We start from the raw sequence: 448,886 nt of genomic DNA on the forward strand, positions 1-448,886 counted from the left end.
CTGGTCGAGCGGCTGTGGGGGGAGCTGTGAGAACCCTGACTCCGTTCGTCCTGAGCGAAGTCGAAGTGCGTGCCTCTGGCGCATCGCTTGCAGCACGTCCTTCGACTTCGCTCAGGACGAACGGGGCGTTTGGGGCGGATGCCGGGGCATGAGAGCCACCCGCCTCCTCGTGACTGCGCTGCGCGAGCCGGAGAGCGTCGCCACGCTCGATGATGCCGGTTGGACGGAGCTGCTCACCGCCGCGCGCGCCGAGCGCCTGCTGGGGACGCTCGCGCATCGTCTCGATCACCGCGCCGTGCCGCCGTCGGTCGCCCGCATCCTCGCCGACGCACGCGAGGGCGCCGCCGAAGAGCGCCGCGCCGCCTTGTGGGAGGCGGAGATGGCGCGGCGCGCGCTGGCGCCGCTTGGCATCCCCGTGGTGCTGCTCAAGGGCACCGCCTTCGCCGCCGCAGGGCTGGATGCGGGGCAGGGGCGATCGATCGGCGACCTCGACATCCTCGTGCCGCGCGACGCGCTCGATGCGGCGGAGGTGGCGCTGCGCGCGGCGGGGTGGGAGCCGATCAAGGAGGATGCCTATGACGATGCCTATTATCGCCGCTGGATGCACGAGCTGCCGCCGCTGATCCACCGCGAGCGGGACCGGATGATCGACGTCCACCACACGATCCTGCCGCCCACCGCGCGGCCGAAGCCCGATGCGGCGGCTTTGCTGGCCGATGCCGTGCCGCTCGGCAACGGCCTGTCGATCCTGTCGGACGAGGACATCATCGTCCACGCCGCCGCGCATCTCTTCGCGGACGGCGATCTGTCGGGCGGCCTGCGCAACCTGTGGGATATCGACCGCCTGATCCGCGAGTTCGATAGGGAGGGTTTCTGGGAGCGTCTGCGCGAGCGTGCGCAGCGTCATGATCTGCTTTCCGCCGTTTCGCGCGCCGTGCGTCTGACGCGCGATTTGTACGGTACGCCGGTGCCGGACGATTGGAGACACGGACTCGCCGACCGCCTCTACATCCGCCGCCTGCTCGCCCGCGACGGCTGGGGGCGACAGGGCTCCCCCCTCACGCGGCTCGCCTTCTACATCCGCTCGCACTGGATGCGGATGCCGCCGGCGATGCTCGCCCAGCACCTGTGGACCAAGGCGACGAAGAAGCCCGCCTAGAGCGTCGCCAGCGCCGGGATCAGCTCGTTCCAGTGATCGATCAGCCGGTCGGCGCCCAGTTCCTCGGGCGGCCGATCGTGGAAACCGAAGCTGAGCGCCACGCAGGGGATGCCCGCCGCCTTCGCCGTATCCGTATCGGTGATCGAATCGCCGATGAACGCGGCCGGGCCTTCGCCGCCCGATCGCTCGATCGCGGCGAAGAGCGGGGCGGGATCGGGCTTGCGCACCTCCAGGGTGTCGCCGCCCACCACGGCGGCGAAGCGGCTTTCCCAGCCCATCGCCTTCAGGAATTGGTGGGTCAGCCCTTCGAGCTTGTTGGTGCAGATCGCGATCGTCACGCCGTCCGCCTCCAGCGCCGCCAGCGTCTCCTCGACGCCCTCGAAGGGCTTCGAGTGATCGGCGATGTGCGCCTCGTAATAGGCGATGAACAGCGGGAAGCCCTGCTCGACGAGTTCTTCGGACACTTCGCCGGTCGCTGCCAGCCCCTTGCGCAGCAGCGCGCGCGCGCCGTGGCCGACCATGTGGCGCACATCTTCCGCCGGGATGGGATCGCGCCCCATCTCCGTCATCGCGTGGTTGAGCGCAGCGGTGAGGTCCGGCGCGGTATCAGCGAGGGTGCCGTCGAGATCGAAGACGACGGTGCGGAAGCGATGCGTGGCCATGATGGCACCGCATGGCGAAGGCGGCTGGAAACGGCAAGCGCGACATGGCATCTCCCCCGCCATGACCGAGCTTACCGCCCCCGCACCGTTCGCCGCTATCGTCCTCGCCGCCGGCAAGGGCACCCGCATGAAGTCCGACACGCACAAGGTGCTGCACCCGATCGCGGGGCGCCCGATGCTGTCGCACCTGCTGGCGAGCGTCGAGACGCTGGGGCCGGTCGCCGAGGTGATCGTGGTCGGCCACGGGCGCGAGCAGATCGAGAAGGCGGTCGAGGCGCGCGGCGCCCGCGTCGCGACGCAGGAGCCGCAACTCGGCACCGGCCACGCCGTCCAGCAGGCCGAGGACGCGCTCGAGGGGTTCGAGGGCGACATCCTCATCCTCTACGGCGACGTGCCGATGGTGCCGGCCGAGACGATGGCGCGGATGCTGGAGCGACTGCACGCCGACGATGCGCCGGCGGTGGTGGTGCTGGGTTTCCGCCCGCCCGTGCCGGGCGCCTATGGCCGGGTGATCGCCGACGAGAACGGTGCCATCGCCAAGATGGTCGAGGCCAAGGATGCCTCGCCTGAGGAATATGCGGTGACGCTCTGCAACTCCGGCCTGATGGCGGTGCGCGCCGCCGATCTCTGGCCGCTGCTGGCGCGGGTCGGCAACGATAACGCGGCGGGCGAATATTATCTCGTCGACATCGTCAATCTGGCGCAGGCGGATGGCCGCAAGTCGGCAGTGATCGAGACCGAGGCGTGGGAGGTGGCGGGCGTCAACAGCCGCGCCGAGCTGGCCGGGGTCGAGGCCGAATGGCAGCAGCGCCGCCGGGTGCAGGCGATGGCGGACGGCGTGACACTGATCGCACCGGAAACCGTCTGGTTCGCCTACGACACGGTGGTCGGCCGCGACGTGACCATTGAGCAGAACGTCGTCTTCGCGCCGGGCGTGAAGGTGGCGGACGGCGCCGTGATCCGTGCTTTCAGCCATCTGGAGAAGGCCGAGATCGGCGCCGGCGCGCTGATCGGCCCCTATGCCCGCCTCCGGCCCGGCGCGCGGATCGGTGCGAAGGCGCATATCGGCAATTTCGTCGAGGTGAAGAACGTGACCGTCGGCGAGGGCGCCAAGGCCAATCACCTCGCCTATCTGGGCGATGGCGAGGTCGGCGCGGGGGCGAATATCGGCGCCGGCACGATCTTCTGCAATTATGACGGCTTCCTCAAATACCGGACGATCGTCGGCGAGGGCGCCTTCGTCGGATCGAACAGCGCGCTGGTCGCGCCGGTGACGATCGGCAAGGGCGCGATTGTCGCGGCCGGCTCGGTCGTGACCAGGGATGTGGCACCCGACGCGCTCGCTCTCGTCCGCCCCGTGCAGGAGGAGAAGCCCGGCTGGGCCACCCGTTTCCGGGCGCGCATGAGCGAGCGCAAGAAGGCGGGTGTCTGACCGATGCCGATTGTGTGCGGTGCAATGGATCCTGCCCGTTCCGCACCGCCCGCAACACTATCTTACGGAACCTTGCCGTTCCGATTTGCCAATGAGTTGAATATTGTAAGAGAGTGTTTCCCGCCTGCTCTCGCGGGTTGATCTTATGCTGCGATGCACACAGTTCTCCGTCCCGAAGCGATGGAGACGTTCATGCATCAGGATCATCTGTACGGTCATGACGAGCCGCTGAGCTGGCGCGATATCGAAGCCTTGCCCTTCTATCTTGCGGCGGCGTTGCTGGCCTTCTTCCTGGTCCACGGGCTGATGGACGAGGGGCTGGCGCTGCGCCTCGGCGCGCTGAAGGGCATGGCGATCGTTGGGATGCTGGGGCTGTATCACGTCTGGTCGGACATGGCCGCCGAATGATCGTCAGCCGCACCCCGCGTATCCGCCAGACCCTCTTTCGGGCGTGGCGGGTGCTGGCCGCGCTGTTCCTGTGGGACGTCGCGGTCACCGTCTTCTACTTCCTCTCGCCGTTCGAGGCGCCGGCGCTGCCGCTCGCTCTGTTCGGCACGGTGATGGCGCTGTTCCTCGGCTTCCGCGACAATTCCGCCTATCAGCGCTGGTGGGAGGGACGCGTGCTGTGGGGGGCGATGATCAACGCCTCGCGCAGCCTGACGCGCGGGGTTCTCGCCTTCCTGCCGGACGACGATCCGTCCGCCTTTACGCTCAAACACATCATCGTGCGCCGCCAGATCGCCTTCGTGCAGGTGCTGCGCTGCCAGCTGCGCCGCCAGAATCCGGCGGCCGAGGCGGTACGCGTGCTGGGCGAGGCCGCCGCGGCGTTGGTGCTCGATCGCGCCAACGTCGCCAACGCGATCCACGACGGCACCAGCAAGCTGATCGCGGAAGCCAGGCGCGAGGGGATGATCGACAGCATCCAGCAGACCCAGCTGGAAAGCGTGATGGTCGACATCTCCAATGCGCAGGGTGGCATGGAGCGGCTGAAGAACACGCCGCTGCCCGCGCAGTATCGCAGCTATCCCGCCTTCTTCACGCGATTGTTCTGCGTGTTGCTGCCGATCGGGCTGGTCGAGGCGCTGGGGATGGCGACGCCGATCGGGTCGTCGCTGGTCGGTCTCGCCTTCCTGGTCGCGCTGCAGATCGGCGACGATCTGGTCGATCCCTTCGCCGACTCGGTCCACGACGTGCCGCTCACCGCGATGACGCGCACGATCGAGATCGACCTGCTGCAGTCGCTCGGCAAGGAAGCGCCGAAGCCCGTAACGCCGGCCAACGGCGTGCTGTGGTAGCACCTGTCCAATTCGTCATCCGCGCGTTAGGGGAGCCGATAGTGGTCCCTTGTTAGGGGCGGCGATCCCGAGCAGGCGGAGGCGAGTGGCATGTGCGGAATCATCGGAATTCTGGGAACTGAAGCGGTGGCGCCGCGGCTTCTGGCGGGCCTGCGCCGGCTCGAATATCGCGGCTATGACTCGGCCGGCATCGCCACCGATCATGACGGCGTGATCGATCGCCGCCGCGCCGCCGGCAAGCTCGACAATCTGGCAAGGGTGCTCGACGAGCAGCCGCTGCCCGGCACCACCGGCATCGCCCACACACGCTGGGCGACCCACGGCGCGCCGACCGAGGACAACGCCCATCCGCACGCCACCGAGGAGGTGGCGGTCGTCCACAACGGCATCATCGAGAACTTCAAGAGCCTGCGCGACGAACTGATCGGGCGCGGCCGGGTGTTCAAGTCGCAGACCGATACCGAGGTGGTCTGCCATCTCGTCTCCGAGCAGGTGGAGAACGGGCTCGATCCGGTCGAGGCGGTGCGGGTCACCCTGAAGCGCCTGCATGGCGCGTTTGCGCTCGCCATCCTGTTCCGCTCCAACCCCGATCTGCTGATCGGCGCGCGGCTGGGATCGCCCCTGGTCGTCGGTTTCGGCGAGACCGAGAGCTATCTGGGGTCGGACGCGCTGGCGCTGGCGCCGCTCACCCAGCGCATCTGTTATCTGGAGGAGGGCGACTGGTGCGTCCTCACCCGCGACGGCACCGTCGTCTACGATCGCGACGACAAGGAGGTGACGCGCCCCATCGTGATCTCGGGTGCCAACGACGTCACCATCTCCAAGGGCAATCATCGTCACTTCATGCTCAAGGAGATTTACGAGCAGCCGATCGTGGTGGCGCAGACGCTGCGCTCCTACCTCCGGCGGCTCGACGGCGAGCTGGCGATGCCGGCGCAGGATTTCGATCTCGCCTCGGTGAAGCGCGTCACCATCGTGGCCTGCGGCACCTCTTATTACGCCGGCTGCGTCGCCAAATACTGGTTCGAGCAGTTCGCCCGCGTGCCCGTCGACATCGATGTGGCGAGCGAGTTCCGCTATCGCGAACCGGTGATGGAGGAGGGCGGCCTCGCGCTCTTCATCTCGCAGTCGGGCGAGACGGCGGACACGCTGGCCGCGCTGCGCCATGCCCGCGCCTCGGGACAAAAGATCGCGGTGGTGGTCAACGTGCCGACCTCGACGATGGCGCGCGAGGCCGACCTGCTGCTGCCGACCCACGCCGGGCCGGAGATCGGCGTCGCCTCGACCAAGGCCTTCACCTGCCAGCTGGCGGTGCTGGCGGCCTTTGCGGCCAATCTGGCGCGCGCCAAGGGCCGCCTCAGCCGCGACGAGGAGAAGGCGCTGGTCCGCCACCTCTCCGAAACGCCGGCCGCGCTCAACGGCGCGCTCGCTTATGACGAGGCGATCGAACAGGTCGCGCAGGGCATCGCCAAGGCGCGCGACGTGCTCTACCTCGGGCGCGGGCCGGATTATCCGCTGGCGCTGGAAGGCGCGCTGAAGCTCAAGGAAATCAGCTACATCCATGCGGAGGGCTACGCCGCCGGCGAGATGAAGCACGGCCCGATCGCGCTGATCGACGAGAATGTGCCGGTGATCGTTCTCGCGCCCTCCGGCCCGCTGTTCGAGAAGACCGTCTCCAACATGCAGGAGGTGCAGGCGCGCGGCGGGCAGGTGGTGCTGATCTCCGACTATGACGGCATCCAGCAGGCCGGCGAGGGCTGCATCGCCACGATCACCATGCCCAAGGTCCATCCGCTGATCGCGCCGCTCGTCTACGCGATCCCGGTACAGCTGCTGGCCTATCACGTCGCAGTGGCCAAGGGCACCGACGTCGACCAGCCGCGCAACCTCGCGAAGAGCGTGACGGTCGAATAGCCCGAACGCGCATCTCTCTTCGTCATTGCGAGCGTAGCGAAGCAATCCAGGCCAGCGCGATCCGGCTCTGGATTGCTTCGCTACGCTCGCAATGACGATCGATAAGCAGCGTCCTACCGGTTGTCGAACGCAGCCCTTGCCGCTTCGACCCGCGTGAGATTGTCCTCCGCCCAGATCCACACGCCGCAGAAGGCCGCGCCGAGGCTCTGGCCGAGATCCGTCAGCCGATAATCGACGCGCGGCGGGATCACCGGATGGACGGTGCGCGTCACCATGCCGTCGCGCTCCATCTGGCGCAGCGTCTGGGTCAGCATCTTCTGGCTGATGCCCGGCACCTGGCGGCCAAGCTGGGTGAAACGCAACTCCTCATGCTCGGTGAGCGCTTCAAGGATGATCATCGTCCATTTGTCGGCGACGCGGCCGATCAGGTCGTTGACCAGCGCCTCGACGCGCGGATCGCATTCGGCCGGCGGGGTGTTCTCCGCGATGCGGCGGGCGCGGCGGATGGTCGCATCGTCGAAGGGCAGGCTCGACATGGGTCACTCTCTTTCGGGTAAGTATAAATCTTTCAGGTGCCTTCTTTCGGGTAGAAACTAACGGGCTACATCGGCGCCATCAACTCTGGACGGAGACATTCCCATGAAGAGTCAAGGCAACACGATCCTCATCACCGGCGGCGGATCGGGTATCGGCGAGGCGCTGGCGCACCGTTTCCATGATGCCGGCAACACCGTGATCGTCGCCGGGCGTCGGCAGGACGCGCTCGACAAGGCGATCGCGGGGCGCGCCAACATGCACGCGCTGACGCTGGACGTCGAAAGCGCGGAGGGCGTGGCGGATTTCGCGAAGCGGCTACTGGCGGCGCATCCCGCGCTCAACGTGGTGGTGAACAACGCCGGGATCATGCGCTTCGAGGATGTCACGAAGTCGCGCGACCTCACAGATGCCGATGCGATGATCACCACCAATCTGCTCGGCCCGATCCGCATCGTCGATGCGCTGATCGATCATCTGGTGGCGCAGGAGGATGCCGCGATCGTGAACGTCACGTCGGGCCTGGCCTTCGTGCCGCTGATCGCGACGCCGACCTACAATGCCACAAAGGCGGCGATCCATTCCTACACCGTCGCGATGCGCGAGGCGCTGAAGGGCAAGGTCGAGGTGACCGAGCTGGCTCCGCCCGCAGTGCAGACCGGCCTCACGCCGGGGCAGGAATCGCGGCCGGGCTACCAGCCGCTCGATGAGTTCACCGACGAGGTGATGGCGCTGTTCGCCCAGGTGCCGACGCCGAAGGAGATCCTGGTCGAGCGCGTCGGCTTCCTCCGCTTCGCCGAGGCACAGGGCCGGTTCGACGAGACGGTGGTACAGCTGAACGACTTCGCGACGCGGGCGCGCGAAGGGTGATGCCATAAATCCTCCCCCGTCAGGGGGAGGTGGCACGCGTAGCGTGACGGAGGGGGCGGGCGGCGATGCCCTCGGAGGCGACACCGCATCCTCCCCCTCCGACGCCCCTCCCCCTGGCGGAGGAGGATTAGTGATCAGGCGACCGACAGGGCGACCTTCGCGCCGTTATGAGCGAGGTGCGAATAGGGGCAGACCACGTCGGCCTCGGCGACCAGCGCCTCCGCCGTCGCGCGATCGAGCGTCGGGATCGAGACGCTGAGCGCGATTTCCAGGCCGAAGCCCTTGCCGTCCTCGCGCGGGCCGATGCCGACCGTCGCGGTGACGGTGGTCGTGTCGTCGACCTTCAGCTTCTTCTGCCCGGCGACGAACTTCAGCGCGCCAATGAAGCAGGCCGAATAGCCGGCCGCGAAGAGCTGTTCCGGATTGGTGCCTTCGCCGCCATTGCCGCCCAGCTCCTTGGGGGTGTCGAGCGTGATCGACAGGCGACCGTCGGAAGATTTGGAAACGCCGGTGCGACCGCCGGTGGAGATGGCTTCGGCGCGATACAGGATGGTCATGGCGAAACTCCTATCTCATGCGCGATAATTATTATCGCGATAATCATTAGCTAGGCGCGGAGCGGCGGCTTGTAAAGAGAGAAATTTATCGCGATATGCTTTTGCGTGAAAATTTTTCGAGGACCGGAGTTTCGGCGATGAGCCACCATCCCCTGACGCTCGACGATCAGCTGTGTTTCGCGGTCTATTCGGCCGGGATCGCGATCAACCGCGCCTACCGCCCGTTGCTCGACGAGCTAGGCATCACCTACCCGCAATATCTCGTGCTGCTGGCGCTGTGGGAGCAGGACGGCCAGACGATCGGCGCGATCGCGGACCGGCTCGGGCTCGAATCGAGCACGATCACGCCGCTGGTGAAGCGGCTGGAGGTGGGCGGGCTGTTATCGCGCGAGCGTAACCCGTTGGACGAGCGGCAGGTGATCGTGCGGCTCACTGGAGAGGGCTGGGCGATGCGCGAGCGGAGCGTGTGCCTGGGCGAGCGGCTGCTGGAGAAATCCGGCATGACCATTGCCGGGCTGCAACGCCTTAACGCCGACGTGAAGGCGCTGAGGGACGCGATGGCGGAGTAGAAGACTCCCCTCCCGGAAAGGGAGGGGCGGTGGGGTGGGTTCGTTTCAGTATGAGGGTGCGCTCGCCACCGGCGAACCCACCCCTGACCCCTTCCCTTTCAGGGAGGGGGGATCGTCACGGCTTGTACGTCGCATCCGCCAGCGTCGCTTCGCCCTTGAGCGTCGCGTCGCCGGCATGCTTGCCGATCGCGACGGCATAGCGGCCTCCGGCGAGGTGCCAGTCGCGCGCCGCCTCATCCCAGGTCGAGAGCGTCCGGCGCTCGGCGGTGAGCGTTACGTGGCGGGTCTCGCCCGGCTTCAGCGTCACGCGCTCGAAACCGGCGAGGCGCGCCTGCGCGCCACCGGCCGGGGGCGTGACGTAAAGCTGGGGCACGTCGGCGCCCGCCACCTTGCCGCTGTTGGTGACGTCGAACGAGACGGTCAGCGTCGCACCGCCGGTCACCTTCAGATTGGCGTAAGCGAAGTGGGTGTAGGAGAGGCCGTAGCCGAACGGGAAGAGCGGCGTTTCCCCCTTTTTCGCGTACCAGCGATAGCCGACGTCGGCGCCTTCCGGATATTCCACGGGGAAGCTCTGCGCGGCACCGCCAGGGGATCCGGCGTTGGAGGCGGCGTCGTTCTTGGCGATGATGTCGAGGCCGACCGGTTCGGGCCGGGGGGCTTGGCGTGCCGCCTTGGGGAAGGTGATCGGCAGGCGGCCCGACGGGTTCACCTTGCCGAACAGGATGTTGGCGATCGCCTCGCCGCCCTTCTGGCCCGGATACCAGGCGGCGAGCACCGCCGGCACCTTGTTCAGCCAGGGCATCAGCACCGGGCCGCCGGTTTCCAGCACCACTGCCGTCTTCGGATTGGCGGCGGCTACCGCCTCGATCAGCGCATCCTGATCGTCGGGGAGGGCGAGGGTGGTGATGTCCTCCGCCTCGGTGCGCCACTGGGTCGCGAAGATCAGCGCGATGTCGGCCGACTTGGCCGCAGCAGCAGCGGCCGCAGGATCGCTGCCGTCGATATAGGTGACGGTCGCTTGCGGGTTCAACGCCTGCACGGCGCGCAGCGGCGACGAATTGTGCCACGTCGTGCGCGAGAAGGAGGCTGCGGGGCCGCCCTTCAGCGGGATCTCGATCGGCACGCCGCCGGTCGAGCGCACCTGTGAAGAGCCGCCGCCCGATAGCACGCCGACATCGGCATGGCCGCCGATGATCACGACCTTCTTCGCGGTCGCCGCCAGCGGCAGCACGTCGCCTTCGTTGCGCAGCAGGACGATACCTTCCTCGGCCGCCTTCTGCGCAATCAGCGCGTGCGCGTCGGTGTCGATCGGCTGGACGGTCTGCGGCGAGGGATCGTCGTACAGGCCGCTCTGGATCACGCCGGTGAGGATGTGCGTCACCATCGAATCGAGCCGCGCCTGCGGGACGGTGCCCTTGGCGATCGCCGCGCGCAATTTCTCGCGGAACCAGTCGCCGTCATCCAGCTCGGCGCCCGAATCCTGATCGAGACCGGCGTTTGCCGCCTTCTCGGTCGAGTGGACGGCACCCCAGTCGGACATCACGAAGCCCTTGTAGCCCCAGTCGCCGCGCAGCACGTTGGTGAGCGTCTCGTGGTTCTCGCAGCCATGATCGCCGTTGATGATGTTGTAGGAGCACATCACCGATCCGGGGCGGCCATTCTCGATGCCGATCTCGAAGGCGAGCAGGTCGCTTTCGTGCAGCGCCGCCTGCCCGATCCGCGCGTCGTAGACCATGCGGCCGGTCTCCTGCGCGTTCAGGACGTAATGCTTGATCGTCGAGACGATGTGGTTGCTCTCCACGCCCTTGATATGCGCGCCGACGAGGATGCCGGAGAGGAGCGGGTCCTCGCCCAGATATTCGAAATCGCGCCCGCCCCACGGATCACGGGTGAGATTGGTGCCGCCGGCCAGCAGCACGTTGAAGCGCTTGGCGCGCGCCTCCGCGCCGATCATCGCGCCGCCTTCATAGGCGACTTCCGGGTCGAAGCTGGCGGCGGTGGCGAGGCTGGCGGGCAGCGCAGTGGCGGTGTCGCCCTTGCGCTGCTCCACCTGGTTGGCGACGCCGAGGCTCGCGTCGCTTTCGCGGAGCGTCGGGATGCCGAGACGCGGGATGCCGACCATCTCGCCCGCCGACGGGATCATGTCGGTGGGCGCGCCCGGCTTGCCGGTGGCGAGCGGCGGGAACCAGGTGCGGACCAGTTGCAGCTTCTCGTCCTGCGTCATCGCCTTCACCAGCGCGGCGGCGCGCGCCTCGGGCGGGAGCGTGCGGTTGCTCCACGGCTGGGCAGGCGCCTTGGCGAGCGCCGAGGCGGAAAGGCCGAGCGCGATTCCCGCGAGCAGGGCGGAACGCAGGGCAGATCGGGTCACGCGCATAAAACCTCTCTCAATCCTTATGATATTGGTCGATCAGGGAACGATGGTCGGGAAGCGCCTGCAGGGCCTGCTGGGCTGCCTGGCGGACCTTGCCGAAGGCCGCCGCGGCGTCGCGGCCGTCGGCCGGGCTGGCGGCGAAAGCGCCCTTGCCGGCCTCGGTCTCGAAGCCCATGCCGTGCAGGATGAAGGCCCAGCTCGGCGGCAGGAACGTCTCGTAATCGAGCACGAAATCGAAGCGCGAGGGGACGCGGTGGCGCCATTGCGCCAGCTTGTCGCGCAGCCCCTCGGGCCAGCTCGCCGGATCGGTGTTGTCGCGCCAGTAGGCGGTGTCGGTGCGGCGGCTGACGCAATAATGGAGCTTGAGGAACTCGACGATCGAGCCGAAGCGCGCCGCCATGTGCCGGTTGAAGCTGCGTTCGGCACCCGCGCGCGCCTCCTTGTCGGCGGAACTGGCCAGCATCTCGGCAACCATCCGCGCGGCGACCTCGATCAGCATGATGCCAGTCGATTCCAGTGGCTCGAAAAAGCCGGCCGAAAGCCCGATCGCGACCGTGTTGCCGATCCACTGGCGCTCGCGATAGCCGGTGCGGAACTTGAGCCGGCGCGTATTCAGCGTCTCGCCCTGCGGCCCCGCATAGGCGCGGATCGTCCGCTCGGCCTCGTCGTCGGACAGGTGGCGGCTCGAATAGACGCAGCCGGTGCCGCGACGGGTCGGCAGCCCGATGTCCCAGATCCAGCCCGCGGCGTGCGCGGTGGCGCGGGTGTAGGGGGCGATCGGCTGGTCCAGCCGCGCGTCCGGAATCTGCATCGCGATCGCGCGATCGTTGAACAGCACGTCCTCGACCGAGCGGAAGGGCGAACCCAGCGTCTCGCCGATCAGCAGGCTGCGGAAGCCCGAACAGTCGATGAAGAAATTGCCGTCGATCGTCCGCCCGTCGGCCAGCGCCAGCGCGGCGATGTCGCCGTCCTCGAGGCGGGAGACGGTGGCGACGGTGCCCTCGATCCGGGTGACGCCGTTCGCCGTGGCGACGTTGCGCAACCAGGTGGCGAGCTTGCCCGCGTCGAAATGATAGGCGTAGTTCATCGGCCCGGAAAAATCCGGATCGGCGCGGCGCTTGGGTGCCTTGTCGGCGCGGATCAGCCGTTCCTGTACGGTGACGGCATCGGCGTAGGAGGGGCGGGCCGGATCGGCGGCGGTATCCAGCCAGAAAGGCAGTAGCCCCGGATGCTCCCCGCCGAGCGGCAGGTTGAAGGGGTGGAAGTAATCGTCGGCGTTCGATCCGGGGGTGGGGCCTCCCGCCCAGCCCATGAAGCGCACGCCCTGCTTGAAGGTGGCATCGCTGGCGCGCAGGAATTCGGCCTCGGATCGGCCGAGCGTGGCCAGCGTGGAACGCAGCGACGGAAAGCTCCCTTCGCCGACGCCGATCGTGCCGATTTCGGCGGATTCGACGAGCGTGATCGCGCAGCCACCGGGCATCGCGGCGGCCGGCAGGGCGCGCGAAAGATAGGCGGCGGTCAGCCACCCGGCGGTCCCGCCGCCCACGATCACGATGCGCTTTCCCATCATCCCCCTGCCGCCTTCATACGCCTAAAAACAGCGTTGTCAGAAGAAAAAGCGGCCGCCGCCGAATTTGGGCGACGGCCGCGAGGGCCCGTCCGTCTTGCGACGAACGGGCAGGGGAACCATCAGAACTTCGCGCGGACCCGCACGCCCCAGGTGCGCGGCGGCTCGTAGTTGGACAGGAAGACCGACTGCAGGCCATTGGTGCCCACCGAACCCGAAACGCCCGCGCTGGTGCGGATGCGCTTGTCGGTCACGTTGAGCGAGAAGGCCTCGATCTCATACTTGTCGCCGGGCGACGCGTAGGTCAGGCCGAGGTCGATCTTCGCATAGGCCTTCTGCTGATCGTAGGCGGTGCCTAGCAGGCCCTTGCCGGCCTGGTTCTCGGGCGCGTAGCCGCCGATCTGGTCGCCGTTGAAGTAGCTCAGCCAGCTGCGGGTCTCGTAGTGGAGGGTTCCACGCGGGGTGATGCGGCCGCCGTTCGCCAGCTCGAAATCATGCTCATAGGTGGCGGTCGCCGAGAAATGCGGCGCGTGCGGCAGCTCGTTGCCCTTCAGGTTCTCGATATTCTCGGGCACGTTGTTGTAGATGCCGTTGTTGACCGTCAGCAGATCCTTGAAGCGGGTGTGCTGGTAGGTCGCCGCCAGCGTCAGGCGATCCAGCCGCGTCAGGTTCGCGTTCAGCTCGGCCTCCAGGCCATAAGCCTTGGCGCCCTTGGCGTTGGTGGTGATGATCTGGCTGCCCGTGATGTTGCCGTCGGCATCACGCGTCGTGACCGCCTGGTTCACCTGATAGCCCTTGAAGTCCTCATAATAGGCCGCAAGGTTCAGGGTGACGTGGTTGTCGAAGAACTTCGACTTCGAGCCGATCTCGTAGTTGGTCAGCGTCTCGGGTCCGGCGAGCAGGCCGCCATCCTCGATGTTGCCCGACTTGAAGCCGGTGCTGACGCTGCCGTAGACCAGCGTGCCGGGCGTGATCTGCGCGTCGGCGCGGGCCAGCCAAGTCACCTTGTTCCACTTGCCGTGCGTGTCGTTGGGCGAGATGCCCCACAGGTTGCCGTACTGTGCGGTCTCAGCGTTGAGCGCATCGACCACCTGCTGGGCGTTGCCGGCGCCGTCGAGATCGATACCGAAGATGCCGGGCAGGTTGGCCACCGCTGCGGTGCAGGCCGGATCGGCCTGCGTGCCCGTGACCGCCGGGTTGGTATCCGGGCAGCCCGAGAAGGTGACGTTGCGGCCGCCGATGTCCCGCTTCTTGTCGCTCGTGTAGCGGATGCCGCCGGTCAGGTTGATCTTGTCGGTGATGTGCCAGATGGCCTGGCCGAACGCGGCGCGCGAGTCGATCTCGCGATCGGCCTGGATGAAGGTGCCGGCCCAGTTGAAGGTGCCGTCGCGATAGCCGTTGCGCTGATCGATGTCGAAGCGGATCTTGTTGACCTCGTGGCTGTAATAGCCGCCGACGATCCAGTCGATCGCGTTGTGGCCGGTCGACTTCAGCTGAACCTCGTGGCTCCAGAAGTCATAGCGCGAGTAGGCGGTGTTGTTCTCGCCGAAGCTGTCGTTCGGCATCGTCACCGTGCCGTCGTCGGCCAGCGCCGGCGGGTGCGCGCCGGCATCCGCATCCGAATCCGCGGTGCCGCCGACCCGCGAGAAGCCGGCGATATACACCGCCTCGATATGGTCGGAGAGATCGTAGCTCATGTTGGAGCGGATGCCCCACGAGTAGCGATCGGTCTGCGGCGCGGTATCGACCAGCGCCGACCAGAACTTCTGGCCCGGACGCGGATCCTGCATCAGGCCGAGGATGGGTGAACCCGTATCCTTGTACCACTCGCCGTTCAGGTTCCACTTGAAGCGGCCGAGATCCCAGCGGGCCGAGATGCGGGCCGACTTCTGGTCGCCGGCATAATATTTCTTGCCGCCGGTGACGAACGCCGAACGGTTCACGCCGGGCAGGTCCGGCGGGGTCTGATAGTCGATATAGCCGTCGTGGCGATCGGTGATGAACGCCGCGCGCAGCGCGAAATTGTCGGTCACCGGGATGTTGACCATCCCCTTGATGCCGAAGCGGTTGTAGGCGCCGCCCACGGCCTCGACGCTGGCGTGGAAGTCGTCGAAGGTCGGCTTGGCGGTGACGAGGCTGATCGCGCCGACGGTCGCGTTGCGGCCGAACAGCGTGCCCTGCGGGCCGCGCAGCACCTCGACGCGCTCCATGTCGTACATCAGCACCGAGGCACCCTGGGCGCGCGGCGAGTAGATGCCGTCGACGTAGATCGCGACTTCCGGATCGGCGACCTCGGTATAGGCCGCGTCGTTGCCGATGCCGCGCATGGTCAGCAGGATGCCGCCCTGATCGCCCTGCTGGGCGAAATGGAGGCTCGGCACGAAATCGGCCAGGCCCTTGACGTCCTGCACCTGCTGCTTGTCGAGCGTGGCCTGGCTGAACGCCGAGATGGCGATCGGGGTCTTCTGCAGGCTGGTCTCGCGCTTGGTGGCGGTGACGACGATGTCGGTGATCTGGCCGGTGTCGGCCGCGGCAGCCGGCTGCGGGGCAGCGGCGGCGTCCTGCGCGAAAGCGGTGGTGGTGAAGAACAGCGAGGCCGCGAGCGCCGTGCTCGCGGCAAGAATATGCCGGGTCATGCAAACCTCCCAGAGATCACCCGTTTGTACGAGCTTGGGCGTGCCTCTACTGCGCGTATGACAAGGATGTCAAAACCTTTTGACATCGTTGTCTGCATGTCCGGAAACAGACGAGCAATCATCGAGCAACTGTTGCTTTTGGGTCACGACGTTGCCGTCCGAGCAGGGTTCGATAGCATTGCGAGGCAGTGCAACGGAGTCGTGGATGCGGGCCGATTCGGGCGGATATGGCGGCGGGCAGGTGTTCGCGCTGGGCGATCTGGTGCCGCGCATCGCCCATGATGTGTTCCTGGCGCCGGGCGTGGTGGTGATCGGCGATGTCGAGATCGGGCCGGGATCGAGCATCTGGTTCAACTGCGTGCTGCGCGGCGACGCGGACGCGATCCGCATCGGCGCGCGCAGCAACATTCAAGATGGCAGCGTCATCCATGCCGACAAGGGCTTTCCGACGATCATCGGCGACGATGTGCTGGTCGGCCACATGGTGATGCTCCACGGCGGGGTGGTCGCCGATCGCGGCTTCGTGGGCATGGGGGCGACGATGCTCAACGGCGCGCGGGTGGAAGGCGACGGAATGCTCGGCGCCGGCGCGCTGCTGACCGGCGGCAAGATCGTCGGTGCGCGGGAATTGTGGGCAGGGCGCCCCGCCAGGTTCGTCCGCGAGCTGGACGATGCGGCGATAGCGGACATGATCGCCGGCACGCGCCGCTATGCGGAGCGCGCGCAGCAATACCGGCATGGATTGATGCCGATCTGACAATCCGGGTTGGCGACCCGCGAGAGTTGCGTTACGCTGTGATCACAGTGAGCGATCAAGCGGGGGAATCATGACCGAATCGGCGATCATCGAAGGGCTGCGGATGCCCGGCGATGCGATCATCGATGGCGTGCCCGCCTTGATCGTCGACGGTTTCGACAATGTGACGCCGCGCGACGGCAGCGTGATCGGCCGTGTCGCCCTGTGCAATGCGGCCGACGTCGATCGCGCGGTCGCCTCGGCGCGCGCCGCGTTCGAGGATGGGCGCTGGCGCGACCTGCCCTACAACGACAAGAAGGCGGTGCTGTTCAGGCTTGCCGATCTCATCGAGGCGAACCTCGACGAGTTGGCGACGCTGGAAAGCCTCGACATGGGCAAGCCCGTCGCCGACGCGCGCGCCTTCGACATTCCGGCTTCGGCCAAGACCTTCCGTTACTATGCCGAGGCGCTCGACAAGCTGTACGGCGAGGTCGGCCCGCATCATCCCGGGCGTATCTCCTGGGTGCAGCACGAGCCGCTGGGTGTGATCGGCTGCATCGTGCCGTGGAACTTCCCGCTCAACATGGCAGCGTGGAAGGTCGCGCCGGCGCTGGCGATGGGCAATTCGGTGGTGCTCAAGCCCGCCGAGCAATCGCCGCTCACCGCGATCCGGCTGGGCGAGCTGGCTCTGGAGGCGGGGCTGCCGGCGGGTGTGCTCAACGTCATTCCCGGTACCGGCGAGGTGACCGGGCAGGCGCTCGGGCGACACATGGACGTCGACATGCTGGCGTTCACCGGCTCCGGCCCGGTGGGCGGGCTGCTGATGCGCTACGCCGGCGAGAGCAACCTCAAGCGCGTCTCGCTGGAGCTGGGTGGCAAGTCCCCGCAGATCGTTTTTGCGGACTGCCCCGACATAGCGGCGGCGGCCGAGGCGGCGGCATGGGCGATCTTCTTCAATCAGGGTGAGGTCTGTACCGCCGGATCGCGGCTGCTGGTGCAGAACAGCATCAAGACGGAGTTCCTAGAGCGCGTCGTCGCGGTGGCGAAGACGATCGTGCCGGGCGACCCGCTCGATCCTTCGACGCGTTTCGGCGCGATGGTGAGCGAGGAGCAGATGAACGGCGTCCTGCGCCGCATCGAGCGCGCCAAGGCGGACGGTGCGAAGCTGCTGATCGGGGGCACCCGCGTGCGCGAGGAGAGCGGCGGTTTCTACATCACGCCGACCATCTTCGACGGGGTTGATCCTTCCTCTGCACTTGCGACCGAAGAGGTTTTCGGGCCGGTGCTGGGCGCGATCGGTTTCGATACGCCGGAAGAGGCTTTCAAGCTGGCGAACTCGACCATCTACGGTCTTGCGGCGGGCGTGTGGACGGCGGACGTGAATCTCGCCCATCGCGCCGCGCGCAGGATCCGCTCCGGCCTCGTCTGGATCAACGGCTGGGATGCCTGCGACATCACCATGCCCTTCGGCGGCTTCCGCCAGTCCGGCTTCGGGCGCGATCGATCGATGCACGCGCTGGAGAAATATGCCGACCTCAAGGCGGTCACGATCAGCTTCACGGGTGCCCAATGAGCGGTTTTCAGGCCGAGGCGCGGGAAGCGCGGGATTTCCTCGCCGCGCACCCCGACATCGAATTTTTCGAGATGTTCTTCACCTCGCTGACTGGCGTGCCGCGCGGCAAGCGCTTGCGCCGATCCGAGGTGATGAAGCTCTACGAGGGATCGGCCTTCCTCCCCGGATCGATCGTGGCCGTGGATATCCTCGGCGCCGATTGCGAGGATACCGGCATGGTGTGGGAGACGGGCGACGCCGATCGCATCGCCCGCGCCGTGCCCGGCGGCATCGTCCCGGCGCCGTGGATCGGCGAGGATGCGGCGCAGGTGATGTGCTCGCTCCACGATCTCGGCGGAGAGGTGACGCCGTTCGATCCGCGGGCGGTGCTGCAGCGGGTGCTGGATCGCTATGCCGCCGACGGCCTGACGCCGATGGTGGCGTGCGAGATGGAATTCTACCTCGTCGAGAGCCGGCGGGGCCGGGTGTCGCTGCGCAGTTCGCCCTTCACCCGCCGCAAGCCCGCCGCCAATGAGGCGCACGGTTTGCCCGAAACGGAGGACGCCGCCGACTTCCTACGTGCCTTGTGGAAGGCGGCCGATGCGCAGGGCGTGCCGGTCGAGGGCGCCAGCTCGGAAGCCTCGCCGGGGCAACTGGAACTGACGCTCCATCACAAGGCCGATGCCTTGGCGGCGGGCGACGACGCGGTGCTGTTCAAGCGCATGGCCAAGGGGGTTGCGCGTCCGCTCGGCTGTGAGGCGACCTTCATGGCCAAGCCCTTCGCCGACATCGCCGGCTCCGGCATGCATATCCACATGTCGATGCTGGACGCGAAGGGTGCCAACATCTTCGCATCGGAAGCGGCCGAAGGGACGGAGCAGCTCCGCCACGCGATCGGCGGCATGGCGCAAACGATGGCGGACGCGATGGCGGTGCTGGCGCCCAACGCCAACAGCTTCCGCCGCTATGTCGCGCGGAGTTACGCGCCGGTGTCGCCGACCTGGGGCATCAACAACCGCACCGTGGCGCTGCGCATACCGGCCGGATCAGCGGCATCTCGCCGGGTGGAGCATCGCGTCGCGGGGGCCGATGCCAACCCCTATCTGGCGCTCGCGGTGGTGCTGGCAGGCGCGCATCATGGTCTGACCAACAGCCTCGATCCTGGCGCGATGACGCATGGCGACGGCTATTCCGCCCCGGTCGCGGCGGGCGATCCGCTGCCGACCGACTGGCTCAAGGCGATCGACCGCTTCGCCGCGTCGAGCGTGATGCGCGAGTACCTGGGCGACGCCTTCGTCGATCTCTACGCCACCGTGAAGCGCACCGAGCAGGCGCGGTTCAACGCGGTGGTGACCTCACTCGATCACGACTGGTATCTGCAAAATGCCTGAGGCGCACGAGCAGAACTGGAAACGGGCGAAAGGCCCCTTCGCCGCGGTGTTTACCGCGCCGGCTCTGTGGCTGCTGTTCTTCTTCCTCGTGCCGCTGGCGATCATCTGGGCGTACAGCTTCGGCCACACCGTCGATCTCACCGAAATCTCGATCGACGGCACCTTCTCGAATTACGCGAGGATCGCCGACCCGGTCTATATCCAGGTATTCGTGAAGTCGCTCTGGTATGCGGCGCTCACCACTTTCCTTTGCCTCGTGGTCGGCTTCCCGGTGGCGCTCGCCATCACCTTCGCGTCGGATCGCCAGAAGGTGTGGCTGCTGCTGCTGATCATGCTGCCCTTCTGGACCAACCTGCTGGTCCGCACCTACGCGCTGATGGCGGTTCTGCGGACGGAGGGTTTCGTCAACGACATGCTCGGCTGGGTCGGGCTGGGGCCGTGGCCGCTGCTCCACAACAATTTCGCGGTGGTGTTCGGACTGGTCTACGTGAACCTGCCGTTCCTGGTGCTGCCGCTCTATTCGGCGCTGGACCGGCTGGACAAGTCGCTGCTGGAGGCGAGCCTCGATCTGGGCGCGGGCCACATCCGCACGATCTTCGAGGTGGTGGTGCCGCTGGCGCTGCCGGGTATCCTCTCGGGCCTGCTGATCACCTTCATCCCGGCGCTCGGCTCCTACCTGACGCCCGATCTGCTCGGCGGGCCGGACAGCCAGATGATCGCCAACGTCATCGAGCGCCAGTTCAAGCGCGCCAACGACTGGCCGTTCGGCTCCGCGCTCTCCTTCATCCTCATGTACCTCACCTTCTTCGCGATCGCCGCGCAGGGGATCGTGGCGAAGCGCCGGAAGGGGCTGGAGCAATGAGCAGGAAAGCCGCGCCCCTCGACTACCTTTCTCGCTGGCCGCTGCGCCTGTGGCTCGTGCTGGTCGCGATCTTCCTCTACGCGCCGCTGTTCACGCTGATCGCGTTCAGCTTCAACGACAGCCGCCGCAACATCGTCTGGCAGGGCCTCACGCTCGACTGGTACGGCGCGGTGTTCAACGACACCGACCTGCTCACCGCCTTCGGCAATTCGCTGACCATTGCGGCGATCTCGACCGTCGTCAGCCTGATCCTCGGCGCGATGGTGGCGGTGGCCTGCTGGCGCTTCCGCTTCCCGCTCAAGCCCGCCTTCGAGGGCGCGCTGGCGCTGCCGATCGTGGTGCCGGAAATCTGCATGGGCGTGGCCATGCTGGTGTTCTTCTCGCGCGTGATGCCGTGGCCGGACGATTTGCCCTGGCCGTTCAGCCTCGGCGCGATCATCATCGCGCACATCAGCTTCAGTTTCCCGTTCGTCGCGGTGATCGTCCGCGCGCGCCTCGCCTCGTTCAATCGCGAGCTGGAAGAGGCGGCGAAGGATCTCGGCGCCTCGGAATGGCGCGCCTTCATGGACGTGCTGGTGCCGCACATGAAGCCGGCGCTGATCGCGGGCGCGCTGCTCGCCTTCACGCTCAGCCTCGACGATTTCGTCATCACCTTCTTCACCGCCGGGCCGGACACGGTGACCTTCCCGGTGAAGGTCTATTCGATGGTGCGCTTCTCGGTGACGCCGGAGGTGAATGCGGCGTCCACATTGCTGATCGTGGTGACGGTGCTGCTGACCGCGATCGGCCTGAAGATGCAGGGCAAGGACGTGGGCAAGATGGAAGGGGGGCAGTGATTTGGCCGAGCCGCTGATCCGGATCGAGGGCGTCTGCAAGCGTTTCGGCGATTTCGCCGCGGTAGATACCGTGGACCTCGCCATCGAGGAGGGCGAGTTCTTCGCGCTGCTCGGCCCGTCGGGCTGCGGCAAGACGACTTTGCTGCGCATGTTGGCGGGGCTCGAGGTGCCGACCGAGGGCCGCATCCTGATCGACGGCAAGGACATGGAGGGCGTGCCGCCTAACAAGCGCCCGGTGAACATGGTATTCCAGTCCTACGCCGTCTTCCCGCACATGACGGTGGAGCAGAATGTCGGCTACGGCCTGCGTATCGATGGCGTGCCGGAGAAGGAACGGCGCACCCGCGTCCACGATGCGCTCGGGTTGGTGAAGCTCGATGGCCTCGAGAAGCGCAAGCCGGACCAGTTGTCCGGCGGCCAGCGCCAGCGCGTCGCGCTCGCCCGCGCGCTGGTGAAGCGGCCGCGCGTGCTGCTGCTCGACGAGCCGCTTTCCGCGCTCGATGCCAAGCTGCGGGAGGCGATGCGCTCCGAACTCGCGATCATTCAGGACAAGGTCGGCGTCACTTTTGTCATGGTCACGCACGATCAGGACGAGGCACTGGCGATGGCGACGCGTTGCGGCGTGATGAACAAGGGCGTGCTGCAGCAGGTGGCGACGCCGAGCGACCTCTACGAATATCCCGCCAACCGCTTCGTCGCGGACTTCATCGGCAGCGTGAACCTGTTCGAGGGGCGGCTGGTGCAGGACGAGAGCAGCCAGGCGCTGATCGAGGCCGAGGGCGCGCGCGTATGGGTCGATCACGGCGTGACCGGCGCGACCGGCGGCACGGTGTGGGCGGCGCTGCGGCCGGAAAAGATCGAACTGCATCATCGCGAGGAGGGCGTGCCCGCGCCTGCGCCCGCTGGCGCGCCTGAGGGGGCGAACATCCTCGCCGGCACGGTGAAGCATTATTCCTATCTCGGCAGCGAGACGGTCTACGAGATCGAGACGACGGGCGGCCGCGTGGTAAAGGTGCTGCGTTCCAACGTGCGGCGCTACGAGGATCGCGGCTTCGATTACGATCAGCCGGTGTGGCTGAGCTGGTCGCCCCAGTCGCCGGCGGTGCTGCTGTCATGACCCGCCCGCTCATCGGCATCTCGGCGGACACGCGTCCCTATGGCGACGAGACTGCGCAGCTCGTCATCGAACGCTATATGGAGGCGGTGATCCGCAACGCCGATGTCGACGCGGTTCTGATCCCGGCGCGGCCCGACCTGATCGACGCCAAGGCGGTGGCGGGGCGTCTCGACGGATTGTTGCTGACCGGCAGCCCCTCCAACGTGGCGCCTGCGCGCTATGGGGATGCGAGCGAGGGGAACGGCCCGTTCGATCCCGGGCGCGACGAGATGACGGCGCGGCTGATCGCGGCGATGATCGATCGCGCGCGGCCGGTGCTCGGCATCTGCCGGGGCTTTCAGGAGCTGAACGTCGCGTTCGGCGGTACGCTGGCGCGCGATCTCGGGGACGAGGGGCGCTCGCTCAAGCATCACGCGCCGGATGGCGTGCCGCTCGCCGAGATGTTCGGGCACGAGCATGACGTGATCCTCACCCCCGGCGGCATCCTCGCCAGCGCCTTCGGGCGCGAGCGGCTGCAGGTGAACTCGGTGCATTATCAGGGCGTCGGCCGGCTGGGCGATGGCCTGTCGATCGAGGCCGAGGCGCCTGACGGGGTGATCGAGGCCGTCTCGGCCAGCCCTAACGGTGCGCCTATCCTCGCCGTCCAGTGGCATCCCGAATGGCAGACCGACAGGGATGCCGCATCGCAGGGTGTCTTCCAGATTTTCGGCCGGGCCTTGCGGGGCGAACCGGCCACTTCACCGGAGAAGGTCCCATGACCCGCCGCAATCACGACATCGCCGAACTCAAGCGCCTCGACGTGGCGCACCACCTGCCCGCGCAGTCGAGCTACAAGCTCCAGCGCGACATCGGGGGCAGCCGCATCATCGTCCACGCCGAGGGATCGACCATCTTCGACGGCGACGGCAATGCGATCCTCGACGGCATGGCGGGCCTGTGGTGCGTGGATGTCGGCTACGGCCGCGCCGAGCTGGCCGAGGTGGCGCGCGAGCAGATGCTCGAACTGCCCTTCTACAACACCTTCTTTCGCACCGCGACGCCACCGCCGATCGAGCTGGCGACCAAGCTGGCCGGGCTGCTGGGTGGCGAGCTGCAGCACATCTTCTTCAACTCGTCCGGCTCGGAATCGAACGACACGGTGTTCCGGCTGGTCCGCACCTACTGGGGCATCAGGGGCGAGCCGGAGCGCAAGGTCTTCATCAGCCGCCGCAACGCCTATCACGGATCGACCGTGGCGGGCGCGAGCCTCGGCGGCATGAGCTACATGCACGTGCAGGGCGACCTGCCGATCCCCGGTGTCGAGCATGTCATGCAGCCTTATGTCTTCGGTGACGGCTTCGAAGAGGACCCGGCCGACTTCTGCGCCCGCGCCGTCAAGGATATCGAGGATCGCATCCTCGCCGTCGGCCCGGAGAAGGTCGCGGCGTTCATCGGCGAGCCGGTGCAGGGCGCGGGCGGCGTCATCATCCCACCGGACGGTTACTGGAAGGGCGTCGAGGCGCTGTGCCGCAAATATGGCATCCTGCTGGTGTCGGACGAGGTGATCTGCGGCTTCGGGCGGCTGGGCGAATGGTTCGGCTTCCAGCATTTCGGGATCACGCCGGATATCGTCAGCATGGCGAAGGGCTTGTCGTCGGGCTACCTGCCGATCTCCGCCACCGCCGTCTCGTCCCAGATCGTCGAGACGCTGCGATCGGTCGATGACGATTTCGTCCACGGCTACACCTATTCGGGCCACCCGGTCGCCGCCGCCGTAGCGCTGCGCAACGTCGAGATCCTCGAACGCGAGAGGCTGGTGGATCGCGTCCGCGACGATATCGGGCCGTATTTCGCCAAGGCGCTGGCCAAGCTCGCCGAGCATCCGCTGGTCGGCGAGGCGCGCTCGCTGGGCTTCATCGGCGCGGTCGAGATCGTGGCGAAGAAGGGCACCAACCGCCGCTTCGGTGGGAAGGAGGGGCTGGCCGGCCCGATCGTCCGCGATGCCTGCATCCGGCGCGGCCTGATGGTGCGCGCGGTGCGCGACAGCCTCGTCATGTGCCCGCCTTATGTGATGACGCATGAGGAGATCGACCGCATGGTGTCGATCATCGCGGCGGCGCTGGACGAGACGAGCGAGACGCTGAAGGCGCTGGACATGCCCGTGCTCGAAGGCGCGGGCGAGGGGCTGTGACCGTTCCTTCCAGCCCTATCTCACAACGTCCGTTCGGCCTGAGCGCAGTCGAAGGCCATGCGCCGACGGTGGCTGCACTTCGACTTCGCTCAGTGCGAACGGATCTTTCGGGAAAAGACCATGGCTGACGATTTCGCCGAGTGGATCAGGGACAAGGGCATCAGCGAGGTGGAATGCCTCGTGCCTGACATGAACGGCGTCATCCGCGGCAAGGTGTGGCCGGCGGGGAAGTTCGTGTCCTCGATCAAGAATGACAGCCTCAGGATGCCGTCCAGCATCTTCTCCGTTACCGTCACCGGCCAATATGCCGAGGAACCGGGCGACGAGGAGGCCTTCTCCGATCGCGATGTCTCGCTGCATCCCGATGTCGATACTTTGTGCGTGGCACCGGGCTTCAAGACACCCACGGCGTTCGTGTTCGCCGACGCGCACCACAAGGGTGCCGGGCCGTACGAGACATCGCCGCGTTACGTGCTCAAGAAGGTGCTCGAGCTCTACGACGAGATGGGCTGGAAGGTCTTCGTCGCGCCCGAACTCGAATTCTACCTCACCCAGATCAACACCGATCCGGATCTGCCGCTGGAGCCGCCCGCCGGCCGCTCGGGCCGTGCGGAGACCTCGCCGCAGCCCTACGGCCTCGAAGCGGTCACCGAATATGAGGATCTGATCGAGGACATCTACGATTATGCCGAGGTGGCCTCGCTCCACCTCGACACGATGATCCACGAGGCGGGCACCGCCCAGCTCGAGATCAACTTCAACCACGGCGATCCCATCCACCTGTGCGACCAGGTGACCCTGTTCAAGCGCATCGTCCGGCAGGTGGCGCTGAAGCACGGCGTCTATGCCACCTTCATGGCCAAGCCGCACGAGAACCAGCCCGGTTCGGCGATGCACCAGCACATCTCCGTCGTGGATGCCAAGACGGGCAAGAACCTGTTCGGCGACAGCAAGGGCAAGGAGGGGCTGACCAAGACCTTCCGCCACTTCGTCGGCGGCCTGCAGACCCTGCTGCCCGAGGTGGCGCCTTTGTTCGCGCCCAACGTCAACAGCTTCCGCCGGATGCGGCCCGATCACTCGGCGCCGATCAACCTGCAATGGGGCTATGACAACCGCTCCTGCGGCCTGCGCGTGCCGATCACCGACATTCCCAACACCCGCATCGAGAATCGCGTGCCGGGCGCCGATTCCAACCCCTATCTGGCGATCGCGGCCTCCCTGGTGTGCGGTTACATCGGCGTGCGCGACGGCATCAAGCCGGAGGCGATGGTGGAGGGCAACGCCTATCGCCACGCCCGTACTCTGCCGCGCAATCTGGACGAGGCCTTGTTCCGCTTCACCCAGTGCAAGGAGGTGATCGAGATCCTCGGCGAGGATTTCGTCCGCGCCTTCATCCGCATCAAGTCCGACGAGCTGAACGCCTATGAGGGCGTGATCAGCTCGTGGGAGCGGGATCATCTATTGCTGAAGGTGTGAACATGACCGGCATACCAAACGACCTCTCCGCCTTCTGGATGCCGTTCACCGACAATCGCGGCTACAAGGCCGAGCCGCGGATGTTCGCGCGCGCCAAGGGCATGCACTATTGGACTCCGGATGGGCGACAGGTGCTCGACGCCACCGGCGGCCTTTGGTGCGTCAATGCCGGCCATTGCCGCGAGCCGATCACGCAGGCGATCGCCGAGGCGGCCGGAGAGCTGGACTTCGCGCCCACCTTCCAGCTGGCGCATCCGAGCGTCTTCCGCCTCGCCACAAAGCTGGCCGAGATCACGCCCGAGGGGCTGGACCGGATCTTCTTCACCAACAGCGGATCGGAATCGGTCGATACCGCGCTCAAGATCGCGCTCGCCTACCAGCGGTCGATCGGGCAGGGAACGCGGACCCGGCTGATCGGACGTCAGCGCGGCTACCACGGCGTCAATTTCGGCGGCGTGTCGGTCGGCGGCATCGTCGGCAACCGGCGGCAGTTCCTTTCGCTGCCTGGTGTCGACCACCTGACCCACACCTACAATGCCGAGCACCAGTCCTTCACGCGCGGCCAGCCCGAATGGGGCGCGCACCTCGCCGACGAGCTGGAGGCGCTGGTCAACCTCCACGGTGCCGAGACGATCGCGGCGGTGATCGTCGAACCGATGTCGGGCTCCACCGGTGTGCTGCCACCGCCCAGGGGCTATCTGGAGAAGCTGCGCGCGATCACGCGGAAGCACGGCATCCTGCTGATCTTCGACGAGGTGATCACCGGCTTCGGCCGCGTCGGCGCGGCTTTCGCGGCGCAGGCTTTCGGGGTGACGCCCGACATGATCACGATGGCGAAGGGCCTCACCAACGGCGCGGTGCCGATGGGCGCGGTGGCCTGCGCCGAGTTCATCCACGACGGCATCGTGAATAATGCCGCTCCGGGGATCGAGCTGGCGCACGGTTACACCTATTCGGGCCACCCGCTCGCTGCCGCCGCGGGCCTTGCGACTTTGGGCGTCTATGCCGACGAGGACCTGTTCGAGCGTGGTGCGGCGCTGGCCGAGCCGTGGGCGGACGCGATCCATGCGCTCCGTGATCTCGATGTGGTGCAGGACATCCGCACGATCGGCTTCGTCGCGGGCGTCGAGCTGAAGGCGAAGCCCGATGCGATCGGCGCGCGTGGCAAGGCAGTGTTCCATCGCTGCTTCGACGACGGCCTGCTGGTCCGCGCCACCGCCGATACGATCGCGCTCTCGCCGCCGTTGATCGCCAGCGAGGCGGACATCGGCGAGATCGCCGACAAGCTGCGCAAGGCCATCGTCACCGCCACCTGAACCCGCTAGGGCGTCGCTTATGACGACGATGAAAGTGGAAGGCGGCTGCCATTGCGGCATGGTCCGCTTCGAGGCCTATGTCGACGGCCCCGAGGTCGAGGTGCTGGACTGCGATTGCGACATCTGCCGCATGACCGGCTACCTCCACCTGATCGTGCCGGACAGCAAGTTCAGGTTGACCGAGGGACAGCGGGATACGGCGACCTATCGCTTCGGCACCGGCCGGGCGCGGCACATCTTCTGCACCCAGTGCGGGATCAAGAGCTTCTACCGCCCGCGTTCGCACCCGGAAGGGATCAGCATCCACTGGCATTGTCTGGATGAAGGGCACGGCCTCACCGCGAAGGTGGTGAAGTTCGACGGGGTGTATCCGGCCTAGAGCACGGCCTGCACCAGCCCGAGTTCCAGCGCCTCGTTGGCCTCGATATACCAGTTTTCCGGCGCCCTTTGCAGAACGTCGTCCATCGTCACCTGCGATCCGCGCACGAGGTTCTCGAAGCCCTCGTTCTGGATCGCGATCGACGCCTCGATCTCGTGCAGCGTCGCCTTCACCGTCGCCACGCAGGTGGTCAGCGGGCCGGAGATTTGCAGCGTCTTGGTCAGTAGCCGCTCGTGGATCATCAGCCGGGTGCCACGCGTGAGATAACGGTTCTCGCGCGCGAAGAAGCTCATGAAGGTGGTGCCTGCCGAATAGATCGCCGCCTTGCCGAGAAACACGAAACGCCGCGCCGGCTCCATCTCCGAATGGAAGCGGATATCCTCGCCCATCATCCGCGCGACCTCCGGATCGCCGCCGAGCGTGGTCAGCTCGACGACGATCAGGCCCTCCGCCGGTGCGGCGTCGAGCTGCTGGCGGAAGTTGGAATACATCATGTAGTCCACCCCGCCGGAGAGCAGGATGGTCGGCGCGCGGAAGCGCTCGGCGGCAAGGGTCTGGCTGTCGGTCATGGCCGGCAGAACCGCGTCGCGGCCCTGCCGTTCCATGCAAAATCAGCTTCGCCGCGATTGCGCCAGCAGGTTGCGCCGGAACTCGCCCTGCCGCTCCAGCATCCAGCCGGGATATTCGCTCGGCAGCGCGCTGACTTCGGCGAGCGTCCTCAGTTCGGTCTCGCTCAGCGTCACCTTGGTGGAGGCGATATTGTCATCGAGCTGGTCCCGGCGCTTGGCGCCGATGATCGCGCTGGTGACGGCCGGCTGGTGGAGCAGCCAGGCGAGCGCGATCTGCGCGACCGTCACGCCCTTCGCCTCGGCGATCGGGCGCATCGCGTCGATCACCGCATAGCCGCGATCCTTGTCGACCGGCGGGAAGTCGAATGCCGCGCGGCGGCCGTTCCCGTTCTTCTCGTCGTCGCGGCTGTATTTGCCCGAGAGCAGCCCGCCGGCGAGCGGACTCCACACCATCAGGCCGACATCCTCCGACGTCAGCATCGGCACGATCTCGCGCTCCAGATCGCGGCCGGCGATGGTGTAATAGGCCTGCAGGCTGGCGAAGCGGGTGAGGCCCAGCCGCTCGGAGATGCCGAGCGCCTTGGCGATCTGCCATGCCGCCCAGTTGGACACGCCGATGTAGCGGACCATGCCGGCACCGACGAGTTCGTCCATCGCGCGCAGAGTCTCTTCCATCGGCGTCGCGGGATCGAAGCCGTGGATCTGGTAGAGATCGATATGATCGAGCCCGAGCCGCTCAAGGCTGTCCTCCACCGCCTGCATGATGTGGAAGCGCGAGGCGCCGCGTCCGTTGGGGCCGGGGCCGGTCTCGCCGAGGAACTTGGTGGCGAGCACATAGTCGTCCCGCTTCAGGCCGAGCTTGCGGATCGCCTCGCCGGTGATCGTCTCGGAGCGGCCCTGCCCGTACACGTTGGCGGTGTCGATGAAGTTGATGCCCGCGTCCACCGACGCCTTGAGCAGCTCGCTCGCCTCGTCGACCTGCAGATCGCCGATATTGCTCCATATGCCTTCGTTGCCGCCGCCGAAGGTCATGGTGCCGAGGCACAGTTCGGAGACGAACAGGCCGGTCTGGCCTAGCCGATTGTAGCGCATGGGATGCTCCGGAATTGGGGACGCGCGAGAACCGCGCGATACGAAAATGGGGGGCAAGCGGCATCGCGCAAGGCGCCGCGTCGCCGAAACGATCGGCCTGCGCGGCGGGTCGAACGAGGGAACCCGATCGCCGCCGCCCCGTTCGCACATGCAGCACCCGACATAAAGGAGGCGCCCGTGCGCGACCCCATCGGCTGGCCGACCTTGTTCGGTACGGATGCCGCGATCTGGACCCGCTATCTGATCGTCGCCGCGGTGGCGATCGTGGTGGCGGGGCTTGTCCATTTGGGCCTCGTCTTCATCGCCAAACGCGCGGCGGCGCGGACCAGGACGCGCACCGACGACATCCTGCTCGCCCGCCTGCGCGGCCCGTCGCGCTGGCTGTTCGCGGCGATCGCGCTGGTTGTGGCGCAGCCGGCGATGCAATTGGGGCCGGAGGGGCAGGCGTGGTGGCACTTCCTCGCCGGGCTGCTGGCACCCGCGCTGATCGGCTGGCTGCTGATCGCTCTACTCGCGGCCGGCAACGACATCGTGCAGGATCGCGCCGACATCTCGGTGGCGGACAATCTGCGCGCGCGGCGGAAGCGGACGCGGGCGGGCATCCTCTACCGCATCGGCTTCTTCGTCGTGCTGATGGTGACGATCTGCCTGATGCTGATGTCGATCCCGGCGGTGCGCACGGTGGGCGTGACGCTGGCGGCGTCGGCGGGCCTTGCCGCGCTGGCTCTGGGTGCCGCAGCCCAGCCCGCGCTCAAGAACATCATCGGCGGCATCCAGATGGCCTTCACCGAGCCGATCCGCATCGACGACGTGGTGATCGTCGATGGCGAATGGGGCAAGATCGAGGAGATCAATCTCACCTTCGTGGTGGTGCGCATCTGGGACGACCGGCGACTGGTGGTGCCCGTCTCCAAGTTCATGGAGGAGAATTTCCAGAACTGGACACGCCGTACTTCGGATTTGCTGGGCACCGCCTTTCTGCATGTCGATCGCACCGCCGACGTGCCGCGCCTGCGCCGCAAGCTGACCGAGATCGTCTCCAACGATCCGCTGTGGGACGGGCGGGTCTGCGGCCTGCAGGTGACCGACAGCTTCCCCTGGCACATCGAACTGCGTTGCCTCGTCAGCGCGGCCGACGCCGGCAAGGCATTCGACCTGCGCTGCAACGTCCGCGAGGCGATGACCGCCTATATCGCCGCCGAGATGCCCGAGGCGCTGCCCCGCCAGCGCGAGCTGACGATGATCGAGCGCGCGCCGGGCTGATGGATCAATGCGGCACAGCGACGGTTTCCGGCTTCGCGGTGCCGTCCGCCGCGAGATCGAGCATCGCGGGGTTGGCATCGGTGAACGGCGCCCAGCGCGGCAGGCCGGGGCCGTTGGGATCGCCGGTCTTCACAAAGTTGACGAGGTAGCTGCTCGCCACTTTTCCCGCCGCATTGTCCTTCGCGGTGGTCGCGGCGCCATATTTGATCGCCTGCGTGTCGAAGAAGAAGGGGATGTCGGTAGCGTGCGCGGCGCCCTTCGTGTCGGGCGTGCGGACCGAATCCGCCACGTAGGAGAAGCGGTAGTGATAGACCGGCACGCTTTCGCCCGAGAGGGCGGAGGCATATTGCGTCGCGCCTTTGATCATCATGCCGTCCGGTCCGCCGGCGTCGTCGCTGGTGGCGCCGATCATCACCGGCACGCGCGCGAAATCTCCCGCGGTGTAGGCCGCCATCGCGTCGGTCGGGAAGGGAGGCTGGTCGATCGCCGAGCTGAAGGTGCGCGGGCCGGGTGTCGGCGCGAAGATCGCCTCGAGGTTCAGGCCGCTGACGATGTCGTCCGGCGAGAGGGCGCGCAGCTTGGCTACAGCCTGCGGATCGTCCGCTGCGATGCCCTTGCTGGCGGCGAAGGCCGTTCCGGTCGCTTCCGCCTGCGCCAGCGTCTCGCGCGTTACGGAATGAGGGCCGCCGCCCGACTGGATCACGGCGCGTGCAAACAGCCCCCTCGCGGCGGGCGAGGTCAGCATCGCATGGACCGAGAAGCCGCCCGCGCTTTCCCCGATGATGGTGACGGCGCCGGGATCGCCGCCGAAGGCCGCCACATTGCGCTGCACCCATTTCAAGGCGGCGACCTGATCCATATACGCATAATCAGCGAGCTGGCCGCCATCGCCATTCTCCCGCGTGAGGCCGGGATGCGCGAAGAAGCCGAAGCGGCCGAGCCGGTAGTTGAAACTGACCACGACGATGCCGCTCTTCGCCAGCTCGGCACCCGAATAGGTGGGAGGCGAGGCGCCGCCGTTGACGAAGCCGCCGCCGTAGATCCACACCATCACCGGCAGTTTGCCCTTGGCTCCAGCAGGCCGCCAGACATTCGCGTAGAGACAATCCTCGGCGGGTGCGGTGCCGAGCGGGGCGGCGTCGCTCGGAAACGGCTTCTGCATACAGTCATGCCCGTAGGCGCCGGCATCGCGCACGCCGGACCAGGCGGCGGCCGGCTGCGGCGCGCGCCAGCGCAGCGGGCCGACCGGCGGTGCCGCGAAGGGGATGCCCTTGTAGGCGATCACGTCGTCGGCCTCGGTGCCCTGCAGTGCGCCGGTATCGATCGTCGCACGCGGCGCTGCGATCGCCATGGTGGCTGCGCCGATCATCCAGGCGAAGGCCATCGCCTTGCGCGTATAACCCGTCATGTCCCTCTCCCTGCTTGTTGGGCGCCATTGAATGACAGCGTAGCCATGGGCCGCAAGAGGGAATTGCCGTCTTCGTTGCATGGGGTGCCGGGCCGGGGCTATAAGGCGGCATGTCCCGTGCATTACGCTCTGCCGCCATGGTGCTGACCGCGCTGGTCGCAGGCGGCGCGTCGGCCCAGACGGAGCCGGCTCCCGCGCCCGCGCCCAATTCCACCACGCTGCGGCTGAGCGACGACGAACGTAACCAATTGCTCGCCGGCAACACCGAGGAAAAGGTGGATGCGGCACGCGCGGGGCTGGGCAGCGGTGCGCCGGGTCGCCAGATCCACGGCGAGATCGGCGCGATGGTCGGCACGCATGGCACGCGCGGCATCTATGGGACCGCGGCCGTCCCGCTCGGCGACAATGCCAGCGCGACCGTTTCGTTCGAGGACAGCCGCTACGGATACGGCCGGCCCCGCTGAGCAACCTAAGCCGTCTCGCGCAGCATCCGGAGGAATCCTTCGACCCGCGCACCCAGTTGCACCGATGATGCCGCGAGTGCGCCCGCCACGCGCTTCATCTCCGTGGCGCCGGTGGCGGCTGCCAGTGCGGTTTCATTGATCGTCTCGACGTTGATGCGGATCTCGCGGCTGGCGCTCGCGGCCTGATCGGCACCCTCGGCGATGCCGATGGTCATCGCGCGCTGGGCCTGCACCGTCTCGTCCACCGTGCGTGCGATGCTTTCCACGCTGGCGATGATACGTTCGATGCCGCCCTGGCCGGCGACGACCTCCTCGGCCGCGCCGCGCATCTCGGTCGAGTGACCGGCGATCTCCTCGGCCGCCTCGCGCGTCTGCGCGGCGAGCGCGCGGACTTCGTTGGCGACCACAGCGAAGCCGCGCCCGGCGTCGCCCGCGCGCGCCGCCTCGATCGTGGCGTTGATCGCGAGCATGTTCACCTTGGCGGCGAGGCTGTCGATCAGGCCGGTGATCCGCTCGATCGAGAGCGTCGATTCCTGCAGCACCACGGCACGCCGCGCGCCGGCCGCGACCAGCGCCACGGCTTCGCCGGCGGTGGACGAGGCGCGTGCCGTCTCCGCCTGCAGCCCGTCGAGCGCATTGACCTGCGCGCTGCCATGCGCGGCGAGCGAGGCCATCGTCTCGCCGGTCTGGCCGGCAGCGGCGGCGACCGCGCTGGCGCGTCGTCCGGTCTCCTCGCCGCGTCGCGCAGTGGCGCCGGCCGAGGTTTCGAGGTCGCCCGCCAGCGAACCGAGCATCCCGACCAGGCGGCTGATCTCCTGCTCGAAAGCGCGTCCGGCATCGTGAAGCAGGCGGAACTGCTTCTCGCGCTGGTGGATGCGATCCAGCTCGTAGGCACCGGCGGCGGAAACCAGCTCGCGATTTTCGATCACGCCATGATAGCGGCCGTCGCGGGTGAGGATCATGCCCTCCTGCCCGCCAGCGTGGGCGTAGGTGGTGAGCAGTTCGCCCAGCGCGCAGCCCGCATCGGCGGTGGGGCAGGGGCGGATGCGCTGCTTCAGCGTCGCGCCGAAGCTCGGGTTGCGCAACAGCGCATGGCCGTAGGGGTTGAAGAGGATCTGCCGCACATCCTCCTCGAAGATCGCGCCGACCGGCTCGCGGTTCGGTGACAGGACGGGAAGGATGCGAAGGCTCGGATGCGCCTGGAACAAGGCGATCGCATCCGCCGCCGACGAATGGATGTCGACCGCGATCGATTCGCTGCCCGGCTTGCGGAGCTGCTCGGTCGTGCGCATGGGCAGGATGGCTCGCATCGATGACTCAGGGGAACGCTTACTCACTGGCGCGTTTCCTAAGGGACGATGGTAAATGCCGGCTTGAGATTACGTGACAGCGCAATGACGGAACGATGACGCGCAATTATTCTTGCGCCGCCGTCTCGGCCTCCAGCGCCTGCCCCTCGCCCATCAGCGAATGGGTGAAGCAGCGGCGCCACCAGAGCACGTCCTGCTTCTCCACCCCGTCCATCAGCGCGCGCCAGCGGCGGATGCGCTCCGCCTTGGGCATCGCGAGGGCCTGGACGATGGCATCGGACATCTCCTCCGCCGAATAGGGGTTCACCAGCACCGCCTCGGTCATCTGCTCGGCCGCGCCCGCGAATTTGGAGAGGATCAGCACACCGGGATCCTCCGGGTCCTGCGCCGCGATATATTCCTTGGCGACGAGGTTCATGCCGTCCCTCAACGGCGTGACGAGGCCGATGCGCGCGGCGCGGTAGATGCCGGCGAGGACATGGCGCGGAAAACCCTGATTGACGTAGCGGATCGGCACCCAGTCGATATCGGCATAGGCGCCGTTGATCCGGCCGGACAGTCGTTCCAGCTGCACGCGGATGCGCTGGTAGCTCTCGACGTCGCCGCGCGAGGGCGGGGCGACCTGCAGGAGGAAGACCTCCTTGCGCTGCTCGGGATGGTCGACGAGAAAGCGTTCGTAGCCGAGGAAACGCTCTTCCAGCCCTTTGGAATAATCGAGCCGGTCGACCCCGACGATCATGTCCCGCCCGTCCGCCGAATCCTTCATCCGGCGGTGGGTGAGGCGCGCCGTCGGGCTTTGCGCCGCCTCGACGAACTCCCTGGTGTCGATGCCGATCGGGCAGGCCACGGCGCGCACCGATCGATCGCCGAGGTGGATCATGCCGTCCTCTTCCAGCGTCGCGCCGAGATCCTGCGTGACGTAATCCTGAAAGGCCTCCAGCCACTCCTTCGTGTGGAAGCCGATCACGTCGTAGGCGAGCAGGGTCTTCACCAGCTGCGCGGCGTTGGGCAGCGAGGAGAGCAGGCGGCGCGGCGGCCAGGGGATGTGCAGGAAGAAGCCCATCCGGTTGGTGCAGCCGCGTGCCCGCAGCTCGTGGCCGAGCGGGATCATGTGATAATCCTGCACCCACACCACGTCGTCCGGCTCGATCAGCGGGCGGATGGTGTCGGCGAAGCGCTCGTTGACGCGCTGGTAACCATCCTCGAACCCACGCTCGAACTCGGCGAGGTCGATCCGGTAGTGGAAGAGCGGCCACAGCGTCCGGTTGGCGTAGCCGTTATAATATTCCTCGACGTCCTGCTCTTCGAGATCGACCGTCGCGGTGGTGACGCCTTCGGATCGCTGGAAGTTGATCTGGCCGGTGAACTCGTCGGTCAGCTCGCCCGACCAGCCGAACCAGATGCCGCGATATTCGCGCAGCGCCGCCTGAAACGCGACCGCGAGCCCCCCTTGCGCGCCGGACTGGCCCTTGGGTGCCGAAACCCGGTTCGAGATGACGATCAGCCGGCTCATCGGATCGCCTGCCATGGCTTCGACAGCAGCACGGCGCAGTTGATCATGCCGACGAGGCTGTAGGTCTGCGGGTAATTGCCCCACAGCTCGCCCGATGCCGGATCGATATCCTCGGACAACAGACCAGCGGCGGTGCGACGCTTGAGCATCTCCTCGAACAAGGTCCGGGCATCCTCGTGCCGGCCGGTGAGGTACAGCGCCTCGATCAGCCAGAATGTGCAGACATTGAAGGCGGAGTGCGGCACGCCGAAATCGTCCTCGCTGTCGTAGCGCAACATGTCGGTGCCGCGCCGCAAGCCCGTCTCCAGCGCATAGAGCGTGGCCCGGTAGCGCTTGTCCTGCGGCGAGAGGAAGCGCAGGTCCAGCAACTGGATCAAGCTGGCGTCGAGATCGTCGCCCGAGAAGGTGGCCGAAAGCCGCTGCGTCTCGGTGCGCCAGGCCTTGTCGACGATGGTGGCGTGGATCTGGTCGGCTCGGTCCTGCCAGAAAGTCGCCCGCTCGCCGAGGCCCAGCTTGTGCGCGGCGTTGGCAAGCCGGTCGCACGCCGCCCAGCACATCGCCGAGGAGTAGGTGTGGACCGACTGGCGGGTGCGCAGCTCCCACAGGCCGGCATCGGGCTTGTCGTGCACCTCCCAGGCGAGATCGCCGATCGCCTCCAGCGCCTCGAAATCCTCGATGCCCGCCATCCGGAACAGACGGGAATCGAAGAAAGCCTGCACGTTGCACAGGATGATCTGGCCATAGGCGTCATGCTGGATCTGCTCATAGGCCTGGTTGCCGACGCGCACCGGACCCATGCCGCGATAGCCCTTCAGGCCCTCCTCGATCCTCTCCTCCAGCTTCGCCTCGCCGAGCACGCCGTAGAGCGGCTGGACGTGGCCGCCCTTCGCGCCCTCCACGATGTTGCGCAGGTAGGCGAGGTAGCTTTCCAGTACGTCGAGCGCGCCCAGCCGGTTGAGCGCCTGCACGGTGTAGTAGGCATCGCGGATCCAGCAGTAGCGATAATCCCAATTCCGCCCGCTGTCGGCATGTTCGGGGATCGAGGTGGTGAGCGCCGCGACGATCGCGCCGGTTTCCTCATGCTGGCACAGCTTGAGGGAGATGGCCGATCGGATGACGACATCCTGCCACTCGTACGGCGTGGCGAGGCCGCGCACCCAATGCTGCCATTCGGTCGTGGTGTCGTGGAGCATCCGCAGGCAGGCGGGCATCAGTGCCGAGGAAAAGCTCTCGTCCGGCCCCAGGAAGAAATGCAGCGGATGTTCCAGCCGGAACACGCGCTCCTCCGCAATGTACCCGACCGGCGCATCGGTGGAGAGGCGCACCGCCTCGTCGTTCAGGATGTAGCGGATGTGGTGGGAGCCGGCGGTCGTGGTGACATCCGTATTACCCCAGCCGCGCGTCGGGCGCAGGCGGACGCGGATGCGCGGGCTGCCCGAGACCGGCCGCACGATCCGCACGAAGGCGACCGGACGATAGATACGCTCGTTGCTGGTGTAGCGCGGGCAGAAATCGGTGATCTCGATGGCGTTGCCCTGCTCGTCTTCCTGCCGGGTGACGAGGATCGGGGTGTTGCGGATATAGCTCTGCTCGATCTTGGCGACGCCATCCAGCTCGATCGCCCACATGCCGACCGCGCCCTCGTCACCGGCCTCGATGCCCGAGATGAGCGAGGAGAATACTGGCTCGCCGTCGACGCGCGGCAGGCAGGCCCAGACGAGGCGACCCGAACGGTCGATGAGGCCGGAGACCTGGCAATTGCCAATCGGCCAGAGATCGAGATTGGTCGTCACGCTGCTACCCCCGCCAGGTTGCCGAGCCACTCATGCACGTCTCTCACCCCCGGAAGTCGATAACGCGCGGCCGTCTCGCGGGGTCCGCCGACGAGGATGCCCCATCCGCCCAATGCCTCCGCGGCCACGAAGCCGGCCTCGTCGGTGAGGTCGTCGCCGATGAAGATCGGGCGCGTACCCGTCATCGGAGGCTCGGCCATGAAGCGGCGCACGGCATCCCCCTTGTCTGCGCCATGGGCGCGCAGCTCGACCACCATCTTGCCGTGTTGGAGCGTGATGCCGGTGCGCGCCGCGATCTCCTCGGCGATGGCATCGCAGGCCGGACCGGCATCCGGGGCCTGCCGGTAGTGGAGTGCGGCGCCGTAGGGCTTTTTCTCCACGACGACGCCGGGGCGCGCATCGGCCAGCTCGTTCAGCGCCGTCAGCGCCTCGTCCAACCCTTCGGGACGCGCCGGGGCCTCGGTGCGGCCGTCGCCCCACAGCAGTTCCAGTCCATGGCTGCCGGCTATGGCAAACGGCGGCTGCGTGTTCTGAAGGCCGAGATGGGACAGGATGTCCGCCGTACTCCGTCCGCTGACGAGCGCGACACGGCCGTTGAGCCGTTCGGCCAATCCGCCGATCAGACGGCCCAGGCCGGGTTGTACGATCACGGCATCGTGCCGCTCGGCAATATCGACCAGCGTACCGTCGAAATCGAGAAAGAGACTGATGTCCTCCGATACGACATCGGGGGCAGGAGCGAGCGGGGCAATCTGATCGGGCATCGTGTTCCGAGATAGGACGGGAAGGCCTAATGAGCAAACGCAGCACAGAAGGATCGTTCCGTAGCCGGACGGATTTTTTGAAGCGATTGCCGCGCTGCGGCATATGCGAACGGCTTTGCCTGCGGCCGCGAAACCGCCTAGCATCGGTGCAGATCGATGCCGGGGGCGGATGTGGCGAGCCAAGTGACGGATGTGGAGGAAGGTGCCGCGATCGGGGCCGCGCGGGCGCGCCTGGTGATCGCCGCCTCGTCGCTGGGCACGATCTTCGAATGGTATGATTTCTTCATCTACGGCACGCTGGCGCCGATCATCGGCAAGCTCTTCTTCCCGTCCGGAAACCCGACGCTGGAATTCCTGGCGGCGCTCGCCTCGTTCGGCGTCGGCTTTGGTGTCAGGCCGTTCGGCGCGGTGGTGTTCGGCTATCTGGGCGACAGGCTCGGGCGCAAATACACCTTCCTCGCGACCGTCGCGCTGATGGGTCTCGCCACCGCTGGCGTCGGCTTCGTGCCGAGCTATGCGCAGATCGGCGTGATGGCGCCCGTCATCCTCGTCAGCCTGCGCGTGCTACAGGGGCTGGCGCTGGGCGGCGAATATGGCGGTGCCACCACCTACGTCGCCGAACATGCGCCCCGCAACAAGCGCGGCTTCTATACCAGCTTCATCCAGGCGAGCGTGATCGGCGGCTTTCTGCTCAGCCTGATCGTCGTGCTTTCGGCACAGCAGACGATGACCTCGGGAGACTGGGACCAGTGGGGTTGGCGCGTGCCGTTCCTCTTCTCGCTGGTGTTGCTGGTCATCTCTTTGTGGATGCGTCTGAAGCTGCACGAAAGCCCGATCTTCAAGGCGCTGAAGGCGGCCGACCGGGTGGCCGAGAACCCGCTGAAAGAGGCGTTCTCGACCAAGGGCAACATCAAGCTCATCCTCGTCGCGATGCTGGGCATCGCCGCCGGCCTGACGGTGATCTGGTACACCGCGCAGTTCGGCGCGCTCTATTTCCTGCAGAATTCCCAGCGGCTCGACGACACGTGGGCGCGCGTGCTGATCGGCATCGGCGCGGTCTTTTCGCTCGGCTGGTTCATCCTGTTCGGCTCGCTTTCGGACCGGATCGGCCGCAAGCCCTCGATCGTGCTGGGCTATGCGCTGACGCTGGTTCTGCTTTTTCCGCTCTTCCACCTGATGGCATCGGCCGCGAACCCCGACATGGCGGACGCGCAGCGCCGCGCGCCGGTGGTCGTTTCCGGGCCGGACTGCCGCTACGACCCCTTCGTGGCGGGCAAGCAGGAAACCGAGTGCGCCAAGGTCGTCGAGCATCTGGCGAGCAAGGGCATCATCTATCGCAAGCTCGCCACGCCCGGCACGGCGCTGATCGTCGGCAATCGCGCGGTGACGGATCATTCGCCCGCCGGCATCGACGCCGCGCTGGAGGCGGGGGGCTGGTCGGTCGCCAAGGTGAAGCCCTCGATCAAGGGGGCGGTGATCATCGTCTTCTCCGTGACGATGCTCGGAATGCTCTCGGGCATGACCTACGGGCCGGTGGCAGCGCTGCTGGCGGAACTGTTCCCGGCGCGCATCCGCTACAGCTCGATGTCGATCCCCTATCATATCGGTACCGGCTATTTCGGCGGGTTCCTGCCGCTGATCAGCCAGTATATCGTGGCGCGTACCGGGAACCCCTTCTCCGGGCTGTGGTACACCTTCGCGGTGGTGGCGATGGCGCTGGTCATCACGATCTTCTGGGTGCCCGAAACGAGGGGCAACGATCTCGACTAGCCCGGCATCCCCCGCTATCGGCGCCCGGATGTCGCAATCTGTGCCCGCTGCCCTGCGCCTGACGATCGACGGCGATGCGCTCGCCGCCAACTGGCGCTGGCTGCGTGCGCGGGGTGGGGAGGCGGCCTGCGGGGCTGCTGTGAAGGCAAACGGCTATGGCCTCGGCGCACGTGGCGTGGTTGAGCGACTGGCGCGCGAGGGATGCCGGGACTTCTTCGTGTCGAACTGGGCGGAGGCGGCGGCGCTGGGGCCGATGCCCGAAGGCGCGACGCTCTCGGTGCTCCACGGCGTGCGCGAAGCCGACATGCCGGCGGCACTCTCCGGCATGGCGCGGCCGGTGCTGAACTCGGCCGAACACGTCGCGCGCTGGAAGGCGGCTGGCGGTGGTGTCTGCGACGTGATGATCGACACCGGCATGAATCGGCTCGGACTGCGCCCGGAGGAAGCGGGCGTGCTGGACGGCCTCGCGATCGAGACCCTGCTCAGCCACCTCGCCTGTGCCGACGAGCCGGATCACCCGATGAACGCGCGCCAGCTTGCCGCCTTCCGGCAGGTACACGCGGCGATTCCGGCCAAGCGCTACAGCCTGGCGAATTCGGCGGGCATCTGCCTCGGTGCACCCTATGCGTTCGACCTGACGCGCCCCGGCCTCGCGCTCTACGGCGGCGTGCCGGTGCCGGACGATGCGTCCCAGAAAGAGGGGCTGCGATCCGCCGCCTTGATCGAGGCAGAGGTCATCCAGGTCCGTGATGTCGAGGAAGACGAGAGCGTCGGCTACGGCGCCACCTGGATCGCCGGCCTGCCGTGCCGGGTGGCGATCCTCAACGTCGGCTATGCTGACGGTTATCTGCGCGGCTTTTCCAACATCGGATCGTGGCGGTCGCGCGACGCGACCTATCCCGTGATCGGCCGCGTTTCGATGGATCTCGTCGCCATTCAGGTCGGCCGCGAGGTCCGCGAGGGGGACTGGATGGCGCTCGATCAAGACCTGCCCGCGCTCGCCCGGATGTCCGGCCTGTCGCAATATGAGTTGCTGACCACGCTCGGGCACCGCTATCAGCGCCGCTGGACATGAACGACGGCCCCTTTTCCCCCCTCGTGAGAGCCTTTGCCGCGATCGGCCGCCTGGTGATCGGGCCGTTCTCGATGATCGGCCGCGTCACGCTCTTCGCCTTCACCACTCTGATCCGTGCACTGACGCCGCCTTACTATCCGGCGCGCTTCTTCGCGCAGCTGATGGAGATCGGCTGGTATTCGCTCCCCGTTGTGGGGCTGACCGCCATCTTCACCGGCTCCGCGCTGGCCCAGCAGATCTATACGGGCGGTTCGCGCTTCGATGCGTCGTCCACCGTGCCCGCCATCGTCGTGTTCGGGATGGTCCGCGAACTGGGGCCGGTGCTGTGCGGCCTGATGGTCGCCGGTCGCGTCGCCTCCGCCATGGCCGCCGAACTCGGCACGATGCGCGTCACCGAACAGCTCGACGCGCTGACCACTTTGCGCACCGACGCCTTCCGCTACCTGATCGCGCCGCGCCTGTTCGCGTGCGTGATCGCGCTGCCGATCATGGTCCTGATCGCCAATACCATCGGCATCATGGGCGGCTATCTGCTCGCGGTCTACAAACTGGGCTTCAACCCGGCCTCCTACCTGATCAGCACGCGCACATATCTGCAGATGGACGACGTGGAGATGGCGCTGGTGAAGGCGGCGGTGTTCGGCTTCATCATCGCGATCATGGGCTGCTACAACGGCTTCCGCACCGCCGGTGGTGCTGCCGGCGTCGGCAAGGCGACCACCGATGCGGTGGTTTCCTCCTTCATGCTGATCCTGTTCAGCGACCTCATCATCACGATCGTGGCGTTCGGCTGATGGCGGACCCCAAGATCAGGCTCACCGACGTGGTGAAGCGCTTCGACGAAAAGGTGGTGCTGGACGGCGTCAACCTTTCGGTCGAGCCGGGCGAATCGGTCGCGATCATCGGCGGATCGGGCACCGGCAAGTCGGTGACGCTGAAGTGCATCCTCGGCCTGCTCAAGCCGGACAGCGGATCGGTGCAGGTCGACGGGCAGGAGATCGTCGGCGCCTCGACCCGCGAGATCGAAAAGGTGCGCGCCAAGTTCGGTATGCTCTTCCAGGGCGGAGCGCTGTTCGATTCGCTGCCGATCTGGCGCAACGTCACCTTCGGGCTGACCCAGGGCCGGATGCGTCACGCCGCCGAGATGCGGAAGATCGCGGAGGAGAATCTGGAACGCGTCGGCCTCGGCCGCGAGATCCTCAACCTGCGCCCCAACGAATTGTCCGGCGGCATGCAGAAGCGCGTGGCGCTGGCCCGTGCGATCGCGCCTCGGCCCGAGATCATCTTCTTCGATGAGCCGACCACCGGCCTCGATCCGATCCGCGCCGACGTGATCAACGACCTGATTACCTCGCTGGTCGAGGATCTCGGCGTCACCGCGCTTACCATCACCCACGACATGGCCTCCGCCCGCAAGATCGCGCACCGGGTGGCGATGCTCTACAACGGCCGGATCGTCTGGCACGGCCCGCGCGACCGCCTGTACGACAGCGGAAATCCCTATGTGGACCAGTTCGTCCAGGGACGGGCGGACGGCCCGATCCGCTGAACGCGGTGCTCGCCGGCATCCACCACGTTGCGATCATCGCATCGGATTATGCGGTGTCGAAGCGTTTCTACACCGAAACGCTGGGGCTGGAGATGATCGCCGAGACGTACCGCGCCGAACGGGAAAGCTGGAAGCTGGACCTGCGGGTGGGTGACGCGCAGATCGAGCTTTTCACGTTTCCCGAGGCGCCTCCGCGCGCGACCCGTCCCGAGGCGCAGGGGCTACGCCATCTCGCCTTCTCGGTGGCAGATCTGGATGCGGCAGTGGTGTGGCTGGACGGCAAAGGCGTCGTCTGCGAGCCGCTCCGGACCGATGAGATGACCGGCCGCCGCTTCACCTTCTTTCGGGATCCGGACGGCCTGCCGCTGGAACTCTACGAGGCCTAAAACTTTCGGCGTCGCTGCCGTTAACCCTGTCGAGGCCGCTGCTTCCGGTGGCCGGGGGAAAAGTGACGATGACCTTGACCGCGCACTGGCTCCACCTCCGTCTCGGCCATCCGCTGGCCGAGGTCGCTGTGGACGAGAGCGTGGCCGTCGAGGACCCCGCGCTCGCCGAAGCGGACATCATCGCGCGCCAGAAGGCCTATGCGACCGCGCCGCTGGCTGTGCGCTTCACGAAGGGCTGATCATTCAGCGGCTGCAGGGCGTGGTGTCGGTCAGCAGCCGATCCTGCTCGCATCGTTTCGGCTTGTCCGGCACGTCGATCAGCGTCCCGTCGGCCGATCGCCCGACCACCTGAGCCTGCGCGGCCTCCGGTCCGCAGGGCGTGTTGTCGGTTAGTAACCTGTCCTGCTCGCAGCGAATTTCACCGGATCGTGCCGAAGTGACGGGATAGACCGGATAAGGGTAGGGCACCGGTGCCTGATGGTGGGCCGGCGGCGCCGGGAGCGGCGTCACCACCGAAGCGGCCGATTGCGCCGCGAGCGGCGATACCGTCAGGCCGAGGATTGCGGCGGACGCTGCGATCCGGACGAGCAGGCTGATTGATGGTCGAATGTGCATATGGACCCGCCTTCAAAGGCGCGCATCGCGATCGGTGTCGCGCCGGCATATCCCCCAATGTGGGCTACACCTTTGGAAGTGAACAAAATCTTAAGCGCCGTCAGGCGGCGAAGCAGGCCATCGTCGCGTCAAGGCCACGGAGCAGATCGGCGGGTGCCAGCCTCATCTGCAGTCCCCGCCGCCCACCGTTGACGTAGATGTGGGCCTCGCCCGTCGCAGCCTCCTCCACGAAGGTGGGCACCGTCTTGCGCTGGCCGAACGGGCTGATGCCGCCGACCTTGTAGCCGGTCAGGCGCTCGGCTTGCGGCACGGGCATCATCTTCGCCGCCTTGGCGCCGGCCGCCGCTGCGATGCGCTTCATCGAGACTTCGCGATCGGACGGCAGCACCGCGCAGACCGGCTTGCCATCCGCTTCGATCAACAATGTCTTGAACACAAGCGAGGGCGGCTCGCCGATCGCCTCGGCCGCTGCGAGGCCGACGCTGTCGACCGCCGGATCGTATTCATATTCGACGAGATCGAAGGGGATGCCCGCCCTGGCCGCAGCGACCGTCGCGGGCGTCCCCTTCGCCATTCAGCTCAACGCTCGACGCACATGGCGATGCCCATGCCGCCGCCGATGCAGAGCGTCGCGAGGCCCTTCTTGGCGTCGCGCTTCTCCATCTCGTAGAGAAGCGTGGTCAGCACGCGCGCGCCGGATGCGCCGATCGGGTGGCCGATCGCGATCGCGCCGCCGTTGACGTTGACCTTCTCGGCCGGCAGCCCGAGTTCCTGACACACCGAGATCGCCTGGCTGGCGAACGCCTCGTTGGCCTCGATCAGATCGAGATCGTCGACCGACCAGCCGGCCTTCTCCAGCGCCTTCTTCACCGCCGGCACCGGGCCGATGCCCATGATCGACGGATCGACACCCGCCGATGCCCAGCTCTTCACCGTGGCGAGCACCTTGGAGCCGCGCTTCGCCGCTTCCTCCGCCGACATCAGCACCAGCGCGGCGGCGCCGTCGTTGAGGCCCGAGGCGTTGGCGGCGGTGACGGTGCCGTCCTTCTTGAAGGCGGGCTTCAGCTTCTCCATCGCCTCGATCGTGGCGCCGGCGCGGATATATTCGTCATCCGCGACCACCACGTCGCCCTTGCGGCTCTTCACCGTGACGGGGGCGATCTCGTTCTTGAAGCGGCCTTCGGCGCGTGCCTTCTCGGCCTTGTTCTGGCTGCCCACCGCGAACTGGTCCTGCGTCGCCCGTGCGATCTGGTACTTTTCGGCGAGGTTCTCGGCCGTGATGCCCATGTGATAGGCGTTGAAGGCATCGGTCAGGCCGTCGACGATCATCGTGTCGACGAGGCTGACATTGCCCATCTTCGTGCCGCCGCGCAGGTTCTGCGCGTGGTTGGCGAGCGACATGCTCTCCTGTCCGCCGGCGACCATGATCGTGGCGTCGCCATTGGCGATCGACTGGGCGGCGAGCGCGACGGCGCGCAGGCCCGATCCGCAGACCTGGTTGACGCCCCAGGCGGGCACTTCCTTGGGGATGCCGGCGGCCATGGAGGCCTGACGGGCCGGGTTCTGGCCCTGCGCGGCGGTGAGTACCTGGCCGAGGATCACTTCGGACACGTCCTCGCCCTTCACGCCGGCCTGTTCCAGCGCGGCCTCGATCGCGACGCGGCCGAGTTCGTGCGCCGGGGTCGATCCGAAGGCGCCGAGAAAGCTGCCGACAGGGGTACGCTTCGCCGCGGTGATGACGACGTCGGTCATGAATCAACTCCTGCGCTTGGGATGGGTTCGGGCGGTCTCTTATCAGCGCATATGGGATCGTGCGAGCCATTGCGCGAGGGGTTGCCACAAGGTCTCACGCGCGCGGCCGCCGACGATCATGCCGACATGGCCAAGGCCGAGCGTCATCGCCTCGCCATGGCCCATGCCGCTGACGGCCGAGGCGGCGGGCACGATGCGATCGGTCGAGGAGACGATGTCGAGCAACGGGCAGGAAAGGGCAGAGGGGTCGATCGTCCTGCCGGCGACCTGCCAGCCACCACCACCGGGCCGATCGTCGCGGAAGAAATCCTCCGCCATCTCGCGTCCGGCGGCCGGCGTGAGGGGCGCGCCGCCATTCGCCCAATCCTCCAGCGCGACGAACAGCCTTGTGGCCTCTGGCGATCGGTCCGTGCGCCCGAAGGCGACGAACTTCTCCACCGTGCGGCGCGGATCGAGGCGCCAGAAGGCGGTCTGCAACACCTCCAGCGGCATCAGGCCCATCGCCTCGGCGGTCGGCCGCGCCTGCTCCCACAGATCGGCGAGGCCGGTGCGAGCGTCGTCCGGAAACCCGGCGAAGCGCCACGGTGCCGCGATCGTCACCAGAGCCGCCGGCGGACGGATCGCGGCGGCGGCAAGGGCCATCGTGCCGCCGAGGCAATAGCCCGCCAGCGCGGCATCGCTGCCGATCGCCTCGATCAGCGGCAACAGCATCTCGACATGGCCGGCGATCGAGACCTCGCGCTCGTCCGGCTGCGGCGTGCCCCAGTCGACGAGCAGGGGGCGAACGCCTCGCGTCGCCAGCCAACGCAGCAGCGACACGTCGGGCAGCAGATCGAGCACGTCGTGCGAATTGATCAGCGACGGTACGAAGATCACCGGCCGCCCCGCGCCGCCATAATCGCGTAGCGCCACGCGGCCCGAGCGCGCCACGACCGGCATCGGATCGGGCGCGGCCGGCCGCTCGGCAGCCTGATAGGCGCGCAGCCCGGCAAGCCCCGCGGCGAGCCGGTCCGGCGCGCCCTCCGTTTCGCTGCGCAGCATCGCGAGAAAGAGCGGCAGGGGCCTCGGCCTGTGTTGCGGTGCGGAATGATTCAATGCTAGCGTGGTCAAATCCAATCCCATTTGGGTTGAGAGGGGCATGCCATGGCGAAATCTGGGTCTCCGTCGGACACCGTCATCATCAAGAAGTACGCCAACAGGCGGCTCTACAATACCGAAACGTCGAGCTACATCACGCTCGATCATCTTGCCGCGATGACCCGCGAAGGCCGGGATTTCAAGGTTCTCGACGCGCGCACCGACGAGGACATCACGCACAACGTCCTCACCCAGATCATCATGGACGAGGAATCGCACGGCCAGACGTTGCTGCCGGTCAGCTTCCTGCGCCAGCTGATCGCGCTCTACGGCGATTCGATGCAGTCGATGGTGCCGCAATATCTGGAAGCCTCGATGGAGGCGTTCCGCCGGAACCAGCAGCAATTCCGCAGTGCGATGGAAGGCGCCTTCGGCGGTGGCCCGTTCGCCGAGATCGCCAAGCGCAACATGGCGATGTTCGAGGCGGCGGCCGATGCCTTCAAGCCGGGCGCCAAGCCCGCCGCTGCCGCTCCGGCCGAGCCGGCCAAGGAAGGCGGCGACGACATCGCCGCGCTCAAGGCGCAGCTCGCCAACCTTCAGGACAAGATCGACAAGATGGGCAAGTGAGCCCGTTCAGCCGCCGGTCTGGCAGCTGAGCAGGATGCGATGGCGGTGCGCCGGCTCACCTGGGTGATTCGGGCGCCTCTGCCTTTTCGGGTACTTCCGCCTTTTCCGGGGCTTCCGGCTTCTCCTCCAATGCGGCCGGATCGGTGGACAAGGACGGCTGGGCGTCGCCAGCCGCCGGTGCATTCGGATCCGGCTTGACGAAGCGCATCGTCATACGGTCGCTCTCGCCGATCGCGGTGTATTTCGCCTTGTCCTTGTCGCCTGCCTGATAGGTGGGCGGCAGGTCCCACACGCCGTCCGGATGATCGTGATCGTCCTTCGGATTGGCGTTGACGTCGCTGGCGCCGGCCCATTGGAAACCGGCGGCCAGCGCCAGCCGGATCAGGGTCGATCGCTTGACGTAGCCGGTCTTCTTCTCGCGGGCGGTATCCATATTCTCGGGCAGGCGATGCTCCACGACGCCGAGCACGCCACCGGGTTTGAGCGCGCGGAACCAGTCCGCGAAGGCCTGCGGGGCATTGCCGTCGCCCGGCTGATCGGGTGAGCCGAGCAGGTTGTGGATGTTGCGGAAGGTCAGGATCATGTCGACGGTGCCGTCCGGCGCGAAGCTGTTGGGCTGACCGGCGTTGAACGGCACCACCTGCGCCTTGCCGTAGCGATCGGCATCGGTGGCGAGGAAGGCTCTGAAATCGTCCATCGCCTTGGGCGAGACGGCGGCGATATAATGGCCCTGATCGGCCAGATAGGGGATCAGCATCTCGCTGTACCAGCCGTTGCCGGGAATCATCTCGATCACCGTCATGTTGGGCTGGAGGCCGAAGAAGGTCAGCGTCTGCGCCGGGTGGCGATATTTGTCGCGCGCCACGTTCTCGGGCTTGCGATGCTTGTCATCGATCACCTGGCGCAGGCCGGGATCGATCATCACGCCGGGGCGCACCGTCGCCGGTTTCTTCGCCGCAGGCTTGGTCGCGGTCTTCGCGGGCGCCTTGGCGGGCGTGGTCTTGGCGGAGAGGGGTGTGCCGCTCAGCGCGAGCAGGGATACGGCAAGCAGAAAACGGCGCACGGGCATCTCTCCGGACTGGTTACGCGCCGATGCTGGCGCGCTTCCGGTCCGGAGACAAGCGGTTAAGCGTCAGAGGCAGGCTTCCAGAAACGGCTGGTCGAAGCCGTACTGCTTGGCCTTTTCCAGCGTGTAGGGGCGCAGGCCCATCGAGCGATACTCGCCGATGATCTTGCCGTCCGCCGTCTCTTCCAGATACTCGAACTTGAACAACTCCTGCGTCACGATTACCGGGCCTTCCATGCCGATCACCTCGGTGATGTTGGTGACGCGGCGCGAGCCGTCGCGCAGGCGCTTCACCTGGATGATGAGATCGACCGAATCCGCGATCTGGCGGCTGATCGCCTCCTTCGGGATCTTGATGTCGCCCATCATCACCATGTTCTCCATACGGCCCAGCGCCTCGCGCGGGGAGTTGGAGTGAAGCGTACACATCGAGCCATCGTGGCCGGTGTTCATGGCGGCCAGGAGGTCGAAACACTCCTGACCACGAATTTCGCCGAGGATGATGCGGTCCGGGCGCATACGCAGCGCGTTCTTGACGAGATCGCGGATCGAGATCTCGCCCTGGCCCTCCAGGTTCGGTGGGCGGGTTTCGAGCGGCAGCCAGTGCGGCTGCTGCAGACGAAGCTCGGCCGCGTCCTCGATGGTCAGCACGCGCTCGCCGGGGTCGATCATCTTCGACAGGGCGTTGAGCATCGTCGTCTTGCCCGAGCCGGTACCGCCCGAGATGACGATGTTGAAGCGGCAGGCGCCCGCGATCTTCAGCGCGGTCGCCATCTTCGGACTCATCGATCCGAAACCGACATACATGTCGAGCGTGATCGGCTTGGCCGAGAATTTACGGATCGAGATGGCGGTGCCGCGCAGCGACAGCGGCGGTACGATGACGTTGACGCGGCTGCCGTCCTGAAGGCGGGCGTCGGCCAGCGGGGTGGTCTGGTCGACGCGGCGGCCGACCTTGTTGACGATGCGCTGCGCGATCTGGAACAGGTGCTGCTCGTCGCGGAACTGGATGTTGGCGAGCTGCAGCTTGCCCTTCTTTTCGATGAAGGTCTGTTCCGGGCCGTTGACCATGATGTCGCTGACATCCGGATCGGAGAGCAGCTCCTCGAGCGGCCCGAGGCCGAGCAGCTCGTCGACCAGCACCTTCTCCAGCGCGAACTGCTCGCGGCGGTTGAGGTTGATCTTCAGCTCGGCGAGCACTTCGCCGATGATCGGACGGAATTCTTCGGCCAGCTCGTCCTTGGTCAGCGTGGCGGCCGCTTCCGGATCGACACGCTCGAGCAGGCGGGGAAGCACCTGCTCCTTGATCTTGTGGACCGAGGCCTCGAAGCCCTCGATCTTGGGCGCGGCGGCGTCGCCCGAACCCTGCTGGCGATCGTTGAGGCGCGACATCGCGTCGCCGCCGCCGACACTGCCGCCCGTATCGGCGGAGGCGCCCGGCAGGGGGACGGAATCGATCGGCGGAAACTGGCCGCCGCCCGGTTCCGGGCTGTGCATCGGACGCGCCACGCCAAAAGCCGGGCGCTGCCCGCCGCCACCAGTGCCATTCCGCTTGCCGAACGCGCTCATCGTCGCTGCCTGTCCCTTCCGTGTTCCGAAAAATGGTAAGCGAGAAGCCCTAAGAAAGCCTAAAGCCCCGGAAACCTTAGGTGCCGCGCCGGCAGTTCGTGGCTGGTCGCAGCGGCGTGCGCAGGTCCCACCCCTCGAAGGCGCCGGACCGCACGGCCAGCCGGTAATGGCGGAGCAAATCGGCGAAGGCGGGATCGCGGCGGAAGAAGGCGAGGGGGTCGCCGGCCGCATCACCCCCCGGCACGGGGCGCTGGAAGACGATGCGGCGCGGCGGCAGGCAGCGATAATCCTGCACCGTCTCGGCGACGATCCTCCGGCCGAGCGCCGCCACTGCCGGATCGCGCAGGCCGGAGGGGGTCATCGCCCACAACATCCAGTAGGCGTTGTAGCGGCTGGGGTAGCGGAAGCCGTCATTCCAGACGTGCGGCCATGCGATGGCGATTTCGGTGCTGACGAACGCGACGGCATCGCCCCGTCGGAGGCCGGTGAGGACGGGATCGACCCCGAGCGTCGGCGGAGGCGGCGGTGCCGGCATCAGCGGCTGGGCGAGCGGGAGGATGATGGTGGCGGGCGCCACCAGGCGGGCCGTCACCGGAAGTTTCTGCCACGCTTCGGCAAGTAGTGCGGCGAGCGCCAGGATCAGGCAGCCGGTCGCCGCGATGGCGTGATAGGGCCAGCCCTTGTGCTGCACCCACCAGGCGAGGGCGAAGCCGGTGGCCGCGATCAGTAGCGCCGTCGTCAGCGGCGCCGATCCCCGCCGCAACAGCAGGAGCGAGGGCAGCAGGACGAGCAGCGCCAGGCCCCAGAGATATTGGGACAGCTGGATCATCTGCCACAGCGGGCGCGAGGCGGCGGCGCCGTAGGCGAGCCGCAGATCGGGCACGACGCGGATCAGATAGTCCGGCGTGACGATTAGCAGGGCCGCCGCGTAGAGCAGGGCCACCAGCATCAGCCCGGCGACCTCCGGCCGCAACGGACTGCGCCAGCCGCGCCCCTGCCTCGCCAGCAGCCAGAATTCGATCAGTACGGGCACGCCCGCGAAATAGTGCTTGAGCGCGAAGCCGAGGCCGCCGCCGATCCCGATCGCTAAGGCCAGCCGCGTGTCCACCGTGCCCCCCTGCCGACGGGCAGCGGCGAGCGCGGCATAGGGGATCGCTGCGATCAGCGCATATTGCTCGCGCTGCCCGGTGTCGCCGAACGGCATCGCCAGCATCAGCCAGGTGGCGAGCAGCAGCAGCGCGATCCGATGGGGGGTGGGGATGGTGCCGGTCAGGCGCTCGGTCGCGCCGAGCGAGGTGGTGGATGCCGCGCCGAGCGCGAGGACCAGCATCGCCTCTGGCTGGATGCCGGTGAGGCTCGCCGCTGCGTCCACCGGCATCGCCATCCAGAACCACAGCGGCGGGTTGGTCTCCATGATGTCGCGGTAGAACACCGCGCCCTCGCGCAGCCGATGCGCGACCCACAATTGCCAGGCGACATCGGTGGTGAAGGGGGGCGGCGCGAACAGCACGAAGCCGATCGCCAGCAATATTGGCGCGGCGATCGCCACCAGCAGCGCCTCGCGCCCGCGGACATGCGTCATCCACGACCGGCGGGCGGACGGCAGATCGAGCGGCATGGAGGGCGAAAGGGGTGGCACGGACTCTCCCGACGGGAAGCCGGCACCCTAGCCGCGGATGGGTAAAGCGCTCCCTAAGGAGCGGAGGCGCCGATCAGTGGTCGGCGCGGGCCGGGTGGCCGTGGGTCGCGGCGTCCGCGCCGCTCAGCACCTCGGCATGTTCGGCGAGAATGGTCAGGCCCTTTTCGGTCACCTCGGCGAAACCGCCCTGCACGCGCACGCGCTGCACGATCTGCGTCATCGAGGAATAGACCAGCACCTCACCGTCGCGCACCGTCGACATCAGCGGCGCGTGGCCGGCGAGCACGCCGAAATCACCCTCGGTGCCGGGAACGACGACCATATAGGCGTCCTCCGACAGGATCTTCTTTTCCGGGGTGACGAGCTCGAAATGTACGTCGGCCATGCTCTTGTCCTCGACCCTCTCCCGGCGATGCGGGAGAGGGGGATATCAGTGGAAGGAGGCGAGGGGCTTACGCCGCCTCGGCCAGCTTCTTGCCCTTCTCGACCGCCTCGTCGATGCCGCCGACCATGTAGAAGGCGGCTTCCGGCAGGTGGTCGTACTCGCCGTCCACCACGGCCTTGAAGGACTTCACCGTGTCTTCGACCTGCACGAACTTGCCGCTGATGCCGGTGAAGACCTCGGCGACGTGGAACGGCTGCGACAGGAAGCGCTGGATCTTGCGGGCGCGGCTGACGGTCAGCTTATCCTCTTCGGACAGCTCGTCCATGCCGAGGATCGCGATGATGTCCTGCAGCGACTTGTACTTCTGCAGCGTCTCCTGGACGCGGCGGGCGACGTCGTAATGCTCCTGGCCGACGACGGCCGGGGTCAGCGCGCGCGAGGTCGAGTCGAGCGGATCGACCGCCGGGTAGATGCCCAGCTCCGAAATGGCGCGGTTGAGGTTGGTCGTCGCGTCCAAGTGGGCGAAGGACGTGGCCGGCGCCGGATCGGTAAGATCGTCGGCGGGCACATAGATCGCCTGCACCGAGGTGATCGAGCCCTTGTTGGTCGACGTGATGCGCTCCTGCAGGGCGCCCATGTCGGTCGACAGGGTCGGCTGGTAGCCCACCGCCGACGGGATGCGGCCGAGTAGCGCCGACACTTCCGCGCCCGCCTGCGTGAAGCGGAAGATGTTGTCGACGAAGAACAGCACATCCTGGCCCTCGACGTCGCGGAAATATTCCGCGTTGGTCAGGCCCGAGAGCGCGACGCGCGCGCGGGCGCCCGGCGGCTCGTTCATCTGGCCGAACACGAGCGCGACCTTCGATCCCTCGCTGGTCGGGTTGCCGTCGGCATCCTTGGCGATGACGCCCGCGTCGAGGAACTCGTGATAGAGATCGTTGCCCTCGCGGGTGCGCTCGCCGACGCCGGCGAACACCGAAGTGCCGCCGTGGCCCTTGGCGATGTTGTTGATCAGCTCCTGGATGAGCACGGTCTTGCCCACGCCGGCGCCGCCGAACAGGCCGATCTTGCCGCCCTTGGTGTAGGGGGCGAGCAGGTCGATCACCTTGATGCCGGTGACGAGGATGCTGGTCTCGGTCGACTGGTCGACGAAGGGCGGGGCCTCGGCATGGATCGGCGCGTGGGTCTCGGCATTGACCGGGCCGCGCTCGTCGATCGGCTCGCCGATCACGTTGAGGATGCGGCCGAGCGTCTTGGGGCCGACCGGCACCGAGATCTGCGCGCCGGTGTCCTTGACCTCCTGGCCGCGGGTCAGGCCGTCGGTGCCGTCCATCGCGATCGTGCGGACGGTGTTCTCGCCGAGATGCTGCGCGACCTCGAGGACGAGGCGGACGCCATTGTTCTCGGTCTCGAGCGCCGAGAGGATCTTCGGCAGCGGGCCGTCGAAGGTGACGTCGACGACGGCGCCGATCACCTGGCTGATGCGGCCGACATTGTTGGTGGTCTGAGTAGCCATGGGTTCCTGCCTTCTTAGCCCTTGAGCGCTTCGGCGCCGGAGATGATCTCGACCAGCTCGGTCGTGATCGCCGCCTGGCGCGAGCGGTTATACTGGATGGTGAGCCGCTTGATCATGTCGCCGGCATTGCGCGTGGCGTTGTCCATCGCGGTCATGCGGCTGCCCTGCTCGGACGCGGCATTCTCCTGGAAGGCGCGGAAGAGCTGAACGGCAATGTTGCGCGGCAGCAGCGCGGCGAGGATTTCCTCCTCGTCCGGCTCGTATTCGAACGCCGCGACCGGGCCGCCGCTTTCGGGGGCCTTGTCGTTGGCGGCCAGGATTTCCACCGGGATGATCTGCGTCTCGGTCGGGATCTGGGCGAGCGCCGACTGGAACTTGGCGAAATAGAGCCGCGCCACGTCGAACTCACCCGCCTCGAAGCGGTGCATGATGTCGTTGGCGACCTCGAGCGCGTCATCGAACGACACGGTCTTGATGTGACTCTGGTCGACCTGATGGACGATCTGGCCGGGGAACAGGCGGTTGATCACCGCGCGACCCTTCTTGCCGATCAGGTAGAACTTCACCGTCTTGCCCTTGGCCTCCAACTCGCGCGCCTTGCGGACCGCGAGGCGCACGATGTTGGAGTTGAACGCGCCCGCGAGACCACGCTCGGAGGTGGCGACGACCAGCAGCTGGTTGGTGTCCTTGCCGGTGCCGGCGAGCAGCTTGGGGCTCTCCGGGCCGACGGTGACACCCGACGCGAGCCGCGCCATGACCTTGGTCAGTTCCTCGGCATAGGGACGGCCGGCTTCCGCCGCCTCCTGCGCGCGGCGCAGCTTGGCGGCGGCGACCATCTTCATCGCCTTGGTGATCTTCTGCGTCGACTTCACCGAGCCGATGCGGATCTTGAGTGCCTTCAGGCTGGGCATTGCGGACCCTTAAAGTTCAGATCAGCCGAACGTCTTGGCGAAGGCCGCGATGGCGTCCTTCAGCTGGCCCTTCACCGCGTCGCCAAGATCCTTGGTCTCGCGGATCGTCTTCAGCACCTCGGCGTGGTTGGCGCGGAGGTCGGCGAGCAGCGCGTCCTCGAAGCGGGTCACGTCGGCGACCGGAATCGTGTCCAGGAAGCCCTGCGTGCCGGCGAAGATCGACGCCACCTGCTCCTCGAAGGGCAGCGGGTGGAACTGCGGCTGCTTGAGCAGCTCGGTCAGGCGCGCGCCGCGGTTGAGCAGCTTCTGCGTCGAGGCATCGAGGTCCGAGCCGAACTGCGCGAAGGCGGCCATCTCGCGATACTGGGCCAGCTCCAGCTTGATCGAGCCGGCGACCTTCTTCATCGCCTTGGTCTGCGCGGCCGAGCCAACGCGCGACACCGACAGGCCCACGTTAATCGCGGGGCGGATGCCCTGATAGAACAGGTCGGTCTCGAGGAAGATCTGGCCGTCGGTGATCGAGATCACGTTGGTCGGGATGTAGGCCGACACGTCGCCGGCCTGCGTCTCGATGACGGGCAGCGCGGTCAGCGAGCCCGAGCCGTGCGCGTCCGACATCTTGGCGGCGCGCTCGAGCAGGCGGGAGTGGAGGAAGAACACGTCGCCCGGATAGGCCTCGCGGCCCGGCGGGCGGCGCAGCAGCAGCGACATCTGGCGATAGGCGACGGCCTGCTTGGAAAGATCGTCATACACGATCAGGCCGTGCATCCCGTTGTCGCGGAAATACTCGCCCATCGCGCAGCCGGTATAGGGCGCGAGGAACTGGAGCGGGGCGGGGTCCGAAGCCGTGGCGGCGACGACGATGGTATATTCCATCGCGCCATTCTCTTCGAGCTGGCGGACGATCTGCGCGACGGTCGAGCGCTTCTGGCCGACGGCGACGTAGATGCAGTAGAGCTTCTGCTTCTCGTCGTCTCCGGCGTTGGCCTTCTTCTGGTTGATGAAGGCGTCGATCGCGACGGCGGTCTTGCCGGTCTGGCGATCGCCGATGATCAGCTCGCGCTGGCCGCGGCCCACCGGAACGAGCGCGTCGAGCGCCTTGAGGCCGGTCTGCACCGGCTCGTGGACCGACTGCCTCGGGATGATGCCGGGCGCCTTGGTCTCAACGCGGGCGCGGGTGTCGGAGACGATCGGGCCCTTGCCGTCGATCGGGTTGCCGAGGCCGTCGACCACGCGGCCGAGCAGGCCCTTGCCGACCGGCACGTCCACGATGGTGCCGGTGCGCTTGACCGTGTCGCCCTCGCGGATCTCGGCGTCCGAGCCGAAGATCACGGCGCCGACATTGTCGGCCTCGAGGTTGAGGGCCATGCCCTGCGTGCCGTTGGCGAACTCGATCATCTCGCCGGCCTGGACGTTGTCGAGGCCGAAGATGCGGGCGATGCCGTCACCGACGCTCAGCACCTGGCCGACTTCGGAGACTTCCGCCTCGGTGCCGAAATTGGCGATCTGGTCGCGGATGACCTTGGAGATTTCTGCGGCGCGGATATCCATGTTCAGCCTTTCATCGCGTGCGCGAGAGTGTTCAATTTGGTGCGGATCGAGCCGTCGATCTGCTGCGAGCCCATCTTCACGATGAGGCCGCCGAGAATGCTGGGATCAACCTTCGCCTCGATCGCGACATCGCGGCCGAACTTCTGGCGAAGCTTGTCCTTGAGCGCGCCGGTCTGCTCGGCATCGAGCGGATGGGCGGAGGTGACCTCGGCGGTGGTCTCGCCACGGTGGGCGGCGGCCAGCGCCTTGAAGCCGCGGATGATGGCGGGCAGCTGGTTCAGCCGGCCATTGTGGCCGAGCAGGCCGAGCGTGTTGCTCACCGTCTTGCCGAGCTTCATGCTCTCGGCGACAGCCAGGATCGCCTTGGTCGCGGCATCGCGGCCGACCAGCGGGCTGCTGATGAGCGCGCGGAAATCGGCGCTCTCGGCCATGGCGGCCTTGATCGTGTCGAGATCGGCCGAAACCTGCTCGATCTGTCGCTCGTCGCGCGCCAGCTCGAAGAGGGCGAGCGCATAGCGCCCGCTCAAGCTAGCCTGAATACCGCCGGAAATGTCCACGCGAGACCCATCCCCCGAAGAAATTGCTTTTGCCCCATACGAAAAAGGGGGCGCCCCATAAGGCGTCCCCGCATGGGTCGCGGGCCGGTTAGCAGGGGAGGGCAAGGGATGCAAGGCTGGCGACCCCGACCCTTGGGACGAGGGCGCAGCGATAGCTTTGAGAGCAAGCGGCGGGACGCGAGTGGCGGGAATCAGGCCTAGATCGAGGTCTCCCAAGCGATGGAGAATGTATGACTTATCGTATCCAAGGCCTCAATCCCGCGCGGTTCGCCGACCCGGAAGCGCTGATCGCCGACGGGGCGATTCGCATGACGGCGGGCGCCGACAGCGGCTATCCGTGCCGGGTCACGCTGCAGGATGCCGAGCCGGGCGAAACCGTGTTGTTGCTGAACTATGTGTCGGCCGATGTGCGGACGCCCTTCCGGACTACGCACGCCATCTTCGTGCGGGAGGGGGCGACGACGGCGCCGCGCTATGACGACGAGGCGCCCGCTTATCTGGAGCAGCGGCCGCTGAGCCTGCGCGGGTTCGACGGCGCCGGCATGATCCGCGCGGCCGCCAACGCGGCACCGGGCGGTGCGGATGCGGGCATCCGGGGGCTGCTGGAGGATGAGGAGATCGACTATGTGGATGTCCACCACGCGGCCTGGGGTTGCTTCCTCGCGCGGGCACATCGGAGCGGAGATGCCTGAGACGGAAGCCTCTCTTGACGACGAGGGCCGCTGGGATGCGGTGCTCAGGCGCGACCGGGCGGCGGACGGATCGTTCGTCACCGGCGTGCTGACGACGGGCATCTATTGCCGCCCGTCCTGCGCGGCGCGGCACCCGAAGCGGGAGAATGTCCGTTTCTTCGCGGACGGCGCGGCGGCGCGGGCGGCGGACTTGCGCCCCTGCCTGCGCTGCAAGCCCGACGAGGTGGCGCGCGATGCCGAAGGTGTGGCGAAGGCGGTCGCGCTGATCGATCGGGCCGAGATGCCGCCGACGCTGGAGGAGATGGCGGCGGAGGCGGGCTATGCGCCGCACCACTTCCACCGCCTGTTTCGCAAGCGCACAGGGGTGACGCCTGCGGCTTACGCCCGTGCGGTGCGCGCGAAGCGGATGGAAGCGGCGCTCAAGGAGAATGAGCGCGTGACCGATGCGATCTACGATGCGGGCTTCTCCGGGCCGGGACGCTTCTACGAGGAGGCTGATCAGCGGCTCGGCATGGCGCCCTCGACCTGGCGGCGCGGCGGCGGTGGCGAGACGATCCGCTGGGCGAGCGCCGACACCAGCTTCGGCCCGGTGATCGTCGCGGCGACGGCGCGCGGAATCTGCCGGCTGACCTTCGGCGGGATCGAGCAACTCCGGCAGGACTTCCCCCATGCCGCGATCGAGCCGGGCGGGGCGGAGATGGCCGATCTCGTCGCCCAGGCGGTCGCGGTGGTCGAGGAGCCGGGCCGCGCGCACGATCTGCCGCTCGATGTGCGCGGCACCGCCTTTCAGGAAGCGATCTGGCGCGAACTGTCGCAGATCCCGGCGGGCGAATCGGTAAGCTATGCGGCGTTGGCTGCGCGCGTCGGCAAACCGGGCGCGACGCGCGCGGCGGGGACGGCGTGCGGGGCCAACCCGGTGCCACTGCTCATCCCCTGCCACCGCGCGCGGCGCAGTGACGGATCGGCGGGCGGTTACGCGCTGGGACTAGAGATGAAGGCGCGCATCCTCGCCCGCGAGGCGCCCGACACGCAGCGCGGGCTGTTCGACTAGGCGCCCTTGGCGCGCGCCGTCGCGGCCATCTGGCGGGCGATATCGGTAATGAGCGCATCGGGATCGCCGTCGCGAACGAACACGCTGCCATGGTCTGCGCCCGGCACGTAGGTGAAGTCGGCATGGGCGCCCAGCCGGTGCAGCAGCGCCTCCAGCCGGTGCGCGGGCCGATCGAGGTAGAACGTGTCCGCCGACCCCACGGTCAGGTGGATCTTCCCGTCGAGATCGGGGCGCAGCGTCGGCCAGTCGCGTTCGATCTTCGCCGCGATGTCGTAATGCGCGCGCCAGTAGGCGGCGACCTCCGGATCGATGCGGCCGGTCGTGCGATCGTAGAGGCGCATCGGCGTGCCGTCGGCGCCACGCGGGCTGAACACCCACTCGAACGATCGGAACTGGCCGCCATCGTGGCCGAGCACATCCTCCAGCCGCGCGAAGTCGCCCATCAGGCCAGTCACCCGCTCATGGTCGCGGCTGAGCGGGCGGGGGCGGCCGGCCTCGTCGGTGTAGAAATTGCCGGGTTTGTAGAGATCGACACCGATGAAATCGTGGAAGTCCACCGGATCGGGCGAGATCGGCCAAGTGCCCCCGAACATCTTGGGGTAGGCGACCTGCGCCCACAGCGCGAACCAGCCGCCCGAGCTGTGGCCGGTGAGGAAGCGCCCGTCGGCCCGCGCATCCATACGGTAATTGCGTTCGAGGAACGGGATCAATTCCGTGGTGAGCGCCGTGCTCCACGGGCCGTTGTTCACGCTATCGGCGAATTCGTGCGTGCCGGTCGGCCCCGAATGATCGAGGAACACCCAGATCATCGGCGGGATGCGCCCGGCCTTCTCCAGCCGCCAGATCCGCGCCGCCCAGGCGATGTCGGCATGTTGCGAGGTGCCGAAGCCGCCGGTCTGGTAGACGGTCGGCCAGGTCTTGCGGTGGTCGTTCTCGTCATAACCCGGTGGGCGGAGCACCAGCGCGTGCATCTCGGTCTGCCGGCCGGAGAAGGCGGCGAGCGAAGCGCTGCGGTAGAAGATCTCGTCGCAATGCGGCTTGGCGGCGGCCACCGCGCGCTGCTCGGCGACCGCATCGTCCGAAAAGTCCCACGGCGCGCGGGCCGGAAGGGCATGATCGAGTGCGATCGTGGTGGGCGATGCCTGCGGCCAGTGCAGCGTGGTGACCTGCGAAACGAGGTCGCCCGCACCGGCGCCGCCATAGCCATAGTCGCCGTTGCGATCGAGCAGGGCCTGCACCCGATAATCGCCGGGCGGCAAGGCGGCGAAGCTCGCAGGGAAAGCGGCGTCGCTTGTGTCGATCGACACGCTGCGGCCGGCACCGAACGTCGCCACGTCGCGTGCGGCGGTGGAGACGGAGTCGTGCGGGCCGAACTCGTTGGCGTCGATGCGGTCGGCACGAGCGTTGGCGTCGGTCGCCGGCTCCACCATCAGCAGCAGGCGGCCCGATGCGTCCCCGCTCCAGCCGGCCGGCAGGGTGACGGTCATCCGCGTGTCGGGCGCCGGGGCCGAACCCGACAGGGCGGCACTCGCAAGCGCGAGGACGAGCGTTTTCGCGATCCGCACCGCGCGCGCCGGTTAGCGTCCGGGGCCTTGTTGCTGGCCGACCGTCGGGCCGGTGGTGGGAAGTTCCGGGGCGTCCTGGTGCGCGGCCGCCTTCTCGGCGACCGTCAGGATGCCGTCGTGATTGGTGTCCATCATGTCGAACGCCTTGAGCGGGCGGACGCTCGCTTCGGACAGGCTCAGCTTGCCGTCGTGATTCGAATCGACATTGTCGAAGGCGCGGTTGGCGGCGTCGAGCATCCGCTGCGCCGCTTCCTTGGTCGGCGGCGCGTCGCGGTTGAGGATGATCGACATCCGCGCGGCGAATTCCTTGCGGCTGATGAAGCCGTCGTGATTGGTATCGGCCAGATCGAACGTCTTCTTGATCTGCGCCATCATCTGCGCGCGCGTGATGTCGCCGGTGGCGGCGGGCGGCGTGGGCCTGGCGACCAGAGGCTTGGTGGATGCGGACTTGGCGGAGGCGGATTTCGCTGGCGCAGTCTTCTTCGCCGGCACCGCCTTCTTGTCCGGAGCGGCGGAGAGCGGGGCGGCGAAGCCCAGCCCGATCAGCGCGATCGCGGCAGCGGCGGACGAGCGGGCAAAGAGCAAGGGCAATCTCCAGATCATCGGCCAAGCGTGACGGTCGTACGCTTACAGGAAGCTGTACGGGTCCACATCCACCGCGACGCGAACGCCGCGCGGCCATTCGAGCGCGCTTAACCATTGCCGGATCACGTCCTGCACGTCCAGCGTTCGCCGCGCATGGACGAGCAGGCGCTGGCGATGGCGGCCGCGGAGCATGGCGAGCGGGGCGGGAGCAGGGCCGAACACCATCATTCCCTCGGTCTCCGGCGCGGAGAGGCCGATGCGGTTGGCGGTTTCCACCGCCTCGTCGAGCTTTTCGGAGGAAACGATGATCGCGGCGTAGCGGCCGAAGGGCGGGGCGCCTGCTTCGCGCCTGCTCTCGGTCTCGGCGGCGTAGAAACTCTCGGCATCGCCCGTCACCAGCGCCTGGATCACCGGCGCGCCCGGCTCGCGGGTCTGGAGGAAGACGCGGCCCGGCTTGGCACCTCGCCCGGCGCGTCCGGCCACCTGCGCGATCTGCTGGAAGCTGCGCTCGGCGGCGCGCAGGTCGCCGCCCTGCAGGCCGAGATCGGCGTCCACCACGCCGACCAAAGTCAGGTTGGGGAAGTGATAGCCCTTGGTGATCAACTGCGTGCCGATCACGATGTCGATGTCGCCGGCCTCCATGCGATTGACGAACTCGGCGGCCTTTGCGGGGGACCAGATCGTGTCCGAGGTGACGATCGCTACCTTCGCTTCGGGAAACAACGCCGAAACCTCGTCGGCGATGCGCTCGACACCGGGGCCGCAGGCGACGAGGCTGTCCTCCTCATGACATTCGGGGCAGGCGGCCGGCGGTGGCATGACATGGCCGCAATGGTGGCAGGCGAGCCGCGCCAGCAGCCGATGCTCGACCATCCACGCCGTGCAGTTCGGGCAGCGGAAGCGGTGGCCGCAATGGCGGCAGAGCGTCAGTGGTGCGTAGCCGCGCCGGTTGAGGAACAGCAGGGCCTGCTCGCCTTTTCCGACGGTCTCCTCGATCGCGGCGACCAGTGAGGGGGCGAGCCAGCGCTGTTTGGCCGGCGGATCCTGAGTGAGATCGATCGTCTCGATCGTCGGCATCTGCGCCACGCCGTAACGTCCGGGCAGCTTCAGCTCGCGATACTTGCCGATCTCGACCATCTGGCGCGTCTCGATCGCGGGCGTGGCGGAGGCCAAGACGATCGGCACCTGCTCGAACGACGCGCGCATCACCGCGACGTCGCGGGCGTGGTACATCACGCCGTCTTCCTGCTTGAAGCTGGTCTCATGCGCTTCATCGACGACGATCAGGCCGAGGTCGCGATACGGCAGGAAGAGGGCCGATCGCGCCCCACACACCACCTTCGCCTCCCCGCTCGCGATCGCCCGCCACGCGCGGCGGCGCTGGGATTGGCGCAGGTCCGAATGCCAGGCGACCGGCAGATGCCCGAAGCGCGCCTCGAAGCGCTTGAGGAACGGCTCGGTCAGCGCGATTTCGGGGAGCAGGACGAGGCTCTGCCGCCCGGCGGCGACTGCCGCCGCGATGCCCTCGAAATACACCTCGGTCTTGCCCGATCCGGTGACGCCGTCGAGCAGATAGGGCTGGAAGGCTTGGGCCTCCACCGCCGTGACGATCGTGTTCGCCACCGATCGCTGCTCGGCGGAAAGCTCGGGCGGGGCGAAGGCGGGATCGGGAAGTGGATAGGGATCGTCCACCGCGACCTCCACCGCCTCGATCGCGCCGACCTTCACCAGTCCCCGGATCACGCCGTCCGACACGTCGGCGATGGCGGCGAGTTCGCGCACCAGCCCCTGCCGCTCGCCGATCCGCTCGAGCGCCTGCTGGCGCTGCGCGGTGAGGCGTTCCGGCACATGGCCGGTGGCGCGATACTCGATCACCGTCCGCCCGCCATCGAGCGCGCTTGCCGAGGCCAGCGCCATGCGCAGCACGGCGGCGGGCGGGGCGAGGTAATAATTCGCGGTCCACTCGATCAGCCGGCGCAGTGGTGCCGCGAGCGGCGGCAGATCGTAGACGCCGAGCAGGTTGCGCAGGCGGTTGTCGCCCACCTCCGCGTCGGAGGGCATACGTTCCGGCTCCCAAACCACGCCGGCGATCTGGCGGGGCCCAAGCGGCGCCAGCACGATCGACCCCGGCTCGACCTGCATCTCGCGCGGCACGCGATAATCGAGCGGGCCGAGCGCGGAGTTGAGCAGGAGGACGCGGGCGCGGGACATCGCCCCCCACATCGGGGATCGACGAGGCGAGCGCAACCGGGCTTCCCAGCGCCCCGCAGAGGTGCTTTACTGTGGTGGTACAGTGCGAGGTGGCGATGCTGGAAACCGAACGGCTCACGATCAGGCGGATCACGATCGACGACGCCTCCTTCATGATCGCGACGCTCAACGATCCGGGTTTCCTCGCCAATATCGGCGATCGCGGCGTGCGCACCGTGGAAGATGCCGAAACCTACATCCGCGACCGCATCCTCGCTTCCTACGAAGCGAACGGCTTCGGCATGTTCCGCGTGGCGCTGAAGGAGAATGACGAGGGGATCGGCACGGTCGGCTTCGTCAAGCGCGACGGGCTTGACGGGCCGGACCTCGGCTTTGCCTTCCTCCAGGCCCATACCGGCAAGGGCTATGGCCACGAGGCGGCGCGTGCTCTGATGGACTGGGGACGGGAGGCGCTGGACATGCCGCCGCTGCTCGCGATCACGGCGCCCGACAATCACGCCTCCGCCGCGCTGTTGGCGAAACTGGGGTTCCGCGAGGAAGGACGCATCACGCTGCCGACGCACGGCGGCGAGAGCCGGCTGTTCGTGCAGGGCTGATGCTCCCCCTGCTGCTCGCTCTGGCGACGCCGGACATCGATACGGCGATCACGGACGCGATCGATCCCTGCGCCGCCGCTCGGCGGGAAGGCGGCATCACCGTCTGCGCGCGCACCAAGGAGGAGCAGGATCGCCGCTTCCGCCTGCCGCCGGAGCCTGATCATGGCTTCGATCCGCGGGGATCGGTGGACAGCGTCTCGCGCTCGCGGCACCGGCTGATCGACGGCGACGGCGCCAACACCGATCTGACGCGCGGCTCCTGCAGCGCGGTGGGGGCGAGCGGCTGGACCGGATGCCAGATCAAGAAATGGGGTGAGATGGATCAGCAGAAGGGCTGGTGATCGCCGTGCCGCATTGCGCCATTTCCTTTTAACCATGTCGCGCTAAGCTCTGTTTCATGGGCAGCGTGATCAGTTTCGAGGACCGGGCCGTCGCGACGTTGCGCGCGCGGGTCGCCGAGGTGGAGGAGGCCAATCAGGACCTCATCGCCTTCGCGCGCGGTCACTCGGGCGCGGTCGCCCAGATCCACGGCGCGGTGCTCGCCGCGATCGAGGCGGAGGGCCTCGAACATCTGATACATGTCGTCACGCAGGACTGGCCGCAGATGCTGGGCGTCGATGCCGTAGCGCTGGCGCTGTTCGTGGGCGACACCGGCTTCTGCGCGGATGCCGACGGCCTCCAGATGGTCGAGCCGCGCATGATCGAACATGCCATCGCGGGAATCGAGGGCGTGGTGCTGCGCGGCGTCGAGCGCGGCCACCCGCTGTTCGGCCCCGCCGCGACTCTGATCCGGGCCGAGGCGTTGATCCGGCTGGAGAATCCCGCGCCGTTGCCTTGTGGCCTGATCGCTCTGGGGCAACGCGCCGAGCAGCGGTTCGAGACCCGTCATGGCTCCGAACTGCTGGCCTTTCTCGGCAGCATACTGGCGCGTATGGTCGGGCGGTGGCTGCTCCCCTGACATTAGATGACCATCCGGCACGGATGACCGCCGCCGCTTTCGCTGATCACCTCCGCCGCGACCGCCTGCGCTCCGCCCATACGGTGCGGGCCTATCTGGCAACGGCCCACCGGTTGATCGCATTCCTTGGCCGACATCGCGGCGAGAGCATCGACGATGACATCCTTCGTTCGATCGAACCGGCCGACCTGCGCGCCTATCTCGCCCAGCGCCGTTCTGAAGGGCTGACCAACGCTTCGGCCGCGCGCGAACTGTCGGCGGTGCGCACCTTTCTTGGCTTCGTGAAGGGCGTGGGCGCCGCGATCCCGCGCGTGCAGGCGCCCCGCGTCAAACGCGGCGTGCCGCGCCCCGTCGCGCCCGCCGATGCCAGGGCGCTGGCCGAGGACGCGTCCGACGCGCATGATGTCCCCTGGCTCGCGGCGCGCGATCTGGCGGTGCTGCTGCTGCTCTATGGGGCGGGCTTGCGCGTCGGCGAGGCGATGGGGCTGGATGCCGGGCTTCTGCCGCTCGGCGAGGCCATCACCGTCACCGGCAAGGGCAACAAGGCGCGTGTCGTGCCGCTGCTGCCAGTCGTCCGCGATGCGATCACCGCTTATGCCGATCTCTGCCCCTATCCGCTGGGCAAGGGCGTCGTGCTGTTCCGGGGCGCCAAGGGCGGTCCGCTCGATGCCGCGATCGTTCGTCGCGCGGTGCGGGCCGCGCGGGGGCGGCTGGGTTTGCCCGAGCGGACCACGCCCCACGCGCTGCGCCACAGCTTCGCCACCCACCTGCTCGGGCGCGGGGCGGACCTGCGCCAGCTGCAGGAACTGCTCGGCCATGCCAGCCTCTCCTCCACCCAGATCTACACGGCGGTGGATGCTGCGCATCTGATGGACGTCTATCGGGCCGCGCATCCCAGGGCGTGACCTTCCGGCACGCGCCTGAAACATCCCGGAAAAATATTTTCAGACCCTCTTAAAGTTTCAGCGCAGCCGTCGTTACCGGTGTGAGAGAACACCTCTTACGCAGGAAAACGGGCATGGACGGCATCGACAAGGCAGGGGGAGCAACCGACGTTTCGCGGCTGCGGCCGTCGTCGGTCCAACCCACTCAGGCGGCGGCTCCGGTAGCCGCGGCACAGGCCAAGGTGGTCGCCGACAGCGGCCTCTCCGAAGCCTTCGCCGCGCTTGCCGATGCCGGCGCGCCGGTCGACGGCAAGAAGGTCGACGCGATCAAGTCGCTCATTCAGTCGGGGGCCTATCCCATCGATCCGCAGAAGATCGCGGCGAAGATGGTGGCGCTCGACTTTCCCGAGCGCGGCGAGAGCGCCGACGCCTGACAGGCGACGAAAGAAGCGGGGACGATCAGGCGCGGGCCTTCACCCGCGCCTCGATGGCCTCCCAGATGATGGCCGGTGTATCGGTGCCATTGAACTTGTCGATGGCGACGATGCCCGTGGGGGACGTGACGTTGATCTCGGTCAGATAGCCGGCGATCACGTCGATCCCGACGAACACCAGCCCCCGCTTGGCGAGCTCTGGGCCTAGAGCCTCGCAAATCTCCAGCTCGCGCGCCGTCAGCTCGGTCTGCGCGCCCGATCCGCCGACCGCGAGGTTGGAGCGGATCTCGCCCTTCTTCGGCAGGCGATTGACCGCGCCGGCCGGCTTGCCGTCCACCAGCACGATGCGCTTGTCCCCCAGCGCCACGTCGGGGAGGAACGCCTGCACCATGAACGGCTCGCGCCACACCTGGCCGAACAACTCGGTCAGCGCGGCGAGGTTCGCGTCCTTCTTTCCCACGTGGAAGACGGCCGATCCGGCGTTGCCGTAGAGCGGCTTCACCACGACTTCGCCATGCGCCTCGTGGAAGGCGCGTGCCTCGTCCAGCCGGCGGGTGATGAGCGTCGGCGGCATGAACTGCGCATAATCGAGCACGAACAGCTTTTCCGGCGCATTGCGGACGGAAGCCGGGTCGTTGACCACCAGGGTCTCGTGCTGGATGCGCTCCAGCAGGTGCGTCGCGGTGATGTAGGCGAGGTCGAACGGCGGATCCTGCCGCATCAGCACCACGTCCGTATCCGCGCCGAGATCGAGCAGCTTCGGCTCACCGAACGTGAAGTGATCGCCGGCGACGCGCTGGACGGTCACCGGGCGGGCGGGCGCATAGACGCGGCCGTCGCGATAGGAGAGGTCGCCGGCCGCATAGTGATAGAGCGTGTGGCCGCGCGCCTGTGCGGACAGCATCACGGCGAAGGTGGAATCGCCCGCGATGTTGATGCCCTCCATGGGGTCCATCTGGACGGCGACGGTGAGCGACATGGACTACCCCTTCCGTTCGTCCCCAGCGAAGTCGAGGGACGTGCAGCGGACGCTGCGTCTGTGGCCCGTACCTCGACTTCGCTCGGCACGAACGGCGAGGTAGGGGCGGGCGGCGGGATTGTCACCCCTGCCAGACATGCTCCAGATGCTTCGGCAGCTTTCCGGGCGCGATCAGCACGGCGTCGATGCGGATGTCGTCGCCGGGCCGGGCGTAGCGCGGGATCAGCATTTCGGCCGCCGCCGCCACCCGCACCAGCCGCTGGCGATCGAGGGCGAGATCCAGCGCCGCTTGGTCCTTGCGGCTCTTCACCTCGACGAAGGCGACGAGGCCGGGCTTGCGCATCACGATGTCCACCTCTCCCGCCGGCGTGCGCACACGGCGATCGAGGATCGTCCAGCCCTTGAGGCGAAGGAAGTTGGCGGCGATCGTCTCGGCGACCCGGCCGCTCGCTTCCGCCGCCTGCCGCGTCACGCCTTCAGTTCCAGCGCGCGGTTATAGAGATCGTGGCGGTCGAGGCCGGTCGCCGCCGCGACCTCCTTGGCCGCTTTGGCGACGGGCAGTCGCTCCAGCGCCTCGCGCAGCAGCGCATCGAGATCGTCCACCTGCGGCGGCGGTGCCTCGCCGGGTGGGCCGACGACGATCACGATCTCACCCTTGGGGCCTTGTTCGGCATAGCGTTCGGCCAGCTCGGCGAGCGTGCCGGTGACACATTCCTCGAACGCCTTGCTGATTTCGCGGGCCACCGCCCCGTCGCGCTCGCCCAAGCCCTTGGCCAGCGCCGCCAGCGTCGCGCCCAGCCTCGGCCCGCTTTCGTACAGGACGAGGCTCGCCCTGATCGCGGCCACCTCGGCGATGGCGTCGGCCTTCGCTTTCTCCTTGGACGGCAGGAAGCCGATGAACAGGAAGCGGTCGGTCGGCAGGCCCGCCAGCGTCAGCGCGGCGATGGCGGCGCTGGGACCGGGGATGGTGACGATATGCGCGCCCGCCGCCCGCGCGTCGCGCACCAGCTTGAAGCCGGGATCCGAGATCATCGGCGTGCCGGCGTCCGAGACGAGCGCGATCGCCTCGCTGCGCATCCGCTCGATCAGGCCGGGGCGCACGCGATCGGCATTGTGGTCGTGATAGGGGGTCATCGGCCGCTCGGCGCCGATGTGGCGGAGCAGCTTGGCGGTGACGCGGGTGTCCTCCGCCGCGATCAGGTCGGCGCGCGACAGGATGTCGGCGGCGCGCGGGGAGAGGTCTCCGAGATTGCCGATCGGGGTCGCGACGATGTAGAGGCCGGGGGCGAGAGGATCGGTCATAGGGGATTTCATGGCAGACGGACTGGCGACGCCGCAACCGGCGAAGCGCTCTATGACACGACGGGCCGCCGGCCTGATGGTGGCGATGCTCCTCGCGGGCTGCTCCACCGTGGTGCCGAAAGGGCCGCAGCAGACGCCGCCGCCGCCGCCCAAACAGACCGGCAGCCAAACGGGTCGCTTGCCCGAAGATCAGCGCGACCGCGTCGCGGTGCTGGTGCCGCTGAGCGGCGCAGAGGCCGGCATCGGCCAGTCGATCGCCAACGCCGCCAACATGGCGTTGATCGATTCGGGCGGGCAGGGCGTGCGCCTCACCATGTACGACACCTCCACCGGAGCGGCGCTCGCGGCGCAGAAGGCGCTCGCCGAAGGCAACAAGCTGATCCTTGGCCCGCTGTTGTCCGACGACGTGCGCGCAGTGGCGCCGATCGCCGCCGCCCAGCATGTGCCGGTGCTGGCCTTTTCCAACGACGTCACCGTCGCCGGCAACGGCGTCTACCTGCTGGGCTTCACGCCGACCGAATCGGTGGATCGCGTCATCTCCTACGCCAAGGAACGCGGATTGAGCCGGCTTGCGGCGCTGGTGCCCAACGGCGTTTACGGTCGCCGCGCATCGAACGCGATGCTGCGTGCGGCCGAAGGCGCCGGGGCGACGGTCGTCTCGATGCAGAGCTACGATCGCTCGCCGGCTTCGCTCGCCACCGCGATCAAGCGGCTGGGCGACCCCAAGGGCTATGACGCGCTGCTGATCGCCGACAGCGGCCGGATCGCGCTGGTCGCGGCGCCGCTGGTGCGCAAGTCCGGCTCGTCGGCGAAGCTGCTCGGCACCGAACTCTGGAACACCGAGCCGCAACTTGCTGCCAGCAAGCTGATGAGCGGCGCCTGGTTCGCGGCGGTGTCCGACGGGCTCTATTCGCAGTTCGCCGCCAAATATCGCTCGCGCTTCGGCAAGGGGCCGTATCGCCTCTCCAGCCTCGGCTACGATTCGGTGCTGCTCGCGGTGCGCATCTCGGCGGACTGGAAGGCGGGCACCGATTTCCCGCAGGGGCGGCTGAGCGACAAGGGTGGCTTCTCGGGCGTCGATGGCGCCTTCCGCTTCGACCATGACGGTATCGCCGAACGGATGCTGGAGGTGAAGCAGATCGGCACGGGCGGCGTGACCGTGGTGTCGCCCGCCCCGCAGGGTTTCGGAGACCAATAACCGCAGGGGAGACGTGTCGTGAGCTATGTCCAGGGCTTCTTGATACCGGTGCCGGTAGCGAAAAAGGATGCGTACCGGGACATGGCCGCGACGACCGCGCCTTTCTTCATGGAATATGGCGCGACGCGGATCGTCGAGACGTGGGGCGACAACCTGCCCGACGGCAAGACGACAGACTTCCGCAAGGCGGTGAAGGCCGAGGAAGGCGAGAACGTCGTCTTCTCGTGGATCGTCTGGCCGGACAAGGCGACGGCCGATGCGGCGCACGAAAAGATCTGGTCCGATCCCCGGATGCCCGAACCGGACGGTCCGATCCCGTTCGACGGCAAACGGATGATCTATGGTGGCTTCGTGCCGATCTTCGATACCGACGAGGGCTAGCGCACGATCTCGGCGAGGATGCCGTCGAGCAACAGCATCCCGGCCTCGCGCACCGTGAGGTGGTCGCCCTCACGGACGATCAGGCCATGGATGGACAGGCGGTCGATCGCGGGCTGATCGATGATCGCATCGATCGACAATCCCGTCTCTGTCGCGATCCGCGCGAGATCGAGCCCCTCATCGAGACGCAGCCCCATCAGCAGGGCTTCCTCTGCGCGCGTGAAGGGGGCAAGCGGTTCCTCGCTCTCGAGACCATGGCCGTTGCGCGCGACCGCCTCCAGCCAGTTCTCAGGCTTCTTGCGGCGCAGGCTGGCGAGATGGCCGCGCCGCCCGTGTGCACCGGGGCCGACGCCCAGATAGTCGCGATAGCGCCAGTAAGCGAGATTGTGGCGGCTCTCCGCGCCCGGCCGGGCGTGGTTGGAGATTTCGTAGGCGGGGATGCCGGCCTCCGCGGTCACCGCGCGGGTAATCTCGAACAGGTGCGCGGCCTCGTCCGAACCGAGCGTCGGGAGTTCGCCCTTGGCGGCCAGCGCGGCGAAGCGCGTGCCCGGCTCGATGGTCAGCTGGTAGAGCGAGAGATGCTCGGTGCCGAAGCTCAGCGCCTGGCCGAGTTCGGCCAGCCATTGCGCCTCGGACTGATCGGGACGCGCATAGATCAGGTCCACGCTGACCCGCCGGAACGCGGCCTGTGCGGTATCGAGCGCGGCGAGGCTTTCGGCGACGCCATGCGCGCGACCGAGGAAGTGCAGCGCCCGGTCGTCCAGCGCCTGCAGACCGAGCGACACGCGGTTCACACCCGCCGAGGCAAGGGCATGGAAATTCGCCGCCTCCACCGAGGACGGGTTGGCCTCCAGCGTGATCTCGATGCCGGGCGCGAAGCCCCAGTGGCGCTCGGCCGCGTCCAGCACCGCCGCCACGGTGGCGGGCGCCATCAGCGAAGGCGTGCCGCCGCCGAAGAAGATCGATCCGAGCGGCCGCCCCGGCGTCAGCGCAGCCTCATGTGCGAGATCGGCGAGCAGCGCGTCGCGCCACGCCGCCTCGTCGATCTCCGCGCGGACGTGGCTGTTGAAGTCGCAATAGGGGCATTTGGAAACGCAGAACGGCCAGTGGACGTAGAGCGCGAGCGGCTCGCCCACGATCAGAACACGGCCGCCACCAGCTTGCGGAAGGCGTCCGCGCGGTGGCTCATGGCGTGCTTCTTGTCCGGGTCCATCTCGCCGAAGGTGATGTCATGGTGCCACGGCTGGAACACGGGATCGTAGCCGAAGCCCTTGTCTCCGCGCGGCGGCCAGACGAGGTGGCCGTCGACCCGACCCTCTACCGTCACGATATGCCCGTCCGGCCAGCACAGCGACAGCGCGCAGACGAAATGGGCGTCGCGGCCCGCATCCGGTCCCTTGGCGGCGAGGTTGCGCTCGACCAGCTCCATCGCCCGGCCGAAATCCTTGGACGGCCCCGCCCAGCGCGCCGAGAAGATGCCGGGATCGCCGCCCAGTGCTTCCACGCAAAGCCCGCTGTCGTCGGCCAGCGCGGGGAGGCCGGTGAGGTCGGCCGAGAAGCGCGCCTTCAGCTCGGCATTGGCGGCGAAGGTCGTTCCGGTCTCTTCCGGTTCCGGCACGTCCAGCTCGCCGGCCGATACGATGTCCATGCCATAGGGGCCGAGCAGGGCGGCGATCTCTGGGATCTTGCCCTTGTTGTGGCTGGCGATCACCAGCCGGCCCGGCTCCAGCCGGCGCTTCACCGGCCGGTGGCCTGCAGCTGCGCGGCGAAGATGTCGTTGCAGCCGATGCGGGCGAGGCGGAGCAGGCGGAGCAGCGCCTCCTCGTCATAGGTCGCGCCCTCGGCGGTGGCCTGCGCCTCGGCGATGTTGCCATTGGAGAGCAGCACGAAATTGCCGTCGGCATGCGCGTTCGAATCCTCGATATAATCGAGGTCGAGCACCGGCGTGCCTTCGTAGATGCCGCAGGAGACGGCCGCGACCTGCGCGGTGATCGGATCCTTCTCCAGCTTGCCCTCGACCATCAGCTTGTCGACCGCGAGGCGCAGCGCCACCCAGGCGCCCGAGATCGAGGCGGTGCGGGTGCCGCCGTCCGCCTGGATCACGTCGCAATCGAGGGTGATCTGGCGCTCGCCGAGCAGCGTCATGTCACACACGGCGCGGAGCGAACGGCCGATCAGCCGCTGGATTTCCTGCGTGCGGCCGGACTGCTTGCCCTTCGCCGCCTCGCGGCTGCCACGGGTGTGCGTGGCGCGCGGAAGCATCCCGTATTCGGCGGTCACCCAACCCTGGCCCTTGCCGCGCAGGAAGGGCGGCACCCGCTCTTCGATCGAGGCGGTGACCAGCACCTTGGTGTCGCCGAAGGAGATCATGCAGCTACCTTCCGCATGACGGGTGGCATTCGGCTCGATGGTGATGGCGCGCATCTGATCGGGCGCACGGCCGGAGGGTCGCATGAAGGCTCCTGTAATAAAGTCGGGGCGCTTTAGCGGCAGTTGAGCCTTGCCGCCAGTCTGCCTACATTCCCGCTCATGGGTCCAGCCGTTCCAGAGCTTTCCGATCGAGCCCGCGCCATCTTCCGCGTGGTGGTGGAATCGTATCTGCGGTCCGGCGCGCCGGTGGGATCGCGAACGATCTCGCAGCTGTCAGGCCTGAACCTCTCGCCCGCATCGATCCGTAACGTGATGCAGGATCTGGAGGAAGCGGGGCTGCTCGCCGCGCCGCACATCTCCGCCGGGCGAATGCCGACCGAGACCGGCTTGCGCCTGTTCGTCGACGGGATGATGCAGGCCGACGAGCCTTCCGAGCAGGAACGCGCCGCGATCGAGCGCCAGATCGGTCAGACCGGCCCGATCGAGGAAGCGCTGGCGGCCGCATCGGCGGTGCTGTCCGGCCTTTCGGCCTGCGCCGGCCTCGTCCTGGTGCCCAAGCAGGAGCCGATCCTGCGCCAGTTCGCCTTTGTGTCGCTGTCCCGCGATCAGGCGCTGGCGGTGCTGGTCGGCGCGGACGGGACGGTGGAGAATCGCGTCGTCGCGCTGCCGCCCGGTACCGACCCGTCCGCGCTCGTCGAGGCAGCGAATTATATTTCGTCCGAACTGGTGGGCCTAACGCTTAGCCAGGCGCAGGCGCGGCTGACGGCCGAGATTGGCCTGGGGCGCGCGCAGCTCGATCGCGCCAGCCACGATCTCGTCCAGCGTGGGCTGGCCGTGTGGTCCACCGATGGCGCCGATCGCCCGGTGTTGATCGTGCGCGGGCAGGCCAATTTGATCGACCAGTCCGCCGCCGAGGATCTCGAGCGCGTCCGCCTGCTGCTCGACGAACTGGAGGGCAAGGAGGAAATCTCCCGGCTGCTCGAAGGCGCGCGCGCCGGTTCCGCCACCAAGATCTTCATCGGATCGGAGAACAAGCTCTTTGCGTTGTCCGGTTCGTCGATTATCGCGGCCCCCTACCGCGCCCGCGAAGGGCGGGTGGTGGGTGTGGTCGGCGTGATCGGGCCGACCCGATTGAACTATGCACGCGTCGTTCCCATGGTGGATTTCACCGCGCACGCGCTTTCCAGGCTGATGGCATGACAGAAGACAAGATGAGCAACGACAACACCGAAGACCTCCGCACCGAGACCGCCGAGGCGGCGCCCGAGCTGGCCGAGCACGACAAGCTGCGCGCCGAGGTGGAAGAGGCCAAGCAACAGGCGCTCTACGTGCAGGCCGAGATGCAGAATCTCCGCCGCCGCACCGAGAAGGAGATGGCGGACGCCCGCGCCTACGCCACCACCGGCTTCGCGCGGGACCTGCTGTCGGTCGCCGACAATCTCCAGCGGGCGCTCGCCGCGATCCCGGCGGAGCTGCGCGGCGATGACAAGATGAAGCCGCTCGTCACCGGCATCGAGATGACCGCCAAGGAGCTGGAGAGCGTCTTCCAGCGCAACGGCGTCACCCGCATCGAGGCGGTGGGCCAGCCGCTCGATCCCAACAGGCATCAGGCGATCATGGAGATGGAGTCGGTCGATGCCGCACCCGGCACCGTGGTCCACGAGATGCAGACCGGCTGGATGATCAAGGACCGCCTGCTGCGCGCCGCGATGGTGGGCGTGGCCAAGGCGCCGGAGGGCGCGGGGATCGACGCCACCGCCTGAATTTAATGTGCCTTTCCGTCTGGTGGCGGGGCATCGGAGCGCCCATATGTGCGTTTACCAAGATTAACGCGGGGCTGCGCTTCCCGAGGAGCCTGGTCATGAAGAAGATTGCTCTGATGCTTGCTGCCGCCGGCAGCGCCCTCCTGATCGCCGCGACGCCGGCGGATGCGCGGGGTGGCGGTGGCGGTGGAGGCTTCCATGGCGGCGGCGGCGGATTCCACGGTGGTGGGGGGGGCGGCTGGCATGGCGGCGGCAGTGGCGGTTGGCACGGCGGTGGCGGTGGCAACTGGCATGGCGGCGGCAATTGGCACGGTGGCGGCTGGCGTGGCGGTGGCTGGGGTCGCGGTTGGGGCGGCGGCTGGTATGGCTGGCCGGTCGGCGTGGGTTATGGCTGGAGCGACTATCCGGGCTGGGGCGGCGGCTGGTATGACGACGGCTTCTATGGCGACGATTATGGTGCCGGCTACGATTATGGCTGCCCGCCCGTCTGGGATCCTTCGCTGAACAGTTACGTGCCGGCCTGCGGCTGAGCTTTCGCAGGCCGCCATTCGCTGCGATGATGGGCGACGGAGGAGAAATCCGATGTCGCCCTTTCCCATTCTCCACGCGCACCCATTCTCGTCCTACAGCTGGAAGGTGCTGATCGCGCTCTACGAGAACGGAACCCCGTTCGAATATCGCGTGCTGGAGGACGAAGCGAGCTGGGCCGAACTCGAACGGCTCTGGCCGATCCGGCTGATGCCGGTGCTGGTCGACGGCGAGCGCACGCTGATCGAGTCGAGCGTCATCATCGAATATCTGGCGATGATGCACAGCGGGCCGGTCGAACTGATCCCGTCCGATCCCGACATTGCCCTGCGCGCGCGCTTCCTCGATCGTTTCTTCGACAATCATGTGATGCGGCCGATGCAGAAGATCGTCGGAGACCATCTGCGGCCCGCGACGGATCGCGACGCTTACGGCGTCGCCGATGCCCGCACGAAGCTGGGCCGCGCCTATCGCTGGATCGAGGACAATCTGCCCGCGCGGGACTGGGCGATCGGCGAGGAGTTCACGCTGGCCGATTGCGCGGCCGCGCCCTCGCTCTTCTACGCCGACTGGGTGGAGCCAATCCCGCAGGACTGTGCCAAGGCTCGCGCCTATCGTGCCCGCCTGCTGGCGCGGCCGTCCGTTGTGCGGGTGATCGACGAAGCGCGTCCCTATCGCGCCTATTTCCCGCCCGGCGCGCCGGATCGCGACTAGGCGCGCGTCGTCACCACCGTCAGCCGCACGGTGCGGCGGATGCGGAAGCCCAGCGTATCGTAGAGCCGCACGGCGCCCTCATTGGCGGCGTAAGCGTGGAGAAAGGGCATCTCGCCCTGCGCCAGCATCCGCCGCGCGACGAGGCGCATCAGCCCGGCCGCATAGCCCTTGCCGCGATGATCGGGATGCGTGCAGACGCCGCTCACCTCGGCGAAGCCCGGCATCCGCATCCGCTCGCCCGCCATCGCAACGAGGCACCCGCTTTGCTTCACGCCGATGAAGCGGCCGAGCCGGTGCGTCTTGACGAGGAAAGGGCCGGGGCGGGTGAGCGTGGCGAGCGCCAGCATCTCGGCGGCATCCGCCTCGCCGAGTTCCTCGACCTCGAAATCCGGCTCGCCGGACGAGATCGTCCCGGCGACCATCTGCGTAATGTCCGCCTCGCGCAGGACGGTGAGGCCGGGGAGGGCGGGCAGTGGCGCGGTTTCGACCAGCCAAAGTTCTCCCTCCGCACCGGGCAGGGAGCGGAGCGCATCGATGTTTTCGGGTGTGAAATCGGCGGTGGCCGCGAATGGCCCATGATCCGGTTCGATCCGCCATGCGCGATCGTCACCGTGCGCCAGATGCGCCCAGCCGCCGGTCAGTGCGCTCCATGCGGGACGATCGAGAGGATGTGCGTTCATGCCCGGACCGCTTAGCGATCACGCCATGGTGACGGCAAGCGATGCCGCGATCACGAGCGCGCCAAGACTGATCGTCAGCACCGCGCCGGCCGCCATGTCCTTCACGTGGCCGATCTCCGGATGGATATCGGGGTGGAGATGATCGATCAGCCGCTCGATCGCCGAGTTGATCAGTTCGAGCGCCAGCACCAGTGCGACGGCAAGGCCGGTCAGCGCCCACCAGACCGGGGCGGGCTGGATCGTGAAAAGGGCGGTCGCCGCAAAAGTCGCGCAGAAGCAGTGCGTCCGGAAACTGCGTTCGGTTCGCCAGCAGGCACGGATGCCCGCCAGTGCGAAGCCCAGTCTTGTCGAGAACGGACGGTTCTTCATGGTCGGCGCTTTCCCCCGCCCGGCAATCGTGCCGATGCGCCATGCAGGGGATATGAAGCGACCGTGTTCGTCTGGAGGATTATTCTCCGAACATGCCCTTCAGCTTGTCGAAGAAGCCGGTCGAGGCGGGGCATTCTTCGCCCGTCTCGGTCTCGCGGAACTGCTGGAGCAGTTCCTTCTGCTTGGCGGAGAGCTTCGTCGGCGTCTCCACCGCGATCTCCAGCACCAGATCGCCGCGCCCGCGCCCGTTGAGCACGGGCATGCCCGATCCGCGATGGCGCAACTGCTTGCCGGACTGGATGCCGGCCGGGATCTTCACGGTGATCAGCTCGCCGTCGAGGTTCGGCACCTTGATCTCGCCGCCGAGTGCTGCGGTGGTGAAGCTGATCGGGCAGCGCGCGGCGAGGTTGGTGCCGTCGCGCTCGAAGATCTGGTGCCGCTTGACGTGCAGGAAGATATAGAGGTCGCCCGCAGGCGCACCGCGTCCGCCCGCCTCGCCCTCGCCGGTGATGCGGATGCGGGTGCCTTCGTCGACGCCGGCGGGGATCTTCACCTCCAGCGTTTTCTCCTTGTCGACGCGGCCCTCGCCCCGGCAGCCGGGGCAGGGATCGGCGATCACCTGGCCTGCGCCGTGGCAGGTCGGGCAAGCGCGCTCGATCACGAAGAAGCCCTGCTGCGCGCGGACCTGGCCGCGCCCGCCGCAGGTCTGGCAGGTGCGGGCAGAGGTGCCGGGCTTGGCGCCGGTGCCTTCGCACAGGTCGCAATTGGCGGCGACGTCGATGGTGATCGACTCGGTCTTGCCGTGGAAGGCTTCCTCCAGGCTGATCGTCAGGTCGTAGCGCAAGTCGGCGCCGCGGCGCGGGCCGCCGCGCTGCTGGCGCTGGCCGCCCATGAAATCGCCGAACACGCTCTCGAAGATGTCGGAGAAGCCCTCGAAGCCCTGCTGGCCGCCGAAGCCGCCGCCACCGCCGCCCTGCTTGAACGCGGCATGGCCGAAGCGATCGTAGGCCGCGCGCTTCTGGGGATCCTTCAGGCAGTCATACGCCTCGGAAATGGCCTTGAACTTGGCTTCCGCCTCGGCATTGCCGGGGTTGCGATCCGGATGGTGGATCATCGCCAGCCGCCGGTAGGACGACTTGATCACCTTGTCGTCGGCGGTGCGCTCGACTTCGAGCAGCTCGTAAAAATCAATCTCGGTCATTGAGTCCTCTTAGCCCTCTCCCGCTTCCGGGGGAGGGAGGGGCCCGCCGGCGTTAGCCGGTGGGAGGGTGAGGGCGTGCAGCGCCTGCTGCCTACCCTCACCCAACTCCGACTAAGTGGCTTCGCCACTAAGTCTCCGTACGCCTCTCCCGCTCAGCGGGAGAGGGTTTCTCTCACTTGTTGTCGTCGACTTCCGAGAACTCGGCGTCCACGACATCGTCGTCCTTCGGACCCTCGGCCCCCGGCGAGGCCGCCGCAGCCTGATCCTTCTCGTAGATCGCCTGGCCGAGCTTCATCGCGACCTGCGCGAGGGCCTGGGCCTTCTCGCTCATCTGGGTCGCGTCGTTGCTCTCGACAGCAGTCTTCGCCTCGGCGATCGCCGCCTCGATCTCGGACTTCAGCGACGCATCGACCTTGTCGCCATGCTCTTGCAGCTGGCGTTCGGTCGAGTGGATCAGGCCCTCGGCGTTGTTCTTCGCCTCGGCCGCTTCGCGACGCTTCTTGTCCTCCTCGGCGAACTTCTCGGCATCCTTCACCATCTGGTCGATGTCGTTGTCGCTGAGGCCGCCCGACGCCTGGATCTTGATCTGCTGCTCCTTGCCGGTGCCGCGATCCTTGGCCGAGACGTTGACGATGCCGTTGGCGTCGATGTCGAACGTGACCTCGATCTGCGGCACGCCGCGCGGCGCCGGCGGGATGCCGATCAGGTCGAACTGGCCGAGCAGCTTGTTGTCCGCCGCCATCTCGCGCTCGCCCTGGAAGACGCGGATCGTCACCGCGTTCTGGTTATCCTCGGCGGTCGAGTAGGTCTGCGACTTCTTGGTCGGGATCGTCGTGTTGCGATCGATCATACGGGTGAACACGCCACCCAGCGTCTCGATGCCCAGCGAAAGCGGGGTCACGTCGAGCAGCAGCACGTCCTTCACGTCGCCCTGCAGCACGCCGGCCTGCACCGCCGCGCCGATCGCCACCACCTCATCGGGGTTGACGCCGGTGTGCGGCTCCTTGCCGAAGAAGTCCTTCACGGCCTGGCGGACGCGCGGCATGCGGGTCATGCCGCCGACGAGGACGACCTCGTCGATCGCATCGGCCTTCAGGCCGGCATCGGCGAGCGCCTTCTTCACGGGATCCATCGTGCGACGGACCAGATCCTCGACCAGCCGCTCCAGATCGGCGCGGGTGATCGTCTTCACGAGATGCTTCGGGCCGTTCTGGTCGGCTGTGATGAACGGCAGGTTCACCTCGGTCGACTGCGCGGACGAAAGCTCGATCTTCGCTTTCTCGGCCGCTTCCTTCAGGCGCTGGAGCGCGAGCTTGTCCTTGGTGAGGTCGATGCCCTCATCCTTCTGGAAGCCCTGCGCCAGATAATCGACGATCTTGTTGTCGAAATCCTCGCCGCCCAGGAAGGTGTCGCCGTTGGTCGATTTCACCTCGAACACGCCGTCGCCGATCTCGAGCACCGAGATATCGAAGGTGCCGCCGCCAAGGTCGTAGACCGCGATGGTCTTGTTGTTGTCCTTGTCGAGGCCATAGGCGAGCGCGGCCGCGGTCGGCTCGTTGATGATGCGCAGGACGTCGAGGCCGGCGATCTTGCCGGCGTCCTTGGTCGCCTGGCGCTGCGCGTCGTTGAAATAGGCGGGCACCGTGATCACGGCCTGCGTGACGGTCTCGCCGAGATAGCTCTCGGCGGTTTCCTTCATCTTCTGCAGGGTGAAGGCGGAAATCTGGCTGGGCGAATAATCCTCGCCCCCGGCCTGCACCCACGCGTCGCCGTTCGGGCCCTTCACGATGTGATAGGGGACCAGCTCGGTGTCCTTGCGGGTGATGGGATCGTCATAGCGGCGGCCGATCAGGCGCTTCACCGCGAAGACGGTGTTGGTCGGGTTGGTGACCGCCTGGCGCTTCGCCGGCTGGCCGATCAACCGCTCGCCGTCCTTCGTGAAGGCGACGATGGAGGGGGTCGTGCGCGCGCCCTCCGAATTCTCGATAACCTTGGGCTTGCCGCCCTCCATCACGGCCACGCACGAGTTCGTGGTGCCGAGATCGATGCCGATAACCTTAGCCATTCAATATCCCCGTAATCTAACTCTCGAATGTTCGACGAGCCTGTCGTCCCCCCTCATCAAGCGAAGGACGAGAGGAATGCTCCATGCGGCGATATAAGAGGCGTTTGGCTTGCTGCAAGCGGGTTGGCGCCCTAATCCACGGGGCGTAACGATCGGGGACAGGTTGGGCATGAGGATCGCGCGTATCGCGCCGTGGGCGCTGCTGGCGCTGGCGGGGTGCCATCATGAGGCGAAGCTGTCGGCGGATCAGGCCTGGGTGCGGTTGCCGGCGGTAGCGGGGAATCCGGGGGCGGGATACCTCACGATTCACGGCGGGCCGCAGCCGACACGGCTGCTGGCGGTGGAAAGCCCGGCGGCGGGATCGACCGAATTGCACGAGAGCATGAAGATGGGGCCGGGCGGCATGACCGGCATGCAGCGGCTCGACGGGCTGGACGTGCCCGCCAACGGTACGGTCAGGTTCGCGCCGGGCGGCAACCATGTGATGATGTTCGGCCTGGGCGCCGCCCTGAAAGCTGGCGACACGATCCCGCTGAGCATCCGTTTCGAGAAGGGGCAGCCGCTGACGGTCGAGGCGAAGGTCGTCGGCGCGGGCGACGCCGCGCCTTATTGATGGATAGCGCCCGCCCGCTCACTCTTGGCGAGACCGCGCTTGCCCACCTGATCTTCGGCGATGCGATCGACTATGAGGCGGTGCAGATCATCAATCGGCGCTGGTTCCCGTTCCAGCCACGCGAGACACTGATGGCGCCGGACGGGCATATCTGGATCCCGCCGTCGAGCTCGGCTTGGTGCGAAGACTTCTCCTGCGCCAGCCAATCGATGCAGGGCCTCTTCATTCACGAGATGACGCACGTCTGGCAGGCGCAAAAGGGCGGGCGCTGGTATCTGCCGCTGATGCGCCATCCCTTCTGCCGCTATGCCTATGTGCTGAAGCCGGGAAAGCCGTTCCACCGCTACGGCATCGAGCAGCAGGCCGAGATCGTCCGTCACGCCTGGTCCGCACGGCGCAGCGGTGGCCGGCTGGCGAGCGAACTGGAAGCGATCCTGCCTTTCCGCCGCGCCTGATCCGCCGCAATTCCGCCGCGCTGGCGGGGTAGGGATCCACCGTCGCAATCGTCATTGCGAGCGGAGCGAAGCAATCCACGGGCCACCACCGTCGCGCCATGGATTTCTTCGTCCCTTCGCTTCTCGCAATGACGGGGGAGGGTTTCTATGCGTATCCTGTTACTCGCCGCCTGCCTGATGCTGCCGGGCTGCGTCGTCCATACCGCCTACGACGTCGCGACCGCGCCGGTGCGCGTCGGCTCCAAGGTGGTGGACTGGAGCACGACCAGCCAGTCCGAGGCGGATCGCAACCGTGGCCGTAAGATGCGCAAGGAGGAAGAGCGGCAGAAGAAGGAAGCGCGCAGGGAAGCGAAGCGCCAGCGCGAGCAGGGTTACTCATCGCCTTATTGAGCTTTATCCTGCTGCGGTCATGCCCGATCCCACACTCACCGAACGCCTGAAGGCCGAAGCCGCGCGCCTCGGTTTCGTCGCGTGCGGGGTGACGCGGGCGGTGGACGAGCCACTACCCGGTGCACGGCTGATGGAATGGCTGGGCGAGGGCGCGCACGGATCGATGGGCTGGATGGAGGCGCGCGCGGACTGGCGGCGCTCCCCAAAGGCGCTTTGGCCGGAGGTGAAGTCGGTGGTCGCGCTCGGCATGAGCTACGCGCCGCCCGAGAATCCGATGCGTCTCGCTTCCGAGCCGGAGACGGCCCGCATCTCGGTCTACGCGCAGGGTCAGGACTATCACGACGTCGTCAAGAAGGCGCTGAAGGCGCTCGCCCGCTGGCTGGTGGCGGAAGGGGGCGGCGCGCTCAAGGTGTTCGTCGATACCGCGCCGGTGATGGAAAAGCCGCTGGCACAAGCGGCGGGGCTGGGCTGGCAGGGCAAACATACCAACCTCGTCAGTCGCGATCACGGCAGCTGGCTGTTACTCGGCTGCGTGATGACGGAGCTGGAGCTGGAGCCGGACACGCCTTCGCGGGACACCTGCGGCTCGTGCGATGCCTGCCAGGTCGCCTGCCCGACCGATGCCTTCCCCGCGCCCTACCGGATCGACGCGCGGCGCTGCATCTCCTACCTCACGATCGAGCATGACGGGCCGATCCCGCGCGATCTGCGCGAGGGGATCGGCAACCACGTCTACGGCTGCGACGATTGCCTGTCCGCTTGCCCTTGGAACAAGTTCGCGGTCGCGGCCAACGCCAACATGGCCTTCGCCGCCCGTGCGGAGCTGGCGGCGCCGCAGGTAGGAGATCTGCTGGCGCTCGACGATGCGAGCTTCCGGCAGGTTTTTTCCGGTTCGCCGATCAAGCGGATCGGGCGCGACCGGATGGTGCGCAACGCCGCGATCGTGGCGGGCAACAGCGGCCGCCCGGCGCTGGCGGACAGGCTGGAACCGCTGCTCGACGATCCTTCGCCGATGGTGCGCGGGGCCGCGGTGTGGGCGCTGGGGCAGCTGGGCCGGCTTGACCCGGCGCAGGCGGAAGGCGAGGTCGATCCGGCGGTTCAAGAAGAGTGGGCGGAAGCGCTCAGGGCGCCGCCGCGCGCCGGCTGAGCGCCGCGATGCAGGACGCGCGATCGATGTCGTCGCCGCTCGGCAGGCGCGCATCGATATAGGTGACGACCGGCTCGGCGCCCGTCTTGGACGGATAGAGATAGGTGTCCAGCACGCAGACCGGGCCGACGAACTGCAGCTTGCGCGCCTGCCCCTCATGCCCGTCGAGATCGGCCGGGCCGAACAATGCGGTAAGTTGCGCCGCCGTCTTGCCGATCACGCGCTCCAGCCCGGCTTCGCGCATGTTGGCCGGTTTCTCGGACGGGACGGCGGGTGTGCTCGATGGCCCCGAAGGCGTGGAACAGGCGGCGAGCGCAAGGGCGGGGAGCAGCAGGGGGGCGAGGCGACGAATCATGCCCCTCCCTGCCATGCGGACAGGCTGTCGCAAACCGTGCCGCGCGCCACCCTGCAAAGATTGCGCGCCAGCCTGCCGCCCGCTAGGCGCAGCCCCATGCTTTTCCGGAGAATTTCGTGACCGATACCACGCTCGACATCATCGCCATCGGCAATGCGCTGGTGGACGTGCTCGCCCCCGCCGACGACGCCTTTCTCGCGGCCGAGGGGCTGACCAAGGGCGCGATGCAGCTGATCGACGCCGATCGCGCCACCTCGCTTTACGGCCATATGGGGCCGGGCAAGGAGATTTCGGGAGGATCGGCGGGCAACACCGTGGCGGGTGCTGCGATGATGGGCGCGCGCTGCGCCTTCATCGGGCAGGTCGCGCAGGATCAGCTTGGCGAGGTGTTCATGCACGACCTGAAGGCGCAGGGCATCGACTATATCGTGCCCGCGCGCGAGGCTGACATCCCGACCGGCCGCTGCCTGATACTGGTCGGCGAGTGTGGCGAGCGGACCATGAACACCTTTCTCGGTGCCGCGCAGTTCCTGCCGCCGGAAGCGGTGGACGAGGCCCAGGTCGCCTCTGCCAAGGTGCTGCTGCTCGAAGGCTATCTGTGGGATCCGGCCGAGCCGCGCGCGGCGATGAAGGCCGCGATCCGGATGGCACGCAAGGCGGGCCGCCAGGTCGCGCTCGGCGTGTCGGCTGTGTTCTGCATCATGAACCACCTGAGCGATTTCCGCGCTCTGGTGGACGATGGCGACATCGACATCCTCTTCGCCAACGAGGAGGAGCTGCTGGCGCTGACCGGCGAGGCGACATTCGAAGCGGCGATGGACGCGCTGGCGCCGAAGCTGCCGCTGGTGGTGGCGACGCGGGGCAAGGACGGCGCCTGGGCGGCGGCGAACGGCGAGCGCTTCCATGTGCCTGCCGAGCCGGTCGAGCGCGTGGTGGATACCACCGGTGCCGGCGATCTGTTCTCGGCGGGCTATCTGGTCGGCCATGTGAAGGGCCGTCCGGTCGAAGAGTGCCTGGCGATGGGCGCGATCGCGGCCGCCGAGGTGATCTCGCACTATGGCGCGCGGCCCGAGCAGGATCTCAACAAGCTGATCGCCGCCAGGCTCGGCTGATCCGTCACCCCCACCGTTCGCGCTTCGACAGGTTCAGCGCGAACGGAGGTAAACAAAAAGGGGCGGGAGGTATCGCTGCTTCCCGCCCCTTCTTTGCGCCTGTCCGTCCGGTTCAGGCTGTCGCCTCCGGAGCGGCCTCGCCGCTTTCGTCGATGATGCCGCGCCCGACATAGGAGCGCGAGCGGCTGTAGAAGAAATAGACCAGCAGACCGATCGCGCCCCAGATCGGCAGCACCAGGATCGCGGTGAGCGGCAGCGACACGTACAGCGCGATGCAGCCGATGATCGCGGCCGGAGCGACCACCCAGACCAGCGGGGTGCGGAACGGCCGCTTGCGCGTCGGATCGGTTTTGCGCAGCACCATCACCGACACCGCCACCATCAGGAAGGCGAACAGCGTGCCGGAGTTGGAATAATCCGCCAGCTTGCCGACCGGCAGGATCGCCGCGGCGATGGTCGCCGCGATGCCGGTCACGAAGGTGACGATGTGCGGGGTCTTGAACTTCGGATGGACGCTGGCGAGCTTGGCCGGAAGCAGGCCGTCGCGCGCCATGGTGAAGAAAATGCGGGTCTGCCCGTACATCATCATCAGCACGACCGACGGCAGTGCCAGCACGGCGGCGAGGCCGACGAACCAACCGAAGATCGGATGGCCCATCACCTGCAGAACATGGACCAGAGCTTCCTTGGAGCAGACCAGCGGCTCGACCGCGCCGCTGCCGGTGATCGCGGCGCAGCGGCCGGCGATCTCGGCGGTGCCCGGCGCCAGCAAGGCACCGTTCGCGCCGGTGACTGGCTGCGCGCCGATCGCGCCGATCGCGCCGGAGGCGACCAGCAGGTAGAAGAGGGTGCAGATGCCGAGCGATCCGATCAGGCCGATCGGCACGTTGCGCTGGGGATTCTTGGTCTCCTCGGCGGCCGTCGACACCGCGTCGAAGCCGACATAGGCGAAGAAGATCGAGGCGGCCGCCCCGAACACGCCGACCGATCCGGTGGGCATGAAGGGATGGAAATAGCCGGTCTTCATGCTCGGCAGCGTGAGGATCACGAACAGGCTCAGCGCCGCGATCTTGATGCAGACCAGGATCGCATTGACGAACGCGCTCTCTGTGGTGCCGATCACCAGCAGGCTCATCACGACCAGCGAGATGATGATCGCCGGCAGGTTGATCCAGCCGCCGGTTTGCGCGGCGGTCATCAGGTCGGGCGTGGCGGCGGCGCCGAACGCCAGCTGGACATGCGCCATCAGCGCGTCCGCGTTACTGATCACGGCGGGTATGTGGATTCCCGATGCGGAGAGCAGGCCGACCGCGTGGTTCGACCAGCCCACCGCCACCGCGCTCGCGCCCACGGCATATTCCAGGATCAGCGCCCAGCCGACCATCCAGGCGAGCAGTTCGCCGATGACGGCGTAGGTGTAGGTGTAGGCGGATCCCGCCACCGGTACCATCGAGGCCAGCTCCGAATAGCAGAGCGCGGCGACGCCGCAGACGAAGCCCGCGACGATGAAGCTCAGCAGCATGCCGGGGCCGGCCTTCTGCGCGGCCTCCGACGTCAGCACGAAGATGCCGGTGCCGATGACGGCGCCGATGCCCAGCAATGTCAATTGGAAGGCACCCAAGGATCGGTGCAGCGACTTTTTCTCAGCGGTCGCGAGAATCGCGTCCAGCGGCTTTACACGGCCGAAGATCATCAAACATGTCCCCTAGCGGCTTGCGCCCGATGGCGCGCCGTTGCTCTGGGGACGGGAGCCTAGCGACTGATCCGCGCCGCGCAAGCGCGTTGCGTCAGTCGCGTGACAACATCGGGCCGAGCGGACGGCCGCCGAACAGATGGACGTGGAGGTGCGGCACCTCCTGATGGCCATGGCCGCCGATATTGGCGAGCAGGCGGTAGCCCGGCTCGACCAGATCGTTGTCGCGCGCCACCTTGCCGATCGCGCGGACGAAGCCGGCGATCTCGGCATCGGGGGCATGGGCCGAGAAATCGTCCCACGACACGTAGCGGCCCTTGGGGATCACCAGGATGTGGACCGGCGCCTGCGGGTTGATGTCGTGGAAGGCGAGGGCGAACTCGTCCTCATAGACCGTCTTGTTCGGAATCTCGCCGCGCAGGATCTTTGCGAAGATGTTGCCGTCGTCATAGGGCAGGGTGGCGTCGATCGGCATCATCCCCTCCGGATGCGGCGGCGCGAGGCAGGGGCGGGGCCGCCCAGCGCGATGCCGGGCGTCGGGCCGGGTTCGGGAGCTGCGGCTGGTGCCGACAGCGGGCGGGGTGCTTCCTCTGCCTCGACCGGCGGCACGGTGCGCGAGGCTTTCTCATCGAGGCCGGAGGTGCCCTCGCGGCGATCCAGCTCCGCCAGCACGTCGGTCAGCGGCACGTCGCTCGCTTCGAGCAGTACCAGCAAATGGAAAAGGAGATCGGCGGCTTCGCCGGTCACCGCCTTGGGATCGCGCTGCATGGCGGCGATCACGGTCTCGGTCGCTTCCTCGCCGAGCTTCTGCGCGATCTTCGGCAGGCCCTTCGCGAACAGCGAGGCGGTGTAGGAAGAGCCGGCATCGGCGCCCCTGCGGGCGGCGATGGTGGCGGCGAGCCTGTTCAGCGTATCGACCATGCGGCCGCCTTATGGGGCGGCCGGTGGTCGGGTCAACAGGTCTTCAGCCCTCGGAGCGGCGCTTGGCGCGCGCGTGGAGCCTCCGGCCGATCACGACGCCTGCGGCGCCCATCAGCAGCAGGATCGCGTCCGAAGGCTCGGGAACAGCCGTGCCGCCGGATGACGTGGTCGTATTGCCACCCGACGAACTCGGCATACCGCCCGAGCTGGTCGTCGTGTTGCCGCCCGAGGTGGTGGTCGTGTGACCACCCGACGTACTGCCCCACCAGCCGCCCGAGGAGGAGGACGTGGACGAATGGCCGCCCCACAGGCCGCCCGCCTGAGCCGGACCGGATGCCATCGCGATGGCCGCTACCGCGAAAATCGTGTGTGCGAACTTCATCCCGATACCTCCCGATCTGCCCGCGTCGCCCCTGAACGGCGAATCGGCGTCTCACCGAAAGGCTATAGGCATGATGGACGCTATTCGGCGGCCATTCGCGACCGGCCTGTTTCAAAATGGGGCGGCCTAGCCCCGAACCGGCAAGCCCGCCTGCTTCAGCGCCGCGCGCGCTTCGGCGACGCTGTGCTGGCCGAAGTGGAAGATCGACGCGGCGAGCACCGCCGAGGCATGGCCTTCGGTCACGCCCGCGACGAGATGATCGAGATTGCCGACCCCGCCGCTGGCGATGACGGGCACGGAAACCGCGTCCGAAATCGCGCGGGTGAGCGCGAGGTCGTAGCCGTCACGCGTGCCGTCGCGGTCCATCGACGTGACGAGCAATTCGCCTGCGCCGCGCGACGCGAGGTCGCGGGCGTGGGCTACGGCATCGATCCCGGTCGGCTTGCGGCCGCCATGGGTGTAGATTTCCCACTGGCCCGGCGCGACCTGCCGTGCGTCGATGGCGCCGACGACGCATTGCGCGCCGAATCGCTCGGCCATCTCGCCGACGAGGGCCGGGCGGGCGACGGCGGCGGAATTGACCGCCACCTTATCGGCGCCCGCGAGCAGCAGCGCACGCGCATCCTCCACCTTGCGGACGCCGCCGCCGACGGTGAGCGGCATGAAGCAGACGGCGGCGGTGCGCGCCACCACGTCGAGGATCGTGCCGCGTTCCTCGTGACTGGCGGTGATGTCGAGGAAGCAGAGCTCGTCGGCCTGCGCCGCGTCGTAGACCCGCGCCTGCTCGACCGGATCGCCGGCGTCCGCGAGATCGACGAAGTTCACGCCCTTGACGACGCGCCCGCCGGCGACGTCGAGGCAGGGGATGACGCGGACGCGGACGGTCATCCGGCCGCGACCCGCAGCGCCTCGGCCAGATCGAGTCGTCCGTCGTAGAGCGCGCGGCCGGTGATGACGCCTTCGATGCCCCCCTCGGCGATGCCCGAGCGCGCGATCATCAGCGCCTCGATATCCTCGATACCGGCGACGCCGCCGCTGGCGATCACGGGAATGGACGAGGCATGGGCCAGCGCCTGCGTCGCCTCGACGTTGCAGCCCTTGAGCAGTCCGTCGCGGCCGACATCGGTGAACAGCAAGGCCGCGACGCCGACATCGGCGAAGCGCTCGGCCAGATCGACGACGCGGACCTCGGACACGTCCGCCCAGCCCTTGGTGGCGACGAAACCGTCGCGCGCGTCCACCGCGACGACGATGCGGCCGGGCAGATCGCGCGCCGCCTGCTCGACGAAATCGGGATGATCGAGCGCGGCGGTGCCGATCACCACGCGATCGACGCCGAGGCCGAGCCAGCGATCCACCGCCGCCCGATCGCGGATGCCGCCGCCGAGCTGCACCTTGCCGGGGAAGGCGGCGACGATGCTCTCCACCGCGGCAGCGTTGACCGCCTTGCCCGCGAAGGCGCCGTCGAGATCGACGACATGGAGGTGCGTCGCGCCGGCCTGCGCGAAGAGGCGTGCCTGATGCGCCGGATCGTCGCCGTAGACGGTGGCGCGGTCCATATCGCCCTCGGCGAGGCGGACGACCTGGCCGCCCTTGAGGTCGATGGCGGGGAAGACGATGAGGGGGGCGATCAAGGCTTCCACTCCACAAAGCGGGCGAGCAGCGCCAGCCCGTAGGCCTGGCTCTTCTCGGGATGGAATTGCACGCCGAGCATGTTGTCGCGCCCGACGGCGGCGGTGACGGACCCGCCGTGATCGGTGGTGGCGATCAGCTCGGCCGGATCGGTCATGTCGAAGGCGTAGCTGTGCAGGAAATAAGCCTCGCCCGGCACGATGAGCGGGTGGGTACGCGCCGGGACGACATCGTTCCAGCCCATGTGGGGCACCTTGAGGCCGGGTGTATCGGGCAGGCGGCGCACGGTGCCGTCGATCCAGCCGAGGCCCGGATAGATGCCCATTTCCTCGCCGGCATTGGCCATCAGCTGCATGCCGACGCAGATGCCGAGGAAGGGCGCGCCCCGATCGACCACGGTTTCGTTCAGCGCCTCGATCATCCCGCCGAGCGCGGAAAGCGCGCCCATGCAGGCCCCGAAGGCGCCGACGCCGGGCAGCACGACCCGGTCGGCGGTGCGGACGGTTTCGGGATCGGCGGTGACGGTGACCGCAGGCGCGCCCGCCGCCTTCAGTGCGTTCTCCACCGAGCGCAGGTTGCCCGCGCCATAGTCGATCAGCGCAAGGGTCACCCTCTCAGCGCGTCCAGGCCGGGCGCGGTCATGCCGAGCGCGACTTCGGTGATGTCGACCGTGGCGACGCCCTCGGTGACGAACGGATCGCTCGCGGCGAAGGCTTCCGCTTCCGCGCGGGACGCGGCCTTGGCGATGATCACGCCGCCGGTGCGCGGCACCTTGCGGCCCGACGCGAGCAGCACGCCGTCGGCGACCGCCTGCTTCATCCACTCGACATGCGCCGGGAGGTGGACGTCGACCGCCTCTTCCGGCGTCGTGTAGGTCAGCGAGATCACGAACATGTCCGGCTCCCTTACTGTCCGCCCAGCGTGCCCTTGGTGGAGGGGATGGCATCCGCCTTGCGGGGATCGATCTCGATCGCGCCGCGCAGCGCGCGGGCGAGGCCCTTGAACGCAGCCTCGGCGATATGATGGTTGTTCGTGCCGTACAGCGTCTCGACGTGGAGCGTCAGCCCGCCGGTCTGCGCGAAGCTGTGGAACCAGTGCTCGAACATCTCGGTGTCCATCTCGCCCAGCCGCTTCTGGCTGAACTCGGTCTTCCACACGAGGTAGGGGCGGCCGGAAATGTCGATCGCGACGCGGGTCAGCGTCTCGTCCATCGGCGAGAGCGCGTCGGCGTAGCGGCGGATGCCCTTCTTGTCGCCGAGCGCCTTGGCCAGCGCCTCGCCGATCGCGAGGCCGGTATCCTCGACGGTGTGGTGCTGATCGATATGCAGATCGCCCTTCGCCTCGACCGTGAGGTCGATCAGCGAGTGGCGCGACAGCTGTTCGAGCATGTGATCGAGGAAGCCGATGCCGGTCGAAATCGAATAGGCGCCCGTCCCGTCGAGGTTCAGCTCGACAGCGATCTGCGTCTCGGTGGTTTCGCGGCGGACTTGCGCGCGACGCATGGCATTCCCCCTGGGTTCAGGCGCGGCCCTCATAGCGTGGCCGCGCCGCGACGCAACGATCTTGACCATGGCGGCGGGCGCGTTCAGGTACGTGCCCATGACCGACGGTGCCGTACCAGATAGCCTGATTCCCTATGACGAGATCGTGCAGGAGGCGCTGCGCGCCGTCGTCGGCCGCGTGCTGGGCGAGGTGGAGCGCGGCGGAGGCCTGCCGGGCGAGCACCATTTCTACATCACCTTCAAGACTCAGGCACCGGGCGTGGATATCCCCCAGCACCTGATCCAGCGCTTCCCCGACGAGATGACCATCGTCATCCAGAACCGATTCTGGGACCTGAAGGTGGAGCCGGACGCGTTCGAGGTGGGCCTGAGCTTCAACCAGGTGCCGGCCAAGCTGCACGTGCCGTTCGCGGCGGTGACGGGCTTCGTCGATCCGGCGGTGAATTTCGCGCTGCAGTTCCAGGCGCAGTCCGAGGATGGCGAGGCCGAGCCGGGCGAACCCGAGAACGACACGCCGGTCGCCACCAGCGAGGACGGCTCGAACGTCGTCTCGGTGGATTTCACCCGGAAGAAGTGAGCCGCCGCCTCGCGTCGATGCGCGAAGCGGCTCTCCTCAAAGCCCGATCAGTCGGTTTCCGGTGGCACGCGCACCGGGGACGGCGCCTTCGTTTTCTTCGCGGCTGGCTTTGGCTCGTCCGTACCGCGCTTGCGGGTGGCGAACAGCACCGCGGCGGCGATGGCGGCCGACCCGATCGTCGCGCCTGCGGCGATCGTCGCGATCTTGGTGGCTGAAAGGTCGGCCTTGGCGGCTTTGTCGGTCGTGGGCTTCTTGGCCATGATATCTCCTTCCCATCCGATCTAGGCGCATTGATCGACCGGACAACCTTCAATCGGTCGCCATCTTGAAACATTCCGGCCGGATGCCAGCTAGGTATCGACCCACAAGGAGCCCGACATGAGCGACACGCGCACCGAGACCGACAGCTTCGGACCGATCGAGGTGCCCGCATCGGCCTATTGGGGCGCGCAGACCGAGCGATCGCTCCATAACTTCCCGTTCGGATCGCAGGAGCGGATGCCGATCGGCATCGTCCATGCGCTCGCCATCGTGAAGCAGGCGGCGGCGCGGGTGAACCGGGCGCATGGCCTCGACGCGGAGATCGCCGATGCGATCGAGGCGGCGGCGGCGTCGGTCGCGGCGGGGGAGCATGACGACCAGTTCCCGCTGGTGATCTGGCAGACCGGATCCGGCACCCAGAGCAACATGAACGTCAACGAGGTGGTCGCCGGCATCGCCAACGAGGCGCTGACGGGCACGCGCGGCGGCAAGTCGCCGGTCCACCCCAACGACCACGTCAACAAAAGCCAGTCGTCCAACGACAGCTTCCCGACCGCGCTGCACATCGCGGCGGCGCTGGCGGTCACGAAGCGGCTGATCCCGGCGCTCGATTCGCTGTGTGGCGAGCTCACTTCGTGTCGCGATGCATGGGACGACATCGTGAAGATCGGCCGGACGCATTTGCAGGATGCGACTCCGCTGACTCTGGGGCAGGAGTTTTCCGGTTACGTCCAGCAACTGCGCAACAATTATCAGAGGCTGAGGGCGGTGCTCCCCCGCCTGCATCTTCTGGCGCAGGGCGGAACCGCCGTGGGGACAGGCCTGAACGCGCCCAAGGGTTTCGATGTAGCGATCGCTGCCGCCATTGCCGGGCTGACCGGCGAACCGTTCGAGACCGCACCCAACAAGTTCGAGGCGCTGGCCTCCAACGATACGTTGGTCGAGCTTTCGGGGGTGCTCAACACGCTGGCCGTGTCGCTTTCCAAGATCGCGAACGACATCCGCCTGCTCGGCTCCGGCCCGCGCTGCGGGTTGGGCGAACTCAAGCTGCCGGAGAACGAGCCGGGCAGCTCGATCATGCCGGGCAAGGTCAACCCGACCCAGTGCGAGATGGTGACGATGGTCGCCGCGCAGGTGATGGGCAATCATGTCGCGATCACGGTCGGCGGGTTGCAGGGACATATGGAGCTGAACGTCTTCAAGCCGCTGATCGGGGCTAACGTGTTGCGCTCGGTGGAATTGTTGGCGACGGCGATGGACAGCTTCCGCGAGCGCTGCGTCGAGGGGCTGGAGCCGGATCGCGCCCGGATTGCGGCCTTTCTCGATCGCTCGCTGATGCTGGTGACGGCGCTCGCGCCCGAGATCGGCTACGACAATGCGGCGAAGATTGCCAAGCATGCCCACCATGAGGGGCTGACGCTCAAGGAGGCCGGGCTGGAGCTTGGGCTGGTCGATGCCGAGACGTTCGACCGCGTGGTGAAGCCCAAGACGATGCTGGGGCGTTAGCCCTTGCTCAGCAGCCCGCCCAGGCCGCGCGCGACATTCTCGATCGTATAGGGCTTCTGCAGCACCGGCGCCTCGGCATGGGCATCCGGCAGCTTGGCCTGCTCGCCATAGCCGGTGGCGAAGAGGTAGGGCACGCCCATCGCCTTCAGCCGATCGGCGATGGGCAGGCTGGTTTCGCTGCCCAGGTTGATGTCCAGAATCGCCAGCGTCGGCTGGAGGTGGCGCAATTCGTCGAGCGCGATGGGTACGCTGGATGCTGTGGCCACGCTCTCGGCGCCGAGCCGCGTCAGAATATCCTCGGCGTCCATGGCGATGATCAGACTGTCCTCGACCAGCAGGACGGGACCGGAAATCAGAGGACCGGCGACAGGAGTGGCAGTAGCCTCGGGAGCCTCGGCGGCAACCGAAGCCACATTGACCCTGCGCACCGTGACATGGCGCTCTGGGATGGCGAAATGCGCCGAGAGGCCGAGCGGCAAATATTCGACATTGGCTTCGCCGCCGAGATCGTAGGGGATCGATCGGCGGATGATCGTGCTGCCGAAGCCCTGCCGCGTTGGCGCCTGCACCACCGGGCCGCCGCTTTCCTGCCAATCGAGCTGCAGCCAGCCCTGTCCGTCCACTACCCAGCGCACGTCGACATGGCCATTGTCAGACAGCGCGCCGTATTTGGCGCTGTTGGTCATCAGTTCGTGCAGGACCAGAGCGAGCGTCGAGAAGGCGGTGGGGGCGAGCAATACCTCCGGCCCCTCGGTCCGCACGCGCTCGGCCTTGCCGGCGAGATAGGCGGCGGCCTCCGTCTCGATCAGGCCACGCAGCGGCGCCGGCCCCCAATTGTCGCTCGTAATCTGATTGTGCGCGCGGGCGAGCGAATGGATGCGGCCGTCCAGTTCGGTGACGTAATCGTCGATCGACCCGGAGCCGCGGGTCTGGCGCACGAGGCCGCGGATCAGCGAGAGGATGTTGCGGACTCGGTGATTGAGTTCCGCGATCAGCAGTTCCTGCCGCTCGGCCGCCTGCTGGCGTTCGGCATGCGCCTCGTCGGACATGCGCAGCACGACCTCGATCAGCGTCGCGCGCAGCGATTCGGCGACCTGTCGTTCCAGATCGGTGAAGGGCTGCGAGCGGCCGCGCACCGTCTCGCTCCACGCCTCGAAGCTCCGGCGCGGAGACAGACGGTCGCCGTTGGGGCCGAATTCCTTGGGCAGATACGGATCGCCCGCCCAGCGCACGGTGCGGATGATCTCCTGCCGGAACAGCACGACATAATCGCGCGGGGATCGCGAGATGGGCAGCGCCAGCATCCCGGCCGCCTGATCGCCCCAACGATCGGCCTCCGGGAAGAAGCCGGCGATGTTGTCGGTGGCGAACACCTTGCCGGCGGTCGTGCGGTTCAGTTCGCGGGTGAGGCGCACGAAGCTGTCCTCATCGGGGGCAAGGCCGGCTATGGCGATGTGTCCGTTGATGACGACGCCGATGCCGTCCGCCGGGATCGCATCGCCCAGCGTCTCGGCGAGCCAGGCCGGATCGTCGCGCAACGAGGCATCACCCGCTAGCTGAACGAGCAGTCGTTCGGAAACGCCATGCGCGCGCTCGGCATAAGCGGCCGATTCGCGCCGTTCCAGCGCTTCCAGCTTCATCGCGAACATCTGGCCGAACAGCTCGGAAAGCGAACGACGCTCGAGGCCGGGGCAGCGCGGCGCATAATGGTGGCAGGCGAACAGGCCCCAGAGCTTGCCATCGATCACGATCGAGATGGAGAGCGAGGCGCCGACGCCCATGTTGCTGAGATATTCGATATGGATCGGCGACACCGCGCGCAGCACCGATAGCGAGAGATCGAGCGGCGCGCCGCGCTCGTTGAGCGTCGGCAGCACCGGCACCGGGGTCGATCCGACATCGGCGATGATGCGGAACAGGTTGCGCTGGTACAGCGCGCGCGCCTGCGCCGGGATGTCGGTGTGGGGGTAGTGAAGGTGGAGGAAGCTGCCGATGCCGCTGCGCGCCGCCTCGGCCACCACCTCGCCATTGCCGTCGGCGTCGAACTTGTAGACCATCACCCGGTCGAAACCGGTGAGCGCGCGCACCTGCCGCGCGCCTTCGCGCAGGAACGCCTCCATCGTGCGCGCCTGGTCGAGCCGCGCCATCATCGATCGGATCGTGCCGGCGCCGTCGCCCAGTTCAGGCTGGCACGGCTCAGCCTCGATGACGATGCCGCCGTCCGAGAGATGGAGCGCAACGTCGAACAGCGGCTCGACGCCCGCGATCCGCAGGCGGAACATTCGCTCCGTGGCATCGGCGCCGCGCAGCAGCGAGACGCGGTTGCGGATGGCATGGACCGCCTCCGCCCCGAAAATGTCGCTCAGCGGGCGGCCGAGCAGCGTCTCGGGAGTTTGCCCGATATATTCAGCGGTGTTGGCCGATGTGCGGGCGACCAGCCAGTCCGACGAGAGCGCGATCAGGAAACCGAAGGGCTGGATCAGTCCGGGGATATGGATCGGTTCGCGATCGCAGTTCGTCAGGTCGACCAGATCGCGGGCATCCGTCACTTAATCCATCGCTCCCCTGACCCGAAGGCCCGCTTGCTCGAAAAGACCGAACGTTGCGCGGGCACTTTCGGTTGCGTGCGTGATGTCTTGGGGAAGGGATAGCGCCTTGTCGAGTTTTTCGAGAAATTTCCGCCAGTTTCCGGGTGGTTGGACTGATCCAAGATAAGATTTTGGCAAATCGGCGGGTACCGAGCGGGCGAGCAGGGCGCCGCCGAGCCGCGAACCCTCGACGACATAGGCCGCGCCCCATTGCGCCGCGCGGCTGACCAGCGCGGGCGCGGCGAGCGGCGCCGGCACCGGCGCGCCGAGCGCCGAAAGGTCGGCGGCGATCGCCGCACCCCGCTTGCGCGCCGGCCAGTCATCGAGCGCGTCCGCGAATCCCGCCGCGTCGAGCGCGGCCTCGATCGCAGGCAGCGCCATCGCGTGCGCGGTCAGGAAGGCGCGATAGTCGGCGGCCTCGCTCAGCCGAAACCGGCCGAACAGCGCGTCCAGCCGCTCGTGATCGGTCGCGGTCGCCTGCCGCAGCGAGGCGCGGACGTCAGTTATGGCGCCCGAACACCCGGTCGAAAATCGTGTCGACATGCTTGTAATGATAGCCGAGATCGAACTTGTCCTCGATCTTCGCGGGCGTGAGCGCGGCAGTCACTTCCGCGTCGGCCTTGAGCAGTTCGAGCAGCGACAGCTCGCCGTCGGATTCCCATACTTTCATCGCGTTGCGCTGGACGAGGCGATAGGCGTCTTCGCGGCTGACGCCGGCCTGGGTCAGCGCGAGCAGCACGCGCTGCGAGTGGACAAGGCCACCCATCTTGTCGAGATTCTTCTGCATGCGGGCCGGGTAGACCAGCAGCTTGTCGATCACGCCGGTGAGGCGGGCGAGCGCGAAGTCGAGCGTGATCGTCGCGTCCGGGCCGATACCGCGCTCCACCGACGAGTGCGAGATGTCGCGCTCGTGCCACAGCGCGACATTCTCCATCGCGGGCGTCACCGCCGAGCGGACGAGGCGGGCGAGGCCGGTGAGATTCTCGGTGAGCACCGGGTTGCGCTTGTGCGGCATCGCCGACGAGCCCTTCTGGCCCGGCGAGAAATATTCCTCCGCCTCCAGCACCTCGGTGCGCTGGAGGTGGCGGACCTCGATGGCGAGACGCTCGATCGACGAGGCGACCACGCCCAGCACCGCGAAGAACATCGCGTGGCGATCGCGCGGGATCACCTGCGTCGAGACCGGCTCGGGCTGGAGGCCGAGCTTTTCGGCGACATACACCTCCACCTGCGGATCGATGTTGGCGAAGGTGCCGACCGCGCCGGAAATGGCGCAGGTCGCGATCTCCTCGCGCGCATCGACGAGGCGCTTGCGGCAGCGCGCGAACTCGGCATGCGCCTCGGCCAGCTTGAGGCCGAAGGTGACCGGCTCGGCATGGATGCCGTGGCTGCGGCCGATCGTGGGGGTCAGCTTGTGCTCGATCGCGCGGCGTTCCAGCACTTCGAGCAGCTTGTCCACGTCGGCGATCAGGATATCGGCGGCGCGCTTCAGCTGCACGGCGAGGCAGGTGTCCAGCACGTCGGAAGAGGTCATGCCCTGGTGCATGAAGCGCGCCTCGTCGCCGACCTGCTCGGCCACCCAGGTGAGGAAGGCGATCACGTCATGCTTGGTGACGGCCTCGATCGCGTCGATCGCGGCGACGTCGATCGCGGGCTTGGTCGCCCACCAGTCCCACAGCGCCTTGGCGGCCGATGCGGGCACGACACCCAGCTCGCCGAGCTTCTCGGTGGCGTGGGCCTCGATCTCGAACCAGATGGCGAAGCGGCTCTCGGGGGTCCAGATCGCCACCATGTCGGGGCGCGAGTAACGGGGGATCATATGGGGCCTCGGCAGATGCGCGGGAAAGTCGGCCGCGCGCCTAGCAGAGGAGTCCTCAAGCGGCAACAAAACGGCGCAAGTCCGGAACGATCCGGCGCCGGGTTCATGTGCGCGCAAGCCGGTGGCGCTATGGGCGCGCGCCAAGGAGCGAATCATCATGTCGATATTGCTGGGCGCGCTGTTGGCGACCGTTGCCCCCGTCGCGACACCCCCCGCCTCCGCGCCGAGGCCCGTGCAGGCCAGGGCGGTCGCGAAGCCGAGCCGCGATCAGGTGATGGCAGCGGTGCGCGCCGAATGGCCGAAATACGATGCGGGCAACAAGGGCCGGCTGACCCCGCTGGAGTTCAGCACCTGGGTGATGAAGTCGCACGGCGGCACCGTGGCGGCGCGTGCCCATGCCGGCGGGATCGCGCCGGTTTCGGCGATGAACGCGTCCGCCACGGCCTTCGCGCGGGCGGACGCCAACCATGACGGCGGCGTCACGCCGGACGAGATGGCGCGTTTCCTGACGACTCCTCCGGCGCCGACCGCGTTGAGCCGGGCGAAGGCGGCTGCGCCCAGGCGAACCGAAGCAGCTTCGGCCAAATAGCGCGAGGGGTCAGAATTCGGGGTAGAAGCTGCTGATGTCGAACCAGAGCTCCCGCTTCGCTCCGGTTTTCGGATCGCTGACTTCGAGCATGTCGTAGGGATGCTTGCCGATCACGAGGCTCTGCGAATCGATCTGCAGTCCGAGTGCTGCGGCAACATCGTGCTCGTCCCTGACACTGCTGGCCTTGAAGGCAGTTTCTCGCGATGCGCCGTCGCCATGCGCCAGGATATGCTGGATATGACCGCTAGGCGTGGCGTTTGCGCTTGTCCCGAGCATCGCAAGCGTCAGAATGATCGCCCAACGCATATGCTTCCCCTCTTTAGATCAGCCCCTGCGCGCGCAGGCTGACATGGCCTTTCGTGCCGATGATCACGTGATCGTGCACGGCGAGATCATGCAACCGGCCGGCCTCGATGATGCGCTGAGTAATCGCGATGTCCTGCTTGCTGGGCTGTGGATCGCCGCTCGGATGGTTGTGGACGAGGATGATCGCCGCCGATTTCAGTTCGAGCGCACGGGCGACCACTTCGCTGACATGGATCGCCGACTGGTCCTTCGTCCCCTCGGACACGATCTCGTCGCGAATCAGGATATTTTTCGTATTGAGATGGAGCACGCGCACCCGCTCGACGCCGATATGCGCCATGTCGGCCTGCAGATAGTCCAGCAGCGCCTGCCATCCCGACAGGATCGGCCGCTTTTCCGAATCGCGCTTGAGCATCCGGACGGTGCAGGACCCGACGATGCGGATCGCCGCGGCAGAGCTTTCGCCCATGCCCTTCACCCGCATCAGCGCCTCCGGCTTTGCGGCCATCAGCGGCCCCAACCCACCGAATTCGCGCAGCAGGGCCTTGGCGAGCGGCTTCGTATCCCGGCGCGGAATGGTGAGCGCCAGCAGATATTCGACGATCTCGTAATCCTGCAGCGAGTCGGGCGCGTCGAGCAGACGGGCGCGGAGGCGGGCGCGGTGTCCGGCGGCGTCGGGCGGTGGCTCGCTCATCGGGAATGAGTGCTACGGCAGGTGGAGCGCTTCGTGCAACTGGACCGTTCAGGGCTGGGCAAGCGGGGGGCGGCTTGCCTATGCAATGGTTCGGGTCCGGGTCGGGAGAGTGCGTGGAGGAGGACGAGGTCGCAGGCCCTGCGCGCATCCGCCGCCGGATCGGCGTCGCGGCGGCGCTGGCGGGCGGCGTGGCGCTGGCCGGGCTGCTGGCCGTGTGGGTCGAGCGCAAGCCGATCGTGGCGCATTTCGTCGATCGCACGCTGGCGGACGCGCATGTGCCGGCCTCCTACAAGCTGGCCGCGATCGGCCCTTTCGAGCAGCGGCTGGAGGATCTGCGCATCGGCGATCCGACGGCGCCGGATCTCGTCGCGAAGACCGTGACGCTGCAGGTCGCCTATGGCGTGCGCGGCCCCTATCTCCATGCGGTGAGCGCCGATGGCGTGCGCCTGAATGCGCGGCTGGTGAACGGACGGGTCTCGCTCGGCACGATCGATCGGTTGCTGCCCAAGACGTCCGGCAATCAGCCGGTCGCGCTGCCCGACGTCGACGTGCAGGTCGCCGACACCCGTATCGCGCTCGACACGCCGGCCGGGGCGATCGGTGCGGCGGTGGAGGGCAAGGGCAACCTCCAGAACGGTTTTCATGGCACGCTGACCGCCGAGGCGCCGCTGCTCGCTGCCGGCGGTTGCGCGGTGCGGAGCCCGTCGGCGCTCGTCGATCTCAAGATCGCGGCGAAACGGCCGACGCTCGCCGGGCCGGTGACACTCGCCGCGCTGGCCTGTCCGAAAATAGGGCTGGCGCTGGGGGCGGGCAAGGCGGTGATCGACGTGCGCCTCGCCACCTCGCTCGATCATGGCGAGGGCGGCGTCTCGCTTGCCGGCTTCGGCGGACGGGTGGGGACGGCGCGTTTCGATTCGGTGTCCGGACTGATCACCGCGACGGGCGGTGCGAAACAGCTCGATGGTGCGGCGGGGATCACCCTGATCAAGCCCGCGGCGACGGACGGGCAGGCGGCCAAGGCGCTGCTCGGTGGCCGTTTCCGCTATCTCCCCGGATCGGCGGGGCTGATCTTCAATGGCGACGCTGCTCTGCGCGACGCGGCGCTGGCGGCGGAGCGGCGCAAGGCGCTGCTGGGCGCCATGGCCGCGCTCGACGGATCGCCGGCCGAGCCGCTGGCGCGCAAGTTCGCCGCCGCCGCCGATCGCCTGCTCGCCGATACCAACCTCGCGGCGCATCTCTCGCTGATTGCGGGTGGGCCGGAGGGCACGGCGCTCACCGTGCGGACGATGGCGCTGGCCGGGCGGGACGGCGCCTCGCTCAAGATGCGCGACGAGGGTGCCGGCTTCGGCTGGTCCGCCAGCACGGGCAAGTGGCGTGCCGATGGCCATATCGTTGCGGGCGGCGGCGGGCTTCCGGGTCTCGATCTCCGGCTGCGGCAGGCCAAAGCGGGCGTGCCGATGGACGGCGTGCTGACGCTCGATCCCTATGCCGCCGGATCGGCACGGCTGGCGCTGACGCCGGTGCGCTTCGCCGTCGCGGGACAGGGCACGCGTTTCGATACGGTGCTGACCTTCGACGGGCCGTTACCGTCCGGGCAGGTGAGCGGCCTGACGCTGCCGGTCTCCGGGTATCTCGATTCGCGCGGCGGCTTCGCGATCGGGCAGGGGTGTATCCCCATCGCGTTCCGCTCGGCGAAGACCGGCGGGATGAGCCTCGACGCGACGAGGGCGCGGCTTTGCGGCATCGGCGGCGCGCCGATCGTGGCGAAGACGGCGGGCGGCTCGCTGCGCTACGGCGCGGTGGCCGCCAACCTCAGGCTCACCGGGCATTCGGGTGCCTCGCCCCTGATCGTCGCTGCCGACCGGACCGAGATTTCCGCCGCCGGCGTTTCGGCGCGCGCACTGGCGGTTCGGATCGGCAAGGACGATTCGCTCACACGCCTCGACGTCGCGACGCTCGATGGCCGGTATAAAGGCGGCGTTCTGAGCGGGCCGTTCGACGGCGCCTCGGCCCAGATCGGCCATGTGCCGTTGCTGCTCGACAAGATGGCAGGCGAATGGGAGTTCGCCGACGGCGCGCTGGTGCTCAACGGCAACCTCACCGTCTCGGATGCGATTGGGACGCCGCGGTTCGAGCCGCTGATCGCCCGCGACGCGACGCTCCGCTTCGGCGAGGGCCGGATCGACGCCGCGGCCAAGCTGCGCGAGCCGAAAAGCGACGCTGCAATCAGCGATGTCGATGTCCATCACGATCTGTCGGCGGGCACCGGCTATGCGACGCTTGACGTGCCGAACCTGACGTTCGCTCCCAAGGGGTTGCAGCCCGAAGCTCTCACGCCGCTGACACTGGGCGTGATCGCCAACGTCAACGGCACGATCCGGGGGCAGGGCCGGATCGACTGGGATGCGAAGGGTGTCACCAGCACCGGCGACTTCCACACCGACGGCACCGATTTCGCCGCCGCCTTCGGCCCGGTCAGCAAGGTGTCGGGCACGCTCCATTTCTCCGATCTTCTGGCGATGGCGACCCCGCCGCACCAGGAGGTGCACATTCAGGAGGTGAACCCCGGCATCGCCGTTTCCAACGGTGTCGCTCACGTCCAGCTGCTGCCCCAGCAGAAGGTGAAGGTGGAGGATGCGCACTGGCCGTTTGCGGGCGGGACGCTGGATCTGGAGCCGACCCTGCTCAGTTTCGAGCAATCCGCCCAGCGACACCTGACGTTCCGCATCAATGCGCTGGACGCGGCGCAATTCGTCCAGCAGCTCGATTTCCCCAACATCTCGGCGAGTGGCACCTTCGATGGCACGCTGCCGATGATCTTCGATCAGAGCGGCGGACGGATCGAGGGGGGCATCCTCAAGGCACGGCCCGGCGGCGGCGACATCGCCTATGTCGGCGAGCTGACCTCCGCTCAACTCGGTATGATGGGCAAGCTCGCCTTCGATGCGCTGAAAAAGATCCGCTATCAGAGCCTCGCCATCACGCTCGACGGGCGGCTCGACGGCGAGATCATCTCGGGCGTTAAGTTCGATGGGGTGCGACAGGCGACCGGCGACAAGTCGATGGTCGCGCGGATGATCGCCAACCTGCCATTCCGCTTCAACATTCAGATCCGAGCGCCCTTCCGGGGCCTGATGGGATCGGCGCGCGCGTTCGTCGATCCTTCCGTGCTGCTCCAGAACGGCGTGCCGATCGCGCCGCCGCCGGACGCGGTTCCAAATCAACCCGTGGCCATTCAGCCTGCCGAAAGCGAGCCTGTGCGATGAACGCTATCAGATTGACGATGAGCTGTTGGAGTGTCAGCCCTTCGGCTATGATGAGGATGGTCCTTCCGGTTTTGCTCGGCGCTGTGATGCTGGGCGGTTGCGTGTCGGTGAAGGCGCCGGACAAGCCGATCGAGATCAACTTGAACATCAACGTCAAGCAGGAGGTCGTGGTCAGCCTGAAGCAGGATGCCCAGGATCTCATCACCAACAACCCGGAGCTGTTCCCGAAATGACCCGCAGATCGAAGATTGCCCTTGCCCTGGCCGGCCTCGCGCTGGCGATGGGCGGCGCGACCGTGGCGCTGGCGCAGATGGACGGCGAGGTGGAGACGGCCATGGCCTCCGGCACGGTGGGCGAGCAGGCCGACGGCTATCTCGGCTTCGCCAAGGCGCCGGGCGGCACGCTCAAAGCCAAGGTGGATGCCATCAACATCAAGCGGCGCGAGGCCTATACCAAGGTCGCGCAGGCGAAGAACGTGCCCATCGAGGCATTCGCGGCCTCGATCGGCTGCCAGACACTCGGCGGACTGAAGACCGGCCGTGTCTATAGCGTGTCCAAGGGCGTGTGGGCGACCAAGGGCGCCGCGCCGATCCAGCTGCCGAGCCAGTGCGGCGCGTGATCTGACATAATCCTCTCCCACGCCGGGGGAGGATTCTTTGCGAGCGATAGCCGACCTTTCGGCCTATCCCGCCCTAAGTTGACTCGCGGATTACCCCCCCCTAAGGGGGGCGCGCCTAGGGGGTTCGCCCACGGCATGACCCACCGGCAGAGGAGGGTTCATGGCCAAGGAAGAGCCTCGGCAAGCTCCGGAAATCGGGGCTGGGGGAGTTGGATCGTCGCTCGATGAGCGGCTCAAGGCAGCCCGCAGCGCCGAAAATGCACGGACGAGCCGCGCGCCTGCTGCGCCCAAATCGGGCTACAAGCAGGGCAGTCGCGTGCTCTCCGAGTTGATCGGTGCGCTTGCAGGCGGGGGTGTGGTCGGCTGGTTGCTGGATCGGCTGCTGGGTACCTCGCCCTGGCTCCTGCTTGTGATGCTCGGCCTCGCGGTCGTCGTCGCTTTCAGGAATATCATTCGGATTTCGAACGAGCGCCCGGAGTGATTCGGGCGCTTCGAGCATAAGAGGGTCTCAAAGTTGGCGGCTGAAAGCGCAGGCGCGATCGATCCGATGAGCCAGTTCAAGGTGAACCCGCTTGCGGGCACCGACTGGACCTTGTTCGGGCACAATATCGCCTTCACCAACAGCGCCGCGTTCATGCTGGTGATCCTTGGCGTGCTGTGGGTGTTCATGCTGGGCGGTATGAAGCGCCAGCTGGTGCCCGGCCGCTGGCAGGCCGCGGTCGAGACGATGACCGATTTCGTCGCCAATATGATCGAGGCGAACATCGGGCCGAAGGGCAAGAAGTTCACGCCCTACGTCTTCTCGCTGTTCATGTTCATCCTGTGCGCGAACCTGATCGGCCTGTTCCCGCTGGCGGTGATCCCCGGCCTCCATGCCTTCACCGTGACGAGCCACATCACCGTCACCGGTGTGCTGGCGATCATGAGCTTCTCGATCGTGCTGATCGTCGGCTTCGCCAAGCACGGCTTCCACTTCTTCTCGCTCTTCATCCCGCACGGCACGCCGGCGATCCTGGTGCCGCTGATCTTCGTGATCGAGCTGGTTTCCTTCCTCGTCCGCCCCTTCTCGCTGGGCCTGCGACTGTTCGTCGCGATGACGGCCGGTCACATTCTGCTCGACGTCTTCGCGAGCTTCGTGATCGAGGGCCTCAATTCGGGTTCCGGCATCGGCGGCGTCGTCAGCGTGCTGAGCTTCGTGATGATCGTCGGCGTCTCGGCGCTGGAGATCCTGGTCGCCGCGATCCAGGCCTATGTGTTCGCGCTGCTGACCTCGCTCTATCTCAACGACGCGATCAACCTTCACTGAGTTCTCTTCGCAACTAACTCGTTCAACACAAGGAAAAGACAATGGATCTCGCTTCTGCCAAGGTCATCGGCGCCGGTCTCGCGGCGATCGGCGTGGGTCTCGCCGCTCTGGGCGTGGGCAACGTGTTCGGTTCGTTCCTGAGCTCGGCCGTGCGTAACCCGTCGGCCGCCGACAGCCAGCAGGGCCGCCTGTTCATCGGCTTCGCCGCCGCCGAGCTTCTGGGCCTGATCGCGTTCGTCGTCGCGATCCTCATCCTCTTCGTCGTCAAGGGCTGACGCCCTTTCGCGGGGCCGGCATCCGCTGGCCCCGGTTGACGGGCGGAGGAGACACATGCCTCAAATCGATCAGATCTCGACGATCTACGCCTCGCAGCTGCTGTGGCTGCTGCTGGTGTTCGCCATCATCTTCGTGGTGATCGGCAACTGGATGATGCCGAAGATCGAGGGCACCATCCACGCCCGCAACGACAAGATCCAGGGCGATCTCGACGCCGCCGAGAAGGCGCGCGACGAGTCGGCCTCGACGCAGGCCGCCTACACCGCCGAGATGGACACCGCGCATCGCGGCGCCCACGACGCGGTGCAGGCCGCCAAGGATGCCGCCGCGCGCGACACCGAGGCGAAGCTGAAGGCGGCGGGCGAGGCGGTGGCCGAGCGTGTCGCCCATGCCGAGGTCGCGCTGGCTGACGCACGTGGCCGCGCGCTGGCCGAGATCGAGAATGTCGCGGCCGACGCGGTGCGCGACATCGTCGAGCGCCTGTCCGGCGCGAAGGTGGCGGAGGGCGAGGCGCTCTCCGCCGTCCGCGCCTCGCTGGCCGCCTGAGGGAATTGACCATGAGCGCACCGTCTCCGGGCATGATGGCCCACACCGCGCAGGTCGAGGCCGAGCACGAGATCAACTTCCACGGCATCACCGCGCCGGCATTCGTCGCGCTGTCGATGGTCGTGGTGCTGCTGATCATCTGGTTCGCCGGCGGCTTCAAGGCGATGGGCAAGGGCCTCGACAACAAGATCGCCACGATCCGCAAGCAGCTCGATCAGGCGGCCGCCCTGCGCGCCGAGGCCGAGGCGCTGCGTGCGGAGGCGCAGGCCCAGGCCGCCGCCGCGCACAAGGATGCCGAGGCGATCCTGGCGGGCGCCAAGGCCGAGGCAGCGACTCTGGTGGCGCAGGCCAAGGTCGATGCCGACACGCTGGTCGAGCGTCGCGCCAAGATGGCCGAGGACAAGATCGCCGCTGCGGAACGCTCGGCGATCGCCGAGGTCCGCGCCAAGGCTGCTGCTGCGGCGGCAGGTGCGGCAGCGAAGCTGATCGCCGAAAAGCATGACGCGAGTTCGGACAAGGCGCTGATCGACCGGACCATCGCCGGCCTGAACTGAGCTTCGTCCTCTCCATCGCAGATGGGGAGGGGGACCATCCAAAGCATGGTGGAGGGGCCGTCGGCGATAGCCGGCGGTTCTTTTGCGTTGAGCGTTCCGCATTTCCCCTCCACCGCCTTCGGCGGTCCCCCTCCCCGAGCAAGCTCGGGGAGGATTCAGGATAGGAACGCCACCAGCGCGTCCGGGTGGATCGGCAGCTGCGCGAAGCCAGCCACCAGAAACAAGGCCCCCAGCGCCGCCGCGCCCCACGCGACACACAGCACCCACAGGCCTTCGACCAGCGCCGCGATCGCCGCCACCGCCAGCGCGATCGACAGGAAGCCGTCGGAAAGGTCGAACTGGTCGTCGCGGCGGCCCTGTATGTCGTAATCGTCCGACGCCGCCTTTGCCTGCGCCTTGAGATCCCGCGCCTCCGCCTTGTAGCGGGCGGCTTCCCGCACAGCAGCGGCGGCATCGGCGGGAGCGTTCAGTTTCCCGAGCAGTGCCGCCGCCGTCGCCTGATCGTGCGCCTTGATCTGGGTGGACTGATATTCGCCCCACAGATCGATCTTGCTCGCCTGATCGGCCTGCATCGTCTGGACGATATTGTCGTCCTTGATCTTGCCCACCGCCATTACGACGCTGAGCAGCACCACCGTGATGGCGACCATCCGGTTCAGCCGCCTGTCCTTGCCCTCCGGGGCTTCGATGGCTTCGTTCATGGTGCGCGATCTAGCGTGCGGGGCCGCGCGATCGTCGTGAATTCGCGGTCATCTTGCGGAGGTTTCGGCGTGCGATAGGATGATGCCATGGAACGCCGCACCTTCCTCGCCGGATCGGCCCTGCTGGGCCTGATGAGCACATCCGCCGCCGCCGCGAGCGCGCAGCCGCTCTACGGGCTGATCGGCAAGATGAAGGCGGTGTCCGGCCAGCGCGACGCGCTGATCGCGGCGATCCTCGAAGGCAGCGGGTCGATGCCCGGCTGCCTCAGCTACATCGTCGCGAAGGATGCCGACGACGTCGACGCGATCTGGATCACCGAGGTGTGGGACAGCGAGGCCAGCCACGACGCCTCGCTGCAGCTGCCGGCGGTGCAGGCCTCGATCACCAAGGCCAGGGATCTGGTCGCTTCGATGGAGACAGGCGTGGTGACGGCGCCGGTCGGCGGTGTCGGTTTGAAGGCCTGACAATCGCCGTGCAGGGGCCTACATCGCGACCGTGACCGACCCGACCAGCACCGATCGTTTCAACGAAGAGAAATCCGTCTACACCGTCCGTGGATCGGACCAGCCCGATCTCGAAACCGGCGTGGCAGCGATCCGCAACGTGCTGAAGACGCTGCCGATCCGCCCCGGCGTCTACCGGATGCAGGATGCCAAGGGCGACGTGCTCTACGTCGGCAAGGCGCGCGCGTTGCGCAATCGGGTGACCAACTACACGCAGGTCGCGCGCCTGCCCAAACGGCTGCAGCGGATGGTGGCGCAGACGCGCTCCATGACGATCGTCACCACCAACACCGAGGCCGAGGCGCTGCTGCTGGAAGCGCAGCTCATCAAGCGCTTCCGGCCACCCTACAACGTGCTGCTGCGCGACGATAAGAGCTTTCCCTTCATCCTGCTTCGCGAGGATCATGCTTTCCCGCGCGTGCAGAAGCATCGCGGCGCGCGTCGCGCGAAGGGGCAATATTACGGGCCGTTCGCAAGCGCCGGTTCCGTCACTCGCACACTGAACGCGCTGCAGAAGCTGTTTCTGCTAAGAAGCTGTACCGACAGTTTTTTCAACAATCGCGACCGGCCGTGCCTGCTCTATCAGATCAAGCGTTGCTCGGCGCCGTGCGTCGATCGGATCTCCGCCCCCGATTATGCCGAGCTGGTCGACGATGCGAAGTCGTTCCTCGCGGGCAAATCGACGCAGGTGCAGAAGAAGCTGGCCGACCAGATGTCCACCGCCGCCGAGGCGATGGATTTCGAGCTGGCCGCCGTGCTGCGCGATCGGCTGAAGGCGCTCACCTTCATCCAGGGTGCGCAGGCGATCAATGCGGAGGGCGTGTCCGACGCCGACGTCTGGGCGATCGCCACCAAGGGCGCGACCGCCTGCCTCCAGGCCTTCTTCATCCGTGGCGGCCAGAATTGGGGGCATCGCAGCTTCTTCCCCGCGCACACCGCCGACGTGCCGGAGGAGGAGGTGCTGCAGAGCTTCCTCGCCCAATTCTATGAGGAGGTGCCGCCCGCGCGCGTCGTGCTGATCGATCGCGATCTGGACGAGCAGGCGCTGCTCGCCGATGCGTTGTCCGAGCGGGCGGGGCGCAAGGTCGAGCTGAAACGCCCGCAGCGTGGCGAGCAGCGGCGCCTGCTCCAGCAAGCCACCCGCAACGCCGAGGAAGCGCTCGATCGCCACCTCGCTGAATCGACCACCCAGGGCAGGATCATGCGCGAGCTGACAGACCTGTTCGAGCTGGGCGAGATCCCGCAGCGGATCGAGATCTACGACAACAGCCACATCATGGGCACCGACATGGTCGGTGCGATGGTCGTCGCGGGGCCGGAGGGGATGCGCAAGGGCGCCTACCGCAAGTTCAACATCCGCAATCCGGAAACGAAGGCGGGTGACGATTTCGGCATGATGCGCGAGGTGCTGGAACGCCGCTTCGCCCGGCTGGAACGCGAGGATCCGGATCGCAAGTCCGGCGAATGGCCCGATCTGCTGCTGATCGACGGCGGCAAGGGGCAGGTTTCCGCCGTGTGCGAAACGCTGCAGGAGATGGGCGTCGAGGATGTGCCGGTGGTCGGTATCTCCAAGGGGCCGGACCGCAATGCCGGGCGCGAGCATTTCCACCTGCCGGATGGCCGCGAATCGATGCTGCCGCTCAATTCGCCTCTGCTCTTCTATCTCCAGCGGCTGCGCGACGAGGCGCACCGCTTCGCGATCGGCACCCATCGGGCGAAGCGCGCCAAGAGCTTCGTCGCCAATCCGCTCGACGACGTTCCCGGCATTGGTCCGACGCGCAAGAAGGCGCTGCTGATGCATTTCGGATCGGCCAAGGCGGTGAAGGGCGCCGCTCTGCCGGATCTGGAGCGGGCGCCGGGCATCTCCAAGGCGATGGCGCAGGCGATCCACGATCATTTCCACCCGCGCGGCTGATTGCCTCCGGTTCGGAGACGAAACGTCTGATCTTTACGGAAAAGTTGGGTCTTGCCGATAGGCCGGTGGCATGGCGACCGGCATCCTCCTCAGCATCGATACCGAGCTGACCTGGCGCGCGCACGAAGGCGGCGCGAGCTGGCTGGAGAATTATGCCCGCTCGATCGAGCCGGGCGGCGCCGGCATCTCCTACCAGCTTTCGATGCTGGCGCAGCACGGGCTGAAGGCCTGCTTCTTCGTCGATCCGCTGCCGGCCCTGCTGTTCGGCATCGATCCGATTCGGCAGATGGTCGGCACGATCCTGGAAGCGGGGCAGGAGGTGCAGCTTCACCTTCACCCGATGTGGACGCAGGCCGATCGCCGCACGCCGCGCGCCGATCCCGTACGTTTCGAGCTGACCCAATTTTCCGAGGACGAGCAGTTCGACCTGATCCTCAAGGGGCGCGAGCTGCTGCGTCAGGCGGGCGCGCCCGATCCGGTGGCGTTCCGCGCAGGCAGCTTCGCCGCCAATGCCGACACGCTGCGCGCGATCCAGCGCGCCGGCTTCCGCATCGACAGCAGCCATAATGGCAGCCTGATGCCCTGGCCCTGCGAGACGGGACTGTCCAATCGCGCGGTCGCGCCGCTCGGCGTCGGCAAGCTGATCGAGCTGCCGGTCGGGTTGCTGGAAGAGGGGGGCGGTCGCACCCGACACCTCCAGATCGGCGCTGTCTCGCTCGCCGAGATGAAGGCGGCGCTTGTCCATGCCGAGAGCGAGGGGTCGCCGGTCGTCACGCTCGTCGGCCACAGTTTCGAGCTGGCGACGCGCGATGGCGAGCGGGCCAACGATATGGTGCGATATCGCTTCGATGGCCTCTGCGCGTGGCTGGCCGAGCAGCGCGGGCGTTTCCCCACCTGCCATGCGCGTGAACTGCGCCACCTCGCGCTGGACGTGCCGGCGACGCCGTGCCCGGCCTCGCAGGTCACCCGCTTCGGCCGGATGGCGATGCAGGGGCTGGCGAACCTGCGGTACGAGCGCCGCCTCTAGCCCTCGACAGGGCGCCCCCGCGCCGCCACATCGGGGCGATGCTGATCCGTGCCACCGCGATCGTCTGCGCCGTTCGTGCCCATGGCGAGCATGGCGCGATCGCGCGCCTGCTGACGCCGGAGGACGGGTTGCTGCCGGGCTATGTGCGGGGTGGGCACTCGCGCGCGATGCGGCCGGTGCTGCTGCCCGGCAATCTGGTATCCGCCGAATTCCGCGCCCGCTCCGAGGAGCAGTTGGCCGGGCTGACGGTGGAACTGGCGCACAGCCGCGCGGGCCTCTTCGCAGAGCCGCTGCCCGCCGCAGCGATCGAGTGGGTGACTGCGCTGACCGCCGTGACGCTGCCCGAAGGATTGCCCTATCCGCGCCTCCACGGTGCGCTCGACGGTGTGCTGGCGGCGATCGAGGCGGCACCGTCGGCGCGGGGCTGGGCGGGGGCGCTGGTGCGCTACGAATTGCTGTTGCTCTCGGAGCTCGGTTTCGGCCTAGATCTCGCCTCCTGCGCGGCGAGCGGGGCGACCGAGGATCTCGCCTGGGTCAGCCCGAAGAGCGGGCAGGCTGTCTCGCGGGAGGCGGGCGCACCCTATGCCGGCAGGCTGTTGCCGCTGCCGCCTTTCCTGCTCGAAGGCGGCGAGGCGGAGTGGGGCGAGATCCGCCAGGCTCTGCGGCTGACCGGCTTCTTCCTCGATCGCGACCTGCTCGCCGGCCCGCGTGCTTCCGTGCTCGACGCGCGCGAGCGGCTGACGGCGCGCATCGCGCGGCTTGCCGGGGGCTGAGCCGGCTGGCATGGGGCGCGGCAATTCCATTCCCACGGAGGATATTGCCCATGCTCATCGCGCTGTTTCCCGGAGACGGGATCGGACCCGAGGTCGTCACGCAGGCCCGGCGCGTGCTCGATGTGGTGTGCGGCGATGCACTGTCCTACGAGGAAGCGCCGGTCGGTGGCGCCGCCTACAAGGCGGAAGGTCATCCATTGCCGCCCGCCACGCTGGATCTGGCGAAGCGCGCCGACGCGATCCTGTTCGGCGCGGTCGGCGATCCGGATTGCGACGCGTTGGAGCGTCATCTGCGGCCGGAGCAGGCGATCCTGGGGCTACGCAAGGAACTGACCCTGTTCGCCAACCTGCGTCCGGCCAAGCTCTTTCCCGAGCTGGCGGACGCCTCCGCGCTGCGGCCCGAGGTGGCGAAGGCGATCGATCTGGTGATCGTCCGCGAAACCAACGGCGACGTCTATTTCGGCGAGAAGGGGATGCGCACCACGCCGGGCGGCCGCCGCCAGGGCTACGATGTCATGTCCTACGACGAGGACGAGGTGGCGCGCATCGCCCGCGTCGGCTTCGAGACGGCGAAGGCGCGGCGGGGCAAGCTCTGTTCGGTCGACAAGGCCAACGTGCTGGAAACCTCCCAGCTGTGGCGCGACGTGGTGATCGAGATGTCGGCCGAGTATCCGGAGATCGAACTCAGCCACATGTATGTCGACAATGCCGCGATGCAGCTTGTGCGCAATCCGGGGCAGTTCGACGTGATCGTCACCGGCAACCTGTTCGGCGACATCCTGTCCGATCAGGCGAGCATGTGCGCGGGATCGATCGGGATGCTGCCGTCGGCGACGCTCGATGCGGAGCAGAAGGGGCTGTACGAGCCGATCCACGGCTCGGCGCCGGATATCGCCGGGCAGGGCAAGGCCAATCCGCTGGCGACGATCCTGTCCGCCGCGATGATGCTGCGCTATTCGCTCGGCAAGGCGGCCGAGGCGGACCGGATCGAAGCGGCGGTGGCCAAGGCACTGGCGGCCGGGCATCGCACCGCCGATCTGGGCGGCTCGGTAGCGACCGCGCAGATGGGGGATGCGGTACTGGCGGCGCTCTAAATCCTCCCCATCGCAGATGGGGAGGGGGACCGCCGAAAGGCGGTGGAGGGGGGGCGGACGTTAGCCCGCCGTCTGGGACGGCGGCCCCTCCACCACCGCCTTCGGCGGCGGTCCCCCTCCCCACGCTTCGCGTAGGGAGGATGAACAGGCTACTCGCTCGCGTGGAGTTCGCGTTCGATCGCGCTGACGATGCGGTCGTCGTCCGGCGCCATGTCGGGGGAGAAGCGCGCCACCACGTCGCCGTCGCGGCCGATCAGGAACTTCTCGAAGTTCCACAGCACCTCCGGCTCGGGGTTCGGCGTCATGCCGTAGCCCTTGAGCTTCTCGCGGAAATCGGCGGTGCCCTCGGCGGCAGGCTCCGCCTCGGTCAGCGCCGCGTAGAGCGGATGCTTGTCCGCGCCCGCCACCGAAATCTTCGAGAACATCGGGAAATCGACCGAGAAGCTGGTGGTGCAGAAGCTGGCGATCTCGTCGTTGCTGCCCGGTTCCTGCCCGGCGAAATTGTTGGCCGGGAAGCCCAGCACCGTGAAGCCGTCGTCGCGGTATTTTGTGTAGAGCGACTCCAGCCCCTCATATTGCGGGGTCAGTCCGCATTTCGAGGCGGTGTTGACCACCAGCAGCACCTGGCCGGCATAATCGGCGAGGCTGCTGTCCCGGCCGTCGATCGTCTTGAGGGGGATGGACTGGAGATCGGTCATCGTGTGGCACTCCTCCCTTGGGGGCGGCGCAGGATATAGGCGCATTGACGGGAGGGCCAAGGGCGCGGCAAAGCACGCGCACGATGAAGCGCAAGACCGGACAGGACAAGGCGGTCGCCACCCAGTGGCGGCCAGCGACGCAGGCAGTGCGCGGGGGGACCGCGCGCTCGGAATGGGGCGAGACGTCGGAGGCGATCTTCCTCACCTCCGGCTACGCCTATGACTGCGCGGGGGATGCTGCGGCGCGCTTCGCCGGCGAGCAGCAGGGCATGACCTATTCGCGGCTCCAGAACCCCACCGTGGAGATGCTGGAGAAGCGGATCGCCCTGCTGGAAGGCGCGGAAGCCGCGCGCTGCATGGCATCCGGCATGGCGGCGATGACGGCGGCCCTGCTGTGCCAGCTGTCGGCGGGCGACCATCTCGTCGGCGCCAAGGCGGCGTTCGGTTCGTGCCGCTGGCTGACCGATAGCCTGCTGCCGCGCTTCGGCATAGAGACGACCGTGGTGGACGGACGCGACACCGCCGCCTGGGAAGCGGCGGTGCGGCCCAACACCAAGGTCTTCTTCTTCGAGACCCCGGCCAACCCGACGCTCGACATCTGCGACATCGCGGCGATCTGCGACATCGCGAAGAAGCACGGCATCACCACGGTGGTGGACAATGCCTTCGCCTCGCCCGCGCTCCAACGGCCGATGGAGTTCGGCGCGGACGTGGTGGCCTATTCGGCGACCAAGATGATGGACGGGCAGGGCCGCGTGCTGGCCGGCGCGGTGGCGGGACGCGAGGAGTTCATCGAGAACACGTTGCTCGCCTTCACCCGCAACACCGGGCCGACGCTCTCCGCGTTCAACGCCTGGGTGGTGCTGAAGGGGCTGGAGACACTCGACCTGCGCGTGAAGCGCCAGAGCGAGAATGCACTGAAGGTGGCGAGCTTCCTCCAGACGCGCGTGCCGAAAGCGCTCTATCCGGGCCTCGCCTCGCATCCCCAGCACGATCTGGCGATGAAGCAGATGGCGGCGGGCGGCAACATCATCGCGATCTTCCTCGATGGCGGGCGCAAGCAGGCGCACGGCCTGCTCGACGCGATGGAGCTGGTCGATATCTCGAACAATCTCGGCGACTCGCGTTCTCTGATGACGCACCCCGCGTCCACCACCCACGCCAGCCTGTCTGACGAGGTGAAGGCGGACATGGGGATCACCGAGGGGATGCTGCGCCTCTCGGTCGGCCTCGAGGATCCGGACGACGTGATCGAGGATTTCGACCGAGCGCTAAAGACGGTGGGGCTGTGAAGGCGCTCTTCCCGCACGAGGCGACGACGCGCGACGTCACCGTGCGCGTGTCGGTCAGCTACCTGCCCGAACAGTCGGAGCCCGCGCATGGCCGCTGGTTCTGGGCCTATCATATCCGCATCGAGAATGACGGCGACGAGGCCGTGCAGCTGCTCACCCGCCACTGGGTTATCACCGACGGGCGCGGCGGGCAGGAGGAGGTGCGCGGCGACGGTGTGGTCGGCGACCAGCCGATCATCGATCCGGGCGAGAGCTACGATTACGTATCGGGATGCCCGCTCAAGACGCCCAGCGGCACGATGGAGGGCAGCTACGGCATGGTCGACATGGACGGCGCGCCGTTCGATGTCGCGATCCCGCTCTTCCCGCTCCAATCCCCGGCGACGGCCCGATGAAGCGCACGCACCTTCCGCTCAACGGCTTGCGCGTGCTGGACGCCGCCGCGCGCCACCTGAGCTTCACCCGCGCCGCCGACGAACTGGCGGTGACGCCGGCCGCCGTCGGCCAGCAGATCCGTGCGCTGGAGGATACGCTGGGCGTCGTCCTGTTCCGCCGCACCACGCGGGGGCTGGAACTGACGCAGGAAGGCGAGGCGGGGCTGGAGGCGCTGCGCGCGGGCTTCCTCCAGTTCGAGGAAGCGGTGCGCGCCATGCAGGCGGGTCAGTCCTCCAAGACGCTGACCATTGCCGCCCCGCGCGACTTCGCCGCCAAATGGCTGGCGCCACGCCTCGCGGAGTATGCGAAGACCGATCCCGAGCTTCGCTTCGTGCTTCTCTCGTCGGACGACGGGCTGGATTTCACCCAGGCCAACCTCGATCTCGCCGTCTGCTTCTCGAAGGAGAAGGGCGAGCATGAGGGCGTCTCGCTGGGCGAGGCGGGCTATCGCACGATCGGCCGCGATGGCGGGGCGGACACCGTGATTTCCTGGCCCGGTTGCCCCTGCGACGACGCCAAGGGCGCGAGCCTGACGGTCGAGGATGCCGGCATGGCGCTCGATGCCGCCGCAGCCGGCTTCGGCCATGCCACCGTGCCCGTGCTGCTCGCCGCTGCAGACATCGCCACCGGTCGCGTCACGAGCTTCGGCGAGACGGCGGACGAGCGCAGCTACTGGTTGATCGCGCCGCTGCCGCAATGGCGCCAGAAGAAGGTCCGGGCGCTGGTTGCGGCGTTGACCGCCTGAGCCGACATGGCGATCCACTATCCCGACGACGCGGCGATCGCCCGCATCGGCGAGGCGATGATCGCGCGGACTTTGCCCAAGGCCGAATGGACCCACGCCGCGCACTTCGCCACCGCGCTCTGGCTGATCCGCTCCCGACCGGACATCGTGCCCGAACGCGACATGCCCGGCCTGATCCGCGCCTATAACGAGGCGTTCGGCGGGGTGAACGACGATCACAACGGTTATCACGAGACGATCACCCAGGCCTCGCTCCGCGCCGCGCGGAGCATGGCGCCGGGCGCGCCGCTCCATGAGACGCTCGATGCGCTGATGGCCTCGCCGTTCGGGGCGAAGGACTGGCCACTCGCCTACTGGACGCGCGAGCGGCTCTTCTCGGTCGAGGCGCGGCGCGGCTGGCTGGAGCCGGACCGCACGCCCTTACCCTTCTAGTCGCCCAGTATCTTCTCGATCGCCGCCTGCGCCACCGGGTGATAGCCCGGCTTGGCCTTGGCGTAGATCCGCCGTGCGATCGGCATCCCCCAATCGCCCTGATCCCTGAGAGCCTTGTAGACCGGCACGATCAGCAACATCCGGCCGACATGGGTCAGGTGATCTTCGAGGCTGGGCAGCGCCGGCTCGAAATGATTGGCGATGGCGATCTGCAGCCAGGCGCAGCGGATGTACGCGTTGGGCGAGGTCGAAAGCCCCCAGGCCTTGTCCATCTCGACCAGCCGCTCGGGCGTCTGCTGGCGCGGCAGGCCGTTCAGGAAGCGCAGCCATTCCTGCGTGGACCAGCGCTTCGTATCGATCGAGGACGCCGCCGCGCCCATGTCGAAGCGCTTGCGATCCTCGTCGATGCGGGTGAGCGTCGCGGAGGTGACGTGGACCGCATTGCCCGGCAGGCCCGGCTGATAGGCCCATTTGTCGAGCTGCAGCTTCGCCTCCAGCGCGGTGTCGCCCTTGATCAGGTTCTTGCGCAGATCGGCGAGGAAGCCGGCGGTGGTCTGCGGCTGGAAGGCGTGGCGATCGAAATAGGAGCGCAGATAGGCATCCCAGCGCGGCCGGCCGACCGCCCGCTCGATCGTGCGCAGGAAGGTGGAACCCTTGTTATAGTCCATCTCGCCATAGGCGCCTTCGGGATCGCCGTGCAGGCGGGTGGCGCCGGGTGTCGGCGCTTCCTTCAGGTCGCGCTGGAGATCGTCCCAGCTGAGATCGGCCAGTGTCGCGGCGCGCTCCTTGCCGTAGACCGCCTCGTCGATGCGGTTCTCGAAATAGACGGTGAAGCCCTCGTTGAGCCAGCTGTCCGCCCAGGTCGCGTTGGTGACGAGGTTGCCGGACCAGCTGTGCGCCAGTTCGTGCGCGATCACGTCGACGTTGGACTTGTCGCCGGTGATGATCGTCGGCGTGGCGAAGGTGAGGGTGGGGTTCTCCATGCCGCCGAACGGGAAGGAGGGCGGCAATACGAGGATGTCGTAACGGCCCCAGCGATAGGGGCCGTAGAGCTGCTCGGCGGTCGTCACCATCTTCTCGGTGTCGGAGAGTTCCTTCGCCGCTTTGTCGAGCATCGCCGGCTCGGTATAGACGCCGGTGCGCGCGCCCAGCGGGCGAAAGGCGAGATCGCCGACCGCGAGCGCGATCAGATAGGGCGGGACATTGTGGTCCATGCGGAAGCGGTAGCTGTGCTCGCCGTTCTCTGCCGGTTCGCCATTGGGCGTCAGGCGCTCGGCGCTCATCACGGCGGTGAGGCCGGCGGGCACGGTGATCTTCGCGGACCAGCTCTGGCGAATGCCGGGGCTGTCCTGCGTCGGGATCCAGCTGCGGTTGTTGATCGATTCCCCCTGGCTGAAGAGGTAGGGCTTGGTCTTGCCGGCGGTGAGTTCGGGCGGCAGCCACTGGAGCGCGCTCGCGTCCGGACTGGACGTGTAGTGGATCACGATCCTGCGCGCGTCGCCGATCTGTACGGTGAGCGGCGCGCCCTTGTAATCGTCCGCCGGGCCGACCGACCATTTGAGCTTATTGCCCGCGGCGTCGGTGATGCTGGCGATATCGAGCTTCTTGTCGTCGAGGATGATCTGCTTCGCGCCCTTGGCCGCCAGGATGTCGAGCGTCGCGGAGCCGGTCATGACATGACGCGCGAAATCCGCGGTAAGATCGAGATCGACATGGGTGACGCGCGCCACCTTGGGATCGGCGTAGGTCAGCACGTCCTTCGCCTCGGGCGTCGTCAGGATCGGCGAGGGCGGATCGGCCGTGAACGCGGGGGCGGCGACCAGCGCCAGGATGGAAAAGCTCAGGATCGCACGCATGGCAGGGCCTCGAACAAGGGAATGGCCTGTCGCTAGGCCAGTGGGACAAGGCGGGCAAGGGGCGCGGCGAGCGGTGGTGCCAAGGGAACCGGCGGGAGTGGCGCTGGGTTCTTGACCCCAACGGGGCGGCTTGGGCGTGCCCCCGGACAGGGTGGCACCCGGATTTTGAGGAGAGCCACCATGAAGCGTTTCGTAAACATCGTGGGCGGTCTGTGTATCGGCGCCGCCGCCATCGCCGCCGCCGCGCCGGCTTCGGCGCAGAGCGACGAGATCATCGTGCGCGGCCATTACGGCCGCGACCTGCAGGATGCGCCCTCGGCGTCGATGCCGGTCAGCTATGCCGATCTCGACCTGTCCAGCCCGGTCGATCAGGACCGGCTGACCCACCGCATCCGCCACGCCGCGCACTATCTGTGCGACAAGCTCGGCGAATCGGGCAGCGGGGATGCGCTGGCGCCGTCGTGCGAGCAGGCGGCGGTGTCCGACGCGATGGACCGGATCTGGACGGTGGATCGTGATCGCGCGCCGCGTGACACGGCCTGGGTCGCTCCGGCGCCCTATCCGTCGGCTTATTCCTACCCGACGGATGACAGCTACGACGGATATTGAGCGTTGGTGAGGGCGTCCGGGGTTCCGGGCGCCTTCAGCCTGCCATCACATCGGAAAGCTCGTCGGCGGTCAGCGGGCGCAGCAGGCGGCAGCCGATATCCTCGCCGATCTGCCAGGCGATATAGGCCCGGCGCCGCATCCCCTTGTGAAAGCGGACGATGACCTTGGTGCCCTTCTTGAGCGCCATCGGCGAATGGCAGCGAAAGCCCGAGGCCGAAATGTTGGTGACCTCGTTGGACAGCGGCAGACCGTCCACGGTCGACACCTCCACCGCAACGCTCACGTCATAGCGGGATGCACGCCGCCTGTCGGATTGCGGCGACGGTTTCGGGGCGGGCGCGGGCTGGACGGCTACTGCGGATGACATGGTTACCGTCCTAGTCACGCCCGGTTGAAAAAGCGTGAACCCTTATTCCGCTTCTTCGCGGTCGCGCCGCCCGATCTCGATCAGTGCGCCCAGCGTGCGCCGCGCGGCGGAGATATCGTCCTGCCCCACTTGGGCCAGCAGTTCCGCGTCGATCCGATCCCGCCCGGCCGCCTGAGCGGATGCCGCCGCCCGACCGCGCTCGGTGAGCGTGACGATCAGCTTGCGGCGATCTTCCGGGTCCGCCTGGCGATCGAGATAGCCGCGCAGGACCAGCGCATCCACCAACTGCCCCGCAGCCTGCTTGGTGACGCCGAGTTCGCGGACGAGCTGGCCGATCGGCACGCCACCGTCGCCGAGCGCGAGGCCGCCGATGATGTAGAGGCCGTTGGCGGGGATGTCGTCGTAACCGGCCTCCGCCAGCGAGCGCCGCATCGCTCGTCCGTAGGTCGATCGCGCATGACGCAGCAGGGCGGGGGTGACGATCTGGTCGTACCAGGGCGTTTCGGCTGTTTCGATCATGATGGGAATTTACTGTCAATTACATTGACTGTCAATCGATATTGAATGGTTTGTCGTGTCGGCGCGCCGGCTTCTCGGCTATGGTCGCGCCATGGCGGAGATCGAGCATATCGTCGTGCTGACCGGCGCCGGCATCTCGGCGGAGAGCGGATTGGCGACCTTTCGCGGGCCGGACGGCCTTTGGGAGGGGCGACGGGTCGAGGAGATCTGCACGCCCGAGGCGCTCGCCGCCGATCGCGAACTGGTGCTCGATTTCTACGACCAGCGGCGCCGCGCGCTCGCATCAGTCCAGCCTAACGCGGCGCACAAGGCGCTCGCCTTTCTGGACCGGCATTGGCCCGGAGAGCTGCTGATCGTCACCCAGAATGTCGATGATCTGCATGAACGGGCCGGCGCGCGGCGGATGCTGCACATGCATGGCGAACTGCTATCCGCGCTGTGCGGGGCCTGCGAGGAGCGCTCGGCATTCGGCGGCGACATGATCGGCGGCCCGCGTTGCACCGCCTGCGGGCAGGACGAGCTGCGGCCGGACATCGTCTTCTTCGGCGAGATGCCCTATGAGATGGAGCGGATCGAGCGCGCGCTGATGGAGGCCGATCTGTTCGTCTCGATCGGCACGTCGGGCGCGGTCTATCCCGCGGCGGGCTTCGTCCAGATGGCGCGTCATGCCGGCGCCGACACGCTGGAACTGAATCTCGATCCGTCCGCCGGCAGTCTCTATTTCCACGAAACCCGGATCGGCCCGGCGAGCGCGCTAGTGCCGGCGTGGGTGGAAGACGTGCTGGCCACCGCCAGCTCCGCCTGATCCCTCTTGACTTGCCGGCGGCGAAAGCCTGTAACCGGTTTCATGGAGAGGAGGAAGGTTCCGGCACCTCAACGAAAATGACGGGCGGGACGGACCTTTCGGCAGGGTAGGCGTTTTCAACGGCTGATGGCTTACGAATTCAACGATCGCGGCCGGATCGGCCGACGCGCGCTGATGGGCGCGGGGCTGGCCGGCCTCGCGGGTTGCAGCAGCGTGAAGTTCCAGCTGCCGATCGCGATCCGGTCGCCGATCGTCTTTTCGACCGCCTCGTCCGGCGCGCCACCGCTGGCGCAGACGCCCGAGGTCGAGGCGTTCCTCGATGATCTGCAGTTGCGCACCTTCGCCTATTTCTGGTGGACGACCGAGCAGAAGCGGGGCCTCGCGCCCGATCGTTTCCCGTCGGGAACCTTCGCCAGCATCGCGGCGATGGGCTTTGCGCTTACCGCGTTCGTGATCGGGGTCGAGCGCGGCTACGTACCGCGCGCTCAGGCCGCGACGCGCACGCTTGCGATGCTGCGCTTCCTCGCCGGCGCGGAGCAGGGCGCCAAACCGGAAGGCGTGAGTGGCTATCAGGGCTTCTTCTACCACTTTCTCGGCATGAAGGACGGCGCGCGCTTCGGCGGGTGCGAGATATCCACGGTCGATACCGCGCTGCTGATGATGGGCGTGCTGCTTGCCCAGACCTATTACGACCAGCCGCAGGAGAAGGAGATCCGCGACCTCGCGGACAAGCTCTATACCCAGGTCGACTGGCGCTGGGCGATGACCCGCGCTCCGGTCGTGGCGCTCGGCTGGACGCCGGAGGCCGAGTTCATTCCCTACGACTGGGTCGCCTATAACGAGGGAATGCTGGTCTATATTCTGGCGCTGGGCGCGCCGATCTACGGACTGCCCAAGGACAGCTGGGACGCCTGGAGCCAGCGGCTCGCCACCTTCTGGACGGACAGCGGCGAGCTTTCGATGCTACGCTTCCCGCCGATGTTCGGCCATCAATACAGCCATGTCTGGATCGATTTCCGCAAGATTCAGGACGATTTCATGGCGACCAAGGGCAGCGACTATTTCGAGAACAGCCGCCGCGCCACGATCGCACAGCGCAACTATGCGCTCGCCAACCCGATGGGCTGGCGAGGCTATGCGTCCGACCAGTGGGGGCTGACCGCCTGCGACGGCCCGGCCGACCTCACCGTCGACACGGGCGGCGAGCAGCGCGTCTTCCATTCCTACGTCGCGCGCGGTGTCGGCGCGATCGACGATGGCACGATTGCGCCGACGGCAGCGGGCGGCTCCATTCCTTTCGCGCCGGAAATCTGCATCCCCGCCCTGATGGGGATGCGCCAGCGTTACCCGGACACTCTCTACGGCACCTACGGCTTCTTCGATGCCTTCAATCTGTCGTTTCAGGACGAGAAGGCCAAGCTCGATCGCGGGAAGGTGGTGCCGGGCAAGGGCTGGTTCGATACCGATTGGCTCGGTATCGATCAGGGGCCGATCCTGGCGATGGTCGAGAATTACAGGACCGGGCTGATCTGGAATATCATGCGGCGTAACCCATACATCCAGGCGGGCCTGCGCAAGGCAGGGTTCCGGGGGGGATGGCTGGAGCCTCTGACGCAGCAGGCGCCGCAACCGACGGAGAAAAAGACGTGAGCGGGATCGGGCGCAGGACTTTACTGGCGGGGGCTGGTGCGGCGGGGCTGGCGTCGCGTGCCTTCGGTTTCGCGCTCGGCCCCTCGCAGGCGCCATCGGTTGCCGCGCCGGGCTTTATCGACGGCCTGATCGCCAGGATGACGCTGGAGGAGAAGGCCGGCCAGCTTTCGATCATGGCGTCCGCCATCGGTGGCGGGGCGGCGACCAAGCTCAACCCGATCACGGATACCGCCAGCGTCTCCGAACAGCTCGCCGATGCGCGGGCAGGCCGCATCTCGGGCATCTTCAACGGGCAGGGCGCCGATTGGCACCGCAAGCTGCAGACCGAGGCGGTGAAGAGCCGGCTCGGCATCCCGATGCTGTTCGCCGCCGACGTCATCCACGGAATGCGCACCGTCTTTCCGGTGCCGCTGGGCGAGGCGGCGAGCTTTGATCCCGGTCTCGCGATGCGCACGGCGCGCGCCGCCGCCACCGAGGCGTCGGCCGCCGGCATCGCACTCACCTTCGCGCCGATGGTCGATATCGCGCGCGACCAGCGCTGGGGGCGCGGTGTCGAGGCGGCGGGCGAGGATGTGCTGGTCGGCCAGCGCTTCGCGGCGGCGCGGGTGAAGGGCTTTCAGGGCGAGGGCCTCGACCGCGACGATGCGGTGGCCTCCTGCGCCAAGCATTTCGCCGCTTATGGCGCAGGCGAGGCGGGGCTGGATTACAACAGCGTCGATATCTCCGAACACACGCTGCGCGAGACCTATTTTCCGCCCTTCCAGGCGGCACTGGGCGCGGGGGCAGCCTCGATCATGCCGTCGTTCAACGAGATCAACGGCGTGCCCTCCTCCGGCAATCACTGGCTGCTCTCCGACGTGCTGCGCGGCGAGTGGAACTTCCGCGGCCTCGTCATCTCCGATTACACCGCCGACGAGGAAATGATCGCCGCCGGCTTCGCGAAAGACGGACGCGATGCGGCGAAGAAGGCGATCCTTGCCGGCCTCGACATGAGTATGCAGAGCGGCCTCTACCAGAAATACCTGCCCGGTCTGGTGAAGGCGGGCGAGGTGCCGATGGCGCGGGTCGACGAGGCGGTGCGCCGCGTGCTTGAGTTGAAGGCGCAGCTTGGCCTGTTCGCCGATCCCTTCAACCGCCTTCCGCCCGGCCGGGAGCAGCAGCGGATCCTCACCCCAATCGCCCGCGACCTGTCGCGCGAGGCGGCGCAGAAGTCGATCGTTCTGCTCCGCAACCAGGGCGGTATCCTGCCGCTGAAGGCGGACGGCGCGCAGAAGATCGCGCTGATCGGTCCGTTCGCGGCGGGCCAGCACGACCTGATCGGCCCGTGGAACGTCTATGGCGACGACGCGCAGGCGATCGACCTCGCTACGGGTATGCGCGCCGCGATGCGCGATCCGTCGCGGCTGAGCGTCACGCCCGGATCGGATGTCGAGAAGCCGATCCCCGGCGGCATCGATGCGGCGTTAGCGGCGGCGCAGGCGGCGGACCTCGTGGTGCTGGCGATCGGCGAGAGCCAGGAGATGTCGGGAGAGGCGCAGTCGCGCACCGAAGTGGTGCTGCCCTGGCCGCAGCAGCGCCTGGCCGAAGCCGTCGCGGCGACCGGCAAGCCGGTGATCGTACTGCTCAAGAACGGGCGGGCACTGGCGCTGGAGGGGGCGGTGCTCGACGCGCAGGCGATCCTCGTCACCTGGTTCCTTGGCAGCGAGACGGGCCATGCGCTCGCCGACATCCTGTTCGGCACGGTCTGCCCCTCGGGCCGCCTGCCGGTGAGCTTTCCCTATGAGAGCGGGCAGGAACCGCTGCATTACGATCACAAGCCGACCGGGCGCCCCGCGCCGGATGGCCCGCGCCAGCCCTACAAGGCGCAATATCGCACCGCGCCCGACGGCGCGCGCTTCCCGTTCGGGCACGGCCTCACCTACGGCAAGATCGACTATACGGGCCTCGACGTCGGCAAGCCGGCCGGGGAGGGCCTCATCGTCTCGGCGACGATCCGCAACAGCGGCGATCGCGCGGCCGAGGAGGTGGTGCAGCTCTACGTCCATCCCCGCGTATCGACCATCACGCAACCGGTGCGGCGCCTGATCGACTGGCGTCGCGTCAATCTGGCGCCGGGTGGATCGGAGAACGTGGAGTTCACCATCACGCGGGAGATGCTGATGCGGCTGGGGCCGGACCTCAAGCCCATGGCCGAGACCGGGACGATCGACGTGTGGATCGCGCCTTCGGCCGAGGACGGGCTGAAGGGATCGTTCGAGCTGACCTGAGGGAACGGTTGGCGCGCTCGGCCATTGGGCGCGCAGCAACGCTCTGGAGATTCACATGCACGAAAGCCTGCTCATCGCCTTCCTGATCTGGATCGTGATCGGTGCGATCATCGGCTGGCTCGCGGGCCTGCTGGTGCAGGGCGGCGGCTTCGGCTTCATCGTCGATGCGCTGATCGGCATCCTGGGATCGGTGGTGGCCGGCTGGCTGTTCCCGAGCCTCGGCATCGCGATCGGCCACGGGCTGATCGGATCGATCCTCGCATCGGTGGTGGGTGCCGCGATCGTCGTGCTGGTCGTGCGGCTGATCCGTCGGATCTAGAAAACGAGGCGGGCGCCGCGATGTGCGACGCCCGCCCTTTCGATCAGAAGCGCAGGCCGAGACCGCCGAGCGCTTCCTGCCGGTTCAGGCGGAGCGACACGTCCTCCGGCCCGAGCTGACCGTGGAACCGGTCGTAGCGGCTGTAATTATATTCCGCCTTCACATAGGCGTGCTTGCTCAGTGCATGTTCGATGCCGACGCCGGCGCGCCAGCCGTCCTGCTTCTCGTGATCGGACAGATAGGTGTTCGTTGCGCTGTCGCTGCTGTTCGCGCCGAAGCGGCCGTTCACATAGGCGCCCTTCACGTAGACCAGGTTGTTGCCGCCGAACACCTCGCCCACGCGCGCGCCAGCCTCGATGTTGCGGTTCGCCTTGAAGCAGCTGGTGACGGTGCCGGCTGTGCCGCATTCCTTGTTGTTGGACAGGTCATAGCTGCCGAAGACGCCGACGATGGTGGTTGGCCGGATGGCATAGTCGTAGCCGATCTGGCCGCCGACGAAACCGTCATTGTTGTGGTCGGTATAGCGGGTGTCGGTCACACCGTCGTAGGTATGGGTGCGGGCGCGTAGCCAGTCCCACCCGCCGTGCAGCTCGACGCGCGGGCCGGTAAAGGGCGACGAATCGGACGTTTGCGCCATGGCCGGCGCGGCCAGCGCCATCGCGGCCGACGCGGCGAGAAACAGCTTGTTCATACTCAATCCTTCGCAAAGCAACTCGTCCCTACACGGACGGGGGAGCTACGAAGGGCGAGCTGCTTGGCTCCATGAACAGGCCGTAATGGGGCTGTTGCGCGGCGATCTGTTGCGGTGCGGCAACAGTCAGGTCAGGCGCCGAACACCGGTCTTAGAAACGAGCCGATCTGCTCGCCATGGCAGAGCGCGACGTGGCGCGCGGCGAACACCAGGGCGAACACCAGGGCGAAATCCGCGGCGACGAGGCCGCTGCGATCGCGGGTGAACAAACCGAACTTGCGCATTTGAAACCTCCGTGCGCTTCTCCTCGCACGGCGGGGTTAACGGCGGATTAGCCCTGAGCGACCCGGTGCCCGATCCGCCGTTCCGATGCGCCCGTCAGTCCACCCAGATGTGCACCCGCTGGTCCGGCGGCAGATAGAGCTTGTCGCCGGGCTTCACGTCGAACGCCTTGTACCAGGGGTCGAAATTGCGGACGACGCCGTTGACCCGGTATTTGGCCGGGCTGTGCTCGTTGGTGAGCAGCTGCTGGCGCAGTGCGCCCTCACGCTCCTTGGTCTGCCAGCTGTAACTATAGGCGAGCAGGAAGCGCTGGTCGGCGGTGAAGCCGTTCTTCACGCCCGGATCGCCATGCGTCGCGACGTAGCGCCGCCATGCGCCCCAGGCGGACTCCAGTCCGCCGAGATCGCCGACATTCTCGCCCATCGTCAGCTCGCCCTTGATGTGGACGCCGGGGACGGGCTCGTAGCTGTCGAACTGCTTGCCGAGCATCGCGGTGCGCGCCTTGAACTTGTCGGCGGACGCCTTGGTCCACCAGTCGCGCACCTTGCCCGTCGCATCGAACTGGCGACCCTGATCGTCGAAGCCGTGGCCCATCTCATGCCCGATCGTGGCGCCGATCGATCCGTAATTGACCGCCGGATCGGCGTTGGGATCGAAATAGGGCGCCTGCAGGATCGCCGCCGGAAAGGTGATCTGGTTGACCGTCGGGTCGTAATAGGCGTTCACCGTCTGCGGAGTCATGTCCCACAGCGAGCGATCGACCGGCTTGGGGAAGCGCGAGAGGACGAGATCCATCTCGAACTTCTCGGACCGCATCGCATTGCCGAGCATATCGCCGCGCACGACCTTGAAGCTGCTGTAATCGATATACTTCTTCGGGTGGCCGGTGCGCGGATCGAAGGTGGCGAGTTTTGCCAGTGCCTGCTGGCGGGTCGCATCGTCCATCCAGGCGAGATGCTGGAACTCGTCGCCGTAAGCGGCGCGCAGGTTGGCGATCAGTTCGCCCATCTGGCGATCGCTTTCGGGCGGATAGTGGCGCTCGACATAGATCTGGCCGACCGCCTCGCCGAGCATGTTGTTGACCATGCTGACGCCACGCTTCCAGCGGGCGCGCTGTTCGGGCTGATCGCGCAGCATCTTGCCGTAGAAATCGAAGCTCGCGCCGTCGAACGCCTTTGGCAGATAGGCGGCATGATCGCTGATGAAGTGGAAGGCAAGATAGTCCTTCCATGTCGCCAGCGGCGTCGCGACGAGCAGCTTGCCCGCCGCCTGGATCGCGTCGGGCGTGGTGACCACCACCTGATCGAGCGGGCCGAAGCCCTCCGCCTTGAAGAAATTCGGCCAATCGAACTGAGGTGCCAGCGCCTGCAGCTTGGCGACCGTCATCGGGTTGTTGATCAGCTGGATGTCGCGCTCTTTCTCGGGCGTCCACTGCGACGTTGCCATCTGGGTTTCGAGCGCGAGGATGCGGGCCGCGCGGGCGTCGGCATCGGTGAAGCCCGCCTGCGTCAGCTGCTTGGCGATGTAGGCGCGATAGGCGGCGCGGTAGCCGTCATATTTGTCGCCCTTGAGCAGATAGTAATCGCGTCCCGGCAGACCCAGCCCACCGCGCCCGACATAGAGGCCGTAGCGGCCGGGCCGGTTGACGTCGGCGAAGATCGAGGTGCCGACCGGCGAGGAATAGCCCGGCTCCGCCATCAGCATGGCGACGGCGTGCGTGTCCTTCAGGCCGGCGATTCGGGCGAGATAGGGCTTCAGCGGCGCGGTGCCGGCCTTCTCGATCCCGGCTTCGTCCATCCAGCTGGCGTAGAGGTCGCCGATCTGCTTCTCGGCCGCCGAGGTCGGCTTGCTCTCACCCTCTTCGGCGATCGCGCGGACCTGCTGCTCGGCCTCGTCGGCGAGGACGACGTCGATGCCGGCCGAGGTGCGATCGGGCGCGATCTGCGTGGTGTCGAGCCAGTGGCCATTGGCGTAGCGGAAGAAGTCGTCGCCCGGCTTCACGGCGCTGTCCATGTCGGACAGGCGGATGCCCCACGGCGGAAACTTGGGCGCGGTCTGCGCCGCCAGCGGCGCGGCGAGCGCGAGAATGGAAACGGCGATGAAGGCCGGGCGGCGCATGTTGTTTTCCTTCGGCGAGAATTCCCCGCGCGAAAGCTAGGCCGCCGCCCGGCCGCTTGGCAATGTATTATTCGGGCAACACGCCTCAGCCGCGCGCGGGGATGGTCACGCCGCGCTGCACCGCCGGGCGGGCGAGGCAGCGTTCCAGCCATGCGGGTACCGCCTCCAGGCTGTCGAAGTCGGTGATCTCGCGCGCCTCGTAGAAGCCGACCAGGTTGCGCACCCAACCGACCAGCGAGACATCGACCATGCTGTAGCCATCGCCCATCATGTAGGTGCGGCCGGTCAGGCGATCTTCCAGCACGCCGAGCAGGCGCTTGGTTTCGTTGAGATAGCGGTCGCGCGGGCGCTTGTCCTCATACTCCCGGCCGGCGAACTTGTGGAAGAAGCCGAGCTGTCCGAACATCGGGCCGACCCCGCCCATCTGGAAGAAGATCCACTGGATCGCATGATAGCGCTCGATCGGATCGGCGGGCATCAGCTTGCCTGTCTTGTCCGCGAGGTAGAGCAGGGTCGCGCCGCTTTCGAACAGGCCGATCGGCCGGCCGCCGGGGCCATCGGGATCGATGATCGCCGGGATCTTGCCGTTGGGATTGAGCGAGAGATATTCCGGGGTCCAGGTCTCGTTCTGCCCGATGTCGATCAGGTGCGGTTCGTAGGCAAGGCCGAGTTCCTCCAGCGCGATGCTGACCTTCACGCCGTTCGGGGTCGGCAGCGAATAAAGCTGGATGACGCCTGCATCCTTCGCGGGCCATTTGCGGGTAATCGGGAAGGACGGGAGATCGGTCATGGCTTGCTCCGGCAACGGGGAACCGGGATGTCGGGGCGGTGTTTGTGATTGGCAAGGCACGATAAATCCATTCTTAGCCATTTTTCCGAATTGACGATCGCGTCTCTGGCGGAAATGAAGGTGTGACCCTGACCGATGACGCCGTCATGTCATCGGCCAACGTCCGGGGAGTGGGGCCTTGCTGGTTTGGCTGGACTATCTGCGCCTGTCCACGATGCGCCGACGTGAGGCGCGGCGTGAGGCAGGCTTGCTGATTCATGAGCATGGCGAGGATGCCGTGCAGGTGGTGCGCGCCAAGATCGAGGATCCGGCGCGATCCACTTCACGCAGCGAACTTCGCCTGACGCTCTGGTATGTGCGGGATCTGCTGGCGGCGCGTCGCCGGCGCAAGCAGACCCGGCGGAGCAGCCGTTCCTAGAAGAACAGCTTGCGGATGCTCACCTTGATCGTCCGTCCCATCGGATCGAGATAGGCCGGCTGATAGCTGAGCGGCGTGTCGCCGTTCGCGTCGCGAACGTGCTGGCGGCTGTTGGTGATGTTGTTGAGCGCCAGCGTCACCCGCATTCCCCGTGCCCATTTGTGCTTCATCAGCGAGGGGTTGGCGCCGAGATCGGCGAACAGGCGCAGGTTCGCGGTGGCGAGCGAGGAGAAATGCAGGTCGCCCGTCGCGCTGCCCGTGCCGCCATCGACCGTCGTCGCGCTTTGCCAGTCACCGGTCAGCCGGACGCCGATGCCGTTGTTGGTGACGCCCAGTTGGACCTGCACGTCGTGGCGCGGCTGCCCGCCGCCTGAGCCGGAGGTGCCGCCGTCGAGCAGGTCGAGCATCGGGCCGCCGGGGCGCGTGAGGATATCGTCGCGGAAATACCAGGTGTGGTAGACCGAGAGCTGGAGCCGGCCGCCGGCGCCACCGCCGAAGCCGCCGCGCCCTCCGCCACCACCACCACCGCCGCGTCCGCCGGACCAGCCGCCGCCACCGCCGGGAGGAGAGCCGCCGTCTCCGCCACCGGGCGGTGGGCCGCCCGTGCCGCCGCCCCCTGGCGGAGCGTCGCCGCCGCCGGGCGGGCGCCGGAACGCGCCCGATTCCCGAAGCTGGCGGAAGGCATCGACGACGGCCTTCGATGTCTTGAGCTTCTGCGTGAAGTTGAAGCCCCAGCGCAGCTCGTCGCGCCGCTCGCGGTAGAGATTGACCGGGCGGGTATCGATCGCCGTCAGGTCGCCATCGTCGTTGCGGGTGAAGCGGTCGGGGAAAGCCGCCTCGATCGCCGCTGTGGGCGAGGGCAGGGCCGCGATCGCGTTGCGGATCGTCGAGTGGATGTAATTGGCGGTGAAGGTGATGTCGGTCTTCTTGAACGGCTTCAGCGTCGTGCCGAATTTCTCGACATGGCGGCTGTCCGCCTTCAGATCGGGATTGCCGCCGGCGATCTGGGTGACGTCGACGGTCTGGCCGGTGCGGTAGTCGAACACCCGCGCACCCGGCGTCACGATCACCGGATTGCCGAGCTGCTGGATGGTTGGCGCGCCGCGATCGTGGGTGGCGGACGCGATGAAGCTGATGCCGTCGCGCGGCGTCCAGTTGGCGCCGTAGCCGACCGTCCACAGCGTGCCGAAATCGGAGAGCTGGTCCACCGCGACGTTCGCGTTGGCCGTCAGGTCGCCGATCGCGCCGAGTACGTGCTTCTTGCGGCTGGTCAGCGGCAGGTCAAAGTTGAACTGCGCGCTGCCGTCGCGCCGCGAGAGGCTCGTCTCCTGCGTCGTGCCGAAGCGGGTCGAGGTGGAATGGAAGCCGCTCGCCGTGAGGCCCACCTTCACCGTCGTGGACAGTGCACCCGCCGGCAGATCGAACAGCGGGCCGTTGCCGACGAACTGGACGTTGCCGCTGTTCGAGACGCCCCGCGCCCGCGTCGTCAGCGTGCCGCCAATCAGGCTGGCCGGAATGGTGCCGAACGGGTTGAGCGTCGCATCGCCGGCCGCCAGCGCCGCGTTGAGGTCGTCGATATCGATCCCGGTCTGGGTGCGTGTCACGGATTGGGCGTAATCGTAATTGGCGGTGAAATTCAGTCGCCACTTGGCGACGTCGGCATTGAGCGTGCCGCCGAGATGGCCGGAGATCGACTGCGTGCGCTGCTTCAGCGGATCGCTGCCGAGATAGCGATAGAGCGCGATATCCTCGCCGAACGGATTGAACGGGTCGGTTGAGGGCACGAGGATGTTCGACCCCGCAAGGCCGCGCAGGGTGTCGCTCTGGCTCGCGTCGAACGTGGCGTTGAGCGTGCCGGTCACCTTGCGCGAGAAGGGATGGGCGAGCACCGCGTTGAGCGTCGCCTCCCTGGTCGCCGGCGTCAGCGTGCGATAGGGCGAGATGTCGGTGACATTGGCGACATTGGGATTGAAATCTCCGGTGGTCGGCGTCGCTCCCGTGGCACCGGGGCCGACTCCTGCGATGTTCGCGCCGCCCAGTGCATTCAGGCTACCGTCGGTCGCCACCACGTTGCCCGCGCGATCATAAGCGCGACCGGTCGATTGCGAGGTCAGCCCGCGATCGCTTTCCAGCAGGCTGTCGGCGCCCTGCACCTTGGCATCGATGTTGAGCCGGTCGTCGCCATGGATGCGGGTGAGCGTGAAGTCGCCGATGCCCGACGCGCCGCCGCCGTCGGTGCTGGTCGATCCGCTGTCCTCCGTCGTCAACGCGCGGAAGCGGCGGCGCAGCACGATGTTCACCACCTTCTGGTCGGCGGAGTAACCGTATTTGAGCGCCACTTCTTCCGGCAGGATATCGACGCGCAGGATCGCCTCGGTCGGCAGGTCGCGGATTTCGGAGAAGCTGGAGATGCGCCGCCCGTTGAGCAACACCGCGGGCGCCTCGCCGCCGCGGCCGCGGGCCGACGTCGTTTCCGGCGCCAGCTCGTTGAGCAGATCGGCGACCGAATTCACACCATAGGCGCGGATGTCGGCGGGGCTGTATTGGAGTTCGGGCGGAATGTCGCCGACCACCGCACCGGGCAGCGCCTGATGCGTGCCGTTGACGACGATGTCCTGCGTTTCTTCGGGTTCAGGTGCATCCTGCGCGAACAGCGGACCGCAGGCCGTCAACATCCCGAGCGCCATCGACAGGCGCACATGCCCCTTTTTCACGGTTAGTCTTTCCCACCCTCAACAACGGCCCGCGCCTAGCACGCGCCGCACGGCGCAAGATTGCACGGCTGCAAGAGACCTGGAAACGTGGCGGAAACGTTATCGATAATGATTATGTGTTGCAATAATGCATCGCCTGGCTCAGGCGCCGGTTGTAGCGGGGGCGGGGGCTGCGATCGGCGTGCTGGTGCGGCGCGCGGAGATGATCCTGATCGGCGCGGCGATCATCTGGCCGCCCATGCCGTTGGCCTTGCCCTTGTCGGGATCGGTCGGTGCGTCGAGGATCTTGCGGGCGATATCCATGCCCTGCACCACCCTGCCGAACACCGCATAGCCCGGCTGCGTCGCGGTGGCGTCCATCGATGGCGAGGCGCCGACCATGATGAAGAAGTCGCCCTGCGCGGTGTTGGGCGCATTCATCGCCATCGAGATCGCGCCGTCGACATGGCTGAGGCCGGTCTGCGTGGTCGGTTCGTGCTTGATCGGAGGGAAGGCCTTTTTCGGGTCCTGCGAGATGCCGCCCTGCACCAGCCCGAACCCGTCCGCCACCTTTACCCGGCGGTAAAAGGTGGTGCCGTCGAACCGCTTGGCGTCGACATAATGGAGGAAGTTGGCGGTGGTGATCGGCGCCTTGTCCTTCTCCAGCGCGAGGATGATCGGTCCCTCGCTGGTGGTCAGTGTCACCTGCACGGTCGCGGCCGGCTGCGGTGCGGCGGCGGGGGGTGTGGGCACCGTCGGCGGCGGCGTCTGGGCGAGGGCGGCGCCGGCGATCAGCGCGGCGAGGGGAAGAGCGAGTCTGCGGATCATGGCCGCAGCCTAACCGAACCGGTCAGAGGCTGTCGATCCAGTCGATGACCTCGCCCAGCCGGTCGAGCTTGCGGAAGCGGGGATGATCGGCCGGCTCGTCCGCCATTTCGTGCGCCCACGGCATGGCGTGCGGAATGTGCGCGGCAAAGGCGCCGGCCGCGAGCGCGGGCAGGATGTCCGAACGCATCGAATCCCCGGCCATCAGCGCCTGTTCCGGCGTCACCGCGTGGCGATCGAACACGCGGCGGAAGGTCGCCTCGTCCTTGTCGCTGACGATCTCGATCCCCGAGAAGCGCTCACCGAGGCCGGAGGCGGCCAGCTTGGTTTCCTGGTGCAGCAGGTCGCCCTTGGTGACGAGTACCAGCCGCGCGCGGTCGGCGAGCGCGTCGAGCGCATCTTCGATGCCGGGCAGCAGCTCGACCGGGTGCGCCAGCAGTTCGCGCCCCGCCGCGAGGATGCGCGCCACCGCGTCCGAAGGCATCCGCTCACCGCCGACTTCCAGCGCCGCCTCGATCATCGAGAGGGTGAAGCTCTTGGCGCCGTAGCCGTAGAGCTTCAGGTTGCGGATCTGGATCGCATCCAGTGTGTCGCGGGCGACACCCGCCTCATCGAAGGGTGCGACGATCCGCTCGAACGCCGCGAAGGTCGCGCCGAAATGCTTTTCGTTGTGCCAGAGCGTGTCGTCGGCATCGAGGCAGATCAGCTCGATCGGCATCAGTCGACCCAGTCCAGCCCGATCTCGCGATAGAGCGCGCGGTCCTCTTCCCAGTCCGGCTTCACCTTCACGTGGAGGAAGAGGTGGACCTTCTTTGCGCCGAGCAGGGTGGCGAGTTCGCCCCGCGCGCGGCTGCCGATCTCCTTCAGACGCGCACCGCGCGCGCCGAGGATGATCGCCTTCTGGCTGTCGCGCGCGACGAGAATCTGCTGATGGATCGCGACCGAACCGTCGCCGCGCTCCTCATACTTTTCTGTCTCGACCGCGCACGCGTACGGCAGCTCGGCATGGAGCTGGAGATAGAGTTGCTCGCGCGTCACCTCGGCGGCGAGCATCCGGTCGGTCGCGTCGGAAACCTGATCCTCGGGGAAATGCCACGGCCCTTCCGGCACGCGGCTCGCCAACAGCGACTTGAGCGCCGGAACGCCATCGCCGGTGGCGGCGGAGACGAACAGGATATCCTCCGGCTGGAGTCTCTCCTGCAGCGTCTGGGCGAGGACGAGCAGCGGCTCCTTGGCCGTCACGTCCACCTTGTTGAGGATGACGATCTTCGGCTCGGGGCGCTTGGCGAGCGTTTCGACCAGCGGCTCGATCCGCTTGGTCAGGCCGGACTTGGCATCGACCACCAAGGCGATGACATCGGCATCCTCGGCACCGCCCCACGCCGCCGCGACCATCGCGCGATCGAGCCGGCGGCGCGGATCGAAGATGCCGGGCGTGTCGACCAGCAGGATCTGGCTATCGCCCTCGATCGCGATGCCCATCAGGCGGACGCGGGTCGTCTGCGCCTTGGGGCTGACGATCGCCACCTTCTGCCCGACGAGCGCGTTGACGAGGGTGGATTTGCCGGCGTTCGGCGCGCCGACGATGGCGACCAGGCCGCAGCGCTGGGTCATGACTTCAATTCCTTCAACAGATTGCGGGCCGCCTCGGTCTCGGCCTCCTGCTTGGAGCTACCCTTGGCCTCGGCACTGGCGCGGCCGGGGATCGAGACGGTGATGGTGAAGACGGGCGCGTGGTGCGGCCCGCCGCGATGGGTGGTTTCGTAGACCGGCGGGCGCCACTGCTTCGCGGCGGCGAGTTCCTGCAGCTCCGCCTTGGGGTGCTTGGGTGCCTTGCCCTGGCTATGGACGCGATCGCCCCATGCCTTGCGGATGAAGGCACGCGCGCCCTCGATCCCGGCCTCCACGAACAGCGCGCCGATCAGCGCCTCCACCACGTCGCCCAGCACGTAGGTGGAATATTGCGCGCCGTCGTCGCGGGCCTGCTTGCCGAGGCGGATATGCGGGCCGAGATCCAGCTCCTTCGCAATCTCCGCACAGGCATCGCCCGAGACGAGCGCGTTGAGTCGGCGCGAGAGCTGGCCTTCGGGTTCGGCCGGGAAAGTCTCGAACAGCCACTCGCCCATCACGAGGCCGAGCACGCGGTCGCCGAGGAATTCGAGCCGCTGGTAACTCTCTCCGGCATGGCTGGAGTGGGTGAGCGCGGTGAGGAAGAGGGCGGGATCGCGGGGCGCGTGGCCGAGGGCCTGCTCGATCTGCGGAGGCAGAGTGTCGCTCACCGAAAGCCGTGCCCGATCCGGCCCGGCCGCAGCGCGTGCCACCAGCTTGCCGGGTTAAGCCAGTGCGAGGAACCGTCGGTCGACCAGATGGTGAAGAGCGCGCGCCCCTCCAGATTCTCGGCCGGCACGAAGCCGATGCCCTGGCCGGGGATCGCCGGGAAGCGGCTGTCGGCGGACATGTCGCGATTGTCGCCCATCATGAAATAATGGCCGGCGGGTACGGTGAAGACCGGCGTGTCGTCCTGCGGCGTGTCGCCCTGGTCGAGCACGTCGTAGCTGATGCCGTCGGGCAGCGTCTCGCGATAGCGGGCGAAGCGGCAGGTTTCCTTGCCCTCGAAGTTCGCGCCGGGGCCGTAGGGCGTCTCAACATTGGCGATCGTGCTGCACTCGGTATTGGGCGCGATCGGGATGATGAAGTCGCTCTCGCGTACCTTGGGCACGGCCTTGCCGTTGAGCCAGAGCACGCCGCCCTTCATCTGGATGCGGTCGCCGGGCAGGCCGATCAGGCGCTTGATGTAATCGGACTTGTCGTCCGGCGGCGCGCGGAACACGACGACATCGCCCCGCTGCGGCGTGAAGCCCAGCAACCGGCCGTGCGGCCCCGGCGGCGCCCAGGGCAGGCTGAAGCGCGAGAAGCCGTAGGGCCATTTCGCGACCATCAGATAATCGCCGACCAGCAGGCGCGGCATCATCGATTCGGACGGGATGCTGCGCGGCATGATGACAAAGCTGCGGAGCGCCAGCCCCATCAGCGCGACGGACAGGACGAAGCGCACGACACCGCCCCAGCCTTCGGAGGAGCGACGGCGGGCGGATTTTGCTGGAGTCGAAAGCGTGGTGGCCACGTCCGGGCTTTGCGAGAGGGGGTGGCCGAGGTCAAGTCGAGTCGGCCTCCCGATCAGTCTGATCGGCACAGTGCGTTGGCGGAACGCGCTTCGCTCGCTACATCGCGCGGCGACATTCCCTTGCGATAGGATATCCGATGGCCGACCATGATTATGACCTGTTCGTGATCGGCGGTGGGTCCGGCGGCGTGCGCGCGGCGCGGATCTCGGCAGCGCACGGCGCGAAGGTCGCGATGGCGGAGGAATATCGCGTCGGCGGCACCTGCGTGATCCGCGGCTGCGTGCCCAAGAAGCTGCTGATCTACGGCGCGCATTTCGCCGAGGACCTGAAGGACGCCAAGCGCTTCGGCTGGCAGGTGCCCGATTGCGATTTCGACTGGCCGACGCTGCGCGACAACGTGCTGGCCGATGTCGACCGGCTGGAGGGCCTCTACCAGAACACGCTCGACAGCCATGGCGTCGAAACCTTCCACCAGCGAGCGGTCGTCACCGGGCCGAACGAGATCGAGCTGGCCGACGGCACGAAGAAGACCGCAAGGATCATTCTGATCGCCACTGGCGCGCGTCCCGCCGTGCCCGCCTGCCCCGGCCATGAACATGGCATCACCTCCAACGAGGCCTTCCATCTGGACAGCGTGCCGAAGCGGATCGTGATCGCGGGCGGCGGCTACATCGCCAACGAGTTCGCCGGTATCTTCAACGAACTCGGATCGAAGGTGACTTTGGTCAACCGTGGCAGCACGATCCTGCGCAGCTATGACAATAGTGTCGTCGACCGGCTGCTCCAGATCTCGGTGAAGAAGGGCATCGACTTCCGCTTCAACGCCATCTTCGAGAAGGTGGAGAAGCGCGAGGACGGCACGCTCGTCGTTCATGCCAAGGGGCAGGATCCGATCGAAACCGATTGCCTGATGTTCGCCACCGGTCGCCGCCCGAACAGCGAGGGGCTGGGCCTCGAGGCGCTGGGCGTCGAGATCGACGAACTGGGCGCGATCAAGGTGGACGAGGACGGCCGCTCCACCGTCCCCTCGATCTTCGCGGTGGGCGACATCACCAACCGCATCCAGCTGACCCCGGTGGCGATCCGCGAGGGCCATGCCTTCGCCGACACCCAGTTCGGCAACAATCCGCGCCGGGTGGATTATCATTGCGTGCCGAGCGCGGTGTTCAGCCACCCGCCGATCGCCGCCGTCGGCCTGACGGAAAGCGAGGCCAAGAACCGCTACGGCACGGTGAAGGTCTATTCGTCGGATTTCCGCCCGATGAAGAACGTGCTCGCCAACCGCGACGAGCGCGCGCTCTACAAGATGGTTTGCGATGCCTCGACCGACAGGGTGCTGGGCCTCCACATGATCGGGCCGGACGCGCCGGAGATACTGCAGGCGGCGGCGGTCGCGGTGAAGGCGGGCCTCACCAAGCAGCAGTTCGACGACGTCGTCGCGCTCCACCCGACGATGGCGGAGGAACTCGTCCTTCTCAAATAGTTGGTGCTGGCGTCGGCGGCCCGGATGGGGCAATCTCCCCCGAAATTGTCTGGGGAGGCAATGGGGTCGCGTGAAGAACAGGGTTGCGTGCGCGCTGGCGGGGCTGGCGCTGTGTCTGGGGGCGAAGGCGGCATCGGCGTCGTGCGGGGTCGGGAAGATCGGCGAACTGCCGGTCACGATGATCGACATGCAGCCGATGACGGATGCCAAGATCAACGGCCAGCCGGTCCGCTTCGTCGTCGATAGCGGCGCCTTCTACAGCGTGATCTCGCCAGGACGGGCGACCGAGCTGGGACTCAAGCCCGAGCCGCTGCCCGGCTGGATGATGCAGGGGATCAACGGCGAGACGCCGATGTCGCTGGTCACCGTCAAGACCTTCACCATCTCGGGCAGCGATCTGCCGCGCATCGAGTTCATCGTGGCAGGATCGGAAGTCGGCGGCGTCGGCGTGCTCGGCCAGAATCTCCTCGGCCTGGTCGATACCGAATATGATCTGCCGCACGGCACCGTCCGTCTGATGAAGGCGAAGGGATGCGGCAACAGCAACATGGCCTATTGGTCGACCGGCACCGACAAGATCGTCTCCGTCGTGGAGCTTGCGGCCTATGATCGCGCCAATGCGCAGACGGTCGGCACGGTCTGGCTGAACGGCGCGAAGATCCACGCGACCTTCGATACCGGCGCGCACGATTCCGTTCTCTCGATGGCAGCCGCGGCGCGGGCGGGAATCACGCCGAAGAGCCCCGGCGTCGAGCCGGGCGGCATGATCTACGGTTTCGGCCGACAACTGGTACGGAGCTGGATCGCGCCGTTCGACAGTTTCAAGGTCGGCGAGGGCGAGACGATCAGCCACGGTCGCATCCGTTTCGGCGAGTTCACCGGCGATACCGAGATGCTGCTCGGCGCCGATTTCTTCATCGCCCACCGCATCTATGTCTCGAACAGCCAGCGGCGCCTGTACCTGACGTACGAAGGCGGGCCGGTGTTCAATATCAAGGCGCGCTATCAGGATGCCAAGGGCACGGCGATCGCCGTCACCGACGCGCAGACGGACCCGACCACGGCGGAGGGCTATAGCCGCGCCGGTGCCGTGCTGCTGGCGCGCAACGACCGGGAGGGGGCGCTCGCCGATTTCGGGAAGGCGGTCGCGCTGGCGCCGACCGAGCCGCGCTACCGTCTGCAGCGGGCGGATGCGCTGTTCGATGCCGACCGCAAGGCCGAGGCTATGGCCGACGTGGCGGAGGCGATCCGGCTGAAGCCTGATTATGTCGAGGCACTGATCGGTCGCGCCGGTCTGCGGCTGCGGGAGGATGAACCCGACATCAAGGCGGTGCTCGCCGATCTCGATGCCGCCGACAAAGCCGCGCCACCGGCCGCGAACGAGCGGCTCGACATCGGCGGCCTGTACGTCGCCGCCGCCGAGCCCGCCCGCGCGGTGCCGCAATATGACCAGTGGATCAAATATCACCCGCAGGATGTCCGCCGGCCGGAGGCGTTGAACGATCGCTGCTGGGCGCGGGCGCTTGCCGGGATCGACCTGCCGGCTGCGCTCACCGACTGCAACTCGGCGATCCGCCAGCGGCCGGGCAACATGTCGATCGTCGACAGCCGCGCGCTGGTCGAACTGCGCATGGGCGACATCGACAAGGCGCTGCACGATTACGACGCGGTGATCGCGAAGGATCCGAAATCGGCCTGGTCGCTCTACGGGCGCGGCATCGCCAAGCAGCGCAAGGGCGATACGGCGGGAGCCAAGGCCGATTTCGAGGCGTCGGCTGCGGTCTCGCCCAAGCTCGCCAAGCGCGCCAAGGACTTCGGCATCAAGCCCTAGGCGCCGGACTCTCGCCATGCGCGGAGGATGGCGGTAGGAGCCGGCGCCTCCCTCATGCGTTTGGAGTCGCCATGGCCTCCCCGATGAAGTTCGATATTCCCCACAAGCTCGGCAAGGCCGAGGCGAAGCGGCGGATCGAGGCCGGCATCCCGAAGCTCGAGCGTCACATCCCCGGCGGCGGCACCGTGCAGGCCGACTGGACGGGCGAGGACCGGATGGCGATGACCGTCACCGCGATGGGCCAGAAGGTCTCGGTCGACATGCTGGTCGAGGAAGCGGTGGTGCACGCGACGGTCGCGGTGCCGCTGATGCTGTCGATGATGGCGGGCGCGATTTCCGGCTTCGTGCAGACCAGCGCGGAGAAGATGCTGGCCGCGCCCGCGTCCGATCCTCAGTCCGGGCCGCCGCCGCAGGCGTAGGTATAACCCTGCGCGCAGGCGTCGGTCTGGCGGTGCCAGGCGGCGATGCGCTTCTGATACTCCTCCTGATCGTACTGGTAACGCTGCATGTCCTGTGCGTGGGCGGCGAGGGCTGCCTGGTAGCGGGCATGTTCGGCGGCGTATGGATTGTCGGCGGTGGCGCTGTGCGCGGGCGCGTTGTAGCCGCGCCACGGGCGGCGGTTCAGATCGGCGGTGCGGGCGCGATCGGCGCGATGCGCGGCGTCGTCCGGCGTGCCCTGATCGACCTGATCCGACCGCGCATAGGGTTTGGGCGTCTGCCAGCCGTCGGCGGGTGCGGGCTGCGGGCCGGATCCTGATCCGGAGTCTTGCCCGGATCCCGATCCTTGGGTCGAACCCGATCCCTGCCGAGCGCCCGAGCCGTTTCTCGCACCGCGTCCGGAGCCGGATTGGCGCGTGCCGGCACCATAGGGATCATAGCCATAGCCTTCCGGAACCGGCGGGGGCGGCGGCGTCTGGTCGACGTGATGATGCAGGTCCGCGGTGCCGTAGCTTTCCGACGTGCCACCGCGCCACTGCGCGTCGTCATCCTGATAGGTCGGCATCTGTCGGGGCGCGGGCTGCGGATCCGACTGGGCGGAAGCGGCGGTGGGCAGCAGCAGGGCTACGGCGAAAAGCGGGCGATACAAGGGCGGGCCTCCGTGACGACAAGGCCCGCCTTATACAGCATCGGCTGACGAAGGGGTGAACGCCCACCTCATCCTCCCCAATCTATCTTGGGGAGGATCAAAATCAGCCGACCCGGTTCTTCACCAGATCGTCCACCACACTCGGGTCGGCGAGCGTCGAGGTGTCGCCCAGTGCGCCGATCTCGCCCTCCGCGATCTTGCGCAGGATACGGCGCATGATTTTGCCGGAGCGGGTCTTGGGCAGGCCCGGCGCGAACTGGATGGCGTCGGGCGTCGCGATCGGCCCGATCTCGTGACGGACATGCTTCTTCAGCGCCTGCCGCAGATCCTCGCTCGCCTCGATACCCGAATTGAGCGTCACATAGGCGTAGATTCCCTGGCCCTTCACGTCGTGCGGCATACCGACGACGGCGGCCTCGGCGACGTCGTCGTGCAGCACCAGCGCACTTTCCACCTCGGCGGTGCCCATGCGGTGACCCGAGACGTTGATCACGTCGTCGACGCGGCCGGTGATCCAGTAATAGCCGTCCTCGTCGCGGCGCGCGCCGTCGCCCGTCGTGTAGACGCCCGGGAAGGTGCGGAAATAGGTATCGAAGAACCGCTTTTCGTCACCCCACACGCCGCGCATCATGCCCGGCCAGGCGCGCGCGATGATGAGATTGCCCTCGGCCTCGCCGTGCAGCTCCTTGCCCTCGCCGTCGAGCAGCTTGGGCTCGACGCCATGGAAGGGGAGCGTCGCCGAACCGGGCTTGGTGACCGTGCCGGGGAAAGGGGTGATCATGTGGCCGCCGGTCTCGGTCTGCCACCAGGTATCGACGATCGGGCAGCGGCCGTCACCGACGACGTCGTGATACCAGCGCCACGCCTCCGGGTTGATCGGCTCGCCGACCGTGCCGAGCAGGCGCAATGACTTGCGCGACGTCGCCTTCACGATGTCGTCGCCTTCCTTCATCAGCGAGCGCAGCGCGGTCGGCGCGGTGTAGAGGATCGAGACGTCGTGGCGGTCCACCACTTCCCACATGCGCGCAGAGGTCGGCCAGGTCGGTACGCCCTCGAACATCAGGCTGGTCGCGCCGGAGGCGAGGGGGCCGTAGACGATGTAGCTGTGACCGGTGACCCAGCCGATGTCGGCGGTGCACCAGAAGATTTCGGGCGCCTTGTAATCGAAGGTGGTGCGGAAGGTGAGTGCCGCCCACAGCAGGTAGCCGCCGGTCGTATGGACCACGCCCTTCGGCTTTCCGGTCGAGCCGGAGGTGTAGAGGATGAAGAGCGGGTCTTCCGCCTTCATCGGCTCCGGCGGGCAGTCGGTCGAAACCTTGGCGGCGGCCTCATGGTACCAGACGTCGCGACCCTCGGTCATTGGCACGTCGCGACCGGTGCACTTGACCACCAGCACGGTCTTCACGCCCGCGAAGATCGTCGCCGCCTCGTCCACCGTCGTCTTGAGCGGGACGGTCTTTCCACCACGCCGCCCCTCGTCGGCGGTGATGACCACGGCGCTGCCGCAATCCTCCATCCGGCCCGCAAGCGAATCTGCCGAGAAGCCGCCGAACACCACCGAATGGATCGCGCCGATCCGCGCGCAGGCGAGCAGCGCGAAGGCGGCCTCGGGGATCATCGGCATGTAGACGGTGACGCGGTCGCCCTTCTGCACCCCCTGCGCCTTCAGCACGTTGGCGAAGCGGCAGACTTCCTCGTGCACCTGGGCGTAGGTGAAGCGCTTCGGCTCGGCTTTGGGATCGTCCGGTTCCCAGACGATCGCGACGCGGTCGCCATGTTCGGCGAGATGCCGATCGAGGCAGTTGGCCGAGACGTTGAGCACGCCGTCCTCGAACCAGCGGACGTGGAAGTCCTTTTCGTCGAACGACCAGTCGCCGGCCCTGGTCGGCGGCGTGATCCAGTCGAGCGAGCGGGCCTGCTCCAGCCAGAAGCCGTCCGGATCGTCCAGCGAACGCTGGTGCTGCGCGGTACGGCTGTCGGTCATGGCTTTCTCTCCGGTGTGTGGCGCGCTTTTGAGGCTGCCTGATGACGGTTGCAAGGGGCCGGAAGTATGACGCCCGGCGTTGCGCTGCCGCATCGACATGCTATCGCCTGCATGCCGGGGGGCGTGTGACGAACAGGAATATTCGCGTGGCAATCCGTACCGTTTCCGCACTGGCCCTGCTGATGGCCGCCGCCGCTCCGCTCGCCGCCCAGCCGCTCCACAGGTTCGAGGATCTGGTGATCGCGCCGGACGGCGATCGCGTCGCCACCGTGGAAAGCGGGCAGGAGCCGGATGCGCTCTCCGCGACGCATGGCGCTGTGGTGGTGCGGCAGACGCAAAGTGGGCGGATCGTGACGCGTATCGATCCCTGCAAGACCTGCGAATATGGCAACCTCGCCTACGGGCCGGACGGTCAGCTCGCCTTCGTGGCGCGAGATCGCAAGGCCGGCACCGCCACCCTGATGGTGCAGGGCGCGCACGGGGCGAGGCGGCTGGCGACCGTCACCGGCCTCGCCGCCGATCCGCGCTGGTCGCCGGACGGGCGCAGCATCGCGCTGCTCGTCACGATCGGCGCGCAGAAGGAGACAGGCGCGGTGCAGGCCGGCACCCGCCAGGTCGGCGAGATCGGCGAGACCAACGACGACAAGCGGATCGCGATCGTGCCCGTGGCGGGCGGCACGCTGCGCACCGTCTCGCCATCGGGCCGCTTCATCTACGAATATGACTGGACGCCCGACGGCAGGGGCTTCGTCGCCACCACCGCGAAGGGCAATGGTGATGCGAACTGGTGGGTCGCCACCATCGACGCGATCGATGCCGCGACCGGCGCGGTCCGCCCGATCACGGCACCTGCCACGCAGGCCAATTTCCCGCGCGTCTCACCGGACGGAAAGACGGTCGCCTTCATCGGCGGGCTGATGAGCGATTTCGGCTCGGTCGGCGGCGATGTCTGGACGGTGCCGTTCGCCGGCGGCGTCGCGACCGACATCACGCCGGGCTATCGCGGCACCTTCACCTCGCTGCTGTGGGGGGAGGGCGGCCTGCGCGCGACGGTTTTGCTCGGCGATCAGGCGGCGGTGGTGCCGGTCGATCCGACGCGCGGCCCGGCCGAGCCGCTGTGGACCGCCAAGGTGAAGATCGCGGCCGAGGACGCCAAGGTCGCGATCGCGCGCAACGGCACGATGGCGATGGTCGCGCAGGATTTCGAACATGCGCCCGCCATCTTCGCCGGGCCGATTGCCGCCCCCGTCCAGATCACCACCGAGAACAGCGCCTACAGGCCGATCGTGACCGCGCGCAGCCTTACCTGGCGGAGTGGTGGGCACGACGTGCAGGGCTGGCTGCTCGCCCCGCGCAATGTGAGCCTGTCCACCGCGAAGGCGCCGATGATCACGATCGTCCACGGCGGCCCTGCCGCTGCGGTGACGCCCGATTTCGTGTGGAGGGGCACCAACGCGGCGCTGATCGCCGCCGGCTACTGGCTGTTCATGCCGAACCCGCGCGGCAGCTACGGGCAGGGCGAGGCGTTCGTGCAGGCCAACAAGCGCGATTTCGGCGGCGGCGACCTGAAGGACATCCTTGCCGGCATCGATGCGGCCGAGCAGGCGGCGCCGATCGACGATGCGCGGCTTGGCCTGATGGGCCACAGCTACGGCGGGTTCATGGCGATGTGGGCCAACACCCAGACCAACCGCTTCAAGGCGATCCACGCCGGTGCAGGCATTTCGGACTGGATCAGCTATTACGGCACCAACGGGATCAACACCTGGATGATCCCCTATTTCGGCAAGAGCCTCTACGACGACGCCAAGCCCTATTGGGATATTTCGGCAATCCAGTTCATCGACCAGGCCAGGACGCCGACCCTGATCACGGTGGGCGAACGCGACATCGAGGTGCCGCCCACCCAGTCGACCGAATATTGGAACGCGCTGAAGGCGCATGGCGTGCCGACCAGCCTCGTCATCTATCCGGACGAAGGCCACGGCTTCCACGATCCCGCCCATATCGCCGACGAGCGGCAGCGCGTCGTCGGCTGGTTCGATCGCTACCTGAAGGGGAAATAGCGCATGACGACGAAGCCTTTTCCGGTGCTGGTGACCGGCGGTGCCGGCTATATCGGCAGCCATGCCGTGCTCGCGCTGGAGGATGCCGGCTGGCCGGTGGTGGTGTTCGACAATCTCGTCACCGGCTTCCGCTGGGCGGTGGACGAGCGCGCGCGCTTCGTCGAAGGCGACATCGGTGACGCGCAATTGCTTGCGCGCACGATCGAGGGCTTCGGCATCGGCGCGATCATGCACTTCGCGGGATCGGTGGTTGTGCCCGAATCCGTCTCAAACCCGCTCAAATATTACGGCAACAACACGGCCAACAGCCGCACGCTGATCGACGCCGCGGTGGCCGGCGGGGTCAAGCATTTCATCTTTTCCTCGACGGCGGCGACTTACGGCATCCCCGAGGCCAGCCCGGTGCGCGAGGACACGCCGACGATCCCGATCAACCCCTACGGCATGTCCAAGCTGATGACCGAGATCATGCTGAAGGACACGGCCGCCGCGCACCCGATCAACTATTGCGCGCTCCGCTACTTCAACGTCGCCGGCGCCGATCCGGAAGGCCGGGCGGGGCAGGCGACCGAGGGCGCCACCCACCTGATCAAGGTCGCGACTGAGGCGGCGCTCGGCAAGCGCAGCCACGTCTCGGTATTCGGGACCGATTTCGCCACACCCGACGGCACCGGGGTGCGCGACTATATCCACGTCACCGATCTGGCTGCCGCGCACGTGCTGGCGCTCGACGCGCTGATTGCCGAGCCGGAACGCAGCCTGACGCTCAATTGCGGCTACGGGCGCGGATTCTCGGTGCTGGAGGTGCTCGATGCGGTGGAGAAGGTCAGCGGCCTGCCGATCGAGCGTCGCTTGGAAGGGCGCCGCGCCGGTGATCCGGACGCGCTGATCGCCGGCAACGAGGCGATCCTCGAGGCGTTTGGCTGGCAGCCGCGCTACGGCCAGCTCGACACCATCGTCGCACACGCGCTGGCCTGGGAACACGGGCTCGAGGCGCGGCGCGGGGAGCGCTGACAACCGCATGGTAAGGGATGGAGGCTAGGGCGGCGGCATGACCATCATCGTCACCGGCGCCGCCGGCTTCATCGGATCGCATGTCAGCCGCCGCCTGATCGCGCGGGGCGAGCGGGTGGTCGGCATCGACAACCTCAACGACTACAATCCGGTGGCTTTGAAGCGGGACCGGCTGGCGGCGATCGCCGGGACGGATGGCGCGTCGGAGCTGTTCCGTTTCGCCGAGGTGGATTTTTCCGATCACGAGGCGCTCGATCGGGCGATCATGGGCGAGACGATCACCGCGATCGTCCATCTCGGCGCGCAGGCGGGCGTGCGTTACTCGCTCGAAAATCCGCGCGCCTATGCGGCCTCCAACCTCACCGGCCATCTGAACATGCTGGAGGTCGCGCGGCACGCCGGCGTCCGCCACATGGTCTACGCCTCGTCGTCGTCCGTTTACGGCACCAGTCCGGATCTGCCCTTTTCGGTCGAGCAGCGGGTCGATTTTCCGATCTCGCTCTACGCCGCCACCAAGAAGGCGGACGAGCTGATGAGCGAATCCTATTCGCATCTCTACCGTATTCCGCAGACCGGGCTGCGCTTCTTCACTGTCTACGGGCCGTGGGGGCGTCCGGACATGGCGGTGTGGGGCTTCACCGACAAGATCCTGCGCGGCGAGCCGATCACCGTGTTCAACGGCGGCAACATGCGCCGCGACTTCACCTATATCGACGACATCGTGACGGGCATCCTCGCCGCGCTCGATCATCCCCCGGCCGACGATGGCAGCACGAAGGCGGGCGGCAGTGCCAGCCCGCATGCGCTCTACAATATCGGCAACAACCGGGCCGAGCCGCTGGAGAAGCTGATCGCGCTGATCGAAGAGAGCTGCGGCAAGGCGGCGATCCGCATCGAGCAGCCGATGCAGCCGGGTGACGTGCCTGCCACCTATGCCGAGCTGTCGGCGATCCAGCGTGATCTCGGCTTCCGGCCGACCACACCGATCGACGTCGGTATTCCGCAATGGGTCGAATGGTATCGTGCCTACAGCGGATTGTGAGGCTGAGCGCGGATAGGGGTCCAGCACTCGGTCGAGCGCATTCAAGCGCCGATGCTGCTCACCACGCTCGGGTCGTCACGCAGCCTGAGATAGAGTTTGCCATCTGTCGGATGCGGCACCGTGATGGTCGTATCCGGATAGCCGTCGGGTACTGTCACGGGGTGATCGAAACCGGGCGTCGAGGACAGCGCGCCGATCAGGAACAGGCTGTCGCCGGACAGCGTGCAACTGGCCGTCAGGTCGGCCGGGCAGGTCAATTGCTGAAGCCGGGGCAGGCGTACGAGCGTGCCAAGCGACAACCAGTCGCCTGCCACCCCCTCGCGCACGATCCGGGCGTGCAGCGGGCCGAATGCCGAGCTGCCGAGCGACGTGGCCGGCGTCAGGCTCGCGAGCGCGACCTGCTGGTCGGCTAGACGCAAGCCGTTGGCGCTGGAAAGGGTTGCGGTGCTGCTGCCGGACTCGGCGGCGACCTCGACCGTTTCCTTGCCCGTGAACCGCGCGCCCTTTTCGGCCCGAAGCGAGAAGGTAAGGTTTGCATCGCTCGGAATATCGGCGTCGCCGGCAAGCGTGACGGATATCGGGCCGGCGGCGGTCGGCCGCCGGACGGCGCGCGCGATCACCGTTGCCCCCAAGCCCTTGGGCTGAGGCGGCAAAGCGAGGGGCAGGCTTTCGGGCGCGACACCGGATGGTCCCGTGATGACGATCGTCGTCGAGGCGTCATGTTTCGGTTTGTCAGCCAAGGTGACGCGGATCGAGTTCGGCGCGATGGTCTTCCACGTGGCGGACTGAGGTGCCTCGCCGCCGGCCTGCACGGAAATTCCAGTCACGCAGACCGCTGCCCCGCCGTTCAGTGTGACGGAGGCACCAGAACCAGGCGACGCATCGGCGGAGAGCCGCCACTGGCCGGCCTGAGCGGGTAGCATCCGGATCTCCGGGCCGTCGAAAGGCTGAAAGCCCCAGACGCCGTGCAGCGTGGCGTCGACGGGCGCTGTGAGGTTTGCCGGAAGTCCGCCGTCATTCTGAACGACGAGGCCGCCGCGCTCGGCGTCGGGTGTCGCCGGCAGGTCGATGACGCGACCGCCGGGGAGGTGGACGCGCAGGACCAGGTCGTGGGCATATTGGGTGGCGTAGATCAGCGGCGCGCCGGCGATCGGCACGAGAAGCTCCCTGGCGTTCGCGCAGAGCGACGGCTCCGCCCCGACGACCTGGAGGGGCGGCACATGAATGGGCGCGATGACCGGCAGCGCCGTCACCAGCACCGACTTCGGATTGTGGAACGAGGGCGGCGTATTGAGCACCAGCGACATGCGATCGTCGCGCAGCATCGCGAGCGCCGGGATATACTGGTATTTCGCTGTGCGGATCGAACCGAAGATGCCGATCACGTCGCGGATCGCCGCGATATAGGGGCTGTAATAGCCAAGACCGCCCTGTGGCGTGGCACTGAGCTGGAGAGCAAGATCGGCACCCGGCCCGGCGACGGCATCGGTGATGGCGTTGCTGTGCCCGTCGTCGAGCACGAGCGCTTCCTGGTTCTGGAGCAGACAGGGCGCCTGCAGATCGGGAAGTTTGGAGAGGCAGTCCGCGTTGATCTTCACCTGCAGGCTGCGTGCGAGCAGCGGTGTGATCCGGTCGAGCCGCCCAGGATCGCCGGGAACGATCTTGCGGATCGCCGCGAGATAGGTGTCGAGCCGGCTTCGATCGAGCGACGCCTGGGCCAATTCCTGCGCGGCGCGAACGAACGCGCCCGGCCGCCCCTGAACGGCATTGCGCAGCGTCGAGAAATCTCCGCCGGTCGCGGGCGCGAGGAAGAGCGCGACCTGCTCTGCGCCGTCTGGCACGGTGAGCGACAGGCCCTTGCGACCCTTCTTCGTCCATAACTCAGACTCGAAGAACCATTTGTCGGGCGGGGGATTCGTCGCGCCACGCAGGAAGGCCGCGATCAGGAGATAATGGGCGGATTGGTCGTCGGGCAGATCGGCGGTGATCGAAATACGATCGCCGGTCGCCAGTTGAGGGACCTGCGCGATGGGCAGACTGGCGCCCTGATGCGTAACGTTGACGCGTAAAGCAGGGCCGGCAAGGTCGAACTGGGCCGTTTCCGCATGGGCGGAGGCGGCCGCTGCGATCAGGGCGATCAGGGCAAGAAATGAACGCATAGCCGGTGAGACGTCCCGTGGCGCTGAGAGATCCATCGGCGAGCCGATTGCCCTATTCCGCCAAGACGCAGGATGAACGCGCCGTGTAGCGCATGTCCCAGGCTCACCTCCGCCAGACGCGCAATGCGACCCGGCCGATACCCGCCGTCCGTTGATGGCCCCCACTACCTTGAATCCTGACGAATTTGTAACCGCATCCTCGCGTCACGGCCCGACGTTGCATCGATCGTGGCAACGCCATGTGGGTGAAGAAAATGGGTCGAGATCGATGGATCGCATGAAATGAGTGTCTCGCCGGACGAGCGGCGCGCGATTCTCGATCGCACGAGGGCGCTCAAAATGGCCCGGTCCGTTCATGCCTATGTGCGTGGGAACACGGCGCAATTCTATGAATGGCTTGAGAATTCGTCGGTCGCGGAGTTGATCCCGAGTGGGCCGGCGATCTGGATCTGCGGCGACTGCCATCTCGGCAATCTCGGTCCGCTCGCGGATGCGGACCGGCGCGTCGATATCCAGATACGGGATCTCGATCAGGCAGTCATCGGCAATCCGGCGCACGATCTGATCCGGCTTGGCCTCTCGCTGGAGACTGCAGCGCGAAGCGCGGATCTGCCCGGCGTCACCACCGCCAGGATGATCGAGGCGATGATCGACGGCTACTCGCAGGCGCTCGGCCGGACGGAGGGTAAACATCCGATGGAACCCGCTGTCGTCCGGTCCGTCCGCCGCAAGGCGCTCGGTCGCCGCTGGCACCACCTGGCCAGGGAGCGGCTCGAGGATGTCGAACCCAAGATCCCGTACGGGAAGCGATTCTGGAAGCTGACCGACCGCGAATGGGACGCGATCGAGGCCCTGTTCGGGCAGCCGGAGATCGTCACACGCGCGCTCGATCTCGCGGGGCTGGAAAAGGGCAGCATCCGCGTCATCGACGCCGCCTACTGGCGCAAGGGATGCAGTTCGCTCGGCAAGCTGCGCTACGCCGTCATTCTCGGCGTGAAGGCGAAGGGCGGGAAGAGGGAGCGACTGGCGCTCGTCGATATCAAGGAAGCCGTCCCATCGGTCGCGCCTGTCGATGCCGGGGCACGGATGCCCGATGACCCCGCCGAGCGTGTCGTCGCCGGTGCGCGCGCACTCGCACCCAATCTCGGCGAGCGGATGATCCCGGCGCAACTGCTGTCGAAGCCGGTCGTATTGCGCGAACTCACGCCGCAGGACCTGAAGATCGAAGTCGAGCAGTTCTCGCGCCGGGAGGCGATCGCCGCGGCTGAATATCTCGCCTATATCGTCGGCCTGGCTCATGCCCATCAGATGCCGCGGGACCAGCGCCACATGTGGAGCGATCGCCTGACCCGGCGGCCGGACGGCAAGCTCGATGCCCCGTCCTGGCTATGGCGTAGCGTGGTGATCCTGGCGGGCAAGCATGAGGCAGGGTATCTCGATCACTGCCGCAGATTTGCTCTGGAAACCTGATCGACGAGATTCAGATGCGGTCCGCGCCGAGCGTCGTTTCTGATCGTGGTAGATCGGTTTCAGCGTCGGCAATATCACGGATGCCGGGTGAAGAGATTTCTGGCGAGCATCACATGCACGCCCTTGTCGTGATCGACGCCGGCACCGGCGCGAAGACGATCGCGGCTGCCAGCACTCACCTCATCATTGACGGCTGCCCGGCGCCGGTCGCGGTGCCACACCGGCGAAGGTGACGAGGCTTTCCGCGCCGGTCTGGCCGAGCGCGGACACGCCGAAGAAATGGTCGTCGATATTGACGTGCGCGAGATCAAGCGATGTGGCGGATGCGGGCACATCGCGCTGATCGGTCCAGGCGAAGCCATCCGCACGTCGCCAGCGGACGCGATAGCCGGTGGCGCCGGCCACCGGCTGCCAGCGCACATGGGTATCGTCGCTGAGCGCACCTGTGATCGACACGTCGGCAGGGGCCGCCGGCGCACTCGCCAACTCGCGGATGGCCGCGACGTTGAGTGCCGTCACGCGTGCGAGATAGGGAAAGTCGACGAACTCGATCGTATCACCATAGCGATGCCCGTTCTCGGTACGGACCGTCTGGTGCTGCCGGTCATAATCCTCGGTCGCCTCGGAAAAGCGAACCGCCGGATAGCCGGCCTCCAGAAAGGGGATATGGTCGCCGCCGCGCTGGAAACGATCCGGACGGCGCACCGCGATCACGTCGAGTCCGATCGCCTTGTCGGTGTCGGCGATGCGCACGATCGCCTTGGCCAGCGCGCGGGACGGCGAGTCATCCTCGCCGCCGATCGCGCGCTGTCGCTTCACACCCGTGGCATCGGCCGCTGCCTCGATCCCCTCGCTGAACACCCGCACCCGATCGTCGACATGCTCGCCGCCGATGCCGTGCGTGTTGCCGACAATATCGTTGTTGAGCACCGCCGCGACTTTCCAGCCGCGCGCCTTGGCGGTGTCCGCCAGCAGCTTTCCGCCCCACAGGCCCTGTTCCTCGCCCGACAGCGTGGCATAGACGATCGTCGCGGGGAATTTCTCGCGGGAGAGCAGCCGGGCAGCCTCCATCACGAGCGCCACGCCGGAGGCGTCGTCATTGGCGCCTGGCGCATCGGTGGTGGCGTCCATCACGTCGTTGACGCGGCTGTCGATATGGCCCTGAACGATGATGACGCGATCCGGATCGCTGCTGCCCTTCTGTATCGCGATCACATCCTCCACGCGGACGCCGTCAGGCGCGCGCGGGCCGGACATGGTCGTGCCGATCGTCTCCACCGTGAGGCAATCGCCGCACGTCTGGCCGATGTCCGCAAACCGTCCTGCGACCCAGCGGCGGGCCGCACCGATTCCCCGAGCAGCATCGGTCGTCGTGGAGAGCGTATGCCGCGTACCGAAGCCCACCAGCTTGGCGATCGTGGCGTGGAGTGCTGCCGGACTCGGTGCGGGAGCTGGAGCGGCGGCGACGAGGAGCAGTGCAAGCAACGGCTGTCTCATCAGGCGTGTGTGTGGCACGCGCAGCGCATCCGCAACCCTATTGCTTTGCGTCGCGACGGTCTTGGACGCTCCGCCGCTCTCTCCCGTCCACACCGCATGTCGTGCGATGAAGGCGGCCGTTGCGGATGGCCGACACGATGTGTCACACCGACGAGATGATGAAGACCGTGAAAAACAGACTGTCCGCCAGGCCGAGCACCTCTTGGACGGCCGGCCCGTTGAACCGGCCCATCGCCGCCGGTGCGATTGTATCCCTTACAGCTTTCTGGCTGGGCACGTCGGCCGCGTTGGCGCAGGTCGCCGCCCCCGTCACGCCGATGACGCCGGACCAGACAAGCTACCAGCAGATCCAGCCCTCGGCCGATTTCATCCGGCGCGACGTGATGGTGCCGATGCGTGACGGCACCAAGCTCTACACCGTGATCATGATGAAAAAGGGGACGGCGAACGGGCCGATCCTGCTCTCCCGCAGCCCCTATGACGCACATGGCGCGGCCCAGCGCATCGCCAGCCAGCGGCTGGTCGACAATCTCGACGTGATGGACACCGAGTTCGCCAACGACGGCTACATCATCGTGATGCAGGACATCCGGGGTATGCACCGCTCCGAGGGCCAATATATCATGAACCGGCCGATCGCCGGGCCGCTCAACACAACCGGCATCGACGAATCCACCGACGCCTACGACACGATCGACTGGCTGGTGAAAAACGTGCCGGAGACCAATGGCAAGGTCGGCATCATCGGCTCGTCCTATCTCGGCTTCACGACGCTAATGGCCGAGATCAACCCGCATCCCGCGCTGAAGGCGGCGGTGCCGGAAAGCCCGATGGTCGATGGCTGGATGGGCGACGACTGGTTTCACAACGGGGCCTTCCGCGTGAGCTCGCTCAACTATGCGGTCGAGCAGGCGACCAACAAGGGCGAGGGGGGCGGGGCGCTCGCGCTCGGCGCGGGCGACGATTACACGCGCTATCTCGAGGCCGGGTCGGTTGCCGACTTCGCAAAGGCGAACGGCATCGATCAGGTGCCCGGAGTCCGAAAGTTCCTCGAAAACCCTGCTTACACCGATTTCTGGTCGCTACAGGCGGTCGACAAGTGGCTGGCCGCGCGGCCGCTGACGGTGCCGACCATGCTGGAGGTCGGGCAATGGGACCAGGAGGACAGCTATGGCGCGCCGGCCGTCTATCGCGCGCTGGAGCCCAAGGACACCCACAACGACATGGTCTCGCTGGTGATCGGCCCGTGGCGCCATTCGGGTGCCAACCACACCGGCTGGGATCTTGGCGCGGTGCGCTTCTCCGGCGACACCGCGCTCCAATGGCGCACGCGCTACATGAAGCCCTTCTTCGATCATTACCTGAAGGGCGCGCCCGATCCGCACACGCCGCCGGTGCTCACCTACGCGACCGGTATCGACAAGTGGGAGGAGTCGCCGCGCTGGCCGATGGGGACGGCGACGCCGCTCTATCTCGATGCCGGCGGCTCGGCCGGTTTCGCGCGGCCGGCCTCGTCGGATCATGACGATTATGTCAGCGATCCGGCGCATCCGGTGCCGTTCCTGCCGCGCCCGATCTCCATGGACGATCCGCAACAGTGGAAGCCATGGCTGGTCCACGACCAGCGCTTCGTCACCGACCGGACGGACGTCGCGCTGTGGAAGACGCGGCCGCTCGAAAAGCCGGTGCACATCATGGGCGCGCCCGAGGTCGATCTCTATGCCGCGACCACCGGCACCGACAGCGACTGGGTGGTGAAGCTGATCGACGTCTATCCCAACGATCAGCCCGAGCCGGCCGATCAGGGCGGCAAGCCCTCCATGGCGGGATACGAGCTGCCGATCGGCATCGAGATCTTCCGTGGACGCTATGCCAAGAGCTTCGCGAAGCCCGAGCCGCTAAAGCCGGGGCAGGTGGTCCACTATCGCTGGGCTTTGCCCAACGTCGATCACGTCTTCCTGCCCGGCCACCGGATCATGGTGCAGGTGCAATCGAGCCTGTTCCCGCTCTATGATCGCAACCCGCAAACCTATGTGGCCAGCATCATGTATGCCAAGCCGGGCGACTACAGGAAGGCGACGCAGAGCATCTGGCATGGTGGCGCGACGGCCAGCGCGGTGGAACTGCCGGTGGTCCCTTGAGCGGTCTGCCGGTTTTGGCCTGCGCCCGATAACCGGCGGTCGCGACGCGAGCCGTCGGCGCGCTAGACCGTGCCCGAGAGCGCGGTGGAGAGGGCGGCCGTCGTTTCCAGCAGCGCCTGCCGGACGCCGGCCATGTCGATCTTGGCGCTCGGCCCGTCGACGAAAGGCACGGTCAGCGCGGCCTCGACTGTCGCGCCGCGCATGACCGGCGCCGATATGTCGGTGATCGCGGTCAGCATCGGGCTGGCAAACGTGATGTATCCGGCACGCCGCACACGGCCCAGTTCGGCCTCGAGCTTCGGCCTGTCGACCTCGAGACCGGCGACGTCGGTCGCACGGAACATCTCGGCGCGAGCGTCTTCGATCTGGAAGGCCATCAGGACATGGCCCGAAGCGGAATGGATGAGCGGTCGCTGGTAGCCCATCCGCACCGCGAAGCCGAGCAGCCCCGGCGTCTCGACATTCGCGACCACCACCATCTGATGGCCCGATGCCATGGCGAGGTGGCAGCTCTGGCCGATCCGCTGCGCAAGCTCGCGCATCGCGGGCAGGGCGTGGCCCAGCAGATCCTGAATAGGCGGTTGGGCCATGCCGAGCGAGAATAGCCGGTTGGTGATTCGATAGCCTTCGCCGGAACGCGCGATATAGCCGTGTTCCTCCAGCACCAGCAGCATCCGGAAGATCTCGCTGACCGACCGGCCGAGCGCGGCGGAGATGTCGCCCATGCTCATCGGATGGGGCAGGGGCGCCAACAGCTCCAGAATTTCCAGCCCCTTCTGGAGCGCGGGAGCACGGTATTTGCCCTGCTGGGACATGCGTGTGGAGCTTCCCTTCGAGGAGCAAAAGCGGAACGTGCGCCGTGATAGATCGGCGTCTGTTGGTTGGCAATTTTATCACCAATGGAATCAATTTTTATATTTCATTCTTTCCGGACCACTGATAGTAGCCCCGCCAGAGGGTCTTCTCATCAAGAGGGAGGACCGGGACGGGAGTGCGGCGGCCGGCAACGGCCGATGGCGTCCGGATAATTCGATCGGTGTGCTCGCCACGCCGCAAGACGGCCGATCAAACGGTCGGCGACAAGGAGGGGTTTGATGACATCGCTCAATGCCTGGAATCTTCGTGCGTCCCGTCTGCTGCTGGGCTGTTCGGCTCTTGCTGTGTTCGCGGCTGGTAACGCTAACGCTCAGACGGCGGCCCCTGCGAGCACCGACGGCGGCGCGAGCGCTGCGACGCCTGCCGATGCGATCGTCGTCACCGGGGTGCGCGCCAGCCTGCAGTCCGCGCAGAACATCAAGCGCAATTCGTCGCAGATCGTCGACTCGATCGTCGCCGAGGACATCGGCAAGCTGCCCGATCGCAACATTGCGGAATCGCTCCAGCGCATCTCGGGCATCCAGATTCAGCGCCAATATGGCGAGGGTAGCTCGGTCCAGATCCGCGGCCTGACCCAGGTGCGTACCGAGCTCAACGGCCGTGACATCTTCACCGCGTCGGCCGCGGGCGAGGGCACCAGCCCGGCCGGCACCTTCAGCCTGGAAGACATGCCGTCCGAACTGCTCGCCGGCATCGACGTCTACAAGAATCCGTCGTCGGACCTGATCGAGGATCAGCTCAGCGGCACGATCAACCTGCGCACCCGCAAGCCGTTCGATTTCAATGGCTTCAAGATCGCGGCCTCGGTCGGCAACACCTATTACGACCTCGTCAAGAAGAGCAAGCCGTCGGCCTCGCTGCTGGTCAGCGACCGCTGGGATACCGGCATCGGCGAGATCGGCGTGCTCGTCAGTGCCTCCTATCAGCGCACCGCCTTCCGCCAGGACACGATCTCCACCGAGCCGTTCAACACGCTGGACACCAGCCTGAAATCGGATGGCACGCCCAACAACCCGGCGGATTATGCCGCCGCCTCGACGCTCGGCCGGCTCGACCAGACCACGACGCTGGCCCACGGCACCGGCATCGGCGAAGTCTATGGCGACCGCCGCCGCTTCGGCCTCGATGCCTCGGTCCAGTGGAAGCCGACCGACACGCTGGAACTGACCGGCGAGGTGTTCCGCAACGACTACAAGTTCCGGTTCGACGACTATAGCTATTTCGCCGAGCCGGCGGGCGCGCAGATGTCGCCGGAGCCGGGCGCGGCCTTCACCTTCGCGCCCAACGGCGACGTGATCAGCGGCACCTACAACAACATCGCGCTGGCGGCGAACACCAGCCTCGAGACGCGCCACTCGCGCACGACCGACTATTCGCTCAACGCCAAGTGGAAGCCGACCGACCGGCTGACGATCACCGCCGATGGCCAGTATGTCGACGCCAAGACGCAGGACGTCCGCTCGATCATCGGCCTGAACGGCGTGGGCGACGGCACGCTGGTGCAGGATATCTCGGGCTCGACGCCCGCTTTCTCGATCACCACGCCCGAGGGTGTGACCAACCCGGCGAGCTACAATGCCGGCTTCTACCTCGATGACCTGAACCACGCGCGGGCGAAGGACAAGGCCGTCCGCCTCGACGCCGAATACAAGTTCGATGGTCTCCTGCAGTCGATCAAGGCCGGCTTCCGCTACGCCGATCGCTCCAACGTGTTCAGCGATACCGGCTATCGCTACGTGGGGCTCGCCACCGCGCCGACCGATACCGAGGTGGTCGATCTCGGCGATTTCTTCCACGGCGATGCGTCGATCCCGTCGGAAGGCCTGTTCTTCTCGCGCAACACCACGCTGAGCTATTCGGACACGCTGGCCTCGCTCGGCATCTCCAGCCCGGCCACCTACCTGCCGAGCGGCACCAGCACGCAGTCGCAGAAGACCTATGCCGGTTATGTCGCCGCCTTCTTCAAGGCGGATCAGCTGCCGGTGCCGATCGACGGCAATGTCGGCGTCCGCTTCGTGCGCACGCAGCAGGCGGTCACAGGCTACTACCAGCAGACCGACCTGATCACTGCGTCCGACGGATCGCAGAGCACCGGAGCCACCACATCCAGCCTCGTCGACTTCGCCAACAGCTACAATTCGTGGCTGCCGAGCCTCAACCTGCGCGCGCATCTGACCGACAAGCTGCAGCTGCGTTTCGCCGCCTCGAAGAACATCTCGCGCCCGAGCCTCAGCCAGCTTAATCCCGCGCTGACGATCACCGAGCCGGGCAAGGCGCAGATCAACCAGGAGCATGATACGACCGGCGGCAACCCGTATCTGAAGCCGATGAAGTCGACCAACCTCGACGTGTCGGCCGAATGGTACTTCTCGCGGACCGGATCGCTGACCGCTGCCGGCTTCTACAAGGACATCAAGAATTACATCCAGACCGGCATCTCGGCGCGCGACGTCACCTTCTCAGACGGCGTCACCGCGACGTACAACGTGACGTCGTACAGCAACGCGGCGGATGCCAAGGTAAAGGGCTTCGAGCTTTCCTATCAGCAGTTCTTCGATTTCCTGCCGGGCGCGCTGAAGGGTCTCGGCCTGCAGGCGAACTTCACCTACGTCGACTCCAAGGCGCCGAGCCCGGCCACCGAGGGCCCGGTCCACGACGTCTCGCTCGAGGGCCTGTCCAAGTATAATTACAACATCGTCGGCATCTACGAGCGCGGCAAGATCTCGGCGCGCCTCGCCTACAACTGGCGCAGCCAGTTCCTGGTGACGACGTCCGGCAACGGATCGGGCAACCTGCCGGTGTTCGAGAAGCCCTTCGGCCAGATGGACGCCTCGATCACCTTCAACGTCACCCCGCATTTCGCGCTGACGCTGAACGGCGTGAACCTGCTCAACACGATGACCTCCACTTACTACGGCATCAAGACGCGCCCGCGCGACGCGATCGTCAACGATCGCCAGATCAGCGGCGTCGCCAAGATCACCTTCTGATCCGTCGCGGACCGCGATGGCATCGGGTTCATCCTCTCCCCCTGCGGCCGGAGCTTTTGCTCCGGCCGGCTTTCTCCCACATGAAAGGGGCGGTGAGAGGGACGTGACGATGGCGACGGTGAAAGCGGCGAGCCTGCCCGGACGGGCGGCGATGGTACTGACGGTGGGGCTGTTCTTCCTGTGGGGAATGGCCAACAACCTGAACGACGTGCTGATCGCGCATTTCCGGCAGCTGTTCCGGCTGGACGACCTGCAGTCGGGCCTCGTCCAGTCGGCTTTCTATCTGGGCTATTTCTGTTTCGCCATTCCGGCCGCGAAGCTGATGCAGCGGTTCGGCTACCGCACGGCCGTGGTGATCGGGCTGGTGCTCTACGGCATCGGCGCGCTGCTGTTCTGGCCCGCATCGCTGATGCTCGATTATGGTGTCTTCCTCGCGGCCCTGTTCGTGATCGCGAGCGGGCTTGCCTTCCTGGAGACCGCCGCCAACCCGATGGTCGCCGCGCTGGGCACGCCCGAGACGGCGGAGCGCCGGCTCAATCTCGCACAGGCATTCAATCCGCTCGGCTCGATCACCGGCGTAGCGGTGGGCGCGACCTTCATTCTCTCCGATCCCGGCACGTCCGTTGCCACGCAGGCGGCGGCGGTGCGGATGCCGTATCTGGTGATCGCGCTGGTCGTGCTCGGCTGGGCCGGGCTGATCCTCGCGACCCGCTTCCCGGCGGTCGCTCTGCGCGATCCGGAAGCCGAGGAGGCCGTCCCCGGCGCGTTCCGCGCGCTTCTCGGCCGCCGTCGCTATCTCGCCGGCGTCGCCGCGCAATTCTTCTACGTTGGCGCGCAGGTCGGCGTGTGGAGCTTCCTGATCCGCTATGCCGCCGTCGCGCTGCCCGCGCTCGGCACGCGCCATGCCGCGTGGCTGCTGACCGGATCGCTCGTTCTGTTCATGGGCGGGCGCTTCGCCGGATCGGCGCTGATGGCGCGCATATCGGGCGCGCGGCTGATGCTGGCCTTCGCGCTGATCGACGCGGCGCTCTGCCTGCTGGCGGTGGCGACGGGTGGCGCGGTCGGCGTCGGCGCGCTGGTGCTGTCGAGCGCCTTCATGTCGATCATGTACCCGACCATCTTCGTGCTGGCGCTGCGCGGGCTCGGCCCGCTGACCAAGCCCGGTTCCTCGCTGATCGTGATGGCGATCATCGGTGGCGCGGTGCTGACGGCGCTGATGGGCCTGCTCTCCGACTGGGCGGGTACGATCCGCGCGGCGATGCTGGTGCCGGCGGCCTGCTTCCTGATCGTCGCCCTGTTCGCGCGGATACACTTGCGTGACGGGGAGGATGTGGCGGCATGATCGACGCGCACGTCCATCTCTGGCGGATCGGGCAGAACGACTGCACCTGGCCGACGGCGCAGGAAGCCGCCATCCACCGCGATTTCGAGATCGCCGAGTTGATCGCCACGCTGGATGCGAATGGCGTCGATCGCGCCGTGCTGGTCCAGAGCCAGGAAAGCCCGCGCGATACGGACTGGCTGCTCGATCTCGCGTGCGACAGCGATCGGATCGCCGGTGTGGTCGGCTGGGCCGATCTGCGCGACGCGGCCGCGGTGGTCGAGCGGGCGCACGATGCGATGCTCGTCGGCCTGCGCCCGATGGTGCAGGGCCGCGCGGCGGACTGGTATGACGACCCGGCGCTTGACGCAGGCTTCGCGGCGATGGCCGAGCACGGACTGGTGTTTGATGCGCTGATCCGGCCCCGGCATCTGCCGTCGCTGGCGAGACTGGCTGCGCGTCATCCGAAGCTCGCGATCGTCGTCGATCACGCGGCGAAGCCGGAAGGCCTGCCCCAATGGCGCGAGGCGATGGCACCGCTGGCCGGGTGCGAGAATGTCGGGGTCAAGCTGTCCGGCCTGCTCAGCGAGATCCGGGTGGATGACGTCACCGATGCCGTCGGGACGCTGCTCGCTTCGTTCGGCGCGGAACGACTGATCTGGGGCAGCGACTGGCCGGTGCTCACCATGGCGGACAGCTATTCTGGCTGGCTCGACATGGCCCGGACGCTGATCCCGGCCGACGATCACGAAGCCGTGTTCGGCGGCAATGCGGCCCGGCTCTATGGTCTGCGGGAGCCTGCGCATGGTTGATCTTCCCCGCCTCGGCATGGGCACCGCCGCGCTCGGCAATCTCTATCGCGCTATCTCCGACGAACAGGCGGAGGCTGCGGTCGCGGCCGCACTGGCCGGCGGCATCCGCTATTTCGATACCGCGCCGCATTACGGCTTCGGTCTCGCCGAGGAACGGCTCGGGCGTGCGCTCGGCGGGCGCAGCGACGTGATCGTCTCCACCAAGGTCGGGCGCCTGCTGAAGCCGGTCGAGAAGCCGACCCTGGAACGCCATGGCTTCGTCGATGCGCGGCCGTTCGAGCCGGTGTTCGACTATTCGGCCGACGCCGTGCTGCGCTCGCTCGACGACAGCCTCGCGCGCCTGCGCCGCGATCGGATCGACATCCTGTTCGCGCACGACATCGGGCAACTCACCCACGGTGACCGCCACGAGGAGCGACTGCGCGAGTTCATCGACGAGGGCTATCCGGCGATGCGCCGGCTGCGTGACGACGGCCGGGTCGATGCCATCGGCATCGGCGTGAACGAGGTCGCGGTCTGCCTCGATCTCATCGAACGGATCGATCTCGACCTGATCCTGCTCGCCGGGCGCTACACATTGCTCGATCGATCGGCGGCGGACCGCCTGCTGCCGGCCTGCGTCGCGCGCGGCGTGAAGGTGGTGATCGGCGGCCCCTACAATAGCGGTATCCTAGCCCGGCCGATCGCCGAGGGGGCCTGCTTCGATTACGCGCCGGCGTCGGATGCCGTCCTTTCCCGAGCGCGCGGCCTGCAGGCGACCTGCGATCGTTTCGACGTGTCGCTGCCCGCCGCCGCGCTCCAATTCCCGCTCCGCCATCCAGGCGTCGCCTCCGTCATCCCCGGCATGGCGAGCGCCGCCGAGGTCGCCGACACGCTGGCGCGGTTCGCCGCACCGGTGAGCGATGCGCTGTGGCCGGCCGTGGCGGAAATCCCCGCATGACCCAGCTCATCCTTCTCCATGAGGACGATAACGTCCTCGTCGTCGTCGCGCCGATCGCGGCGGGCGACCCTCTGACCGTAGCGGGCGGCACCGTGCCCGCGCGCGAGGGCATCACCATCGGTCACAAGGTCGCGCGGCAGGCGCTTCGTCCCGGCGACCGGGTGATCAAGTACGGCGCGCCGATCGGATCGATGATCGCGGCGGCCAGCGCCGGAGACTGGGTGCATCTTCACAACATGCGCAGCGATTACATCGCGGCCCATCTCAGGGCTGCACCAGAGGAACCGGAATGATCGAAGCCTTTCTGCGTCAGGACGGTCGCAAGGGGATCCGCAACGTCGTGGCGGTGGCGTATCTCGTCGAGTGCGCCCACCATGTCGCGCGCCGGATCGTCGACAAGGCGGACGATCCCGACGTGCATCTGATCGGCTTTCCGGGCTGCTATCCCAATGCTTATGCCGCCCGTGTGATGGAGGCGATCGCCACGCACCCCAATGTCGGCGGCGTGGTGCTGGTGTCGCTCGGCTGCGAGAGCTTCAACCGCGAACGCCTCGCCGACGTGGTGCGCGCGAGCGGGCGCCCGGTCGAGCTTCTGGTGATTCAGGAGGTCGGCGGCACGGCGGCGACGATCGCGGCCGGCATCGCGGCGGTGGAGCGGGTTCGCGAGGCGGCGGCCACCACACCGCGCGCGGCCATGGCGCTCGACGAACTGGTGATCGGCACGATCTGCGGCGGATCGGACGGGACGAGCGGCATCACCGCCAACCCGGCGGTCGGCCGCGCGTTCGACCGGCTGGTCGCAGCGGGCGCCACCTGCATCTTCGAGGAAACCGGAGAGCTGGTCGGCTGCGAGACAATCATGGCGGAGCGAGCAGTCACCCCCGGACTGGGGCGCGAGATCGAGGCCTGCGTCCACAAGGCCGAGCGTTACTACACGACGATGGGCTTCGGCAGCTTCGCACCTGGCAATGCCGAGGGCGGCCTCACCACCCAGGAAGAGAAATCCATGGGGGCCTATTCCAAATCCGGCTCCTCGCCGATCAGCGGCATCATCAAGCCGGGCGATGTGCCGCCGACGGGGGGCCTCTATTTGCTCGACGTGGTGCCGGACGGCGAGCCGCGCTTCGGCTTCCCCAACATTTCCGATAATGCCGAGATCGTCGAGATGATCGCCTGCGGGGCGCATCTCACGCTCTTCACCACCGGGCGCGGCTCGGTGGTCGGCTCGGCGATCTCGCCGGTGATCAAGATCTGCGCCAACCCGGAAACGGCACGGCGCCTCGCGGCCGACATGGATGTCGATGCCGGCCGCATCCTCGAAGGAGAAGCCAGCTTGGCCGAGGTGGGTAACGAGATTTTCGATCGGGTGATGGCCGTCGCGGCCGGCGAACGCAGCGTGTCCGAAGAACTGGGCCATCGCGAATTCATCCTGACCTACAAGGCGTTCGATCCGGTCGGCCCGGCCTGCCTTCCCCTCGTGCGGAGGGCCACGGCATGAGCGGCCGGCTGGCGGGCAAGACCGCGCTGATCACGGCGGCGGGGCAGGGCATCGGCCGCGCCACCGCGCTGTCCTTCATCGAGCAGGGCGCGCGGGTGATCGCGACCGACGTGCGCGAGGAATTGCTGGACGGGCTGGAAGGCTGCGAGCGTCGCCGGCTCGATGTGACGGACGCCGATGCCATCACCGCGCTCGCCGTGGAGATCGGCGCGATCGATATCCTGTGCAACGTGGCGGGTTTCGTCCACGCCGGCACCATTCTCGATTGCGATGAAAAGGCATGGGCCTTCTCGATCGATCTCAACATGACCGCGATGTACCGCACCATTCGCGCATTCCTGCCGGCGATGCTGGCGGCGGGCGGCGGCGCGATCGTCAACGTCGCGTCGATCGCGAGTTCGGTGAAGGGCATCCCCAACCGCTTCGCTTACGGCGCCACCAAGGCCGGCGTGATCGGCCTCACCAAGGCGGTGGCGGCGGATTTCGTGGGGCAGGGCGTGCGCTGCAACGCGATCTGTCCCGGCACGGTGGAATCGCCTTCGCTCCAGCAGCGATTGCGCGACACCGGCGATTATGAGGCCGCGCACAGCCAGTTCATCGCGCGCCAGCCGATGGGGCGGCTCGGCAGGCCCGAGGAGATCGCGGCGCTGGCGCTCTATCTCGCGAGCGACGAATCCGCTTTCACCACCGGCGCGGTGCACGTCATCGACGGCGGCTGGATCAACTGAGGAGCAAGACATGAAACTGGTTCGATACGGCGCGGCGGGTGCCGAGCGCCCTGGCCTGATCGACGCCGAGGGTGCGCTGCGCGATCTCACGGGACATGTCGAAGACATTGCCGGCGTAACGCTCACGCCTGAAGGCCTTGCCAGGCTGGCGACGATCGATCCGGCGACCCTGCCGCTGGTCGAAGAGCCGGTCCGCTTCGGGCCTTGCGTGGGCCAGGTCGGCAAGTTCCTGTGTATCGGCCTCAATTATTCGGATCATGCGGCCGAGACCGGCGCGACCGTCCCGCCCGAGCCGATCCTCTTCACCAAGGCGACCAGCGCGATCATCGGCCCGAACGACGACGTGGTCATTCCACGCGGATCGACCAAGACCGATTGGGAAGTGGAACTCGTCATCGTCATCGGCAAGCGGGCCAAATATGTCGGGGAGGCGGAGGCCGAGACGTATATCGCCGGCTATTGCCTGACCAACGACGTATCCGAGCGCGAATATCAGCTCGAGCGGCACGGCACCTGGGACAAGGGCAAGGGGTGCGACACGTTCGGCCCGATCGGCCCCTGGATGGTGACGCGCGACGAGATCGTCGATCCGACCGACCTCACCATGTGGCTGGAGGTGAACGGCCATCGCTACCAGGACGGCTCGACCGCCACGATGGTCTACAAGCCGGCCTTCCTCGTCAGCTATCTGAGCCAGTTCATGACGCTCCATCCCGGCGACATCATCGCCACCGGCACCCCGCCGGGCGTCGGCATGGGGCAGAAGCCGCCGCTCTTCCTGAAGGACGGCGATGTCATGGAACTCGGCATCGCGGGTCTCGGCACTCAACGGCAGCGGGTGGTCGCCGATCGTGGCTGATCGACAGCGGCACGTCCTGCTGCTCGATCTGATCGACGATGCGGATGCGATCGCACGCTACGAAGCCTGGCACGCGGACGGTGCGCTGCCTCCGGCGATCGGGCGCAGCATCCGCACCGCGGGCGTGACGGCGATGGATATCTATCGCGCCGGCACGCGGCTGGTGATGGTGATGGACACCGCCGAAGGTTTCGATCCGGCGGCTAAGGCCGCCGCCGACGCCGCCGACCCCGATGTGCAGGCGTGGGAAACGCTGATGGCGAGCGTGCAGCGCCCGATCCCCACCGCCGCGCCCGGCGAGAAATGGGTGGAAGCGGCGCGCATCTTCACGCTCGCCGGGCAACCGTAACGCGCGAAGGCGACCGGCGCAGTCGTCCGGTCGCCTTCGAGTAGCGGTGATCCGGAGGCGCCCCTCAGATCAGGCCGCGCCCCTCGATGCGCAGCCCCGGCACGAAGGCACCGGTTGTCGGGGCAGGCACGGCGAGGCGCAACGCATCCTCGTCCTGCGTGAACGTCACCGGGCCGCCGCCGTTCAGCGTGACCCGCTCGATCACGCCGCCCGCCGCGCGGCGGCCGAGGCAGGCGATGCGGGTCTCTCCGTCCGGCCAGTCGAGCAGGAAGAGGTTGAGGCCGCCATTGCTTGCCGTGATGCGGATGTCCTCGGCCGTATAGGGCTTCATCTCGGCCTCGCTCTGCATCCCCTTGGGCGGCACGTTGGGGCCTTCGCCGAATGTGCGCCACGGCCGCGTGCCGTAGATGCCGTCGCCGTTGATCGCGAACCAGCGCGCGAGATCGGCGAGGATCGCCTCCTCGTCGCTGTCGTGCGTGCCGTCGCCACGCAGCGGCACGGAGAGCAGCAGGTTGCCGTTCTTCGAGACGACGTCGCACAGGCGCTGCACCACCTGCTTGGCGCTCTTGTAGCCGTGGCGCTCGGCCAGCGGACGATCGTAGAACCAGCTGCCGATGCACGTATCGGTCTGCCAGGGATGCGGGCGGATCGCGTCGGCGAAACCGCGCTCGACATCCTCGACGATGCCGTAGCGCTGATAGGGTGAGAGCTGCTTGCCGGTCAGCACCACGTCGGGCGATCCGTGCCATTCGATCGCGCGATCGTAATAATCGGCCGCCGCCTCGATCCCGGCTTGCCCCAGCGGCAGGCCGTAGTCGTCGAAATAGACGAGATCGGGCCGATACTTCGCGACCAGTTCCTTCTGCCGGGCGAGCCACTTCGCGACATAGGCCTGCCCGCGCGGGCCGGGAGGTGCTGCTTCGCTCCACACGCCGTCGCGTGCCTCGTGCCACGCATTCATCGCCTTGATCGACCGGATGCCATCGGGCGGCGCGTAATAGGGGCCATTGTAGAGCTCCTGCGGATCGAGTCCGTCCCACCATTTGCCCGCGCCCTGTTCCTTGCGCAGATGATAGGCGTCGTAGCGCTGGCCCCGCATCGGCCCCTCGGCATCGTAGCCATAGGCGGTCTGCCACCAGTGCCAGCTGTGCGCGGCATGGTTGGAGACGCCGAAGCGCAGCCCGGCGTCGCGCGCGACCTTTTCCCACGTGCCGACGATGTCGCGCTTCGGCCCGACGCGCAGGGTGTTCCAGGCGTGATGGCTGCTGTCGAATGTATCGAGATTGTCGTGGTGGCAGGCGAGCGCGGTGAAATAGCGGGCGCCGGCCTTCTTGTAGAGGCCGATCAGCGTCTCCGGTTCCCAATTCCGGGCCTTCCAGAGATTTTCGATCTCCATGAAGCCGGCTCGGCTCGGGTGGCCGTAATGCTGCAGGTGATGCTGGTAGAAGGGATCGCCCTGCACGTACATCAGGCGGCCGTACCAGTCGCCGAATTCGGGCACCGCCTGCGCACCCCAATGTGCCCAGATGCCGAACTTGGCATCGCGGAACCAGTCGGGGATGCGCCATGCAGCCGCGAGCGAGGTCCAGTCCGGGCGGATCGCCGCGCCGCGCGCTGCGCCCGCGGCCAGCAGGGCAACCGAACCCGATCCCAGGAATCCGCGGCGCGTGAACATCGTGACCTCTCCTGTGCCAGCCCCTTGGCGGGACCGCAATTATCCAGCATATGTGAAAACCGATATCACCAATGGAATATGTCGACGCAAGCGCCAAAATGCGCGACGCTCGAACAGGGCATGAGAGGATAAGGCATGACGCATTTTCGAGCGCGCTGGCTGGCCGCGGCTGTTGCCGTTTTCGGGATCGCTGGCGCGCTCGCGCAGACGAAGGTGGATGGCGACCCGGCGGCGAACGATCCGGTCGGTATCGTCGCGGATCCCTGTCCGGTGCATCCGAAGCCCACCGACGCGGCGGGATGGCACATGTGGAACCTCCATATGCTGACCCGCGATTTCGGGCAGGTGTGTCGCTACCATGCCGACAATCTCGCGCTGATCGCGGCGCACTCGAAGGTGCGCGTGGTGTTCATGGGCGATTCGATCACCGACAACTGGCAGGTGCTCGACAAGACGATGTTCGGTGACGGCCTCGTCGACCGGGGCATCAGCGGGGAGACGACGCCGCAGATGCTGGTACGTTTCCGCGAGGACGTGATCGCGCTGCACCCGCAGGCGGTGCACATCATGGCCGGAACCAACGACATTGCGGGCAATACCGGCGCCGCGACGCTCTCCTTCGTGCAGGGCAATATCGAGAGCATGGCCGAGCTTGCCAGGCTGCACGGCATCAAGGTGATCCTCGCCTCGATCCCGCCGGCGGCCGCCTTCCCGTGGAGCCCGGACAAGCAACCGGCGCCCCAGATCGACGCGTTCAACGCCTGGCTGCGCGATTATGCCGCGCGCAACGGCTTCACCTATCTCGATTATCATGCGGCGCTGGCCGATGCGCAGGGCGGCATGAAGCCGGGCCTTTCCAGCGACGGCGTGCACCCGACCACGGCCGGCTATGCGATCATGCGCCCGCTGGCGCTGGCCGCCATCGCCAAGACGCTGGACCGTTGACGACGATCCTTGCGCGCACCGCCTGCGTGTGACGATCTCCGCCGGTCGCCTGACATGATCCGTTTATTTTCCAGCATCGCCTCCTCAGATATCGATCGATGGCAACCGGTGCCGCGAGCGGAGAGGGGGCTTTGAGTTCGGCGATGCTATTCGGCAGGCGATGCGGCATCGGTCTCGCGCTGATCGGCGCGGCCGGTATGGTGTTCTACGGCGTTCAGGAATTATTCGTGATGCTGCCCCACTGGCTTCGGCATCAGATCTGGAGCTGGCATGGCTGGTTCGAGCCAATGTTCTGTGCCGGCATGGTCATGGCTTTAGGCCTCGCGCCCGACCGGAAACCGGCCTCGAGTCCGCAGGACCCGTCTGGCCGGTAAATCCGCAGGCGATCCCGATGGGGATGGAGGCGGCGTCGCCCGCACGCCGCCTCCCGCGCTTCAATCCGATGCGACTTTCCCGATACCGGTGTATCGCAGCCCCGCCGCGATCACGTCCTCGGGCGGATAGATGTTGCGCAGATCGACCAGGATCGGCTGGCGCATCACGTTGGCGAGCCGCTTGAGATCCAGTCCACGGAAGGCGTCCCACTCGGTGATGATCACCAGCGCATCGGCATCGTCGGCGACCTCGTAGGCACCGCCCATGAAATCGACGTCGGTCAGCACCTTCTTCGCCTGCTCGATGCCTTCGGGATCGAAGGCGCGGACCCTGGCGCCGGCATCCTGCAGCGTCTGGATCACCGCGATGGCGGGCGAGTCGCGCATGTCGTCGGTGTTGGGCTTGAAGGTGAGGCCCAGCACGCCGACCGTCTTGCCGCGCACGTCGCCGCCCATCGCCTTGATCACCTTGCGGCCCATCGCGCGCTTGCGGGCGTCGTTGGCGGCGATGGTGGCCTCGACGATACGCAGCGGGCTTTCGTTGTCGTCCGCGGTCTTGAGCAGCGCCAGCGTGTCCTTGGGGAAGCAGGAGCCGCCATAGCCCGGCCCGGCGTGGAGGAACTTGCGGCCGATCCGGTTGTCGAGGCCGATGCCGCGCGACACCTCCTGCACATTGGCGCCCACCGCCTCGCACAGATCGGCGATCTCGTTGATGAAGGTGATCTTGGTCGCCAGGAAGGCGTTGGCCGCATATTTGATCAGCTCGGCGGTCCGGCGCCCGGTGAACATCACCGGGGCCGACTGGTTGAGCGACAGCGGGCGATAGATGGCGGCGAGCACGCTGCGCGCCGTCGCATCGTCGGTGCCGCAGACGACGCGGTCGGGCCGCTTGAAATCGTCGATCGCGGCGCCTTCGCGCAGGAATTCGGGATTGGATGCGACGACGATGCCCTTGTCCGGGCCGACTTCCGCGACGATCCGTTCCACTTCGTCGCCGGTGCCGACCGGGACGGTCGACTTGGTGACGAGCACGGCGGGCCCGTCCAGCGCCGCCACCACCTCGCGGACGGCGGCGAACACGTAGCTGAGATCGGCATGGCCGTCGCCGCGTCGCGATGGCGTGCCGACGGCGATGAACACCGCCTCCGCACCCTTCACGCCGGCGGCGAGATCGGTGGTGAAGGACAGCCGGCCGGCACGGAAGTTCGCGGCCACCAGCGCATCGAGACCCGGCTCGTAGATCGGCATGACGCCGCGTTCCAGCGCTTCGATCTTGGCGGCGTCCTTGTCGACGCACACCACCTCATGACCGAAATCCGAGAAGCAGGCCCCCGAAACGAGGCCGACATAGCCCGTCCCGATCATCGTGATGCGCATTGCGTGTATCCGTTCCCGTCAGCGGTAGCGCGTCGGCGCATTGCATCAGTCGCGGGCGGGCGCAAGCGCCGGCCGCGACGAGCAGACTTTCCATGCCGCAAACCTGAGGGCGGAAAACCCAAGGTGCACAAAACACTTTCCTACATGTACCAATATGGATAAATGATTCGACCTTGTTCGCCTGATGAGGCTCATGACGAGGGAGAATCGCGATGACAGACACGCCGCGCCGGGTAATGGCGCCCGCTTCATTCGTACCGGAACATGCGCTCGCATTCGCCGATCCTGCCGGCAACGCCGTGGCTGTCGGGGCGAATAACCCGCTGCCGATCCGCGCGGCGATCCAGCCGTCGGGCATTGCTCCGCTATCGGGTTCCACAGCCTCCAGCGGCAGTTTCGGCCCCTATGCCCCGGCACTCGGCCGGCAGATGGTGGTTTCGCTGTCGGGTAGCTGGTCCGGCACCGTGCAACTGTTGCGCTCGATCGACGGCGGGGCGACCCGCCTGCCGCTGACCGCCGGCGGACAGTCCTGGGCGACCTTCACCGGCAATTGCAACGAGCCGATCGGCGAAGAGGGCGAGGCGGGCGCGACCTACTGGCTGTCGGTCAGCCTGACGAGCGGCACGCTGACCTATCGGGTGGCGCAATGAGCGCGCTCGACGCGGTTGCGCGCGGGCTGGCTTCGCAGGCCATGGGGCGGGGGCGCACCGGCATCCGGCTCGCCGCGCTGGGCGATTCGATCGTCGAGCATGGGCGCTATCCGGCCACAGGCCAGATCGACACGACCAAGCTGAGGACCGATGCGTGGGGCTTCACCACCTGGGCCACGATCCTGTCCGGCCGGCGTTTCGCCTTCGACTTGTCGGCCAATTTCGGGCTGGCGGGCGATACCCTGGTGGCGGGCGGACCCAATCCGGGCATGGCGAGCCGGGTACCGGCGATCCTGGCGACGCGGCCCCATGCCGTGATCCTGATGGCCGGCACGAACGACGACACCGCGTTGACCGGCGCGGCGCAGAGCTACGGCGTGCTGAAGGCGATCTGCCGGACGCTGACCGCGGCGGGCATCAAGGTCGTGCTGATGACGACCCTGCCGCGGGCCAGCTTCGCCGCGCTCACCACGCCGCAGATCCTCTACGCGCGGCAGCAGGCGGCGCAGCGGCGCCATCTCTGTTTCGCGCTGGCGAAATCATTGGACAATGTGTTCGTGTTCGATGCCGCCGCCCTGTTTCAAAGCCCGACGGCCGCCGGGCTTGCCGATGCCGGGCTGTTCTTCGATGGGGTCCACCCCAACAACAAGGGTGCGTTCGTGTTGGGGCGCGCGCTCGCCACCTATCTGGGGCAGATCTTTCCGGGGACCGCCTACGCGGCCGATCTCGGCTACGATCCGGTCGGCGACGCTTATGATGCGAGCGCCAATCCGAGCGGCAACCAGCTGGCGAACCCGACGCTGCAGGGAGCGGTCGCGCTGTCCGGCACCTATTGGTCGGGTGTGGCGCCGACCGGCTGGACCGGGAGCAACAGCAATGGCGGGCCGGCCGGCGTGGTGACGCGCGGCGCCGGTGCGCAGCTCGCGGCACGGCCGGACGGGCTTCCGGGCACGCAATGGCAGATGACGCTGGGCAATGCCTCGGCCGCAGCCGCCAATGGCGGTTACGGGCAGGCGCTCAGCCTCTCGCAGACGCTGACGGCCGGCATCGTGCCGGGTGCGGCGATGCAGGCCCGCATGGCGGTGGACGTCGCCGGATCGCCGGTGTCGCTATGGGGCGTGCGGCTGCAGATCCGGTTCCGCGATGCCGGCGGCGCATCGATCTACACGGTGGCCGACGGCGAACCGCAGACGGCAGGCGGTGGCTTGCCGGACGGCGTGGCGTGGAGCGGCGTGCTGGAGACGCCCGCCTGCATCGTGCCGGCGACGGCGGCTTCGGCAATTGTGTCGATCGATGCCTATCTCGATCAGACCAACGCGTCGGCGGCCGCCGTCATCCAGCCGAAATACGCGCATTTCGGGCGGATCGTCTCCGCCTGAGCGATAGGCGTCAGCGGCCGGACGGGGCGGTCGCTGGCGTCTTGCCCTGCCACGGCATCCAGTCCGGCACGCGGCCCTGGCCGAGTAGCCAGGTGCGGGTGAAGGCGGATTTGGTCGCCGCCCAGTAGATCGCGTAGCTCAGCACCAGGGCGATGAGCATGATCGGCCAATCGGGCATGAACGGCTGGAGGTGTATCTGCACCAGCTTGTGCACGAACATGATGACCAGCGCCGCCTGCCCGATGCTGGCGCAGAAGCGGGTGGCAGGCTCGACCGGGCCCAGCGCGCGCGCCAGCCGCAGCAGCAGGTAGGATACGGACAGCGCCGCCGGCACGTTCAGCCAGATCGATCCGTAGGTCATATATTTCATGTCGAAATCGGGCGCGTAGGCCATGCTCGCGATCGCGATGGCGAGTGCCGGCAGCACGACCCACCACGGCTCCGTTCCGCGCTCGCGATAGGCGGCGCCGGCCCAGAAGAAAAAGAAAGCGAGCGGCACCTGGCTGATCGCCCAGGGCGTCCGGATCGGCGGCGTCAGGTAGGAGAGGACGAGCATGGCGAGCGCGATCAGCGTCATCCAGCGTGTCGTCGCGCCGTGCAGCCGCCAGGCCAGCGCGGCATAGAGCAGGTTGGCGAAGAACAGGCTGGTGATGAACCAGGCGACCGTCAACGTATCGTGCAGGAAATTGCCGCCGATCGCGAACTTGCCGATGACGATCAGCGGCTTGAGCGGCAGCGACGGCTTGAGGCCGTCGAACGCGCAAAACAGCCAGTCGAACCCGGTGATCAGCACCAGATAGGCCGCATAGGGCACCAGCAGCGTCATGACACGACGGCCGACCAGCGCCTTGGGGTCCGTCCGCTTGAAGACGTACCCCGAGATCGCGAAGAACAGCGGCATGTGGAACAGGTAGATATAATGGTGGAGCCAAGGGCGGCTCGTCACATGGCCGATCACCACCAGCACGATGCCGATGCCCCGCAGCGAATCGATCCATTCCACGCGCGCGGGCTTGGCCGAGACGGCCGTGCCCGCCGATGTCGCGATCGTCATGCTGCGTATCCCCGATCCGGTTCCGTCGAAATGCTGCCAAGCAGCATTGATGTCGCGATGCCGTCAAGCCCCGGCCGCCGCATATGGGCGAAAGGTTGCGAAGCCTTCACTTGTCACCTTCCGTTCAACTCCCCCATGCTGGAATGCCCGCCGCTATTGGAGCTGAACCGATGACCCATCGTGCGCGACGCCGTTCCCTGATGCTGACCTCCGCGATCTGCCTGGTGGCGTTCGTGGCACCGGCCGACGCGCGCAGGCATCATCGTCCCCCTGCGGCGGCGACGGGTTCCTCCTCATCCCCCGCGGCGTCGCCGGCATCCGCGGGGCGCCCGGCGGGCGCGGTGATCCCATCGGCCTTCGCCCAGCCCGGTGACGCGGACGACGGCCCGGCGATCGGTCGCGCGGCGGCGGCGGCGGTCGCGCGGGGCGTGCCCCTCTATATCGATCGGGACTACCGCTTTTCGGGCACGCTGCAGCTGCCACCCAATCTCGTGCTGCGATCCGACTTCTCGGACACGAAGCGGCTGATCAGCACCGGCACGGGCGACGGCATCGTGATTTCAGGCCCGATCGACATGGACGGCGTGGTGATCGACGGCGCCCTGCCGCAGGATGCGCAGCGCAGCACGAACATCGTCAGCGGGCATTGCCTGATCGGTATCCACGGCGACATGAAGGGCAACCCCTCCTATCTGTCGGGCGTGCGCATCGGTCGCCTGCGCATCCAGAACACCGATCGGATCGGCATCGTCCTGGCGAACCTGGCGGACGTGCAGGTCGGGCGGCTGGAACTGCATCGCATCTACCACGCCGCCTCGATCTGGACGGGCATGAAGGGTGGCCATGTCGGTCAGCTGATCGCGGACGACATCGGCAACCTGCGAACCTCCGGCCATCGCGGCGGGCAGGCCTTCCTGATGACCGCGGAGCCGGCCGTGCAGACCGACTGGTACGCCATTCCCGGCGCGTTGCCGGTATCCGGGTTCCAGCTCGACAACGCGCGGATCACACGGACCACGGACACCGCCTTCTACGTCAACGACGATCGCGCCAAGGGGATAGACGGGCTGGTCATCGGCACCGTCACGATCGACACGGCGGGCAAGGATGGGTTCAAGATCCGTTCCGCGTTCCGCCCGGTCACCAACACCCGGATCGGATCGGTGCAGGTGAAGCGCGTGGCCGGTGTCGGCTTCTCGCTCCAGCATGTCCGGCGGGTCGCCGCGCAGACCGTGTCGGTCGATCAGGCGGGTTACGATGCCGTGGGCGACATCCTCGGCCACCCCGCGCCGTTCAACGGCGATACGCTCGCCCGCTCCATCTCCAACGTGCCGGAAGGCGTGGCGATCGTGAACAGCGATATCGTCTCGATCGCCAACCTGAACGTGTCGCACGTCACCGGCAGCCCCGCCAATGGCGCGGAAGGCAACGGCATCAGCCTCGCCGGCAACAAGCAGGTCAGCATCAACGGCAATATCGACGATACGGCGGGGGCCGGACTGCGCGACAGCTCGAATGCCGACATGGACATGGCGCTGACGCTGCGGGACGTCAGCCGGCGGGCGGCGGGCGGTGCGTTCGCGCTCGTCACCAACGACAGCCGGCCGTGGAACGCGACCGCATCCTATGCGGCGGGGGACGTGGTGACGCTGAACGGCGGGGCGTTCCGCGCGATCGACCAGAATAGCGGGCAGTCCCCGCCCGATGCCGCGCACTGGGCGCCGGTGAACGGCGACGGCAGCGGCAATCGCTATCGGCTGCGCATGATCGAAAGCAGCGGCCGGCCCTTCGCGGGCAATGCGCTTCGCGTGAACGGCGCGCCGGACGGGATGGACGTCGTCGTCCAGGCCGATCCGAAGGTGTTTACGCGCAGCGGCGGCGCGGTGGATCGCATCTCGCCGGCGGCGCGCATGGTCCGCCACGATGTCGAGGATACGCAGGACAATTGAGTGGCGGCGGCGAGCCGCTCAGGTCACGAGATCGGACGGCTTGCCCTCGTTCTTCGGCACGACCGGCCGCAGCCGGAAATCCTTGCGGCCGAGCTGGATCAACGGCTTTTCGAGGAACCGGTAGGACAGCATCGCCGCGCCGACGCATACCGCCAGCGTGACGAGCACGTAGAGGATCGCGCCGTAACCGTGCGCGTAGCGCCCGATCGCCATCGTCATCAGCCGCACCACGAACATGTGGCACAGATAGAGGCTGTAGGACGCATCGCCGACCTGCTGGAGCAGGCCCTTGGGGCCGCCCCATTCGAGCATCCGCACCATCGCGGTGGAGAAGGTCAGCCCCCCGACGATCAGCGCGGCGGCGACGCCCCAGGTGATGCCGCGCACGTTGAAGCCTGCTTCGGAGACCGGCCACAGCGCCACCGTGCCCTGCCATGCGGCGATGCCCACAACCACCATCGCGATGCCCGCCCAGGTCGGTATCGAGACGCCGCGCCGGAACAGCATCGCGATGCCGGCGCCGAACGCGAACTCCAGAATGCACGATCGCGTCCAGTACCAGATTTGCGGATAGTCCGTGGTGATGAACAGGCCCGCGATCGTCGCGCCGACGAACAGCAGGGTGAGCGCCGTCACGGTGCGCCGCACGTTGAGCGCGATCAGCACGGCCATGCTGATGTAGAACACCATCTCGTAATTCAGCGTCCAGCCGAGGCCAAGCACCGGCTCGATCACCATCCCGTCCGGCCGTAGCCACGGGATGAACAGGAACGATGCGATGGCGTAGGGGGCATCGATGCTGGCGTGATGCACGGTATGCGACGCGAACAGTATCGGCAGCAGGATCAGCGCCGTGTAGAGCCAGTAGAGCGGCACGACGCGGACCAGCCGCTTCTTCATGAAATCCGCCGCGGGAGCGACGCCGGTCGGGCGCCCCGCGGTGACATGGTACATGATGAAACCGCTGATCACGAAGAAGATGTCGACGCCGAACTGCCACGTCATCAGGAACGGCAGCAGATGGTAGCGATCCGGAACGCCGTGCTGGATCAGTTCCTTGGAGATGTGCGAGATGGCGACCAGGGTGGCCGCTATCGCACGCAGGCTCTGAATGTGGTTGATCCGGCGTGCTTCGCTCATGGTCTTCCTGTTGATGGCCGGTGGAGGGTCAGACGGATCTTCCCGCCATGGCGGCGGTGCGCCGCGCCTGGATCGCGCGGCGTTTCATCGCAAGCGGCGCCCTCTGGCGCACCGCGACGACAAGGAAGGCGCAGGCGACGATCGGCGCGAAGATGCGCGTGCCATAACCCAGGAACCAGGCATTGGGGCTCCAGATCACCGCGGCGATATTGATCGCGTAGAAGGGCGCGGCGGCAAAATTGCCACGTCGCACCAATGTGCCCAGCCAGCCGGAAATCGCGCCCCATACGAAGGTGAACAGCAGGGAGCCCGCCATCCCGAAGTCCTGAATGGCGAAGCGATAGAAGGTCATCGCGTTGGTGACCTGCCCGTTGCCGATGTCGGTATCGTTCAGGAACGTGTCGACGCCGTTGCCCGAGGCGCCCAGCAGGCTCGCGATGCCCCGGAAGGTCATCACGCCGTAGCTCATCGTGCCGTCCCACTGCTCCTCGGCCCATACCGAGATGCCGGGCAGGTAGCCCGCGATCCATGGACGCATGTGCTCGACGATCGCGGAAAAATTGCTGGCGCGATTGCCGGCGCGGATCGTCTGCATGAACAGGATGAGCGCGACGAGCGCGACGACCACGCCCGCGGTCCACGATATTGCGCGGCGACTGAAGAGTACGCCCTCGCGGCGGCGCATCACGAGGCCCGTCGCCAGGCCGCCGAACATGATCACGATGGGCACGATCGTGCCACCGCGCACCGATGTCACCGCGCTCAGCAGGAAGCCCGGCAGAACTGGCAGCAGACATTCCCAAAGCGTGATGTTGAAACGACGGCGGCCAAGCCCGATGACCATGCCCGCGACGGTGGCGCCGCCGAGCGGGAAGATGCCGCAGATCTTGCTGAGCAGGTTCTGTTCGACGTCATAATTGCGGATCGCCGCGTTGGCATCGCGCACGGCGCTGAAATAGGAACTCATGTCCACCAGCTCGCTCGGGTGGAAACCCAGCTGCCGCGCGAAATAGATTGGCGAGAGCATCCCGACCAGGGTCGTGGCCCAGATGAACGGCCGGAGCCACGCGATCTGACGCTGATATTGCACCGCCGCAGCACCGCGGATCGGCCGTGCGGTGATCGTCTCGGTCAGCCAGCAGCCCGCGAGAAAACAGGCGACCCCGACCATCACGAAGAGTGTCATCCGGTTCATGATCGCGAACACGCCGCCGAACAGCAGCGCGAACAGGAACATGAAGCCCCAGGCCGTGCTCCAGAAAAAGCGGGGCAGCGAGCCCCGGCCGCCGGCAAGCGCCGCCATCTGATGCGCGGACACGATCAGCAGCAACAGAGTTGCGGTGGCGATGAGCAGCATCGTCTTGTCTCCGGCGCCGGCTCACGCGCCCGGCTCTACGGTGGAATCGCGACCCAAGTGGCACATATCGACCGCGCCCGCTAGACCGATAGAGGCGGGAAACGGCTCGACGAGGGACTGGCACGCCAAATGCTGCGATAGCGAACGTCTCGACCGTTTTGTGCAACAATCCGGCGACAATTTCCCGGCAAGGGTCAGAATTGTCGCCGCCACCGGGCATGCGAGGCGCCATGCTGCGACTGCGGATGCCTTGTCCCGCGTGGAGGCATCTGTTAGCTCCATGATCGAGGGGGGCGGCCGGCGGTCCATGAAGATCTGCGTTTTCCAGAACTGGGGATTGGGCGACCTCGTGATGACCGTTCCGGTCGTCGCGGAGATGCGCAGGCTGTATCCGCAGGCCGAGATCACGCTGATCGTTCGCGGCGGCCCGCAGCGCGCCCTGATGGAGGGAGCGCCGGTCGTCGATCGCATCCTTTCGATGCCGAAGAACGGGGAGCGCGCCAAGCTGCTCGGCTTCTTCCGGGGTCTGCGGAAATATCGCTTCGATTGCGCCTATATCGGTACCCGCATCACGCCGTTGTCGGCGCTGCTGCTGCGTGTCGTTGCCGGCGTGCGCACGATCGTCGGTGATTCCGATAAATTGCGCTGGCTCTATGCCCATGCCGGGCGCGTCGATCCCGCGCAGCATCGCGTCGATCGGATGCTGGAGACGCTTTCGCTATGGACCGGCCAGCCGGCCGCCGCGCCCAGTTTTCCGCTGCCGCTGTCCGACAAGGCCAAGGCGGACGGTGTGGCGTTGCTCGCCGATCTCGGCGTCACGCCGGGCGGCTTTCTCGCGATTCACCCCGGCAGCAGCAAGAATCTCGCCGGCGAGAAGCGGATCCCCGTCGATATGGCGAAGGCGCTGATCGCGCGCGTCCGTGCCGAGGTGCCCGGTGCCAAGGTGGTGGTGATGTTCGGGCCGGACGATCTCGATCTCGTGCCCGCGTTCGAGCCGTTCGACGAGACGGTCGTCGCCGTGAAGAACGTGCCACTCGACGTCACGAAGGCGGTGCTGGCCGAAGCGGCCTGCTTCGTCGGCAGCGATTCCGCGCTCGGCCATATCGCGGCCGCCTTCGGCGTGCCGACGGTGACGCTGGCCGGCCCCACCATCCCGACCGAGACGCGCCCCTATGGCGCGCAGGCGTCCGTGCTGACGCGCGGCGAGCGACTGCCCTGCCAGCCGTGCTGGGGCACGGCGCTGCACGGCAAATGCCCGTATGACGCGCAATGTATGCGGGACATTCCGGGGGACAGCCTGAGCGGTCTGGTCATTCCCGCACTGGCGGCGGCGCATGGGCGAGAGCCGGCGCACGCAAGCCGCTAGCGCGATCTCGAGACAAGGACGAGGAACAGGCGCGATGCAGGCAGGCAAGGGTTTCGACGTGGGCGGCTGGCGTGGGCGCCGCGTGCTCGTGCTGGGCGACGTGATGCTCGATCGCTTCGTCTACGGGCACGTCGAACGCATTTCGCCCGAAGGGCCGATCCCGGTGCTGCGCTTCGACAACGAGAAGCTGATGCTGGGCGGCGCCGCCAACGTCGCGCGCAACATCGCGAGCCTGGGCGGCGTGCCGGTGCTGGTCGGCGTATTGGGCGAGGACGCCGAGGCCGATCTCATCACCGGCACCCTGCTGGGTGAGGACGGGATCGAGGGGCGGCTTCTGCGCCACGGTGGCCACCCCACGACGGTCAAGACGCGCTTCGTCGCCGCCGGCCAGCAGATGCTGCGCCTCGATGTGGAGAAGATGCTGGTGCTCGACGCCGGCCTGCGCGACCGGCTCGCAGGGCAGGTGGAAGAGGCGATCGAGGGTCTCGGCGCAATCGTGCTGTCCGATTATGCCAAGGGCGTGCTCAGCCCCGAACTGGTGTCGGCGGTGATGGCGATCGCCGCGCGGCACGGCGTGCCGGTGGTCGTCGATCCCAAGCGTGTCGACGCATCGGTGTATCGTGGTGCGCGGGTGATGACGCCCAACGCGCTGGAGGCCCTGCAGGCCACCGGCTTCGACACCTCCACCGACGAAGGGGCCGAAGCCGCCGCGCGGATGCTGTGCGAGAAGGGCGGGGTGCAATCCGTGGTGCTGACGCGCGGCGCGCAGGGCATGACGATCTACGCGCCGGGCGAGGAGGAGGGGAGTGTCCCCGTCCATATCCCGACCGCAGCATCGGAAGTGTTCGACGTGTCCGGCGCGGGCGACACCGTGATCGCGACGCTCTCGCTCGGCATTGCGGCCGGGCTGCCGATCGCGCGCGCGGCGGCGCTCGCCAACGCGGCGGCGGGCGTCGCGGTGGCGAAGCTCGGCACGGCGGCGGTGCACGCCAGCGAATTGCAGCGCGCGCTGTTCGATCGCTCGGTCTCCGATCAGGAAAACAAGGTGCTCGGCGGCGACGACGCGATCGCGCAGGTGCGGCGCTGGCAGGCGGAGGGGCGGAGCGTCGGCTTCACCAACGGCTGCTTCGATCTGGTCCATCCCGGCCACATCGCCATCCTGCAGAAGGCGCGCGCGGCGTGCGACCGGCTGGTGGTGGCGCTCAACACCGATGCCTCGGTCAAGCGCCTGAAAGGCCCGTCGCGTCCCGTGCAGACCGAGACGGCGCGCGCCATCGTGATGGCCTCGATCGGCGCGGTCGATCTGGTGACGTTGTTCGACGAGGACACGCCGATCGATCTGATCGAGGCGCTGCGCCCCGACGTGCTGATCAAGGGCGCCGACTATCGGATCGATCAGGTCGTGGGTGCCGACATCGTGCGCCAGCAGGGCGGTCGCGTGGTGTTGATCCCGATCGAGGAAGGCCACAGCACGACGTCGATCATCGCGCGGGCGGGCTGACGACGATGACGGACGGCGCAGGGCGGCCGTTCGCGGTCGTCGATCGGGACGGGACGCTGATCGAGGATCGCGTCTACCTCGCCGATCCGGACGGCATCGCCTTCCTGCCCGGCGCGATCGAGGGCCTGCGGGCGCTGCGCGAAGCCGGGTTCGGCATCGTCATGGCCACCAACCAGTCGGGCATCGCGCGCGGTTATTTCGACGAGGCGGCACTGGCGCGGATTCACGCTCGCCTAACGGCCCTGCTGGCGGCCGAGGGGCTGTCGCTCGACGCGATCTATCATTGCCCGCACGGGCCGGACGACGGCTGCGACTGCCGCAAGCCGCTGCCGGGCATGGTCGCGCAGGCGATGGCAGATTTCGGTTTCCGGGCGGACGAGGCGGTGTTCATCGGCGATACCGCCGCGGACATGGGCGCCGCCGCGGCGAGCGGGCTGACCGGCATCCAGGTCTACCTTCCCGCCGGCGCGGCGCCGGCGCCCGGCGCGACCCACGTTGCGCCCGATTTCGCGCACGCCGCGCGCGTCGCCATCGATCTTCACATCCACAAAAGCGGAGTGGCCCAGCCATGCACATAGTCACCGGCGGGGCCGGCTTCATCGGATCGAACATCGCCGCCGCGCTGGACGAGGCGGGCGAGGACGTCGCCATCGTCGACTGGCTGGGCGACGACGACTGCAAGTGGCGCAACATCGCCAAGCGTCGGCTCGCCGACGTCGTCGCGCCGGAGGATCTGCCCGCCTTCCTCGCCAAGCATGACGGCCGGATCGAGGGCATCGTCCACATGGGCGCGATCTCGACCACCACCGAGCGCGACGTCGATCTCATCGTGCGCAGCAACATCCGCCTGTCGATCGACCTGTGGGAGCATTGCGCGGCGGCCGGCATCCCGTTCGTCTACGCTTCTTCCGCCGCGACCTACGGCGATGGCGAAGCCGGCTTCGTCGATCGCTCCGACGAGCCGCACCTCGCCACGCTCAAGCCGCTCAACGCCTATGGCTGGAGCAAGCACATGTTCGATCGCTGGGTGCGCCGGCGGCTGGACACCGGCGGCACCGCGCCGCCGCGCTGGGCGGGCCTGAAGTTCTTCAACGTCTACGGGCCGAACGAATATCACAAGGGCGGCCAGCGCAGCGTCGCGCACCAGGTGTTCGAGCAGATCCGGGACAAGGGGCAGGTGCGGCTCTTCAAGTCCGACAATCCCGATTATGCCGACGGCGAGCAGCTGCGCGACTTCGTGTGGGTGGGCGATTGCGTGGACATCGCGCTGTGGGCGCTGCGCCAGTCCGATCGGCCGGACGTCTACAACAGCGGCAGCGGCACGCCGCGTTCCTTCCGCGACATCGCCGAGATCATGTTCCGGCTGATGGGGCGCGAGCCGAACATCGAATATATCGATCTGCCCGAGGCGCTGCGCGGCAAGTACCAATATTATACCTGCGCCTCGCTCGAGAAGCTGCACGGCGCCGGCTACAACCAGCCGCCGACATCGCTGGAGGCGGGGCTGAAGGCCTATCTGGAGGAGTTCCTCGCGGGTGAGGACCGGTTCCGGTAACGGCCGATGCCGAGCCTTCGCAAGCTGAGGCTGTACGCATCGGCCGCGCGCCACATCCCGATCCGGTCCGTGCTGATGCGCGGCGTACGGGAGGTGCGGACGCGCCGGCTGCGCGCGGGGTTCTATCGGATCGCGCAGGTAGCGGACGCCGCGCTCTGCGCGCGCATCGCCGACCGGATCGCGCGGCCGGATTTCGTGGCGTCGGCGCGCCGGCTGGCCGAGCTGACGGCGAGCACCTATCGCTTCGATCCTGCGGGGCCGAGCCTGCATTTCCTCGGCTCGGGCGACGTGGTGGATCTGGCCGGCGTGCGCGACGTGCCGTGGCGCGTGCCCGGCGCGATCCCCGCGTCGGACGTCAACCGCGCCTTCTTCATCGCGTTCGTCGAACATGCGACGCTGGCGGTGCAGCACGATCCGGCGGCAGGCCTGGATCACATCGCCGACATGATCGCGCAGCTCGATGCGAGCGGCCGACCGACCGCCAGCTATCTCAGCATCCCGTGGCAGCCGCTGCCGGCGGCACGGCGGCTCGCCAACCTGCTGTGCGCGGCGTCGCTCGCGCTCGCGGCCGATCCGGCGCTGGCGGACAGCCCGGCCCTCCGCACGATCGTCGGCCATGTGCTTGCCTGCGAGCAGGTGGTCGATCGGTTGCGCGAGGACGATCTGGGCTTCAACCATCTCGCCACCGACATTTTCGGGCAATGCCTCGCTGCGGCGGCGCGGGACGATGCGCCGCTGCTCGCCCGACGCGCGCGCGAGTTCGTCGCCGCGATGGATGCGCAGGTCGGCGCGGACGGCTTTCAGCTCGAACGATCGGCTACCTATCAGGCGCATCTGCTCGGCCATTTCGACGTGCTGCTGGCGGGCGGTCTGCTGACCGGCGGCGCGGCGGGGCAGGGCGCGGCGCTGGCCGAGCATATGCGCGGCGCGCTGGCGGTGCTGACCCATCCGGATGGCGGCTTCGCGGTGTTCAACGATTGCGCGGACGGAGACGGCCCGTCGCCCGCGAGCCTCGGCGTGGATCCCCGCCCGCCGGAACAGGGCATCCGCATGCTGGCGGAGGCGGGTTTCGCGCGGCTGGATGCCGGCGGTTCCGCCGTACTGTTCGATGTCGGCAAAGGCGGGCCGGACGAGGCGCCGGGCCATGCCCATGCCGATTTCCTCTCGATCGAGCTTTCGGTCGATGGGCACCGTTTCATCGTCGATCCGGGCGTGGCGAGTTACAAGCCCGGCCCCGAACGCGACTGGACACGATCCGCCCACTCGCACAACGGCCCCGCCTTCGACGGGCTGGAGCCGATGGAGATGTTCGGCGCGTGGCGCGTCGGGCGGCGCGGGCGGGCCTTCACCATCGCCAGCCCGTTCGACGGGGCGCTGACCGCCGCCGCCACCCAGACCGGCTATGATCGTGCCGGTGCCCGCAGCGGTCGTACGGTCGCGCTCTCGCCCGATGGCGCGCTGGCTATCGTCGATGCCTGGGCGGGGCGGGGCGGCGGCGGCTCCCGTTTCCTGATCGATGGCGACTGGGCGATCGCGGCGGAGGCCGGCAACAGCCTGACTTTCCGGCACGGCGACGGTGCCGAACTGGTCGTCGGGATTTTCGGGGGCACGGTCGCGCACCGGGCGGCCAGCCACTTCCGTTTCGGCCCGCGCCGTGCCCTGTCGGCGATCGAGATCCGTGTCGAACCGTCCGGCGATGCCCGTCATTGCGCGCTCACGGTCCGCAGGCCGAGTGCCGATCCGATATGGGACGCGGCATCGCTCGCCGCCGCAGGCGAGGCGCTTCTCCACACCATCCCATCCGCCCGACCAGACAGGAACGATCATGTCCGCTGATTACGCGATCGCCGCGTTCAAGGCCGCCGCCGCCGATGCCCGGCGCTGGCTGTTCGAGGAGGCTGCGCCGTTGTGGTGCACCGCGGGTCGCCATCCCGATGGCATGTTTGTCGAGGCATTCTCTCCCGCCGGCGAGCCGAGCCAGGGCGACCGCCGGCTGCGCGTGCAGGCGCGGCAGATCTTCGTGTTCTGCGAACTGGGCCGGCTTGGCTGGGACGGGCCGTGGCGCGACGCGGTGGCGCAGGCCGTCGACGTCCTGGTGGCGCGTGGACAGCGTGAGGACGGCTTCATGATCCACCGCTTCGGACCGGACGGCCAGCCGTCCGACCGTCGCGCCGACCTGTACGATTCGGCTTTCACGCTGTTCGCGCTCGGCCATGCCTCACAGATGCTGGAGCGGCCCGATCTGCTGGCGCCGGCGGAGCGGCTGATGGCGGCGATCGAGCGCGACTGGACCAATCCGCAAGGCGGTTTCGACGAAGGCGAGATCGACGGCCCGCCGCGCCGCCAGAACCCGCACATGCACCTGCTCGAAGCGATGATCGTGCTCTGGCAGGCGACCCGCGACGAAGCGTGGGCGGATCGCGCACGCGCGCTCGCGACGCTGGGCCGGGATGCGTTCATCGAGCCTGCCACCGGCGCGCTCACCGAGTTTTTCGCGCCGGACTGGTCGCGCCCCGATACGGACGAGGGCCATGCCGTCGAACCCGGCCATTGCTTCGAATGGGCGTGGCTGTTCGCGATGCTCGGCAAGGAGGGGCTGTTCGATCCGGCACCGTCGCAGCGCCTGGCGGCGTTCGGCCGCGCGCACGGCGTCGTCGACGGCGTTGCGATCAACGTCGTGAAGCTGGACGGCAGTGTCGTCGATGCCGGTGCGCGCCTCTGGCCGCAGACCGAGCGGATCAAGGCAGCCGTCACGCCGTTGTGGCACGATCCCGCCGACACCGGTGCGATGGCGGAGGCGACCGCCGCGTGGCAGGGCCTCAAGCGCTATTTCGACGTGCCGGTGAAGGGATCGTATCGCGACAAGCTGAAGCCCGACGGCAGCTGGGTGGAGGAGGCGGCGCCGGCCAGCTCGCTCTATCACATCACGCTGGGCATCGCCGAACTGATCCGCGCGGCCGAACTGATGTAGATCCTTCTCAGGCCGTGCGCTGGCGGAGTGCGCGCACGGCCCCCTTCATCGTCGCGGGGCTGAGCATCGGCAGCAGCAGCACGCCCCGCCGCCACTTCGCGAAGCTGATCTGGGTGCCATAGAGGCAGGCGAGAGCCAGCGATTGAGCGGCCGCCAGCCACAGCAGCCCGTGCCGCCCGCCGGCCCAGGAGAACAGCGCTTCGCCCGCGACGACGCAGAGCAGGGTGCCCAGAACGAAGCTGGCATTGCCCGTCATCTTCAGCACCTCGTCGACGACGCCGCCGGTCGCCTCCGCCAGCGTGCCGAACAGCAGGATCAGCAGCGGCAGGAACGCGCCCGCATAGGATGCGCCGAAGATGCCGACGATCAGCGGCCGCCCGATCGCCAGATAGACCAGGATCGCGAGCAGCACCGCGCCCGATGCCAGCGTGGAGATCATCCGCGCGTTGCGGCTGATCGTCTGCCAGTCGTCGCGCGCGGCGGCGGCGACGATCTGCGGGCGCACGATGAAGCGGATCGCCGCCATCACCGCCGCCACCGCGTTATTGAGGCGCGCCGCGAGACCGAGGACGGCCGCCGCCGCCGGCATCAGCACACCGCCCGCGATCCATGTCGGGATCCAGTAGATCGCCGTCTGCGCCACGCGCGCCACCGCGATGCGGAAGCCGAGCGACATCACCGCGCCGAGTGCTACGGGCGGCGCCTCCGTGCCCGCCGGCCGATCCATTCGCCGAAGCGCCGTGGCGAGCGCCGAACCGGCGATGAGCGCCATAGGTGCGGCGCCGGTGATCGCCGCCGCCAGCAGATGCTCCACCGGTTCGTTGCGGGTGAACAGCAGATAGGGAAACAGGGTGAACAGCAGCGAGATGTTCAGCGCCGGATAGAAGAAGAAGCTGCCGGCGGTCGGCCGTCCGAGCGCCAGCAGGCTCTGCGCGCAAAAGAAGTTGATCGCGTAGCACAGCCACCAGGCCGCCACCCACAGGACGAGGCCCGGTGCGAAGCCGAACGCCTGCGCACCGAGGATGCCGGCGGCGGCGGTCGCCAGGGTCAGCACCGCGAACAGACCGACCGCGCGCAGCATCAGTGGTCGGATCGCCGCTTCGCCGCCGGTGCTGGCGAGGTGCGAGATTTCGCGCACCAGCCCGTCCGGCAGGCCCAGGCCGGCGATGAAGTAGGTGGAGTTCACCCAGCCGAAGATGATGAAATAGGTGCCCGCCGTGGTGGTGCTGGTGTGGCGCGACACCAGCAGCACGAGCGCGAACTGGATGATGATCGCCGAATAGCGCAGGCCGATCGCCGAGACCATCGGGCCGAGCCTGCGCAACGCGGCTATCATTGGCCGCGATCTTCCAGCGAATCGTAGAAGGCCTGCTCCAGATCGAGGAAGTGCTTCTCCCACGTCCAGTCGCGCGAAGCGTAGGCGCGGGCGCGCTGGCCGAGCGCGTGGGCCGCATCGGGATCGCGCAGCAACGCGATGATCGCCTCGCTGATCGCTTCCGGCTCGTCGGCGCTGATCAGCGTGTCGGCAGGTGCGCGGATGCCCTCGTTGGCGACCGCGGTGGCGACCGTCGCCTTGCCGCACGCCATATATTCGATCAGCTTGTTCTGCATTCCGCCGGCGGCGAGCATCGGGTTCACGCAGACCGTGGCGGAGCGGATCATCGCGCCGACATCGGGCACGGTGCCGGTCACCACGATGCCGTCCTTGCCGGCCAGGCGCTGGATTTCCGGCACGGGGTCACGCCCCTGGATGATGAACTCCGCGTCCGGCACGGCGGCGCGGATCGCCGGCCAGCAGCGCTGCACGAACCACAACGCCGCCTGGATGTTCGGCTGATAGAGCATCGAACCGGAGAAGACGACGCGGTTGGGCACCATCTCCTCGCGCGTCGCGGGCTGGAAACGCTCGGTGTCGGTGCCGTGTGCGCCGTAGACCCAATTGTCGATCTCCGGCATGCCCTGCCGCCGACATTCCTCGCGGATCGCGGCGACGTCGGCCGGGCCGATCAGCACCGTCCGGCTGAACTTCCGCCAGATCCGCGCCTCGTAGCGGGCGAGCCGCTTGGCCTCGAAGAAATAGAAGATGCGCTTGGCGAGGTTGGTCTCGTTCTCGAAGATCCGCCGCGCGTTCAGCGTCTGCGAAAGCTGCATCGCCAGGAACGAGCGCCAGCCCTTCGCGGACGACCGCGTCGGATCGGGGATCGCGGGCGAGGTGCGCAGATAATAGCAATAGGCGATGTCATAGTCGCCCGCACCGATGCCCGCTTCCAGATCGGCCGCGAGCTTGGCGTTGTGGAACAGGCCGACCTGGAAGGGGATGCCGGTGAACAGCGCGCGCACCATGCCGAGCAGCATGGCGATCTTGGGCTGGTCGTAGAAGCGCACCGTGCGGCAGGCCTTGTCCAGCCATTCGCGCTGCGCCGGCTCCACCTTGCCGCCGGTGGCGAGCGTGTGGAAATCGACCGTGTGGCCGCGCGCGGCGAGGAAGCTCAGCAGGTGCGAGACGGTCAGCTGGTCGCCGCGCATCATCGGGAAGGGCAGGCGGCTGTAGACGAAGGCGATGCGGAGCGGCCGGGCGGCCGGCTCCACATTCATCTGCTTGGGAAGGCTCGCGCCCATCGCTTATGCTCAGGCGAGGCGGTTGATGTCGACGATGCGCGCGGCGTCCAGCTTGTAGTTGCCGGCGATGCTGCGCGTGTCGATCACGACGTCGTAGGTTTCCGCCTCGATCTCGGCCTGGCTCTTCAGCAGCTTGCGGATGAAGGGCGACCGCGACAGTACGCCGAGATTCTGGCCGACCAGATTGCCGGGCGTGACGTAGGGATCGAAGATCGACAGCTCGTAGCCCGCGGTCAGCAGGTAGCGGGCGATGTCGATGTTGGGGCTTTCGCGCAGATCGTCGCTCTTGTCCTTGAAGGCGAGGCCCAGCATCAGCACCTTGGCGCCATGGGTCAGGCCCTGCGAGCACAGCTCGAACAGGAACTGCTTGTGCGCCTCGTTCGAGACGATCAGCGAGTCGATCAGCCCGGTCGATCCGCCGACGAGGCGGGACATGTGCTGCAGCGCGCGCACGTCCTTGGGCAGGCAGGAGCCGCCGAACGCGCCGCCGGGGCGCAGATAATAAGGCGAGACGTTCAGCTTGGTGTCCGACACGAAGATGCGGTGCACCTCGCTCGCGCTGACGCCCAGCTTGGTGCAGACGCGGCCGATCTCGTTGGCGAAAGCGGTCTTCACGGCGTGGAAGGTGTTGTCCACGAACTTGGTGATCTCGGCCTCGCGATACTTCACGTAGAAGACCGGTGCCTCGATGCCCTCGTTGATCCCGTCGATCGCGGCGCAGCGCTCGCCGGTCTTCGTGCCGACGACGATCTTGGGCGGCGCGAAGAAATCGGCGATGGCGACCGATTCACGCAGGAATTCGGGATTGTAGACCAGCTCGACGCGGTCGGAATCGGTGCCGAGAACGTCGTCGAAGATTGGCTGGATCATCTCCTCGATCGTGCCGGGGCGCACGGTCGAGCGGTAGGCGACCACCGGGCGCGCGTCGGGCGCGTCCTTGAGCTGCAGCGCGATCTGTCGCGAGACCTCGGCGATGAAGCTCATGTTATGCGACCCGTCGACCGCGCTCGGCGTGCCGACGCACACGATGATGAGATCGCTGGAAACGACATCCTTGTCGGCAATGGACACGGCGCTGAGCAGGCCATCCTTCACGCCGGCGGCGGTCAGGTCATCGAGGCCAGGCTCGGTGATCGGCGCCACGCCGGACATGATCTTTGAAACCTTGTCGGGGTTCGGATCGACGCCGATGACGCGGTGGCCCTGGCTCGCCAGGCAGGCCGCTGCGGTTGCGCCCACATAGCCCAATCCGAAAATGGCGATTTGCATGATGTGCCTCCCTGATTGTGCGTAGCAGCAAAATCGACCGCGAGGCAATCGCCGCGGGCGACGCCGCCAGAGTGCCGGTCGATCGAGCTAGATAGGTCCGAATATCGAGGTGAACGGGAATTTCCGCTCCTGCTGCCATGGAGAGGATGTTCGCCGCAAGCGTTCCTCCCGGATATGGCGCCCGCGTCGGGCAAGAAAAAGGGCGCAGCCACCGCTTGTGCGGTGCGACATGCGCCCCTTTAAAGCCAGCCTACTTCTTGGACCAGGGCCACTTGCGGGACGAACTCGGCGCGTCCGGCTGCCCGTAGGAGTAGGAATAGGTGTAATTGTATCCGTAACCATAGCCGTAGCCGATCTTGCGCGCGTCATACTTGGTGAGCAGCGCACCGATGATCGTGATCCCATTGCCGGTGAGGCGACGGACGGCGGTCTTGGCATGGCCATGGTGCGAGCCGTTCGCCTCGACCACGAACAGCGTGGCTTCGGTGGTGGACCCGATCAGCACGGTGTCGGCAAGGCCCAGCACCGGCGGTGCGTCGATAACGACCACGTCGAAGCGTTCGGCAAGCTCGTTGATCAGCTCGGGCAGGCGGGCGCCCGACAGCAGCTCGGCCGGATTCGGCGGCAGCGGGCCGGCGGAGATGAGCGACAGGTTCGGCGTCTCGGTCGGCTGGATCGCCTCGTCGATGCTGCCCATGCGGGCGAGGAGGTTGGAGAAGCCGCGCCCGTTGGGAACGTTCGCCAGGCGGTGCAGCGACGGCTTGCGCAAATCGCCGTCGATCAGCACCACCGAGCGACCGATCTTCGCGAAGTTGCGCGCGATCGCGAAGGCGCTGGTGGATTTGCCTTCGGACTGGCGGGTCGACGTGACCGCCAGAGTGCGCGGCGCGCCGCCCTTGTGGCTCAGCTCGATCGAGGTCCTGAGCGCCGAATAGGCTTCCGACAGCGCCGAGCGCGGATCGGACAGGGCCTCGTCGGGCGTCATCTCCTGGTCGAGCATCGGCGTCGAGTTCAGGAAGGTCAGCCCCAGCTTGGAGTTGACGTCTTCCGGCGTACGCACCGAGTCGTCGAACTTGTCGCGCAGGAGGACGAAGCCTGCCGCCGCCATCATGCCGAGGATCATGGCCAGGGCCAGATTGATCAGCGGCTTGGGCGATACCGGCTTGTCCGGAGTATCGGCGACGTCCACCTGGCTGATGTTGTTCGCAGCCACGCCCGCCTGTGCCGAAACCTCGGCATAGCGCTGCAGCAGGCTGTCATACATCGTCCGGTTGGTGTCCACGGCGCGCTTCAGGATGTTGTATTCGACCGACCGGCTCTGCTCGTTCTGGGTCGAACTCTTCAGCCCGTTGACCTGGCCGCTCAGCGCCTGCTCCTGCTTGAGAGCGGTCGCATACTGTTCCTTGATCGATCCGCGGATCGATGTGGCCAGCGAATTGAGCTGGCGGTCCAGTTCGGCGATGTGCGCCGCGGCCTGCTGCATCTGCGGATAATCGGGCTTATGCCGCTGCAGATCCTGCTGATACGCCGCCTGCGCCTGCGCCTTCAGCTGCGCCAGCTGCATCACCGCCGGGTTGGTCAGCACTTCCTGAAGCTGCATCGGCGGCGTCGCGGCGGCCTGCTCCCAATGCTGCTGAGCCTGCACCCGCGCGGCCTGCGCCTGCGCATAGGCATCGTTGATCTGGACGAGGTTCGAGGTCGTCAGCGAGCGGGGCGTGCCCGTCGTGCTGCCGTCGGTGCTCGATGCGATGCCGCCCGAAACGTCGAGCAGCTGGGCGCTGCGTGCATAATCGAGCAGAGCGCGCTCCGATTGCTCGAGCTTGCTGCGCGTGTCGCTCAGCTGGCTTTCGAGGAAGTTCCTCGCATAGGTCGACGAGCCGAACTTGCGCTTCATGTTGAAGATCATGAAGTCCGCCGCGAAGGCGTTCGCGACGCGCGCCGCGAGCCGCGGATCGGGGCTGGTGAACGAAATGTCCGCCACGCGCGAATTGCGGGGGAGATCGACGCGCAGCCCATCGGACAGCACGTTCAAAATCTGTTCGCGCTTGGTATCGGCCAGGCTCAGCGGACCCGCCGGACGATCCGCCGGCTTTCCGCCCATCTGATGGATGAAGTCGTCATTGGCGTTCAGGTTGAGGTCCTGCATCACCGTGATCGCCATCGCGCGGCTCTGCAGCACGTCCACCTGCGTCTGCAGGAAACGGTCCGCATCCTGCCACGCCGCAGCCGGATCGACCGAATTCTGGTCCGTATTGCCCAGCACGTTGGTCGATTGCTGGTCGATCTGGATGCTGGTGGTCGCCCGGTATTTCGGCGTCATCAGCATGGTGACGCCGAGGCCGATCAGCATAAACACGCCGACGATGGCGGCGATCAGCAGACGGTTCCGGTAGAAGGTGGACCACAAGGCCCGCAAGTTGCGGGAAAGCTCGTCGGATACGGAGCCGCCGTTATCCGGCTCCATCACATCCAGGAGGTCGTCGTCCAGGTCCGGATGCAACGCGATCTGCTTATTCACGAGCCTTCCCCTCTAAACCTTAACGCGTCGCGGCGTAGCTGAACGCCGTCAGCAACGGAGCCGCCGTGAGTACGTCGCGCCAGGCGGCCTTCACATTGGACAGGCCGACGACGATCGTGTCGCTGCCCTTGATTTCGGGATCGGGCGCAAGCCCGCGATTGATCTTGCTGACGTCGAACAGGCCGCCGATGCGTTGCCCGTTGACCATGCGGAACACCGCCACCTGATCGAGCGCGGCGACGCGCGACGTGCCCTTCGCCATGGCGAGCGCATCGAGCAGCGTGGTGCGCCCCTTGATCGCGTAGACGCCCGGTTCCGTCACCGATCCGTTCACGGTCACATGCTGCGAGACCGAGTCGGTGACGATCACCGAGACCTGCGGATTGGTGAGGTAGCGCGTGCTGAGCTTGCTCGAGATTTCTGCGGCGAGTTCGGTCGACGTCTTGTCCTCGGCCGACACCTGGCCGATCAGCGGAAGCAGGACGTTGCCCGCTGCGTCCACCTGGATCGCCGCCGAGGTCAGGTCCGGTTCCTGAAAGACCGTCACCGCAATCGTATCGAGCGGGCCGATCTTGTAATTGTCCGTGCTGTGCTCGGTATTGGGCGGCGGGAACGTGTTGTAGGCCGCGCTGCCCGACGGCAGGGTGGAACGCGTCGCGCAACCGGCGAGGCCGCAGAGAGAAAGCAGTATCAGAGCGGAAAATCCGCCCGCACGCCTTCCAGATACGGATTTTCCGGCACGTGTTTTCTCAAACGGCCGAAATCCAGATTGCATGCCCCACTCCCTCAGCTTGCATGATCGACAATGCTATAGCCGCTCGAGCTTTGCTGCATAGCACAATTTCGTTCGGTTGGCCCATCATAGCACACAACACGGCTCGTTTGGCGAGTCAGTTGATTACCATATCAAAAAAACGGACTTCCCCGTTTGATGAACCCGCCTGCGGACGGGCCTGGAGCTCGATGACCTGATCCGTGCAGTCCGGTGCGGTTGCGAACGCGGCCGTGTCGCGCTTGCCGCTGCCCTGCAACGTCGTGATGGTGGGGCCGTGCGGCATGCAGCGGATCGTCCAGGCGAGGCTTCGCAGGCTGGATGCCGGTCCGGCGCTCGAAACCGTGAGCTGGTGTTCGCCCGGCGTCAGGCGGAGCCACTGGCGCGCCAACGTGCCGCTCGCCGTACCATCGGTGCGAACGAGCAGGGCATCGCCGGGCGCGTTGTCGCGTTTTTCCGCGGATGTTTCCGCGCCGGGAACGGAGCGGAGCGACCATTCGAACGGCGATGCGTAGCTCTGGGCAGTCCTTTCAAACCGGCCGTCATAGAGTGGCTGGTTCGCGCCATGGTTGGCGGCGATCCACAGGTTCCGTGCTTCACCGGCGGCGCCGGCGGAAACCATCGCGGAAAGGACCTGGACGAGTTCGTCGTGCGAAGGCGGATTGGCCGTGCCGGACAGGCCCGCGAGCAGGCTGCCGCGCGCACGCGCGGCATCGGGCGATGCGAGGGTGGGGTCAGCGAAATAGCTCTGTCGCCATGCCGGATTGAGCGCCAGCCTGCGCAGCAGATAGGGGCGCAGCTGCGGATCGGCCGCGCTGCTGTCGATCAGGGCATGGAGTTGCGGCAGATCGGGATTGACGCGAAGGGCTGCGTCCAGACGGTTCGCCGCATTCTCGTAATCCTTGGCCTGCACATAGGCGGCCGCCAGCCAGAGCTGGGTGGGCAGGTCGCGCCAGCCGAGCGCCGCGGCCTGGTTCATCAGCGCGTTGCTGTGCTGCCAGTTGCCCTGTTGCTGCTCCGCCAGCGCAAGCACGCGGAGCGACGCGTCCGAGATCGGCGAGACGGCCAGCGCATTGCGCGCCAATGTCTCCGCTCCGGCGGGATCCCCGTCGGCCAGGCGCTGCTGCGCCGCGGCGGTCGCCGCCGATTGCGAATCCTCGGCGAAATCCGCTGCGGCGAGGTCCTCGTCCGCACTATGCGCGAGAGCCAGCGACAGTTGCAGTGTCGGCCAGGCGAGCAGCAGGCCGACCGCGCAGCCGATGATCTTCGCCTTCCGGCTGGCTGGCCTTTCCTTATGCGTTTTCTTCACGTCGTCACCCGCGGCGGTTCAGGGGGGAGGCTTCCAGGCATCGGCCTGTTCTCGGATACTCGTTCTGCCGGATCACGAGCATGGCCCTCTTTTTTGTCATCGCGTCGCAGCGTCGGCGGTCGCCGGTTGCGGTTCCTGAAGGAAATCGGGCTGCGGCGACACCTTGAACGGGCCTTTCCGCCGGGACCGCATACGCGCGTCGCGAGCGGGGAAAAGCATCGCGTTGAGCTGGCCGAAGGCCGCCAGCAGGATGAAGGTCCGCATCGGATAGTCGGTGATCGAGTGCAGCAGCAGGATGGCGAGGCCGGTGAATCCGACGAGGCGCTGTTGCGCGGCATCGCCGGACAGGCGCGGAAAAACCCGCAGGCCCAGCAGGATGGCGTAGGCAACGATCAGCACGATGCCGGCGACGCCGGTTTCTAGGAACAGCTCCAGATAATCGTTGTGCGCATGGTTCACCCAGGCGGCGTTCACCGAATCGAGATCGGCGAACATGTCGTAGACCGGCACGAACGATCCGACCCCGCTGCCGACCGGCCAGAAGGACTTCGCCGCCGCGATGGTGCCGCGCCACAGCTGCGGGCGCAGATCCTCGCCGACATCCTGGAACCGGTGGAGCGCGTGGGCGCCGATCGGTGTCCAGATCAGCAACGCGGCGGCGATCACGGCGACCGCGCCGATCGTTGCCGAGCCAATCCATATGGTGCGGCTTGCGATATTGCCCGAATGGATCACGAAGGCGACGACGATCACCACGGGCAGGATCGCGAGCGCCGTGCGCGACTGGGTGGCGATAATGCCGACCGTGAAGAACAGCACCGCGCAGAGCAGGATCAGGCGTCGGCGATCATGTCGGAAGGGAAGCGTTTCCGCGATCCGCGCGCACATCGGAATGGCGAGCAGGAGGAGATCCGCCTGATGGTTCCGGTTGGCGAAGAGGCCGACCGGCAGCCCGAAATGCACGAAGGAGAAGAGGTAGAACCGGCCGGTCGCGACTTGGAACACACCCAGCAGAAGGCTGCAGAAGGCCAGGCCGACGACCAGCATCATCAACTGGTCGCGTTTGCGCGTGCCAAGCTGCAGCGTGGCGACGAACGCCGCGATCGGCACGATCAGGGCGAGACCCCGCATCGCCGCCTGTTCGGGATCGAGCGCGATCGGCCGCGCCTGATCGCCTTGCCCGATCAGCTGCGAGATGGTGTCGGGTACGGCCCGGCCCGGCAGGGATCGCCAGATCGAAGCGGGCAGGGGGATCAGCTGGATAAACGGCACCAGCGCCACACAGGCCGCGAAAACCAAGGCGGATTTGGCGTGATCGGGATATTTGCCGTCGACGATCCCGATCATCGCGATCCCCAGGACGGCGCAGCCGATCAGTTCGACCAGCATCGAGATGTTCGGCGCGGTCACTCCGCCGCCGAGCAGGCCGCTGGCAAGCAGGAGCAGCGCCGTGAGTGCGAACGTCAACTGGGATCGAGTCATCGCGTCTGAGAGTCCGTTCACTGCCGGTCGTACGGTTGTCGGCTGACCCCCCGGCCTGCAATCCGCCGCACCGTCATGGGCTGAAGACCATGTGGTTTCGCGATGAGATGTCGGGCGCCGGCGGCCCCTTCATCCTCTCGGTCTGCGGTCGAGTGCCAGACGGCGAGGAGATTGTCCAACCGGCTCGTTATTTTCAAGGCCGGCGCATCTATCCGGCATGGCGGACAGGGTGCTGCCTCACCTTGCCGGTGCGGACGGGCTGGCGCCGGGCGGCCGCGAGGGCTAATGGGTGGGACGGAGATTGTCATGCGCCTGCCCCTCATTCTTGCATCGGTGGCCGTCATCGTCCTCGGCACCGCTACCAGCACCGCTGCGTTCGCGCAGATGAACGACCTGCCGCGTGAGCCGGTCGATCCCCGCGACAAATATGATCCAAACCCGCCGTCCCCTCCCAATCCGAATCGGCTCAATCCGCGCACGGGCGTGCAAAACGCGCCGGACGGACCGGATAATGGGGGCGCGAATCCGGCTGTCGCTGCCAGCGTGCAGCCGGTGCCGGGAGGGGCCGATACGCTGGAATCCATGGGCGGCATGGCGATTTACACGCCGCCATCCCTGGATACTGGATCGACGGAGCCGTTATCGCTGCCCGGAATGGATATTTACACGCCGCCCTCCGCCGATTCTGCGACGGGTGCGGCAACCAGTTATCCGGCCTGGTGGCCGCAATAAAAGTCGGACGGATGCGCAGCACGATGTGTGGACTTGCTGGTGCGTCTCTTCTCGCCTCATTGAAGAAGCCATTGTAAATCGCGACGGATTGGTCCTTAAACGAGACAGGATTCGCGCTTGATCGGTTGCTGCGTTGCGGCAACTGGCGCAAAACCCATTGCACGGTTTATAACAAGTTCACCGAATCGGTAGCCGCGTGCAGAGCGAAGGGGAAACTCTCATGACGGAGAGGGCCAGTGGCCTGCCATGGTCGGAAAGCGGGCGTCTCACCCGATATTCCGATCTTCTCCCAAGACGATCCGGTCTGCGCCTGCGGCTTCAGATTATGCTGATGGTCATCGATTCCATCGCATTGGCTCTGGGCGTGGTGGCGGCGAACCGGATCTGGCTGGGAAGCGACTGGAGCCTCTATAATCTCGGCATCGCCGGTGCGCTCGTGCCGCTGTACCTCATCGCGGGCATCAACAACGCTGCATTCAGTGCCGACGCGCTGCCGTCGATGCGGCTGGGTGCCTATCGTGCGTTTCGCGCGATTCTGCTCGCCGCGTCAGGCGTCGTCCTGACCGCATTCTTCCTTAAGGCGGGCGAGCACATCTCGCGCGTCACGGTGCTGCTCGGCAGCGCGATGTCGATGATGCTGCTGATCGCGGCGCGATCGGCCTTCCATTACTGGACGCGCCGCCGGTTCGGCACCGCACTCCACAGCAACGTGGTCATTCGGGACGGCTGCTCGTTCGATGCGCCGCCGGGCGCTTTCGTGGTGGATGCAGCCGAAATCGATATCCGTTGCGATCTTCGTGATCCGCTGATGCTCGATCGCATCGGCAAGCTGCTCAAGCCGGCGGACCGCGTGCTGGTCGCCTGTTCGGAGGAACGGCGCCGCGACTGGGCGATGGTGCTGAAGGGGGCGAACATCCGCGGGGAGGTGCTGAGCGCCGAACTGGGAGTGCTCGGCCCGATCGGCATAGGCAGCTTCGGCGACAGCGCGACCGTCATCGTCTCGGCCGGCTCCCTCGATCTGCGCCAGCGGATCGTGAAGCGTGCTCTGGATCTCGCGATCGGCGTGACGGCTCTGATCGTGCTGGCGCCGTTCCTTTTGATCGTGGCGCTTGCGGTAAAGCTCGACAGTCCGGGCGCAGTGCTGTTCGTGCAGGATCGCGTGGGGCGCGGCAACCGCCTGTTCGGCATGTATAAATTTCGCAGCATGCGGTCTGACGCGTGCGATTCGAAGGCCAGCAAGCTGACGACGCGCGGCGATGCACGCGTGACGAAGGTCGGGCGCTTCATCCGCGCGACCAGCATCGACGAGCTGCCGCAGATCTTCAACATCATCAAGGGTGACATGAGCTTCGTCGGGCCGCGCCCGCACGCCCTGGGCGCTCTGGCCGGCGATCTGCTGTATTGGGAAGTCGACGAGCGCTATTGGCACCGTCATTCCTGCAAGCCCGGCCTTACCGGACTGGCGCAGGTTCGGGGCTTCCGCGGCAACACCTATCGCGAGATCGATCTGACCAACCGTCTGCAGGCCGATCTGCAATATGTGTCGGGCTGGTCGATCTGGCGGGACGTCTCGATCCTGCTCGCCACGCTCCGTGTCGTGGTGCACCGCAACGCCTATTGATGCGTCGGCGGCTTAATCCACCGTCGCCATGAACCAGCGTTCGCGCCCCTCCAGTCCGATCGCGGTCAGTCGGCCGGACGCATAGGCCCCCGTGTCCAGCCCGATGCGGTTGGTGCGTTCTTCCACCTCGGTGTTGATCGAGTGGCCGTGCACGATCATCGCGCCATGCTTCTTCTTGCTTTCGAGAAAATCCTCGCGGATCCACAGGCGATCCTCGTCGATCTGCTTGTCGAGCGGAACGCCGGGCCGGATGCCGGCATGGACGAAATAATAATCGCCCATGCGCAGGTTCGGCCTCATCCGCCCGAGCCAGGCGCGCGCGGCGGCGGGGACGGCACGCCGGGCGGCGTCCAAGATGTCCTCCTGCGATCCACCTTCCAGCACGCTTTCCGCGACACCCCAGGATCGCAGGGCCGCCTTGCCGCCAAAGCCCAGCCAATTGCGCAGCAGATCGCCCTTGCCGTCGAGCACGTCGAGCATCACCGCCTCATGATTGCCCATGATCGCGATTGTTCGCGCCCACGGCACTCCGGCGCGTGCCCGGTCCACGACCCCGCTCGAATCGGGGCCGCGATCGATCAGGTCGCCCAGCAGGATCAGCGTCACCTCTGCCGCGGGTCGAGCCGCGTTATCCTGCCGGATGGACTCGATCAGGCGATCGAACAGATCGAGGCGCCCATGGACGTCTCCGACGGCGTAGACGCGATGGCCTGGCGGCAGGGACGGCTCGAACGACGATTTCAACCAACCGAACATTGCTGACGGGAATTCCTTGCGGGATATGCTGCGGCAATCGCACCGGCGGGTTGCGCGCAGCCCTGGACCTTCGCTTGAATCCCCCAATGATGCGGTGAAGTCAAAGTCGTTTATCTGTCCGGCGTCGGATTTTGACGCCGCAACACAGTGCCGCCAGAAATTTTTTCCCCTCGATGGAACCTTCGGGGCGGTCGATGATTTCTGGCCGCTGCTGCGGATTGCGTCCGTTGCAATTCAGTGCGGTCCACATGTCGTTAGCGCTTGATCGCGCAGGGCTTTGTGTGGCATTGCACTGCGGTATCGGTTCAGAAGGAGGAAAGGTTATGGGGATTCGCACTATCTCGATCGCGTTCGCCGCTGCAGCTTTGATCGGCACGTCGTCGATGGCTGCGGCTCCTGTCATGCCGTCGGCGGCGCAGCTTTCGCTGGCGCCCGTGGCTGGCACCAACCTTGGCTCGACGGCCCGTCTGGGCACCGTCAAGTCGAACCGCAGCAGCTCGATCACGGGCGGCGGCGCGGTGATCGGCGTTCTGGCGGCCGCGGCCGTCGTCGGTGGCGTGGTTGCCGCCACCAGCAATGGTCATTCCTCGACCAGCCCGTGATTCGACGCTGACTCAGCGTTGAGAACATGAAGCGCGGCCTCTTGGTCGCGCTTTTTGTTTGGGTATCATGGCTTGTCCGGTTTTGCGTTCGGGCGGGGCATCGTCGCTGCGCTAGGCGAAGCGCGCGGCGGGAATGGAATCTGAGAATCTAGGGATGGTTCGCGCGCCGGTTCAGGCCAGATCGAACAATTCGTCCATCTTGAGATCGAGGCGTTCAATCTGCGCGCGGACGCGCGGCCATTCGTCCCTGAGGAATTTCTCGCGCGCCTGCCGGTGCAGCTTGGACGAGGCGCCCTCGGCCACGAACATGCCGACACCGCGCCGCACCACGACAAGCCCGTCATCCTGAAAGCTTTGATAGGCCTTGGCGACGGTCAGCGGATTGGCGCCATGTTCGGCCGCCAGAGCGCGAACGGACGGCAACGGATCCCCATCCCGGTATCGCCCTTCGAGAATCGCGTCGGCGATCACGTCGCGCAGGCGGATGTAGACGGGGCGATCATCGTTGGCCATGGTGCCATGCTGTAGTAATACGGCACGGCGGGTCAAGCGGCTTTGCGCTTTAGAAGCGCGAAACGATACTATCGTCGGACGGACGGGGGCGCTCGGTCGGCTCCTCGGCCAGCGACCCGAAGAACATGAAACCCGCGATCTTCGCGCCCGAATATCCGAGCCCGGCCGCGACCGACGGAGAATAAGCGGCCCAGCCGGTCAGCCAACTGCCGACGAAACCTTCCGCATGGGCGGCAACCAGCATCATTGTGCAGGCGGCGCCCGCCGACAGTTCCTGTTCCCAGACAGGGATCTTGGCGCCGGCATCTGGCGCCGAGACGACTGCCACAAGCGTGGGCGCCTGCTTGGCGAACTGGTCGATCGCGGCGACATCGGGCCGGTCCTCGGCGCCATGCTCACTGCGCCACGCCTGCTGCAGCATCGCGGCAAAGGCGTCGCGACGGTCCTCGCCGATCACCACGAAGCGCCACGGCGCGAGTTTGCCATGATCGGGCACGCGCATCGCTGCGGCGAGGATGCGCGCAAGCTGTGCCTCGTCCGGCCCCGGCGCGATCATGTCGCGCGGCTTTCCCGACCGGCGGGTGGCGACGAGCGTGGCGGGCGAGGTGCGGTCGTTGAGCATGGCCGCGCGACTAGCAGGCGCCGTTCGATGCGTCGATAACACAGTCGATAACAATGGGACGCAATATCGTTTCGCGCCTCTTGCCGAAGCCGTCCGTGCCGCTAGTCTGCGCCGCATGATCGGCGAGGCGACGAACGCCCGCCCCAATGATTTTCGGAGCCTGAATGTCCCTTCCCGACGCGGACGCCACGTTTGAACCCGGTTCCCCCCATGTCAGCCGAACGGACGGCGATACATGGCTGGGCCATCCCCGTCAGCTTCGACGGCTTTTCTCGATCGAAATGTGGGAGCGTTTCGGCTTCTACGGGATGCGCGCTCTGCTCATCCTGTATCTCACCAAGCATTTCCTGCTGCCCGATCACGAGGCGAACGGGCTGCTCGGCGGCTTCCTCAGCCTCTGCTACCTGACCCCGCTGGTCGGCGGCTGGCTGGCGGACCGCTATCTCGGATCGAAACGATCGGTGAAGTTCGGCGCGCTCGTCATGGCGCTGGGCTATTTCCTGCTCTGCTTCGGCGGACATCAGGGCCAGCCCTATGCGACGATCGACAACGTCCGCTACGACGTGTCGCAGGCCCCGCCCGCGACGCCGCTGGCGATCAACGACGCGCCGCAGACGATCGTGATGGGCGGGCAGACGCTCACCATTCACGGCCTGCCGGACGGTTCCGTCCAATTGCTCGGCGCTGGCGGGCAGGTCACCAAGACGATTCCGGCGGGCGGCTTCAACTCGGGTGCGGACCGGTCGCCTTTCTACTCGGCGCTCATGCTGCTGGCGCTCAGCCTGATCGTGGTGGGCAACGGTTTCTTCAAGCCGAACATCTCGACGATCGTCGGCGCGCTCTACGCGCCGGGCGACCGTCGCCGCGACGCCGGCTTCACCATCTTCTACGCGGGCATCAACGTTGGCTCGATCCTGGGGCAGGCGGCCTGCCCGTGGCTGGTCAACCATGTCGGCTGGTGGGCCGGTTTCCTGATCGTCTCGGCGGTGCTGTTCCTCGCCTATATCCTGATGCAGTTCGAGGGCGGCAGGCTCGCCGGCTATGGCGAGGCCCCGCCGCGCGAGGGGCCGGACCGGGCACCGCTGATCTACATCCTCACCTTCCTCGGTGCGGCGGTCGTCTGGCTGATCTTCCAGAACGTGATGGACGCGCCGGAGCCTTCGGGCAGCACGATCTGGGAATATGTCGCGGCGACCCCGCTGCTCGGCAAGGCCCTGCTGGCGATCTTCCTCGCGGCGGTGATCGGCATTCCGATCTGGTCGTGGCGGGTCGGCACGCGCACCGAGGCGCAGATGATGCTGGCGGCGATCATCCTCGTCGTCTTCAACGTCACCTTCTGGGCGCTGTTCGAGCAGGCGGCGTCCTCGCTCACCCTGTTCGCCGATCGCAACACGACACTGGAGATCTTCGGCTTCCACATGTCGGCAGCGGCCACGCAACAGTTCAACCCGATCGTGGTGGTGGCCTTCGCGCCGATCGTCAGCTGGATCTGGCTGGTACTCGCCAAGCGCGGGCTGGAGCCGTCGATCCAGGTCAAGTTCGCGATCGCGCTGATGCTGGTGGGCCTCGGCTTCGTCGCTCTGGCATGGAGCGGCCAGTTCCATAACGAGGAGTTCCGCGTCTCGCTGTGGTGGCTGGTGCTGACCTATTTCCTCCACTCGATTGCCGAATTGTGCATTTCGCCGGTGGGTCTCAGCATGATCACCAAATTGTCGATCGCGCGGATCGTCGGCATGATGATGGGCGTCTGGTTCCTGTCGATTTCCGTCGGCGAATATCTCGCCGGCGCGGCGGCGCAGTCGGCCTCGGTGCAAACGGTTGGCGGGCAGGTGACCAATCCGGAACTGGCGCTCAACACCTACCTCCACACCTTCATGACGGGTGGCGAGCTGACCATCGGTGCCGGCATCCTGCTGCTGGCGCTGACCCCGGTACTCAAGCGGCTGATGCATGGCGTTTCGTAAGGCCATCATCGCCGGGCTGGCGCTGGTCGCGACGGCGGCCGGCCCCGTACCGGGGGATCCCAAATATGTGCAGGATGCCGATCAGCTGCTGAAGGCGGACCTGACGGTCGCCAAGGTCGCTTACCTGCTGCAGACCGGCGCGCTCGGCCATTGCCCCCGCAGGACGGCGCTGCCCGGAATGCTGGTGCTCGATGCCTCGCAATATCCGGACGACTGGCGGCGCTTCATCGCGGCGCAGTGGGGTGTGAAGACGCGCCCGACGGTGGAGGCGGTGATCCCCGGTGGCCCGGCCGACGAGGCGGGTGTGAAGGCCCGTGACGAGATCGTCAGCCTCAACGGGCAAAATCTCGCCGCGCAATTGCCGGCGTTGAAAACCGTGCAGGATGGCGGCGTGCGGATCACCATGATCCGCGACCGGATCGATGCGGCCTTCGCAGCGGGGCCGGTGACGCTTGGCCTGCTGCGCGACGGCAAGCCGGTCAGCCTGTCGGTGACCGGCACGCCCGCCTGCTGGTCCTTCGTCGAGATCGGGCAGGGCACGGGCCATCAGGCCTCGGCCGAGGGCAAGGTCGTGACCATCGATCAGGGGATGCTGTCAGAAATCCAGAGCGAAAGCGATCTGGCCTTCATTCTTGGCCACGAACTGTCGCACAATTTCCTCAAGACGCGCGAGGAGCTCGATGCGAAGGGGACCAGCTTCGGCCTGTTCAGCGCGTTCGGTGCGAACGGCGCGCGGCTGCGCGACAGCGAGCGTGAGGCGGATTACTGGGGCGTCTACATGATGACCTGGGCGGGATACGATCCGCACGGTGCCGCGGATTTCTGGCGTCGCCACAGCAAGATGGACATCAACGGGCTGCTCGCGATGAGCCATCCGAGCAACGGCACGCGCATCCACGATCTGGAAGCGGCGGCGGACGAGATCGCCGCCAAGCGCGCCGCCGGCAAGCCGCTCGATCCCGATTATGCGCACTTCCGGCAGGTTGTCGGCCACTGATGGCGGCGGGCCGCGGCCTCAGATGACAATGCTGAGATAAAGGCCGATCGCGATCGGGATCAGCAGGATAAGGGCCACCAGCATGGTCTTCTTCCGCTCGGGCGCATTTTCGCGCCAGCGGCGCGCCTTGCGCTCCTGCCGCAGATCCGTGTGGATGCGATCGACGAGGGCGGCCAGATCGGCCTCCGCGGGGGGCACCTCTCGTGAGTCGCGCATTCGCATGACGGCTCATTATGGCATCGCGCATCGCCCGATTCCATGGGGTCTGTGCCCGTCATTCCGGGCGTGCATATGCCGCGATCCCTGCCTAACCTGATGCGATGAAAACGGCTCTCCTCGCGCTTGTCGCGCTCGCTGCGGCTCCCGCTCATGCCGCAGACTATCCGGCCCGCGTCGCCCGCATATTGAAGGCGACGCCTCTGATCGACGGGCACAATGACTGGGCGGAGGTGCTGCGCGAGCGGGAGGGCGAGGGGCGGTGGACGATCGACCTGCGCTCCGGCCTCGGCGCGCGGCCCAAGCCCTACAATACGGACATCGCGCGGCTGCGGCAGGGCATGGTCGGCGGGCAGTTCTGGTCGGTCTGGGTCGATCCGTCGCTGCCGCCGCTCGATCAGGTGAAGGAAACGCTCGAGCAGATCGATCTCGTGAAGACGATCGTCGCGCGCTACCCGGATACGTTCGAGCTTGCCCGCACGGCTGCCGAAGTGCGTCGCATCCACAAGGCCGGGAAGATCGCCTCGCTGATCGGCGTCGAGGGCGGCAACCAGATCGCCGACAGCCTTTCGGTGCTGCGGGCCTATCACGATCTCGGTGCGGGCTATCTCACGCTCACCCACAGCAAGACGATCGAGTGGGCGGATTCGGCGACCGACAATCCGCAGCATGACGGCCTCACACCCTATGGCGAGGCGGTGGTGCACGAGCTCAACCGGCTCGGCATGCTGGTCGATCTCAGCCACGTCAGCGAGGCGACGATGCGCGATGCGCTGCGCGTCTCGAAGGCGCCGGTGATCTTCTCCCATTCGGGTGCCCGCGCGCTCGACGACCATCCGCGTGACGTGTCGGACGATGTGCTGAAGCTGGTCGCGGCGAATGGCGGCGTGGTGATGGTCAATTATGCGCTGGCCTATGTGTCGGACGATTACCGCCGCTGGTCGTCGGACAAGCATGCCGAGGAAGCGCGGTACAATTCGCCGCCTTTCGGAGGCCTTTATATCGGTCAACCGGATCGGGCGGCGGCGGCGATGAAGGCGTGGCTGGCCGCGCATCCCGCGCCGAAAGTCACCTTGTCGCAGGTCGCCGATCATATCGAGCATATCGCCAGGGTGGCGGGCATCGATCATGTCGGCATCGGATCGGACTTCGACGGGGTCGACAACGATCTGCCGGAAGGGCTGGGCGACGTCTCGACCTATCCGGCGCTGCTCGCCGAACTGCTGCGGCGCGGGTGGAGCGATGCCGATGTCGCGAAGGTGGCGGGCGGCAACGTGCTGCGGGTGATGGCGCGGGCCGAAGCGGTGTCGGCGACGATGAGGAGCGAGTTGCCCGCTACGGTCAGCGAGCCTGTGCTTGATGGGGCAGGGACGGCGCATCCATGAGCGGGGATCGCTCAGGCGATCCGGCGCAGCGTTTCTTCTGCAGGGGTTTCGGCGGCAGGCGGAGATGACGTGGCAGAGAGCGGGCCATCGGTGGTTTCCGCCTGGCGTCGCCGCACCGTCCGCAGCACGAGACTGAGTGCGATGCGCTGCACCAGCGGCGGACGCGCATCGATCGCGCGGCGGACTTCGTCCTCCGCCTCGGCCCCATTCTCCAAGATCATCAACGCCGCGCAGTCATCGAGCAAACGCAAAGGCCCGAACGCGCGCAGCCTCGCGCGAACCCGTTTCAATGTCTGACACCCCTGTCCCGATCAGATGATCAAAAAACGCCGGGGGTGGCAAGGCTTTATCGCGGGGCGGCGGCTCTCCGCAGCCGGTCGTTGATCGCCAGGCCGAGCCCGTCGGACGGGATGGGCGCGATCGCGATGGCGGTGGTGTCGGTCGCATCGGCGCGGTGCAGCGCCTCGAACAGGCGCGCGGCGGCCTCCACCGGATCGCCAGAGGGCGAGAGGCTGTCGTCGCCGGCGACCGGGCCGAAACCGATCAGCCATTCGCCATCGCGGCGATCGGTCGCGTCGAGGCGGAGCGGCTTGCCCGGCGCATAATGGCTGGAAAGCTGGCCCGGCGCCTCGATCTTGCCGTCGCCGGCCGCCTCCACGGGGAGGCCGGAGATTTCGGCGAGACGCGCCGCGTCGATCGGGCCGGGGCGAAGCAGGCGCAGACGATCCTGCTCGATCGCGACGATCGTCGATTCCAGCCCGTGCCGGGTCGGTCCCCCATCGAGAATCAGCGGCACCCGATCGCCGAGCGAAGCGGCGACATGCTTGGCGCGCGTCGCGCTGATGCGGCCGCTGGCGTTGGCGGACGGTGCGGCGAGGGGGCGGCCCGATGTCTCGATCAGCGCGCGCATCGCCGGGTGCGCCGGCATCCGCAGCGCCAGCGTCGGCAGGCCTGCCGTCACAAGCGATGAGACGGGCGCGTCGTCGCGCAGCGGCAGCACCATGGTCAGCGGGCCGGGCCACAGCGTGTCCGCGAGCCGATGCGCGACGGGAGACATTTCGGCCAGCGCCTCCGCCTGCGCGATGTTCGCCACATGGACGATCAGCGGGTTGAAGCTCGGCCGCCCCTTGGCCGCATAGATCCGCGCCACCGCCTCGCCCGATGTCGCGTCGGCGGCGAGGCCGTAGACCGTCTCGGTCGGCACCGCGACCGGCTGGCCGGCGCGGATCAGGTCCGCGGCGCGCGCGATGGCGGCATTGTCGAGGGGCAGGATCATGCCCGTGCCGCTACCGCAGGCATGAAAGCTCCGCAATGATTGCGGACGGGGTGGAAGCATTCACGCATGACGGTGTAAGGGGCCTGTCTCGCAGAGGAGCGATCATGGCGCGCAAATATTTCGGGACGGACGGTATTCGCGGGCGCACCAACGAGGCGCCGATGACGGTGGAGCTCGCGATGAAGGTGGGGCAGGCCGCCGGCGCGCACTTCCTGCGCGGCGATCATCGCCACCGGGTCGTGATCGGCAAGGACACGCGGCTCTCCGGCTACATGATGGAATCGGCGCTGGTCGCTGGCTTCACCTCGGTCGGCATGGACGTGATCCTGTTCGGCCCGATCCCGACGCCCGCCGTCGCGATGCTGACCCGTGCGATGCGCGCCGACATCGGTGTGATGATCTCGGCCAGCCACAACCCGTACCAGGATAACGGCATCAAGCTGTTCGGGCCGGACGGCTTCAAGCTGTCCGACGAGGACGAGGCGGCGATCGAGAAGGCGCTCGACAAGGCGCCGCGCCTTGCCGCCGCCGAGGCGATCGGCCGCGCCCAGCGCATCGAGGATGCGCGTGGCCGCTACATCCACGCGGTAAAGGCGACCTTCCCCGAGAATCTCCGCCTCGACGGCCTGCGCGTGGTGGTCGATTGCGCGAACGGCGCCGCTTACAACGTAGCGCCGTCGGCCCTGTGGGAATTGGGTGCGGACGTGATCGCGATCGGCGTCCAGCCGAACGGCACCAACGTCAACGATGGCGTCGGTTCGACCGCCCCGCAGGCCCTGCAGCAGAAGGTGCTGGAGACGCGCGCCGACATCGGCATCGCGCTCGACGGCGATGCGGACCGCCTGATCATCGTCGACGAGAAGGGCAAGATCATCGACGGCGACCAGATCATGGCGCTGATCGCCACCGGCTGGCAGCGGCGCGGGCTGCTGCAGGGCGGTGGCATCGTCGCGACCGTGATGTCGAACCTCGGGCTGGAGCGCTATCTGGAGAAAGCCGGCCTCTCGCTCCACCGTACTGCGGTCGGCGACCGCTACGTGCTGGAGGCGATGCGCCGCGACGGCTTCAACGTCGGCGGCGAGCAATCCGGCCACCTGATCCTGTCCGACTACGCCACCACCGGCGACGGGCTGGTTGCCGCGCTGCAGGTGCTCGCCGAACTGGTCGAGACCGGCAAGCCGGCGTCGAAGCTGCTTGCCTGCTTCGAGCCGTTGCCGCAGAAGCTCCAGAACGTCCGTTTCAAGAGCGGCGCGCCGCTGGAGACCGACGGGGTCAAGGCCGCGATCGCCGAGGCGGAGAAGCGTCTCGAAGGTTCCGGTCGTCTCGTCATCCGCAAGTCCGGCACCGAGCCGCTGATCCGCGTGATGGCGGAGGGCGAGGATCCTGCCCTGGTCTCGGCGGTGGTCGAGGATGTCTGCGAGGCGGTGAGGCGCGCGGCCTGATGCTGGAGATGCGCCCCGACTGCGAACGCTGTGGCACGGACCTGCCGGCGCAGCACCCCGGCGCGTTCATCTGCTCTTTCGAGTGCACCTTCTGCGCGGAATGCGCCGATGCGCTCGACGAGCATTGCCCCAATTGCGGTGGCGAACTGATGGACCGCCCGACCCGCAGCGGCGACGCACTCAAACGCTATCCAGCCTCGACCGAGCGCAAGCACAAGGGATGAGCGCTCCCCGAGTGCTGGTGATCGCCGGATCGGATTCCGGCGGCGGGGCGGGCATCCAGGCGGACATCAAGGCGGTCACCGCCTTCGGCTGCCATGCCATGACCGCGATCACCGCGATCACCGCGCAGAATACGCTCGGCGTATCGGATATGTTGGTGCTGGAACCGGCGCTGGTGGTCGCACAGATCGATGCCGTGCTCACCGACATCGGTGCTGACGCGATCAAGATCGGGATGATCGGATCGCCCGCCATCGCCGAGGCGGTCGCCGATCGACTCTCTCGCGAGGATGCGCGAGTGCCGCTGGTGTTCGATCCGGTGATGGTCGCGACCAGCGGCGCGACGCTCGCCGACGAGGCGACGATCGCGGCGTTCGAGCGGCTGATGGCGCTCGCCACCCTCGTCACGCCCAACCTGCCGGAATTGGCCCTGCTTTCCCCGGAAGGCCCCGAGGCTTTGGCGACCCGCGCACGCGCTGCGGTGCTGGCCAAGGGCGGGCACGGGGAGGGCCAGCGGCTGATCGATCGCCTCGTTCGCGTCGATGGATCCAGCGAGACGTGGATCGACGACCGCATCGAGACCCGCCACACCCATGGCACCGGCTGCACGTTGGCAAGCGCGATCGCGGCCGGGCTGGCGAAGGGCGAGCGGCTGGACGCGACGGTCGCGGCGGCGCGGCGCTACGTGCGGGCGGCGATTCTCGCGGCGCCGGGCCTGGGCCGGGGCAGCGGCCCTCTCGGTGATCCGCGTCGCCGCGCGCTGGATTAGGAATTTGCTCAGGCTAATCGGCTATGGGAAGGCCGATTGACCGTGGGAGGAGGGGCCGATGCGCATCATGGTGACCGGGGGGGCGGGCTTCATCGGCTCCGCGCTGGTTCGCCACCTGATCGCGGACAGCCCGCACGAGGTCCTCAATTTCGACAAGCTGACCTATGCCGGCACGCTGTCGGCAGTGGAGGAGGCGAGCGGCAGCCCGCGCTATCGCTTCGTGCAGGGCGACATCTGCGATGCAGGAGCGGTGCAGCGCGCGATCGCGGACTTCCAGCCCGATGTGATCACGCACCTGGCGGCCGAAAGCCACGTCGATCGATCGATCGATGCGCCCGGCGCCTTCATCCAGACCAATCTGGTCGGCACCCACATCCTGCTCGATGCGGCCTGCGCCTATTGGCGCGGATTGCCGGAAACGCGGCGCAAGGCATTCCGTTTCCATCATATTTCGACGGACGAGGTGTATGGATCGCTGGGGCCGGACGGGCTGTTCACGGAAGCCACGCCCTATGATCCGCGCTCGCCCTATTCCGCGTCCAAGGCGGGGGCCGATCACCTGGTGAGCGCCTGGGGGCACACTTACGGCCTGCCGGTGCTGATCACCAACTGCTCGAACAATTACGGGCCGTATCACTTTCCCGAAAAGCTGATTCCGCTGATGATCGTCAAGGCGCTCGCGGACGAGACGCTCCCGGTCTACGGGCAGGGCGTGAACGTGCGCGACTGGCTCTTCGTGGACGATCACGTCCGCGCGCTCCGCCTGGTGTTCGAGCGCGGGACGCCGGGTGAAAGCTACAATATCGGCGGCAATGCCGAGCGGCGTAACATCGAGGTGGTAAAGGCCGTCTGTGCCGTGCTCGACGATCTGCGCCCGCGCGGCGATGGCCGCCCCTACAGCGCGCAGATCGGATTCGTGGCGGACCGGCCGGGACACGATCTGCGCTATGCGATCGATGCCTCGAAGATCCGCGACGCATTGGGCTGGAAGCCGCAGGAGAGTTTCGAAAGCGGGATCGGCAAGACGGTGCGCTGGTATCTCGCCAACGAACCCTGGTGGCAGGCGATCGTGCGCGAACGGCAGGCCGATCGCCGTCGCGGGCTGTCCGCGGCATGAAGGGCATCGTCCTCGCCGGGGGCACCGGCAGCCGGCTCCATCCGGCCACCCTGGTGGTCAACAAGCAGCTCCTGCCGATCTATGACAAGCCGATGATCTATTATCCGATCTCGGTGCTGATGCTGGCCGGCATCCGCGAGATCCTGATCATCTCCTCGCCGGACTATCTCGCCAATTATCAGGGCCTGTTCGGCGACGGATCGGAGATCGGCCTGTCCATCACCTACGCCGTGCAGGAACGGCCGGAAGGGTTGCCGCAGGCGTTCACCATCGGTGCCGATTTCATTGCGGACGATCCGGTGGCGCTGGTGCTGGGCGACAACATCTTCTTCGGCAGTCATCTGGTCGAGCTGCTGGCCCGCGCGGCCGAGCGCGAGGCGGGCGCCACGATCTTCAGCTACCGGGTCGAGGACCCGGAGCGGTACGGCGTGGTCGAGACCGACGATGCGGGGCGCGTCATCGGGCTGGAGGAGAAGCCCCGCGAGCCGAAATCGCATTACGCGGTCACCGGCCTCTATTTCTTCGATTCGAGCGTGGTCGCGCGCGCGCGCGGGCTGAAGCCTTCGGCGCGTGGCGAACTGGAGATCGTCGATCTCATCCGTTCCTATCTCGACGATGGCCTGCTGGGCGTCGAGCGCATGTCGCGCGGCTATGCCTGGCTCGATACCGGCACGCACGACAGCCTGATCGAAGCCGCCGAGTTCGTCCGCACGATCCAGCGGCGGCAGGGCATCCAGATCGCCTGCCTGGAAGAGATCGCGTTCCGCATGGGCTTCATCGATCGCGCGCAGGCCGAGCGACGAGGCCGGCTGTTCGCCAAGACGGCGTATGGCCGCGCCATCCTCGATGCTCTCGACGAGCCCTGATCGGGCGTCCTGTCAGATCCTACGAGACACGGTAACCGTCAGAGCGACCACATGGCCCGGCCGATGTCCCGCCCCCGGAACACGCCCTTCACGTCGGCGAACAGGCCATCCTCCTCGACGAGGCCCGCCAGCGTCGCGTCGTCCATCTCGCGATAGAAACGGTGCGAAACGGCCGCGACGACCAGATCGTAGCGCTGGTCCAGCGCTTCGGGATCGAGGTGCACGCCATAATCGCGCTCCGCCTCGGCGGCGTCGGCATGCGGATCGTGGACCGTCACCGAATGACCGTGGAACCAGAAGCGCTTGACGATGTCGCCAACCTTTGAGTTTCGCAGGTCCGGCACATCCTCCTTGAAGGTCACGCCGAGGATCAGCACGCGCAGCGAGCGGCGCTTGAGCGTCAGGTGGAGCGTGTCGGCGATCCAGCGCGCCATGTCGTCATTGACCGAACGGGCGGCCGGGATGACTTCCGGCAGGTGACCCAGCTCGATCGCGCGGTGCGAGAGGTAATAGGGGTCGACGCCGATGCAGTGGCCGCCGACCAGACCCGGTGTGAAGGGCAGGAAGTTCCACTTGGTCTTCGCCGCGTCGATCACGTCCCAGATGCTGACGCCGAGCTTGGAGAAGATGCGCGTCGCCTCGTTCATGAAGGCGATGTTGACGTCGCGCTGCGCATTCTCGATCGCCTTGGCGCCCTCGGCCGCCTTGATCGAGGCGGCGCGGAAGGTGCCGCCGGAGGTGACGCGCTCGTAGATCTTCGACACGCGGTCGGTGGTCTCGGGGCTGTCGCCCGACACCACCTTGATGATGCGGTCGACGGTATGCTCGCGGTCGCCCGGATTGATCCGTTCCGGCGAGTAACCGACGAAGAAGTCCTCCTTCCAGGTCAGGCCGGAAGCCTGCTCCATGGCGGGGACGCAGAGTTCCTCGGTGACGCCCGGATAGACGGTGCTCTCGAAGATGATCAGCGGCTTGCGGACGCCGTGCAGCATCCTGCCGACCATCTCGGAGGCCGAGAGGAGGGCGCGCAGGTCCGGCCGGTTGCGCTCGTCGACCGGCGTGGGGACGGTGACGATGTAGACATCGGCCGCCGCGCAGGCATCGGCCCTGGCGGCATATTGGAGTTCGGACGCCGCGAGGCGCGTGTCGTCGATCTCGTCGGTGCGATCGTGCCCGGCCTTAAGTTCCGCTATGCGGCCCTCATCGATGTCGAGGCCGACGGTCGGAAAGCTCTTGGCCAGAGCGACGGCAAGCGGAAGGCCGACATAGCCCAGTCCCACCACGACGACGGATTGAACGGCCACCTCGGCGGCGGCCGGAACGGAGCGGAGATCGGCGATGCGTGCGTCCATGGCCACGCTTCATAGGGCCAGCACGTAAAGGCTTCGTCAATTCCGATGGCGATCGGATCCGTACCGGATCGAGACGCCGCCTATTGAAAAACGCGCTGCGGCCGCCGAAATGGGCGACAAATCCTCCATCAAGGAGTCCTATCATGACCCAGGAAATCGCGACGCTGGCCGGAGGCTGCTTCTGGTGCGTCGAGGCGGTGTTCGACGACGTGATCGGCGTCGAATCCGTCGAGAGCGGCTATATCGGCGGCACAGTCGCCAACCCGACCTACAAGCAGGTGTGCGGCGGCGATACCGGCCATGCCGAGGCGATCCGTATCGCCTTCGATCCGGCCGTGATCAGCTATGACGACATCCTCGACATCTTCTTCCACATCCACGACCCGACCCAGCTCAACCGGCAGGGTAACGACGTCGGCACCCAGTATCGTTCGGCGATCTTTCCCCACTCTGCAGAGCAGGAAGCGTCGGCGCGGCACGCGATCGAGCGGGCGCAGTCCGATTGGGACAAGCCGGTCGTCACCACCATCGAGCCGGAGGCGCCATGGTACGTCGCCGAGGATTATCACCAGGAATATTTCGAGCGGGAAGGGGCCGGCAATGCCTATTGCATGGCGGTCGTCGCACCCAAGCTGCAAAAGTTCAGGAAGAGCTACGCAGCTCGGCTGAAGCGTCAGGCGGCGGCCGTATCGTAAATGGATTGTAAAGGACGTGGCGGGTCTAGTTGCAATGCAGCAAGACTCGCCGCTTTAGCGGATGACCAGCGCGATCAGGCCTGCCCAACAGGCTGAACCGCACACCATGCCGGTCATCAAGGCGACCGCGAATTGACGCGGCATCATGTCGATATCCTTGCGCACCATGGTCAGGTCCTCATTCCTGTCCCCTTATGACTTGTTTCTGCCTATCAAGTTATTAATCGGCGACCGAAGGGGAGGTTCCACTTTCGTCGAATGCGGCGCGGAGCGCTCCTCGCTTTGCACGACGGGGTGCCGGCGCTAGGAGGGGCCATGCCTCCCAGTTTCCGTTTCGAGCGCGATCATCCCGAACCCTGCGCCGGCGTCGACGAGGCCGGACGTGGTCCGCTCGCCGGGCCGGTGGTGGCCGCCGCCGTGATCCTCGACCGGCGGCGCGTGCCCCACGGCATCGACGATTCCAAGAAACTGGACGAGCCGGCGCGCGAGGCGCTCTACGCCAAGATCACGCGGATCGCGGGCTGGGGCGTCGGCATCGTCGATGTCGACGAGATCGACCGGCTCAACATCTACCATGCCACCATGCTGGCGATGACGCGCGCGGTGGATGCGCTCGGCGTCGAACCGGGGATGGTGCTGGTGGACGGCAATGCGCTGCCCAAGTGGCGCTATCCCGCGACCGCCATCGTCTCGGGCGACGCGCTCAGCCGCTCGATCGCAGCCGCCTCGATCGTCGCCAAGGTAACGCGCGATCGGATCATGCACGAGCATGACGCGACATGGCCCGGCTATGGCTGGCGCCAGAACAAGGGCTACGGCACCCCCGCGCACAAGGCGGCGCTGGTTCGCCTGGGGCCTAGCCCGATCCATCGCCGCAGCTTCGCGCCGGTCGCGCAACTCTGCCTCGCGATCTGAAAAGCGGCCAGCCGAGTCCTCGCAGCCACACCACTAGGGATTGAGTCCGACGAGTCGCCCGGACTCAACATCCGGTGGCGGTCTTGTTTCGTTTCATCAGGAAAGCCACGCGACTCGCCGGAATCTTTACCCTTTTTTGCTTGACCGCGAGTCGCCGGGGACTCAGTTTGCGCGCCGAAACGGGTTCGGGGCACAGCATGCATCAGGTTGAGACGGGTACGGGATCGAAGATCGCGCGGGCGCGTGCGGCGGCTGGTGAGTTGCCGCTCGACCAGATCCTGCGCGACGATTGCATCCACGCGATGTCGCAGCTGCCCGATAAGTCGATCGACTGCATCTTCGCCGATCCGCCCTATAATCTGCAGCTTGGTGGCGATCTCTTCCGTCCTGACGGTAGCCAGGTCGATGCGGTGGACGACGATTGGGACAAGTTCGACAGCTACGCCAGCTACGATCGCTTCACCCAGGCGTGGCTCGCGCAGGCGCGCCGGATCCTGAAGGATAACGGCACGATCTGGGTAATCGGTAGCTATCACAATATCTTCCGGGTCGGTGCTGCCATTCAGGATGAGGGTTTCTGGATCCTCAACGACATCGTCTGGCGCAAGGCCAACCCGATGCCCAACTTCAAGGGCACGCGCTTCACCAACGCGCACGAGACGTTGATCTGGGCGTCCAAGTCCGAGAAGGCGCGCTACACCTTCAACTATCAGGCAATGAAGGCGCTGAACGAGGAAGTGCAGATGCGCTCCGACTGGAGCTTCCCGATCTGCTCGGGCGCCGAGCGGCTGAAGGATGACGACGGCGCCAAGGCGCACCCGACCCAGAAGCCGGAGGCGCTGCTGTATCGCGTGCTGCTGGCGACGACCAAGCCGGGCGACGTGGTGCTCGATCCCTTCTTTGGCACTGGCACCACCGGTGCGGTGGCGAAGCGCCTTGGCCGCCGCTGGATCGGCATCGAGCGCGAGCCGAAATATATCCGCGTCGCCCGCGAACGTATCGCCGCGGCACTTCCGCTCGACGAGAGCGCGATGACGGTGATGCCGTCCAAGCGCGCCGCGCCGCGTGTGCCGTTCGGTGCGATCGTCGAGGCGGGGATGTTGCTGCCGGGTGCGGTGCTGACCGACGCGAAGCGCCGCTGGAAAGCGAGCGTACGGGCGGACAGCTCGCTGTTCTGCGAACTGGGTGAGGGATCGATCCACAAGCTCGGCGCGACGCTGCAGGGCGCGCCCTCGTGCAACGGCTGGACCTTCTGGCATGTCGAGCGCGAGGGGCGGCTGGAGCCGATCGATACGCTGCGCCAGCAATGGCTGGCGATGCAGCCCGCCGGATGATCTCTGCCGAGATCGCGCGGCGCGGCCGAACCGCGCGCATCTATCTGCGCCCGACCGGCTTCGTAGACGCGCCCTTCGGCTATGACGGGCAGGCGCTGCGCCTCGCCGGCGGCCTGCTGTGGTTCTCGATGGTCGAGGCGATCGCCGCCGACGAGAGCGGGCGTTTCGCCAGCGCGCTGGTGCCGGTCGAGCGGATCGAGGATTTCGCCGAGAGCCTGCCCGAGCCGCAATCTTCGGCCGCGCGCACCCAGCTTCGTCGCCTGACCGCGCCGCGCGTCGCGTTGACGCTCGGGCAGCGCACCGTTCGGCTCGATCAGCCGCAGGTGATGTGCATCCTCAACGTCACGCCCGACAGTTTTTCGACCGGCAAGGGGCTGGAGGCCGATCCGCAGGCCGCTGCGGCGGCTGCCGTCGCGATGGCGGAGGCGGGCGCCGCGATCGTCGATATCGGCGGCGAATCCACCCGGCCCGGTGCGAAGACGGTGTGGGAAGGCGACGAGATCGCCCGCGTGAAACCGGTGATCGAGGCGTTGCGCAATTCCGGCGTCGCGCTGTCGATCGACACCCGCAAGGGGCAGGTGATGGAGGCGGCGCTCGCGGCCGGGGCGCATCTGATCAACGACGTCGCCGCGTTGACCTGGGACGACGAAGCGCTGGCAGTGGTGCTGCGCACACAGGCGCCGGTCATCCTCATGCACCATCAGGGCAACCCAGCGACGATGCAGCAGGATCCGCGCTACCGCGACGCCCTGTTGGACGTGTACGACTGGCTGGAAGCGCGGATCGACAGCGTGGTCGCCGCCGGCGTGGCGCGCGAACGGCTGCTGGTCGATCCCGGCATCGGATTCGGCAAGAATCTCCGCCACAATCTCCAGATCCTGAACGGTCTGTCGCTGTTCCATGGACTGGGCCTTCCGATCGTGCTCGGCGCCAGCCGCAAGCGCACCATCGGCGCGCTCTCCAGCGAGGCTCCGGTCGAGCAGCGTCTCGGCGGCTCGATCGCGCTGGCTCTGAAGGGGGCGGTGCAGGGCGTGCAGATCCTGCGCGTCCACGACGTGTTCGAGACGGTGCAAGCGGTCCGGGTGTGGCGCGGGATGCGGGATGAGGCGCTGACGCCCGGCTGAGAAACTTCGACTACGTTTCGATTGACAACGGGAGGCCGGAGCCGTTCAATCGAAATGTGGGGGGGATAACAGGAGGTTTTATTATGCCTCAGTCCCTGAAACAGCCCTTCTTTCTGATCGGTGTGGCGATGATGATTGCCACAAGTGCCCACGCATCGGGCGCGATCCAGCTTCTGCCGGGGCAGATCCAGGCGGGATATGATCAAAGCGTGCAGTCTCTCCGACAGGAGGCGCTCGATCAGCAGCAGCGCGATGGTGGCACGCTGACCGATGCGCACATGGCGTCGTTCCAGAAGCGCTATGCCGGCCTGACGGAGCATTACCGCCAGATTCTGCTCCACAACAATCCGTACTCGGTCAGCGCGGATGGCACGGCGCGCGCGCCGTCGACCGTCGCCGCCGACTGGACGGCGACTCGGTCGGTCGATCGGCCGCAGATTTTCGGTTCGCTCGCGCCGAAATAAGCCGGAGCCTTACGCCGCGCTGTCGATCCCCAGATCGCCGAGCTTACGGTACAGCGTCGACCGCCCGATCCCGAGCCGGCGGGCGACCTCGCTCATCCGGCCGCGATAGTGGCTGATGGCGAGGCGGATCACGTCGCCCTCGATATCTTCCAGCGGGCGAAGGTGCCCTTCTGGCGTGTAGAGCAGCACGCCGCCGGTCGCGACGGACGGCATGCGGTGGCCGGTCTCCGCGCGCGGGCGGCGGCGGGAGAAGCTCTCCTGCGCGATCTGCGGGAAGTCGGCGGTGGTGAGCGAGGGCGCGTCGCACAGCACGGCGGCGCGGAACAGGGCGTTCTGGAGCTGGCGGACGTTGCCCGGCCAATCATAGGCGCCGAGTAGCGCCAGCGCGTCGTCGGTGATGTCGAGTTCGCGCAGGCCCGGCTGGCGGGCGATGCGATCGAGCAGGTGGCGGGCCAGCGCCGGCAGATCGGCGGCGCGCTCGCGCACCGGCGGCAGTGCGACGTGCACGCCGGCGAGGCGGTAAAGCAGGTCCTCGCGGAAGCGGCCCTGAGCCACCTCCTCGGCGAGCGACACGCGGCTGGCGGCGATGACGCGGACGTCGACCTCGCGATAGCCGCGCGCGCCGAGCGGCCAGATGCGGCCGGATTCGAGCACGGCGAGCAGCCGCGCCTGCGTATCGAGCGGCAGCGCCGCCACGTCGTCGAGGAACAGCGTGCCGCCATCGGCTTCGACGAAGCGGCCATGCTTGCGCTCGAAGGCGCCGGCGAAGGCGCCCTGCTCGTGGCCGAACAGGGTCGAATCGACGACGTTGGCGGGCACGACGCCGCAATCCACCACGATCAGCGGGCGCTGGGCGCGGGGGGAGGCGGCGTGGATCGCCTCGGCGAACATTTCCTTGCCGGTGCCGCGTTCGCCCTCGATGAGAACGGGCACGCGGCTTTCGGCGGCGCGCTCGGCGGTGGCGTGCGCCGCGCGGAAGGCGGGTACGCTGCCCACGATCTCGTCGAAGCTGAGCGGTTGCCAGAGCTTCTCGGCCATCGGGCGCAGCTCGCCCTCGATCGAATCGCGGTTGGCCGCGGTGTCGAGCGCGGCCATCAGCCTTTCCGGCGCGATCGGCTTGACCAGATAATCGGTGGCGCCCTGCCGCATCGCCTCCACTGCGACGGCGAGGCCGTCGAGCGCGGTGAGGACGTGGACGGCCTTGTCCGGATGCGCGGCGCGCAGTTCGGCGACCGTCGCGGGCGTATCGTCGCGCTGGTCGATCAGCACGGCTTCGACAGTCGCGCCCTGCGGCGACTTCAGCGTCTTGAGCGCGGCGGCCGCCGAATCGGCGACCATCGTGCGCCAGCCTGCACGCGCCGCGATGGCGGATACCAGGCGGCGTTGCCCGGCATCCTCGTCAATCAGCAGCAGGCTCCGGATGGTCTCGCGCGGCATTCCGTTCCCTCGGTTTCGGAACGATTGCTAGCGCGGCCGGGTAAAGACGGACTTAAGCCCGGCCAAGCAGCGACGCCTGTCCAAAGGGATGATTGCACTTGCAGTGTAGGACTTGGCAGGTCAAACCGCGCCAAAGAGATCAGGAGGGCGGACATGTCGGATCATTCCCCGATGGAAATGAAGGCGCACGAAAACACCTATGAGGGTTTTCTCTCGCTGCTGAAGTTCGGTACCGTCGGCTGCCTGATCGTGGCGTTCGTCGTCGTCTACCTGATCTCGCACTGAGGTCGCGGGCATGGGGGTGAAGATCGCGGTCCTGCGCGAGCAGGCGGCTGGAGAGCGTCGCGTCGCGGCCACGCCGGAAACGGTGAGAAAGTTCATCGGCCTTGGCGCCGAGCTGGCGGTGGAAGCGGGCGCGGGCGTGACGGCCTCGATCGCGGATGCCGCCTATGCCGATGCCGGCGCGACCGTCGCGGATCGCGCGGCGGTGCTGGCCGGCGCCGACATCATCCTGGGCGTGCAGGGGCCGGACCCGGCCTCGATCGCGGGCGCCAAGACCGGCGCGTGGCTGGCGGCGGGCCTCAATCCGTTCGGCGAGCGGACCCGCGTTGACGCTTATGCCGCCGCGGGGATCGAGGCACTGGCGATGGAATTCATGCCGCGCATCACCCGCGCGCAGTCGATGGACATCCTCTCCTCGCAGTCCAACCTGTCGGGCTACAAGGCGGTGCTGGATGCGGCGGCCGAATATGGCCGCGCTTTCCCGATGATGATGACGGCGGCGGGCACGGTGTCGGCGGCGCGCGTGTTCATCATGGGCGTCGGCGTCGCGGGCCTGCAGGCGATCGCCACCGCGCGGCGGCTCGGCGCGCAGGTTTCCGCCACCGACGTGCGTTCGGCGACCAAGGAGCAGATCCTGTCGCTCGGCGCCAAGCCGATCTTCGTCGAGAATGTCGCGGGCATCGAAGGCGAAGGCTCGGGCGGCTATGCCACCGAGATGTCGGAGGAATATCAGAAGGCGCAGGCCGAGCTGGTCTCCGGCCACATCGCCAAGCAGGACATCGTGATTACCACCGCGCTGATTCCGGGCCGCCCGGCGCCGCGCCTGATCAGCGACGCGCAGATCGCCTCGATGCGGCCGGGCAGCGTGATCGTCGATCTCGCGGTGGAGGCCGGCGGCAATGTCGAGGGTGCGGTCGCGGGTGAGGTTGTCGAGCGCCACGGCGTCAAGATCGTCGGCCACCGCAACGTGCCGAGCCGGCTGGCCGCGGACACGTCCGCTTTGTTCGCCCGAAACCTGTTCAACTTCCTGTCAGCCTTTTGGGACAAGGATAAGGGAGCGCCCGTGCTCGATGCGGAGATCGGCGATGCCATCCGGCTGACGCAGGGCGGCAAAGTCGTGAATCCGAGGTTGCTGACATGAACGCGCTCTTTCTTTCCCTCCTGATGGTCGCCGGTTCGGCCAACGGACCCGTCCAGCATTCGACCGACGTCAAGACCGACGCGAGCGATCCGTTGACCGGAAAGTTCGCCGATGCGCTGCGCAGCGCCATCCCGCATGCCAAGCATATGAAGCCGTGGTCGGGCGACGAGGCGGACGATCTCTACCTGACGATCCTCTGGCCGGTGACGGAGGACGGCAAGCGTTTCAGCTATGCGGTCGATCTGATGAAGAAGACCGGCGACATGGTGACGCCGGACCGGCTGGCTTCGCTGACCGGCACGTGCCGTACGAAGGAAATCGCGCCGTGCGCGGCGGATATCGTCGCCAAGGCGGACAAGAAGGCGGGGGAGGACTGAGCGGCCATGGATTTCATCTCGATCCTGTCGATCTTCGTGATGGCCTGCTTCGTGGGCTATTATGTTGTGTGGTCGGTGACGCCGGCGCTGCACACGCCGCTGATGGCGGTGACCAACGCGATCTCCTCGGTGATCATCGTCGGCGCGCTGATCGCGGGCGCTGCGGCCGGGAGTGCGACGTCGAAGTGGCTGGGGCTGCTGGCGATCGTGCTGGCCAGCGTCAACATCTTCGGCGGCTTCGCCGTCACCGAGCGGATGCTCGCCATGTACAAGAAGAAAGAGCGGCCGACAGCCGCCAAGCATTGATCCATTCGTCACCCCGGACTTGATCCGGGGTCCCGCTTCTGAAGACGCGGGAAGGCAGCGGGACCCCGGCTCAGGGCCGGGGTGACGGTAGGGGGCAGAGGTAGTGGAAGAAGTCGCGGTAAATCCCTGGGTGGCGCTGGCCTACCTGATCGCAGGTATCTGCTTCATCATGGCGCTGCGCGGGCTTTCCAGCCCCGAGAGCAGCCGCAAGGGCAACCGCTACGGCATGGCGGGCATGCTGATCGCGGTGGTGACGACGCTGATTACGCATGTACCGCTGAACGGCTATCAAGCTTTCGGCGCTAACGGTTTCATCGCCCACATTGACGGCATCACGCTCATCGAGATCGTCGCCGCGATCGTGATCGGCGCGGCCATCGGCCTCACCACTGCCCGCCGCATCAAGATGACGGACATGCCACAGCTCGTTGCTGCCTTCCACTCGCTGGTCGGCCTCGCGGCGGTGCTGGTGGCGATCGCAGCCTATGCCAACCCGGCGGCGTTCGGCATCCTCGATCCCGAGACGCTGCACATCCATCAGGTCAGCCGCATCGAGATGGGGCTCGGAATCGCGATCGGCGCGATCACCTTCTCAGGTTCGGTGATCGCCTTCCTCAAGCTCAACGGCAACATGTCGGGCAAGCCGATCATGCTGCCCGGCCGCCACGTCATCAACCTCGGCACGCTGGCGCTGATCATCGGCCTGATCGCCTATTTCGTCACCGACGACAGCCTGCCCGTCTTCGCCGCGATCACGGCGCTCAGCTTCGTGATCGGCTTCCTGCTGATCATCCCGATCGGCGGCGCGGACATGCCGGTCGTGGTGTCGATGCTGAACAGCTATTCGGGCTGGGCGGCCGCCGCGATGGGCTTCACGCTGCACAACACCGCGATGATCATCACCGGCGCGCTGGTCGGCTCGTCGGGCGCGATCCTCTCCTACATCATGTGCCGCGCGATGAACCGCAGCTTCATCTCCGTGATCGCCGGCGGCTTCGGCGCGGAGAGCGGTGGTCCCAGCGGAGGCGGGCAGGCGATCGACCGCCCGTGGAAGCGCGGCTCGGCCGAGGACGCGGCGTTCCTCATGCAACAAGCCGAGCAGGTCATCATCGTGCCGGGCTACGGCATGGCGGTGGCGCAGGCGCAGCACGCGCTGCGCGAGATGGGCGACATCCTCAAGAAAGAGGGTGTCCGCGTGAAATACGCCATCCACCCGGTCGCGGGCCGTATGCCGGGCCACATGAACGTGCTGCTCGCCGAAGCCAACGTCCCCTATGACGAGGTGTTCGAGCTGGAGGACATCAACGGCGAGTTTGCGCAGACCGACGTTGCCTTCGTGATCGGCGCCAACGACGTCACCAATCCGGCGGCCAAGACCGACAAGAGTTCGCCCATCTACGGCATGCCCGTACTCGACGTGGAGAAGGCCAAGACCGTGCTGTTCGTGAAGCGCTCGATGGGCGGTGTCGGCTATGCCGGCGTCGACAACGAGGTCTTCTATATGGACAATACGATGATGCTGCTGGCCGACGCGAAGAAGATGGTCGAGGAGATCGTCAAGGCCATGGGGTGACCGCGCGAGAAGCGACATGCCGGGGGCATGTCGCAGCGCGGGCACCGGATTGCGCAAGCGATCCGCTGGGATGAGCCGGGACGGATAGACAAGTTCATAATCCTCCCCCTGGCGGGGGAGGATTGATGTGTCCCACACATGCGAAAGCCGCCAAGGTTTCCCTGGGCGGCTTGGACACCCGGCTCGATGGCCGGAGAGGTGGACGGCGGGAGCGCCGCCGCGCCTTAGTGGATCAGAATGGTGGCGATCGCCAGCGACTGAGCGCCGAGGAGCGCCGCGGCCATCGCCACGTTCTCGAGAATACGCATGTTGATTTCCTATGCTTGTGCGCGCAGGGCAACGCCTCAGAGGGGGGGGGGGACGGACGTTGCCCTGCGACGAAACGTGAGATAAGTCTGACGAAATATTATTTCAAGTGTGAGTAATGATCACGTGATTGCGTGAATTGCAACCGGAGCCGAGCAGATGAGCAAGGGCATTCGTGCCGATCAATTGCTGGCCGATCGCGGCCTCGCCGAGAGCCGGACGCGCGCGCAGGCGCTGATCCTCGCCGGTCTCGTCTATACGGGCGATCGCAAGGTGGAGAAGGCGGGCCAGCCGCTCGCCCCCGAAGCGCCGCTGGAGGTGAAGGGCAAGGACCATCCCTGGGTCTCGCGCGGCGGGCTCAAGCTCGATCACGCGCTCACCCATTTCGGCTGGGAGGTGACCGGCGCGACTGCGATCGACGTCGGCTCCTCGACCGGCGGCTTCACCGACGTGCTGCTGACCCGCGGCGCGGCGAAGGTCTATGCGGTGGATGTCGGCCACGGCCAGCTCGCCTGGAAGCTCCGCGAGGACGATCGCGTCGTCGTGCTGGAGCGTACCAACGCCCGCCACCTCACCGCCGAGCAGATCCCCGAGCCCGTCGACATCGTGGTCTGCGATGCAAGCTTCATCGCGCTGTCGAAGGTGCTGCCTGCCGCGCTCGATCTGGCCAAGCCCGGCGCGCGCCTCGCCGCGCTGATCAAACCACAGTTCGAGGCGGGCAAAGGGGAGGTCGGCAAGGGTGGCGTCGTGCGCGACTCGGCCGTCCACCAAAGGGTCTGCGACGACGTCGTGGCATGGCTCGGCACGATCGGCTGGGACGTGATCGGCGTCACGACCAGCCCGATCACCGGCCCGGAAGGCAATATCGAGTTTCTGGTGACCGCTATGAGACAGATGTCCAACAACGCCGGTTGACGCGCCGCAGCAACGCTTTACCTCGTTCCCCACATAGTTAACGGGGCGGGTACGGATGAGCGAGCTGGCATCACCGGGGCAGTTGCGGATGTCGTTCCTGCGCGTCGCGATGGTGACGGTGCCGTTGATCCTGTTCCTCGGTATCCTGTCCGGCGTGGCGGCCGGATCGGGATACGGCAATCCGTGGTTCGCTGCCCTCGCCAAGCCGGCCGCGATGCCGCCGGGCTGGGTGTTCCCCGTCGTGTGGACGCTGCTCTACATCCTGATCGGCTTCGCGCTGGCGATGATCCTGTGGGCGCGCGGGGCCAGCGGTCGGGGGATCGCGATCGGGCTGTTCGCGGCGCAGTTCGTGCTGAACCTCGCCTGGTCGCCGACCTTCTTCGCCGCGCACCGGATGGGCGCCGCCTTCGCCATCATCCTGCTGATGATCGTGCTGACCATCGCGACGACGCTCGCCTTCGCGCGCATCCGCTCGCGCGCGGCGCTGCTGATGCTGCCCTATCTGCTGTGGCTCTGCTTCGCGGCGTGGCTCAATCATTCGATCGAGGTGCTGAACCCGAACGCGGAAACGCTTGCGCCGGGGGCCGGGAGCACCCAAGTGCAGCTCTAATCCGGAGGGAATTAGAGTCATGCAGTCCGAAAACCGTTTCTTCGATGATTTCGCCAAGATGATGAACGGCCTCGCCGGCACCGTTGCTGGTGCGGGGCGCGAGGCCGAGGCGCAGATGCGCGAGAAGGCCAAGGGCTTCTTCGGCGGCATGGACTTCGTCAGCCGCGAGGAGTTCGACGCGGTGAAGGCCATGGCGGCGGCGGCCCGCGACGAGACCGATGTGCTGAAGGCGCGCCTCGATGCGCTGGAGGCCAAGTTGTCCACGACAAAGGCCGGCAAGGCCTGATTCCTCCACAGATTTCGTGGTGACGGCCCCTTGCCCGCCGAGTCCCGGCGCGGCACAGCTTGGCGCGCCCGGTGGGGTGGAGTAGGGGGCACGCCATGAATCTCGACGATCTCGAAGACGAACGCTCCGAGCCGTCGGCGCCGATCGACATGCTGGAAAGCTATTTCCAGGCGCATGGCTGGTCCTGCGAGCGGATGGGCGACGACGAGATCGTGGCGACCGTGCAGGGCAGCTGGACCCAGTATGAGCTGCGCGGCGTGTGGCGCCCGGAGGACCGCGTCCTGCAGTTCCTCTGCCTGCCCGATATCCGCGTGCCCGCCGACAAGCGCGGCGCGATCTACGAGACGATCGGTCTGATCAACGAGCAGCTGTGGCTCGGCCATTTCGAGCTGTGGGCGGCATCCGGCCTCGCGCTGTACCGCAACGCCACGCTGATCGAGGGCGAGGAGGGCAGCGTCCTCTCGCTCGATCAGGCCGAGACGCTGATCGAGACCGCGATCGACGAGTGCGAGCGCTTCTACCCGGTGTTCCAGTTCGTGCTGTGGGGCAACAAGGCACCTGCCGACGCGATCGCGTCCGCGCTGATCGAGACGCGGGGCGAGGCGTGATCGCCGGGGACGGGCCGATCTGGCTGGTTGGCGCCGGCAACATGGGTGGCGCGATGCTGCGCGGCTGGCTGGCGTCCGGCATCGATCCTGCGCGGATCAACGTGATCCGCCCGTCCGGCACGCCGATCGAGGGCGTCACGGTGCTGAAGGCGCCTCCGCCGGACGGTGAGGCGCCGGCGGTGCTGGTGCTGGCGATGAAGCCGCAGAAGCTCGACGAGGCCGTGCCTGCGCTGGCGCCGACGACGGGCGAGGGGACGCTGATCGTCTCCGTGCTGGCCGGAACCGAGGCGCCGTCGCTGGCGAAGCGCTTCCCCAATCATCGCGCGATCGTGCGCGTCATGCCCAACACGCCGTCTGCGATCGGCAAGGGCGTGATGCTGCTGCACGCCGCCGCCGGGGCGGACGCCTCCGCAAAGGCCGAGGCCGAGGCGCTGGTGCGGACGCTCGGCATCACCGAGTGGATCGATGACGAAGGTCTGTTCGGCCGGGCCTCGGTCCTGTCCGGGTGCGGGCCGGCATTCCTGTTCCGCTTCGTCGATGCGCTGGCGAAGGCCGGGGAGGCGCAGGGGCTGTCCGCCGATCAGGCCGCCCGGCTGGCGCTCGCCACGGTCGCGGGAGCGGCCGAACTCGCGGCAGGCGCGAACGAGACGCCGGCGCGACTGGCCGATCGTGTCGCCAGCCCCGGCGGCACGACGCGGGCCGGGCTGGATGTGATCGACCGCGATGCCGCGCTGGACCGGCTGATGGCGGACGTGCTGGCGGCATCCGCGCGCCGCAGCGAGGAAATGGCGGCGGCCGCTCGCTGAGCCGTCAGGTGTCGCCGCGCAGCTTGTGGAGCATCGGCCGCTCCGCCTGCGGCACCAATCCTTCGAGCACCAGCCAGAACCCTGCCACCGCCGCCGGCCCCGCATCGACATAGGCGGCGGACATCCGTGCGCGCAGCATCTCGAACAACTCGCTCTCCAGCGCCTTGCCGGCCGGGGTGAGCCGTAGCAGGCGCTGCCGCCGATCATCCCGGCCGACACGGGTCTCGATCAGGTCGCGCGCGGTGAGTTCGTTGATCACCCGACCGAGCGACTGCTTCGTGATGCCGAGCAGTTCGAGCAGGCGGCTGACCGTCAGGTCGGGCTGGCGGGCGACGAAGTAGAGCGCGCGATGATGCGCGCGGCCCAGCCCCTCGGCCTCAAGCCTGCGATCCACCGCCTCGAACAGCCGGCCATGGCCGAAATGAATGAGTTCTATCCCGCGCCGGATCTCGGCTTCGCGCAGGAACAGCGGGGAGGCGGGGCTTTGCGGCGGGGCCATGTCGCAGGCCTAGTCCGCTCTTCATCGCTTGCGCAAGCGATCGCATCGCATGGGCTTCCCTCCGGCCAGAACCCGCGCTAGGGACGCGCCTCCGCACTGGGGCGTCGCCAAGCGGTAAGGCACCGGTTTTTGGTACCGGCATTCGCAGGTTCGAATCCTGCCGCCCCAGCCATCATGCCATTCCAGTACGTTTTCAGAGCGCCTAGGACATTCCTCTGGGAAGCCTAAAATCGTCTGTTTTATCGACTTCGGTGGCCCATAGCGTCCCCGGCTCGTCCCTCGCGGCGCACTGTCCAGCAATGACATTCTGTGGGTGGATTTCGATCTCCGACCTCCGGTTACCCGCGGCAAAGTGGGTAGTTTTCGGGAGCGCGCGAAACCCTGCTGACGGATATCGCCCTGAAAGCCCTCAGGCCTAATTCGAAGACCGGCAACTTCAGGATGATAGTTTCTCCATCAACTATCCACATGTGAATATTTCGGAAAGATGCAATTACATGTGCTGCGATCTCATCGGATTTACCGGCCGTCCGTCGACACGCATTTCGTAATGGACATGGGGACCTGTCGATAATCCCGAAGATCCGACATAGCCAATGACCTGGCCTTTCTGGATGTGCTGACCGACCGCCACGTTTAGGCGGGACATATGCCCGAAGCGTATTTCGGTCCCTTGCCCATCGTCCATCGCGACCATCAGGCCATAGCCGCCGTTCCATGCGGCCCTGGTCACCGTGCCGTCCAGCGTCGCACTGATCGGCGTGCCCCATGGTGCGGCGAGATCGATACCGTCATGCTCGCGGCGGATCCCGAGGATAGGGTGGTCGCGCATACCGAATCCGCTGGTGAGTATCCCCGAAAGAGGCAGCCCGGAACGGATGGTCCCGAGCCTGCGGATGTCGGACCTGGATGCGGATATCGGCGCATCGGACACGATCGTTCGTGAAAAGCTGATCGGGTTGCCGACAATGCTGGCGGCCGGCCCGGTGGTAATCACTGCAGGCACCATGGCGGATGCCCGCGGGATCGTCTGCTGGCGAGCATGCGCTGTTGTCGGGTGCATGGTTATGATCAGGACGCCGTTTGCCCGGATGGGAGACGGCACGGCGGTTGCCGCGAGCGCACCAGCGGCAAGGATAGCGAAGTCGCCCTTGAATAATGGCTTCATGCTCCCCCCAAGCGATGCACTGTCCGTCCCGCCCGAAAGCTAGATGACCGGATAGCAGGCCGAGGTGCTCAGCGTGACGCTGACTGCCTTCAGGCCGGTGAACATGGAAAAGGTCCCGCTCGCAGACACCTGCTTGCCGCAGGCGGGCGCCGATGCGGTGAAGGCGAGCCCCGTAATGCCCGGACCCGTGAACCGGGCCTTGGCGTACGTATCGACGTTCGCGGTGGTGCAGGCTCCGGCAGCATTGACGGCGAGGCATCGCGCCGCTTGCTCGGTCACCGCGTGCAGGTTGATGAGCGCGCCCAGCATCATGCAGAGATAGAGGCTCGAAAAAATCGTCAGCAGGAATATCGGCAACACCAGTGCGAACTCGGCCGCCGTCGAGGCTGCATCGTCCCTGATCGCCGACCAGAGCCAGGATATCGCTTGGGGTGCCGGGCGTTTCATTTGAGGCGCATCCACGCGGTTTGCTGAATGGTTGCCGGAAGGGCGGCCGTGATCGCCAGGCCGGGCGCGAAGGGCGTATAGGTGTAACTGGTGGTGACGTTGATATAGTCGCCGGGCGCCGTGGTGCTGCCCGTGACGACCGATGAGCAGTTGGCGGGTGGCGTGGCGCTGACCGCCGCGACGGATACGAGCGTACCGGCCGTGTTCGCGCAATAATAGCCTTCGCCCGGTGACCCGACGATCGTGACGTTCGTGCCGAGCGTTGTGGCCTGTGCCGCCGCCGTCAGCTTCGTCGTGAGATTGGCATCGCAGTTGCCGGCGGGATAGGTCGCCGGATACTTGCCGGCGGCGACGCAGATGTTCCGTGCCGCGCCGGCCGCCGCTTCCGCCGCCAGCTCGGTCTGCATGCGCGAGAATATGTAGACGCCAAGATCCATGACGTTGAGCGAGACGTAGCCGAGGATCGGAAAGATCAGCGCCATTTCCGCCGCTGCAACCGCGCCGGCATCGCGCAGGAAGCGCTTCGCGAAGGCGAGGCGCGCATTGGATGCGCCGATCATGCGACGAGCCTCGTGGTCGTGGTGCTCGTCGAGGTCGGCAGAGTCGCACCGGCCGCCGAGCATCCCGTGTTGTTGGCGAAGATATTGGCGGTGCCGTTCACCAGGATGGTGTAGGCGATCAGCGCGAAGCAGGAGCTGCCGTTGGCATTCTTGTTGACCGCCCCGCTGAACGTGAGGTTCGCCTTGGGCAGATAGACCACGCCGGTGAGGTTCCAGGTCGGCGCGTTACCAGCGTAGGTGAAATCGACGCCGCTGGTCAGGCTGGGATCCTGGTACATGGCGATGCCCGACCATGTGCCGGATGTGGGGGCCTGGATGCTGAGCGTGCCCGCCCCGCCATTGTCCGCAGGATAGTGGCTGTAGCTGCCGCCCGTTCCCGAGAATATGATCGTCGCGGTCGCGCCCGATGCGGTCGAGATCGTGTATCCGTTGGTGTCGAGCATTCCGTTCTCGATCACGATCGTGGTACTCGATCCGGTGAGCGTCACGTTACCGGTCAGTTGTTGGTCGCCGCATAGCTGCTTGTTCCCGGTCCAGGCGTAGGAACCGGAAAGCTGATTGGACGACGCGACGGTCCACTTGCCCCCCGATTTCGTTTCCTGCGGATAGGACGAGCAGGTGTTGGGCGGTATCTTCGAAGCAAGACCGCTATAGGGATCGGCGGGTATCGGAACGCCGGATGTCTGAGTGACGCCGCATCCGCTGTTCGTGCCGTGCGCGTCGCCGTAGGTTGCGCCCAGATTGTGGCCGGTGCAGGTCGAATCGCCGTTCGACATGATCGAACAGCCGTTCAGATCGGGCTTCGGACCGCCGTTGCTCCGGAACGACGTGGTTGCCGTCGAGAGCGACCAGACGCAATAACTGTGTCCGACCGCGGATGAGGTGGCCGCGATCGCCGCGACCGGGATGGTCTGGCCGTATCCCGAGCCGTAAGTGGCGTTCCCCTTGAAACCGACGAGGGCGGAAAGGCTGATGGGAACCACGGTGGAGAGGCTGGCCTGATAACAGGTCGAACCCGTCGGCGCGCCGGCGGGGCACGTCACGACGGCGGTCTGGACGGAGGCGTGATTGGTTCCGTTGACATAGCCGAACTTGGCCGCAGTCGCCGCCGCTTCCGCCTTGTAGCCGCCGGTCGTGTTGTTGATCGCGGCCGAAATCGCCGCCGCATCGGCGGCGTTCTGCATAGAGCGCAGGAAATAATACCATTGCCCCTGCTCGACGGCGATCGCGATCGCGCCGGACAAGGGCAGCAGCATGATCGCCATGATCGGGCTGATCGCGGCACCGTCGTGGCGCATCCGGCGGAAGGCCGCCTTCAGCGCTCCCCAAGCCGATCGCATCATGTGCATCCTCCTGTGCCCACGTCGAACGCTTTCACTGCCAGAGCAGAACGATCAGACCGCCAGCGGCGATCGCCACGCCATAGGGAAGGCCGGCGCTCTTGCCGTTCTGTCGGAAAGGTTTGCCCGCCAGCCGCCGGGCGGTGAACCAGATCACGAGCAGCACCAGCCCGCTCAGGCTGACGGTCGCGAAGAGCAGCATGCCCAGCTTCAGGCCGAACCATGCCGCGACGGCCGCGTAGAATTTGGCGTCCCCGCCACCGATCCCGCCGAGTGCGAAAAGCCCCATGCCGATCACGAGCGCGATCAGCGCGTGCAGCAGGTGCGAGCCGAGTTCCGACAGCCCACCCAGATGCCAGGCGTAGGCGAGGCCGAACGCGAACGTCGCCGCGCACAGGCTGTTGGGGATACGCCGCCACCAGATGTCGGTGCCGCTCGCGGTCAGCCCGGCGAGGATGAGGATGGCCTCGAACAGCGGTGTCAGCGTGAGCGTCACTGGCCGCCCCCCGAGTGATTGCTCGCCGGGTGCGGCGCCGGAGCCTGCGCGGCGGAGGTGCCGTCATGCCCGGCCGGGCTGGTCGTTCCCGCAACGATCGCGACGATGCGGATCATCGAAGTGTCGGAGTTGAGCGCGACGTCGGTCGGCCGATAGCGCGGAGCCGCCTGCATCGGCGCGGTCACGATATGGACCTCGGTACGCGAGATGCGTTGCAACCGGCTGCCGTCGGCCTGCACGGCGGTGGCCTTCTGCGCCGCTACCATGCGATCCGCCATCGCCTTGGCCCGTGCGCGCTGTGCCTCCACGAAGGATTGCGCCTGCATCAGCATCGCCAGATTGTCCCGATACCGGGGATCGTCCGGCGCCTGGGCGGCCGCCTGCTGGAAATAGGCCTGCGCCAGATCGAGACGATCGAGACGCGCATAGGCCACGCCGAGGCCATTGAGCGCCGGTGGAAGCGGCTCGCCCGCATTCATCGCGTCGCGGAAGGATGCGATCGCGGTGGCGAGATCGCCTGCATCGAGCGCCGCGCGCCCGGCCTGCGTCTTCTGATCGGTCGTCGCCACCTGGGGGCCGAGCGGACGGACCTGGATATGCTTCCACATCCGGTTGTCGCTGAAGTGCATTCCGAGGAAGGAGTTGCACCCGCCCAGCAGAAGCATCAAGCCGAGCGAACCGAGGGCGGTCGATGTCGAGCGCATGGTTCAGTGGTTCCCGTGAAGAGCCGGCAGGAGATGCCGGACGACTTGAATGCCCGCAGGCAGCATGATGACGCCGATCATGACGGGCAGCATGCAGGTGACCAGCGGGATGGAAATGAGGACTGGAATACGGTGGGCCTTTTCTTCAGCCCGCATCCGCCGCTTTTCGCGCATCTCGTTGGCGTAGACACGCAAGGTAGTGGCGATGCTGGAACCCAGCTTGTCCGACTGGATCAGAAGTGCGGAGAAGGACCGGATCTCGTCGACGTTGACCGAATCTGCCATACGTCGCAGGGCGACTTCGCGGGACGCTCCGGCCCGCAGTTGCAGGGTGGCGGTCGTCAGCATCTGCGATACCAGCGGCCGGGAAATCACCATCTCGCGGCCCACCCGATCGAGCGCCGCCTCCAGGCCCAGACCGGCCTCGACGCAGACCAGCATCAGGTCGAGGCTGTCGGGGAAGCCGTTGATCAATTCCTGACGGCGACGATCCGCCCTCGCGGTGACGACCAGCGAAGGCCCATACATCCCGATCAGCGCTGCGATCGAGCCGAAAAGGTAGAGCTTGAAGAAGGACAGCGAATGTCCGGTCGCCCAAGTGACCACAACGAGCAGAACGGGCAGCGTGAAGATCAGCACCAGGCGGATCAGCGTGAACAGCCGCGGCGCGGCCGGTGACTCGAAACCTGCGGCAATCATCCTGGCTCGAAGGGCGTCGGACTTCGTGTCGGCGAGGTTCAGCCCGGTCCGCTCAATCCTGTCGACCAGACGCCCCAGAGCGCCGGCGTTGCGCTCGCGCAGCGAATAGATCTTGCCACTCGCCTGGCCGTACGAGATCACCTGCAACTCCCTGCGGACCGTCAGCCTCGCATCGCCCTGGCGGATGAGCGCGGTGGCGACCGCCGCGACGAGCAGGAACAGGACCGCCAGAATGGCGAACCGAAGGATGGGGTTGCTCGCTATCAGCTCGATCATGTCACACCTTGAGATCGATCATTCGACGGATCATGAGGACACCGAAAACATAGAGGGACAGCAGGATCGCTACTCCGACCGTGAAGATCGGATCCTGCGCGACATCGAGGTAGAAAGCGGGCCGGGTAGCGAAGAGGCCTACGAAGGCGAGCACCGGCAGCACGCTCAGCATCCAACCGGTCATCCGCCCTTCGGAACTCAATGCCCGTACCTTCATATACATGGCGGCCCGATCGCGGATCACGCGGGAGAGATTGTCCAGAATTTCCGCGAGATTGCCGCCGGTCTCCGACTGAACGGAAACGCTCACGACGAACATGCGGATATCCTCCATGTCCCAGCGTTCCGCCATTCCGGCGAGGGCGTCGTTGATGTCCGCGCCGTACGACACTTCGTCGGCGACCAGGCCAAACTCACTGCCGACCGGGTCTTGCATCTCCTTGGTGATCAGTTCGATCGCGGCGGCCACCGGGTGGCCCGCGCGTAACGATCTCACGAAAATGTCCAGGGTGTTGGGGAATTGCTGCTCCATCCGCTTGCGCCTTTTTTGCGCGAAACGGCTGACGATCATCAGAGGGACGGCGATGCCGATGGCGACCGCCAGGAGGGCGACCAACTCGATCACGCCAAGCGTCAGTTGCACCCCGGCGGACAAGGCGATGAGCAGGAACAGTACCAGCAGCCCCCCGGCTGCCGCGGCGATCCCCACGAAGACCGCGCGCGCCGCGATCGGAATGCCGGACATCATGATCATCCGCAGGGTATTGACGTAGACCCGCTGCCAGAGGGGGGCGCCAGGCGAAAGGACTGGAGGCGTGTTCTTGAGCAATCGCTCTCCGATCGCCTCCCGGCCGACTCCGGCTTTCAGAAGCTTCAGTCGCTTGTTCACCGCGCCGCTTTCCGCGCGGCGATTGGCTATGGCCCCGCCGATCACGCTCGACAGCAGAAAGACCGTCAGGAAGACGACGATCAGGATGACCAAGCGGATGAGCAGCGAAGCCATGGGCTAGTTCTGGCGTACGATGGGCTGGAAGACGTGCGGATCGAGGCTGATGCCGTGCGCCTCCAGGATACGGGTGAATTTGGGGCGCAGGCCGGTGGCTTCGAACTGGCCGAGCACCTGGCCGTTCTCGGCGCGGCCGGTCATGTTGAAGCGGAAGATCTCCTGCATAGTGATCACTTCGCCTTCCATGCCGGTCACCTCGGACAGCGACAGCACCTTGCGCCGGCCATCGCTCAGCCGGCCGATCTGGAGCACGATGTTGATGGCGGACGCGATCTGCGCCCGCGCCGATCGGGCCGAGATGTCGATCCCGCTCATGCCGATCATCTGTTCGATGCGCGACAAGGCATCGCGCGGCGTGTTGGCGTGGACGGTCGTCATCGAGCCGTCGTGGCCGGTGTTCATCGCCTGCAGCATGTCGAACGCCTCGCCCGCGCGGCACTCGCCCAGGATGATCCGGTCCGGCCGCATCCGCAGCGCGTTCTTGACGAGATCGCGTTGCGTGACTTCGCCTCGCCCTTCGATATTGGCGGGCCGTGTCTCCAGCCGCGCGACGTGATCCTGCTGGAGCTGAAGCTCGGCGGAATCCTCGATCGTCACGATCCTCTCGCGCTCGTCGATATAGGAGGAGAGGGCGTTCAGCATCGTCGTCTTGCCCGAGCCGGTGCCGCCCGAAATGATGACGTTCAGGCGGGCGCCGACGATCGCTCCGAGCACCTGGGCCATGGGCCTGGGCACGCTATCGAGCTCGATCATCCGTTCCATGCTGATCGGCTTCTTCGAGAATTTGCGGATCGAGAGCAGCGACCCGTCAATCGCGAGCGGCGAGACGATCGCGTTCACGCGCGAGCCGTCGGCCAACCGAGCATCGACGAAGGGTGAGGATTCGTCGACGCGCCGGCCTACCGCCGTGACGATCTTCTGGATGATCCGCAGCAGGTGGCGCTCGTCCTGAAAGCGGGTCGAGGTCTTCTGGATGACGCCCCTGCGCTCGACGTAGACGGACTCCGACCCGTTGACGAGAATGTCGGTGATCGTCTCGTCCTTCAGCAGCGGCTCGAGCGGCCCCAGGCCGAGCAGTTCGTCGAGCACGTCGCTGGCGAGATTGGCCCGCTCGCTCCGGTTCAATACCTGACCTTCGTTGGTCAGCAACTCGCCGACGATATCCGACACCTCTTTCGAGATCTGGTCTCGCGACATCTTGTCGAGGAAGGACAGGTTGATCCGTTCGAGCAGCAGCTGGTGGATCTTCACCTTCAGCGCGATCATCCCGTCCGTAACGCTCGATTCCGGCGTCGCAGGCGGATCGATGATCGTCGCGTCGGGTGTGAGCCGCGCGACGGCTGCGGTATCCCCTCCGGTCGATTTGCGAACGTTCCACATCTCAGTTCACGCCCCCGCTTTCCGCGCCCAGCAGAAGTTCCGCGGCCTTCGCGATGTCCGTCGTGAAGCGGCTGCCGCGCCGGATGGTGCCGACGAGCTGCCCCTGATTCTGCGCGGTGCTGACCAGCGCCTGATCGAGCGAAATGCCATGCAGAACGGTGTGCCCGAGCGTCCGTGAGACGTCCGCGAAGCTGATCGTCCCGAACAGCTTCTTTTCGAGACGATTGACGATGATTTTGACGTCGGCATCACGGACCCCGACGGATTGGAACAGATCCAGCCTGCGCTTGGCCTGTCGCAGGCTGGGCAGCGTAGTCTCGACGACCAGCAGGATGGCGCTCGATTCCAGCACGGCGGAGAGCGCCCAACTCGTCCAGTCGGCCGGAAGATCCAGCACCACATAATCATATTGCCGGCGCAGCAGCTTGAGAACCGTGAGTAATTGGTCGGTATCGACGCTCTCCAGCGGCAGGATTGTTTCCGGCGCAGCGATCAGATCGAGCTTGTCGTTCACCGGTGTCGCAACCGACGCGACGAGATCGTCGTCGAGACGATCTTCCGCGGCGAGCAGATCATCCACGCGCACCGCGGGATTGACGCCGAGATAATCGGAAATCGTGCCGAATTGCAGGTCGAGATCGACGATCACCGCCGATCGCGCGCGCGCCGTCCGTGATCCGAGCTCCGCAGCGAGATGCGTGGCGATCGTCGTCGCTCCGCATCCGCCGATCGATCGCACCACCGCGAACATCGGCGCCAGATCCTCGTCCTGACGGGAATTGCCGTCGAGCCGCGAGATCGCGTCGAGGACGATCTGCATGACCTCGACGGGGTCGAGCGGCAAGGCGATCACATCCGCGACGCCCTCGTGCATCAGCGTGCGCATCAGCGCGACAGAGGTGCCGTGGATCGCCGCGACCGGAAGGATGTGCGGGTGGCTGGTCCGCAACTGTTTCAGGCGGTTCATGGAGCCCTGGTCCGCGACGTCCACCTCGACGATGACGAGGTCGACGTTTTGCAACCTTTCGCCCGGAATAGTCTGGTCCGCGTCGACCGCGAGCGTGGCGGGCTGCGGCCCGACCATGCCCCCTCGTGCGGCCTCGTAGAGCGAAATCTGCTCCGGCGATGCGGCGACCAGAATCCGCGTCCTGCCGTGGTCGGCAGACCATCTGTTCAGATCGAGCGCGGACTTGAAGTTTTCCATCGGCCGTATTGCCATCTGTCCGATACGGGTTGGTGTCTTACTCAGGTGTGGTATCGCTCTGCTCGGCGCCCAGCTTGGAGGCCTTGACCGCCACCGGCTTCTTCACCGTGTCGGTGCGGAAGCGTTCGATGGCCTGCGCGGCATGCTCACCGCTGCTTTCGGGCACGAGAGTCGAATACAGGGGCGCGGGATCGATGATCTGCGCGTCCATCGTCATGCGGTTCGCCTCGCCGAAATTGTCTGATCCGCCGTAATAGGGGCGCCCGTCGGGCGGGGCGGCCCTGGCGGTGCCCGCCAGCCCGGCGAGCAGGAGGCAGGAGAGGCCAACGAGCCTAGTAGGCATAGTGATCGTCCTTGCTCTTGGGATCGACCGGCTTGGCCGCGGGCGGCGGCGCGCCGTTCGGTTCGACCTTCTGCGGCCGGTAGGCCTGGCCGAGGAGGAAGGTGTCGCTCTCCCGCGGATCGAGCACGCGGTCGGTCGGCAGGCGCACCTGATCCGCCTTGATCGGGGCGACCAGATGCGGGGTCACGACGATCAGCAATTCGGTCTGGTCCCGCTTGAAATTGCTGGAACGGAACAGCGCGCCGATGATCGGGATCGAGCCGAGCACCGGCAGCTGATCGATCGTCGTCTTGAAGTCGCGCTGCAGCAGGCCGGCGATGGCGAAGCTTTCGCCGTCGCGCATCCATGCGATCGCTCGGAGCGTCGACCCGGATCATCGTCGCGAGCCCGCAGATCGCCGGCCAGATTGCGGGCATCGAGCAGTTGGCGTCCTTCCCGGTTCTCGTCACCAATGACGCGGCCGACGACCTCGAATGGCATCTTCAGACCGACGACGGCCGCGAACAGATCGTCCGGATCACGCCGCGCCTTGGTTGCGAGGATATGGCGACGGTGCGCGACGCGGCCATCGACGGGCTGGGCATCGCGGTCCTGCCCGATCATGTTTGCGCCGCAGCTTTGGAGACCGGACGGCTGGTGCGCGTCCTCCCTCCATGGCGCGGGGTGCAGGGGATCGTGCATCTGGTCTTCACCACCCGGCGGGGATTGCCTCCATCAGTCCGCGCCCTGATCGATCATCTGGCCGCGGGCTTTCCGCGCGGCGTGCTTGGGACGCCCCTGCTCGATAGCGGGAACGGTACGCCTCCGAGCCATCGTGGTAACAGTTGAGCCTTTCCATCGCTGGCAGCGGATATTGAACAGCCTGAGGGAAGGACGCAGACCGCGCTCTACTTGCAACGGACTTCAAACGAACATCGACGAACATGCGGCTGGATTTTCCATCGCGGCGAAGTGACCGGTCGCGGGCAGACTTTCGTACACCTCTGGTCGCAGAATTTGCCTGTTGGCGTCCCGCTCGCTCGGTGACGACCAGTCCTGTTCCCCGTAAACAAGCGATATCGGAGCCTTGACCTGATCGTAGAGAGCTCGTGCATCGACAAAGCTGGGCAATGCACGATACACAGCACGTGCCACGCTTGAATAACCGGCGCGAGAGCCGGACTTCGACAATTCATCGATGAAGCTGGCCGGCAGGTGCGCCGGGTCCGAAAAACCGCCGCTGATGATACCCTTGAGGATGAGCCTGTTCTCCAGTGCGGCGAACACAGGCCCGATCACCGGGGTCCGCACGCTCTTGATAACCACCGAGGCGAGAAGGTTGGCCCGTTCCAGCCCAGGCAGATAGTCATAGGGATTGAACGCGACGACGCGCCGCACTGCGATGTCCGGACTGGTCGCCAGCGTCAGCGCCAGCACAGCGCCGATGGATTCACCGGCCAGCGTGACGTCCTTGAGCCCCAGCGTGCGGATGAAGTCGAGGATGCGCGCGCGAAGCACAGGCTCGGTATAGGCGGCGCCCGGCACGATATCCGACCAGCCGAATCCGGGAAGATCCACGGCGTAGACCATGTACCGCCCGACCAGCAGGGGGATTAGGCGCTGGAACAGATCAAGCTGGGTACGCACCGTATGGATCAGTACCAGCGGTGGCCCCTCTCCAACCTTGAGATAGCGCAGTTTCGCGCCGTCGCTCAGGGTGAGGAACGAGACCTCGTGGGAGGACCAGCTTCGCGTATAGGCGCTTGCGTCTTCGTTGCTCATGGGGCTGTCCGTTCTGGCTGGGATCAAGGGTGGGCGGCCGTTCAATCAGGAACCGGTGAAAACTCGGCCGCGCCACTCGGCGGCAGTCTCAGGGCTTTCGCAGTGTCGCGCTCGACGGAACGTGGCGCCGAACCATGTCCGGCCTGAGCCGCGAGAGATCGTAACCGGCCGCAGCGGCAGTCGCGATCACGTCGTCGGGATCGGACACCCTGCATTGCGACAAGGCCCAGAGCGTCGCGGCACGGGTGCCGGTGCGGCAATAGGCAAGGATCGGTTTGGGCAGCGCATCAAGGGCCTGCTCGAACAGGTCGATGTCATGTTCCGTCGCCTGGCCCAGCGCAATCGGGATCGCGGCAAAGCCGAGGCCTGCAGCTGTCGCGGCCTGTTGCATCGAAGCGATGGTCGGCTGTCCGGCCTCCTCGCCATCGGGACGGTTCGCGATGATCGAGCGGTAACCAAGACGACGGGCTTCCTCGATATCATTCGGGGACAGTTGCGGGCTGGCGTAAAGGCCATCGGCAAGTTCGGCAGGTTTCATGGCAAGGGTCTCCTGATGACCGCGGGAGCGATCGCAAGCCGTTGATTACAGGGTGTTCAGGGGTATCTTCAGATAGTGCACTCCGTTATTTTCCGCGGGCGGCAGGTGACCCGCCCGCATATTGACCTGTACCGCCGGCAGGATCAGGCGGGGCATGGACAAGGTCGCGTCGCGCGCGATTCGCATGGTCACGAAATCTTCCTCGCTCACGCCCTGATGGACATGCACATTCGCGCTGTTCTCATCGCCGATCGTCGTTTCCCACACGAAGGTATCGCGGCCGGGCGCCTTATAGTCGTGGCAGAGGAACAGCCGCGCCTGTGCCGGCAGCAGAAGCAGCCGCCGGATCGAACGATAGAGGCTGCGCGCATCGCCGCCGGGGAAATCGGCCCTTGCGGTGCCGTAATCCGGCATGAACAGCGTGTCTCCGCAGAACACCGCGTCTCCCACCACAAAGGCCATGTCGGCGGGCGTGTGGCCCGGCACATGCAGCATGGTCACTTCCAGCTGGCCGATGGCGAGGGTGTCGCCGTCTTTCAGCAGAAGGTCGAACTGCGAACCGTCCCGCTCGAACTCCGTCCCGGCGTTGAAGAGCGTGCCGAAGATGGTCTGAACCTCGACGATGGCCGATCCGATCGCCAGCTTGCCGCCCAGCCGCTGTTGCAGATAGGGCGCGGCGGAAAGATGATCGGCATGTACGTGGGTTTCGAACAGCCAGTCGACGACCAGCCCCTCGCTGGCCACATAAGCCAGGACGGCATCGGCAGCGCTGGTTCCTGTGCGCCCGGAGGCAGCGTCGAAATCCAGCACAGAGTCGATAATCGCCGCGCGGAGGGTGGCCGGATCATGGACGACATAGGTCGCCGTGAAGGTCGGCGCGTCGAAAAAGCTGCGCACGATGGGGCGCGGTCGCTCGCCGGCCAAGGCACGGGCAACGACCGCGGAGGCCAGTGCAATCGGGTCGTCCATGGTCCCGTCTCCTTCGCCGTTCGCAAAGTACGATTTCAGATTCGTCGGGGTCGCGCCCGAACGGGTCAGCTGGTTGCCGGGCGCAGGGGGCCGGGCGGCACGACCGTTTCGATCAGGCCCGTCGCCACATCGTAGACCAGGCCCGTGACGATCGTGCCGTCGGCCAGTTGCTCATTGGCCCGGAGCGCGGCGATGTCATGGGCCACGGCCTTGTGGGGGTCGGTGACGTGCATGGTGTCGAGCGCGTCGCGCCCCACGCCCAGGTGCCGGGCCAGCAGGTCGGGCGCCTGATGATAGCACCCGATGATCCCGCAATCGCTGTGGTGGAGCAGCACGAGGTTGCGCACGCCTCCCGGTCGCCCCGCCGCCTGCGCCACGACGCGCAGCACGCCGAGCGTGTCGATCAGGTGTTCGTCGACGCGCCCGCCGACATTGCGGATGACAGCGGCCTCGCCCTGCGCCAGCCCCAGCACGAGGGCCGGATCGACGCGGGGATCGACGCAGCCGACCACGATGGTTCCGGTCGAGGGCATCATGGTGAGATCGGCTGCGAAGTCGTTCCGGGCGAAAGCCGCGTTGCGGTCTGTCAGGGTGTCGAGGAAATCCATGGTCCTTGCTCCTGTATGTGAGGATAGGCGCGGGATGCCGGACTTATCCGCCCAGCGCCGTGCGATTGGCCTCGGCAAAGGCCTGCACGGTCATGGGCGGGATGCCGGTGATCGACTCGATGATCCGGTCGGTGCCCTCGAACACGCCGTCGCGATAATCGAAAGCAACGGCACACAGATGCTGGATGGTCTGTTCGGGCATGCCGCGCGCCTGAAGCTGGGCGCGATACGCCTCCACCTCCATCGGCTCATAGACGATGGTGCGGCCCAGTTCCTCGCTCAGCGCCGCCGCGACGCCGTGATAATCCATCTCGACAGGGCCACAAAGCGGATAGGTCTTGCCCGCATGGGGCGCAGGGTCCGCCAGGATGGCGGCGATCACCCGGCCCTGATCCTGCGCGGCGATCGGCGCATGGCGCCCGGTGCCGAAGGGGAGGCGGAACATATTGTCGCGCGCGATGGTCTGCATCTGCGCGCCCCGTATCAGCCATTCGGCAAAGAAGGTGGGGCGCAGATGGGTGACCGGCACGCCCGACCAGTCGAACACGCGCTCGGACATCCAGTGGTCGCGCGCCTGATGGCTGGCGGAGTCGCGTCGCGCCGAGATCTGCGACATGTTGACGATCGCCTTGACCCCGGCCTCCTGCGCAGCCTGCGCGAAATAGGCGGTGGCGGTGATGAGCCCAGGGAGCAGGGGATAGAGGAAATAGGCGCTGCTTACCCCGTCCATGGCCGCGCGGACGTCGTCGATCTCGAGCAGGTCACCCACGACGGTCTCGACACCCTGAGTACGCAACGCGGCGGCGCGCTCATCATCCTTGCGGAGCATGGCGCGGATATTGACGGGCATCTGTCGCAGGGCTTCGATGGCATGGCCGCCAGTGGCGCCGGTGCCGCCGGTAATGAGGATGGTCTGCTGGGTCATGGCCGCTTCCTATGATGCGAGGAGTGCGGGGCGGATGCCGCCGCGTCCTTCGATGCACAGGAGATCGGCCGTTGCGGCCTATGGCGGTAGCCGGTGTTTCAGGGTTTCACCTATGCGCCGCGCGCATGGGTCAGACCGGCTCGCCAAACCCCGCCTTGAGATAGGCCACCAGACTGCGCGCCGCGATGCGCGTCTGCCGCCCCAACGGGAAATAGGCATGGACCTCGACCGGCGGGCGCGCCCAATCGGTCAACAACGGCACCAGCGAACCATCCAGCATCTCCGGGCGGGGCCTTCGGCATGGGGTCGAGCAAATTCCCATTCCGGCGATCGCGGCGACTACTGCGCCCTCGTTATCATTGACGCTGATGTGGGGTTGAAGATCGACCGCCACCTTCTCGCCCTCGCGTTCGAAGGCCCATGCCGCCACTCCCGAAGGGCCGCCGATAATGCGATGATGCGTCAGATCTGCGGGGGTGATCGGCTCGCCGGCTTTGTCGAGATAGCGGCGCGAAGCCAAAATGACTCGTGGAATGGTCGTGATCTTCTGCGCGGTGGCGCTGGCGTCCGACAGCGTACCGAGCCGGATCGCAACATCCACCGCATCGCGCACCAGATCCTGGCGCTGGTCTTCCAGCAGGATCTGTAGCCGCAAGGCCGGATGCAACTCGGTGAAACCGGTCAGACGCGGGATCACCTCGAGATAGCCCATCGTGCTGGGCATGCTGATACGCACCAGTCCTTGAAGATCCTCGCCCTCCCGCACCACGTTCCGTGCATCTTCGATGGCATCGAGGATCGCCTCGGCACGAGCCAGAAATTCCGCTCCCGCCTCCGTAGGCACAACCGCGCGGGTCGTGCGCGAGAGCAACCGGGCACCCAGACCATCCTCAAGGTCCGCCACGATGCGTGAGGCCTGCGACTGCGACAGGCCGCATTCCCGTGCCGCTGCAGAGATGCTGCCAAGGCGGGCCACGCGCGCATAGAGGCGAAGAGTGAGAAAGTCTTTCATGCCGTCAACCTAACCGCACACGCTCCGTCGGCGAAGGCATGTTCGGCAAGGGCTGGATCGTGCGCGACCATGCGCCGGGCGCATAGGTGAAACCCTGAAACGCCGGCTACCGGCATCAGCCGCAAAGGCCGATCTCCTGTGCATCGAACAACCCGGCGACGGCGCCGGGCACTGCGTCCCTCTTGCGACAGGAAACGGCCATGACTGATTTTCATGAACACCGCGTGCCCACTACCGGCGGCGACGTCTATGTGCGGGATTATCCGGGGGCGGGTCCGGCCTTCATGCTACTGCATGGCTTCCCGGACAACGGGCACATCTACGACGACCTCATTTCGCACCTCGTTGCCGGTGGCCGACGCGCCATCACCATCGACTTCCTGGGCTTTGGTGCCTCCGACAAGCCCGAGCGGGCGCAATACAGCTTTGCCCAGCAGCGCGGCGATGTCGAAGCGGTGCTCGACGCGCTGGCCCTGGAGACGGTGGTTCTGGTCGGCCACGATGCCGGCGGCCCGGCGGCGCTCAACCTGGCACTGCTTCGCCCCGAGCGCGTCGCATCGGTGGTTCTGATGAATGTGTTTTACGGCGAGGCGCCGGGCCTTCTGGTTCCGGAATTGATCGAGATTTTCTCGCACAAGCCCCTCCAATCGCTCGCACATCATTTTCTTGCGAGCCCCGAGCAATTTGCCTGGCTGCTCGAGTTTCAGCGCCGGCTGTTGCTGGGCGATGCCTCCGCGCATGGCCGGGTCCGCTATGAGGAATTGCTGGGGCCGTTGATCGACGAGAATTTCCGCCAGCAGCCGAGCGCCGCCATCGCCTTTGCGCAGATGACCGGTCAGCTGAAGGATGAAATCGCCGCCAATACCAGCCGCATTCTCGCGTTGCGCCGCGCGGAGGTGCCCGTGCACCTGATCTGGGGCCGCAATGACCCCTATCTCCATCTCTCTACCGCGGCTTTCCTCCAGTCCCAGTTGCGCGAAGCCTCGCTGCACGCGCTGGACGCTGGTCACTGGCCGCAGATCGATGCCGCCGAAGATGTTGCCCGCATCATGCTCGACGCCTGAACGCGACCGCGTGTTATGATTTGAAAGGCGGGGCGCACAGCGTCCCGCCACATCATTTCTCCGCTGATTCTGGCGCTTACGGCCAGCACTTCAAGATTGTCGCGCTTCCGAATGCGCGATGCGCATGACGTCCTTCACATAGTCGATCAGGTCCGTGGTGTCGGCAGCGCTCAACTGGCCACCCATCCGCCCATAAGCCATGCCTTCGAGGAGATAATGGGCGATGTTGCCGGCTCGTGCGACGGATGGATCGGTATGGTCCCACCCGAACGTCTCTCGCGCGATCTCATGCCAGGCACGCAGGAAGGCGCCATAGCGTGTCGTCAGCAAGGTGGCGAGCTCCGGCTCCGACCGGGCGGCGAGCACCAGTTCCTGATAGGCGCGGAAATCGCGCTCGTGCAGATGGCGCCAGTGAGTATCGACGATATGGCCGATCAGATCGACATCTGCGGGCCGAGCCATGATGTCGGCCTGGAACTGTTGGAGCCTACGGGCATGGAGATGCTCGACGGCGCCCTGGAGTAACGCCAGCCGCGTCGGGAAATGATATTGCATACCGCCGCGCGACACGCCTGCTTCGGCCGCGATGGCGGACACCGAGACATCCGAATAGGGGCGCTCCGCGAGGCATGTGATCGTCGTTTCGAGGACGTGGATGCGCATCGCCTCGCTTTTCGCGAACTGCCTCGCCGGCTTTGCCCGCCTGGGGAGCGTCGCCGTGTTCTTGATCGGTCGAAGATGCCTCATCCCCCCGAACATAGCGAAGCGCCGTCGAATTTGGCTAGTGGCCTGATCTCCTCGCTAGGTGCGGGAAGCCGGCCGCCCGACCATGTTCCATGAAACGAGGGAGAAAGATCGTGTTGAACGGGCTACGGCAACTGGGCTTTGTCGCTGGGGATGTTCTGTGGGGTGCGGAGCAGTGGATCGCCGCGACCGGCGCTGGGCCCTTTTTCTTGCTCGAAGGGGTCCGCTTCGCAGACTGGCGGGCACATGGCGTCGCGCAGGACATGGTGCTCGATATCGCCTTCGGGCAAAGCGGCGCGACGATGATCGAGGTCATCCGCCCACGTGGCGACTGGCCCTGCATCTATGGCGAACGGCCGCTCGCGCGGGATGCCATGATCCCGCATCATCACGGCTTTCTTGTCGATGATCCGGATGGGACCGCCGTCGCGCTGGGGCTTGGCGAGGCCGCCGTCAGCGCGGCGCTCGGACCTGGCACGGCGCTGCGTTATTTCGACCTGCGTGCCAGCCTCGGCATGGTGATCGAACTGATCGAGGATTCCGAGGCCAGCCGCGGCTTTTTCGAACTGGCACGAAGCGCGGCGGAGGGATGGACCGGCGAGGATCCGCTTCGGCCGCTCGCCTGGTCCGCCTAGCCTTAGTCATAGTCCGCACGGTTTCCACCCCGTCCACGCATTGACAAACACGTCGGCTCGGCGCCTTTTTCCAAAAAAAGCAGGGCTGCTTGAAATGCAGCGAGCAAGGCGGGAGAAGGGTGATGAAGGTGTTCTTGCGGCAGAATTGCGCGTGGGCCTGTCTGGCCACGGGGCTTGCGACGACGCTCTTGCCGGGCGTGGCGATCGCGCAGACGGCAGACGCCGCCGCTTCGACGCCGGCGTCGCAGGATATCGTCGTGACGGCGCAGCGGCGCGAACAGTCGCTGCAGTCGGTGCCGCAACCCGTGCAGGCGCTGGGCGGCACCCAATTGCTCCGTTCCGGTATCACCGACATCGCTGCGACCATCCAGCTCGTGCCCAGCGCGACGATCGGATCCACGATCTCGGCGGGCAGCAACGTATTCCAGATCCGCGGCGTCGCGGCGTCCGAGACGGACGGCGATGCGACGGTCGGCTATTATCTCGACAATTTCGCCTTCGCATTGCCCGGCCGGCCTTTCGCGCCGGCCGCCGATTTCTACGACCTCCAGCGTGTCGAAGTGCTGCGCGGCCCGTCCGGCACGCTTTACGGCCTCGGATCACTGGGCGGCACGATCAAGGTGCTCACCAACGACCCCGATCTCAACGCCTTCCACGGCTCGGTCCGGCTCAGCGCATCGGGAACCGATGGCGGACAGCCGAACGGCACCGCCGACGTCATGTTCAACGCACCGATCATTCCCGGCAAGCTCGCTGTCCGTGCTGTCGCCAGCTACAATATGATCGGCGGCTACGCAGACGCGATCCCGTCCGGCGAGAAGAATGCCAACGACGCGCACAGCTTCACCGGGCGGGTCAAGGTGCTGGCTGAGCCGACCGACAATCTGAAACTGCGATTCACCTATTGGCGCAATCAGTCCAACCAGAATTATTCCAATCGCCTGACCTATTTCGATCCGCCGGCGCTCGATCAGACGTTCGGTATCGCGAATTCGAAATATTCAATCTACACCGGCGACATCGAATATGATCTCGGCTTCGCGACGCTGCAGAGTACGACCGGCTATATCAAGAATACCGTCGTCACCAACAATGGCGGCGTGATCCCCGGTATCGGCCGCTTCGATTCCTTCTGGCCGCTGACGAGCACCAACTTCAACGAGGACGCGCGGCTGACGTCGAACGGCAATGGCCCATTCAAATATATCGTCGGCGTCTTCTACACGAACGGCAAGACCGTCGGCGGACAAAGCGTGTCCTTGCCCGATTATGCGCTGCCAGGGATCACCGGCCTCGCGACGTTCAACGACAACACCCTGCGCAGCAAGGCTTATGCCATTTATGGTGAGGGCACCTATTCGTTCTTCGACCGAAAGGTCGATCTGACGATCGGCGGGCGCTATTATCACGAGAAGCGGCAATTTGACGAAAACAGCTCGATCACATTGATCTCGCTCGGCTCCACCACGCCGACCGTGGGTGTCGATCGGGCGCAGCACAGCACGTTCAACCCGCGCGTCAACCTGGCATGGCATATCGGCGATGGCATGGTGTACGCGGAGGTCGCCAAGGGTTTCCGCAGCGGCGCGATCACCTCGACCTCGATCATGGCCGGCGCCAATCTCGCGCTGGGCACCAATTTCTCCAATTCCTCGTCCCCGGACACGCTGTGGAACTATGAGGGCGGGGTGAAATGGGGCCTGTTCGACAACAAGGTCCGCATCAGCCTTGCCGGCTATTATTTCGATTGGAAGCACGCGGCGATCGAGATTTCGCCGACGCTGCAGACGGTCGTCGTGCCGGTCGGCAACGTCCATGGCCGTGGTATCGATGGGGAGATCAACTGGCGCACGCCGTTGACCGGCCTCACCATCAACCTGAGCGGCAACCATAACAAGACGACCATCGAGGACACGATCGCGCAAGTGGCGGTCAGCCTGCCGTGGCTGGCGCCCGGTCATCAACTGCCGGGCACCGCAAAGACGACGTTCGCGATCTCCGGAACCTATACGCGGCCGATCAATTCCAAGGGTCTCGAATTCCGTGCCAGCGGCCGATACACCTATCGCTCGCGCCAACAGAGCGTGTTCGACGGTCGCTATGCGCCCTGGATCGGCCTTGGCGCCGCGCGGGCGGGTGTCGGCAACGACAGCTTCGATCTCGCCGTGTTCTCGGAGAATATCGGCAACACGCGGGGACCGTTGTCCGTTCCGGGCGGGCAATATCAGATCCCGTTCCCGCGCACGATCGGCCTCGCCTTCGAATATAAGTTCTGAGGAGTCATGGCGGCTTCCTCTCCCCCGTTGCAATCGGCTCGCCTGTCCGGGCGCGTCGCGCTCGTGACCGGCGCGCTCGGCGGCATCGGTGCGGCGATCGCCGCGCGCTTTGCGTCGGAGGGGGCGAGCGTGTGGCTGGCCGATCTCGCACCGGACGGCGTGGACAGGGCGCGGGAGATTGCAGGGGACGGCGCACGCTATCTCCGTCTCGATGTCACCTGCGAGGCGGATTGGCAGGCTGCGGCAAAGCATATCGGCGGTAGCCTCGATATCCTCGTCAACAATGCCGGCATCGCGCCCACCGGCGACGTTGCCGACATGCCGGTCGATGACTGGCGGCGTGCGATGAGGGTGAACGCGGAGGGTGCGTTCCTGGGCGCCCGCACGATGCGCCCCCTGCTCGCCGAGGCCGGCGGCGGGGGACGCGGCTGGGCGAGCGTGATCAGCATCTCCTCGATCCTCGGCATGGTCGGCATGGCGCAGAGCAGCGCCTATGCGGCCAGCAAGGGGGCGGTGCGCATGCTCAGCCGATCGCTGGCTGTCGAATTTGCCTCAGCCGGTCTGCCGATCCGCGTGAATTCGGTGCATCCCGGCTTCGTCCGAACCGCGATGACCGAACGAGGGTCCGCCGAGATGGATGGGGAGGGCGATCTTCTCGCAGCGCTGGCCGCGATGACCCCGATGCGCCGGCTCGCCACCGCCGGGGAGATCGCGGCGGCGGTACTGTTCCTGGGATCCGATGAGAGCAGCTTCATCACCGGCGCCGAACTCGTGGTCGATGGCGGTTGGACAGCGCGATAGGAAGGTTTGACGATGGCGAAGATCGAGCAGGAATTTCTCGCTGCGCGCGGTACTCCGGGCGACCATCAGGCCGCCCCGTTTCTGCCGCGCAAACCCATTCCGGACATCGGATCCGGCCGGATCGACGGCGAGCGCTTCCACTCGCGCGATTTCATGGCCCGCGAGTGGGACATGATCTGGACCAAGACCTGGAATATCGGTTGCCATGAGAGCGAATTGCCCGATCCCGGCTCGTTCCGGGTTCACACGCTGGGCAAGGAATCGCTGCTCTTCGTGCGCGGCGAGGATGGCGTCGTGCGTGGCTTTTTCAACGTCTGCCAGCATCGCGGCAACCTGCTTTGCCAAACGGACCGCGGCGACGTCGCGATCTTCAAATGCCCGTTCCACGGCTGGGAGTGGAATATCGACGGCTCCCTGCGCCGGGTGATGCACCCGCAGCTCTTCACGCAGTTCCGCAACGGCGTGCCGGCCGACGAACTTGCGCTACCACCCCTCAAGGTCGATCGCTGGGGCGGCTGGATCTGGTTCAACATGGATCCGGCGGCGATGCCGCTGATCGACTATCTGGGGGAGGCGGGGCGCCATCTGGAAACGTATGAGCTCGATCGCTTTACCTTCGTCGATCACAAGACGTTCGAGTGGCAGGGCAATTGGAAACATGCCCACGACGCCTTCAACGAAAGCTATCATTTCGAGGCGCTGCACCCCGAGTTCCTCAATTTCGCCGAGGGATTCGACGTGCCGATCGAATTGCTCGGCATCCATAGCCGCATGCTCAATTTCAACCATACGGTGAGCGAGATACTGGACGACCGGGAGACGGTGACGCCATTCCGCGCGCGGATGCTCGGTTTGCCCGAAGATTATGCCGGCAGCGCCAAGGACGCCCATCTCGACGTGGTGGCGCGCAAGCGGGCGATGCAGGACGACACCTATCTGCCCTACAGGCGGATGAACGACGAGCAACTCGTCCATCAATACCATTACACCTTCTTTCCCGGCACGACGATCACCTCGACACCGGAATATTCGATCGTCTTCCGTTATCGTCCGCACGAGAGCGATCCCGGTTATTGCTATTACGATTTCCTCATCACCCGGCACGATCCGCCGGGCTCCCCCGTGCCTGACGTCGATCACCAGCTATACCGTCATGACGAACTGCCCGATTATGCGGATGCCTTCGCTGGCACATTCGATCCGGTGCTCGCCAACGTCCTCCAGCAGGACGGCACCAACATGCCGACCATGCAGAAGGGCACGGCCTCGCGCGGATTCCGGGGTATGATCCTGGGTGATCAGGAGGTGCGGCTGCGTCATTTCCACCAGACCATCGATCGCTATCTGATGGGCGATGCGCCCAGATCGGGAGACCGTTGATGACCGGGCCGGCACGCATTCACATCGTCACGGGTGGGCGCTACCACGATTTCGATCTCGCCCGGCTGACCCTGCTGCAGGTGATGGCCGAGGATGATCGCATCCGCGCTACCTGCGGCCATAGCTATGACGGCGTGGACGATCTGGCGGGTTATGCCGGGATCGTTCTCTACACGTGCGACCTGATGCCCACCGATCGCCAGGCGGAGGCGCTCGATGCGTTCGTGCGTGGCGGCGGCCGTCTGTTCGCGATCCATGCTGCGAACGCGCATCTCGAGTTCACCGACGGTCCAGCGATCGTGACCAGCGGGATCCATATTCCCGGCCTCGTGAAGCCTACGGGAGAGCATATCGCGCCGCTCTTCATGGACCTGCTTGGCAGTCGCTTTCTCGCGCATCTGGCAGCGCAGCCGATGCACATTCACGTCGAAGATCACGAGCATCCGATCACGGCGGGTCTTCAGGACTTCGATATCGTCGATGAACCCTATATCGCGACCCCGATTGGCGAGAGCCGGGTCCTGCTGTCGGCGCGCTACAAGGGGCAGGCGCCGGGCTATGTCCTGGGCGACTGGCCGGACGATCCGCCCCGTCCTCAGCTTTATGTGAAGGATCATGGCGACGGCGGCGTCCTTTACATGCCGCTCGGCCATGCCTGCGGCCGCTTCGACATGGTGCCGATGATGGACGAGGCGCCGGTGGTTCGCGGCCCGTGGGACGATCCCAATTATCAGGAATTGCTGCGGCGGGGCGTCGCCTGGCTGGCGGATGCGCGGACATGAGCGCCGATGAGGAACTGGCTGGCCGTGTCGTCCTCGTCACGGGGGCGGCGTCCGGGATCGGCAGGCGCACGGCCGAGCGGCTTCATGCGGCGGGGGCGCAGGTTGTGGCGCTCGACCGGTCGGATATCGCGATCGAAGGTGTGCTGGCCCGGCGGCACGATGTGACGCTGGAAGCGGACTGGAAGGATGCCGTCGCGGATACGCTTTCGCGGTTCAGGCGGATCGATGGACTGGTCGCCTGCGCTGGCATCATCGTCATGGCGCCGGTCACGGCGATGGCGATCGAGGATTTCCGGCGCGTCATGGCCGTCAACGTCGAAGGCTGCTTTCTCGGGCTCAAGCACGTCCTGCCGGCGATGATCGCGGCGGGGCGCGGCTCCATCGTCAACATCTCCTCCACTGCCGGGATCGCGGGGGCTCCGCATGCCGGGGCCTATTGCGCCAGCAAGGGGGCAGTGCGGATGTTGACCAAATCGGCCGCGCTGGAGGCGATCGCGGCAGCCGACGGCATCCGGGTCAACTCGCTGCACCCGGCGATGACCGAGACGCCGATGGTGGCGGAAATCGTCCGCCAGCTCGGTGCGGGGGCAGAGGTGGAGGACGAGATGCGCAGATTGCAGCCGTCGGGCCGGTTCGTGCCCCCCGATGCGGTGGTGGACGCGATCATATTCTTGCTGTCCGACCGATCGAGCTTCGTCAATGGCAGCGAATTCCTCGTCGACAACGGCTTTCTCGCCCAATGAAAACGCATGTCGAAGCAGCGATGGGACATGGCAATTACCACCGTGCCGTCTGTCTCGACCAACTCGAAGAAGGCCAGCCGGCGGGGCTTGTGCTGCAAGGTTGGCCGGTGATGCTGGTCGTCATCGATGGCCGGGTCCATGCAACCCTGGATCGCTGCCCCCATGCCGCTTCCCGCCTCTCGACCGGCCGGATCCGGCGTGGCGCGGTAATGTGCCCGCTCCATGGCGCGAGATTTGAGTTGGAAGGTGGACGATGTGTCGGTGGCAGTTACAAGCCACTGAAGATTTTCGACGCCCGCATCTCGGAAGGGTGGGTAGAAGTCGATTTGCCAATTGGTGTTCCAGGCTTCGAACATATGCCTGTGGACATGTGAGTGGATTCGATGTCGAGGATGTTGTTTGAGCGTGAGATCATTTCGGCTGGCAGCGGTGGCGTCTCGTAAGGCTTGTTGAGGCAGAGCGTGATATAATGCTTGCATCGAACGCAAGCCGCCGCGTCGGATTATTTGTCACCTCGTGAACGAATAGCAATTCACTCTGGCGACCTGCTCGGGGGGGGCGGCAGTCTCGAAGCGACTGTCAGCCGCCATGCTTCTTTCTGGAACTGCCATGTTCCTGAAGCGATTGCCAGTTCAGCTCGAAGCGGGCGAGATACTTGCGCAGTCGATCGGCATCGTTCGCCGTGGTCCGTTTGGTTCGTGACACGGCGAAAAGGCTTCGTCCCGCCTCCGATAGCGAACGGCTGCGGACACAGGTCTGTACCACGGTGGCAAGCTGTGCCCGGTCGAAGGGATCGAGCGCGTCGAGCTGTTCTGGGGAGAGAAAACGGGCCAGATGGTCGTCTCGTTCGTCCGAGTTCGACCATAGCCGGCTCAGCCTGGTGATCTCCGCTTCGACGCCTTCGGCATCGATCCGCCCGGTCGCGCTCAGCGTCGCCATACGCGTAATGCTCGCGGCAAGATCGCGGAAGTTGCCCGACCACAAGGCATCGGGCGCGGTCGCGAACGCCAGATAGCGCTCGCGCGCCTCCTTGTTGAAGGTGACGCGGCTGCCCTCGCGTTCGGCGAAGCGATCCAGCTCGTAGTCCAGATTGGGGGCGATATCCTCGCGCCGGTCGGCAAGGCCGGGAAGCGCGAAGGTCCAGAGGTTCAGGCGCGCATAGAGATCGTCGCGAAACTGGCCGTCGTTGACGGCGCGGCCGAGATCGCGGTTGGTGCCGGCGATCAGCTGGAAATCGCTGGCGATCTCCTTGTCGGAACCGACCGGCAGGAAACGTTTGTCCTCAATCGCGCGCAGGATCATCGCCTGCTCGTCCAGGCCCAGTTCGCCGATCTCGTCGAGGAACAGCATTCCCGTATCGGCGGCGCGCAGCAGTCCGGGGCGGTCGGCGATCGCGCCGGTGAAGGCGCCCTTCCTGTGGCCGAACAAGGCCGACATCGCACCGTCGCCCTTTAGCGTGGCGCAGTTCACCTCGACGAACGGCCCCTTTACCTGATGCTTGAGCCGTTTGAGTTCGTAAATCCGGCGCGCCAGCTGGCTCTTGCCCGCGCCCGTGGGCCCCATCAGCAGAACGGGTGCCTTGGAGCGCCCCGCGACCTGCTCGATCTCGTCGATCATGCGGTTGAAGGCGGGGTTGCGGGTTTCGATGCCGGACTTGAGGAAGGACGTGCTCTCCGCGCTCGCCGCTGCGAAGCGCGTCGCGATGCTGTCGTAGCGCGAGAGATCGAGATCGATCGCGGTCCAGGTACCGACCCCGTCATTGGTGCCCCGGCGCGGCTGCGTCTGGAGCAGCCGCCCTGGCAGATAATGGGCTTCCGTCAGCAGAAAGAGGCAGATCTGCGCGACGTGCGTGCCGGTGGTGATGTGGATCAGATAATCCTCGGCCTCCGGATCGAACGGATAGTCCCGCGCGAAGTCGAGCAGCTTGCCATAGACTTCCTCGAAGTCCCACGGGTCCTTGAAATCGAGAAGGTACGGTTCGACCGTCGTCTCGGGCGAAACGGAGGCGATGTCTTCGGTGACGTAGCTGGCGAGCCGGGTGTGGGCGCTGCCGTGCAGCAACACCAGCCGATCGACCCGCAGGTCCTCATGCATCGTCAGCCCGACGGTAGGGCGCCACTTGTTCCAGCGCGTCGGGCCGAACTTGCTCGCATCCAGCGTGGAGCCAAGGAATCCAAGAACGACGAGTGGTTTCATTCTTATCCTTTGGGATAAATCCGTATCCATGTCGATATAGAAAGAGTTGCTCTTTTAGCACGTGCCTTCCTGGCCTCATTTCAAGATGTCGTTTTTTTTAATGTTATCACAATGGGTTGTAAGATTTTTCTGGAAGCGGGGAATGAGTTGGCACGCTCCCTGCGAAGTGATGGGCGTCGGTGAGGCGACATATCGGCCTCTCGACAGCGGAGCCGGATACGGGGCGGTTGGAATGGGCCGGCCGCCCCCGAACGGACAGGGATTGGAGTTGGACAATGGCCAACAAGGGACTTTTCGCGAGCGCCGTGGCGAAGCTTCTGCCGCGCGCCGATGCGGTCAACCGCGAGGGCGCGCCGGCTTATGCTTATGGGCCTGAGGCCAAGCTCGCCCAGCTTGCGGCGACCGGCACGCTGGCGGACAATTTCTACGGAGCTGCGGAGACGCAGCTCACCGATGTGCTCGACGCCGCTCGCGCGGTCGATCCGGTTTTCGTGGCGCAGGCGGCTGTCTACGCCCGGTCCTCGGGGTCGATGAAGGACATGCCGGCGCTGCTCGCGGCCTATCTCACGGTGGCGGATCCGGATCTGTCGGTCCCGGTCTTCGGACGGGTGATCGACAGCGGGCGGATGCTGCGCTCCTTCGTGCAGATCATGCGCTCGGGGCAGGTGGGGCGGACGTCGCTTGGCTCGCGGCCGAAGCGGCTGGTCCAGCGCTGGCTGGAGGAGGCGTCGATGCGCGATCTGATGGCGGCGGCGACGGGTTCCGATCCGAGCCTCGCCGACATCGTCAAGATGGTGCACCCCAAGCCCGCAGATGCCGCGCGCAAGGCTTTCTACGGCTGGCTGATCGGGCGTCCCTACGACGTCGCCGCGCTGCCCGCCGAGATCGCCGCGTTCGAGGCCTGGAAGCAGGACAATACGCTCCCGCTTCCGTCCGTGCCGTTCGAGTGGTTGACCACCTTTCCGCTGAGTGCGGAGCAGTGGGCGGTGCTGGCGACGCGGATGGGCTGGCAGGCGCTGCGGATGAACCTGAACACGCTGGCGCGCAAAGGCGCGTTCGACGTGAACGGGATCACCGAGGCGGTCGCAGCCCGTCTCGCCGACGCGCAGGCCATCGAGAAGGTCCGGCCGATGCCGTATCAGCTGATGGTGGCGCTGGGCCAGGTCGGTGACGGTGTGCCGCTCAAGGTGCAGGCCGCGCTCGAGGATGCGCTGGAGCTGTCGCTCCAGAGCGTACCGACGGTGCCGGGCCAGATCGTCGTCTGCCCCGACGTGTCGGGGTCGATGAGCTCGTCGGTGACGGGGTATCGCAAGGGTGCTTCGTCGAAGGTCCGGTGCATCGATGTCGCAGCCCTGGTGACGGCGGCGATGCTGCGGACCAACCGTGCGGCCCGTGTGCTGCCGTTCGAGCAGACGGTCGTGACGCTCAAGCTCGATCCGCGTGCCCGTCTCGCCGTCAACGCGGCGAAGCTGGCGGCGGTTGGCGGGGGCGGGACGAGCGTCTCGGCACCGCTCGCGTTGCTGAACGCTCAGCGGGCGAAGGTCGATCTCGTCGTGATCGTGTCGGACAATCAGTCCTGGGTGCATACCAACCGGGCCGGAGCGACCGCCACGATGGCCGAGTGGGACGTGCTGAAGCGCCGGAATCCGGATGCCAGGCTCGTCTGCATCGACGTGCAGCCTTACGGCACGACGCAGGCCACCGGCCGGGCGGATATCCTCAATGTCGGGGGCTTCTCCGACAGCGTGTTCGACACGATCGCGCGCTTCGTCTCCGGCGAGACGCGCGACTGGGTCGAGATCGTTAGCCAAGTGGAGTTGTAGAAGACAGGGCCGTGGCGAATGCCGGCGGGATTACATTGCACCAAAGGGGAAACCCGACAGTCCAGAGTAGAGCGTTCGGGAAACCGGAAGATGGGGTTCGAGTCCCCCCGTTGCAGCGGTAGCTCAAGGACAGTCTCGCCACCCCTCGTTGCCACGGCCCGCATACGAACATCACGGCGAATGCCGGGAAGGATTACATTGGTAATGCGGCTGTCGCGGGTTCGAGTCCCGCCTGCACCGAAAGGCGCAGTAGCTCAGTTGGATAGAGCACCGGTCCCTCGGGACATCCTTTCCACCCCTCGTCGCCGTGGACGAGATTCTCATGGCGAATGCCTGACAGACTACATGGCTTATCACGCCCCGGATGCGGGTTCGAATCCCGCCGCGCCGTCCATATCGGCGCGTAGTTTAACGGAAGAACAGGGACCGTTCGCGAGAACGGAGAGAAGTCTGTCGAACACTCGTCGCCATGAACCTTATTGACGCTGGCGAATGCCGGATGGGACTACACTGGTAAAGGCCGCAAGGCTGAGCGGTTCAACTCCGCAATCGGTCTCACCAATCCTCGTCGCCGGCACCATGATGATTCGAAGGGAGGTCACGATGACCGAGGCCATGTTCGATTACCAGCACGTCGCAGGCGGCAAGCCCATCAAGATGTGGACGCGCGGCGTGCCCGTCGAGGACGAGGCGCGCGCCCAGCTTGCGCGTGCGGCGCAGATGCCGTTCGTGTTCAAGCATGTGGCGGCGATGCCCGACGTCCACGTCGGCATCGGCGCGACCGTGGGCTCGGTGATCCCGACCAAGGGCGCCGTGATCCCGGCGGCAGTGGGCGTCGACATCGGCTGCGGCATGATGGCGGCGCGCACCTCGCTCGTCGCGAGTGACCTGCCGGACACGCTGGAAGGCATCCGTGCCGCGATCGAGCGGGCGGTGCCGGTGGGCCGGTCCGTCGGGCGCGGCAAGCGCGATACCGGCTCCTGGGGCGATCCGCCGCCGGAGGTGGTCGCCGCCTGGGCGACGCTCGCCGAGCGGTTCGACCGGATTTGCGCGAAGTACCCGCGCCTCAAGAACACGAACAACCTCGTGCACCTGGGGACGTTGGGGACGGGCAACCACTTCATCGAGCTCTGCCTCGATACCGAGCAGCGCGTGTGGGTGATGCTCCACTCGGGCTCGCGCGGCGTAGGGAATGCGATCGGCAGCTTCTTCATCGAACTGGCGAAGCAGGACATGCGCAAGTGGTTCGTCAACCTGCCGGACGAGAACCTCGCCTACTTCCCGGAGGGGACCGACCATTTCGACGATTATGTCGAGGCGGTCGGCTGGGCGCAGGATTTCGCCGCGCTCAACCGGCGCATGATGATGACCAACGTCATCCGTGCGCTGCGGACGCAGATCGCGAAGCCGTTCGATGCCGAGCTTGAAGCGGTCAACTGCCATCACAATTACGTGACGCGGGAGAACCATTTCGGCGAGAACGTGCTCATCACCCGCAAGGGCGCCGTGCGCGCCGCCAGGGGTGCGCTGGGTATCATTCCGGGCTCGATGGGCGCCAAGTCGTTCATCGTGCGCGGACTCGGCAACCCGGAAGCGTTCGACAGCTGCTCGCACGGTGCAGGACGCGTGATGTCCCGCACCGCGGCCAAGAAGGCGGTGACGCTCGCCGAGCACATCGCCGACACAGCCGGCGTGGAATGCCGTAAGGACGAGGGCGTGATCGATGAGACGCCCAAGGCCTACAAGCCGATCGAGGCGGTGATGGCGGCACAGAGCGATCTCGTCGAGATTGTCCACACCCTCAAGCAGGTAGTGTGCGTGAAGGGCTAGCGTCCTTCACGCGCACCACTCTTTTCCGGACCACTGAAATGACGCCCGTTCTTGACACCGCGATCGCACCTGCGATCCGCAGCGACATCCAGGCCCGTCTCGATCGGATCGAGGCGGACCACGACGTGCGTCTCCTGATGGCGGTCGAGTCGGGGTCGCGTGCCTGGGGTTTTCCCTCGCCCGACAGCGATTACGACGTACGGTTCGTCTACGTCCGGCCGCGCGACTGGTATCTGTCGCTCAGCCCCGGACGCGATGTGATCGAGACGCCGATCGAGGACGACATCGACCTCAATGGCTGGGACGTCCGCAAGGCGCTTGGTCTGCTGCTCAAGTCGAATGCCGTCGTCAACGAGTGGATCCAGTCCCCGATCCGTTATCGACCGGATGATCCTTTCATCACGAAGATCGCCGCTCTGGCGGACAGGGTGCTCGATGCGCGTGCGCTGGCTCATCATTATTCGCGCCTGGGGCGGGATGCGGCCGATCGCTGGCTCGACGGCATCGATGACGTGCCGGTGAAGAGGTATTTCTACGCGCTGCGTCCGGCGCTCGCGATCCGCGTGCTCAGGCTTCATCAGGGGATCCGACCTCCGATGAATCTGCAGGCGCTGGTCGCGATGGCCGAATTGCCAGGCGCCATGGTCTCGCAAATCGAAACGCTCGTCGCGGCCAAGGCGCGAACCAACGAGCGCGACAACGGGGCGCGGGTGCCCGATCTCGATCGCCTGATCCGCGACGAGATCGGACGGGCGTCGGACCTGCCCAAACCCGATCCGGATGCCCGGTGGCGCGACGAAGCGGACAAGCTCTTTCTGGAACTGGTGAACACATGATCACGATCGACGGATCCGAGGGTGAGGGCGGAGGGCAGGTCGTACGCAATGCGTGCGCCCTGTCGCTCGTGACCGGCACGGCGGTCCGCATCTTCAACGTGCGCGGCCAGCGCAAGAGGCCGGGGCTCATGCGGCAGCACGTCACCGCGATCGAGGCGGCGTGCTCGATCGGCGGCGCGGAGTGCGAAGGCCTTGCGGTCGGCTCGTCCGATGTGACGTTCCGGCCGGGCACCGTCATGCCCGGCGACTACCGCTTCGCGGTCGGCACGGCCGGCAGCACGGCCCTCGTTCTTCAGACGGTGCTGATGCCGCTCGTCCTTGCCGACAGGCCGTCGCGGCTGGTGCTGGAGGGCGGCACCCACAACATGCTCGCGCCGCCGTTCGAGTTTCTCGCCCGCACGTTCCTCCCGATCCTCAATCGGATGGGGCCGACGGTGGATGCGCGGTTGCTCCGTCACGGCTTCTTTCCGCGCGGCGGCGGTCGGATCGAGGTCGAGATCACGCCGGCCCCGCTGGTGCCGATCGAGTGCGTCGAGCGCGGCGCGTTGATCGAGCGTAGCGCCTGCGCGCTGTTCACAGGCCTGCCATTCGACATCGCGGATCGCGAGATCAAGGTGGTGCGCCAGTCTCTCGGCTGGTCCGAGCGTGAAGCCTATGTGCGCGAATTGCCCGCCGATCTCGGACCGGGCAACGCGTTGCTGCTGGAAGCGACGTTCGAGCACGTTACCGAAGTGTTCAGCGGCTTCGGCCAGCTCGGCGTGACGGCCGAGCGTGTCGCCAGGACGACGGTTGGGCGGATGCGCGGCTACCTTGCCTCCGGCGCTTTTGCCGGCCCCTACCTCGCGGACCAGTTGCTGCTGCCGTTCGCGCTCGCAGGTGGAGGACGGTTCACGACCGTGAAGCCGAGCCAGCACAGCCTCACGGCCGCTGACATCATCGAGCGCTTCACCGGCAGGCGTTGTGGTTTCGCAAGCCACGCCGGCGGCATTCACCTGATGTCGATGGGTTCGGCCGAGGCGTCCGCCTAGGAGGTGCCGATGGCGATGCGGCAGGTTTCTGGCCGCCCTCTCGCCATCGACAACTTTTCGCATTTTCCGAACGGCGCTGCGGAGTTTATGCGACTGCCGGCGCACGCGAGCGATCCCTACATCCCCTTGGGAAGCAACCGCGAGCATGGGCGGCGCATGGTCGCCGAACCGCCCGCGCACGGTGGAGCGAGGCATGAAGAAGATCGGTTTCCTTTCGTTCGGTCATTGGTCTCCGGGCCAGGGATCGCAGACGCGCTCGGCCAGCGACGTGCTGCTGCAGTCGATCGACCTTGCGGTTGCCGCCGAGGAGCTGGGCGCCGACGGCGCCTATTTCCGCGTCCACCACTTCGCGCGCCAGCTCGCGTCGCCCTTCCCGCTGCTCGCCGCCATCGGTGCGCGGACGAAACGGATCGAGATCGGCACCGGCGTGATCGACATGCGCTACGAAAATCCGTTCTACATGGTGGAGGATGCGGGCGCGGCCGATCTGATCTCGGGCGGCAGACTGCAGTTGGGCATCAGCCGCGGATCGCCTGAGCAGGTGATCGAAGGCTGGCGCCATTTCGGCTACGCGCCGCCGGAGGGCGAGAGCCAGGCCGACATGGGACGGCGCCATGGCGAGGTGTTCTTCGAGCTGCTCAAGGGGCGTGGCTTCGCGCAGCCCAACCCGCGGCCGATGTTCGCCAACCCGCCCGGCCTCCTGCGGCTGGAACCGCACGCCGAGGGCTTGCGCGAGCGCATCTGGTGGGGTTCTGCGTCCGATGCGACGGCCGTGTGGGCCGCGCAGAAGGGGATGAACCTCCAGACCTCGACGCTGAAGGCCGACGAGAGCGGGGAGCCTCTGGGCGTTCAGCAGGCGCGGCAGATCCGCAAGTTCAAGGCCGCCTGGAAGGAGGCCGGTCACGCCCGCGAACCGAGGGTGTCGGTATCCCGCTCGATCTTCCCGCTGCTGAACGATACCGACCGCGCCTATTTCGGCCGCGACCAGGGGGGCGATCATATCGGCGTCATCGACGACATGCGCGCGATATTCGGCCGCTCCTATGCCGCCGAGCCCGATCGGCTGTTCGAACAACTGCGCGCAGACGAGGCGATCGCCGAGGCCGACACGCTTCTCCTGACGGTTCCGAACCAGCTCGGCGTCGATTACAACGCGCATGTCATCGAGGGCATCCTGACGCATGTCGCGCCGGTTCTGGGATGGCGGTGAGGAGCAAGCCGACGGCATGGCGAGGCGCAAGCGCATCCTGACGGCCACCATGGCGGACGGCTATGTCAAGACGATCGGGCCGACCTCGGCGCCCTTCACGCATTACTGGCGCATCGTGGCCTATCTGCGTGGCGGGAAGACCGAGGTTTTCTGGGGGCATGAGAAGTCGTTGCGGGACGCAAACGGCAAGCGGACGGCGGCCGAGGATGCCGCCCGCCAGCGTGGCTGGGAGCGCTACGACTTCGAGGTGGTGGAACTGGCCGAGGGAGAGGGCTGACCATCGCCGCGCTCGCACCGCGTCGGGCGTGTCTTTCGCAAGTCGGTCCGTAGCCGCTCGCCCCCTCACTCGCTAAGAGCGTGCTGGTCGTTCTTGGCTGGGGAAAGATAGATGCGCGAATTCAATCGCAGGACGGTTCTGGCTGGCACCACTGCGGTCATGGCGAACGTCGCTTTTCCCCATCGAGGCATGGCCGCCGGCGTCGCGCCGGGCGATGCGGCCGCGCAGACGCTGCTGGACGGCATCATCGATCGGCTGCTCGCCGAATATCCTGAAAATGCCACCTACATGGGCAACGACATGGGCCAGCGGGCGGCACTGCGTTCGCGGCTGACCGACCGGTCCCTCGCTGCCGAGCAGCGCCGCAAAACCTGGGCGACCGAGGTGCTCGCAAACCTGCGTGCACTCGATCGCGCCAAGCTCTCCGACGGTGTCGGCCTCACCGTCGATGTCGCGACAGAGGCTTTCGGGACGGCCGTCGCCGGCTGGCGATTCCCCTATGGCGACATGGCGGTGCTCAACGGCCAGAACAACTTTCGCAACACGCCCTATACCGTGACCCAGCTCGGCGGCAGCTTCGTCGATATTCCGGACTTCCTCGACAGCAAGCATCCGGTCGCCAATGCCGCGGATGCGGACGCCTATCTGGCGCGGCTCGAGGATTATGCAGGCGAGCTTTCCGCCGAGGCGGAGCGGATCGATCGGGAGCGGGAGGCCAACGTCGTTCCGCCCGATTTCATCCTCGACATCGTGCTCGGGCAGCTGAACGGGGGCCGCGCGGCGCCTGTCGATCAGTGGGAAGCGGTGAACGCGCTTCGCCGCAAGGCGGAGGCGTCGGGTCTGCCGGCGCGTTTCGCCGATCAGGCCAGGGTGCTCTGCGCCACGAAGGTGGCGCCCGCGCTCGACCGGCAGATCGAGGCGCTCACCGCGTCGCGCCAGATCGCGACATCCGATGCCGGCGTGTGGAAGCTGCCCGACGGCGAGGATTATTATGCCTGGACGCTGAGAGCGGGCACCACCACGACCAGGAGCGCGGAGGACATGCACGCGCTGGGGCTGGAGCAGAATGCGAAGATCCAGGCCGAGATGGACGTGCTGCTCAAGGCGCAGGGCCTGACCAAGGGCACGGTGGGCGAGCGCATGACCGCGCTCGGCAAGCGCCCCGACCTGCTGTTCAGCAACGACGATGCCGGCCGCGCGCAGCTGCTCGCCTATCTGAACGGCCGCATCGCCGACATCCGAACGCGCCTGCCGCGCGCCTTCGCGACGCTGGTGAAGGGCAACCTCGTCATCAAGCGTGTGCCGCCCTCCATTCAGGATGGCGCGCCGCTCGGCTATGCGGCGGCCGGCTCGATCGACGGCAGCGTGCCGGGCAATTATTACATCAACCTCAAGGACACGAGCGTCTGGCCGCGCTTCTCGCTGCCGACGCTCTGCTATCATGAGGGCATACCGGGCCATGTCTGGCAGGGCGAATATGCCAACCGGCTGCCCCTGTTGCGCGCCTATCTCGCCTTCAACGCTTATTCCGAGGGCTGGGCGCTTTACGCCGAGCAGCTCGGCGACGAGCTGGGCGCCTATGACGGCGATCCGCTCGGCAAGCTCGGTTATCTTCAGTCGATCGGCTATCGCGCCTGCCGCCTCGTCGTCGATACCGGCATCCACGCCAAGCGCTGGCCCTACGCGCAGGCGGTGAACTGGATGATCGCCAATACCGGATCGACCGCGGGCGAAATCCAGAGCGAGGTCGCGCGCTATTGCGTGATGCCGGGGCAGGCTTGCGGCTACAAGATGGGCCACAACCAGATCAACATGCTGCGGCTGAAGGCGCAGGCGGAACTCGGCCACCGGTTCGATCTCCGGCGCTTCGACGACGCGATGGTCCTTTCCGGCAACGTGCCGCTTACGCTGCTGGAAGGGATCGCGCAGCGCTATATCGATAGCGCGCGCGCATGACCCGGAGACGATCGATCCCGCTCACTTCGCCAGCATCCAGACCGCCATGGCGATCATCATCAGATTCTCCGTGAGCGAGACAAAGCCGAGCGGCACCTTGCTCGCCCCGCCGACGCAGGCGCATTTGATGTCGCGCTTGTCGATATAGACCGCCTTGAACACGGACACCGCACCGATCCCGCCGATCACCAGCGCGACCGGGGCGGACAGCCAGGTGAGCACGCCCGCCGTCATCAGAACGCCGGCGCCCGCCTCCGCGAAGGGGTAGACGTAGGAATAGGGCACCCAGCGCCGCGCCAGCAGGTCGTAGCCCAGGAACATGCTGGAGAAGGTCTCGACATCCTGCAGCTTGAGCAGCGCCAGCACGCACATGCTGAGCGAGATGAACCATTCAGCGGCTCGCATGGTGAAGGGGCTGCCGAAGGCGGCCTGGCTGGCGGCGAGCGCCATCAGGGCGGTGATCGCGAAGACCGCGACGACAGGCCTGTAGCTGGTGGCGCCGGCATCGCGGACCGGCTTGCCGAAAAAGCGCCGCAGATCGTCATGGCCGCCGATCCGCTGGCCGTCGATAAAGGTCTGCGGCGTGGTCTTCACGCCATGTTCGGCCTTGAAGGCGTCGGTCTCGGCGCGCGTGGTGAGCCAATGGTCGTCCACGGCGTAGCCCTGCGACTCCAGAAGGTATTTCGCTTTCAGTCCGAACGGGCAGACATGCGTCGGCATCACCATCCGGTAGAGTGTCGCGCGCTTGGGGGATGGGTTGGTCATATCGGTCCTCGGTGCCTTGCGGCTCATCGGTCCGGACCCATATAGGGGCCGTACCATGGTACGGAGTCAAGGCATGGCGATGCTGACGATCGGAGGGCTTGCCGCGCAGGGCGGTGTCGGGGTCGAAACCGTGCGCTATTACCAGCGTCGCGGGCTGTTGGCCGAGCCGGCGCGTGCTGCGGGCATCCGCCATTATGGCGAAGAGGATGTGCGGCGCCTGCGCTTCATCCGATCGGCCCAGACGGCGGGCTTCACGCTGGAGGAGATCGGCGAGCTTCTGGGGCTGGATGCCGTCGATGATCGCGCCCGCGCGCGCGAACTCGCCGAAGCACGTATCGCCGCGCTGGATGCCCGGATCGCCGAGATGCAGGCGGCGAGGGCCTCGCTGTCGCGCCTGGCGCACGACTGCGCGAACGGTTCGGCCGGTCCGTGCCCCATCATAGCGGCGTTCGATCACTGATCGATCAGACGACGAGGCCCTTCATCGAACCGAGAGCCTGACCCGGAGAACCTGGGGCGCAGAGCTGAAATTCAGCCCATAATCGGTCTCGTCGCCATTCCAGATGCGGATCGGGTGGAACGTGCCATCGATATACTGTCCTTCCTCCACCGAGAGGAATTCCCATGTCTTCCCGGCGTTTCGCCCGACCGGCTTGAAGCGAATGCCCGCATAATTGCCGGTGACGACGAACTCGTCGGGCGCGAGTTGCGCGACGAGGATGCGGCCGATCGGGCGATCGTTGCCCGTGTTCGCGCCACGCGGGCCGATGCCGAAGCGCACTTCGCCCTGCCAGTCGCCGAGGTCGAGCGTGGCGGGCTGCTTCGTCCCGTCCTCGATCGCGGCCTTCAGCTTGCCGTCGAAGGACCATTGGGCAAGATCGCGCATCATCGGGCCGGCGGCATGGTAGCTGAGCGCGAGTTGCTCCAGATCGGTCTCGCGCATCGCGGACTCGCCGGGGCGGTCCGCCGCATAGCGGGTGTAGTCGATGCCGAAGGGCGCGAAGCCGATCGCGCCGCGCGCCAGCGCCGCATCGAAGAAGCGGACATAGTCCGGCGCGCTGATCGTCTCGGGCACGAACAGCGGATTGTCGGGCCGCGCATATTGATCGAGCACGGCCAGATAGCGCTTGTCGTCGCGCTGGTAGATGTCGGGCGCCAGCACGTCGATCGAGGGCGCGGCTGCCTTCCAGATCGGGATGACGTTGAAGGTCGCGCCGCCATATTCGTATCCGGGCTGCGGGCCGGACTGGAAGGGATCCTTCAGCGCGACGTTGACGGTCATGGGCAGCGGATAGATCGCCTTGCCGGCTGCCGCGACCTGATCGATGTAGTGCGCGATCGAATAGGCGTGGAAATATTCGTCGGCATCGGCGCCGAACGTAGCCTGCCAACTCGCACCCGATCCGGCTGGCTTGCCCATCGCGCGCAGCACCGCTGACGGCACGGGCTGCGCGAACGCCTTCCGCGCGGCGGGCAAGAAGTCGCGGACCGATCCCCAGCTTCCCGGCTCGTTCTCGACCTGGACCATGATGACGGTGCGCTGCGGATCGGCCTGCTTCAGATGTCCCATGAAGGCTGAGAAGGCACGGACGTCCGCATCCAGCGCAAGCCGGGAGTGGGGCGAGGGGGAATCGACCGGCTTGCCGTCGCGATCGACGATATTGGGGTAGAGATCCGGCCGCGCCTTCATCCAGGCGGGGCGATAGTGCGCGCTGCCGTTCTTCCACGTCCCGAACCAGAGCAGGACCAGCCGCACATGATGCTCGCGCGCCTGTGCGATCAGCGTGTCGACGACGCTGAAATCGAAGCGGCCCTGCGCCGGCTCGATCTGCTCCCAATAGACCGGCAGCTCGACGGTGTTGACGCCGAGATAGTCCATCGCCGGCCACACCTTCGGCAGCATCGCCGGCCACGCGCTGCTGTTGTGCGCCTGAGCGCCCATGATCAGGAACGGCTTGCCGTCGACCAGAAGAGCGTGACGGCCGTTGGCCTCGACTATCTTCGGGATCGGCGCTGCGGTCTGTGCGATGACAGGCGCGGCGGCGAGCAGACCCAAGGCGATCGCCAGCCGCCTCACGAGACGGGTAGCTTCTGTGCGAGCGGGAGATCGGCGGACGAACTGCCCGCCACGATCTCGACATGCTCGGGCTCGACGACCAGCGCCTTCTTCGCCTCGTCCCAGTAAGCGAGCGTCGAAGCCTGCACGGGGATGTGTACCGTTCGCGTCTCGCCCGGCGCCAGATGGATACGGCTGAACCCGACCAGCTGGAGCGCAGGACGCTGGAGGTGGGAGTCGAGGTGCCGGACGTAGATCTGCGGCACCGCGTCGCCGGCCCGTCTGCCGCTGTTGGTAACGTCGATGCTGACATCGACCTGCCCATCACGCGGCAACGCCGGCTTGTCCGTGCGCAGGTGCGAGAAGCGGAAGCGGGTGTAGCTGAGGCCGAAACCGAACGGGTAGAGCGGCTTGCCCCGGAAATACATGTACGTCCGGCCGTGGCGGATGTCGTAATCCATCATCGGCGGCAACTGGTCCATCGATGCGGGCCAGGTGACGATGGTGTGGCCGCCCGGATTGTAGTCGCCGAACAGCACCCGCGACAGCGCCCAGCCCTCGTCCTGCGAGGCGTGGGCCATCTGGACGATCGCCGGCACATTCCGCTGCGACCAGTCGATCGTGTAGGGAAAGCTGGACACCAGCACCATCACGGTGTGCGGATTGGCGGCCTTCACCCGCTTGACCAGATCCTCCTGTGCAAGCGTGAGCGTCACCCGGTCGCGCCCCTCGCGCCCGTCACCGGGATCGGCGCAGGGTTTGGTGCCCGAATCGTCCCATTCGTTCGCCATGTTGGGGCCGCAGGTGGGATCGTTGCCGACCACCACCACCGCGACATCGGCAGCCTTCGCGGCAGCGGTGGCGCCGCCGTCCCTGTCGTCGGCGGCGTAGCTGACCTTCACGCCCGGCCCGGCCGCCTCGCGTATGCCCTGTAGCGGCGTGGTGGCGTAGGGCGGGTGGCCGCCATACCAGTCCCAATGCACGCTGTCGGCGAGCGGGCCGATCACCGCGATCGACTTCAGACGATCCCTGCGCAGCGGTAGCGCGTTCGCCGCATTCTTGAGCAGCACGATCGATTCCAGCGCCATTCGTTTCGACACGGCCTGGTCCCTGGCGCCGTCCCACGGGGCCGGGCCGTCGTGGATCGTGGTGTAGGGAACGCGCTCCGGCGGATCGAGCAGGCCGAGCTTCAGCGTGGTGCGGAACTTGCGGCGCAGCGCCTCGTCCAGATCGGCCACCGTGACGGTGCCGTCCTTCACCGCCTCGTGCATCTCGTCCTTGTAGGTATCGAGATACTGGTTGATCCCGGCCTTAAGCGTGGCGACCACCGCCTCCTTCTGGGTGGCGAAGCGCTTGTGCGCGGTGACCAGCAGCTTGACCGCGCCGCCGTCGCTGGAGACGACGTTCACGCCCCATTGCCCGATCACGACGCTGCGCAGCACCGGGTTGATCGCCATCGGCGTGCCGTTCCAGGCATTGTAGGAGGCCATCACTCCGCTTGCCCCGGCATTCTGGAACGCCATACGGAAGGGGACGGAATAATATTCCCAGAACAGCCGGTCGTCGAAATTGGAGCTGGTCGACGTGCGCTTGTCCTCGTTCGAATTGGCGAGGAAGTGTTTCAGCAGCGGCGCCGCCTGCCAGTATGTCGGATCGTCGCCCTCCAGCCCGCGCGAGAAAGCGGTGGTCATCGTGCCGTTGAAGAACGGGTCCTCGCCATAGACTTCCTCGCTGCGGCCCCAGCGCGGATCGCGGGCGAGATCGGCCTGCGGACCCCACAGCATCAGGATCTGGCGATCGTAGCGCGGCGTCTGCGTGATGTAGCGCGCTTCGTAGCCCTCGACGCCGCCCGCCTGCCGGACGAGCGCGGGATCCCAGCTGGCGCCCATGCCGGGCGGCTGCGGGAATTGGGTGGTCGGGATCGGATCGCGATGGCGCTTGTCCGCGCCGCGCTGGACCACGCCGTGAATGCCCTCCGACGATCCGAAATTCGGTACGCCGAGCCGGGGCACGCCCGAATTGGTGCTGAGCGCGTCGATCTTCTCGTCGATCGTCATCAGCGAGAGCAGGTTGTCGATGCGCTGCTCGGCCGGCAGATCGGCGTTGCGAAACAGCGGGGTGGGGGAGGAAGGCGGTGGCGTCGCCGCGCCCGTCAACAGTAGCGAGGATGCCGCCAGGGCGACGGATATCGCCCCCCGCGAAGCCGCACGATGCGAAAGCCCTTGCTGCGCCATCCCGATCTCCTCTGTTTTGCGACCGCGATCTGTGCCGACTTGTCGTTCGATTATGATAGCGATACCATGTTTTGTGTCGAGTGGTGATTTGACCGGCCGGCACGAAAGAATGGGAGCGCTCCGGCGTCATCCCATCGACACGAGAGGAGACGGGACGATGCGTGGGGTGATCACGTTCGGATTGGTGGCCATGCTGGCGAGCGGCGGGGCCGAGGCGGCGGACCGCCCCGCGATCACGGGTATCTCGCACATCGCGGTCTATGCGGCCGACCTTGCCGCTGCGGACCAATTCTATGCGGTGAAGCTCGGCGCCGAAAAGCATCCCGATCCCGAGAATGCGAAGGGCACGATCTACCGCTTCAGCCCGCAGCAATATGTCGAGGTGTTGCCCCTGCCGACGGGGGAGGGGATCAACCGGCTGGCGCATGTCGCCTTCTCGACCGCCGATGCCGCGAAGCTCCGCGCCTACCTTTCCGCCCATCATGCACGCGAGGTCTCGCCGGTCCAGCGTGCGCCCGACGGAGGGCAATGGTTCTCCGCCCGCGATCCCGAGGGCAATCTGGTGCAGTTCGTCCAGTCTGGCACGACCGATACGACGCCGGCGCCGGGCGCGCTCAGCAGCCGCATCATCCACATCGGCTTCGCGGTCCACGACCGGGCGAAGGAGGACGGCTTCTACCGCGCCCTGCTCGGTTTCCGGCCTTACTGGTGGGGCTCGATGAAGGCGGGCACGACCGACTGGGTGTCCCAGCAGGTGCCTGACGGGCACGACTGGATCGAATATATGATGGTCGGCGATGGCAGCACCACGCCGCTCGCCAAGATCGACCAGCAGGAACTGGGCGTGCTCAACCACTTCTCGCTCGGCGTCGCCAACATGGAGGCGGCGGTGACCACGCTGATCGCTGGCGACCGGCTCAGCCCGCGCCACGACGGCCCGCAGATGGGGCTGGACGGCAAGTGGCAGGCCAATCTCTACGATCCCGACGGCAGCCGCGTCGAGCTGATGGAGTTCCAGCCGGTGACCAAGCCCTGCTGCTCGGCCTTCACCGCCGACAGCCCCAAGGGCTGACGGCGGCGGTGACGCGGGAGCCGCTCAGCTCCCGCTTATCACCTTGACCAGCGCCGGATCGATCTTCGCCTTGCCGCTGCTCTCGAGCCGGTGCGCCGCCTCGTTCCAGCGCAGTTCGGTGACGGTGCCGGCGCCCTTGCGATAGGCGTTGGTCTCGCCGTCATCGTCGTAGAGCGTGAGGGATGCGTCGCGGCCCGGATAGACGCGGATGCTCTCTAGCGGCTGCTTCTGCATCGTGTTGGGCACCTGCGCGCCCATCGGCACGATCGATCCGGCGCGCACGAACAGCGGGATGCGATCGATCGGCGCGTCCGCCGTCACCGTCTGGCCGCCGGCATATTTGCGGTTGGTCCAGTAATCGTACCAGTCCGCGCCCGCCGGCAGATAGACCGGGCGGCTCGTCTGCCCCTGCGTGGTGACGGGCGCCACCAGGAAGGCCTTGCCCAGCATATATTCGTCGCCGAGATTGGCGACGGCGGGGTCGTTCGGGAAATCCATGAACAGCCCGCGCATGAACGGCGCGCCGGTCTCGTAGGTCTCGTGGCCCAGCGAGTAGAGATAGGGGATCAGCGCGTAGCGCAGCCGCAGATATTGCGCGAGGATCGGCTCGGCCGCCTTGCCGTATTGCCAGATCGCGGTGCCGGGGCGCTGGCCGTGGATGCGCAGCGTCGGCGTGAAGGTGTTGTACTGGAACCAGCGGACGAACAGCTCCGGATAGTCGACATAGCTCGCCGGCATCGCGGTGGCGCCCGCCGGATCGACCAGCGGCGTGTGGAGAGGCGGCGGGCCGCTCGGATCCTGCCAGCCGCCGGTGTCGCTGCCCCAATAGGCCATGCCGGACGCGGTGAAGTCCAGCCCGGTCGGCACCTGTCGCTTGAGCGCATCCCAGGTCGAGTGAACGTCGGACGACCAGAACAGGCAGCCGTTGCGCTGCGTGCCGGTGTAGGCGGCGCGGCACAGGATCAGGTTGCGCTTGTCGGGGCGGTCCTCGGCAGACCCTTCCGCCACGCTCTCGGTGTGGAGCAGCGGGAAGAGGTTGTGATAGCGGTCGCCCGAACCGATCGAGTAGAAATAGCCGTCGGGCACCAGATCGGGTTCGGTCTCGTCCAGCCAGAACCAGTCGAAGCCCTGGCTCGCGATATTGTCGCGGATCTTGCTCCAATACCATTTCCGCGCATCGGGATTGGTGCTGTCGATCAGTGCGCCGGCGCGATCGAAGCGCGAGGGGAGGCCGTCGACGACCTTGCCGTCCTTGTCCTTGAGCAGCCAGCCCTTGCTTTCGAGGAAGCTGAAATAGCGTGAATCCCGCTCGAAACGCGGCCAGACGCTGACGATCGAGTGCAGCCCCATGGCGTGCAACTGATCGTTCATGCCCTTGGGATCGGGGAAATAGGTGTGATCGATGTCGAGCTGCCCCATCCGCGTCCAGTAGAACCAGTCGAGCACCATCACGTCGAGCGGATAGCCCCGGCTGCGATAGCCGTTGGCGATATCCATCATCTCCTGCTGGCTCTCGTAGCGCGCCTTGGACTGGATGAGGCCGAAGGCGGCCTTGGGCGGCAGCGGGGTGGCGCCGGTCAGCTTCGCGTAGCCGGCGTAGATCTCGTCATAGGTCTTGCCGGCGATCAGGAAGAAGGAGACGCGCTCGCCGACCTGCGACTGCCAGTTGGTGCTGCTGTGCAGGCCCGGCGAGACGATCGTCTCGGACGGATTGTCCCACAGGATGCCGTAGCCCTTGTTGGTGACCATGAAGGGCACGCAGACCGTCTCGCCGGCGGGCGCGTCGTAATAATGCTTGCAGTCGATCGTGCGGCCACGAAGGTCGAGGATGCCCTCCTGGTTCTGGCCGAGACCGTAATAATGCTCGTCGGCGGGCGAGGAGAAGGAGGCGCCGACCTTGAAGGTCTTTTCGCCCGCGACGTCGTGGGGCGCCATGCTCCAGCCGGTCATCTGGGTGAGCGCCGTGCCGTTCGCCGTGGCGAAGCTGACCGAGGCGGGCGGGAGGCTGGGCGCGAAATAGATCGCCATCTGGCTCGGTGCGCTGGGCCAGGGCTGGGCCGGGACAGTGACCGACAGGCTGGCCGAGGAGAAGACGTCGTTGCCCTTGGCGTCGATGCTATGGCTCCAGCCGGTCGCGTCGGCCTTGGCGTTCGGGCCTTCGCCCGGCGGCGCGTCGGCGAGCGTGCGGTCGAGCGCCAGCGTCACGCGCACGATGTTGGGAGCGTAGGGCTCGACCGAGACGATCGTGCCGTGGCGATCGAGGCTCGCCATCGGGGCTGCGGCGGCGGGCAGGGCGATCGCGGCGGCGCCGGCCAGCAGGGCGGCCTGAAACAGTTTCTTCATCGGGTCACTCTCCGGTGGGCTGGCGGTCGATTTCGACCAGCAGGATATCGTTGCTGCGCATCGGCAGGGAGACGGCAAGGCGGCCGTCGGCGCCGACCTCCGCCATGCGATCGATTTCGGGCGTGTCGCGCGTCAGCACCTGCAACTGGCGGAGCTGGGCGGGCGCGAGGGTCTTGGGCATCCCCATGTCGATATAGGCCGAATAGGCGTCATTATGGCGATAGCCGGTGCGGTAGGCGCGGATGTGATAGCGGCCCGGCGCGAGGTGTTGGAAACCGAGATCGGCGGAAGCGGACGGCGCGTTGGGCACCAGATGCGTGTAGAAGGGGCGGTTGCTGATCGTCTGGACGGGCTGCTGCCAGTCCCACACCAGGGCGGTGGTGCGGGTGCCGTCGGTCGCCGCCATCACCTGATCGTCCGCCACCGGCACGTCGCGGCCCTTGAGCGCGTTCAGATATTTGTAGGCGAAGTAGGCGGGCTTGCGGATGCCCTGCGGGTTCATCAGGCCGAAGCCGCCCTGGAAGGGCGCGGTCGGCGGGCCGGGTTCCTCAAACAGATCGGAGTAGGTCCAGTAGCTCATGCCCTGCACCAGCCCCTGCACGCCCTTGAGTTTCGAGAGGATGTAGGGTGCGCTGATGTAGCTGTCGTGCACCGCGTCGCGCGGTGTGTAGCTGGTGCTCCACTCGGTGAAATAGAGTGGCAGGTTGGGGAAGGCCGATGCGCCGATCTGGCGGCGGACCTTGGCGACGTCGCCGATGATCGCATCCTGCTTGGGCGAGAGCTTGGTGTCCTGCTCGCCTTTCTCGTCGAGGAAGCCGCCGTCGACGCCATAAGCGTGGGTGGTGACGAAATCGACCGGCGCACCGGACTTTGCGACATGATCGAGGAATTCGGGCACCCACGACGCGCCTGCGGTAGAAGGCCCGCCGACCTGCAGCACCGGATCGATCGCCTTCAGCGTGCGCGCGGTGCGGTCGTAGAGATCGAAATAGGCCGGCTGGTCGCCGCCTTCCCAGAAGCCGCTGAGATTGGGCTCGTTCCACACCTCGAAATACCAGCGCCGCACCTCGGCGACGCCGTAGCGCTGCTGCATGTGGCGCACGAAAGCATCGACCAGCGCCGTCCACATCTCCGGCTTCGGATGCGAGGTGTTGCCCTTCCAGTAGAAGATGCTGGCGTTGGAGGTGGCCAGCGCCTTGGGGGTGAAGCCGAGTTCGACGAACGGGCGGATGCCCTTGGAGAGCAGGTCGTCATACAGCTGATCGGTCTTCGTCCAGTCGTAGACCGTGCGGCCGTTCTCGACGCGCACCGCGCCCAGCACGTCGTGGAAGATGGCGTGGAAGCGGATATAGCGGAAGCCGAGCTCGTCCACCGCCGTCTTGAGCTGCGCCTGCGAATCCGGGCGTATCAGCGTCCCCGGATAATCCGATCCGATCGATAGATCGAAGAAGCGATCGACCGGCTTCTCCGCCTTGGCAACATCGATCGAGATGCCGCGCTCCGCCGCGCCCGCCGCCTGGCTCGCCAGCAGCGAGGCGCAAAGGGCCAGTGCGCAGCGCTTGTACGACATCCCATCCTCTCCCTGTTTGATGGTAGCGGTAACGGTTCTGGTGACGCTTGTCGATGCCGTTCGTCGTCAGGGGCGGCGGGGCAGATACCGGTCGATCAGGGCAGCCCATTCGTCGAAACGCCGCGTCGATCGGTCTGTGTCGAAGCGATCGAGATTGGGATCGTAGCGTTCGGGGCGCCATCCCATCGCATCGAAAGCGGAGAGCCACATGTCCCGCGTCCACGGCTGCGGATCAGCTGGCAGGAGACCCGCGGCGCGATAGCGCGCTGCGTGGCGATCGAGTGCTACCGATCGCGCGTCCCGCCCGGAAAGCCTTTCGAGCATCGCGGAGGCCGCCTCCATCCCCTCCATCTCGATCGCGAGCTGGCGGTCATACTCCCGCGCCAGCAGCGCCATCGCGCCGGGACGGGGAAGGAGGGATGCCAGCCGTGCCGCCGCCGAGAAGACGGCCGCGATCGCGAACGGCTCGGCACTGTGGAGACCGTGCGCCGCTGTACCGATCCGCAGCCATCGGCCGTGCCAGCCGGTCTCGGATTGCGGAGCCGCATGGCCTTCGCTGGCATCCACGATGAGGTCGGCGTCGATCGGCGTGTCGCGGTCGAAAGTGGACCCCGAACATTCGACGCCGCGCGCCAGTGCCGCGTCCTTCAGGATCGCCCTGTATCGTTCGCGCTCGACCTCCCAGCCGGCGACGATGCTGCGCAGCAGACGCGGATCGGCGTCCGGTCGCGGACTCCCGCCGGCCGCCAGCGCCGCGTTTGTCGAAAGACCGGCAAGTGCGGGCGCCTTGCCCTCGCTGCACAGCCTGATCCAGGCGTTGACCAGATTGCCGGGTTCGTCCGGATCGCCGTAGCTGCCGTAGGGGATGAGCATCTGGCTGCCATCATCCATCGCGATCTCGATGCCGTGACGGGGCGTGCCGAACCCGGCGATAAGATCGGGCGCGGTGCGCAGCAGGCGGTGCAAGTCGGCCACGACCGGCGGGAGCGCGATCCGGCCGATTTCCCGTCGATGGGGCGGGGGGAAGACGACGAGCGTACCGGTGCGGCGCGACAGCTGGCGGAACAGGGCCGCGAACAGCCATGCCTCTACGCCGTCGCCGACGATCGCGATGCGCGCGCCGCTCATCCGCCCTGCACCATGTGCTCGATGAAGCGGCGATGCGGCGGCATCCGGCCGGCATGTTGCGCGATCAGGTCACGACCGCGCGCAAGATGGCGTTCGATCGCCTCGCGCGGTTCGCGGTCCGCGAGCGGGTGGTGGGCCGATGCCCTGGCGCCCAGACCGAACAGGATCGCCGCCCAGCTGGGTTCGCCGAAGCTCTCGGGATCGCGGATCGAGATTTCGCCGGTCGCCTCGAACAGTTCGATCTGTTCGGCCAGCGAGTCCGGGATCGGCTGCTCCCGCATCGCTTGCCAGAACGGCTCCGCGCGCCGCCCCAGCCGATAGTGCAGGATCACGAAATCGCGGATGCCGGCGAAGGCGTTGACCATGTAGCGATCATATTCGTCGGCCAGCACCGGGTTCAGCCCGCCCGACGGGAAGAGCTGGACGAGCTGACTGATGCCGCGCTCGATCAGGTTGATGCTGGTCGATTCCAGCGGCTCTAAAAAGCCGCCTGAGAGCCCGATCGCCACGCAATTGCCGACCCAGAAACGCTGGCGATGCCCGGCCTTGAAACGCAGCTGCCGGGGTTCGGCCAGCGCCTCGCCGTCGAGACCCTGGATCAGGGCGTCGAGCGCGGTCTGATCGTCCTGAAAGGCGCTCGCATAGACATGGCCGTTGCCGATGCGATGCTGCAGCGGGATCCGCCAGCGCCAGCCCGCTATGCCCGCGGTCGAGCGGGTATAGGGTTCGATCGTGTCGCGGTCCGCGCAGGGGACGGCCCACGCCCGGTCGGCCGGCAGCCAGTGCGACCAGTCCTCGAACGGCACGCCGAGCGTCTGTCCGAGCAGCAGGGAGCGGAAGCCCGAGCAATCGACGAAGAGATCGCCGCCGATCGATCGATCGCCCTCCAGGTGCAGGCGCGCGATCAGCCCGGTTTCGCGTGCCTGCTCGACCTCGACAATCCGACCCTGCACATGCGCGACGCCCGCCGCGATCGCCAGCTTTTTCAGGTGCTGCGCATAGAGGCTCGCATCGAAATGATAGGCGTAGGAATAGGTCGAGGCGAGCGACCGATTGTCGGTCGATGGCGGCTGGAAGCGATCGAGACGCGCGGCCTGCGCGGGCAGCGACCAGTCGTCGAGCGCCTCGGTCAGGCCGAGCCTGATCAATTGCTGATAGGGGGACAGGCCCGCAATCTCGGGGCCGTGATCGCCGAAGCCGTGGAAGAAGCTGTGCCCCGGTTCGCGCCAGTCGCGGAACTCGATGCCGAGCTTGAAGGTGGCCTGCGTCTCGCGAACGAAGGTGCGCTCGTCGACGTCGGCCCAGACGTTGAAGTGGCGGATGGTGGGAAGCGTCGCCTCGCCGACGCCGACGGTGCCGATCTCCGGCGATTCCACCAAGGTGACGGTCGGCGCGTGGGGCGGGGCCATCCGCGCCAGCGCGAGCGCGGTCATCCAGCCGGCGGTGCCGCCGCCGACGATCACCACCCGCCTGATCGAAGCGCCTGTCATCCCCCGTCCATCCCGGCGACGATGCTAAAGAAATGGCGGGCGAGCGTCCATCGGACGTTCGCCCGCCACAGTCGGGGGAGTTAGAAGGTCAGCCGCATCGAGGCGGTGTAGCGACGATCGCTGACGAACCAGGCGCGGCCCATCAGGCCGATCGACTGCTTCATGAGCACGCGGTTCTGCGCGTTGGTCAGGTTCTGGGCTTCGATCCCGAACGACACCTTGTCGTGCATGAACTTGAAGAAGATCGAGCCGTCCAGCTGGCCGTACGAGGCGTTGTAGGTCGGCAGGCCCCACAGCACGCAGTGATCCGCCGCCGTATTGCCGCCGCACTGCACGCCGCCCGCGGTGAGGGGCGTACCGTCAGACCCCTGCGTGCCGTTGACGTTGGTCGCCAGCAGGTACTTGCTCCGCCAGTTGTAGGCGAGGCGCACCGAGAGGATGCCCTTCTCGTAATAGCCGGTGAGGTTGTAGCTGTACTTCGACAGGCCTTCGAGCGGCAGGTTGCCGAAGATCGCGCCGTTGGTATCGACGCCGTTGATCGACACGAACGAGGCGCTGCCCGACTGCAGACCCGACGCGTTCACCTTCGTCTTGCTGTCGACATAGGTGAAGTTGGAGGTGATGCCGAAGCCGCTCAGCAGGCCAGGAAGGAACGTGAAGGCCTGGTTATACCCGATCTCGACACCTTTGATGTTGGCGGTGCCGACATTGTAGGGAGCGGTAAGCGGATAGGTGACGCCATCGAACACATAGGGTTCGGTGACGTTACGGATGATGTCGTTCAGGTGCTTGTAGAAGACCGTCGCGGTCAGCGAGCTGGCCTTGCCGAAATACCATTCGAGCGCGGCGTCCACCTGGTTCGAGGTGATCGGCTTCAGGTTGGGGTTGCCCGATGCGGTCGAGTTGAAATTATAGGTTCCGGTCGTCGTGTCGTACGAGGCCGACAGCGGCGTATAGGCCTGCAGCTGCGTGTAATCCGGCCGTGTCATGGCGCGGGCGACGGCGAAGCGGGCCTGCAACCTGGGCGTGATCTTGTAGAGCAGGTTCAGGCTGGGCAGGAAGAAGTGATACTTGTTCTTCGCGTTGATCGCCTGCGATTGCCCGTCGAACACCGGCCCGCCCGCCGGCGCACCGGAGATCGGGTTCGGCTGGACGATGAAGCCCTCGGCGTTCAGGTCGGTATGGACGTAGCGCAGGCCGACATTGCCGCTGAGCGGCAGGCCGAGATTGTCGAAATCGAAGTTCAGCACGCCGTAGAGCGCATAGCTCTTCTCGTGCAGCACGTTCTGGTTGGCGGCGGTGTATTGCGCCAGGGCGAAGCTGGGGCAGCTCGATGCCGGATTGATCTGCTCGCACAGCTGCGTGGTGATGTTGTGGAGCGCGATGTAGCTGCCCGGATAATCCGTCGCCTGCGACGTTGCCGGGAAGACGACGGCAAGCGGAACGTTCGCGCCGCCATGATAGAAATTGTTGCCGAAGTCGAACGTCTGGCTCGCCAGCGGATATTGCGACAGGTAGGCGAGCGACGGGATCACGCCCGGAACCTGCCAGGTCTGGCTGACCGCCTGCCAGTTGTAGGGCGTCGCCTGGTTGTTCTGGTGGGTGTTGGTCATGCGACCGCCGAACTTGAAGCTCTTCAGGATGCCGCCGGTATCCAGGTCGTAATCGAGATCGGCGCGATAGGCCCATTCGTTGCCGACATTGTGCTGCTTCTCGTCCATCGTGAACGCCCAATAATAATTGGACGAATTGGCGATGTAGGAGGGATCGACCGAGACGCTCGGCACGCCCTTGGTGAGATCGACAGTCTCGCTCGGCAGGTTGATGCCGGTGGCGACGGTGGAATCGAAGCTCTTGTTGGTCGCATGAACGTGCTGCAGATCGGCCGACACATGCAGGCGCTCGATCGGGTGCCAGCTGATGTGGCCGGAGATGTCGGTGGTGACGGAGTTCTGGTCGGCGCTGCGGACGTCGTCGCTGAACGGCATACCGCCGCCGTCGGCCGGGTTGGGATCGGTCTCGGTGCCCTGCTGAAACACGCCGTTCTTGTCGAACTGGAACTGGGTGCCCGCCGCGGGGACGATGTTGTAGGCATTGTCCTGCGCGAAGATCGCATGCTCCGCCCAGTGGAACTTGTAGCGCGACTGGAAGAAAGTGGTCGTGACCTCCAGATTGTCGGCCGGTTTCCACTGCAGCGCGCCGTAGGCTCCGAAGCGCTTGCGGGTGAAGTCGAGCCGGCGCCAGTCGATGCCCTTGGGGATATAGACGGTCTGGCCGGGGACGAGATCGGTGCGCGGATAATAAGGTTCGACCTGCACGCCGTCGGTGCGCGTGGCGCTGATCGAGTAGGCGACGTCGGCGATCACGCCGATCTCGCCGATCGGCGTGTTCCAGCGATTGCTGTAGAGGGCCGAGAAGGACGGCTCGAGCTGGTTGCGCAGATCGCCGAGCGTTCCGGAAGTGGACACGCTGATCACCTGCCCCTTGGAATCGAAGGGGAGGCGGGTGCGCAGGTTGACGAGGCCGCCGATGCCGCCCTCGATCAGATCCGCCGACGGGTTCTTGTAGACGTCGACGCCGGCCAGCAGTTCGGGCGGCACGTCCTCGAAGCTCAGCACGCGGCCGCCATTGGCGCTGAACGCGTCGCGGCCGTTGAGTTCGGAGCGGACGAAGGTGAGGCCGCGAATGTTCACGCCCGATCCTTCGACCGAGAAGTGATCCGGATCCTGGCGGGAAATGAAGTGGTCGATCGTCACGCCGGTGATGCGCTGCAGCGTTTCCGTAACGCTGCGATCGGGCAGCTTGCCGATATCGTCCGCGCTGATCGAATCGACGATCTGGTTGGCGTTGCGCTTGATGCTGAGCGCATTGGCGATCGAGGCGCGCTGGCCGGTGACGACGATTTCGGCAGCGGCGCTCTTGCCCGGTGCCGAGGCGCCTGCCTGGGCCGGCGCAGCCGTGCCGGCGGGCTGGCCATTGGCCGCCGCATCGGTTGTCGTCTGCGCGAAAGCCGGTGTCGAGAGAGCGGTGAGAGCGAAAACCGCGACGGACGCACCGGCGCAAAGAACACCCATGTGGCGCGCGCGGACGGAGCCCGCGGGCGTCGAGATACCAGCCTTCATTTCAATCCCCTCCATGCGGCCCCACCCTGATCCGCGCTATTCGATGATAGCGTTATCAAATCATATGGCAGACGATTTTTCTTACTCGTCGGGCACGGGCCGTTGGTAACAGTTCAAAAACAGTTCGGCAACAAATTTTTGTTGCGCGCTAACATTTTCGTCAACGGATGACACGGAACGCAACATAAGAGTGCGGCGGAATGACTGTCGGCACGATATTGCGCGTGTCAGTATTGCGCCCGTCGGAGCTTTCGGCCGACGTCTGCGGTGCGGTATTGAGTGTCGCGCCGGTCTGCAGATCCTGCAGCGCGTGGCCTGCGATGTGCAGCGTAACCGGAGTCGCTTCCGCGCGGAACGACTGCACAACGAACGTGTCGTTGTCGTAGGCGAACAGCGATACCTGCGCGGGCGCGTCGATCCATACCGGCATCGTTTTCTGCGCGACCGCGCGGATCTGCGACAGCACCGCCGGCGGCAGCGCATAAAGGTCGCTCGGATTTTCCGGAACGGTCAGCATGTAGAGCGTGCCGGCCGAATAATGATTCATCAGCAACAGCGGGAAGCCCTTGGCGCCCGCGACCCCGCGCACGATCGCCCAGCTGTCGTTGGTGTAGAAACGGACGTCCGGAAACAGGATCGGCTTCTGCGTCGCGTCGGCCGCATTGAGGCTGGTGCCGTTGCCGGCACCGAACCCTTCGACGAACTGGTCGATCAGCACGCGCCGGCCGGTCGGCGTCCATTCGGCGAGGTCGTGGAAGCCCTTGTCCTGCAGCGCTTCGACAAGCCCGGAAGTGACGATCACCGTCGCGCCGCGCTTCAGCGCCCCCTCGATCTTGCCGACGATGGCGGGATCGGCGGCAGCGGCCTGCGTCAGCAGGATGGTGTTCGCCTTGTCCGGAAAGTTCGGCGACAGCTCGATCGGCAGGCCGATCATGCCGAGATAATTGTGCAGGAAATCCTCGCCGCTCGATTGGTAGGGCTTGTAGCTGGCGATGCCGATCGGGTTGCCGAGACTGCCGAGCACCTTGTCCACCGATTCCAGCGCGAGGCCCGCCGCGCGGCCCCAGCCTGGGGGCAGGTCATTACCAGAGCTACGCCAACGACGCAGTTCCGCCTGCCAGTCGAAGCTGGTTGCCTGGTGTGCCCACGGGCGGATGCCGGCCTCGGCCGCGTCGTCGTTGGACATCGGCCGCCAGTTGAACAGCGTGACCTCGCCGGTCTTGGCGAAGAGCGTGTCCCAAAGCTGTTCGGCGTAGCGATCGATGTCGCGGGTCGATGCCTCGTCCACCCAGCCGCCGGTGTTCGCGCCCGGCCGGATGTTGTCGTAATAGCGGATGATCTCGTAGCTCTCATATTGCTGGAGCAACTGGTCGGTGAGCGTGGGATCGCGCGATTCCGTGCCCGTGTGGATGCCGTCGAACATCCGGGCTTCCTGGTCGAGATCGTAGCCCAGCCCCTGGAAATGCTCGTACCAGTTCGGATATTTGATGATCATCCGGACATGGGGATTGGCCGCCTTGGCCGGCCCGATCACCAGATCGCGCGCGACCTTGCGCATGGTGTCGAGCCGATATTGCGTCCAACTGCGCTTGCCCTTGGCGGCGATGTCGGCGTCGCTCTTGGATGTGTAGAAAAAGAAGTCGTCGAGGATCACCTCGTTGAAGTGCCTCGCCGCCAGCCGTGCGGCGCGCTCGCATTCGGCGCGGTCCGCCGGGTCTTCATAGTCGAACGTGCCGAACTGGCCGTTCTTGCCGCCGGCCGCCAGCGTGATGCCGCCCGCGGTTTCGATCCCTTTTTCGGCGAAATAGGATTTCACCTTCTCCAACTCGTCGTCGGTCGCGAAATCGTGATCGCGATAGGCCTCGATATAGACCTTGTCGAAATGAAGCTGGGAGGCGGCGCGGGCATATTGCCGGTCGAACGTCGCGCGGTCGGCCAGCTTCCGCGCATCGCCGACCGCGATGTAGATGGCGGCGCGGAAATTCTGGTAGCGCGCCGGGATCGATGAGGCGGGGGGCGCTGCCGGCGCCTGCGCCCATGTCGTCGATGCGGAGGTGGTCAGCGCCAGGATCGCGAGCGCAAAATGGCGAGGCTTCATCGTCTCTCTCCCTGTCCGCGTTCGAATCGATGATCAATTCGCCACGTTTTTTGTTACCGATACCATTATTGCTTGAAGCTGGGCTGTTCAAGCACCCGGAGCATGCCGCCGATCAGATATCGGTATCATTCGGTGCGACAGGGTAGTTGCTGACTGCCGAACGCAGCCTTGTCGATGCCGGGGAGAAACACGGTCCCGGCCATTTGCATGGACATGCCTGCAGCGACTTCAGGCTCGGTTGACATGTACCGTCAACCGAGCGCGTCCTGGCCCTCGTTCGTGCCTCGTCGGTCGCCCGCACCATAGTGATGGTGCGGATGTCGCCCCTGTCTAGCGCAGCGCGCGGTCGATCGCGGCCGTCACCACCGGCACCATGCGGGCGTATCCCGCCGCCGTCGGGTGGATGCCATCGCGCGTATAGGGCGCTGCCATCAGGCCGTGACCGTCCTGCAGCACTGCGTCGTAATCCGCATAGGCATAGCCGCGTGCCTCGGCGAGCGCGCGCAGGCGGGCGTTGAGCTGGCGAAGCAGTTCTGGGTGCCGCTCCTTCAGCACCTCCTGCGCTTGTGGCGTGTAATTGTTCACCGGCAGGATCGAGCAGAGCACCACCTTGATGCCGTGCGCGTCGGCTATGTCCGCCATCGCCTCGACATTGCCGATGATGCCGTCGGGCGTCTCCTGCTGCATGAAGCCCTGCACGTCGTTGACGCCGCCGAGGATGACGACGGCCTTCGGGTGCAGCGCCACCACGTCCTGCTGGAAACGCAGCAGCATCTGCGCGGTGACTTGGCTGCCGACCCCCCGGTTGATGAAGGGACGGCCCGGAAAATAGGTGCCGAGGTTCCAGAGGTCCGTGATCGAATCGCCGAGGAAGACGACGCGCTTTTCGCCCGGCGCGGGCGGCGGCAGGGCAGCATCGGCGGGCGCATAGAGATAGCGCTCGCCGAAATCCTCCATCAGGCTGGGTTCCAGCGTCTGCCGGAATGGGCCGAGCCACTGGCCCCAATCCTTCTCGACGACGGTGCGCCGCTCGGGGCTGCTCTGGTAATGGGGCGGCTCGGTCGCGGCGATCAGGGTCAGCGCGAGGAGCGGCAGGATGGCGCGCCGGATCATGCCGGGAACACTCCGCGCCGCGTCGCATAGGCCGCGAACAGGGTGGGCCAGGCCGATGCCGGCCGGTCCTTGCCGATGCGGACGCCGAAACCATGCCCGCCTTCGTCGAAGGCATGGAGTTCGGCCGGTCGCTTGGCATCGACCATCGCGCTGTAGAGCGACAGGCTGTTGCGGATGGGGACGAGGCCGTCGTCCGACGCGTGGGTGAGGAAGATGGGCGGCGTGTCGGCGGTGACGCGCATCTCCACCGATGCCGCGCGCCGCGCCGCCTCGTCCGCGCCCTTGCCGAGCAGATTGTCGCGGGAGTCGCCGTGCGTGAAGGGGGCCGCCATGCTCACCACCGGATAGATCATGCCGGCGAGATCCGGGCGGGCCGAAAGACGGTCGGCCGCATCGACGGGCGTGTAGACGGTTTCGGCATGGCGCGTCGCCAGCGAACCGGCGAGATGTCCGCCGGCCGAGAAGCCCAAAGTGGCGATACGCTTCGGGTCGATGCCGAACTCGGCCGCCCGCGATCGGATCAGGCGGATGCCGCGCTGCGCGTCGGCGAGCGGTACGGTCGCCCGGTTGGCCCATCCTTCGCCCGGCAGGCGGTAGAGCAGGATGAAGGCGGTGACGCCCCGCGCGTTGAGCCAGCGCGCCTGCTCTTCGCCTTCATTGTCGTAGGACAGGAAGCCGTAGCCGCCGCCCGGACACAGCATCACGGCGGCACCGTTGGGGCGGGGCGCCCGGCGCACGACCAGCGCCGGCTGGGCGATGCCGGTGACCCAGCGATCGGGGAAGCTCGGATCGGTCGATCTTTGTTCGATCTTGCGGACGGGCAGGACGGCGGGCGCACCCGGCGCTACGCCCGGCCAGAGCGGGATCAGATCGGCGCCGCCGGTCGGCTGCGCCTCGATCCGGCTGGCGGAGGCGGCGGTGACGGCGGCGAGGCCGGCGATCACCGCGCGGCGCGACGGGCCGGTCATGCGACCTCCAGCGTGCCGTCGATCCGGCGCGGCAGATTGAGCGGATTGGCGGAACGGACGGCCTTCGGCAGCAGTGCATCCGGCAGATCCTGATAGCAGACCGGTCGCAGGAAGCGTTCAATTGCCGCCGTGCCGACCGAGGTCGATCGCGGATCGGAGGTGGCGGGGAAGGGGCCTCCGTGCACAATCGCCGTCGATACCTCGACACCGGTCGGCCAGCCATTGGCGAGGATGCGGCCGACCTTGCGCTCCAGCAGCGGGACGAGCGGCGCCGCCGTCTCGTAATCGCCCTCATCGATCTGCAGCGTCGCGGTCAGCTGGCCTTCCAGCCCTTCGATCAGCGCGGCGATCTGCGCCATGTCCTTCGCCCGGATGACGACCGACGATGCGCCGAATACCTCATGCGCCAGCGACGGATCGGCGAGAAAACGGTCGGCGTCGGTGATGAACAGGGCCGCCCGGCCGAGCGTGCAGCCCGTGCCCTCGGCGCCGCGCGCCAGTGTCTCGACCGACGGATTGGCCTCCAGCGCCGAAACGCCATTGTCGTAGGCGGCGTGGATGCCCTTGGTCAGCATGACCTGCGGTTGTGCCTGCTCGAGCGCCTGCGTGGCCGTCGCCACGAAGCGATCGAGATCGGGGCCGGCGATGCCGATCACGATCCCCGGATTGGTGCAGAACTGCCCCGCGCCCATGGTGAGCGAGCCGACATAGGCCTTGGCCAGCGCCTCGCCCCGCGCCGCGAGCGCTTGCGGAAAGAGGATGACGGGGTTGATGCTCGACATCTCGGCATAGACCGGGATCGGCTCGGGCCGTTCGCCGGCGAGCTTCATCAGCGCGAGGCCGCCGCCGCGCGATCCGGTGAAGCCCACCGCCTTGATGCGCGGATCGGTGACCAGCACGGCGCCCAGCTCGTTGGCCGGCCCCTGCACCAGCGAGAAGACGCCTTCGGGCAGGCCGCAGGCGGCGACCGCGTCACGGATGGCGTCGGCGACCATCCGGGTCGTGCCGGGGTGGGCTGGGTGGCCCTTCACCACGACCGGGCAGCCAGCCGCCAGTGCGGAGGCGGTGTCGCCGCCCGCGACCGAGAAAGCGAGCGGGAAGTTGGAGGCGCCGAACACCGCGACCGGGCCGATCGCGATGCGGCGCTGGCGCAGGTCGCCGCGCGGCAGCGGGGCGCGATCCGGCAGCGGCGTGTCGAACGTGACACCGGCCCAGTCGCCCCGGCGCAGATGCGTCGCGAACAGGCGGAGCTGGCCGCTCGTACGGCCGCGCTCGCCGGTCAGCCGCGCCTGCGGCAGGCCGCTCTCCTGCATGGCGCGTGCGACCAGCGCATCGCCCAGAGCGTCGATATTGTCGGCGATGGTTTCGAGGAAGCGGGCGCGCTGATCCGGGTCGGTGTCACGGAAAGCATCGAATGCCTCGGCGGCCAGCCGGCAGGCCTCGGCCACATCCTCGGCGGTGGAAATCGAGAATGCGGGGGCGATCTGCTCGCCGCGGGACGGGTCGTAGCCGCTGAAGGTCGCGTCGCGGGCGACAGCGCGCGCGCCGATGAGGAAATGACCGTCCATGCATCAACTCCATTCTCTTGGAAGGCGACAGGCGCCCATGAATCGGGTGAGGCCTTCGTTCGGCACCAGTATAGACAGTTGGATTGCGAGCGCTACCATTCGATCTCGCCTCGCCATTGTCGCCTGCGCGAAGCCCATGCTACATCCCGTTCATGGCGATCCGTCCCCGCAAGCCCCGTACGTCCAGCGCCCGCCAGAGCGGCGCTCCCACGATTGCCGACGTCGCCGAGCTGGCGGGTGTCTCGGCGATGACGGTGTCGCGGGTCATCAACGCCGAAAGCAATGTGCGCGAGGAAACGCGCGAGACGGTCAACGCCGCGATCGCGACCCTGAACTACGCGCCCAACCGCGCCGCGCGGAACCTCGCCGGGGCCGGGCAGGTCCGCATGGGTCTGCTGTTCAGCAACCCCAGCGCCGCCTATCTGTCGGAATTCCTGCTCGGCGGCCTCGATCAGTCGTCGCGGTCGGACATCCAGCTGATCGTACAGAAATGCGAGATCGACGATCACGAGCGCGACGTCGCGGAGCGGCTGATCGCGGGCGGTGTCGATGGCATCATCCTGCCGCCGCCCTTGTGCGATTCCCGATCCGTCCTCGATCTGTTGATCGAGCGCAACGTGCCGACCGTGGTGGTGGCCACCGGCAGCCCCCCGGCCGAGGTCGCGGCCGTGTCGATCGACGATCGCGCGGCGGCCTGTGAAATGACGCGCCATCTGTTGACCCTGGGCCACAACCGTATCGGCTTCATCGAGGGCAACCCTAACCTCACCGCCAGCGCGGAACGGCTGGAAGGCTATAAGGACGCGCTGGCCGAGGCCGGGATCGCGTTCGACGAGGCGCTGGTCGCAAGCGGCCTGTTCACCTACCGGTCCGGACTGGACGCGGCGGACGAGCTGCTGGAGCAGGACGACGCGCCGACCGCGATCTTCGCCAGCAACGACGACATGGCGGCGGCGACCGTCGCGGTGGCGCACCGGCGCGGGCTCGACGTGCCGGGCGACCTGACCGTGTGCGGGTTCGACGACACCGCCATCGCGACGACGATCTGGCCGGAACTCACCACCATCCATCAGCCGATCGCCGACATGTCCCGCGCGGCGGTGGAGATGCTGGCGGGCATCCTGCGCGCGCGCCGCAACGGCGGCAACGACAAGCGGCATATGACGCTGGACTACACCTTGATCCGCCGCCAGTCGGACGCCGCACCCCGTCGGCGGCCGCGTTCCCGCGCGCGTGCAACCGCATCGGATTGACGTCATCGCATTGACGTTAAGTTAGCGCTCTCATAAGGCTCTCGCTTCTGGAGAGAGCCGATGGACCGCATTCCCGTAAAGCCGTTTCGCTCGCGCGACTGGTTCGCCGATCCCGCGCGCGCGGACATGACCGCGCTCTATCTCGAGCGCTTCATGAATTACGGACTGACGCCGGCAGAGTTGCGATCCGGCCGCCCAATTATCGGCATCGCGCAGACCGGCAGCGATCTGTCGCCCTGCAACCGTATCCATATCGAGCTGGCCAAGCGCACCCGCGAGGGCATCCGTGACGCGGGCGGGATCGCGATGGAATTCCCCGTCCATCCGATCTTCGAGAATTGCCGCCGGCCCACCGCCGCGCTCGACCGCAACCTTGCCTATCTCGGTCTGGTCGAGGCGCTGTACGGCTATCCGATCGATGCCGTGGTGCTCACAACCGGCTGCGACAAGACTACGCCCGCCGGCATCATGGCCGCCTCGACCGTCGACATCCCGGCGATCGTGCTGTCCGGCGGGCCGATGCTGGATGGCTGGCACGACGGCGAATTGGTCGGATCGGGCACGGTGATCTGGCGTTCGCGCCGCAAGCTCGCGGCGGGCGAAATCGACGAGGAGGAATTCCTCCAGCGTGCGTGCAGCAGCGCGCCGTCGGCCGGGCATTGCAACACGATGGGCACTGCTTCGACGATGAACGCGGTGGCGGAGGCGCTGGGCCTGTCGCTCACCGGCTGCGCGGCGATCCCGGCGCCCTATCGCGAGCGCGGGCAGATCGCCTACGAGACCGGGCGGCGCATCGTCGACATGGCCTATGAGGATCTGCGTCCGTCCAAGATCCTGATGCGCGAAGCCTTCCTCAACGCGATCCGCGTGGTCAGCGCGATCGGCGGCAGTTCCAATGCGCAGCCGCATATCGCGGGCATGGCGCAGCACGCCGGGGTCGAGCTGCATCGCGAGGACTGGTCGGATCACGGCTACGGCGTGCCGCTGATCGTCAACATGCAGCCGGCGGGGCAGTATCTCGGCGAGCGCTTCCACCGCGCGGGCGGGGTGCCGGCGGTGATGGCGGAGTTGGCCGATGCGGGGTTGCTCGACGGCGACTGCCTGACGGTGACGGGGCGCAGCATCGGCGAGAATATCGCCGGCCGCACGACGCGCGATCGCGAAATGATCCGCACCGTCGCCGATCCGATGATGGACAAGGCCGGCTTCCTCGTGCTGCGCGGCAACCTGTTCGATTTCGGCATCATGAAGACCTCGGTGATCTCCGATGCCTTCCGCCAGCGCTACCTGTCCGCGCCGGGGCAGGAGGATCGCTTCGAGGGGCGCGCGATCGTGTTCGACGGTTCGGACGATTATCACCACCGCATCAACGATCCCGCGCTCGACATCGACGAGCATTGCATCCTGGTGATCCGGGGTTCCGGCCCGATCGGCTGGCCTGGATCGGCCGAGGTGGTCAACATGCAGCCGCCGGATCACCTCATCCAGCGCGGCATCCTCGCGCTGCCGACGCTGGGTGACGGGCGCCAGTCGGGTACGTCGGACAGCCCCTCGATCCTCAACTGCTCGCCGGAGAGCGCGGCGGGCGGCGGTCTGGCGTGGCTGCGCACGGGCGACACGATCCGCATCGATCTGGCGGCCGGCAGCTGCGATGCGCTGGTCGATCCGGAGGAGATCGCGCGTCGCATGCAGGAAGGCGTACCGCCGGTGCCCGAGAGCCATACGCCTTGGGAGGAACTCTACCGCGAGAAGACCGGCCAGCTGGCGGACGGCGGCGTGCTGGACTTCGCGGTCAAGTATCGCGGCATCGCGGCGCGGACACCGCGACACAACCACTAGGTGCGGATCAGGCCGAGCGGATCGCCATTCCGATGCGATGCTGCTCGCCGGGCTGCAGCATCACCGGTGTCGAGCGGTTGAACGCATCGGGCATCGACGTCGCCGGCTCGGCGCAGAAGAACGGCTCGCCGGGCGGGGTGTAGAGGTGCAGCACCGGCGTGCCTTCGCCTGTGAGCAGCACGTCGCCATCGGACCGCGATATGCGTGCGCTGCCTGCCCAGCCGACATAGCTGTTGTCGATCAGCGTCGGCGTCTGCACCGATTGGCCGCTACTCCAGTCGCCGAAGACATCGGCACCCGCCAGCGTCGAGGGCAGGAAGCGCTCGTCCCGTTCCCACATCCCGTCCGCATCGAAGCGCAGCGTCGTGTCGGTGGTAGCCGGGAAATAGGGGTGGAAGCCCATCGACGCCGGCATCGCGCGCCCGTCCGTGTTGGTGAGCGTCAGCGCGATCGAGAGACCGGCCTCGTCGAGCGCGAAATGCTGTTCGGCGCGGTAGGACCATGGCCAGGCCTCGTCCGCCGAATGAACGTGGGCCAGCGTCGCGGACGTGGCATCCGATGCGGCCACGTTCCACGGTCGCAGCCAGCTCACGCCATGGAGCGGGTGATCCTGCCCGGCGTAGTTGACCGCGATCGAGTAGTGCGCGCCGTCCGCCTCGAACCGGCCATTGGCGATGCGATTGGCATAAGGCACCATCGCGAAGGAGGAGAGCTGCAGCGGCTCGTTTGCCCCCTCCGGTGCGGCGCGCAGCACATCCTGTCCGTCGCGCCGCAGCGCGGTGATGCCGCCGCCCAGCTCGGGCGCGAGCGCCAGTTCCCACGAGCCGGCGGCGATCCTCATCCGACCATGTCCTCCAGTTCGCGGCCGCGCGTCTCGTGGACCAGGGCGCGGACGAAGAAGAAGGAGACGCCCGCCGCAATCGTGTAGCCGAGATAGGTGATCGACAGGCCCGGCGACACCACCAGCGACGGGAAGCTCACCGAGATCAGCGCGTTGGCGATCCACTGCGCGAAGCCCGAAACGGCGAGCGCGGACCCGCGGATCTGGTTCGGGAACATCTCGCCCAGCATCACCCACATCACCGGGCCCCAGCTGGCGTTGAAGAACACGACGTAGAGATTGGCGGCGACCAGCGCGATCACGCCGTTATGGCCGGGCAGGGTAACGCCGCCGTCGGCGCCATGCAGCGCGGTCGAGAAGGCCCAGGCGACGGTGCCCAGCGTCACCGTCATGCCCGCCGAACCGATCAGCAGCAGCGGCTTGCGACCGATCTTGTCGATCAGGGCGATGGTGAGCAGGCAGGCGCCGATCGAGAGCACGCCGGACAAGATGTTGGTCTGCAGCGCATAATCCTCGGTGAAGCCCACCGCCTGCCACAGCGTCGCGCCGTAATAGAAGACGACGTTGATGCCGACGAGCTGCTGGAACACGGCGAGACCTATGCCCGCCCACAGGATGGGGCGGATGCGACCCGTGGTCTTGTCGACCAGATCGGACAGCTTGGGCTTGTGGTGGTCGGCGGCGAGGCTGGCGCGGATCTCGGCGACCTTGCGCGCGGCCTCGGTAGCGCCGAACAGGCGCGTCAGCACCGTCTCGGCCTCGGCATCGCGACCGCGCACGACGAGGTAGCGCGGGCTTTCGGGGATCAGGACGAGCGCGGCGAGGTAAATCGCTGCGGGGATGGTCTGGAGCCAGAACATCCAGCGCCATGCGGGGTAGCCGCCCCACAGATCGGCGGTCGATCCGCCGGCGGAACGGGCGAGCACGAAGTTCGCGACGAAGGCGCCGGTCAGGCCGGAGATGATCATCACCTGCTGGATGCTGGTCAGCCGCCCGCGCACATGCGCCGGCGTCACCTCCGAGATGTAGACAGGCGAGGTGACACTCGCCGCGCCGACGCCGAAGCCACCGATGATGCGCGCGAAGATGAAGATCGCGGAAGAACTCGCCGCGCCCGCCACCAGGGCGGAGACGATGAACAAAGCGGCGGCGAGCATCATCGTGTTGCGGCGGCCAATCATATCGGAGAGGCGGCCCGCCCCGAAGGCGCCGATCGAGGAACCGACCAGGATCGCGCCGACATTGACGCCGATGCCGAGCCGTCCGAGCCCGAACGCCGCCTCGATGCCCTTCTGCGTGCCGTTGATCACGCCGGAATCATATCCGAACATGAAGCCGCCGATCGTCGCCACGATGACGACCAGCGCGACCAGTCCGTTATTGACCTGCCTGCCTTCCATGAACCCTCCTCGGCGCCGTTGCTCCGGCGCTTGTGTGTCTATCGCGCCCTGTGAAGCGGCGCTGCCGGAACGTCGACCCTGAATGTGAAAAGATCGCCGGCCAGTGGCTGCGCGGCAAGGGCCGTCGTATCCAGCCCCTGCCGGGCGGTCGTTGCCCAGGCGGTCAGTCCGTCAGCCCCGCCGAGCGCGACCTTGGTGACGTTGGCGACGGGGAAACGGATGCGCTGGGTGAGCGTGCCGTCGGGCGCATAGCGGCGGGCTTCCCACCCGCCGTAGAAGCCCAGCCAGACGCCACCTGCCGCATCGCAGACTGCGCCGTCCGGATAACCGTCGTCCGCGTCGAACGTCAGGAAGACCTCGCCCGCATCGAGAGCGCCGTCCGTGCCGATCGCGTGGCGGATCACGCGCCGCCCGAGCGTATCGACATGATAGAGGCGATCGTCCGATGGCGGGATGGCGGGGCCATTGGTGATCACAACCGGCTCGGTCGCCATCGTCTCCACCTGCGCGCCGTCCCAGCGATAGAGCAGGCCGCTCGACGCCGCCTCGTCATTGTCCATCGTGCCGAACCAGATCCGGCCGGATGGATCGACGCAGGCATCGTTCAGGCGGTTGGCGGGAAGATGCGCATCGATCGTCGCGATCCGCTCGAACCGGGCGAGACGGGTGTCGAACCGATGGGGGCCGGACTGGAAACCGGCAATCAGCCCCCCTTGCGCGGCGGGGACCACCCAGCCGACATATTCCGGTGTGTCCCAGCGGGTGCAGCCGTTCACCGCCGGATCGTAACGGTAGATGCGCTTGCTCTTGATATCGACGAACCACAGGGCGTCGTCGATCCAGATCGGCCCTTCGCCGAGATGGGCGCCGACCTTGAGCGCGTGGGTGGCGAGCCGGGCCTCGGTCACCGCCAGCCCGCGTCCACCCAATATTCGTGCCCCGTGCACATCCGCGCATCGTCGGACGCGAGGAACAGCACCAGCGCCGCGACGTCCGACGGCTGGATGCGACCATCGAGGCACTGGCCGGCGACGATCTCCGCCTCACCCTCGGGCGTGTACCATTTCTCCTGCCGCGGGGTCTGGACGTTGCCGGGCACGATCGCGTTGACGCGGATGCCGTCGCGGCCGAGATCGCGGGCCAGGCTGCGCGTCAGCCCCTCGATCGCCGCCTTGCACGTCTGGTAGAGGACGAGATCGGGCAGGCCGAGATGCCAGCTGATCGACCCGAAGTTCAGGATCGCACCGCCGCCGGCACGCTTCATAGCGGGCACCACCGCCTTGGCCGCGAAGAACTGGTGGCGCAGGTTCACGTTGAGCCGCTCGGCCCAATAATCCGGCGTGACCTCCTCGATCGTATGACGATCGTCGTTACCGGCATTGTTGACGAGGATATCAACTCCGCCGAGCATTTCCTCGAGATCGGCCAGCGTGCGCGAAAGCGCGTCGAGATCGGTCACGTCGCAGTGGCGGAAGATGGGGGCGTGGTCGGCATCGTTCAGCCGGGCGACGACGCCCTCGCTCGCCATGTCGTCGATGTCGATGAAGCCGACCTTCGCGCCTTGCGCCACGAAAGCCTCGACCAGTCCTTCGCCGATCCCCGAGCCACCGCCGGTCACGATCACGCGCTTGTCGCGCAGGCTGGGATAGACGGCCCGGTCTACCGTCTCTGACGTCTGCTGCAGCATGAAGTCTCTTTCTCTTTCGATCATGCTGCCAGAAGGCCGCGTCGCGCGAGGTTGTGCATGAGGCCGCCTATGCCGAGCGTCCAGGCAGGCGCGGCGGCGCTGGTGGTGACGGTGTTGACGAGCGTGCCGAGCCGCGGACTGCTGATCGTCACGACGTCGCCCTCCTTGTGGGTGAAGCCGCGGCCGGGTTCGTCGCGATCCTGCGTCGGGGCGAACAGCGTGCCGAGGAACAGCACGAAACCGTCCGGATAGTGATGCTCGCTCAGCGACTGGGCGAGCAACTGTTCGGGATCGCGGCTGATCTCGCGCATCGAGCTGGTGCCATCCAGCACATAACCGTCCGTGCCCTCGATGCGCAGCGCCACTTCGGCGGCGTGCACGTCGTCCATGGTGAAACGCTCATCGAACAGCCGGACGAGCGGCCCGATCGAACACGATGCGTTGTTGTCCTTCGCCTTGCTGAGCAGCAGCGCGGAGCGGCCCTCGAAATCGCGCAGGTTGACGTCGTTGCCGAGCGTCGCACCCACTGCGCGGCCATCGTGCCCGGCGAGCAGCACCACCTCGGGTTCCGGATTGTTCCAGGTCGAATCCGAACGGATGCCGATCGGCGCATTCCAGCCGACCGTCGAGAGCACCGGGGACTTGGTGAAGATCTCCGCATCCGGACCGATCGCAACCTCCAGATATTGCGACCACATGCCGTCGTCGATCAGCGCCTGCTTGAGCTGGGCGGCCTGCGGCGATCCCGGTTCGACCGAGCGGATGTTGCCGCCAAGCGCCTCCTCGAGACGACCGCGCACCTCGGCGGCCTTGCGATAGTCGCCCCGCGCGCGCTCCTCGATAACGCGCTCGAGCGCGGAAACGGCGAAGGTGACGCCGGCAGCCTTGACGCATTGCAGGTCGATCGGACTGAGCAAGGCGGGCGTGTCCGTCGCCCCGATCGCGAGGTCGGCCAGTTCGCCCACCGGACGACCACCCTCCGGCACGAGATGGCCGGCTTCGACGAGGGCGGAGACAGTCGGCGCGACCGCGCTCATGTCGTGAACGATACCACGATCGACGAGAACAGGCGTGGGGCCGTCGCCGAAGTCGACGCGTCCCAAAAACCGCGCATCACGCCAATCCGAGGGCAAGGCCTCGATCAGCGCCCGTTGAATGCTTGTCACCTATTCCCCTCCACGATTGTTAGCGTTATCGTACACAGCGCCGTCGGTCGTCAAGCAATCGATGGTGGGAAAATAACGACAATGCGGCGGAGAGAGGGGCCGGGACGGATGAAGGCACGCAAGTGGAGGAGAACTGCCGCTCTCGCCGCGTCGCTTGTCGTCGTGTTCGGCGGGATTTCGCGGCCCGCAGTGGCGGCCGACTCGGTCGCCTATCACTGGACCAGCGTCACCGTCGGCGGCGGTGGTTTCGCGCCCGGCATAGTGTTCAGCCCCGTCGAGCGCGGGCTCGCCTATCTGCGCACCGATATGGGCGGTGCCTATCGCTGGGATGCGAAGCCAGGTCACTGGGTGCCGCTGGAAAACGATCAGGCGACCGCCAGCTATATGGGGATCGAGAGCATCGCGCCCGATCCGGTGGACGCGAACCTCGTCTACATGGCGGCGGGCATGGGCAAGGACATGCCCGCTGCGATCTTCCGTTCGGCCGATCGCGGCGGGCATTGGAAGATCGTGCCGGTGCCCTTCGCGATGGGCGGCAACGAAGACGGGCGCGGGCTGGGCGAGCGGCTGGCGATCGATCCGCTGCACCATGAGACCCTGTTCTTCGGATCGCGCCACGACAGCCTGTGGCGGAGCGACGATTCCGGCGCGCACTGGGCGCAGGTGACGAGCTTTCCGCGCGCGGGCCTCGGCAAGCCGGCGGGCAGGCGGGCGACGCATGGCGGGCTGTCCTTCGTGCTGTTCGATCCCCGTCACGCGGGGCGCCTTTTCGTGGCGAGCGCCGATCCCGGCGGCACCCACCTGTTCCGATCGGACGACGATGGCACCCATTGGTCGCCGATGTCCGGCGGTCCCCACGAGGGCCTGCTCCCGGTCAAGGGCGTGATCGGCACCGACGGCATCCTGACCATCACCTATTGCGACGGGATCGGCCCCAACGGCATCACGCGCGGCGCGGTTTGGCGCTACGATCCGGCGGGCGGAGCTTGGCGGGACATCACCCCGCTGCGGGCAGCCGGCGCGCCGGTGGGTGGCTATATGGGCGTGGCGGTGTCGGCGCAGGATCCATCCGTCATCGCGGTCAGCACCGTCGATCGCAGCCGCCCGGTCGATACCGTCTGGCGCTCCACCGATGCCGGCGCGCATTGGGACGAACTCTGGCGGCGCAGCGAGCGCGACGTCGGCGAAACGCCGTTCCTCGATCTCGACGGCAAGGCCAATTTCGGCCACTGGATCGCCGGCCTCGCGATCGATCCGTTCGATGCGGATCATGCCGCCTATGTGACGGGCGCGACGATGTACGCGACCGACATGTTCGGGCGGCCCGGCACGATGCTCTGGAAGCCGTGGACCAAGGGCATCGAGCAGACGGCGATCATCACGCTGACCAGCCCGACCGGTGGCGCGCCGCTGGTTTCGGGTTTCGGCGACATAGCGGGTTTCCGGCATGACGACCTCTCGGTCTCGCCGCCCTTCCTGCATCGCAATCCCTACCTCACCAACACCAATACGCTCGATTATGCCGGCCTCGCGCCCGCGATCATGGTGCGCAGCGGGAGCACCCATACGCGGATCGTGCCCGGCCCGTCGCTGGCATGGTCGGCCGATGGTGGAGCGCACTGGACGCCGCTCGATGTGCCGCCATCGCCGCCACACGCCGACGGCAGCCCGACGCCCGAGCGGACCGGCGACGCGGCGATCACCGTCTCCGCGGACGGATCGACCTTCCTCGTCGAAACCGATCGCCCACAGATCACCCGCGATCGCGGTAAGACGTGGCAGTTCGTGGAAGGCTTGCCGTCGCGCGTTCGCGTAACCGCGGATAAGACGGACCCGCGTCGTTTCTATGCGATCGATTTCGCCGCCAATCGCATCGTGCGCAGCGATGACGGCGGTGCGCATTTCCACGCGGTCACGAGCACCGGACTGCCGCAGGATCTCTCGCCCGCCCATGTCGTCTGGCGGGAGGCGCAGAACCCGCTGCTGGCGACGCCGGGGCAGGCGGGGCTGCTGTGGCTGAAGGTCGGTGGCGACCTCTATCGTTCGGCCGATGCCGGCGCGCACTGGGTGCGGACCGGGCAGGGGCTGGCGATCGCTTATTACGGGCTGGGCCGGGCAGCGCCGGGCGCCCGCTGGCCGGCGCTCTACGCGATCGGCACGAAGCAGGGACTGACCGCGGTCTGGCGTTCCATCGACGGCGGGGCGGGCTGGCAGCGGATTAACGACGATCAGCATCGGTGGGGCATGCGTTTCCGCGTGATTTCGGGCGATCCGCGCCGGTTCGGGCGGGTCTATATCGGTACGGACGGGCGCGGCATCCTCTATGGCGATGTCGCAGGGAGTGAGAGGAAATGACGGTGAAGTCTGTGCTTTTGGCGATGTCGGTCGGTTGCTTGCCGGTGGCGGCTCTGGCCGCGCCGGATGTGGCGACGCCGATCCCGCATTTCGAGACGCGCGGTAACCACCACGCGCTGATCGTCGACGGCGCGCCCTTCCTGATGCTGGGCGGGCAGGTCAACAATTCGAGCAACTATGCCGAGCCGCTGGAGAGCGCATGGGGCGTACTCGATCGTATCCACGCCAATACGGTTGAGGTGCCGATCGCCTGGCAGCAGGTGGAGCCGGAGGAAGGCAAGTTCGACCTCTCCTTCCTCCAGACCCTGCTCGATCGCGCGCGGGCGCATGACAAGCGCGTGGTGCTGCTGTGGTTCGGCACCTGGAAGAATGGCGGGCCGGGCTATCTGCCGGCCTGGGTGAAGCTCGACAACAAGCGTTTCCCCCGCATGAAGGATCCGACCGGCAAGGATCATTACGCCCACACCGCGCTCGCCCGCACCACGCTGGAGGCGGACAAGCGCGCGTTCGTCAAGGTGATGGAATATCTGCGCGATCACGATCCGCAGAATACTGTGATCCTCGTCCAGCCCGAGAACGAGACGGGCAGTTACCGCCTGCCGCGCGATCACAGCGCGGCGGCCAATGCCCTGTTTGCGCAGGCGATCCCGGCGGCGCTGGCCAAGCGTACCGGGAAGAGCGGGACATGGACGCAGGCTTATGGCGCGCAGGCCGAGCGCGCGTTCAACACCTGGTACGTCGCCTCATTCGTCAACGAGATCGCGGCGGCGGGCAAGGCGGTCAAGCCGCTGCCGATGTACGTCAACGCATCGCTTGCCGGCCCCTCGAAGATCCCCGATCCGATGGCGGTATCGAGCGGCGGGCCGCAATGGGACGTGCTCGATATCTGGAAGGCGGCGGCGCCCGCGATCGATGCCGAGGCGCCCGACATCTATGACAAGGCCAGCGCCGATGCCGTCCAGTATCTCGACAAATATGCGCGGCCCGACAATCCGCTGATGGTGCCCGAGATCGGCAACGACCGGCTGTTCGCGCGCTATTTCTATCCGGCGATCGGGCGTGGTGCAGTGGGCTTCTCGCCGTTCGGCATGGATGACAGCGGCTATTCCAATTATCCGCTCGGTGCGAAGACGCTCGATGACAAGACGCTGGATGCCTTCGCGCTGCCGTTCCGGACGCTCGGATCGATCATGCGCGATTGGGCGCGCATCGCCTTCGAGAAACCGACATGGGGCGTCGCCAAGCCGGATGACGGTGCGCCGCAGTCCACCGTCATGGGCAACTGGAAGATCACCGCGCGCTGGGGCCAGTGGCAGTTTGGCCAAGGCGAGGATGCCAAGGCCGAGCGTCCGTCCTGGGCCGGCGAGCCGGTCGGCGGGGCGGCGGTCGCGCAGCTGTCGGCGGACAGCTTCCTGGTGGTCGGCGACCATGTGCGGCTCGATTTCACGCCGGCACCGGGATCGCCGGCGAACGGCATCCTAGTCAATGTCGAGGAGGGGCGGTTCGAGAATGGCCAGTGGGTCACCAGCCGCGTCTGGAATGGCGACGAGACCGATTATGGCCTCAACCTCGTCGATCGCCCGCAGGTGCTGCGGGTGACGATGGGCCATTATCGCTGATAAGAGAAAACAGGAGAGGGAGCGGGATGAACAGGATCGGCATCGCGGCGCTGTTGATTGGTAGCGCTATCGGATCGGCGCGGGCGGCGGACCTGCACGGCAGCTACCGTAAGATCGCCGACGGCATCGTGGTGACCCCGGCGGGCGGCCCCTCGGCGCGGATCGAGTTCAGCCTGCACGGCGACGGCATCGTCCATGTCGTCGCGACGCCCCGACAGGCGGCGGGCACGACGCTGACGCCGAGCCTGATGGCACCCAATCCTCCGGCGGCTGGCGCCTTCTCGGTGCATGAGGCGAAGGGGCATGTCGAGCTGGAGGCGGCACGCACCACCGCCGACATTGATCTCGCTACCGGGCAGGTGCGCTTCCTCGATCCCGCAGGCCATGTCCTGCTGGCGGAAGCAGGCGCGCCCGTCTTCCGTCCGACGAGCGCCGACGGCAAGCCTTTCGTCAGCGTCTCGCAGCAGTTCAATCGCGGCACCGACGAGGCGCTCTACGGCCTTGGCCAGCACCAGAACATGCAGATGGACTATAATGGCGAGGACGTCGAACTCGCCCAGCACAATATGGACATCGCGGTGCCCTTCCTGGTCTCGACCAAGGGATACGGCCTGCTGTGGGACAATGACGGCATCACCCGCTTCGGCAATCCCAAGCCTTACGATCTGGTCGGCGACGGGTTGAAGGTCAGCTCGCACGGCCAGCCCGGCTTCACGGCGCAATATTTCCTCGACGGGAAGCCGGTGGTAACGCGGCAGGAAGCCACGATCGACTATCAGTTCATCAAGGATATGGCGAAGTGGCCCGAGGCTGCGAAGGCCCGCACCGTCGCGGCGACCGGCGGGCAGAACACCGCCGGCAATGCGGTGCAGCAGCAGACCGTGGTGTGGACGGGCGACGTGACGCCCACCGTCACCGGTGTGCACAAATTCCGGCTCTACGGCTCCAGCTATTACAAGGTGTTCGTCGACGGGAAGCCTGTGCTCGATCGCTGGCGGCAGAACTGGAACCCCTGGTACGCGAATTTCGAGGTGCCGCTGACCGCCGGCAAGCCTGCTGCGATCCGCGTCGAATGGCAGCCCAATGCGGGCTATATGGCGCTCTTCCACAGCGATCCGCTGCCCGCTGCCGATCGTCATTCGGTGTGGTTCACCAGCGATATCGCGCAGGCCAAGAACTACTGGTTCGTGCCGGGCGGCAATGTCGATGCGGTGGTGGCGGGCTATCGCCAACTGACCGGCAAGGCCGAGATGATGCCGAAATGGGCCTACGGCTTTTGGCAGTCGCGCCAGCGCTACGAGGATGCGGCGCAGATCACCGGGGTCGTCGACACCTACCGCAAGCTCGGTATCCCGCTCGACAATATCGTGCTGGACTGGCGCTACTGGCGCGATGACAGCTGGGGTAGCCACCGCTTCGATCCGACGCGCTTCCCCGATCCCAAGGGCATGATCGACACGCTGCATGCCGACGGCGCGCATTTCATGATCTCGGTCTGGCCGAAATTCTACCCGACGACGGATACCTACAAGGAACTGGCCGCCAAGGGCCTCGTCTACCAGGGCAATTTGCGGCAGGGGAACCACGACTGGGTCGGCCCCGGCTATCCCTCGACGGACTATGATCCTTATGCGCCGGAGGGGCGGCGGATCTTCTGGCGGCAGGTCGAGGACCGACTGGCGAAACTCGGCGTCGATGCCTGGTGGGCGGATGCCAGCGAGCCGGACATGCACTCCAACATCTCGATTCCCGACCGCATCGATACGATGGGGCCGACCGCGATGGGTCCGGCGGCGCAGTTCTTCAACAGCTACCCGCTGATGCACGCGCGCTCCTTCTATGACGGCTGGACCGCCTTCAAGCCGGATGTCCGCCCCTTCACGCTGACGCGATCCGGCTTCGCGGGCCTCCAGCGTTACAGTGCGGCGGTCTGGTCCGGCGACGTGGCGAGCCGCTGGTACGATCTGAAAGCGCAGATTTCGGCGGGCGTGAACGTATCGATGTCGGGCCTGCCCAACTGGACGCACGACATCGGCGGCTTCGCGCTGGAGAACCGCTATTCGGCGAAATCGGTGAAGCCCGAGGATCTCGCCGAATGGCGCGAACTCAACCTGCGCTGGTTCCAGTTCGGCGCGTTCAGCCCGCTATTCCGCAGCCACGGCGAATATCCCTATCGCGAGATCTACGAGATCAGCCCCGAAGGCTCGCCGATGCGCGCCTCGATGATCTGGTACGACAAGCTGCGCTACCGGCTGATGCCCTATATCTACACGCTCGCCGCCGACACCTACATGCGCGACGGCAGCATCATGCGCGGCCTCGTCGCCGATTATCCGAACGACCGGACGGCGCGGACGCTCGTGGACGAATATCTCTTCGGCCACGAATTCCTCGTGGCGCCGGTGACGGAGTTCAAGGCCCGTTCGCGGCAGGTCTATTTCCCCGGCACAGGCCTCTGGTACGATTTTTCCAGCGGGCGAACCTACCATGGCGGCGAGACCGCAACCGTCGATGCGCCGCTCGAGCGGATGCCGCTGTTCGTGCGCGCCGGTGCGATCGTGCCGATGGGGCCGGTGATGCAGCATGTCGACGCGGTGAAGGACGCGCCGCTCACTGTCACCGTCTATACCGGCGCAGACGGTCGCTTCTCGCTCTACGAGGACGACGGCACCAGCGAGCAATACAAGGCCGGTGCCTACAGCCGCATCCCCATCGCCTACGACGATCGCACCGGCACCGTCACGCTCGGCGCGCGCGAGGGCAAGGGCTGGGCGGGGATGCCGGCGAGCCGCGTCGTGCGGGTGAAGTGGGTGCGGCCGGGCAAGCCGGTGACCGACGACAACGGATACGATGCGGAGGCGACCTATACCGGCGCGCCGCTGACGATCGCACCGAAGTGAAATACGTGAACTCTCTCAAGGTCTGGAGCTGAACATGGGTGAATGGAACCGCCGCGAACTGGGGCTGATGGGGTTGAGCGCCGCAGCGCTGGGGGCGATGGGAAGCGCGCCGGCCCGTGCGGCCGCGCCAGCCGCCGGATCGGGTGCGCTGCCGATCGGCAATGCGGGGTCCTTTCCGCCCGATTTCCTGTGGGGCTGCGCCACAGCCTCCTACCAGATCGAGGGCGCGGTGAAGGAAGACGGGCGCGGCCCGACCATCTGGGACACCTTCTCCCACACGCCGGGCAAGGTCTTCAACGACGACAATGGCGATGTCGCCTGCGACAGCTACCACCGATACAAGGAGGACACCCAGCTGCTGAAGGCGCTGGGGGTGAAGACCTACCGCATGTCGCTCGCCTGGTCACGCATCTTCCCCGAGGGCAAAGGCAAGCTCAATCCCAAGGGCCTCGACCATTATGATCGCGTGGTCGACGATCTGCTCGCCAACGGCATCACGCCCTACATCACATTGTTCCACTGGGATCTGCCGCAGGCGCTGCCCGGTGGCTGGCAGAACCGCGATACGGCCTATGCCTTCGCCGATTATGCCGGCGTGGTGGCGAAGCGCCTGTCCGATCGCGTGAACCATTTCATGACCGTCAACGAGCTGCGCTGCTTCACCGACATCAGTTATATGGAGGGGCGCCACGCGCCCGGCCTCAAGCTGCCCCCGGCTGAAGGCAATCAGGTGCGCCACCATGGCGTGCTGGCGCATGGTCTCGGCGTGCAGGCGATCCGCGCCAACGCCAAGCCGGGCACGCAGGTCGGCCTCGCCGACAATACCAGCTTCTTCGTGCCGGTGATCGAGACCGAGGAGCATATCGAGGCCGCCCGCAAGGCGACGCGCGAGGAAAATGCGATGTTCCTCACCGCGATCATGGAGGGGCGCTATCTCGACAGCTACATGCAGGCGCAGGGCGCCGCCGCGCCGAAGGTGCAGGCCGGCGACATGAAGGCGATCGGCAGCCCGCTCGATTTCGTGGCGATCAACGTCTACTGCCCATCCTACGTCCGGGCAGATGCCTCGGCGCCGGGCTACAAGATCCTGCCGCACCTGCCCGAGTCCCCGCACATGGCCTCGCCGTGGCTCTACGTGGGGCCGGAGGTCGCCTATTGGAGCGTGCGTTGCGTGCACGACCTGTGGAAGCCCAAGGCGCTCTACATCTCGGAGAACGGCTGCTCGGCCGACGACGTGATGACCGACGGCCGCGTCGATGATGCGGACCGCATCATGTATCTGCGCAACTGCCTCGGCCACTTCCAGCGCGCCACGCGCGAGGGCCTGCCGCTCAAGGGCTATTTCCTCTGGAGCCTGATGGACAATTTCGAGTGGGCGGACGGTTATTCGAAGCGCTTCGGCGTCCATTACGTCGATTTCGCCACGCAGAAGCGGACGCCCAAGCTCAGTGCCGAATGGTATCGCGAGCTGATCCGCCGCAACGCGCTCGTCTGACCGGAGGCGTTCGATGACCACGACCCGCCGCGACGCGCTCGGCCTCGGCCTGGCATCGGCCGCAGGCCTCGCGCTTCCGGCGGGTGCCGTCTGTCCGCCGTCCGTGCCGCAATGGAAAGGCGGCGTGGAGGGGCAGCGTATCGCCGATCTCGGCAACGGCCGCTTCCTCAACCCGGCGCTGGCCGGCGATCATCCGGATCCCAATGTGTTCAAGGATGGCGAGGATTATTACGCCACCTTCTCGTCCTTCGATTATTATCCGGGGGTGCCGATCTGGCACTCGCGCGATCTGGTCAACTGGACGCCGCTGACCGCCGCGCTGAAGACCAATATCGGCGCGGTCTGGGCGCTCGACATCGCCAAGGTCGACGGCAGATACTTCATCTACATCCCTGCGCTCGATCACACCGACGCGCAGCGCCCGCTCAAGATCTGGGTGATCACCGCCGACCGGATGAGCGGGCCGTGGAGCGAGCCGGTCGACATGAAGATCGATACCTACATCGATCCGGGGCACGCGGTCGGCGAGGACGGGCGGCGCTACCTGTTCCTCAACGGCGGCCATCGCGTGCGGATCAGTGACGACGGGCTGTCGGCGGCAGGTCTGGTCGAACATGTCTATGACGGCTGGCCGATCCCCGAGGACTGGATCATCGAGGGCTTCGCTCTCGAAGGCCCGAAGATCCTGCGCAAGGACGGCTGGTTCTATTATTTCTCGGGACAGGGCGGCACCGCCGGCCCGCCGACCAGCCACATGGTGGTGGTCGCCCGCTCGCGCTCGATCAACGGGCCTTGGGAGAATTGCCCGCACAACCCGATCGTCCACACCGCTTCGGCCGACGAGCCGTGGTGGTCGCGCGGGCACGCCACCGCGATCGAAGGGCCGGGCGGGCGCTGGTGGCTCGCTTATCACGGCTACGAAAACGGCTTCCGCACGCTCGGGCGGCAGATGCTGCTCGATCCGATCGAGTGGACGCCGGACGGCTGGCCGAAGGCGCTCGGCGGCGATCTGTCGCGCCCGTTGCCCAAGCCGGGCGGCGGGGCGGGCGTCGGTCCCGGCCATGCCTTGTCGGGCTTCTCGCCCGCCATGCTCGGCACGAAGCTCCAGTTCTTCATGCCCCAAGGCCGCTATCTCGATCGCGCGCGGCTGGAGGGCGACGCGCTGGTCGTCGCCGGGCAGGGGAGCGGACCGGCCGATGCCTCGCCATTGTTGTTCGTCGCGGGCGATCGATCCTACGAGGTGTCGATCGAGGCATCGATCGACGGCGCGGCGGAGGCCGGGCTGCTGCTCTTCTACAATGACAAACTGTTCTGCGGGCTCGGGCTGGGCGGCGGCAGGCTGCATGCCTATCGCATCGGGCAGGCGGAGCGCTGGCCGCCCGGCGCGGCGACGGAGGCGAAGCGCCTCCACCTGCGCCTCGTCAACCGCGAGAATGTCGTCACCTTCTACTACGGCGCCGACGGGCAGCGTTGGACCAAAGAACGGTCGTTCGAGGTCGCCGGCTACAACCACAATGTCGCCGACGGCTTCCTGAGCCTCCGGCCCGGTGTCTACGCGGCGGGGGAGGGCAAGGCGACGTTCCGCTCGCTCGCCTACCGGGCGCTCTAGCGGGCGACGGGGCCGGGGTGCGCCTTGGCCCAGTCGGTGGCGTTCTGAAGGGTCGTCACCCACACCTCGCGGCGATGCGCCTTCAGCCAGCCGAGCAATTGGCGATGCGCGGCGTCGCTGACCTGCAGATAATCCCCGCCGACGCCGTGGAACAGGAACACCGCCCATCCGCCGCCAGCGACCGCCTGTTGCGCGAAATCGATCAGCTGGTCGCCGGTCGTGCCCTCCGGCCAGCCCCGTGACGGGATATGCATGAGATCGACCTGAGAAGCGTCGCCGGACAGATCCGCCTGTGTTGTAACCACGCCGCGCACGTAGGTGACGAGGCCGGAGCGGCGCAGCGCCTCCAGATAGTCACCGTCTGTCACGTGGGAGTCGCCGCAGGGCGTGGCGAAGCCGTGCCGGTCGCGCCCGTCCAGCGCGGTCAGCAGCACGTTCTGTTGCGCGATCTCGCGCAGGATGCCGGCGGTCGTATAATCCTCCAGCGTGTAGCGCGTCTCGTTGGGCACCGTCTTCGCCGCACAGGCGTGGAAGATCGTGTGGTTGCCGAGCTCATGCCCCTCGGCAGCGACCGCCCGCCATCGCGGCACGTCGGCCTGCTTCACGTTGGCGAGGAAGAAGGTCGCCTTGAAACCGTCGGCATCGAGTTCGGGCACGGCGTGATCGAGCTGGGAATCGAGCGCGTCGTCATAGGTGAGCACGACGGCGGCCCTGGCGCCGTGCGGCCACAGCGTCCCCGCATCGGCCCTCGATCCGGTCGCGGTTGCCGCGAATGCAAGCGCACCGCAGACGGCGAGCTTGACGATGCCCGGCCTGCTCATCGCAGTTGTCCGCGGCCGGTCGCAGCCCAGTAGACGCCGCCCAGAAGGTGCGTCAGATATTGGGGATCGCTGTAATCGTCGCCATTGTGGCCGAGCGTGGTGACGAATACTCGCCCTTTTTCATAGGGATGATACCAGGCGACGGGATGATCCTTGCCCATTCCCCTGGCGGTCTGGCCGGGCCAGATCTTGGTCGGGTCGTAGCTGGTCTCGTCCACGTTCAGGACGGGCTTGATGGCCACGTTGTAGGGGTTGGTGGTCGGATAGAATTCGTCGCTCCATACCCAGCGATCGGCGATGCCGTAGGTGGCGGGGAAGTTGCGATCGGCGATCGTGACCACGCCGGTCTGCAGCATGGGGTGCGTGCCGACGCGGCGGCCGACGAGCTTCTCATACCAGGGCCATGCGTCGGCCGGGATGATCGCGGCGCGGTGGACGACGATCGCGTTGCCACCGGCGCGCATATAGGCCTCGAAATTGCCGCGCTCGGCCGGGCTGAGCTGTTCCGCCGGCGTGTTCAGGAACATCACCGCCGCATATTGGCGCAGATCCCCGTCGAACACATCGGGCTTGTCCGCCCAGACCAGCCCGAAGCTGTGCTGCCGGGCCATATGCGTCAGGCTGTCGCGTGCGATCGGAATGAATTCGTAATGGTACTTGCTGGCGATCGCGACCACCAGAACCTTGAATTGGTCGTCAGCCTTTGCGGGGTTCGAGCAGAAAAATCCGAGAAACGCGCTCAGAAGCGCGAATATGATCCTTGTTTTCAGGCCGGCAAGGCTCCGGCGCGATGGCGGTCGGACGACTATTGCGGCGCGCTGATCGACCCCATGGCGGGGTTCGATTGGGGCGAAAACGGATGGGATCTCGCCGTGCCGCATATGTGCCCCTCGTCAATTTCATCGAACGTCAGGGATGGCGCCGATCTTTTTGGTAGCGATATCATCGCTCATCGCATACGTCCACTGCCCCTGGAGCGTGGGAACGGTGAACATCGCCGTCGAGGCTTCAATCGAAGCCTTCCCACCACAATCGCAGTTTTGCGATCCAGCCGGGCAGGCACCGAACCGGCTTGCGTTGGAGATCCGGCTCCGGCTTGGGGGATTCTGTCCGTGCCGCTCGAGAGTCAGGCCGTTTCACAGCCGGGCAACCCCGTGCTGCACGACCTCGTCGAGGCACGCGAGCCAGCGCGACGCCGCTGTATCGAGGCTGTGGCGCGCCAGAAACGCGGCCAGAAGGTCCGGATCCGGTCCGTCGCTCTGTTCGAGCGACAGGATGGCGGCGGCGAGCGCGATCGGATCGGGATGAGCGATCTTCCCGAATGAGGGATCCGATACGATCTCCGGCATCGCCGGGGAGCAGGCCGTCGCCACCACTGGCAGGCCGGCGGCGAGCGCCTCGATCAGGACGGCCGGATAGCCCTCGAACCGGGATGGAAGCAGAAAGAGATCGGCATCGGTGAGGTAGGGCGCGATATCGGCCACGAAGCCGACGAACCTCACGCGGCCGGCCAGACCAAGCCGGAGGCTGAGCGCTTCGAGGCGGGCGCGATCCGGTCCGTCTCCGACGATCGTCAGCGTCATTTCGGCGGGCAGCAAGGCCAGGGTCCGAAGCGCGAGCGCGACGTTCTTCTGCGCCACGAGCCGCCCGGCGAACACGATGCGCCGGCGGGGCCTCTTCGGTCGACGATGAATGGGAGCGGGCAGGGCCGCAAGGATCGGCTCGCTGATGACGGTGACATGATCGGTGCGCAGGTAGCGGGCAGCCTCGTCCCGCAGCGACGGGCTCATCGCCACGATCTGCGTGAGTGGCGCGCAGGCGCGGCGGCGCACGCCGGCAAGCCATCCCGACGGGATCATGGAATGTGTGGCAGGATCGATGGGGTTGCTCAGCTTGCAGACGATCGGCGTCGCCGTGCGGTCGCTGGCCAGAATGACGGGAAGCATATGGTTCCCCGGACCGACGATGACATCGGGTCGCCACCGACGCAGCATGGGTGAGAGTTTCCGTCCGAGTATCCACCGCGAGAGCAGCGATCGCGGCGTTGCGGGGGTGGTTTCAAAGACCTGCACCCCCGCCGAAACGCCGCTTCGCGCCGGGCCGGATTCCGAGCCACAGAAGATTGCGACCTCGCGGCTGCGCGCCCATTCGTTGGCGAGCCGCACCATGATCCGTTCCGTGCCGCCGGCCGCGAAATCCTGAAACAGGATCGCTATGCGTTGCGCCGGGGCGGGCGGTGACTCTGTCGAAACGGTCCGAACGGGCGAAAGGGCTCGGGGCGGAGCGGCATCTTCACGTGTCATCGCCCCCAAGACGCCGTGCGGACGGCACTTCCGCAGTGTCGGTGTGAGGATAGACGGCCTGCCGATGGTCGAGCATCACTCCGAACGTGACCGGCCCGATGACCGCGGGTTTCACCGGGACGCTCATGCAGATTGCCCGATCGCCGGATCGGAACGGCTGGGCTGGCCCGTCTCGATATGGCCGGCGAAATGGCGGACGGCGTTGTCGGCGTTGACGGTGACATCGTACCAGCGATCCATCGTCGCGATCCGCCGAACTTCCCGACCGCCGGACGGGATGCGTATCGCGAGATCGTTCACCGCCAGTGACATCGGCGCGTTGGACGGATTGGTGATGGTCAGTTCGATCCGCTCGCCCTCGGTCCGCGCGACGATGAGCGGGGCTGCCCCAACGGTGCCGCGCAGGGTGCGACGGAATCCATTGGGACCATGAATGGCCACGTCGTAGCGACCGTCCGGCCCGACCACCGTCAGCGTCGCGGGCAGCCGCTTGCCGGCCTCCACGGTGTAATACCAGGGGCCGCCTTGGCTTGCGTACACTTGGAATACGGCGCCCGCCGTGCCGTGATTGTCGAACAGCAGATGCAATCCTTCATGATCGGCGGGCGCCGTCTCCTGCACCGCGAGCGCGTAGGGCAGGGGGCGGGCGGGGCGCTGGCCGGCTTCCTGCCGGGGCGTCGCCTGATCGGCCGGAACGGTCGGCATAGGGCGGCCGGCGGCGGCGGATACCGTCGCGAGATAGCCGGTCGTGCCGGGCAGGCCGGTCGGCGCTGGGGCGGAACCGGAAAAATCGAACATCGCGGTCAGGTCGCCGGTCACCGCGCGGCGCCACGGCGTGATATTCGGTTCCGCGACGCCGAAACGGGCCTCGAGGAAGCGGATCACCGAGGTGTGATCGAACAGTTGCGAGCAGACGAAACCACCCCGCGTCCATGGTGAGACGATGATCAGCGGGACGCGGACGCCGAGCCCGATCGGCTCGCCGCCCCATGTCTCGCCTTCGGTCGACACCGTGCTCGCTCCCCAATGCGGCGCGGTCGCCGGGATCGGCGCGGGGATATGATCGAAGAAGCCGTCATTCTCGTCATAGTTCAGGATCAGCGCGGTCTTCGCCCACACGGCGGGGTCGGCGGTGAGCGCGTCGATCAGGCGCGAGACGAGCGATTCGCCATATTGCGGGGCCGCTTCCGGATGTTCGCAATATTCGAAGGGCGCGACGATCCATGACACCTGCGGCAGCGTGCCGGCCGCTGCGTCGCGTGCCACAGCGTCGATGAGATGCTGCGCGGTGGTCGCCTTGGCATTGTCGGCCGTCGATCCGGCGACGATGTCGCGCCCGCACGCCACCAGCCTGGGATCGGCCGCGTCGCCCCGGAAGTTGGCGAAGGAGGCGAGCGGGTTGTCGCCGTAATTGTCATGTTCCTGATAGAGCTTCCAGCTGACACCCGCCTTGCCCAGCCGCTCGGCATAGGTCGTCCAGCCCCAGCCGGGGAAGGCGGCTTTGTCGAGCGTCTTGTCGCCGGTCCAGTTGCCGTCGTCGACATTCTCGATGCACTGCCTGCCGTCGGCCCCGACCGCGGTGCCGCTGGTGCCGCTGAACAGGAACAGGCGGTTGGGGTTGGTCGGCCCGTGGATCGAGCAGAAATAATTGTCGCCGATCGTGAACGCGTCGGCGAGCGCGTGATAGAAGGGGATGTCCGCGCGGGTGAAATGCCCCATCGTCATCGCCGTCTTGTGCTTCACCCAGACGTCGTGGTTCGCCCATTCGGCGTGGCTGCCCTTCCAGCTGTGATCGAGGCTCTTGATCACCGGCGCGGCGGTGGTCGCCGTGTCGAGGTGGAAGGGGAGGACCGTACCGCCGGCCGGATTGGGCTGGCGGAACACGCTGTCGCCCGATCGCAGCCGGAGAGCCGCCGGGTCGCCGAACCCGCGCACGCCGCGCAATGTGCCGAAATAGTGATCGAAGGAGCGGTTCTCCTGCATCAGGATCACGACATGCTCGATATCGCGGATGCTGCCGGTTCGGCCGCTGGCCGGCAGCGAGACGGCGCGCGCGATCGAGGGCGGCAAAGCGGCCGTACCGCCCATCGCTGCCAGCACTCCCATAAGATCGCGACGTGACGGTTTCATCGGCCGAGCCTCTCCAGTGAACGATGATTACCCGTGCCGGAGGTCTCCGGCACGGACGGGACGATGCCCGGCGCGCTATCGCCCGCCAACCATCATCGTCGGCGGGTTAGCCGCCGATTTGATCATTTTTGTGAAATGCCGACCGGCTTGCGACTATGGGGCGGCGGGGCCGGGTCGTTTTCGGGGTGTGCCGGTACGAGCGAACGCCCCAGATCGCGCCAGCCGTCGCTGCCATTGGCGTACCAGAAGAGGTGGCGAAGGCCGGCGCGGCGCAGCTTGAGCGCCGCGTTCCAGCTCATCCAGCAATCGGCATAGCAGAAGACGACGATCGCGCGCTGGCCGGAATGGCGGGCGAGCGCGCGCACGCCCTGCACCAGCCAGCGATCGGTCGCGGCATCCGCCGTGCCCCGCCCCGCCTCGGGAAACCAGTGTGCGCCGGGGATGCTGTCATGCGGTTCGGCCAGTCGCCAGGCGCCGGAGACGGCATCACGCTGCGCGCCGGCGGCGGGAGCGACATCCACGAACAATGCGCTGTCGGCCTGCATTTCGGCGGCCGCCTTATCGTCGATCCTGGCCACGCCCGGCGGCGGGGCTGGGATCACGCCGCGGTAGGAAGCGATGCGATAGCCGGTCGCGGGATCGAACAGCGCCGGATCGACGGGCGTCGCGAGCAACATCAGCAAGGCGGCGATCATCGGCGCTCTTCTCCTCCCATGGTGCCATTGTAGCGCGCGCCTCCAGCGATCAAACTTGTCCCTTGGGAGAAGAAGATGCGTCGGATCGCCTGCCTGATCGGCCTGCTGCTCGCCAGCGGAGCCACTGCCGCGCCGCCGGCCGATCCGCTCGGCTCGCCCAATTGGGAGGGGCTGGCGAAGACCTTCTTCGGCGACGATCCGGTTCGTTTCGACGATCGCGTACGCGTCGTCTTTCCCGCGATTGCCGAGGATCAGCACGAATTTCCGGTCGAGGTCGATGCCCGTACTATCCCCGGCGTGAAGCGCGTGCTGATCTTCGCCGATCTCAACCCGATCCCGCTCGCCGTCGATTTCGCGCCGGGGCGTTCGCAACCGTTCATCGCGACGCGCATCAAGCTCGATCAGCGCACGCCGGTGCGCGGCGCGGTGCAGCTTGCCGACGGGAGCTGGCTCGTCTCGGGCGGATGGATCGATGCGGCGGGCGGCGGCTGCTCGGCGCCGCCGGTGAGCCGGGTGAAGGGCGACTGGGCGCAGCATCTGGGCGAGGTGAGGGGCCGCGCCTGGGCGGAGACGGGCGGCGCGCGGGTACGGCTGGCGTTCCGGCATCCGATGGATACCGGCTTCGTCGCGAATATCCCGACCTACAATCTGGAGACGGTGACGCTGCGTGGGCAGGATGGCGCGGATTATGGCACGGTCTCGCTGGAGGCTTCGGTGGGAGAAGATCCGGCGCTCACCCTGATCACCCCGGCCAAGGCGGGCGATGCGCTCACCATGGCGGGGCGTGACACCAACGGCATCGAATATGGCGCGAAGCTGACGGTCGCGGCGCAGGCCAGGTTCGCCGCCAATTGATGTTGTCGCGCCGCCTGATGCTCGCCGGCATGCTGGGTGCTGCCGCTCTCCCGGCCGCCGCCGCGCCGCTCGCTTATGCGATCGTTCCTGAGCCGATCGGGGAGGGGCTGTGGCTGGTGCGCGGCGCCGATGCGCCGATCGAGATGGCGAATGGCGGGGCGATCGCCAACATCACCATCGCCGCAACCGATGCCGGCGCCGTGCTGGTCGATTGCGGGCCGTCGCTCCGCTACGGAGAGGCCTTGAGGGCCGTGGCGGAGAAGCTGGTCGGCAAGCCGGTGGTGCGCGTCTACCTGACTCACCTCCACCCCGATCACGTCTACGGCGCGGCGGCGTTCGATCCGCTGGCGGTGGCTGCGACACCGCAACTGGTCGACATCCTGAAGCGCGACGGTGCCGGTTTCTCGGACGGCATGTACCGCTTGCTCGGCGACTGGATGCGCGGCACCGAGCTGCGCATCCCCGGCACCGTGCTGGCGAGCGATCACGAGACGATCGGTGGGCGCGACTTCGGCCTGATCGCGCTCTCCGGCCACAGTGCGGCGGACCTCGCGGTGCTCGACCGGCGAACTGGAACGCTGATCGCCGGCGATCTCGTCTTCCACGATCGCGCGCCGAGCACGCCCCATGCCGATCTGCCCGCTTGGCGCGCCTCGCTCGACCGGCTCAAGGCGCTGCCCCACCGCGCGACGGTGCCGGGGCACGGCCCGTTCGACCCGACACCGGCCGCCGCGATCGACCAGACGCGCGACTGGATCGACTGGCTGGACAGGACACTCCGCGACGCCGTGGCCGAAGGGCTGGACATGGCGGAGGCCGGGAATCTGCCGATCCCGCCGCGCTTCGCCCATGTCGCGGCGGCGCGCTACGAACTGGAGCGGTCGGTCTCGCATTTCTATCCGGGGCTGGAGGCGGACCTGCTGCCCCGGATCGATACCGCTCGTTAGACGGCCGAGTAATCCATCGCCCTGAGATCCTCGATCATGCTCGGCCCGGTCGGCCGCCAGCCGAGCCGCTCGCGGGTGAGTGCGCTCGATGCTGCCATGTCGAGATCGGCGAACATCGCCATCCAGCCGAAATGGGCCGGAGCCTCCTCCCGCGTCAGCGAACGGACCGGCAGGCCGAGGCCCTCACCAAGCGTCTCGGCGATGCTGCGCGCGGGGATGCCCTCTTCGTCGACGGCGTTGTAGCGCCCGCCAGCCTCGCCTTTGTCGAGCACAAGGCGATAGAGTTGGGCGACGTCGAGCACGTGCGCCGCCGGCCAGCGGTTGAGCCCTTCGCCGACATAGGCGACCAGCCCCTTCTCGCGGCTGATCTGGATGAGCGGGCTGATCAGACCCTGCCGATGCGTGTCGTGCACCTGCGGAAGCCGCACGACGCGGACATCGACGCCGGTTTCGCCCACCGCATGGCCGGCCAGTTCCGATGCACTGCGGGGATTGGGGTGATCCAGGTTGAACACCGTCTCGAGCGCGAGATTGCTGCGGCCGGTATCGCCCATGCCGGTGCCGGAGGTAATGATCAGCGGACGCGACGAACCCTTCAGTTCCTCGCCCAGCGCGGTGATCACCCGCCGGTCCTTCTCGCAATTCTCGACGAAGCGGCTGAAATCGTGATCGAACGCCGTGTGGATCACCGCATCCGCCTTCGCCGCGCCTGCGCGCAGGCTGTCGGGATCCTCCAGCGTACCGCGATGCACCCCGGCGCCGGCCTCGGCCAACGACCGCGCACCTTCGTCTGAGCGGGTGAGGCCGATCACCTCATGTCCGGCCGCCAGCAGTTCCGGCACCACGCGCGAGCCGATAAAGCCGGTCGCGCCCGTCAGGAAAACACGCATCACTCTTCCTCCGATGTTGGACGAAGCGCGGTGTCGGAGGTTGTCGGGTTTCGGTAAAGGTGTGAGCGTATCAGGGTATACGAACTAACAGGATCGCCTCAGAAGCGCGCCTTCAGCCCCGCCTTCCATCGACGTGGCGCGCCCGGCCCGAGACTGCGCGGATCCTCCGCGCCGGGGGCTTCGGACAGATAAACCTCGTCCGTTTCGCTGAATGTGCCGAAGGTGGCGGTGTGGCGATCGAGCAGGTTGCTGACCTCCGCAAAGGCCCAGAGCGGGCCGAACAGTTTGAAACTGCCGCGCAGATCGACCACCGCGAAGGCGCGGGTCTTGGGCTGCTCGTTGGCCTCGTCGCCGAACAGATACTGGCCGCTCTGGGCCTGCACGTCGCCGCCCAGCGTGAAGCGATCGCCGACATAGTCGAGCGAGAATGTTGCGCGATGGCGGGGGATCCCGGGCAGGCGGTTGTCGCGCGACACCGCGATCGTGCCGTCATCGTCGGCGCTCGGATTGTCCGGGCTGTTGAGGATCAGCGGGTTGCGGAAGGTCGCGTCGGTGAAGGCGTAGCTGACGCCGGCCTTCCACGGCCCGCGCGTCGCGTTGAGGCTCGCCTCGACACCCTGCCGGCGGGTTTGGCCGACATTCTGGAAATAGGCGCGTCCGCGCACGTCCGACGCGATGAACTGGATGTCGTTGTGGTTGGTGCTGCGATAGGCCGAGACCAGCCAGTCGAACGACCAGCCCGATACGTCGAACTTGCCGGAGCCGCCGGCCTCCCAGCTCTTCGCCACCACCTGCTTCAACGGCGGATCGCCGACGAAGAAGTTGGTGAAGCTGCACGGATCGTCCGGCCCGGCGCAGGAGAGTTCGGCGGGCGTCGGCGCGCGGTTGGTCTCGGCATAGCCCGCGCGCAGCGACAGGCCCTTGGAGACTTCATAGTCCAGCTCGGCGCCGGGGTTGAAGCGCCTGAACGTGTGGCGGCCGTTCAGGTCCGTGCCGATGCGATCGTCGAGGATGACGCGCGCGATGTTGTAGCGCAGGCCGATCTCGGCGGAGAGGCGGGGGCCGAGCGGCAGCGTGTCGCTGATGAAAAAGCCGGCATAGCGGGTGCGTGCCTTGAGCGAGACCGGGGTGATCGACCCATCCGGTTGCGCGATGATCGGGCCGAGTCCGTCCACGCCCCGAGTATCGGTGAGCGCGCCCAGCTCGGTCGAGCTGTGGAAGAGCGTGCGGCTGCCGTCGTGGCTGGCGCCCACCGCCAGCCGGTTGGTGCCGCCGAGCAGGGGGCGCTTGTCCACCAGCTGCACCAGCGCGCCGCCCGCCGTGCTCCGCGTGGTGGATCGGTTGAGCACGCCATAGGGATCGTCGTCGTCGAGTAGGGCGGGAACCTGCGCGCCGGTGGCGTCGATCAGCGGGTTCTGTTCGTCCTCGGCATTTTCGAGGCAGAGCATGGTCTCGTCCTCGTCGCAGGCATCGACATCGGCGTTGTCGCCGTTGACCGTCTTCTGGCGCAGGCGCTGGAGATAGAGGCTGGCCTCGATCCGCGTCGTGTCCGAAAGCGCCGCCCACGGGTGGAGGCTGACGCGGCCGAAGCGGTTGCGGGTGTTGTCCGGCCAGGTGAAGACGGCGCGCCGATCGGCGGCGAGCAGCTCGACCGGGGAGGAGCCGTTGCCGGTGAGATCGCTATCCGCGCCGGTGATCTTCAGGTGGATGCCGGCGCTCGTGCCGTCATAGCCGAGGTCCGCGAAGCCGTTGTAGAGCGAGGAGGAGGAGTGGCGGCGCCAACCCCCGTCATGGCTCTCCTGAACGGCGGCATAGGCGCTCCACGGGCCGTTCTTCCAACCCGCTTCGACTGAACCTTCCGCCCAGCCGTAATTGCCGCCCGCGCCGGTGATCGAAAGCCCCTGGAAGCTCCGGCCGGTCTTGGTCGCCACGACTACCGCGCCGCCCAGAGCGTTAAGGCCGTAGACCGGGCTTGCGTCCTTGATCGTGATCGTGTCGATCGCGGCCGCCGGCAGCAGATCGAAATCCACCGTGTCGCCGAATGGCTGATTGAAGCGGCCGCCGTCCACGTAGAAGGCGAGGCCCTGCGCCGTGCCTTGCAGCGGCGAGGCGGTGAAGCCGCGATAGACAAGGTTCGGCTGGAACGGATTGTTCTGCGCATCCTGCAGCGACACGCCGGCAATGTTGCGGGCCAATGCCTGCAGCAATTCGGGCGTGCCTGCCGCCTGGATCGCCCGGCCGTCGATACCGACGGCGTCATCGTTGTCGATCGCTCCGCCCGGCGCCGTCACGATGATCTGCGCGCTTTCGGGAACCGGCGCATCGGTGGCGAACGCCATCGCCGGAAATGCCACAGCGGCAAGCAGAAAGCCTTTCGTCACGCACCCGCCCCATATCGTTTGTTCTGGTGCCATAGGGGGGCGTCGCGGCCTGCGCGGCAATGATACCAAAGAAGGAGGGCCTGCCGCCCCTCGCGCGGCAGGCCCTCCCAGCGGTCAGGTGTAACCCTCCATCAGAAGAAGAGGATGGCGCCCGCCGCAACCGTGTCGGAGGTGGCGTGGTTTCCACCCTGCGCCTTCGATTTCGTATTGATATATTCGCCGATCAGCGTGACCCACGGCGTCAGGCCGTAGCGGCCCTGGCCCACCCAGCTGGAGTTGCGATCGAGCAGGGTCGGGTCGTAGAGGCCCGCCGGTGCGCCGGCATCGCGATCCGCCTTCTCGGCACCGGTCATCTTGAGGAAGCTCGCGCCGTAGCTGCCACCCAGCGTGAACTTGCCGATCGTGTAGGTGCCCTGGATGTAATAGCCGTTCGACTTGCGGCGATTGCCCAGCGCATCGGTCGAAAGGATGAACAGGCCGGTCGTGCCGACGCCCTTGCCGTCGTAGAAATAGCCGAGCAGGCTGGCGCCGCCGTAGGTCAGCTTGGCGCCGACATCGAAGGCGGAACCGGTGTAGCCCGGCAGCAGATCGGTCGAATTGTGCTTCTGGGTGATGCCGCCGGCCCAGGCGTGTACGCCGAAGCTGTCGCCCTTCCAGTCGTAGGTCAGCTTGCCCTGGAAGCCGGGATTCTTGTTGACCTCGCTGCGACCGATCGTGACGAGCGGCTGGAACACGCCCAGCGAGGCCTGGAAGCCCGCGAACTTGGGCGAGGTGTAGGTGATCTGCGGCTGGAAGTCGGTGTAGATATAGCCGATGCCGATGCGGCCGAGCGAGGTGTTGGACGGCGCCGCGTTGCCGCCGGTCGAACCGACCGAGAGCAAAGTGATGTCGTTCAGGATCGCGTCGGATCCGAACAGGCCGATGTCGCGGCCGATCTTGAACTCGCCGATATTGGTGCGCCCGAATGTCAGATAGGTCTGGCGGAAATCGATGCCCGACGTACCGAGCGCGACAGGGTTGCCGGCGGAATTGGCGCCGCCGACGGCGGTTACGCTGTTGATGCCCGGATAGAAGCCGAAGTGCGCGCCGACATCCCAACCGGCCTGCTGGGTGGTCACCTCGATTTTCAGGAAGCCGGGAAGCAGGCCGTTGCGCACCGCCGAGCTCTTCGGCCCGACGCTGGCGAGGCCGCCAGCGACGGTGTGATTGGCCGTCGCGGAAGCGCCGCTGTCATGCGTGTAGAAGCCGTTGACCGAGCCGGAGAAGGTGAGGTTCACGTCGCCGATCTGCAGACCGACGCCCTTGTCCGCCATCTTGACATAGTGGCTCATGTCGAGTGCGCCGGCTGCGGATTGCTGCGCGGATTCGGCCTGCGGAGAAGCGGCGGCGACGGGCGCGGGGGCGGGTTCTGCCTGCTTGCGGGCGAGGAGCTGCTGATATTCGGCGTCGCTCAGGATGCCCTTGTTCTTGAGCGCGAGCAGCAGGTCGTCGGTCGTGTCGGCGAGCGCGGGGCCAGCCGCGCCGAGCAGGCAAGCGAGGGCGACCGCGGCCTTCAGCCGCGTCCGATATGCTTTCATTGGAAACCTCCCCAGACGTCCGGCCTCGTCACGGGGCCGGCTCGCGTGCCAGACTGGCGCGGGAGGGGCGGTCGGAAAATTGTACCTTGGGTTATTGGCCTTTGGGCGGAGGCGAGACTGTAAGGAGCGAACGATCCTCCCCCGGCAGGGGGAGGTGGCGCCGAAGGCGTCGGAGGGGGACGACGGCGATGCCACCTCAATTGTTCCGCCGCCCGCCCCCTCCGTCACGCTGGCGCGTGCCACCTCCCCCTGGCGGGGGAGGATCGGATTACGGCGCGATCGCCACGCCCCATGGTGCCTTGTCGGCCGGGATGGTGGCGATCACCTTGCGCGTCGCGATATCGATCACCGAGACATCGTTGCTCAGGCCGTTGGCGGCGAAAGCGCGGGTGCCGTCGGGCGTGATCGCCAGATGCCAGACGCGCTGGCCGACGGGCACGTAACCCGTCACCTTGCGCGACGCGACGTCGACGAAGGCGACCTGGTTGGCGCGGCCGAGCGAGACGAGCGCGGTGGTGCCGTCGGGCGCGAAATCGACGCCGACCGGCATCACCTTGTCTGCGGGCACGCCGGGCGGCTTGAACGCGATCGTGTCGGTCACCTGCTTGGTCGCGACGTCGATCACGCTTACCGTGCCACCGATCTCGGCCGAGACCCATACCGCCTTGCCATCGCGGGTGAACTCGGCATGGCGGGGGCGGAGGCCGACGGCGGTCTGCGCGACGTCCTGCTTGCTCGCGAGATCGATCCAGTGGACCTGGCTGTCGGTCTCGGAGGTGGAGAGCACGTATTTGCCGTCGGGCGATGCGGCCATGCCCTCCGGCTCGACGCCCACAGGAATCTGGAAGGCCACCGCCTTCTTCGCGATGTCGATCGCGGTGACGGCGGCGTCGCGCTCGTTGGCGGCATAGAGCGTGCGGCCGTCGGGCGAGAGCGTGAACTGTTCGGGGTCCTCGCCGGATGGCAGGTCGGCCAGCACCTTGCCCGTGGCGCGATCAATCACCTGCACCGCATTCTCGTCGCTGGCGCAGAGGTAGATCGTCTTGCCGTCCCTCGACAGCAGAATGCCGCGCGGCCGCTTGCCGACCGGCCAGCTCGCGATCGGCTTCAGCGTAGCCGCGTCGATCACGGTTAGCGTATTACCCTTCTCGTTGGAGACATAGACCGTCGCGGCGGACACAGGCGCGGCGGTCAGGGCGATGAGCAGAAGCGGGATGGTGCGCATGGGCCTTTGGTAGACCTTCGGCTGCTGGCGGGCCTCTAGTCCCTAAGTATCATGGGGAGCGCGCGGCAAGCCCCTTACTGTCGTGCCCAAGGCGGCAAGTCGGTCGCGCGTTGGAGGGATTCATGAAGGTTCGCTTTGAAGCCGTGGCGATGGCCACCGCCGCCCTGCTGATGGTCGGTTCGATCTCCGGCAGCGTGTTCGCCCATGGCAACGTCACCCCCCAGCCGGTCGATACCTCGGCGCTGCCGGACGTGCCGGGCGGCAACGACAACTGGATCACCAAGAATCCCTATCGCGCGGATCCCGCCGTCTACGCCAAGGCGCAGGAGATCGGCGAGAGCGGCTACGGCCAGAATTGCGCGCGCTGCCACGGTCTGGAGGCGATTTCGGGCGGCATCGCGCCCGATCTGCGCTATCTCGACGTCAAGGAGGATGGCGACGAGTGGTTCATCAACCGCTGCCACCACGGATCGGTCCGCGACGGCAAGGTCTATATGCCGCCGGAGGGCGAGATCCTCGGCCAGAAGGCCTGCTGGGCGATCCGCTCCTGGCTCGACAAAGTCCATACGGACAGCTGATCCCATGAGCATCGGGCGCAGACAGGCGCTGTCGCTGATCGGCGGGGGGGCGGCATTTGCGCTCGCCCCTCGCGCCGGCGCGGCGCCGCTCGATACCGTCATCAGGAACGGCTTCCTCTCGGTCGCGGTCTATCGCGATTTCGAGCCATGGTCGTGGCGCGACGCGGAGGGCCTCAAGGGCATCGACGTCGAGATCGGCGAACTGCTCGCCTCCGCGCTGGCGCTGCGCGTCTCCTATCTGGAGCTGATCCCCGGCGACGATGTCGCGGCCGACCTGCGCAATGCGGTGTGGCGCGGGTCGCTGACCGGCCTTGCGCCCGCCGACGTGATGATGCACATCCCGGTCGATCGCCAGTTGGCGCTCGCCAACGATCGCGCTGTGATCGTCGGGGCCTATTATCGCGAGAGCTTCGCCATGGCCTGCAATCGCGAGCGATCGCCCGATTGCGAGGCGATGCCGCCCGCCTTCAAGGGCCGCCCACTCGCCGCCGAGATCGATACGATCCCCGATTTCTACCTCTCGTCGGTATCGGGCGGGGTGCTGCGCGGCGACGTGCATCATTATCCCACCGGCACCGCCGCCGTCGCCGCCGTGGCGGGCGACAAGGCCGATGCGGTGGTCGCCACGCGCGCGCAGATCGAACATGGTCTCCTCGCCGCGAAGGACCGGCTGGTCCAGCGCAAGGGGCCGCTGCCGATGATGATGTCGCCCGGCTGGAATGTCGGCATCGCGGTGAAGGACAATAGCCGCGATCTCGGCGACAAGCTCGAGTCGGTGCTTGCCCAGCTCGTCGCCAACGGCAAGGTGCCGGCGATCTTCGAGCGCTATGGCGTCGTCTACCGCCCGCCCGTCGAGGCCTGAGCGGACGACGTAGGCCCTAGGTACAATTTGTTCGGGGTTCGCCCGGTCCTAGCATCCCCTCCTGTCAATGCGCGCAATCGAAGCGCGGCCAACAGGAGGGGACGGATGAAGCGTTTTTCCACCATCGTCGCGCTGGGAGCGATCGCGATCGCGCAGGTCGGCCCGGCGCTCGCTCAGCAGGCCGGCGGCCCGACCGACGCGGACCTGATGGCGTCTGCCACCAACACCAAGGCGGTGCTGACCAATGGCATGGGGCCGCAGGCGCAACGCTTCAGCACGCTCGACCAGATCAACACGCAGACCGTGTCGCATCTGGTTCCGGCCTTCTCCTCCTCGCTCGGCGGCGAGAAACAGCGCGGGCAGGAAAGTCAGCCGATCGTCTATGACGGCACCATCTACGTCACCGGCTCCTACAGCCGCCTCTTCGCTTTCGACGCCAAGACCGGCGAAGAGAAGTGGCAATATGACGCGCGCCTGCCCGACGGCATCATGCCCTGCTGCGACGTGGTGAACCGTGGCGCCGCGATCTATGGCGACAAGATCATCTTCGCGACGCTCGACGCGCATCTCGTCGCGCTCAACCGCGAGACCGGCAAGGTCATCTGGAACAAGAAGTGCGCGGATTACGAGGCGGGCTATTCGATGACCGCCGCGCCGCTGATCGTGAAGGGCAAGGTGATCTACGGCAATTCGGGTGGCGAGTTCGGCATCATCGGCCGGGTCGAGGCGCGTGACGTCAACACCGGCGAGCTGATCTGGTCCCGCCCGACCATCGAAGGCAATATGGGTCAGCTCAACGGCAAGGATTCCACCATGACCGGCAAGCTCAACGCGAGCTGGCCGGGCGATCAGTGGAAGACCGGCGGCGGCGCCCCCTGGCTCGGCGGCACCTACGATCCCGAGACCAACCTGCTCTTCTTCGGCACCGGCAACCCGGCGCCGTGGAACAGCCACCTGCGTCCCGGCGACAACCTTTACACCTCCTCGACGCTGGCGCTCGATCCCGACACCGGCGAGATCAAGTGGCACTATCAGTATACCCCGCATGACGGCTGGGATTTCGACGGCGTCAACGAATTCATCCCCTTCGACGCGATGGTGAAGGGCAAGATGATGAAGCTTGGCGCGCAGGCCAATCGCAACGGCTTCTTCTTCGTACTCGATCGCACCAACGGCAAGTTCATCTCGGCGACGCCGTTCGCCACCAAGACGACCTGGGCGAGCGGTTACACCAAGGCCGGCCGACCGATCTTCATCGATGCCAACCGCCCCGGCGCGCCGACCACCACCAAGGGGTCCAGCGTGTTCTCGGCACCGGCCTTCCTCGGCGCCAAGAACTGGATGCCGATGGCCTATTCCAAGCAGACCGGGCTGTTCTACGTGCCGTCCAACGAATGGGGCATGGACATCTGGAACGAGCCGATCGCCTACAAGAAGGGCGCGGCCTATCTGGGCGCGGGCTTCACCATCAAGCCGCTCTACCAGGATTATATCGGCGCGCTGAAGGCGGTCGATCCGGCGACCGGCAAGATCGTGTGGGAATATAAGAACAAGGCGCCCTTGTGGGGCGGCGTGCTCTCCACCGCCGGCGGCCTCGTCTTCACCGGCACGCCCGAGGGCTATCTGAAGGCGTTCGACGCCAAGACGGGTCAGGAGCTGTGGAAGTTCAACACCGGATCGGGCGTGGTCGGCTCGCCGGTGACGTGGGAGCAGGATGGCGAGCAGTATATCGCCGTCATGTCCGGCTGGGGCGGCGCCGTCCCGCTGTGGGGCGGCGAGGTCGCCAAGGCGGTGCAACACATCAACCAGGGAGGCTCGCTGTGGGTCTTCAAGCTGCCCAAGGCCTGATCGCCGGCGGTGCGGGGCCTCGCGGTCCCGCGTCCGCTCTGCTAAGCCATGGGGTCATGGGGGAGAGGGGCGTGGAGCGGGTGTTGATTGCGGACGATCATCCCCTCGTCAGGGATGGTCTCCGCACGGTGATCTCGGTGGCGTTCGACGCCGCCGAGCTGTTCGAGGCCGCCTCCCTCGATGAGACGATCGCGGTGATCGAGCGGGAAGGGGATTTCGATCTCGTCATGCTCGACGTCAACATGCCGGGTGCGACCGGGGTGAGCGGGTTGCAGATGCTGCGCCACCGCTTCCCCGCCCTGCCGGTGGTGATCGTCTCCGCCGCGACCGATCGTGGGCTGGTGAGTGCGGCATTGGCGGCGGGAGCCTCGGGTTTCATTCCCAAGTCGCTGAAGCGCGGTGCGATCGTCGATGCGCTGAAATCCGTGCTGGCGGGCGAGATCTACGTGCCCGAGGATGTCGCGCTGGACGATCGCGCGATGGACGAGGAGCGCGAGATCCAGAGCCGGATCGACCAGCTCACCCCGCAGCAGCGCGTGGTGCTGGGCCTGATCGTCGAGGGCAAGCTCAACAAGCAGATCGCTTATGAGCTGGACGTGTCGATGACGACGGTGAAGGCCCACGTCTCGGCGATCCTCACCAAGCTCCGGGTGTTCAGCCGCACGCAGGCGGTGATCCTGGTCAACAAGGTCGGCTTCCACGGCGACGGCGCGAAGCGGCATTGAGCAAATTCATCCTCCTCATCGCAGATGGGGAGGATGACCGATTGCGAAGCGAGTGGTGGAGGAAGATGCGCCGCGCATGACTCCTCCACCACCCTTGGGCGGTCCCCCTCCCCACGCTTCGCGTAGGGAGGATTTTTACCCCACCGGCCGGCTCAGCAGCGCCCTGAGCTGCGCCGGCTTCACCGGCTTGTTGAGCAGATCGAAGCCCTCGGCGGCGAGCTGATCGCGCAGTTCCGGGGTCCGATCAGCGGTGATCACGATCGCCGGGATCTGCCGGCCCAGCGCCTGGCGCACCAGCCGCACCGTCGCATCGCCCGTCTCTCCGTTGTCGAGATGATAATCGGCGATCATCACGTCCGGTACGAAGCCGCCGCCGATCGCCGCCATCGCCTCGGCACCGTCGCGCACACCGCGCACCGGATAGCCCCAGCCGCCGAGCATCGCGGCCATGCCTTCGAGGATCGCCGCCTCGTTGTCGATCACGAGCACCGACTGCTCGCCGCTGCCGCGCCGACGGATGCCGGGTGTGGGCACCGGGCGCAGTTCCTGCGCGACGGTCGTCGGAAGCGACAGGCTGAAAGTCGAACCCTCGCCGGGGCGCGACTTCAGCCGGATCCGGATATCGAGCATCCGCGCCGCGCGTTGCACGATGGCGAGTCCGAGGCCCATGCCACGCGCCCGGCCGCTATCGTCCAGCCGGCGGAACTCCTCGAATATGACGGCGTGATGCTCGGGCGCGATGCCGATGCCGGTGTCGACCACCTCGATTCGCACCCGGTCGCCCTGTTTCCGGCAGCGCAGCTCGACCGAACCCTGCTCGGTATAGCGCAATGCATTGGAGACGAGGTTCTGGAGGATGCGCCGCACCAGCCGCATGTCCGAGCGGACCCAGAGCGGCGAAGTCGGGATGCGCAGCGCGAGGCCCCTCGCGCGGGCGGTCGGCGCGAATTCGGCCTTCATGCTGCCGAGCAGCTCGGCCAGCGCGAAGTCGGACGGCTGCGGCACGATCGCGCCGGCATCGAGCTTGGAGATTTCCAGCAGCGCCTCGAGCAGATCCTCGACCGAATCCAGCGCGGAGCCCGTCTGCCGTACCAGCGCGCGCGTCGGCGTGGCGAGGCGCCGGTCGGCGATGGCGGAGACGAACAGCCGCGCGGCGTTCAAGGGTTGCAGCAGATCGTGGCTGGCGGCGGCGAGGAATCGCGTCTTGGAGAGGTTCGCTTCTTCCGCCGCCGTTTTGGCCTCGCGCATCGCGCCCTCGGCGGAAAGGCGTTCGGCCACTTCGCGCTGGAGGTCGGAGGTGCGCTCCTCGACGCGGCGTTCCAGCGTTTCGTTCGCCTCGCGCATCAGTTCGGCCGAGTGGAGCCGTTCAGTGATGTCCTCGAAGCTCATCACCATGCCGCCGTCCGCCATCGAGGAGCGACGCACCTCCACGATGCGGCCGCTGGAGCAACGGCGCTCAGCCACCACGTCAGGCGAGCCGGGGGGCAGCCAGTCGAGCGGGCGGCCGGGGCCGAACGGACCGTTAATCCGCTCGCAGGTGACGACCAGCGCCTCGTGCGTGGTCACCAGCGGCAGGCCGTCCGCCGGGAAGCCGATGGTGGAAAGCAGCGGGCCGTTCCAGGCGATCAGCCGGCGATCGGCATCGTACACGCAGACGCCCAGTCGGATGTTGTCCAGCGTCGCCTGGAGCAGCGCGGATTTCTCGGCGAGCTGGCGCGCTCGCTCGCGCGCATCCTCCGCCTTCACGTCGGTGATGTCGGTGTAGATGCCGACGATGCCGCCTTCCGAGGTGCGCAGCTCGTTGACCTGGATGTAGCGGCCGTCGGCCAGCACATGGACGTGGCCGCCCTCGGCGATGCGATGGCGGGCGACGCGCTCCGATACGAAATGGTCGGGCGCGTGGCGTGCACCGAGCGTGCTGCCGGTCTCGCTCACCCAGCGCACCGTGTCGGCGAAGGTGACGCCGGGCCGGATACGGTCGGCGAATTGCGGCCAGAGGCCGAGGTAGGTGGCGTTGTAGAGGATCAGCCGGTCGTCGGCGTCGAAGATCGCGAACCCCTCGTTGATGCTGTCGATCGCGTCGCGCAGGCGGCGTTCGGCGCCATCCGCCTGTTCCTTGGCGGCGCCCAGTTCGGCATTGGATGCGGCCAGCTCTGCGAGGGCGCGTTCCAGGTCGGACGTGCGGTCGCGCACCTTGCTTTCTAGCGCGATCGCGGTCTCGAACAGCGAAAAGGCGTTGCCCTGCAGGTCGGTCGATCGCTCGACGCGATCCATCAGCACGCGGTTGATCCGATCGGCCTTGGCGAGCGCCGCCTCCAGCTCGGCGATGCGCTCGTCGCGCGGATCAAAGACGGGGCGGCTGCTCATCGGCCGATCGCGAGGCCCGAGAAGGTCTGGTTGACGTGCAGCGCGTGAAACTGCTCGCCATAGGTGTTGAAGCCCACCACCCGCTGCCGCGCGAACAGCTTCGAGACTTCGTGGCGGACCTGGCGCTGCGTGAGCTCGACCGAGTTGAGCACGCAGTCGAAACCGAGGATGCGGTCGATCCCGCCGACTTTCTCGTCGAGCTGCGCGAACAGGGTTTCCAGCTCGCCCATCACATCATGGCCTTCGCCCAGCGTCAGCACGATGCCCTCGTCGATCGCGCAGTAGAAGGTAAGGCTGCCGTCCGGGTTGGCGGACTGGATCGAGCGGCAATAATATTCGCCGCCGGCACGCACCATCGGCGGGTGCGAGGCGAACACTTCCGGCCCCAGATCGGCGACGGATACGCCGGCGAGCCGGGCATATTCGGTCGCCGCCGGTTCGGCGTTGATCTCGTGGACGATCCGCTCGACCGGGTTGGCGCCGGTCACCACCATCTTCACGTCGCCCGGCGAATAATGCTGCGAGCGGAAGACGTGCATCCTGCGCCGAGACATCAGCACCGCGACCAGCGCGGCGTCGCGGCGGAACGCGCCGTCGTGGAAAACGAAGGTCTCGCGGAAATCGAGGCCGTCGCCGGAAGAACCGCCGATCAGCGGGATGTCGCCCAACGCATCCTGCACGGTGACGGTCAGCATCTCCTCTCGGTGCGAGAGGCCATCGACCAGGAATATCGCGGCGCGACTGGGGTGGGGGCCGAGATGGCGCGATCGTTCCGCCGCATCGGCGACGAGGCCACGCACCACCTGATGAGCATGCGCCGCCTCGAACCGGTCGAGCGCCTCGAAGCGGACGGCGGAGAAGGTGAAGTCGTCGGCCGGGAAGCCGATCGCAGTGATCGTGCCTTCGCGCAGGCCATCGGGCGCGATCTCGCCGGAAGAGGTGCAGCCGATGACTGTCATTCCTTCGCTGCGTTCGGCGATCGCGTCTGCCAGCCGGCCGAGATCGTGGCGGCTGGAGCAGAACAGCACCATGCCCGCAAGGGTCGGGGGGTCCATCTCGCGGAACAGTGCTTCGATCGCGCGGACCGGATCGTCGAGATCAGTCGAGGCGGCGCGGACCGCCGGCTTGTAGTCGTCTTTTGTCCTCTCCATGCGCGGGGTTATGCCAGCAGGCCACGCCCGCGTCATCATCGCGCCCCGCGCCATGGTCAGCCGCCCCTCCGCGGCTCGCCGGCGGCTTGCAACGCGTCGGCCTCGGCATCGGTGAAGACCCGGCTGCGCACGATGAAGCGTACCCCCTCCGGCCCCTCCAGCGAGAAGCCCGCGCCGCGCCCCGGCACGACGTCGATCGTGACCTGGGTGTGGCGCCAATATTCGAACTGGGCGGCACCGATCCACACCGGCACATCATCGGCGATGGTGCCGAGCAGGATGTCCTGCCCGCCGACCCGGAACTCGTCGGCCGGATAGCACATCGGCGCGGAGCCGTCGCAGCAACCGCCCGACTGATGGAACATCAGCCGGCCGTGGATGCCCTCCAGCTTCGCGATCATCGCGGTCGCGGCGGGGGTGGCGAGGATGCGGGGCGGTGGCGCCAAGGCATGTCTCCCGAACAGAGTTGGCGGCGGACCTCCGGGGAGAGGTCCCCCGCCCGAGGTGGGGAGGCCGAAAGGGGGCAGGGCCTCCCCCGGAGAGCTCAGAAAAAGCCGAGCGCCTTGGGGCTGTAGCTGACCAGCAGGTTCTTGGTCTGCTGATAGTGATCGAGCATCATCTTGTGCGTCTCGCGCCCGATGCCCGACTGCTTGTAGCCGCCGAACGCCGCGTGCGCCGGATAGGCATGATAGCAGTTGGTCCACACGCGACCGGCCTGGATGCCACGGCCCATGCGGTATGCGGTGGTGCCGTTGCGCGACCACACGCCGGCGCCGAGGCCGTAGAGCGTGTCGTTGGCGAGCGCGAGGGCATCCGCCTCGTCCTTGAAGGTCGTCACGGAGACGACGGGGCCGAAGATCTCCTCCTGAAAGATCCGCATCTTGTTGTGGCCTTCGAGGATGGTCGGCGTAACGTAATAGCCGCCGTCCAGTTCGCCGCCGAGCGAGGCGCGGGTGCCGCCGGTCAGAACCCTGGCGCCCTCGTCCTTGCCGATGTCGATGTAGCTCAGGATCTTCTCCAACTGATCGTTCGAGGCCTGCGCACCGATCATCGTCGCCGGATCGAGCGGGCTGCCCTGCTTGATCTTCTGCACGCGGGCGACCGCTTTCTCCATGAAGCGATCGTAGATGCTCTCGTGCACCAGCGCGCGGCTCGGGCAGGTGCAGACTTCGCCCTGGTTGAGCGCGAACATCGCGAAGCCTTCGAGCGCCTTGTCGAAGAAGTCGTCATCCTCCTTCATCACGTCGGCGAAGAAGATGTTGGGGGACTTGCCACCCAGTTCCAGCGTCACCGGGATCAGGTTCTCGGTGGCGTACTGCATGATCAGGCGGCCGGTGGTCGTCTCGCCGGTGAAGGCGATCTTGGCGATCCGCTTGTTCTGGGCAAGCGGCTTGCCCGCCTCGACGCCGAAGCCGTTGACGACGTTGAGCACGCCCGGCGGCACGATGTCGGCGATCATCTCCATCAGCACCATGATCGACATCGGCGTCTGCTCGGCGGGCTTGAGCACCACGCAGTTCCCGGCGGCGAGCGCGGGGGCGAGCTTCCACACCGCCATCAGCAGCGGGAAGTTCCACGGGATGATCTGGCCGACAACGCCCAGCGGCTCGTGGAAGTGATAGGCCACCGTGTCATGGTCGATCTCGGCGATCGAGCCTTCCTGCGCGCGCAGGCAGCCGGCGAAGTAGCGGAAGTGATCGACCGCCAGCGGGAGATCGGCGTGGGTCGTCTCGCGGATCGGCTTGCCGTTGTCGATCGTCTCGACCAGCGCGAGGATGTCGAGCTTCTCCTCGATCCGGTCGGCGATCTTCAGCAGCACGCGGGCGCGCTCCTGCGGGGAGGCCTGGCCCCATTTGTCCTTCGCCTTGTGCGCGGCGTCGAGCGCCAGCTCGATATCCTCGGCGGTTCCGCGCGCGATCTGGCAGACCGTCTTGCCGGTGACCGGCGAGGGGTTGTCGAAATACTGGCCGCGCACCGGGGCGACCCACTGGCCACCGATGAAATTGTCGTATTTCGGGCGGATGATCACATCGCCCTTCAGCTGCTCCAAGGCTTGCTGCAACATGTGACGGCTCTCCTTCGCAAGGCCGGCGATCGACTCGCGGCTCTTCTCGTCCCCACCACAGTCGCAAGCCTTGTCGCGCGCTGCCATTGTACCAAGGGGCAATTGGCGGGCACTCGTCCTCGGGCGAAAACGCTTCGTGGATAATCGTTTCTCGGAGAGGCGTTACATGAAGATCAAGGTGCTCGGGCTCGCGACTGTTGCCTGTGCGATGCTGGCCGTTCCGGCCACCGCCAAGGACATCACCGTGCAGATGAAGAACCAGGGTGCTGCGGGCATGATGGTGTTCGAGCCGAGCTTCGTGCAGGCGAATGTCGGCGACAAGGTGCATTTCGTGCCGACCGACAGCGGCCACAATGCCGAGCCGATCACCGGCATGCTGCCCGACGGCGTGAGCGAGCCGGCCGGCGCGATGGGCAAGGAATATGTCCTCACCATCTCCAAGCCCGGCCTCTACGGCATCAAGTGCAAGCCGCATTATTCGATGGGGATGGTCGCGCTGGTGAAGGCCGGCAAGGGCGCTTCGCCAAACGCCGCCGTCGCCGCCGCGGTGAAGCTGCCGCCGCTTGCCACCAAGCGGATGGCGCCGATGCTGGCGCAGGCGAAGTAGGATGGCCCTGCTGTTCGTGACCTATCCGGCGGGAGGCGGAAGCCGCTTCGACCGGGATTATTACGTCGCGACGCACCTGCCGCTGGTGGAGAAAGCATGGGGGCCGAGCGGGCTGCGCTCGGCCCGCGCCTATTTCCCGGCGAGCGAGGGGAGCGACCCCGTCGCTGTCGCGGTGCTGACCTTCGCCGAGGAGGCGGCGATCGGCGCGGCGCTCGCCTCCGATGCGACGGCCGGCGTGCTCGCCGACCTCGCCAATTTCACCGACATCGCGCCGGTGATCCAGCGCGGCACCGCGCCCTGACCTCGACAGAGGCGGAGCGCTTCCCCATCTAGGCCTCCGAACAGGAGACCTGCACATGGCCGACTATCGCAAGACCGCTGAAGCCGTCGCGGCGCTGACGCCCGAGCAATATCATATCACCCAGCAGGCTGGCACCGAGCGGCCGGGAACGGGCGCGCTCCTCTACAACAAGGAGCCGGGCATCTATGTCGATATCGTGTCGGGCGAGCCGCTGTTCGCGAGCAGCGACAAGTACGAATCCGGCTGCGGCTGGCCGAGCTTCACCAAGCCGATCGAACCCGCCAATGTCGCCGAGCTGCGCGACGTGTCGCACGGCATGATCCGTACCGAGGTCCGCTCGGCGCATGGCGACAGCCATCTCGGCCACGTCTTCCCCGATGGGCCGATCGATCGAGGTGGGCTGCGTTACTGCATCAATTCCGCCTCGCTCCGCTTCGTCCATCGCGACGACATGGAGGCGGAAGGCTACGGCGCCTATCTGCCGCAGGTGGAAGAGATCGGCTGAAATGGTTTCCGCCCGCGCTTTTCGCACGGGCGGAATGAGGGTTCGGAGCCGGCGGGCGGGAGAGGGACCGCTCGCCGGCTCCGATGCTGTACGGGCTATCAGGAGGCGGTGATGCGCGCCCGGTAGCTGTCCACCGCCTGCAGCAGGCCGGCGGCTTCGGCTGGCACGATGCCGGTGCGGATGTCGTGGCCGGTCTGGTCCTTCAGCTTGAAATCCCAGCTGTTGCCGCCGCTCGCCGCGATCTGGCGCATGGTCGCCTCGTCCACCTGGAACGCCATCGTTTTGGAGAGCGGGCATTCGAGATTGTTCTCGGTCGTCGGGCAGACGTCCGCGCCGTGACGCGCCTCGCTCAGCGCGACCTTCTGCAGGCCCTTGGGGCCGACATAATGCGCGTCGGTGTAATCACGCTGCAGGCCCCAGTAGCGCAGCGACTGGCGCACTTCATAGGTGGTCGCGCCGGTCTGCTTGTCGACGATCGCGCGCAGGTGATTGTCGTGGCCATACGGCTTCAGCAGCTTCCAGCCCTCGCGATGGGCCTTCTCGGTCGACAGTGTGGCGTGCGATTCCAGCCGGTCGTCGTGCAGCGTGGTGGCCTGCGCGAACTCCGTCGGCGACATGGCGAGGAGCGAGCGCGGGTGCGACGCCTCGGCATTGGCGACGGCGGGGATGGCGGCGGTCATGAGGGCGGCGAGAATGATCTTGTGCATAAGAAACTCTCCTTGAAGGGGAAGAAGGGCTCGTGGGATTATTCGGCGTGGGCGAGCCTGGACGCGCCGCCGGTCGCCGCGATTTGCGCGGTGTCGCACCTGGCGGGTTGGGCGTGGCTGCCGTAGACGGGCAGCTTGCCGCCGGGCAGGCTGTGCATCGTCTTGCAGCCGGTCTCCGCCGCGATCGGGCGATAGGCGGCGTGCGGGCTGCGGCCGGCGGTGGCGCCGTGGCCGGCCGGTTCGTGGGTCTGCGCGAAGGCCGCTGCCGGGAAGAGCAGGGCGACCGCGATGAAGCTCGTGCGGATCATCGGAAAGGGTCTCCGTGAGGCGGGATGCCTCGGTGATCCTGAGCTAGGGATCGGGGTTTGCCCGTCCGCCACGGGATTGTAAGAAATGATGTCCGCTGTTCGCTTGATGCTGCGCGTGGCGGCGCGTGTCCCTAGATCGGGCGGACCCGGCGCTGGGGCCGGACAAGGAGATGCTGTTGCTTTTCGCGAAGAAGGAGGGCCGGCCATGACCGCGCCCGCAATCGTGCTGGTCGAGGATGATCCGGCGCTGCGCACGCTCACCACGCGGGCGCTTCAGGAAAATGGCTATACGGTGCGCCCCTGCGCGACCGCGCCCGAAATGTGGCGCGCAATGGAGCAGGGGGCTGTCGATCTGGTGCTGCTCGACATCATGCTGCCGGGCACCAGCGGCATCGACCTGTGCCGCGCGCTGCGTCGCGAGAGCGAGGTGCCGATCATCTTCATCAGCGCCAAGGGCAGCGAGATGGACCGCGTCGTCGGCCTGGAGCTTGGCGCCGACGATTATCTGCCCAAGCCGTTCGGCACGCGCGAGCTGATCGCCCGCGTCCGCGCCGTGCTGCGCCGGGGCGGGATGGACGATCGCCGCACCGAGCGCGGGCAGGGCATCGCCGAGTTCGACGGCTTCACGCTCAACCTGCCACGGCGCGAGCTGCTCTCGCCGGGCGGCGCAGTGGTCGACCTGACCGGCGCCGAGTTCGACCTGCTGGTGGCGCTTGCCGATCACGCCCAGCGCGTAATCGCGCGCGAGCGGCTGATCGAGCTGTCGCGCACGCGCATGGGCGACAGCTCCGATCGATCGGTCGATGTGCTGGTCAGCCGCCTGCGCCGCAAGCTGTCGGGAGAGGGCCGCGAGGCTCCGATCATCACGGTGCGCGGCGTCGGCTACATGCTCAACGCGGCGGTGTCGCGCCGTTGAGGATATCGGTCGGCCTGCTCGGGCGCCTGCTCACCATCCTGCTGCTGACGCTGGCGGTGGAGTTCGTCGCCAGCACCTTCCTCTACGAGCGATCGAGCCGCGCGCTGATCCGCGACGACGAGGCGCATCGGCTGGCCGAGCATCTCGTCATCGCGCGCAAGCTCGTGTCCGATCGTCCGTGGGCGGAGCGGCCGGCGATGGCGGCGCGGCTGACCACCAACCGCTACGACATCCATTGGGCCGGGCAGACCCAGCTAGGCCCCGCCAACGGCACGACGCGCGGCGAGGCTTTCCACCGCGTGATCGATTGGGAACCGAGCCTCGCCGACAGCGATCTGCGCGTGCAACTGGTCGCGGTGGGGCGCCGCGCGCAGCTTTTCGGCGCGCTCAGACTGCAGGATGGCACGTGGCTGCGCTTTCGTGCGGAGGCGCCGATCGATGATGAACAACCCGGCTGGCACCGCATCCTCCTCGCTTTCCTGCCGGCTCTGGTTCTGCTCATCCTGAGCACCCTGCTGTTCCGCCACACGCTGCGACCGATGGGGATGCTGGCGCGCGCGGCGGGGCGGATCGGGCGCGGCAGCGGGCTGACACTCCCCGAAGCAGGGCCGGCCGAGGTGCGCCGCGTGATCCGCGCGTTCAACGCGATGCAGGCGCGCATCCACCAGCTCATCACCGACCGCACGCAGGCACTGGCCGCGGTCGGCCACGATCTGCGCACACCGCTCGCGCGGATGCAGCTGCGCACCGATTCCATCGCCGATCCGACACTGCGCCGCGCCTTCGAGGCGGACGTCGCCGAGATGGAGGCGATGGTCGGCTCGCTCCTCTCGTTCCTCGGCGGCGAGGACGATCCGGAGAAGCCGGTGCGCACCGATGTCGCGGTGATGGCCGCGACGATCGTCGATGATGCGGCCGACCGGGGCGGGGACGCGACCTATATCGGGCAGGATCATCTGGAGGCGAGCGTCCGCCCGGTCGGGTTGAAGCGTGCGATCGGCAACCTGGTCGAAAATGCCCTGCATTACGGCCATTGCGCGCGCGTCTCCGCGATGATCGACGGCGAAACGCTGGTCGTGCGGGTGGACGATGATGGCCCCGGCATCCCCGAGGATCAACTGGAGGCGGTGCTGCACCCCTTCTCCCGGCTCGATCCGGCGCGCAGTCGTAACACCAAGGGTCTCGGCCTCGGCCTCGCCATCGTCGTTCGCGCGGCGGAGGCGGAGGGGGGCACATTGCAGCTCGCGAACCGCCCCGAAGGCGGGCTGCGCGCCGAACTGAGGCTGCCACTGCGCTAGAATACCTCCGTCATTGCGAGCGTAGCGAAGCAATCCATGGCGGCGGCATGTGGATCGCCACGGCGCTGCGCGCCTCGCGATGACGATGGGGTTGCGCGTGCTGGCCGCCCCAGCAACGAACAGGCAAAACTTCCTTACATTCACGCGGCAACGCAGCAAAGGCGTGCCTCTATCTCCTCGGTCCATGCCGCACCTTTCTGCGGTGGTCCAAGGAGCTTTCCCATGAACGAACTGATCGGCCGCGTCTTCCGGTTCGAGAAGGACGTGTATTCGAGCCGCAGCGAGCTGTACGGCCATCTGGCGACCAACGGCCAGTCGCCCAAGGCGCTGATGATCTCCTGCGCGGACTCGCGCATCGTGCCCGAGCATGTGATGCAGGCGGAGCCGGGCGACCTGTTCGTCTGCCGCAACGCCGGCAATATCGTGCCGCCGTATGCGACGCAGAATGGCGGCGTGACCTCCACGGTCGAATATGCCGTCGCGGTGCTGGGCATCCGCGAGATCATCGTCTGCGGCCATTCGGACTGCGGCGCGATGAAGGGCGTTGCAGGCCCCGCCGAGGCTCTGGAGAGCATCCCCAACGTCGCCGCCTGGCTGCGCCACGGATCGGCCGCGCGCGCGGTGGTGGACGCGAGCTATCCGGATCTCGATCCCGCCGCCCGCGTCCGCGCGATCAGCCTGGAGAATGTCGTCGCCCAGCTCGCCAATTTGCGCACCCATCCGTCGGTGGCGGCGGGCATCGCGCGCGGCGAGATTTCGCTGCACGGCTGGTTCGTCGACATCCATGCCGGCCAGGTGCTCGGCCTCGACGGCGAGACCGGCCAGTTCGTGCCGCTGCGCGAGGGGCAGGAGCTACCGGTCGCGCTGCGCGCCGGCCGCCGCCTCGCCGCCGACTTCCCGCTCGCCGTGGCGGCCGAGTGATGGGCGCGCTCCTCTCCAGATTGACGGGGGGCGGCAATCCGACGCGGGATTTCACCGCGTCGATCGTCGTCTTCCTCGTCGCGATGCCGCTCTGCATGGGCATCGCCGTCGCCTCCGGCGTCGCGCCTGAAAAGGGCCTGATTACCGGTATCATCGGCGGCCTCGTCGTCGGTTTGCTGGCGGGTTCGCCCTTGCAGGTCTCCGGCCCCGCCGCCGGTCTTGCCGTGATCGTTTTCGAGATCGTGCGCGAACAGGGACTCTCGGCGCTCGGCCCGATCCTCGTGCTTGCCGGCGTCATCCAGTTCGTCGCGGGGGTCCTGAAGCTCGGCGGCTGGTTCCGCGCGATCTCGCCCGCTGTGGTACACGGCATGCTCGCCGGCATCGGCGTGCTGATCGTCGTCGGCCAGTTCCACGTCCTGTTCGACGCCAAGCCGCTCGCCAACGGTATCGAAAACCTCTCCGCCATGCCGGGCCGCCTGTTCGGCCTGCACCCCGGCGATGTCTCGGGCGCGGAACTGGCGTTCGGCATCGGCCTGCTGACGATCGGCGCGATGCTGGGCTGGGAGAAGTTCCGTCCCGCCTCGATGAAGCTCGTTCCGGGCGCGCTGGTCGGCGTCGTCTCGGCGACGCTGGTCGCCTGGTTCGCCGGCCTCGACGTCACCCGCGTGGTGGTGCCGAGCAACATCCTGAGCGCGGTGGACGTGCCGAACGGCGGCTTCCTCGCGAAGCTGGGCGATCCGGCGATCTACGCGACGGCACTCGCTATCGCCTTCATCGCCAGTGCCGAGACGCTGCTGTCGGCCGCCGCCGTCGACAAGATGCACGACGGCGTGCGCACCGATTACGACAAGGAACTGCGTGCGCAGGGCGTCGGCAACCTGCTCTGCGGCTTCGCCGGTGCGCTGCCGATGACGGGCGTGATCGTCCGCTCCTCCGCCAACGTGCAGGCGGGCGCGACCTCGCGCCTCTCCACCATCCTGCACGGCACCTGGATCCTCGGTTTCGTGGCGCTGCTGCCGTGGCTGCTGCGCGAGATCCCGATGGCGGCGCTCGGTGGCATCCTCGTCGTCACCGGTATCCGCCTGGTGAGCCTCAGCCATGTGAAGCATCTGTTCCACCGCTACGGCCCGCTGCCCGCCTTCATCTGGGCGGCGACCTTGATCACCGTGGTGGCGGAAGACCTGCTCACCGGCGTGCTCGTCGGCCTTGGCCTTTCGCTGCTGGAACTGATCCCGCATGTCCGCAGGCTCAAGCTCGGCGTCCACGTCCACCAGCGCCGCGATGACGCCGAGGGGCATCATATGGAACTGCACGGCGCGGCCACCTTCGTGACGCTGCCCAAGCTCACCAAGGCGCTCGACGCGGTACCGCAGGACAAGGCGCTTACCCTTCATGTCGGCCGCCTCTCGGCGATCGACCACACGAGTGCGGAAATGCTCAACGACTGGCTGCAACGGCGCCGGGCGGCGGGCATGCGCATCGATCTCGCAGGCGAGAAAGGGCGCCTTCGAGGACTCGCGGCCTGACAGCGCGCGGGAAACACTTCCTTACGGAAGGGCAACCCGCGCGTAAGCCCCAGACGTCAGGCTGGCGACCATCCGGGCCGACTGCACCAAGCCTCGCCGACCGCTCGAAGGCAAGGCGCCCAGAGGTGTGGCGGCCCGGATGCAGGAGGAACATCCGCCACAACAAGAAGGGGTGTTCCATGAATTATCGATTGATCGCGCTGGCCGCCGGCCTGCTCGCGACCCCGGCTCTGGCGCAGGAAGCGCCGCCCAAGCCGTTCACCGTCTCCGGCTCCGTCGCCCTCGTGTCGGACTATCGCTTCCGCGGCGTCTCGCAGACCGACAAGCACATGGCCGTGCAGGGCGGCCTCACCGTCACCCACGAAACCGGCCTGTATGCGAGCGTGTGGGGATCGAACCTCGCCGGCTGGGGGACGTTTGGCGGCTCCAACATGGAACTGGATCTCGTCGGCGGCTACAAGCTGCCGGTCGGCGGCGCCACGATCGACGCGGGCCTCACCTGGTACATGTATCCGGGCGGCGCCTCGAACACCGATTTCGCCGAACCCTATGTGAAGGTCTCCTCCACGCTCGGTCCGGTCACCGCGCTTGTCGGTGTCGCCTACGCACCCAAGCAGCAGGCGCTCGGCAACTATTCCAACACGCCCTACAGCCGTGGCCAGAAGGAGGACAATCTCTACGTGTGGGGCGACGCCAGCATGGGCATCCCCGGCACGCCGGTGACCGCCAAGGCGCATCTCGGCTATTCGCACGGCAATCCGGGGCTCGGGCCGAACGGCACGAGCGTGACGCCGACGGGCGAGTATCTCGACTGGCTGATCGGCGCGGACATGGTGCTGGGGCCGGTGACGCTGGGTGTCGCCTATGTCGACACCAACATATCGAAGCGCGAGAGCGCCTATCTTCAGCCCAATTTCAGCTCGACCAAGAACGGCTCCTCGATCGCGGGCAGTCGCGCGGTCTTCTCGGTCGGCGCCAGCTTCTGACCCTTCCGACATGGCTGCACGCGCGTCCGCCCCGCTGGCGGGTGCGCGTGCCCATATGGCGCGTCCCGTTCGGACATGGTGCGGAAAAGCACCTATCCTTTAAACGAGCGGCGTGTGATGCGAATGACTATTGCAGCACGTTGCATAATTGACCTACGCTCCCCTCCTACCGTCATCGAACGGATAAGGCACGCCGAGGATCGCCAAGCCGGCAATCACATCGAGCGGCCGCAAATAGGAGGGGAAGGGTATGTCGGAGTACGCCTTCAAGACATCGCGTGCGCATCTGCTTCGCGGTTCCGCGGTCATGGCGATGATGCTGGCCGGCCTCGCCGCCGGGTCTGTCCAGGCGCAGGATGCGGCTCCCGCCGCGGCCGCAGGTCCGGCCCCGACGCAGACCGCAGCGCCGCCGCCGCGGCAGGGCGGCCTCGAGGACATCGTGGTGACCGCCCGCAAGCGCGCGGAGAATGTGCAGGAAATCCCGGTCGCCATCACCGCGATCTCCTCGGCCCAGGTCCAGCGCCGCGATCTTACCAGTCTGGAGAAAATCAGCGCCTCCACGCCGCAATTCACGGTCGGTCGTGCCTCCAACGGCGCGGGCGCCTCGCTCACCCTGCGCGGCATCGGCTCGCCCTCGACCTCGATCGGCGTCGAGCAGTCGGTCGCGGTGGTGGTCGATGGCGTCTATTACGGACAGGGCCGCGTCATCAACGAGGGTTTCTTCGATCTCAACCGGATCGAGATCCTGAAGGGTCCGCAGGCGCTGTTCTTCGGCAAGAACGCCACCGCCGGCGTGATCTCGCTGACCTCGGCCGATCCGGGCAGCAAACCCGAATACATCTTCCGCGCCGGCTACGAATTCGGCGCCAAGCAGGGCTATGGCGAGGCGATCGCCTCCATCCCGCTCACCGACACGCTGGGTATCCGCGTCGCGCTGCGCGGATCGAAGATGTGGGGTGGCTATTACAAGAACGAGGGCACCGACACCACCTACACCACCACGGATGCGGCGACCGGTGTCAGCACCGTCCATGACGTCACCGCCTCGGCGAAGGATCAGCCGCAGGAAAAGGAGGCGATCGGCCGCCTGACGGTGAAGTGGACGCCGACGGACCGCCTGACCGTGAACCTGAAGGGCTCGGGCACCTATAACAACACCGCCGGCAACGGCTGGAACTATGTCGTCGCGCACTGCGCCACCGGATCGAGCACGCTCAACCCCAGCTACAGCTGCGGCGGCAACTTCGTGATCCATCAGGACAACATCCCGCTCGATATCGCGAAGGTGTTGCCCCATTCCAAGTCGGACGGTGCGCTCTACAACACCTACAAATCCTATCAGGGCACGGGCACGATCAACTACAAGCTCGATAACCTGACGCTGACCTCGGTCACCAACTACAACTGGAACAACAACAAGTTCGCCTGCGCGTGCGACTTCCAGTCCTCGCCGACGGGCACCTGGGCGACGGAGGATTCCTCCTTCCACTCCTTCAGCGAGGAGGCGCGTGCGCTTTCCAGCTTCGATTTCCCGATCAACTTCATGGTCGGCGGCCTCTATCAGGCGACGCGCCGCGATTTCCAGCAGTGGGTTCTGTTCGCGGGCAGCGAGAATTCGGCCGCCGCGCCGGCCGATCGCTACGTCTCCTATTCCAAGCTGTCGGCCACCGAGGGCCGCACCTATTCGGGCTTCGGGCAGGTCATCTGGAAGATCCTGCCCAAGGTCGAGGTGACGGGCGGCGTCCGTTACACGCACGAGACGAAGAAGAGCTTCTTCGAGCAGCCTTACGTCAATCCCATCCTGGCGCCGGGCGGGCCTTTGCCGGTCTTCATTCCGGCCAGTGCTCCGGGTGGTGTGATCAACGCGAACCAGACCTTCAACAACTGGTCGCCCGAAGCGACGATCACCTACAAGCCGGCGCACGATATCATGTTCTACGGCTCGTATCGCACCGCATACAAGTCGGGCGGTTTCTCCAACAGCGCGATCAACTCCAACCTGTCGGACAATCCGCCGCGCGATTTCCAGTTCAAGCCGGAGACGGCGGCGGGCTTCGAGATCGGCGCCAAGACGACCCTGCTCGACAACCAGTTGCGCTTCAACCTGAACCTCTACACGTTCAAGTATAGCAATCTGCAGGTCGATTACTTCAACTCGCAGATCTTCGCCTATCAGACCTACAATGCCGGTTCGGCGCGCACCAAGGGTGTGGAGCTGGAGCTGGAATATGCGCCGCGCAGCGTGCCGGGCCTGACGCTGAGCGGCACGGCGAACTACAACCATGCGCGCTATGGCGACTTCCTGGCGCCGTGCTGGTCGGGCCAGCATCCGGATCAGGGCTGCACGCTCGTCGGCCCGGCCGGCGCGCCGTTCCAGCAGCTGGCCGGCAAGCCGACCTCGATCGCGCCGACCTGGACGGCATCGGCCGGTGTTTCCTACGAAAAGACCATGGATAGCGGCATGCGCTTCGGCATCAACGTCGATACGCGCTACAGCGGCAGCTACTTCGGATCGAGTTTCGCCAACCCGAACACGATCCAGCACAGCTACTGGATGCTCGATGCCGGCGTCCGCTTCGGCCGTGAGGACGATCGCTGGGAGGTCGCGCTGATCGGCAAGAACCTCACCAACCACTTCTACTTCCTGGGCGCCTCGGACGGCCCGTCGACCGGTTCGGGCACCGGCACGCCGGGCGGCGTGATCGCGGACCAGCTCGGCCTCGGCAACACGCCGCGCACCGTCGCGCTGCAGTTCACGGTGAAATACTGACGATCGTGTAACCGGCCCGCCCGGTTCGCCGGGCGGGCATCCCCGGCAAGAGGAGCGCCGCCATGGCCGACCGGGATGTGCGCCATGAGCGGCTGATCGTCGCGTTGATGGCGATCTCCTATCTGATCGTGACCGCCGATCTTTCTGTGGCGAGCGTCGCGCTGCCGTCGATCGGGCGGGATCTGCACGTGCCGGCGGCGGTGTTGTCGTGGGTGGTGGTCGCCGCCTCGCTGGCCAATGCCGGGCTGCTGGTGATCGGTGGCAAGCTGGTCGACCGGCTCGGTCATCGCCGCGTGCTGTCGACTGGCCTTTCGATCTATGCGCTGGCCTCTCTGGTCGCCGCTTTTTCGACCAGCCTGGCGCCGCTGCTGACAGCGCGTGCGGCGCAAGGTGTCGCGACCGCATTGATCGCGCCCGCCTCTTTCTCGCTCATCACGGCCTTCCTGCCCGAAGGCCCGGCGCGCCACCGCGCGCTGGGCGTGTTCGGGGTGACGCAGGGTCTGTCGCTGATCCTCGGGCTGTTTCTCGGTGGCTGGGTGGTGACGCGCTTCGGCTGGCATGCGGCGTTCCTGCTCAACCTGCCGGTCGCGGTGGCATCCATGGTGCTGACGCTGCGCGTGCTGCCGACACCGGCCCACCGCGTGCGCGAGCCGATCGATGGGGCGGGAGCGTTGGTCGCCGTTCTGGCGATGGTCGCGACGGTGAGCGGCATTTCGGCGGCGGGCGAAGTGGGGCCGTTCGCGACGCGGACGATGCTGCTGCTCGGTGGCGCGATCCTGTTGTTCGGGCTTCTGGTTCTGATCGAACGGCGGATGCCGGCGCCGATGCTGCCGCCCGCCCTGTTCCGTCGGCCGGGATTCGCCGTATCGGCCGCTGCTTCTTTCTTCGTGCTGGGCGGCGTCGGCGGCCTGTTCGTGCTGAGCCAGCTCGCCATGCAGCATGTGCTGGGGATGAGCGCGGCGCAGTCCGGCCTCGGCATGTTGCCCTATGCGCTGGCCGTGATGGCCACGGGGCAGGTGGCCCCGCTGCTGCTCGGCCGTTTCTCGCCACGCGCGATCGTGCTGGGCGCCTGTCTGGTCAACCTTGCGGGGTTCGCGCTGCTCGCGGCGACGGTGGGGCGCGAATATGGTCTGAGCATCGCGCCGGGCGTGATCCTCTGTCCGCTCGGTAGCGTCAGCGCCTTCATCGCGCTGATGCAGTCCGGCACCGGAGGCCTCGCCGCCGAAGAACAGGGGGTCGGCACGGCCGCGCTGTTCGTCTGCCATCAGGTCGGCGTCGCTGCGGGTGCCTCGATCGCGATGTCACTCGCCGGCGCGCACGAGGCGGCGGTTGGCCCGGCGGGGCTGCAGCTTGCCTTCGCGGCGCTCGCGGCGGGGATCGCCATCGCCTTTCTGATCGCGCTTACGGGCCTGCGCAGTCCCCTTCGAGGCGCCCCAACCGGATAGCGTCACCGGCCATCGCGAAAACTATTGCACACTGTGTCAAAATTAGGTTGTATTGCGCAAAAGGAGAAGGCCATGCTCGACGAGGACACCCGATTCGATTGGGCCGAGAGCGCGGAACGCCAGCGCGAAGTCGCCCGCGACATGCAGCGCAAGATGAACGAGCTGGTGCGCACCAAGACGACCGACCGTGAGGCCGGCCCGATGCGCAACGATCCCGCCGCCTACACCGACCCCCAGTGGTTCGAGGCCGAGAAGCGCGAGATCTTCCGCAAGATGCCGATCCTGGTCGGCCTGACGCGCGACATCGAGAAGCCCGGCGACAAGATGCTGTTCGACGCGGTCGGCCCGTCGATCCTGATCCTGCGCAAGAAGGACGGCACGGTCGGCGCCTATCTCAACATGTGCCCGCACCGCGCCGCCAAGGTCGTCACGGATTGCTCGCGCAACAGCTCGCGCATGACCTGCCCGTTCCATGGCTGGACCTTCGACCTCGAGGGCAAGCTGATCGGCTTCCCCGGCAAGGAAGGGTTCGAGGGTATCGATCGCGAGGAGATCGGGCTGATCAAGGTGCCGGTCGCCGAGCGCCACGGCATGATCTTCGTGATCGCGACGCCGGGCGATCAGGAAATCGACATCGACGCGCATCTCGGCGATTTCGGGCCGGAGCTGGCGCAGCTCGGCCTCGAACATGCCAAGCCGGTGAAGAAGAGCCGGCTCGATGTCGACGCCAATTGGAAATACGCGCTCGACACCTATGGCGAGGGCTATCACTTCAGCACGCTGCACCCGACCTCGATCGGGCTGTCGGCGATGACCGACGTGATGCTTTACCAGGGCTTCGGCCCGCACCACCGGCTCGGCTTCCCGCACGTCAGCGCGGCGGAGGAATCGCAGAAGCCGGAAAGCGAGTGGGCCGAGAAGCCCTATGGCGGCATCCACATGATGTTCCCCAACACCGTCTTCAACATCTCGACGCTGGAGCGTTACGCGGCGGACGGTGTGCCGACGATCGGCGACAACAAGGGGCCGGATCACGCCTTCGGCATCTATCGCATGTTTCCGGGCGACGAGCCGGGCAAGGCCTTCACGATGATGGCGACCTACCGCACCGGCCGCATCGACGACGAGGAGGACACGACCCCTTGGGAGCAGTTCCACGACTTCATCGAGAATGTCGTGCGCACCGAGGACTACAGCGTCTCCAAGGACGGTCAGAACAATCTGGAATATGCGCCCGAGGACTTCCGCATGATCTACGGCAGCAACGAGATTTCGTTGCAGCGCTTCCACCGGCAGATCGCCAAACGCATCGGCCGGCCGATCGACTGATCCGGGCGGTGGCCCACCGGCCGCCGCCTTCACCACCAGACCAACCAGACATGCTCGCGTCGCCGGGCAGGGGAGAGTTTTGCCGATGAGCGAGATGCGCAACCGCCAGTGGCTGATCGCCGCCCGCCCCGTCGGGCGCGACGTGGTGGAGAGCGATTTCGAGTATCGCGAGGCCAATGTGCGCGCGCCGGGCGCGGGGGAGGCGGTGGTGCGGGTCGAGTTGCTCGGCTTCGATCCGGCGCTCAAGGGCTGGATGGAGAATATCGGCGGCTATGTCGCGCCGACCGAGATCGGCGACATCATGCGCGGTCGCGGCATCGGCACGGTGATCGATCCGGGCGCCAGCGGGCTGGCCAAGGGCGCCAAGGTGGCTGGCACGCTCGGCTGGCAGGATTATGCGACGGTGCCGGCCTCCGAGCTGGAGATCATCGAGGACGATGCGCAGCTCTCGCATCATCTCGGCGTGCTCGGCTCGACCGGGCTGACCGCCTATCTCGGCCTCAGGCACATCGGCCAGCCCTTTCCCGGCGACACGATGGTGATCACGGGCGCCGCCGGCGCGGTGGGATCGGTGGTCGGCCAGATCGGCAAGATCGCCGGTTGCCGCGTGATCGGTATTGCTGGCGGCGCCGACAAATGCCGGATGCTGGTCGACGAACTCGGGTTTGACGCCGCGCTCGATTATCGCGAGGGCAATCTGTCGAAGCGGATGAAGGAGCTGGCGCCCGGCGGCATCGACGTGCTGTGGGACAATGTCGGCGGCGTCATCCTCGACGATCTGCTCGCCCGTATCGCGATGCACGCGCGCGTGGTGATCTGCGGCGGCATCTCGCGGTCGAAAACCGGGGGCATGCCGGTCGGCCCGTCCAACTATTTCAACATCGTGTTCAAGCGCGCGACGATGCGCGGCTTCATCCTGATGGACCATGCCGCCGAATATGACGAGGCGCGCACCCGGCTGAAACGCTGGATCGCCGACGGTCGCCTCCAGTCGCGCGAGGACATGCAGGTGGGGCTGGAGAATGCGCCGCGCACGCTGATGCGGCTGTTCGAGGGCAAGAATGTCGGCAAGCAGCTGCTGCGCGTGACCGACTGAGGAGGGCGACGCGATGGCGATCTACATGCAGTCCACGATCGAGTTGAGGGCCGACGGGATCGAGCGCTTCACCGAGACGATGAAGGAGGTGATCGCCATCGTCGAGCCGATCGGCTGGCGCCTCGTCACCGCCGTGATGCATGTCACCGGCCGCCTCCACACCGGCATCGACCTGTGGGAAATGGAGGATCTCAACACCTACCAGCTCGGCCTCGCGACCTTGCGCGGCCACCCGCGCTTCGCGGCCATCGGCAAGGTGTTGTCCGAAACGATCGAGCGCGAGACGGTGGTGCTCGGCGTGCGCGCCGGCTGGGTGCCCGAGGGCCGCTGACCACGACACATTCCCGATAACGACACACCCGACAAAGCAGGGGAGAGGAAGATGGCACGGACGGTAGCGGTGATCGGCGCGAGCGGGCGCCAGGGCGGCGCGCAGGTGCGCCAGCTCGTCAAGGCGGGCTTCCACGTGAAGGCATTGTCGCGCAGCGCCGACCCCTTCTACGGGCAGGGCACGCCCGAGGGTGTCGAGGTGGTGTCGGCCGATCTCTATGACGAGGCCTCGCTGGTCGAGGCGTTCAGGGGCGCCGAGGGTGTATTTCACACCCACCCGCTGCGCGCCCGCGCCGATCGCGCGGTGCTGGTCGCCAGCGTCGGCCGCGCGGCCAAGGCGGCGGGCGTCGAGCGCGTTGTCTGGAACACGTCGAGCTGGATCCCCGATCGTCCCGGCGATCCCTACACCTATGCCGGCAACACGGCGGGCATCAATGCGCTGTTCCGCACCGGCGTCGGCGCGACGGTGTTCGGATCGGTGCTGTTCATGGACAATCTGCTGACCAACTGGGCGCGCCCGTTCATCGTCAACGAGGGCCGCTTCGTCTACGCGCACCGGCCCGATCTGGAGGCCAACTGGATCAGCCTGGACGATGTCGCGCGGATCATGATCCACGCGCTCGACCGGCCCGACATGGAGGGCGCGTGGATCAACATCGGCGGGCCGGAACGCCTGAAGCCGACCGAGGTGGCGGAGCGCATCTCGCCCGCACTCGGCCGCAAGATCGTCTACGATCCCTGCAGGCCGGAGGAATTCGGCCGCCTGCTCGCCAATGCGGCGGGGGATTCGATGGGCACGGCCGAGCATGACGTGATTGCCGAGCAGATCGGTGCCTTCTACCGCTACAACAATACCGCGCCCACGCGCCCGTTCGAGGTGGATTACGAGGCGATGCACGAGCGCATCCCGATCGAGCTGGAGACGATCGGCGAATGGGCCAAGCGGCAGGACTGGGCCAACACCAACGGCGTCCGCCCGCCGTTCGGCTGAGCTAGATCTGGTGGTCCGCGACCCGGACCACCAGCCCTTCCAGCTCGGCGCGCAGCTTCACCTGGCAGGAGAGGCGCGAATTGGGTTCGCGCTCGACGAGATCGAGCAGCGGGTCTTCCATCTCGTTCGGTTCGCCGACGCGGTCCATCCACGCTGGATCGATCAGCACGTGGCAGGTCGCGCAGCCGCAGACCCCGCCACATTCCGCCGCGATCCCCTCCACCCCGCTGCGTAGTGCCGTCTCCATCAGCGACCAGCCGGGGCGCCCGAATACGGTGCGCGTGGTTCCGCTGGGTTCGATGAATTCGATCTGGATCATAGGCTCGCAAACGACTGGCAAAAAGGCCGGTTGGCCAAGACTTTGTTGGCCGCTCCGCCCGTCGCCCGCAAGCCCCGCGCGGGGCCGCCCGGCGTTGCTCGGAGGAAGCTAGTCCTTTTGAGAGGCGGGGCGAGGGCAGACAGAAGTTGATGCGTGCTATAGAAAGCTCGGGATGGATATCGATCTCACCCCAGAGGATCAGCAGTTTCGCGAGGAGGTCCGCACCTTCCTCTCCGAACGCTACACGCCGGAGCTTCGCGCGGCGGCCGCACGGCAGGCCGGTGTCTTCGCCGAGGGCGAGCTGGCCCGCGAATGGCATCGCATCCTCTACGAACAGGGCTGGGTCGCGCCGTCCTGGCCGGTCGAATATGGCGGCACCGGCTGGTCGCCGATGCAGCGCTACCTCTACGATCGCGAATGCGGGCTCGCGGGCACGCCGTCGCTGCCGGCGATGGGCCTGCAGATGTGCGGTCCGGTGATCATGGGTTACGGCACGCAGGCGCAGAAGGACTATTTCCTGCCGCGCATCCTGTCGGGCGAGCATTATTGGTGCCAGGGCTATTCGGAGCCGGGCGCCGGGTCCGATCTCGCCAGTCTCAAGACCCGCGCGGTGCGCGATGGCGACGATTATGTCGTCAACGGCACCAAGATCTGGACCACCCACGCGCACAACGCGAACTGGATCTTCCTGCTTGCCCGCACCGCGACCGAGGGGCGCCCGCAGGCCGGGATCAGCTTCCTGCTCACGCCGATGGATGTGGAGGGCCTCAGCGTCACGCCGATCATCTCGATGTCGGGCGAGCATGAGGTCAACCAGTGTTTCTTCGACAATGTCCGCATCCCCGTCTCGCAGCGCGTCGGCGGCGAGAATGAGGGCTGGACGGTCGCGAAATACCTGCTGGAGTTCGAACGCGGTGGCGGATCGGCGGCGGGCCGGCTGGGCGCGCAGCTGCGCAAGCTCGGCCGGATCGCGCGCGAGGAGATGGGCGAGGATGGCCGGCCGCTCTGGGAGGATGACGGCTTCCGCAGCCGCATCGCCCAGCTCGAAACCGAGGTGCTGGCGATCGAATGGACCGAACTGCGCGGCATTGCCGGCCGCACCGCCGGGGAGGCGGCGGGCGATGCCAACGCCTCTATGCTCAAGCTGATCGTCAGCGAGGCGACGCAGAAGATCAGCGAGCTGGCGGTCGAGGCGCTCGGCCAGCGCGGCGCGGTCGATCAGCGCGACGCGCTCGGCATGTTCGCTAACGGGGCGGGGATCGGCGCGCCCTACGCGCTGACGCCGACGGCGCGCTACCTGAACGCGCGCGCGGCGACGATCTTCGGCGGATCGAGCGAGGTTCAGCGCAACATCCTCGCGAAGGCCGCATTGGGATTGTGACGGGGACTGTGAGGAGCATGATGAGCGAGGGGAGCGTGATGAGCCGAGCGGTTGCCGACAATCTCTTCCGGGGCGAGGGGCGATCGGCCCGGCTGCTCGGCGGGCGCAGCAAGGCGGACGGACGGCTCGTCTTCCCGTTTCCGCACAGCGCGGACGCGGAGAATTTCGATCTGGTCGAGCTGGCGAACGAAGGCACGCTCTGGTCGTGGACGGTGCAGCGCTTCCGCCCCAAGACGCCCTATAACGGGCGCGGCGATCCGGACGGCCCGTTCACGCCCTACGGCGTCGGCTATATCGAGCTGCCAGGCCAGATCATCGTCGAAAGCCGCATCCTTGCCGACGATTTCGACGCGCTGCGCATCGGCCAGCCGATGGCGCTGACCACCGAAGCCTATCGCGAGGACGAGACCGGCGAGCCGGTGCTTACCTACGCCTTCACCCCCATAGCGGAGCCGCGCGCATGACCGACATTCATATCGTGGGCGCGGGCATCCATCCGTTCGGCCGCACCGATGGCCGGTCCGGTCTGGATCAGGGCGTCTTCGCCATCCAGCAGGCGCTGGACGATGCCGGCCTCCAGTGGAGCGACATGCAGTTCGCCTTCGGTGGCTCCTCGGCCGCCGGCGCGGCGGATGCGGCGCTGCCGCGCATGGGCCTGACGGGGATGCAGTTCATCAACGTCAACAACGGCTGCGCGACCGGCGGATCGTCGATCCTCGGCGGCTATGCGGCGATCAAGTCGGGCGATTACGATCTCGGCATCGTCATCGGCTTCGACAAGCATCCGCGTGGCGCGTTCAATGCCGATCCCGAGGCGTCCGGCCTGCCGCGCTGGTATGGCGAGACGGGGATGATGCTCACCACCCAGTTCTTCGCCAACAAGATCACCCGCTATATGGCGCTGAACGGGATCGGCAGTCGCACGCTCGGCCTCGTCGCGGAAAAGGCGTTCGAGAATGGCTCCAAGGCGCCGCACAGCTGGCGAAAGCAGCCGGTCGATGTCGACACGATCATGAACGCGCAGATGGTGTCCGACCCGCTGACCAAATATATGTTCTGCTCGCCGGCCGAAGGCGGCGTGGCGCTGATCCTCGCGTCCGATCGCAAGATGCGCGAACTGGGCCTCTCCGGCCCCAAGGTGCGCGCCGCCGCGATCCGCACGCGGCCGACCGGATCGTTCGAGGTCTTCTCGCCCTCGCTGGAGATCGAGCGCGGCCAGTCCGCCACGCAGCTCGCCTCGGCGGCGGCGTGGGAGATGGCGGGGCTGGGCCCGGACGATGTCGACGTCGCCCAGCTTCAGGATACCGAAAGCGGCGCCGAGATCATGCACATGGCCGAAAACGGCTTCTGCAAGGATGGCGAGCAGGAGAAGATGATCGCCGATGGCGTCACCCGCATCGGCGGGCGCCTGCCAGTCAACACCGATGGCGGCTGCCTCGCCTGCGGGGAGCCGATCGGCGCCTCCGGGCTTCGGCAGGTCTACGAGAATGTCGAGCAACTGCGCGGTCGTGGCGATCGCCGGCAGGTGGAGGGCGCACGGATCGGCTATAGCCAGGTCTATGGCGCCCCCGGCCTGTCCGGCTGCGTGGTGCTCGAACGCTGATAATTTCCCCGGACGGAGAGAGAGATGACTGACACAGGCGCGGCGCCCGACCGCGAGACCCTGCTCGAAATCTATCGGCGGACGATGCTGATCCACCGGACCGACGAGCGTTTCCGCAACCTGCTGACGCAGGGCAAGCTCGCCATCGTCTATTATCCGGTGCGCGGGCAGGAGGTCGTCTCCGCCGCGATGATGACGGCGCTGAACCAGGACGATTATCTCGTCACCACCTATCGCGGGCTGCACGATCAGCTCGCCAAGGGCATCCCGCTCAACCTGCTGTGGGCCGAGTTCACCGGCCGCGCGACGGGTACCTGCAAGGGCAAGGGCGGGCCGATGCACATCACCCACCCCGAAACCGGCGTGATGGTGACGACGGGCGTGGTCGGATCCGGCCTGCCGATCGCCAACGGCCTCGCGCTCTCGTCCCAGAACAAGGGCGACGGGCGCGTGACGGTGGTCTGCTTCGGTGACGGCGCCTCCAACATCGGCGCCTTCCACGAGGCGATGAACATGGCGCAGCTGTGGAAGCTGCCGGTCATCTTCCTCTGCCAGAACAACAAATATGGCGAGCACACCGCCTTCGCCGCGCACACCGACAGCGAATCCATCGTGTCGCGCGCGGCGGGCTACGGGATGCGCGGCGTGCAGTGCGACGGCAACGATCCGGTCTCGATGTATACGGCCGCAAAGGAAGCGGTTGATCGCGCACGGGCGGGCGAGGGGCCGACGCTGATCGAGGCGATGACGTTCCGGATGCTCGGCCACCTGTTCGGCGCCGATTTCAGCTATGTGCCCAAGGAACTGACCGAGGCCGGGATCGCCGGCGATCCGGTGCCGGCCTTCCGCGAACGGCTGATCGAGATGCAGGTCTCCGAGGCCGATCTCGACGCGATCGTCGCAAAGATCGAGGCCGATATCGACGCGGCCGTCGCCTACGCCTTCGACAGCCCCTTTCCGGAAACCGACGAGCTGCGCATCGATGTGCTCGCCGAGGAGATCGCCGCATGAACGCGCCGGCCAAGATCAATTTCATCCAGGGGCTCCACCAGGCGCTCGACGAGGCGATGGGCGCCGACGAGAATGTCATCGCGCTCGGCGAGGATATCGGCGACGAGCAGGGCGGCGGCATCTTCAAGATCACCAAGGGCCTGTCCGCCAAATATGGCAGGAACCGGGTGCGCTCGACCCCGATCTCCGAACAGGCGATCATTGGCGCCGCTGTCGGCGCCGCGATCACGGGGATGCGCCCGGTCGCCGAGATCATGCTGATGAACTTCGTGACGGTGGCGATGGACCAGATCGTCAACCACGCCGCGAAGCTGCGCTTCATGTCCGGCGGGCAGACCAACGTGCCGCTGGTGATCCGCACCACCACCGGCGCCGGCGTCGGCTTCGGCGGCCAGCATTCGGACATGCTGGAGGCGTGGTTCGCCCACGTCCCCGGCCTCAAGGTGATCATGGCCTCCAATCCGGCCGACGCGAAGGGGCTGCTCGCTTCCGCGATCGAGGACGATGATCCCGTTATCCTGATCGAGAACATCATGGCGTATGGCCAGACCGGCCCCGCGCCGGAGGCGGGCTATCGCGTGCCGCTCGGCAAGGCAGCGGTGGCGCGCGAGGGCAGCGACGTCACCATCGTCACCTACGGCCGCGCGGTGCTGGATGCGCTGGCGGTGGCCGAGGTCATGGCGGCGGACGGCGTCTCGGTCGAGGTGATCGACCTGCGCACGATCGCGCCGTTCGACGAGGCGACGGTGTTCGCCTCTGTCGCCAAGACCAGGCGCGCGGTGGTGCTCCACGAGGCAGTGAAAGCCTATGGCACCGGCGCGGAAATGTCCTCGCGCATCCACGAGGAGCTGTTCGACACGCTGAAGGCGCCGGTGGTGCGCGTCGGCTCCAGCTACTCGCCGGTGCCCTTCTCGCCGGTGCTGGAGAAAGCGTGGATCTACAATCAGGACCAGATCAAGGCGGCGGTGGGCGCGACGATCGATCGCAAGGCCCGCGGCTGAACGACCGGGGTTCGGGGAGAGAGGCGGTGTCGGCCTGAGGCCGGCGCCGCCTCAATCGTCTTCGTAACGCGGCGGCGAGTAGATGGCGGCGGGGAAGTTGGGCACGTCGCCGGTGCGCTTCAGATCTTCCAGATAGGCCTCCGCCTCGGCGCGGACCTCGCCCTGCACCGATCCGACGATCAGCAGCAGCATGTTCTCCATCAGGCGGGGCAGATATTCGCGGTCGCTCAGCCGCTCCATGCACCAGTCGTTGATCGTGGCATACTGGATGTTGGCCATGGCATCGGCGAAGCGCCGCTCGTTCACCCAGGGCAGCAATTGTCCCTCGGCCTTGACGACCGAAAGCCATTCGCTGATCCGCCCCAGCGACATGTCCTGCAGCGTCTCCCACACGTCGCGCGGGGTGTTGGCGCCGAAATAGATCGTCACCACCGCCTTGGTGTAGTTGCGTACACGAAAGTTGCGGCGGTTGATCGACATGGTGCGATCGAGCACGCCGAACAGCGTGTTGCGGTCCGTCTTGTAATGGACGTGCTCGTTGAACTCGTCATAGGCCTCGCGGATCGCCAGGGCGATGACGCGATCCTTGTTGCGGAAGGCGTTGTAGAGCGTGCGCTGGGCCACTTCCGCGCGCAGGCAGAGCTTGCGCACGCTGAACTTGTCGACCCCATCCTCCGCGATCATGTGCCGCGCCTCGCGCAGCAGGCGGCGGCGTCGCGCGAGGATCAGCGGACTCGAATAGAGCAGCGGCTTGTCGGGATGGGCGTCCAAGACGGCGGTCGAGCGATCGAGCATAGCGTACCATAATTGACCGGATGATCGGCCAAGTCCAGCGGCTTCGGCGCTTCGATGTCGAGATCGGGGTGCCAGAACGGTTCCCGAACGACCCTTTGCGAACCGCCTGTCGACGGGATTCCCATCACTAGGGACAGGTTCCTGGCGCGCGATGGCGATAGCGGTTGTGGGGGGAGGCGGCTGATCATATTACATGGTGCAATATTCAGGGGACTTCGCTTGAACCTCACTTACACCGACGAGCAGCGCCTGCTCCGCGAATCCGTCGCCGGCTTCCTCGCCCGTCACTATGACTTCGACACGCGGCGCTCGGCGCTGGCCAATGGCGGCTGGAAGCCCGCGATCTGGCAGGCCTTCGCGGACGAGCTGGGGTTGCTGGGCATGACCGCGCCCGAACGGATCGGCGGTTTCGGCGGCGGCCCGGTCGAGACGATGATCGTGCTGGAAGAAATCGGCCGGGCGCTGGTGCTGGAACCCTATCTCGAATGCACGGTGCTGGGCGGCGCGCTGCTGCGCGACGGCGGCGAGGCGGCGGACGCGATGGCCGGCGGCATCATCGACGGATCGGTGCGACCGGTGGCGGCGCTGTGGGAGGATGGCGCGCGCTACGATGCCGGTGTCGTCGCCACCACCGCGACGCCCGTCGAGGGCGGTAGCTGGATGATCGAGGGCGGCAAGATCGCCGTGGCGGCGGCACCCTGCGCCACGCACTTTCTCGTCAGCGCCCGCACCGCCGGCCAGCCCCGCGACCGCGACGGCATCGCGCTGTTCGCGGTTCCGGCGGACGCGACTGGGTTGGAGCGTACCGACTATGCGCTGATCGACGGACGCCGCGCCTCGGACATCGTGCTGAAGGGCGTGCAGGTCGGTGCCGACGCGCTGATCGGCACGGCTGGTAACGCCTCGCCCGTGATCGAGCGCGCGATCGACGAGGCGATCGCGGCACTGTGCGGCGAGGCGGTGGGCGTGATGCGGCGGATGCTCGAATCCACGGTCGATTATGCCCGCCAGCGTGAGCAGTTCGGCCGGCCGATCGCCGGCTTCCAGGTGCTCCAGCACCGTATGGTCGATATGCACACCAGGATCGAGCGGGCCCATTCGCTGGCGATCATGGCGGCGCTGTCGCTCGATTTGCCCGAAGCCGAGCGGCGCAAGGCGGTGTCGGCGGCCAAGGCCTTCGTCTCCGACGCGGCGAAGTTCGTGGCGCAGGCGGCGGTGCAGATCCATGGTGGCATCGGCACCACCGACGAACTCGCCATCTCGCACTACTTCAAGCGGGCGACGGTGATCGAGAACCAGTTCGGCAGCGCCGCCTATCATCTGCGTCGTGTCGCCGACGCGATGGACGCCGAAGACTGAGGGCAGGGGCCAAGCGGGGGTGGCTCAGGCCGCCACCCGCTCCGGCTTCACGTGCAGCGCGATCAGCCCGCGCAGCAGCTTGTTGGGCGCGTGGCGGAAGTCGTTGGCGCCATCGACCAGACTGAACCGGTCGAACCGCTTCACGATCTCCTCGAAGGCGACGGTCAGCTCCTTGCGGGAGAGCATGTTGCCCACGCACATATGGATGCCGCGCCCGAAGGCGAGATGCGTGCGTGCATTGCGTCGCGTGACGTCGAAGCGGTCGGGATCGGGAAAGGCCGACGGATCGCGATTGGCCGCCGCGAAACGCAGCATCACCATCGCGCCCTTGGGGATACGGATGCCGCCCATCTCCACCTCGCGCGTTGTCACCCGCCACAGCCCGGCGGTGGGCGAGAGCAGGCGCAGCATCTCCTCCACCATGTTCGGGATCAGCGCGGGATCGGCACGCACCTGAGCGAGCTGGTCCGGGTTGCGGATCAGCAGCAGCAGGCCCCCGGCGAGCGTGCTGGTGGTCGTCTCGTTGCCGGCGACCATCAGCTGCTGGAAGATGGACAGCGTCTCCGCATCGTCGAGCGGCCGCTCGCCCTCGACGCGCGCGTTGACGATGGCGCTGAGCAGGTCGTCGGTCGGCGCCGCGCGTCGGGCGCGCACCTTCTCCATCGCGACATGCTGCCACTCGACGATCTCGCGCGCGCATTCGATCTCGCGCTCGCGCGAGGAGAGGCCGCCCAGTCGGTCGGCGAAGGCATTGGACCAGCGCTTGATGTCGGGAATGTCGCCGCGCCCCATGCCTAGCGGCTCGGCGATCACCTCGACCGGCAGCGGCACGGCGAAATCATGGACGAAATCCACCTCGTCGCGCTCTGCCAGCCGATCGAGCAGTTCGACGACGATGCTGCGGATATGCCCTTCCAGCGCGTTCACCCGCGGCGCCGAGAAAGCGAGATTGACCAGCTTGCGGAAGCGCGTGTGGACGGGTGGATCGGCAGTCAGCAACGTCGCGATGTCGGGCCAGCCCTCCGCCGTGATCGCCCTGATCTCGGGATCCTGTGCCCGTGCGCCGTTCATCAGCGCGAGGAAGTCGCTGGAGAAGGTCTCCGGGGCGCCCGCCGCCTCGATCACCAGCTTGTGCGAGAGGATGACGTAGGTGCGGCCTTCCTCGATCGGCATGACCGGGGATGTGGCGAGCGCCCGCTGATACCAGTCGAACGGATCCTCCAGCACGGCCGGGTCGAACAGGCTGGGCAAAGGTGCGGGCGCGGTCATCCGAGGCTCCTCTCAGGGATGCCGGGTATCGGGCGACGGGGGCACCGCCACAGCTGTCTTATTGGAGAGGCCGGGGCGCCCGCGATCTATTGCATGGTGCGCCGAGATAAGAGGAGAGAGCCATGTCGATCATCATCGCCGGAACGCTCGATTTCGATCCCGACAAGGCGGAAGCCACCATCCGGAGCGCCCGGCCCTTCATCGAGGCGTCGCTGCGCGAACCGGGCTGCATCTACTACGCCTGGACGCTCGATCCGACGACGCCCGGCCGCGTCTACGTCTACGAGGAATGGACCTCGCAGGAGGCGCTGGAGGGGCATTTCCGCGACGACAGTTACTGGAAGATGCGCGATCACGTCACCAACGGTGGCCTCGTCGGCTCGAGCGTGAAGAAGTATCGCTTCGATCTCTCCGAGCGTGTCTATGACGACGAAGGCAATCCCCGCGCCGACTTCTTCACGGGAGGCGGGCAGTGAGGGGCTTTTCCGGCGCGATCGAGGATCGGCTCGCCATCCGCGAGCGGATCGAGAGCTATAACGACGCCGTGTTCCGCCACGATGCGGACGACTGGGCGGAATGCTGGGCGGAGGACGCGCAGTGGAACGTCGCCGGCTACGAAGCCTCGGGCAGGACCGCGATCCGCGACCTGTGGGTGAAGCTGATGGCGAACTACGCGCAGGTCAGCATGTTCGTGAACCATGGCGCACTGGCGATCGATGGCGATCAGGCCGAGTCGCGCTGCTACATCATCGAGATGCAGAAGAAGCAGGATGGCGGCGAGATGCTGCTCTCCGGCCGTTACGACGACCGGCTGAAGCGCGATGGGGACGGCGCGTGGCGCTTCGTGTCGCGCAGCTACACCGTGCTGCACGTCAAGGGCTAGGCGCGCGCGAGATCATCCCGCGTCGCCTCCGCGACGGCGCGGGCGCGGGCGACGGGATCGGCATAGCCGTCGCGGAGCGTCTTGCTGCGTAGCTCGATGCTGAGTGGGACGGCGTGCGGCAAGGCCTCAAGCACGGCGGGGAGCGGCAGGATGCCGTCACCGGGCAGCAGCCGCTCGTCCACCGCATCGCGGATGATCGCGGCGCGATCGGCGAGGTCGAAGCCGATCGGCGCCGCGTCGCAATATTGCGCATAGGGGAAGAGCCGCGGATCGAGCGCCGCGACGTCGGCAGGTGTCCCGCCCGATCGATGCAGGTGGATCGGATCGACCAGCACCGCGATCGCCGGATGATCGACCCGCGCGGCGATGGCGGCCGCCTGCTTGATCGTGCGTACCTCGGTGAACAGCCCGAATTCCAGCGAGACGCGCAGGTCGTCGCCGGCCAGTTCGCACAGATCGGCGAGCTTCGCGGCGGTGCCGCCGTCGTCGGGATCGGAGGAGACGACCAGCGCGTGACGCGCGCCGATCGCCCGGCCGATCTCGATCACCCGCCGGTGCGCGTCGGCGAGCGGACCCGGCTGCAGCCAGATCACCTCGACGTCGAGCGCGGGCAGGCCGGTGTCGGCGAGGATCGCGCGCATCTCGCGGGTGGTGGCGTCCGTCCAGATGGCGGTGTCCACCCACACGCCGGTCGCGTCGTAGCCGGCGGCCGCGGCGGCGCGCGCGGTCTCCTGCGGCGAGAATTCGGGCAGCACGCCGGCGGCGAGCGAGATCGGGTGGCGCGATCCAGTCATCCCCCCTGTCTGCGCCGTTCGGGCTTGCGCGACCAGACTGACATAATGAACAGTGGGGGATGTCGCTTGGAAAGTTTGCAGAATGTGTTAGTTTCTGAGTCAAGGCGGACTCAAGCGCCTGTTGTGATGCCCGAGAAGGCGCCGTTCGAGGTGCCCGGCGGCGAGGCTCGCGCCCCGGAATGGGTGGCGCGGACTGTTGGAGAAGGACCGTATGAACGTCGCGACCAAGACCTTCCGCCCCGATCGCCACCCCGCCGACACCTATGAGGAGATCCTCGAGCGCGACACCCGCCCGGTCCCCGAGCATCTGCGCGAGGGGCCGGTGCCGGATATCGGCACCGATCCGATCGACATCGATCGCTACGTGAACCCGGCCTTCGCGCGGATCGAGGAGAAGCACCTCTGGACCCGCGTCTGGCAGATGGCATGCCGCGAGGAGGAAATCCCCAATCCCGGCGATACCTATGTCTACGACATTGCCGGCAAGTCCTTGCTGGTGATCCGCCAGAAGGACGGATCGATCCGCGCCTTCTATAACAGCTGCCTCCACCGCGCCCGGAAGCTCGCCAACCTGCCGGCCTGCAAGAGCGAGCTGCGCTGCCCCTATCATGGCATCGCCTGGAACATCGACGGGAGCTTCAAGGACAATCCGATCGCCTGGGATTTCCCGCACTGGGAGCAGGTGGACGTCTCGCTGCCCGAGGCGCTGGTCGGCACCTGGGCGGGCTACGTCTTCATCAATTTCGACAGGAATGCGCGCCCGCTGGATGAGGTGCTCGGCCCGATCCGCGATCATTTCGAGCGCTATCATCTGGAGGACACCTATATCGCCTTCCATGTGCAGAAGCTGGTGCGCTGCAACTGGAAGGCGGCGGCCGAGGCCTTCATGGAGAGCCATCACGCGCTCACCACCCACCCGCAGCTGCTGCCCTATCTGGCCGACGTGAACAGCCAGTATGACGCGCTGAGCGACCACGTGACCCGCCAGTTCTCGGCGCAGATGGTCTCCAGCCCGTTCGCCGATCGCGAATATAGCGAGGACGAGATCGTCAAGGCGATGATGGGCGTCGGATCGCGTTCGCGCGCGGCGGTGAAGGGGGCGGGATCGGACGACGTGTCGGTGCCCGACGGCGTCACCGCGCGCGCCTATATGGCGGACCTCTCGCGCAAGCTGTTCGGCGAGGAGGACGGCTACGACTACACCGATAAGGCCGATGCCGAGATGGTCGACGCCCTGCTCTACAACGTCTTCCCGCACATGAGCTTCTGGGCGGGCTTCATGCCCAATCTCACCTATCGCTGGCGCCCGAACGGCAACGACCACGAAACCTCGATCATGGACATCTACCTGCTGCGTCGCGTGCCCAAGGGCGGCAAGCGGCCGAAGCCGGCGCCGGTGTTCGAGATCGGCCTCGATGAGAGCATGCTGGAAATGGGGCCGAAGGCCGGCATGCCGGCGGGCCTCGCCGGCGTGTTCGAGCAGGACATGAGCAACCTGCCGCTGGTGCAGGAAGGCATGAAGGCGTCCGGCACCGGGGTCGTCCATTTCGGCAAATATGCCGAGATGCGCATCCGCCTGATGCACCAGATGATCGACCGCTACATCGCGGCGAGCCAGGCCGGCGAGACCGTCCAGCCCGCCTGACCCGCCGATCCCCGCGTGTTCCGTCCGTCGCCGGCGCGGCGGGCGGGGTCGCGCGCCCGCCGCAGGAGAGTGCCATGGACGCGCTCGTCGAACCGACCGTCGAACCGATCACCTACGAGACCGACGAGCCGGTGCTGTACCGCACCGAAGGCCCGGTCGCGTGGATCATGCTGAACCGCCCGGCGTTCCACCATGCCCAGAACGGCCAGATGACCTATGCGCTGGACGCCGCGTTCGAGCGCGCGGCGGCGGACGATGCGATCAAGGTCGTGGTGCTCGGCGCGGGCGGCAAGCATTTCTCGGCAGGCCATGACATCGGCACGCCGGGCCGCGACATCCACGCGCCGGCCGCGCAGCGCCGCACGCTCTGGTACGATCACAGCAACAAGCCTGGCGCCGAGCGCACCTATGCGCGCGAGCAGGAGATCTATCTCGGCCTCTGCCGACGCTGGCGCGATCTGCCCAAGCCGACCATCGCGATGGTGCAGGGCGCCTGCATCGCGGGCGGGTTGATGCTCGCCTGGGTGTGCGATCTGATCGTCGCATCGGACGACGCCTTCTTTCAGGATCCGGTGGTCAAGATGGGCATACCGGGTGTCGAATATTTCGCCCACGGCTACGAACTGCCGCCGCGTATCGCCAAGGAGATGCTGCTGCTCGGCGAGCGGATGCCGGCGGAGCGCGCCTACCAGCTCGGCATGGTTAACCGCATCGTGCCGCGCGACGCGCTGGAGGCCGAGGTGCGCGCGATGGCCGAGAAGATGGCGGGCCTGCCGCGCATGGCGCTGGCGCTCACCAAGCAGGCGGTCAACCATGTCGAGGATGCGGCGGGCAAGCGCACCGTGATGGACGCGGTCTTCCACATGCACCACTTCGCCCATGCGCAGAACGATCTGGTGATGGGCGACGGGCTGGCCGGCAATACCGGCCGTTCGATGGCGGAGCGCGGGCGCGGCTGATGCACGCGACGGTCGGCCTCGATCGCGACGATGGGCCGGCGGTGCGGGATGGCGCCGGCAGCGCTGCGTATCGTTGGTATGTCGCGATCTTCCTGACTGTCGCGTCCACGATGTCGGTGATCGACCGGCAGGTGCTGGCGCTGATGATCGGCCCGGTGAAGCGCGATCTGGGCGTCAGCGATTCGATGATGGGGCTGCTCGGCGGCCTCGCCTTCACGCTCTTCTACACGATCCTGACGCTGCCGATGGCGTGGTGGGCCGATCGCGGATCGCGCCGCCGCATCGTGATCGGCGCGGTCGCCTTCTGGAGCGCGGCGACGATCGCCTGCGGTCTGGCGGCGAGCTACGGCCAGCTCTTCTTCGCGCGGATGTGCGTGGGGGTGGGCGAGGCGGCGCTCATCCCGACATCGGTCTCGCTGCTCGCCGATTATTTCGACCGCAAGCGGCTGCCGATGGCGCTCGGCCTGTTCGCGGCGGCGCCGCTGCTGGGCGTCGGCATCGCCAACATGGCGGGCGGGCTGGTGGTCGATCGGCTGGAGGCGATGGGCCGGGTGGCGCTGCCGCTGATCGGCACCGTGCAGCCGTGGCAGGCGATGTTCGTGATGGTCGGCGTGCCGGGCATCGTGCTGGCGCTCATCGGCTTCTCCGTCGCGGAGCCGCCGCGCACTGGGCAGGCGGTGCAGGGCGAGGGCGGCATTCCGATGCGCGCGGTGCTCGATCTGCTGCGCCGGCGTGGCGCGTTCCTGGCGCTGATGTTCATCGCCTACACCGCGCTCGCCATGCAGGGCTGGGGGCTGTTCTTCTGGATCGTCGAGCTGCTGGTCCGCGACCATCACGTCTCCCGCGCGACGGCGGGCTTCGATTTCGGCATCCTCGCGCTGGTGATGGGTGGGGCGGGGAGCTGGATCGCCGGGCTGCTCTCCGGCCGGATGATGCGCGCCGGGCGGCCGGATGCGACGCTGCGGCTCGTGCTCGTCGCTTCGCTGGCGCTGATCCCGCTCGGTATCGCGGCGCCGCTGGTGCCGGGCTACGGCCTCGCGCTGCTGCTGTTCGCGGGCGCCACCTTCTTCATGGGCTGGCCCAATGGGCTGGGCAATTCGGCGCTCGCCTCGGTCGTCCCGAACGAGCTGCGCGGGCGGATCATCGCGCTCTATCTCGTCGTCGTGAACTTCCTGAGCTTCACGCTCGGGCCTTTGCTCGGCGGGCTGATCGGCGACCATGTCTTCGCCGGCCGGTCGCTGGGGCTGACGCTCGCGACGATGGCGGCGGTCAACTATCCCATTGGTGCGGTCTGCATCTGGCTCAGCCTCGGGCATTTTCGCCGGGCGCTGGACGAAGCGGCGGCCTGGCGCGAAGAACAGGCGTAGGAGAAAAACGGGTGTCACTGGCAGCGGCGGAACGGGCACGGACGACGGCGGACGCCATGGCGGTGGTCGACGATCGCCAGGAGCTGAGCTGGGCGGCGCTGGATCCGATCCTCAATCGCGGCACCAACGCGCTGCTCGCCTTTCCCTTCGCGCCGACGCGCCGCATCGCGGTGTTCGCGCACAATGCGGTCGAGACCCTGCTCGCCTATCTGTGCGGGCTGCATGCCGGCGTCTCCAGCGTGCCGGCCAATTTCCACCTGACCCCGCCGGAACTCGCCTACATCCTGACGGACAGCGACGCCGAGATCCTGTTCGTCGGGCCGGAGACGGCTGCCGTCGGCCTCGCCGCCGCGAAGGAAGCGGGTGTCGCCAGGGTCGTCGGCTGGCGCTGCCCGCCGACCGAGGGGCTGCAATCGTGGGACGACTGGCTCGCCTCTGCCAGCGCGGACGAGCCGCCGACCGACATGCCGCCCAGGCCCTATCTCCACTATACGTCGGGCACCACGGGCAGGCCCAAGGGCACCGAGACGCCGCCCAACATGCTGCCGCAGGCGGACGATGTCGCCGGCCTTTTCGCGGCGCTGCGGCAGGCGGTGGAGGAGGGGGCGAGCGGCGCGGGCGTCGTCGTCGGCCCGCTCTACCACACCGGCCCGCTCGGCGCCGCGCGCCAGCTTGGCGGGGGAAAGCCGCAGGTCGTGCTGTCGCGCTTCGATGCCGAAGCGTTGCTCGCCGCGATCGATCGCTGGAAGATCGGCACCAGCGTGATGGTGCCCACCCACTTCCAGCGCCTGCTCGCGCTGCCCGAGGAGGTGCGCGGCCGTTACGACGTCTCCAGCCTCACCATGATTGCGCACACCGGCGCGGCCTGCCCGCCCGAGGTGAAGCGTGCCATGATCGCCTGGTTCGGCCCGGTGCTGTCCGAGGCGTATGGCGGCACCGAGAGCGGCACCACCAACCTGATCACGTCGGAGGAATGGCTCGCCAAGCCCGGATCGGTCGGCAAGGCGGTGCCCCCATTCGAGGTGGTGGTGATCGCCGAGGACGGCACGCGGCTCGGCATCGGCGAGGCTGGGCAGCTCTATTTCCGCGACACCAACGGGCGCGGCGTGATCTACCACAAGGATCCGGAAAAGACCGCCAGCGTCCATATCGAGCCGGGCGTCTTCACGCTGGGCGACGTCGGCTATGTCGATGCAGACGGCTATGTCTTCATCACCGATCGCGTGTCCGACATGATCGTGTCGGGCGGGGTCAACATCTACCCGGCCGAGATCGAGCAGGTGCTGATCGAGCATCCCGACATCGAGGATGTCGCGGTGATCGGCGTGCCCAACAAGGACATGGGCGAGGAGGTGAAGGCGCTCGTCGTGCTGCGCAACGGGCACCAGCCTGCCGCCGCCGACCTCGCCGGTTTCTGCCGCGAACGGCTCGCCGGGTACAAATGCCCGCGCACCTACGATTTCGTGCCCGACGTCGGACGCAACGCCATGGGCAAGGTCAACAAGCGCCAGCTGCGCAAGCCCTATTGGCCGTCCGATCGCACGATCGGCGGCTGACGACACGAGGAGGAGGATGCGATGAAACTCGAAGGCAGGAGGGCGGTCGTGCTCGGCGCCGCCGGCAAGGACAATATGGGCCAGGTGATCGCCCAGCGCCTCGTCGACGAGGGCGCGCAGGTGGTGGTGTCGGGCCGCAAGCCCGAATATCTGGACGAGTTCGTCGCGAAGAACCCCGGCAAGGCCTTCTCCGCGCTCTGCGACATCACCGACAAGGCCGCGAACGACGCGCTCGCCGCCGCCGCCGTGAAGCATATGGGCGGCGTCGACATTGCGGTGAACGCCACCGGCTGGGGCTTCCTCAAGCCCTTCCTGGAGACCACGGCCGAGGAATTGCAGAAGATCGGCGACCTCCAGTTCAAGGGGCCGTTCCTGTTCTTCCAGTCGATGATCGAGGCGATGAAGGACGGTGGCTCGCTGATCCAGATCTCGTCGGCGACGGCGACGATCATGCTCAACGACCACGCCGCCTATATGGGCACCAAGGCGGGCACCGATCACGTCATCCGCTGCATCGCCAACGAGTTCGGCGATCGGGGGATCAAGGCCAACTCGATCTCTCCCGGCCTCACCGAGACGCCGATGACCGCCGCCAGCGCCTCGACGCCGGGCGTGTGGGAGGCGTTCCTGCCCGGCTATCCGCTCGGCCGCATCGGCACTTCGGACGATATCGCCGCCGCCGTGGTGTGGCTGTCCTCCGACGAATGCTTCATGACCGGCCAGAATTTGCAGGTGAACGGCGGCCTGACGCTGCGCCGCAATCCCTGGAAGTCCGAGATCACGGCATCGGTGATGGCGCATATGAAGGCCGCCGAATGAGCGATCCGGCGGCCAGCCTCGCGGCGCTCGGGCCGATCATGCAGCTGAGCTACTGCCCGCGCGATTACGATGCGGCGCTCCGCTACTGGATCGGCATGGGGGCGGGGCCGTTCTTCGAGTTGCATCACGTTCAACTCGAGAACATCAGGTTCCGGGGGGAGCCGAGCGACATCGATTTCTCGATGGCGCTCGGCTATCTCGGCGACATCCAGATCGAGCTGATCCGCCAGCATAACGACGCGCCCTCCATGTACACCGAATGGCTCGCCGCGGGGCGCGAGGGCGTGCAGCATATGTGCGTGCTGGTCGACGACATCGCGGAGGCGCGCCGGCGCGTCGTCGCGATCGGCGGCACCGTGCTGCAGGAGGGCGAGCTGCCCGGTGGCGCGGGCGCGGTGATCTATGTCGATACCGGCGGCGGCCCCGGCACCGTGATGGAATATCTCCAGATCGGGCAGGCGGGCCGCGACGGCTTCGCGATGATGCGCGAGGCGCATCGCAACTGGGACGGGACGGACCCGATCCGGGGGAGGAACTGATGGCCGATCGTAAGCCGGACCAGCGCCGTATCGACTGCGTGCTGATCGCCGGCGGCAAATATCACGACATCGATTTCGCGCGGCTGGAGCTGCTCAAGCTGCTGGCCGAGGACGAGCGCATCCGCACCCGCGTGTTTGAGGATTTCGAGGCGGTGGACGCGATCGCGAAGGCCGATCTCGTGATCAGCTACACCTGCGACGTGACGCCGAGCCTGAAGGCGCAGGAGGCGCTGCGCGCTTATGTCGCGGGTGGCGGACGCTACTACGCGCTGCACGGCACCAATTCGATCCTGCGCTTCCTCGAAAACGGCAAGGTCGACGCGCCGGATTGGGCGCCGCATTTCATGGAGACGCTGGGTTCGCGCTTCAGCTCGCACCCGCCGATCGGCCCCTATACGGTGGACGTCGCTGACAAGGGCCACAGGCTGGTCGAGGGACTGTCCTCGTTCGAGGTGGTAGACGAGCTGTATCTCAGCCGCCCGACCGCCGAGACGCATGTGCTGCTCGACACCGAATTCGGCGGCGAGACGGCGGGCTTCGTCGACGATCAATGGGCGCATGGCCGTCACCCGGTCTTCTACATCCGCAGGATCGGCGAGGGCGCGGTGCTCTACCTCACGCTCGGCCATTGCCGGGGCCATTACGATCTGGAGCCGGTGAGCGACTGGTGGCCGGAGGTCGATCGCTGCGGCTGGCAGCAGCCGATCTTCTACGATCTGCTCCGGCGCGGCATCGGCTGGGCCTGCGAGCCGGCGATCGCGCGGATGACGGCATAAGCACAAGGCGGGAGAGACGCGATGGAACTGGGACTGAAGGGCAAGAAGGTCATCCTCACCGGCGGCAGCCGCGGCCTCGGCCGCGCGGCGCTGGAAATCTTCGCGGACGAAGGCTGCGACATCGCCTTCTTCTCGCGCAGCGCCGATCAGGTGGCGGAAACGAAGGCGTCGCTGGAAAAGCGCGGCCACAAGGTGATCGGCGACGCGCTCGACATGGCGGGCGACGGCTATCTCGAATGGCTGGAGAAGGCGGCGACCGCGCTCGGCGGGTGCGACATCTTCATTCCCAACGTCAGTTCGTCCGGCGCGGGCGGCACCGGCGACTGGGACATGACCTATCGCTACGACATTCGCGGCACGGTCGACGGTTGCACCGCGATGCTGCCCTGGCTGGAAAAGTCGGACGCGCCGGCGGTGACGCTGATGTCCAGCACGGCGGCGATCGAGACGTTCATCCAGCCCGCTGCGTTCAACGCGCTCAAGGCGGCGCTGATCACCTATGGCAGCCAGCTCAGCCAGGCGTGGGGTCCGAAGGGTATCCGCGTGAACACCGTCTCGCCCGGCCCGATCTGGTTTCCCGGCGGCAACTGGTCGAAGATCAAGGAAGGGATGCCGGACTTCTACGCCGCGACCGAGGCGCAGATGGCGATGGGTCGCTTCGGCAATGCCGAGGAAGTGGCGCGCACCGTGGTGTTCGTCTCCAGCCCGGCCTCGTCCTACACGACCGGCACCAACATCGTGATCGACGGCGGCTACACCAAGCGCGTGCAGTTCTGATGTGAGATAATCCTCCCCCGCAAGGGGGAGGATATTCACTCACACCGGGTCCGCGACCTTCAGCACCAGCTTGCCGACATTGTCGCCGCGATAGAGGCGCATCAGCGTCTCGGGCGCATTCTCCAGCCCCTCGGCCATGTCCTCGCGGTGGATCAGCCGGCCTTCCTTCACCCAGCCGGCGAGGCGGGCGCGGGCGGTGGCATATTCGGTCTCGTAATCGCTGGTGATGAAGCCGCCCATCGTCGCGCGCTTGAACACGATGTTGAAGTAATTGGAGGGGCCGGCGGGGCGGCCGGGCTGCTCGTAACGCGCGATGCCGCCGCAGATCACGACGCGCGCGTGCATGGCGATGCGGGCCAGCAGCTTGTCGAGGATCTCGCCGCCGACATTGTCCCACAGCACGTCGATGCCGCCAGGCGCCAGTTCCTTGAGCTGACGGCCGACATCCCCTTCGCGGTAGTCGATCGCCGCGTCGAAGCCGAGTTCGTCGGTCAGCCAGCGGCACTTGTCAGGGCCGCCCGCGATGCCGATCACCCGGCAGCCGCCGATCTTGGCGATCTGCCCGGCGACCGATCCGACGGCACCCGCAGCACCGGTCACCACCACCGTGTCGCCGGGGAAGGGGCGGCCGACCTTGAGCATCCCGAAATATGCCGTCAGCCCGGTGCCGCCGAGCGCGCCGAGGTGGAGCGGCAGCGTCTCCGGGCTGGCTTCGATCCGCTCGATCAGGCGCGGCGGCAGCACGCCCTCGTGGCGCCAGCCGATCGATCCTTCGACGAAATCCCCGGCCTTGAAGCCCGGCGCGCTCGATTCTATCACCTGCGCGATGCCGAAGGCAGGCATCACGTCGCCCACCTCGGTTGGCGCGGCATAGCCGCCGGCATTCTCCATCCAGCCCTTCTGAGCAGGATCGCAGGACAGCAGCAGCGTGCGGACGCGCACCCCGTTCTCGCCCAGCGGCTCGGTCGCGGGATCGTCGACGCGCGTGAAGTCCTCGGCCGTGAGCTTGCGGCCGGTCGGCCGCGCGGCGATGCGCCAAAGCATATGTCCCCTCCATCTGTGTCCGGCGGGCAGGGTGGGGCAGGCGCTCGCCCACCGCACCCGACACAAAGAAGAGGGGCGGCTATTCCGCCGCGACCGCCAGCTTCATCTCCTCGACGCGCGGATCGTTGGGGACGATCCAGTCGCTGGTCATCACCGGCTCGACGCGCAGTTCGGGCGGGATCTTCTCCGGCCCGATCAGCGCGTCGGCCTGCTGGTGCCAGTGGTAGATGCGCGCTTCCTGATAGCTGAGAGGAACGCCCTCGAACCCATAGGATTCCTGGGATTTCTGGATGAACTTGCCGAACTGGGTATCCTCTTCCAGCACCGAATCGAGATAGGTGATGGTCGTGTCCCAATAATCGGGCCGCGCGCCTTCGCCCCAGTCCGGTCCGAACCACCAGACCTCCATGCGCGACTTGTCGATGCCGTTCGGCCAGAAGTTCAGCACGAAATAGCCGGTCGGCCCCAGCGGCGAGACCCAGTTGGGGAAGAGATTATAGGATTGGGTGCAGGTTCGCCCGATCTCGCCGACGTCCGGGATTTCGAGGCGCGGCGTGCCCTGCGCGGTGCTCGCGGTGCGATAGTTGCGCGCCGGCGCGCCATCCTCCCAGCCCGGCGCCACCATCCGGCCGTGGCCGAAGCGGTAGAAGCTGTTGACGTTGCGGCGGTGGTTCAGCCCCGCCGCCACCGTGGTCGGGTGGATGTTGGGAACATGGTAGACCTCCATGTTCGCCTCCATCGCGATCTTCCAGTTGCAGTCGAGATCCCAGACGAAGTGATCGACCATGCGGATCTGGTCGAAGCGGAATTCGGCGAACTCGTCGGCGATCGGGCCGAGCCATTCGGCCAGGCTGGGCGCGTCCGGATCGAAATTGACGAAGATCATCTTGCCGTAGCGCTCGCAGCGGATGCGGCGGAGCGAGCGGCAGGAGAAATCGAGATCGGCATAATCCTCCGCATCGCGGATCGAGACCAGCCGGCCCTCGTCGTCATAGACCCAGCCATGATATTTGCAGGTCAGCCGCGCGCGCCGTCCCGATGGCTCGGTAACGACGGGCGCGCCGCGATGGCTGCAGGTATTGTAGAAGGCGTTGACCTCGCCCGATCGGGCATGGACCAGCACGACAGGCTGGCCCGCCATCTCCCACTGCTTGAAGCAGCCATGGCGCGGCAGTTCGTCCATGTGGCCGGCGAGCAGCCAGCTCTTGCGCCAGAGCTGCTGGTGTTCGAGCGCCTCGAAGCGGGGATCGGTGTAGCGGCCACCGGGCAGGTCGGGCAAAGCGGGGAAGCCTCTGGGCGGGGCCGTGCGGGCGCCCTCATAGTCCATCAGCGCGCGCAGCGTCGCAACCTGTGCAGCATCCATCGGCTCTCTCCTCCAGGTAATTATCCACCACCCTCCAAAAACTGCAACGCGTATTCGTATCTGTTCAATCAGGAAGCGTGACGATCACGGTTTCGCCGTCGATCCGGGCAGGAAAAACGGTCAGCGGACGGGGCGCGATCGGCGCGAAGGACTTGCCGGTGCGCAGATCGAACATCGCGCCGTGGCGGGGGCAGGCGACTCGGCCGTTGCGGATGCGGCCCCCGCAAAGCGGTGTATCCTGGTGGGTGCAGCGATCCTCGACCGCCACGACGTCCGTTCCGAGAACCGCCACCATCACCTGCCATGTGCCGAGCGTGACCGAGACGGCGCCTTTCGCCCGGATGTCGTCGATCGGGCCGGCGGGATGGTCCATGAGTGATTCCGAGATATTGACACGTGATGTAAAAAGTATGAGCGTTCTGCTGTTACGACAAGCCGATTCAAAACGGCGAGCATCGAGAGGAGCGACCATGGCGCTCGACGATCCCAAGCCGATCGGTCCGGGCGGGCATCGCTGCCCCGGCCCCAGCACGCGCGACATCATCCTCGACGACGGCTGGCAGGTGCCGGACCAACTCGTCGCGGAGGCCTACGAATTTCTCGGCGACGGCGACGTTTCCTACGATCGCTATATCTCGCCGGAGTTCTTCGAGCGCGAGATGAGGTCGCTCTGGCCGAAGATCTGGCAATGGGTGTGCCGCGAGGAGCATCTGCCCGAGGTCGGCGACTATCTCACCTACGATATCGGCCGCTATTCGATCCTCGTCACGCGCACCGCGCCGGACACGATCAAGGCCTATCACAACGCCTGCCTGCATCGCGGCACGCAGCTCAAGCCGTCGGACAGCTCCGGCACGGTGGACGAGTTCCGCTGCCCCTTCCACGGCTGGAGCTGGCAGCTCGACGGCAGCATCAAAAACATCCCCTGCCGCTGGGATTTCCCGCACGTCACGGACGAGGGCTATCGCCTGCCGGAGGTAAAGGTGGAGCTGTGGGGCGGCTTCGTCTTCATCAACATGGACCCGGAGGCGAAACCGCTCGCCGACCAGCTCGGCCCGCTCGCCGAGCATTTCTCGGGCCGCTGGGATCTCTCCAAGCGCCGCGTCGCGCTGCACCTCCAGAAAGAGCTGCCGACCAACTGGAAGGCCGCGCAGGAAGCGTTCCTGGAGGCCTATCATGTCTACGAAACGCACTCGCAGGGCCTCGCCACGGCGGGCGATGCCAACGCGCAGTACGACGTGTTCAGCGATTACGTGACGCGCTTCGTCCACACCATCGGCTATCCCAGCCCGCATTACACCGAGCCGCAGACCCAGCAGGAAATCTTCGACAAGATGCGCGGCGGCGGCGGGGTCGTGCCGGAGGGGCGCACCGCCCGGTCGGTCGCGGCGGAAAAGCTGCGCGAGGAACTGGGCGGCCAGTGGGGCGTCGACCTGGCCGCCTATTCGGACAGCGAGATGCTCGATTCGATCGAGTATCACTTCTTTCCGAACATGTGCCTGTTCCCCGGCGTGTCGCTGCCGATGATCTACCGCTTCCGCCCGATCGGGATGGACCCCGGCCGATCGATGTTCGATCTCGTCTTCCTGAAGATCGTGCCGGACGATGCGCCGGAGGAATTCCCGCCCGATCCGATCCCGGTCGCCGCGCACGAATCCTATGCGGATGCGCCCGGCATGAACCCCGGCCTCGGCGCGGTCTACGATCAGGACACCAACAATCTGGAGATGCAGTATCGCGGCTTCCAGGCCTCGGCGAAGCGCGGCCAGACGCTCGGCAACTATCAGGAGGCGCGCATTCGCCGCTTCCACCAGACGATCGACGAGGTCATGGCGCGGACATGATGGCGGCGATGGACCCGATCGACCGGCTGACCTCGTGGCACGCCATCTATGACCTGCTGTGCGATTACATGCGCGGGCAGGATCGGCTCGACCCGGTGCTGCACCGATCGGTCTTCCATGACGATGCCACCACCGATTATGGCGATGGCTGGCGCGGCGATGCCGACGGTTTCGTCGCCTTCGCGCAAAGGGTGCTGACCCCGCATCATGCCAACCATCACATGATCGGGCAGGTGCGGATCGACTTCGAGAGCGCGGACACCGCGTTTGGCGAGGTCTATTTTCAGGCGTTCCACCGCACCGAGAGCGAGGCGGGCGAGGAGGAGGATCTCTGGGTCTCCGGCCGCTACGTCGATCGCTACGAGCGTCGCGCCGGCGCCTGGAAGATCGCGCATCGCAGCGAACTGGTCGACTGGGTGCGGACCGAGCCGGCCGCCGACGGGCTGATGAAGGCGGGCCATTTCCCGCTCGGCGCGCGTGCGCCCCACGATCTGAGCTGCCGCCGCGAGGAGATGAGGGTCCGATGATCGACGTCGAGGACAGGACGACCGCCGAGGTCGCCGACCAGCTCGCCATCCGCCGGCTTCTGACGCTCTACGCACGCGGTATCGACCGCTGCGATATCGAGACGCTGCGCGCCGTCTGGTGGCCGGGCGCGACCGCCGACTACGGCACCGGGCCGGGCGATGCGCTGGAATGGTCGGAAGGGGTGGTGGTTGCGCTCGCGCAGATGCGGCGCACCCAGCATTTCCTCGGCAACATGGTCGTCGAGATCGATGGCGAGGCTGCCACCGCCGAAACCTATTGCCGTGCCTATCACGAGGTCGACGGCCCGGACGGTCCCTTCGAGATGGAGGTCGGCGGCCGCTATCTCGATCGGCTGGAGCGGCGCGGCTCCGAATGGCGGATCGCGGAGCGGCGCTACGTCCACGACTGGAACCGCAACCAGCCCTCCACCGCGCGGTGGGAGGGCGATCTCTACGGCAACCTTCTGCGGGTCGGCCGGCGCAAGCCCGACGACCCCTATTACACGGGCGCCTGAAGCCCGGACCTATTGGCGAATTTACGGAAAGGTGATCCCATGGCGACCGTGATCGATCCCAAATCCCGCCCGCGGGCGGACATGTCGAAATTCCCCGAGCCGAATTTCAAGGACACCCCCATCACGCCGGACCGCTATTACTCCAAGGAGTGGGCGGATCGCGAATGGGAGATGATCTGGACCAAGACCTGGCAGATCGCCGGCGTCGCCCAGCAGGTGCAGAAGGTGGGCGACTGGTTCACCGCCGATCTCGGCACCGAGACGATCGTGTGCGTACGCGGCGAGGACGATGTGGTGCGCGCCTTCTACAACGTCTGCCAGCATCGCGGCATGCCGGTGGTGCCCAACGGCAGCGGCAACGCCAAGCGGCTGGTCTGCCCCTATCACGGCTGGGCCTACAATCTGAAAGGCATCCTGAAGACGGTGCCGGACGAGGCGGACTTCGTTCAGGGATCGCCGTGTGGCAAGACCAACATGGTCGAGATCCAGTGCGAGGTATGGGCCGGCTTCGTCTGGTTCAACATGGACAAGGACGCCGCACCGCTTAAGAGCTTCCTCGGCCCGATCGTCGACATGATCGACACCTATCCGATGGACAAGATGGTCCGTACCCATTGGATGACGATCGAGGGCGAGTTCAACTGGAAGCTCATCCAGGACAATTTCAACGAGAGCTACCACGTCCCCTTCGTCCATCCGCAGACCAAGTTCGTGATGGAATATTCCCACAAATTCTGTCAGTTCGACCTCTTCCCCGAAGGCCATGCCCGCATGTTCATGCCGGGCGCGGGGCCGACCAAGACGTTGCGCGGCGGCGAGAACGAGACGCTCGACCAGCTGGCGCAGGAGCTGGCTTTCTGGGGCCTCGACCCCGAGCAGTTCCGTGGCGGCAAGACCGGCGAGATTCGCCTCGCGCTGCAGAAGGCCAAGCGCGAGAAGGGTGCGTCGAAAGGCTACGACTTCTCCACCTACCATGATGACCAGCTGACCGATCACTGGCATTTCACGATCTTCCCGAACCTGTCGTTCAGCCTGAAGCCCGACGGCAATATCTGGCTGCGCGGTCGCCCGCACGAGACCGATCCCGAGAAATGCTATTTCGACATGTGGTACATGACGCTCTTCCCCGAGGGGACCGAGCGTTACTACTCGCAGAGCATGACCGAGTGGGTCGATGTCAGCGTGCCGGCACCGCACGTGCAGGGCAAGGTGGGCGAAGTCGATATGGGGCCGGGCATCAGCCAGGACGTCGATGTCTGGGGCTACCAGCAGCGCGGCCTGCGCTCGCGCGGCTACAAGCGCGACTATCTCGCGTGGCAGGAGCGGCGCGTGCGTTTCTTCCACGAGAATCTGGAGAAATGGATGGCCCGCTGAGGCCATCCATCCGTTTCGGCCAATAAGAAAGGGCCGGCGTCCGCTGCGGGACGCCGGCCCTTTCCTTTGCGGTCTATCCGATCAGGAATGAAGCCCGATATAGCCGAGCTGGGTCGCCTTGAAGAGCGTCTGGCTGCGGTTCACCGCGTCGAGCTTCATCGAGGCGTTGTGCATGTGGAAGCGCACGGTGGCGCGGCTGCGCGCCATGATCAGGCTGATCTCGTAATCGGTCTTGCCGACCGCCGCCCAGCGCAGGCACTCGACCTCGCGCTTGGAGAGGGCCGGGCCGACCGGCACGCGCTCCGGCTCGCACATCGTGCGAACATAGCCCGAGATGAAGGTGCGGATCAGCAGGCCGAGCGTGTCGCTGTGCGCGGCGAACTCGGCGGAAAGATCGGTATGCCCGCGATCGCGCGGCACGAAGCTGGCGGCGCCGATCTGGCCGAAGGGCAGGTGCACGGGCACCACGATCGAGGCCGGACTCAGCCCGCGCCGCTCGAAATTGGTGATGTCGATGGCGTCGAGCAGGGGGTTGTGCGCGGCGGTGCGGAAGCCTTCGGCGTTGCACCAGAAGGGTTCGCTTTCGTAGCGGCAGGCGGTCGGGAGCGGTGAGACGAGCGCGAGGCGGGGCATCCGCCACCAACGATCCGCGCTGTCCTCCGTCCAGCCGAAGACGCTGGTGGCGAGGATGTTGCCGTCGGCGTCGAGCATCGGCTGCTTCGATGCGATATTGTGGCAGGGGGCGATGCGGAAATCCATCATTTCCGCCACGATCGCACGCAAATTCTCGGCGGCTGGCCGCACGTCGCGCGGTTTCGCGATGCGGACGGAATCGATGTCCAGAGTCATTTTGCCCTCTCCGATTCGCTCAATTATCTTCTGCGTGTCAAAATCTACGGCGACCCTATCCCTTTAGCAAGTCATTCCGGCGACAGAGCGGTTTCGGCGCAGGCCCGGACGCGAGCCGTTGCCCCGTCAAAAGCACAGTTTGCGCAGGCTGTGGCGGTGCGCGAAAAACAGGGCTGGCGAGGATGAAGGCGAACGGCGATGCGGCGACTGGACGGCAAGGTGGCGCTGGTGACGGGCGGGACGAACGGCATCGGTGCCGCCACGGTCCGCCGGCTGGCGAGCGAGGGCGCGACGGTGGTGTTCACCGGTCGCAAGGCCGAGGCGGCGCGCCCGATCGAGGCGGAGACCGGCGGCATCTTCGTCGCCCACAGCATCGAGGATCGCGCCGGCTGGGATCAGGTCGTGGCGACGATCCGCGATCGCTGCGGCCGGCTCGACATCGCCTTCGCCAATGCCGGGATCGAGGGTGGCGACACCAATATCGAGGGGATCACGCCCGAAGCCTGGGATCAGATCGTCGAGGTCAACCTCACCGGGCCGATGCTGACCGCGCAGCACGCCATCCGCCTAATGCGCGACAATCCGGGCGGATCGGGCGGATCGATCATCCTCAACAGCTCGATGAACGGCATCCTCGCGCTGGCGGGGAACGTCGGTTACTCGACCACCAAGGGTGCGCTGCGCCTGCTGTCCAAGTCGATCGCGATGCACTGCGCGGTGAACGGCCTCAACATCCGCTGCAATTCGATCCACCCCGGCGTGGTGGAGACGCAGCTGATCTCGGACGCGATCGCCGGCGCGCCCGATCCCGCCGCCGCCCGCGCGCTGCTGGAGGGCCTGGCGCCGATGAAGCGGATGGCGAGCGTGGAGGAGATTGCCGGCCTCGTCGCCTATCTCGCGTCGGACGAGGCGGCGTTCGTTACCGGATCCGAATATGGCATCGACGGAGGCTCCACCGCCGGCATGATCGCGCTCTGATCGTGACCGTCCTGCCGATCCGCCAGATCGCCTATTTCGTGGCGGACGTGCGGGCGGCGGCGGCGCGGCATCACGCGCTGTTCGGCTCCGGCCCTTATTATGTCGCGGACAATATCCCGCTGGCCGCCTGCCTCTATCGGGGCGAGCCGGCGGAGCTGGATCACAGTTCGGCCTACGGACAGTGGGGCGATCTGATGATCGAGTTCGTCCAGCAGAACAATCCCGGTCCCTCGGCTTTCCACGACATGTATCCGGAAGGATCGGGCCGCGAGGGCATCCATCATGTCGCCCTGTTCGTCGACGATGTGGACGCGAGCATCGCGGCCTATGCCGCGCAGGGCCACGACTGCGCGCTCCGGGCGGTGACCGGCACCGGCCTCGTCTTCGCGATGATCGACATGGTGGCGACGCATGGCCACATGGTCGAACTCTACAGCCCGACGCCCTCGCTCACCGGCTTCTACGCGATGATCGCCGATGCCGCGCGCGAAGGCGTGGGCAACGCGCTGATCCGCCCGATCCGCTTCGACTGATCCCTGTCGAAACTGTCGCGAAGGATAGGCGCTCGGCGCCGGCCGATGGGGCATGGAAGGCGCGGCTTATCATCACGAAGGAGACGGTTGGTGGATCTCGGGCTCAAGGGATTGAAGGTGATCCTCACCGGCGGCAGCCGCGGCACGGGGCGGACGGCGCTGGAGAAGTTCGCCGCCGAGGGCGCCGACGTCGGCTTCTTCTCGCGCAACCAGGACCAGATCGACGATGCCGTCGCGGCCTATACCAAGCATGGCGTGAAGGTGGTCGGCAAGAAGGGCGACCTCGCCGATCTCGATGCCTATCCCAAGCTGCTGACCGACATCGCCGACGAGCTAGGCGGCTGCGACATCTTCATCCCCTCGGCCAGCGCGTCCGGCTCCAAGCTGGCGCAGGACTGGGAAGCGTGCTTCCGCATGGACACGCTGGGCACCGTGCAGGGCTGCGAGGCGCTGCTGCCCTATCTGGAAAAGTCGAAGCATGCCGCCATCGTGATGATGTCGAGCATCGCGGCGACCGAGACCTTCATCGCGCCCAACGCCTTCAACGCGATCAAGGCGACGATCCTCACCTATTCGGGTCAGCTCGCGCAGGCGTGGGGGCCGAAGGGCATCCGCGTCAACGCGATCTCGCCGGGGCCGGTGTGGTTCGAGGGCGGCAACTGGGACGACGTGAAGAACGGCGCCCCCGATTTCTACAAGGCCAGCGAGGAGACCTGCGCGCTCGGCCGGCTCGGCACCACCGAGGATGTCGCCAACGCCATCCTCTTCCTCGCCAGCCCTGCCGCCTCTTGGATCACCGCAACCAACCTGATCATCGACGGCGGCTACACCAAGCGCGTGCAGTTCTGAGGCTCTAAAATCCTCCCCCGCCAGGGGGAGGTGGCGCCGGAGGCGACGGAGGGAAGGCGGTGGTGTCCGTCACGGGAGTCCCGCCGTCGGCCCCCACCACCATGCTCCGCATGGTCCCCCTCTCCCTGGCGGGGGAGGATTGAAGGTTACGGCTGCTGCATCGCGCCGCCGTCCACCAGCATGCCATGGCCGCTGACGAAGCGTGCGTCGTCGGACATCAGGAAGGCGATCACGTCGGCGATGTCTTCGGGCTGGCCGAGCCGGCCGAGCGCGGCCTTGTTGGTCCAGAAGCCGGCATAATCGGGGTTGGAAAACACCTCGGCGGTCAGCGGCGTGGCGATCGCGCCGGGCTGCACGCAATTGACCGTGATCCTGTCCGGCCCCAGCTCCGCCGCCATCGCGCGCGTCATGCCGAGCACGGCGTGCTTGGAGGCGGCATAAGCGACCAGCCCCGGCGCGCCGAAGCTCGACATCACCGATCCGATCGTGACGATCCGCCCCCGGCCGGACGCGCGCAGCGCCGGGATGGCGGCGCGGGCGAGGCGGAAGACGGCGCTGACGTTCACCGCCAGCACCAGATCCCAATAGGCATCGTCATGGGTTTCCAGCGGCTCGCCGCGCGCGATGCCGGCGCAGGCGGCGACGCCGTCGAGCGCGCCCATCGCCTCGATCGCGGCGGCGACGATCCGGTCCGACGCGCCCGCCTCGGTCACGTCCAGCCGCAGCTCGACATCGCCCGCGCGATCGACGCCGAACACCTGCGCGCCGTCGCGCCGCAGCCGTGCGGCGGTCGCCTTGCCGATGCCCGATCCGGCGCCGGTGACGACGACATGACGCCCTGCCAGCCGCTCCATCATTCGCCCCCGATCTTCAGGATCATCTTGCCCTGGTTGCTGCCCTCGAACAGCCGGAGGAAGGCGGGCAGGGCGTTCTCGATCCCCTCGTCGACATGTTCGTCGGCGCGGATCTTCCCCTGCGCCACCCACTGCGCCATCGCCGCCGCACCCTCCGGAAAGCGATCGAGATAGGAGGAGACGAGGAAGCCGTTGATCGAGGCGGACTTGACGATCAGCTGCCAGACGTTGCGCGCGCCGACGGCGCCCTCGGTGCTGTTATATTCGCTGATCAGCCCGCACAGCGCGATACGGGCGCCCTGATTCAGATTGTTGAGACCGGCATCGAGGATGACCCCGCCGACATTCTCGAAGATCACGTCCACGCCGTCCGGCGCCGCCGCGCGGATTTCGGCGGTGAGCGCGGCCTCATCCTTGCCGCGATAGTCGATTGCCGCGTCGAAACCGTAGTCGCGGGTGAGGCGCGCGCATTTGTCCGCCCCGCCGGCGATGCCGATTGCGCGGCACCCCTGGATCTTCGCGATCTGGCCGACCAGCGAGCCGACCGCACCGGCCGCACCCGTCACCAGCACCGTCTCGCCCGCTTTGGGCTTGCCGACGTCGAGCAGTCCGAAATAGGCGGTGAGGCCGACCGCGCCGAGCACCGAGAGATAGTTGGTGACCGACGGCACCGCCTTCGCGTCGATCTTCATGGTGAAGCCGCCGGGCTTCGCGATCGAATAATCCTCGATGCCGTTCAGGCCGAGCACCCAGTCGCCGGGCGCGAAATCCGGATTGGCAGACGCCGCGACCTCGCCGATCGTCGAGGCACGGACGGGGGCGCCGAGCGGCACCGGCGGCATGTAGGAGGGGCGATCGTCCAGCCAGCCGCGCATCGCGGGATCGAGCGAGGCGTAGCGGTTGCGGATCAGCACCTCTCCGTCGCGCGGTTCCGGCACGGGCTGCGTGTCGTGCGCGAAGTCGGCGGCGGTGGGCAGACCCGACGGGCGGCGGACGAGGGTGAAGCGGCGGTTGATCGTCGTCATGCGTGTCTCCTCGCGGTCAGGCGCGGGCTTCGGGCGAGGCGACCCAGCGGATCGCATTCTCCACCAGCCGCCGGTAGACCGGATTGTCGTAGGTGATCTGGTCGTCGCCGGGCTGGAGGTAGACGAGCGGGCTGTTGCCGGCACGCTTGGTCCAGCCGATCAGGTTCGATCCTTCCTCGTGGCTCCAGCCCTCGTTGCTGAACATCCGCCCCTCCATCGCGGCGGTCGCCGAATAGAAGCCGTCGCGCGTGAAGGCGTGGCTGGAACGGAGCAGAGGCGTCACCTCGTCCTCGAACACCTCGCCGAGATAGGCCTCGTCCGTCATCGCGAAGGTCGCGGGGATGCCTGCCATCACCGGATGATCGGGCGCGACCACCTCGGCGGTGTATTCGACCTGGTGGCGATAGCCGGAATCGGGCCGGTCGCGACCGCGCAACGGGCCGGGGCGGTAGAGGAAGCTGCCGCCCAGCGCATCGGCATAAGCGGGCCAGGCCGGCCATCCGGCGAACGCGTGATGCAGCGCGACGATGCCCTTGCCCTGTTCCAGCAGCGCGGTGAAGCCGGTGCGGAACGCCTCGCCCGGATCGACATAGCCGGGCCTGTCGGTCTCGGCCGCGAAATCGAGGCCGGGCATGTCGTAGAGGACGAGCACGTCGAACGGCGCCATCCCGTCCGGGTTCATCAGCTGCGCGGCGGCGGGCTGATCCACCATCGTGGCGGAGATGCCCTCCATGCCGTCGAACAAAGCGGCGAAGGCGTTGCGATCGAAGGGGTGGCCGCGCACTGCGACCAGCGCCTTCAGCGGCGCGCGATAATCTATTGTCGGCATGTATCGTCCTTGCCGGGGATCACGGGCATCTCCTCACGCAGCGCGATGCGATCGGCGGGGGGGAAGAGCACCCAGGTCTGGGCGCGTTCGGTCCAGTAATGGCTGGAGGGCTGGAGGTCGGTCGTGTCGTCGAGCGTGCCCGCCTTGACGAAGCGCACGCCCGCCTCGGTCGCCGTCGGCGTGTCGGTGAGGATCGGCGATCCGCAGGACGGGCAGAAACGCCGCCAGACGTCGTGCCCGCTATTGCCGATGTCGTCATAGGTGGAAAGGTCGCCCTCCACCTCCAGCATGTCGCGCCCGACGATCGCGACAACCGAGAGCGCACCGCCGGATTGCTTCTGGCAATGCCGGCAGCTGCAGGTGACGAGATCGAGCGGCGGCCACACCATCGTGTAGCGCACCGCCCCGCACAGGCACCCACCGGCACGTCGCTGGGCGCCGGCGGGTGCCTTGACCGGCATCAGAACTTGTAGGTGCCCTGGAGCACCAGCTCGCGCGGGCGGCCGATCGTGACGGCGATCTCGTCCGGTGTACCGAACGCCTTCTCCGAACCCGCCACCGCATAATATTTGTTGGTCAGGTTGCGGCCGATGAAGGCGAACTCCCAGCGATCGTCCGCCTCGTGCAGGCGGATCGAGGCGTTCAGGCGGGCAAAACCCTTCTGGTAGCCGTTGGGGTTCTGGTTCTCGAGCAGCCAGTAGCCGCTGGTGTAGTTGGCGTCGGACGAGAAGCCGAGCTTCATGTCGCCATTGCCCAGCGGCATGTCGTAGGTGAAGCCGCCGGTCATGCTCCATTTCGGCGCGCGGACAAGCGAGGTGCCGGTCAGATCCTGCGTGCCGTTGGCGCCGGTGCAGCCCGTCGCCGCCGTCTGGCCCGAATAGCAGGGCGCATCGAAGCTCAGATACTTGGCGTCGTTATAGCCGACCGAGGCACGGATCTGAAAATCGCGGGTGATGCTGTAGGAGCTGTCCACCTCCACACCGGTCGTCCGCGCCGAGGCGGCGTTCTTGATCGTGAAGGAGGGCGGCGTCGGGTTGAACGAGGTGAGCTGCAACCCCTTGTAGGTGTAGCGGTAGATTGCCGCGTTGATCGCCAGCTTGCCCCCCATCAGCGAACCCTTGGCGCCGATCTCGCCGCCGCGCGTATGTTCGGGCTTGAAGCTCAGATTGTCGGCATTCTGGCCCGGCGAGAGGATCGAGGGGTTGGAGAAGCCGCCCGATTTGTAGCCGGTCTTGTACGCCGCGTAGAGCGTGGTGTTGCGCGTCGGGTGCCAGGTCAGCGTCGCTTCCGGCGACCAGTTGGTGTCGGAGAACTTGCCCGAGCTGAAATCGCCCTCGGCCTCGACCAGCCCGAGCGCCGCGATATTCTCGTTGACGAAGCTGTTGCCGAGCGTGGTGTGCTTCACCTCGCGCGTCCAGCGGACGCCGCCGGCCAGCTCGAGGTTGGGCAGGATATTGTAGATCGCCTGGCCGAACGCCGAATAGGTCTTGCCCTTGTTGAAGCTCAGCAGCTGCCAGTTGTTGGTCTGGCCGTTGCGCGGATCGGGGCCGACATCGCCGATGAAGCCGTTGCCGCGCGTATCGCGCTTGCTGTCCTCGTAATAGGCACCGAACGCGAAGTTGAGCGGCCCCTCGAAGGTCGTGTTGAGGCGGAGTTCCTGGGTGAAGGCCTTGCTGTCGTCGAGGTTGGCGCCGAACACCGTCGGCGAGCTGTCGTTGGCGAAATTGTCGAAGCTGTCGTTGCGATAATGCCAGTAACCGGTCACCGAGGTGATCGTCGCCTTGTCGAGATGATAGTTCATCGTCAGCGAGGTGAGGAAGGCGTGATACTGGGTGTAGGGCACGCCGCCGTTGGACTTGGGATAGTTGGCGGCGATTTCGGGATTCAGGGCGCCCAGCGTGCGCACGCCGTTGATCTTGCAGTCGCCATAGGGATCGGTGACGAAGGTGCCGCTCAGCAAATCGAGCGTCTGCGGGTGGCCCGAGCATTTCAGGTCGTTGCCGCCGGTTTCGCCATGATCCTTGAGCTTGTCGCCGAAGATCTTGAGGTTGGCGTCGAAGCGGCTGCTCGGCTTCCACGCCAGCGTGCCGCGGCCCAGGAATTCGTGGGTGCCCGGATCGCGGCTGTGCGCGGCGCCGGGGCTGGGGTGGGTCGGGTCGCTCGGCACCGCCAATTCGCCGGCGACATTCTTGATATAGCCCGCCATCGCGTCGCCGCGCAGCGCGATGCGGAAGCCCAGCGTGTCGGTGATCGGCCCGGCGACCGCGCCTTCGACATAGCGCTCGTTCGCCTTGAACTCGTAGCCGGCGCGCATGTAGCCGGTGAAATGGTCGGTCGGCCCGTTGGTGTGGACCGAGATGACACCACCGGGGCTGTTCTTGCCGAAGAACAGCGCCTGCGGACCCTTCAGCACCTCGACCTGCGCGATGTCGAAGAAGCCCGATGTGATCAGGCGGCCACGGCTGATCTGCACGCCGTCGATGTTGAGCGAGACGGTCTGGTCGATGCCCGCGTCGAGCGCGGAGGAGCCGATGCCGCGGATCGCGAAGGAGGCGCCGGCGCCGCCGCCGCCCGTCTTGGCGAGGATCACCTGCGGCACCAGCTGGCCGATCTTGGTGAGGTCGGTCGCGGCGTAGCGGGTGATGTCGCTGGCGCTCATCGCCGAGACGGCGACGGGCACCTGCAGCAGCGTCTCGTCGCGCTTGCGGGCGGTGACGATGATATCCTCGGCGCCGGTCTGCGCGGCGGGCGCCGCAGCCGGTGCCGCCGGTTTCGTCGCGTCGGCGGCCTGTGCGTCGGCCGACGTGGCGGCCCATGCGAGCGACGTCGAGGCCAGCAGCATGGCCCCCAGGATGCGCGTGTTGCTCCCCATATCCATTCCCCTCCTGACGGTATTTTTTATATGTCTGTCTGTGTCGTCGAGATCGGCCGACGCGCCTACTATCGAAAGTTGCAGTGACCCTTTGCCGCGCTGGCGCGATCAGCCGACGCGGGCTTCGCCTTCGGCGATCATGCGGCCGATCAGCACGTGGAGAAGGCGGATCCGCATCTCCGAATAAAGCCCGAAGTGGACGACGCCGGTGCCTGAGGTCTTGAGGCCTTCCTGCACCTGCGGCAGGTTCTCCATATCCTGTTCGAACACCGGGCCGAGCGCGCCGAGCATCGGCGAGGAGGACCAGTCCTCCTCCAGCGTCAGGCGATGTTCCTGCACCGGCTTCGGGCGGGGGCCGGTCTTGGGCACGCGCTTCAGGATGATCACGTCCATGATCGACGTGTCGGGATCGAGCCCGTTCGGCCGCCAGCGATAGACGATGTTAGGGGCGTAGCCCGCCCAGAAGCTCATGTGCGGAAAGACGTTGTAGAGGAGGGCGTCGATGATCTCGGCGTCCGACACGTCCGAATAATCCCACCCATCCTCGATGCCGAGCGACTGGCGCGTGATGTTGCACGCGAACATGCGCGCGGAGACGCCCTCTTCCAGCGTGTCCGGCGCGTCCGGGGTGTCGCGGGCATTGTTGACCGGCTTCTTCTCGGCCGCGCCGCCTTCCTTGCTCGCCTGGCCGCCGGAGACGTGGCTGCCGCCGGCCGCCTCCATCGCTTTCAGGATCGCCATGTCGTCGATATTGCGGTCCGACAGCATGGGAGAGGCGACGCCGGTCGCGGTGAACTGCCGGGTGACGTGGTCGCTCAGCGCATCATACTGGCTGTTCACGTCGCCGAGGAAGGGGGCGAGCTGCGGGTGGGTGGCGATGGTGTGGTGGCTCTCCATGAAAGCCTCCGCCATCACCTTCCAGTTGCACGGTACCACCTTGGAAACGTGCGCCGCCTTGTAGCGGTTGGCGAAATCGTAGCGATCGAAATGGTCGGCGAGCGGCTGGAGCGTGTCCATCAGCGGCCGCGCGGCGGGATCGAAGTTGATGAAGACGAAGCCGCCCCACGTCTCCACCTTCACTTCGGGAAGGCTTACATCCATCCGGTTGAACTGCGGGAAATCCCAGCCGATCGGGTTGTGCTTGAACGCGCCCGAGCATTTCCAGGCGAGGCCATGATACTTGCAGCGGAAGTCGACCTTGTGGCCGCTCTTGTCGACCAGCTTGCGGCCGCGATGCAGGCAGCTGTTCCAGAAGGCCTTGATCGATCCGTCCTCCTGCCGGGTGACCAGCAGGCTCTTGCCGACATTCTCGTAGACGAAGACGTCGCCGGGGTTGGGAATGTCCTCCTCGCGGCAGGCCCATTGCCACACCTTCAGCCAGACGTGGCGGACCTCTTTGGCGAAGTGCGCGGGATCGAAATAGTTGGTGACCGGGATGCCCTCGTCGCCGAGGTCGCGGGTCGGCCCCTGGCGGAGATGATCGGGGATCGTGCGGGTGTCGCGCTCTAGGATGTCCTCGTAGGATTCGGACGGGTGACGATCCGCGCGAAAATGGTTCGGCTGGTCCACGATGTCTCTCCGGGCCGGGCGCGCTGTGCGCCTCTTGCGATGGGCCGGGATGTTCGCTCCGATCGGCGGATGCGAGAACCTGTCCTTTGTCATAGAAAACATGTCGGTCGTTCTGTTGCAGGATGGTCGTCCGGTTTTTGAGGGGTGAGTGATGACGCTGGCGCTGACCGAATTGCTGCCCGAAAGCCTTGCGGAAGAGGGAGGCGAGCCTTCGGGCTGGCAGCAACGCAAGAGCCGTGCGACGCGCAATGCGATGCTCGACGCCGCGCTCGCCTGCCTGGCGGAGAGCGGCTACGCCAACTGCTCGCTGCAGACGGTGGCGACGCGCGCCGGTATCTCGCGCGGCGCGATGCTCCACCATTATGCCAGCAAGCTCGATCTGATGGCGGCGGTGATCGAATATGCCTTCTACCGGCGCATGGCGGATTTCCTCGATCGCATCCGGGCGCTCACCGACACCCAGCGCGTCGCGCGCAGCGCCGGCATCGCCATTTCCTACGCGACCTGCGGCACACCCGAATATGCCGCCTATCTGGAACTGCACGTCGCCTCGCGCACCGATGCCGATCTGCGCGCCATCTTCCTCGATCGCGCGCGGCTCTACGATCGGGTGTGGCGCGACGAGATCGTGCGGGTGTTCCCCGAATGGGCGGGCGATCCCCGGCTCGACATGCTCAACGATTATGTCTGGGCGGCGGTGGAGGGGCTGGCGCTCAATAGCGACATCTGGAACGATCCGGCCCGCGCCGACCAGATGCTGCGCTTCGTCGCGCAGACGATCGTGGCGGTGCGCGGCGGCGTGCTGACCGTGGAGGAGAAGTGATGGCGGCCGTGAACCTTCCCCGTGTGATCCGCGTCGGCGGCGGGGCGCTCGCCGAGCTGCCCGCCGCGCTCGGCCAGTGCGGGCTGTCGCGGCCGTTCGTTGTCAGCGATGGCTTCCTGGCGGGTAACGGGATGCTCGACCGGCTGATGGCGGTGCTGGACGAGGCGGGGATGACCGCGCGCGCCTTCACCGATACCGTGCCGGACCCGACCGTCGCCGTGGTCGAGGCCGCGCTCGCCGCGCTGCGCGAGGGCGATCATGATTGCGTGATCGGCTTCGGCGGCGGCAGCCCGATCGACACCGCCAAGGCGGTCGCCGCGCTGGCGATCGATCCGCGCCCGATCCCCTCGATGAAGGCGCCGGCCACCACCGACACGCCCGGCCTGCCGATCGTCGCGGTGCCGACCACCGCCGGCACCGGATCGGAGGCGACGCGCTTCACGATCATCACCGACGAGGTTTCCAGCGAGAAGATGCTGTGCGCGGGGCTGGCCTTCCTGCCGACCATCGCGATCCTCGACTACGAGCTGACGCTGGCCAAGCCGCGCCGGCTCACCGCCGATACCGGCATCGACTCGCTCACCCACGCGATCGAGGCCTATGTGTCGAAGCGGGCGAATCCCTTTTCGGATGCGATGGCGCTCTCCGCGATGCGGCTGATCGCGCCCAACATCCGCCGCGCCTGCGATGCGCCCGACGACCATGCGGCGCGCGAGGCGATGATGGTCGGCGCGCACCATGCCGGCCTCGCTTTCTCCAACGCCAGCGTCGCCCTGGTGCATGGCATGAGCCGGCCGATCGGTGCCTTCTTCCACGTGCCCCACGGGCTGTCCAACGCGATGCTGCTGCCGGCGGTGACGGCCTTTTCCGCGCCATCGGCCCGCACCCGCTACGCCGCCTGCGCGCGGGCGATGGGCGTGGCGCGCGAGGAGGAGGGGGACCAGTCCGCTGTCGCCCGCCTGCTCGACGAGCTGAGCGCGCTCAACGCCGATCTCGGCGTGCCGACGCCCGCCGCCTACGGCATCCCGCAGGCGCGCTACATGGAGCTGATCCCGATCATGGCCAAGCAGGCGCTCGCCTCGGGATCGCCGGGCAACAATCCGCGCGAGCCGGATGCCGCCGAGATCGCCGATCTCTACCGCCAGGTCTTCGTCTGACCGGCATTTCCTAGGCACAATGCCAGCTTGTTGCGCGGTGCGACGGCGGCCAGAAAAAACAGCGACCACGAGGGGACGACATGAGCACCGAAATCCGCATTCCCAAGATCGGCATGACGATGACCGAGGCGACGCTGACCGAGTGGCTGGTGCCCGACGGCGGCACGGCGACGGCGGGCACGCCGCTCTATGCGGTGGAGCTGGACAAATCGACCAACGAGGTCGATGCGCCCGTCTCTGGCACGCTCAAGGTGATCGGCCAGATCGGCGAGACCTACGAGGTGGGAACGCTGATCGCGACGATCGAGTGACCATGAAGCTCTACAATTCGATCGGCCCCAGCCCGCGCATCGTGCGCATGGCGGCGGCCGAAAAGGGCATCGCGCTCGATCTCGTTGAGATCGACATCATGGGCGGCGAGTGCCGGCGCGATCCGTACATGGCGGAGGTCAATCCGCTCGGCGCGCTGCCCGCGCTGGAGACCGACGCGGGCCAGATCATCACCGAGGTGCTGGCGATCGGCGAATATTTCGAGGAATTGGTGCCCTCGCCACCGCTGATCGGCACCACGCCGGAGAAGCGGGCCGAGGCGCGGATGTGGGCGCGCCGGATCGATCTCGGCTTCGCGACCCCGCTGACGCTGGGCTTCCGCGCTGCGGAAGGGCGGCCGATGTTCGAGCCGCGCCTGATCGTGGCGCCGGAGGAGGCCGCACCCTCGCTGAAGGCGATGGCTTTCTGGACGCTCGATTTCCTGAACCGGCAATGCGCCGCGCGGGATTATGTCGCGGGTGCCACGCCCACCATGGGCGACATCCTGCTCCTCGCCTTCGTCGATTTCGCCAAGGCGGTGGGGATGGACCCGATCGGCGAGCGGGCGTGGCTGGCGGCGTGGCACGCGCGCATGTCCGCGCGACCGAGTGCGGCCGCCTGATCTAGCACTTTCCAGAGGTTACGCCGGCCGCCCCCGCGCCTCTTATGCGGGGCATGACCACCGACACCATTGACGAGGCGCTGGCCGGCCGCCTCGAGCTTATCGGCCTGCCTCGCGGCTCCTATGCGGTTAAGCCGCACGACCGACTGCGCCGCGTCATCGCCCAGCGCATGACCGAGAGCGCGCGCGACATCCCGCACTTCCCGCTCGGCATGGAGATCGGCCTCGACGCCCTGCTCGCCGCGCGTGCTGCGCACAATGGCGGGGAGGGGGCGGCCCGCGTCTCGGTCAACGATCTGGTGGTGAAGGCGGCGGCCCTCGCGCTGATCGAGGTGCCCGAGGCCAATGTCAGCTACGTGCCGGAAGGGATGCTGCAGCACGCCCATGCCGATGTCGCCGTGGCGGTGGCGATCAAGGGCGGGCTGATGACGCCGATCGTGCGCGAGGCGGAGGGCAAATCCGTCACCGCCATCGCCGCCGAGCTGAAGGACCTCGCCGATCGTGCCCAGCGCTTCCGCCTCCAGCCGGACGAATATACCGGCGGCACCTTCACCGTCTCCAACCTCGGCATGTTCGGGGTGACGAGCTTCGGGTCGATCATCAACCCGCCGCAGGCCGCGATCCTCTCGGTCGGCGCGGCGCGCACCCGGCCGGTGCTGCGCGACGGCGCGCTGGCGGAGGAACAGGTGATGACGGTGACGCTCACCTGCGATCATCGCGCGCTCGATGGCGCGACGGGCGCGCGCTGGCTCAAGGCCTTCCGCGCGCTGATCGAGGCGCCGGCGCGGCTGTTCGAGGGGGCGGGGGCATGAGCGGACGGATCGAGGGCAAGGTCGCGCTGGTCACCGGCGGCGCCTCCGGGCTGGGCGAGGCGATCGTGCGCCGCTTCGTCGCGGAGGGCGCGAAGGTGGTGATCGCCGACATCGACGCTACGCAGGGCGAGGCGCTGGCAGCGGAACTGGGCGACGCGGCGAGCTTCGTGCGGCTCGACGTGACCAGCGAGCCGGCCTGGCTCGATGCGCTGGCCGAGGCGGGCCAGCGGCACGGCCATCTCGACGTCCTCGTCAACAATGCCGGCATCACCACGCTCGGTTCGATCGAGGCGCTGTCGCTCGACGGCTTCCGCAATATGCTCGACATCGATCTGATCGGCGTATTCCTCGGCTGCAAGCACGCGATCCCGCTGATGAAGGGGCGCAATGCGTCGGTCATCAACATGGCCTCGATGTGCGGCATTCGCGCCAATGCCGATCTCGTCGGCTACAATGCGGCCAAGGCGGCGGTGACGATGCTCACCAAGTCGGTCGCGCTCCATTATGCGCGGGAAGGCTACGGGATGCGCTGCAACTCGGTGCATCCGGGCGCAACCCACACCCCCATTCTCGACAAGGTGATGGCGCAGGCGCCCGATCCGCAGGCGCTCTATGCCGGCTGGGTGTCGGGCCATCCGGTCGGCCGGCTCGGCAAGCCGGAGGAGATCGCGGCGGTCTGCCTCTACCTCGCCACCGACGAATCCGGCTTCGCGACCGGCGGCGAGTTCGTGGTCGACGGCGGTTCATCGCTCTGACGGGCAGGGGAGGGCAGGCGATGTACGAGACGATCCGCACCGCGATCGAGGACCGGGTACTCACCATCACGCTCGATCGCCCCGATCGGCTGAACGCCTTCACCGCGACGATGTGCGAGGAATTGATCGCCGCCTTCGACGCCGCCGACGCCGATGATGGCGTCGCCGCGATCATCGTCACCGGCGCGGGCCGGGCCTTCTGCGCGGGCGCGGACCTCGGCAATGGTGCTGCGACTTTCGATTATGCCAACCGCCCCGATCGCCAGAGCGAGGCCGGATCGCCGATCCGCGCCGACGGCAGCGTCGATTACGATCATCCCGCGATCCGCGACACCGGCGGGCGCGTGTCGCTGCGCATCTTCCAGAGCCTGAAGCCGGTGATCGGCGTGATCAACGGCCCGGCGGTGGGCATCGGGGTCACCATGACGCTGCCGATGGATATCCGCATCGCCGCCGACACCGCGCGCTTCGGCCTCGTCTTTGCGCGGCGCGGAATCGTACCGGAGGCGGCCTCTTCCTGGTTCCTGCCGCGCGTCGTGGGGATCAGCCGCGCGCTCGAATGGACCGCGACCGGCCGCCTGTTCGATGCCGCCGAGGCGAAGGAAGGCGGGCTGGTCCGTTCGATCCACCCGGCCGACGAGCTGCTCGGCGTCGGCCGCGCGCTCGCCCGCGAGATCGCCGACAATACCGCACCCGTCTCGGTGGCGCTCACCCGGCAGATGATGTGGCGCGGCCTCACCCAGCAGCATCCGATGGAGGCGCACCGGCTGGACAGCAAACTGGTCTATGCGCGCGGCCGATCGGCGGATGCGAAGGAGGGGGTGACGAGCTTCCTCGAAAAGCGCGCGCCCTCCTATCCCTGCACGGTGAGCGGCGACATGCCCGAGGTCTTCCCGTGGTGGGAAGAGCCGCCGTTCACGGTCTGAGGCCGGGGCGATGAGCGAAGGCATGGTCTCCTCCGATGCGGTCAGCGGCACCGGCGCGGTGCGCAGCGGCCACGCGTTCGACGAGCGCCGCCTCGCCGAATGGCTGGCGGAGCGCGTGCCGGGCCTGGGCGGAGCCTTGCGCGTCGAGCAGTTCAAGGGCGGCCAGTCCAACCCCACCTTCAAGCTGATCGCGCAAGACGGCCGCGCCTTCGTGATGCGCCGCAAGCCGGTGGGCACGCTCCACGCCTCCGCCCATGCCGTCGATCGCGAATATCGCGTGCTGACCGCGCTCGGCGGGGACGGCTTTCCGGTGCCGCGCACCATCGGCCTGTGCACCGACGACGCGGTGATCGGCAGCTGGTTCTACGTGATGGAGATGGTCGAAGGCCGGATCTTCTGGGATTCCGATCTGCCCGAGGTGCCCCGCGAGGAGCGGGCGGCCTGCTTCGACTCGATGAACGCGACGATGGCGCGGCTCCATGCCGCCGATTTCGCGGCGATCGGCCTCGGCGACTACGGCAAGCCCGGCAATTATGTGGAGCGGCAGGTCGCGCGTTTCTCGCGGCAATATCTCGCGGATGCCGATGCGGGCCGGTTCGAGGCGATGGACCGGCTGATCGAATGGCTGCCCGCCAATATGCCGCCCGAGCAGGGGCGGTCGATCGTCCATGGCGATTTCAAGCCCGACAACATGGTCTTCCATCCGACCGAGCCGCGCGTGATCGCGGTGCTCGACTGGGAACTGTCGACGTTGGGCGATCCGGTGGCGGACTTCGCCTACAATGTGATGATGTACCGGATGCCGCCGGGCCTCGCCAATGCGGTGATTTCGCCCGATCCGGTGTCGCGCGGGTTGCCCGGCGAGGCGGACTATGTCGCCGCTTACTGCCGCCGCACCGGGCGCGAGAGCCTGCCGCACCTGACCTACTACATCGCCTTCAACATGTTCCGGCTGGCGGCGATCGTCCACGGCATCCACGGGCGGATGCTCCGCGGCAACGCCTCGTCCGCCCATGCCCATGTCGCGATCAAACGCCTCGCCCCGCTCGCCGAGGCGGCGTGGGAGCAGGCCCAGCGAGCCCAGCGCGGCGAATAGGAGAGAGAAATGGATTTCGGCCTGTCCGACACGCAGACCCATTGGCGCGACCGGGTGAAGGCCTTCATGGCCGATCACGTCTTCCCCAACGAGGCGCGCTACGACCGCGAGGTGGATGCGGGCGAGCGGTGGAAGGAACTGCCGCTGATCGAGGAGCTGAAGGACAAGGCGAAGGCTGCCGGCCTGTGGAACCTGTTCATGCCGCCCTCGCATGGCGGCACCCCGGTCAATCCCGATTTCCGGTTCGAGGGGCCGTCGCTCACCAACCTCGAATATGCGCTCTGCGCCGAGGAGATGGGCAAGATCAAATGGGCGCCCGAGGTGTTCAACTGCTCCGCGCCCGACACCGGCAACATGGAGGTGCTGCTTCGCTACGGATCGGCCGAGCAGCAGGAGGCGTGGCTCAAACCGCTGATGCACGGCGAAATCCGCTCCTGTTTCCTGATGACCGAGCCGGCCGTCGCCTCGTCCGACGCGACCAACATCGAGACATCGATCACCCGCGACGGCGGCGATTATGTGATCGACGGGCGTAAATGGTGGTCGTCCGGCATGGGCGATCCGCGCGTGAAGATCACCATCGTGATGGGCAAGACCGACCCTTCCGCGCCCGCCCACCAGCAGCAGTCGATGATCCTGGTGCCGACGGGCGTGTCCGGCCTGACGATCGAGAAGATGCTCACCGTCTTTGGCTACGATCACGCGCCGGAAGGCCACGCGCAGGTGCTGCTCGACAAGGTGCGCGTGCCCGCCGCCAACATGCTGCTGGGCGAGGGGAGGGGCTTTGAAATCGCGCAGGGGCGGCTGGGGCCGGGCCGCATCCACCACGCCATGCGATCGATCGGCGTCGCCGAGCGTGCGCTGGAGACGATGATCCGCCGGCTGACGTCGCGCACCGCCTTCGGCAAGCGAATCCACGAACATTCGGTGTGGGAGGAGCGGATCGCGCAGGCCCGCATCGACATCGAGATGACGCGGCTGCTCTGCCTCAAGGCGGCCGACCTGATGGACCGCGAGGGCAATCGCGCGGCGCGCACCGAGATCGCGATGATCAAGGTGGCGGCGCCCAACACCGCGCTGAAGATCCTCGACAACGCCATCCAGGCGTTCGGCGGCGGCGGCGTCTCGCAGGTGACGCACCTCGCCTCGGCCTGGGCCTCGCAGCGCACGCTGCGGCTGGCGGACGGGCCGGACGAGGTGCACCGCCGCACCATCGCCAAGCTCGAATTCCGCAAATACCGCGATCAGGCGGAGTGATCGTGTCGCCTAGGCGGCGCGTACCCGCGTGATGATCTCCTCATATTGCCGCGACAGCGCCTCGCCATTGTAGGTGGCGTAGTCGCATTTCGAGAGGATCGACTGGGGCGGGAAGATCACCGGATTGTCCTTGTAATCCGGCCCCATCAGCGCCTTCGCCGCCGCATTGGGCGTGGGATATTTGATCGTCTGGCTGATCTCGGCGCCGGCCTTGGCGTCGAGCAGGTAGTTGATGAATTCGTGCGCCAGATCGGGGTTGGGCGCGCCCTTGGGGATGCACAGGCAGTCGGACGAGATCTGGCTGCCCTGCTTCGGGATCACGAAGTCGAGATCCTTGTCCTCCTTCATCACCTGCGCGATGTCGCCATTATATTCGATGACGATGTCGATATCGCCGGAGAGCAGCAGATCCTGCCCGTTGTCGTCGTGGAAGACGGCGATGTTGGGCTTCTGCCGGATCAGCAGATCCTCCACCTTCTTGAGCGCGACCGGATCGCCCGTGTTCATCGGATAGCCGAGATATTTGAGCACGAGGCGAACGAGGTCGCCGGCCTCCGCCAGCAGGCCGATGCGGCCCTTATACTGGGGCGAATCGAACACCCATTTCCAGTCGTCCGGCACGCCCTGGATCTTCGACTTGCGATAGCCGAGGCCGAGCACCAGCCAGGTATAGGGCATCGACCACTTCCGGCCCGGATCGAACGGCGGATCGAGGAATTCCGGCGCGATGTTCTTCAGGTTGGGGATCCTGGCGTGGTCCAGCGGCTCCAGCATGTCGGCCTTGGCCATGCGCTGGACGAAATCGTTGGTCGGCACGATCACGTCATAGCCCTGGTTGCCGCCGCGCAGCTTGGCGAACAGCTCGTCATTGTTGGAGAACAGGCTCATGTCGACCGTCACGCCGGTCGCCGACTTAAAGTCCTTGAGCGTGGTCTTCCCGATATAGGTGTCCCAATTGTAGAAATTGATGCGCTTGCCGGGCGGGCCGCGATGGCACCCCTCCAGCCCGGTCAGCGTGATGCCGACGGCCGCTGCGCCGACACCGGCGAGGAAACCACGGCGCGAAGGCATGAAGGGCAGGGGCATGAGGTTCGGCTCCTGGTGGAATATCTGCGATCGCAGGCTATGGTGCATCTGCGGAATGTCAACGGGAGGGATGGATGCGATCGACGGACGACGAGGCGATCTCGGCACGCGGCGACTATCCGCCAAGCTGGTATGCCGCGACGCGCATCGACGGACCGTCCGTGCAGCCTCTCGACGGCGAGGTGGAGGCCGATGTCTGCGTGGTCGGCGGCGGCTATGCCGGCCTTTCGGCGGCGCTGCACCTCACGCGCGCCGGGCGGAAGGTCGTGCTGCTGGAGGCCGATCGGCTCGGCTGGGGCGCATCGGGGCGCAACGGCGGACAGATCCATGTCGGGATGCGGCGCGAGCAGGAATGGCTTGAATCGCATCTCGGGCCGGACGACGCGCGAGAACTGTGGCGCATCGCGCTCGATGCCCGCGCGCATCTCGACTGGCTGGTCGAGGATCAGCGGGCCGCCTGCGATCTCACGCCCGGCTATCTGCATGTCGATCACCGCGCCGGCTATGTCCGCCACACCCGCGCCCATGTCGATCACCTGCGGGATCGCTACGGCTACGACGCGATCCGCTTCGTGGACAAGGAAGAAGCGCGGCACCTCGTCGCTTCGTCGGGTTATCATGGCGGGCTGCTCGACATGCGCGGCGGCCATCTTCACGCGCTCAACTTCGCGCTGGGCATCGCCAGGGCGGCCGCCTCGGCCGGCGCCGCGCTCCACGAACTGTCGCCCGCCACCGCGCTCGATCGGCAGGGCGATCGCTGGACGGTCCATACGCCGCGCGGAAAGGTCGTCGCCGATCGCGTCGTGCTCGCCTGCAACGGCTATCTGCGCGGGTTGCAGCCCAAGGTCGAGCAGCGGGTGATGCCGATCAACAACTACGTCGCGGTCACCGCGCCGCTGGGTGTCGAGCGCGCGCAGGCGATCGTCCGCAACGGCTATGCCGTTTCCGATTCGCGCTTCGTCGTCTATTATTTCCGGATCACGCCGGACGGACGCCTGCTGTTCGGCGGCGGCGAGAATTATTCCTACCGATTCCCCGCCGACATCGCCGGCTTCGTGCGCAAGCACATCCTCGCCATCTTCCCGCAACTCGGCGACGTGCCGATCGAACACGCCTGGGGCGGCACGCTGGCGATCACGCCCAACCGCCTGCCGTTCGTGCGCGAGGTCGAGCCGGGGTTGATCGCGGTCGGCGGATTTTCCGGGCTGGGCGTGGTGATGGCGCCCTATGTCGGCAAGCTGGTGGCCGACGCGCTCGCCGGAGACGATGCGGACTATGCGCGCCTCGCCCGCCTCCCGGTGCCGCGGTTCCCCGGCGGGCGGCTGATGCGCTGGCCGACCCTCGTGGCGGCGATGTCGTTCCTCGCATTGCGGGATCGCCTCTATTGACTCGGTCGCTGCGTCTGTGATCACATGGCGTCAGGCGCGAAAGACGCCATCATCGCAGGAAGGCACCAACGAGTAGACCAAAGGGGGTTGGGGCATGACCGCTCGCACGCGTATCGTTCGCCGTCTGCTGACATCGGGCCTGGTGCTCGCAGCACTTCCCGCGCCGCTGCTGGCGCAGGAGAAAGCGGGGCCGCCCGCTCCGCCGCCGCCCGCCGCCAATACGACGGCCCCGTTCGGCGAGATCGTCGTCACCGCGACCCGGCAGGACCAACTGCTCTCCAAGGTGCCGGTCAGCGTCAGCGCGTTCAACCAGAAGGCACTGGACCTGAAGGGCGCCAAGTCGCTCGCCGCGGTTGCCCGCTTCACGCCGGGCATCCAGGTCGACAACGGATCGAACGAGATCGCCATTCGCGGCATCTCGTCCAATGCTGGCGCCGGCACCACCGGCATCTATATCGACGACACGCCGATCCAGATCCGCAACCTCGGCTTCGATTCGGACGACACGCTACCCGCCATCTTCGATCTCGATCGTGTCGAGGTGCTGCGCGGGCCGCAGGGCACTCTGTTCGGTGCCGGCTCGGAAGGCGGCACGGTGCGCTACATCACGCCGCAGCCGGGCCTGCAGGATTACACCAGCTACACCCGCGCCGAGCTGTCCTCCACGGCGCATGGCGGGGCGAGCTGGGAATTCGGCTCGGCGGTCGGCGGGCCGATCGTCGAGGACAAGCTGGGTTTCCGTATCTCGGCCTATCACCGCCGCGACAGCGGCTGGATCGATCATACGGACTATGACGGCAACATCCTGAAGAAGAACACCAATTATTCGGACGTCACCGTGTTGCGCGGCGCGATCACCTGGCAGCCGGTCGATGGCCTGCAGATCACCCCGTCGGTTCATTACCAGAAGCGCCTGACCGCCGACGACGACAGCTATGTCGAGGGCCAGTCCGATCCGGGGAAGGGCGTCTTCCACGAATCCAGCCCGGAATATCGGCGCAATCCGGACAAGTTCGTGCTGCCGGTGCTCAAGATCGACTACAAGAACGACGCGTTTGAGGTCGTCAGCAACACCAGCTATTTCAAGCGCAGCAATATCTCGGGTTATGATGGCACGGTCTACGATCTGAGCTATTACCAGACGCTGACGCTCGATCCGAGCGGCGAGGATCCGGCGACTCCGCCGACGCTGCTCCTGCCGCGCGGCATCAATCCGGATGTCTCTTATTATCTGAGCCCCAGCGTCGTCACCAACCGCCAGCGCATCTTCACGCAGGAAGTCCGCATCCAGTCGGTCGATCCGACTGCGCCGATCACCTGGGTGGCGGGCGTCTTCTACCAGAAACAGCGCCAGCTCAGCCGCGAGGAACTCGTCGATCCGCACGGCAACCAGCTGTTCGAGCAGCTCTTCGGCATGTCGCTGGAGGATTATTTCGGCCAGGCGGCGGGCGCCGACGGGCCGATCCCGCTCTACGATGGGCGCGACAGCTACATCAACCAGTCGATCAGCCACGAGAAGCAGATCGCGGTGTTCGCCGATGTCACGTGGCACATCACGCCCAAGCTGTCGGTCACCGGCGGCGGCCGGTACGAGAAGGTGAGCTATAACTTCACCAACTTCGCCGACGGCCCGCAGAATTACGGCCGCACCGAGGCGCAGGGCGGCACGTCGTCCAAACCGTTCACGCCCAAGGCGAACATCAGCTGGCAGGCGACGCAGGACAATCTGTTCTACGGCACCTATGCACGCGGCTTCCGCCCCGGCGGCGCCAATGCGCCGGTGCCCTACGATGCCTGCTCGGACGATTTCGACAATCTCGGCATCACCGGCGCGCCGTCCTCCTACAAGTCCGACAAGGTCGACAGCTTCGAGATCGGCACCAAGGACAAGTTCTTCGATCGCAAGCTGTCGATCGAGGCGAGCGCCTTCACCATCCAGTGGAAGGGCATCCAGCAGTTCGTCAACCTGCCGACCTGCGCGATCCGCTACATCGACAATCTCGGCCAGGCCCGCGCGCGCGGCTTCGACCTGCAGATGACGGCCAATCCGATCCCCGGCATCACCGTCGACATGGCGCTCGGCTATACCGACAGCCGCTATACCAAGACGGCGCAGTACGTGACGCCGACCTCGATCCTGGCGGTGAAGGGCGACAGCCTCGGCGGATCGCCGTGGACCGCCAGCATCGGCGTGCAGTACGATTTCCCGGCGTTCGGCGAAAAGGGCTTCGCGCGCGTCGACTATCAGTATTCGAGCCCGAGCAAGCGGACCAAGGAGATGGACCCGCTGACCGCCAACTACGATCCGGGCGTGGTCGCGTCCGATGCGCAGCACTTCGTCGGCCTGCGCGCAGGCGGCATCATCGGCGGCTTCAACGTCTCGGTGTTCGTGGACAACCTGCTCGACAGTTCGCCGCTGCTCGACCGCAGCCACCAGGGCGTCGACACGCTGCTGTATACCGATACCACCTGGCGGCCGCGCACCGTCGGCCTGACTGCCAGCTACCGGATGTGAGGCAGGCGCTTCCCTTGTAGGATTGCGAATGTCATGAGGCGGGCATGAAGATGCCCGCCTCTTTCCAATTCGATCGAACGAGCGAGCGGCTTTCCGTTCGGCTCGCTGCTGTCAACTTCGTCAATTTCGGGAGCCTGCGATGACCTCGATCGGTATCCTCGGCTTCGATGGCCGCATGGGGCAGGCGATCGACGCGGCGGCGAAGGCGGCGGGCGTCGCGGTCGCCGGCGGGATCGACAAGGGCGATCCGGATCTCGTGGCGCTTGCAGGGCAGGCCGACGTGCTGATCGACTTCACCGCGCCCGATGCGCTGGCGAAGCATCTCGATGCGGCGGTGGCCGCCGGCACGCCGATGGTGATCGGCACCACCGGTCTGTCGGCGGAGGATCATGCGCGGATCGACGCGGCGGCGCAGTCGATCGCGATCGTCCAGACCTACAACACCTCGCTCGGCATCACGATGCTGCGCGGCCTGGTGGAGGAGGCGGCGCGGCGGCTGGGGCCGGACTGGGACATCGAGATCGTCGAGATGCACCACCGCCACAAGGTCGATGCGCCGTCGGGCACCGCGCTGCTGCTGGGGGCCGCCGCCAATGCCGGGCGCGGCGCCGCCGACGGGCAGAGCCTCAACCGGCTCGACCGGATGGGGCAGGGGCCGGGAACGCGCGAGCAGGGCGGTATCTATTATGCCTCGCTGCGCGGCGGATCGGTGGCGGGCGATCATCAGGTGGTGTTCGCGACCGACGGCGAGCGCATCGAGATCGGCCACCGTGCCGAGAATCGCGGCATCTTCGCGCGCGGGGCGCTCAAGGCGGCGCTGTGGCTGGCGGAAGGGCGTCCGGCCGGCCGCTACACGATGGCCGACGTGCTGGGATTGTGAAAAAGGCCGACGTCTTCGAATTCTACCGCCGTCTGGCCGAGGGCGATCCCGCGCCCGAGACCGAACTCAAGTGGACCAACCCCTACACGCTGCTGGTCGCCGTCGCGCTGTCCGCGCAGGCGACGGACGTGGGGGTCAACAAGGCGACCCGGCGGCTGTTCGAGGAGGTCGATACCCCGGCGAAGATGCTGGACTTGGGCGAGGCGGGCCTCAAGGATCACATCAAGACGATCGGCCTGTTCAACACCAAGGCGAAGAACGTCATCGCCGCCGCGCAGATTCTTGTCGATCGCTTCGGCGGCGAGGTGCCGGAGGATCGCGCGGCGCTGGAGAGCCTGCCGGGCGTCGGCCGCAAGACCGCCAACGTCGTCCTCAACGTGGCCTTCGGGCACGAGACGATCGCGGTCGATACCCATATCTTCCGCGTTTCCAACCGCACCGGCCTTGCGCCGGGCAAGGATGTGCGGGTGGTGGAGGACAAGCTGGAGAAGGTGACGCCGCAGCCGTTCCGGGGCGGCGCGCACCACTGGCTCATTCTTCATGGCCGGTACATCTGCAAGGCGCGAAAACCGGAATGCTGGCGATGTCCCGTCGCCGATCTGTGCCGTTACCGGCCGAAGACGCCTCCGCCGGGCGCGGTGGCGTAAATCAGGCGTATCAGGCGTATCAGGCGTTTATCGAGCAGAGATGCCAAGTCGGAGCAGGTTGCCATGAACCGTCCCCTCGCCACTATCCTCTTGATCGCCGCCATCGCCGGCCCGGCCGTCGCGCGACCGCTCAAGCCCGATCAGGAGGCGAAGATCCAGCCCGCCGGCCCGCCCGTGAGCTGCATCTCGCTCCACAACATCCGCGAGACCCGCGTGCGGGACGACAGCACGATCGATTTCTACATGAACGGCGGCAAGGTCTATCGTAACAAGCTGCCCAACAGCTGCCCCTCGCTCGGTTTCGAGGAGCGGTTCGGCTACGAGACCAGCATCGACCAGCTCTGCAACGTGGATATCATCCACGTCATCACCTCCAGCCCGCCGATGCGCGGGGCGTCGTGCGGCCTCGGCCAGTTCCAGCCGATCAGCGGTGCGCCGAAATAAGAGGCGGGTGGGGCTGGCGGGGCGCGAAACGCTCTGCTAAGCGCCCGCTCAGGCACCCGTAGCTCAGCTGGATAGAGCGCTGCCCTCCGAAGGCAGAGGCCACAGGTTCGAATCCTGTCGGGTGCGCCAATCGTCACCATAGCAGGCCCGCCAGCGGGCGATCGCACGCACCGCCGCGCCGTCCGTTCAACATGACGAAAACTTAAGATCGCGGACGGGTACGCCGCCATATGGGGCGGCCCATGCGCTCCGCCATGAGGGCTGCGTGATCGCCGGTTTCGGCGCGCGAAGACCGGTGTGTTGCGGCGATCGGAGCCTGTGTGAGAATGAACGGAGTGTATCGGCGGGCGATGGGCGCCGCCGGGCTTACCAGCATGTACGGCCTTCTGCTGGTGGCCGCGCCGGCGGGCGCGCAGACCGTTGCGCCGGCACCGGCCCCTGCCGGGCCATCGGCGGATTCCTTTTCCAAGGCGGATGCGGCCGAGGCGGAGGAAGCGGCGAAGGACGAGATCCTCGTCACCGCCCATCAGCAGCATGGCGCGGTCGCCACCGACATTCCGCCGCAGGTGACGATCAACTCCGCGGCCATCTCGGCGCTGGGCGCGGCCGATCTGCAGGAGGTGTTCGACCTCTTCGCGCCGGAATTCCGCAACGGTCAGAGCGCGCCCGGCAAGGCGGGCGACACGCCGATCGTACTGGTCAACGGCCAGCGCATTGCAGGTTTCGCCGCGATCAAGGATCTGCCGCCCGAGGCGATCCGCCGGATCGAGGTCTATCCGGAGAAGGTCGCGCTCCAATATGGCTACGACGCCAGCCAGAAGGTGGTGAACGTCGTCCTGCGCAGCAACTATCGCGCGCTGACCCTGCTCGGCCGCTACACCGCCGCGCCGGAGAATTGGCGTGGAGTCTACCGGGCGAAGGCCGACCTGCTGCGGATCGGCGAGAATTCGCACTGGAACCTCGATCTCGATTACGCGCACCAGGATCCGATCTATTCGGGCACCACTCTCGCCGATCCGGGCGCGACCGACACGTCCGTGCCCGCCCATACGCTCGCCACGCAGAGCGACGACCTGACGATCAGCGGCGATGCGACCCGGCAGATGGGGGGACTCACGGCGGAGCTTGCCGGGCGGCTCGAACTCCATTCGTTGCAGAGCAGGCTTGGCCTGTCGGACGATGACGGCGCCCTTCTTGTCGCGCAGGGATCGCCGGACGAGATTTCCGGCCCGCGCTACCGGTCGGACCAGACGGTCGATGCCCAGACCAGCCTGACGCTCAACGGCAAGCTCAGCGAGTGGCACTGGTCCTTCATCGGCAAGCTCGACGACACGACCCGCACCATCGACACGCTGGACGGTCCGGGGCGGTTCGACACGATCCAGCTGCCCTCGCCGGGCATGCTCGCACACCATTGCGATGGCCCGGCCGATACCGGATGCGTGGTGACGGACCAGCGCACGGCGAGCGGCGACTTCTACCTCAACGGCAAGCTGTTCGCGCTGCCGGCGGGATCGGCCAGCGCTTCGATCCGGACCGGTTTCGTCCTGTCCGGCATCCGCAGCGAGGCGCCGGGCGCGGGCGAATATCAGACGCTCAATCGCAACGAAGGCAACGTCCAGGCCAATCTCGATCTGCCGGTCACCACCGCGCGATCGCCGATCGGCAAGCTGACCGTCGGCCTCAATGGCGAGGCTCGCCACCTTTCCGACTTCGGCACGCTGACCACCATCGGATCGAGCCTGCAATGGACGCCGATCAAGCCGATCGAGATCGTGGCGTCGGCGCGGCGGGAGGAGCAGGCGCCGGACCTGACGCAGCTCGCCCAGGGGCTGCTCGTCACGCCGGACCTGCGCGAATTCGATTTCGTCACCGGGCAGACATCGATCGTGCAGCAGACGGTGGGCGGCAATCCGGCGCTCGACCGGGAACGCGCGCGCATCGCCGATATCCGCGCGCAGATCACGCCGCTCGCCAATCTCCAGCTTTCGGCCGAATATACGATCGAGCACGACCGCAATCCGATCTTCAACGTCACGGCGGCGACGGCCGAGACGGATGCCGCCTTTCCCGACTCCTTCACCCGCAATGCGGATGGCTACCTGACCGCCGTCGATGATCGCCCGGTCAACCTCTACTCGCGCGATCAGCAGCGCATCCGCTGGGGGCTGAATTACTCGACCGCCTTCGGTCCGGCCAATCCGGCACCGGGGCGGGACGGCAAGCCGATCGCGCGCGACCAGTTCCAGATCGCGCTCTATGATACCTGGCGCCTGCAGGACGATGTCCGCCTGCAGGAGGGATCGCCCCGGCTGGACCTGCTCGACGGCGACTTCATCAGCGATACGGGCGGCACGCCGCGCCATGAGCTGGAATTGCAAACCACCGTCGCCACCCGCTTGTGGAGCGCCGACATCAACGCGCGCTGGCAGGCGCCGACCCATGTCATGGCCGGCCCGCTGGCGGACGAGGACCTGACCTTCTCGCAAGGGGTCACGCTCGATTTGCGGCTGCAGCTCAACATGGGCGAGATCGGCTGGCTGAGCCGCGCGCTGCCCTTCCTGCGCGGCAAGCTCAACATCTCGGCCGACAATATCCTGGGCGCACATGCCACGGTGCACGATGCCCGTGGCGTCGTGCCGTCGGCCTATAGCGAATCCTACATCAATCCGACGGGGCGGACGTTCCGGATCACGCTGCGCAAGCGCTTCCACTGATCGCGCGGAGCATTTCGGCCACACCCAAGCGGAAATCCCGCTTCATCCATCGGGATTTTTCCGCATTGCCACAAAGCGGTCATGAGTCGTGGGCAGAGGCGCTGCGCTGACCGGAAGCGCCACCAAAGGCGCCCGGATCCAAGGGGCAAGACAGACATGACTTTGAACAAATCCGCCGCGTGGCTTCTGGCTGGAATTGCCGGGCTTTCGCTCGTTCCCGCGACCGCTTTCGCGCAGGCGCCGGCTGGCGACACGCCGACCAATGCGCAGACCGCCGGTGACGACAACGCCATCATCGTCACCGCGAACCGCCGCAGCGAAGATACGATGAAGGTGCCGGTCTCGGTCTCGGTGATCAAGCCCGAGGCGCTCCACGATTATCAGGCCGGTGGCGCCGACACCCTGCTGTCGCTCTCCGGTCGTGTGCCTAGCCTGTACGTGGATGACACCACCGGCCGCATCTTCCCGCGTTTCTACATTCGCGGTCTCGGCAATATCGATTTCTACCTCGGCGCCTCGCAGCCCGTGTCGATCATTCAGGACGACGTGGTCGAAGAGCATGTCGTCTTGAAGTCGAACCCGGCCTACGACATCGCGCAGGTCGAGGTGCTGAAGGGGCCGCAGGGCTCGCTGTTCGGCCGCAACACCACCGCCGGCATCATCAAGTTCGACAGCGCTCAGCCGAGCGAGACGTGGCAGGGCCAGGGTTCGCTGAGCTACGGCCGTTTCAACAGCGTCAACGCCGATGTCGGCGTCGGCGGGCCGCTGACCGAGGACGGCCGCGTGAGCTTCCGCCTGTCCGGCCTGTACCAGCACCGCGACGACTGGATCGACAACACCTACACCGGCCCGACCGACGACGGCACCAAGACCGGCAAGAACGTGATGGGCGGCTATGACGAGCGCGACGTGCGCCTGCAGCTTCTGTTCAAGCCGACCGAGGACCTGAGCATCCGCCTGTCCGGCCACTATCGCGACTATGACGGCACCGCGACGCCCTTCTATCGCGGATCGATCAAGGTCGGCACCGATGCCGTGCCGTCGGACTTCGATCGCGGGCAGGTCGCCAACGACGAGGCGCACAACAACCCGCAGAGCTACAGGATGCACGGCGTGTCGGCCAAGGTCGGCTACGATTTCGGCGGCATCACGCTGACCTCGATCACCGCGTGGGAACATGCGGCGGGCCACAGCCTGGGTGATACCGACGGTGGTGCTGCCGCCAATTTCGGCGGCGTCGCGCCGAACTATTGCGCGGCCGGTTGCGGCATGTCGCAGGGGCGCCTGCGCGGGCTGGACCAGTGGACCCAGGAAGTCCGCCTCGCCAGCGACGACACCGGTCGCTTCAAGTGGCAGGTCGGCGGCATCTACTTCGATTCGCGCGACCATACCGAGTTCGACCAGCGCAGCTTCTTCCTGACCAGCAACGCGCTGGGCACCGCGCCGAACCCGAACAACTGGGTGTTGCTGCACGACGTCAACAAGAGCTGGGCCGCCTTCGGCCAGGCGAGCTATGCGCTGACCGACAAGCTGACGGTGACCGGTGGCGTGCGCGTGACCAAGGACACCAAGACGACCGACCTGCTCGAGCATCCGAACTTCGCGACGCTGAGCGTGCCGGTGACCGCGCCGACCTCGTCCTACGAGTGCGGCAACAGCACCCACTGCCGCCTGTCGGACACCAAGCCGAGCTGGGATGCGAGCCTGCTCTACCGCGTGAACCCGGAGATCAGCGTCTACGCCCGTGTCGCGCGCGGCTTCCGCGGCCCGACCATCCAGGGCCGCTCGGCGGTGTTCGCGACGGCCTATTCGACGGCGAACTCGGAAACCAACACCAGCTACGAAGCCGGCTTCAAGACCGCGTTCCTGGACAACAAGGTCCACTTCAACGTCTCGGGCTTCTATTATGAGGTGAAGAACATCCAGCTCAACGGCAACGACAGCAACGGCAACGGCGTGCTGTTCAATGCCAACAAGGGCAAGGGTTACGGCATGGAGGCCGAGCTCGACGCGAAGCCGACGCAGAACCTCCACATCAATGCGGGCCTGAGCCTGCTGCACACCGAGATCGTCGACAAGAACGTCTATGCGCAGGTCGGTTCGGCGGGCGGCGTGCTGTCGGAGACGGTGCTGAACCCGGTCGTGAAGGTCGGCAGCAACTATTTCGCGCAGATCAACGGCAACCCGTTCCCGAACGCGCCGGACTACAACGTCAACCTCAGCGCCCAGTATGACTTCCCGATCAGCGACACGAGCAAGCTGTTCGTCGGCGGTGATTTCAACATGCAGGGCAAGACCAACTTCGTCGCCTACCAGTCGGTCGAGTATCGCGCCGACGGCAATTTCGAGCTGGGCGCGAAGGTCGGCTACGCCTTCAAGAGCTATCAGGTGGCGTTCTTCGTGCGCAACCTGACCAACGAGAAGAACCTGATCGACGTGATCGACACCTCGAACTATCGCGCCGGCATCTACAACGAGCCGCGCGTGTTCGGCGTGACGCTGAGCGGCTCCTTCCGCTGATCGGATGAAGAAGGGCGCCTCCTTCCCCCCGGCGGGGAGGGAGGCGCCCTTTTTTTATTCCTCGACGTCGATCAGTCCGCGCCCGTCGCCGATATCGGCGCGGATCGCGTCTGCCAGACCCGCCGCATCGCCGCGCACGATCGCATCCAGCGCCTGCTGGTGCTGATCGACCAGCCGCGCCGTGCCGACCCGCCCGTAGACCACCCGCATCAGCGGGCCGAAGCGCATCCACAAAGTCTCGATCATCCGCGTCAGCACGCCCTGGCCCCGCGCGCGATAGATCAGGAAGTGGAAGGCGTAGTTGTTTTCCATGTAGCTGTTGACGTCGCCGCTCTCGATCGCGGCATCGATCGCGGCGTCGGCGGCGCGCAGCTGACGGATCAGCTTGGCGTCGATGGCGGGCAAAGCGAGCGCCGCCGCCTCCGGCTCCAGCAGCAGCCGGCAGTGCATCACCTCTTCGAGCAGCTCGGGCGTCATCACCGGCACGATGATCTTGCGCTTGGAGCGTATCTCCACCGCGCCCTCTGCGGCGAGGCGGGAGAGGGCGTCGCGCACCGGCATCTGGCTGACGCCCAATTGCTGCGCGAGGCCGCGTGTCGAGATGCCGAGGCCCGGCGCGATGCGGCCGGTGATCAGGCGCTGGCGCAGTTCGTCATACACGCCGGCGCGGAGCGTCGCCTCGCCTTCCTGCTCCTTTTCCTCGGTCTTGCTCAGCTCAGCAGCTCCCCTACGGCGCGGTGCGCCTGGTCGATCGCCACGCTGGTATAGGCGCCGCGCCCGGAATCCGCATTGGCAATCGCGATGCGGCCGAATCTTTTGCGCGCGATCACATTGGGTTGCTGATCCTCCGGCAGTACCGGCTCCCACAGCGGATTGAATTCGGGCGCATAGCCGTGCGGCCAGCGGTTGACGGTGATGCCGGTGATGTCGCGATCCGGATCGAAGCCGCCGCCCGCCAGCGCACGGCCCATCTCGTCGCGGATATGATGCTCATATTCCTCGAACGGCGTCTGGAGCAACGCCATGCGGCCGGCACGGTTCTGGTCGAATTCGGGCAGGCCGGGCTGGCAGGGGACATGCTCCAGCCGCACGATCGTCGGCTTGGAGGGATCGCGCGGCGTCGCATAGCCGCCGACGTCGACCACCTCGTTCAGCCCGTAATCGGTAAAGTAGCAGCCCGGCGCATAGACACGGTTGATCTTGAGCCGGTCGAACGCCTGCCAGTTGGCCAGCTCAACCGAGGTGTAGACGAGCGGTGCCTTCACCAGATCGTGCAGTGCGGCCTTCTGCGGGTCGGGCAGTTCGGGCACGATATAGGGGATCATCATGTTCCAGCTGGCCATGATTACCTGTTTTGCGCGGACCATTTTCAGATCCATGCCGGTGACGTAGGTCACCTGCACCTCGCGTGCCGTGTCGGGCGATCCGAGATGGTGCACCGCCAGCGCGATCGACGAGAGGCGGATGCGGACGGCATGTTCCGGTCGGTCGAGCTGGCTGTAATCGGCCTGCGCCAGCACGCTGTCGGACGCATCCTTGCCTGGCAGCGCCTCGGGGATCAGCGAGCGGACCAGCAGGCGCGCGATGGTGGCGTTGCCGTCCGGGAAATGGAGCGTGTAGCTGCCCCCCGTCTCGGCATAGCCATAGGGCGTGAAGCCCATCCGCGCGATGCCGCCTTTTTCCAGCTTCAACCCCTCGAAACCGGGGAAACCCATGCCCCAGGCATCGAGCGCTGTGATCGCATCGATCCCCACGCCCCACCAGCCCTGCGAGCGCGGCTGGAAATAGGCGAGCGCCTGCGGATCGGCCTTGGCGTAATCGGCCAGATAAGCTTTGTAGGAGATGCGGCTGAGCTTGTCCTTCATCTCGGCCGAGGAGAGGCCAGGCATCCACGCCTCGCCGCCGCTTTCGATCGCCGCGATATTGCGCTTGGCCTCGTCGGAGAGCGGTGCCTTGGCGAGCAGATCCGGCCAGGGCGTCGCCTTGGTGCCGACCGCCAGATGGTCCGCGCCGAAGGTCTGCTTGTCGAAGAAGATGCCGTGGCCGAGGCCGCGCGAGGCGTAATAGCCTTCCTTCTCGATCCCCTTCATCGCCTCCACGTCGAGGCCGATCGCCTTGAGCAATCCGTCCGCCTGCGGGCTGTAGGGATAGGGGCTGTCGATGCCGAGCGTGCCGCCGTTGCACAGCAAAGTGGGCGATCCGGCCGGGCGGAACTCGTTGCGCTTGGCATGGCCGCCAAAATCGTCGTGATTTTCGAGGATCAGGATGCGGGCGTCGGGCTTGGCCTGCCGGAAGAAATGCGCCGCCGACAACCCGCTGATGCCGCCGCCGACGACGACCAGGTCGTAGCGTTCGCCGGTGTCGACCGGATTGCCCTTGCCCGGATGCCCGCCGTCGCGCAGCACATGCGCCTGCTCGAACGCGCCGGGGTGCGATCCACGCAGGCCCGTGCGGAGCGGGGGATAGGTGGCGGCGAGGTCGCTCGCCGAGGCGGCGGCGTTGCCGGCGGGCGAGCAGCCGGCCAGCAGGCTCGCGGACGCGAGGCCGGCCGCGCCGACCGCCACGCCATTCACGAAATCGCGCCGGGTGATGTCTCTCGCCATGTAAGCCCCCGCAGCCGGATACTGTCATGGACAATCTAAGATCACAGATTGAGGCGAGTCAAATGCCGATCGTGGGCTGCGGAAGTCGGCACGGGCAGGTCAACCGTCTGAGGGAGGCGTCCTGCGGCTCAGCAACCGGATTTCGATCGCGGAGAGACCGTCGAACGGATCATCCATGCCAATCTCGCGGATCAGGTCGCCGGATCGGAGGTGGAGGCGCGGCCCTTCCTGCATGGCGACGAACATGTGAGGCTGTTCATCCTGCCATGGGGCCGGACGGATGGGTCGGGGGGCGCCCACCTCCTGACGCCAATCGCGCGCTGTCGCCATGACGTTGAGAACGTGCATGGGGGTGGCACCGACGATCGCCGATACGGCCTCCTCGCCGTCGAAACGCAGGATCGTACCCGGCTCGACATCCACCAACCGGCCCGAGACCCGCAGGACACCGACGCCGGCCAGGCCGACGAGCGTGCGTTCCACGCCTGGAAAACGCGAAAACGGGCCGTCCCGCGCGATCGTCGCCACGCTGATGCGCCAAGCGAGGCCCTGATCGCCTGGCGGTGCGGCGAGCAGTTCCCGCGTCGTGCCGCCGCCATTCTTCCACGGCATGTCGGGCTGGTCGGCGACCCGTATGATCTGCACGTCATCCCCTTCGCCGCGCCGGCCTTCGTTCAGGCGTCGATCTCTTCCCCGTCCACCCGCGCCGCATTCTCCTGAATGAAGGCGAAGCGGTGGGCCGCTTCCTTGCCCATCAGCCGATCGACCAGATCGCGCACCGCCGCCCGTTCTTCATATTCCTGCGGCAGCGTCACGCGGATCATGCCGCGCGTCGCCGGGTCCATCGTGGTTTCGCGCAGCTGCTGCGGGTTCATCTCGCCGAGGCCCTTGAAGCGCGCGACCTCGACCTTCTTGCCCTTGAACGGGCCGGCCTCGATCCGCGCGCGATCCTCGTCGTCCCTGGCGTAGAGGCTCTTGGCGCCCGCCGTCAGCCGGTAGAGCGGCGGCTGTGCGAGGAACAGGTGCCCCTTGCGCACCACGTCGGGCATCTCCTGGAAGAAGAACGTCATCAGCAGCGTGGCGATGTGGGCGCCGTCGACGTCGGCGTCGGTCATGATGACGATGCGTTCGTAGCGCAGCTGGCTGGCGTCGCAGCGCTCGCGCGTGCCGCAGCCGAGCGCCTGGATCAGATCGGCGATTTCCTGGTTCGCCAATATCTTGGCGCTGTTCGCGGACGCGACGTTGAGGATCTTGCCGCGGATCGGTAGCACCGCCTGCGTCTTGCGGTCGCGCGCCTGCTTGGCGGAGCCGCCGGCCGAATCGCCCTCGACGATGAACAGCTCGGTGCCTTCGGGCGAGTCCGAGGCGCAGTCGGTCAACTTGCCGGGAAGCCTGAGCTTCCGCCCGGAAGTGGCTGTCTTTCTTTTGACGTCGCGCTCCGCTTTCCTGCGGAGCCGCTCGTCCATGCGATCGAGCACATAACCGAGCAGCGCCTTGCCGCGATCCATGTTGTGGCTGAGGAAATGGTCGAAATGGTCGCGCACCGCTGCCTCGACCAGCCGCGCGGCGTCGGGCGAGGTGAGGCGGTCCTTGGTCTGGCTCTGGAACTGCGGGTCGCGAATGAAGACCGAGAGCATCAGTTCGGAGCCGGTCATCACGTCCTCGGGGGCGATGTCCTTTGCCTTCTTGTTGCCGGTGAGGTCGGCGAAGGCGCGGATACCCTTCACCAGTGCGGCACGCAGGCCCTGTTCGTGGGTGCCGCCATCGGGCGTCGGGATGGTGTTGCAGTAATAGCTGTACGATCCGTCCGAGAAGAGTGGCCAGGCCACCGCCCATTCGGCCGAGCCCATGCCGTCGGCGAAATCCTGCCGGCCGTTGAAGAAGTCCGCCGTCGCGCACTCGCGCCCGCCGACCTGTTCCTTCAGGTGATCGGACAGGCCGCCGGGGAACTGGAACACCGCCTCGTGCGGGGTGTCGTCGGTGAGGATCGCGGGATCGCACTTCCAGCGGATCTCGACGCCCGCGAAGAGATAGGCCTTGGATCGGGCGAGGCGGTAGAGGCGTTGCGGCTTGAACTTCAGCTCGCCGAAAATCTCGACGTCGGGCACGAAGCTGACCGAAGTGCCGCGCCGGTTGGGCGCCGCGCCTACCTTTTCCAGCGCGCCTTGCGGATGCCCGCGCGAGAAGCGCTGCTGGTACAGTTCCTTGTTGCGCGCGACCTCGACCACCGTCTCGACCGAGAGCGCGTTGACCGCGCAGACGCCGACGCCGTGCAGGCCACCCGACGTCTGATAGGCACCGCCGGAGAATTTGCCTCCGGAGTGGAGCATCGTGAAGATCACTTCGAGCGCCGACTTGCCCTTGTGGCGGGGGTGCTCGTCGATCGGGATTCCGCGCCCGTTGTCGATCACGGTCAGGCGGTTGCCGGCGCTCAGCGTCACCTCGATGCGGGTGGCGTGTCCGGCGACGGCCTCGTCCATCGCATTGTCGATCACCTCGGCGGCGAGGTGGTGGAGCGCGCGCTCGTCCGTGCCGCCGATATACATGCCCGGCCGCCGCCGGATCGGTTCGAGACCTTCGAGCACCTCGATCGAGGAGGCGTCATAGCCTTCGTTGGAGGAGCGGGGCGGGGGCGTGAAGAGATCGTCGTCGTTGGCCATCGTGCGCCAGCATAGACGGGCGAGGGCGCCCACGCCAAGCGGGGTGTGCTTGGTCCGTTCCGGATGCGGTTTCCGACTTTCGGTTACCTGCCGCTCACCATGCCACGCGCATCACCGGCGCGGGAGGTTCGGCTATGTTGGTGAGGGACGAGGCGCCGGTATGCGGCAAGATGGGCGTGCTCGCTGCGGCGGGCGCGGCGGGCGTGGTAATGGCGGCGTGGATGCGCCTGGCATCCGGCGGCGCGCCGGGATGGCCGCTGATCGTCGCGATCTGGCTGGCGGCGGGCGCGATGATCATCGTGCTCTGTCGCACGACGATGCCGGCGCAGTTGCGCGGGCCGCTGGTGCTGGCGCTGATCGCGACGATGTTCTTCGGCGTCGCGCGCGGAAACATTTTCGGGGTGCACGCGGTCGGCGATCAGGTGGCGCAGGGCGTCGATCAGGCGTCGGCGGCGCGTGGCGCGATCGACAGCTATGCGACCGGCGTGGCGCCGACCCCGCAGGCGGGCGAGGGTGGCGCGGAGGTCGCGCTCACTGCCGGGCGCAACGGAGGCGGCGACTGGGCGCGAGACATCGATACCGCGTGGCGGGATCGGATCGGTGGTGTCGGGGCGCGCGACATCCGCATCGACGGGTGGGTGGACGAGGAGGGGGAGGCCGACGGGCTGACCCGGATCGCGGTCGACTGGGGCGTCACCCACGGCTTCGCCAGCGCGCATTGCGGACGGACCAGCAGCGCCGGTCGCGATCGCGCGACCATGATCGATGCCGTCGCCGAGCCGATGGTGCAGGCGGTGGAGCGTACGATGCGCGAGGGCAAGGCGAACTGCCCTTAACCTGAATCCTCCCCCCTGGCGGGGGAGGACCAAGTCATCAACGCACGCGCGGGCCGCCATAGGGCAGCGGCGGCGGCGGGCGCCGGTCGCGGCGCGGCATCTGGGCCTGATAGGCCTGGCCGCAATGCTGCACGCAATAGGGGAAGCCGGGGTTCACCGGATCGCCGCAGAAGTGGAAATCCGGCTCGCCCGGATGGCCGAGCGGCCACTTGCAGATGCGATCGTTGAGTTCCAGCAGCGAGGTCTTGTCGGCGATCTCGGGCGCGGGCTTGGCCGGCACCAGACGGCGCGGCGGAGCCGGCGGGATCGGCGACTGCTGCTCGCCCGGCTGCTGGCGCTGGAAACCGCCCGGGCCGATCGAGCGATAGACCGGCTGGTCGGCGCGCGGCTCGGCCGGTGCCGGGGCGGCAGCCGCGGGGACCGGATCGGGACGGGGGGGCGGCGCGGGGGGCGGCTCGGGCGCCGCGGCGACCGGGCGCGGGCGAGGCGCCTCGACCTTTTCCACCTTCTCGACCTTCGGGGCAGGCGGCGGCGCAGCCTCCTTGGGCGCGGCCGGCGCGGGCGCCGCATCGTCATTGCCCTTCACGGGCGAGGGGCGGCTTTCGAGGCCCAGGCGGTGCGCCTTGCCGATCACCGCGTTGCGGCTGACGCCGCCCAGCTCATCGGCGATCTGGCTGGCGGTGAGGCCCTGTCCCCACAGGCTCTTGAGCTTGTCGATCCGCTCGTCCGTCCACGACATCGTTCGTTTCTTCTCCGTATCCCTTGCGGGGGCGGCACCGGAGGCTTAGGTCGCAGCCATGCTCGACCAGCCCCACAACGCCACGCAGCCCATGATCTCCCCCCCGGGCGTGCCCGTGATCAAACAGGTCAACTGGGGAGGATTGCGCACCCTCTATGTGAAGGAGGTGAGGCGCTTCTTCAAGGTCCAGCTTCAGACTGTGTGGGCGCCGGCCGTCACGACGCTGCTGTATCTGGTGATCTTCACGGTCGCATTGGGCGCGCGGGCGGCGGTTCCGGTGGGTGGCACGACCCGCCCCTTCGCCGATTTCATCGCGCCGGGCCTGATCGTGATGGGCATGATGACCAACGCCTTCGCCAATTCCAGCTTTTCGCTGCTGGTCGGCAAGCTGCAGGGCACGATCGTCGATTATCTGATGCCGCCGCTCTCCTCGTCGGAGCTTCTGGCGGGCCTGTCGCTGGCGGCGGTGACGCGCGCTTTCCTGGTCGGCGGCGCGCTGTGGATCGCGATGCTGTGCTGGCCGGGCGTGCATGTCGCCATGGCCAATCCGCTGGCGGTTTTGTGGTTCGGCCTGATGGGCTCGCTGCTGCTCACTTTCCTGGGCGTGCTGACCTCGATCTGGGCGGAGAAGTTCGATCACGCCGCCGCCGTCACCAATTTCGTGGTGCAGCCGCTCGCGCTGCTTTCCGGCACCTTCTACTCGGTGGACAAGCTGGCGCCGACGTTCCGCCTGATCAGCCACTTCAACCCGATCTTCTACGTGATTTCGGGCTTCCGCTACGGCTTCCTGGGCGTCGCCGATTCGCCGGTGGCGTTCGGGGCGGGGCTGCTGTTCGTCATCAACGTCGCGATGGGCGTGCTCTGCTACACGCTGTTGCGCCGGGGCTGGAAGATCAAGAACTGACCAGTACGCGTCAGGGGCAGGATGCCAGCGCGCTCGGGTGGGCGCGCAACGCCGATCCCGTCAGGATGCGTATGGCGGACCCGGACTGTTCCTGAAGCACCCACAGGCAGAAGGGCGGGTAGTGGCCCCGCGGTGTTTTCTTCAGCAGCGTCTGGTAGTCCGCGTCGGTGATTTCGACCTGCGTTTCCCCGGCGTTGAATGGATCGATCGAGGCGTATTTCGCCGTCCCGCGACCGGCTTTCTGGAAGGAATCGACGTCATAGGGTTTCGGCGTGCCGACCGGCGCGCGCCAGTCGAAGGCGTAGAGATCCGCGAGGCGCCACGCGAAATGCCCGCCGATCGCGCCGTTGAGCGGGGCGAAGATGAGCGAGAAGAAGGCGAACGTGCCGATGCTGCGCCCCCAGCCGGGGCGACGCGGCGACATGCGGGTGAGCACCATGAAACAGGCGCCGATCGCGAGGCCGCCCAGCACGCCGATCGCGATCCCCATATCCCGCACGGCCGGCGAAATGGGCGTGATGAGCACGGTACGCGTCGTGTTGATGTCGATGGCCGCGAGGGGAAGCGGCGCCATCAGCGCGAGCATGGCGATGTTGATCCGCCTCGGCGCACCCGCCCGCCCGAAATAGGCATCCCCGAGAGTCGTCGCTTTCGCCATCGTGCGGACCATGCCGATCGCCGGTAAACGCCCCGTTACGCCCGGATCCGGCGGGGTTGTCGGATGCCGATCGCTCCAGTAAGGAGCCTTCCCCAGACAGGCGGCCCCACGGTCGCCTTTTTGCTTTCCCGGAGCTGTTCTCCACAACGACAAGAAGGAGTGCTTTGCCATGACGATCACGCCCCTCATGCCCGTTTATCCGCGGTGTGGCGTGCGTCCGGTCCGAGGCGAGGACGCCTATCTGTTCGGCGAGAATGGCGAGCGCTATCTCGATTTCGCCAGCGGCATCGCGGTGAACCTGCTCGGCCACGGCCACCCCGCCTTCACCAAGGCGGTGCAGGATCAGGTGGCGACGCTGATACACGTCTCCAACCTCTACGGCTCGCCGCAGGGTGAGGCGTTTGCCCAGCGGCTGGTGGACAATACCTTCGCCGACACGGTGTTCTTCACCAATTCGGGCGCGGAAGCGGTGGAGTGCGCGATCAAGACCGCGCGCCGCTATCATTTCGCCAAGGGCAATCCGCACAAGAACACGCTGATCTGCTTCAACAACGCCTTCCACGGGCGGACGCTGGGCGCGATCTCGGCGACCAATCAGGAGAAGATGCGCGACGGCTTCGAGCCTTTGCTGCCCGGCTTCAAATATGCGCCGTTCGACGATCTCGAGGCGGCGCTGGCGCTGGTCGACGACAACACCGCCGGCTTCCTGGTCGAGCCGGTGCAGGGCGAGGGCGGCATCCGCCCGGCCTCCAAGGAGTTCCTGGAGGGCCTGCGCAAGATCTGCGACGAGCGCGACCTGATGCTGGTGCTGGACGAGGTGCAATGCGGCGTCGCGCGTACCGGAACGCTCTATGCGCACGAGCAGTACGGCATCGTGCCGGACATCATGGCGTCGGCCAAGGGCATCGGCGGCGGCTTCCCGTTCGGCGCCTGCCTCGCCACCGAGAAAGCGGCGGTCGGCATGGTGATCGGCACCCACGGTTCCACCTATGGCGGCAACCCGCTGGCGATGGCGGCGGGCCAGGCCGTGTTCGACGTGATCCTGCAGCCGGGCTTCCTGGAGCAGGTGAAGACGACCGGTGAGCGCCTGCGTGCGACGCTGGAGCAGCTGATCCCGAACCACGATCACCTGTTCGAGAGCGTGCGTGGCATGGGCCTGATGCTCGGCGTGAAGATGAAGTCGGACAGCCGCGCCTTCGTGGCGCACGCCCGCGACAAGCACGGGCTGCTGCTGGTCGCGGCGGGCGACAATGTCGTGCGCGTGCTGCCGCCGCTCATCATCGAGCAGAGCCATATCGACGAGTTCGCCGGGCTGATGTCCGAAGCGGCTCGGAGCTACACGCCGCCGGCGTGAGTCTAACCAAGCGCAATATCCGTTCGGGCTGAGCGTAGTCGAAGCCCATGCGCAGCCGGTGGCTGCACTTCGACTACGCTCAGTGCGAACGGACGTGGGATGTGAAAGCCATGACCATCCGCCATTTCCTCGATTTGTCCGATGCCGGTACCGCCGCGATTGCCGCGATGCTGGCCGATGCCAAGGCTCGCAAGGCGGCCCGCGCGACGCTGCCGAAGGGCGCCCCCGATCCCGATCGCCCGCTCGAAGGCCGCACGCTGGCGATGATCTTCGAGAAGAACTCGACCCGCACCCGCGTGTCGTTCGACATGGCGATGCGCCAGCTCGGCGGCACGACGCTGATCCTCGACGCGGGCACCACCCAGCTCGGCCGGGGCGAGACGGTGGCCGACACCGCCCGCGTCCTCAGCCGCATGGTCGATGCGATCATGATCCGCACCGACGATCACGCCAAGATCGTCGAGATGGCGCGGTACGCCACGGTACCGGTGATCAACGGCCTGACCGATGCCTCGCACCCCTGCCAGATCATGGCGGACATGCAGACTGTGATCGAGCGGCGCGGATCGCTCGCCGGATCGAAGTGGGCGTGGTTCGGGGACGGCAACAACGTGCTCCACTCGATCATCGAGGCGGGCAGCCTGATGGGGTTCGAGGTCGTCGCGGCCTGCCCCGAGGGCTATGATCCCGATCCAGACGTGATCGGCACAGCTACCAACCGGGGCGGCAAGGTGACGCTGATCCGCGATGCTGCCGAGGCGGTGGCGGGTGCCGACATCGTCGTCACCGACACCTGGATCTCGATGGGCCAGAAACATGCCGAGGCGAAGCTCGCCGCGATGATGCCCTATCAGGTGACGACCGGGCTGATGGCGGGCGCCAAGCCCAACGCCACCTTCCTCCACTGCCTCCCCGCGCATCGCGGCGAGGAGGTGGTGGACGCGGTGATCGACGGCCCGCAGTCCGCGATCTGGGACGAGGCGGAGAACCGGCTCCACGCCCAGAAGTCCGTTTTGCTGTGGTGCTTCGGGGAGCTGTGAGTGGACATTCCGGCGCTCGCTTCCAATATCCGCTGTAACTTCCCCTAACCCGTTCGTCCTGAGCGAAGTCGAAGGACGGGCTGCAAGCCACGTTGCTTGAGGCCCGCACTTCGACTTCGCTCAGTGCGAACGGATGGGATATTGGGATTTTGCCATGACCACCGAAACCGCCACGCTCGACACCGCGCTCGGCTTCACCATCGCGTCGCGCCATGCGCGCGGCCGCCTGGTGCGGCTGGGGCCGGCGCTCGACACCATCCTCGCCGCCCACGCCTACCCGCCTGCGCTCGCGAAGATGCTGGCCGAAGCGCTGGTCCTCGCGGCCCTGCTCGGCTCCACGCTCAAGAACGAGGTGGGCCAGCTCACCCTGCAGGCGCAGACGCAGGGCGGTGCCGTCGACCTGCTCGTCGCCGATTATAAGGGCGGCGAGATGCGCGGCTACCTCCGCTTCGATGCCGACAAGGTGGCGGAGATGCCGGCCGAGCCGTCGCTGTTCGCGCTGTTCGGCAAGGGCTATCTGGCGATCACTTTCGATCAGGAGACCACCGGCGAGCGTTATCAGGGCATCGTGCCGCTGGAGGGCGGGTCGCTGGCCGATGCCGCCCAGCATTATTTCGCCCAGTCCGAGCAGATTCCCAGCCTCGTCCGCGTCGCGGTGAAGACGCGCGAGGACGGGACGCACGTTGCAGGCGGCATCCTGATCCAGCATCTGCCCGAAGGCGAGGAAGGGCGCGAGCGGCTTCACACCAAGCTCGATCATCCGGAATGGCAGCATGTCGAGGCGTTGGCTACCACGGTGCAGGCCGACGAACTGACCGACATCGGCCTCGGCCTCGACCAGCTGCTCTGGCGGCTGTTCCACGAGGAGGAGGAGGTGCGCATCCTGCCGGTCGCCTCGCTGTCGCGCGGCTGCCGCTGTTCGCCCGATCATATCCAGTCGGTGATCGCCCGCTTCCCGCCCGAGGAGCGCGCGCAGATGGCGGACGAGAACGGACTCGTCCATGTCGATTGCGAATTCTGCGCGAAGAGCTTTCCGGTCGCGCTGCCGGCGTGACTCTCCCCTTCCTGAAAGGGAGGGGGCGGGGGTGGGTTCGCCCGAGGCGGACGGAAGCTCGATCCGGAAACGAACCCACCCCAAACCCCTCCCTTTCAGGAAGGGGCTTTCTGGAGTAGCGCAGCGAACATGACAGATACCAACAGCAACGGCGCGCGCCGGGCGGTCGTCCTGCTTTCGGGCGGGCTGGATTCGATGGTGACCGCCGCCATCGCGAAGGAGCAGGGCTACAAGCTGCTCGCGCTCACGGTGAACTACAACCAGCGCCATCTGGTCGAGCTGGCGTCCGCGCGTCGCATCGCCGCCGCGCTGGAGGCCGATCGCCATATCGTGCTGCCGATCGACCTGCGCGCCTTTGGCGGATCGTCGCTCACCGACGATATCGACGTGCCGAAGGAGGGTGTGCAGCCTGGCATCCCCGTCACCTACGTGCCGGCGCGCAACACCATCTTCCTGTCGCTGGCGCTGGGCTGGGCGGAGGCGTGCGACGGGCGCGACCTGTTCCTGGGCATCAACGCGCTCGATTATTCGGGCTATCCCGATTGCCGGCCGGAGTTCGTCGAGGCGTTCGAGAATCTCGCGGCGAAGGCCACCAAGGCGGGCGTCGAGGGCGATCGATTCAAGGTCCACGCGCCGCTCCAGCACATGACCAAGGCGGACATCGTGCGCGAGGCGGCGCGGCTTGGGCTGGACGCGGGCATGAGCTGGTCCTGCTACGATCCGCAGGGCGGCCAGCATTGTGGCCTGTGTGACAGCTGCCGCCTGCGCATCAAGGGGTTCGAGGAGGCAGGCCTGCCGGACCCGACCTCCTACGCCACGAGCCCATGATCCAACGACCATGAGCTTCGCCGTCAAGGAGATGTTTCTCACCCTGCAGGGGGAGGGGATCAATGCCGGCCGCCGCGCCGTCTTCCTGCGTTTCGCCGGCTGCAACCTGTGGTCGGGCCGCGAGGAGGACCGCGCCACCGCGCAATGCACCTTCTGCGACACCGATTTCGTCGGCATGGATGGCGAGGAGGGCGGTCGCTACGATCTCGACGCGCTGGTGGCGAAGGCGGTCGCCTTGTGGGGTGACGATCCGCGCGGGCGGCTGATTGTGATGACCGGCGGCGAGCCAATGCTCCAGGTCACGGACGATCTGGTCGATGCGCTGCACGCCGCCGGATTCGAAGTGGCGATGGAGAGCAACGGCACGATTCCTGCTGCGCCGGGTATCGACTGGGTGACGATCAGCCCCAAGGCGGGAACCGAGGTGGTGCAGCGATCGGGTGCCGAGCTGAAGCTCGTCTGGCCGCAGTCAGGCGTCGATCCCGAGGTCTTCCGCGACTGGGCGTTCGATCACTTCCTGATCCAGCCGATGGACGGCGCGCATCGCGAGGCATGGCGCGCCGAGGCGCTGCGCTACGTGATGGAGCATCCCGGCTGGCGGCTCTCCGTCCAGACCCACAAGATGATCGGTATCCCCTGATCCGGTTGCCGCGCTGATCCCGAAACGAGAAGGGCCGGCTCACCTCGCGGTGGCCGGCCCTTCCTGTTTCTGGCGAAGCGATCAGTGCTTCTTGCCGTGCCAGATGTTCCGGTAGGCGCCGAAAGCCAGCAGCGTGGCGATCACCAGATAGCCGAGTACGACGAGGCCGAGCGAGTGGCGCTGGTTGAGCTTCGGCTCGGCGGCCCACATCAGGAAGGCCGAGACGTCGGTCGCCATCTGCTTCTTGGTCGCGACCGTGCCGTCCGAATAGGTCACCTGCCCATCGGCGGCGAGCGGCGGCGGCATCGCGATGTTGAGGTTCGCGAAATAGGGGTTGAAGTGCAGGCCGGTCGGCACCGTGAAGTCGGGGAACTTCTTCTTCAGCTCGGCCGGCACGTCCTCGTAGCCCGTCACGATCGACTCGATATAGGCCGGGCCACCCTCGCGCGCCTTGGCCAGCAGAGACATGTCCGGCGGCAGCGCGTTGTTGTTCGCGGCGCGCGCGGCGGTCTCGTTGGCGTAGGGACCGGGGATGAAGTCCGAAGGCAGGGACTTGCGGGTCGCAGGCTCGCCGGTGTCCGGGTTGATCGAGGGGGTCTCGGTCGCCCAATTCTTGGCGATCGCCTTCACCTCGGGCTTGGAGAAGCCGATCCCTTCCAGGTCGCGGAAGGCGACGAGGCGCATCGAGTGGCAGGCCGAGCAGACTTCCTTGTAGACCTGGAAGCCGCGCTGCAGCTGCTGGTTGTCATACTTACCCAGCGGCCCCTCGAAGCTGTAGTGGACGTCGTTCGGCTCCTTGTGGAAGCCGCCTTTTTCCTCGGACGCGGTGGGCAGCGGCGCGACGGGATCGCGCGGCATCGCGAAGGCGATCAGCAAGGCCGCCACGAAGGCGAGGCCGACCAGCGGAGCGATCAGGGGAGCGAAGAAGCGAAGCATGGTCGTTCGGTCTCCCTATCAGGCGACAGCCGGAGCGGCTTCGGGGTCGTGACCAAGCACGGCCTCGGTGATCGAGTTGGGAAGCGGCAGGGGCTTCTCGAACTTGGCGATCAGCGGCACCAGGATCAGGAAGTGGAAGAAATAGTAAGCGGCGCAGAACTGCCCGATGCGGACATAGGGTTCCTCCGCCGGGCTCTTGCCGACCCAGCCGAGCACCAGCACGTCGGCGACCAGCACCCAGAAGGCGATCCGGTACATCGGGCGATAGTTGGCCGAGCGGATCGGCGAACGATCGATCCACGGCAGGAAGAAGAGGAGCGCGATCGCCGAGAACATCGCGACCACGCCCCACAGCTTCGCCGGGATCCACAGGAAGTTCACCGTGAAGGCGCGCAGGATCGCGTAGAAGGGCCAGAAATACCATTCGGGCACGATGTGCGCGGGCGTCGTCAGCGGGTTGGCCGGGATATAATTGTCCGGATGGCCGAGCGCGTTCGGCGCGAAGAACACCACGAGCGAGTAGCAGATCAGGAAGACGCCGAGGCCCATCCCGTCCTTCGCCGTGTAATACGGGTGGAACGGCACGGTGTCCTGCGGACCCTTCACATCGACGCCGGTGGGGTTGTTGGAACCCGGAATGTGCAGCGCCCAGATGTGCAGGATGATCACCGCGGCGATCACGAACGGCAGCAGATAGTGGAGCGAGAAGAAGCGGTTGAGCGCAGCATTGTCCGGCGCGAAGCCGCCGAGCAGCCATTGGCGGATCGGCTCGCCAACCACCGGGATCGCCGAGAAGAAGCCGGTGATCACCTGCGCGCCCCAGAAGCTCATCTGGCCCCACGGCAGCACGTAGCCCATGAAGGCGGTCGCCATCATCAGCAGGAAGATCACGACGCCGAGCAGCCACACCATCTCGCGCGGGGCCTTGTACGATCCGTAATAGAGGCCGCGGAAGATGTGCATGTAGACGACGATGAAGAAGAAGCTGGCGCCGTTGGCGTGCATGTAGCGTAGCATCCAGCCCGAATTCACGTCGCGCATGATGTGCTCGACGCTGTCGAACGCCACGGTGCCGTTGGCGGCATAGTGCATCGCCAGGATGATGCCGGTGACGATCTGGATCGTCAGCGCGAAACCGGCGAGAACGCCGAAGTTCCAGAAATAGTTGAGGTTGCGCGGCACCGGATAGCCGGCGCCCACCGCGTTGTAGACGAGGCGCGGCAGCGGCAGCTTCTCGTCCAGATAGCGCATCAGCGGATGCTTCGGCGCGTAATGCTCAGCCCAGGGGAAGCTCATCTGTTCTTACCTCAACCGATCTGGACAGTGGTGGGCGACTTGAACGCGTACTCCGGCACGAAGAGGTTCTTCGGCGCCGGCCCGCCGCGGATGCGCGCGGCGGTGTCGTACTGCGAGCCGTGGCACGGGCAGAAATAGCCGCCATAAGGGCCGCGATTCTCTTCCGGCGAGATGCCCAGCGGCACGCAGCCCAAGTGGGTGCAGACGCCCAGCGTGATCAGCCAGTTCTTGTGGCCGGGCTTGGTACGCTGCTCCAGCGTCTCGGGATCGCGCAGCGAGGAGACGGGAACGGCATCGGCCTCCGCAATCTCCTTGGGGGTCAGGTTGCGCACGAACACCGGCTGCTTGCGCCAGGAGACCTTGATGCCCGATCCGGATTCGATCTTCGAGATGTCCACCTCGATCGAGGCGAGCGCCAGCACGTCCGCCGACGGGTTCATCTGGTTGACCAGCGGGATCAGCACGGCGGCACCGCCCACGCCGGCGAAGGCGACGGCGGCGATGTTCAGGAAGTCACGGCGGCGGGGGCCTTGGCCCTCGTCATGTTCCGGGCCGATGACCGGGGGGCGCTCATTGGGATCTTCGTGATTCTCTGGCGTCGCCATGCAGTCAACCCTCGGCAGTGAGACCTTGTCCCTGCCTGGAGGATGGACCCCGAAAACCGGCGCTTTGACCCCCAAGCCTAACCACGCACCGGTGTTCCCCGGTTACGCTGTCCGGCGTGATAGCGTCGCTTCCGCAGGTTTGCCAACCACCTTTTCGTGGCGCTTGCGAAACAGGGGGCGAATGGCCTAGCGGGCGGGGCCATGCGGTTCGCGCTCTTCCAGCCCGAGATTGCCGGCAATGTCGGCGCCGTCCTGCGTCTGGGCGCATGCCTCGGCATGCCGGTCGACGTGATCGAGCCGTGCGGCTTCGCTTTCTCGGATCGGGCGATGGCGCGATCGGGCATGGACTATGCCGAGCGCCACGCCGCCGTCCGCCATGCCGACTGGGATGCCTTCCTGCGCGCGCGGACCGGCCGGCTGCTGCTCTTCACGACGAAGAGCGCCATTCGCCTGCCCGAAGTCGTGTTTCAGCCGGACGACGTGCTGCTGTTCGGCTCCGAAAGCTCGGGCGCGCCGGACTACGTGCATGACGTGGCGGACGTGCGCGTCCGTATCCCGATCGCCGCCGACGCGCGATCGCTCAACCTGTCCACCGCCTGCGCGATCGCTGCCGGCGAGGCGCTGAGACAGACCGGAGGCTGGCCGACATGATGGATCTCGATTCGGAGCAGCAGGCGGCACGCACCTGGTTCGAGAGGCTGCGCGACCGCATCTGCGCCGCCTTCGAGGCCATCGAGCAGGAGGTCGGGTCGACGGCGGCCTTCGAATATACCCCATGGGCGCGGGTGGATTCGTCCGGAGCCGACGGCGGCGGCGGGGTGCGTGGCGTCATGAAGGGCCGCGTGTTCGAGAAGGTGGGCGTCAACGTCTCGACCGTCGGCGGCGCGTTCGAGGGCGAGTTCGGCAAGACCATCCACGGCGCCGGCGACGATCCGCGCTTCTTCGCGACCGGCATCAGCCTCGTCGCGCACATGGCCAATCCGCACGTGCCCGCCGTCCACATGAACACGCGCTTCCTCGTCACCACGAAGCGCTGGTTCGGCGGTGGGGCGGACCTCAACCCGCCGATTCCCTATGCCGAGGATACGGCCGACTTCCATGCCGCGTTCAGGGCGGCGTGCGACGATCACGCGCCGGTCGGCGACTATCCGCGCTTCTCGAAATGGGCGGAGGACTATTTCTTCATCCCCCACCGGCAGGTGGCGCGCGGCGTCGGCGGTATCTTCTACGATCATCTGGATGCGGAAGGCGCCGCCTTCGATCGCGCCTTTGCCTTCACCCGCGCGGTGGGCGAGGCGTTCCTCGCCATCTACCCGCAGATCGTCCGCCGCCGGCTGGGCCTGCCCTTCACGCAAGCCGAGGAGCGGCAGATGCTGGCGTGGCGCGGCCGCTATGCCGAATTCAACCTCGTCTACGATCGCGGCACGCTCTTCGGTCTCAAGACCGGTGGCAATATCGACGCGATCCTGATGAGCCTGCCGCCGCGCGCGGTGTGGGAGTGAGCCTCACCGCCGTCTCGCCCGGCGAGATCGCCACCATCGTCACCTCGCTCCAGATGCTGGAGCGGCCGAAGCCGCGACCGATGGCGCCATCGAACCTCCGCCTCGATCGCTGGCGCGAGCCGTCGCCCGATCGCTATCGGACCCTGTTCCGTCGCGTCGGCGAACCATGGCTGTGGTTCTCGCGGCTGGTGATGGACGAGGCCCGGCTGATCGCGATCATCCACGATCCGGCGGTCGAGATCTACGCCGTCACCGACGCACGCGGTATCGAACTGGGGCTGCTGGAGCTGGACTTCCGCGAGGCGGGTCAGGCCGAGCTGTCCTTCTTCGGCCTCGTCCCGGAACTGACGGGGCAGGGCGAAGGGCGCTGGCTGATGGGGCACGCGCTGGCGCTGTGCTGGCGCAAGGGCATCGAGCGGGTGTGGGTGCATACCTGCACGCTCGACCATCCCAGGGCGCTCGGCTTCTACCGCGCGCAGGGTTTCGTGCCTTATGGCCGCGCGGTGGAGACCTTCCCCGATCCGCGCGTCATCGGCGTGCTGCCGGCCGAGGCCGCGCCTCACGTTCCGCTGTTGTCGGCCTCCAGCCGGCGGTAGAGCAGGGCAACGAAGACCGTCCAGGTTCCGACCATGCCGGCGACGATGATGCCCATGCAGACGAACGACAGGACGAAGCCGATATTCTGATTGCCGGACAGCGCACCGACGAGCCGGGTCACCGCGCCGATCGGGATGAGCAGCACGATCAGCGTCACCACCACCGCGAGCAGCATCACGAAGCGGAGCGCCAGCAGGCGGACGTAGCAGAAGCGAGTCAGTGCGAAGGCGCGCGTCACTGACGCCCAGGACGATTGCGGCCGTTCGGCGACCACCGCCCAGATCGGCATCACGCGCACGAACACCCAGATCATGAAGGCTACGCCGGCGAGATAGACCAATGTCGAGATCGGCCCGGCGCCGCCCTCCGCCAGATCCGCGAGGGCGAGCGGGATGCTGAGCGCGACCTGAAGGCCGACATAGAAGGCCGCCAGGCCCAGGCCCGCCGGTATCCGCCGGATTGCGATCGCGATGCTTTCGCGCACGCTGATATTGGGCGTCAGCACCAGCGCCGAGACCGCGAGCGAACCCAGCATCGACACGAAGAGGCATGGGATCACCCAGAACATCCACGGCCCCGGCTGCAGCTTACCGGTGATCGCACTGTCCGCCGGCACCGCGAGCAGCAGCGCGACCATCGGCAGGCCGAAGCCCAGCAGCGACAGCGGCGCCACCAGCGACAGTTCGGCCTTCAGAAATGCCACCGTCTCTTCCCAGACGGCGCCCAGCGACAGGTTGCTCTTGCTCATCCTGCGCCCTGTAGCACGGCGGCGCGCGGCGCCAAGCGGCTTGATCGCGCGGGCCTCCCACGCCATCTGCACATCCGACATGCTGAGCGACGACATCGAATGGCGGGTTTCCGAAGGCCTGCTCCCTTATCCCGAGACGCTGGCCGAGATGGAGGCGCGTGCCGCCGCCGTCCGCGAAGGCAGGGCGCGCGAACTGGTCTGGCTGCTCGAGCACCCGCCGCTCTACACGGCGGGCACCAGCGCCGTGGCGGAAGACCTGATCGTGCCGGATCGCTTTCCGGTCTATCCGGTGGGGCGGGGCGGCAAATATACCTATCACGGCCCCGGCCAGCGCGTCGGCTATCTGGTGCTCGATCTCGACAGGCGCGGCCGCGACGTACGCTGTTTCGTACACAAGCTCGAAACATGGCTGATCGGCGCGCTTGCCGATCTGGGCGTCGAGGCGTGGATCGCGGAAGGCCGCGTCGGCGTATGGACCGAGGCGCACGGGCGGGAGGCCAAGATCGGCGCGATCGGCGTACGCGTGCGGCGCTGGGTCACTTTGCACGGCTTCTCGGTGAACATCGCGCCCGACCTTTCGCACTTCGGCGGCATCGTGCCGTGCGGCCTGCCGGACTATCCGGTGACCAGCCTCGCCGATCTCGGAAAGGTTGCCGGGGTGAAACAGTTTGACGCTGCGCTGCGATCCGGGTTTGAAGCCTTCCTGTCCGGCCTTGGTGGCGCCTGTGCGTCGCCTGGGGCCGACGCCTGATTTTACCCGGCAACATTTTACCCGGCAACATTTTACCCGGCAACATTTTACCCGGCAACCGAACCGCAGGAACCGAACCGATGCGCACCCTCTCCAAGATCGCCACCTCCACTGTCGTCATCGCCGGCGCGCTGCTGGTCGCCGCCTGCGGTCACAGCGACAACACCGCCGCCACCGACACGAACATGACCAACATGGACACGATGGACAGCTCGGCCGGCATGACCAACGACGCGAGCGCGCTCGATGCGACCGCCAACGACGCGACCGCGCCGGCGGATGCCAATGCCGCCGCGCCGGCGGAGAATGCCTCCAACGCCATGTAACACGCACGCCGATGCGTGCCGATTTGCGGGGCCGACCGGTTCGCCGGTTGGCCCCGTTTCGCATCCGCAACGTGGTTTTCCACAGTTTTGCGTCGCCTGCTGCGCAGCATTGGCGGAACATCTTGCGGGCGATCCGCGATTGGTTAAGGCTGCATGCAGGTGAAAGGCGCACTGATGGCATGCAGCGCGCGGCCCGATGGGCATGTCGGAGAGGTTGATTGATGAAGCTCGCTTCGCGCCGTGTTTCGGCGGCGCTGCTCTGCATGGCGGGGATGCTTTCCACCTCCGCATCGGCCCAGCTCTATTGGGAATCGCCCGATTTTCGCGGTGCGCCGGTGACCGGTGCCGAACCCGGCATCGTCATCCCGCTGCCCGGTGCCACGCCGCAGGAGGTGAATGCCGAGCTGGTGTGGACGCTGCGCGCCGGTCTCAACTTCGCCGCTCTCCAGTGCCAGTTCGCGCCGTCGCTGATGGTGGTCGCCAACTACAACCAGTTGCTGGTCCACCACAGCAAGGAACTGGCCAGCGACTACAAGATCCTCCAGGGCTATTTCAAGCGGACGGCGGGCAAGAAGGCGCCGCAGAACGCGATCAACGCGGCGTTCGACAGCTTCAATACCCGCTCCTACAGCAGCTTCTCCACGGTCTATGCACAGCGCGGCTTCTGCCAGACGGCCTCGCGCATCGGTCAGGCCGCGCTGATGGAGCCGAAGGGGTCGCTGCAGGTCACCGCGCACAACCGCCTCCGCGAGCTGCGCAACAGCCTGAAGCCCGCCGGCGACATCGACAATCACTATGCCGCGCCGGTGCTGCTCAGCGTCGGGCCGCAGGTGCCGGCCTTCCCGCCGCAATGCTTCGACAAGAAGGGCGAACTCAAGAAGAAGTGCATGGGCAAGGACTGATGCTGGCCCAGGCCCGAAACGGTCTTTCCTTTCGGGCCTGACCCTGCGAGGAGGCGCGCATGACGCAAGCGAACGCCGATCTCGCCCAGCTTATCCGCACGATTCCGGACTTTCCCAAGCCCGGTATCCAGTTCCGCGACATCACGACGCTGCTGCTCGATGCCAAGGGCTTCCATGCCTCGATCGAGCGGCTCGCGGCGTCGGCGCCCGACGATTTCGACCTGATCACGGGAATCGAGGCGCGGGGCTTCATCTTCTCGTCCGCCATGGCGACGCAGACGGCCAAGGGCCTCGTGCTCATCCGCAAGGACGGCAAGCTGCCCGGTGCCACGATCGGGGTGGACTATGCGCTGGAATACGGCACCGACCGGGTCGTGATGCACGAGGATGCCTGCGTGCCTGGCCAGAAGGTGCTGCTGGTCGACGATCTGATTGCCACCGGCGGCACCGCGCTCGCCGCCGTCCGCCTGCTCCGTCAGGCCGGCGCCGAGGTGGTCGGCGCGAGCTTCGTCATCGACCTGCCGGACCTCGGCGGCGCCGACAAGCTGCGCGCGGCCGGTGTGCCGGTGACGACGCTGGTCGCGTTCGAGGGCGATTGAGAGGCGGGCGGATCATCCCCTGCTCGCTGCGGGCGGCACTGGTCCTGTGCGCGTCACCTTCATCGGCGGGCCGCCATCGACGAAGGTGAAGCTCGAAAAGTCCGCCGCGAATTCGACCGTGATGCCGAGTGATTCGGATCGAAAGCGCGTGGGTGAGAGCGCGATCAGATGTTCGGCAGCGGAAGCGGGTGCACCGACGAACCGCGCGAACAATCCCTCCGGGCGTGCCTCGATGTCGATGTTGAGGCCGCTCCCCTGAAAACGTCCTGCCGCCTTGGATAGTTCTGCGAGCGGAAGCGTCTTTTCCTCGGTTGCTGGCAGCGCGATGTCCGGCCAGCCATAATCGGTCGCCACGGCGCGCACCACTTCGTTGATCAGCCGCCGGCCGTCGCCGCCATTGGTCAGCACGGCGATGCCTTCTCCCTTGGCGACATAGGCGGCCATGAAGGATTCGAAGCCCGGATTCACGCCATCATGGCCGAAGCGCGGGACACCATCCCGATAGAGCGCCAGCCCGAGGCCCCAATTGTCCTTGACCGGCGTCATCATCAGCCGCGTCATCGCCGGCGAAAGGCGGTGCCCTTTCCGGCCCGCGGCGGAAGCCTGCAGGTCGATCAGCAGGCGGGCAAGGTCGGTGGCGCTCGTCCACAAACCCGCGGCCGCGAGTTGGGGGGTGACGACATAGTCGCCCGGGATCGGTTTTCCGCCAGCCGAACCGAAGGCCATGTCGGCCCGGATCCTCGGCGAAGGCGGCATGGCGAAGGCGCTGCGCGTCATGCCGAGCGGGCCGAGTACCTCGCGTTGCGTGAGGTCGGCGAAGGACATTCCGGTCACGTCGGACAGCGCGAGCTGCACGACCATGTACCCGCCGCCGGAATATTCGAACTGCGCGCCGGCCGGCAGAATGCTGCGAACCGGCGGGCTGTTGGCGGGCGGCAGACCATCCAGAATCTGGACGGTCGTGGGAAGGGGCGCACCGGGCATGAATCCCTGATCGAAGCCATGGACGCCCAGCCCGGCGGTGTGGCTCAGCAATTGACGCAGGGTCACGCCGTTGGGTGCCAGTTTCTCGTCCTTCGGCAGCTGCCAGGAACGGAGTGCGTCGTTGATGTTGCGATCCAGCCCGATCCTGCCCTGCTCGACCAGGCGCAACGCCGTCATCGCCGTCACGACCTTGCTGATCGATGCTGCCTGGAAGGCGGTGTCCGGGGTGACCGGCGTGCAGCTCTCGAGATCGCGAACGCCCCAGCCGCGCGCCCAAGCGATCTTCCCGTTATGGATCACCGCGACGCTGATCCCCGGCACGTCGTACCTGCGCATCCGATCGACGAGGCTGAACGGCCTGTCGCCCGGCTTGACGACCGGAGGTCGCAGATGGGCCTCGACATAGCGGGTGTGGGCGTTGCTGGGACCGCCCCTGGCCTCAATGGGGACCGGACAGCGACCGGGTTCGGAGAAGGCCGGCGTGGCGAGCGCACCAGCGATCGTGAGACCGGCGTTCAAAAGAAAAGCGCGTTTCGGGAAGCGTCGATTCTCTGTCATTCCAGAAAAGTTACATATGTAGAATTATTGGTCAAACTCTTTTCGGGTGCGCCTTGCTATGTAGGATTTCGTCTGACACGCCCGGACCAACTCGCCTCTGGGCGACCGCTCTTTCTCAGCGTCGATTTCACTTCGCACGTGTAGCCTTTGTCGCTTTTCGCGCGAATTCCGCCCCTCGAAGCTCGTTCTCACGCCGATCGCCGCCGGTACAGCACGATCGGCTCGAAGCGCATCACGGGATCGCCGTGCTGGTCGAACACCGTCGTGCGGTTGCGGATCGAACCCATTTCCGGGCGGCTGGACGAGGGGCGCGTCTCGATCACCTCGGTCTCGACGCTGAGCACGTCGCCCGGCTTCACCGGTTTCAGCCAGCGCAGATTGTCGATGCCGACCGCGCCGAGCGATCCGCTGCCGTCGTCATCCTTGCCCTGTTCGGCCACGACCATCGCCATCGTCATCGCGGCGGTGTGCCAGCCGCTGGCGGAAAGCGAACCGAAATGGGTGGCGGCGGCGCCATCGTCCGACAGGTGGAAGGGCTGCGGATCCCAGCGCCGGGCGAAATCCAGCACCTCGTCGCGGGTGACCTCGTAGTGACCGAAGCGGTGGCGGTCGCCGACCTTGAAATCCTCGAACCAGGGCATCGCATCCTCCTTTTCGACGATGCGTACCAGATCGCAACGGGTTGCCAAGCCGGGAACCGCAGCGCGGGCTGGCCGGTTGATGCCGCCGATGCGGGCCGGAAAGAGGAGTTGAGGGAATGACCGACTATCGCACCAACGATGCCGAACGCGGCACTCACACCACCATCATCGAGCGTCGCGGCGGCGGCGGGACGATCATCCTCGCCATCGTGCTGCTGGCGGCCGTGGTGGTGGGTGCCTGGTATCTGTTCACCGTCGCGCCTGCGCAGAGCGCCAAGGACAAGGCGATCACCGGCGCGGCGACCAGCGTCAGCCATGCCGCCGACAAGGTGGGCGACGCGGCGAGCGGCGGCTCGTCCAACTAAGCAAGGCGGGGCGGCCGCAAGGGCCGCCCCGTACCTTATACGTTGAAGCGGAACAGCATCACATCGCCGTCGTGGACGACGTAGTCCTTGCCTTCCGAACGCAGCTTGCCGGCGTCCCGCGCGCCGGTTTCGCCGTTACAGGCGACATAATCGTCATAGGCGATCGTCTCGGCACGGATGAAGCCGCGCTCGAAGTCCGAGTGGATCACACCGGCCGCCTGCGGTGCCTTGCTGCCCTTCGCCAGCGTCCAGGCGCGGGTTTCCTTGGGGCCGCAGGTGAAGAAGGTGATCAGGTCGAGCAGCGCGTAGCCGGCGCGTATCACACGGGCGAGGCCGGTCTCGGTGAGGCCGAGGTCGGAGAGGAACTCGGCACGATCCTCGATCGCCATGGTGGCGATCTCGGCCTCGATCGCGGCGGAGACGACCACCGCCTGCGCGCCCTCGGCCTTGGCCTTCTCGAATACGCGAGCGGACAGCGCGTTGCCGTCCGCCGCCGCGCCTTCGTCCACGTTGCAGACGTAGAGGACGGGCTTGCCGGTGAGCAGCTGCGCCTGATCGAAGATGCGGGCGTCTTCCGGATCGGACGGGCGGCCGAGGCGGGCGGGCTTGCCGTCGCGCAGCAGGTCCAGCACCGGCTGGAGCACGGCGGCCTGCGCCTTTGCTTCCTTGTCGCCCGACTGGCTCTTCTTGGCGAGCGCCGGGACCCGCCGCTCTAGACTGTCGAGATCGGAGAGCATCAGCTCGGTCTCCACCGTCTCCGCGTCGGCGATCGGATCGACCTTGCCCTCGACGTGGGTCACCTCGCCCTCGAAGCAGCGCAGGACATGGATGATCGCATCCACCTCGCGGATGTTGGCGAGGAACTGGTTGCCGAGGCCTTCGCCCTTCGACGCGCCGCGCACCAGCCCGGCGATGTCGACGAAGCCGAGCTGGGTCTCGATTATCTTGGCCGATCCGGCGATCTTCGCCAGATTGTCGGCGCGCGGATCGGGCACGGCGACGTTGCCGACGTTCGGCTCGATCGTGCAGAAGGGATAGTTGGCGGCCTGCGCGGCGGCCGTCTCGGTGAGCGCGTTGAAGAGGGTCGATTTGCCGACGTTCGGCAGGCCGACGATGCCGCAGCGGAAGCCCATGGTATGCGTGAACCTTGTGTCTGGAAAGGGCGTGACGCCCATCGTTGCGCGGCAGATAGCGGCTGTCGCACGGATATGCCAGCCGCATGGGGCGTTGCTGCCGCATGAGCTTCGTTACCGAAACGCACAGGCGGGATCAGATGTGGTCGGCGGGCGGCGCGGCGCTGATCGTCGCGCTGCTTGGCTACGGGCTGGTATCCGGCCTCACCGTATCGCCGTTCACCCGCGTCGAGCAGGCGCTGGCGCTGGTGGATATCACGACGCCGCCCCCGCCGCCCAAGCCCAAGGAGGAGGTGAAGGTCGTCCACCATGTCGCCGAGAAGGCGAAGGGCAGGCCGTCTCCCCCCAATCTGAAGAACAAGGCGACGCCGATCTTGGCGCCGCCTCCGCCGGTCGTCCCGATGAAGCCGACGGTGATCGCCGCGCCCAAACCCAACGTCGGCATGGCGGCGCAGACCGGCGCGTCGGATCGGGCCGGGCCGGGGCAGGGCGCCGGCGGGGAGGGCAATGGCTATGGCGGCGGAGGGGACGGTGATGGTGGCGATACCGCGCCCGAACCGATCCGCGATCTGCTCAAGATCAGCTGGCTGCCGATGGAGGTGCGTCAGATGGTCAATGAGACGATGCAGATCGTCTACGTCCGCTACAGCGTGGAAACCGATGGGAGGATCGGCTCCTGTCAGGTGACGCGGTCGAGCGGCAATCGTGCTCTGGATGCCGCGACCTGTGCCGCGATCCAGCAGCATTTCAAATATCGTCCCGCGCGGGATCCGGACGGCCAGCCCTTCCGGGCCTATGTCGTCACCAGCGAGGGATGGCAAATGGACCGCGACGACCCATGAGGTCGCCGCGGCCCGGACCCTGAAATCAGGTTGTTGAATCAGATTATATCAGCAGCCGTTGCGGCGGTTCTGCGCGGCGTCGTGCTTCTTGTCGAGGTGGCGACCGAGCAGGGCGCCACCGACGCCACCGGCCACCGTGCCGAGCGTGCCACCACCGAGCGCGTTGCCGACCAGCGCGCCGCCCGCGCCGCCGGCGATCAGGCCGGTAGTGCCGCTGCTCTTCTTGCAGCGATAATGATAGCGGCCGTCTCGGCCATTATAATCGCTGTAATGGTGACGGGCCATCGCCGGCGCAGGGATCGCGACCGGGGTGGCGACGACGGCCGCCATCGCGGCCAGGATGAACTTGCGAGACATGACGGATCCTCCTTCGTTGCGACCTGACCAACGAAGAAAATCGGCAAGGGTTGCTCTCTGAACAGCCGTTCAGTTCTGCTGGCGCAGCGCGGTCTCGTTCATGAAGCGCGCATCGTCGCCGGCGGCGAGCCAGGGCGCCTCGGCAGCGATCGCGCCGAGCATGTCGGCGAGATAGTCCATCTCGGATTTCGCATAGTTTCCAAGGACATATCCGGTCACCCGATCCTTGTGGCCGGGGTGGCCGATACCCAGTCGCACGCGGCGGAAGGGGTTGCCGATATGCGCTTCGGTGGAGCGCAGGCCATTGTGGCCGGCGGTGCCGCCGCCGGTTTTCACTTTTACCTTGAAGGGCAGGAGATCGAGCTCGTCGTGAAAAACCGTCACGTCGCCGACATCGAGCTTATGGAAGCGCATGGCTTCGCCGATCGCGCGGCCGCTCTCGTTCATGAAGGTGCCGGGCTTCAGCAGCAGGATCTTCTCCGATCCCACGCGGCCTTCGCGCACCCAACCGTGAAAGGCCTTCTTCTCGGGCGAGAAAGAGTGGAATTCGGCGATGGCGTCCACCGCCATGAAGCCGACATTGTGCCGGTGCATCGCATATTGCGCGCCCGGATTGCCGAGGCCGGCCCAGAGTTGCATCGATGGGCCTCCCGGATAAGCCCCAGCCCGCCACCCCGGATTTCGCCGGGATGACGGGGAATGGGGTGGGGCGGATTATTCCGCCTCGCCGCCTTCGGCTTCTTCGGCCGCGGCGGCTTCGCCCTCGGCAGACTTCAGCGCCGACGGAGCGGCGATCGTGGCGACGGTGAAGTCGCGGTCGTCGATCGCGGTCTTGGCGCCCTTGGGGAGCGTCACGGCCGAGATGTGGATCGACTCGCCGACATCGAAGCCGGCCAGGTCGACCGTGATCTGGTCGGGGATCTCGGCCGCATCGACGATCAGCTCGACGTCGTGACGGACGATCGAGAGCACGCCGCCGCGCTTCAGGCCCGGCGAGCCTTCCTCGTTCACGAACACCAGCGGCACGTTGACGTGGATGGTCGAATGCTCGCCGACGCGGAAGAAGTCGACGTGGAGCGGGCGATCGGTGACCGGGTGGAACTGCACGTCCTTGGGCAGAGTGCGGATCGCGCCCTTGTCGGCACCCTCGATCATCACGATCGAGTTCATGAAGTGGCCGGTGCCCAGCATCTTGGCGAGCTCGCGCTCGTTGACGCTGATCGAAATCGGCTCCTTCTTGTCGCCGTAGATCACGGCGGGGACGCGGCCTTCACGGCGCAGATGACGGGAGGCTCCCTTGCCAGCCCGATCGCGCGTTTCGGCGGACAGCGTCAGCTGATCGCTCATCGCTCAATCTCCAAATATTAGCTCATGTGACATGCCGGACAGGCCTCCAGGGATGACCCTGCACGGCAAGCGGGCGCGCATAGGCGAGATCGAGGGATTCGGCAAGCGCCCGTGTGGCTATTCGACCCGCACCGCCTGATAGCCGAGCTTCGCCAGCATCGCCTGTACCGAATCCGTGCCGACCAGATGCCCGGCGCCGACCGCCACCAATTGCGTGCCGGGCTGGTTGAGCCGCTGGACGATCGCGTCCGCCCAATGCGCGTTGCGCCGCGCGATCAGCACATTGCGCAGCGCCTGCGACTTCTTCATGTCCTTGTCGAAGCTCTTCGCGATGCCCTTCTCGTCGCCTTCCTTCCAGGCGCCGAGCATCTTGCCGAAATCGGCCGCGTCGTCCGATTTCTGGTCGACCACGCCTTCGAGGAACTGGCGCTGCTCCGGCTCTGGCATCGTGTCGAAGAAGCCGAGCTGCTGCTCCAGCGTCTCAAGCCCCTCGATCGGCTTGTTCTGGGCGCGGAACTGGGCCTTGAGGTGCTCCTCCACGCCGTCGGCCGAATTGACGCCGAGCGTCTGCGCGGTGGCGCCGAACAGCACCATGCCTGCTGCCCACGTTTTCAGCTTGTTGAGCGTGTCGGCGGGGACGGAGGACTTCTTTTCGAGCGCAGCCAGCGCACCGCGATATTTGGGGTCGATCCGGTCGGCGAGCGGCGCGATCGGGCCGGTGGCGGTGCCCATCTTGAACAAGGCGGCCGCCGACTTGGTCGGATCCTGATCAAGTCGGATCGTAGCCATGTCGTTCTGTGAGCCAAGGAGTTGTGTACACACCTTGTCTTCCTAAGACCGCTTGGCCTCCGACTTCCGAACAGATAGACGGTCGACGGACCCTTCTGCAGCCGCCAGATCGCGGGGTGCGCCTGCGCCTTCGCGACATGCTGGCGGGCCAGCAGCGCGGAGGGAAGGGCGGGTTGCAGGAGGGCGAGGAAGGCGGCGGCGAACGCGCGCCAGCGAGTCAGCTTCATACAGCCCGTCCTACAGCCAGCTTGGGCGGGCACAAGCGCCCTTTGCTTGACCCGCGACATGCGAGGCGCCAGAGGCGGCACCCATGTCTACACCGGTTTCCTCGGGGCCTATGAGCTTCCAGCGGCTGATCCTGACTCTCCATGATTATTGGAGCGATCGGGGCTGCCTGATCCTCCAGCCCTACGACATGGAGATGGGGGCGGGCACATTCCACCCCGCGACGACGCTGCGCGCGCTGGGGCCTAGCCCATGGAAGGCCGCCTACGTCCAGCCCTCGCGCCGCCCGACCGACGGCCGCTATGGCGAGAACCCGAACCGGCTCCAGCATTATTATCAATATCAGGTGGTGCTGAAGCCCTCGCCCCCGAACCTGCAGGAGCTGTATCTAGGCTCCTTGAAGGCGATCGGCATCGACTTCACCAAGCACGACATCCGCTTCGTCGAGGACGATTGGGAAAGTCCGACGCTCGGCGCCTGGGGGCTGGGCTGGGAAGTCTGGTGCGACGGCATGGAGGTGACCCAGTTCACCTATTTCCAGCAGGTCGGCGGCTATGACTGCAAGCCGGTGCTGGGCGAACTGACCTACGGGCTGGAGCGCCTCGCCATGTATATCCAGGGCGTGGACCGGGTGTACGACCTCAGGTTCAACGACGAGGGCGTGACCTACGGTGACGTCTTCCTCGAAAACGAGAAGCAGCAGAGCGAATACAATTTCGAGGTCGCGAACACCGAGGCGCTCTTCGACACCTTCCGCAAGGCGACCGCCGAGTGCCAGGTCTGCCTCGACCGCAAGCTGCCGCTGCCGGCCTATGAGCAGGCGATCAAGGCCAGTCACACCTTCAACCTGCTGCAGGCGCGCGGCGTGATCTCGGTTGCCGAGCGGCAGGCCTATATCGGCCGCGTCCGCGATCTGGCGAAGGGGGCGTGCGCGAGCTGGATCGAGAAGAACACGCCTGAATGGGAAGCGCGTTTTCCGGGGTGGGTGGCATGACGGACTTTCTGCTCGAACTGCTCTCCGAGGAAATCCCGGCGCGGATGCAGGAGAAGGCGTCGGCCGATCTCGCGCGTCTGTTCGAGGCGGAGCTGGCCAAGAGCGGCCTCAAGGCGGAAGCCATCGAGAGCTTCGTCACGCCGCGCCGCCTCGCCCTGATCGCGAAGGGGCTGCCCGCCGCGACCGAGGCGGTGTCGGAGGAACTGAAAGGCCCGCGCGCCGATGCGCCGGAGCAGGCGCTCGCCGGCTTCCTCGGCAAGACCGGGCTGACCCGCGAGCAGCTGGTCGAGCGCGAGGATGCCAAGGGCAACAAGGTGCTCTTCGCCGTCATCGAGAAACCCGGCCGCCCGACCGCCGAGGTGCTGGCCGAGGCGATCCCCGCGATCGTCCGCGCCTTCCCCTGGCCCAAGTCGATGCGCTGGGGCACGGCGTCGCTCTCCACCGAGAGCCTGCGCTGGGTGCGTCCGCTGCAGGGCATCGTCGCATTGTTCGGCGAGGATGTGGTGCCGTTCGCAATCGCCGGCGTCGCTTCCGGCGCGACCACGGTCGGCCACCGCTTCCACCATCCGGACGTCGTGACGATCGGATCGGCGGCGGACTATGCGTGCAAGCTGCGCGCCTGCCATGTCATCGTCGACAGCGAGGAGCGCCGCCGCATCGTCCGCGAGGGTGCCGAGGCCGCCGCCGCCGCCGAGGGGCTGGTGCTGGTCCCCGACGAGGGGCTGGTCGCCGAGAATGCCGGTCTCACCGAATGGCCGGTGCCGCTGCTCGGCCGCTTCGATCCCGCGTTCCTGACCGTGCCGCGCGAGGTGATCCAGCTCACCATGCGGACCAATCAGAAGTATTTTACCTGCAACGATGCGGGCGGTACGCTCGCTCCGGCCTTTGTCTGCACCGCCAACATCGTGGCGGCGGACGGCGGCAAGGCGATCGTCGAGGGCAACGCCAAGGTGCTCGCCGCGCGGCTCAGCGATGCGCGCTTCTTCTGGGAGCAGGATCTCAAGGTTCCGCTGGCCGAGCAGGCGAAGAAGCTCGACCAGATCGTCTTCCACGAAAAGCTCGGCACCGTCGCTGACAAGGTGGAGCGGGTGGCGAAGCTGGCCGAATGGCTGGTGGAGGAGGGGATCGTCAAGGGCGCGAGCGCCGACGAGGCCGAACAGGCCGCGCGGCTCGCCAAGGCGGACCTCGTCACCGGCATGGTCGGCGAGTTCCCCGAGTTGCAGGGCGTGATGGGCGGCTATTATGCGCGGGCCGAAGGCTTGCCTGATGCCGTCGCCGACGCCATCCGCGATCACTACAAGCCGGTCGGCCAGGGCGACGACGTCCCCACCGGGCCGGTGACGGTCGCGGTGAGCTTGGCGGACAAGCTGGATACGCTGTCTAGCTATTTTTATCTTCGCGAAATGCCGACTGGATCCCGTGACCCGTTCGCGCTCAGGCGAGCCGCTCTAGGCGCGATCAAGCTCATTCTAGCGAACAATCTTCGTATGGCGCTTATTCCGCTCCTGCTGAAGCAGTTCAAATTGGTCGAAGAGACTTCCGAAAAGGTCGCCGCTGCGGATCACGACAAAGCTCTTGCTGCCGCCGGTATGGAAACCGGTGCTATCGTTTTAACGCTCGGAGATTTCGACGACCAAGTTGTCAACCTTACCGACTTCTTCGCCGATCGCCTCAAGGTCCAGCAGCGCGAGGCGGGTGTCCGCCACGACCTGATCGACGCGGTGTTCGCGCTCGGCGGAGAGGACGATCTCGTCCGGCTGCTCGCCCGCGTGAAGGCGCTGCAGGCGTTCGTCGAGACGGAGGAGGGAGCCAATCTCCTCGCCGGTTATCGCCGCGCGGCGAACATCCTGCGGGCCGAGGCGAAGAAGGGGACGGAACCGCAGCCCTTCTCCGGCTTTACCTACACGCCCGATGCCGCCGAGGCCGCTCTGGCCGAAGTGCTCGACGCGCAATTGCCGATCGCGGAACGCGCAATCGAGGCGGAGGATTTCGAAGGCGCGATGACTGCGTTGTCAGTCATTCGTCCGACAATTGATCGCTTCTTTGATGATGTGACGGTGAATTCGGAAGAACAGGCCAAACGAACTACCCGTCTTGCTCTACTTGAAAAATTGCGTGTTGCGATGCACAAGGTCGCCGATTTCTCCCGGATAGAGGGTTAGATAACGTGGTGACTTCCGCCTCCGCAGCCAACAGCAATGCGAAACTGAAGGGGGACGGCGACGTGCAGTACGTGTATCGATTCGGTGGCGGCGTGTCGGATGGCGGCGCGGGCGATCGCAACCTGCTCGGCGGCAAGGGTGCCAACCTGGCCGAAATGGCCTCGATCGGCCTGCCGGTGCCGCCGGGCTTCACCATCTCCACCGAGATGTGCACCCGCTATTACGAGGACGGATCGGCCTTTCCGGAAAGCCTGAAGGCCGAAGTCGCCGCCGGTATCGCGCATATCGAGGGGATCACCGACAAGGTGTTCGGCGATGCGGCGAACCCGCTGCTCGTCTCGGTCCGCTCGGGCGCGCGCGCCTCGATGCCGGGCATGATGGACACGGTGCTGAACCTCGGCCTCAACGACCAGACCGTCGAGGGGCTGGCCGAGGGTTCGGGCGACGCGCGCTTCGCGTGGGACAGCTATCGTCGCTTCATCCAGATGTATTCGGACGTGGTTCTGGAGCTCGATCACGGCGCCTTCGAGGAAGCGCTGGAGATCGCCAAGGAGGATCACGGCTATTCGCTCGACACCGAGCTTTCGGCCGATGACCTGAAAGCGCTGGTGACGACCTACAAGGGCCTCGTCGAGCAGCAATGGGGCAAGCCCTTCCCACAGGACGTGCACGAGCAGCTCTGGGGCGCGGTGGGCGCGGTGTTCGGCTCCTGGCAGTCCGAGCGCGCCAAGGTCTATCGCCGGCTGAACGACATTCCCGCCGACTGGGGCACGGCGGTCAACGTGCAGGCGATGGTGTTCGGTAACATGGGCGACACCTCGGCGACGGGCGTGGCCTTCACCCGTGATCCGTCGAAGGGCGATCGCGCCTATTATGGCGAATTCCTGATCAACGCGCAGGGCGAGGACGTGGTCGCGGGCATCCGCACGCCGCAATATCTCACCAAGGCCGCGCGCGAGGAAGCGGGCGCCAAGGCCGCCTCGATGGAAGAGGCGATGCCGGACGTCTACGGCCAGCTCGCCAAGGTGTTCGACCTGCTGGAGACGCATTACCGCGACATGCAGGACATCGAGTTCACCGTGCAGGAGGGCAAGCTCTGGATGCTCCAGACGCGCTCCGGCAAGCGGACGGCGAAGGCCGCGCTCAAGATCGCGGTGGACATGGCGAACGAGGGGCTGATCGACCAGAAGGAAGCGATCCTGCGCGTCGATCCGCTGGCGCTGGATCAGCTGCTGCACCCGACGCTCGACCCCGATGCGCCGCGCGACGTGATCGCCAAGGGCCTTCCGGCCTCGCCGGGCGCGGCCTCGGGCATCGTCGTGTTCGACGCCGAAACCGCCGAGCAGCGCGCCGAGCGGGGCGACAGCGTGATCCTCGTCCGCGTCGAGACGTCGCCCGAGGACATTCACGGCATGCACGCGGCGCGCGGCATCCTGACGGCGCGCGGCGGCATGACCAGCCACGCCGCCGTGGTGGCGCGCGGCATGGGCCGCCCCTGCGTCTCGGGCGCGGGCACGCTGGCGATCGAGGGCAAGGCCAAGCGGATGCGCGTCGCCGGCCGCGAGTTCAAGGAAGGCGACGTCATCACCATCGACGGCTCCACCGGCGAGGTGATGGCGGGCGAGGTGGCGACGGTGCAGCCCGAACTCGCCGGCGATTTCGGCACGCTGATGGAATGGGCCGACGCCGGCCGGCGCCTGAAGGTGCGCGCCAATGCCGAGACGCCGCTCGATTGCAAGACGGCGCGCGATTTCGGCGCCGAGGGCGTGGGCCTCTGCCGTACCGAGCACATGTTCTTCGAGGCGGGGCGGATCACGGCGGTGCGCCAGATGATCCTCGCCGAGAAGGAGGCGGGGCGTCGCGCCGCACTCGACAAGCTGCTGCCCGAACAGCGGGCCGACTTCGCCGCGATCTTCGAGATCATGGCCGGCCTGCCGGTGACGATCCGCCTGCTCGATCCGCCGCTCCACGAGTTCCTGCCGCATGAGGAGACGGAGTTCGCCGAGGTGGCGCAGGCGTCGGGCATTTCGGTCGAGGCGCTCAAGCAGCGCGCGTCCGAACTGCACGAGTTCAACCCGATGCTCGGCCATCGTGGCTGTCGCCTCGGCGTCACCTATCCCGAAATCTACGAGATGCAGGCGCGCGCGATCTTCGAGGCGGCCGTCGAGGTCGCGGAGAAGACCGGCGAGGCGCCGATCCCCGAGGTGATGATCCCGCTCGTCGCCACCGCACGCGAGCTGGAGCTTATGAAGGCCGTCGTCGATGCCGCCGCCAACGCGGTGTTCGAGGAGAAGGGCCGCGCGCTCGACTATCTCGTCGGCACGATGATCGAGCTGCCGCGCGCCGCGCTCAAGGCCGGCGATATCGCCGAGGTGGGCGAGTTCTTCTCGTTCGGCACCAACGACCTCACCCAGACCACGCTCGGCGTCTCGCGCGACGACGCGGCTCGGTTCCTGGGCGTCTATGTCGAGAAGGGCATCTACGCGAAGGATCCGTTCGTCAGCCTAGACACCGACGGCGTCGGCGAACTGATCGAGATCGCCGCCGAGCGCGGCCGCAAGACGCGCCCCGGCATCAAGCTCGGCATCTGTGGCGAGCATGGCGGCGACCCGGCCTCGATCGCCTTCTGCGAACAGACTGGCCTCGATTACGTCTCGGCCTCACCCTATCGGGTGCCGATCGCGCGTCTGGCGGCGGCGCAGGCGGCGTTGAGGGCGACCAAGTGAAGCTCGTTCTCGCTCTCGTGGCTGGCGGACTGCTGATCGCGGCCGCCCCCGTCAAGATCGTCCCGGCGCCCGCCGACGACAAGCCGGCCGAGCCGGTCGGCGCGGCGGCGCGGCAGAAGCATGGGCCGGAGCCGCTGGCGAAGCCGCCGGCGGATGTCGGCGCGGCGGAAGATCCCGCGCCGGTGCCGGGAGCGCCAGAGACACCGCCGGCCGCTCCTCAGCCGAAATAAGCGAGGTCGAGAGCAGGCATCAGGCGACGGTGCCCCACCGCGTGCGGTGGGCATCGACGCCATCCGCGCGCAAGGTGGCGGCCTGCTCACGCCACTCTTCATAGGCGATGGTGCCGCTCTTGAGGCCGAGCCGGTTTTCGAGCGTCGCCGCTTCGCCGTCCGACAGGGCTTCGACCTGGCGATAGCGGTGGATGCCGGCTTCGTTGAGGCCGGTCTCGCCGGTCCGCCCGATACCCCGGATCAGGGCGAGGTCGTCGCGGTTGCCGGCGGCCGCAGCGCCGATCGCGCCCGCCGTGCCGGGGACCACCGTGTGGCCCGCGACCTGCCGTTCCAGTTCGACGTTGCGCTCTCGCACCGCGGCAAGCTCCACCTCGGCATTCTTCCGTGCCGCGATCTCGTCAGTATAGGCGCGGCGCCACTTCGCTCCGCCTGAGCGGGACAGCAGGCCGAACAGCCAGCCAAGAATGAGCACGAGGGCGACGATCGCCCACTGGTTCGGGGTGAAGCCCATCACAGCCTCCTCTTGTTACGGAGGCAGAACCGACGAGGGGGGACGGCGTTCCGTCACCCCCTCCGGTGGATCATCCCATCTTGCCCGAGGACATGGCGTCGCTGATCGAGCAGGCCGCCGGCCCGAGGATCACGATGAACAGCACCGGCAGAATGAACAGGATCAGCGGCACCGTCATGATCGCGGGCAGGCGCGCGGCCTTTTCCTCGGCACGCATCATGCGTTCGTTGCGGAACTCCGCCGACAGCACGCGCAGCGCCGAGGCGAGCGGGGTGCCGTATTTCTCGGTCTGGATCATGGTGGTGACGACGCCGCGCACCGAATCCAGCGCCACGCGCGTGGACAGATTCTCGAAGGCCTGGCGGCGTTCCGTCAGGAAGCCCAGTTCGATTGCGGTCAGCATGAACTCGTCGCCAAGCTCCGGATAGGCCTTGCCCAGTTCCTTCGACACGCGATTGAATGCGGCATCGACGGTCAGGCCGGCCTCGGCACAGATCACCAGCAGGTCGAGCGCGTCGGGCAGGCCCTTGCGGATCTCGGCCGAGCGTTTCGAGATGGTGTTCGACAACCAGATGTCCGGTCCCTTGTAGGACAGAACCAGTGCGCCGGCGACGAAGCCGTAATGCTTGAGCGGACCCCAGGTCGGGAACCAGCCGAGCCCGTAGACGCCGATGATAGCGATGCCGCCGATGACGATCGGCAGCACCATCCGCGCGAAAATCACCGCGACGGCGGCGTCCTTCGAACGGATGCCGGCCTGCAGCAGCTTGATCTGCGCGGCCTTGAGCTGGCTGTCCTGAAGCACTTTCAGGCTGGCCAGCGCCGAACGCATCTTGTCCGTCGCCTCGTTGCGCGCGGTCAGCTTCGCGCGGCGCTTCGAGGTGGAGGCGGTGATGCCGAGCTTCAACTGTTCGCGGCGCTCGTTCAGCGCCTTGACGCGCTTCGCCATCGGATCGCGCACGGTGGTCGCGAGATAGAGCGCGAAGAGCACCGCACCGGTGGCGAGCATCGCCATGACGGTGCCGAGCACCATCGCATCGATGCCGAGGACGGAAGGATGGCTGGCCATATCGTGTGCTCCCGCCTCAGATCTCGAAGTTGACCATCTTGGCCATGATGAAGGCGCCGATGCCCATCCAGGTCAGGCCGATGCCGCCGGCGATCATGAGGCGCGTCTCGTGGAAGAAGCCCATCATGTAATCCGGGTTCATGAAATAGACTGTGCCGAACACGAAGAAGGGCAGCGAGCCGACGATATAGGCCGAAGCCTTCGATTCCGACGACATCGCCTTGATCTTCAGCTTCATCTGCGCGCGCTTGCGCAGCACGTCGGCGAGGTTGGCGAGAGTCTCGGCCAGGTTGCCGCCGGTCTCGCGCTGGATCTGCAGGGTGATACAGAAGAACTGGAATTCGGGTGTGCCGAGGCGGTCCGCAGTCTCCTGCATCGCGGCTTCCATGGTACGGCCGATCTTGATGCGATCGCCGATCAGGCGGAATTCGACGCCCACCGGGCCAGGGACCTCGTGGCCAACGACGCTGAGCGTCTCGGTGATCGGCAGGCCCGACCGCAGGCCGCGCACCAGAAGCTCGATGGCGTCCGGAAACTTGGCGTTGAACTGCAGCACACGGCGCTTGATCAGCACCCCGATCACCTTGTGCGGGACGCCGAGACCGACCGCGAGGCCGAGGAACAGCGCGATCGCGATCGGGACGTGCTTGATGATCAGAAGAAGCGCGACGACCAGCGCGATGCCCATGCACGCCATGAAATACTGGCCGAGCGTCCAGCTGCGGCCGGTCTGTGCAAGGCGCGCGCGCAGCATCTCCGGCTTGGGCAGGAAGCGATTGGCATAACCATCGAGCTTGGTGTCGCGCTGGGTGAGCGCACGGCGCATCTGCGCCTGCATCGCACCTTCGGTGACGCCCGAATGGCGGTTCTTCAGGCCGTCGATGCGCCGCGACTTCGCCTTCGACGCGGACGGACCCGAAAAGGCAAGCAGGATCAGCCCCAGTGAGAGGCAGCCGCTTAGCGCCATGAGCAGTGCCGGTAACATCAGCCGATCGCCTTCCCGTAACCTGGAACCCGTCGAGGCCGCCGCCGCATGACGGGGGCGGCGGCCTCGATCATCACTTCGCCTTGCGCTTGGGCAGCAGCGCCTTGAGATCGCCGAGCTTGTCCATCAGCGACTTGCCGTCGGAGCCGGCCTTGCCCTCGCCATTCTCGGCCGCACGGCTGATGCCGCGCGCCAGTTCGATCAGCGGGGCGCCGGTCTTGCTCGACTTGGCGACTTCGGCGAGCGGCTTGCCCAGCTTCGCGGCCTGGGCGAACAGCTTCGCATCGTACGGGATCGCCAGATCGACCTTGCGCTCGATCGAATCCTCGAACTCCTTGCGGCTGATCTCGCCTGCGCCCGACACGATGCGGTTGGCGACGACCGTGACGGCGGCGCCCGGCGCATTGGCCTTGAGCCAGCTGAGCATACGGATCGTGTCGCGCGCGGCGGCCAGCGTCAGTTCGGTCACCAGCACCACCGCCTGCGTATCGTGCAGCAGGTGGGGATGCTGGATCAGCATGTGGCGCGGCAGATCGAGCACGGTCGATTCGAACGCGGCCTTCAGCTCTTCCTGAAGCTGGTAGAAGGCCGATCCGTCGGTCAGCAGCGGCTGGTTCAGGGGCGCCTCGGCGGAGAGGACCGAGAGCTTCTCGGCCGCCTTCACCATCGCGCGCTCGATGAACAGACCGTCGATGCGGCTCGGATTTTCGATCGCGTCGGTCAGGCCACGGCCCGGTTCGACGTCGAACGACAGCGCGCCGGTGCCGAAGTGGATGTCGAGATCGAGCAGCGCGGTCGAGCGTCCCTCATTCTCGCCCATCAGCCAGCCGAGCGAGGAGGCGACCGTGGAAGCGCCGACGCCGCCGCGCACGCCGATGACCGTCGCCATCAGGTGCGGGCGGTCGGCAACATGCTCCGGGGTGCGCGGGCCGGACAACGTCAGCTGGGCGTGGGCGAAGGCCTCGCGCGCCTGATCGGCGCTGAACGGCTTCAGCAGATAGTCCTGAATGCCGCTCGCGACGAGATCGCGGTACAGCCGCACGTCATTCACCTGGCCGGCGGCGATCACTACCGTACCCGGTTCGCAGACTTCCGCGAGCGCGTTGATGTCGTTCAGCGGATCGCCGCTTTCCGACATGTCGACGAACAGGATGTGCGGCGAGGCTGAGACGGCGAGCGTCTGCACGGCATTGCGCAGGCCGCCCTTGTGTACCTTCTCCGGCGGCCAGCCCATCTCGATGGCGACGGGGCGCAGCGCGTCGGCGGTCTGGTCGTCGCAGACGAAGGCGGCGAACGGATCGCGCAGCGTCGCGGTGCGAGGATGGAACGGAGCGTTCATATCAGTTCCCCTTGCTGCTTTCCTGCTTCAGACCACCGGCGCCGGTGGTGACAGCATCGCGATAGGCTTTGATTGCCTTGAGGCTCTGGCTGGCGTCGGCGCGATCGTAGGCATGACCCTCGACCAGATCCTGCGGGTTCGCGATCATCGCCGCCAGGTTGATGGCGGAGGCGCAGCCATAGTTCGATGTGGTGGAGCCGGCGACGTCGGCAAAGTTGCCGCGGCGATAATCCGGACAACCCTCGACCGAAGCGATCGCCCGGCTGACGACCACGCGGATCGTGCCGGGGGCCGGGTGGCCCGCGGTGATCGGTGCCGGTTCGTGGCTGACGAGCATCCCGTAGCGGGCGACGACGCCGCCCACCGTGTCCTGCGCGACGCCACCTCGCCAGCCGGCCGGATCGTCGAGCGTGATGGTGTCGCCGTACCCGAGGGCCAGGCCGTCGAACCAGCCGGCAAGGCGGTCGATCTCGCCCGGCGCCAGACCCTTCGGCGTCGTGGCGACATCGAGCACGTAGTCGGTGCGGCTGACGACAGGCTGATGGACCGAATCGACGCTGCGATTGACTGGACCTTCGGCGCGGCCGGCGCCCGCGCCGATCAGGAATACGACAACCGCCGTCGCGGCGCGGAGCTTGGAAATGCTGTGTGCCATGGGCGTTGTCCTCAGTTGCCGGAGAAGCCGGGGCCGACGGCCGGCTGGGTGACGGGCGGCGTCGCGACCGGCTTCGGCCGCTTCTTGCCCGAGACGCTGTCGCTATGCTGATCGAGCAGGACTTCCTGCGCGTCGGTGCCCATCCTGTAGCCGTCGGTCGGCAGCGCGATCTTGCTGTCGCTGACCGGCTTCACGAGATACGGCGTCACCACGATAACCAGCTCGCTCTCGGAGCGCTTCCAGCCGTTCGAGCGGAAGAGCTGGCCAAGGATCGGCAGATCGCCGAGGAACGGCGCCTTGTTCACCGAGTTCGACGTGTTGTTGTTGAGCAGACCGCCGATCACGAAGCTCTGGCCAGAGCCGAGTTCGACCGTCGTCTCCGCGCGACGGGTGGTGAGGCCCGGAATCTGATAGCCGTTGATGCTGACCGTCGAGGAGGTCAGCTGCGACACTTCCGGGCGCACGCGCAGCGAGATGCGGCCATCGCCCAGCACCGTCGGGGTGAAGGCGAGACTGACGCCGTACTGCTTGTATTCGATCGTGGTCACGCCCTGGAACTGCGGCACCGGGATCGGAATTTCGCCGCCTGCCAGGAAGCTGGCCGTCTCGCCTGAAAGCGCCGTCAGCGTCGGCTGGGCGAGGGTGGTCGCATAGCCGTCGGTCTCGGCGAGATCGAGCGCGGTCAGGATATCGAGGCCGAGCAAGTGACCCATGAAGCCGAAGCGGGTCGTGCCGGAAGCGGCCGCCGCGAGATTGTAGAGCGTGTCGCCGATGTGCGCGCCGTTGGCGTCCACCGCGCCGGACGTGCCCGGCGTGCCGGGGACGGTCGAGATCGTGCCCGCATTGCCCTGCGAGGCGCCGAACAGGAAGCCGCCCGAATTGTCGCGGGTCAGGATGTTGAACCCGATATTCTTCGACAGGTCGCGGTTCACCTCGGAGAAGCGGACGCGCAGCATCACCTGCAGCGGCGTCGCGGTCTTCAGCCGGCTGACCACCTGTACGTCCTTGCCGACGAAGGCGGTGACGAGACGACTGGCCTCTTCGATGTCGTCGGGGGCCTGCACGGTGCCGGTCAGCACGACGATGCCGTTCATCGGCGTCGCGACGATCTGTGCCTCGGGCATGGCGACCTTCAGCATCTGCTGGACGTTGCCCATGTTGGTGCCGACGCGCACGGTGGCCGCGAACACTACCGAGCCATCCTTGGCGGTGGCCGACAGTGTCGTCTCACCGGGCCCCTTGCCGAACACGTACAAGCGGGTAGGCGAGCGGACCTGAACATCGGCGATGCCCGGATCGGCCACGAACAGGTCGCTCATGGCGCGGGGCAGCGTGATCAGCTGACCGCGGCCGGTCGAGAGCGTGATCACCTGGCCGGTGAGCGGCGCGGCGGCCGGAGCGGAAGCCCGAGCGAGCTTGGCGCGCGGCTGCCACTTGGCGGCGGCCGGGGCCGCGGGGATCGCGGCGAGGCCAAGGGCCAGGACAGCAGCCAGCGCGGTGCCGGCAGCGCCGTGGCGCGGTGTCTTCAGGATCGACATGTTCACTTACCCCCCACGGGCGTGTCGGTGACGGTGTTACCACGGGCGACATGGACGACCGGCGGTGCAGCCGGTGCGAGCAGGGCCTGCGACGGCATCTTGCGGCCGTTCTGGGCGAAGGCCTGAGCGCGCGTCATGTTGCCACGGGCGAAGCGCGAGACTTCACCACCGGTGGTGAAGGTGGTGCCCTGATCCTGCGGCTGGCTGGCCACGTCGAGCAGCATCTTCTTCTCGGATTTGGGATCGGTGCCGGCGGGCACGGAGATGTCGCCGGCGGCGATCGCCTTTTCGAGATCGGTGGTGCTGTCGGCCAGCGGGCGCAGCGAGAGCGACAGCGAGCCGAGCTTCTGCGCGACGGCGATCTTTTCGGCCATCTTCGGCGTGGCCTCGACGGTCACCAGCGAGAAGTTCGAGATCTGCGTCTTGCCGTCGGGCGTCGGCTGGTTGTCGTAGCGCTGGTCGGTGGCGAGCACGCGGACGTTGCGCATGATCGTTTCGGACGTCTGCAGCGGGCGATCATCCTTCGCCTGGAGCTGGCCAGGGGCGCTCGGCGCGCTGGAATTGACGTCGACGTTCGACGTCAGCATCAGATCGACACGGTCGCCTGGGAACACGAAGCCCGCGACGGCCGATGCCCCGCTGACGGAGACGGTGACCGCGCGCATCCCCGGCGTCAGGGCCGCGGCGAGGAAGCCGCGATCTTCGGGCGATACGAGCGATCCCTGCGTGACCGGCTGTCCGGCGGTGACTTCGGAACGCACGACCATGCCGATCATCTTCGTCGGATCGACGTTGGCCTGGCCCTTCACATAATAGGCACCGTCCACCAGATCCTTCGGCCACGGCTGGAAGCGCACCGAGTCAGGCCCCAGGATGGTGCCGACCGGCAGCGGCTTGGCGGCGACGAGAACCTGCGGCCCGGTGGGTTGCGGGGCAATGGCGGCCACAGCCTGCGGCGCCGCGGCCGTGCCGAACATGTTCTTCGCCATGATGGCTGTCACTGCCGCGACGAACAACGCGCCCACCAGCAATGCGATCTTCTTTCCGTCCATGACGTCTTCCGCCCCCTACAGGCCTAGGTTCAGTTCCGATTGAGCTTCATGCCGCGAATTGGTAAAAATATCGTTCGGCGAGAACTGGGATCGCGGCGAGCGCTATTGCGACCCCGTAAGGAATTTCGAGCGGGGTCTCGATTTTCCGCGCCTTGTGCCAGACGAGCATTGCGACGGTGAGGATGCCGCCGCCGATCGACATCCACACGATCACCTTCATGAAATCGAGCGGTGCGAGCCACAGGGCGAGTACGGTAATCAGCTTGACGTCGCCGCCGCCCATCGCGCCGATCGCGAAGGCGCCCATGAAGATCAGCAGCGCCACGGCCGCGACAGCCAGCTGGATCGCGATCCCCGGCCACGGCGCGACCCCGCACGCCCACCACCACAAGGGGGCGGAAAGCGCGATGCCCGCATTCAGCGGATTGGGGATGATACGCGCACGGATATCCGTCCACGTCGCGTAGAGCAGGGCGGCGATGAGTCCGCCCGCCAGGATTCCGATCAGAGGGGTCTGCATGGTTACCGCTCTAGACGGAACCGCTTGCCAAACCGTAACCAGCGGAAAAATGGCACCGACAGCTCTCCTCCCCGAATCGAACTTCGATCGCAGGGCCTATCCGGACGGGATGGACTTCCCCGTCTGGCACGCCGCCGACGGATGGCCGCACCGCGCCTATCGCTGGCCCGCCGGGGGTGTTCGGCGCGGGAGCCTGCTCTTCCAGTCGGGCCGCGCCGATTACATCGAGAAATATCTCGAAGCCTGCGATCACTGGCACGGCCAAGGCTGGGACATCGAAGGGTTCGACTGGCGCGGGCAGGGCGGATCGCGCACCTTCACCGGCACGCTCGATCCCGACGACCGGCTGAGCTTCGATCCGCTGATCGACGATCTCGCCGCCTATGTGGCGGAATGGAAGGCGCGGACGCCGGGGCCGCATGTGCTGATCGCCCATTCGATGGGCGGCCATGTCGCGCTGAGGGCCTGTGCGGAGCGGGGCGTGGTGCTCGATGCACTGGTGCTGGTCGCGCCGATGCTGGCGCTCAACACCGGCCACATCCCCCGCTTCGTGGCGAGCGCGGTGGTCGGCGGCGCCAAGCTGGCGCGGCTCGGTCGTCGTGCGATCTTCCGCGACAATTACGCCAATCCGCGCCGCTACCTTCGCCTCACCGCGAGCCTGCCGCGCTACGAGGATTCGCAATATTGGAAGCGGGCCATCCCCGGGATCGCGATGGGGCCGCCGACCTGGAACTGGATCGGCGCGGCGTTGGCCGGTGACCGCCGTATAGCGCGCGAGGGGGAGCTGGAAGGCGTGCGCACGCCGGTGCTGCTGCTGGCGGCAGGGCTCGACAAGCTGGTTCGCGACGAGGCGATCGCGTCGGCGGCGAAGCGCCTCCCCGATGCGGAGATGAAGCTGTTTCCCACCGGCCGCCACGAGTTGCTCCGCGAGGCTGACGAGAATCGCCTGCCCGCACTGGCTGCCATCGACGATTTCCTCGATCGCCGGGCGGCGCGACCGTGAAGCGCTACGACGTTGTAGTGGTCGGTGCCGGCATGGCGGGCGCGAGCCTTGCCGCAGAGCTGGCGCCTCATGCATCGGTGCTGATCGTCGAGGCCGAATCGCTGCCGGGCTATCATGCGACCGGCCGCTCCGCCGCTTTCTGGTCGGAAACCTATGGCGGCCCCGGCGTCCAGCCGCTCACCAGCGCTTCTGGCTTATTCTTGCGCGAAGGAGGCTTCCTGCGCGATCGCGGCGCGCTGCATCTGGCCGCGCCGGAGCATTTCGCGCTGCTGGATCGCTTCATCAGGGAGTTCGCCGACACCGGCATCGCCCTCCTTCCGCTCGATGAAGCGGCGATCGCCGCACAGGTGCCCGGATTGCGGACGGGCGCGTGGCGTGGGTTGCTGGAGGCGAGTACCGCCGACATCGACGTCGCGGCGCTCCATGCTCACTATCTTCACGCGGCTAAGGTGGCGGGGGCCGATCTGGCCTGTTCGGCGCCGTTGCGCTTCGCGGGGAGAGAAGGCGGGCGCTGGCGGATCGACGCGGGGGGCGTCCTCACGGTGGAGGCGGACATCCTCGTCGATGCCGCCGGTGCCTGGGCGGACGCGGTTGCGCGTGTGGCGGGCGCGGGGCCGATCGGCATCCAGCCCTATCGCCGGACGATCGCGCAGCTTCGCGTCTCACCCGACGCATCGGAGGATCTGCCGCTGGTCATCGACGCGGCCGAGCGCTTCTATTTCAAGCCCGAAGCCGGCGGCCGCCTCTGGCTCAGCCCGCACGACGAGACGCCCAGTGTCGCAACCGATGCGGCGCCGGAGGAGATCGACGTCGCCGTTGCGATCGACCGGATGGAGCAGGTGGTCGACTGGCGGGTCGAGCGGGTAGAGCGGAGCTGGGCCGGCCTGCGCAGCTTCGCGCCGGATCGGCTGCCGGTCTATGGTTTCGACGCGGCGGTGCCGGGCTTCTTCTGGTTTGCGGGGCAGGGTGGCTTCGGCATCCAGACGGCTCCGGCGGCCGCACGGCTCGGCGCGGCGGTGCTGCTCGGAAGGCCGGTCGAAGCCGGGCTGGACGCCGAGCGCTATGCGCCGGGGCGCTTCTCCCCGGCCTGATTCAGCGGAACTTCAACGCCTCGGCGCTGGCGAGCTGGTCGACCCGCTCATTCTCGTCATGGCCGGCATGGCCCTTTACCCACTTCCATTCCACCCGGTGGGGGGCGGCGGCGGCGAGCAGTTCCTGCCAGAGGTCGGCATTCTTGACCGGCTTCCTGTCGGCGGTCTTCCAGCCGTTCTTCCGCCAGCCGTGGATCCACTTGGTCAGGCCGTCCATCACGTAGCGGCTGTCGGTGGTGAGCAGCACGCGACAGGGGCGTTTCAACGCCTGCAGGCCACGGATCGCAGCGGTCAGCTCCATGCGGTTGTTGGTGGTCTGCGCCTCCCCACCGGACAATTCCTTCTCGGTTCCGCCCATGCGCAGCAGCGCCCCCCAGCCGCCGGGGCCGGGATTGCCCTTGCAGGCGCCGTCGGTGAAGATCTGGACGAGAGACAGTTCGGCGTCGGTCACGCGGTGAAGCACTCCGGGTGTTGGGCGTAGAAATCGAGCCGGCGCAGGAAGGCCAGCGGATCCTTGCGGGTGACGAGCGCGTCAGCCGGCGTATTGAGCCAGTCCCACGCGCGAGTGAGGGTAAAGCGCAGCGCCGCGCCGCGCGCCAGAATCGGCAAGGCGGCGCGCTCGGCGTCGGTCAGGGGGTGGGCGGCCTGATAGCCTTCGATCAGCGCCCTGCCGATCGCGGCGTCATAGTCGCGTCCGTCGGCGGAGAACCCCCAGGCGCTGTGCGTCACCGCCACGTCCCACGCGCGAATTTCGGAGCAGGCGAAGTAGAAATCGATCACCCCCGTCACCCGGTCACCGAGCATCAGCACGTTGTCGGGGAAAAGATCGGCGTGGATCACCGATCGGGGTAGATCGGCCGGCCAGCGGGCGTCGAGAAAGGCGAGTTCTTCGGCGATGCGCGCGGAAAAGCCTGGCACGATCTCATCCATCGCGGTGCCGCAGCGACCGGCGAGTTCATGCCAACCGGCCAAACCCAGCGTGTTGGGCCGCTCCGGCGTGAAATCGGCGAGGGCGCCGTGCATCTGGCCCAGCGCTTGGCCGGTCGCGCGCGCCTGCTCCGGCGTCGGATGTGAAAGCGATACGCCTTCCAGAAACTCGATCAGACAGGCCGGGCGGCCCGCGACCGTCTGGATCTGGACGCCTTCGCCATCCTTCAGCGCGCGCGGCACCGGCAATCCGCGATCCGCCAGATGATCGAGCAAGGCGAGGAAAAAGGGCAGGTCGCCGGCATCCACACGCTTTTCGTACAGCGTCAGGATGAAGCGCCCACCCTCGGCCTCGACCAGATAATTGCTGTTCTCGACGCCCTCGGCGATGCCCTTGAACGATCGCAGCGCGCCGACACCATAGCGCATCAGCAGCGCGGCCATCTCCTCGGCCGGCACATGGGTGTAGACCGCCACTTGCTTCCCCCGCGAATATCGCCCGTCAGGCGGCGAGCCCGCGCGGCAGCTTGAAGACCATATGCTCGATGGTGTGCTCCACCTCGCGCTCGGCGATCGCATAGCGGGTGGCGAGCCGATCGACCACCTCGCGGACGAGAACCTCCGGGGCGGAGGCGCCGGCGGTGATGCCCAGCGTGCGGACACCCTGGAGCCAGTCGAAGTCGATGCACTCGCCACGCTGCACCAGCATCGCGCGCGTACCCTCGCGTTCGGCAACCTCGACAAGACGCAACGAATTGGACGAGTTGGGCGCGCCGATCACCAGCATCGCATCGCACTGGTGCGCGATGGCCTTTACCGCTGCCTGGCGGTTGGAGGTGGCGTAGCAGATATCTTCGCCGCGCGGCCCCTGGATAGCCGGAAACCGGTGCTTGAGTGCAGCGACGATGCCGGCCGTGTCATCCACCGAAAGCGTCGTCTGGGTGAGAAAGGCGAGGTTGTCGGCATCGGCGACTTGCAACGTCGCGACGTCCGCCTCGGTTTCGACCAGCGTCATCGCGCCATCGGGAAGCTGGCCGAGCGTGCCGATCACCTCCGGATGGCCCTCATGGCCGATGAACAGGATGTGTCGCCCCTGTTCGGACAGGCGCTCGGCCTGACGGTGGACCTTGGAGACCAGCGGGCAGGTCGCATCCAGCCAGGTGAGACCGCGTTCGGACGCCTTGAACGGCACCGCCTTGGGTACGCCATGTGCGGAAAAGACCACCGGAGCGTCGTCCGGCACCTCGTCCAGCTCTTCGACGAACACGGCACCCTTGCTCCGCAGTTCGTCGACGACGAACCTGTTGTGAACGATCTCGTGCCGCACATAGACCGGCGCGCCGTATTTCTCGATCGCCAGTTCGACGATGCGGATGGCGCGGTCCACGCCGGCGCAGAATCCGCGCGGAGCGGTGATCAGCAGGTCGAGCGGGGGCAGCCCGCTCGTGGCGGGATCGGCGGAAGCTGGGGTGACTTGGACCATGTCCCCTTCGGTGTACGCGATTGCTTGCCTGCACGAAAGGCGGTTCCTATGATCCGCGCCCGATCGTTCCCCATTCAGGACATACCCTCTTGTCGATGACCAAGCGCCTGCCGCTCGCCTTCCTGCTCGCTCCGCTGGTCCTCGCAGGCTGCGCCAACAGGGATAACGATATCACCGCGATCGGCGGATCGATCGGCATGGAGGTGAAGCGCACCAGTTGTCCCGCGGTCGGCGTCCCCGCCCATGCCGGAGACGTGACGCTGTTCAATCCCGAGGGCAGCCGCGACGCGCGCGCCATCGACGTGGTGGCCGTGATCACCGACGTGCACAGCACCTGCGACGATGCGGAGGATAACGGCAAGAAGCCGAACAAGAACCAGGCGTCCGAATCGCCCAACCTCAACAGCAACGTGACCTTCAAGGTCGAGGCTCGGCGCACCGATCCGCATGGCGCCCGCGATGTCGTGCTGCCTTATTTCGCGGTGGTTCTGCACGGTGGCACGAACGTCGCCTCGAAGTCGGTCAGCCGTATCGCGCTGCACTTCGACGACGGTCAGCTGCTCGCCACCGCCAACGGGCAGGCCAGCGCCACGGTGAATCGCGCCGCGGCGACCCTGCCGGAAAACATCCGCAACCGCCTGATCCGCAAGCGTAACGCCGACGATGCGGACGCGACGGTCGATCCGATGACCGATCCCACGGTGCGCGCCGCGCTCGCCAAGGCGAGCTTCGAATTCCTCGTCGGCTTCCAGCTGACCCAGGAGCAGCTTGCGTACAACGCAACCAAGTGATCTCCGATTGACTCCCCGAGCGGGTTCGCCCACTCGGGGAACGTCTCCGGCGGGCAACCGTCGGCTGCACGCGCGGGAGAGCGTGGCGGACCGCGAGGGCCGTCGCCGCCGAAGGAGCAACCGCCCCGGAATCTCTCAGGCCTCGGGACCGCGCGGGCAGGACAGGACACTCTGGAAAGCGGGCGAACGGTTGCGACCGGGCGCCCCACCGAAGGGGTAAGCGGCCTCGCAAGGAGCCGCGAAAGCTCTCAGGTTCCGTGACAGAGGGGGCGAGGATGGCCAGGGCGAATCCGCCCGCGTCGCCTCGTCACACCGGCACGGAGGCCCTGATGACCGATACTGCCACCGAAGATTTCGTAGAGACCGTAGAGGCGCTGCCGCTCGATGCCTGGCACCGCGCGAAGGGCGGCCGCATGGTCGAATTCGCCGGCTATCACATGCCGATCCAGTATGAAGGCATCATGGCCGAGCATCTCTGGACGCGCGAGCATGCCGGGCTGTTCGACGTTTCCCACATGGGTCAGCTGGTCTTCACCGGAGAGGGCGTCGCCGAGGCGCTCGAAACCCTGCTCCCCGCCGATATCAAGGGGCTGGGCGAAGGCCGCCAGCGTTACTCGCTGCTGCTGGCCGACAATGGCGGCATCCTCGACGATCTGATGGTGACGCGCCTTCCGGCTGCATCCCCGTTCGATGCCGAGGGTGGCTATTACATGGTCGTCAACGGCGCGACCAAGTGGGACGACATCGCCCACCTGCGCGAGCATCTCGAAGACGATATCACGCTGTCGCACCTCTACGAGCAGGCGCTGCTGGCGCTGCAGGGTCCGGAGGCGGTGACCGCGCTCGCCCGCCTCGCGCCGGGCGTCGAGGCGCTGACCTTCATGACGGCGGGCGCCTTCACCATCGCCGGGATCGACTGCTGGGTCAGCCGCTCCGGCTATACCGGCGAGGACGGGTTCGAGATTTCGGTGCCCGCCGAGGATGTCGAGAGGCTCGCCGACGCGCTCTGCGCCGAGCCGGAGGTCAAGCCGATCGGCCTTGGTGCGCGCGATTCGCTGCGGCTGGAGGCGGGCCTGCCGCTCTACGGCCACGATCTCGATCCGGAGACCACGCCGGTCGCCGCCGATCTCGGCTTCGCGCTCTCCAAGCGCCGCCGCGAGGAAGGCGGCTTCCCCGGCCACGATCGCATCATGCTGGAGCGCGAGAACGGCCCCATCCTCAAGCGTGTGATGCTGGTGGTCGAGGGCCGCCAGCCGGTGCGCGAGGGCGCCGCCGTGCTCGATGGAGAGGGCAGTGAGGTCGGCCGCGTCACCTCGGGCGGCCATTCGCCCTCGCTCGGCAAGGCGATCGCGATGGCCTATGTGCCCGCCGCCTCCGCCACGCCCGGCACGAGCATCACACTCAACCAGCGCGGCAAGATCTTCACCGGCATCGTCACCCCGATGCCGCTCGTCCCCCACCGCTATCACCGCAAGGGAGCCTGACCATGGCGATCGTCTATTTCTCGAAGGATCATGAGTGGATCAGCGTCGACGGCACCGCCGCGACGGTCGGCATCACCGATTATGCGCAGGCCCAGCTTGGCGACATCGTGTTCGCCGAAGTGCCGGCCGCCGGCACCCAGGTCGAGAAGGGCAAGGAGGCGGCCGTCGTCGAATCGGTCAAGGCCGCGTCGGACGTCTACGCGCCGGTCTCGGGCGAAGTGACCGAGGGCAATGCCGCGCTCACCGAAGATCCCTCGCTGGTCAACACCGCGCCGGAAAGCGAGGGCTGGTTCTTCAAGCTGACGCTGTCGGATCCGTCCGAGCTGGAAGGGCTGATGGACGAGGCCGCGTACAAGGCGTTCGTCGATACGCTCTGATCTCTTGAGTGCCGTTCGTCCCGAGCGAAGTCGAGGGACGTGTCTCGACTACGCTCGACACGAACGGAGGAGGTGCGCCCCATGTCTGTCAACGCCACCAGCCGCTGGGATGCGGAGGATTACAAGAAGAACGCCGCCTTCGTGCCCGCCTTGGGCGCGCCGGTAGTGGACCTTCTCGCGCCGAAGCAGGGGGAACACATCCTCGATCTCGGCTGTGGCGACGGTATCCTGACCGAAAAGCTGGTCGCGGCCGGCGCGGTGGTGGTCGCGGTCGATGCCTCGGCCGAGATGATCGCGGCGGCGCGCGCGCGCGGCCTCGACGCCCATGTCATGGACGGGCAAGCGCTCGTCTTCGGCCCGGAATTCGATGCGGTCTTCTCCAATGCCGCGCTGCACTGGATGCTCGATGCGCCGGCCGTGGCGAAGGGCGTGTACGCCGCGCTCAAGCCGGGCGGCCGCTTCGTCGGCGAGATGGGCGGGCAGGGCAATATCGCCACGCTGCGCGCCGCGCTCCATGCTGAACTGCAATCGCGTGGCTACCAGACCAACGACACCGATCCGCAATGGTATGCCGCGCCCGACGAATTTATGGCCGTCTACGAGGCCGCCGGTTTCACCGACATTTCCGCCACGCTGATTCCCCGCCCGACGCCGCTGCCGGCAGGCGTGCGGGGCTGGCTGCACACCTTCCGCACCGGCTTCCTTGATGCCGCCGGCGTTCCCGATGCCGAGCAGGATGACGTGGCGCAAGCCGTTGAATCCCGCCTCGAAGCCGCCTTCCGCCAGCCCGACGGCAGCTGGCTCGCCGATTATGTCCGCCTCCGCTTTTCCATGAGGAAGCCCGCCTGATGCGCTATCTGCCCCTCCAACCCGAAGACCGGCAGGCGATGCTGGGCGTGATCGGTGCGAACACGATCGACGACCTGTTCGTCGACGTCCCCGGCGCCGCCCGCCTGTCCGGCACGGTCCCCGGCCTGCCCATGCACGCCACCGAGTTGCAGGTCGAGCGTCAGCTCGGCGCGCTGGCCCGGATGAACCAGGCGGCCGGCGACGGCCCCTTCTTCCTCGGCGCCGGCTCCTACAAGCATCACGTCCCCGCCAGCGTCGATCACATCATCCAGCGTGGCGAGTTCCTGACCAGCTACACGCCCTACCAGCCCGAGATCGCGCAGGGCACGCTGCAGGCTTTGTTCGAGTTCCAGACGCAGGTCGCGCGGCTTTATGGTTGCGAGGTGGCGAACGCCTCGATGTATGACGGATCGACCGCCTGCTGGGAGGCGATCGTAATGGCGCGGCGGATCACGCGGCGCGCCAAGGCGGTGCTCTCGGCCGGGCTGCACCCGCATTACGTCTCGGTCTGCGAGACGATGGCGAAGTTCACCGGAGACGTGCTGGAAACCGCGCTGCCGAAGCTCGATGGCACTGCCGGACAAGAGATGGCGCGCCTGATCGCCGCCATCGACAGCGAGACGAGCTGCGTCGTGGTGCAGAACCCCGGCATCCTCGGCCGCGTCGCCGATCTGTCCGAGCTGGCCGAGGCATGCCACGCCAAAGGCGCGCTGCTGATCGCGGTTGTTACCGAGCCGGTGTCGCTCGGCCTGATCAAGTCGCCCGGCGAGATGGGCGCGGATATCGTGGTGGGCGAGGGCCAGTCGCTGGGCGTCGGCCTGCAGTTCGGCGGGCCGTATGTCGGCCTGTTCGCCTGCGCCGAGAAGCATGTCCGCCAGATGCCCGGCCGCCTTGCCGGCGAGACGGTGGATGCGGACGGCCAGCGCGGCTTCGTGCTGACGCTTTCCACCCGCGAGCAGCATATCCGCCGCGAGAAGGCGACGTCGAACATCTGCACCAACTCGGGCCTGTGCGCGCTGGCCTTCACCGTCCACATGACGCTGCTGGGCGAGAAGGGGCTGCGCGATCTGGCGGCGCTCAACCATGCGCTGGCGGTGCAGGCGGCGGACCGTCTGGCGCAGGTGCCGGGCGTGAAGGTGATGGACGGCGCGTTCTTCAACGAATTCACGTTGACGCTCCCCAAGCCCTCGCGGCAGGTCGTGCGCGACATGGCGCAGAACGGCGTGCTGGGCGGCGTGTCGCTCGGCCGGCTCTATCCGGACGGGGACGGGCGCGAGAACGGGTTGCTGGTCGCCGTCACCGAGACGACCACATCTGAGGATGTCGAAGCGCTGTGCGGCGCTCTTGAGGAGGCGCTGGCATGAGCGCGATCAACCAGTCGGGCTGGCGCCCGGAAATGGGCTCCGGCGCAGCGGGCGATGCGCCTGCGACCTACACCGGCAACAAGGCGCTGATGCTGGAAGAGCCTCTGCTCTTCGAGATCGGCGATACCGCCCGCACGGGTGTGGATCTGCCGGAGCGGCCCAAGGTGGCGTCCCGCCTCTCGGGCCTCGAGCGCAACAAGCCGATCGGTTTGCCGGGCCTCTCCGAGCCGGAGGCGGTGCGGCACTACACCCGCCTCAGCCGGCAGAATTACGCGATCGACCTCGGTCTCTTCCCGCTCGGTTCGTGCACGATGAAGCACAATCCGCGCCTCAACGAGAAGATGGCGCGGCTTCCCGGCTTCGCGGACCTCCACCCGCTCACCCCGGTGGACGGCACGCAGGGCGCGCTCGCCGTGATCCATCTGGTCGCCGAGTGGCTGAAGGCGCTCACCAACATGCCCGGCATCGCGATGAGCCCCAAGGCGGGCGCGCATGGCGAACTGTGCGGCCTGTTGGCGATCCGCGCCGCGCACGAGGCGAAGGGGGACGCGCGCAAGATCATCCTCGTTCCCGAGAGCGCGCACGGCACCAACCCCGCCACCGCCGCCTTCGCCGGCTATCAGGTGAAGGGCATCCCGGCGACCGAGGACGGCCGCGTCGATCTGGAAGCGCTCAAGGCGGCCTTGTCGCCGGAGGTAGCGGGCGTGATGATCACCAACCCCAATACGTGCGGCCTGTTCGAGCGCGACATGATCGCGATCTGCGAGGCGGTGCACGCCATCGGCGGCTACGTCTATTGCGACGGCGCCAATTTCAACGCGATCGTCGGCCGGGTGCGGCCGGGCGATCTCGGCGTCGATGCGATGCACATCAACCTGCACAAGACGTTCTCGACGCCCCATGGCGGCGGCGGGCCGGGTTCGGGACCGGTGGTGTTCTCGGCCGCGCTGGCGCCATTCGCGCCGCTGCCCTTCGTGGAGAAGCATGACGACCGCTATGTCCTCGTCGAGGAGGAGACGGTCGCCGAGGAAGGCCACAGCAGGGCGTTCGGCCGCATGGTCGCCTTCCATGGCCAGATGGGCATGTTCACCCGTGCCGCCGCTTACATGCTGTCGCACGGTGCGGACGGGCTGAAGCAGGTGTCGGAGGATGCGGTGCTTTCGGCCAACTACATCCTGCGTTCGCTCGAAGGGGTGATGGATGCGCCGTTCGCGGGTGCCGGTCCGTGCATGCACGAGGCGATCTTCTCGGATAAGGGCTTCGCCGAGGGCTTCTCGACACTGGACGTCGCCAAGGGGCTGATCGACGAGGGCTTCCACCCGATGACGGTCTATTTCCCGCTGGTCGTCCACGGCGCGATGCTGGTCGAGCCGACCGAGACCGAGAGCAAGGCAGCGCTCGACCAGTTCATCGGCGCGCTGCGTTCGGTGGCGGAACGGGCCAAGGCGGGCGATGCGGCGCTGAAGGCCGCTCCCATGTACGCACCGCGCCGCCGCCTCGATGAGACGGCGGCTGCGCGCAAGCCTGTTCTGGTGTGGAAGGATCCTGTTCAGGCTCAGGCGGCCGAATAGGGCCTCCGGATATGCCGGGCGGTCCTTGTAGGCCGCCCGGCTTCCTCTCCAAACTTACTTCTTCTTCTTGGTCCAGTGCTTGTGGGCGGTGGCGTGGCCACCGCTCTGCACGCACTTGTCGGTGACCGTCTTCGAGCATTTGGGCAGGTTGCTGTCATCGACCGACGAGGCCGCCTGCTGCGCACCGGCCATGTTGCCGGAGGAGTCGGTGGCCGCCGGCGCGGCAGAGGCATCGGGGGCCGCGGCAGGTGCGGTCGCATCCGGGGTCGCCGGGGCGGCCGGCGGGGTCGAGGCGTCCGGCGTCGCGGCCGGGGCAGTGGCGTCGGCCGGCGGCGTCGCGGGGGCCGTCGCGTCCTGCGCGATGGCAGCGGTGCTCAGCGCCAGTGCGGACGCGAAAAGGATGATTTTCATTGTCTTCGTTCCTCCAACCGTGGTCGGCGAGTGAACAGGTCTCGCAAGGGGGCCAAACCCGAGGAAGCGCGGGCGGTTCCATGATAATTTCGTAGGCGACACCATCCGGACCTCGTTTCCGGGGCGGAACGAGGCTGATTCGGCGTCGAAACGAGCCTCCCGATTTGGATGTGAGCACCGCGCTCCCTCTTGGCGCGTCGCCGGCATGTGTCATGATGCGCCGAAACAGGGAGTGAGACGATGCAGGCGCGCAGCATGTTCGGAATCGTGACAGCACTGGGCTTGCTGGTGCTGATCCTGGTATCGGGGGCGCTGGTCGGCTGCCCGCGCTATCTGGTCTATCAGCAGGAGATGGCGGGCCGCGCCAAGCTCGCCGAGGCGCAATCCTCGCGGCAGGTCGCGGTGCTGGAGGCACGCGCGAAGATGGAGAGCGCAAAGTCGCTCGCCGAGGCGGAGATCACGCGTGCCGAGGGTGCCGCCAAGGCCAACCACATCCTGCAGAACTCGCTGGGCGGGCCGGAAGGCTATCTGCGCTATCTGCAGATCCAGGCGCTGCAGGACAGCAATGCGCGGCTGATCTACGTGCCGACCGAGGCGGGCCTGCCCGTCACCGAGGCCTCGCGCCTGCCGGGCGATCCGGAGCAGACCGACAAGAATTGAGAATGGGGGCGACGGCGGGATGGTGGGCTCGCCGGGACTCGAACCCGGGACCTACAGATTAAAAGTCCGTTGCTCTACCGACTGAGCTACGAGCCCGGCTCGCGCCGTCGCTGCGCGCGTCCCTATGGGGTGCGGGGCCTGCGGTCAACCGGTCGGCGGCGGGTCAGTCGCGCTTCCAGCTGACGGAGCGTACGGCCGAGGTGCGGATGGCGCCAGTCCGGCGCGATTGCGGCGGCGGGACGCAGGGCGAAATCGCGCACCGCCAGCCCGGCATGGGGGATGACGAGCGAGCGCGCCCGCCATTCGCCGCCGCTCCACGCGAGGATGTCGAGGTCCAGCACGCGCGCGCCCCAGCGGCGATAACGGCGGCGGCCGAAGTCGCGCTCGATCCGCTGGAGCAGGGCGAGCAGGGCAGGCGGCAGGAGATCGCTTTCCACAAGCGCGGCGGCATTGGCGAAGTCGCGGTCGCTCGGCCCCATTGCGGACGTACGGATCGTGCGGCTGATCCTGCGAACGGCCAGCCCCTCAGCGACCACCGCTGCGATCGCCGCGCGCACGACGCGCTCGGGCGGGCCATGGCGGCCATGGCGTCGGTTGGAGCCGAGGCCGATCACATAGCTTGCCGATCCCATGCCGCCCCGCCTATCGCGCGCGGATGATCCCGCAAAGCCCCGAACCGTCGCCCGATTGTCCGCTCTGTCCGCGTCTTGCCGATTTGCGGCAGGCACAGCGCGTGGCGCATCCCGACTGGTTCAACGCGCCGGTGCCGGCTTTCGGCGATCCCGAAGCGTGGCTCGCCATCGTCGGCCTCGCGCCGGGCCTGCAGGGCGCCAACCGGACCGGGCGGCCCTTCACCGGCGACGGGGCGGGGCCGCTGCTCTACGGCACGCTGGCGAAGCTCGGTCTGGCCGAGGGGACGTACGAAGCGCGACCGGATGATGATCTGCGCCTGACCGGTGCGATCATCGTCAATGCCGTGCGCTGCGTGCCGCCGCAGAACAAGCCGACGCCGGAGGAGGTCCGCACCTGCCGCCGGTTTCTCGAGCCGGCGCTGGAGGCCCTGCCGAACCTGCGCGTCGTCGTGGCGCTCGGCCAGATCGCCCACCAGTCGGCGGTGAAGGCGCTGGGCGGCAAGCTGCCCAAGATGCCGTTCGCGCACGGTGCGGAACATCGGCTGCCTTCGGGGCTTCTCCTGGTCGATAGCTACCATTGCACGCGCTACAACCAGAATACCGGCCGCCTCACTGATGCCATGTTCGAGTCGGTATTTGCGCAGGCGGTGGCATTGGGAGACACCGCCCGTTGATGGCCCGCATGCCGGGCGCCGCGAAGGAAGCGCCTTGGTCCACCTGACGCTCGCGATTGCCGATTTCATGAAGATCCTGATCACGGCCGCGCTCTATGCGGCGGCGTCGGCGGGCGGCCTGGTGCTGCTCGGCATCGCGGCGCTGGGCGGCATGGTGTGGGGGGTGCGGCGGGCGTTCGGCGGACGGCGGGGCGAGTGACGTCGTTTTCGACTCGCTGAATCGGCAGCGGCACGTTGCCGTCGAGCGATGCTCCGGAACGACGTGAAATTGACAAAATTGACAGCCATGACGCCGAAAAGAAGACCTTCCTATAGGCCGATCGACGGTGAGAAAGAGCGATCGACGAACTCGATCGGATCCATCTTCGCAGCCGAAATCCTACATGGGAAGAGAGGAAACCTTCCCATCCCCTCGTCGCTCCTGCGTAGGCAGGAGCCCATCACCTGAGCTGTCGCTCTCGCGGAACGGTGAGGAGTTGGGCCCCTGCCTTCGCAGGGGCGACGATCATGGCAGCTAGCGCCCCAATTGCGGACATCGATGGCTCCCGCTAGGTGGATAGGGGGAGAGCAGTATGCGGCCACTATCAATTCTGTATTTCGAGCGACTTATTTTTGGCACGCTCTTCTTAGGTGTGATCCAATCCTATTTGTCATGGGATCGATCGATCGCCGCAGCCGCTGCGATCGGAAATAATCCTGTCGTGTTTATGGCCACGACGCTGATCGGTACATTTGCTATTATGGCAACTCTAACCCTACTGGTCTCGCGTCGCAGAAGCAAAGTAGCAATGTGGATTTCAGTCTTATTTTTCGTGCTTGGGCTACCGCTATTTTTTAAGGTTCTATCTAGCGGTCTTCTGTTTGGTTCTGGTTTTATCTCATTGTTACAGACGACCGGACAATTGGTTGCCTTTAGTTTGCTCTTCACCCGATCGGCGCGTCTGTGGATGAACGGGGAAGACGGTGCGTCTTCCGAATTGAAAGACGTTTTTCGCTGATCATTAGCCACGAGCGGACCGACGGCAATCCACCACTTCCAGCCATTGCGACCCCGGACTTGATCCGGAGGAGGCAGTCCACTGTCGCCGTCGCTCGCCAAGGGGGGCGGACTCGTGAGGAGGGTTAGGGAGGTGGCTGTCCGCCAAAGGCAACCTCTCCACGGACCACCCGGAGCGATTAACGCCCTCAGATGTCCTGCGCCAGCCGCCCGTAGAGATCGGGCCGGCGATCGCGGAAGAAGCCGAAGGCGGCGCGGTGGCGGCGGATGCGATCGATGTCCAGCGTCGCGACCAGCACGCCTGTCTCCTCCTTGCCGAACTCGGCCAGCATGTCGCCGCGCTCGTCGCAGATGAAGCTGTGGCCGTAGAAGATCTGGCCTTCCTCGTTGCCGATGCGGTTGGACGCGACCACCGGCACGACGTTGGAGACGGCATGGCCGACCATCGCGCGCCGCCACAGCCGCGACGTGTCGAGGCTCGGGTCGTGCGGTTCGGAGCCGATCGCGGTCGGGTAGAAGAGCACTTCCGCGCCCATCAGCATCATCGCGCGTGCCGTCTCGGGATACCATTGATCCCAGCACACGCCGACGCCCAGCGTGGTCGGCGCCGCATCCGGCCAGACCTTGAAGCCGGTATTGCCGGGGCGGAAGTAGAATTTCTCCTCGTAGCCGGGGCCATCGGGGATGTGGCTCTTGCGGTAGATGCCCTGCACCTTGCCGTCCGGCCCGATCATCGCGAGCGTGTTGTAATGGTGCTGGCCGTCCAGCTCGAAGAAGCTGGTCGGGATCGCGACCTTCAGCTCCGCCGCGAGCTTCTGCATGGCGAGAACCGCCGGGTGCCTGTCCACCGGACGGGCGCCGACGAACAGCCCCTCATCCTCGACCCGGCAGAAATAGGGGCCCTCGAACAGCTCCGGCGGCAGGATCACCTGTGCGCCCTTGGCGGCGGCCTCGCGCACCAGTTCGGAGACGGCGGCGATGTTGGCGGCCTCGTCATCCGAAAAGGCGAGCTGCATGGCGGCGACGGTGATCTCGGTCATGGCGCGTCAGATAGTCCCTGAGGAGTGACAGTTCAAAGCGTCGGAATCTGCTGCGAGATGCAGTGGAGCGATCCGCCGCCGGTCAGCAGATGGTCGGCGCGTACGCCGATCGCCTTGCGGCCAGGGAACAGGGCGCCGATCGCGGCCACCGCCTTCTCGTCGTTGGCCGCGCCGTAGACGGGCACCACCACCGCCGCATTCCCGATGTAGAAGTTCATGTAGGAGGCGGGCACGATCTCTCCGTCGCGCTCGACGGCGCCGGGGGAGGGGATCGCCACCACCTCGACGCCGAACGCCTCTGCCCGCGCCTTCGCATCGGCGTAGACGACGGCGTTGGGATCGTCGTCGCCGTCGGGCGCGGGTAGCGCCAGCCGGTTCGGGCCGACGAAGCGGGCGAGATTGTCGACATGGCCGTCGGTATGGTCGTTGGCGAGGCCATCGCCCAGCCACAGCACCCGGTCGATGCCGAGGTCGTCCTTCAGCCGCGCCTCGATCTCGGCGCGGATCAGGTCCGGGTTGCGATTGGGGTTGAGCAGGCACTGTTCGGTGGTGACGGCGAGGCCGGTGCCGTCGACGTCGAGCGCGCCGCCCTCGAACACCCAGCCGCATTTGCGTGCCGCGATCGAGCGGCTTTCGGCCAGCTCTCCGCCGATCTCCTCGTCGCCGGGCAGATCGTATTTGCCGCCCCAATAGTTGAAGGCGAAATCGCGTGCCGATCCGTCGTCCATCAGGATCGGGCCGGTGTCGCGCAGCCACACGTCGCCGAACGGGCGCACAAGGATCTCCGCGAAATCGCCGGCCAAAGCGCGCGCGGCCTCACCGGCAGCCTCATCGGCGCAGACCAGGATGGGTTTCTCGCCCTTGCCATCGGCCCATATGGCGCGGGCGAAGGCGGTGACCTCGTCGCGCGCGGGGGCGAGATCGTCCTCCCAGAGATCGGGGTGGCTCGGAAAGCCGATCCAGACGGCGGTGTGGGGCGCCCATTCGGCGGGCTGGCGGACGGTCATCGTCACCTCTTTCGTCTCGGGGCTGCGCCCATGGCAGCGTCTGCGGTTCGGCGCAACGGGCTTGCAGCCGGCCGTGCTTGATGGAAGAAAAGCGGCGGGGATTGTAGCCTGGGGGCCATGACAGAATGACGAAGACAATGAATGCTTGCCGGCAGGCTCTGCTGGCGGGGATTGCCGGTTGCG

At 66.8% G+C, this 448,886-nt stretch carries 435 protein-coding genes, 3 tRNA genes, 1 pseudogene and 2 riboswitches (1 of these 441 running past the window's edge); of the genes and pseudogenes, 244 read left to right on the top strand and 195 right to left on the bottom strand.

Annotation, left to right across the window (positions count from 1 at the left end):
* Window positions 1-148 precede the first annotated feature (148 nt).
* Window positions 149-1,159 carry a nucleotidyltransferase domain-containing protein gene (locus tag QGN17_RS00005; RefSeq protein WP_281042468.1) on the top strand — a complete coding sequence of 337 codons (1,011 nt, stop codon included), beginning with the start codon at window positions 149-151 and terminating at the stop codon, window positions 1,157-1,159.
* Here QGN17_RS00005 and gph read toward each other — a convergent pair.
* Entirely contained in the window at window positions 1,156-1,821 is a 666-nt protein-coding gene (gene gph, locus QGN17_RS00010) for a phosphoglycolate phosphatase (RefSeq protein WP_281042469.1), read from the bottom strand. The genes QGN17_RS00005 and gph overlap by 4 nt on opposite strands.
* Window positions 1,822-1,882: 61 nt before the next feature.
* On the opposite strand from gph, the gene glmU reads away from it, so the two are divergent.
* From glmU to glmS, 4 genes are all read left to right on the top strand, one after another.
* The gene (gene glmU, locus QGN17_RS00015) at window positions 1,883-3,253 is read left to right on the top strand and encodes a bifunctional UDP-N-acetylglucosamine diphosphorylase/glucosamine-1-phosphate N-acetyltransferase GlmU (RefSeq protein ID WP_281042470.1); all 1,371 of its coding nucleotides are present in this window, start codon (window positions 1,883-1,885) and stop codon (window positions 3,251-3,253) included.
* 192 nt (window positions 3,254-3,445) lie between these two features.
* Window positions 3,446-3,661, top strand: coding sequence for a hypothetical protein (locus QGN17_RS00020; RefSeq protein WP_281042471.1), 216 nt, complete (start codon window positions 3,446-3,448; stop codon window positions 3,659-3,661).
* Window positions 3,658-4,548, top strand: a complete 891-nt coding sequence (locus QGN17_RS00025) for a bestrophin family protein (protein ID WP_281042472.1) — start codon at window positions 3,658-3,660, stop codon at window positions 4,546-4,548. Before QGN17_RS00020 ends, QGN17_RS00025 begins: the two co-directional genes overlap by 4 nt.
* 90 nt (window positions 4,549-4,638) lie before the next feature.
* Entirely contained in the window at window positions 4,639-6,462 is a 1,824-nt protein-coding gene (glmS, locus tag QGN17_RS00030; protein ID WP_281042473.1) for a glutamine--fructose-6-phosphate transaminase (isomerizing), read from the top strand.
* Window positions 6,463-6,575: 113 nt separating this feature from the next.
* Here glmS and QGN17_RS00035 read toward each other — a convergent pair whose 3' ends face one another.
* A complete protein-coding gene (locus QGN17_RS00035; RefSeq protein WP_281042474.1) occupies window positions 6,576-6,998 on the bottom strand; it encodes a winged helix-turn-helix transcriptional regulator in 423 nt (140 codons plus the stop codon).
* A 103-nt stretch (window positions 6,999-7,101) separates the two neighbouring features.
* Here QGN17_RS00035 and QGN17_RS00040 point away from each other — a divergent pair, with 103 nt between their 5' ends.
* The gene (locus tag QGN17_RS00040) at window positions 7,102-7,866 is read left to right on the top strand and encodes an SDR family oxidoreductase (protein ID WP_281042475.1); all 765 of its coding nucleotides are present in this window, start codon (window positions 7,102-7,104) and stop codon (window positions 7,864-7,866) included.
* Between the two features lie 134 nt (window positions 7,867-8,000).
* On the opposite strand, the gene QGN17_RS00045 is transcribed toward QGN17_RS00040, so the two are convergent.
* Complete coding sequence (locus QGN17_RS00045) at window positions 8,001-8,423, bottom strand: organic hydroperoxide resistance protein (RefSeq protein ID WP_281042476.1); 423 nt, start codon at window positions 8,421-8,423, stop codon at window positions 8,001-8,003.
* 137 nt (window positions 8,424-8,560) lie between these two features.
* On the opposite strand from QGN17_RS00045, the gene QGN17_RS00050 reads away from it, so the two are divergent.
* Complete coding sequence (locus QGN17_RS00050; protein ID WP_281042477.1) at window positions 8,561-8,992, top strand: MarR family winged helix-turn-helix transcriptional regulator; 432 nt, start codon at window positions 8,561-8,563, stop codon at window positions 8,990-8,992.
* Window positions 8,993-9,107: 115 nt separating this feature from the next.
* Here QGN17_RS00050 and QGN17_RS00055 read toward each other — a convergent pair whose 3' ends face one another.
* From QGN17_RS00055 to QGN17_RS00065, 3 genes are all read right to left on the bottom strand, one after another.
* Window positions 9,108-11,366 carry a beta-glucosidase gene (locus QGN17_RS00055; RefSeq protein ID WP_281042478.1) on the bottom strand — a complete coding sequence of 753 codons (2,259 nt, stop codon included), beginning with the start codon at window positions 11,364-11,366 and terminating at the stop codon, window positions 9,108-9,110.
* A gap of 10 nt (window positions 11,367-11,376) precedes the next feature.
* Window positions 11,377-12,930, bottom strand: coding sequence for a tryptophan halogenase family protein (locus QGN17_RS00060; protein ID WP_281045108.1), 1,554 nt, complete (start codon window positions 12,928-12,930; stop codon window positions 11,377-11,379).
* A 122-nt stretch (window positions 12,931-13,052) separates the two neighbouring features.
* Window positions 13,053-15,566 carry a TonB-dependent receptor gene (locus QGN17_RS00065; RefSeq protein ID WP_281042479.1) on the bottom strand — a complete coding sequence of 838 codons (2,514 nt, stop codon included), beginning with the start codon at window positions 15,564-15,566 and terminating at the stop codon, window positions 13,053-13,055.
* Window positions 15,567-15,771: 205 nt separating this feature from the next.
* Here QGN17_RS00065 and QGN17_RS00070 point away from each other — a divergent pair, with 205 nt between their 5' ends.
* From QGN17_RS00070 to QGN17_RS00120, 11 genes are all read left to right on the top strand, one after another.
* Window positions 15,772-16,323: a gamma carbonic anhydrase family protein gene (locus tag QGN17_RS00070; protein WP_281042480.1), complete on the top strand. Its 552-nt coding sequence runs from the start codon at window positions 15,772-15,774 to the stop codon at window positions 16,321-16,323.
* A 70-nt stretch (window positions 16,324-16,393) separates the two neighbouring features.
* Complete coding sequence (locus tag QGN17_RS00075; protein WP_281042481.1) at window positions 16,394-17,875, top strand: aldehyde dehydrogenase; 1,482 nt, start codon at window positions 16,394-16,396, stop codon at window positions 17,873-17,875.
* Complete coding sequence (locus tag QGN17_RS00080; RefSeq protein WP_281042482.1) at window positions 17,872-19,245, top strand: glutamine synthetase family protein; 1,374 nt, start codon at window positions 17,872-17,874, stop codon at window positions 19,243-19,245. The genes QGN17_RS00075 and QGN17_RS00080 overlap by 4 nt, the downstream gene beginning before the upstream one ends.
* Complete coding sequence (locus QGN17_RS00085; protein ID WP_281042483.1) at window positions 19,238-20,107, top strand: ABC transporter permease; 870 nt, start codon at window positions 19,238-19,240, stop codon at window positions 20,105-20,107. Before QGN17_RS00080 ends, QGN17_RS00085 begins: the two co-directional genes overlap by 8 nt.
* Window positions 20,104-20,943: an ABC transporter permease gene (locus QGN17_RS00090; RefSeq protein WP_281042484.1), complete on the top strand. Its 840-nt coding sequence runs from the start codon at window positions 20,104-20,106 to the stop codon at window positions 20,941-20,943. Before QGN17_RS00085 ends, QGN17_RS00090 begins: the two co-directional genes overlap by 4 nt.
* A gap of 1 nt (window position 20,944) precedes the next feature.
* Entirely contained in the window at window positions 20,945-22,060 is a 1,116-nt protein-coding gene (locus QGN17_RS00095; RefSeq protein ID WP_281042485.1) for an ABC transporter ATP-binding protein, read from the top strand.
* Entirely contained in the window at window positions 22,057-22,818 is a 762-nt protein-coding gene (locus tag QGN17_RS00100; protein ID WP_281042486.1) for a gamma-glutamyl-gamma-aminobutyrate hydrolase family protein, read from the top strand. Before QGN17_RS00095 ends, QGN17_RS00100 begins: the two co-directional genes overlap by 4 nt.
* The gene (locus tag QGN17_RS00105) at window positions 22,815-24,230 is read left to right on the top strand and encodes an aminotransferase (protein WP_281042487.1); all 1,416 of its coding nucleotides are present in this window, start codon (window positions 22,815-22,817) and stop codon (window positions 24,228-24,230) included. The genes QGN17_RS00100 and QGN17_RS00105 overlap by 4 nt, the downstream gene beginning before the upstream one ends.
* A 120-nt stretch (window positions 24,231-24,350) precedes the next feature.
* Window positions 24,351-25,706, top strand: coding sequence for a glutamine synthetase family protein (locus QGN17_RS00110; protein ID WP_281042488.1), 1,356 nt, complete (start codon window positions 24,351-24,353; stop codon window positions 25,704-25,706).
* Between the two features lie 2 nt (window positions 25,707-25,708).
* Complete coding sequence (locus QGN17_RS00115) at window positions 25,709-27,022, top strand: aminotransferase class III-fold pyridoxal phosphate-dependent enzyme (protein ID WP_281042489.1); 1,314 nt, start codon at window positions 25,709-25,711, stop codon at window positions 27,020-27,022.
* Between the two features lie 19 nt (window positions 27,023-27,041).
* Window positions 27,042-27,401: a GFA family protein gene (locus tag QGN17_RS00120; protein ID WP_281042490.1), complete on the top strand. Its 360-nt coding sequence runs from the start codon at window positions 27,042-27,044 to the stop codon at window positions 27,399-27,401.
* Here QGN17_RS00120 and QGN17_RS00125 read toward each other — a convergent pair.
* Both QGN17_RS00125 and QGN17_RS00130 read right to left on the bottom strand, forming a co-directional pair.
* A complete protein-coding gene (locus tag QGN17_RS00125; RefSeq protein ID WP_281042491.1) occupies window positions 27,398-27,970 on the bottom strand; it encodes a ClpP family protease in 573 nt (190 codons plus the stop codon). The genes QGN17_RS00120 and QGN17_RS00125 overlap by 4 nt on opposite strands.
* 42 nt (window positions 27,971-28,012) lie before the next feature.
* The gene (locus QGN17_RS00130) at window positions 28,013-29,062 is read right to left on the bottom strand and encodes an aldo/keto reductase (RefSeq protein WP_281042492.1); all 1,050 of its coding nucleotides are present in this window, start codon (window positions 29,060-29,062) and stop codon (window positions 28,013-28,015) included.
* A 177-nt stretch (window positions 29,063-29,239) separates the two neighbouring features.
* Here QGN17_RS00130 and QGN17_RS00135 point away from each other — a divergent pair, with 177 nt between their 5' ends.
* Window positions 29,240-30,325, top strand: coding sequence for a mechanosensitive ion channel family protein (locus tag QGN17_RS00135; protein WP_281042493.1), 1,086 nt, complete (start codon window positions 29,240-29,242; stop codon window positions 30,323-30,325).
* 4 nt (window positions 30,326-30,329) lie between these two features.
* On the opposite strand, the gene QGN17_RS00140 is transcribed toward QGN17_RS00135, so the two are convergent.
* Entirely contained in the window at window positions 30,330-31,733 is a 1,404-nt protein-coding gene (locus QGN17_RS00140) for a carboxylesterase/lipase family protein (RefSeq protein ID WP_281042494.1), read from the bottom strand.
* A 110-nt stretch (window positions 31,734-31,843) separates the two neighbouring features.
* On the opposite strand from QGN17_RS00140, the gene QGN17_RS00145 reads away from it, so the two are divergent.
* On the top strand, window positions 31,844-32,197 hold the full coding sequence (locus QGN17_RS00145; RefSeq protein WP_281042495.1) for a hypothetical protein: 354 nt from the start codon (window positions 31,844-31,846) through the stop codon (window positions 32,195-32,197).
* 5 nt (window positions 32,198-32,202) lie between these two features.
* On the opposite strand, the gene QGN17_RS00150 is transcribed toward QGN17_RS00145, so the two are convergent.
* From QGN17_RS00150 to otsB, 4 genes are all read right to left on the bottom strand, one after another.
* On the bottom strand, window positions 32,203-33,489 hold the full coding sequence (locus QGN17_RS00150; RefSeq protein ID WP_281042496.1) for a methyl-accepting chemotaxis protein: 1,287 nt from the start codon (window positions 33,487-33,489) through the stop codon (window positions 32,203-32,205).
* Between the two features lie 124 nt (window positions 33,490-33,613).
* Window positions 33,614-35,020 carry an alpha,alpha-trehalose-phosphate synthase (UDP-forming) gene (gene otsA, locus QGN17_RS00155; protein ID WP_281045109.1) on the bottom strand — a complete coding sequence of 469 codons (1,407 nt, stop codon included), beginning with the start codon at window positions 35,018-35,020 and terminating at the stop codon, window positions 33,614-33,616.
* A complete protein-coding gene (locus QGN17_RS00160) occupies window positions 35,017-36,813 on the bottom strand; it encodes a glycoside hydrolase family 15 protein (protein WP_281042497.1) in 1,797 nt (598 codons plus the stop codon). Before QGN17_RS00160 ends, otsA begins: the two co-directional genes overlap by 4 nt.
* Entirely contained in the window at window positions 36,810-37,577 is a 768-nt protein-coding gene (otsB, locus tag QGN17_RS00165; RefSeq protein ID WP_281042498.1) for a trehalose-phosphatase, read from the bottom strand. Before otsB ends, QGN17_RS00160 begins: the two co-directional genes overlap by 4 nt.
* Window positions 37,578-37,733: 156 nt before the next feature.
* Here otsB and QGN17_RS00170 point away from each other — a divergent pair, with 156 nt between their 5' ends.
* From QGN17_RS00170 to QGN17_RS00195, 6 genes are all read left to right on the top strand, one after another.
* Window positions 37,734-39,347 carry an MFS transporter gene (locus QGN17_RS00170; RefSeq protein ID WP_281042499.1) on the top strand — a complete coding sequence of 538 codons (1,614 nt, stop codon included), beginning with the start codon at window positions 37,734-37,736 and terminating at the stop codon, window positions 39,345-39,347.
* A 28-nt stretch (window positions 39,348-39,375) separates the two neighbouring features.
* Window positions 39,376-40,422: an alanine racemase gene (gene alr, locus QGN17_RS00175; protein WP_281042500.1), complete on the top strand. Its 1,047-nt coding sequence runs from the start codon at window positions 39,376-39,378 to the stop codon at window positions 40,420-40,422.
* Complete coding sequence (locus QGN17_RS00180) at window positions 40,419-41,216, top strand: MlaE family ABC transporter permease (protein WP_281042501.1); 798 nt, start codon at window positions 40,419-40,421, stop codon at window positions 41,214-41,216. The genes alr and QGN17_RS00180 overlap by 4 nt, the downstream gene beginning before the upstream one ends.
* Window positions 41,216-41,971: an ABC transporter ATP-binding protein gene (locus QGN17_RS00185; RefSeq protein WP_281042502.1), complete on the top strand. Its 756-nt coding sequence runs from the start codon at window positions 41,216-41,218 to the stop codon at window positions 41,969-41,971. The genes QGN17_RS00180 and QGN17_RS00185 overlap by 1 nt, the downstream gene beginning before the upstream one ends.
* A gap of 5 nt (window positions 41,972-41,976) precedes the next feature.
* Complete coding sequence (gene gloA2 / locus QGN17_RS00190; RefSeq protein ID WP_281042503.1) at window positions 41,977-42,357, top strand: SMU1112c/YaeR family gloxylase I-like metalloprotein; 381 nt, start codon at window positions 41,977-41,979, stop codon at window positions 42,355-42,357.
* A 68-nt stretch (window positions 42,358-42,425) separates the two neighbouring features.
* Window positions 42,426-42,596, top strand: a complete 171-nt coding sequence (locus QGN17_RS00195; protein WP_281042504.1) for a hypothetical protein — start codon at window positions 42,426-42,428, stop codon at window positions 42,594-42,596.
* A gap of 4 nt (window positions 42,597-42,600) precedes the next feature.
* Here QGN17_RS00195 and QGN17_RS00200 read toward each other — a convergent pair whose 3' ends face one another.
* The 4 genes from QGN17_RS00200 to QGN17_RS00215 form a co-directional block, all read right to left on the bottom strand.
* The gene (locus QGN17_RS00200) at window positions 42,601-42,972 is read right to left on the bottom strand and encodes a hypothetical protein (protein ID WP_281042505.1); all 372 of its coding nucleotides are present in this window, start codon (window positions 42,970-42,972) and stop codon (window positions 42,601-42,603) included.
* A gap of 100 nt (window positions 42,973-43,072) precedes the next feature.
* Complete coding sequence (ybaK, locus tag QGN17_RS00205) at window positions 43,073-43,546, bottom strand: Cys-tRNA(Pro) deacylase (RefSeq protein WP_281042506.1); 474 nt, start codon at window positions 43,544-43,546, stop codon at window positions 43,073-43,075.
* 5 nt (window positions 43,547-43,551) lie between these two features.
* The gene (locus tag QGN17_RS00210) at window positions 43,552-44,724 is read right to left on the bottom strand and encodes an acetyl-CoA C-acetyltransferase (RefSeq protein ID WP_281042507.1); all 1,173 of its coding nucleotides are present in this window, start codon (window positions 44,722-44,724) and stop codon (window positions 43,552-43,554) included.
* A 42-nt stretch (window positions 44,725-44,766) separates the two neighbouring features.
* Window positions 44,767-45,765 (bottom strand): alpha/beta hydrolase, encoded by a 999-nt coding sequence (locus QGN17_RS00215; RefSeq protein ID WP_281042508.1) that lies wholly within the window; start codon window positions 45,763-45,765, stop codon window positions 44,767-44,769.
* Between the two features lie 102 nt (window positions 45,766-45,867).
* Between QGN17_RS00215 and phaR the strand changes: the two genes are divergently transcribed.
* The gene (phaR, locus tag QGN17_RS00220) at window positions 45,868-46,428 is read left to right on the top strand and encodes a polyhydroxyalkanoate synthesis repressor PhaR (RefSeq protein ID WP_281042509.1); all 561 of its coding nucleotides are present in this window, start codon (window positions 45,868-45,870) and stop codon (window positions 46,426-46,428) included.
* A 55-nt stretch (window positions 46,429-46,483) separates the two neighbouring features.
* Here the strand turns inward: phaR and QGN17_RS00225 are convergent, their stop codons facing one another.
* From QGN17_RS00225 to QGN17_RS00260, 8 genes are all read right to left on the bottom strand, one after another.
* Window positions 46,484-47,491 (bottom strand): class I SAM-dependent methyltransferase, encoded by a 1,008-nt coding sequence (locus QGN17_RS00225; RefSeq protein WP_281042510.1) that lies wholly within the window; start codon window positions 47,489-47,491, stop codon window positions 46,484-46,486.
* 69 nt (window positions 47,492-47,560) lie between these two features.
* Entirely contained in the window at window positions 47,561-49,063 is a 1,503-nt protein-coding gene (locus tag QGN17_RS00230) for a CpaF family protein (RefSeq protein WP_281042511.1), read from the bottom strand.
* A gap of 76 nt (window positions 49,064-49,139) precedes the next feature.
* Window positions 49,140-50,702, bottom strand: a complete 1,563-nt coding sequence (locus tag QGN17_RS00235) for a hypothetical protein (RefSeq protein WP_281042512.1) — start codon at window positions 50,700-50,702, stop codon at window positions 49,140-49,142.
* 73 nt (window positions 50,703-50,775) lie between these two features.
* The gene (locus tag QGN17_RS00240; RefSeq protein WP_281042513.1) at window positions 50,776-51,087 is read right to left on the bottom strand and encodes an ATP synthase F1 subunit epsilon; all 312 of its coding nucleotides are present in this window, start codon (window positions 51,085-51,087) and stop codon (window positions 50,776-50,778) included.
* Between the two features lie 67 nt (window positions 51,088-51,154).
* Window positions 51,155-52,603 carry a F0F1 ATP synthase subunit beta gene (atpD, locus tag QGN17_RS00245; RefSeq protein WP_281042514.1) on the bottom strand — a complete coding sequence of 483 codons (1,449 nt, stop codon included), beginning with the start codon at window positions 52,601-52,603 and terminating at the stop codon, window positions 51,155-51,157.
* A gap of 14 nt (window positions 52,604-52,617) precedes the next feature.
* Window positions 52,618-53,514 carry a F0F1 ATP synthase subunit gamma gene (locus QGN17_RS00250; RefSeq protein WP_281042515.1) on the bottom strand — a complete coding sequence of 299 codons (897 nt, stop codon included), beginning with the start codon at window positions 53,512-53,514 and terminating at the stop codon, window positions 52,618-52,620.
* Window positions 53,515-53,535: 21 nt separating this feature from the next.
* Window positions 53,536-55,065, bottom strand: a complete 1,530-nt coding sequence (atpA, locus tag QGN17_RS00255; RefSeq protein WP_281042516.1) for a F0F1 ATP synthase subunit alpha — start codon at window positions 55,063-55,065, stop codon at window positions 53,536-53,538.
* A gap of 2 nt (window positions 55,066-55,067) precedes the next feature.
* Window positions 55,068-55,622, bottom strand: a complete 555-nt coding sequence (locus QGN17_RS00260; protein WP_281042517.1) for a F0F1 ATP synthase subunit delta — start codon at window positions 55,620-55,622, stop codon at window positions 55,068-55,070.
* A 230-nt stretch (window positions 55,623-55,852) separates the two neighbouring features.
* On the opposite strand from QGN17_RS00260, the gene QGN17_RS00265 reads away from it, so the two are divergent.
* On the top strand, window positions 55,853-56,314 hold the full coding sequence (locus QGN17_RS00265) for a DUF1203 domain-containing protein (RefSeq protein WP_281042518.1): 462 nt from the start codon (window positions 55,853-55,855) through the stop codon (window positions 56,312-56,314).
* Window positions 56,307-57,365 carry a bifunctional DNA-binding transcriptional regulator/O6-methylguanine-DNA methyltransferase Ada gene (ada, locus tag QGN17_RS00270; protein ID WP_281042519.1) on the top strand — a complete coding sequence of 353 codons (1,059 nt, stop codon included), beginning with the start codon at window positions 56,307-56,309 and terminating at the stop codon, window positions 57,363-57,365. The genes QGN17_RS00265 and ada overlap by 8 nt, the downstream gene beginning before the upstream one ends.
* Here the strand turns inward: ada and QGN17_RS00275 are convergent.
* The 3 genes from QGN17_RS00275 to QGN17_RS00285 are packed head-to-tail and all read right to left on the bottom strand — an operon-like array spanning window position 57,362 to window position 61,726.
* Window positions 57,362-58,930 carry an alpha/beta hydrolase gene (locus QGN17_RS00275; RefSeq protein ID WP_313790144.1) on the bottom strand — a complete coding sequence of 523 codons (1,569 nt, stop codon included), beginning with the start codon at window positions 58,928-58,930 and terminating at the stop codon, window positions 57,362-57,364. The two genes, ada and QGN17_RS00275, sit on opposite strands and share 4 nt — an antisense overlap.
* A 12-nt stretch (window positions 58,931-58,942) precedes the next feature.
* Window positions 58,943-59,515, bottom strand: a complete 573-nt coding sequence (locus QGN17_RS00280; protein WP_281042520.1) for an EF-hand domain-containing protein — start codon at window positions 59,513-59,515, stop codon at window positions 58,943-58,945.
* Between the two features lie 42 nt (window positions 59,516-59,557).
* Window positions 59,558-61,726, bottom strand: a complete 2,169-nt coding sequence (locus QGN17_RS00285) for a primosomal protein N' (protein WP_281042521.1) — start codon at window positions 61,724-61,726, stop codon at window positions 59,558-59,560.
* Between the two features lie 71 nt (window positions 61,727-61,797).
* On the opposite strand from QGN17_RS00285, the gene QGN17_RS00290 reads away from it, so the two are divergent.
* The 5 genes from QGN17_RS00290 to flgM all read left to right on the top strand — a co-directional run bounded on the left by QGN17_RS00290 (window position 61,798) and on the right by flgM (window position 64,598).
* The gene (locus tag QGN17_RS00290) at window positions 61,798-62,322 is read left to right on the top strand and encodes a GNAT family N-acetyltransferase (RefSeq protein WP_281042522.1); all 525 of its coding nucleotides are present in this window, start codon (window positions 61,798-61,800) and stop codon (window positions 62,320-62,322) included.
* On the top strand, window positions 62,322-62,663 hold the full coding sequence (locus QGN17_RS00295) for a hypothetical protein (RefSeq protein WP_281042523.1): 342 nt from the start codon (window positions 62,322-62,324) through the stop codon (window positions 62,661-62,663). Before QGN17_RS00290 ends, QGN17_RS00295 begins: the two co-directional genes overlap by 1 nt.
* A 56-nt stretch (window positions 62,664-62,719) precedes the next feature.
* Window positions 62,720-63,280, top strand: coding sequence for a DUF484 family protein (locus QGN17_RS00300; protein ID WP_281042524.1), 561 nt, complete (start codon window positions 62,720-62,722; stop codon window positions 63,278-63,280).
* Between the two features lie 23 nt (window positions 63,281-63,303).
* Window positions 63,304-64,185, top strand: a complete 882-nt coding sequence (locus QGN17_RS00305) for a tyrosine recombinase XerC (protein ID WP_281045111.1) — start codon at window positions 63,304-63,306, stop codon at window positions 64,183-64,185.
* Between the two features lie 113 nt (window positions 64,186-64,298).
* Window positions 64,299-64,598, top strand: a complete 300-nt coding sequence (gene flgM / locus QGN17_RS00310) for a flagellar biosynthesis anti-sigma factor FlgM (RefSeq protein WP_022689601.1) — start codon at window positions 64,299-64,301, stop codon at window positions 64,596-64,598.
* Between the two features lie 25 nt (window positions 64,599-64,623).
* Here the strand turns inward: flgM and gshB are convergent, their stop codons facing one another.
* The 3 genes from gshB to rsmI all read right to left on the bottom strand — a co-directional run bounded on the left by gshB (window position 64,624) and on the right by rsmI (window position 66,879).
* Window positions 64,624-65,577: a glutathione synthase gene (gshB, locus tag QGN17_RS00315; protein WP_281042525.1), complete on the bottom strand. Its 954-nt coding sequence runs from the start codon at window positions 65,575-65,577 to the stop codon at window positions 64,624-64,626.
* Between the two features lie 121 nt (window positions 65,578-65,698).
* Window positions 65,699-66,049 (bottom strand): YraN family protein, encoded by a 351-nt coding sequence (locus QGN17_RS00320; RefSeq protein WP_281042526.1) that lies wholly within the window; start codon window positions 66,047-66,049, stop codon window positions 65,699-65,701.
* A complete protein-coding gene (rsmI, locus tag QGN17_RS00325; protein WP_281042527.1) occupies window positions 66,046-66,879 on the bottom strand; it encodes a 16S rRNA (cytidine(1402)-2'-O)-methyltransferase in 834 nt (277 codons plus the stop codon). The genes QGN17_RS00320 and rsmI overlap by 4 nt, the downstream gene beginning before the upstream one ends.
* A gap of 10 nt (window positions 66,880-66,889) precedes the next feature.
* On the opposite strand from rsmI, the gene QGN17_RS00330 reads away from it, so the two are divergent.
* Both QGN17_RS00330 and QGN17_RS00335 read left to right on the top strand, forming a co-directional pair.
* A complete protein-coding gene (locus QGN17_RS00330) occupies window positions 66,890-68,077 on the top strand; it encodes a penicillin-binding protein activator (protein WP_281042528.1) in 1,188 nt (395 codons plus the stop codon).
* 18 nt (window positions 68,078-68,095) lie between these two features.
* Window positions 68,096-68,458, top strand: a complete 363-nt coding sequence (locus QGN17_RS00335) for a DUF1428 domain-containing protein (RefSeq protein WP_281042529.1) — start codon at window positions 68,096-68,098, stop codon at window positions 68,456-68,458.
* Here the strand turns inward: QGN17_RS00335 and hemW are convergent.
* The 3 genes from hemW to rph are packed head-to-tail and all read right to left on the bottom strand — an operon-like array spanning window position 68,455 to window position 70,912.
* On the bottom strand, window positions 68,455-69,597 hold the full coding sequence (gene hemW, locus QGN17_RS00340) for a radical SAM family heme chaperone HemW (RefSeq protein WP_281045112.1): 1,143 nt from the start codon (window positions 69,595-69,597) through the stop codon (window positions 68,455-68,457). The two genes, QGN17_RS00335 and hemW, sit on opposite strands and share 4 nt — an antisense overlap.
* The gene (gene rdgB / locus QGN17_RS00345) at window positions 69,597-70,199 is read right to left on the bottom strand and encodes an RdgB/HAM1 family non-canonical purine NTP pyrophosphatase (protein WP_281042530.1); all 603 of its coding nucleotides are present in this window, start codon (window positions 70,197-70,199) and stop codon (window positions 69,597-69,599) included. The genes hemW and rdgB overlap by 1 nt, the downstream gene beginning before the upstream one ends.
* Complete coding sequence (gene rph / locus QGN17_RS00350) at window positions 70,196-70,912, bottom strand: ribonuclease PH (protein ID WP_281042531.1); 717 nt, start codon at window positions 70,910-70,912, stop codon at window positions 70,196-70,198. The genes rdgB and rph overlap by 4 nt, the downstream gene beginning before the upstream one ends.
* A 75-nt stretch (window positions 70,913-70,987) precedes the next feature.
* Between rph and hrcA the strand changes: the two genes are divergently transcribed.
* The 4 genes from hrcA (at window position 70,988) to QGN17_RS00370 (ending at window position 73,833) form a co-directional block, all read left to right on the top strand.
* Window positions 70,988-72,028 (top strand): heat-inducible transcriptional repressor HrcA, encoded by a 1,041-nt coding sequence (gene hrcA, locus QGN17_RS00355; RefSeq protein ID WP_281042532.1) that lies wholly within the window; start codon window positions 70,988-70,990, stop codon window positions 72,026-72,028.
* Complete coding sequence (gene grpE / locus QGN17_RS00360) at window positions 72,025-72,591, top strand: nucleotide exchange factor GrpE (RefSeq protein ID WP_281042533.1); 567 nt, start codon at window positions 72,025-72,027, stop codon at window positions 72,589-72,591. Before hrcA ends, grpE begins: the two co-directional genes overlap by 4 nt.
* Before the next feature lie 98 nt (window positions 72,592-72,689).
* On the top strand, window positions 72,690-73,121 hold the full coding sequence (locus QGN17_RS00365; protein ID WP_281042534.1) for a hypothetical protein: 432 nt from the start codon (window positions 72,690-72,692) through the stop codon (window positions 73,119-73,121).
* Window positions 73,122-73,173: 52 nt separating this feature from the next.
* On the top strand, window positions 73,174-73,833 hold the full coding sequence (locus QGN17_RS00370; RefSeq protein WP_281042535.1) for a glutathione S-transferase family protein: 660 nt from the start codon (window positions 73,174-73,176) through the stop codon (window positions 73,831-73,833).
* On the opposite strand, the gene QGN17_RS00375 is transcribed toward QGN17_RS00370, so the two are convergent.
* From QGN17_RS00375 to dnaK, 4 genes are all read right to left on the bottom strand, one after another.
* Window positions 73,830-74,513, bottom strand: coding sequence for a GNAT family N-acetyltransferase (locus QGN17_RS00375; protein WP_281042536.1), 684 nt, complete (start codon window positions 74,511-74,513; stop codon window positions 73,830-73,832). The two genes, QGN17_RS00370 and QGN17_RS00375, sit on opposite strands and share 4 nt — an antisense overlap.
* Before the next feature lie 18 nt (window positions 74,514-74,531).
* Entirely contained in the window at window positions 74,532-74,882 is a 351-nt protein-coding gene (locus QGN17_RS00380; protein WP_281042537.1) for a diacylglycerol kinase, read from the bottom strand.
* Window positions 74,883-74,961: 79 nt separating this feature from the next.
* Complete coding sequence (gene dnaJ, locus QGN17_RS00385; protein WP_281042538.1) at window positions 74,962-76,083, bottom strand: molecular chaperone DnaJ; 1,122 nt, start codon at window positions 76,081-76,083, stop codon at window positions 74,962-74,964.
* Between the two features lie 172 nt (window positions 76,084-76,255).
* Window positions 76,256-78,148, bottom strand: coding sequence for a molecular chaperone DnaK (dnaK, locus tag QGN17_RS00390; protein ID WP_281042539.1), 1,893 nt, complete (start codon window positions 78,146-78,148; stop codon window positions 76,256-76,258).
* A gap of 169 nt (window positions 78,149-78,317) precedes the next feature.
* On the opposite strand from dnaK, the gene QGN17_RS00395 reads away from it, so the two are divergent.
* The 4 genes from QGN17_RS00395 to queG all read left to right on the top strand — a co-directional run bounded on the left by QGN17_RS00395 (window position 78,318) and on the right by queG (window position 80,753).
* Complete coding sequence (locus tag QGN17_RS00395; RefSeq protein WP_281042540.1) at window positions 78,318-78,761, top strand: copper chaperone PCu(A)C; 444 nt, start codon at window positions 78,318-78,320, stop codon at window positions 78,759-78,761.
* The gene (locus QGN17_RS00400; protein ID WP_281042541.1) at window positions 78,761-79,216 is read left to right on the top strand and encodes a vgr related protein; all 456 of its coding nucleotides are present in this window, start codon (window positions 78,761-78,763) and stop codon (window positions 79,214-79,216) included. The genes QGN17_RS00395 and QGN17_RS00400 overlap by 1 nt, the downstream gene beginning before the upstream one ends.
* Before the next feature lie 147 nt (window positions 79,217-79,363).
* Window positions 79,364-79,606, top strand: a complete 243-nt coding sequence (locus QGN17_RS00405; protein WP_281042542.1) for a hypothetical protein — start codon at window positions 79,364-79,366, stop codon at window positions 79,604-79,606.
* A 19-nt stretch (window positions 79,607-79,625) separates the two neighbouring features.
* On the top strand, window positions 79,626-80,753 hold the full coding sequence (gene queG / locus QGN17_RS00410; protein ID WP_281042543.1) for a tRNA epoxyqueuosine(34) reductase QueG: 1,128 nt from the start codon (window positions 79,626-79,628) through the stop codon (window positions 80,751-80,753).
* Here queG and QGN17_RS00415 read toward each other — a convergent pair.
* Entirely contained in the window at window positions 80,728-81,108 is a 381-nt protein-coding gene (locus QGN17_RS00415; RefSeq protein WP_281042544.1) for a hypothetical protein, read from the bottom strand. The genes queG and QGN17_RS00415 overlap by 26 nt on opposite strands.
* Window positions 81,109-81,224: 116 nt before the next feature.
* Between QGN17_RS00415 and QGN17_RS00420 the strand changes: the two genes are divergently transcribed.
* Window positions 81,225-82,220: an adenosine kinase gene (locus QGN17_RS00420; protein WP_281042545.1), complete on the top strand. Its 996-nt coding sequence runs from the start codon at window positions 81,225-81,227 to the stop codon at window positions 82,218-82,220.
* Between the two features lie 112 nt (window positions 82,221-82,332).
* Here QGN17_RS00420 and QGN17_RS00425 read toward each other — a convergent pair whose 3' ends face one another.
* The 9 genes and pseudogenes from QGN17_RS00425 to hisB form a co-directional block, all read right to left on the bottom strand.
* Window positions 82,333-83,913 (bottom strand): amino acid permease, encoded by a 1,581-nt coding sequence (locus QGN17_RS00425; protein ID WP_281042546.1) that lies wholly within the window; start codon window positions 83,911-83,913, stop codon window positions 82,333-82,335.
* Between the two features lie 94 nt (window positions 83,914-84,007).
* Window positions 84,008-84,388: a histidine triad nucleotide-binding protein gene (locus QGN17_RS00430; protein ID WP_281042547.1), complete on the bottom strand. Its 381-nt coding sequence runs from the start codon at window positions 84,386-84,388 to the stop codon at window positions 84,008-84,010.
* Between the two features lie 137 nt (window positions 84,389-84,525).
* Window positions 84,526-84,834 (bottom strand): annotated as a pseudogene (locus tag QGN17_RS00435) (phosphoribosyl-ATP diphosphatase); the annotation flags it as partial.
* Between the two features lie 43 nt (window positions 84,835-84,877).
* Window positions 84,878-85,216 (bottom strand): PEP-CTERM sorting domain-containing protein, encoded by a 339-nt coding sequence (locus tag QGN17_RS00440; protein WP_281042548.1) that lies wholly within the window; start codon window positions 85,214-85,216, stop codon window positions 84,878-84,880.
* A gap of 126 nt (window positions 85,217-85,342) precedes the next feature.
* Window positions 85,343-86,104, bottom strand: coding sequence for an imidazole glycerol phosphate synthase subunit HisF (hisF, locus tag QGN17_RS00445; RefSeq protein WP_281042549.1), 762 nt, complete (start codon window positions 86,102-86,104; stop codon window positions 85,343-85,345).
* Complete coding sequence (hisA, locus tag QGN17_RS00450; RefSeq protein ID WP_281045113.1) at window positions 86,101-86,847, bottom strand: 1-(5-phosphoribosyl)-5-[(5-phosphoribosylamino)methylideneamino]imidazole-4-carboxamide isomerase; 747 nt, start codon at window positions 86,845-86,847, stop codon at window positions 86,101-86,103. The genes hisF and hisA overlap by 4 nt, the downstream gene beginning before the upstream one ends.
* Window positions 86,847-87,458, bottom strand: a complete 612-nt coding sequence (hisH, locus tag QGN17_RS00455) for an imidazole glycerol phosphate synthase subunit HisH (protein WP_281042550.1) — start codon at window positions 87,456-87,458, stop codon at window positions 86,847-86,849. Before hisH ends, hisA begins: the two co-directional genes overlap by 1 nt.
* Window positions 87,455-87,742, bottom strand: a complete 288-nt coding sequence (locus QGN17_RS00460; RefSeq protein WP_281042551.1) for a YciI family protein — start codon at window positions 87,740-87,742, stop codon at window positions 87,455-87,457. The genes hisH and QGN17_RS00460 overlap by 4 nt, the downstream gene beginning before the upstream one ends.
* An 11-nt stretch (window positions 87,743-87,753) precedes the next feature.
* A complete protein-coding gene (gene hisB / locus QGN17_RS00465) occupies window positions 87,754-88,350 on the bottom strand; it encodes an imidazoleglycerol-phosphate dehydratase HisB (protein WP_281042552.1) in 597 nt (198 codons plus the stop codon).
* A gap of 97 nt (window positions 88,351-88,447) precedes the next feature.
* On the opposite strand from hisB, the gene QGN17_RS00470 reads away from it, so the two are divergent.
* The gene (locus tag QGN17_RS00470) at window positions 88,448-88,927 is read left to right on the top strand and encodes an SspB family protein (protein WP_281042553.1); all 480 of its coding nucleotides are present in this window, start codon (window positions 88,448-88,450) and stop codon (window positions 88,925-88,927) included.
* Between the two features lie 47 nt (window positions 88,928-88,974).
* Here the strand turns inward: QGN17_RS00470 and QGN17_RS00475 are convergent, their stop codons facing one another.
* The gene (locus QGN17_RS00475) at window positions 88,975-89,187 is read right to left on the bottom strand and encodes a hypothetical protein (RefSeq protein ID WP_281042554.1); all 213 of its coding nucleotides are present in this window, start codon (window positions 89,185-89,187) and stop codon (window positions 88,975-88,977) included.
* Window positions 89,188-89,305: 118 nt separating this feature from the next.
* Between QGN17_RS00475 and fumC the strand changes: the two genes are divergently transcribed.
* Complete coding sequence (gene fumC / locus QGN17_RS00480; protein ID WP_281042555.1) at window positions 89,306-90,694, top strand: class II fumarate hydratase; 1,389 nt, start codon at window positions 89,306-89,308, stop codon at window positions 90,692-90,694.
* Here fumC and QGN17_RS00485 read toward each other — a convergent pair.
* The 3 genes from QGN17_RS00485 to purB are packed head-to-tail and all read right to left on the bottom strand — an operon-like array spanning window position 90,691 to window position 95,101.
* Window positions 90,691-93,243, bottom strand: a complete 2,553-nt coding sequence (locus QGN17_RS00485) for an HWE histidine kinase domain-containing protein (RefSeq protein ID WP_281042556.1) — start codon at window positions 93,241-93,243, stop codon at window positions 90,691-90,693. The genes fumC and QGN17_RS00485 overlap by 4 nt on opposite strands.
* Window positions 93,244-93,825 carry a biliverdin-producing heme oxygenase gene (locus QGN17_RS00490; protein ID WP_281042557.1) on the bottom strand — a complete coding sequence of 194 codons (582 nt, stop codon included), beginning with the start codon at window positions 93,823-93,825 and terminating at the stop codon, window positions 93,244-93,246.
* Window positions 93,782-95,101: an adenylosuccinate lyase gene (purB, locus tag QGN17_RS00495; RefSeq protein ID WP_281042558.1), complete on the bottom strand. Its 1,320-nt coding sequence runs from the start codon at window positions 95,099-95,101 to the stop codon at window positions 93,782-93,784. The genes QGN17_RS00490 and purB overlap by 44 nt, the downstream gene beginning before the upstream one ends.
* 157 nt (window positions 95,102-95,258) lie before the next feature.
* Between purB and QGN17_RS00500 the strand changes: the two genes are divergently transcribed.
* Window positions 95,259-95,690, top strand: coding sequence for a hypothetical protein (locus tag QGN17_RS00500; RefSeq protein WP_281042559.1), 432 nt, complete (start codon window positions 95,259-95,261; stop codon window positions 95,688-95,690).
* A 9-nt stretch (window positions 95,691-95,699) separates the two neighbouring features.
* On the opposite strand, the gene QGN17_RS00505 is transcribed toward QGN17_RS00500, so the two are convergent.
* A complete protein-coding gene (locus QGN17_RS00505) occupies window positions 95,700-95,996 on the bottom strand; it encodes a DUF4919 domain-containing protein (RefSeq protein ID WP_281042561.1) in 297 nt (98 codons plus the stop codon).
* A 13-nt stretch (window positions 95,997-96,009) separates the two neighbouring features.
* Window positions 96,010-96,690 carry a RadC family protein gene (radC, locus tag QGN17_RS00510; RefSeq protein ID WP_281042562.1) on the bottom strand — a complete coding sequence of 227 codons (681 nt, stop codon included), beginning with the start codon at window positions 96,688-96,690 and terminating at the stop codon, window positions 96,010-96,012.
* 113 nt (window positions 96,691-96,803) lie between these two features.
* On the opposite strand from radC, the gene QGN17_RS00515 reads away from it, so the two are divergent.
* The 8 genes from QGN17_RS00515 to QGN17_RS00550 all read left to right on the top strand — a co-directional run bounded on the left by QGN17_RS00515 (window position 96,804) and on the right by QGN17_RS00550 (window position 103,257).
* Entirely contained in the window at window positions 96,804-99,956 is a 3,153-nt protein-coding gene (locus tag QGN17_RS00515) for a YdbH domain-containing protein (protein ID WP_281042563.1), read from the top strand.
* A 50-nt stretch (window positions 99,957-100,006) separates the two neighbouring features.
* A complete protein-coding gene (locus QGN17_RS00520; RefSeq protein ID WP_390902669.1) occupies window positions 100,007-100,189 on the top strand; it encodes a YnbE family lipoprotein in 183 nt (60 codons plus the stop codon).
* Complete coding sequence (locus QGN17_RS00525; protein ID WP_281042565.1) at window positions 100,186-100,575, top strand: YdbL family protein; 390 nt, start codon at window positions 100,186-100,188, stop codon at window positions 100,573-100,575. The genes QGN17_RS00520 and QGN17_RS00525 overlap by 4 nt, the downstream gene beginning before the upstream one ends.
* 160 nt (window positions 100,576-100,735) lie before the next feature.
* Complete coding sequence (locus QGN17_RS00530) at window positions 100,736-101,056, top strand: AtpZ/AtpI family protein (RefSeq protein WP_281042566.1); 321 nt, start codon at window positions 100,736-100,738, stop codon at window positions 101,054-101,056.
* A 33-nt stretch (window positions 101,057-101,089) separates the two neighbouring features.
* Window positions 101,090-101,881 (top strand): F0F1 ATP synthase subunit A, encoded by a 792-nt coding sequence (locus QGN17_RS00535; RefSeq protein WP_281042567.1) that lies wholly within the window; start codon window positions 101,090-101,092, stop codon window positions 101,879-101,881.
* A 41-nt stretch (window positions 101,882-101,922) separates the two neighbouring features.
* Window positions 101,923-102,156 carry a F0F1 ATP synthase subunit C gene (locus QGN17_RS00540; RefSeq protein WP_160363919.1) on the top strand — a complete coding sequence of 78 codons (234 nt, stop codon included), beginning with the start codon at window positions 101,923-101,925 and terminating at the stop codon, window positions 102,154-102,156.
* Between the two features lie 55 nt (window positions 102,157-102,211).
* Window positions 102,212-102,703, top strand: a complete 492-nt coding sequence (locus QGN17_RS00545) for a F0F1 ATP synthase subunit B family protein (protein ID WP_281042568.1) — start codon at window positions 102,212-102,214, stop codon at window positions 102,701-102,703.
* A gap of 11 nt (window positions 102,704-102,714) precedes the next feature.
* Complete coding sequence (locus QGN17_RS00550; protein WP_390902626.1) at window positions 102,715-103,257, top strand: F0F1 ATP synthase subunit B family protein; 543 nt, start codon at window positions 102,715-102,717, stop codon at window positions 103,255-103,257.
* Window positions 103,258-103,412: 155 nt separating this feature from the next.
* On the opposite strand, the gene QGN17_RS00555 is transcribed toward QGN17_RS00550, so the two are convergent.
* Window positions 103,413-103,958, bottom strand: a complete 546-nt coding sequence (locus QGN17_RS00555; RefSeq protein WP_281042569.1) for a DUF4337 family protein — start codon at window positions 103,956-103,958, stop codon at window positions 103,413-103,415.
* A gap of 87 nt (window positions 103,959-104,045) precedes the next feature.
* Here QGN17_RS00555 and QGN17_RS00560 point away from each other — a divergent pair, with 87 nt between their 5' ends.
* The 5 genes from QGN17_RS00560 (at window position 104,046) to leuB (ending at window position 109,271) form a co-directional block, all read left to right on the top strand.
* On the top strand, window positions 104,046-104,423 hold the full coding sequence (locus QGN17_RS00560) for a putative quinol monooxygenase (RefSeq protein ID WP_281042570.1): 378 nt from the start codon (window positions 104,046-104,048) through the stop codon (window positions 104,421-104,423).
* A 31-nt stretch (window positions 104,424-104,454) separates the two neighbouring features.
* Window positions 104,455-106,377 (top strand): excinuclease ABC subunit UvrC, encoded by a 1,923-nt coding sequence (gene uvrC, locus QGN17_RS00565; RefSeq protein WP_281042571.1) that lies wholly within the window; start codon window positions 104,455-104,457, stop codon window positions 106,375-106,377.
* Window positions 106,378-106,447: 70 nt separating this feature from the next.
* Window positions 106,448-107,404 carry a polysaccharide deacetylase gene (locus QGN17_RS00570; RefSeq protein WP_281042572.1) on the top strand — a complete coding sequence of 319 codons (957 nt, stop codon included), beginning with the start codon at window positions 106,448-106,450 and terminating at the stop codon, window positions 107,402-107,404.
* A 38-nt stretch (window positions 107,405-107,442) separates the two neighbouring features.
* The gene (gene recO, locus QGN17_RS00575; protein ID WP_281042573.1) at window positions 107,443-108,177 is read left to right on the top strand and encodes a DNA repair protein RecO; all 735 of its coding nucleotides are present in this window, start codon (window positions 107,443-107,445) and stop codon (window positions 108,175-108,177) included.
* A 50-nt stretch (window positions 108,178-108,227) separates the two neighbouring features.
* The gene (leuB, locus tag QGN17_RS00580; RefSeq protein WP_281042574.1) at window positions 108,228-109,271 is read left to right on the top strand and encodes a 3-isopropylmalate dehydrogenase; all 1,044 of its coding nucleotides are present in this window, start codon (window positions 108,228-108,230) and stop codon (window positions 109,269-109,271) included.
* Between the two features lie 149 nt (window positions 109,272-109,420).
* Here leuB and QGN17_RS00585 read toward each other — a convergent pair whose 3' ends face one another.
* Entirely contained in the window at window positions 109,421-109,969 is a 549-nt protein-coding gene (locus QGN17_RS00585; RefSeq protein ID WP_281042575.1) for a glutathione peroxidase, read from the bottom strand.
* An 83-nt stretch (window positions 109,970-110,052) separates the two neighbouring features.
* Here QGN17_RS00585 and metZ point away from each other — a divergent pair, with 83 nt between their 5' ends.
* The 4 genes from metZ to QGN17_RS00605 are packed head-to-tail and all read left to right on the top strand — an operon-like array spanning window position 110,053 to window position 112,873.
* Window positions 110,053-111,261 (top strand): O-succinylhomoserine sulfhydrylase, encoded by a 1,209-nt coding sequence (metZ, locus tag QGN17_RS00590; protein WP_281042576.1) that lies wholly within the window; start codon window positions 110,053-110,055, stop codon window positions 111,259-111,261.
* Complete coding sequence (apaG, locus tag QGN17_RS00595) at window positions 111,258-111,656, top strand: Co2+/Mg2+ efflux protein ApaG (RefSeq protein ID WP_281042577.1); 399 nt, start codon at window positions 111,258-111,260, stop codon at window positions 111,654-111,656. The genes metZ and apaG overlap by 4 nt, the downstream gene beginning before the upstream one ends.
* Window positions 111,653-112,441 carry a LysR family transcriptional regulator gene (locus QGN17_RS00600; protein ID WP_281042578.1) on the top strand — a complete coding sequence of 263 codons (789 nt, stop codon included), beginning with the start codon at window positions 111,653-111,655 and terminating at the stop codon, window positions 112,439-112,441. The genes apaG and QGN17_RS00600 overlap by 4 nt, the downstream gene beginning before the upstream one ends.
* Window positions 112,442-112,447: 6 nt before the next feature.
* Window positions 112,448-112,873: a hypothetical protein gene (locus QGN17_RS00605; RefSeq protein ID WP_281042579.1), complete on the top strand. Its 426-nt coding sequence runs from the start codon at window positions 112,448-112,450 to the stop codon at window positions 112,871-112,873.
* Here QGN17_RS00605 and QGN17_RS00610 read toward each other — a convergent pair.
* Window positions 112,870-114,729, bottom strand: coding sequence for a M1 family metallopeptidase (locus tag QGN17_RS00610; protein WP_281042580.1), 1,860 nt, complete (start codon window positions 114,727-114,729; stop codon window positions 112,870-112,872). The genes QGN17_RS00605 and QGN17_RS00610 overlap by 4 nt on opposite strands.
* A gap of 180 nt (window positions 114,730-114,909) precedes the next feature.
* Between QGN17_RS00610 and QGN17_RS00615 the strand changes: the two genes are divergently transcribed.
* Window positions 114,910-115,338, top strand: coding sequence for a UrcA family protein (locus QGN17_RS00615; protein WP_281042581.1), 429 nt, complete (start codon window positions 114,910-114,912; stop codon window positions 115,336-115,338).
* Window positions 115,339-115,372: 34 nt separating this feature from the next.
* Here the strand turns inward: QGN17_RS00615 and QGN17_RS00620 are convergent, their stop codons facing one another.
* Both QGN17_RS00620 and QGN17_RS00625 read right to left on the bottom strand, forming a co-directional pair.
* Entirely contained in the window at window positions 115,373-115,705 is a 333-nt protein-coding gene (locus tag QGN17_RS00620) for a PilZ domain-containing protein (protein WP_281042582.1), read from the bottom strand.
* Window positions 115,706-115,747: 42 nt separating this feature from the next.
* The gene (locus QGN17_RS00625) at window positions 115,748-116,224 is read right to left on the bottom strand and encodes a MarR family winged helix-turn-helix transcriptional regulator (protein WP_281042583.1); all 477 of its coding nucleotides are present in this window, start codon (window positions 116,222-116,224) and stop codon (window positions 115,748-115,750) included.
* Between the two features lie 91 nt (window positions 116,225-116,315).
* On the opposite strand from QGN17_RS00625, the gene QGN17_RS00630 reads away from it, so the two are divergent.
* The 4 genes from QGN17_RS00630 (at window position 116,316) to QGN17_RS00645 (ending at window position 121,265) form a co-directional block, all read left to right on the top strand.
* Window positions 116,316-117,029, top strand: coding sequence for an NAD-dependent deacylase (locus tag QGN17_RS00630; RefSeq protein ID WP_281045115.1), 714 nt, complete (start codon window positions 116,316-116,318; stop codon window positions 117,027-117,029).
* A 126-nt stretch (window positions 117,030-117,155) separates the two neighbouring features.
* On the top strand, window positions 117,156-118,679 hold the full coding sequence (locus QGN17_RS00635) for a glucoamylase family protein (protein ID WP_281042584.1): 1,524 nt from the start codon (window positions 117,156-117,158) through the stop codon (window positions 118,677-118,679).
* A complete protein-coding gene (locus QGN17_RS00640) occupies window positions 118,625-120,946 on the top strand; it encodes a glycoside hydrolase family 3 N-terminal domain-containing protein (RefSeq protein ID WP_281042585.1) in 2,322 nt (773 codons plus the stop codon). Before QGN17_RS00635 ends, QGN17_RS00640 begins: the two co-directional genes overlap by 55 nt.
* A gap of 55 nt (window positions 120,947-121,001) precedes the next feature.
* The gene (locus tag QGN17_RS00645) at window positions 121,002-121,265 is read left to right on the top strand and encodes a GlsB/YeaQ/YmgE family stress response membrane protein (protein WP_281042586.1); all 264 of its coding nucleotides are present in this window, start codon (window positions 121,002-121,004) and stop codon (window positions 121,263-121,265) included.
* Window positions 121,266-121,308: 43 nt separating this feature from the next.
* Here the strand turns inward: QGN17_RS00645 and QGN17_RS00650 are convergent, their stop codons facing one another.
* From QGN17_RS00650 to QGN17_RS00665, 4 genes are all read right to left on the bottom strand, one after another.
* Entirely contained in the window at window positions 121,309-121,956 is a 648-nt protein-coding gene (locus QGN17_RS00650; RefSeq protein WP_281042587.1) for an outer membrane protein, read from the bottom strand.
* A gap of 131 nt (window positions 121,957-122,087) precedes the next feature.
* Window positions 122,088-122,240: a hypothetical protein gene (locus tag QGN17_RS00655; protein WP_281042588.1), complete on the bottom strand. Its 153-nt coding sequence runs from the start codon at window positions 122,238-122,240 to the stop codon at window positions 122,088-122,090.
* A gap of 94 nt (window positions 122,241-122,334) precedes the next feature.
* Entirely contained in the window at window positions 122,335-124,356 is a 2,022-nt protein-coding gene (locus QGN17_RS00660; RefSeq protein WP_281042589.1) for a M13 family metallopeptidase, read from the bottom strand.
* Window positions 124,357-124,441: 85 nt separating this feature from the next.
* Window positions 124,442-125,146: a glutathione S-transferase family protein gene (locus QGN17_RS00665; protein WP_281042590.1), complete on the bottom strand. Its 705-nt coding sequence runs from the start codon at window positions 125,144-125,146 to the stop codon at window positions 124,442-124,444.
* A gap of 178 nt (window positions 125,147-125,324) precedes the next feature.
* Between QGN17_RS00665 and QGN17_RS00670 the strand changes: the two genes are divergently transcribed.
* A complete protein-coding gene (locus tag QGN17_RS00670; RefSeq protein WP_281042591.1) occupies window positions 125,325-125,564 on the top strand; it encodes a hypothetical protein in 240 nt (79 codons plus the stop codon).
* Here QGN17_RS00670 and QGN17_RS00675 read toward each other — a convergent pair.
* The 6 genes from QGN17_RS00675 to lepB form a co-directional block, all read right to left on the bottom strand.
* A complete protein-coding gene (locus tag QGN17_RS00675; protein ID WP_281042592.1) occupies window positions 125,561-128,278 on the bottom strand; it encodes a TonB-dependent receptor in 2,718 nt (905 codons plus the stop codon). The two genes, QGN17_RS00670 and QGN17_RS00675, sit on opposite strands and share 4 nt — an antisense overlap.
* 141 nt (window positions 128,279-128,419) lie before the next feature.
* The gene (locus QGN17_RS00680) at window positions 128,420-129,085 is read right to left on the bottom strand and encodes a peptidylprolyl isomerase (protein ID WP_281042593.1); all 666 of its coding nucleotides are present in this window, start codon (window positions 129,083-129,085) and stop codon (window positions 128,420-128,422) included.
* 22 nt (window positions 129,086-129,107) lie between these two features.
* A complete protein-coding gene (locus QGN17_RS00685) occupies window positions 129,108-129,800 on the bottom strand; it encodes an HAD family hydrolase (protein WP_281042594.1) in 693 nt (230 codons plus the stop codon).
* Window positions 129,800-130,696, bottom strand: a complete 897-nt coding sequence (gene era, locus QGN17_RS00690; protein WP_281042595.1) for a GTPase Era — start codon at window positions 130,694-130,696, stop codon at window positions 129,800-129,802. The genes QGN17_RS00685 and era overlap by 1 nt, the downstream gene beginning before the upstream one ends.
* Entirely contained in the window at window positions 130,693-131,361 is a 669-nt protein-coding gene (rnc, locus tag QGN17_RS00695; RefSeq protein WP_281042596.1) for a ribonuclease III, read from the bottom strand. The genes era and rnc overlap by 4 nt, the downstream gene beginning before the upstream one ends.
* Window positions 131,358-132,206, bottom strand: a complete 849-nt coding sequence (gene lepB, locus QGN17_RS00700; RefSeq protein WP_313790146.1) for a signal peptidase I — start codon at window positions 132,204-132,206, stop codon at window positions 131,358-131,360. The genes rnc and lepB overlap by 4 nt, the downstream gene beginning before the upstream one ends.
* A 137-nt stretch (window positions 132,207-132,343) precedes the next feature.
* Between lepB and gorA the strand changes: the two genes are divergently transcribed.
* The 3 genes from gorA to QGN17_RS00715 all read left to right on the top strand — a co-directional run bounded on the left by gorA (window position 132,344) and on the right by QGN17_RS00715 (window position 135,940).
* Window positions 132,344-133,690, top strand: a complete 1,347-nt coding sequence (gene gorA, locus QGN17_RS00705; protein WP_281042597.1) for a glutathione-disulfide reductase — start codon at window positions 132,344-132,346, stop codon at window positions 133,688-133,690.
* 70 nt (window positions 133,691-133,760) lie between these two features.
* Window positions 133,761-135,521: an aspartyl protease family protein gene (locus QGN17_RS00710; RefSeq protein WP_281042598.1), complete on the top strand. Its 1,761-nt coding sequence runs from the start codon at window positions 133,761-133,763 to the stop codon at window positions 135,519-135,521.
* A 71-nt stretch (window positions 135,522-135,592) separates the two neighbouring features.
* Complete coding sequence (locus QGN17_RS00715; protein ID WP_281042599.1) at window positions 135,593-135,940, top strand: polyhydroxyalkanoic acid system family protein; 348 nt, start codon at window positions 135,593-135,595, stop codon at window positions 135,938-135,940.
* Here QGN17_RS00715 and QGN17_RS00720 read toward each other — a convergent pair.
* Together QGN17_RS00720 and acs are read right to left on the bottom strand one after the other, a co-directional pair.
* On the bottom strand, window positions 135,913-136,608 hold the full coding sequence (locus QGN17_RS00720; protein ID WP_281042600.1) for a hypothetical protein: 696 nt from the start codon (window positions 136,606-136,608) through the stop codon (window positions 135,913-135,915). The genes QGN17_RS00715 and QGN17_RS00720 overlap by 28 nt on opposite strands.
* A gap of 103 nt (window positions 136,609-136,711) precedes the next feature.
* On the bottom strand, window positions 136,712-138,592 hold the full coding sequence (acs, locus tag QGN17_RS00725) for an acetate--CoA ligase (protein ID WP_281042601.1): 1,881 nt from the start codon (window positions 138,590-138,592) through the stop codon (window positions 136,712-136,714).
* Window positions 138,593-138,738: 146 nt separating this feature from the next.
* Between acs and QGN17_RS00730 the strand changes: the two genes are divergently transcribed.
* The 3 genes from QGN17_RS00730 to QGN17_RS00740 are packed head-to-tail and all read left to right on the top strand — an operon-like array spanning window position 138,739 to window position 142,714.
* Complete coding sequence (locus QGN17_RS00730; RefSeq protein ID WP_313790147.1) at window positions 138,739-140,658, top strand: S9 family peptidase; 1,920 nt, start codon at window positions 138,739-138,741, stop codon at window positions 140,656-140,658.
* Between the two features lie 3 nt (window positions 140,659-140,661).
* Complete coding sequence (gene galE / locus QGN17_RS00735; RefSeq protein WP_281042602.1) at window positions 140,662-141,672, top strand: UDP-glucose 4-epimerase GalE; 1,011 nt, start codon at window positions 140,662-140,664, stop codon at window positions 141,670-141,672.
* A gap of 37 nt (window positions 141,673-141,709) precedes the next feature.
* Window positions 141,710-142,714: an NAD-dependent epimerase/dehydratase family protein gene (locus QGN17_RS00740; protein WP_281042603.1), complete on the top strand. Its 1,005-nt coding sequence runs from the start codon at window positions 141,710-141,712 to the stop codon at window positions 142,712-142,714.
* Window positions 142,715-142,755: 41 nt separating this feature from the next.
* Here the strand turns inward: QGN17_RS00740 and QGN17_RS00745 are convergent, their stop codons facing one another.
* Window positions 142,756-145,038 (bottom strand): hypothetical protein, encoded by a 2,283-nt coding sequence (locus QGN17_RS00745; protein ID WP_281042604.1) that lies wholly within the window; start codon window positions 145,036-145,038, stop codon window positions 142,756-142,758.
* Window positions 145,039-145,155: 117 nt separating this feature from the next.
* On the opposite strand from QGN17_RS00745, the gene QGN17_RS00750 reads away from it, so the two are divergent.
* Entirely contained in the window at window positions 145,156-146,343 is a 1,188-nt protein-coding gene (locus QGN17_RS00750; protein WP_281042605.1) for a DUF2252 family protein, read from the top strand.
* A gap of 183 nt (window positions 146,344-146,526) precedes the next feature.
* Here the strand turns inward: QGN17_RS00750 and QGN17_RS00755 are convergent, their stop codons facing one another.
* Window positions 146,527-147,840 carry a M28 family metallopeptidase gene (locus QGN17_RS00755; protein ID WP_281042606.1) on the bottom strand — a complete coding sequence of 438 codons (1,314 nt, stop codon included), beginning with the start codon at window positions 147,838-147,840 and terminating at the stop codon, window positions 146,527-146,529.
* 125 nt (window positions 147,841-147,965) lie between these two features.
* Between QGN17_RS00755 and QGN17_RS00760 the strand changes: the two genes are divergently transcribed.
* Complete coding sequence (locus QGN17_RS00760; protein WP_390902627.1) at window positions 147,966-149,981, top strand: CocE/NonD family hydrolase; 2,016 nt, start codon at window positions 147,966-147,968, stop codon at window positions 149,979-149,981.
* Between the two features lie 62 nt (window positions 149,982-150,043).
* Here the strand turns inward: QGN17_RS00760 and QGN17_RS00765 are convergent, their stop codons facing one another.
* On the bottom strand, window positions 150,044-150,796 hold the full coding sequence (locus QGN17_RS00765; protein WP_281042607.1) for an IclR family transcriptional regulator: 753 nt from the start codon (window positions 150,794-150,796) through the stop codon (window positions 150,044-150,046).
* A 279-nt stretch (window positions 150,797-151,075) separates the two neighbouring features.
* Here QGN17_RS00765 and QGN17_RS00770 point away from each other — a divergent pair, with 279 nt between their 5' ends.
* From QGN17_RS00770 to QGN17_RS00810, 9 genes are all read left to right on the top strand, one after another.
* Window positions 151,076-153,847, top strand: coding sequence for a TonB-dependent receptor (locus QGN17_RS00770; RefSeq protein ID WP_281042608.1), 2,772 nt, complete (start codon window positions 151,076-151,078; stop codon window positions 153,845-153,847).
* A 109-nt stretch (window positions 153,848-153,956) separates the two neighbouring features.
* Window positions 153,957-155,189, top strand: coding sequence for a sugar MFS transporter (locus QGN17_RS00775; protein WP_281042609.1), 1,233 nt, complete (start codon window positions 153,957-153,959; stop codon window positions 155,187-155,189).
* A complete protein-coding gene (locus tag QGN17_RS00780) occupies window positions 155,186-155,980 on the top strand; it encodes an amidohydrolase family protein (RefSeq protein ID WP_281042610.1) in 795 nt (264 codons plus the stop codon). Before QGN17_RS00775 ends, QGN17_RS00780 begins: the two co-directional genes overlap by 4 nt.
* Window positions 155,973-156,920 carry an aldo/keto reductase gene (locus QGN17_RS00785; protein WP_281042611.1) on the top strand — a complete coding sequence of 316 codons (948 nt, stop codon included), beginning with the start codon at window positions 155,973-155,975 and terminating at the stop codon, window positions 156,918-156,920. Before QGN17_RS00780 ends, QGN17_RS00785 begins: the two co-directional genes overlap by 8 nt.
* Window positions 156,917-157,213, top strand: coding sequence for a UxaA family hydrolase (locus QGN17_RS00790; protein WP_281042612.1), 297 nt, complete (start codon window positions 156,917-156,919; stop codon window positions 157,211-157,213). The genes QGN17_RS00785 and QGN17_RS00790 overlap by 4 nt, the downstream gene beginning before the upstream one ends.
* On the top strand, window positions 157,210-158,418 hold the full coding sequence (locus QGN17_RS00795) for a UxaA family hydrolase (protein ID WP_281042613.1): 1,209 nt from the start codon (window positions 157,210-157,212) through the stop codon (window positions 158,416-158,418). Before QGN17_RS00790 ends, QGN17_RS00795 begins: the two co-directional genes overlap by 4 nt.
* The gene (locus QGN17_RS00800; RefSeq protein WP_281042614.1) at window positions 158,415-159,146 is read left to right on the top strand and encodes an SDR family oxidoreductase; all 732 of its coding nucleotides are present in this window, start codon (window positions 158,415-158,417) and stop codon (window positions 159,144-159,146) included. The genes QGN17_RS00795 and QGN17_RS00800 overlap by 4 nt, the downstream gene beginning before the upstream one ends.
* A 10-nt stretch (window positions 159,147-159,156) precedes the next feature.
* Entirely contained in the window at window positions 159,157-160,005 is an 849-nt protein-coding gene (locus QGN17_RS00805) for a fumarylacetoacetate hydrolase family protein (RefSeq protein ID WP_281042615.1), read from the top strand.
* Window positions 159,998-160,354: an L-rhamnose mutarotase gene (locus tag QGN17_RS00810; protein WP_281042616.1), complete on the top strand. Its 357-nt coding sequence runs from the start codon at window positions 159,998-160,000 to the stop codon at window positions 160,352-160,354. Before QGN17_RS00805 ends, QGN17_RS00810 begins: the two co-directional genes overlap by 8 nt.
* Window positions 160,355-160,418: 64 nt before the next feature.
* On the opposite strand, the gene QGN17_RS00815 is transcribed toward QGN17_RS00810, so the two are convergent.
* Window positions 160,419-162,029 carry an alpha-L-fucosidase gene (locus QGN17_RS00815; RefSeq protein ID WP_281042617.1) on the bottom strand — a complete coding sequence of 537 codons (1,611 nt, stop codon included), beginning with the start codon at window positions 162,027-162,029 and terminating at the stop codon, window positions 160,419-160,421.
* Between the two features lie 135 nt (window positions 162,030-162,164).
* On the opposite strand from QGN17_RS00815, the gene QGN17_RS00820 reads away from it, so the two are divergent.
* The gene (locus tag QGN17_RS00820; RefSeq protein ID WP_281042618.1) at window positions 162,165-162,974 is read left to right on the top strand and encodes an SGNH/GDSL hydrolase family protein; all 810 of its coding nucleotides are present in this window, start codon (window positions 162,165-162,167) and stop codon (window positions 162,972-162,974) included.
* Window positions 162,975-163,072: 98 nt separating this feature from the next.
* On the top strand, window positions 163,073-163,348 hold the full coding sequence (locus QGN17_RS00825; RefSeq protein WP_281042619.1) for a hypothetical protein: 276 nt from the start codon (window positions 163,073-163,075) through the stop codon (window positions 163,346-163,348).
* 60 nt (window positions 163,349-163,408) lie between these two features.
* Here QGN17_RS00825 and QGN17_RS00830 read toward each other — a convergent pair whose 3' ends face one another.
* On the bottom strand, window positions 163,409-164,725 hold the full coding sequence (locus QGN17_RS00830; RefSeq protein ID WP_281042620.1) for a UDP-glucose dehydrogenase family protein: 1,317 nt from the start codon (window positions 164,723-164,725) through the stop codon (window positions 163,409-163,411).
* Window positions 164,726-164,937: 212 nt separating this feature from the next.
* Between QGN17_RS00830 and QGN17_RS00835 the strand changes: the two genes are divergently transcribed.
* Together QGN17_RS00835 and QGN17_RS00840 are read left to right on the top strand one after the other, a co-directional pair.
* Window positions 164,938-165,375 (top strand): hypothetical protein, encoded by a 438-nt coding sequence (locus tag QGN17_RS00835; RefSeq protein ID WP_281042621.1) that lies wholly within the window; start codon window positions 164,938-164,940, stop codon window positions 165,373-165,375.
* Window positions 165,372-166,754 carry an SGNH/GDSL hydrolase family protein gene (locus tag QGN17_RS00840; RefSeq protein ID WP_281042622.1) on the top strand — a complete coding sequence of 461 codons (1,383 nt, stop codon included), beginning with the start codon at window positions 165,372-165,374 and terminating at the stop codon, window positions 166,752-166,754. The genes QGN17_RS00835 and QGN17_RS00840 overlap by 4 nt, the downstream gene beginning before the upstream one ends.
* A 10-nt stretch (window positions 166,755-166,764) precedes the next feature.
* Here the strand turns inward: QGN17_RS00840 and QGN17_RS00845 are convergent, their stop codons facing one another.
* Window positions 166,765-167,808, bottom strand: coding sequence for an acyltransferase family protein (locus tag QGN17_RS00845; RefSeq protein ID WP_281042623.1), 1,044 nt, complete (start codon window positions 167,806-167,808; stop codon window positions 166,765-166,767).
* Window positions 167,809-167,978: 170 nt separating this feature from the next.
* Between QGN17_RS00845 and QGN17_RS00850 the strand changes: the two genes are divergently transcribed.
* Window positions 167,979-169,757: a hypothetical protein gene (locus QGN17_RS00850; RefSeq protein WP_281042624.1), complete on the top strand. Its 1,779-nt coding sequence runs from the start codon at window positions 167,979-167,981 to the stop codon at window positions 169,755-169,757.
* A gap of 18 nt (window positions 169,758-169,775) precedes the next feature.
* Here QGN17_RS00850 and QGN17_RS00855 read toward each other — a convergent pair whose 3' ends face one another.
* Window positions 169,776-170,897, bottom strand: coding sequence for an acyltransferase family protein (locus QGN17_RS00855; protein ID WP_281042625.1), 1,122 nt, complete (start codon window positions 170,895-170,897; stop codon window positions 169,776-169,778).
* A gap of 28 nt (window positions 170,898-170,925) precedes the next feature.
* Window positions 170,926-172,254: an O-antigen polymerase gene (locus tag QGN17_RS00860; RefSeq protein ID WP_281042626.1), complete on the bottom strand. Its 1,329-nt coding sequence runs from the start codon at window positions 172,252-172,254 to the stop codon at window positions 170,926-170,928.
* A 307-nt stretch (window positions 172,255-172,561) separates the two neighbouring features.
* Here QGN17_RS00860 and QGN17_RS00865 point away from each other — a divergent pair, with 307 nt between their 5' ends.
* The 6 genes from QGN17_RS00865 to QGN17_RS00890 are packed head-to-tail and all read left to right on the top strand — an operon-like array spanning window position 172,562 to window position 179,647.
* On the top strand, window positions 172,562-173,620 hold the full coding sequence (locus QGN17_RS00865; RefSeq protein WP_281042627.1) for a glycosyltransferase family 9 protein: 1,059 nt from the start codon (window positions 172,562-172,564) through the stop codon (window positions 173,618-173,620).
* A gap of 34 nt (window positions 173,621-173,654) precedes the next feature.
* Window positions 173,655-175,121, top strand: coding sequence for a D-glycero-beta-D-manno-heptose-7-phosphate kinase (gene rfaE1, locus QGN17_RS00870; RefSeq protein WP_281042628.1), 1,467 nt, complete (start codon window positions 173,655-173,657; stop codon window positions 175,119-175,121).
* 5 nt (window positions 175,122-175,126) lie between these two features.
* On the top strand, window positions 175,127-175,699 hold the full coding sequence (locus QGN17_RS00875; protein ID WP_281042629.1) for a D-glycero-alpha-D-manno-heptose-1,7-bisphosphate 7-phosphatase: 573 nt from the start codon (window positions 175,127-175,129) through the stop codon (window positions 175,697-175,699).
* Window positions 175,690-176,676 carry an ADP-glyceromanno-heptose 6-epimerase gene (rfaD, locus tag QGN17_RS00880; protein WP_281042630.1) on the top strand — a complete coding sequence of 329 codons (987 nt, stop codon included), beginning with the start codon at window positions 175,690-175,692 and terminating at the stop codon, window positions 176,674-176,676. The genes QGN17_RS00875 and rfaD overlap by 10 nt, the downstream gene beginning before the upstream one ends.
* A 6-nt stretch (window positions 176,677-176,682) precedes the next feature.
* A complete protein-coding gene (locus QGN17_RS00885; RefSeq protein WP_281042631.1) occupies window positions 176,683-178,512 on the top strand; it encodes a heparinase II/III family protein in 1,830 nt (609 codons plus the stop codon).
* A complete protein-coding gene (locus tag QGN17_RS00890) occupies window positions 178,502-179,647 on the top strand; it encodes an AGE family epimerase/isomerase (protein WP_281042632.1) in 1,146 nt (381 codons plus the stop codon). Before QGN17_RS00885 ends, QGN17_RS00890 begins: the two co-directional genes overlap by 11 nt.
* A gap of 7 nt (window positions 179,648-179,654) precedes the next feature.
* On the opposite strand, the gene QGN17_RS00895 is transcribed toward QGN17_RS00890, so the two are convergent.
* The 7 genes from QGN17_RS00895 to QGN17_RS00925 all read right to left on the bottom strand — a co-directional run bounded on the left by QGN17_RS00895 (window position 179,655) and on the right by QGN17_RS00925 (window position 189,601).
* On the bottom strand, window positions 179,655-180,971 hold the full coding sequence (locus QGN17_RS00895) for a lipopolysaccharide biosynthesis protein (RefSeq protein ID WP_281042633.1): 1,317 nt from the start codon (window positions 180,969-180,971) through the stop codon (window positions 179,655-179,657).
* Between the two features lie 8 nt (window positions 180,972-180,979).
* Window positions 180,980-182,266, bottom strand: a complete 1,287-nt coding sequence (locus QGN17_RS00900; protein WP_281042634.1) for a glycosyltransferase — start codon at window positions 182,264-182,266, stop codon at window positions 180,980-180,982.
* Between the two features lie 9 nt (window positions 182,267-182,275).
* A complete protein-coding gene (locus QGN17_RS00905) occupies window positions 182,276-183,535 on the bottom strand; it encodes a nucleotide sugar dehydrogenase (protein WP_281042635.1) in 1,260 nt (419 codons plus the stop codon).
* Window positions 183,536-183,785: 250 nt separating this feature from the next.
* The gene (locus tag QGN17_RS00910) at window positions 183,786-186,053 is read right to left on the bottom strand and encodes a GumC family protein (protein WP_281042636.1); all 2,268 of its coding nucleotides are present in this window, start codon (window positions 186,051-186,053) and stop codon (window positions 183,786-183,788) included.
* A 19-nt stretch (window positions 186,054-186,072) separates the two neighbouring features.
* Entirely contained in the window at window positions 186,073-186,828 is a 756-nt protein-coding gene (locus QGN17_RS00915; RefSeq protein WP_281042637.1) for a polysaccharide biosynthesis/export family protein, read from the bottom strand.
* A gap of 115 nt (window positions 186,829-186,943) precedes the next feature.
* Window positions 186,944-188,134: a hypothetical protein gene (locus tag QGN17_RS00920; protein ID WP_281042638.1), complete on the bottom strand. Its 1,191-nt coding sequence runs from the start codon at window positions 188,132-188,134 to the stop codon at window positions 186,944-186,946.
* Between the two features lie 96 nt (window positions 188,135-188,230).
* Complete coding sequence (locus tag QGN17_RS00925; protein ID WP_281042639.1) at window positions 188,231-189,601, bottom strand: O-antigen ligase family protein; 1,371 nt, start codon at window positions 189,599-189,601, stop codon at window positions 188,231-188,233.
* A gap of 321 nt (window positions 189,602-189,922) precedes the next feature.
* Between QGN17_RS00925 and QGN17_RS00930 the strand changes: the two genes are divergently transcribed.
* Both QGN17_RS00930 and QGN17_RS00935 read left to right on the top strand, forming a co-directional pair.
* Window positions 189,923-190,348 (top strand): hypothetical protein, encoded by a 426-nt coding sequence (locus tag QGN17_RS00930; RefSeq protein ID WP_281042640.1) that lies wholly within the window; start codon window positions 189,923-189,925, stop codon window positions 190,346-190,348.
* Between the two features lie 331 nt (window positions 190,349-190,679).
* Entirely contained in the window at window positions 190,680-191,969 is a 1,290-nt protein-coding gene (locus QGN17_RS00935; RefSeq protein ID WP_281042641.1) for a sugar transferase, read from the top strand.
* A gap of 12 nt (window positions 191,970-191,981) precedes the next feature.
* Here QGN17_RS00935 and QGN17_RS00940 read toward each other — a convergent pair whose 3' ends face one another.
* Window positions 191,982-192,725, bottom strand: a complete 744-nt coding sequence (locus QGN17_RS00940) for a metallophosphoesterase (protein WP_281042642.1) — start codon at window positions 192,723-192,725, stop codon at window positions 191,982-191,984.
* Between the two features lie 323 nt (window positions 192,726-193,048).
* Between QGN17_RS00940 and QGN17_RS00945 the strand changes: the two genes are divergently transcribed.
* Entirely contained in the window at window positions 193,049-193,327 is a 279-nt protein-coding gene (locus QGN17_RS00945) for a hypothetical protein (RefSeq protein WP_281042643.1), read from the top strand.
* A 171-nt stretch (window positions 193,328-193,498) separates the two neighbouring features.
* Here QGN17_RS00945 and QGN17_RS00950 read toward each other — a convergent pair whose 3' ends face one another.
* Window positions 193,499-193,840 (bottom strand): GntR family transcriptional regulator, encoded by a 342-nt coding sequence (locus tag QGN17_RS00950; RefSeq protein WP_281042644.1) that lies wholly within the window; start codon window positions 193,838-193,840, stop codon window positions 193,499-193,501.
* A gap of 49 nt (window positions 193,841-193,889) precedes the next feature.
* Window positions 193,890-194,462, bottom strand: a complete 573-nt coding sequence (locus QGN17_RS00955; RefSeq protein WP_281042645.1) for a nitroreductase family protein — start codon at window positions 194,460-194,462, stop codon at window positions 193,890-193,892.
* A 164-nt stretch (window positions 194,463-194,626) separates the two neighbouring features.
* Here QGN17_RS00955 and QGN17_RS00960 point away from each other — a divergent pair, with 164 nt between their 5' ends.
* Together QGN17_RS00960 and QGN17_RS00965 are read left to right on the top strand one after the other, a co-directional pair.
* Window positions 194,627-196,426: a peptide MFS transporter gene (locus QGN17_RS00960; RefSeq protein ID WP_281042646.1), complete on the top strand. Its 1,800-nt coding sequence runs from the start codon at window positions 194,627-194,629 to the stop codon at window positions 196,424-196,426.
* On the top strand, window positions 196,413-197,423 hold the full coding sequence (locus QGN17_RS00965) for a M48 family metallopeptidase (protein ID WP_281042647.1): 1,011 nt from the start codon (window positions 196,413-196,415) through the stop codon (window positions 197,421-197,423). Before QGN17_RS00960 ends, QGN17_RS00965 begins: the two co-directional genes overlap by 14 nt.
* An 18-nt stretch (window positions 197,424-197,441) precedes the next feature.
* On the opposite strand, the gene QGN17_RS00970 is transcribed toward QGN17_RS00965, so the two are convergent.
* On the bottom strand, window positions 197,442-197,639 hold the full coding sequence (locus tag QGN17_RS00970; RefSeq protein ID WP_281042648.1) for a hypothetical protein: 198 nt from the start codon (window positions 197,637-197,639) through the stop codon (window positions 197,442-197,444).
* A gap of 104 nt (window positions 197,640-197,743) precedes the next feature.
* On the opposite strand from QGN17_RS00970, the gene QGN17_RS00975 reads away from it, so the two are divergent.
* Entirely contained in the window at window positions 197,744-199,024 is a 1,281-nt protein-coding gene (locus QGN17_RS00975; protein WP_281042649.1) for a dipeptidase, read from the top strand.
* Between the two features lie 11 nt (window positions 199,025-199,035).
* Here QGN17_RS00975 and QGN17_RS00980 read toward each other — a convergent pair whose 3' ends face one another.
* Window positions 199,036-199,314 (bottom strand): hypothetical protein, encoded by a 279-nt coding sequence (locus QGN17_RS00980; protein WP_281042650.1) that lies wholly within the window; start codon window positions 199,312-199,314, stop codon window positions 199,036-199,038.
* Between the two features lie 56 nt (window positions 199,315-199,370).
* Window positions 199,371-200,300 (bottom strand): L-threonylcarbamoyladenylate synthase, encoded by a 930-nt coding sequence (locus QGN17_RS00985; RefSeq protein ID WP_281042651.1) that lies wholly within the window; start codon window positions 200,298-200,300, stop codon window positions 199,371-199,373.
* A 104-nt stretch (window positions 200,301-200,404) separates the two neighbouring features.
* Between QGN17_RS00985 and glmM the strand changes: the two genes are divergently transcribed.
* The 5 genes from glmM to rfbA are packed head-to-tail and all read left to right on the top strand — an operon-like array spanning window position 200,405 to window position 204,716.
* Complete coding sequence (glmM, locus tag QGN17_RS00990; protein ID WP_281042652.1) at window positions 200,405-201,742, top strand: phosphoglucosamine mutase; 1,338 nt, start codon at window positions 200,405-200,407, stop codon at window positions 201,740-201,742.
* On the top strand, window positions 201,742-201,966 hold the full coding sequence (locus tag QGN17_RS00995) for a DUF1272 domain-containing protein (protein ID WP_281042653.1): 225 nt from the start codon (window positions 201,742-201,744) through the stop codon (window positions 201,964-201,966). Before glmM ends, QGN17_RS00995 begins: the two co-directional genes overlap by 1 nt.
* Window positions 201,963-202,733 carry a bifunctional hydroxymethylpyrimidine kinase/phosphomethylpyrimidine kinase gene (gene thiD, locus QGN17_RS01000; protein ID WP_281042654.1) on the top strand — a complete coding sequence of 257 codons (771 nt, stop codon included), beginning with the start codon at window positions 201,963-201,965 and terminating at the stop codon, window positions 202,731-202,733. Before QGN17_RS00995 ends, thiD begins: the two co-directional genes overlap by 4 nt.
* Window positions 202,734-202,791: 58 nt before the next feature.
* Entirely contained in the window at window positions 202,792-203,850 is a 1,059-nt protein-coding gene (gene rfbB, locus QGN17_RS01005) for a dTDP-glucose 4,6-dehydratase (protein WP_281042655.1), read from the top strand.
* Window positions 203,847-204,716 (top strand): glucose-1-phosphate thymidylyltransferase RfbA, encoded by an 870-nt coding sequence (gene rfbA / locus QGN17_RS01010; RefSeq protein WP_281042656.1) that lies wholly within the window; start codon window positions 203,847-203,849, stop codon window positions 204,714-204,716. Before rfbB ends, rfbA begins: the two co-directional genes overlap by 4 nt.
* A 38-nt stretch (window positions 204,717-204,754) precedes the next feature.
* On the opposite strand, the gene QGN17_RS01015 is transcribed toward rfbA, so the two are convergent.
* Window positions 204,755-206,068, bottom strand: a complete 1,314-nt coding sequence (locus QGN17_RS01015) for a nucleotide sugar dehydrogenase (RefSeq protein ID WP_281042657.1) — start codon at window positions 206,066-206,068, stop codon at window positions 204,755-204,757.
* Window positions 206,069-206,211: 143 nt separating this feature from the next.
* Here QGN17_RS01015 and msrA point away from each other — a divergent pair, with 143 nt between their 5' ends.
* From msrA to QGN17_RS01040, 5 genes are all read left to right on the top strand, one after another.
* Window positions 206,212-206,763 carry a peptide-methionine (S)-S-oxide reductase MsrA gene (msrA, locus tag QGN17_RS01020; RefSeq protein ID WP_281042658.1) on the top strand — a complete coding sequence of 184 codons (552 nt, stop codon included), beginning with the start codon at window positions 206,212-206,214 and terminating at the stop codon, window positions 206,761-206,763.
* A gap of 315 nt (window positions 206,764-207,078) precedes the next feature.
* Window positions 207,079-207,678 carry a ribonuclease HII gene (locus tag QGN17_RS01025; RefSeq protein WP_281042659.1) on the top strand — a complete coding sequence of 200 codons (600 nt, stop codon included), beginning with the start codon at window positions 207,079-207,081 and terminating at the stop codon, window positions 207,676-207,678.
* A gap of 197 nt (window positions 207,679-207,875) precedes the next feature.
* On the top strand, window positions 207,876-209,012 hold the full coding sequence (locus tag QGN17_RS01030; protein WP_281042660.1) for a site-specific DNA-methyltransferase: 1,137 nt from the start codon (window positions 207,876-207,878) through the stop codon (window positions 209,010-209,012).
* Window positions 209,009-210,136, top strand: a complete 1,128-nt coding sequence (gene folP, locus QGN17_RS01035; RefSeq protein ID WP_281045119.1) for a dihydropteroate synthase — start codon at window positions 209,009-209,011, stop codon at window positions 210,134-210,136. Before QGN17_RS01030 ends, folP begins: the two co-directional genes overlap by 4 nt.
* A gap of 83 nt (window positions 210,137-210,219) precedes the next feature.
* Window positions 210,220-210,600, top strand: coding sequence for a hypothetical protein (locus tag QGN17_RS01040; protein WP_281042661.1), 381 nt, complete (start codon window positions 210,220-210,222; stop codon window positions 210,598-210,600).
* 9 nt (window positions 210,601-210,609) lie between these two features.
* Here the strand turns inward: QGN17_RS01040 and QGN17_RS01045 are convergent, their stop codons facing one another.
* Window positions 210,610-212,037, bottom strand: coding sequence for a sigma-54-dependent transcriptional regulator (locus QGN17_RS01045; RefSeq protein WP_281042662.1), 1,428 nt, complete (start codon window positions 212,035-212,037; stop codon window positions 210,610-210,612).
* A gap of 153 nt (window positions 212,038-212,190) precedes the next feature.
* Between QGN17_RS01045 and QGN17_RS01050 the strand changes: the two genes are divergently transcribed.
* From QGN17_RS01050 to proC, 10 genes are all read left to right on the top strand, one after another.
* Window positions 212,191-212,322, top strand: coding sequence for an aa3-type cytochrome c oxidase subunit IV (locus tag QGN17_RS01050; protein WP_281042663.1), 132 nt, complete (start codon window positions 212,191-212,193; stop codon window positions 212,320-212,322).
* Window positions 212,323-212,338: 16 nt separating this feature from the next.
* Complete coding sequence (locus QGN17_RS01055) at window positions 212,339-213,460, top strand: NAD(P) transhydrogenase subunit alpha (RefSeq protein ID WP_281042665.1); 1,122 nt, start codon at window positions 212,339-212,341, stop codon at window positions 213,458-213,460.
* The gene (locus QGN17_RS01060; RefSeq protein ID WP_281042666.1) at window positions 213,457-213,837 is read left to right on the top strand and encodes a hypothetical protein; all 381 of its coding nucleotides are present in this window, start codon (window positions 213,457-213,459) and stop codon (window positions 213,835-213,837) included. The genes QGN17_RS01055 and QGN17_RS01060 overlap by 4 nt, the downstream gene beginning before the upstream one ends.
* A 6-nt stretch (window positions 213,838-213,843) precedes the next feature.
* Complete coding sequence (locus QGN17_RS01065; protein WP_160362961.1) at window positions 213,844-214,143, top strand: NAD(P) transhydrogenase subunit alpha; 300 nt, start codon at window positions 213,844-213,846, stop codon at window positions 214,141-214,143.
* Between the two features lie 103 nt (window positions 214,144-214,246).
* Window positions 214,247-215,716 (top strand): NAD(P)(+) transhydrogenase (Re/Si-specific) subunit beta, encoded by a 1,470-nt coding sequence (locus QGN17_RS01070; RefSeq protein WP_281042667.1) that lies wholly within the window; start codon window positions 214,247-214,249, stop codon window positions 215,714-215,716.
* 465 nt (window positions 215,717-216,181) lie between these two features.
* Window positions 216,182-216,937: a TlyA family RNA methyltransferase gene (locus QGN17_RS01075; protein ID WP_281042668.1), complete on the top strand. Its 756-nt coding sequence runs from the start codon at window positions 216,182-216,184 to the stop codon at window positions 216,935-216,937.
* Between the two features lie 55 nt (window positions 216,938-216,992).
* Complete coding sequence (locus tag QGN17_RS01080; RefSeq protein WP_281042669.1) at window positions 216,993-217,547, top strand: TspO/MBR family protein; 555 nt, start codon at window positions 216,993-216,995, stop codon at window positions 217,545-217,547.
* Window positions 217,548-217,566: 19 nt separating this feature from the next.
* Entirely contained in the window at window positions 217,567-217,833 is a 267-nt protein-coding gene (locus QGN17_RS01085; protein ID WP_281042670.1) for an accessory factor UbiK family protein, read from the top strand.
* Between the two features lie 95 nt (window positions 217,834-217,928).
* Window positions 217,929-218,441, top strand: coding sequence for a type III secretion system chaperone family protein (locus tag QGN17_RS01090; RefSeq protein WP_281042671.1), 513 nt, complete (start codon window positions 217,929-217,931; stop codon window positions 218,439-218,441).
* Window positions 218,438-219,247: a pyrroline-5-carboxylate reductase gene (gene proC / locus QGN17_RS01095; protein ID WP_281042672.1), complete on the top strand. Its 810-nt coding sequence runs from the start codon at window positions 218,438-218,440 to the stop codon at window positions 219,245-219,247. The genes QGN17_RS01090 and proC overlap by 4 nt, the downstream gene beginning before the upstream one ends.
* A gap of 4 nt (window positions 219,248-219,251) precedes the next feature.
* On the opposite strand, the gene QGN17_RS01100 is transcribed toward proC, so the two are convergent.
* Window positions 219,252-219,746, bottom strand: coding sequence for a MarR family winged helix-turn-helix transcriptional regulator (locus QGN17_RS01100; RefSeq protein ID WP_281042673.1), 495 nt, complete (start codon window positions 219,744-219,746; stop codon window positions 219,252-219,254).
* A gap of 97 nt (window positions 219,747-219,843) precedes the next feature.
* On the opposite strand from QGN17_RS01100, the gene QGN17_RS01105 reads away from it, so the two are divergent.
* A tRNA-Gln gene (locus QGN17_RS01105) sits at window positions 219,844-219,918 on the top strand.
* A 321-nt stretch (window positions 219,919-220,239) separates the two neighbouring features.
* Here QGN17_RS01105 and QGN17_RS01110 read toward each other — a convergent pair.
* The 12 genes from QGN17_RS01110 to QGN17_RS01165 are packed head-to-tail and all read right to left on the bottom strand — an operon-like array spanning window position 220,240 to window position 229,712.
* Window positions 220,240-220,914: a M23 family metallopeptidase gene (locus tag QGN17_RS01110; RefSeq protein WP_281042674.1), complete on the bottom strand. Its 675-nt coding sequence runs from the start codon at window positions 220,912-220,914 to the stop codon at window positions 220,240-220,242.
* Between the two features lie 39 nt (window positions 220,915-220,953).
* The gene (locus QGN17_RS01115) at window positions 220,954-221,361 is read right to left on the bottom strand and encodes a TadE/TadG family type IV pilus assembly protein (RefSeq protein WP_281042675.1); all 408 of its coding nucleotides are present in this window, start codon (window positions 221,359-221,361) and stop codon (window positions 220,954-220,956) included.
* On the bottom strand, window positions 221,358-221,921 hold the full coding sequence (locus QGN17_RS01120) for a hypothetical protein (RefSeq protein ID WP_281042676.1): 564 nt from the start codon (window positions 221,919-221,921) through the stop codon (window positions 221,358-221,360). The genes QGN17_RS01115 and QGN17_RS01120 overlap by 4 nt, the downstream gene beginning before the upstream one ends.
* Complete coding sequence (locus QGN17_RS01125; RefSeq protein ID WP_281042677.1) at window positions 221,918-223,264, bottom strand: pilus assembly protein TadG-related protein; 1,347 nt, start codon at window positions 223,262-223,264, stop codon at window positions 221,918-221,920. Before QGN17_RS01125 ends, QGN17_RS01120 begins: the two co-directional genes overlap by 4 nt.
* 31 nt (window positions 223,265-223,295) lie before the next feature.
* Window positions 223,296-223,757 carry an A24 family peptidase gene (locus QGN17_RS01130; protein ID WP_281042678.1) on the bottom strand — a complete coding sequence of 154 codons (462 nt, stop codon included), beginning with the start codon at window positions 223,755-223,757 and terminating at the stop codon, window positions 223,296-223,298.
* A complete protein-coding gene (locus tag QGN17_RS01135; protein ID WP_281042679.1) occupies window positions 223,754-224,422 on the bottom strand; it encodes a tetratricopeptide repeat protein in 669 nt (222 codons plus the stop codon). Before QGN17_RS01135 ends, QGN17_RS01130 begins: the two co-directional genes overlap by 4 nt.
* 42 nt (window positions 224,423-224,464) lie before the next feature.
* Window positions 224,465-225,436, bottom strand: a complete 972-nt coding sequence (locus QGN17_RS01140) for a type II secretion system F family protein (RefSeq protein ID WP_281042680.1) — start codon at window positions 225,434-225,436, stop codon at window positions 224,465-224,467.
* Between the two features lies 1 nt (window position 225,437).
* On the bottom strand, window positions 225,438-226,439 hold the full coding sequence (locus QGN17_RS01145; protein ID WP_281042681.1) for a type II secretion system F family protein: 1,002 nt from the start codon (window positions 226,437-226,439) through the stop codon (window positions 225,438-225,440).
* 3 nt (window positions 226,440-226,442) lie between these two features.
* Entirely contained in the window at window positions 226,443-227,822 is a 1,380-nt protein-coding gene (locus tag QGN17_RS01150) for a CpaF family protein (protein WP_281042682.1), read from the bottom strand.
* A gap of 1 nt (window position 227,823) precedes the next feature.
* Entirely contained in the window at window positions 227,824-229,026 is a 1,203-nt protein-coding gene (locus QGN17_RS01155) for an AAA family ATPase (protein WP_281042683.1), read from the bottom strand.
* Window positions 229,027-229,063: 37 nt separating this feature from the next.
* The gene (locus tag QGN17_RS01160) at window positions 229,064-229,369 is read right to left on the bottom strand and encodes a hypothetical protein (RefSeq protein ID WP_281042684.1); all 306 of its coding nucleotides are present in this window, start codon (window positions 229,367-229,369) and stop codon (window positions 229,064-229,066) included.
* Complete coding sequence (locus QGN17_RS01165) at window positions 229,359-229,712, bottom strand: hypothetical protein (protein ID WP_281042685.1); 354 nt, start codon at window positions 229,710-229,712, stop codon at window positions 229,359-229,361. Before QGN17_RS01165 ends, QGN17_RS01160 begins: the two co-directional genes overlap by 11 nt.
* Window positions 229,713-229,714: 2 nt before the next feature.
* Here QGN17_RS01165 and QGN17_RS01170 point away from each other — a divergent pair, with 2 nt between their 5' ends.
* Window positions 229,715-230,197: a LysR substrate-binding domain-containing protein gene (locus tag QGN17_RS01170; protein WP_281042686.1), complete on the top strand. Its 483-nt coding sequence runs from the start codon at window positions 229,715-229,717 to the stop codon at window positions 230,195-230,197.
* A gap of 75 nt (window positions 230,198-230,272) precedes the next feature.
* On the opposite strand, the gene QGN17_RS01175 is transcribed toward QGN17_RS01170, so the two are convergent.
* The 6 genes from QGN17_RS01175 to QGN17_RS01200 form a co-directional block, all read right to left on the bottom strand.
* Window positions 230,273-231,130, bottom strand: a complete 858-nt coding sequence (locus QGN17_RS01175) for an alpha/beta fold hydrolase (protein WP_281042687.1) — start codon at window positions 231,128-231,130, stop codon at window positions 230,273-230,275.
* Between the two features lie 88 nt (window positions 231,131-231,218).
* Complete coding sequence (locus tag QGN17_RS01180; RefSeq protein WP_281042688.1) at window positions 231,219-231,668, bottom strand: TIGR01244 family sulfur transferase; 450 nt, start codon at window positions 231,666-231,668, stop codon at window positions 231,219-231,221.
* 45 nt (window positions 231,669-231,713) lie between these two features.
* Window positions 231,714-232,637 (bottom strand): MBL fold metallo-hydrolase, encoded by a 924-nt coding sequence (locus tag QGN17_RS01185; RefSeq protein ID WP_281042689.1) that lies wholly within the window; start codon window positions 232,635-232,637, stop codon window positions 231,714-231,716.
* Between the two features lie 65 nt (window positions 232,638-232,702).
* Window positions 232,703-233,245: a carbonic anhydrase gene (locus QGN17_RS01190; RefSeq protein ID WP_281042690.1), complete on the bottom strand. Its 543-nt coding sequence runs from the start codon at window positions 233,243-233,245 to the stop codon at window positions 232,703-232,705.
* Between the two features lie 43 nt (window positions 233,246-233,288).
* Entirely contained in the window at window positions 233,289-234,170 is an 882-nt protein-coding gene (locus QGN17_RS01195; RefSeq protein ID WP_281042691.1) for an NmrA family NAD(P)-binding protein, read from the bottom strand.
* A 130-nt stretch (window positions 234,171-234,300) separates the two neighbouring features.
* Window positions 234,301-235,182, bottom strand: a complete 882-nt coding sequence (locus QGN17_RS01200; RefSeq protein ID WP_281042692.1) for a LysR family transcriptional regulator — start codon at window positions 235,180-235,182, stop codon at window positions 234,301-234,303.
* Window positions 235,183-235,382: 200 nt separating this feature from the next.
* Between QGN17_RS01200 and QGN17_RS01205 the strand changes: the two genes are divergently transcribed.
* The gene (locus QGN17_RS01205) at window positions 235,383-236,246 is read left to right on the top strand and encodes an alpha/beta fold hydrolase (protein ID WP_281042693.1); all 864 of its coding nucleotides are present in this window, start codon (window positions 235,383-235,385) and stop codon (window positions 236,244-236,246) included.
* Window positions 236,247-236,336: 90 nt separating this feature from the next.
* Here QGN17_RS01205 and QGN17_RS01210 read toward each other — a convergent pair whose 3' ends face one another.
* Complete coding sequence (locus tag QGN17_RS01210) at window positions 236,337-236,909, bottom strand: TetR/AcrR family transcriptional regulator (RefSeq protein ID WP_281042694.1); 573 nt, start codon at window positions 236,907-236,909, stop codon at window positions 236,337-236,339.
* Between the two features lie 290 nt (window positions 236,910-237,199).
* Between QGN17_RS01210 and QGN17_RS01215 the strand changes: the two genes are divergently transcribed.
* The 7 genes from QGN17_RS01215 (at window position 237,200) to QGN17_RS01245 (ending at window position 243,981) form a co-directional block, all read left to right on the top strand.
* Window positions 237,200-237,625, top strand: a complete 426-nt coding sequence (locus tag QGN17_RS01215; protein ID WP_281042695.1) for a hypothetical protein — start codon at window positions 237,200-237,202, stop codon at window positions 237,623-237,625.
* A gap of 122 nt (window positions 237,626-237,747) precedes the next feature.
* Entirely contained in the window at window positions 237,748-239,901 is a 2,154-nt protein-coding gene (locus QGN17_RS01220; protein WP_281042696.1) for a TonB-dependent receptor, read from the top strand.
* Between the two features lie 6 nt (window positions 239,902-239,907).
* Window positions 239,908-240,702: an SDR family NAD(P)-dependent oxidoreductase gene (locus QGN17_RS01225; protein WP_281042697.1), complete on the top strand. Its 795-nt coding sequence runs from the start codon at window positions 239,908-239,910 to the stop codon at window positions 240,700-240,702.
* Between the two features lie 12 nt (window positions 240,703-240,714).
* A complete protein-coding gene (locus tag QGN17_RS01230) occupies window positions 240,715-242,082 on the top strand; it encodes an aromatic ring-hydroxylating oxygenase subunit alpha (RefSeq protein ID WP_281042698.1) in 1,368 nt (455 codons plus the stop codon).
* Complete coding sequence (locus QGN17_RS01235) at window positions 242,082-242,864, top strand: ThuA domain-containing protein (protein ID WP_281042699.1); 783 nt, start codon at window positions 242,082-242,084, stop codon at window positions 242,862-242,864. Before QGN17_RS01230 ends, QGN17_RS01235 begins: the two co-directional genes overlap by 1 nt.
* Window positions 242,861-243,607 (top strand): SDR family oxidoreductase, encoded by a 747-nt coding sequence (locus tag QGN17_RS01240; protein ID WP_281042700.1) that lies wholly within the window; start codon window positions 242,861-242,863, stop codon window positions 243,605-243,607. The genes QGN17_RS01235 and QGN17_RS01240 overlap by 4 nt, the downstream gene beginning before the upstream one ends.
* Window positions 243,604-243,981, top strand: a complete 378-nt coding sequence (locus QGN17_RS01245; RefSeq protein WP_281042701.1) for a Rieske (2Fe-2S) protein — start codon at window positions 243,604-243,606, stop codon at window positions 243,979-243,981. Before QGN17_RS01240 ends, QGN17_RS01245 begins: the two co-directional genes overlap by 4 nt.
* Window positions 243,982-244,186: 205 nt before the next feature.
* Here QGN17_RS01245 and rtcR read toward each other — a convergent pair whose 3' ends face one another.
* On the bottom strand, window positions 244,187-245,803 hold the full coding sequence (gene rtcR, locus QGN17_RS01250; protein WP_281042702.1) for an RNA repair transcriptional activator RtcR: 1,617 nt from the start codon (window positions 245,801-245,803) through the stop codon (window positions 244,187-244,189).
* Between the two features lie 305 nt (window positions 245,804-246,108).
* Between rtcR and QGN17_RS01255 the strand changes: the two genes are divergently transcribed.
* The 7 genes from QGN17_RS01255 to QGN17_RS01285 all read left to right on the top strand — a co-directional run bounded on the left by QGN17_RS01255 (window position 246,109) and on the right by QGN17_RS01285 (window position 254,763).
* Window positions 246,109-247,626, top strand: coding sequence for a vWA domain-containing protein (locus tag QGN17_RS01255; protein WP_281042703.1), 1,518 nt, complete (start codon window positions 246,109-246,111; stop codon window positions 247,624-247,626).
* Between the two features lie 603 nt (window positions 247,627-248,229).
* Window positions 248,230-249,456: an RtcB family protein gene (locus QGN17_RS01260; protein ID WP_281042704.1), complete on the top strand. Its 1,227-nt coding sequence runs from the start codon at window positions 248,230-248,232 to the stop codon at window positions 249,454-249,456.
* Between the two features lie 38 nt (window positions 249,457-249,494).
* Entirely contained in the window at window positions 249,495-250,292 is a 798-nt protein-coding gene (locus tag QGN17_RS01265; protein ID WP_281042705.1) for a nucleotidyltransferase domain-containing protein, read from the top strand.
* Window positions 250,289-251,320, top strand: coding sequence for an RNA 3'-terminal phosphate cyclase (rtcA, locus tag QGN17_RS01270; RefSeq protein WP_281042706.1), 1,032 nt, complete (start codon window positions 250,289-250,291; stop codon window positions 251,318-251,320). The genes QGN17_RS01265 and rtcA overlap by 4 nt, the downstream gene beginning before the upstream one ends.
* A 193-nt stretch (window positions 251,321-251,513) precedes the next feature.
* Window positions 251,514-252,530, top strand: coding sequence for an LLM class flavin-dependent oxidoreductase (locus QGN17_RS01275; RefSeq protein WP_281042707.1), 1,017 nt, complete (start codon window positions 251,514-251,516; stop codon window positions 252,528-252,530).
* A gap of 16 nt (window positions 252,531-252,546) precedes the next feature.
* Complete coding sequence (locus QGN17_RS01280) at window positions 252,547-252,807, top strand: hypothetical protein (RefSeq protein ID WP_281045120.1); 261 nt, start codon at window positions 252,547-252,549, stop codon at window positions 252,805-252,807.
* Window positions 252,808-252,918: 111 nt separating this feature from the next.
* Complete coding sequence (locus QGN17_RS01285; protein WP_281042708.1) at window positions 252,919-254,763, top strand: DUF885 domain-containing protein; 1,845 nt, start codon at window positions 252,919-252,921, stop codon at window positions 254,761-254,763.
* 21 nt (window positions 254,764-254,784) lie between these two features.
* On the opposite strand, the gene QGN17_RS01290 is transcribed toward QGN17_RS01285, so the two are convergent.
* On the bottom strand, window positions 254,785-255,528 hold the full coding sequence (locus tag QGN17_RS01290; protein WP_281042709.1) for a glutaredoxin: 744 nt from the start codon (window positions 255,526-255,528) through the stop codon (window positions 254,785-254,787).
* A 73-nt stretch (window positions 255,529-255,601) separates the two neighbouring features.
* Between QGN17_RS01290 and QGN17_RS01295 the strand changes: the two genes are divergently transcribed.
* Window positions 255,602-255,988, top strand: a complete 387-nt coding sequence (locus tag QGN17_RS01295) for a MerR family transcriptional regulator (protein ID WP_281042710.1) — start codon at window positions 255,602-255,604, stop codon at window positions 255,986-255,988.
* 21 nt (window positions 255,989-256,009) lie between these two features.
* Here the strand turns inward: QGN17_RS01295 and QGN17_RS01300 are convergent, their stop codons facing one another.
* Together QGN17_RS01300 and QGN17_RS01305 are read right to left on the bottom strand one after the other, a co-directional pair.
* Window positions 256,010-257,605, bottom strand: a complete 1,596-nt coding sequence (locus QGN17_RS01300) for a DUF5597 domain-containing protein (protein ID WP_281042711.1) — start codon at window positions 257,603-257,605, stop codon at window positions 256,010-256,012.
* Complete coding sequence (locus QGN17_RS01305; RefSeq protein ID WP_281042712.1) at window positions 257,602-259,740, bottom strand: glycoside hydrolase family 3 C-terminal domain-containing protein; 2,139 nt, start codon at window positions 259,738-259,740, stop codon at window positions 257,602-257,604. The genes QGN17_RS01300 and QGN17_RS01305 overlap by 4 nt, the downstream gene beginning before the upstream one ends.
* Before the next feature lie 235 nt (window positions 259,741-259,975).
* Here QGN17_RS01305 and QGN17_RS01310 point away from each other — a divergent pair, with 235 nt between their 5' ends.
* Window positions 259,976-260,890, top strand: coding sequence for a VOC family protein (locus tag QGN17_RS01310; RefSeq protein ID WP_281042713.1), 915 nt, complete (start codon window positions 259,976-259,978; stop codon window positions 260,888-260,890).
* 24 nt (window positions 260,891-260,914) lie between these two features.
* On the opposite strand, the gene QGN17_RS01315 is transcribed toward QGN17_RS01310, so the two are convergent.
* The 9 genes from QGN17_RS01315 to QGN17_RS01355 form a co-directional block, all read right to left on the bottom strand.
* Window positions 260,915-263,233: a glycoside hydrolase family 31 protein gene (locus tag QGN17_RS01315; protein WP_281042714.1), complete on the bottom strand. Its 2,319-nt coding sequence runs from the start codon at window positions 263,231-263,233 to the stop codon at window positions 260,915-260,917.
* Between the two features lie 4 nt (window positions 263,234-263,237).
* Window positions 263,238-264,803 (bottom strand): GH39 family glycosyl hydrolase, encoded by a 1,566-nt coding sequence (locus QGN17_RS01320; protein ID WP_281042715.1) that lies wholly within the window; start codon window positions 264,801-264,803, stop codon window positions 263,238-263,240.
* A gap of 66 nt (window positions 264,804-264,869) precedes the next feature.
* Window positions 264,870-265,931 (bottom strand): tryptophan 7-halogenase, encoded by a 1,062-nt coding sequence (locus tag QGN17_RS01325; RefSeq protein WP_281042716.1) that lies wholly within the window; start codon window positions 265,929-265,931, stop codon window positions 264,870-264,872.
* Window positions 265,928-267,421: a tryptophan halogenase family protein gene (locus tag QGN17_RS01330; protein WP_281042717.1), complete on the bottom strand. Its 1,494-nt coding sequence runs from the start codon at window positions 267,419-267,421 to the stop codon at window positions 265,928-265,930. Before QGN17_RS01330 ends, QGN17_RS01325 begins: the two co-directional genes overlap by 4 nt.
* Before the next feature lie 80 nt (window positions 267,422-267,501).
* A complete protein-coding gene (locus tag QGN17_RS01335; protein ID WP_281042718.1) occupies window positions 267,502-270,495 on the bottom strand; it encodes a TonB-dependent receptor in 2,994 nt (997 codons plus the stop codon).
* Between the two features lie 208 nt (window positions 270,496-270,703).
* Window positions 270,704-272,641 carry a hypothetical protein gene (locus QGN17_RS01340; RefSeq protein WP_281042719.1) on the bottom strand — a complete coding sequence of 646 codons (1,938 nt, stop codon included), beginning with the start codon at window positions 272,639-272,641 and terminating at the stop codon, window positions 270,704-270,706.
* Window positions 272,642-272,971: 330 nt separating this feature from the next.
* Window positions 272,972-273,754 (bottom strand): GDSL-type esterase/lipase family protein, encoded by a 783-nt coding sequence (locus tag QGN17_RS01345; RefSeq protein WP_281042720.1) that lies wholly within the window; start codon window positions 273,752-273,754, stop codon window positions 272,972-272,974.
* A complete protein-coding gene (locus QGN17_RS01350; RefSeq protein ID WP_281042721.1) occupies window positions 273,751-274,722 on the bottom strand; it encodes an alpha/beta hydrolase in 972 nt (323 codons plus the stop codon). Before QGN17_RS01350 ends, QGN17_RS01345 begins: the two co-directional genes overlap by 4 nt.
* Window positions 274,719-276,290 (bottom strand): aldehyde dehydrogenase (NADP(+)), encoded by a 1,572-nt coding sequence (locus QGN17_RS01355; protein WP_281042722.1) that lies wholly within the window; start codon window positions 276,288-276,290, stop codon window positions 274,719-274,721. Before QGN17_RS01355 ends, QGN17_RS01350 begins: the two co-directional genes overlap by 4 nt.
* Window positions 276,291-276,442: 152 nt before the next feature.
* Between QGN17_RS01355 and QGN17_RS01360 the strand changes: the two genes are divergently transcribed.
* Together QGN17_RS01360 and QGN17_RS01365 are read left to right on the top strand one after the other, a co-directional pair.
* Complete coding sequence (locus QGN17_RS01360; protein ID WP_281042723.1) at window positions 276,443-277,543, top strand: LacI family DNA-binding transcriptional regulator; 1,101 nt, start codon at window positions 276,443-276,445, stop codon at window positions 277,541-277,543.
* A 60-nt stretch (window positions 277,544-277,603) separates the two neighbouring features.
* Window positions 277,604-279,382, top strand: coding sequence for an IlvD/Edd family dehydratase (locus QGN17_RS01365; protein WP_281042724.1), 1,779 nt, complete (start codon window positions 277,604-277,606; stop codon window positions 279,380-279,382).
* Between the two features lie 7 nt (window positions 279,383-279,389).
* On the opposite strand, the gene QGN17_RS01370 is transcribed toward QGN17_RS01365, so the two are convergent.
* From QGN17_RS01370 to QGN17_RS01390, 5 genes are read right to left on the bottom strand one after another with little or no spacing between them, the layout of a single operon-like run.
* The gene (locus tag QGN17_RS01370; protein WP_281042725.1) at window positions 279,390-280,223 is read right to left on the bottom strand and encodes an aldose 1-epimerase; all 834 of its coding nucleotides are present in this window, start codon (window positions 280,221-280,223) and stop codon (window positions 279,390-279,392) included.
* Entirely contained in the window at window positions 280,220-281,623 is a 1,404-nt protein-coding gene (locus QGN17_RS01375; RefSeq protein WP_281042726.1) for a sugar porter family MFS transporter, read from the bottom strand. The genes QGN17_RS01370 and QGN17_RS01375 overlap by 4 nt, the downstream gene beginning before the upstream one ends.
* 38 nt (window positions 281,624-281,661) lie before the next feature.
* A complete protein-coding gene (locus QGN17_RS01380; protein ID WP_281042727.1) occupies window positions 281,662-282,531 on the bottom strand; it encodes an SMP-30/gluconolactonase/LRE family protein in 870 nt (289 codons plus the stop codon).
* Window positions 282,528-283,310: an SDR family NAD(P)-dependent oxidoreductase gene (locus tag QGN17_RS01385; protein ID WP_281045121.1), complete on the bottom strand. Its 783-nt coding sequence runs from the start codon at window positions 283,308-283,310 to the stop codon at window positions 282,528-282,530. Before QGN17_RS01385 ends, QGN17_RS01380 begins: the two co-directional genes overlap by 4 nt.
* A 20-nt stretch (window positions 283,311-283,330) precedes the next feature.
* Entirely contained in the window at window positions 283,331-284,476 is a 1,146-nt protein-coding gene (locus QGN17_RS01390; RefSeq protein WP_281042728.1) for a fumarylacetoacetate hydrolase family protein, read from the bottom strand.
* A 108-nt stretch (window positions 284,477-284,584) separates the two neighbouring features.
* On the opposite strand from QGN17_RS01390, the gene QGN17_RS01395 reads away from it, so the two are divergent.
* Genes QGN17_RS01395 through QGN17_RS01415 form a run of 5 tightly spaced genes read left to right on the top strand, consistent with a single transcriptional unit; the run spans window position 284,585 to window position 294,454 of the window.
* Entirely contained in the window at window positions 284,585-286,831 is a 2,247-nt protein-coding gene (locus tag QGN17_RS01395; RefSeq protein ID WP_281042729.1) for a WD40/YVTN/BNR-like repeat-containing protein, read from the top strand.
* Window positions 286,828-288,450, top strand: coding sequence for a DUF5597 domain-containing protein (locus tag QGN17_RS01400; RefSeq protein WP_390902628.1), 1,623 nt, complete (start codon window positions 286,828-286,830; stop codon window positions 288,448-288,450). The genes QGN17_RS01395 and QGN17_RS01400 overlap by 4 nt, the downstream gene beginning before the upstream one ends.
* Before the next feature lie 26 nt (window positions 288,451-288,476).
* The gene (locus QGN17_RS01405) at window positions 288,477-291,350 is read left to right on the top strand and encodes a glycoside hydrolase family 31 protein (protein ID WP_281042730.1); all 2,874 of its coding nucleotides are present in this window, start codon (window positions 288,477-288,479) and stop codon (window positions 291,348-291,350) included.
* 34 nt (window positions 291,351-291,384) lie between these two features.
* Window positions 291,385-292,845 (top strand): GH1 family beta-glucosidase, encoded by a 1,461-nt coding sequence (locus QGN17_RS01410; RefSeq protein WP_281042731.1) that lies wholly within the window; start codon window positions 291,385-291,387, stop codon window positions 292,843-292,845.
* A gap of 13 nt (window positions 292,846-292,858) precedes the next feature.
* Window positions 292,859-294,454: a family 43 glycosylhydrolase gene (locus QGN17_RS01415; protein WP_281042732.1), complete on the top strand. Its 1,596-nt coding sequence runs from the start codon at window positions 292,859-292,861 to the stop codon at window positions 294,452-294,454.
* Here the strand turns inward: QGN17_RS01415 and QGN17_RS01420 are convergent.
* The 5 genes from QGN17_RS01420 to QGN17_RS01440 all read right to left on the bottom strand — a co-directional run bounded on the left by QGN17_RS01420 (window position 294,451) and on the right by QGN17_RS01440 (window position 300,403).
* On the bottom strand, window positions 294,451-295,275 hold the full coding sequence (locus tag QGN17_RS01420; RefSeq protein WP_281042733.1) for a polysaccharide deacetylase family protein: 825 nt from the start codon (window positions 295,273-295,275) through the stop codon (window positions 294,451-294,453). The two genes, QGN17_RS01415 and QGN17_RS01420, sit on opposite strands and share 4 nt — an antisense overlap.
* Window positions 295,272-295,952, bottom strand: a complete 681-nt coding sequence (locus tag QGN17_RS01425) for a ThuA domain-containing protein (protein WP_281042734.1) — start codon at window positions 295,950-295,952, stop codon at window positions 295,272-295,274. Before QGN17_RS01425 ends, QGN17_RS01420 begins: the two co-directional genes overlap by 4 nt.
* A 459-nt stretch (window positions 295,953-296,411) precedes the next feature.
* Window positions 296,412-297,578, bottom strand: coding sequence for a glycosyltransferase (locus QGN17_RS01430; protein ID WP_281042735.1), 1,167 nt, complete (start codon window positions 297,576-297,578; stop codon window positions 296,412-296,414).
* Between the two features lie 123 nt (window positions 297,579-297,701).
* The gene (locus tag QGN17_RS01435; protein ID WP_281042736.1) at window positions 297,702-299,708 is read right to left on the bottom strand and encodes a phosphocholine-specific phospholipase C; all 2,007 of its coding nucleotides are present in this window, start codon (window positions 299,706-299,708) and stop codon (window positions 297,702-297,704) included.
* A gap of 122 nt (window positions 299,709-299,830) precedes the next feature.
* Entirely contained in the window at window positions 299,831-300,403 is a 573-nt protein-coding gene (locus QGN17_RS01440; protein ID WP_281042737.1) for a rhodanese, read from the bottom strand.
* 75 nt (window positions 300,404-300,478) lie between these two features.
* On the opposite strand from QGN17_RS01440, the gene QGN17_RS01445 reads away from it, so the two are divergent.
* Together QGN17_RS01445 and QGN17_RS01450 are read left to right on the top strand one after the other, a co-directional pair.
* Window positions 300,479-301,258 (top strand): quinoprotein dehydrogenase-associated SoxYZ-like carrier, encoded by a 780-nt coding sequence (locus QGN17_RS01445; RefSeq protein WP_281042738.1) that lies wholly within the window; start codon window positions 300,479-300,481, stop codon window positions 301,256-301,258.
* Entirely contained in the window at window positions 301,255-302,205 is a 951-nt protein-coding gene (locus QGN17_RS01450; protein ID WP_390902629.1) for a quinoprotein relay system zinc metallohydrolase 1, read from the top strand. The genes QGN17_RS01445 and QGN17_RS01450 overlap by 4 nt, the downstream gene beginning before the upstream one ends.
* Here the strand turns inward: QGN17_RS01450 and QGN17_RS01455 are convergent.
* The 4 genes from QGN17_RS01455 to QGN17_RS01470 all read right to left on the bottom strand — a co-directional run bounded on the left by QGN17_RS01455 (window position 302,202) and on the right by QGN17_RS01470 (window position 308,278).
* The gene (locus QGN17_RS01455; RefSeq protein WP_281042740.1) at window positions 302,202-303,095 is read right to left on the bottom strand and encodes an SDR family oxidoreductase; all 894 of its coding nucleotides are present in this window, start codon (window positions 303,093-303,095) and stop codon (window positions 302,202-302,204) included. The two genes, QGN17_RS01450 and QGN17_RS01455, sit on opposite strands and share 4 nt — an antisense overlap.
* 98 nt (window positions 303,096-303,193) lie before the next feature.
* A complete protein-coding gene (locus tag QGN17_RS01460; protein ID WP_281045123.1) occupies window positions 303,194-305,434 on the bottom strand; it encodes a TonB-dependent receptor in 2,241 nt (746 codons plus the stop codon).
* Window positions 305,435-305,607: 173 nt separating this feature from the next.
* On the bottom strand, window positions 305,608-307,053 hold the full coding sequence (locus tag QGN17_RS01465) for a porin (RefSeq protein ID WP_281042741.1): 1,446 nt from the start codon (window positions 307,051-307,053) through the stop codon (window positions 305,608-305,610).
* Window positions 307,054-307,321: 268 nt separating this feature from the next.
* Complete coding sequence (locus tag QGN17_RS01470; protein ID WP_281042742.1) at window positions 307,322-308,278, bottom strand: PQQ-dependent catabolism-associated beta-propeller protein; 957 nt, start codon at window positions 308,276-308,278, stop codon at window positions 307,322-307,324.
* Between the two features lie 149 nt (window positions 308,279-308,427).
* On the opposite strand from QGN17_RS01470, the gene pedF reads away from it, so the two are divergent.
* The 4 genes from pedF to QGN17_RS01490 all read left to right on the top strand — a co-directional run bounded on the left by pedF (window position 308,428) and on the right by QGN17_RS01490 (window position 312,291).
* Complete coding sequence (pedF, locus tag QGN17_RS01475) at window positions 308,428-308,856, top strand: cytochrome c-550 PedF (RefSeq protein ID WP_390902670.1); 429 nt, start codon at window positions 308,428-308,430, stop codon at window positions 308,854-308,856.
* Between the two features lie 4 nt (window positions 308,857-308,860).
* Entirely contained in the window at window positions 308,861-309,718 is an 858-nt protein-coding gene (locus tag QGN17_RS01480; RefSeq protein WP_281042743.1) for a substrate-binding periplasmic protein, read from the top strand.
* Window positions 309,719-309,823: 105 nt separating this feature from the next.
* Window positions 309,824-311,566, top strand: coding sequence for a methanol/ethanol family PQQ-dependent dehydrogenase (locus tag QGN17_RS01485; protein ID WP_281042744.1), 1,743 nt, complete (start codon window positions 309,824-309,826; stop codon window positions 311,564-311,566).
* Window positions 311,567-311,622: 56 nt separating this feature from the next.
* Window positions 311,623-312,291, top strand: coding sequence for a response regulator (locus QGN17_RS01490; protein ID WP_281042745.1), 669 nt, complete (start codon window positions 311,623-311,625; stop codon window positions 312,289-312,291).
* Window positions 312,292-312,426: 135 nt separating this feature from the next.
* Here QGN17_RS01490 and QGN17_RS01495 read toward each other — a convergent pair whose 3' ends face one another.
* The 4 genes from QGN17_RS01495 to adh form a co-directional block, all read right to left on the bottom strand.
* Window positions 312,427-314,658, bottom strand: a complete 2,232-nt coding sequence (locus tag QGN17_RS01495; protein WP_281042746.1) for a hybrid sensor histidine kinase/response regulator — start codon at window positions 314,656-314,658, stop codon at window positions 312,427-312,429.
* A complete protein-coding gene (locus QGN17_RS01500; protein ID WP_281042747.1) occupies window positions 314,655-315,809 on the bottom strand; it encodes an FIST N-terminal domain-containing protein in 1,155 nt (384 codons plus the stop codon). Before QGN17_RS01500 ends, QGN17_RS01495 begins: the two co-directional genes overlap by 4 nt.
* 56 nt (window positions 315,810-315,865) lie before the next feature.
* The gene (locus QGN17_RS01505; protein WP_281042748.1) at window positions 315,866-316,255 is read right to left on the bottom strand and encodes a DUF779 domain-containing protein; all 390 of its coding nucleotides are present in this window, start codon (window positions 316,253-316,255) and stop codon (window positions 315,866-315,868) included.
* Between the two features lie 98 nt (window positions 316,256-316,353).
* Window positions 316,354-317,874, bottom strand: coding sequence for an aldehyde dehydrogenase (gene adh, locus QGN17_RS01510; protein WP_281042749.1), 1,521 nt, complete (start codon window positions 317,872-317,874; stop codon window positions 316,354-316,356).
* Window positions 317,875-318,040: 166 nt separating this feature from the next.
* Here adh and QGN17_RS01515 point away from each other — a divergent pair, with 166 nt between their 5' ends.
* Genes QGN17_RS01515 through msrB form a run of 3 tightly spaced genes read left to right on the top strand, consistent with a single transcriptional unit; the run spans window position 318,041 to window position 319,287 of the window.
* Complete coding sequence (locus tag QGN17_RS01515; RefSeq protein ID WP_281042750.1) at window positions 318,041-318,481, top strand: pseudoazurin; 441 nt, start codon at window positions 318,041-318,043, stop codon at window positions 318,479-318,481.
* A gap of 1 nt (window position 318,482) precedes the next feature.
* A complete protein-coding gene (locus QGN17_RS01520) occupies window positions 318,483-318,782 on the top strand; it encodes an EthD family reductase (RefSeq protein ID WP_281042751.1) in 300 nt (99 codons plus the stop codon).
* A gap of 55 nt (window positions 318,783-318,837) precedes the next feature.
* Entirely contained in the window at window positions 318,838-319,287 is a 450-nt protein-coding gene (msrB, locus tag QGN17_RS01525) for a peptide-methionine (R)-S-oxide reductase MsrB (protein ID WP_281042752.1), read from the top strand.
* A gap of 98 nt (window positions 319,288-319,385) precedes the next feature.
* Here msrB and QGN17_RS01530 read toward each other — a convergent pair whose 3' ends face one another.
* Together QGN17_RS01530 and QGN17_RS01535 are read right to left on the bottom strand one after the other, a co-directional pair.
* Entirely contained in the window at window positions 319,386-319,994 is a 609-nt protein-coding gene (locus tag QGN17_RS01530) for a hypothetical protein (protein ID WP_281042753.1), read from the bottom strand.
* Window positions 319,995-320,032: 38 nt separating this feature from the next.
* A complete protein-coding gene (locus QGN17_RS01535; protein ID WP_281042754.1) occupies window positions 320,033-320,302 on the bottom strand; it encodes a hypothetical protein in 270 nt (89 codons plus the stop codon).
* 205 nt (window positions 320,303-320,507) lie between these two features.
* Here QGN17_RS01535 and QGN17_RS01540 point away from each other — a divergent pair, with 205 nt between their 5' ends.
* The 11 genes from QGN17_RS01540 to QGN17_RS01590 all read left to right on the top strand — a co-directional run bounded on the left by QGN17_RS01540 (window position 320,508) and on the right by QGN17_RS01590 (window position 333,910).
* Window positions 320,508-321,218, top strand: a complete 711-nt coding sequence (locus QGN17_RS01540) for a response regulator (RefSeq protein ID WP_281042755.1) — start codon at window positions 320,508-320,510, stop codon at window positions 321,216-321,218.
* Window positions 321,215-322,516: an ATP-binding protein gene (locus QGN17_RS01545; protein ID WP_281042756.1), complete on the top strand. Its 1,302-nt coding sequence runs from the start codon at window positions 321,215-321,217 to the stop codon at window positions 322,514-322,516. Before QGN17_RS01540 ends, QGN17_RS01545 begins: the two co-directional genes overlap by 4 nt.
* A 222-nt stretch (window positions 322,517-322,738) precedes the next feature.
* Window positions 322,739-323,437 (top strand): carbonic anhydrase, encoded by a 699-nt coding sequence (locus QGN17_RS01550; RefSeq protein WP_281042757.1) that lies wholly within the window; start codon window positions 322,739-322,741, stop codon window positions 323,435-323,437.
* Entirely contained in the window at window positions 323,437-324,963 is a 1,527-nt protein-coding gene (locus QGN17_RS01555) for a SulP family inorganic anion transporter (protein ID WP_281042758.1), read from the top strand. The genes QGN17_RS01550 and QGN17_RS01555 overlap by 1 nt, the downstream gene beginning before the upstream one ends.
* Window positions 324,964-325,142: 179 nt before the next feature.
* On the top strand, window positions 325,143-325,949 hold the full coding sequence (locus QGN17_RS01560) for a TorF family putative porin (RefSeq protein WP_281042759.1): 807 nt from the start codon (window positions 325,143-325,145) through the stop codon (window positions 325,947-325,949).
* Window positions 325,950-326,199: 250 nt separating this feature from the next.
* Window positions 326,200-328,719 carry a TonB-dependent receptor gene (locus QGN17_RS01565; protein WP_281042760.1) on the top strand — a complete coding sequence of 840 codons (2,520 nt, stop codon included), beginning with the start codon at window positions 326,200-326,202 and terminating at the stop codon, window positions 328,717-328,719.
* 62 nt (window positions 328,720-328,781) lie between these two features.
* Window positions 328,782-330,164, top strand: coding sequence for an MFS transporter (locus tag QGN17_RS01570; protein ID WP_281042761.1), 1,383 nt, complete (start codon window positions 328,782-328,784; stop codon window positions 330,162-330,164).
* Between the two features lie 72 nt (window positions 330,165-330,236).
* Complete coding sequence (locus QGN17_RS01575) at window positions 330,237-331,493, top strand: aromatic ring-hydroxylating oxygenase subunit alpha (RefSeq protein WP_281042762.1); 1,257 nt, start codon at window positions 330,237-330,239, stop codon at window positions 331,491-331,493.
* 85 nt (window positions 331,494-331,578) lie between these two features.
* Window positions 331,579-332,589 carry an NADP-dependent oxidoreductase gene (locus tag QGN17_RS01580; RefSeq protein ID WP_281042763.1) on the top strand — a complete coding sequence of 337 codons (1,011 nt, stop codon included), beginning with the start codon at window positions 331,579-331,581 and terminating at the stop codon, window positions 332,587-332,589.
* 13 nt (window positions 332,590-332,602) lie between these two features.
* Window positions 332,603-332,920, top strand: coding sequence for a hypothetical protein (locus QGN17_RS01585; protein ID WP_281042764.1), 318 nt, complete (start codon window positions 332,603-332,605; stop codon window positions 332,918-332,920).
* A gap of 51 nt (window positions 332,921-332,971) precedes the next feature.
* Window positions 332,972-333,910, top strand: coding sequence for an SDR family oxidoreductase (locus QGN17_RS01590; RefSeq protein ID WP_281042765.1), 939 nt, complete (start codon window positions 332,972-332,974; stop codon window positions 333,908-333,910).
* A gap of 1 nt (window position 333,911) precedes the next feature.
* Here QGN17_RS01590 and QGN17_RS01595 read toward each other — a convergent pair whose 3' ends face one another.
* Window positions 333,912-334,229, bottom strand: coding sequence for a 2Fe-2S iron-sulfur cluster-binding protein (locus tag QGN17_RS01595; protein ID WP_281042766.1), 318 nt, complete (start codon window positions 334,227-334,229; stop codon window positions 333,912-333,914).
* A 172-nt stretch (window positions 334,230-334,401) separates the two neighbouring features.
* On the opposite strand from QGN17_RS01595, the gene QGN17_RS01600 reads away from it, so the two are divergent.
* From QGN17_RS01600 to QGN17_RS01620, 5 genes are read left to right on the top strand one after another with little or no spacing between them, the layout of a single operon-like run.
* Window positions 334,402-335,610 (top strand): acyl-CoA dehydrogenase family protein, encoded by a 1,209-nt coding sequence (locus QGN17_RS01600; protein WP_281042767.1) that lies wholly within the window; start codon window positions 334,402-334,404, stop codon window positions 335,608-335,610.
* A gap of 38 nt (window positions 335,611-335,648) precedes the next feature.
* Window positions 335,649-336,074, top strand: a complete 426-nt coding sequence (locus tag QGN17_RS01605; RefSeq protein WP_281042768.1) for a Zn-ribbon domain-containing OB-fold protein — start codon at window positions 335,649-335,651, stop codon at window positions 336,072-336,074.
* On the top strand, window positions 336,071-337,213 hold the full coding sequence (locus QGN17_RS01610; RefSeq protein ID WP_281042769.1) for a thiolase family protein: 1,143 nt from the start codon (window positions 336,071-336,073) through the stop codon (window positions 337,211-337,213). Before QGN17_RS01605 ends, QGN17_RS01610 begins: the two co-directional genes overlap by 4 nt.
* 24 nt (window positions 337,214-337,237) lie before the next feature.
* Window positions 337,238-338,224 (top strand): thiamine pyrophosphate-dependent dehydrogenase E1 component subunit alpha, encoded by a 987-nt coding sequence (locus QGN17_RS01615; protein WP_281042770.1) that lies wholly within the window; start codon window positions 337,238-337,240, stop codon window positions 338,222-338,224.
* Window positions 338,221-339,225, top strand: coding sequence for an alpha-ketoacid dehydrogenase subunit beta (locus QGN17_RS01620; protein ID WP_281042771.1), 1,005 nt, complete (start codon window positions 338,221-338,223; stop codon window positions 339,223-339,225). Before QGN17_RS01615 ends, QGN17_RS01620 begins: the two co-directional genes overlap by 4 nt.
* Before the next feature lie 51 nt (window positions 339,226-339,276).
* Here QGN17_RS01620 and QGN17_RS01625 read toward each other — a convergent pair whose 3' ends face one another.
* Window positions 339,277-339,996: a TetR/AcrR family transcriptional regulator gene (locus QGN17_RS01625; protein WP_281042772.1), complete on the bottom strand. Its 720-nt coding sequence runs from the start codon at window positions 339,994-339,996 to the stop codon at window positions 339,277-339,279.
* A gap of 243 nt (window positions 339,997-340,239) precedes the next feature.
* Between QGN17_RS01625 and QGN17_RS01630 the strand changes: the two genes are divergently transcribed.
* Window positions 340,240-341,379, top strand: a complete 1,140-nt coding sequence (locus QGN17_RS01630; RefSeq protein ID WP_281042773.1) for an acyl-CoA dehydrogenase family protein — start codon at window positions 340,240-340,242, stop codon at window positions 341,377-341,379.
* A 24-nt stretch (window positions 341,380-341,403) separates the two neighbouring features.
* Here the strand turns inward: QGN17_RS01630 and QGN17_RS01635 are convergent, their stop codons facing one another.
* Window positions 341,404-342,648, bottom strand: a complete 1,245-nt coding sequence (locus QGN17_RS01635) for a cytochrome P450 (protein ID WP_281042775.1) — start codon at window positions 342,646-342,648, stop codon at window positions 341,404-341,406.
* 122 nt (window positions 342,649-342,770) lie between these two features.
* On the opposite strand from QGN17_RS01635, the gene QGN17_RS01640 reads away from it, so the two are divergent.
* On the top strand, window positions 342,771-343,124 hold the full coding sequence (locus tag QGN17_RS01640; protein WP_281042776.1) for a putative quinol monooxygenase: 354 nt from the start codon (window positions 342,771-342,773) through the stop codon (window positions 343,122-343,124).
* Window positions 343,121-343,531, top strand: a complete 411-nt coding sequence (locus tag QGN17_RS01645) for a nuclear transport factor 2 family protein (protein WP_281042777.1) — start codon at window positions 343,121-343,123, stop codon at window positions 343,529-343,531. Before QGN17_RS01640 ends, QGN17_RS01645 begins: the two co-directional genes overlap by 4 nt.
* Here QGN17_RS01645 and QGN17_RS01650 read toward each other — a convergent pair.
* Window positions 343,528-344,325 carry a sugar phosphate isomerase/epimerase family protein gene (locus tag QGN17_RS01650; protein WP_281042778.1) on the bottom strand — a complete coding sequence of 266 codons (798 nt, stop codon included), beginning with the start codon at window positions 344,323-344,325 and terminating at the stop codon, window positions 343,528-343,530. The genes QGN17_RS01645 and QGN17_RS01650 overlap by 4 nt on opposite strands.
* A 211-nt stretch (window positions 344,326-344,536) precedes the next feature.
* Here QGN17_RS01650 and QGN17_RS01655 point away from each other — a divergent pair, with 211 nt between their 5' ends.
* From QGN17_RS01655 to QGN17_RS01690, 8 genes are all read left to right on the top strand, one after another.
* Window positions 344,537-345,970 (top strand): aromatic ring-hydroxylating oxygenase subunit alpha, encoded by a 1,434-nt coding sequence (locus QGN17_RS01655; protein WP_281042779.1) that lies wholly within the window; start codon window positions 344,537-344,539, stop codon window positions 345,968-345,970.
* Between the two features lie 74 nt (window positions 345,971-346,044).
* Complete coding sequence (locus QGN17_RS01660) at window positions 346,045-346,929, top strand: enoyl-CoA hydratase (protein WP_281042780.1); 885 nt, start codon at window positions 346,045-346,047, stop codon at window positions 346,927-346,929.
* Window positions 346,929-348,296 (top strand): MFS transporter, encoded by a 1,368-nt coding sequence (locus tag QGN17_RS01665; RefSeq protein ID WP_281042781.1) that lies wholly within the window; start codon window positions 346,929-346,931, stop codon window positions 348,294-348,296. The genes QGN17_RS01660 and QGN17_RS01665 overlap by 1 nt, the downstream gene beginning before the upstream one ends.
* Window positions 348,297-348,307: 11 nt before the next feature.
* On the top strand, window positions 348,308-349,852 hold the full coding sequence (locus tag QGN17_RS01670; protein WP_281042782.1) for an AMP-binding protein: 1,545 nt from the start codon (window positions 348,308-348,310) through the stop codon (window positions 349,850-349,852).
* A 21-nt stretch (window positions 349,853-349,873) separates the two neighbouring features.
* Window positions 349,874-350,671 (top strand): SDR family NAD(P)-dependent oxidoreductase, encoded by a 798-nt coding sequence (locus QGN17_RS01675; RefSeq protein WP_022690445.1) that lies wholly within the window; start codon window positions 349,874-349,876, stop codon window positions 350,669-350,671.
* On the top strand, window positions 350,668-351,210 hold the full coding sequence (locus QGN17_RS01680; RefSeq protein ID WP_281042783.1) for a VOC family protein: 543 nt from the start codon (window positions 350,668-350,670) through the stop codon (window positions 351,208-351,210). The genes QGN17_RS01675 and QGN17_RS01680 overlap by 4 nt, the downstream gene beginning before the upstream one ends.
* Complete coding sequence (locus QGN17_RS01685; RefSeq protein ID WP_281042784.1) at window positions 351,210-351,986, top strand: ThuA domain-containing protein; 777 nt, start codon at window positions 351,210-351,212, stop codon at window positions 351,984-351,986. Before QGN17_RS01680 ends, QGN17_RS01685 begins: the two co-directional genes overlap by 1 nt.
* Before the next feature lie 21 nt (window positions 351,987-352,007).
* Window positions 352,008-352,763 (top strand): SDR family NAD(P)-dependent oxidoreductase, encoded by a 756-nt coding sequence (locus QGN17_RS01690; protein ID WP_281042785.1) that lies wholly within the window; start codon window positions 352,008-352,010, stop codon window positions 352,761-352,763.
* A gap of 39 nt (window positions 352,764-352,802) precedes the next feature.
* Here the strand turns inward: QGN17_RS01690 and QGN17_RS01695 are convergent, their stop codons facing one another.
* The 3 genes from QGN17_RS01695 to QGN17_RS01705 form a co-directional block, all read right to left on the bottom strand.
* Window positions 352,803-353,807, bottom strand: a complete 1,005-nt coding sequence (locus QGN17_RS01695; RefSeq protein ID WP_281042786.1) for an NADP-dependent oxidoreductase — start codon at window positions 353,805-353,807, stop codon at window positions 352,803-352,805.
* A 79-nt stretch (window positions 353,808-353,886) separates the two neighbouring features.
* Window positions 353,887-355,170, bottom strand: a complete 1,284-nt coding sequence (locus tag QGN17_RS01700; RefSeq protein ID WP_281042787.1) for an aromatic ring-hydroxylating oxygenase subunit alpha — start codon at window positions 355,168-355,170, stop codon at window positions 353,887-353,889.
* 64 nt (window positions 355,171-355,234) lie between these two features.
* Window positions 355,235-355,543 (bottom strand): Rieske (2Fe-2S) protein, encoded by a 309-nt coding sequence (locus QGN17_RS01705; protein ID WP_281042788.1) that lies wholly within the window; start codon window positions 355,541-355,543, stop codon window positions 355,235-355,237.
* Between the two features lie 97 nt (window positions 355,544-355,640).
* Here QGN17_RS01705 and QGN17_RS01710 point away from each other — a divergent pair, with 97 nt between their 5' ends.
* Genes QGN17_RS01710 through QGN17_RS01725 form a run of 4 tightly spaced genes read left to right on the top strand, consistent with a single transcriptional unit; the run spans window position 355,641 to window position 359,430 of the window.
* Window positions 355,641-357,014, top strand: a complete 1,374-nt coding sequence (locus QGN17_RS01710) for an aromatic ring-hydroxylating dioxygenase subunit alpha (RefSeq protein WP_281042789.1) — start codon at window positions 355,641-355,643, stop codon at window positions 357,012-357,014.
* Window positions 357,011-357,541 carry a nuclear transport factor 2 family protein gene (locus tag QGN17_RS01715; protein WP_281042790.1) on the top strand — a complete coding sequence of 177 codons (531 nt, stop codon included), beginning with the start codon at window positions 357,011-357,013 and terminating at the stop codon, window positions 357,539-357,541. Before QGN17_RS01710 ends, QGN17_RS01715 begins: the two co-directional genes overlap by 4 nt.
* Window positions 357,538-358,056 (top strand): nuclear transport factor 2 family protein, encoded by a 519-nt coding sequence (locus tag QGN17_RS01720; RefSeq protein ID WP_281042791.1) that lies wholly within the window; start codon window positions 357,538-357,540, stop codon window positions 358,054-358,056. Before QGN17_RS01715 ends, QGN17_RS01720 begins: the two co-directional genes overlap by 4 nt.
* Window positions 358,057-358,095: 39 nt before the next feature.
* The gene (locus QGN17_RS01725; protein WP_281042792.1) at window positions 358,096-359,430 is read left to right on the top strand and encodes an aromatic ring-hydroxylating oxygenase subunit alpha; all 1,335 of its coding nucleotides are present in this window, start codon (window positions 358,096-358,098) and stop codon (window positions 359,428-359,430) included.
* Window positions 359,431-359,511: 81 nt separating this feature from the next.
* Here QGN17_RS01725 and QGN17_RS01730 read toward each other — a convergent pair whose 3' ends face one another.
* Window positions 359,512-360,279 carry a helix-turn-helix transcriptional regulator gene (locus tag QGN17_RS01730; protein ID WP_281042793.1) on the bottom strand — a complete coding sequence of 256 codons (768 nt, stop codon included), beginning with the start codon at window positions 360,277-360,279 and terminating at the stop codon, window positions 359,512-359,514.
* A 198-nt stretch (window positions 360,280-360,477) separates the two neighbouring features.
* On the opposite strand from QGN17_RS01730, the gene QGN17_RS01735 reads away from it, so the two are divergent.
* From QGN17_RS01735 to QGN17_RS01745, 3 genes are all read left to right on the top strand, one after another.
* A complete protein-coding gene (locus QGN17_RS01735) occupies window positions 360,478-361,257 on the top strand; it encodes an SDR family NAD(P)-dependent oxidoreductase (protein WP_281042794.1) in 780 nt (259 codons plus the stop codon).
* Between the two features lie 2 nt (window positions 361,258-361,259).
* Window positions 361,260-361,790 carry a VOC family protein gene (locus QGN17_RS01740; protein WP_281042795.1) on the top strand — a complete coding sequence of 177 codons (531 nt, stop codon included), beginning with the start codon at window positions 361,260-361,262 and terminating at the stop codon, window positions 361,788-361,790.
* 90 nt (window positions 361,791-361,880) lie between these two features.
* A complete protein-coding gene (locus QGN17_RS01745) occupies window positions 361,881-362,639 on the top strand; it encodes an SDR family NAD(P)-dependent oxidoreductase (protein WP_281042796.1) in 759 nt (252 codons plus the stop codon).
* 146 nt (window positions 362,640-362,785) lie between these two features.
* On the opposite strand, the gene QGN17_RS01750 is transcribed toward QGN17_RS01745, so the two are convergent.
* The 6 genes from QGN17_RS01750 to QGN17_RS01775 form a co-directional block, all read right to left on the bottom strand.
* Complete coding sequence (locus QGN17_RS01750; protein ID WP_281042797.1) at window positions 362,786-363,493, bottom strand: SDR family NAD(P)-dependent oxidoreductase; 708 nt, start codon at window positions 363,491-363,493, stop codon at window positions 362,786-362,788.
* A complete protein-coding gene (locus QGN17_RS01755) occupies window positions 363,493-364,518 on the bottom strand; it encodes an NADP-dependent oxidoreductase (RefSeq protein WP_281042798.1) in 1,026 nt (341 codons plus the stop codon). Before QGN17_RS01755 ends, QGN17_RS01750 begins: the two co-directional genes overlap by 1 nt.
* A 16-nt stretch (window positions 364,519-364,534) precedes the next feature.
* Window positions 364,535-365,347, bottom strand: coding sequence for a ThuA domain-containing protein (locus QGN17_RS01760; protein WP_281042799.1), 813 nt, complete (start codon window positions 365,345-365,347; stop codon window positions 364,535-364,537).
* Entirely contained in the window at window positions 365,335-365,808 is a 474-nt protein-coding gene (locus QGN17_RS01765; RefSeq protein WP_281042800.1) for a GFA family protein, read from the bottom strand. The genes QGN17_RS01760 and QGN17_RS01765 overlap by 13 nt, the downstream gene beginning before the upstream one ends.
* Window positions 365,808-368,219 (bottom strand): TonB-dependent receptor, encoded by a 2,412-nt coding sequence (locus QGN17_RS01770; protein WP_281042801.1) that lies wholly within the window; start codon window positions 368,217-368,219, stop codon window positions 365,808-365,810. The genes QGN17_RS01765 and QGN17_RS01770 overlap by 1 nt, the downstream gene beginning before the upstream one ends.
* 108 nt (window positions 368,220-368,327) lie before the next feature.
* The gene (locus QGN17_RS01775) at window positions 368,328-369,788 is read right to left on the bottom strand and encodes an aromatic ring-hydroxylating oxygenase subunit alpha (RefSeq protein WP_281042802.1); all 1,461 of its coding nucleotides are present in this window, start codon (window positions 369,786-369,788) and stop codon (window positions 368,328-368,330) included.
* A 151-nt stretch (window positions 369,789-369,939) separates the two neighbouring features.
* On the opposite strand from QGN17_RS01775, the gene QGN17_RS01780 reads away from it, so the two are divergent.
* From QGN17_RS01780 to QGN17_RS01820, 9 genes are all read left to right on the top strand, one after another.
* On the top strand, window positions 369,940-370,611 hold the full coding sequence (locus QGN17_RS01780; protein WP_281042803.1) for a TetR/AcrR family transcriptional regulator: 672 nt from the start codon (window positions 369,940-369,942) through the stop codon (window positions 370,609-370,611).
* A complete protein-coding gene (locus QGN17_RS01785) occupies window positions 370,611-371,768 on the top strand; it encodes an iron-containing alcohol dehydrogenase (RefSeq protein WP_281042804.1) in 1,158 nt (385 codons plus the stop codon). Before QGN17_RS01780 ends, QGN17_RS01785 begins: the two co-directional genes overlap by 1 nt.
* An 80-nt stretch (window positions 371,769-371,848) precedes the next feature.
* Window positions 371,849-372,079: a biotin/lipoyl-containing protein gene (locus QGN17_RS01790; protein ID WP_281042805.1), complete on the top strand. Its 231-nt coding sequence runs from the start codon at window positions 371,849-371,851 to the stop codon at window positions 372,077-372,079.
* Window positions 372,080-372,081: 2 nt separating this feature from the next.
* The gene (locus QGN17_RS01795; protein ID WP_281042806.1) at window positions 372,082-372,699 is read left to right on the top strand and encodes a glutathione S-transferase family protein; all 618 of its coding nucleotides are present in this window, start codon (window positions 372,082-372,084) and stop codon (window positions 372,697-372,699) included.
* Window positions 372,700-372,752: 53 nt separating this feature from the next.
* Complete coding sequence (locus tag QGN17_RS01800) at window positions 372,753-373,511, top strand: 2-oxo acid dehydrogenase subunit E2 (RefSeq protein WP_281042807.1); 759 nt, start codon at window positions 372,753-372,755, stop codon at window positions 373,509-373,511.
* Complete coding sequence (locus QGN17_RS01805) at window positions 373,508-374,266, top strand: glucose 1-dehydrogenase (protein ID WP_281042808.1); 759 nt, start codon at window positions 373,508-373,510, stop codon at window positions 374,264-374,266. The genes QGN17_RS01800 and QGN17_RS01805 overlap by 4 nt, the downstream gene beginning before the upstream one ends.
* 20 nt (window positions 374,267-374,286) lie before the next feature.
* Window positions 374,287-375,192 carry a crotonase/enoyl-CoA hydratase family protein gene (locus tag QGN17_RS01810; RefSeq protein WP_281042809.1) on the top strand — a complete coding sequence of 302 codons (906 nt, stop codon included), beginning with the start codon at window positions 374,287-374,289 and terminating at the stop codon, window positions 375,190-375,192.
* 10 nt (window positions 375,193-375,202) lie between these two features.
* Window positions 375,203-376,288, top strand: a complete 1,086-nt coding sequence (locus tag QGN17_RS01815) for a phosphotransferase (protein ID WP_281042811.1) — start codon at window positions 375,203-375,205, stop codon at window positions 376,286-376,288.
* A 9-nt stretch (window positions 376,289-376,297) separates the two neighbouring features.
* Window positions 376,298-377,545, top strand: a complete 1,248-nt coding sequence (locus tag QGN17_RS01820) for an acyl-CoA dehydrogenase family protein (protein WP_281042812.1) — start codon at window positions 376,298-376,300, stop codon at window positions 377,543-377,545.
* Window positions 377,546-377,554: 9 nt separating this feature from the next.
* Here the strand turns inward: QGN17_RS01820 and QGN17_RS01825 are convergent, their stop codons facing one another.
* A complete protein-coding gene (locus QGN17_RS01825; protein ID WP_281042813.1) occupies window positions 377,555-378,631 on the bottom strand; it encodes an ABC transporter substrate-binding protein in 1,077 nt (358 codons plus the stop codon).
* Window positions 378,632-378,705: 74 nt separating this feature from the next.
* On the opposite strand from QGN17_RS01825, the gene QGN17_RS01830 reads away from it, so the two are divergent.
* From QGN17_RS01830 to QGN17_RS01865, 8 genes are all read left to right on the top strand, one after another.
* Entirely contained in the window at window positions 378,706-380,019 is a 1,314-nt protein-coding gene (locus tag QGN17_RS01830) for an NAD(P)/FAD-dependent oxidoreductase (protein ID WP_281042814.1), read from the top strand.
* A 94-nt stretch (window positions 380,020-380,113) separates the two neighbouring features.
* Window positions 380,114-382,534, top strand: a complete 2,421-nt coding sequence (locus tag QGN17_RS01835; RefSeq protein ID WP_281042815.1) for a TonB-dependent receptor — start codon at window positions 380,114-380,116, stop codon at window positions 382,532-382,534.
* A gap of 139 nt (window positions 382,535-382,673) precedes the next feature.
* Window positions 382,674-383,414 (top strand): 4-hydroxy-tetrahydrodipicolinate reductase, encoded by a 741-nt coding sequence (gene dapB, locus QGN17_RS01840; protein WP_281042816.1) that lies wholly within the window; start codon window positions 382,674-382,676, stop codon window positions 383,412-383,414.
* A complete protein-coding gene (gene nth / locus QGN17_RS01845; protein ID WP_281042817.1) occupies window positions 383,411-384,061 on the top strand; it encodes an endonuclease III in 651 nt (216 codons plus the stop codon). The genes dapB and nth overlap by 4 nt, the downstream gene beginning before the upstream one ends.
* Window positions 384,062-384,124: 63 nt before the next feature.
* Window positions 384,125-384,505: a hypothetical protein gene (locus QGN17_RS01850; RefSeq protein WP_281042818.1), complete on the top strand. Its 381-nt coding sequence runs from the start codon at window positions 384,125-384,127 to the stop codon at window positions 384,503-384,505.
* A gap of 52 nt (window positions 384,506-384,557) precedes the next feature.
* A tRNA-Arg gene (locus QGN17_RS01855) sits at window positions 384,558-384,634 on the top strand.
* A gap of 197 nt (window positions 384,635-384,831) precedes the next feature.
* On the top strand, window positions 384,832-387,222 hold the full coding sequence (locus tag QGN17_RS01860) for a hypothetical protein (RefSeq protein WP_281042819.1): 2,391 nt from the start codon (window positions 384,832-384,834) through the stop codon (window positions 387,220-387,222).
* A gap of 156 nt (window positions 387,223-387,378) precedes the next feature.
* Window positions 387,379-389,742 carry a TonB-dependent receptor gene (locus QGN17_RS01865; protein WP_281042820.1) on the top strand — a complete coding sequence of 788 codons (2,364 nt, stop codon included), beginning with the start codon at window positions 387,379-387,381 and terminating at the stop codon, window positions 389,740-389,742.
* Window positions 389,743-389,796: 54 nt separating this feature from the next.
* Here QGN17_RS01865 and QGN17_RS01870 read toward each other — a convergent pair whose 3' ends face one another.
* The 4 genes from QGN17_RS01870 to parE all read right to left on the bottom strand — a co-directional run bounded on the left by QGN17_RS01870 (window position 389,797) and on the right by parE (window position 395,005).
* Window positions 389,797-390,402: a GntR family transcriptional regulator gene (locus QGN17_RS01870; RefSeq protein ID WP_281042821.1), complete on the bottom strand. Its 606-nt coding sequence runs from the start codon at window positions 390,400-390,402 to the stop codon at window positions 389,797-389,799.
* A 50-nt stretch (window positions 390,403-390,452) separates the two neighbouring features.
* Window positions 390,453-392,345, bottom strand: a complete 1,893-nt coding sequence (locus tag QGN17_RS01875; protein ID WP_281042822.1) for an NAD(P)/FAD-dependent oxidoreductase — start codon at window positions 392,343-392,345, stop codon at window positions 390,453-390,455.
* Window positions 392,346-392,444: 99 nt separating this feature from the next.
* Complete coding sequence (locus QGN17_RS01880) at window positions 392,445-392,990, bottom strand: HutD/Ves family protein (protein ID WP_281042823.1); 546 nt, start codon at window positions 392,988-392,990, stop codon at window positions 392,445-392,447.
* Window positions 392,991-393,019: 29 nt separating this feature from the next.
* Entirely contained in the window at window positions 393,020-395,005 is a 1,986-nt protein-coding gene (gene parE / locus QGN17_RS01885; RefSeq protein WP_281042824.1) for a DNA topoisomerase IV subunit B, read from the bottom strand.
* Window positions 395,006-395,139: 134 nt separating this feature from the next.
* Between parE and QGN17_RS01890 the strand changes: the two genes are divergently transcribed.
* A complete protein-coding gene (locus QGN17_RS01890; protein WP_281042825.1) occupies window positions 395,140-395,841 on the top strand; it encodes a hypothetical protein in 702 nt (233 codons plus the stop codon).
* Between the two features lie 37 nt (window positions 395,842-395,878).
* Here QGN17_RS01890 and QGN17_RS01895 read toward each other — a convergent pair whose 3' ends face one another.
* Window positions 395,879-396,580 (bottom strand): GcrA family cell cycle regulator, encoded by a 702-nt coding sequence (locus QGN17_RS01895; RefSeq protein ID WP_281042826.1) that lies wholly within the window; start codon window positions 396,578-396,580, stop codon window positions 395,879-395,881.
* A gap of 91 nt (window positions 396,581-396,671) precedes the next feature.
* On the opposite strand from QGN17_RS01895, the gene QGN17_RS01900 reads away from it, so the two are divergent.
* Window positions 396,672-397,484, top strand: a complete 813-nt coding sequence (locus QGN17_RS01900) for an ABC transporter permease (protein ID WP_281042827.1) — start codon at window positions 396,672-396,674, stop codon at window positions 397,482-397,484.
* A 10-nt stretch (window positions 397,485-397,494) separates the two neighbouring features.
* Here QGN17_RS01900 and QGN17_RS01905 read toward each other — a convergent pair whose 3' ends face one another.
* Window positions 397,495-398,142 carry a hypothetical protein gene (locus QGN17_RS01905; protein ID WP_281042828.1) on the bottom strand — a complete coding sequence of 216 codons (648 nt, stop codon included), beginning with the start codon at window positions 398,140-398,142 and terminating at the stop codon, window positions 397,495-397,497.
* A gap of 169 nt (window positions 398,143-398,311) precedes the next feature.
* Between QGN17_RS01905 and QGN17_RS01910 the strand changes: the two genes are divergently transcribed.
* The 5 genes from QGN17_RS01910 (at window position 398,312) to queE (ending at window position 403,058) form a co-directional block, all read left to right on the top strand.
* Entirely contained in the window at window positions 398,312-399,496 is a 1,185-nt protein-coding gene (locus QGN17_RS01910; RefSeq protein ID WP_281042829.1) for an aspartate aminotransferase family protein, read from the top strand.
* Window positions 399,497-399,606: 110 nt separating this feature from the next.
* Window positions 399,607-400,536, top strand: a complete 930-nt coding sequence (argF, locus tag QGN17_RS01915) for an ornithine carbamoyltransferase (protein ID WP_281042830.1) — start codon at window positions 399,607-399,609, stop codon at window positions 400,534-400,536.
* Window positions 400,537-400,690: 154 nt separating this feature from the next.
* On the top strand, window positions 400,691-401,590 hold the full coding sequence (gene hslO / locus QGN17_RS01920; RefSeq protein ID WP_281042831.1) for an Hsp33 family molecular chaperone HslO: 900 nt from the start codon (window positions 400,691-400,693) through the stop codon (window positions 401,588-401,590).
* A 129-nt stretch (window positions 401,591-401,719) separates the two neighbouring features.
* Window positions 401,720-402,418 (top strand): 7-cyano-7-deazaguanine synthase QueC, encoded by a 699-nt coding sequence (gene queC, locus QGN17_RS01925; RefSeq protein ID WP_281042832.1) that lies wholly within the window; start codon window positions 401,720-401,722, stop codon window positions 402,416-402,418.
* A 10-nt stretch (window positions 402,419-402,428) separates the two neighbouring features.
* Window positions 402,429-403,058: a 7-carboxy-7-deazaguanine synthase gene (gene queE, locus QGN17_RS01930; protein ID WP_281042833.1), complete on the top strand. Its 630-nt coding sequence runs from the start codon at window positions 402,429-402,431 to the stop codon at window positions 403,056-403,058.
* 81 nt (window positions 403,059-403,139) lie between these two features.
* Here queE and QGN17_RS01935 read toward each other — a convergent pair whose 3' ends face one another.
* Genes QGN17_RS01935 through petA form a run of 3 tightly spaced genes read right to left on the bottom strand, consistent with a single transcriptional unit; the run spans window position 403,140 to window position 405,895 of the window.
* Complete coding sequence (locus QGN17_RS01935; RefSeq protein WP_281042834.1) at window positions 403,140-403,994, bottom strand: cytochrome c1; 855 nt, start codon at window positions 403,992-403,994, stop codon at window positions 403,140-403,142.
* Between the two features lie 18 nt (window positions 403,995-404,012).
* A complete protein-coding gene (locus QGN17_RS01940) occupies window positions 404,013-405,290 on the bottom strand; it encodes a cytochrome b (RefSeq protein ID WP_281042835.1) in 1,278 nt (425 codons plus the stop codon).
* 11 nt (window positions 405,291-405,301) lie between these two features.
* Window positions 405,302-405,895: a ubiquinol-cytochrome c reductase iron-sulfur subunit gene (gene petA / locus QGN17_RS01945; protein ID WP_281042836.1), complete on the bottom strand. Its 594-nt coding sequence runs from the start codon at window positions 405,893-405,895 to the stop codon at window positions 405,302-405,304.
* Window positions 405,896-406,096: 201 nt separating this feature from the next.
* On the opposite strand from petA, the gene QGN17_RS01950 reads away from it, so the two are divergent.
* From QGN17_RS01950 to QGN17_RS01960, 3 genes are read left to right on the top strand one after another with little or no spacing between them, the layout of a single operon-like run.
* The gene (locus QGN17_RS01950) at window positions 406,097-406,546 is read left to right on the top strand and encodes a tRNA (cytidine(34)-2'-O)-methyltransferase (protein ID WP_281042837.1); all 450 of its coding nucleotides are present in this window, start codon (window positions 406,097-406,099) and stop codon (window positions 406,544-406,546) included.
* Window positions 406,543-407,397, top strand: a complete 855-nt coding sequence (gene hemF, locus QGN17_RS01955; protein ID WP_281042838.1) for an oxygen-dependent coproporphyrinogen oxidase — start codon at window positions 406,543-406,545, stop codon at window positions 407,395-407,397. The genes QGN17_RS01950 and hemF overlap by 4 nt, the downstream gene beginning before the upstream one ends.
* Window positions 407,394-407,993 carry a GNAT family N-acetyltransferase gene (locus QGN17_RS01960; protein WP_281042839.1) on the top strand — a complete coding sequence of 200 codons (600 nt, stop codon included), beginning with the start codon at window positions 407,394-407,396 and terminating at the stop codon, window positions 407,991-407,993. Before hemF ends, QGN17_RS01960 begins: the two co-directional genes overlap by 4 nt.
* Here QGN17_RS01960 and QGN17_RS01965 read toward each other — a convergent pair.
* Window positions 407,957-408,823 carry a hypothetical protein gene (locus QGN17_RS01965; protein ID WP_281042840.1) on the bottom strand — a complete coding sequence of 289 codons (867 nt, stop codon included), beginning with the start codon at window positions 408,821-408,823 and terminating at the stop codon, window positions 407,957-407,959. The genes QGN17_RS01960 and QGN17_RS01965 overlap by 37 nt on opposite strands.
* On the opposite strand from QGN17_RS01965, the gene lipB reads away from it, so the two are divergent.
* The 4 genes from lipB (at window position 408,822) to QGN17_RS01985 (ending at window position 411,320) form a co-directional block, all read left to right on the top strand.
* Window positions 408,822-409,493, top strand: a complete 672-nt coding sequence (gene lipB / locus QGN17_RS01970; RefSeq protein WP_281042841.1) for a lipoyl(octanoyl) transferase LipB — start codon at window positions 408,822-408,824, stop codon at window positions 409,491-409,493. The genes QGN17_RS01965 and lipB overlap by 2 nt on opposite strands.
* Before the next feature lie 80 nt (window positions 409,494-409,573).
* Window positions 409,574-409,819 (top strand): hypothetical protein, encoded by a 246-nt coding sequence (locus QGN17_RS01975; RefSeq protein WP_281042842.1) that lies wholly within the window; start codon window positions 409,574-409,576, stop codon window positions 409,817-409,819.
* 221 nt (window positions 409,820-410,040) lie between these two features.
* Window positions 410,041-410,721: a hypothetical protein gene (locus tag QGN17_RS01980; protein ID WP_281042843.1), complete on the top strand. Its 681-nt coding sequence runs from the start codon at window positions 410,041-410,043 to the stop codon at window positions 410,719-410,721.
* Between the two features lie 59 nt (window positions 410,722-410,780).
* On the top strand, window positions 410,781-411,320 hold the full coding sequence (locus QGN17_RS01985) for an adenine phosphoribosyltransferase (RefSeq protein WP_281042844.1): 540 nt from the start codon (window positions 410,781-410,783) through the stop codon (window positions 411,318-411,320).
* Between the two features lie 12 nt (window positions 411,321-411,332).
* Here QGN17_RS01985 and QGN17_RS01990 read toward each other — a convergent pair whose 3' ends face one another.
* Together QGN17_RS01990 and QGN17_RS01995 are read right to left on the bottom strand one after the other, a co-directional pair.
* Complete coding sequence (locus tag QGN17_RS01990; RefSeq protein WP_281042845.1) at window positions 411,333-412,823, bottom strand: serine hydrolase domain-containing protein; 1,491 nt, start codon at window positions 412,821-412,823, stop codon at window positions 411,333-411,335.
* A gap of 227 nt (window positions 412,824-413,050) precedes the next feature.
* The gene (locus QGN17_RS01995; protein ID WP_281042846.1) at window positions 413,051-413,503 is read right to left on the bottom strand and encodes a MaoC family dehydratase; all 453 of its coding nucleotides are present in this window, start codon (window positions 413,501-413,503) and stop codon (window positions 413,051-413,053) included.
* Window positions 413,504-413,619: 116 nt separating this feature from the next.
* Here QGN17_RS01995 and QGN17_RS02000 point away from each other — a divergent pair, with 116 nt between their 5' ends.
* Window positions 413,620-413,868 carry a hypothetical protein gene (locus tag QGN17_RS02000; protein WP_281042847.1) on the top strand — a complete coding sequence of 83 codons (249 nt, stop codon included), beginning with the start codon at window positions 413,620-413,622 and terminating at the stop codon, window positions 413,866-413,868.
* Between the two features lie 35 nt (window positions 413,869-413,903).
* Here the strand turns inward: QGN17_RS02000 and ychF are convergent, their stop codons facing one another.
* Window positions 413,904-415,001, bottom strand: coding sequence for a redox-regulated ATPase YchF (ychF, locus tag QGN17_RS02005; RefSeq protein ID WP_281042848.1), 1,098 nt, complete (start codon window positions 414,999-415,001; stop codon window positions 413,904-413,906).
* A gap of 104 nt (window positions 415,002-415,105) precedes the next feature.
* On the opposite strand from ychF, the gene QGN17_RS02010 reads away from it, so the two are divergent.
* A complete protein-coding gene (locus QGN17_RS02010; protein WP_281042849.1) occupies window positions 415,106-415,843 on the top strand; it encodes an energy transducer TonB in 738 nt (245 codons plus the stop codon).
* 48 nt (window positions 415,844-415,891) lie between these two features.
* On the opposite strand, the gene QGN17_RS02015 is transcribed toward QGN17_RS02010, so the two are convergent.
* The 4 genes from QGN17_RS02015 to QGN17_RS02030 form a co-directional block, all read right to left on the bottom strand.
* Window positions 415,892-416,200 (bottom strand): hypothetical protein, encoded by a 309-nt coding sequence (locus QGN17_RS02015; protein ID WP_281042850.1) that lies wholly within the window; start codon window positions 416,198-416,200, stop codon window positions 415,892-415,894.
* 69 nt (window positions 416,201-416,269) lie between these two features.
* A complete protein-coding gene (pth, locus tag QGN17_RS02020; RefSeq protein ID WP_281042851.1) occupies window positions 416,270-416,839 on the bottom strand; it encodes an aminoacyl-tRNA hydrolase in 570 nt (189 codons plus the stop codon).
* 75 nt (window positions 416,840-416,914) lie between these two features.
* Window positions 416,915-417,547, bottom strand: coding sequence for a 50S ribosomal protein L25/general stress protein Ctc (locus tag QGN17_RS02025; RefSeq protein ID WP_281042852.1), 633 nt, complete (start codon window positions 417,545-417,547; stop codon window positions 416,915-416,917).
* 117 nt (window positions 417,548-417,664) lie between these two features.
* The gene (locus QGN17_RS02030; RefSeq protein WP_281042853.1) at window positions 417,665-418,336 is read right to left on the bottom strand and encodes a TraB/GumN family protein; all 672 of its coding nucleotides are present in this window, start codon (window positions 418,334-418,336) and stop codon (window positions 417,665-417,667) included.
* 310 nt (window positions 418,337-418,646) lie between these two features.
* Between QGN17_RS02030 and QGN17_RS02035 the strand changes: the two genes are divergently transcribed.
* The 4 genes from QGN17_RS02035 (at window position 418,647) to QGN17_RS02050 (ending at window position 424,673) form a co-directional block, all read left to right on the top strand.
* Window positions 418,647-419,555 carry a glycine--tRNA ligase subunit alpha gene (locus QGN17_RS02035; protein ID WP_281042854.1) on the top strand — a complete coding sequence of 303 codons (909 nt, stop codon included), beginning with the start codon at window positions 418,647-418,649 and terminating at the stop codon, window positions 419,553-419,555.
* Complete coding sequence (glyS, locus tag QGN17_RS02040) at window positions 419,552-421,717, top strand: glycine--tRNA ligase subunit beta (RefSeq protein WP_281042855.1); 2,166 nt, start codon at window positions 419,552-419,554, stop codon at window positions 421,715-421,717. Before QGN17_RS02035 ends, glyS begins: the two co-directional genes overlap by 4 nt.
* 62 nt (window positions 421,718-421,779) lie before the next feature.
* The gene (gene ppdK / locus QGN17_RS02045; RefSeq protein WP_281045124.1) at window positions 421,780-424,443 is read left to right on the top strand and encodes a pyruvate, phosphate dikinase; all 2,664 of its coding nucleotides are present in this window, start codon (window positions 421,780-421,782) and stop codon (window positions 424,441-424,443) included.
* Window positions 424,440-424,673 carry a hypothetical protein gene (locus QGN17_RS02050; protein WP_281042856.1) on the top strand — a complete coding sequence of 78 codons (234 nt, stop codon included), beginning with the start codon at window positions 424,440-424,442 and terminating at the stop codon, window positions 424,671-424,673. Before ppdK ends, QGN17_RS02050 begins: the two co-directional genes overlap by 4 nt.
* 19 nt (window positions 424,674-424,692) lie before the next feature.
* Here the strand turns inward: QGN17_RS02050 and QGN17_RS02055 are convergent, their stop codons facing one another.
* From QGN17_RS02055 to QGN17_RS02090, 8 genes are all read right to left on the bottom strand, one after another.
* The gene (locus QGN17_RS02055; RefSeq protein WP_281042857.1) at window positions 424,693-425,184 is read right to left on the bottom strand and encodes a hypothetical protein; all 492 of its coding nucleotides are present in this window, start codon (window positions 425,182-425,184) and stop codon (window positions 424,693-424,695) included.
* 70 nt (window positions 425,185-425,254) lie between these two features.
* Complete coding sequence (locus QGN17_RS02060) at window positions 425,255-426,253, bottom strand: type II secretion system F family protein (protein WP_281042858.1); 999 nt, start codon at window positions 426,251-426,253, stop codon at window positions 425,255-425,257.
* Window positions 426,254-426,269: 16 nt separating this feature from the next.
* Window positions 426,270-427,238 carry a type II secretion system F family protein gene (locus tag QGN17_RS02065; RefSeq protein ID WP_281042859.1) on the bottom strand — a complete coding sequence of 323 codons (969 nt, stop codon included), beginning with the start codon at window positions 427,236-427,238 and terminating at the stop codon, window positions 426,270-426,272.
* A 73-nt stretch (window positions 427,239-427,311) separates the two neighbouring features.
* On the bottom strand, window positions 427,312-428,577 hold the full coding sequence (locus QGN17_RS02070) for a pilus assembly protein CpaE (RefSeq protein ID WP_281042860.1): 1,266 nt from the start codon (window positions 428,575-428,577) through the stop codon (window positions 427,312-427,314).
* Window position 428,578: 1 nt separating this feature from the next.
* On the bottom strand, window positions 428,579-429,232 hold the full coding sequence (locus QGN17_RS02075) for a CpaD family pilus assembly protein (protein ID WP_281042861.1): 654 nt from the start codon (window positions 429,230-429,232) through the stop codon (window positions 428,579-428,581).
* An 11-nt stretch (window positions 429,233-429,243) separates the two neighbouring features.
* Complete coding sequence (locus QGN17_RS02080) at window positions 429,244-430,770, bottom strand: type II and III secretion system protein family protein (RefSeq protein WP_281042862.1); 1,527 nt, start codon at window positions 430,768-430,770, stop codon at window positions 429,244-429,246.
* Between the two features lie 2 nt (window positions 430,771-430,772).
* Window positions 430,773-431,822: a Flp pilus assembly protein CpaB gene (gene cpaB / locus QGN17_RS02085; protein WP_281042863.1), complete on the bottom strand. Its 1,050-nt coding sequence runs from the start codon at window positions 431,820-431,822 to the stop codon at window positions 430,773-430,775.
* Between the two features lie 46 nt (window positions 431,823-431,868).
* Window positions 431,869-432,342, bottom strand: a complete 474-nt coding sequence (locus tag QGN17_RS02090; protein WP_281042864.1) for an A24 family peptidase — start codon at window positions 432,340-432,342, stop codon at window positions 431,869-431,871.
* A gap of 49 nt (window positions 432,343-432,391) precedes the next feature.
* Here QGN17_RS02090 and QGN17_RS02095 point away from each other — a divergent pair, with 49 nt between their 5' ends.
* Together QGN17_RS02095 and QGN17_RS02100 are read left to right on the top strand one after the other, a co-directional pair.
* Entirely contained in the window at window positions 432,392-433,345 is a 954-nt protein-coding gene (locus tag QGN17_RS02095) for an alpha/beta fold hydrolase (protein WP_281042865.1), read from the top strand.
* Window positions 433,342-434,436, top strand: coding sequence for an NAD(P)/FAD-dependent oxidoreductase (locus tag QGN17_RS02100; protein ID WP_281042866.1), 1,095 nt, complete (start codon window positions 433,342-433,344; stop codon window positions 434,434-434,436). The genes QGN17_RS02095 and QGN17_RS02100 overlap by 4 nt, the downstream gene beginning before the upstream one ends.
* 1 nt (window position 434,437) lies before the next feature.
* On the opposite strand, the gene rnhA is transcribed toward QGN17_RS02100, so the two are convergent.
* Genes rnhA through ispH form a run of 3 tightly spaced genes read right to left on the bottom strand, consistent with a single transcriptional unit; the run spans window position 434,438 to window position 436,846 of the window.
* Window positions 434,438-434,887 (bottom strand): ribonuclease HI, encoded by a 450-nt coding sequence (rnhA, locus tag QGN17_RS02105; RefSeq protein ID WP_281042867.1) that lies wholly within the window; start codon window positions 434,885-434,887, stop codon window positions 434,438-434,440.
* Window positions 434,884-435,840 (bottom strand): homoserine kinase, encoded by a 957-nt coding sequence (gene thrB, locus QGN17_RS02110; protein WP_281042868.1) that lies wholly within the window; start codon window positions 435,838-435,840, stop codon window positions 434,884-434,886. Before thrB ends, rnhA begins: the two co-directional genes overlap by 4 nt.
* 25 nt (window positions 435,841-435,865) lie before the next feature.
* Complete coding sequence (ispH, locus tag QGN17_RS02115) at window positions 435,866-436,846, bottom strand: 4-hydroxy-3-methylbut-2-enyl diphosphate reductase (RefSeq protein ID WP_281042869.1); 981 nt, start codon at window positions 436,844-436,846, stop codon at window positions 435,866-435,868.
* A 95-nt stretch (window positions 436,847-436,941) separates the two neighbouring features.
* On the opposite strand from ispH, the gene QGN17_RS02120 reads away from it, so the two are divergent.
* From QGN17_RS02120 to gcvPB, 6 genes are all read left to right on the top strand, one after another.
* Complete coding sequence (locus QGN17_RS02120) at window positions 436,942-437,637, top strand: hypothetical protein (protein ID WP_281042870.1); 696 nt, start codon at window positions 436,942-436,944, stop codon at window positions 437,635-437,637.
* A gap of 63 nt (window positions 437,638-437,700) precedes the next feature.
* Window positions 437,701-437,798, top strand: a riboswitch (glycine riboswitch).
* A riboswitch (glycine riboswitch) is annotated at window positions 437,799-437,911 on the top strand.
* 55 nt (window positions 437,912-437,966) lie between these two features.
* Entirely contained in the window at window positions 437,967-439,121 is a 1,155-nt protein-coding gene (gene gcvT / locus QGN17_RS02125; RefSeq protein WP_281042871.1) for a glycine cleavage system aminomethyltransferase GcvT, read from the top strand.
* 2 nt (window positions 439,122-439,123) lie between these two features.
* Entirely contained in the window at window positions 439,124-439,498 is a 375-nt protein-coding gene (gene gcvH, locus QGN17_RS02130) for a glycine cleavage system protein GcvH (RefSeq protein ID WP_281042872.1), read from the top strand.
* A gap of 81 nt (window positions 439,499-439,579) precedes the next feature.
* Window positions 439,580-440,347 carry a class I SAM-dependent methyltransferase gene (locus tag QGN17_RS02135; RefSeq protein WP_281042873.1) on the top strand — a complete coding sequence of 256 codons (768 nt, stop codon included), beginning with the start codon at window positions 439,580-439,582 and terminating at the stop codon, window positions 440,345-440,347.
* On the top strand, window positions 440,347-441,711 hold the full coding sequence (gene gcvPA / locus QGN17_RS02140) for an aminomethyl-transferring glycine dehydrogenase subunit GcvPA (RefSeq protein WP_281042874.1): 1,365 nt from the start codon (window positions 440,347-440,349) through the stop codon (window positions 441,709-441,711). The genes QGN17_RS02135 and gcvPA overlap by 1 nt, the downstream gene beginning before the upstream one ends.
* Window positions 441,708-443,282: an aminomethyl-transferring glycine dehydrogenase subunit GcvPB gene (gene gcvPB / locus QGN17_RS02145; protein ID WP_281042875.1), complete on the top strand. Its 1,575-nt coding sequence runs from the start codon at window positions 441,708-441,710 to the stop codon at window positions 443,280-443,282. Before gcvPA ends, gcvPB begins: the two co-directional genes overlap by 4 nt.
* Window positions 443,283-443,336: 54 nt before the next feature.
* Here gcvPB and QGN17_RS02150 read toward each other — a convergent pair whose 3' ends face one another.
* Window positions 443,337-443,693 carry a hypothetical protein gene (locus QGN17_RS02150; protein WP_281042876.1) on the bottom strand — a complete coding sequence of 119 codons (357 nt, stop codon included), beginning with the start codon at window positions 443,691-443,693 and terminating at the stop codon, window positions 443,337-443,339.
* 240 nt (window positions 443,694-443,933) lie between these two features.
* On the opposite strand from QGN17_RS02150, the gene QGN17_RS02155 reads away from it, so the two are divergent.
* Window positions 443,934-444,353: a membrane protease subunit gene (locus tag QGN17_RS02155; protein WP_281042877.1), complete on the top strand. Its 420-nt coding sequence runs from the start codon at window positions 443,934-443,936 to the stop codon at window positions 444,351-444,353.
* 20 nt (window positions 444,354-444,373) lie between these two features.
* Here QGN17_RS02155 and QGN17_RS02160 read toward each other — a convergent pair.
* Together QGN17_RS02160 and folK are read right to left on the bottom strand one after the other, a co-directional pair.
* Window positions 444,374-444,449: transfer RNA gene (locus tag QGN17_RS02160), tRNA-Lys, on the bottom strand.
* A gap of 26 nt (window positions 444,450-444,475) precedes the next feature.
* Entirely contained in the window at window positions 444,476-444,985 is a 510-nt protein-coding gene (gene folK, locus QGN17_RS02165; RefSeq protein ID WP_281042878.1) for a 2-amino-4-hydroxy-6-hydroxymethyldihydropteridine diphosphokinase, read from the bottom strand.
* Between the two features lie 23 nt (window positions 444,986-445,008).
* Here folK and QGN17_RS02170 point away from each other — a divergent pair, with 23 nt between their 5' ends.
* The 3 genes from QGN17_RS02170 (at window position 445,009) to QGN17_RS02180 (ending at window position 446,657) form a co-directional block, all read left to right on the top strand.
* Window positions 445,009-445,659 (top strand): uracil-DNA glycosylase, encoded by a 651-nt coding sequence (locus tag QGN17_RS02170; protein ID WP_281042879.1) that lies wholly within the window; start codon window positions 445,009-445,011, stop codon window positions 445,657-445,659.
* Window positions 445,660-445,726: 67 nt separating this feature from the next.
* Window positions 445,727-445,858, top strand: a complete 132-nt coding sequence (locus QGN17_RS02175; RefSeq protein WP_281042880.1) for a hypothetical protein — start codon at window positions 445,727-445,729, stop codon at window positions 445,856-445,858.
* A gap of 433 nt (window positions 445,859-446,291) precedes the next feature.
* On the top strand, window positions 446,292-446,657 hold the full coding sequence (locus tag QGN17_RS02180; protein ID WP_281042882.1) for a hypothetical protein: 366 nt from the start codon (window positions 446,292-446,294) through the stop codon (window positions 446,655-446,657).
* Window positions 446,658-446,844: 187 nt separating this feature from the next.
* Here QGN17_RS02180 and aguB read toward each other — a convergent pair whose 3' ends face one another.
* On the bottom strand, window positions 446,845-447,696 hold the full coding sequence (aguB, locus tag QGN17_RS02185; RefSeq protein ID WP_281042883.1) for an N-carbamoylputrescine amidase: 852 nt from the start codon (window positions 447,694-447,696) through the stop codon (window positions 446,845-446,847).
* Between the two features lie 32 nt (window positions 447,697-447,728).
* Complete coding sequence (locus QGN17_RS02190) at window positions 447,729-448,703, bottom strand: agmatine deiminase family protein (protein ID WP_281042884.1); 975 nt, start codon at window positions 448,701-448,703, stop codon at window positions 447,729-447,731.
* A gap of 125 nt (window positions 448,704-448,828) precedes the next feature.
* Between QGN17_RS02190 and QGN17_RS02195 the strand changes: the two genes are divergently transcribed.
* Window positions 448,829-448,886 carry the beginning of an alpha/beta hydrolase family protein gene (locus tag QGN17_RS02195; RefSeq protein ID WP_281042885.1) on the top strand. Its footprint extends 1,970 nt past the window's final position, so 58 of the gene's 2,028 nt are visible here — the first part of the coding sequence; the start codon lies at window positions 448,829-448,831; its stop codon lies beyond the right edge, outside the window.

Source organism: Sphingomonas oryzagri, from assembly GCF_029906645.1.
Taxonomy (GTDB): Bacteria; Pseudomonadota; Alphaproteobacteria; order Sphingomonadales; family Sphingomonadaceae; genus Solisphingomonas; species Solisphingomonas oryzagri.

What these genes read in the sequence shown, in the direction of transcription:
- QGN17_RS00005 (WP_281042468.1), top strand. Translation starts at nt 149, where the DNA reads ATGAGAGCCACCCGCCTCCTCGTGACTGCGCTGCGCGAGCCGGAGAGC.
- gph (WP_281042469.1), bottom strand. Translation starts at nt 1,821, where the DNA reads ATGGCCACGCATCGCTTCCGCACCGTCGTCTTCGATCTCGACGGCACC.
- glmU (WP_281042470.1), top strand. Translation starts at nt 1,883, where the DNA reads ATGACCGAGCTTACCGCCCCCGCACCGTTCGCCGCTATCGTCCTCGCC.
- QGN17_RS00020 (WP_281042471.1), top strand. Translation starts at nt 3,446, where the DNA reads ATGCATCAGGATCATCTGTACGGTCATGACGAGCCGCTGAGCTGGCGC.
- QGN17_RS00025 (WP_281042472.1), top strand. Translation starts at nt 3,658, where the DNA reads ATGATCGTCAGCCGCACCCCGCGTATCCGCCAGACCCTCTTTCGGGCG.
- glmS (WP_281042473.1), top strand. Translation starts at nt 4,639, where the DNA reads ATGTGCGGAATCATCGGAATTCTGGGAACTGAAGCGGTGGCGCCGCGG.
- QGN17_RS00035 (WP_281042474.1), bottom strand. Translation starts at nt 6,998, where the DNA reads ATGTCGAGCCTGCCCTTCGACGATGCGACCATCCGCCGCGCCCGCCGC.
- QGN17_RS00040 (WP_281042475.1), top strand. Translation starts at nt 7,102, where the DNA reads ATGAAGAGTCAAGGCAACACGATCCTCATCACCGGCGGCGGATCGGGT.
- QGN17_RS00045 (WP_281042476.1), bottom strand. Translation starts at nt 8,423, where the DNA reads ATGACCATCCTGTATCGCGCCGAAGCCATCTCCACCGGCGGTCGCACC.
- QGN17_RS00050 (WP_281042477.1), top strand. Translation starts at nt 8,561, where the DNA reads ATGAGCCACCATCCCCTGACGCTCGACGATCAGCTGTGTTTCGCGGTC.
- QGN17_RS00055 (WP_281042478.1), bottom strand. Translation starts at nt 11,366, where the DNA reads ATGCGCGTGACCCGATCTGCCCTGCGTTCCGCCCTGCTCGCGGGAATC.
- QGN17_RS00060 (WP_281045108.1), bottom strand. Translation starts at nt 12,930, where the DNA reads ATGGGAAAGCGCATCGTGATCGTGGGCGGCGGGACCGCCGGGTGGCTG.
- QGN17_RS00065 (WP_281042479.1), bottom strand. Translation starts at nt 15,566, where the DNA reads ATGACCCGGCATATTCTTGCCGCGAGCACGGCGCTCGCGGCCTCGCTG.
- QGN17_RS00070 (WP_281042480.1), top strand. Translation starts at nt 15,772, where the DNA reads ATGCGGGCCGATTCGGGCGGATATGGCGGCGGGCAGGTGTTCGCGCTG.
- QGN17_RS00075 (WP_281042481.1), top strand. Translation starts at nt 16,394, where the DNA reads ATGACCGAATCGGCGATCATCGAAGGGCTGCGGATGCCCGGCGATGCG.
- QGN17_RS00080 (WP_281042482.1), top strand. Translation starts at nt 17,872, where the DNA reads ATGAGCGGTTTTCAGGCCGAGGCGCGGGAAGCGCGGGATTTCCTCGCC.
- QGN17_RS00085 (WP_281042483.1), top strand. Translation starts at nt 19,238, where the DNA reads ATGCCTGAGGCGCACGAGCAGAACTGGAAACGGGCGAAAGGCCCCTTC.
- QGN17_RS00090 (WP_281042484.1), top strand. Translation starts at nt 20,104, where the DNA reads ATGAGCAGGAAAGCCGCGCCCCTCGACTACCTTTCTCGCTGGCCGCTG.
- QGN17_RS00100 (WP_281042486.1), top strand. Translation starts at nt 22,057, where the DNA reads ATGACCCGCCCGCTCATCGGCATCTCGGCGGACACGCGTCCCTATGGC.
- QGN17_RS00105 (WP_281042487.1), top strand. Translation starts at nt 22,815, where the DNA reads ATGACCCGCCGCAATCACGACATCGCCGAACTCAAGCGCCTCGACGTG.
- QGN17_RS00110 (WP_281042488.1), top strand. Translation starts at nt 24,351, where the DNA reads ATGGCTGACGATTTCGCCGAGTGGATCAGGGACAAGGGCATCAGCGAG.
- QGN17_RS00115 (WP_281042489.1), top strand. Translation starts at nt 25,709, where the DNA reads ATGACCGGCATACCAAACGACCTCTCCGCCTTCTGGATGCCGTTCACC.
- QGN17_RS00120 (WP_281042490.1), top strand. Translation starts at nt 27,042, where the DNA reads ATGACGACGATGAAAGTGGAAGGCGGCTGCCATTGCGGCATGGTCCGC.
- QGN17_RS00125 (WP_281042491.1), bottom strand. Translation starts at nt 27,970, where the DNA reads ATGACCGACAGCCAGACCCTTGCCGCCGAGCGCTTCCGCGCGCCGACC.
- QGN17_RS00130 (WP_281042492.1), bottom strand. Translation starts at nt 29,062, where the DNA reads ATGCGCTACAATCGGCTAGGCCAGACCGGCCTGTTCGTCTCCGAACTG.
- QGN17_RS00140 (WP_281042494.1), bottom strand. Translation starts at nt 31,733, where the DNA reads ATGACGGGTTATACGCGCAAGGCGATGGCCTTCGCCTGGATGATCGGC.
- QGN17_RS00145 (WP_281042495.1), top strand. Translation starts at nt 31,844, where the DNA reads ATGTCCCGTGCATTACGCTCTGCCGCCATGGTGCTGACCGCGCTGGTC.
- QGN17_RS00150 (WP_281042496.1), bottom strand. Translation starts at nt 33,489, where the DNA reads ATGCGCACGACCGAGCAGCTCCGCAAGCCGGGCAGCGAATCGATCGCG.
- otsA (WP_281045109.1), bottom strand. Translation starts at nt 35,020, where the DNA reads ATGAGCCGGCTGATCGTCATCTCGAACCGGGTTTCGGCACCCAAGGGC.
- otsB (WP_281042498.1), bottom strand. Translation starts at nt 37,577, where the DNA reads ATGCCCGATCAGATTGCCCCGCTCGCTCCTGCCCCCGATGTCGTATCG.
- QGN17_RS00170 (WP_281042499.1), top strand. Translation starts at nt 37,734, where the DNA reads ATGCCGGGGGCGGATGTGGCGAGCCAAGTGACGGATGTGGAGGAAGGT.
- alr (WP_281042500.1), top strand. Translation starts at nt 39,376, where the DNA reads ATGTCGCAATCTGTGCCCGCTGCCCTGCGCCTGACGATCGACGGCGAT.
- QGN17_RS00180 (WP_281042501.1), top strand. Translation starts at nt 40,419, where the DNA reads ATGAACGACGGCCCCTTTTCCCCCCTCGTGAGAGCCTTTGCCGCGATC.
- QGN17_RS00185 (WP_281042502.1), top strand. Translation starts at nt 41,216, where the DNA reads ATGGCGGACCCCAAGATCAGGCTCACCGACGTGGTGAAGCGCTTCGAC.
- QGN17_RS00195 (WP_281042504.1), top strand. Translation starts at nt 42,426, where the DNA reads ATGACCTTGACCGCGCACTGGCTCCACCTCCGTCTCGGCCATCCGCTG.
- QGN17_RS00200 (WP_281042505.1), bottom strand. Translation starts at nt 42,972, where the DNA reads ATGCACATTCGACCATCAATCAGCCTGCTCGTCCGGATCGCAGCGTCC.
- ybaK (WP_281042506.1), bottom strand. Translation starts at nt 43,546, where the DNA reads ATGGCGAAGGGGACGCCCGCGACGGTCGCTGCGGCCAGGGCGGGCATC.
- QGN17_RS00210 (WP_281042507.1), bottom strand. Translation starts at nt 44,724, where the DNA reads ATGACCGACGTCGTCATCACCGCGGCGAAGCGTACCCCTGTCGGCAGC.
- QGN17_RS00215 (WP_281042508.1), bottom strand. Translation starts at nt 45,765, where the DNA reads ATGCTGCGCAGCGAAACGGAGGGCGCGCCGGACCGGCTCGCCGCGGGG.
- phaR (WP_281042509.1), top strand. Translation starts at nt 45,868, where the DNA reads ATGGCGAAATCTGGGTCTCCGTCGGACACCGTCATCATCAAGAAGTAC.
- QGN17_RS00230 (WP_281042511.1), bottom strand. Translation starts at nt 49,063, where the DNA reads ATGAGCGCGTTCGGCAAGCGGAATGGCACTGGTGGCGGCGGGCAGCGC.
- QGN17_RS00240 (WP_281042513.1), bottom strand. Translation starts at nt 51,087, where the DNA reads ATGGCCGACGTACATTTCGAGCTCGTCACCCCGGAAAAGAAGATCCTG.
- atpD (WP_281042514.1), bottom strand. Translation starts at nt 52,603, where the DNA reads ATGGCTACTCAGACCACCAACAATGTCGGCCGCATCAGCCAGGTGATC.
- QGN17_RS00250 (WP_281042515.1), bottom strand. Translation starts at nt 53,514, where the DNA reads ATGCCCAGCCTGAAGGCACTCAAGATCCGCATCGGCTCGGTGAAGTCG.
- atpA (WP_281042516.1), bottom strand. Translation starts at nt 55,065, where the DNA reads ATGGATATCCGCGCCGCAGAAATCTCCAAGGTCATCCGCGACCAGATC.
- QGN17_RS00265 (WP_281042518.1), top strand. Translation starts at nt 55,853, where the DNA reads ATGACTTATCGTATCCAAGGCCTCAATCCCGCGCGGTTCGCCGACCCG.
- ada (WP_281042519.1), top strand. Translation starts at nt 56,307, where the DNA reads ATGCCTGAGACGGAAGCCTCTCTTGACGACGAGGGCCGCTGGGATGCG.
- QGN17_RS00285 (WP_281042521.1), bottom strand. Translation starts at nt 61,726, where the DNA reads ATGTCCCGCGCCCGCGTCCTCCTGCTCAACTCCGCGCTCGGCCCGCTC.
- QGN17_RS00295 (WP_281042523.1), top strand. Translation starts at nt 62,322, where the DNA reads ATGCTCCCCCTGCTGCTCGCTCTGGCGACGCCGGACATCGATACGGCG.
- QGN17_RS00300 (WP_281042524.1), top strand. Translation starts at nt 62,720, where the DNA reads ATGGGCAGCGTGATCAGTTTCGAGGACCGGGCCGTCGCGACGTTGCGC.
- QGN17_RS00305 (WP_281045111.1), top strand. Translation starts at nt 63,304, where the DNA reads ATGACCGCCGCCGCTTTCGCTGATCACCTCCGCCGCGACCGCCTGCGC.
- flgM (WP_022689601.1), top strand. Translation starts at nt 64,299, where the DNA reads ATGGACGGCATCGACAAGGCAGGGGGAGCAACCGACGTTTCGCGGCTG.
- gshB (WP_281042525.1), bottom strand. Translation starts at nt 65,577, where the DNA reads ATGTCGCTCACCGTCGCCGTCCAGATGGACCCCATGGAGGGCATCAAC.
- rsmI (WP_281042527.1), bottom strand. Translation starts at nt 66,879, where the DNA reads ATGACCGATCCTCTCGCCCCCGGCCTCTACATCGTCGCGACCCCGATC.
- QGN17_RS00330 (WP_281042528.1), top strand. Translation starts at nt 66,890, where the DNA reads ATGGCAGACGGACTGGCGACGCCGCAACCGGCGAAGCGCTCTATGACA.
- rph (WP_281042531.1), bottom strand. Translation starts at nt 70,912, where the DNA reads ATGCGACCCTCCGGCCGTGCGCCCGATCAGATGCGCGCCATCACCATC.
- hrcA (WP_281042532.1), top strand. Translation starts at nt 70,988, where the DNA reads ATGGGTCCAGCCGTTCCAGAGCTTTCCGATCGAGCCCGCGCCATCTTC.
- grpE (WP_281042533.1), top strand. Translation starts at nt 72,025, where the DNA reads ATGACAGAAGACAAGATGAGCAACGACAACACCGAAGACCTCCGCACC.
- QGN17_RS00365 (WP_281042534.1), top strand. Translation starts at nt 72,690, where the DNA reads ATGAAGAAGATTGCTCTGATGCTTGCTGCCGCCGGCAGCGCCCTCCTG.
- QGN17_RS00370 (WP_281042535.1), top strand. Translation starts at nt 73,174, where the DNA reads ATGTCGCCCTTTCCCATTCTCCACGCGCACCCATTCTCGTCCTACAGC.
- QGN17_RS00375 (WP_281042536.1), bottom strand. Translation starts at nt 74,513, where the DNA reads ATGAACGCACATCCTCTCGATCGTCCCGCATGGAGCGCACTGACCGGC.
- QGN17_RS00380 (WP_281042537.1), bottom strand. Translation starts at nt 74,882, where the DNA reads ATGAAGAACCGTCCGTTCTCGACAAGACTGGGCTTCGCACTGGCGGGC.
- dnaJ (WP_281042538.1), bottom strand. Translation starts at nt 76,083, where the DNA reads ATGACCGAGATTGATTTTTACGAGCTGCTCGAAGTCGAGCGCACCGCC.
- dnaK (WP_281042539.1), bottom strand. Translation starts at nt 78,148, where the DNA reads ATGGCTAAGGTTATCGGCATCGATCTCGGCACCACGAACTCGTGCGTG.
- QGN17_RS00395 (WP_281042540.1), top strand. Translation starts at nt 78,318, where the DNA reads ATGAGGATCGCGCGTATCGCGCCGTGGGCGCTGCTGGCGCTGGCGGGG.
- QGN17_RS00400 (WP_281042541.1), top strand. Translation starts at nt 78,761, where the DNA reads ATGGATAGCGCCCGCCCGCTCACTCTTGGCGAGACCGCGCTTGCCCAC.
- QGN17_RS00405 (WP_281042542.1), top strand. Translation starts at nt 79,364, where the DNA reads ATGCGTATCCTGTTACTCGCCGCCTGCCTGATGCTGCCGGGCTGCGTC.
- queG (WP_281042543.1), top strand. Translation starts at nt 79,626, where the DNA reads ATGCCCGATCCCACACTCACCGAACGCCTGAAGGCCGAAGCCGCGCGC.
- QGN17_RS00415 (WP_281042544.1), bottom strand. Translation starts at nt 81,108, where the DNA reads ATGATTCGTCGCCTCGCCCCCCTGCTGCTCCCCGCCCTTGCGCTCGCC.
- QGN17_RS00425 (WP_281042546.1), bottom strand. Translation starts at nt 83,913, where the DNA reads ATGATCTTCGGCCGTGTAAAGCCGCTGGACGCGATTCTCGCGACCGCT.
- QGN17_RS00430 (WP_281042547.1), bottom strand. Translation starts at nt 84,388, where the DNA reads ATGCCGATCGACGCCACCCTGCCCTATGACGACGGCAACATCTTCGCA.
- QGN17_RS00440 (WP_281042548.1), bottom strand. Translation starts at nt 85,216, where the DNA reads ATGAAGTTCGCACACACGATTTTCGCGGTAGCGGCCATCGCGATGGCA.
- hisF (WP_281042549.1), bottom strand. Translation starts at nt 86,104, where the DNA reads ATGACCGTCCGCGTCCGCGTCATCCCCTGCCTCGACGTCGCCGGCGGG.
- QGN17_RS00460 (WP_281042551.1), bottom strand. Translation starts at nt 87,742, where the DNA reads ATGTTCGTGATCTCGCTGACCTACACGACGCCGGAAGAGGCGGTCGAC.
- hisB (WP_281042552.1), bottom strand. Translation starts at nt 88,350, where the DNA reads ATGCGTCGCGCGCAAGTCCGCCGCGAAACCACCGAGACGCAGATCGCT.
- QGN17_RS00470 (WP_281042553.1), top strand. Translation starts at nt 88,448, where the DNA reads ATGACCGACGGTGCCGTACCAGATAGCCTGATTCCCTATGACGAGATC.
- QGN17_RS00475 (WP_281042554.1), bottom strand. Translation starts at nt 89,187, where the DNA reads ATGGCCAAGAAGCCCACGACCGACAAAGCCGCCAAGGCCGACCTTTCA.
- fumC (WP_281042555.1), top strand. Translation starts at nt 89,306, where the DNA reads ATGAGCGACACGCGCACCGAGACCGACAGCTTCGGACCGATCGAGGTG.
- QGN17_RS00490 (WP_281042557.1), bottom strand. Translation starts at nt 93,825, where the DNA reads ATGTCGACACGATTTTCGACCGGGTGTTCGGGCGCCATAACTGACGTC.
- purB (WP_281042558.1), bottom strand. Translation starts at nt 95,101, where the DNA reads ATGATCCCCCGTTACTCGCGCCCCGACATGGTGGCGATCTGGACCCCC.
- QGN17_RS00500 (WP_281042559.1), top strand. Translation starts at nt 95,259, where the DNA reads ATGTCGATATTGCTGGGCGCGCTGTTGGCGACCGTTGCCCCCGTCGCG.
- QGN17_RS00505 (WP_281042561.1), bottom strand. Translation starts at nt 95,996, where the DNA reads ATGCGTTGGGCGATCATTCTGACGCTTGCGATGCTCGGGACAAGCGCA.
- radC (WP_281042562.1), bottom strand. Translation starts at nt 96,690, where the DNA reads ATGAGCGAGCCACCGCCCGACGCCGCCGGACACCGCGCCCGCCTCCGC.
- QGN17_RS00520 (WP_390902669.1), top strand. Translation starts at nt 100,007, where the DNA reads ATGAGGATGGTCCTTCCGGTTTTGCTCGGCGCTGTGATGCTGGGCGGT.
- QGN17_RS00525 (WP_281042565.1), top strand. Translation starts at nt 100,186, where the DNA reads ATGACCCGCAGATCGAAGATTGCCCTTGCCCTGGCCGGCCTCGCGCTG.
- QGN17_RS00530 (WP_281042566.1), top strand. Translation starts at nt 100,736, where the DNA reads ATGGCCAAGGAAGAGCCTCGGCAAGCTCCGGAAATCGGGGCTGGGGGA.
- QGN17_RS00540 (WP_160363919.1), top strand. Translation starts at nt 101,923, where the DNA reads ATGGATCTCGCTTCTGCCAAGGTCATCGGCGCCGGTCTCGCGGCGATC.
- QGN17_RS00545 (WP_281042568.1), top strand. Translation starts at nt 102,212, where the DNA reads ATGCCTCAAATCGATCAGATCTCGACGATCTACGCCTCGCAGCTGCTG.
- QGN17_RS00550 (WP_390902626.1), top strand. Translation starts at nt 102,715, where the DNA reads ATGAGCGCACCGTCTCCGGGCATGATGGCCCACACCGCGCAGGTCGAG.
- QGN17_RS00555 (WP_281042569.1), bottom strand. Translation starts at nt 103,958, where the DNA reads ATGAACGAAGCCATCGAAGCCCCGGAGGGCAAGGACAGGCGGCTGAAC.
- QGN17_RS00560 (WP_281042570.1), top strand. Translation starts at nt 104,046, where the DNA reads ATGGAACGCCGCACCTTCCTCGCCGGATCGGCCCTGCTGGGCCTGATG.
- QGN17_RS00570 (WP_281042572.1), top strand. Translation starts at nt 106,448, where the DNA reads ATGGCGACCGGCATCCTCCTCAGCATCGATACCGAGCTGACCTGGCGC.
- recO (WP_281042573.1), top strand. Translation starts at nt 107,443, where the DNA reads ATGCTGATCCGTGCCACCGCGATCGTCTGCGCCGTTCGTGCCCATGGC.
- leuB (WP_281042574.1), top strand. Translation starts at nt 108,228, where the DNA reads ATGCTCATCGCGCTGTTTCCCGGAGACGGGATCGGACCCGAGGTCGTC.
- QGN17_RS00585 (WP_281042575.1), bottom strand. Translation starts at nt 109,969, where the DNA reads ATGACCGATCTCCAGTCCATCCCCCTCAAGACGATCGACGGCCGGGAC.
- metZ (WP_281042576.1), top strand. Translation starts at nt 110,053, where the DNA reads ATGAAGCGCAAGACCGGACAGGACAAGGCGGTCGCCACCCAGTGGCGG.
- QGN17_RS00600 (WP_281042578.1), top strand. Translation starts at nt 111,653, where the DNA reads ATGAAGCGCACGCACCTTCCGCTCAACGGCTTGCGCGTGCTGGACGCC.
- QGN17_RS00605 (WP_281042579.1), top strand. Translation starts at nt 112,448, where the DNA reads ATGGCGATCCACTATCCCGACGACGCGGCGATCGCCCGCATCGGCGAG.
- QGN17_RS00610 (WP_281042580.1), bottom strand. Translation starts at nt 114,729, where the DNA reads ATGCGTGCGATCCTGAGCTTTTCCATCCTGGCGCTGGTCGCCGCCCCC.
- QGN17_RS00615 (WP_281042581.1), top strand. Translation starts at nt 114,910, where the DNA reads ATGAAGCGTTTCGTAAACATCGTGGGCGGTCTGTGTATCGGCGCCGCC.
- QGN17_RS00620 (WP_281042582.1), bottom strand. Translation starts at nt 115,705, where the DNA reads ATGTCATCCGCAGTAGCCGTCCAGCCCGCGCCCGCCCCGAAACCGTCG.
- QGN17_RS00625 (WP_281042583.1), bottom strand. Translation starts at nt 116,224, where the DNA reads ATGATCGAAACAGCCGAAACGCCCTGGTACGACCAGATCGTCACCCCC.
- QGN17_RS00630 (WP_281045115.1), top strand. Translation starts at nt 116,316, where the DNA reads ATGGCGGAGATCGAGCATATCGTCGTGCTGACCGGCGCCGGCATCTCG.
- QGN17_RS00635 (WP_281042584.1), top strand. Translation starts at nt 117,156, where the DNA reads ATGGCTTACGAATTCAACGATCGCGGCCGGATCGGCCGACGCGCGCTG.
- QGN17_RS00640 (WP_281042585.1), top strand. Translation starts at nt 118,625, where the DNA reads ATGGCTGGAGCCTCTGACGCAGCAGGCGCCGCAACCGACGGAGAAAAA.
- QGN17_RS00645 (WP_281042586.1), top strand. Translation starts at nt 121,002, where the DNA reads ATGCACGAAAGCCTGCTCATCGCCTTCCTGATCTGGATCGTGATCGGT.
- QGN17_RS00650 (WP_281042587.1), bottom strand. Translation starts at nt 121,956, where the DNA reads ATGAACAAGCTGTTTCTCGCCGCGTCGGCCGCGATGGCGCTGGCCGCG.
- QGN17_RS00655 (WP_281042588.1), bottom strand. Translation starts at nt 122,240, where the DNA reads ATGCGCAAGTTCGGTTTGTTCACCCGCGATCGCAGCGGCCTCGTCGCC.
- QGN17_RS00660 (WP_281042589.1), bottom strand. Translation starts at nt 124,356, where the DNA reads ATGCGCCGCCCGGCCTTCATCGCCGTTTCCATTCTCGCGCTCGCCGCG.
- QGN17_RS00665 (WP_281042590.1), bottom strand. Translation starts at nt 125,146, where the DNA reads ATGACCGATCTCCCGTCCTTCCCGATTACCCGCAAATGGCCCGCGAAG.
- QGN17_RS00680 (WP_281042593.1), bottom strand. Translation starts at nt 129,085, where the DNA reads ATGATCCGCAGACTCGCTCTTCCCCTCGCCGCGCTGATCGCCGGCGCC.
- QGN17_RS00685 (WP_281042594.1), bottom strand. Translation starts at nt 129,800, where the DNA reads ATGCCGATCGAGCTGATCTGCCTCGATGCCGACGACACGCTCTGGCAC.
- era (WP_281042595.1), bottom strand. Translation starts at nt 130,696, where the DNA reads ATGACCCAGCGCTGCGGCCTGGTCGCCATCGTCGGCGCGCCGAACGCC.
- gorA (WP_281042597.1), top strand. Translation starts at nt 132,344, where the DNA reads ATGGCCGACCATGATTATGACCTGTTCGTGATCGGCGGTGGGTCCGGC.
- QGN17_RS00715 (WP_281042599.1), top strand. Translation starts at nt 135,593, where the DNA reads ATGGCCTCCCCGATGAAGTTCGATATTCCCCACAAGCTCGGCAAGGCC.
- acs (WP_281042601.1), bottom strand. Translation starts at nt 138,592, where the DNA reads ATGACCGACAGCCGTACCGCGCAGCACCAGCGTTCGCTGGACGATCCG.
- galE (WP_281042602.1), top strand. Translation starts at nt 140,662, where the DNA reads ATGACGACGAAGCCTTTTCCGGTGCTGGTGACCGGCGGTGCCGGCTAT.
- QGN17_RS00740 (WP_281042603.1), top strand. Translation starts at nt 141,710, where the DNA reads ATGACCATCATCGTCACCGGCGCCGCCGGCTTCATCGGATCGCATGTC.
- QGN17_RS00750 (WP_281042605.1), top strand. Translation starts at nt 145,156, where the DNA reads ATGAGTGTCTCGCCGGACGAGCGGCGCGCGATTCTCGATCGCACGAGG.
- QGN17_RS00755 (WP_281042606.1), bottom strand. Translation starts at nt 147,840, where the DNA reads ATGAGACAGCCGTTGCTTGCACTGCTCCTCGTCGCCGCCGCTCCAGCT.
- QGN17_RS00760 (WP_390902627.1), top strand. Translation starts at nt 147,966, where the DNA reads ATGGCCGACACGATGTGTCACACCGACGAGATGATGAAGACCGTGAAA.
- QGN17_RS00765 (WP_281042607.1), bottom strand. Translation starts at nt 150,796, where the DNA reads ATGTCCCAGCAGGGCAAATACCGTGCTCCCGCGCTCCAGAAGGGGCTG.
- QGN17_RS00770 (WP_281042608.1), top strand. Translation starts at nt 151,076, where the DNA reads ATGACATCGCTCAATGCCTGGAATCTTCGTGCGTCCCGTCTGCTGCTG.
- QGN17_RS00775 (WP_281042609.1), top strand. Translation starts at nt 153,957, where the DNA reads ATGGCGACGGTGAAAGCGGCGAGCCTGCCCGGACGGGCGGCGATGGTA.
- QGN17_RS00780 (WP_281042610.1), top strand. Translation starts at nt 155,186, where the DNA reads ATGATCGACGCGCACGTCCATCTCTGGCGGATCGGGCAGAACGACTGC.
- QGN17_RS00785 (WP_281042611.1), top strand. Translation starts at nt 155,973, where the DNA reads ATGGTTGATCTTCCCCGCCTCGGCATGGGCACCGCCGCGCTCGGCAAT.
- QGN17_RS00790 (WP_281042612.1), top strand. Translation starts at nt 156,917, where the DNA reads ATGACCCAGCTCATCCTTCTCCATGAGGACGATAACGTCCTCGTCGTC.
- QGN17_RS00795 (WP_281042613.1), top strand. Translation starts at nt 157,210, where the DNA reads ATGATCGAAGCCTTTCTGCGTCAGGACGGTCGCAAGGGGATCCGCAAC.
- QGN17_RS00800 (WP_281042614.1), top strand. Translation starts at nt 158,415, where the DNA reads ATGAGCGGCCGGCTGGCGGGCAAGACCGCGCTGATCACGGCGGCGGGG.
- QGN17_RS00805 (WP_281042615.1), top strand. Translation starts at nt 159,157, where the DNA reads ATGAAACTGGTTCGATACGGCGCGGCGGGTGCCGAGCGCCCTGGCCTG.
- QGN17_RS00815 (WP_281042617.1), bottom strand. Translation starts at nt 162,029, where the DNA reads ATGTTCACGCGCCGCGGATTCCTGGGATCGGGTTCGGTTGCCCTGCTG.
- QGN17_RS00820 (WP_281042618.1), top strand. Translation starts at nt 162,165, where the DNA reads ATGACGCATTTTCGAGCGCGCTGGCTGGCCGCGGCTGTTGCCGTTTTC.
- QGN17_RS00825 (WP_281042619.1), top strand. Translation starts at nt 163,073, where the DNA reads ATGGCAACCGGTGCCGCGAGCGGAGAGGGGGCTTTGAGTTCGGCGATG.
- QGN17_RS00830 (WP_281042620.1), bottom strand. Translation starts at nt 164,725, where the DNA reads ATGCGCATCACGATGATCGGGACGGGCTATGTCGGCCTCGTTTCGGGG.
- QGN17_RS00835 (WP_281042621.1), top strand. Translation starts at nt 164,938, where the DNA reads ATGACAGACACGCCGCGCCGGGTAATGGCGCCCGCTTCATTCGTACCG.
- QGN17_RS00840 (WP_281042622.1), top strand. Translation starts at nt 165,372, where the DNA reads ATGAGCGCGCTCGACGCGGTTGCGCGCGGGCTGGCTTCGCAGGCCATG.
- QGN17_RS00845 (WP_281042623.1), bottom strand. Translation starts at nt 167,808, where the DNA reads ATGACGATCGCGACATCGGCGGGCACGGCCGTCTCGGCCAAGCCCGCG.
- QGN17_RS00850 (WP_281042624.1), top strand. Translation starts at nt 167,979, where the DNA reads ATGACCCATCGTGCGCGACGCCGTTCCCTGATGCTGACCTCCGCGATC.
- QGN17_RS00855 (WP_281042625.1), bottom strand. Translation starts at nt 170,897, where the DNA reads ATGAGCGAAGCACGCCGGATCAACCACATTCAGAGCCTGCGTGCGATA.
- QGN17_RS00860 (WP_281042626.1), bottom strand. Translation starts at nt 172,254, where the DNA reads ATGCTGCTCATCGCCACCGCAACTCTGTTGCTGCTGATCGTGTCCGCG.
- QGN17_RS00865 (WP_281042627.1), top strand. Translation starts at nt 172,562, where the DNA reads ATGAAGATCTGCGTTTTCCAGAACTGGGGATTGGGCGACCTCGTGATG.
- rfaE1 (WP_281042628.1), top strand. Translation starts at nt 173,655, where the DNA reads ATGCAGGCAGGCAAGGGTTTCGACGTGGGCGGCTGGCGTGGGCGCCGC.
- QGN17_RS00875 (WP_281042629.1), top strand. Translation starts at nt 175,127, where the DNA reads ATGACGGACGGCGCAGGGCGGCCGTTCGCGGTCGTCGATCGGGACGGG.
- rfaD (WP_281042630.1), top strand. Translation starts at nt 175,690, where the DNA reads ATGCACATAGTCACCGGCGGGGCCGGCTTCATCGGATCGAACATCGCC.
- QGN17_RS00885 (WP_281042631.1), top strand. Translation starts at nt 176,683, where the DNA reads ATGCCGAGCCTTCGCAAGCTGAGGCTGTACGCATCGGCCGCGCGCCAC.
- QGN17_RS00890 (WP_281042632.1), top strand. Translation starts at nt 178,502, where the DNA reads ATGTCCGCTGATTACGCGATCGCCGCGTTCAAGGCCGCCGCCGCCGAT.
- QGN17_RS00900 (WP_281042634.1), bottom strand. Translation starts at nt 182,266, where the DNA reads ATGGGCGCGAGCCTTCCCAAGCAGATGAATGTGGAGCCGGCCGCCCGG.
- QGN17_RS00905 (WP_281042635.1), bottom strand. Translation starts at nt 183,535, where the DNA reads ATGCAAATCGCCATTTTCGGATTGGGCTATGTGGGCGCAACCGCAGCG.
- QGN17_RS00915 (WP_281042637.1), bottom strand. Translation starts at nt 186,828, where the DNA reads ATGCAATCTGGATTTCGGCCGTTTGAGAAAACACGTGCCGGAAAATCC.
- QGN17_RS00930 (WP_281042640.1), top strand. Translation starts at nt 189,923, where the DNA reads ATGCGCCTGCCCCTCATTCTTGCATCGGTGGCCGTCATCGTCCTCGGC.
- QGN17_RS00935 (WP_281042641.1), top strand. Translation starts at nt 190,680, where the DNA reads ATGGTCATCGATTCCATCGCATTGGCTCTGGGCGTGGTGGCGGCGAAC.
- QGN17_RS00940 (WP_281042642.1), bottom strand. Translation starts at nt 192,725, where the DNA reads ATGTTCGGTTGGTTGAAATCGTCGTTCGAGCCGTCCCTGCCGCCAGGC.
- QGN17_RS00945 (WP_281042643.1), top strand. Translation starts at nt 193,049, where the DNA reads ATGGGGATTCGCACTATCTCGATCGCGTTCGCCGCTGCAGCTTTGATC.
- QGN17_RS00950 (WP_281042644.1), bottom strand. Translation starts at nt 193,840, where the DNA reads ATGGCCAACGATGATCGCCCCGTCTACATCCGCCTGCGCGACGTGATC.
- QGN17_RS00955 (WP_281042645.1), bottom strand. Translation starts at nt 194,462, where the DNA reads ATGCTCAACGACCGCACCTCGCCCGCCACGCTCGTCGCCACCCGCCGG.
- QGN17_RS00960 (WP_281042646.1), top strand. Translation starts at nt 194,627, where the DNA reads ATGTCCCTTCCCGACGCGGACGCCACGTTTGAACCCGGTTCCCCCCAT.
- QGN17_RS00965 (WP_281042647.1), top strand. Translation starts at nt 196,413, where the DNA reads ATGGCGTTTCGTAAGGCCATCATCGCCGGGCTGGCGCTGGTCGCGACG.
- QGN17_RS00970 (WP_281042648.1), bottom strand. Translation starts at nt 197,639, where the DNA reads ATGCGCGACTCACGAGAGGTGCCCCCCGCGGAGGCCGATCTGGCCGCC.
- QGN17_RS00975 (WP_281042649.1), top strand. Translation starts at nt 197,744, where the DNA reads ATGAAAACGGCTCTCCTCGCGCTTGTCGCGCTCGCTGCGGCTCCCGCT.
- QGN17_RS00985 (WP_281042651.1), bottom strand. Translation starts at nt 200,300, where the DNA reads ATGATCCTGCCCCTCGACAATGCCGCCATCGCGCGCGCCGCGGACCTG.
- glmM (WP_281042652.1), top strand. Translation starts at nt 200,405, where the DNA reads ATGGCGCGCAAATATTTCGGGACGGACGGTATTCGCGGGCGCACCAAC.
- QGN17_RS00995 (WP_281042653.1), top strand. Translation starts at nt 201,742, where the DNA reads ATGCTGGAGATGCGCCCCGACTGCGAACGCTGTGGCACGGACCTGCCG.
- thiD (WP_281042654.1), top strand. Translation starts at nt 201,963, where the DNA reads ATGAGCGCTCCCCGAGTGCTGGTGATCGCCGGATCGGATTCCGGCGGC.
- rfbB (WP_281042655.1), top strand. Translation starts at nt 202,792, where the DNA reads ATGCGCATCATGGTGACCGGGGGGGCGGGCTTCATCGGCTCCGCGCTG.
- rfbA (WP_281042656.1), top strand. Translation starts at nt 203,847, where the DNA reads ATGAAGGGCATCGTCCTCGCCGGGGGCACCGGCAGCCGGCTCCATCCG.
- QGN17_RS01015 (WP_281042657.1), bottom strand. Translation starts at nt 206,068, where the DNA reads ATGGACGCACGCATCGCCGATCTCCGCTCCGTTCCGGCCGCCGCCGAG.
- msrA (WP_281042658.1), top strand. Translation starts at nt 206,212, where the DNA reads ATGACCCAGGAAATCGCGACGCTGGCCGGAGGCTGCTTCTGGTGCGTC.
- QGN17_RS01025 (WP_281042659.1), top strand. Translation starts at nt 207,079, where the DNA reads ATGCCTCCCAGTTTCCGTTTCGAGCGCGATCATCCCGAACCCTGCGCC.
- QGN17_RS01030 (WP_281042660.1), top strand. Translation starts at nt 207,876, where the DNA reads ATGCATCAGGTTGAGACGGGTACGGGATCGAAGATCGCGCGGGCGCGT.
- folP (WP_281045119.1), top strand. Translation starts at nt 209,009, where the DNA reads ATGATCTCTGCCGAGATCGCGCGGCGCGGCCGAACCGCGCGCATCTAT.
- QGN17_RS01040 (WP_281042661.1), top strand. Translation starts at nt 210,220, where the DNA reads ATGCCTCAGTCCCTGAAACAGCCCTTCTTTCTGATCGGTGTGGCGATG.
- QGN17_RS01045 (WP_281042662.1), bottom strand. Translation starts at nt 212,037, where the DNA reads ATGCCGCGCGAGACCATCCGGAGCCTGCTGCTGATTGACGAGGATGCC.
- QGN17_RS01050 (WP_281042663.1), top strand. Translation starts at nt 212,191, where the DNA reads ATGTCGGATCATTCCCCGATGGAAATGAAGGCGCACGAAAACACCTAT.
- QGN17_RS01060 (WP_281042666.1), top strand. Translation starts at nt 213,457, where the DNA reads ATGAACGCGCTCTTTCTTTCCCTCCTGATGGTCGCCGGTTCGGCCAAC.
- QGN17_RS01065 (WP_160362961.1), top strand. Translation starts at nt 213,844, where the DNA reads ATGGATTTCATCTCGATCCTGTCGATCTTCGTGATGGCCTGCTTCGTG.
- QGN17_RS01075 (WP_281042668.1), top strand. Translation starts at nt 216,182, where the DNA reads ATGAGCAAGGGCATTCGTGCCGATCAATTGCTGGCCGATCGCGGCCTC.
- QGN17_RS01080 (WP_281042669.1), top strand. Translation starts at nt 216,993, where the DNA reads ATGAGCGAGCTGGCATCACCGGGGCAGTTGCGGATGTCGTTCCTGCGC.
- QGN17_RS01085 (WP_281042670.1), top strand. Translation starts at nt 217,567, where the DNA reads ATGCAGTCCGAAAACCGTTTCTTCGATGATTTCGCCAAGATGATGAAC.
- QGN17_RS01090 (WP_281042671.1), top strand. Translation starts at nt 217,929, where the DNA reads ATGAATCTCGACGATCTCGAAGACGAACGCTCCGAGCCGTCGGCGCCG.
- QGN17_RS01100 (WP_281042673.1), bottom strand. Translation starts at nt 219,746, where the DNA reads ATGGCCCCGCCGCAAAGCCCCGCCTCCCCGCTGTTCCTGCGCGAAGCC.
- QGN17_RS01110 (WP_281042674.1), bottom strand. Translation starts at nt 220,914, where the DNA reads ATGAAGCCATTATTCAAGGGCGACTTCGCTATCCTTGCCGCTGGTGCG.
- QGN17_RS01115 (WP_281042675.1), bottom strand. Translation starts at nt 221,361, where the DNA reads ATGAAACGCCCGGCACCCCAAGCGATATCCTGGCTCTGGTCGGCGATC.
- QGN17_RS01120 (WP_281042676.1), bottom strand. Translation starts at nt 221,921, where the DNA reads ATGATCGGCGCATCCAATGCGCGCCTCGCCTTCGCGAAGCGCTTCCTG.
- QGN17_RS01125 (WP_281042677.1), bottom strand. Translation starts at nt 223,264, where the DNA reads ATGATGCGATCGGCTTGGGGAGCGCTGAAGGCGGCCTTCCGCCGGATG.
- QGN17_RS01135 (WP_281042679.1), bottom strand. Translation starts at nt 224,422, where the DNA reads ATGCTTCTGCTGGGCGGGTGCAACTCCTTCCTCGGAATGCACTTCAGC.
- QGN17_RS01140 (WP_281042680.1), bottom strand. Translation starts at nt 225,436, where the DNA reads ATGATCGAGCTGATAGCGAGCAACCCCATCCTTCGGTTCGCCATTCTG.
- QGN17_RS01145 (WP_281042681.1), bottom strand. Translation starts at nt 226,439, where the DNA reads ATGGCTTCGCTGCTCATCCGCTTGGTCATCCTGATCGTCGTCTTCCTG.
- QGN17_RS01150 (WP_281042682.1), bottom strand. Translation starts at nt 227,822, where the DNA reads ATGTGGAACGTTCGCAAATCGACCGGAGGGGATACCGCAGCCGTCGCG.
- QGN17_RS01155 (WP_281042683.1), bottom strand. Translation starts at nt 229,026, where the DNA reads ATGGAAAACTTCAAGTCCGCGCTCGATCTGAACAGATGGTCTGCCGAC.
- QGN17_RS01160 (WP_281042684.1), bottom strand. Translation starts at nt 229,369, where the DNA reads ATGCCTACTAGGCTCGTTGGCCTCTCCTGCCTCCTGCTCGCCGGGCTG.
- QGN17_RS01165 (WP_281042685.1), bottom strand. Translation starts at nt 229,712, where the DNA reads ATGCGCGACGGCGAAAGCTTCGCCATCGCCGGCCTGCTGCAGCGCGAC.
- QGN17_RS01170 (WP_281042686.1), top strand. Translation starts at nt 229,715, where the DNA reads ATGCGATCGCTCGGAGCGTCGACCCGGATCATCGTCGCGAGCCCGCAG.
- QGN17_RS01175 (WP_281042687.1), bottom strand. Translation starts at nt 231,130, where the DNA reads ATGAGCAACGAAGACGCAAGCGCCTATACGCGAAGCTGGTCCTCCCAC.
- QGN17_RS01180 (WP_281042688.1), bottom strand. Translation starts at nt 231,668, where the DNA reads ATGAAACCTGCCGAACTTGCCGATGGCCTTTACGCCAGCCCGCAACTG.
- QGN17_RS01185 (WP_281042689.1), bottom strand. Translation starts at nt 232,637, where the DNA reads ATGGACGACCCGATTGCACTGGCCTCCGCGGTCGTTGCCCGTGCCTTG.
- QGN17_RS01190 (WP_281042690.1), bottom strand. Translation starts at nt 233,245, where the DNA reads ATGGATTTCCTCGACACCCTGACAGACCGCAACGCGGCTTTCGCCCGG.
- QGN17_RS01195 (WP_281042691.1), bottom strand. Translation starts at nt 234,170, where the DNA reads ATGACCCAGCAGACCATCCTCATTACCGGCGGCACCGGCGCCACTGGC.
- QGN17_RS01200 (WP_281042692.1), bottom strand. Translation starts at nt 235,182, where the DNA reads ATGAAAGACTTTCTCACTCTTCGCCTCTATGCGCGCGTGGCCCGCCTT.
- QGN17_RS01205 (WP_281042693.1), top strand. Translation starts at nt 235,383, where the DNA reads ATGACTGATTTTCATGAACACCGCGTGCCCACTACCGGCGGCGACGTC.
- QGN17_RS01210 (WP_281042694.1), bottom strand. Translation starts at nt 236,909, where the DNA reads ATGCGCATCCACGTCCTCGAAACGACGATCACATGCCTCGCGGAGCGC.
- QGN17_RS01220 (WP_281042696.1), top strand. Translation starts at nt 237,748, where the DNA reads ATGAAGGTGTTCTTGCGGCAGAATTGCGCGTGGGCCTGTCTGGCCACG.
- QGN17_RS01225 (WP_281042697.1), top strand. Translation starts at nt 239,908, where the DNA reads ATGGCGGCTTCCTCTCCCCCGTTGCAATCGGCTCGCCTGTCCGGGCGC.
- QGN17_RS01230 (WP_281042698.1), top strand. Translation starts at nt 240,715, where the DNA reads ATGGCGAAGATCGAGCAGGAATTTCTCGCTGCGCGCGGTACTCCGGGC.
- QGN17_RS01235 (WP_281042699.1), top strand. Translation starts at nt 242,082, where the DNA reads ATGACCGGGCCGGCACGCATTCACATCGTCACGGGTGGGCGCTACCAC.
- QGN17_RS01240 (WP_281042700.1), top strand. Translation starts at nt 242,861, where the DNA reads ATGAGCGCCGATGAGGAACTGGCTGGCCGTGTCGTCCTCGTCACGGGG.
- QGN17_RS01245 (WP_281042701.1), top strand. Translation starts at nt 243,604, where the DNA reads ATGAAAACGCATGTCGAAGCAGCGATGGGACATGGCAATTACCACCGT.
- rtcR (WP_281042702.1), bottom strand. Translation starts at nt 245,803, where the DNA reads ATGAAACCACTCGTCGTTCTTGGATTCCTTGGCTCCACGCTGGATGCG.
- QGN17_RS01260 (WP_281042704.1), top strand. Translation starts at nt 248,230, where the DNA reads ATGACCGAGGCCATGTTCGATTACCAGCACGTCGCAGGCGGCAAGCCC.
- QGN17_RS01265 (WP_281042705.1), top strand. Translation starts at nt 249,495, where the DNA reads ATGACGCCCGTTCTTGACACCGCGATCGCACCTGCGATCCGCAGCGAC.
- rtcA (WP_281042706.1), top strand. Translation starts at nt 250,289, where the DNA reads ATGATCACGATCGACGGATCCGAGGGTGAGGGCGGAGGGCAGGTCGTA.
- QGN17_RS01275 (WP_281042707.1), top strand. Translation starts at nt 251,514, where the DNA reads ATGAAGAAGATCGGTTTCCTTTCGTTCGGTCATTGGTCTCCGGGCCAG.
- QGN17_RS01280 (WP_281045120.1), top strand. Translation starts at nt 252,547, where the DNA reads ATGGCGAGGCGCAAGCGCATCCTGACGGCCACCATGGCGGACGGCTAT.
- QGN17_RS01285 (WP_281042708.1), top strand. Translation starts at nt 252,919, where the DNA reads ATGCGCGAATTCAATCGCAGGACGGTTCTGGCTGGCACCACTGCGGTC.
- QGN17_RS01290 (WP_281042709.1), bottom strand. Translation starts at nt 255,528, where the DNA reads ATGACCAACCCATCCCCCAAGCGCGCGACACTCTACCGGATGGTGATG.
- QGN17_RS01295 (WP_281042710.1), top strand. Translation starts at nt 255,602, where the DNA reads ATGGCGATGCTGACGATCGGAGGGCTTGCCGCGCAGGGCGGTGTCGGG.
- QGN17_RS01310 (WP_281042713.1), top strand. Translation starts at nt 259,976, where the DNA reads ATGCGTGGGGTGATCACGTTCGGATTGGTGGCCATGCTGGCGAGCGGC.
- QGN17_RS01315 (WP_281042714.1), bottom strand. Translation starts at nt 263,233, where the DNA reads ATGAAGAAACTGTTTCAGGCCGCCCTGCTGGCCGGCGCCGCCGCGATC.
- QGN17_RS01320 (WP_281042715.1), bottom strand. Translation starts at nt 264,803, where the DNA reads ATGTCGTACAAGCGCTGCGCACTGGCCCTTTGCGCCTCGCTGCTGGCG.
- QGN17_RS01325 (WP_281042716.1), bottom strand. Translation starts at nt 265,931, where the DNA reads ATGAGCGGCGCGCGCATCGCGATCGTCGGCGACGGCGTAGAGGCATGG.
- QGN17_RS01330 (WP_281042717.1), bottom strand. Translation starts at nt 267,421, where the DNA reads ATGACAGGCGCTTCGATCAGGCGGGTGGTGATCGTCGGCGGCGGCACC.
- QGN17_RS01335 (WP_281042718.1), bottom strand. Translation starts at nt 270,495, where the DNA reads ATGGGTGTTCTTTGCGCCGGTGCGTCCGTCGCGGTTTTCGCTCTCACC.
- QGN17_RS01340 (WP_281042719.1), bottom strand. Translation starts at nt 272,641, where the DNA reads ATGAAGCCTCGCCATTTTGCGCTCGCGATCCTGGCGCTGACCACCTCC.
- QGN17_RS01345 (WP_281042720.1), bottom strand. Translation starts at nt 273,754, where the DNA reads ATGATCCGGCGCGCCATCCTGCCGCTCCTCGCGCTGACCCTGATCGCC.
- QGN17_RS01350 (WP_281042721.1), bottom strand. Translation starts at nt 274,722, where the DNA reads ATGACCGGCCCGTCGCGCCGCGCGGTGATCGCCGGCCTCGCCGCCGTC.
- QGN17_RS01355 (WP_281042722.1), bottom strand. Translation starts at nt 276,290, where the DNA reads ATGGACGGTCATTTCCTCATCGGCGCGCGCGCTGTCGCCCGCGACGCG.
- QGN17_RS01360 (WP_281042723.1), top strand. Translation starts at nt 276,443, where the DNA reads ATGGCGATCCGTCCCCGCAAGCCCCGTACGTCCAGCGCCCGCCAGAGC.
- QGN17_RS01365 (WP_281042724.1), top strand. Translation starts at nt 277,604, where the DNA reads ATGGACCGCATTCCCGTAAAGCCGTTTCGCTCGCGCGACTGGTTCGCC.
- QGN17_RS01370 (WP_281042725.1), bottom strand. Translation starts at nt 280,223, where the DNA reads ATGAGGATCGCCGCCGGCTCGTGGGAACTGGCGCTCGCGCCCGAGCTG.
- QGN17_RS01375 (WP_281042726.1), bottom strand. Translation starts at nt 281,623, where the DNA reads ATGGAAGGCAGGCAGGTCAATAACGGACTGGTCGCGCTGGTCGTCATC.
- QGN17_RS01385 (WP_281045121.1), bottom strand. Translation starts at nt 283,310, where the DNA reads ATGCTGCAGCAGACGTCAGAGACGGTAGACCGGGCCGTCTATCCCAGC.
- QGN17_RS01395 (WP_281042729.1), top strand. Translation starts at nt 284,585, where the DNA reads ATGAAGGCACGCAAGTGGAGGAGAACTGCCGCTCTCGCCGCGTCGCTT.
- QGN17_RS01400 (WP_390902628.1), top strand. Translation starts at nt 286,828, where the DNA reads ATGACGGTGAAGTCTGTGCTTTTGGCGATGTCGGTCGGTTGCTTGCCG.
- QGN17_RS01405 (WP_281042730.1), top strand. Translation starts at nt 288,477, where the DNA reads ATGAACAGGATCGGCATCGCGGCGCTGTTGATTGGTAGCGCTATCGGA.
- QGN17_RS01410 (WP_281042731.1), top strand. Translation starts at nt 291,385, where the DNA reads ATGGGTGAATGGAACCGCCGCGAACTGGGGCTGATGGGGTTGAGCGCC.
- QGN17_RS01415 (WP_281042732.1), top strand. Translation starts at nt 292,859, where the DNA reads ATGACCACGACCCGCCGCGACGCGCTCGGCCTCGGCCTGGCATCGGCC.
- QGN17_RS01420 (WP_281042733.1), bottom strand. Translation starts at nt 295,275, where the DNA reads ATGAGCAGGCCGGGCATCGTCAAGCTCGCCGTCTGCGGTGCGCTTGCA.
- QGN17_RS01430 (WP_281042735.1), bottom strand. Translation starts at nt 297,578, where the DNA reads ATGACACGTGAAGATGCCGCTCCGCCCCGAGCCCTTTCGCCCGTTCGG.
- QGN17_RS01435 (WP_281042736.1), bottom strand. Translation starts at nt 299,708, where the DNA reads ATGAAACCGTCACGTCGCGATCTTATGGGAGTGCTGGCAGCGATGGGC.
- QGN17_RS01440 (WP_281042737.1), bottom strand. Translation starts at nt 300,403, where the DNA reads ATGATCGCCGCCTTGCTGATGTTGCTCGCGACGCCCGTCGATCCGGCG.
- QGN17_RS01445 (WP_281042738.1), top strand. Translation starts at nt 300,479, where the DNA reads ATGCGTCGGATCGCCTGCCTGATCGGCCTGCTGCTCGCCAGCGGAGCC.
- QGN17_RS01455 (WP_281042740.1), bottom strand. Translation starts at nt 303,095, where the DNA reads ATGCGTGTTTTCCTGACGGGCGCGACCGGCTTTATCGGCTCGCGCGTG.
- QGN17_RS01460 (WP_281045123.1), bottom strand. Translation starts at nt 305,434, where the DNA reads ATGGCGTTCGCCACCGATGCGCCGGTTCCCGAAAGCGCGCAGATCATC.
- QGN17_RS01465 (WP_281042741.1), bottom strand. Translation starts at nt 307,053, where the DNA reads ATGAAAGCATATCGGACGCGGCTGAAGGCCGCGGTCGCCCTCGCTTGC.
- QGN17_RS01470 (WP_281042742.1), bottom strand. Translation starts at nt 308,278, where the DNA reads ATGCGCACCATCCCGCTTCTGCTCATCGCCCTGACCGCCGCGCCTGTG.
- pedF (WP_390902670.1), top strand. Translation starts at nt 308,428, where the DNA reads ATGGCCACCGCCGCCCTGCTGATGGTCGGTTCGATCTCCGGCAGCGTG.
- QGN17_RS01480 (WP_281042743.1), top strand. Translation starts at nt 308,861, where the DNA reads ATGAGCATCGGGCGCAGACAGGCGCTGTCGCTGATCGGCGGGGGGGCG.
- QGN17_RS01485 (WP_281042744.1), top strand. Translation starts at nt 309,824, where the DNA reads ATGAAGCGTTTTTCCACCATCGTCGCGCTGGGAGCGATCGCGATCGCG.
- QGN17_RS01490 (WP_281042745.1), top strand. Translation starts at nt 311,623, where the DNA reads ATGGGGGAGAGGGGCGTGGAGCGGGTGTTGATTGCGGACGATCATCCC.
- QGN17_RS01495 (WP_281042746.1), bottom strand. Translation starts at nt 314,658, where the DNA reads ATGAGCAGCCGCCCCGTCTTTGATCCGCGCGACGAGCGCATCGCCGAG.
- QGN17_RS01500 (WP_281042747.1), bottom strand. Translation starts at nt 315,809, where the DNA reads ATGGAGAGGACAAAAGACGACTACAAGCCGGCGGTCCGCGCCGCCTCG.
- adh (WP_281042749.1), bottom strand. Translation starts at nt 317,874, where the DNA reads ATGTTGCAGCAAGCCTTGGAGCAGCTGAAGGGCGATGTGATCATCCGC.
- QGN17_RS01515 (WP_281042750.1), top strand. Translation starts at nt 318,041, where the DNA reads ATGAAGATCAAGGTGCTCGGGCTCGCGACTGTTGCCTGTGCGATGCTG.
- QGN17_RS01520 (WP_281042751.1), top strand. Translation starts at nt 318,483, where the DNA reads ATGGCCCTGCTGTTCGTGACCTATCCGGCGGGAGGCGGAAGCCGCTTC.
- msrB (WP_281042752.1), top strand. Translation starts at nt 318,838, where the DNA reads ATGGCCGACTATCGCAAGACCGCTGAAGCCGTCGCGGCGCTGACGCCC.
- QGN17_RS01530 (WP_281042753.1), bottom strand. Translation starts at nt 319,994, where the DNA reads ATGCACAAGATCATTCTCGCCGCCCTCATGACCGCCGCCATCCCCGCC.
- QGN17_RS01535 (WP_281042754.1), bottom strand. Translation starts at nt 320,302, where the DNA reads ATGATCCGCACGAGCTTCATCGCGGTCGCCCTGCTCTTCCCGGCAGCG.
- QGN17_RS01540 (WP_281042755.1), top strand. Translation starts at nt 320,508, where the DNA reads ATGACCGCGCCCGCAATCGTGCTGGTCGAGGATGATCCGGCGCTGCGC.
- QGN17_RS01550 (WP_281042757.1), top strand. Translation starts at nt 322,739, where the DNA reads ATGAACGAACTGATCGGCCGCGTCTTCCGGTTCGAGAAGGACGTGTAT.
- QGN17_RS01555 (WP_281042758.1), top strand. Translation starts at nt 323,437, where the DNA reads ATGGGCGCGCTCCTCTCCAGATTGACGGGGGGCGGCAATCCGACGCGG.
- QGN17_RS01560 (WP_281042759.1), top strand. Translation starts at nt 325,143, where the DNA reads ATGAATTATCGATTGATCGCGCTGGCCGCCGGCCTGCTCGCGACCCCG.
- QGN17_RS01565 (WP_281042760.1), top strand. Translation starts at nt 326,200, where the DNA reads ATGTCGGAGTACGCCTTCAAGACATCGCGTGCGCATCTGCTTCGCGGT.
- QGN17_RS01570 (WP_281042761.1), top strand. Translation starts at nt 328,782, where the DNA reads ATGGCCGACCGGGATGTGCGCCATGAGCGGCTGATCGTCGCGTTGATG.
- QGN17_RS01575 (WP_281042762.1), top strand. Translation starts at nt 330,237, where the DNA reads ATGCTCGACGAGGACACCCGATTCGATTGGGCCGAGAGCGCGGAACGC.
- QGN17_RS01580 (WP_281042763.1), top strand. Translation starts at nt 331,579, where the DNA reads ATGAGCGAGATGCGCAACCGCCAGTGGCTGATCGCCGCCCGCCCCGTC.
- QGN17_RS01585 (WP_281042764.1), top strand. Translation starts at nt 332,603, where the DNA reads ATGGCGATCTACATGCAGTCCACGATCGAGTTGAGGGCCGACGGGATC.
- QGN17_RS01590 (WP_281042765.1), top strand. Translation starts at nt 332,972, where the DNA reads ATGGCACGGACGGTAGCGGTGATCGGCGCGAGCGGGCGCCAGGGCGGC.
- QGN17_RS01595 (WP_281042766.1), bottom strand. Translation starts at nt 334,229, where the DNA reads ATGATCCAGATCGAATTCATCGAACCCAGCGGAACCACGCGCACCGTA.
- QGN17_RS01600 (WP_281042767.1), top strand. Translation starts at nt 334,402, where the DNA reads ATGGATATCGATCTCACCCCAGAGGATCAGCAGTTTCGCGAGGAGGTC.
- QGN17_RS01605 (WP_281042768.1), top strand. Translation starts at nt 335,649, where the DNA reads ATGAGCCGAGCGGTTGCCGACAATCTCTTCCGGGGCGAGGGGCGATCG.
- QGN17_RS01610 (WP_281042769.1), top strand. Translation starts at nt 336,071, where the DNA reads ATGACCGACATTCATATCGTGGGCGCGGGCATCCATCCGTTCGGCCGC.
- QGN17_RS01615 (WP_281042770.1), top strand. Translation starts at nt 337,238, where the DNA reads ATGACTGACACAGGCGCGGCGCCCGACCGCGAGACCCTGCTCGAAATC.
- QGN17_RS01620 (WP_281042771.1), top strand. Translation starts at nt 338,221, where the DNA reads ATGAACGCGCCGGCCAAGATCAATTTCATCCAGGGGCTCCACCAGGCG.
- QGN17_RS01635 (WP_281042775.1), bottom strand. Translation starts at nt 342,648, where the DNA reads ATGACCGCGCCCGCACCTTTGCCCAGCCTGTTCGACCCGGCCGTGCTG.
- QGN17_RS01640 (WP_281042776.1), top strand. Translation starts at nt 342,771, where the DNA reads ATGTCGATCATCATCGCCGGAACGCTCGATTTCGATCCCGACAAGGCG.
- QGN17_RS01650 (WP_281042778.1), bottom strand. Translation starts at nt 344,325, where the DNA reads ATGACTGGATCGCGCCACCCGATCTCGCTCGCCGCCGGCGTGCTGCCC.
- QGN17_RS01655 (WP_281042779.1), top strand. Translation starts at nt 344,537, where the DNA reads ATGAACGTCGCGACCAAGACCTTCCGCCCCGATCGCCACCCCGCCGAC.
- QGN17_RS01660 (WP_281042780.1), top strand. Translation starts at nt 346,045, where the DNA reads ATGGACGCGCTCGTCGAACCGACCGTCGAACCGATCACCTACGAGACC.
- QGN17_RS01665 (WP_281042781.1), top strand. Translation starts at nt 346,929, where the DNA reads ATGCACGCGACGGTCGGCCTCGATCGCGACGATGGGCCGGCGGTGCGG.
- QGN17_RS01675 (WP_022690445.1), top strand. Translation starts at nt 349,874, where the DNA reads ATGAAACTCGAAGGCAGGAGGGCGGTCGTGCTCGGCGCCGCCGGCAAG.
- QGN17_RS01680 (WP_281042783.1), top strand. Translation starts at nt 350,668, where the DNA reads ATGAGCGATCCGGCGGCCAGCCTCGCGGCGCTCGGGCCGATCATGCAG.
- QGN17_RS01685 (WP_281042784.1), top strand. Translation starts at nt 351,210, where the DNA reads ATGGCCGATCGTAAGCCGGACCAGCGCCGTATCGACTGCGTGCTGATC.
- QGN17_RS01690 (WP_281042785.1), top strand. Translation starts at nt 352,008, where the DNA reads ATGGAACTGGGACTGAAGGGCAAGAAGGTCATCCTCACCGGCGGCAGC.
- QGN17_RS01695 (WP_281042786.1), bottom strand. Translation starts at nt 353,807, where the DNA reads ATGCTTTGGCGCATCGCCGCGCGGCCGACCGGCCGCAAGCTCACGGCC.
- QGN17_RS01700 (WP_281042787.1), bottom strand. Translation starts at nt 355,170, where the DNA reads ATGGATGCTGCACAGGTTGCGACGCTGCGCGCGCTGATGGACTATGAG.
- QGN17_RS01705 (WP_281042788.1), bottom strand. Translation starts at nt 355,543, where the DNA reads ATGGACCATCCCGCCGGCCCGATCGACGACATCCGGGCGAAAGGCGCC.
- QGN17_RS01710 (WP_281042789.1), top strand. Translation starts at nt 355,641, where the DNA reads ATGGCGCTCGACGATCCCAAGCCGATCGGTCCGGGCGGGCATCGCTGC.
- QGN17_RS01715 (WP_281042790.1), top strand. Translation starts at nt 357,011, where the DNA reads ATGATGGCGGCGATGGACCCGATCGACCGGCTGACCTCGTGGCACGCC.
- QGN17_RS01720 (WP_281042791.1), top strand. Translation starts at nt 357,538, where the DNA reads ATGATCGACGTCGAGGACAGGACGACCGCCGAGGTCGCCGACCAGCTC.
- QGN17_RS01725 (WP_281042792.1), top strand. Translation starts at nt 358,096, where the DNA reads ATGGCGACCGTGATCGATCCCAAATCCCGCCCGCGGGCGGACATGTCG.
- QGN17_RS01730 (WP_281042793.1), bottom strand. Translation starts at nt 360,279, where the DNA reads ATGACTCTGGACATCGATTCCGTCCGCATCGCGAAACCGCGCGACGTG.
- QGN17_RS01735 (WP_281042794.1), top strand. Translation starts at nt 360,478, where the DNA reads ATGCGGCGACTGGACGGCAAGGTGGCGCTGGTGACGGGCGGGACGAAC.
- QGN17_RS01750 (WP_281042797.1), bottom strand. Translation starts at nt 363,493, where the DNA reads ATGGAGCGGCTGGCAGGGCGTCATGTCGTCGTCACCGGCGCCGGATCG.
- QGN17_RS01755 (WP_281042798.1), bottom strand. Translation starts at nt 364,518, where the DNA reads ATGACGACGATCAACCGCCGCTTCACCCTCGTCCGCCGCCCGTCGGGT.
- QGN17_RS01760 (WP_281042799.1), bottom strand. Translation starts at nt 365,347, where the DNA reads ATGCCGACAATAGATTATCGCGCGCCGCTGAAGGCGCTGGTCGCAGTG.
- QGN17_RS01765 (WP_281042800.1), bottom strand. Translation starts at nt 365,808, where the DNA reads ATGCCGGTCAAGGCACCCGCCGGCGCCCAGCGACGTGCCGGTGGGTGC.
- QGN17_RS01770 (WP_281042801.1), bottom strand. Translation starts at nt 368,219, where the DNA reads ATGGGGAGCAACACGCGCATCCTGGGGGCCATGCTGCTGGCCTCGACG.
- QGN17_RS01780 (WP_281042803.1), top strand. Translation starts at nt 369,940, where the DNA reads ATGACGCTGGCGCTGACCGAATTGCTGCCCGAAAGCCTTGCGGAAGAG.
- QGN17_RS01785 (WP_281042804.1), top strand. Translation starts at nt 370,611, where the DNA reads ATGGCGGCCGTGAACCTTCCCCGTGTGATCCGCGTCGGCGGCGGGGCG.
- QGN17_RS01790 (WP_281042805.1), top strand. Translation starts at nt 371,849, where the DNA reads ATGAGCACCGAAATCCGCATTCCCAAGATCGGCATGACGATGACCGAG.
- QGN17_RS01795 (WP_281042806.1), top strand. Translation starts at nt 372,082, where the DNA reads ATGAAGCTCTACAATTCGATCGGCCCCAGCCCGCGCATCGTGCGCATG.
- QGN17_RS01800 (WP_281042807.1), top strand. Translation starts at nt 372,753, where the DNA reads ATGACCACCGACACCATTGACGAGGCGCTGGCCGGCCGCCTCGAGCTT.
- QGN17_RS01805 (WP_281042808.1), top strand. Translation starts at nt 373,508, where the DNA reads ATGAGCGGACGGATCGAGGGCAAGGTCGCGCTGGTCACCGGCGGCGCC.
- QGN17_RS01810 (WP_281042809.1), top strand. Translation starts at nt 374,287, where the DNA reads ATGTACGAGACGATCCGCACCGCGATCGAGGACCGGGTACTCACCATC.
- QGN17_RS01815 (WP_281042811.1), top strand. Translation starts at nt 375,203, where the DNA reads ATGAGCGAAGGCATGGTCTCCTCCGATGCGGTCAGCGGCACCGGCGCG.
- QGN17_RS01820 (WP_281042812.1), top strand. Translation starts at nt 376,298, where the DNA reads ATGGATTTCGGCCTGTCCGACACGCAGACCCATTGGCGCGACCGGGTG.
- QGN17_RS01825 (WP_281042813.1), bottom strand. Translation starts at nt 378,631, where the DNA reads ATGCCCCTGCCCTTCATGCCTTCGCGCCGTGGTTTCCTCGCCGGTGTC.
- QGN17_RS01830 (WP_281042814.1), top strand. Translation starts at nt 378,706, where the DNA reads ATGCGATCGACGGACGACGAGGCGATCTCGGCACGCGGCGACTATCCG.
- QGN17_RS01835 (WP_281042815.1), top strand. Translation starts at nt 380,114, where the DNA reads ATGACCGCTCGCACGCGTATCGTTCGCCGTCTGCTGACATCGGGCCTG.
- dapB (WP_281042816.1), top strand. Translation starts at nt 382,674, where the DNA reads ATGACCTCGATCGGTATCCTCGGCTTCGATGGCCGCATGGGGCAGGCG.
- QGN17_RS01850 (WP_281042818.1), top strand. Translation starts at nt 384,125, where the DNA reads ATGAACCGTCCCCTCGCCACTATCCTCTTGATCGCCGCCATCGCCGGC.
- QGN17_RS01860 (WP_281042819.1), top strand. Translation starts at nt 384,832, where the DNA reads ATGAACGGAGTGTATCGGCGGGCGATGGGCGCCGCCGGGCTTACCAGC.
- QGN17_RS01865 (WP_281042820.1), top strand. Translation starts at nt 387,379, where the DNA reads ATGACTTTGAACAAATCCGCCGCGTGGCTTCTGGCTGGAATTGCCGGG.
- QGN17_RS01875 (WP_281042822.1), bottom strand. Translation starts at nt 392,345, where the DNA reads ATGGCGAGAGACATCACCCGGCGCGATTTCGTGAATGGCGTGGCGGTC.
- parE (WP_281042824.1), bottom strand. Translation starts at nt 395,005, where the DNA reads ATGGCCAACGACGACGATCTCTTCACGCCCCCGCCCCGCTCCTCCAAC.
- QGN17_RS01890 (WP_281042825.1), top strand. Translation starts at nt 395,140, where the DNA reads ATGTTGGTGAGGGACGAGGCGCCGGTATGCGGCAAGATGGGCGTGCTC.
- QGN17_RS01895 (WP_281042826.1), bottom strand. Translation starts at nt 396,580, where the DNA reads ATGTCGTGGACGGACGAGCGGATCGACAAGCTCAAGAGCCTGTGGGGA.
- QGN17_RS01900 (WP_281042827.1), top strand. Translation starts at nt 396,672, where the DNA reads ATGATCTCCCCCCCGGGCGTGCCCGTGATCAAACAGGTCAACTGGGGA.
- QGN17_RS01905 (WP_281042828.1), bottom strand. Translation starts at nt 398,142, where the DNA reads ATGGCGAAAGCGACGACTCTCGGGGATGCCTATTTCGGGCGGGCGGGT.
- QGN17_RS01910 (WP_281042829.1), top strand. Translation starts at nt 398,312, where the DNA reads ATGACGATCACGCCCCTCATGCCCGTTTATCCGCGGTGTGGCGTGCGT.
- argF (WP_281042830.1), top strand. Translation starts at nt 399,607, where the DNA reads ATGACCATCCGCCATTTCCTCGATTTGTCCGATGCCGGTACCGCCGCG.
- hslO (WP_281042831.1), top strand. Translation starts at nt 400,691, where the DNA reads ATGACCACCGAAACCGCCACGCTCGACACCGCGCTCGGCTTCACCATC.
- queC (WP_281042832.1), top strand. Translation starts at nt 401,720, where the DNA reads ATGACAGATACCAACAGCAACGGCGCGCGCCGGGCGGTCGTCCTGCTT.
- queE (WP_281042833.1), top strand. Translation starts at nt 402,429, where the DNA reads ATGAGCTTCGCCGTCAAGGAGATGTTTCTCACCCTGCAGGGGGAGGGG.
- QGN17_RS01935 (WP_281042834.1), bottom strand. Translation starts at nt 403,994, where the DNA reads ATGCTTCGCTTCTTCGCTCCCCTGATCGCTCCGCTGGTCGGCCTCGCC.
- QGN17_RS01940 (WP_281042835.1), bottom strand. Translation starts at nt 405,290, where the DNA reads ATGAGCTTCCCCTGGGCTGAGCATTACGCGCCGAAGCATCCGCTGATG.
- petA (WP_281042836.1), bottom strand. Translation starts at nt 405,895, where the DNA reads ATGGCGACGCCAGAGAATCACGAAGATCCCAATGAGCGCCCCCCGGTC.
- QGN17_RS01950 (WP_281042837.1), top strand. Translation starts at nt 406,097, where the DNA reads ATGCGGTTCGCGCTCTTCCAGCCCGAGATTGCCGGCAATGTCGGCGCC.
- hemF (WP_281042838.1), top strand. Translation starts at nt 406,543, where the DNA reads ATGATGGATCTCGATTCGGAGCAGCAGGCGGCACGCACCTGGTTCGAG.
- lipB (WP_281042841.1), top strand. Translation starts at nt 408,822, where the DNA reads ATGCTGAGCGACGACATCGAATGGCGGGTTTCCGAAGGCCTGCTCCCT.
- QGN17_RS01965 (WP_281042840.1), bottom strand. Translation starts at nt 408,823, where the DNA reads ATGTCGGATGTGCAGATGGCGTGGGAGGCCCGCGCGATCAAGCCGCTT.
- QGN17_RS01975 (WP_281042842.1), top strand. Translation starts at nt 409,574, where the DNA reads ATGCGCACCCTCTCCAAGATCGCCACCTCCACTGTCGTCATCGCCGGC.
- QGN17_RS01980 (WP_281042843.1), top strand. Translation starts at nt 410,041, where the DNA reads ATGAAGCTCGCTTCGCGCCGTGTTTCGGCGGCGCTGCTCTGCATGGCG.
- QGN17_RS01985 (WP_281042844.1), top strand. Translation starts at nt 410,781, where the DNA reads ATGACGCAAGCGAACGCCGATCTCGCCCAGCTTATCCGCACGATTCCG.
- QGN17_RS01995 (WP_281042846.1), bottom strand. Translation starts at nt 413,503, where the DNA reads ATGCCCTGGTTCGAGGATTTCAAGGTCGGCGACCGCCACCGCTTCGGT.
- QGN17_RS02000 (WP_281042847.1), top strand. Translation starts at nt 413,620, where the DNA reads ATGACCGACTATCGCACCAACGATGCCGAACGCGGCACTCACACCACC.
- ychF (WP_281042848.1), bottom strand. Translation starts at nt 415,001, where the DNA reads ATGGGCTTCCGCTGCGGCATCGTCGGCCTGCCGAACGTCGGCAAATCG.
- QGN17_RS02010 (WP_281042849.1), top strand. Translation starts at nt 415,106, where the DNA reads ATGAGCTTCGTTACCGAAACGCACAGGCGGGATCAGATGTGGTCGGCG.
- QGN17_RS02015 (WP_281042850.1), bottom strand. Translation starts at nt 416,200, where the DNA reads ATGTCTCGCAAGTTCATCCTGGCCGCGATGGCGGCCGTCGTCGCCACC.
- pth (WP_281042851.1), bottom strand. Translation starts at nt 416,839, where the DNA reads ATGCAACTCTGGGCCGGCCTCGGCAATCCGGGCGCGCAATATGCGATG.
- QGN17_RS02025 (WP_281042852.1), bottom strand. Translation starts at nt 417,547, where the DNA reads ATGAGCGATCAGCTGACGCTGTCCGCCGAAACGCGCGATCGGGCTGGC.
- QGN17_RS02030 (WP_281042853.1), bottom strand. Translation starts at nt 418,336, where the DNA reads ATGGCTACGATCCGACTTGATCAGGATCCGACCAAGTCGGCGGCCGCC.
- QGN17_RS02035 (WP_281042854.1), top strand. Translation starts at nt 418,647, where the DNA reads ATGTCTACACCGGTTTCCTCGGGGCCTATGAGCTTCCAGCGGCTGATC.
- glyS (WP_281042855.1), top strand. Translation starts at nt 419,552, where the DNA reads ATGACGGACTTTCTGCTCGAACTGCTCTCCGAGGAAATCCCGGCGCGG.
- QGN17_RS02055 (WP_281042857.1), bottom strand. Translation starts at nt 425,184, where the DNA reads ATGGGCTTCACCCCGAACCAGTGGGCGATCGTCGCCCTCGTGCTCATT.
- QGN17_RS02060 (WP_281042858.1), bottom strand. Translation starts at nt 426,253, where the DNA reads ATGGCCAGCCATCCTTCCGTCCTCGGCATCGATGCGATGGTGCTCGGC.
- QGN17_RS02065 (WP_281042859.1), bottom strand. Translation starts at nt 427,238, where the DNA reads ATGTTACCGGCACTGCTCATGGCGCTAAGCGGCTGCCTCTCACTGGGG.
- QGN17_RS02070 (WP_281042860.1), bottom strand. Translation starts at nt 428,577, where the DNA reads ATGAACGCTCCGTTCCATCCTCGCACCGCGACGCTGCGCGATCCGTTC.
- QGN17_RS02075 (WP_281042861.1), bottom strand. Translation starts at nt 429,232, where the DNA reads ATGGCACACAGCATTTCCAAGCTCCGCGCCGCGACGGCGGTTGTCGTA.
- QGN17_RS02080 (WP_281042862.1), bottom strand. Translation starts at nt 430,770, where the DNA reads ATGTCGATCCTGAAGACACCGCGCCACGGCGCTGCCGGCACCGCGCTG.
- cpaB (WP_281042863.1), bottom strand. Translation starts at nt 431,822, where the DNA reads ATGGACGGAAAGAAGATCGCATTGCTGGTGGGCGCGTTGTTCGTCGCG.
- QGN17_RS02090 (WP_281042864.1), bottom strand. Translation starts at nt 432,342, where the DNA reads ATGCAGACCCCTCTGATCGGAATCCTGGCGGGCGGACTCATCGCCGCC.
- QGN17_RS02095 (WP_281042865.1), top strand. Translation starts at nt 432,392, where the DNA reads ATGGCACCGACAGCTCTCCTCCCCGAATCGAACTTCGATCGCAGGGCC.
- ispH (WP_281042869.1), bottom strand. Translation starts at nt 436,846, where the DNA reads ATGGTCCAAGTCACCCCAGCTTCCGCCGATCCCGCCACGAGCGGGCTG.
- QGN17_RS02120 (WP_281042870.1), top strand. Translation starts at nt 436,942, where the DNA reads ATGACCAAGCGCCTGCCGCTCGCCTTCCTGCTCGCTCCGCTGGTCCTC.
- gcvT (WP_281042871.1), top strand. Translation starts at nt 437,967, where the DNA reads ATGACCGATACTGCCACCGAAGATTTCGTAGAGACCGTAGAGGCGCTG.
- gcvH (WP_281042872.1), top strand. Translation starts at nt 439,124, where the DNA reads ATGGCGATCGTCTATTTCTCGAAGGATCATGAGTGGATCAGCGTCGAC.
- QGN17_RS02135 (WP_281042873.1), top strand. Translation starts at nt 439,580, where the DNA reads ATGTCTGTCAACGCCACCAGCCGCTGGGATGCGGAGGATTACAAGAAG.
- gcvPA (WP_281042874.1), top strand. Translation starts at nt 440,347, where the DNA reads ATGCGCTATCTGCCCCTCCAACCCGAAGACCGGCAGGCGATGCTGGGC.
- gcvPB (WP_281042875.1), top strand. Translation starts at nt 441,708, where the DNA reads ATGAGCGCGATCAACCAGTCGGGCTGGCGCCCGGAAATGGGCTCCGGC.
- QGN17_RS02150 (WP_281042876.1), bottom strand. Translation starts at nt 443,693, where the DNA reads ATGAAAATCATCCTTTTCGCGTCCGCACTGGCGCTGAGCACCGCTGCC.
- QGN17_RS02155 (WP_281042877.1), top strand. Translation starts at nt 443,934, where the DNA reads ATGCAGGCGCGCAGCATGTTCGGAATCGTGACAGCACTGGGCTTGCTG.
- folK (WP_281042878.1), bottom strand. Translation starts at nt 444,985, where the DNA reads ATGGGATCGGCAAGCTATGTGATCGGCCTCGGCTCCAACCGACGCCAT.
- QGN17_RS02170 (WP_281042879.1), top strand. Translation starts at nt 445,009, where the DNA reads ATGATCCCGCAAAGCCCCGAACCGTCGCCCGATTGTCCGCTCTGTCCG.
- QGN17_RS02175 (WP_281042880.1), top strand. Translation starts at nt 445,727, where the DNA reads ATGAAGATCCTGATCACGGCCGCGCTCTATGCGGCGGCGTCGGCGGGC.
- aguB (WP_281042883.1), bottom strand. Translation starts at nt 447,696, where the DNA reads ATGACCGAGATCACCGTCGCCGCCATGCAGCTCGCCTTTTCGGATGAC.
- QGN17_RS02190 (WP_281042884.1), bottom strand. Translation starts at nt 448,703, where the DNA reads ATGACCGTCCGCCAGCCCGCCGAATGGGCGCCCCACACCGCCGTCTGG.